This window comes from Kribbella sp. NPDC005582 (assembly GCF_040605415.1).
Lineage (GTDB): Bacteria > Actinomycetota > Actinomycetes > Propionibacteriales > Kribbellaceae > Kribbella.
On the sequence record NZ_JBEXCU010000002.1, the window covers coordinates 53,649 to 507,183 of the forward strand.

At 68.1% G+C, this 453,535-nt stretch carries 418 protein-coding genes, 1 tRNA gene, 1 pseudogene and 1 riboswitch (1 of these 421 running past the window's edge); of the genes and pseudogenes, 223 read left to right on the forward strand and 197 right to left on the reverse strand.

Going from position 1 to position 453,535, the window contains the following annotated elements:
- From ABZS29_RS11765 to ABZS29_RS11780, 4 genes are all read right to left on the reverse strand, one after another.
- Positions 1-537: the 5' portion of a hypothetical protein gene (locus ABZS29_RS11765; RefSeq protein ID WP_355460983.1), read on the reverse strand. The gene continues 222 nt to the left of window position 1, outside the view; 537 of the gene's 759 nt are visible here — the first part of the coding sequence; it begins with the start codon at positions 535-537; its stop codon lies beyond the left edge, outside the window.
- Entirely contained in the window at positions 534-1,061 is a 528-nt protein-coding gene (locus ABZS29_RS11770; protein WP_355460985.1) for a SigE family RNA polymerase sigma factor, read from the reverse strand. Before ABZS29_RS11770 ends, ABZS29_RS11765 begins: the two co-directional genes overlap by 4 nt.
- Before the next feature lie 59 nt (positions 1,062-1,120).
- The gene (locus ABZS29_RS11775) at positions 1,121-2,098 is read right to left on the reverse strand and encodes an expansin EXLX1 family cellulose-binding protein (protein WP_355460987.1); all 978 of its coding nucleotides are present in this window, start codon (positions 2,096-2,098) and stop codon (positions 1,121-1,123) included.
- An 83-nt stretch (positions 2,099-2,181) separates the two neighbouring features.
- A complete protein-coding gene (locus ABZS29_RS11780) occupies positions 2,182-3,351 on the reverse strand; it encodes an InlB B-repeat-containing protein (RefSeq protein WP_355460989.1) in 1,170 nt (389 codons plus the stop codon).
- A 150-nt stretch (positions 3,352-3,501) separates the two neighbouring features.
- Between ABZS29_RS11780 and ABZS29_RS11785 the strand changes: the two genes are divergently transcribed.
- Complete coding sequence (locus ABZS29_RS11785; protein ID WP_355460991.1) at positions 3,502-4,530, forward strand: hypothetical protein; 1,029 nt, start codon at positions 3,502-3,504, stop codon at positions 4,528-4,530.
- On the opposite strand, the gene ABZS29_RS11790 is transcribed toward ABZS29_RS11785, so the two are convergent.
- Genes ABZS29_RS11790 through ABZS29_RS11800 form a run of 3 tightly spaced genes read right to left on the reverse strand, consistent with a single transcriptional unit; the run spans position 4,527 to position 7,354 of the window.
- Complete coding sequence (locus tag ABZS29_RS11790; protein WP_355460992.1) at positions 4,527-5,519, reverse strand: glutathione synthase; 993 nt, start codon at positions 5,517-5,519, stop codon at positions 4,527-4,529. The genes ABZS29_RS11785 and ABZS29_RS11790 overlap by 4 nt on opposite strands.
- Positions 5,516-6,694 carry a tyrosine/phenylalanine carboxypeptidase domain-containing protein gene (locus ABZS29_RS11795; protein WP_355460994.1) on the reverse strand — a complete coding sequence of 393 codons (1,179 nt, stop codon included), beginning with the start codon at positions 6,692-6,694 and terminating at the stop codon, positions 5,516-5,518. Before ABZS29_RS11795 ends, ABZS29_RS11790 begins: the two co-directional genes overlap by 4 nt.
- A gap of 21 nt (positions 6,695-6,715) precedes the next feature.
- A complete protein-coding gene (locus tag ABZS29_RS11800; protein ID WP_355460996.1) occupies positions 6,716-7,354 on the reverse strand; it encodes a DUF402 domain-containing protein in 639 nt (212 codons plus the stop codon).
- 121 nt (positions 7,355-7,475) lie between these two features.
- Between ABZS29_RS11800 and ABZS29_RS11805 the strand changes: the two genes are divergently transcribed.
- Positions 7,476-9,137 (forward strand): hypothetical protein, encoded by a 1,662-nt coding sequence (locus ABZS29_RS11805; protein ID WP_355460997.1) that lies wholly within the window; start codon positions 7,476-7,478, stop codon positions 9,135-9,137.
- Entirely contained in the window at positions 9,134-10,072 is a 939-nt protein-coding gene (locus ABZS29_RS11810; RefSeq protein ID WP_355460998.1) for a hypothetical protein, read from the forward strand. Before ABZS29_RS11805 ends, ABZS29_RS11810 begins: the two co-directional genes overlap by 4 nt.
- Before the next feature lie 54 nt (positions 10,073-10,126).
- On the opposite strand, the gene ABZS29_RS11815 is transcribed toward ABZS29_RS11810, so the two are convergent.
- Positions 10,127-10,546 (reverse strand): nitroreductase family deazaflavin-dependent oxidoreductase, encoded by a 420-nt coding sequence (locus ABZS29_RS11815; protein ID WP_355461000.1) that lies wholly within the window; start codon positions 10,544-10,546, stop codon positions 10,127-10,129.
- Between the two features lie 276 nt (positions 10,547-10,822).
- On the opposite strand from ABZS29_RS11815, the gene ABZS29_RS11820 reads away from it, so the two are divergent.
- Together ABZS29_RS11820 and ABZS29_RS11825 are read left to right on the forward strand one after the other, a co-directional pair.
- Positions 10,823-11,941 (forward strand): phosphotransferase, encoded by a 1,119-nt coding sequence (locus ABZS29_RS11820; protein ID WP_355461002.1) that lies wholly within the window; start codon positions 10,823-10,825, stop codon positions 11,939-11,941.
- A gap of 37 nt (positions 11,942-11,978) precedes the next feature.
- Positions 11,979-12,704, forward strand: coding sequence for a helix-turn-helix domain-containing protein (locus ABZS29_RS11825; RefSeq protein ID WP_355461003.1), 726 nt, complete (start codon positions 11,979-11,981; stop codon positions 12,702-12,704).
- Positions 12,705-12,713: 9 nt separating this feature from the next.
- Here ABZS29_RS11825 and ABZS29_RS11830 read toward each other — a convergent pair whose 3' ends face one another.
- Positions 12,714-13,139: a hypothetical protein gene (locus ABZS29_RS11830; RefSeq protein ID WP_355461005.1), complete on the reverse strand. Its 426-nt coding sequence runs from the start codon at positions 13,137-13,139 to the stop codon at positions 12,714-12,716.
- Between the two features lie 703 nt (positions 13,140-13,842).
- Between ABZS29_RS11830 and ABZS29_RS11835 the strand changes: the two genes are divergently transcribed.
- Both ABZS29_RS11835 and ABZS29_RS11840 read left to right on the forward strand, forming a co-directional pair.
- Positions 13,843-14,262, forward strand: a complete 420-nt coding sequence (locus ABZS29_RS11835) for a DUF6069 family protein (protein ID WP_355461006.1) — start codon at positions 13,843-13,845, stop codon at positions 14,260-14,262.
- Between the two features lie 91 nt (positions 14,263-14,353).
- Entirely contained in the window at positions 14,354-14,950 is a 597-nt protein-coding gene (locus ABZS29_RS11840; protein WP_355461007.1) for a dihydrofolate reductase family protein, read from the forward strand.
- Positions 14,951-14,952: 2 nt separating this feature from the next.
- Here the strand turns inward: ABZS29_RS11840 and ABZS29_RS11845 are convergent, their stop codons facing one another.
- On the reverse strand, positions 14,953-15,390 hold the full coding sequence (locus tag ABZS29_RS11845; RefSeq protein ID WP_355461009.1) for a nuclear transport factor 2 family protein: 438 nt from the start codon (positions 15,388-15,390) through the stop codon (positions 14,953-14,955).
- Positions 15,387-15,926, reverse strand: coding sequence for a TIGR03086 family metal-binding protein (locus tag ABZS29_RS11850; RefSeq protein ID WP_355461011.1), 540 nt, complete (start codon positions 15,924-15,926; stop codon positions 15,387-15,389). The genes ABZS29_RS11845 and ABZS29_RS11850 overlap by 4 nt, the downstream gene beginning before the upstream one ends.
- Positions 15,927-16,030: 104 nt before the next feature.
- On the opposite strand from ABZS29_RS11850, the gene ABZS29_RS11855 reads away from it, so the two are divergent.
- From ABZS29_RS11855 to ABZS29_RS11865, 3 genes are all read left to right on the forward strand, one after another.
- Positions 16,031-17,035, forward strand: coding sequence for an alpha/beta hydrolase family protein (locus tag ABZS29_RS11855; RefSeq protein ID WP_355461013.1), 1,005 nt, complete (start codon positions 16,031-16,033; stop codon positions 17,033-17,035).
- 139 nt (positions 17,036-17,174) lie between these two features.
- Positions 17,175-18,803 carry a cellulase family glycosylhydrolase gene (locus ABZS29_RS11860; protein WP_355461015.1) on the forward strand — a complete coding sequence of 543 codons (1,629 nt, stop codon included), beginning with the start codon at positions 17,175-17,177 and terminating at the stop codon, positions 18,801-18,803.
- Between the two features lie 33 nt (positions 18,804-18,836).
- Positions 18,837-19,466 carry a DUF2461 family protein gene (locus ABZS29_RS11865; protein WP_355461017.1) on the forward strand — a complete coding sequence of 210 codons (630 nt, stop codon included), beginning with the start codon at positions 18,837-18,839 and terminating at the stop codon, positions 19,464-19,466.
- 20 nt (positions 19,467-19,486) lie between these two features.
- Here ABZS29_RS11865 and ABZS29_RS11870 read toward each other — a convergent pair whose 3' ends face one another.
- Both ABZS29_RS11870 and ABZS29_RS11875 read right to left on the reverse strand, forming a co-directional pair.
- Entirely contained in the window at positions 19,487-20,068 is a 582-nt protein-coding gene (locus ABZS29_RS11870; RefSeq protein ID WP_355461018.1) for a dihydrofolate reductase family protein, read from the reverse strand.
- A gap of 73 nt (positions 20,069-20,141) precedes the next feature.
- Positions 20,142-20,555, reverse strand: a complete 414-nt coding sequence (locus ABZS29_RS11875) for an ester cyclase (RefSeq protein WP_355461020.1) — start codon at positions 20,553-20,555, stop codon at positions 20,142-20,144.
- A 61-nt stretch (positions 20,556-20,616) separates the two neighbouring features.
- Between ABZS29_RS11875 and ABZS29_RS11880 the strand changes: the two genes are divergently transcribed.
- Together ABZS29_RS11880 and ABZS29_RS11885 are read left to right on the forward strand one after the other, a co-directional pair.
- Entirely contained in the window at positions 20,617-21,177 is a 561-nt protein-coding gene (locus ABZS29_RS11880) for a hypothetical protein (protein WP_355461021.1), read from the forward strand.
- Between the two features lie 236 nt (positions 21,178-21,413).
- The gene (locus tag ABZS29_RS11885) at positions 21,414-21,608 is read left to right on the forward strand and encodes a hypothetical protein (RefSeq protein WP_355461023.1); all 195 of its coding nucleotides are present in this window, start codon (positions 21,414-21,416) and stop codon (positions 21,606-21,608) included.
- Positions 21,609-21,619: 11 nt separating this feature from the next.
- Here the strand turns inward: ABZS29_RS11885 and ABZS29_RS11890 are convergent, their stop codons facing one another.
- Positions 21,620-22,117, reverse strand: a complete 498-nt coding sequence (locus ABZS29_RS11890; protein WP_355461025.1) for a cupin domain-containing protein — start codon at positions 22,115-22,117, stop codon at positions 21,620-21,622.
- A 64-nt stretch (positions 22,118-22,181) separates the two neighbouring features.
- Here ABZS29_RS11890 and ABZS29_RS11895 point away from each other — a divergent pair, with 64 nt between their 5' ends.
- The 6 genes from ABZS29_RS11895 to ABZS29_RS11920 all read left to right on the forward strand — a co-directional run bounded on the left by ABZS29_RS11895 (position 22,182) and on the right by ABZS29_RS11920 (position 27,482).
- Positions 22,182-22,814, forward strand: coding sequence for a TetR family transcriptional regulator (locus tag ABZS29_RS11895; protein WP_355461027.1), 633 nt, complete (start codon positions 22,182-22,184; stop codon positions 22,812-22,814).
- Positions 22,815-22,862: 48 nt separating this feature from the next.
- Positions 22,863-24,239 carry a hypothetical protein gene (locus tag ABZS29_RS11900; RefSeq protein ID WP_355461029.1) on the forward strand — a complete coding sequence of 459 codons (1,377 nt, stop codon included), beginning with the start codon at positions 22,863-22,865 and terminating at the stop codon, positions 24,237-24,239.
- Between the two features lie 105 nt (positions 24,240-24,344).
- Positions 24,345-24,701, forward strand: coding sequence for a cupin domain-containing protein (locus ABZS29_RS11905; protein ID WP_355463158.1), 357 nt, complete (start codon positions 24,345-24,347; stop codon positions 24,699-24,701).
- A 1-nt stretch (position 24,702) separates the two neighbouring features.
- Complete coding sequence (locus tag ABZS29_RS11910; RefSeq protein WP_355461031.1) at positions 24,703-25,407, forward strand: SDR family NAD(P)-dependent oxidoreductase; 705 nt, start codon at positions 24,703-24,705, stop codon at positions 25,405-25,407.
- A gap of 127 nt (positions 25,408-25,534) precedes the next feature.
- Positions 25,535-25,957: a nuclear transport factor 2 family protein gene (locus ABZS29_RS11915; RefSeq protein WP_355461033.1), complete on the forward strand. Its 423-nt coding sequence runs from the start codon at positions 25,535-25,537 to the stop codon at positions 25,955-25,957.
- Between the two features lie 49 nt (positions 25,958-26,006).
- Positions 26,007-27,482, forward strand: coding sequence for an amidase (locus ABZS29_RS11920; RefSeq protein ID WP_355461035.1), 1,476 nt, complete (start codon positions 26,007-26,009; stop codon positions 27,480-27,482).
- A 17-nt stretch (positions 27,483-27,499) separates the two neighbouring features.
- Here ABZS29_RS11920 and ABZS29_RS11925 read toward each other — a convergent pair whose 3' ends face one another.
- Complete coding sequence (locus ABZS29_RS11925; RefSeq protein ID WP_355461037.1) at positions 27,500-28,351, reverse strand: helix-turn-helix transcriptional regulator; 852 nt, start codon at positions 28,349-28,351, stop codon at positions 27,500-27,502.
- An 85-nt stretch (positions 28,352-28,436) separates the two neighbouring features.
- Here ABZS29_RS11925 and ABZS29_RS11930 point away from each other — a divergent pair, with 85 nt between their 5' ends.
- A complete protein-coding gene (locus tag ABZS29_RS11930; protein WP_355461038.1) occupies positions 28,437-29,216 on the forward strand; it encodes an SDR family oxidoreductase in 780 nt (259 codons plus the stop codon).
- A 22-nt stretch (positions 29,217-29,238) separates the two neighbouring features.
- Here ABZS29_RS11930 and ABZS29_RS11935 read toward each other — a convergent pair whose 3' ends face one another.
- Positions 29,239-29,916, reverse strand: a complete 678-nt coding sequence (locus ABZS29_RS11935) for a VOC family protein (RefSeq protein ID WP_355461040.1) — start codon at positions 29,914-29,916, stop codon at positions 29,239-29,241.
- Positions 29,917-29,998: 82 nt separating this feature from the next.
- The gene (locus ABZS29_RS11940; protein WP_355461042.1) at positions 29,999-31,366 is read right to left on the reverse strand and encodes an NAD(P)/FAD-dependent oxidoreductase; all 1,368 of its coding nucleotides are present in this window, start codon (positions 31,364-31,366) and stop codon (positions 29,999-30,001) included.
- 142 nt (positions 31,367-31,508) lie between these two features.
- On the opposite strand from ABZS29_RS11940, the gene ABZS29_RS11945 reads away from it, so the two are divergent.
- Together ABZS29_RS11945 and ABZS29_RS11950 are read left to right on the forward strand one after the other, a co-directional pair.
- On the forward strand, positions 31,509-33,014 hold the full coding sequence (locus ABZS29_RS11945) for an MFS transporter (protein WP_355461044.1): 1,506 nt from the start codon (positions 31,509-31,511) through the stop codon (positions 33,012-33,014).
- Entirely contained in the window at positions 33,011-33,772 is a 762-nt protein-coding gene (locus ABZS29_RS11950) for an SDR family oxidoreductase (protein WP_355461045.1), read from the forward strand. The genes ABZS29_RS11945 and ABZS29_RS11950 overlap by 4 nt, the downstream gene beginning before the upstream one ends.
- Here the strand turns inward: ABZS29_RS11950 and ABZS29_RS11955 are convergent.
- Entirely contained in the window at positions 33,769-36,636 is a 2,868-nt protein-coding gene (locus tag ABZS29_RS11955; RefSeq protein WP_355461047.1) for an AAA family ATPase, read from the reverse strand. The two genes, ABZS29_RS11950 and ABZS29_RS11955, sit on opposite strands and share 4 nt — an antisense overlap.
- A gap of 70 nt (positions 36,637-36,706) precedes the next feature.
- Positions 36,707-37,390: an alpha/beta hydrolase gene (locus ABZS29_RS11960; protein ID WP_355461049.1), complete on the reverse strand. Its 684-nt coding sequence runs from the start codon at positions 37,388-37,390 to the stop codon at positions 36,707-36,709.
- 214 nt (positions 37,391-37,604) lie between these two features.
- Between ABZS29_RS11960 and ABZS29_RS11965 the strand changes: the two genes are divergently transcribed.
- Positions 37,605-38,444 (forward strand): hypothetical protein, encoded by an 840-nt coding sequence (locus tag ABZS29_RS11965; RefSeq protein ID WP_355461051.1) that lies wholly within the window; start codon positions 37,605-37,607, stop codon positions 38,442-38,444.
- A 94-nt stretch (positions 38,445-38,538) separates the two neighbouring features.
- On the opposite strand, the gene ABZS29_RS11970 is transcribed toward ABZS29_RS11965, so the two are convergent.
- Both ABZS29_RS11970 and ABZS29_RS11975 read right to left on the reverse strand, forming a co-directional pair.
- Entirely contained in the window at positions 38,539-39,261 is a 723-nt protein-coding gene (locus ABZS29_RS11970) for a GAF and ANTAR domain-containing protein (RefSeq protein WP_355461053.1), read from the reverse strand.
- 191 nt (positions 39,262-39,452) lie between these two features.
- Positions 39,453-40,229: a GAF and ANTAR domain-containing protein gene (locus ABZS29_RS11975; RefSeq protein WP_355461054.1), complete on the reverse strand. Its 777-nt coding sequence runs from the start codon at positions 40,227-40,229 to the stop codon at positions 39,453-39,455.
- 49 nt (positions 40,230-40,278) lie between these two features.
- On the opposite strand from ABZS29_RS11975, the gene ABZS29_RS11980 reads away from it, so the two are divergent.
- A complete protein-coding gene (locus ABZS29_RS11980; protein ID WP_355461055.1) occupies positions 40,279-40,725 on the forward strand; it encodes a hypothetical protein in 447 nt (148 codons plus the stop codon).
- Positions 40,722-41,423 (forward strand): GAF and ANTAR domain-containing protein, encoded by a 702-nt coding sequence (locus ABZS29_RS11985; protein ID WP_355461057.1) that lies wholly within the window; start codon positions 40,722-40,724, stop codon positions 41,421-41,423. The genes ABZS29_RS11980 and ABZS29_RS11985 overlap by 4 nt, the downstream gene beginning before the upstream one ends.
- A 487-nt stretch (positions 41,424-41,910) precedes the next feature.
- On the opposite strand, the gene ABZS29_RS11990 is transcribed toward ABZS29_RS11985, so the two are convergent.
- The 5 genes from ABZS29_RS11990 to ABZS29_RS12010 all read right to left on the reverse strand — a co-directional run bounded on the left by ABZS29_RS11990 (position 41,911) and on the right by ABZS29_RS12010 (position 45,825).
- Positions 41,911-42,054 carry a hypothetical protein gene (locus ABZS29_RS11990; protein ID WP_355461059.1) on the reverse strand — a complete coding sequence of 48 codons (144 nt, stop codon included), beginning with the start codon at positions 42,052-42,054 and terminating at the stop codon, positions 41,911-41,913.
- A gap of 47 nt (positions 42,055-42,101) precedes the next feature.
- Positions 42,102-44,195, reverse strand: a complete 2,094-nt coding sequence (locus ABZS29_RS11995) for a heavy metal translocating P-type ATPase (protein ID WP_355461060.1) — start codon at positions 44,193-44,195, stop codon at positions 42,102-42,104.
- Between the two features lie 126 nt (positions 44,196-44,321).
- Complete coding sequence (locus ABZS29_RS12000) at positions 44,322-44,951, reverse strand: DUF305 domain-containing protein (protein ID WP_355461062.1); 630 nt, start codon at positions 44,949-44,951, stop codon at positions 44,322-44,324.
- A gap of 144 nt (positions 44,952-45,095) precedes the next feature.
- Positions 45,096-45,578: a DUF6153 family protein gene (locus ABZS29_RS12005; RefSeq protein WP_355461064.1), complete on the reverse strand. Its 483-nt coding sequence runs from the start codon at positions 45,576-45,578 to the stop codon at positions 45,096-45,098.
- A gap of 34 nt (positions 45,579-45,612) precedes the next feature.
- Positions 45,613-45,825, reverse strand: coding sequence for a hypothetical protein (locus tag ABZS29_RS12010; RefSeq protein WP_355461066.1), 213 nt, complete (start codon positions 45,823-45,825; stop codon positions 45,613-45,615).
- Positions 45,826-45,917: 92 nt separating this feature from the next.
- Here ABZS29_RS12010 and ABZS29_RS12015 point away from each other — a divergent pair, with 92 nt between their 5' ends.
- From ABZS29_RS12015 to ABZS29_RS12045, 7 genes are all read left to right on the forward strand, one after another.
- Positions 45,918-46,052: a hypothetical protein gene (locus ABZS29_RS12015; RefSeq protein ID WP_355461068.1), complete on the forward strand. Its 135-nt coding sequence runs from the start codon at positions 45,918-45,920 to the stop codon at positions 46,050-46,052.
- Between the two features lie 289 nt (positions 46,053-46,341).
- Entirely contained in the window at positions 46,342-51,765 is a 5,424-nt protein-coding gene (locus ABZS29_RS12020; protein WP_355461070.1) for an SdrD B-like domain-containing protein, read from the forward strand.
- Between the two features lie 87 nt (positions 51,766-51,852).
- Entirely contained in the window at positions 51,853-53,106 is a 1,254-nt protein-coding gene (locus ABZS29_RS12025) for a multicopper oxidase domain-containing protein (RefSeq protein ID WP_355461072.1), read from the forward strand.
- A gap of 16 nt (positions 53,107-53,122) precedes the next feature.
- Positions 53,123-54,415: a multicopper oxidase domain-containing protein gene (locus tag ABZS29_RS12030; protein ID WP_355461073.1), complete on the forward strand. Its 1,293-nt coding sequence runs from the start codon at positions 53,123-53,125 to the stop codon at positions 54,413-54,415.
- Positions 54,416-54,426: 11 nt separating this feature from the next.
- Positions 54,427-57,477 carry a multicopper oxidase domain-containing protein gene (locus tag ABZS29_RS12035; RefSeq protein ID WP_355461074.1) on the forward strand — a complete coding sequence of 1,017 codons (3,051 nt, stop codon included), beginning with the start codon at positions 54,427-54,429 and terminating at the stop codon, positions 57,475-57,477.
- 63 nt (positions 57,478-57,540) lie between these two features.
- Positions 57,541-58,008, forward strand: a complete 468-nt coding sequence (locus ABZS29_RS12040; protein WP_355461076.1) for a hypothetical protein — start codon at positions 57,541-57,543, stop codon at positions 58,006-58,008.
- The gene (locus ABZS29_RS12045; RefSeq protein WP_355461078.1) at positions 58,008-59,831 is read left to right on the forward strand and encodes a copper resistance protein CopC; all 1,824 of its coding nucleotides are present in this window, start codon (positions 58,008-58,010) and stop codon (positions 59,829-59,831) included. The genes ABZS29_RS12040 and ABZS29_RS12045 overlap by 1 nt, the downstream gene beginning before the upstream one ends.
- Here the strand turns inward: ABZS29_RS12045 and ABZS29_RS12050 are convergent.
- Positions 59,821-60,948: a HAMP domain-containing sensor histidine kinase gene (locus ABZS29_RS12050; RefSeq protein ID WP_355461079.1), complete on the reverse strand. Its 1,128-nt coding sequence runs from the start codon at positions 60,946-60,948 to the stop codon at positions 59,821-59,823. The genes ABZS29_RS12045 and ABZS29_RS12050 overlap by 11 nt on opposite strands.
- Positions 60,920-61,585 carry a response regulator transcription factor gene (locus ABZS29_RS12055; protein ID WP_355461081.1) on the reverse strand — a complete coding sequence of 222 codons (666 nt, stop codon included), beginning with the start codon at positions 61,583-61,585 and terminating at the stop codon, positions 60,920-60,922. The genes ABZS29_RS12050 and ABZS29_RS12055 overlap by 29 nt, the downstream gene beginning before the upstream one ends.
- Positions 61,586-61,956: 371 nt before the next feature.
- On the opposite strand from ABZS29_RS12055, the gene ABZS29_RS12060 reads away from it, so the two are divergent.
- Positions 61,957-62,493, forward strand: coding sequence for a DedA family protein (locus ABZS29_RS12060; RefSeq protein ID WP_355463160.1), 537 nt, complete (start codon positions 61,957-61,959; stop codon positions 62,491-62,493).
- A gap of 62 nt (positions 62,494-62,555) precedes the next feature.
- Here ABZS29_RS12060 and ABZS29_RS12065 read toward each other — a convergent pair whose 3' ends face one another.
- The 3 genes from ABZS29_RS12065 to ABZS29_RS12075 are packed head-to-tail and all read right to left on the reverse strand — an operon-like array spanning position 62,556 to position 64,896.
- On the reverse strand, positions 62,556-63,233 hold the full coding sequence (locus ABZS29_RS12065; RefSeq protein ID WP_355461083.1) for a response regulator transcription factor: 678 nt from the start codon (positions 63,231-63,233) through the stop codon (positions 62,556-62,558).
- A 30-nt stretch (positions 63,234-63,263) separates the two neighbouring features.
- The gene (locus tag ABZS29_RS12070; protein ID WP_355461085.1) at positions 63,264-64,673 is read right to left on the reverse strand and encodes a HAMP domain-containing sensor histidine kinase; all 1,410 of its coding nucleotides are present in this window, start codon (positions 64,671-64,673) and stop codon (positions 63,264-63,266) included.
- A 25-nt stretch (positions 64,674-64,698) separates the two neighbouring features.
- Positions 64,699-64,896, reverse strand: coding sequence for a hypothetical protein (locus ABZS29_RS12075; RefSeq protein ID WP_355461086.1), 198 nt, complete (start codon positions 64,894-64,896; stop codon positions 64,699-64,701).
- Between the two features lie 98 nt (positions 64,897-64,994).
- Here ABZS29_RS12075 and ABZS29_RS12080 point away from each other — a divergent pair, with 98 nt between their 5' ends.
- Together ABZS29_RS12080 and ABZS29_RS12085 are read left to right on the forward strand one after the other, a co-directional pair.
- Positions 64,995-65,303 carry a hypothetical protein gene (locus tag ABZS29_RS12080; RefSeq protein ID WP_355461088.1) on the forward strand — a complete coding sequence of 103 codons (309 nt, stop codon included), beginning with the start codon at positions 64,995-64,997 and terminating at the stop codon, positions 65,301-65,303.
- Positions 65,304-65,460: 157 nt separating this feature from the next.
- Positions 65,461-66,288: an undecaprenyl-diphosphate phosphatase gene (locus ABZS29_RS12085; protein WP_355461090.1), complete on the forward strand. Its 828-nt coding sequence runs from the start codon at positions 65,461-65,463 to the stop codon at positions 66,286-66,288.
- Here ABZS29_RS12085 and ABZS29_RS12090 read toward each other — a convergent pair whose 3' ends face one another.
- The 5 genes from ABZS29_RS12090 to ABZS29_RS12110 form a co-directional block, all read right to left on the reverse strand.
- Positions 66,289-67,536: a hypothetical protein gene (locus ABZS29_RS12090; RefSeq protein WP_355461092.1), complete on the reverse strand. Its 1,248-nt coding sequence runs from the start codon at positions 67,534-67,536 to the stop codon at positions 66,289-66,291.
- Positions 67,537-67,575: 39 nt separating this feature from the next.
- On the reverse strand, positions 67,576-68,832 hold the full coding sequence (locus ABZS29_RS12095; RefSeq protein ID WP_355461094.1) for a HAMP domain-containing sensor histidine kinase: 1,257 nt from the start codon (positions 68,830-68,832) through the stop codon (positions 67,576-67,578).
- Positions 68,823-69,476 carry a response regulator transcription factor gene (locus ABZS29_RS12100; protein WP_355461096.1) on the reverse strand — a complete coding sequence of 218 codons (654 nt, stop codon included), beginning with the start codon at positions 69,474-69,476 and terminating at the stop codon, positions 68,823-68,825. The genes ABZS29_RS12095 and ABZS29_RS12100 overlap by 10 nt, the downstream gene beginning before the upstream one ends.
- A gap of 462 nt (positions 69,477-69,938) precedes the next feature.
- Positions 69,939-70,011 (reverse strand) — tRNA-Thr (locus tag ABZS29_RS12105).
- A 17-nt stretch (positions 70,012-70,028) separates the two neighbouring features.
- Complete coding sequence (locus tag ABZS29_RS12110) at positions 70,029-71,189, reverse strand: MFS transporter (RefSeq protein ID WP_355461097.1); 1,161 nt, start codon at positions 71,187-71,189, stop codon at positions 70,029-70,031.
- Between the two features lie 63 nt (positions 71,190-71,252).
- Between ABZS29_RS12110 and ABZS29_RS12115 the strand changes: the two genes are divergently transcribed.
- The 10 genes from ABZS29_RS12115 (at position 71,253) to ABZS29_RS12160 (ending at position 80,588) form a co-directional block, all read left to right on the forward strand.
- Positions 71,253-72,614, forward strand: a complete 1,362-nt coding sequence (locus tag ABZS29_RS12115; RefSeq protein ID WP_355461099.1) for an aminotransferase class V-fold PLP-dependent enzyme — start codon at positions 71,253-71,255, stop codon at positions 72,612-72,614.
- A 30-nt stretch (positions 72,615-72,644) separates the two neighbouring features.
- Entirely contained in the window at positions 72,645-72,938 is a 294-nt protein-coding gene (locus ABZS29_RS12120) for a DUF4287 domain-containing protein (protein ID WP_355461100.1), read from the forward strand.
- 9 nt (positions 72,939-72,947) lie between these two features.
- The gene (locus ABZS29_RS12125; protein WP_355461102.1) at positions 72,948-73,688 is read left to right on the forward strand and encodes an RNA methyltransferase; all 741 of its coding nucleotides are present in this window, start codon (positions 72,948-72,950) and stop codon (positions 73,686-73,688) included.
- A 159-nt stretch (positions 73,689-73,847) separates the two neighbouring features.
- Positions 73,848-74,663, forward strand: coding sequence for a DUF11 domain-containing protein (locus ABZS29_RS12130; protein ID WP_355461103.1), 816 nt, complete (start codon positions 73,848-73,850; stop codon positions 74,661-74,663).
- 152 nt (positions 74,664-74,815) lie between these two features.
- The gene (locus tag ABZS29_RS12135; RefSeq protein WP_355461105.1) at positions 74,816-76,441 is read left to right on the forward strand and encodes a sugar ABC transporter substrate-binding protein; all 1,626 of its coding nucleotides are present in this window, start codon (positions 74,816-74,818) and stop codon (positions 76,439-76,441) included.
- On the forward strand, positions 76,438-77,355 hold the full coding sequence (locus ABZS29_RS12140) for an ABC transporter permease subunit (protein ID WP_355461107.1): 918 nt from the start codon (positions 76,438-76,440) through the stop codon (positions 77,353-77,355). Before ABZS29_RS12135 ends, ABZS29_RS12140 begins: the two co-directional genes overlap by 4 nt.
- The gene (locus ABZS29_RS12145) at positions 77,352-78,227 is read left to right on the forward strand and encodes a carbohydrate ABC transporter permease (protein ID WP_355461108.1); all 876 of its coding nucleotides are present in this window, start codon (positions 77,352-77,354) and stop codon (positions 78,225-78,227) included. The genes ABZS29_RS12140 and ABZS29_RS12145 overlap by 4 nt, the downstream gene beginning before the upstream one ends.
- Positions 78,228-78,352: 125 nt before the next feature.
- The gene (locus tag ABZS29_RS12150; protein WP_355461110.1) at positions 78,353-79,339 is read left to right on the forward strand and encodes a LacI family DNA-binding transcriptional regulator; all 987 of its coding nucleotides are present in this window, start codon (positions 78,353-78,355) and stop codon (positions 79,337-79,339) included.
- A complete protein-coding gene (locus ABZS29_RS12155; RefSeq protein ID WP_355461111.1) occupies positions 79,303-80,082 on the forward strand; it encodes an aminoglycoside 3'-phosphotransferase in 780 nt (259 codons plus the stop codon). Before ABZS29_RS12150 ends, ABZS29_RS12155 begins: the two co-directional genes overlap by 37 nt.
- Entirely contained in the window at positions 80,079-80,588 is a 510-nt protein-coding gene (locus ABZS29_RS12160) for a molybdenum cofactor biosysynthesis protein (protein ID WP_355461112.1), read from the forward strand. The genes ABZS29_RS12155 and ABZS29_RS12160 overlap by 4 nt, the downstream gene beginning before the upstream one ends.
- On the opposite strand, the gene ABZS29_RS12165 is transcribed toward ABZS29_RS12160, so the two are convergent.
- Positions 80,589-81,011 carry a hypothetical protein gene (locus ABZS29_RS12165; RefSeq protein ID WP_355461113.1) on the reverse strand — a complete coding sequence of 141 codons (423 nt, stop codon included), beginning with the start codon at positions 81,009-81,011 and terminating at the stop codon, positions 80,589-80,591.
- Between the two features lie 176 nt (positions 81,012-81,187).
- Between ABZS29_RS12165 and ABZS29_RS12170 the strand changes: the two genes are divergently transcribed.
- From ABZS29_RS12170 to ABZS29_RS12180, 3 genes are read left to right on the forward strand one after another with little or no spacing between them, the layout of a single operon-like run.
- On the forward strand, positions 81,188-82,366 hold the full coding sequence (locus tag ABZS29_RS12170; protein ID WP_355461115.1) for a neutral zinc metallopeptidase: 1,179 nt from the start codon (positions 81,188-81,190) through the stop codon (positions 82,364-82,366).
- 28 nt (positions 82,367-82,394) lie between these two features.
- Entirely contained in the window at positions 82,395-83,681 is a 1,287-nt protein-coding gene (locus ABZS29_RS12175; RefSeq protein ID WP_355461117.1) for a neutral zinc metallopeptidase, read from the forward strand.
- Entirely contained in the window at positions 83,681-84,565 is an 885-nt protein-coding gene (locus tag ABZS29_RS12180; RefSeq protein ID WP_355461118.1) for a neutral zinc metallopeptidase, read from the forward strand. The genes ABZS29_RS12175 and ABZS29_RS12180 overlap by 1 nt, the downstream gene beginning before the upstream one ends.
- Positions 84,566-84,761: 196 nt before the next feature.
- Here ABZS29_RS12180 and ABZS29_RS12185 read toward each other — a convergent pair whose 3' ends face one another.
- Positions 84,762-85,220 (reverse strand): GNAT family N-acetyltransferase, encoded by a 459-nt coding sequence (locus ABZS29_RS12185; RefSeq protein WP_355461119.1) that lies wholly within the window; start codon positions 85,218-85,220, stop codon positions 84,762-84,764.
- A 181-nt stretch (positions 85,221-85,401) separates the two neighbouring features.
- Here ABZS29_RS12185 and ABZS29_RS12190 point away from each other — a divergent pair, with 181 nt between their 5' ends.
- Positions 85,402-86,235: a hypothetical protein gene (locus tag ABZS29_RS12190; RefSeq protein ID WP_355461121.1), complete on the forward strand. Its 834-nt coding sequence runs from the start codon at positions 85,402-85,404 to the stop codon at positions 86,233-86,235.
- A gap of 48 nt (positions 86,236-86,283) precedes the next feature.
- On the opposite strand, the gene ABZS29_RS12195 is transcribed toward ABZS29_RS12190, so the two are convergent.
- Complete coding sequence (locus tag ABZS29_RS12195; RefSeq protein ID WP_355461123.1) at positions 86,284-86,823, reverse strand: hypothetical protein; 540 nt, start codon at positions 86,821-86,823, stop codon at positions 86,284-86,286.
- A gap of 111 nt (positions 86,824-86,934) precedes the next feature.
- Between ABZS29_RS12195 and ABZS29_RS12200 the strand changes: the two genes are divergently transcribed.
- Positions 86,935-87,771 (forward strand): hypothetical protein, encoded by an 837-nt coding sequence (locus ABZS29_RS12200; RefSeq protein ID WP_355461125.1) that lies wholly within the window; start codon positions 86,935-86,937, stop codon positions 87,769-87,771.
- A 109-nt stretch (positions 87,772-87,880) separates the two neighbouring features.
- Here the strand turns inward: ABZS29_RS12200 and ABZS29_RS12205 are convergent, their stop codons facing one another.
- From ABZS29_RS12205 to ABZS29_RS12230, 6 genes are read right to left on the reverse strand one after another with little or no spacing between them, the layout of a single operon-like run.
- Entirely contained in the window at positions 87,881-88,897 is a 1,017-nt protein-coding gene (locus tag ABZS29_RS12205; RefSeq protein WP_355461127.1) for a BadF/BadG/BcrA/BcrD ATPase family protein, read from the reverse strand.
- Entirely contained in the window at positions 88,885-90,141 is a 1,257-nt protein-coding gene (locus tag ABZS29_RS12210; protein WP_355461129.1) for a 6-phospho-beta-glucosidase, read from the reverse strand. The genes ABZS29_RS12205 and ABZS29_RS12210 overlap by 13 nt, the downstream gene beginning before the upstream one ends.
- On the reverse strand, positions 90,138-91,040 hold the full coding sequence (locus tag ABZS29_RS12215; RefSeq protein ID WP_355461130.1) for a carbohydrate ABC transporter permease: 903 nt from the start codon (positions 91,038-91,040) through the stop codon (positions 90,138-90,140). The genes ABZS29_RS12210 and ABZS29_RS12215 overlap by 4 nt, the downstream gene beginning before the upstream one ends.
- Before the next feature lie 11 nt (positions 91,041-91,051).
- Entirely contained in the window at positions 91,052-91,999 is a 948-nt protein-coding gene (locus ABZS29_RS12220; RefSeq protein ID WP_355461132.1) for a sugar ABC transporter permease, read from the reverse strand.
- Positions 91,999-93,327 (reverse strand): ABC transporter substrate-binding protein, encoded by a 1,329-nt coding sequence (locus ABZS29_RS12225; protein ID WP_355461134.1) that lies wholly within the window; start codon positions 93,325-93,327, stop codon positions 91,999-92,001. Before ABZS29_RS12225 ends, ABZS29_RS12220 begins: the two co-directional genes overlap by 1 nt.
- Before the next feature lie 11 nt (positions 93,328-93,338).
- Positions 93,339-94,529: an ROK family transcriptional regulator gene (locus tag ABZS29_RS12230; protein WP_355461136.1), complete on the reverse strand. Its 1,191-nt coding sequence runs from the start codon at positions 94,527-94,529 to the stop codon at positions 93,339-93,341.
- Positions 94,530-94,684: 155 nt separating this feature from the next.
- On the opposite strand from ABZS29_RS12230, the gene ABZS29_RS12235 reads away from it, so the two are divergent.
- A complete protein-coding gene (locus ABZS29_RS12235; RefSeq protein ID WP_355461138.1) occupies positions 94,685-96,340 on the forward strand; it encodes an ABC transporter ATP-binding protein in 1,656 nt (551 codons plus the stop codon).
- Positions 96,337-98,121: an ABC transporter ATP-binding protein gene (locus ABZS29_RS12240; RefSeq protein WP_355461140.1), complete on the forward strand. Its 1,785-nt coding sequence runs from the start codon at positions 96,337-96,339 to the stop codon at positions 98,119-98,121. Before ABZS29_RS12235 ends, ABZS29_RS12240 begins: the two co-directional genes overlap by 4 nt.
- On the opposite strand, the gene ABZS29_RS12245 is transcribed toward ABZS29_RS12240, so the two are convergent.
- From ABZS29_RS12245 to ABZS29_RS12260, 4 genes are all read right to left on the reverse strand, one after another.
- Positions 98,069-99,016 (reverse strand): DUF2891 family protein, encoded by a 948-nt coding sequence (locus ABZS29_RS12245; protein ID WP_355461142.1) that lies wholly within the window; start codon positions 99,014-99,016, stop codon positions 98,069-98,071. The genes ABZS29_RS12240 and ABZS29_RS12245 overlap by 53 nt on opposite strands.
- 12 nt (positions 99,017-99,028) lie before the next feature.
- Positions 99,029-100,000: a DUF979 domain-containing protein gene (locus tag ABZS29_RS12250; protein WP_355461144.1), complete on the reverse strand. Its 972-nt coding sequence runs from the start codon at positions 99,998-100,000 to the stop codon at positions 99,029-99,031.
- Positions 99,997-100,698, reverse strand: a complete 702-nt coding sequence (locus ABZS29_RS12255) for a DUF969 domain-containing protein (RefSeq protein WP_355461145.1) — start codon at positions 100,696-100,698, stop codon at positions 99,997-99,999. The genes ABZS29_RS12250 and ABZS29_RS12255 overlap by 4 nt, the downstream gene beginning before the upstream one ends.
- A 459-nt stretch (positions 100,699-101,157) precedes the next feature.
- The gene (locus ABZS29_RS12260) at positions 101,158-101,847 is read right to left on the reverse strand and encodes a uracil-DNA glycosylase (protein WP_355461147.1); all 690 of its coding nucleotides are present in this window, start codon (positions 101,845-101,847) and stop codon (positions 101,158-101,160) included.
- A gap of 449 nt (positions 101,848-102,296) precedes the next feature.
- On the opposite strand from ABZS29_RS12260, the gene panD reads away from it, so the two are divergent.
- Positions 102,297-102,719 carry an aspartate 1-decarboxylase gene (gene panD / locus ABZS29_RS12265; RefSeq protein ID WP_355461148.1) on the forward strand — a complete coding sequence of 141 codons (423 nt, stop codon included), beginning with the start codon at positions 102,297-102,299 and terminating at the stop codon, positions 102,717-102,719.
- Positions 102,720-102,757: 38 nt separating this feature from the next.
- The gene (locus tag ABZS29_RS12270; RefSeq protein ID WP_355461149.1) at positions 102,758-104,194 is read left to right on the forward strand and encodes an aminopeptidase P family protein; all 1,437 of its coding nucleotides are present in this window, start codon (positions 102,758-102,760) and stop codon (positions 104,192-104,194) included.
- 10 nt (positions 104,195-104,204) lie between these two features.
- On the opposite strand, the gene ABZS29_RS12275 is transcribed toward ABZS29_RS12270, so the two are convergent.
- Genes ABZS29_RS12275 through ABZS29_RS12285 form a run of 3 tightly spaced genes read right to left on the reverse strand, consistent with a single transcriptional unit; the run spans position 104,205 to position 107,708 of the window.
- Positions 104,205-104,900 (reverse strand): SDR family oxidoreductase, encoded by a 696-nt coding sequence (locus tag ABZS29_RS12275; protein WP_355461151.1) that lies wholly within the window; start codon positions 104,898-104,900, stop codon positions 104,205-104,207.
- Between the two features lie 10 nt (positions 104,901-104,910).
- Positions 104,911-105,765, reverse strand: a complete 855-nt coding sequence (locus ABZS29_RS12280) for a helix-turn-helix transcriptional regulator (RefSeq protein WP_355461153.1) — start codon at positions 105,763-105,765, stop codon at positions 104,911-104,913.
- Complete coding sequence (locus ABZS29_RS12285) at positions 105,762-107,708, reverse strand: M13-type metalloendopeptidase (RefSeq protein WP_355461155.1); 1,947 nt, start codon at positions 107,706-107,708, stop codon at positions 105,762-105,764. Before ABZS29_RS12285 ends, ABZS29_RS12280 begins: the two co-directional genes overlap by 4 nt.
- A 127-nt stretch (positions 107,709-107,835) precedes the next feature.
- Here ABZS29_RS12285 and ABZS29_RS12290 point away from each other — a divergent pair, with 127 nt between their 5' ends.
- Complete coding sequence (locus ABZS29_RS12290; protein ID WP_355461156.1) at positions 107,836-108,771, forward strand: SMP-30/gluconolactonase/LRE family protein; 936 nt, start codon at positions 107,836-107,838, stop codon at positions 108,769-108,771.
- 3 nt (positions 108,772-108,774) lie between these two features.
- On the opposite strand, the gene ABZS29_RS12295 is transcribed toward ABZS29_RS12290, so the two are convergent.
- Positions 108,775-109,068, reverse strand: coding sequence for an HU family DNA-binding protein (locus ABZS29_RS12295; RefSeq protein WP_132408068.1), 294 nt, complete (start codon positions 109,066-109,068; stop codon positions 108,775-108,777).
- A 94-nt stretch (positions 109,069-109,162) separates the two neighbouring features.
- Positions 109,163-109,942 carry a phytanoyl-CoA dioxygenase family protein gene (locus tag ABZS29_RS12300; RefSeq protein WP_355461158.1) on the reverse strand — a complete coding sequence of 260 codons (780 nt, stop codon included), beginning with the start codon at positions 109,940-109,942 and terminating at the stop codon, positions 109,163-109,165.
- 71 nt (positions 109,943-110,013) lie between these two features.
- On the opposite strand from ABZS29_RS12300, the gene ABZS29_RS12305 reads away from it, so the two are divergent.
- From ABZS29_RS12305 to ABZS29_RS12315, 3 genes are all read left to right on the forward strand, one after another.
- Entirely contained in the window at positions 110,014-110,817 is an 804-nt protein-coding gene (locus ABZS29_RS12305) for an AraC family transcriptional regulator (protein ID WP_355461160.1), read from the forward strand.
- Positions 110,818-110,900: 83 nt separating this feature from the next.
- On the forward strand, positions 110,901-111,920 hold the full coding sequence (locus ABZS29_RS12310; protein ID WP_355461162.1) for an LCP family protein: 1,020 nt from the start codon (positions 110,901-110,903) through the stop codon (positions 111,918-111,920).
- Positions 111,920-112,432 carry a DUF1990 domain-containing protein gene (locus tag ABZS29_RS12315; protein ID WP_355461164.1) on the forward strand — a complete coding sequence of 171 codons (513 nt, stop codon included), beginning with the start codon at positions 111,920-111,922 and terminating at the stop codon, positions 112,430-112,432. The genes ABZS29_RS12310 and ABZS29_RS12315 overlap by 1 nt, the downstream gene beginning before the upstream one ends.
- Here the strand turns inward: ABZS29_RS12315 and ABZS29_RS12320 are convergent.
- Positions 112,386-113,960 carry an alpha/beta hydrolase gene (locus tag ABZS29_RS12320; RefSeq protein WP_355461166.1) on the reverse strand — a complete coding sequence of 525 codons (1,575 nt, stop codon included), beginning with the start codon at positions 113,958-113,960 and terminating at the stop codon, positions 112,386-112,388. The genes ABZS29_RS12315 and ABZS29_RS12320 overlap by 47 nt on opposite strands.
- Positions 113,961-114,144: 184 nt before the next feature.
- On the opposite strand from ABZS29_RS12320, the gene ABZS29_RS12325 reads away from it, so the two are divergent.
- On the forward strand, positions 114,145-114,759 hold the full coding sequence (locus tag ABZS29_RS12325; RefSeq protein WP_355461168.1) for a hypothetical protein: 615 nt from the start codon (positions 114,145-114,147) through the stop codon (positions 114,757-114,759).
- Here ABZS29_RS12325 and ABZS29_RS12330 read toward each other — a convergent pair whose 3' ends face one another.
- From ABZS29_RS12330 to ABZS29_RS12350, 5 genes are read right to left on the reverse strand one after another with little or no spacing between them, the layout of a single operon-like run.
- Positions 114,760-115,092: a hypothetical protein gene (locus tag ABZS29_RS12330; protein ID WP_355461170.1), complete on the reverse strand. Its 333-nt coding sequence runs from the start codon at positions 115,090-115,092 to the stop codon at positions 114,760-114,762.
- Positions 115,089-116,510 carry an FGGY family carbohydrate kinase gene (locus ABZS29_RS12335; protein WP_355461172.1) on the reverse strand — a complete coding sequence of 474 codons (1,422 nt, stop codon included), beginning with the start codon at positions 116,508-116,510 and terminating at the stop codon, positions 115,089-115,091. The genes ABZS29_RS12330 and ABZS29_RS12335 overlap by 4 nt, the downstream gene beginning before the upstream one ends.
- Entirely contained in the window at positions 116,497-117,894 is a 1,398-nt protein-coding gene (locus ABZS29_RS12340) for a trehalose-6-phosphate synthase (RefSeq protein WP_355461173.1), read from the reverse strand. Before ABZS29_RS12340 ends, ABZS29_RS12335 begins: the two co-directional genes overlap by 14 nt.
- An 8-nt stretch (positions 117,895-117,902) precedes the next feature.
- Positions 117,903-118,901: a Gfo/Idh/MocA family oxidoreductase gene (locus ABZS29_RS12345; RefSeq protein WP_355461174.1), complete on the reverse strand. Its 999-nt coding sequence runs from the start codon at positions 118,899-118,901 to the stop codon at positions 117,903-117,905.
- On the reverse strand, positions 118,892-120,295 hold the full coding sequence (locus ABZS29_RS12350) for an amidase (protein ID WP_355461176.1): 1,404 nt from the start codon (positions 120,293-120,295) through the stop codon (positions 118,892-118,894). The genes ABZS29_RS12345 and ABZS29_RS12350 overlap by 10 nt, the downstream gene beginning before the upstream one ends.
- A gap of 147 nt (positions 120,296-120,442) precedes the next feature.
- Here ABZS29_RS12350 and ABZS29_RS12355 point away from each other — a divergent pair, with 147 nt between their 5' ends.
- The 3 genes from ABZS29_RS12355 to otsB are packed head-to-tail and all read left to right on the forward strand — an operon-like array spanning position 120,443 to position 122,195.
- A complete protein-coding gene (locus ABZS29_RS12355) occupies positions 120,443-120,751 on the forward strand; it encodes a DUF3263 domain-containing protein (protein ID WP_355461177.1) in 309 nt (102 codons plus the stop codon).
- Between the two features lie 2 nt (positions 120,752-120,753).
- Positions 120,754-121,365 carry a LytR C-terminal domain-containing protein gene (locus tag ABZS29_RS12360; protein WP_355461179.1) on the forward strand — a complete coding sequence of 204 codons (612 nt, stop codon included), beginning with the start codon at positions 120,754-120,756 and terminating at the stop codon, positions 121,363-121,365.
- Positions 121,362-122,195, forward strand: a complete 834-nt coding sequence (gene otsB / locus ABZS29_RS12365; RefSeq protein ID WP_355461180.1) for a trehalose-phosphatase — start codon at positions 121,362-121,364, stop codon at positions 122,193-122,195. The genes ABZS29_RS12360 and otsB overlap by 4 nt, the downstream gene beginning before the upstream one ends.
- On the opposite strand, the gene ABZS29_RS12370 is transcribed toward otsB, so the two are convergent.
- Positions 122,161-122,628 (reverse strand): hypothetical protein, encoded by a 468-nt coding sequence (locus tag ABZS29_RS12370; RefSeq protein WP_355461182.1) that lies wholly within the window; start codon positions 122,626-122,628, stop codon positions 122,161-122,163. The two genes, otsB and ABZS29_RS12370, sit on opposite strands and share 35 nt — an antisense overlap.
- A gap of 55 nt (positions 122,629-122,683) precedes the next feature.
- Between ABZS29_RS12370 and ABZS29_RS12375 the strand changes: the two genes are divergently transcribed.
- The 6 genes from ABZS29_RS12375 (at position 122,684) to ABZS29_RS12400 (ending at position 128,068) form a co-directional block, all read left to right on the forward strand.
- Positions 122,684-123,622 carry a DNA-3-methyladenine glycosylase 2 family protein gene (locus tag ABZS29_RS12375; protein ID WP_355463162.1) on the forward strand — a complete coding sequence of 313 codons (939 nt, stop codon included), beginning with the start codon at positions 122,684-122,686 and terminating at the stop codon, positions 123,620-123,622.
- A 19-nt stretch (positions 123,623-123,641) separates the two neighbouring features.
- Positions 123,642-124,865 (forward strand): cation:proton antiporter, encoded by a 1,224-nt coding sequence (locus ABZS29_RS12380; RefSeq protein ID WP_355461184.1) that lies wholly within the window; start codon positions 123,642-123,644, stop codon positions 124,863-124,865.
- A 65-nt stretch (positions 124,866-124,930) separates the two neighbouring features.
- A riboswitch (SAM riboswitch) is annotated at positions 124,931-125,075 on the forward strand.
- Between the two features lie 13 nt (positions 125,076-125,088).
- On the forward strand, positions 125,089-126,354 hold the full coding sequence (thrC, locus tag ABZS29_RS12385; RefSeq protein ID WP_355461186.1) for a threonine synthase: 1,266 nt from the start codon (positions 125,089-125,091) through the stop codon (positions 126,352-126,354).
- Entirely contained in the window at positions 126,351-126,629 is a 279-nt protein-coding gene (locus tag ABZS29_RS12390) for a ubiquitin-like small modifier protein 1 (RefSeq protein ID WP_355461188.1), read from the forward strand. The genes thrC and ABZS29_RS12390 overlap by 4 nt, the downstream gene beginning before the upstream one ends.
- Positions 126,630-126,684: 55 nt before the next feature.
- The gene (locus tag ABZS29_RS12395; RefSeq protein ID WP_355461189.1) at positions 126,685-127,065 is read left to right on the forward strand and encodes a VOC family protein; all 381 of its coding nucleotides are present in this window, start codon (positions 126,685-126,687) and stop codon (positions 127,063-127,065) included.
- 4 nt (positions 127,066-127,069) lie between these two features.
- A complete protein-coding gene (locus ABZS29_RS12400) occupies positions 127,070-128,068 on the forward strand; it encodes an alcohol dehydrogenase catalytic domain-containing protein (RefSeq protein WP_355461191.1) in 999 nt (332 codons plus the stop codon).
- A gap of 32 nt (positions 128,069-128,100) precedes the next feature.
- Here the strand turns inward: ABZS29_RS12400 and ABZS29_RS12405 are convergent, their stop codons facing one another.
- From ABZS29_RS12405 to ABZS29_RS12415, 3 genes are all read right to left on the reverse strand, one after another.
- On the reverse strand, positions 128,101-129,324 hold the full coding sequence (locus ABZS29_RS12405) for a hypothetical protein (RefSeq protein ID WP_355461193.1): 1,224 nt from the start codon (positions 129,322-129,324) through the stop codon (positions 128,101-128,103).
- A 144-nt stretch (positions 129,325-129,468) separates the two neighbouring features.
- Entirely contained in the window at positions 129,469-130,428 is a 960-nt protein-coding gene (locus ABZS29_RS12410) for a dihydrodipicolinate synthase family protein (RefSeq protein ID WP_355461195.1), read from the reverse strand.
- 8 nt (positions 130,429-130,436) lie between these two features.
- Positions 130,437-131,555 (reverse strand): enolase C-terminal domain-like protein, encoded by a 1,119-nt coding sequence (locus tag ABZS29_RS12415; protein WP_355461196.1) that lies wholly within the window; start codon positions 131,553-131,555, stop codon positions 130,437-130,439.
- A 117-nt stretch (positions 131,556-131,672) separates the two neighbouring features.
- On the opposite strand from ABZS29_RS12415, the gene ABZS29_RS12420 reads away from it, so the two are divergent.
- Both ABZS29_RS12420 and ABZS29_RS12425 read left to right on the forward strand, forming a co-directional pair.
- Positions 131,673-132,641, forward strand: a complete 969-nt coding sequence (locus ABZS29_RS12420) for an LLM class flavin-dependent oxidoreductase (protein WP_355461198.1) — start codon at positions 131,673-131,675, stop codon at positions 132,639-132,641.
- Positions 132,642-132,688: 47 nt separating this feature from the next.
- Positions 132,689-133,129, forward strand: a complete 441-nt coding sequence (locus ABZS29_RS12425; protein ID WP_355461200.1) for a hypothetical protein — start codon at positions 132,689-132,691, stop codon at positions 133,127-133,129.
- Here the strand turns inward: ABZS29_RS12425 and ABZS29_RS12430 are convergent.
- Positions 133,114-133,575, reverse strand: a complete 462-nt coding sequence (locus ABZS29_RS12430; RefSeq protein WP_355461202.1) for an Lrp/AsnC family transcriptional regulator — start codon at positions 133,573-133,575, stop codon at positions 133,114-133,116. The two genes, ABZS29_RS12425 and ABZS29_RS12430, sit on opposite strands and share 16 nt — an antisense overlap.
- A 93-nt stretch (positions 133,576-133,668) precedes the next feature.
- On the opposite strand from ABZS29_RS12430, the gene ABZS29_RS12435 reads away from it, so the two are divergent.
- Entirely contained in the window at positions 133,669-134,505 is an 837-nt protein-coding gene (locus ABZS29_RS12435; RefSeq protein ID WP_355461204.1) for a TIGR03619 family F420-dependent LLM class oxidoreductase, read from the forward strand.
- Positions 134,502-134,924, forward strand: a complete 423-nt coding sequence (locus ABZS29_RS12440; protein ID WP_355461206.1) for a nucleoside deaminase — start codon at positions 134,502-134,504, stop codon at positions 134,922-134,924. Before ABZS29_RS12435 ends, ABZS29_RS12440 begins: the two co-directional genes overlap by 4 nt.
- A 353-nt stretch (positions 134,925-135,277) precedes the next feature.
- Here the strand turns inward: ABZS29_RS12440 and ABZS29_RS12445 are convergent, their stop codons facing one another.
- The 5 genes from ABZS29_RS12445 to ABZS29_RS12465 form a co-directional block, all read right to left on the reverse strand.
- Entirely contained in the window at positions 135,278-135,499 is a 222-nt protein-coding gene (locus ABZS29_RS12445; RefSeq protein WP_355461207.1) for a hypothetical protein, read from the reverse strand.
- Between the two features lie 136 nt (positions 135,500-135,635).
- Positions 135,636-136,772, reverse strand: coding sequence for a methyltransferase domain-containing protein (locus tag ABZS29_RS12450; protein WP_355461209.1), 1,137 nt, complete (start codon positions 136,770-136,772; stop codon positions 135,636-135,638).
- Between the two features lie 2 nt (positions 136,773-136,774).
- The gene (gene tgmB / locus ABZS29_RS12455) at positions 136,775-137,722 is read right to left on the reverse strand and encodes an ATP-grasp ribosomal peptide maturase (RefSeq protein ID WP_355461211.1); all 948 of its coding nucleotides are present in this window, start codon (positions 137,720-137,722) and stop codon (positions 136,775-136,777) included.
- Between the two features lies 1 nt (position 137,723).
- On the reverse strand, positions 137,724-137,954 hold the full coding sequence (gene tgmA / locus ABZS29_RS12460; protein ID WP_355461213.1) for a putative ATP-grasp-modified RiPP: 231 nt from the start codon (positions 137,952-137,954) through the stop codon (positions 137,724-137,726).
- Between the two features lie 78 nt (positions 137,955-138,032).
- Positions 138,033-138,557, reverse strand: coding sequence for a hypothetical protein (locus ABZS29_RS12465; protein ID WP_355461215.1), 525 nt, complete (start codon positions 138,555-138,557; stop codon positions 138,033-138,035).
- A gap of 81 nt (positions 138,558-138,638) precedes the next feature.
- Here ABZS29_RS12465 and ABZS29_RS12470 point away from each other — a divergent pair, with 81 nt between their 5' ends.
- Entirely contained in the window at positions 138,639-140,372 is a 1,734-nt protein-coding gene (locus ABZS29_RS12470) for a prolyl oligopeptidase family serine peptidase (protein ID WP_355461217.1), read from the forward strand.
- Here ABZS29_RS12470 and ABZS29_RS12475 read toward each other — a convergent pair.
- The 11 genes from ABZS29_RS12475 to ABZS29_RS12525 all read right to left on the reverse strand — a co-directional run bounded on the left by ABZS29_RS12475 (position 140,345) and on the right by ABZS29_RS12525 (position 151,647).
- Positions 140,345-141,619, reverse strand: coding sequence for a helix-turn-helix transcriptional regulator (locus ABZS29_RS12475; protein ID WP_355461219.1), 1,275 nt, complete (start codon positions 141,617-141,619; stop codon positions 140,345-140,347). The two genes, ABZS29_RS12470 and ABZS29_RS12475, sit on opposite strands and share 28 nt — an antisense overlap.
- Before the next feature lie 199 nt (positions 141,620-141,818).
- Positions 141,819-142,049 (reverse strand): hypothetical protein, encoded by a 231-nt coding sequence (locus ABZS29_RS12480; protein WP_355461220.1) that lies wholly within the window; start codon positions 142,047-142,049, stop codon positions 141,819-141,821.
- 782 nt (positions 142,050-142,831) lie between these two features.
- Complete coding sequence (locus ABZS29_RS12485; RefSeq protein ID WP_355461222.1) at positions 142,832-143,704, reverse strand: carbohydrate ABC transporter permease; 873 nt, start codon at positions 143,702-143,704, stop codon at positions 142,832-142,834.
- Positions 143,704-144,636, reverse strand: coding sequence for a sugar ABC transporter permease (locus ABZS29_RS12490; protein ID WP_355461224.1), 933 nt, complete (start codon positions 144,634-144,636; stop codon positions 143,704-143,706). Before ABZS29_RS12490 ends, ABZS29_RS12485 begins: the two co-directional genes overlap by 1 nt.
- Positions 144,633-145,889, reverse strand: a complete 1,257-nt coding sequence (locus tag ABZS29_RS12495) for an extracellular solute-binding protein (protein WP_355461226.1) — start codon at positions 145,887-145,889, stop codon at positions 144,633-144,635. The genes ABZS29_RS12490 and ABZS29_RS12495 overlap by 4 nt, the downstream gene beginning before the upstream one ends.
- Before the next feature lie 65 nt (positions 145,890-145,954).
- Positions 145,955-147,967, reverse strand: a complete 2,013-nt coding sequence (locus ABZS29_RS12500) for a hypothetical protein (RefSeq protein WP_355461228.1) — start codon at positions 147,965-147,967, stop codon at positions 145,955-145,957.
- Between the two features lie 127 nt (positions 147,968-148,094).
- Positions 148,095-148,676: a hypothetical protein gene (locus ABZS29_RS12505; protein WP_355461230.1), complete on the reverse strand. Its 582-nt coding sequence runs from the start codon at positions 148,674-148,676 to the stop codon at positions 148,095-148,097.
- Positions 148,673-149,824 (reverse strand): L-histidine N(alpha)-methyltransferase, encoded by a 1,152-nt coding sequence (locus tag ABZS29_RS12510; protein WP_355461231.1) that lies wholly within the window; start codon positions 149,822-149,824, stop codon positions 148,673-148,675. The genes ABZS29_RS12505 and ABZS29_RS12510 overlap by 4 nt, the downstream gene beginning before the upstream one ends.
- A 76-nt stretch (positions 149,825-149,900) precedes the next feature.
- Positions 149,901-150,101 (reverse strand): cold shock domain-containing protein, encoded by a 201-nt coding sequence (locus tag ABZS29_RS12515; RefSeq protein WP_132410129.1) that lies wholly within the window; start codon positions 150,099-150,101, stop codon positions 149,901-149,903.
- Between the two features lie 74 nt (positions 150,102-150,175).
- Positions 150,176-150,361: a hypothetical protein gene (locus ABZS29_RS12520; protein ID WP_355461233.1), complete on the reverse strand. Its 186-nt coding sequence runs from the start codon at positions 150,359-150,361 to the stop codon at positions 150,176-150,178.
- On the reverse strand, positions 150,358-151,647 hold the full coding sequence (locus ABZS29_RS12525) for a PspC domain-containing protein (RefSeq protein WP_355461235.1): 1,290 nt from the start codon (positions 151,645-151,647) through the stop codon (positions 150,358-150,360). The genes ABZS29_RS12520 and ABZS29_RS12525 overlap by 4 nt, the downstream gene beginning before the upstream one ends.
- A 184-nt stretch (positions 151,648-151,831) precedes the next feature.
- Between ABZS29_RS12525 and ABZS29_RS12530 the strand changes: the two genes are divergently transcribed.
- The 3 genes from ABZS29_RS12530 to ABZS29_RS12540 are packed head-to-tail and all read left to right on the forward strand — an operon-like array spanning position 151,832 to position 154,366.
- Positions 151,832-153,361 (forward strand): PspC domain-containing protein, encoded by a 1,530-nt coding sequence (locus ABZS29_RS12530; protein WP_355461237.1) that lies wholly within the window; start codon positions 151,832-151,834, stop codon positions 153,359-153,361.
- A complete protein-coding gene (locus tag ABZS29_RS12535) occupies positions 153,358-153,999 on the forward strand; it encodes a response regulator transcription factor (protein ID WP_355461239.1) in 642 nt (213 codons plus the stop codon). Before ABZS29_RS12530 ends, ABZS29_RS12535 begins: the two co-directional genes overlap by 4 nt.
- 16 nt (positions 154,000-154,015) lie before the next feature.
- Positions 154,016-154,366, forward strand: coding sequence for a hypothetical protein (locus ABZS29_RS12540; protein ID WP_355461241.1), 351 nt, complete (start codon positions 154,016-154,018; stop codon positions 154,364-154,366).
- Between the two features lies 1 nt (position 154,367).
- Here ABZS29_RS12540 and rpsR read toward each other — a convergent pair whose 3' ends face one another.
- Entirely contained in the window at positions 154,368-154,610 is a 243-nt protein-coding gene (gene rpsR / locus ABZS29_RS12545) for a 30S ribosomal protein S18 (protein WP_355461243.1), read from the reverse strand.
- 50 nt (positions 154,611-154,660) lie between these two features.
- Here rpsR and rpmF point away from each other — a divergent pair, with 50 nt between their 5' ends.
- Entirely contained in the window at positions 154,661-154,822 is a 162-nt protein-coding gene (rpmF, locus tag ABZS29_RS12550; protein ID WP_355461245.1) for a 50S ribosomal protein L32, read from the forward strand.
- A 101-nt stretch (positions 154,823-154,923) separates the two neighbouring features.
- A complete protein-coding gene (locus ABZS29_RS12555; RefSeq protein ID WP_355461247.1) occupies positions 154,924-156,246 on the forward strand; it encodes a C1 family peptidase in 1,323 nt (440 codons plus the stop codon).
- Here ABZS29_RS12555 and ABZS29_RS12560 read toward each other — a convergent pair.
- Both ABZS29_RS12560 and ABZS29_RS12565 read right to left on the reverse strand, forming a co-directional pair.
- The gene (locus ABZS29_RS12560; protein WP_355461249.1) at positions 156,243-156,968 is read right to left on the reverse strand and encodes an alpha/beta hydrolase; all 726 of its coding nucleotides are present in this window, start codon (positions 156,966-156,968) and stop codon (positions 156,243-156,245) included. The genes ABZS29_RS12555 and ABZS29_RS12560 overlap by 4 nt on opposite strands.
- Positions 156,965-157,696: a PIG-L deacetylase family protein gene (locus tag ABZS29_RS12565; protein WP_355461251.1), complete on the reverse strand. Its 732-nt coding sequence runs from the start codon at positions 157,694-157,696 to the stop codon at positions 156,965-156,967. The genes ABZS29_RS12560 and ABZS29_RS12565 overlap by 4 nt, the downstream gene beginning before the upstream one ends.
- Positions 157,697-157,736: 40 nt before the next feature.
- Here ABZS29_RS12565 and ABZS29_RS12570 point away from each other — a divergent pair, with 40 nt between their 5' ends.
- Positions 157,737-158,654: a serine hydrolase domain-containing protein gene (locus ABZS29_RS12570; protein WP_355461253.1), complete on the forward strand. Its 918-nt coding sequence runs from the start codon at positions 157,737-157,739 to the stop codon at positions 158,652-158,654.
- On the opposite strand, the gene ABZS29_RS12575 is transcribed toward ABZS29_RS12570, so the two are convergent.
- Both ABZS29_RS12575 and ABZS29_RS12580 read right to left on the reverse strand, forming a co-directional pair.
- Positions 158,651-159,259, reverse strand: coding sequence for an ATP-dependent Clp protease proteolytic subunit (locus ABZS29_RS12575; protein WP_355461255.1), 609 nt, complete (start codon positions 159,257-159,259; stop codon positions 158,651-158,653). The genes ABZS29_RS12570 and ABZS29_RS12575 overlap by 4 nt on opposite strands.
- Complete coding sequence (locus ABZS29_RS12580) at positions 159,256-159,852, reverse strand: ATP-dependent Clp protease proteolytic subunit (RefSeq protein WP_355461257.1); 597 nt, start codon at positions 159,850-159,852, stop codon at positions 159,256-159,258. The genes ABZS29_RS12575 and ABZS29_RS12580 overlap by 4 nt, the downstream gene beginning before the upstream one ends.
- A gap of 98 nt (positions 159,853-159,950) precedes the next feature.
- Here ABZS29_RS12580 and ABZS29_RS12585 point away from each other — a divergent pair, with 98 nt between their 5' ends.
- Complete coding sequence (locus ABZS29_RS12585; protein WP_355461259.1) at positions 159,951-160,328, forward strand: hypothetical protein; 378 nt, start codon at positions 159,951-159,953, stop codon at positions 160,326-160,328.
- Here the strand turns inward: ABZS29_RS12585 and ABZS29_RS12590 are convergent.
- Together ABZS29_RS12590 and ABZS29_RS12595 are read right to left on the reverse strand one after the other, a co-directional pair.
- A complete protein-coding gene (locus ABZS29_RS12590) occupies positions 160,309-160,932 on the reverse strand; it encodes a class I SAM-dependent methyltransferase (protein ID WP_355461261.1) in 624 nt (207 codons plus the stop codon). The genes ABZS29_RS12585 and ABZS29_RS12590 overlap by 20 nt on opposite strands.
- A 2-nt stretch (positions 160,933-160,934) precedes the next feature.
- Entirely contained in the window at positions 160,935-161,894 is a 960-nt protein-coding gene (locus ABZS29_RS12595; protein WP_355461263.1) for a phospholipase, read from the reverse strand.
- An 82-nt stretch (positions 161,895-161,976) separates the two neighbouring features.
- On the opposite strand from ABZS29_RS12595, the gene pcrA reads away from it, so the two are divergent.
- Entirely contained in the window at positions 161,977-164,301 is a 2,325-nt protein-coding gene (gene pcrA, locus ABZS29_RS12600; RefSeq protein ID WP_355461265.1) for a DNA helicase PcrA, read from the forward strand.
- Between the two features lie 71 nt (positions 164,302-164,372).
- The gene (locus ABZS29_RS12605) at positions 164,373-164,936 is read left to right on the forward strand and encodes a hypothetical protein (RefSeq protein ID WP_355461267.1); all 564 of its coding nucleotides are present in this window, start codon (positions 164,373-164,375) and stop codon (positions 164,934-164,936) included.
- Here ABZS29_RS12605 and ABZS29_RS12610 read toward each other — a convergent pair.
- From ABZS29_RS12610 to ABZS29_RS12625, 4 genes are all read right to left on the reverse strand, one after another.
- Positions 164,898-166,208, reverse strand: coding sequence for a lanthionine synthetase LanC family protein (locus tag ABZS29_RS12610; RefSeq protein WP_355461269.1), 1,311 nt, complete (start codon positions 166,206-166,208; stop codon positions 164,898-164,900). The genes ABZS29_RS12605 and ABZS29_RS12610 overlap by 39 nt on opposite strands.
- Positions 166,205-166,723 carry a DUF6886 family protein gene (locus ABZS29_RS12615; RefSeq protein WP_355461270.1) on the reverse strand — a complete coding sequence of 173 codons (519 nt, stop codon included), beginning with the start codon at positions 166,721-166,723 and terminating at the stop codon, positions 166,205-166,207. The genes ABZS29_RS12610 and ABZS29_RS12615 overlap by 4 nt, the downstream gene beginning before the upstream one ends.
- Before the next feature lie 26 nt (positions 166,724-166,749).
- Positions 166,750-167,499 carry a M23 family metallopeptidase gene (locus ABZS29_RS12620; RefSeq protein ID WP_355461272.1) on the reverse strand — a complete coding sequence of 250 codons (750 nt, stop codon included), beginning with the start codon at positions 167,497-167,499 and terminating at the stop codon, positions 166,750-166,752.
- A 350-nt stretch (positions 167,500-167,849) separates the two neighbouring features.
- Complete coding sequence (locus tag ABZS29_RS12625; RefSeq protein WP_355461274.1) at positions 167,850-168,701, reverse strand: alpha/beta fold hydrolase; 852 nt, start codon at positions 168,699-168,701, stop codon at positions 167,850-167,852.
- A gap of 135 nt (positions 168,702-168,836) precedes the next feature.
- Here ABZS29_RS12625 and ABZS29_RS12630 point away from each other — a divergent pair, with 135 nt between their 5' ends.
- The 4 genes from ABZS29_RS12630 to ABZS29_RS12645 all read left to right on the forward strand — a co-directional run bounded on the left by ABZS29_RS12630 (position 168,837) and on the right by ABZS29_RS12645 (position 172,850).
- Positions 168,837-169,256, forward strand: a complete 420-nt coding sequence (locus tag ABZS29_RS12630) for a cobalamin B12-binding domain-containing protein (protein ID WP_355461276.1) — start codon at positions 168,837-168,839, stop codon at positions 169,254-169,256.
- Positions 169,257-169,499: 243 nt separating this feature from the next.
- Positions 169,500-170,825 carry an ABC transporter substrate-binding protein gene (locus ABZS29_RS12635; protein ID WP_355461278.1) on the forward strand — a complete coding sequence of 442 codons (1,326 nt, stop codon included), beginning with the start codon at positions 169,500-169,502 and terminating at the stop codon, positions 170,823-170,825.
- Positions 170,826-170,919: 94 nt separating this feature from the next.
- Positions 170,920-171,975 (forward strand): sugar ABC transporter permease, encoded by a 1,056-nt coding sequence (locus ABZS29_RS12640; protein WP_355461280.1) that lies wholly within the window; start codon positions 170,920-170,922, stop codon positions 171,973-171,975.
- Positions 171,975-172,850: a carbohydrate ABC transporter permease gene (locus ABZS29_RS12645; protein ID WP_355461282.1), complete on the forward strand. Its 876-nt coding sequence runs from the start codon at positions 171,975-171,977 to the stop codon at positions 172,848-172,850. The genes ABZS29_RS12640 and ABZS29_RS12645 overlap by 1 nt, the downstream gene beginning before the upstream one ends.
- Before the next feature lie 45 nt (positions 172,851-172,895).
- On the opposite strand, the gene ABZS29_RS12650 is transcribed toward ABZS29_RS12645, so the two are convergent.
- Entirely contained in the window at positions 172,896-174,536 is a 1,641-nt protein-coding gene (locus tag ABZS29_RS12650) for a glycoside hydrolase family 13 protein (RefSeq protein WP_355461284.1), read from the reverse strand.
- A gap of 187 nt (positions 174,537-174,723) precedes the next feature.
- Here ABZS29_RS12650 and sucC point away from each other — a divergent pair, with 187 nt between their 5' ends.
- Together sucC and sucD are read left to right on the forward strand one after the other, a co-directional pair.
- A complete protein-coding gene (gene sucC / locus ABZS29_RS12655) occupies positions 174,724-175,899 on the forward strand; it encodes an ADP-forming succinate--CoA ligase subunit beta (RefSeq protein ID WP_355461286.1) in 1,176 nt (391 codons plus the stop codon).
- Positions 175,900-175,911: 12 nt separating this feature from the next.
- On the forward strand, positions 175,912-176,802 hold the full coding sequence (sucD, locus tag ABZS29_RS12660; RefSeq protein ID WP_355461288.1) for a succinate--CoA ligase subunit alpha: 891 nt from the start codon (positions 175,912-175,914) through the stop codon (positions 176,800-176,802).
- Between the two features lie 54 nt (positions 176,803-176,856).
- On the opposite strand, the gene ABZS29_RS12665 is transcribed toward sucD, so the two are convergent.
- Entirely contained in the window at positions 176,857-178,194 is a 1,338-nt protein-coding gene (locus tag ABZS29_RS12665; RefSeq protein ID WP_355461290.1) for a hypothetical protein, read from the reverse strand.
- Positions 178,195-178,369: 175 nt separating this feature from the next.
- Between ABZS29_RS12665 and ABZS29_RS12670 the strand changes: the two genes are divergently transcribed.
- The 4 genes from ABZS29_RS12670 (at position 178,370) to ABZS29_RS12685 (ending at position 182,882) form a co-directional block, all read left to right on the forward strand.
- Positions 178,370-179,620, forward strand: a complete 1,251-nt coding sequence (locus ABZS29_RS12670; protein WP_355461292.1) for a DUF6350 family protein — start codon at positions 178,370-178,372, stop codon at positions 179,618-179,620.
- A 10-nt stretch (positions 179,621-179,630) separates the two neighbouring features.
- Positions 179,631-180,263: a phosphoribosylglycinamide formyltransferase gene (gene purN, locus ABZS29_RS12675; protein ID WP_355461294.1), complete on the forward strand. Its 633-nt coding sequence runs from the start codon at positions 179,631-179,633 to the stop codon at positions 180,261-180,263.
- Entirely contained in the window at positions 180,260-181,819 is a 1,560-nt protein-coding gene (gene purH / locus ABZS29_RS12680) for a bifunctional phosphoribosylaminoimidazolecarboxamide formyltransferase/IMP cyclohydrolase (protein WP_355461296.1), read from the forward strand. Before purN ends, purH begins: the two co-directional genes overlap by 4 nt.
- Before the next feature lie 673 nt (positions 181,820-182,492).
- Entirely contained in the window at positions 182,493-182,882 is a 390-nt protein-coding gene (locus ABZS29_RS12685) for a hypothetical protein (protein WP_355461298.1), read from the forward strand.
- An 18-nt stretch (positions 182,883-182,900) separates the two neighbouring features.
- Here ABZS29_RS12685 and ABZS29_RS12690 read toward each other — a convergent pair whose 3' ends face one another.
- Positions 182,901-183,095 carry a hypothetical protein gene (locus ABZS29_RS12690; protein WP_355461300.1) on the reverse strand — a complete coding sequence of 65 codons (195 nt, stop codon included), beginning with the start codon at positions 183,093-183,095 and terminating at the stop codon, positions 182,901-182,903.
- A 418-nt stretch (positions 183,096-183,513) separates the two neighbouring features.
- On the opposite strand from ABZS29_RS12690, the gene ABZS29_RS12695 reads away from it, so the two are divergent.
- Both ABZS29_RS12695 and ABZS29_RS12700 read left to right on the forward strand, forming a co-directional pair.
- Positions 183,514-183,816: an RNHCP domain-containing protein gene (locus tag ABZS29_RS12695; RefSeq protein WP_355463164.1), complete on the forward strand. Its 303-nt coding sequence runs from the start codon at positions 183,514-183,516 to the stop codon at positions 183,814-183,816.
- 107 nt (positions 183,817-183,923) lie between these two features.
- Positions 183,924-184,283 carry a hypothetical protein gene (locus ABZS29_RS12700; protein ID WP_355461302.1) on the forward strand — a complete coding sequence of 120 codons (360 nt, stop codon included), beginning with the start codon at positions 183,924-183,926 and terminating at the stop codon, positions 184,281-184,283.
- On the opposite strand, the gene ABZS29_RS12705 is transcribed toward ABZS29_RS12700, so the two are convergent.
- Positions 184,261-184,614, reverse strand: a complete 354-nt coding sequence (locus tag ABZS29_RS12705; RefSeq protein ID WP_355461304.1) for a hypothetical protein — start codon at positions 184,612-184,614, stop codon at positions 184,261-184,263. The two genes, ABZS29_RS12700 and ABZS29_RS12705, sit on opposite strands and share 23 nt — an antisense overlap.
- A 153-nt stretch (positions 184,615-184,767) precedes the next feature.
- Between ABZS29_RS12705 and ABZS29_RS12710 the strand changes: the two genes are divergently transcribed.
- Positions 184,768-185,064, forward strand: a complete 297-nt coding sequence (locus ABZS29_RS12710; RefSeq protein ID WP_355461306.1) for a chorismate mutase — start codon at positions 184,768-184,770, stop codon at positions 185,062-185,064.
- Here the strand turns inward: ABZS29_RS12710 and ABZS29_RS12715 are convergent, their stop codons facing one another.
- The 4 genes from ABZS29_RS12715 to ABZS29_RS12730 form a co-directional block, all read right to left on the reverse strand.
- Positions 185,065-185,382 (reverse strand): helix-turn-helix domain-containing protein, encoded by a 318-nt coding sequence (locus ABZS29_RS12715; protein ID WP_355461308.1) that lies wholly within the window; start codon positions 185,380-185,382, stop codon positions 185,065-185,067. It lies immediately after the preceding gene.
- Positions 185,379-185,741: a type II toxin-antitoxin system RelE/ParE family toxin gene (locus tag ABZS29_RS12720; protein WP_355461310.1), complete on the reverse strand. Its 363-nt coding sequence runs from the start codon at positions 185,739-185,741 to the stop codon at positions 185,379-185,381. The genes ABZS29_RS12715 and ABZS29_RS12720 overlap by 4 nt, the downstream gene beginning before the upstream one ends.
- Positions 185,742-185,816: 75 nt before the next feature.
- Positions 185,817-186,089 (reverse strand): DUF3017 domain-containing protein, encoded by a 273-nt coding sequence (locus ABZS29_RS12725; protein WP_355461312.1) that lies wholly within the window; start codon positions 186,087-186,089, stop codon positions 185,817-185,819.
- A gap of 7 nt (positions 186,090-186,096) precedes the next feature.
- Positions 186,097-186,960: a bifunctional methylenetetrahydrofolate dehydrogenase/methenyltetrahydrofolate cyclohydrolase gene (locus tag ABZS29_RS12730; protein WP_355461314.1), complete on the reverse strand. Its 864-nt coding sequence runs from the start codon at positions 186,958-186,960 to the stop codon at positions 186,097-186,099.
- Positions 186,961-187,063: 103 nt separating this feature from the next.
- Here ABZS29_RS12730 and ABZS29_RS12735 point away from each other — a divergent pair, with 103 nt between their 5' ends.
- On the forward strand, positions 187,064-188,050 hold the full coding sequence (locus ABZS29_RS12735; RefSeq protein ID WP_355461316.1) for a pirin family protein: 987 nt from the start codon (positions 187,064-187,066) through the stop codon (positions 188,048-188,050).
- A gap of 92 nt (positions 188,051-188,142) precedes the next feature.
- Here ABZS29_RS12735 and ABZS29_RS12740 read toward each other — a convergent pair whose 3' ends face one another.
- The gene (locus ABZS29_RS12740) at positions 188,143-188,574 is read right to left on the reverse strand and encodes a VOC family protein (protein WP_355461318.1); all 432 of its coding nucleotides are present in this window, start codon (positions 188,572-188,574) and stop codon (positions 188,143-188,145) included.
- 73 nt (positions 188,575-188,647) lie between these two features.
- On the opposite strand from ABZS29_RS12740, the gene ABZS29_RS12745 reads away from it, so the two are divergent.
- The gene (locus ABZS29_RS12745; protein ID WP_355461320.1) at positions 188,648-189,292 is read left to right on the forward strand and encodes a helix-turn-helix domain-containing protein; all 645 of its coding nucleotides are present in this window, start codon (positions 188,648-188,650) and stop codon (positions 189,290-189,292) included.
- Here ABZS29_RS12745 and ABZS29_RS12750 read toward each other — a convergent pair.
- Positions 189,277-189,579 (reverse strand): cupin domain-containing protein, encoded by a 303-nt coding sequence (locus ABZS29_RS12750; protein ID WP_355461322.1) that lies wholly within the window; start codon positions 189,577-189,579, stop codon positions 189,277-189,279. The genes ABZS29_RS12745 and ABZS29_RS12750 overlap by 16 nt on opposite strands.
- A 71-nt stretch (positions 189,580-189,650) precedes the next feature.
- On the opposite strand from ABZS29_RS12750, the gene ABZS29_RS12755 reads away from it, so the two are divergent.
- Entirely contained in the window at positions 189,651-190,607 is a 957-nt protein-coding gene (locus ABZS29_RS12755; RefSeq protein WP_355461324.1) for a helix-turn-helix domain-containing protein, read from the forward strand.
- Here the strand turns inward: ABZS29_RS12755 and ABZS29_RS12760 are convergent.
- A complete protein-coding gene (locus ABZS29_RS12760; RefSeq protein ID WP_355461326.1) occupies positions 190,553-191,224 on the reverse strand; it encodes a phosphotransferase in 672 nt (223 codons plus the stop codon). The two genes, ABZS29_RS12755 and ABZS29_RS12760, sit on opposite strands and share 55 nt — an antisense overlap.
- Positions 191,225-192,496 (reverse strand): glycoside hydrolase family 18 protein, encoded by a 1,272-nt coding sequence (locus ABZS29_RS12765; RefSeq protein ID WP_355461328.1) that lies wholly within the window; start codon positions 192,494-192,496, stop codon positions 191,225-191,227.
- A 129-nt stretch (positions 192,497-192,625) separates the two neighbouring features.
- Here ABZS29_RS12765 and ABZS29_RS12770 point away from each other — a divergent pair, with 129 nt between their 5' ends.
- The 3 genes from ABZS29_RS12770 to ABZS29_RS12780 all read left to right on the forward strand — a co-directional run bounded on the left by ABZS29_RS12770 (position 192,626) and on the right by ABZS29_RS12780 (position 200,127).
- Positions 192,626-193,270, forward strand: a complete 645-nt coding sequence (locus tag ABZS29_RS12770; RefSeq protein ID WP_355461330.1) for a transporter substrate-binding domain-containing protein — start codon at positions 192,626-192,628, stop codon at positions 193,268-193,270.
- 128 nt (positions 193,271-193,398) lie between these two features.
- Entirely contained in the window at positions 193,399-196,761 is a 3,363-nt protein-coding gene (locus tag ABZS29_RS12775) for a S8 family serine peptidase (protein ID WP_355461332.1), read from the forward strand.
- A 93-nt stretch (positions 196,762-196,854) separates the two neighbouring features.
- Complete coding sequence (locus ABZS29_RS12780) at positions 196,855-200,127, forward strand: S8 family serine peptidase (protein WP_355461334.1); 3,273 nt, start codon at positions 196,855-196,857, stop codon at positions 200,125-200,127.
- 339 nt (positions 200,128-200,466) lie between these two features.
- Here the strand turns inward: ABZS29_RS12780 and ABZS29_RS12785 are convergent, their stop codons facing one another.
- Positions 200,467-201,459, reverse strand: a complete 993-nt coding sequence (locus ABZS29_RS12785; protein WP_355461336.1) for a malate dehydrogenase — start codon at positions 201,457-201,459, stop codon at positions 200,467-200,469.
- A gap of 126 nt (positions 201,460-201,585) precedes the next feature.
- Between ABZS29_RS12785 and ABZS29_RS12790 the strand changes: the two genes are divergently transcribed.
- On the forward strand, positions 201,586-202,392 hold the full coding sequence (locus ABZS29_RS12790) for a fused MFS/spermidine synthase (protein ID WP_355461338.1): 807 nt from the start codon (positions 201,586-201,588) through the stop codon (positions 202,390-202,392).
- On the opposite strand, the gene ABZS29_RS12795 is transcribed toward ABZS29_RS12790, so the two are convergent.
- On the reverse strand, positions 202,393-202,881 hold the full coding sequence (locus ABZS29_RS12795) for a helix-turn-helix transcriptional regulator (protein WP_355461339.1): 489 nt from the start codon (positions 202,879-202,881) through the stop codon (positions 202,393-202,395).
- Between the two features lie 75 nt (positions 202,882-202,956).
- On the opposite strand from ABZS29_RS12795, the gene ABZS29_RS12800 reads away from it, so the two are divergent.
- Together ABZS29_RS12800 and ABZS29_RS12805 are read left to right on the forward strand one after the other, a co-directional pair.
- Positions 202,957-203,814 carry an MOSC N-terminal beta barrel domain-containing protein gene (locus ABZS29_RS12800; protein WP_355461341.1) on the forward strand — a complete coding sequence of 286 codons (858 nt, stop codon included), beginning with the start codon at positions 202,957-202,959 and terminating at the stop codon, positions 203,812-203,814.
- 11 nt (positions 203,815-203,825) lie between these two features.
- A complete protein-coding gene (locus tag ABZS29_RS12805; RefSeq protein ID WP_355461343.1) occupies positions 203,826-205,067 on the forward strand; it encodes a M1 family metallopeptidase in 1,242 nt (413 codons plus the stop codon).
- Here the strand turns inward: ABZS29_RS12805 and ABZS29_RS12810 are convergent.
- Together ABZS29_RS12810 and ABZS29_RS12815 are read right to left on the reverse strand one after the other, a co-directional pair.
- The gene (locus ABZS29_RS12810; RefSeq protein ID WP_355461345.1) at positions 205,064-205,534 is read right to left on the reverse strand and encodes a lamin tail domain-containing protein; all 471 of its coding nucleotides are present in this window, start codon (positions 205,532-205,534) and stop codon (positions 205,064-205,066) included. The genes ABZS29_RS12805 and ABZS29_RS12810 overlap by 4 nt on opposite strands.
- A 113-nt stretch (positions 205,535-205,647) precedes the next feature.
- Positions 205,648-206,412 (reverse strand): MBL fold metallo-hydrolase, encoded by a 765-nt coding sequence (locus ABZS29_RS12815; protein ID WP_355461346.1) that lies wholly within the window; start codon positions 206,410-206,412, stop codon positions 205,648-205,650.
- A gap of 85 nt (positions 206,413-206,497) precedes the next feature.
- Between ABZS29_RS12815 and ABZS29_RS12820 the strand changes: the two genes are divergently transcribed.
- A complete protein-coding gene (locus tag ABZS29_RS12820) occupies positions 206,498-207,439 on the forward strand; it encodes a helix-turn-helix domain-containing protein (RefSeq protein WP_355461348.1) in 942 nt (313 codons plus the stop codon).
- On the opposite strand, the gene ABZS29_RS12825 is transcribed toward ABZS29_RS12820, so the two are convergent.
- Positions 207,436-207,696 (reverse strand): hypothetical protein, encoded by a 261-nt coding sequence (locus ABZS29_RS12825; RefSeq protein ID WP_355461350.1) that lies wholly within the window; start codon positions 207,694-207,696, stop codon positions 207,436-207,438. The two genes, ABZS29_RS12820 and ABZS29_RS12825, sit on opposite strands and share 4 nt — an antisense overlap.
- A gap of 176 nt (positions 207,697-207,872) precedes the next feature.
- Positions 207,873-208,652, reverse strand: a complete 780-nt coding sequence (locus ABZS29_RS12830; protein ID WP_355461351.1) for a hypothetical protein — start codon at positions 208,650-208,652, stop codon at positions 207,873-207,875.
- Between the two features lie 133 nt (positions 208,653-208,785).
- On the opposite strand from ABZS29_RS12830, the gene ABZS29_RS12835 reads away from it, so the two are divergent.
- A complete protein-coding gene (locus ABZS29_RS12835) occupies positions 208,786-209,766 on the forward strand; it encodes a hypothetical protein (RefSeq protein WP_355461353.1) in 981 nt (326 codons plus the stop codon).
- Between the two features lie 318 nt (positions 209,767-210,084).
- Here the strand turns inward: ABZS29_RS12835 and ABZS29_RS12840 are convergent, their stop codons facing one another.
- The 4 genes from ABZS29_RS12840 to ABZS29_RS12855 all read right to left on the reverse strand — a co-directional run bounded on the left by ABZS29_RS12840 (position 210,085) and on the right by ABZS29_RS12855 (position 213,966).
- Positions 210,085-211,050 carry a CAP domain-containing protein gene (locus tag ABZS29_RS12840; RefSeq protein WP_355461354.1) on the reverse strand — a complete coding sequence of 322 codons (966 nt, stop codon included), beginning with the start codon at positions 211,048-211,050 and terminating at the stop codon, positions 210,085-210,087.
- Between the two features lie 170 nt (positions 211,051-211,220).
- Positions 211,221-212,027, reverse strand: a complete 807-nt coding sequence (locus ABZS29_RS12845; protein WP_355461355.1) for a CAP domain-containing protein — start codon at positions 212,025-212,027, stop codon at positions 211,221-211,223.
- A gap of 70 nt (positions 212,028-212,097) precedes the next feature.
- Positions 212,098-212,757: a GNAT family N-acetyltransferase gene (locus ABZS29_RS12850; RefSeq protein WP_355461357.1), complete on the reverse strand. Its 660-nt coding sequence runs from the start codon at positions 212,755-212,757 to the stop codon at positions 212,098-212,100.
- 78 nt (positions 212,758-212,835) lie between these two features.
- Entirely contained in the window at positions 212,836-213,966 is a 1,131-nt protein-coding gene (locus ABZS29_RS12855; RefSeq protein WP_355461358.1) for a GNAT family N-acetyltransferase, read from the reverse strand.
- A 79-nt stretch (positions 213,967-214,045) separates the two neighbouring features.
- Between ABZS29_RS12855 and ABZS29_RS12860 the strand changes: the two genes are divergently transcribed.
- Positions 214,046-214,858: a DeoR/GlpR family DNA-binding transcription regulator gene (locus ABZS29_RS12860; RefSeq protein ID WP_355461360.1), complete on the forward strand. Its 813-nt coding sequence runs from the start codon at positions 214,046-214,048 to the stop codon at positions 214,856-214,858.
- 5 nt (positions 214,859-214,863) lie between these two features.
- Here ABZS29_RS12860 and ABZS29_RS12865 read toward each other — a convergent pair whose 3' ends face one another.
- The 3 genes from ABZS29_RS12865 to galT form a co-directional block, all read right to left on the reverse strand.
- Complete coding sequence (locus ABZS29_RS12865) at positions 214,864-215,676, reverse strand: M23 family metallopeptidase (protein ID WP_355461362.1); 813 nt, start codon at positions 215,674-215,676, stop codon at positions 214,864-214,866.
- Between the two features lie 112 nt (positions 215,677-215,788).
- Entirely contained in the window at positions 215,789-216,934 is a 1,146-nt protein-coding gene (galK, locus tag ABZS29_RS12870; protein ID WP_355461364.1) for a galactokinase, read from the reverse strand.
- Positions 216,931-217,980: a galactose-1-phosphate uridylyltransferase gene (gene galT / locus ABZS29_RS12875; RefSeq protein ID WP_355461366.1), complete on the reverse strand. Its 1,050-nt coding sequence runs from the start codon at positions 217,978-217,980 to the stop codon at positions 216,931-216,933. The genes galK and galT overlap by 4 nt, the downstream gene beginning before the upstream one ends.
- Before the next feature lie 169 nt (positions 217,981-218,149).
- Between galT and ABZS29_RS12880 the strand changes: the two genes are divergently transcribed.
- Positions 218,150-219,478: a hemolysin family protein gene (locus tag ABZS29_RS12880; RefSeq protein ID WP_355461368.1), complete on the forward strand. Its 1,329-nt coding sequence runs from the start codon at positions 218,150-218,152 to the stop codon at positions 219,476-219,478.
- Here the strand turns inward: ABZS29_RS12880 and ABZS29_RS12885 are convergent.
- The 4 genes from ABZS29_RS12885 to ABZS29_RS12900 form a co-directional block, all read right to left on the reverse strand.
- On the reverse strand, positions 219,420-220,682 hold the full coding sequence (locus ABZS29_RS12885) for an MFS transporter (RefSeq protein ID WP_355461370.1): 1,263 nt from the start codon (positions 220,680-220,682) through the stop codon (positions 219,420-219,422). The genes ABZS29_RS12880 and ABZS29_RS12885 overlap by 59 nt on opposite strands.
- Complete coding sequence (locus ABZS29_RS12890; protein WP_355461372.1) at positions 220,682-221,266, reverse strand: helix-turn-helix domain-containing protein; 585 nt, start codon at positions 221,264-221,266, stop codon at positions 220,682-220,684. The genes ABZS29_RS12885 and ABZS29_RS12890 overlap by 1 nt, the downstream gene beginning before the upstream one ends.
- Before the next feature lie 393 nt (positions 221,267-221,659).
- A complete protein-coding gene (locus ABZS29_RS12895) occupies positions 221,660-222,190 on the reverse strand; it encodes a hypothetical protein (protein WP_355461374.1) in 531 nt (176 codons plus the stop codon).
- A gap of 45 nt (positions 222,191-222,235) precedes the next feature.
- Positions 222,236-223,225, reverse strand: coding sequence for a BadF/BadG/BcrA/BcrD ATPase family protein (locus ABZS29_RS12900; RefSeq protein WP_355461376.1), 990 nt, complete (start codon positions 223,223-223,225; stop codon positions 222,236-222,238).
- A 255-nt stretch (positions 223,226-223,480) separates the two neighbouring features.
- Between ABZS29_RS12900 and ABZS29_RS12905 the strand changes: the two genes are divergently transcribed.
- The 9 genes from ABZS29_RS12905 to ABZS29_RS12945 all read left to right on the forward strand — a co-directional run bounded on the left by ABZS29_RS12905 (position 223,481) and on the right by ABZS29_RS12945 (position 232,786).
- Positions 223,481-224,269: an SIS domain-containing protein gene (locus tag ABZS29_RS12905; protein ID WP_355461377.1), complete on the forward strand. Its 789-nt coding sequence runs from the start codon at positions 223,481-223,483 to the stop codon at positions 224,267-224,269.
- 23 nt (positions 224,270-224,292) lie between these two features.
- Complete coding sequence (gene ngcE, locus ABZS29_RS12910) at positions 224,293-225,711, forward strand: N-acetylglucosamine/diacetylchitobiose ABC transporter substrate-binding protein (protein ID WP_355461379.1); 1,419 nt, start codon at positions 224,293-224,295, stop codon at positions 225,709-225,711.
- A gap of 89 nt (positions 225,712-225,800) precedes the next feature.
- Positions 225,801-226,712: a sugar ABC transporter permease gene (locus ABZS29_RS12915; protein WP_355461381.1), complete on the forward strand. Its 912-nt coding sequence runs from the start codon at positions 225,801-225,803 to the stop codon at positions 226,710-226,712.
- 10 nt (positions 226,713-226,722) lie between these two features.
- The gene (locus ABZS29_RS12920; RefSeq protein WP_355461383.1) at positions 226,723-227,619 is read left to right on the forward strand and encodes a carbohydrate ABC transporter permease; all 897 of its coding nucleotides are present in this window, start codon (positions 226,723-226,725) and stop codon (positions 227,617-227,619) included.
- Between the two features lie 13 nt (positions 227,620-227,632).
- On the forward strand, positions 227,633-228,964 hold the full coding sequence (gene ngcE / locus ABZS29_RS12925; RefSeq protein WP_355461385.1) for an N-acetylglucosamine/diacetylchitobiose ABC transporter substrate-binding protein: 1,332 nt from the start codon (positions 227,633-227,635) through the stop codon (positions 228,962-228,964).
- A 47-nt stretch (positions 228,965-229,011) separates the two neighbouring features.
- Positions 229,012-230,046, forward strand: coding sequence for an iron-siderophore ABC transporter substrate-binding protein (locus ABZS29_RS12930; RefSeq protein ID WP_355461387.1), 1,035 nt, complete (start codon positions 229,012-229,014; stop codon positions 230,044-230,046).
- Between the two features lie 79 nt (positions 230,047-230,125).
- Positions 230,126-231,175: a tryptophan--tRNA ligase gene (trpS, locus tag ABZS29_RS12935; RefSeq protein ID WP_355461389.1), complete on the forward strand. Its 1,050-nt coding sequence runs from the start codon at positions 230,126-230,128 to the stop codon at positions 231,173-231,175.
- A complete protein-coding gene (locus tag ABZS29_RS12940) occupies positions 231,175-231,687 on the forward strand; it encodes a 2'-5' RNA ligase family protein (protein ID WP_355461391.1) in 513 nt (170 codons plus the stop codon). The genes trpS and ABZS29_RS12940 overlap by 1 nt, the downstream gene beginning before the upstream one ends.
- A 28-nt stretch (positions 231,688-231,715) precedes the next feature.
- Complete coding sequence (locus ABZS29_RS12945) at positions 231,716-232,786, forward strand: YihY/virulence factor BrkB family protein (protein WP_355461393.1); 1,071 nt, start codon at positions 231,716-231,718, stop codon at positions 232,784-232,786.
- Between the two features lie 230 nt (positions 232,787-233,016).
- Here ABZS29_RS12945 and ABZS29_RS12950 read toward each other — a convergent pair whose 3' ends face one another.
- The 4 genes from ABZS29_RS12950 to ABZS29_RS12965 all read right to left on the reverse strand — a co-directional run bounded on the left by ABZS29_RS12950 (position 233,017) and on the right by ABZS29_RS12965 (position 237,283).
- A complete protein-coding gene (locus ABZS29_RS12950) occupies positions 233,017-234,120 on the reverse strand; it encodes a D-alanyl-D-alanine carboxypeptidase (protein WP_355461395.1) in 1,104 nt (367 codons plus the stop codon).
- 55 nt (positions 234,121-234,175) lie between these two features.
- Positions 234,176-235,117 carry a zinc metalloprotease gene (locus ABZS29_RS12955; protein ID WP_355461397.1) on the reverse strand — a complete coding sequence of 314 codons (942 nt, stop codon included), beginning with the start codon at positions 235,115-235,117 and terminating at the stop codon, positions 234,176-234,178.
- A gap of 117 nt (positions 235,118-235,234) precedes the next feature.
- A complete protein-coding gene (locus ABZS29_RS12960) occupies positions 235,235-236,170 on the reverse strand; it encodes a LysR family transcriptional regulator (protein WP_355461399.1) in 936 nt (311 codons plus the stop codon).
- Between the two features lie 15 nt (positions 236,171-236,185).
- Entirely contained in the window at positions 236,186-237,283 is a 1,098-nt protein-coding gene (locus tag ABZS29_RS12965; protein ID WP_355461401.1) for a metalloprotease, read from the reverse strand.
- A gap of 151 nt (positions 237,284-237,434) precedes the next feature.
- Between ABZS29_RS12965 and ABZS29_RS12970 the strand changes: the two genes are divergently transcribed.
- From ABZS29_RS12970 to ABZS29_RS13010, 9 genes are all read left to right on the forward strand, one after another.
- Positions 237,435-238,790: a glutamine synthetase family protein gene (locus tag ABZS29_RS12970; protein WP_355461403.1), complete on the forward strand. Its 1,356-nt coding sequence runs from the start codon at positions 237,435-237,437 to the stop codon at positions 238,788-238,790.
- Positions 238,771-239,487 (forward strand): gamma-glutamyl-gamma-aminobutyrate hydrolase family protein, encoded by a 717-nt coding sequence (locus tag ABZS29_RS12975; protein WP_355461405.1) that lies wholly within the window; start codon positions 238,771-238,773, stop codon positions 239,485-239,487. Before ABZS29_RS12970 ends, ABZS29_RS12975 begins: the two co-directional genes overlap by 20 nt.
- Positions 239,484-240,818 carry an aldehyde dehydrogenase family protein gene (locus ABZS29_RS12980; RefSeq protein ID WP_355461407.1) on the forward strand — a complete coding sequence of 445 codons (1,335 nt, stop codon included), beginning with the start codon at positions 239,484-239,486 and terminating at the stop codon, positions 240,816-240,818. Before ABZS29_RS12975 ends, ABZS29_RS12980 begins: the two co-directional genes overlap by 4 nt.
- Positions 240,819-241,598 carry a 3-oxoacyl-ACP reductase gene (locus tag ABZS29_RS12985; RefSeq protein ID WP_355461409.1) on the forward strand — a complete coding sequence of 260 codons (780 nt, stop codon included), beginning with the start codon at positions 240,819-240,821 and terminating at the stop codon, positions 241,596-241,598.
- A 9-nt stretch (positions 241,599-241,607) separates the two neighbouring features.
- On the forward strand, positions 241,608-242,327 hold the full coding sequence (locus ABZS29_RS12990) for an FCD domain-containing protein (protein WP_355461411.1): 720 nt from the start codon (positions 241,608-241,610) through the stop codon (positions 242,325-242,327).
- A 72-nt stretch (positions 242,328-242,399) separates the two neighbouring features.
- A complete protein-coding gene (locus ABZS29_RS12995; RefSeq protein WP_355461413.1) occupies positions 242,400-243,932 on the forward strand; it encodes an amino acid permease in 1,533 nt (510 codons plus the stop codon).
- A gap of 192 nt (positions 243,933-244,124) precedes the next feature.
- Positions 244,125-246,881, forward strand: a complete 2,757-nt coding sequence (locus ABZS29_RS13000) for an AAA family ATPase (RefSeq protein WP_355461414.1) — start codon at positions 244,125-244,127, stop codon at positions 246,879-246,881.
- Between the two features lie 22 nt (positions 246,882-246,903).
- On the forward strand, positions 246,904-247,128 hold the full coding sequence (locus tag ABZS29_RS13005; RefSeq protein WP_355461416.1) for a hypothetical protein: 225 nt from the start codon (positions 246,904-246,906) through the stop codon (positions 247,126-247,128).
- Entirely contained in the window at positions 247,125-247,949 is an 825-nt protein-coding gene (locus tag ABZS29_RS13010; RefSeq protein ID WP_355461418.1) for a M55 family metallopeptidase, read from the forward strand. Before ABZS29_RS13005 ends, ABZS29_RS13010 begins: the two co-directional genes overlap by 4 nt.
- On the opposite strand, the gene ABZS29_RS13015 is transcribed toward ABZS29_RS13010, so the two are convergent.
- Together ABZS29_RS13015 and ABZS29_RS13020 are read right to left on the reverse strand one after the other, a co-directional pair.
- Positions 247,946-248,248 (reverse strand): hypothetical protein, encoded by a 303-nt coding sequence (locus ABZS29_RS13015; RefSeq protein ID WP_355461419.1) that lies wholly within the window; start codon positions 248,246-248,248, stop codon positions 247,946-247,948. The genes ABZS29_RS13010 and ABZS29_RS13015 overlap by 4 nt on opposite strands.
- Before the next feature lie 13 nt (positions 248,249-248,261).
- A complete protein-coding gene (locus tag ABZS29_RS13020) occupies positions 248,262-248,984 on the reverse strand; it encodes an alpha/beta hydrolase (protein WP_355461421.1) in 723 nt (240 codons plus the stop codon).
- A gap of 54 nt (positions 248,985-249,038) precedes the next feature.
- Between ABZS29_RS13020 and ABZS29_RS13025 the strand changes: the two genes are divergently transcribed.
- Positions 249,039-249,446: a MarR family winged helix-turn-helix transcriptional regulator gene (locus tag ABZS29_RS13025; protein ID WP_355461423.1), complete on the forward strand. Its 408-nt coding sequence runs from the start codon at positions 249,039-249,041 to the stop codon at positions 249,444-249,446.
- Between the two features lie 431 nt (positions 249,447-249,877).
- Here ABZS29_RS13025 and ABZS29_RS13030 read toward each other — a convergent pair whose 3' ends face one another.
- The 4 genes from ABZS29_RS13030 to sdhC are packed head-to-tail and all read right to left on the reverse strand — an operon-like array spanning position 249,878 to position 253,172.
- On the reverse strand, positions 249,878-250,582 hold the full coding sequence (locus tag ABZS29_RS13030; RefSeq protein ID WP_355461424.1) for a succinate dehydrogenase iron-sulfur subunit: 705 nt from the start codon (positions 250,580-250,582) through the stop codon (positions 249,878-249,880).
- The gene (gene sdhA, locus ABZS29_RS13035; protein ID WP_355461426.1) at positions 250,582-252,324 is read right to left on the reverse strand and encodes a succinate dehydrogenase flavoprotein subunit; all 1,743 of its coding nucleotides are present in this window, start codon (positions 252,322-252,324) and stop codon (positions 250,582-250,584) included. The genes ABZS29_RS13030 and sdhA overlap by 1 nt, the downstream gene beginning before the upstream one ends.
- Before the next feature lie 13 nt (positions 252,325-252,337).
- Positions 252,338-252,793, reverse strand: a complete 456-nt coding sequence (locus tag ABZS29_RS13040; RefSeq protein WP_355461428.1) for a succinate dehydrogenase hydrophobic membrane anchor subunit — start codon at positions 252,791-252,793, stop codon at positions 252,338-252,340.
- A gap of 1 nt (position 252,794) precedes the next feature.
- The gene (sdhC, locus tag ABZS29_RS13045; protein ID WP_355461429.1) at positions 252,795-253,172 is read right to left on the reverse strand and encodes a succinate dehydrogenase, cytochrome b556 subunit; all 378 of its coding nucleotides are present in this window, start codon (positions 253,170-253,172) and stop codon (positions 252,795-252,797) included.
- Positions 253,173-253,452: 280 nt separating this feature from the next.
- Between sdhC and ABZS29_RS13050 the strand changes: the two genes are divergently transcribed.
- Positions 253,453-254,268 (forward strand): MBL fold metallo-hydrolase, encoded by an 816-nt coding sequence (locus tag ABZS29_RS13050; RefSeq protein ID WP_355461431.1) that lies wholly within the window; start codon positions 253,453-253,455, stop codon positions 254,266-254,268.
- Here ABZS29_RS13050 and ABZS29_RS13055 read toward each other — a convergent pair.
- Both ABZS29_RS13055 and ABZS29_RS13060 read right to left on the reverse strand, forming a co-directional pair.
- Complete coding sequence (locus tag ABZS29_RS13055) at positions 254,265-255,413, reverse strand: glycosyltransferase (protein WP_355461433.1); 1,149 nt, start codon at positions 255,411-255,413, stop codon at positions 254,265-254,267. The two genes, ABZS29_RS13050 and ABZS29_RS13055, sit on opposite strands and share 4 nt — an antisense overlap.
- The gene (locus ABZS29_RS13060; RefSeq protein WP_355461435.1) at positions 255,410-256,534 is read right to left on the reverse strand and encodes a glycosyltransferase family 1 protein; all 1,125 of its coding nucleotides are present in this window, start codon (positions 256,532-256,534) and stop codon (positions 255,410-255,412) included. Before ABZS29_RS13060 ends, ABZS29_RS13055 begins: the two co-directional genes overlap by 4 nt.
- Positions 256,535-256,792: 258 nt before the next feature.
- Here ABZS29_RS13060 and ABZS29_RS13065 point away from each other — a divergent pair, with 258 nt between their 5' ends.
- The 3 genes from ABZS29_RS13065 to ABZS29_RS13075 all read left to right on the forward strand — a co-directional run bounded on the left by ABZS29_RS13065 (position 256,793) and on the right by ABZS29_RS13075 (position 262,024).
- Positions 256,793-259,714, forward strand: a complete 2,922-nt coding sequence (locus ABZS29_RS13065) for a hypothetical protein (protein WP_355461437.1) — start codon at positions 256,793-256,795, stop codon at positions 259,712-259,714.
- 326 nt (positions 259,715-260,040) lie between these two features.
- Positions 260,041-260,370 carry a hypothetical protein gene (locus ABZS29_RS13070; protein WP_355461439.1) on the forward strand — a complete coding sequence of 110 codons (330 nt, stop codon included), beginning with the start codon at positions 260,041-260,043 and terminating at the stop codon, positions 260,368-260,370.
- Between the two features lie 73 nt (positions 260,371-260,443).
- A complete protein-coding gene (locus ABZS29_RS13075) occupies positions 260,444-262,024 on the forward strand; it encodes a methylmalonyl-CoA mutase family protein (protein ID WP_355461441.1) in 1,581 nt (526 codons plus the stop codon).
- A 268-nt stretch (positions 262,025-262,292) separates the two neighbouring features.
- Here the strand turns inward: ABZS29_RS13075 and ABZS29_RS13080 are convergent, their stop codons facing one another.
- Positions 262,293-263,474: an amidohydrolase gene (locus ABZS29_RS13080; RefSeq protein WP_355461443.1), complete on the reverse strand. Its 1,182-nt coding sequence runs from the start codon at positions 263,472-263,474 to the stop codon at positions 262,293-262,295.
- A gap of 272 nt (positions 263,475-263,746) precedes the next feature.
- On the opposite strand from ABZS29_RS13080, the gene ABZS29_RS13085 reads away from it, so the two are divergent.
- From ABZS29_RS13085 to ABZS29_RS13110, 6 genes are all read left to right on the forward strand, one after another.
- Entirely contained in the window at positions 263,747-264,826 is a 1,080-nt protein-coding gene (locus ABZS29_RS13085) for a BMP family ABC transporter substrate-binding protein (RefSeq protein ID WP_355461445.1), read from the forward strand.
- Between the two features lie 89 nt (positions 264,827-264,915).
- The gene (locus tag ABZS29_RS13090; protein ID WP_355461447.1) at positions 264,916-266,466 is read left to right on the forward strand and encodes an ABC transporter ATP-binding protein; all 1,551 of its coding nucleotides are present in this window, start codon (positions 264,916-264,918) and stop codon (positions 266,464-266,466) included.
- On the forward strand, positions 266,467-267,663 hold the full coding sequence (locus tag ABZS29_RS13095; protein WP_355461449.1) for an ABC transporter permease: 1,197 nt from the start codon (positions 266,467-266,469) through the stop codon (positions 267,661-267,663).
- Positions 267,660-268,946 carry an ABC transporter permease gene (locus ABZS29_RS13100; RefSeq protein ID WP_355461451.1) on the forward strand — a complete coding sequence of 429 codons (1,287 nt, stop codon included), beginning with the start codon at positions 267,660-267,662 and terminating at the stop codon, positions 268,944-268,946. Before ABZS29_RS13095 ends, ABZS29_RS13100 begins: the two co-directional genes overlap by 4 nt.
- A 172-nt stretch (positions 268,947-269,118) precedes the next feature.
- Positions 269,119-269,511 (forward strand): cytidine deaminase, encoded by a 393-nt coding sequence (locus ABZS29_RS13105; protein WP_355461453.1) that lies wholly within the window; start codon positions 269,119-269,121, stop codon positions 269,509-269,511.
- Entirely contained in the window at positions 269,508-270,782 is a 1,275-nt protein-coding gene (locus ABZS29_RS13110; RefSeq protein WP_355461454.1) for a thymidine phosphorylase, read from the forward strand. The genes ABZS29_RS13105 and ABZS29_RS13110 overlap by 4 nt, the downstream gene beginning before the upstream one ends.
- A gap of 4 nt (positions 270,783-270,786) precedes the next feature.
- Here ABZS29_RS13110 and ABZS29_RS13115 read toward each other — a convergent pair whose 3' ends face one another.
- Positions 270,787-271,425 (reverse strand): hypothetical protein, encoded by a 639-nt coding sequence (locus ABZS29_RS13115; RefSeq protein ID WP_355461456.1) that lies wholly within the window; start codon positions 271,423-271,425, stop codon positions 270,787-270,789.
- 101 nt (positions 271,426-271,526) lie between these two features.
- Positions 271,527-272,132 (reverse strand): ATP-binding protein, encoded by a 606-nt coding sequence (locus ABZS29_RS13120; RefSeq protein WP_355461457.1) that lies wholly within the window; start codon positions 272,130-272,132, stop codon positions 271,527-271,529.
- Positions 272,133-272,190: 58 nt separating this feature from the next.
- Here ABZS29_RS13120 and ABZS29_RS13125 point away from each other — a divergent pair, with 58 nt between their 5' ends.
- Complete coding sequence (locus ABZS29_RS13125; RefSeq protein ID WP_355461459.1) at positions 272,191-272,604, forward strand: hypothetical protein; 414 nt, start codon at positions 272,191-272,193, stop codon at positions 272,602-272,604.
- On the opposite strand, the gene ABZS29_RS13130 is transcribed toward ABZS29_RS13125, so the two are convergent.
- The gene (locus ABZS29_RS13130) at positions 272,561-273,349 is read right to left on the reverse strand and encodes a phosphotransferase (protein WP_355461461.1); all 789 of its coding nucleotides are present in this window, start codon (positions 273,347-273,349) and stop codon (positions 272,561-272,563) included. The genes ABZS29_RS13125 and ABZS29_RS13130 overlap by 44 nt on opposite strands.
- 170 nt (positions 273,350-273,519) lie before the next feature.
- The gene (locus ABZS29_RS13135) at positions 273,520-274,473 is read right to left on the reverse strand and encodes a sugar-binding domain-containing protein (RefSeq protein WP_355461463.1); all 954 of its coding nucleotides are present in this window, start codon (positions 274,471-274,473) and stop codon (positions 273,520-273,522) included.
- A gap of 140 nt (positions 274,474-274,613) precedes the next feature.
- Here ABZS29_RS13135 and ABZS29_RS13140 point away from each other — a divergent pair, with 140 nt between their 5' ends.
- From ABZS29_RS13140 to ABZS29_RS13170, 7 genes are all read left to right on the forward strand, one after another.
- On the forward strand, positions 274,614-275,981 hold the full coding sequence (locus ABZS29_RS13140; protein ID WP_355461465.1) for a sugar ABC transporter substrate-binding protein: 1,368 nt from the start codon (positions 274,614-274,616) through the stop codon (positions 275,979-275,981).
- 15 nt (positions 275,982-275,996) lie between these two features.
- Positions 275,997-276,947 carry a sugar ABC transporter permease gene (locus tag ABZS29_RS13145; RefSeq protein ID WP_355461467.1) on the forward strand — a complete coding sequence of 317 codons (951 nt, stop codon included), beginning with the start codon at positions 275,997-275,999 and terminating at the stop codon, positions 276,945-276,947.
- Positions 276,944-277,789 carry a carbohydrate ABC transporter permease gene (locus ABZS29_RS13150; RefSeq protein ID WP_355461469.1) on the forward strand — a complete coding sequence of 282 codons (846 nt, stop codon included), beginning with the start codon at positions 276,944-276,946 and terminating at the stop codon, positions 277,787-277,789. Before ABZS29_RS13145 ends, ABZS29_RS13150 begins: the two co-directional genes overlap by 4 nt.
- Positions 277,786-279,252 carry a mannitol dehydrogenase family protein gene (locus ABZS29_RS13155; protein WP_355461471.1) on the forward strand — a complete coding sequence of 489 codons (1,467 nt, stop codon included), beginning with the start codon at positions 277,786-277,788 and terminating at the stop codon, positions 279,250-279,252. Before ABZS29_RS13150 ends, ABZS29_RS13155 begins: the two co-directional genes overlap by 4 nt.
- Before the next feature lie 137 nt (positions 279,253-279,389).
- Positions 279,390-280,829, forward strand: a complete 1,440-nt coding sequence (locus tag ABZS29_RS13160; protein ID WP_355461472.1) for an FGGY family carbohydrate kinase — start codon at positions 279,390-279,392, stop codon at positions 280,827-280,829.
- Positions 280,830-280,856: 27 nt separating this feature from the next.
- A complete protein-coding gene (locus tag ABZS29_RS13165) occupies positions 280,857-281,255 on the forward strand; it encodes a DUF3592 domain-containing protein (RefSeq protein ID WP_355461474.1) in 399 nt (132 codons plus the stop codon).
- Positions 281,252-281,686, forward strand: coding sequence for a hypothetical protein (locus tag ABZS29_RS13170; RefSeq protein WP_355461475.1), 435 nt, complete (start codon positions 281,252-281,254; stop codon positions 281,684-281,686). The genes ABZS29_RS13165 and ABZS29_RS13170 overlap by 4 nt, the downstream gene beginning before the upstream one ends.
- A 148-nt stretch (positions 281,687-281,834) precedes the next feature.
- Here the strand turns inward: ABZS29_RS13170 and ABZS29_RS13175 are convergent, their stop codons facing one another.
- On the reverse strand, positions 281,835-283,088 hold the full coding sequence (locus tag ABZS29_RS13175) for a HAMP domain-containing sensor histidine kinase (RefSeq protein ID WP_355461477.1): 1,254 nt from the start codon (positions 283,086-283,088) through the stop codon (positions 281,835-281,837).
- Positions 283,085-283,780, reverse strand: coding sequence for a response regulator transcription factor (locus ABZS29_RS13180; RefSeq protein ID WP_355461479.1), 696 nt, complete (start codon positions 283,778-283,780; stop codon positions 283,085-283,087). Before ABZS29_RS13180 ends, ABZS29_RS13175 begins: the two co-directional genes overlap by 4 nt.
- A gap of 124 nt (positions 283,781-283,904) precedes the next feature.
- On the opposite strand from ABZS29_RS13180, the gene ABZS29_RS13185 reads away from it, so the two are divergent.
- The 6 genes from ABZS29_RS13185 (at position 283,905) to ABZS29_RS13210 (ending at position 289,468) form a co-directional block, all read left to right on the forward strand.
- The gene (locus ABZS29_RS13185; protein ID WP_355461480.1) at positions 283,905-284,138 is read left to right on the forward strand and encodes a hypothetical protein; all 234 of its coding nucleotides are present in this window, start codon (positions 283,905-283,907) and stop codon (positions 284,136-284,138) included.
- The gene (locus ABZS29_RS13190; RefSeq protein WP_355461481.1) at positions 284,135-285,124 is read left to right on the forward strand and encodes a MoxR family ATPase; all 990 of its coding nucleotides are present in this window, start codon (positions 284,135-284,137) and stop codon (positions 285,122-285,124) included. The genes ABZS29_RS13185 and ABZS29_RS13190 overlap by 4 nt, the downstream gene beginning before the upstream one ends.
- Entirely contained in the window at positions 285,121-286,080 is a 960-nt protein-coding gene (locus tag ABZS29_RS13195) for a DUF58 domain-containing protein (RefSeq protein WP_355461482.1), read from the forward strand. Before ABZS29_RS13190 ends, ABZS29_RS13195 begins: the two co-directional genes overlap by 4 nt.
- Positions 286,077-287,015 carry a VWA domain-containing protein gene (locus ABZS29_RS13200; RefSeq protein WP_355461484.1) on the forward strand — a complete coding sequence of 313 codons (939 nt, stop codon included), beginning with the start codon at positions 286,077-286,079 and terminating at the stop codon, positions 287,013-287,015. Before ABZS29_RS13195 ends, ABZS29_RS13200 begins: the two co-directional genes overlap by 4 nt.
- A gap of 207 nt (positions 287,016-287,222) precedes the next feature.
- Positions 287,223-287,978, forward strand: coding sequence for a trypsin-like peptidase domain-containing protein (locus ABZS29_RS13205; protein ID WP_355461485.1), 756 nt, complete (start codon positions 287,223-287,225; stop codon positions 287,976-287,978).
- A gap of 1,016 nt (positions 287,979-288,994) precedes the next feature.
- A complete protein-coding gene (locus tag ABZS29_RS13210) occupies positions 288,995-289,468 on the forward strand; it encodes a YkvA family protein (protein WP_355461487.1) in 474 nt (157 codons plus the stop codon).
- Here the strand turns inward: ABZS29_RS13210 and ABZS29_RS13215 are convergent.
- Positions 289,459-290,502 (reverse strand): DUF5937 family protein, encoded by a 1,044-nt coding sequence (locus tag ABZS29_RS13215; protein WP_355461489.1) that lies wholly within the window; start codon positions 290,500-290,502, stop codon positions 289,459-289,461. The genes ABZS29_RS13210 and ABZS29_RS13215 overlap by 10 nt on opposite strands.
- 77 nt (positions 290,503-290,579) lie before the next feature.
- Between ABZS29_RS13215 and ABZS29_RS13220 the strand changes: the two genes are divergently transcribed.
- Positions 290,580-291,413: an aldo/keto reductase gene (locus ABZS29_RS13220; RefSeq protein ID WP_355461491.1), complete on the forward strand. Its 834-nt coding sequence runs from the start codon at positions 290,580-290,582 to the stop codon at positions 291,411-291,413.
- Positions 291,414-291,656: 243 nt separating this feature from the next.
- Here ABZS29_RS13220 and ABZS29_RS13225 read toward each other — a convergent pair whose 3' ends face one another.
- Positions 291,657-292,394, reverse strand: coding sequence for a sulfite exporter TauE/SafE family protein (locus ABZS29_RS13225; RefSeq protein ID WP_355463166.1), 738 nt, complete (start codon positions 292,392-292,394; stop codon positions 291,657-291,659).
- Between the two features lie 88 nt (positions 292,395-292,482).
- On the opposite strand from ABZS29_RS13225, the gene ABZS29_RS13230 reads away from it, so the two are divergent.
- From ABZS29_RS13230 to ABZS29_RS13245, 4 genes are read left to right on the forward strand one after another with little or no spacing between them, the layout of a single operon-like run.
- Positions 292,483-293,364 (forward strand): LysR family transcriptional regulator, encoded by an 882-nt coding sequence (locus ABZS29_RS13230; RefSeq protein WP_355461493.1) that lies wholly within the window; start codon positions 292,483-292,485, stop codon positions 293,362-293,364.
- Complete coding sequence (locus ABZS29_RS13235; protein WP_355461494.1) at positions 293,361-293,717, forward strand: hypothetical protein; 357 nt, start codon at positions 293,361-293,363, stop codon at positions 293,715-293,717. Before ABZS29_RS13230 ends, ABZS29_RS13235 begins: the two co-directional genes overlap by 4 nt.
- Before the next feature lie 10 nt (positions 293,718-293,727).
- Positions 293,728-296,046: an aminopeptidase N gene (gene pepN, locus ABZS29_RS13240; RefSeq protein WP_355461496.1), complete on the forward strand. Its 2,319-nt coding sequence runs from the start codon at positions 293,728-293,730 to the stop codon at positions 296,044-296,046.
- Entirely contained in the window at positions 296,037-296,225 is a 189-nt protein-coding gene (locus ABZS29_RS13245; protein ID WP_355461498.1) for a hypothetical protein, read from the forward strand. Before pepN ends, ABZS29_RS13245 begins: the two co-directional genes overlap by 10 nt.
- Here ABZS29_RS13245 and ABZS29_RS13250 read toward each other — a convergent pair.
- On the reverse strand, positions 296,212-296,748 hold the full coding sequence (locus tag ABZS29_RS13250; RefSeq protein WP_355461500.1) for an RNA polymerase sigma factor: 537 nt from the start codon (positions 296,746-296,748) through the stop codon (positions 296,212-296,214). The genes ABZS29_RS13245 and ABZS29_RS13250 overlap by 14 nt on opposite strands.
- A gap of 58 nt (positions 296,749-296,806) precedes the next feature.
- On the opposite strand from ABZS29_RS13250, the gene ABZS29_RS13255 reads away from it, so the two are divergent.
- Both ABZS29_RS13255 and ABZS29_RS13260 read left to right on the forward strand, forming a co-directional pair.
- Positions 296,807-297,826 carry a serine/threonine-protein kinase gene (locus ABZS29_RS13255; protein ID WP_355461502.1) on the forward strand — a complete coding sequence of 340 codons (1,020 nt, stop codon included), beginning with the start codon at positions 296,807-296,809 and terminating at the stop codon, positions 297,824-297,826.
- Between the two features lie 44 nt (positions 297,827-297,870).
- The gene (locus ABZS29_RS13260; RefSeq protein ID WP_355461504.1) at positions 297,871-298,488 is read left to right on the forward strand and encodes a hypothetical protein; all 618 of its coding nucleotides are present in this window, start codon (positions 297,871-297,873) and stop codon (positions 298,486-298,488) included.
- A gap of 19 nt (positions 298,489-298,507) precedes the next feature.
- Here the strand turns inward: ABZS29_RS13260 and ABZS29_RS13265 are convergent, their stop codons facing one another.
- The 3 genes from ABZS29_RS13265 to deoC are packed head-to-tail and all read right to left on the reverse strand — an operon-like array spanning position 298,508 to position 301,769.
- A complete protein-coding gene (locus tag ABZS29_RS13265) occupies positions 298,508-299,383 on the reverse strand; it encodes an aldehyde dehydrogenase family protein (RefSeq protein WP_355461505.1) in 876 nt (291 codons plus the stop codon).
- Positions 299,373-300,809 carry an aldehyde dehydrogenase family protein gene (locus ABZS29_RS13270; RefSeq protein ID WP_355461507.1) on the reverse strand — a complete coding sequence of 479 codons (1,437 nt, stop codon included), beginning with the start codon at positions 300,807-300,809 and terminating at the stop codon, positions 299,373-299,375. The genes ABZS29_RS13265 and ABZS29_RS13270 overlap by 11 nt, the downstream gene beginning before the upstream one ends.
- 3 nt (positions 300,810-300,812) lie before the next feature.
- Positions 300,813-301,769, reverse strand: a complete 957-nt coding sequence (gene deoC, locus ABZS29_RS13275) for a deoxyribose-phosphate aldolase (protein WP_355461509.1) — start codon at positions 301,767-301,769, stop codon at positions 300,813-300,815.
- A 46-nt stretch (positions 301,770-301,815) separates the two neighbouring features.
- On the opposite strand from deoC, the gene ABZS29_RS13280 reads away from it, so the two are divergent.
- The 4 genes from ABZS29_RS13280 (at position 301,816) to ABZS29_RS13295 (ending at position 304,947) form a co-directional block, all read left to right on the forward strand.
- A complete protein-coding gene (locus tag ABZS29_RS13280) occupies positions 301,816-302,376 on the forward strand; it encodes a PH domain-containing protein (RefSeq protein ID WP_355461511.1) in 561 nt (186 codons plus the stop codon).
- A 2-nt stretch (positions 302,377-302,378) separates the two neighbouring features.
- Entirely contained in the window at positions 302,379-303,278 is a 900-nt protein-coding gene (locus ABZS29_RS13285; RefSeq protein ID WP_355461513.1) for an alpha/beta hydrolase-fold protein, read from the forward strand.
- A 122-nt stretch (positions 303,279-303,400) separates the two neighbouring features.
- On the forward strand, positions 303,401-304,333 hold the full coding sequence (locus tag ABZS29_RS13290) for a neutral zinc metallopeptidase (RefSeq protein ID WP_355461514.1): 933 nt from the start codon (positions 303,401-303,403) through the stop codon (positions 304,331-304,333).
- 167 nt (positions 304,334-304,500) lie between these two features.
- The gene (locus tag ABZS29_RS13295; RefSeq protein WP_355461516.1) at positions 304,501-304,947 is read left to right on the forward strand and encodes a hypothetical protein; all 447 of its coding nucleotides are present in this window, start codon (positions 304,501-304,503) and stop codon (positions 304,945-304,947) included.
- A gap of 3 nt (positions 304,948-304,950) precedes the next feature.
- Here ABZS29_RS13295 and ABZS29_RS13300 read toward each other — a convergent pair whose 3' ends face one another.
- Entirely contained in the window at positions 304,951-306,579 is a 1,629-nt protein-coding gene (locus ABZS29_RS13300) for a phospho-sugar mutase (RefSeq protein ID WP_355461518.1), read from the reverse strand.
- Between the two features lie 120 nt (positions 306,580-306,699).
- Complete coding sequence (locus ABZS29_RS13305) at positions 306,700-307,161, reverse strand: gamma-glutamylcyclotransferase (protein ID WP_355461520.1); 462 nt, start codon at positions 307,159-307,161, stop codon at positions 306,700-306,702.
- 31 nt (positions 307,162-307,192) lie between these two features.
- Between ABZS29_RS13305 and ABZS29_RS13310 the strand changes: the two genes are divergently transcribed.
- Both ABZS29_RS13310 and ABZS29_RS13315 read left to right on the forward strand, forming a co-directional pair.
- A complete protein-coding gene (locus ABZS29_RS13310) occupies positions 307,193-308,572 on the forward strand; it encodes an NAD(P)H-quinone dehydrogenase (RefSeq protein WP_355461522.1) in 1,380 nt (459 codons plus the stop codon).
- Positions 308,573-308,791: 219 nt separating this feature from the next.
- A complete protein-coding gene (locus ABZS29_RS13315; protein ID WP_355461524.1) occupies positions 308,792-312,883 on the forward strand; it encodes a S8 family serine peptidase in 4,092 nt (1,363 codons plus the stop codon).
- 38 nt (positions 312,884-312,921) lie between these two features.
- Here the strand turns inward: ABZS29_RS13315 and ABZS29_RS13320 are convergent, their stop codons facing one another.
- The gene (locus tag ABZS29_RS13320) at positions 312,922-313,605 is read right to left on the reverse strand and encodes a hypothetical protein (protein WP_355461525.1); all 684 of its coding nucleotides are present in this window, start codon (positions 313,603-313,605) and stop codon (positions 312,922-312,924) included.
- Positions 313,606-314,276: 671 nt separating this feature from the next.
- Positions 314,277-315,110, reverse strand: coding sequence for a hypothetical protein (locus tag ABZS29_RS13325; protein WP_355461527.1), 834 nt, complete (start codon positions 315,108-315,110; stop codon positions 314,277-314,279).
- Positions 315,111-315,275: 165 nt separating this feature from the next.
- Here ABZS29_RS13325 and ABZS29_RS13330 point away from each other — a divergent pair, with 165 nt between their 5' ends.
- The 3 genes from ABZS29_RS13330 (at position 315,276) to ABZS29_RS13340 (ending at position 319,270) form a co-directional block, all read left to right on the forward strand.
- Positions 315,276-316,826: an N-acetylmuramoyl-L-alanine amidase gene (locus ABZS29_RS13330; protein ID WP_355461529.1), complete on the forward strand. Its 1,551-nt coding sequence runs from the start codon at positions 315,276-315,278 to the stop codon at positions 316,824-316,826.
- The gene (locus tag ABZS29_RS13335) at positions 316,823-318,040 is read left to right on the forward strand and encodes a SpoIID/LytB domain-containing protein (RefSeq protein WP_355461531.1); all 1,218 of its coding nucleotides are present in this window, start codon (positions 316,823-316,825) and stop codon (positions 318,038-318,040) included. The genes ABZS29_RS13330 and ABZS29_RS13335 overlap by 4 nt, the downstream gene beginning before the upstream one ends.
- Positions 318,041-318,118: 78 nt before the next feature.
- A complete protein-coding gene (locus tag ABZS29_RS13340; protein WP_355461532.1) occupies positions 318,119-319,270 on the forward strand; it encodes a glycoside hydrolase family 76 protein in 1,152 nt (383 codons plus the stop codon).
- Positions 319,271-319,594: 324 nt separating this feature from the next.
- Here the strand turns inward: ABZS29_RS13340 and ABZS29_RS13345 are convergent, their stop codons facing one another.
- Together ABZS29_RS13345 and ABZS29_RS13350 are read right to left on the reverse strand one after the other, a co-directional pair.
- Positions 319,595-320,464, reverse strand: a complete 870-nt coding sequence (locus ABZS29_RS13345) for a peptidylprolyl isomerase (protein WP_355461533.1) — start codon at positions 320,462-320,464, stop codon at positions 319,595-319,597.
- 13 nt (positions 320,465-320,477) lie between these two features.
- Positions 320,478-322,397, reverse strand: a complete 1,920-nt coding sequence (locus ABZS29_RS13350) for a hypothetical protein (protein WP_355461534.1) — start codon at positions 322,395-322,397, stop codon at positions 320,478-320,480.
- A 211-nt stretch (positions 322,398-322,608) separates the two neighbouring features.
- Here ABZS29_RS13350 and ABZS29_RS13355 point away from each other — a divergent pair, with 211 nt between their 5' ends.
- A complete protein-coding gene (locus tag ABZS29_RS13355) occupies positions 322,609-323,286 on the forward strand; it encodes a hypothetical protein (protein WP_355461536.1) in 678 nt (225 codons plus the stop codon).
- On the opposite strand, the gene ABZS29_RS13360 is transcribed toward ABZS29_RS13355, so the two are convergent.
- Positions 323,276-324,625, reverse strand: a complete 1,350-nt coding sequence (locus tag ABZS29_RS13360) for a serine hydrolase domain-containing protein (RefSeq protein ID WP_355461538.1) — start codon at positions 324,623-324,625, stop codon at positions 323,276-323,278. The two genes, ABZS29_RS13355 and ABZS29_RS13360, sit on opposite strands and share 11 nt — an antisense overlap.
- A 147-nt stretch (positions 324,626-324,772) precedes the next feature.
- Between ABZS29_RS13360 and ABZS29_RS13365 the strand changes: the two genes are divergently transcribed.
- The gene (locus ABZS29_RS13365) at positions 324,773-325,144 is read left to right on the forward strand and encodes a hypothetical protein (protein ID WP_355461539.1); all 372 of its coding nucleotides are present in this window, start codon (positions 324,773-324,775) and stop codon (positions 325,142-325,144) included.
- A gap of 100 nt (positions 325,145-325,244) precedes the next feature.
- Here the strand turns inward: ABZS29_RS13365 and ABZS29_RS13370 are convergent, their stop codons facing one another.
- Positions 325,245-327,023, reverse strand: a complete 1,779-nt coding sequence (locus ABZS29_RS13370) for a biotin carboxylase N-terminal domain-containing protein (RefSeq protein WP_355461541.1) — start codon at positions 327,021-327,023, stop codon at positions 325,245-325,247.
- 143 nt (positions 327,024-327,166) lie between these two features.
- On the opposite strand from ABZS29_RS13370, the gene ABZS29_RS13375 reads away from it, so the two are divergent.
- The 4 genes from ABZS29_RS13375 to ABZS29_RS13390 are packed head-to-tail and all read left to right on the forward strand — an operon-like array spanning position 327,167 to position 335,110.
- Positions 327,167-328,087 carry an SMP-30/gluconolactonase/LRE family protein gene (locus tag ABZS29_RS13375; protein ID WP_355461543.1) on the forward strand — a complete coding sequence of 307 codons (921 nt, stop codon included), beginning with the start codon at positions 327,167-327,169 and terminating at the stop codon, positions 328,085-328,087.
- Positions 328,077-330,425 carry a helix-turn-helix domain-containing protein gene (locus ABZS29_RS13380; protein WP_355461544.1) on the forward strand — a complete coding sequence of 783 codons (2,349 nt, stop codon included), beginning with the start codon at positions 328,077-328,079 and terminating at the stop codon, positions 330,423-330,425. The genes ABZS29_RS13375 and ABZS29_RS13380 overlap by 11 nt, the downstream gene beginning before the upstream one ends.
- A complete protein-coding gene (locus ABZS29_RS13385) occupies positions 330,418-332,712 on the forward strand; it encodes an NB-ARC domain-containing protein (RefSeq protein WP_355461546.1) in 2,295 nt (764 codons plus the stop codon). The genes ABZS29_RS13380 and ABZS29_RS13385 overlap by 8 nt, the downstream gene beginning before the upstream one ends.
- Positions 332,705-335,110, forward strand: coding sequence for an NB-ARC domain-containing protein (locus tag ABZS29_RS13390; RefSeq protein ID WP_355461548.1), 2,406 nt, complete (start codon positions 332,705-332,707; stop codon positions 335,108-335,110). The genes ABZS29_RS13385 and ABZS29_RS13390 overlap by 8 nt, the downstream gene beginning before the upstream one ends.
- Here ABZS29_RS13390 and ABZS29_RS13395 read toward each other — a convergent pair.
- Positions 334,997-336,433: an Nramp family divalent metal transporter gene (locus ABZS29_RS13395; RefSeq protein WP_355461550.1), complete on the reverse strand. Its 1,437-nt coding sequence runs from the start codon at positions 336,431-336,433 to the stop codon at positions 334,997-334,999. The two genes, ABZS29_RS13390 and ABZS29_RS13395, sit on opposite strands and share 114 nt — an antisense overlap.
- 143 nt (positions 336,434-336,576) lie before the next feature.
- Here ABZS29_RS13395 and ABZS29_RS13400 point away from each other — a divergent pair, with 143 nt between their 5' ends.
- On the forward strand, positions 336,577-339,390 hold the full coding sequence (locus ABZS29_RS13400; protein ID WP_355461552.1) for a glycosyltransferase: 2,814 nt from the start codon (positions 336,577-336,579) through the stop codon (positions 339,388-339,390).
- Positions 339,391-339,472: 82 nt separating this feature from the next.
- Here the strand turns inward: ABZS29_RS13400 and ABZS29_RS13405 are convergent, their stop codons facing one another.
- Positions 339,473-341,620 (reverse strand): MMPL family transporter, encoded by a 2,148-nt coding sequence (locus tag ABZS29_RS13405; protein ID WP_355461553.1) that lies wholly within the window; start codon positions 341,618-341,620, stop codon positions 339,473-339,475.
- A gap of 170 nt (positions 341,621-341,790) precedes the next feature.
- Here ABZS29_RS13405 and ABZS29_RS13410 point away from each other — a divergent pair, with 170 nt between their 5' ends.
- The 6 genes from ABZS29_RS13410 to ABZS29_RS13435 are packed head-to-tail and all read left to right on the forward strand — an operon-like array spanning position 341,791 to position 351,279.
- Complete coding sequence (locus ABZS29_RS13410; RefSeq protein WP_355461555.1) at positions 341,791-343,155, forward strand: NarK family nitrate/nitrite MFS transporter; 1,365 nt, start codon at positions 341,791-341,793, stop codon at positions 343,153-343,155.
- A complete protein-coding gene (locus ABZS29_RS13415) occupies positions 343,152-345,242 on the forward strand; it encodes a molybdopterin oxidoreductase family protein (RefSeq protein ID WP_355461557.1) in 2,091 nt (696 codons plus the stop codon). Before ABZS29_RS13410 ends, ABZS29_RS13415 begins: the two co-directional genes overlap by 4 nt.
- Positions 345,239-349,135 carry a nitrite reductase large subunit NirB gene (gene nirB, locus ABZS29_RS13420; protein WP_355461559.1) on the forward strand — a complete coding sequence of 1,299 codons (3,897 nt, stop codon included), beginning with the start codon at positions 345,239-345,241 and terminating at the stop codon, positions 349,133-349,135. Before ABZS29_RS13415 ends, nirB begins: the two co-directional genes overlap by 4 nt.
- Positions 349,132-349,479 (forward strand): nitrite reductase small subunit NirD, encoded by a 348-nt coding sequence (gene nirD / locus ABZS29_RS13425; protein WP_355461561.1) that lies wholly within the window; start codon positions 349,132-349,134, stop codon positions 349,477-349,479. The genes nirB and nirD overlap by 4 nt, the downstream gene beginning before the upstream one ends.
- Positions 349,469-350,602, forward strand: coding sequence for a uroporphyrinogen-III synthase (locus ABZS29_RS13430; protein ID WP_355461563.1), 1,134 nt, complete (start codon positions 349,469-349,471; stop codon positions 350,600-350,602). Before nirD ends, ABZS29_RS13430 begins: the two co-directional genes overlap by 11 nt.
- On the forward strand, positions 350,599-351,279 hold the full coding sequence (locus ABZS29_RS13435) for a CbiX/SirB N-terminal domain-containing protein (RefSeq protein ID WP_355461565.1): 681 nt from the start codon (positions 350,599-350,601) through the stop codon (positions 351,277-351,279). The genes ABZS29_RS13430 and ABZS29_RS13435 overlap by 4 nt, the downstream gene beginning before the upstream one ends.
- Here the strand turns inward: ABZS29_RS13435 and ABZS29_RS13440 are convergent.
- On the reverse strand, positions 351,276-352,013 hold the full coding sequence (locus ABZS29_RS13440; RefSeq protein ID WP_355461567.1) for a hypothetical protein: 738 nt from the start codon (positions 352,011-352,013) through the stop codon (positions 351,276-351,278). The genes ABZS29_RS13435 and ABZS29_RS13440 overlap by 4 nt on opposite strands.
- Before the next feature lies 1 nt (position 352,014).
- Positions 352,015-352,401, reverse strand: a complete 387-nt coding sequence (locus ABZS29_RS13445; protein ID WP_355461569.1) for a MerR family DNA-binding transcriptional regulator — start codon at positions 352,399-352,401, stop codon at positions 352,015-352,017.
- Positions 352,402-352,468: 67 nt separating this feature from the next.
- Here ABZS29_RS13445 and ABZS29_RS13450 point away from each other — a divergent pair, with 67 nt between their 5' ends.
- From ABZS29_RS13450 to ABZS29_RS13465, 4 genes are read left to right on the forward strand one after another with little or no spacing between them, the layout of a single operon-like run.
- Positions 352,469-353,632: an acyl-CoA dehydrogenase family protein gene (locus ABZS29_RS13450; protein WP_355461571.1), complete on the forward strand. Its 1,164-nt coding sequence runs from the start codon at positions 352,469-352,471 to the stop codon at positions 353,630-353,632.
- Between the two features lie 7 nt (positions 353,633-353,639).
- Entirely contained in the window at positions 353,640-355,169 is a 1,530-nt protein-coding gene (locus tag ABZS29_RS13455) for an acyl-CoA carboxylase subunit beta (protein WP_355461573.1), read from the forward strand.
- A 9-nt stretch (positions 355,170-355,178) separates the two neighbouring features.
- On the forward strand, positions 355,179-355,928 hold the full coding sequence (locus ABZS29_RS13460; protein WP_355461575.1) for an aldolase/citrate lyase family protein: 750 nt from the start codon (positions 355,179-355,181) through the stop codon (positions 355,926-355,928).
- 9 nt (positions 355,929-355,937) lie between these two features.
- Positions 355,938-356,621, forward strand: a complete 684-nt coding sequence (locus ABZS29_RS13465; RefSeq protein ID WP_355461577.1) for a maleylpyruvate isomerase N-terminal domain-containing protein — start codon at positions 355,938-355,940, stop codon at positions 356,619-356,621.
- Here ABZS29_RS13465 and ABZS29_RS13470 read toward each other — a convergent pair.
- A complete protein-coding gene (locus ABZS29_RS13470; protein WP_355461579.1) occupies positions 356,610-357,689 on the reverse strand; it encodes a GTP-binding protein in 1,080 nt (359 codons plus the stop codon). The genes ABZS29_RS13465 and ABZS29_RS13470 overlap by 12 nt on opposite strands.
- A 169-nt stretch (positions 357,690-357,858) precedes the next feature.
- Between ABZS29_RS13470 and ABZS29_RS13475 the strand changes: the two genes are divergently transcribed.
- The 7 genes from ABZS29_RS13475 to ABZS29_RS13505 all read left to right on the forward strand — a co-directional run bounded on the left by ABZS29_RS13475 (position 357,859) and on the right by ABZS29_RS13505 (position 364,700).
- Positions 357,859-358,746 carry a helix-turn-helix transcriptional regulator gene (locus tag ABZS29_RS13475; RefSeq protein WP_355461581.1) on the forward strand — a complete coding sequence of 296 codons (888 nt, stop codon included), beginning with the start codon at positions 357,859-357,861 and terminating at the stop codon, positions 358,744-358,746.
- 104 nt (positions 358,747-358,850) lie between these two features.
- On the forward strand, positions 358,851-360,263 hold the full coding sequence (locus tag ABZS29_RS13480) for a proprotein convertase P-domain-containing protein (protein ID WP_355461583.1): 1,413 nt from the start codon (positions 358,851-358,853) through the stop codon (positions 360,261-360,263).
- A 166-nt stretch (positions 360,264-360,429) separates the two neighbouring features.
- Positions 360,430-361,179: a DUF4129 domain-containing protein gene (locus ABZS29_RS13485; protein ID WP_355461585.1), complete on the forward strand. Its 750-nt coding sequence runs from the start codon at positions 360,430-360,432 to the stop codon at positions 361,177-361,179.
- Entirely contained in the window at positions 361,176-361,766 is a 591-nt protein-coding gene (locus ABZS29_RS13490) for a hypothetical protein (RefSeq protein ID WP_355461587.1), read from the forward strand. The genes ABZS29_RS13485 and ABZS29_RS13490 overlap by 4 nt, the downstream gene beginning before the upstream one ends.
- Before the next feature lie 6 nt (positions 361,767-361,772).
- Complete coding sequence (locus ABZS29_RS13495; protein ID WP_355461589.1) at positions 361,773-362,801, forward strand: MoxR family ATPase; 1,029 nt, start codon at positions 361,773-361,775, stop codon at positions 362,799-362,801.
- Positions 362,802-362,829: 28 nt separating this feature from the next.
- A complete protein-coding gene (locus ABZS29_RS13500) occupies positions 362,830-364,146 on the forward strand; it encodes a DUF58 domain-containing protein (RefSeq protein ID WP_355461591.1) in 1,317 nt (438 codons plus the stop codon).
- A complete protein-coding gene (locus tag ABZS29_RS13505; RefSeq protein ID WP_355461593.1) occupies positions 364,143-364,700 on the forward strand; it encodes a hypothetical protein in 558 nt (185 codons plus the stop codon). The genes ABZS29_RS13500 and ABZS29_RS13505 overlap by 4 nt, the downstream gene beginning before the upstream one ends.
- A gap of 418 nt (positions 364,701-365,118) precedes the next feature.
- On the opposite strand, the gene ABZS29_RS13510 is transcribed toward ABZS29_RS13505, so the two are convergent.
- Both ABZS29_RS13510 and ABZS29_RS13515 read right to left on the reverse strand, forming a co-directional pair.
- On the reverse strand, positions 365,119-365,667 hold the full coding sequence (locus ABZS29_RS13510; RefSeq protein ID WP_355461595.1) for a TetR/AcrR family transcriptional regulator: 549 nt from the start codon (positions 365,665-365,667) through the stop codon (positions 365,119-365,121).
- A gap of 58 nt (positions 365,668-365,725) precedes the next feature.
- Entirely contained in the window at positions 365,726-367,315 is a 1,590-nt protein-coding gene (locus ABZS29_RS13515; RefSeq protein WP_355461597.1) for a hypothetical protein, read from the reverse strand.
- Positions 367,316-367,527: 212 nt separating this feature from the next.
- On the opposite strand from ABZS29_RS13515, the gene ABZS29_RS13520 reads away from it, so the two are divergent.
- Entirely contained in the window at positions 367,528-368,958 is a 1,431-nt protein-coding gene (locus tag ABZS29_RS13520) for a DHA2 family efflux MFS transporter permease subunit (RefSeq protein WP_355461598.1), read from the forward strand.
- Here ABZS29_RS13520 and ABZS29_RS13525 read toward each other — a convergent pair.
- Complete coding sequence (locus ABZS29_RS13525) at positions 368,944-372,150, reverse strand: glycoside hydrolase domain-containing protein (protein WP_355461600.1); 3,207 nt, start codon at positions 372,148-372,150, stop codon at positions 368,944-368,946. The genes ABZS29_RS13520 and ABZS29_RS13525 overlap by 15 nt on opposite strands.
- 132 nt (positions 372,151-372,282) lie before the next feature.
- Here ABZS29_RS13525 and ABZS29_RS13530 point away from each other — a divergent pair, with 132 nt between their 5' ends.
- From ABZS29_RS13530 to ABZS29_RS13545, 4 genes are read left to right on the forward strand one after another with little or no spacing between them, the layout of a single operon-like run.
- Entirely contained in the window at positions 372,283-372,648 is a 366-nt protein-coding gene (locus ABZS29_RS13530) for an MmcQ/YjbR family DNA-binding protein (RefSeq protein WP_355461602.1), read from the forward strand.
- Between the two features lie 10 nt (positions 372,649-372,658).
- The gene (locus tag ABZS29_RS13535; protein ID WP_355461604.1) at positions 372,659-374,344 is read left to right on the forward strand and encodes a DUF885 domain-containing protein; all 1,686 of its coding nucleotides are present in this window, start codon (positions 372,659-372,661) and stop codon (positions 374,342-374,344) included.
- Between the two features lie 5 nt (positions 374,345-374,349).
- Positions 374,350-375,531 (forward strand): Maf family nucleotide pyrophosphatase, encoded by a 1,182-nt coding sequence (locus ABZS29_RS13540; protein ID WP_355461606.1) that lies wholly within the window; start codon positions 374,350-374,352, stop codon positions 375,529-375,531.
- Entirely contained in the window at positions 375,524-377,002 is a 1,479-nt protein-coding gene (locus ABZS29_RS13545) for a hypothetical protein (protein WP_355461608.1), read from the forward strand. Before ABZS29_RS13540 ends, ABZS29_RS13545 begins: the two co-directional genes overlap by 8 nt.
- A 1-nt stretch (position 377,003) precedes the next feature.
- Here the strand turns inward: ABZS29_RS13545 and ABZS29_RS13550 are convergent, their stop codons facing one another.
- A complete protein-coding gene (locus ABZS29_RS13550) occupies positions 377,004-377,360 on the reverse strand; it encodes a hypothetical protein (RefSeq protein ID WP_355461610.1) in 357 nt (118 codons plus the stop codon).
- A 26-nt stretch (positions 377,361-377,386) separates the two neighbouring features.
- Between ABZS29_RS13550 and ABZS29_RS13555 the strand changes: the two genes are divergently transcribed.
- Positions 377,387-377,956, forward strand: coding sequence for an alpha/beta hydrolase (locus ABZS29_RS13555; RefSeq protein WP_355461612.1), 570 nt, complete (start codon positions 377,387-377,389; stop codon positions 377,954-377,956).
- On the opposite strand, the gene ABZS29_RS13560 is transcribed toward ABZS29_RS13555, so the two are convergent.
- The 3 genes from ABZS29_RS13560 to ABZS29_RS13570 form a co-directional block, all read right to left on the reverse strand.
- The gene (locus ABZS29_RS13560; protein ID WP_355463168.1) at positions 377,942-378,151 is read right to left on the reverse strand and encodes an acyl-CoA carboxylase subunit epsilon; all 210 of its coding nucleotides are present in this window, start codon (positions 378,149-378,151) and stop codon (positions 377,942-377,944) included. The two genes, ABZS29_RS13555 and ABZS29_RS13560, sit on opposite strands and share 15 nt — an antisense overlap.
- Positions 378,151-379,740, reverse strand: a complete 1,590-nt coding sequence (locus ABZS29_RS13565) for an acyl-CoA carboxylase subunit beta (protein WP_355461614.1) — start codon at positions 379,738-379,740, stop codon at positions 378,151-378,153. The genes ABZS29_RS13560 and ABZS29_RS13565 overlap by 1 nt, the downstream gene beginning before the upstream one ends.
- A 71-nt stretch (positions 379,741-379,811) precedes the next feature.
- Positions 379,812-380,282, reverse strand: a complete 471-nt coding sequence (locus tag ABZS29_RS13570; RefSeq protein ID WP_355461615.1) for an SCP2 sterol-binding domain-containing protein — start codon at positions 380,280-380,282, stop codon at positions 379,812-379,814.
- A gap of 64 nt (positions 380,283-380,346) precedes the next feature.
- Here ABZS29_RS13570 and ABZS29_RS13575 point away from each other — a divergent pair, with 64 nt between their 5' ends.
- The 3 genes from ABZS29_RS13575 to ABZS29_RS13585 all read left to right on the forward strand — a co-directional run bounded on the left by ABZS29_RS13575 (position 380,347) and on the right by ABZS29_RS13585 (position 384,501).
- Complete coding sequence (locus ABZS29_RS13575) at positions 380,347-380,973, forward strand: TetR/AcrR family transcriptional regulator (protein WP_355461617.1); 627 nt, start codon at positions 380,347-380,349, stop codon at positions 380,971-380,973.
- A gap of 100 nt (positions 380,974-381,073) precedes the next feature.
- On the forward strand, positions 381,074-383,701 hold the full coding sequence (locus ABZS29_RS13580; RefSeq protein ID WP_355461619.1) for a phosphoenolpyruvate carboxylase: 2,628 nt from the start codon (positions 381,074-381,076) through the stop codon (positions 383,699-383,701).
- A complete protein-coding gene (locus tag ABZS29_RS13585) occupies positions 383,701-384,501 on the forward strand; it encodes a biotin--[acetyl-CoA-carboxylase] ligase (protein WP_355461621.1) in 801 nt (266 codons plus the stop codon). The genes ABZS29_RS13580 and ABZS29_RS13585 overlap by 1 nt, the downstream gene beginning before the upstream one ends.
- Positions 384,502-384,511: 10 nt before the next feature.
- Here ABZS29_RS13585 and ABZS29_RS13590 read toward each other — a convergent pair whose 3' ends face one another.
- The 3 genes from ABZS29_RS13590 to ABZS29_RS13600 all read right to left on the reverse strand — a co-directional run bounded on the left by ABZS29_RS13590 (position 384,512) and on the right by ABZS29_RS13600 (position 389,787).
- Positions 384,512-385,897, reverse strand: a complete 1,386-nt coding sequence (locus ABZS29_RS13590) for a hypothetical protein (RefSeq protein WP_355461623.1) — start codon at positions 385,895-385,897, stop codon at positions 384,512-384,514.
- A complete protein-coding gene (locus tag ABZS29_RS13595; protein WP_355461625.1) occupies positions 385,897-388,161 on the reverse strand; it encodes an alpha-N-acetylglucosaminidase in 2,265 nt (754 codons plus the stop codon). The genes ABZS29_RS13590 and ABZS29_RS13595 overlap by 1 nt, the downstream gene beginning before the upstream one ends.
- A gap of 231 nt (positions 388,162-388,392) precedes the next feature.
- Positions 388,393-389,787: an OFA family MFS transporter gene (locus tag ABZS29_RS13600; protein ID WP_355461626.1), complete on the reverse strand. Its 1,395-nt coding sequence runs from the start codon at positions 389,785-389,787 to the stop codon at positions 388,393-388,395.
- Between the two features lie 112 nt (positions 389,788-389,899).
- Here ABZS29_RS13600 and ABZS29_RS13605 point away from each other — a divergent pair, with 112 nt between their 5' ends.
- Positions 389,900-390,502, forward strand: a complete 603-nt coding sequence (locus ABZS29_RS13605) for a PH domain-containing protein (protein WP_355461628.1) — start codon at positions 389,900-389,902, stop codon at positions 390,500-390,502.
- Between the two features lie 40 nt (positions 390,503-390,542).
- Here the strand turns inward: ABZS29_RS13605 and ABZS29_RS13610 are convergent, their stop codons facing one another.
- Positions 390,543-390,752: a hypothetical protein gene (locus ABZS29_RS13610; protein ID WP_355461630.1), complete on the reverse strand. Its 210-nt coding sequence runs from the start codon at positions 390,750-390,752 to the stop codon at positions 390,543-390,545.
- A gap of 103 nt (positions 390,753-390,855) precedes the next feature.
- The gene (locus ABZS29_RS13615) at positions 390,856-391,413 is read right to left on the reverse strand and encodes a GtrA family protein (RefSeq protein WP_355461631.1); all 558 of its coding nucleotides are present in this window, start codon (positions 391,411-391,413) and stop codon (positions 390,856-390,858) included.
- Positions 391,414-391,555: 142 nt separating this feature from the next.
- On the opposite strand from ABZS29_RS13615, the gene ABZS29_RS13620 reads away from it, so the two are divergent.
- The 3 genes from ABZS29_RS13620 to ABZS29_RS13630 all read left to right on the forward strand — a co-directional run bounded on the left by ABZS29_RS13620 (position 391,556) and on the right by ABZS29_RS13630 (position 394,531).
- Positions 391,556-392,728, forward strand: a complete 1,173-nt coding sequence (locus ABZS29_RS13620) for a 5-(carboxyamino)imidazole ribonucleotide synthase (protein ID WP_355461633.1) — start codon at positions 391,556-391,558, stop codon at positions 392,726-392,728.
- A gap of 24 nt (positions 392,729-392,752) precedes the next feature.
- A complete protein-coding gene (gene purE, locus ABZS29_RS13625) occupies positions 392,753-393,238 on the forward strand; it encodes a 5-(carboxyamino)imidazole ribonucleotide mutase (RefSeq protein WP_355463170.1) in 486 nt (161 codons plus the stop codon).
- 75 nt (positions 393,239-393,313) lie between these two features.
- On the forward strand, positions 393,314-394,531 hold the full coding sequence (locus tag ABZS29_RS13630) for an MFS transporter (RefSeq protein ID WP_355461635.1): 1,218 nt from the start codon (positions 393,314-393,316) through the stop codon (positions 394,529-394,531).
- Between the two features lie 343 nt (positions 394,532-394,874).
- Here the strand turns inward: ABZS29_RS13630 and ABZS29_RS13635 are convergent, their stop codons facing one another.
- Positions 394,875-396,212: a UDP-glucose/GDP-mannose dehydrogenase family protein gene (locus ABZS29_RS13635; RefSeq protein WP_355461637.1), complete on the reverse strand. Its 1,338-nt coding sequence runs from the start codon at positions 396,210-396,212 to the stop codon at positions 394,875-394,877.
- A gap of 133 nt (positions 396,213-396,345) precedes the next feature.
- On the opposite strand from ABZS29_RS13635, the gene ABZS29_RS13640 reads away from it, so the two are divergent.
- On the forward strand, positions 396,346-397,509 hold the full coding sequence (locus tag ABZS29_RS13640; RefSeq protein WP_355461639.1) for an acyl-CoA dehydrogenase family protein: 1,164 nt from the start codon (positions 396,346-396,348) through the stop codon (positions 397,507-397,509).
- A gap of 306 nt (positions 397,510-397,815) precedes the next feature.
- On the opposite strand, the gene ABZS29_RS13645 is transcribed toward ABZS29_RS13640, so the two are convergent.
- Complete coding sequence (locus ABZS29_RS13645) at positions 397,816-398,505, reverse strand: hypothetical protein (RefSeq protein WP_355461640.1); 690 nt, start codon at positions 398,503-398,505, stop codon at positions 397,816-397,818.
- A gap of 123 nt (positions 398,506-398,628) precedes the next feature.
- On the opposite strand from ABZS29_RS13645, the gene ABZS29_RS13650 reads away from it, so the two are divergent.
- A complete protein-coding gene (locus ABZS29_RS13650) occupies positions 398,629-401,328 on the forward strand; it encodes an AAA family ATPase (protein ID WP_355461642.1) in 2,700 nt (899 codons plus the stop codon).
- A gap of 47 nt (positions 401,329-401,375) precedes the next feature.
- On the forward strand, positions 401,376-401,654 hold the full coding sequence (locus ABZS29_RS13655) for a hypothetical protein (RefSeq protein ID WP_355461644.1): 279 nt from the start codon (positions 401,376-401,378) through the stop codon (positions 401,652-401,654).
- Here ABZS29_RS13655 and ABZS29_RS13660 read toward each other — a convergent pair.
- From ABZS29_RS13660 to ABZS29_RS13675, 4 genes and pseudogenes are all read right to left on the reverse strand, one after another.
- Positions 401,642-402,280, reverse strand: a complete 639-nt coding sequence (locus ABZS29_RS13660) for an NAD(P)H-dependent oxidoreductase (RefSeq protein WP_355461646.1) — start codon at positions 402,278-402,280, stop codon at positions 401,642-401,644. The two genes, ABZS29_RS13655 and ABZS29_RS13660, sit on opposite strands and share 13 nt — an antisense overlap.
- Positions 402,270-402,830: a dihydrofolate reductase family protein gene (locus ABZS29_RS13665; RefSeq protein ID WP_355461648.1), complete on the reverse strand. Its 561-nt coding sequence runs from the start codon at positions 402,828-402,830 to the stop codon at positions 402,270-402,272. Before ABZS29_RS13665 ends, ABZS29_RS13660 begins: the two co-directional genes overlap by 11 nt.
- Positions 402,831-402,834: 4 nt before the next feature.
- Positions 402,835-403,386, reverse strand: coding sequence for an LLM class flavin-dependent oxidoreductase (locus tag ABZS29_RS13670; RefSeq protein WP_355463172.1), 552 nt, complete (start codon positions 403,384-403,386; stop codon positions 402,835-402,837).
- A 19-nt stretch (positions 403,387-403,405) separates the two neighbouring features.
- Positions 403,406-403,681 (reverse strand): annotated as a pseudogene (locus tag ABZS29_RS13675) (LLM class flavin-dependent oxidoreductase); the annotation flags it as partial.
- A 178-nt stretch (positions 403,682-403,859) separates the two neighbouring features.
- Between ABZS29_RS13675 and ABZS29_RS13680 the strand changes: the two are divergent.
- Positions 403,860-406,778, forward strand: a complete 2,919-nt coding sequence (locus tag ABZS29_RS13680) for a glycoside hydrolase family 3 C-terminal domain-containing protein (protein ID WP_355461650.1) — start codon at positions 403,860-403,862, stop codon at positions 406,776-406,778.
- Here ABZS29_RS13680 and ABZS29_RS13685 read toward each other — a convergent pair.
- The 3 genes from ABZS29_RS13685 to ABZS29_RS13695 are packed head-to-tail and all read right to left on the reverse strand — an operon-like array spanning position 406,771 to position 407,456.
- Positions 406,771-407,070 carry a hypothetical protein gene (locus ABZS29_RS13685; protein WP_355461652.1) on the reverse strand — a complete coding sequence of 100 codons (300 nt, stop codon included), beginning with the start codon at positions 407,068-407,070 and terminating at the stop codon, positions 406,771-406,773. The genes ABZS29_RS13680 and ABZS29_RS13685 overlap by 8 nt on opposite strands.
- A gap of 16 nt (positions 407,071-407,086) precedes the next feature.
- Positions 407,087-407,314 carry a KTSC domain-containing protein gene (locus ABZS29_RS13690; RefSeq protein WP_355461654.1) on the reverse strand — a complete coding sequence of 76 codons (228 nt, stop codon included), beginning with the start codon at positions 407,312-407,314 and terminating at the stop codon, positions 407,087-407,089.
- Positions 407,298-407,456, reverse strand: a complete 159-nt coding sequence (locus ABZS29_RS13695) for a hypothetical protein (RefSeq protein ID WP_355461656.1) — start codon at positions 407,454-407,456, stop codon at positions 407,298-407,300. The genes ABZS29_RS13690 and ABZS29_RS13695 overlap by 17 nt, the downstream gene beginning before the upstream one ends.
- 318 nt (positions 407,457-407,774) lie before the next feature.
- Between ABZS29_RS13695 and ABZS29_RS13700 the strand changes: the two genes are divergently transcribed.
- Entirely contained in the window at positions 407,775-407,918 is a 144-nt protein-coding gene (locus ABZS29_RS13700; protein WP_355461657.1) for a GPGG-motif small membrane protein, read from the forward strand.
- Between the two features lie 23 nt (positions 407,919-407,941).
- On the opposite strand, the gene ABZS29_RS13705 is transcribed toward ABZS29_RS13700, so the two are convergent.
- Complete coding sequence (locus tag ABZS29_RS13705; protein ID WP_355461659.1) at positions 407,942-408,898, reverse strand: TIGR03557 family F420-dependent LLM class oxidoreductase; 957 nt, start codon at positions 408,896-408,898, stop codon at positions 407,942-407,944.
- Between the two features lie 74 nt (positions 408,899-408,972).
- Between ABZS29_RS13705 and ABZS29_RS13710 the strand changes: the two genes are divergently transcribed.
- The 6 genes from ABZS29_RS13710 (at position 408,973) to ABZS29_RS13735 (ending at position 415,903) form a co-directional block, all read left to right on the forward strand.
- Entirely contained in the window at positions 408,973-410,265 is a 1,293-nt protein-coding gene (locus ABZS29_RS13710; protein WP_355461661.1) for a cytochrome P450, read from the forward strand.
- Entirely contained in the window at positions 410,262-410,927 is a 666-nt protein-coding gene (locus ABZS29_RS13715; protein ID WP_355461663.1) for a DUF6766 family protein, read from the forward strand. Before ABZS29_RS13710 ends, ABZS29_RS13715 begins: the two co-directional genes overlap by 4 nt.
- An 89-nt stretch (positions 410,928-411,016) precedes the next feature.
- Positions 411,017-411,346, forward strand: coding sequence for a hypothetical protein (locus ABZS29_RS13720; protein WP_355461664.1), 330 nt, complete (start codon positions 411,017-411,019; stop codon positions 411,344-411,346).
- A 22-nt stretch (positions 411,347-411,368) separates the two neighbouring features.
- Positions 411,369-413,165 (forward strand): thiamine pyrophosphate-requiring protein, encoded by a 1,797-nt coding sequence (locus ABZS29_RS13725; RefSeq protein WP_355461666.1) that lies wholly within the window; start codon positions 411,369-411,371, stop codon positions 413,163-413,165.
- A gap of 2 nt (positions 413,166-413,167) precedes the next feature.
- On the forward strand, positions 413,168-415,540 hold the full coding sequence (locus ABZS29_RS13730; protein ID WP_355463174.1) for a phosphoketolase family protein: 2,373 nt from the start codon (positions 413,168-413,170) through the stop codon (positions 415,538-415,540).
- 3 nt (positions 415,541-415,543) lie between these two features.
- Positions 415,544-415,903: a DUF2809 domain-containing protein gene (locus ABZS29_RS13735; protein ID WP_355463176.1), complete on the forward strand. Its 360-nt coding sequence runs from the start codon at positions 415,544-415,546 to the stop codon at positions 415,901-415,903.
- Between the two features lie 27 nt (positions 415,904-415,930).
- Here ABZS29_RS13735 and ABZS29_RS13740 read toward each other — a convergent pair whose 3' ends face one another.
- Positions 415,931-417,940, reverse strand: coding sequence for a glycoside hydrolase family 6 protein (locus ABZS29_RS13740; RefSeq protein WP_355461667.1), 2,010 nt, complete (start codon positions 417,938-417,940; stop codon positions 415,931-415,933).
- A gap of 103 nt (positions 417,941-418,043) precedes the next feature.
- Positions 418,044-419,090 (reverse strand): LacI family DNA-binding transcriptional regulator, encoded by a 1,047-nt coding sequence (locus tag ABZS29_RS13745; RefSeq protein WP_355461668.1) that lies wholly within the window; start codon positions 419,088-419,090, stop codon positions 418,044-418,046.
- A 70-nt stretch (positions 419,091-419,160) separates the two neighbouring features.
- Here ABZS29_RS13745 and ABZS29_RS13750 point away from each other — a divergent pair, with 70 nt between their 5' ends.
- Positions 419,161-421,788, forward strand: a complete 2,628-nt coding sequence (locus tag ABZS29_RS13750; RefSeq protein ID WP_355461670.1) for a substrate-binding domain-containing protein — start codon at positions 419,161-419,163, stop codon at positions 421,786-421,788.
- A 22-nt stretch (positions 421,789-421,810) separates the two neighbouring features.
- Here the strand turns inward: ABZS29_RS13750 and ABZS29_RS13755 are convergent, their stop codons facing one another.
- Positions 421,811-423,130 carry a glycoside hydrolase family 6 protein gene (locus ABZS29_RS13755; RefSeq protein ID WP_355461672.1) on the reverse strand — a complete coding sequence of 440 codons (1,320 nt, stop codon included), beginning with the start codon at positions 423,128-423,130 and terminating at the stop codon, positions 421,811-421,813.
- A 284-nt stretch (positions 423,131-423,414) separates the two neighbouring features.
- Here ABZS29_RS13755 and ABZS29_RS13760 point away from each other — a divergent pair, with 284 nt between their 5' ends.
- The gene (locus ABZS29_RS13760) at positions 423,415-426,261 is read left to right on the forward strand and encodes a glycoside hydrolase family 48 protein (RefSeq protein ID WP_355461674.1); all 2,847 of its coding nucleotides are present in this window, start codon (positions 423,415-423,417) and stop codon (positions 426,259-426,261) included.
- A gap of 60 nt (positions 426,262-426,321) precedes the next feature.
- Here ABZS29_RS13760 and ABZS29_RS13765 read toward each other — a convergent pair whose 3' ends face one another.
- From ABZS29_RS13765 to ABZS29_RS13805, 9 genes are all read right to left on the reverse strand, one after another.
- A complete protein-coding gene (locus ABZS29_RS13765; RefSeq protein ID WP_355461675.1) occupies positions 426,322-427,314 on the reverse strand; it encodes a LacI family DNA-binding transcriptional regulator in 993 nt (330 codons plus the stop codon).
- The gene (locus ABZS29_RS13770) at positions 427,311-428,720 is read right to left on the reverse strand and encodes a GH1 family beta-glucosidase (protein ID WP_355461677.1); all 1,410 of its coding nucleotides are present in this window, start codon (positions 428,718-428,720) and stop codon (positions 427,311-427,313) included. The genes ABZS29_RS13765 and ABZS29_RS13770 overlap by 4 nt, the downstream gene beginning before the upstream one ends.
- The gene (locus tag ABZS29_RS13775) at positions 428,720-429,568 is read right to left on the reverse strand and encodes a carbohydrate ABC transporter permease (protein WP_355461678.1); all 849 of its coding nucleotides are present in this window, start codon (positions 429,566-429,568) and stop codon (positions 428,720-428,722) included. The genes ABZS29_RS13770 and ABZS29_RS13775 overlap by 1 nt, the downstream gene beginning before the upstream one ends.
- Positions 429,565-430,518, reverse strand: a complete 954-nt coding sequence (locus ABZS29_RS13780; RefSeq protein ID WP_355461680.1) for a sugar ABC transporter permease — start codon at positions 430,516-430,518, stop codon at positions 429,565-429,567. The genes ABZS29_RS13775 and ABZS29_RS13780 overlap by 4 nt, the downstream gene beginning before the upstream one ends.
- Complete coding sequence (locus tag ABZS29_RS13785) at positions 430,515-431,813, reverse strand: extracellular solute-binding protein (RefSeq protein WP_355461681.1); 1,299 nt, start codon at positions 431,811-431,813, stop codon at positions 430,515-430,517. Before ABZS29_RS13785 ends, ABZS29_RS13780 begins: the two co-directional genes overlap by 4 nt.
- Before the next feature lie 125 nt (positions 431,814-431,938).
- Positions 431,939-432,910, reverse strand: coding sequence for a galactofuranose ABC transporter, permease protein YjfF (gene yjfF / locus ABZS29_RS13790; protein ID WP_355461683.1), 972 nt, complete (start codon positions 432,908-432,910; stop codon positions 431,939-431,941).
- Positions 432,907-433,923 (reverse strand): ABC transporter permease, encoded by a 1,017-nt coding sequence (locus ABZS29_RS13795; RefSeq protein ID WP_355461685.1) that lies wholly within the window; start codon positions 433,921-433,923, stop codon positions 432,907-432,909. Before ABZS29_RS13795 ends, yjfF begins: the two co-directional genes overlap by 4 nt.
- Positions 433,920-435,431: a sugar ABC transporter ATP-binding protein gene (locus tag ABZS29_RS13800; RefSeq protein ID WP_355461687.1), complete on the reverse strand. Its 1,512-nt coding sequence runs from the start codon at positions 435,429-435,431 to the stop codon at positions 433,920-433,922. Before ABZS29_RS13800 ends, ABZS29_RS13795 begins: the two co-directional genes overlap by 4 nt.
- A gap of 34 nt (positions 435,432-435,465) precedes the next feature.
- Positions 435,466-436,446 (reverse strand): ABC transporter substrate-binding protein, encoded by a 981-nt coding sequence (locus ABZS29_RS13805; protein ID WP_355461688.1) that lies wholly within the window; start codon positions 436,444-436,446, stop codon positions 435,466-435,468.
- 150 nt (positions 436,447-436,596) lie between these two features.
- Between ABZS29_RS13805 and ABZS29_RS13810 the strand changes: the two genes are divergently transcribed.
- Positions 436,597-437,610 (forward strand): LacI family DNA-binding transcriptional regulator, encoded by a 1,014-nt coding sequence (locus tag ABZS29_RS13810; RefSeq protein WP_355461690.1) that lies wholly within the window; start codon positions 436,597-436,599, stop codon positions 437,608-437,610.
- Positions 437,611-438,447: 837 nt separating this feature from the next.
- On the forward strand, positions 438,448-438,765 hold the full coding sequence (locus ABZS29_RS13815) for a MerR family transcriptional regulator (protein ID WP_355461692.1): 318 nt from the start codon (positions 438,448-438,450) through the stop codon (positions 438,763-438,765).
- A gap of 6 nt (positions 438,766-438,771) precedes the next feature.
- Here ABZS29_RS13815 and ABZS29_RS13820 read toward each other — a convergent pair whose 3' ends face one another.
- Together ABZS29_RS13820 and ABZS29_RS13825 are read right to left on the reverse strand one after the other, a co-directional pair.
- Positions 438,772-439,338: a hypothetical protein gene (locus ABZS29_RS13820; protein WP_355461693.1), complete on the reverse strand. Its 567-nt coding sequence runs from the start codon at positions 439,336-439,338 to the stop codon at positions 438,772-438,774.
- Between the two features lie 18 nt (positions 439,339-439,356).
- Positions 439,357-443,352: an RICIN domain-containing protein gene (locus tag ABZS29_RS13825; protein ID WP_355461695.1), complete on the reverse strand. Its 3,996-nt coding sequence runs from the start codon at positions 443,350-443,352 to the stop codon at positions 439,357-439,359.
- A gap of 249 nt (positions 443,353-443,601) precedes the next feature.
- On the opposite strand from ABZS29_RS13825, the gene ABZS29_RS13830 reads away from it, so the two are divergent.
- Both ABZS29_RS13830 and ABZS29_RS13835 read left to right on the forward strand, forming a co-directional pair.
- On the forward strand, positions 443,602-449,886 hold the full coding sequence (locus tag ABZS29_RS13830) for an RHS repeat-associated core domain-containing protein (protein ID WP_355461696.1): 6,285 nt from the start codon (positions 443,602-443,604) through the stop codon (positions 449,884-449,886).
- A gap of 9 nt (positions 449,887-449,895) precedes the next feature.
- Entirely contained in the window at positions 449,896-450,189 is a 294-nt protein-coding gene (locus ABZS29_RS13835) for a hypothetical protein (protein WP_355461698.1), read from the forward strand.
- On the opposite strand, the gene ABZS29_RS13840 is transcribed toward ABZS29_RS13835, so the two are convergent.
- Positions 450,116-451,126 carry a LysR family transcriptional regulator gene (locus tag ABZS29_RS13840; RefSeq protein WP_355461700.1) on the reverse strand — a complete coding sequence of 337 codons (1,011 nt, stop codon included), beginning with the start codon at positions 451,124-451,126 and terminating at the stop codon, positions 450,116-450,118. The genes ABZS29_RS13835 and ABZS29_RS13840 overlap by 74 nt on opposite strands.
- Positions 451,127-451,176: 50 nt before the next feature.
- Here ABZS29_RS13840 and ABZS29_RS13845 point away from each other — a divergent pair, with 50 nt between their 5' ends.
- The 3 genes from ABZS29_RS13845 (at position 451,177) to ABZS29_RS13855 (ending at position 453,077) form a co-directional block, all read left to right on the forward strand.
- On the forward strand, positions 451,177-452,118 hold the full coding sequence (locus ABZS29_RS13845) for a Gfo/Idh/MocA family oxidoreductase (RefSeq protein WP_355461701.1): 942 nt from the start codon (positions 451,177-451,179) through the stop codon (positions 452,116-452,118).
- A gap of 68 nt (positions 452,119-452,186) precedes the next feature.
- Positions 452,187-452,372, forward strand: a complete 186-nt coding sequence (locus tag ABZS29_RS13850; protein ID WP_355461703.1) for an alcohol dehydrogenase catalytic domain-containing protein — start codon at positions 452,187-452,189, stop codon at positions 452,370-452,372.
- Between the two features lie 30 nt (positions 452,373-452,402).
- Positions 452,403-453,077, forward strand: a complete 675-nt coding sequence (locus ABZS29_RS13855; protein ID WP_355461705.1) for a zinc-binding dehydrogenase — start codon at positions 452,403-452,405, stop codon at positions 453,075-453,077.
- Positions 453,078-453,085: 8 nt separating this feature from the next.
- Here ABZS29_RS13855 and ABZS29_RS13860 read toward each other — a convergent pair whose 3' ends face one another.
- On the reverse strand, positions 453,086-453,412 hold the full coding sequence (locus ABZS29_RS13860) for a hypothetical protein (protein ID WP_355461706.1): 327 nt from the start codon (positions 453,410-453,412) through the stop codon (positions 453,086-453,088).
- Positions 453,413-453,535 lie beyond the last annotated feature (123 nt).

A 453,535-nucleotide genomic window follows, 5' to 3' on the forward strand; every position in this document is an offset into this window, starting at 1 on the left:
GGTCTGCCAGTTGCCGGTCTTCTGTACGCGGCCGGTCTGGGCGATGCGCAGTTCGACAGTGAGCGACGTGAGTGGCTGAGCGGTTTTGAGGATCAGGTCGCTCTGAGCCCAGTAGAGGTTGCTGTGGGCGTCGATCGAGCCTTGGGACCACAACGGGCCGTCCTGGATCCGGCTGTCGGCCGGGGCAGGCGGGCGCGTGCTGGGCGGATTGGTGGTAGGGCGCGGACTGGTGCTGGTGGGACGGGCCGATGGTTTCGACGGCGCGGGAGTGACTATCGGTGTCGGTACGGCGGGAGCCGGGGCCGGTGGCGACGGAATTCCGCCGATGGCGGCGACGGCGAGACCACCGGTCGCCAGCGTGGCGGCGGCGATGACACCGACGATCGCTGCGCGGGGCCCTGACCTCGCGAGCGACCGGGTGCGGGGGCGAACGGTGGGGTCGGCCAGGCCGCGCTCGACGCGCGCCGCGATGCGTGCGCGGTTGGGCTCGTGGGCCTCGGCGGCTTCCCGCAGCCGTCGGTTGAGCTCCTCGTTCACCGGTTCCTCCTCCCTGCCGCCAGTTCGCCGGCTGCTTCCGTGCCGAGCAGTCGTTCCAGCTCCGCCATTCCCTTGGAGGTCTGGCTCTTCACCGTGCCGACCGATACGCCCAACGCCGTGGCGGTGTCCTTCTCCGACAAGTCGAACGCATGGCGCAGGATCACGCACGCCCGCTTGCGGAACGGCAGCCGGGTGAGTGCAGCCCGGACATCCAGCATGCCCGCGACGTCGGGCCCGTCCACCTGCTCGGTAGTGCGTGACCAGAACAGCGCTACTCGCCGTCGCTCGCGAACCGCGCTCCGGATCCGTTCCCGCGCCAGGTTCGCGACAACGCCTCGGGCGTACGCGACCGGGCTTTGCGCGGCCTGCAAGCGATCCCACCGCTGCCACAGGGCGACCAGCGCATCGGCGGCGAGATCGTCGGCCGTGTCCTTCTCACCGGTCAGGAGATAGGCGAGTCGAGACAGTTCGGCGTAGTGGCGTTCGAAGAAGTCGTGAAACTCCGCGGACGTGTCGTGGAGCATCTCCTTCGGGCGCCCTCTCCCTGCGGTGTTCGCGTTAACAACCGGCCCGAGCGTACCGGTCAATGCCGAGCGAACTGAACCCTGGTCGACTGCACGACGTCCGGCTTGACCGCGAGCCCGTCGATGGTCAGCCGCTGGCCGTAGATGTCGGTGATCCGGATCGCCTTGCCGCAGCCGCTGCCGTCGGGGGAGAGGAAGTAGTTGTAGTCGGTCCGATGCAGCTTGCGCCAGCCCTTGGCGGTTCTGACCTCGAGCGTCGCCAAGGGATTGCGGTGCCCGATCGCCTGGATGCCACACCACCACTGACTGGACCCGACCTTGTAGCGGATGGAGATCGTGCCCGACGAGCCGGGACTCTGCAGCGTCCAGGTGATCGGGAGCCGGCCGACGGAGAGCTTGGCGAGCTTGGCGAAGGCTTGCTGGCTGAGGTCGATTTGCCCAGGTGCGCAGGGCAGCGGGCACTCGTTGGTGATCAGAACCGTGATGGAGGCGCCGTTGGCCGCGCGGACCAGGACATGCGCACCGCAGGCCTTGGCCGACTCGTAGTCGGTGTGGTTCATCGCCGCGATCATCAGGTCGTCGGCCGGGCCGAAGAGGCAGGCGCCGTTGCCGTCGGCTGCCTCGTACGCGGTCGCGACACCGCGGTACCGGATGCCAGGCTTGATGCGTCCGGCCAGGGAACCGGCGGACGTCGTACGCTGGGTGCTCGGGGTTGCACGCGGGGTGAGTTTAGTGGTGGAGGCCGTGCGAGTAGGCGTGGGCTTGCTGGTGGCTTTCGGAGTACGGCGGGCTGGTGGCGGGCTCTTCAGCGGTGGCTGCGTCGCTTTCGTGGTGGCGTCGGCCGTCACGTCCGGAGCGGCCGGCTGGACGCTCGACTCGGCAGCCGTGACGGCGCTACGAGGGGCTGCGCCGCCCTGGTTGAGAAGGGCGGCGGCCAGGCAGATCACCACACCGACGGCCAGCAGAGCCAACGGAATTCCGACGGCATCCCGGTACTTTCCCGGCGATTGCGTTCCACCGTGCTTCGTTGTCCTCATGCCCATCCGTTCGGTTGATCTGGTCGACGTACATCCCAGTTGCCACCGAGGGCCAAAAGGTTGCCGTCGACCAGATCATCCGTTTACGCCTTACGCCAGACCGCGGTGAGCGCTACGGCTCCGCGCGGGGTGGTGTGCAGGACGGTCGCACCGTTCTTGTAGAGGTACGGCTTCCAGCCGCTCGGCTGCTTGCCGGCGGTGTACCAGCCGGTCTTGCTGGTGTCCTTCGGGTTCTGGTAGCGGGTCTTGTTGTCGTAGGACCGCTTCGCCGACCAGCCCGTGAAGGTGTAGCCGGAGCGGACGAAGGCGTTCTTCCGGAGGGCCGTCGTTCGGCCGTAGAGCACCACGGTGGGCGACATCGAGCCGGTGCCACCCGCGGCGGCGTACGTCACCGTGAACTGGAAGTTGTCCAGGCGGTAGAGCTTGCCGGCGCCGATGTTGAAGCCCAGGTAGTAGGTGCCGCGCTGGTGCGTGAGGTGCTCGCTTTCGGAGCCGGAAGCGTGCTCGTAGGTGCGCACCAGTTTGAACGACCAGTCGTAGACGAAGATGCGGTTGGTCTTCTGCGCGCCCTTGGGGCTGGTGATGACGTAGATGTAGCTCTGGTCGCAGTCGATGCCCTGGCCGAGGCCGGTCATCGCGAACTTCGGCGACTTCTTGGTCTCCTTGAACGCGCTGGTGTACGAGTAGTACTGGTTCAGCGTGCCGCCGGCGTACCGGTTGTTGACCGCGTCGTAGCACAGCCCGGTTGTTGTGTGCGGCAACAAGATGGTCTTCTCGATCGCGAGCGTGCCGGGGTTGATCACCCGGACCGCCCGGCCCTGGGTGGCGCCCTGGACCGAGTCGTCGTTGGTCCACGCCGGGATCATCAACCGCTTGGTGTCGGCGTTGTAGGCCATGTCGTTGCCGTGGCCGAGCAGGTTCGTGTGGTTGCCGGAGCGGATCCGGAAGGTCGCGATCTTGGTCGGGCTGGTCGCGTACAGCTTGGTCTTGATCAGCTGCGTCGAGTCGTACGTCTTCGTACCGGACTTGGCGTGTTCCGAGACGACGGCGTACCAGTAAGTGCCGTCGGTGACCCCGCCGTTGAGCGCCGTGTACTTCGCAGACGTCGGCTTGGCGGTCCCGGCCAAGGTCGGGCCGGTGATCTTCGGCAACGCGGCCCCCGCGGTCACCGCGCTGCCGATCGTGAGCGCGGTGGCGGCGCCGAGCGCAACCACCGTCCGCGTCAACCGGCCGATTCCGTGCTGAGTAAGCATGAAGCCCCCTTTGCTGGGCCGGCTTCCCTGCGAAGCCGCACCTGAACGCACGATAAGCGGAGTGCCAGGTCAACAACCGGGACTCTTCTGTTGACACCCGGTCGGCGCTAATCTGCCGCCAGCCGTGACAACCGCCCCGAGGAGAACGTCATGCCTGTTCCGCTCCGCTTGCCCCGCTCCCGTCGAAGCGTGGCCGCCACCGCGCTGGCGGCCGCCGTACTGTCTGGTGGTGTGCTGCTGTCCGCAGCAGGACCGTCGACCGCCGCCGAAGTGCCACGGCGCGACTACGTCAACGTGTACACGAACAACGTCGAGAACCTGAAGACGATCGACGCCGACAGCTGTCCGGGGGACTGGCAGGACCTCATCTTCGCGATGAAGCGCTCCGATCCCGCCCCGGACATCTTTCTGGTGCAGCAGATCAGCAATCGCGCCGAGCTGACCCTGCTGGTCAGCACGATGGAGGCCAAGCTGAACCGCAAGTTCACCGGCCGGATCGCCGACCCCGAGCCGCCGATCCAGCCGGCCCGCTGCGACGGCGAGAAGAGGCAGCAGACCACCGCGATCATTTTCGACACCGACCGGTTCAACGTCCTGCAGGCGGACACCTGGATGGCTGACCGGGACGGCGACAACGGTTGTGTGAACACCGGTCAGAGCCGGGCGGAAGCGATCCGGCTCAAGCTCCATGACACCCTGGCCGACAAGGACCTCACCGTCGCGTCGACGCATTGGCCAACCAGCAACAGCGGCGGCCACCCGTGCGTCGCGGAGAACGCCCGCGAGGCCTCCGAGAAGGTCTCCGGCTGGGGTGGTGACCTGATGATCTGGGGCGGTGACGCGAACACCACCGCCGGCAACCCCGGCGACTGGAAGGCTTGGTACCGCCAGACGAACGGCGACCTCGGCGCCGCGGGCGGCTTCCGTGACGTCATGTACGACCACTGCGGCAAGGTGACCGCTCCCCGCGGCGAGTGCCTCGGCAACAACTGGACGATCGGCGGCAGCAACCGCATCGACTACATCTGGGCCAAAAAGCCCAACGGCCTCCCCGCCACCTCCGCCGTCCACACCGTCACCTTCGAAGAAGCCGGCCAAGCCGACGCCTACTACACCGGCTCCGACAACCCCGCCAACTACTCCGACCACCGCTCCGTACGAGCGCAGATTTACTACTAGTCCTTGGTACGGCGTTCCAGGGCTTCGATGATGGTTGGGCAGACATCGATGTCGTAGAGCCGCTCGATGCTCTGGAGGCCGCCGGGGCTTTCGGCGTTGATCTCCACGACCTTGGTGCCGATCACGTCGATGCCGACGAAGAACATGCCATCGGCAACGAGTTTCTCGCCCATCGCTTCGATGATGGTGCGTTCGCTGTCGCCGATCTCGAGTGGGACCGAACGGCCTCCGGTGCTGATGTTGGCCCGGGGGTCGTTCCCGGTCGGGACCCGGCGGAAGGCGGCGGGTTTGCCGTCGCGTTCCAGCAGCCGGCCCTCGAGCAGGAAGATCCGGGCGTCGCCGTTCTCCCCGCCGTCGACGAACTCCTGGACGATCGCGTAACCGTCCTGGAGCACCGCCTCGGTCATCTGGGCGAGGTTGGTCGCGTCCTGGTTCTCGATCATGAAGACGTTGCGTCCCTTGGAACCGTACAGCGGCTTGACGACGCAGTGCCCCACCTCAGCGGCGAATCGCTCGATCGCCGCCGGATCGCGGGTGACGAGCGACCGCGGCCGGATCTTGGCCGGGAACTCTTCCAAGTAGAGCTTGCTCGTTGCGCGGCCGAGGCAGGACGGATTGTTGACGACCGTCACGCCGCGCTCCGCGAGCATCTGCCCGAAGACAACGCCCAGCGGACTCGCCCACGGCCGATCCCGCAGGTCGTCGATCGATTCGTTGCGCAGGAAGAGGGCGTCGAGGTCGTCCAGCACGATTCGCTCGGCAGCGCGCTCCTTGACGCGCTCCATGAAGGTCGCGAGCGTGTCGTCGGGCCGGAACTCGGCGGGACGGGCTCGCGCCGTCAGCTCCCCATCGCCCGGACCGGCGTCGACGTCGCCGACTCCGACGTACCAGACCTCATGCCCACCCTGTACGGCGGCTCTGGCCAGGCGTGTGGTCGCGTACTCGTCGATCTCGGTCGGCACGTCGTTGACGAAAAAGGCCAGCTTCACGATGCAATTCCCTCGTAGAGGTCGGTGACTGATGCCCCAGCGCGCAGTCCTTCCAGGCGTTCTTGAGCACCGGGCACCTCCAGCCACCGCGGGTGGACCCACGGTGCTTCGAGGACGCCGCGGTCGAGCAGGTCCTGGATCAGCGAGACGTGATCCAGGGCCAGCTTTCCGACGAAGAGCACGTCGAGGCTGTTGCCTTCAGCAAGAGTTTCGAGGATGCGGGTGATCCCGCGCAGGTAGATCGCGTCCTTCACCGACCCGCCACCGACGACGACGCGAATCGCGATCGACCAGGCCGTCTTGACCGGGATCCGGTACTCCTCCCGGAGTGAGGTGAAGATGTCCAGGAACTCCGCGCCTTCAAGCATCTTGCCCACGGCAACAACCCTGGCCGCGAGCACCCGCAGTCGTCGCGGATCCAGTCCACCGACGAGATATTCGGCGAGGACGGCCAGTCCCTCTTGGGTTTCGTCGTACCCGGGCAACCCGATCGTCAGCAACGTCAACGGTTGCCGGGCGCCGTTCTGATAGGTGACCACGTGGGTCCCGACCTCGTGGTGCAGCAGCGGCTCGACGCGATCGGCGCGGATTGTGGCCGTCTCAGGGATGAGCAGCCGGCCGAACGAGACCATCAGTTCGGAGACGTCCGCACGCACCTCGACAGCCATCGGGAAATCCGGATACTTGGCCTGGTACCGCTCGAACTCCTCCTGCGCTGATTGCGCGAACGCACCCGCCGTGACGCTGCGGCTACTCGGAGCCTGTGGCGGAATCAGCTCGAGCAACTCCTCCGCCGCCGCTGCGAGCGGCGGCGACACCTCGCCGTACAGCTGGAGTGAGCCGTACACGAACCGTGACGTGTCGCGATCCTCCAGGAGCGTGAGCTCGCGCGCGATCTCGTCCCGCTTCGACCGGAAGAGCGTGTGCAACGCGGGATCGTCCACCTTCTCGATCTCGAGGTCGTACAGCTCCCGGCGCAGGAGATCAGGCTCGAACTCCAGCGGTCGCAACCGCAACGTGGGCGTGGCTCCGAAGTCCCCGCGTTCGAAGTCCGCCCATGCTTCGGCCGCATTGACCGGCGTGAGGTTGAGCAGCAGATCGAGCCTGCGCTCGATGGTTGTCAGCCGCTCGTCGATCTCGACAGCGGTCCCTAGCCTCCGTTCCGAAGAAGTCATCTCGATCACGTACCCGTTCGATCAGGAACTACGCGCCGATCCGTCCCAACCCGTCGGTAGCTCCGGCAGCGACCAGGTCGGATCGGGCACGAAGTCGCAATAGGTTCCGTCGAAGGGGAATTCGCCTTCCTCGGCCAGCGCGATGACACGCTGCCCCTCAGCGCGGGCGGCGATTGCCTGGTCAGCAGTCCAGTACGACGGGGCGTCGGTGAAGGCCGCGAAGTCGTCTTCGTCCTTCCAGCGCCAAGTCCGGTCGGGGTCGACGACAACGTCGAGACCCAGGTCGGCGACATCGATGTCGTCACTCCAGCGCGGTCCGCGAATCTCCAGGTTGACGTACCAGCCGGTGAACCCGTTCGCATCGAAGAACCACCACAGCGAGTGCGTGGCACCGGCCGGATTCCAGATCAGCACGCTGCTGTTCCTCCACTGGCCCGCGACCAGCCGACGCGTCGCGACGACGTCGATCGGCTCCTCGCGGGTCGGCCGGCCCTGATCATCAACACGGCGCCCGAATCCCGAACCCTCCGGCAGCCACAACAGCAGCCCGTCCTCGTCATCGCGTACGACGCGTGTGGCCTGCACCCACGTCACAACGACCCCTCGGCGCGACCGCCGCAGTACGACGTCGCCCGGCTGGTAGCGATCGGATCCTGCCATGCAGATGCAACTCCTCAATTCCGATGTCAAAAGGTGCAATCCCGCGAAAGTATCTGCCGCGAGCTCTCGGCATCCGGCAGGATTGGCCGGTATTTGACCAGCAGTGGGGGGATCCGGACAGATGAGCGGCGAGAAGCTGCGGACAACAGAGGTCGACGGCGTACCGGTCTACTGGTTGCCCGGTCCCGGCGCGCTCCAGGCCAGCCTGTGGTTTCGGGCGGGGATGGTGGACGAGCCGCTGCCGGCACACGGCTGGCTGCACCTGCTGGAGCACCTGGCCCTGCACGGGCGGGATTCGATCCGGACACCGGTCAACGGCCACGTCAGCCTGCTGCACACGGCGTTCGATGTCGAGGGCGAGCCTGAGGACGTGGTGGCGCACCTGCGCGGCCTCTGCCGTTGGTTGAGTGAGCCGGTCTTCTCCGATCTCGACCACGAGCGGCGCGTGCTGCGGGCCGAGAGCTCCCGGCGCGGCAGCAGTCCGGTCGGCAGCCATCTGCTCTGGCGGTACGGCGCCCAGGGGCCCGGGCTCGCGGAGTACGACGAGTTCGGTCTTTATACCGCCGAGCCGGACGGACTGCGTGAACTCGCAGCCCGTGCGTTTGCCCAGGGCAACGCGGTGCTCGCCCTGTCCGGGCCACCACCCGCCGGACTCGAACTGCCGCTGCGCCCGGGCCCTCGAATGATCCCCGCTCGAGCAGTCCAGTGCGACCAGCCGTTGCCCGGCGGCTTCGCGGGCCGGCCCGGTGGGATCGCCCTGTCCGGGACGGCCGCCCGGTCGACCGCGGCCGGCGCACTGTTGCGAGCCTTCGAACGCGGCCTGCAGGGCGGCCTTCGGCACGGCTCCGGAGTCGGCTACAGCGCCTGGTCGTCGTACGAGGTGGTTGATGCCGACCGAGCGATGCTGACCGTCGGGATGGATGTGATCCCAGAGGCTCTGCGCTCCGCGGTCAGCGAATCCATCGCCGTACTGCGAAGGCTGCGCGACCGCGGACCCGATCCGGTAGAGCTACGCGACGACCTCGATGCGCAGATCCGGCAGTTCGGCACGCGCCCCGCCCATCAGTGGCTCCCCATCCTGGCGGCTCGGGACGCGATGCTCGGGACCCCGGTGACGAACAGTGTCGAGGAGCTGGCAGCCGAGACGGACGCGGTCACCGTGGCACAGGTTCGCGAAGCTGCACTGTGGGTGTGGCGCGACTTGCTGGTGTCGGTCGACCCGGAGGGTGGCGGTGATCCACAGCTGACCTGGCTGGGCGGTCCACCGACTGCGGTCATGCCGTCGGACGGACGCCGGTTCCGGCCGGTCGACCCGACGTCCAAGGGAGCGCTGACTGTCGGCGCCAGCCACGTCCATCGGGAGACGGCCGACGGGCGCACGTCCGCGGCGTACGACGAGATCGCGGGCATGGTCAGGTATCCCGACGGCGGCCGGCAGCTGATCCGGCACGACGGCTACCAGCTGCAGGTCGAGCCGACGTTGTGGCGCAACGGTTCGCAGGCGGTCGCATTGCTCGACGCGGCGGTCCCTCCAGCGGTCCACATCCCGCTGCCGGAGCGGCCGAAGGAGCAGATCCCGTCCGTCAAGGTCCGCCGGATCGACACCGCACGGTACTGGCTCGACCGCCCGGTCGTGTGGGTCCCGTTCCTGGTGCTTGTCATTCTCGCCGCTGCGCTGACCGTCGCACCGAGCGAGATCGGCTCCCTCCTCGCACGCGCCCTCCCGGTCGGTATCGCGATCGCGGTGGTCTCCTTCTTCAGAGAGTTCAGGAGCAAGAGATGAAGCTGCTACGACGCCGGGCAGGGTCGTTGCCCGCGATCGATCCGTGCATGGGTGATCCGCTGGCCCGCTCGTTCTGCGACGCGTTGGCGCACCGCGACTGGCCAACCGCTCGCCAGATCCTGCTCGGCGCCGACCACCCGGACGACCGCTGCTTCCTGCTCGACGCCTGCGGGTCGGTTTCCGACGTCCAGGACTGGATCGGCACGGTGGCAGCCACTGACCCGCTGGCGCAGTTGGTGCGCGGCTGCCACGCCACCGCCTGGGCCTGGGAGGCACGCGGCGCTTACTTCGCGAGCTACACCAAGGCCGAGCAGTTCCAGCTCTTCTTCGACCGGCTCCGCATCGCCGAGAGCAGCCTGTACGACGTGGTCACGGCGAACCCGGACGAGGTCGCAGCCTGGGCCTTCCTGGTGCGGACCGCTCGCGGGCTGCAACTCGGCCTCGAAGACGGTGAGTTCCGTTTCCAGCAGGCGATCTCGAGGCACGCCACCAACCTCAAGGCGCACGCCGAGTGGCTGCAGACCTGCTGCCAGAAGTGGGAAGGCAGCCACGATCGGATGTTCCACCTGGCGCGGTCCGCGGCCGGAGCAGCGCCGGACGGCAACATGCTGCACGCGCTGGTCCCGCTGGCCCACCTGGAGGTGATGACCGACCTCGCCGGCACCGCCTCCCGGCGCTACCTGACCCAGCCCGACGTACAAGCCGAGCTTCGGGCGGCCGCCGACCGTTCCGTTCTGCACCCGGCCGCCGAGCTTCGTCCCGGCTGGCCCCTGTACTTCAACACCTTCGCGATGGCGTTCGCCAACGCCGGCGACCGACCCGCCGCCGCGGCGGTGTTCTCGCGGCTCGGCGACCAGAGCACCGACTTCCCGTGGAAGTACGCCGGGGGCGACCCGGCCAAGGCTTTCAGCAAGGCCCGCGCGGCCGTTAGCTGACCGCGCGACGAAGGGCCACGAAACAGCCTGTGTCTCGTGGCCCCTCGGTCGGTTCTACTTGCGGTGCAGGACGACGACCGGGATGATCCGGTCGGTCTTCTTCTGGTACTCGGCGAAGTTCGGCATCTTCTCCGCGATGTGCTTGTACAGGCGGTCGCGCTCCTCGCCTTCGGTCAGCGCCTCGGCGGTGACGGCGATGGTGTCCGGGCCGAACTCGATCGTGGTGTCCGGGTTCGCCAGCAGGTTGTAGTACCAGGCGGGGTTCTCCGGCGAGCCGCCCTTGGACGCGATGATGAACAGCTTGCCGTCGACCTCGTCGTACGCGAGCGGGGTCACCCGCTCCGTGCCGGACTTCGCGCCCACGTGATGCAGCAGCAGCAGCGGCGCGCCGGCGAATCCCTCGATCGTCACGGTGCCGTTGTTGGCCCGGAAGTCATCAATCATCTTCCGGTTGAAGTCGTCGAACTCAGTCACGAAGCAGTCCTCTCAGGAGCGGTGGTCGCCGGAAACTGACGACCTACCAGTCGTAACGCCGCCAGACCGCCCATTCATGCCCGCACCGTTGACACTGCGGCTGGGCTCCGGGCAGGATCGGCGTACGGCGTTGCCGACGCCCAGCCTCGTGAGGACCTGCCCCAGCCGGGCCTCGAGAAGGCGAAGGGGATTCTGCCCTCAAGGCTGTTGCTGCCGTCCAGGCCTGTTCCGAGTGCCACTTCGCTGGGGGAATCGGGCACGTCGAGGAGGCTTGTCATGACCAAAGAAGGCAGTTTCAAGCGCGCTGTGCGTCAGCGGGCACAAGCGACCGGGTTGCGCTACACCGAAGCCCGCGCCGCGCTGGAAAAGGGCCGTACGTCGCCGTTCGCGCGTACTCGGCCCGTCGAGTTCGCGGAACTGAGGGAGCACCTCGAGACGCGGTACGGCCTTCGCATCACCTCGATCGCGCCCATCGACGACGACCCTGAGACGCGGCCCAGTGGATCCTGGATCGGCCACTACCCCTGGACGTTGGTCGTCAAGCGCGCGGACGGCCCGCCCTGGATCGCTCGAGTCTTCTCGTCGGCAGCGGACACGGTCGGCCGCGTCGAGGGCGATGCGGAGATCCTGCGGTTCCTGGCCGCGCACGACTTCCCCGCCGAACGGCCCGCGCACGACAGTCCGGTGTCGGTGTTCGAGGGAAGCGGCGTGATCGTCACCCAGTACGTCGAGGGCGGACGCCCAGCCCAGTCGCCGGCGGTGCTGCACGAGCTGGCGGGCCTGCTCGGCCGCCTGCACCAATTGCCTGCTGCCGGTGGTGCGGTCGCGCGCGATGGAGGGGCGGAGGAGCACGACGGCGCGTTCTTCGCGGGACGACCGAAGCAGGATCTGGTGGCAGCGATGAGCTTTCTGGTGAGCGTCGAGGACGCCGTCGCTCCCGAAGGTCGCGAGACGTTCGAGTGGCTTCGCGACAAGGTCGAGAAGGCCGACAACGCGGAAGGCCTCCCCGAGGCTTTCACCCACGGGAACTACCACGCATGGGCAGCCGTCGGCATCCCCGGCAACCTCTCGATTGTCGGCTGGGCAGGATCCGGACGCGGACCCCGCCTGCCCGCCCTCGCCTGGCTACTGACGACCGCCGGCGAGGGCGACAGCGAGGGCATCGACGCGGTCGCACGCGGCTACCGCGAACACGTGCAGCTCACCGACGAAGAGCTCGACCGGCTGCCCGGCGTACTGGCGATGCGACCGCTGTGGCTCGCCTGCCTCGACTACCGAGAGGCCGTGCGCAGTGGATCCACCCCGAAAATGGACGAGGGGTGGGTCGGTTGGGTCGCACGTCCCGAGCACGCCGAACAAATAGCCGCCCAGGCGATCAGTTCGTTGCAACGCTGAGTCCCGAACTGTCGGAGGCGGACGGCAGAGTGGGGGTGTGGACTTTTCGGAGGCTCTGAGGACCGCTCGCCGTGGTCGGCGGCTCAGCCAGCTTGAGCTTGCGGTGCGCGCTGGGACGACACAGCGGCATGTCAGCTTCATCGAGTCCGGCCGGTCGAGTCCTGGCCGTGCTCTTGTTGTCCGGCTGGCTGAGGCGATGGAGATGTCGTTGCGTGACCGCAATGACCTGCTGCAGCTGGCCGGCTTCGCTGCGGTCTATCCGCAGACGGCCATCGGCGATGCGGGGCTGCTGCATGTCCGCTCGGCGCTTGAGCACATCCTCAGGGGCCATCTGCCGTACCCGGCCATCGTGGTCGACGCCAACCACGACCTGGTGCTCGCGAACGACGCGTTCAGCCTGTTCACCGACGGGGTCGCCGGGAAGCTGCTCGAGCCGCCGATCAACGTTCTGCGCTTGTCGCTGCATCCCGATGGGGTCGCGCCGCGCATTGTCAATCTGTCGTCCTGGGCGCAGCACATCCTCGACCGGCTGCCGCCCGGCGACTTCCGGGACGAATTGGCCGCCTACGTCCCGTACGTCGAACCAGGTCCCGAGCATGTCGGCTTCGCAGCCCCCATGCAGCTCCGCACACCCAGGGGCGACCTGCACCTGACTACCACCATCACCACGTTCGCGACCGCTCTCGACGTCACCGTTGCCGAGCTGAAACTGGAGGCCTTCCTGCCAGCCGACGAAGCCACGGCCGCCCTGCTCACCAGCTGACGGCGCCGATCAGTTCGGGAACTGGTAGTCCGCAACGATCCGTCCGTCGGCGTCGACCTGCAGCACCTCCAGGCCCTCGCCGACGACCTCACCACTGGCGGTCGCGACCATTTCCCAGGTGAACTTGACGACATCCTTCAGCCGTACGGCGTTGTCCCGCGCCCGGAACTCGTACTCCCCACCGGCCACGAACTCCTCGTAGCTGCGCGCGACCCGAGCTTCCAACTCGTCGTACCCGGTCGCCTCCAGGGTGCTCGCCCCGAACCCGAAGCCGAGCCCGCTGGCCGCCGTCCGGAACTCCGCGGGCGGATCGAGGTAGTGCTTGCCGCCCTCGATCCACAGTTCCTCGATCGTCTTGCGCCGCTGCTCGGCGTCGCCTTCGCCCCAGATTCCGACGTACCGCGCGACCAGCTCGGCGGTCTTGCTGTCCGACATGGTTTCTCCTTGCTGCAGAGGGTTTTCCCGGCTGCGCAAGATCCTCCGCCACCCGCCATCCGGTCTCAATTCCCGCCCGGGAATAGCAGGCTGCATGTCGAAGGGCCCCGGTGCCGAAGCACCGGGGCCCTTCTCGGTCGATCACACTTCCAACTGCTACTTCAACAACCAACTGCAACTACAAACTGCTACTTCAACTGCGAACTACAACTACAACTACGAACTGCTACTGCAACTACAAACTGCTACTTCAACTGCGAACTACAACTACAACTACGAACTGCTACTGCAACTACAAACTGCAACTACAACTACGAACTGCAACTTCACAATCAACTACGAACTGCAAACTACGGACTGCAACTTCAACTGCGAACTACATCTTTCTTCGTCAAGTCCGGAACCTCTTTCGACCACTGGCTCCACAGACTCTGACCTTGGCGCGAAACCCGAGCCCCTTCACTGATCGGCCCGGCGGAGTCCGCCGTCGTACCAAACTGCAGAATCACACTCTGGGACAGAACGTTAGCTGTCCACCTCAGCTTCGCTGTTCTTCTCTGTCAACACGAGGAACACTACACAGCCCAGATCCGAATGTCTAATCCGGTCGCCATAGATATCTGCGATGTCAAGACGCGCCGATCGGTTCCGACCGAGGGGTGACAGACCGGCAACGGGCCGGTCGCTCACCTCGGAGGTCACCATGTCCGTCGACTACACCGCCACTGCCGCCACGACCACCGCCCCCGCGGCTGGAGCGCTGGTACGGCGCGGAGCCCTCGCCGCTGTGCTCGCCGGCATCGCGACCGCGGCGGTCGCTGCCGTGGGCCAGGCCGCCGGGATCAGTCTGGAGGTTGCCGGTGCCCCGATCCCGGTCACCGGCTTCGCGGTGCTCACTGTTGTCTTCGCGGGAGTCGGCCTGCTCATTGCGCTGCTCCTGCGTCGCTTCGTCGCGAGCCCGCGGACCGCCTGGTTCCGCATCACTGTGGCGCTCACCGTGGTCTCGTGGGTGCCCGACGTACTGGCCGACGCTGCCACTTCGACGAAGGCCCTCCTGATGCTGACCCACTTGGTGGCCGCCGCCATCGTCATCCCCGCGGTGGCCCGTCGCCTCCGTCGCTGACACCTCTCGCCAGTCATGTCGACGGCTGTCGATCAGCTTCGACGTAGCGGTCAAAGATCGGCAGCAGGCCGGTCCGTCATCGGAGGTCAGCATGAGCAAGCTCATCGTGCAGATGCAGACGTCGGCCGACGGCTACGTCGAAGCGGACGACTCGACTCTGCAGTGGTCGGTCTGGGACTGGGGGCCGACCTGGTCCTGGGACGACGAGCTCAAGCGAGACTTCAACAAGACGTTCCGTTCGATCGACCGGATCCTCCTGGGCGTGAAAATGGCCCGGGAGGGCTATATCGATCACTGGGCGCGGACCGCGGCGAGTCATCCCGACGAACCCGACTACGCCTTCGCTCACCGGATCGGCGAGGCCGAGAAGATCGTGTTCTCCACCGGTGAACCCGGTGATCTTCCCTGGCCGCGCACCCGACCAGCGCCCGACGGCCTCGCCGCCACCATCACCAAGCTCAAGGCAGGCCCGGGCGCCGACATGATCGCCTTCGGCGGGACCGGATTCGTCGCCGCGCTCGCCGCCGCCGGCCTGGTCGACGAGTACCAGCTCTACGTCAACCCGACGGCGGTCGGCCGCGGCCAGTCGCTGTTCCGGTCGGTCGCCGGTGGCTGCAGCCTCACGCTCGCCCGCTCCACGCCGTACGCGTGCGGGATCGTTGTGAACACCTACACACCGGCAGCCTGAGGTCAGTTCTTCGTCAGGCGCCGTACGGACACGGCGGAGGTCTCGTTGATGGGGTCGGCGTGCCGGTGCACGACCTTCCACTCGGGACCCTCGCGCCGGAAGATCGTCGTACTGCGGAGCGTGTACGACGCTGCCTCGGCTCCGTCGATCGATGCGGTCGTCCGTTCGATCGCGAGCAGGTAGGCGAAGTCCTGGCCGACATCGGCCGCCACGACCTCCCATTCGCATGAGCGGCAGTCGGAGAATCGCGTCGCGAGCTCGTCGAACATCGGCGCGACCTCGGCCCAACCGATCGGGCTGAACGCGGCGCCGTAGACGGTGACCGGGTCGGTGTGCGACCACATCGCGAACCGTGGCTTGGCGTCGCCGTTGTGCAGTGCGGTCTCGGCCTCGTGAATACGCGGCATCATCTCGGCGAGGAACTGCTGAGTGTCGTTCATCGAATCTCCTCCGTCTTCGAGTGCCGGCCCAGCCTGTGCAGCAACCGGTCTTGTGGTGACGCCGTGCGGAGCGCGTCGTCGTACGGCGTCGCGAAAGCCAGCAGGTAGGCGACGACCTCGTCGGGGAGCGTTTCGTCCGCGCCGATCGCACGAGCCAGGTCCCAGGCGTGGATCGCGGCATCGAGGATCCGCATCGGCACCAGCGCCGATCCGGTCCGGTCGCCGGATACGTGATGGACAACGCGGTCGAGCGCGCCGTCCTCGCGAAAGCACGCGACCATCTGATCCGCGCTCGCCAGGAACGACGCCAAGGCGTCATCGCCGAGGTGATCGACCGAGCGCGTGGCCTCCACCTGCTCGACCGAGGCACCCCGAAGCAGCAACCGGTAACGCACGTTGGCGCCAACCACATGGTTGACCAGCGCACGGACATTCCATTCGGAACACGGCGTACGGCGTCCCCAGTCGTTCGGCCCGACGAGTCGAAGCCTGCGGGCAAACTCGTCAAGCGCGACGTGAAGCAATGCGAGGCTCATGTTTCTCAGCGTGCGCCCGCGCCGATCCCGTCCGAAAGGTCCGTTGTCCCGCCGTCCCCGGGAAAAGCTCCCGAACCCGCGTGGCGTGTGCCTACGATGCGGAGATGAATGACGGGGTGGACCGGGTACTGGCCGACTTGGCGGCTCGCGCGGCCGTGGCGCGGGGCAGCGTTTCGGCTGCGGAGCGGATCGCTTACTTGCGGTCGCTGGTGGCTCCGTTCGAGCGGGCCTCGGACCCGGTGATGACGGTGGTCGACCGGGTGGAGTGCGAGGGTTACCGGCGTGATCGGGTGGAGCTCGAGGTGCTGCCCGGAGTTCGGTTCAGCGCCTATGTGCTCGTTCCGAACGGGTTGCGTGGGCCTACGGCCGCGGTGCTTGCGGTCCATGGGCACGGCTACGGGAGCCGGCAGATCATCGGGTTGCCACCCGATGGCCGATCTGATGCCGACAGCAACGACCTGTACGGACAGTTCGCCGTACGCCTTGTCCGCAAAGGATTGGTCGTGGTCGCTCCTGACGTGGTGGGCTTCGGGGAACGGATGACCGACGTCGATCGGAGCTATGACCCGGAGGCATCCAGTTCCTGCTATCGGCTCTCGATGGAGCTGATGATGAGCGGGTACACGCTGACGGGCCTGCGAGTCGCGGAGTTGTCGGGTGTCGTCGAGGCCGCGCTGACGCATCCCGACGTCGATCCGGACCGGGTCGGAGTCTTCGGTCATTCCGGCGGCTCACTGTGGTCGATGATCACCATGGCCCTGGACGAACGAATCAAGGCCGGTGTGCTCTGCGGCTTCGCCAACACCTTCACCGACAGCTTCCTGGCCGTCCACCACTGCGCGTGCAACTTCGTCCCCGGCTTGCTCGCCATCGCCGAACAGCCGGACCTGCTGGCCTTGCTGGCGCCTCGGCCGTTGTTCCTCGAGCTCGGCGCAGACGATCCGATCTTCCCGGCCACAGGCTTCCGGTCGGCCGTCGAGTCGGTCTCGAAGGTCTACACCGACCTCGCCGCGGCCGACCGTCTCCAGACCGACCTCGTACCCGGACTCGGCCACGCAGTCTCCGGCCGATCCTCGATCGATTGGCTGGCCGAAACGCTGACCAGCTGAAGATCTGCTTAAGCGTTTACGTAGCAACAAGTAGTCGCTCTGTGGCGTCATTGAGCCTTGATCGAGCTCTTGTCACTTAATCGCGTAAGTGCCACTCTGGGCGCTCGGTTGTACCCGCCCGCAACCCGAGGGATCGATCATGAAATTCCGCTTGCCTGCATTGGGAGCGCTCCCCGCGCTCATCCTCTCGCTCCTTGTCCCTTCCTCGCCGGCGCTCGCCGCACCCGAGGCGCCGGCACCGACGGCCGCCACGGGCTTCACGATCAGCGGCCGGAATCTGCTGGATGCCAACGGCACGCCGTTCGTGATGCGCGGCACCAGCCACCCGCACGTCTGGTATCCGGGCGAAACCAATTCGTACGCCGAGATCGCCGGCCTGGGCGCGAACACCGTCCGGGTGGTGCTCGGAGGCGGCCTGCGGTGGGGTCCCAGCCCGGCTGCTGACGTCGCCGATGTCGTCAGTCGGTGCAAGGCGAATCGGCTGATCTGCGTGCTGGAGGTGCACGACACGACCGGGTACGGCGAGGACGCTGCCGCCGCCACGCTCGATCAGGCCGTCACGTACTGGAACAGCATTCGCGACGTACTGATCGGCCAGGAGGCTTATGTGCTGATCAACATCGGCAACGAGCCGATCGGCAACACCAATCCGGGGCAGTGGACGACCGCCACTGCGAACGCCGTACAGCGCATGCGCACCCTTGGATTCCAGCACACACTGGTAGTTGACGCGCCGAACTGGGGCCAGGACTGGACCAACACCATGCGCGACAACGCACAGACCGTCTGGGCCGCCGACAGTCAGCGCAACACCCTCTTCTCCGTCCACATGTACCAGGTGTACGGAACCGCGGCCACGATCACGAGCTACTTCGACGCGTTCGAGCGGATGGGCCTGCCGCTGATCGTCGGCGAGTTCGGGCATGAGCACCAGGGACAGAATGTCGACGAGGACACGATCATGGCCGAGGCCCGGACGCGCGGGATCGGCTGGCTGGCCTGGTCGTACAGCGGCAACAGTGAGCCCTATCTCGACCAGACGGTGGGATTCGACCCTGCTCAGCTGACGGCGTGGGGGCAGCGGGTCTTCACTGGGCCTAACGGCGTGTCCGAGACCTCGCGGTGCGCCACGGTGTTCTCCGGCTGCGGTGCCGGCGGTACGGTTCCGGCCGCGCCCAGCGCGCTCGCCGTCACCAGTACGACGTCGAGCTCGGTCTCGCTGTCGTGGACGGGCTCGTCCGGTGCGACGCAGTACCAGGTCCAGCGGGCCGCTGGCGCCTGTGCCGCAGGCAGCACCTTCAGCCAGGTCGGCACCACGGCCACCTCGAGCTTCACCAACACCGGGCTCGCGGCGAGCACGCCGTACTGTTATCGGGTCACGGCCTCGAACGCGGCCGGCACTTCCGCACCCTCTGGATCGGTGACCGGTACGACGACCGGCAGCGGCGGTCCGGGAGACGGCTGCTCGGCCGTCTCGACCGTGCAGAACCGGTGGGACAGCGGGTACGTCGTCCAGCCGGTAACGGTGACCAACGCGCGGACGTCGGCGATCGCCGGATGGCAGGTGACGTTCACGCTGCCGGCCGGGCAGGCGATCGCCGGTTCCTGGAATGCCTCACTGTCAGGGACCACTGGCACGATCACCGCCACCAGCCTGGCCTACAACGGCAAACTGGCCGCCGGTGCGAGTGCTGCCTTCGGCTTCCAGGTAACCAAGCCCGCCGGGGACGCTCAGAGCCCGAGCGGATTCACCTGCATCGCATCATGACGTGTTCGTAGTGCGCTCGCTAGGCTCGACCAGGTGACGGGCGATTTCGCGGGATGGCCGAGGGCAGCCTTCGACGTGTTGCTGCAACTTGAGGGCGATCCGTCGGCCGACACCAGGCGTCGATGCCGGCAGGATCGTGAAGACCTGGTCCGGCGACCGATGATCGAGCTGCTGAACGACCTGGCTGACGCAGATCCGGCGTACGAGGACTTCGCCGTCTGGGGGTACGGCGAAGTCCTGATGCACGCATGGCAGCGCCAGCACGCGATTGTCAGGCTGGCCCCCAATGTCGAGCTGAGTCTTCATTTCGACCTCGACGGCCTGCAAGTCGGCCTGGCGTGGTGGTATGCGCCCTCGCCGCAGATCGAGCGCTATCGAGCCGCCGTTGCAGACACTGGCTCCGGCCGGCGACTCGTCGCCATCCTTCGGGCTCTGGAGCACGAGGGATACGTCATTTCGGGCGACATGCTGAAGCGACCGCTGCGAGGTCACCCAGCCGATCATCCGCGGATGACGTTGCTGCGGCACAGATCCGTCATTGCAACCCGCCCCCTCGGCTGCGACGACTGGATCCACACCCCCGCCGCAGCCGACCATGTCGCCGCAGCCTTCCTGCAGTTGCGCCCACTCGCGCGCTGGATGGTCAAGAACGTCGCCTGCTGATGCGGAGGGCCTAGCGAGGCTCAGTTCGCTGCGGGCGGGTGGGGGCGGTAGCTGAGGACGGCGATGCCGGTGGCGAGGTGGGTTTGCCCGGTGAGTTCCAGCTCTACCACCGGACCACCTTCGCCGAACAGTCGCTGCCCGGTGCCGAGGATGATCGGGCAGACCATGAGATCCAGTTGGTCGACCAGGCCGTTGCGCAGCAGCGAGTGCATCAGCGAGACGCTGCCGTACATCAGGATGTCCTGGCCGTCCTCTTCCTTGATCTTCCTCAGTGCGCCGATCGCGTCGCCTGTGAGCAGGCTCGCGTTCCAGGTCAGCGGCTCGGCGAGGGTCGTCGAGGCGACCAGTTTCGGAATCGCGTTCAGCCGGTCGGCGTACGGTCCGGAGCTGTTCGGCCACGCCGTGGAGAACATCTCGTACGTGCGCCGGCCGCACAGGAAGTAGTCACAGGACAGCAGGCGTTCCATCGATCGCTTCCCGACCTCTTCGTTGAAATAGCGGTTCGCCCACCCGCCGTGCTCGAAACCGGCCATTCCGCCCGGATCCTCGGCGACGCCGTCGGCCGTCACCAGTGTCGACACGATGATCCTTCGCACGCTCACCCCTCCAACATGTCGTCGATGGATCAAGCCTGCCGCTGAACGGCGTACGGCGTCGTCCCCAGAATTGATGAGATCAAAGTGCGCCACTTGATTCGGTACCGCCGAACTGGGCCGCGACCGCATCGCGGTCGATGAGGGACCAGACCTGCGCGATTCGGCCGCCCTCGAACCGGTAGAAGACGTGCTCGGCGAAGGAGACCGCGGTCCCCGTCGGTTCGAGGCCGAGGAATGTGCTTGTCGGGGTGCAGTTGAACCAGAGGCGGCAGGCGACCAGGTCGTTGCCGGTGGACAGCAGGTGAGCCTCGAAGCGTAGGTCCGGGGTCGCGCGAGTGTCGGCCGCGATCATGTCGGCGTACTGCTGGCGGGTCAGCGGCTTGTCGTTGTAGACGAGCTCGTCGCACACGTAGCGGTCAAGCTCGTCGAACCGTCGGCCGTTCAACGCGTCGAGGTACGCCAGGTACGTGGACTCCAGGTTCTCGTGGGCCACGGGTTCTCCTCCATGTCATCCGAGTTGTGGTTTCATGGTGTCAGCAGGTACCTTGCAGTACATGGTAGCGGGAACGGGGATGAACGTGCAGCAGGACAGTGATCGGATGATCGACGCCTACTTGAGCCACCTCGCCAGGCTGGCTGAGCCGTTGCCGGCGGAGCGGCGTACCGAGCTCGTCGCTGAGGTGACGTCGCATATCGCGGAGGCGCGCGCGGCCGGAGCATCCTCGGAGAGCGAGATCCAAGAGGTGCTGCGGCGGCTTGGTGATCCGGAGGACATCGTTACCGCCGCCACCGATGGGCTGGTTCTGGTCGAGCAGCCACCGCAGTTGCGGGTGCGGGACTTCGCCGCGCTCGCGCTGTTGCTGCTCGGGCCGGTGCTGTTGCTGATCGGGTGGGTGCTCGGTGTCTGGTTGCTGTGGACTTCCGATCGGTGGACCCGCGCCGAGAAGGCGCTCGGTGCTTTGACCTGGCCGCTGACCTACCTGGCCGCGATGGCCGCCGAGTTCCTTGTCCAGCCACCACTGTGGGTCGACCTGGTGGGCGCTGCCGTGATCGCGGTCGCCGTCACCGTCGTACTGGCGAAGAACGCCCGACCGGGGCGCGCAGCACGATCTTGACCGGGCGGTGGGTGGACCCGGTCGGCTGATAGAGATGTGGGGAAGCGTCCGATCCGCCTCGGGGAGTGCTCATGAGTTATGTTCCGCCGTCGGAACCGCAGGGACGCCCAATGCCGGTTGGGCAACCCTGGACCGATCCGCACGGGCGTGGATGGCCGGGCGGGCCGGCGCCGGTGGAGCCTCCCAAGGGGGCGGGAGTTGCCGCGGCAGCATTGGTCTTGGGCATCATCGGCTGCGTGGTGTGGCTGCTGCCGGTCAACCTGGACACCATCCGCGCCTATTCGCCGCTCCCGTTCGCGTTGCTCGGGATGGTCCTCGCGATCGTCGGTCTGACCGGACGCCGTCGCGGCAAACCGATGGCTGTGATCGGTGTGATTCTGTCGTGTCTGGCTATCGTTCTCAGCTTGATCATGGTCACGCTCAGGTCCTGAGCCTGCCAGGCTCAGTGCCGCGCGGCGGCCAGGTGGGCGAACGGTGGCGGGCCGAGGATCTCGATGCCGCCGTTGTCGCGGCCCGACTGCGCGATCTTGGCGAAGTCGACCTCGTGGGCGGCACCTTCGACGTACGGCTCACTGGCGCCGAGGTAGAAGTCCTGCCCGATCCCTGGGGTGAGCAGGCACAGGATCCTCGCCTTCTGCGAGGTGACCAGGAACGCGTGCGGCATGCCGCGCGGCACCATCACCAGCCCGCCCGCGTCGACCCGGCGCTCGGCGCCGTCCAGGTGCATCAGGAGTTCGCCGTCCAGTAGGAACATCGATTCCTCGGCGTCGGGGTGCAGGTGTAACGGCGTCACCTTGCCGCCCTCCATCGCGTCCTCGAACAGCAGATAGCTCCCGCCGGTCTGCTCGGCCGTGGCCAGCCAGCGATGCACTCCGCCGCCGAAGAACCAGTGCAGCTCGCCTTCACCGGGGTTCCGGACGATTGCTTCGAGTCCGCTCATGGTCTCCACCTTTCAGGTTCATGAGACTCAGGTCTCACCATGAGAGTGCGGTATCATTTTCGTCATGTCAATGCCCTACGAGCTCGGCGGTCGCAGCCGCCAGAAGCAGCGCACGAGGGATGCCCTGGTGGCAGCCGCTCGTGAGCTCGTCGCGTCCGGGCTGACGCCGACCGTCGAGCAAGCGGCCGCGGCGGCTGAGGTCTCTCGCCCGACTGCCTACCGGTACTTCCCAAATCAGCGCACCTTGCTGGCTGCGGCGCATCCCGAGACAGCGGCCGCCAGCTTGCTGCCGGAGGACGCGCCCACCGAGGTGAGCGAACGCCTGGCAGCCGCGACCGACTCGTTCACTGCCCTGATCCTCGAAACCGAGGAGCAGCAACGCACGATGCTTCGGCTGTCCCTTGAGGCCGATCCCACCGAGCGTGCGGCGCTGCCGCTACGGCAGGGCAGAGCGATCGCCTGGTTCGAGGAGGCGCTTGCTCCTCTTCGCGAGGACCTGCCGCCGGAATCCGTTCACCAGTTGGCGATCGCGATTCGCAGCGCCACCGGGATCGAGGCCCTCAGCTGGCTGCTCGACGTGGCGAAACTGCCGCACGACGAAGCGATCGCACTGATGAAGTGGTCAGCCCAGTCACTGCTCTCCGCGGCAGTGGGCGGGTCGCCACCGCCGGTCGGTCCGCGTTTCGAGTCCAGATAACTTCCGGTCCTCCGCGTGCATCTATCAGGTGTCCTTAAGGGGGGCGCCGTGAAACTCACTCACACCGTCAACAGGCCCATTCGCACCGCACTCGCAGTGCTCGCAGTTGCCGCCGTACCGGCGGGAGCGGTCGCCGTACCGGCGGGAGCGGTCGCCGTACCGGCGGGAGCGGTCGCCGTACCGGCGGTCGCGGGCGGTGACCGTCATCCCGGCACGATCAGCATGGTCTCGGTCGCAAGGACCGGGGGCGGCGGCAATGCGTACTCGGGATTCAGCGGACGGTCGCGAACGTCGGCCCATGGGCGCTATGTCCTGTTCTCCTCGGCCGCGAGCGACCTCGTCGCGGGCGATAGCAACGACCAGGTCGACATCTTCGTCCGCGACACCGTCACCCGCCGTACGACGCGCGTCTCGGTCGGCACCGGGGGTGTCCAGAGCAACGGCGAGAGCCGGCCCGGATCGATTTCTGCCGACGGCCGGTACGTCGCTTTCGACTCGTTCGCCTCGAACCTCTTCCGCGGCGACACCAACAACAGCCCCGATGTCTTCGTACACGACCTGCGCACCGGGCGCACCACCGTAGTCTCGGTCGGCCTCGGCGGGCCGGCGAACCTGGGCGGTCTCGACTCGGACATCTCGGCCGATGGTCGCCACGTGGCGTTCTGGTCCAGCTCGACGAACCTCGTGCCGGGGGATACCAACAACGCCCAGGATGTCTTCGTCCGGGACCTCGACACCCGCCGTACCGAACGAGTCTCGGTGACCTCCGACGGGCGTCAGCTCGACCTGCCCTCCGGTGAGCCGTCCATCTCCGGAAACGGACGCGTGGTGGCCTTCGTCAATATCGGCGGCGACGGGCTGGTGCACGTCCGCGACCGTGACCGGTCCACCACGCGCTCGATCTCCGACGGCGTACCGGCCGACCCACGGTCGTTCATCGTCGAGCACGGCTCGGCCGACGTCTCCGCCAACGGCCGGTTCGTGGTCTTCAACGTCACCGGGTCGCTCGGGGTCGGCGTGGACCCGATCCCGAACGTCTGGCTTCGCGATCTCCGCACCAACAAACTGGAGCTGATCTCGGCCGACTACCAGGGCAACATGTCGACGGTCATCGGAAGCGCCGTCGGTGCTGTCTCCGCCGACGGCCGGTACGTCGCCTACTCCACACAGGCCCGCACCTCACGCGCCGACCACGGCACTCTCGGAGACGTGTACCGCCTCGACCGCAAGACCGGCGCCCGGGTCTGGATCACCTACCAGCAGGACCCGACAGATCCCTGGGGCAGCCGTCCCGGAAGCTCCTCCCCGGGCATCTCCGGCGACGGACAACACGTCGCCTTCGAGTCCGACGACAGCCGACTGGCGGGTCCGCCCGGACCAGGCGGCCACGAGATCTACCTCTGGAGCGCCACCAAGCCCCGCTGACGATCTGACCCCTCGTGGCGAGGACCAAGGCTGGGGCGGCGTGAGGTGTTCGGCCACGAAGGTTGCTGTTTGTGGGAAATCGGGGTCAGATGAGTTGTGGAGGACATGTCGGCGGCGGGGATTGCCGCGGTGCTCGAGGGAGTCGGAGACCGGCTCAAGGGCCGGACGGTGATCCCGCTGACGCGACAGCCCGATGGCATGCAGGCGTGGCAAATCGTCGTTCCGACCAGCAAGGTCACGCCGGAGATCAGGGCGCACGACGGCCACGAATGGATCTGTGTGCTGTCCGGCCAGCTGCGCCTCGTGCTCGGCGATGAGGACTGGGTGCTCGGACGTGGAGACGTCGTGGAGTTCAGCACCGGGACGCCACATTGGTTTGGCAGCACAGGCACTGAGCCCGCGGAGATCCTCAGCATCTTCAGCCGCCCAGGCGAACAGCTGACTGTCCGGGGACCGGTCTGAGATGGCAGTGATCATGGTGACCGGAGCAGCCAGCGGGCTCGGGTACAACGCGGCGCGCGCGTTGTCCGACGCCGGGCATGACGTGGTCGTTCATGTCCGCAACGAGTCGCGGCTCAGCGAGCCTGGCCGGTGGAAGGGCGTGGTCATCGGCGATCTCGCCCGGGTCGACGAAATCCACGACGTCGCTCGGCAAGCCTCCGCCTTCGGCCGCTTCGACGCCGTCATCCACAACGCCGGCGTCATGACCTCGCCCGACGTGATCACGGTCAACGTTCTGGCGCCGTACCTGCTGACGGCGTCGATGGACAAGCCAGGCAGGTTGATCTACCTCAGTAGCGGGATGCATCGGGGCGGCTCCATGGACCTGCGCCGGCTGTCTCGAGGTACCGGCTCGTACTCCGACAGCAAGCTGTGGATCACGACCCTCGCGCTGGCGCTCGCCTCGCGTTGGCCGGGAACCTCCAGTCATGCTGTCGATCCTGGTTGGGTGCCGACCCGGATGGGCGGTGCGGGCGCACCTGACGACCTGACCGCCGGCCACGAGACTCAGGTCTGGCTCGCCACCCACGACGACGTGAGCCCGAGCACCGGCGGCTACTGGTACCACCTGCAGGCTCAGACACCACACCCTGCCTGCCAGGATGAAGCGTTCCAGGCCCAGCTCATCGAAACCCTGGAAAGCCACACGGGTGTCCCACTCGACTGACCATGTGTTCGAACGTCGACTCACATCTCGGTCCGCTGTCGCGTTCAACCCGTGCGGCACGCATCAGCGTGCCGACGGGCGAACAGAGGACCAGCGCACGATGACACCACCGAATCCAGCTGACGTGATGGCCTTGATGAATCGGTTCTACGCCGCCGAGGCGGAGTACGTGGCCGCAGGTGGCTCCAGTTCCGGCGCCGAGTTCGCCGCGGTCGCTGCTTGCCTCGACCCCGACGTCGTGCTGTACCAGGCACCCGGCCTGCCGTTCACGGGAACCGGGGCGTGGCATGGCCACCAAGGCATCCAGGCCTTCCTCGATCTCTTCGCTGAGACCTGGCAGTCGATGGACCTGATCGAGGCGCGACCTCTCATCGACAAAGACACAGTGGTCATGCTGATCCAGGCACGTTTTCGCGCGCGGGCCACCGGCCGGACGATCGAAACCCGCATCGTCCAAGCCAACGTCGTCACCGACGGCCGGATCACCGAGTTCCGGCCGTACTACTGGGATCCTGCTGCCATCGCCGACGTCTGCTCCAGACCGCGATAGGTTGTCCAGCCGGTCTCTTCGTTGTCTCAGGCAAGAATCAGGAGGTTCGATGGAGGGGTACGGCGAGTACGACGCGGTGGGGTTGGCCGAGCTGGTGCGTCGGGGCGAGGTGAGTCCTACCGACCTGCTCGACGCGGCGCGGGCGCGGATGGCGGTGGTGAACCCTTCGCTTAATGCCGTCGTGGTGGAACTCGACCGTCCCGTCTCGGCGGAGGTCGGCGACGCGCCGTTCCGTGGTGTCCCGTTCTTGCTGAAGGACCTTGGCCAGGAGTTGGCGGGTCATCCGACCAGCGACGGTTCGCGGGCGCTGGCCCGGTTCGTGCGTCCGGAGACGGCGACGGTCGTACGGCGGTGGCTCGATGCCGGGCTGGTCGTGTTCGGCCGCACCAACACGCCCGAGTTCGGCGCGAAGGGCGTCACCGAGCCGCATTTGTACGGACCGACCCGGAACCCGTGGAACACCGACCACAGCCCGGGTGGCTCGTCGGGCGGTGCCGCGGCGGCTGTGGCGGCCGGCATCGTGCCGTGTGCTGCGGCCAGCGACGGCGGCGGCTCGATCCGCATTCCGGCCTCGGCGTGCGGCCTGTTCGGGTTGAAGCCTTCGCGTGGGCTCGTGCCGTCCGGTCCTGCCGTCAGCGAAGGGCTCGCCGGGTCCGCGACCCACGGCGTCATCTCGCGCTCGGTACGCGATACCGCCGCGATGCTCGACGTACTGGCCGGTGGCGCGTCCGACGGCCCATACCTGCCGCGGCGGCACGAAACGCCGTACCTGGAGGAAGTCGGTCGCGACCCGGGCCGGTTGCGCATCGCCGCTTGCACCGCGAGCACCATCAACCCAAGTCCCGACCCGGAGGCCGTCCGCGCGGTCGAGAATGCAGCGCAGTTGCTGGTCTCGCTCGGGCACGAGGTGGTGTGGCTGGACGAGCAGCCGTTCGACGACGAGGCGGTTGCCCGCAATTTCCTCACGACATGGTTCGCCTGGGGCGCCTCTGCGGTCGACAATGCCAAGCAGGTCACCGGCGCGGGGGACTCCTCGTTCGAACCGGACACTCTGGTGATGGCCGCGCTGGGCCGGGCCACCAAACCCGTCGAACTGGTGCGTGCGATCGAGGCGCGGCAGGGCCACATCCGGCGGCTGGCCGCGTTCCACGCGGGGCACGACCTGCTGCTGACACCCACTACGGCCACCCCGCCGCCCCGGATCGGCGCGCTCAACCCGCCGCGAGCGGCGCAGCTGGCCCAGGTAGCCCTGCTGCGGGCACGGGCCGCCGGCGTACTGCGCTTCAGTCCGATCGTGGGACAACTCATCACCGCCCACCTGGGCTGGGTGCCGTACACGCAGATTGCCAATCTGACCGGGCGCCCAGCAATGACCGTGCCGCTGCACTGGACCGCGACCGGCCTGCCGCTTGGGGTGCAGTTCATCGGCGCCCTCGGCGCAGAACCAGTCCTGTTGCGCCTGGCCGCCCAACTCGAGCAAGCCCAGCCCTGGGCCACCCGCCGTCCACCAGAACACGTGGCTTGAGGCCCGGCTCTGGCTGGCTATCGCCGGTATTCGTTGGTTTCGGTGCCGAGGACGTTCAGGAGGGCCAGTGCCTCGGCGTCGCGGGAGCCGACCGGGGCGCTGTAGAGGACCAGGTGCTGGTCGTGGTCGGTCAGCGCGAGCGAGTCGCAGTCGACGGTGACCTTGCCGACGACCGGGTGATGGAAGGACTTCGTCAACATCTGCGTCGCCTGTACGTCGTGCCGCTCCCAGAGTCTGGCGAACTCGGCACTGCCCGCCCTCAACTCGTCGATCAAGCCGGTCACCGCTGGGTCGGACGGATAGCGGGCCAGCGTCGACCGGAGCTCCATCACGACGTTCTGCTTGAACTCGGTAGCGTCGGACACGCCGTAGAGCGGCAGGCCGTCGCGCGGCGGCGCGAGGAAGGCGCGGCGGGCGAGATTGCGATCCTTCGGAGCGAGTTCGCCGAAGTCCTCCATCAGCGCGGCCGCGAGATCGTTCCAGGCGAGCACCTCGAACACGGCTGACGTCACGAACCCGGCCGTCTGCGGCAACCGTTCGAGGAGGGTGAGGATGCTCGGGCGGACGTCGCGCCGATGCAGTCCGGTCCGACTCGGCGCCGTACCGGCAAGCAGGTGAAGGTGGTCAGACTCCGCGTCCGTCAGTCGCAACGCGCCGGCGATCCCAGCCAGCACCTCACCGGATGGGCGTGGCGCCCGACCTTGCTCGAGCCGAACGTAGTACTCGGTGGAGATGTGCGCGAGAACCGCGACCTCCTCGCGACGCAGGCCGGGCGTCCGACGCCGTGCGCCTGACGGCAGACCCACATCCTCCGGCCGCAACCGCTCGCGCCGGCTCCGGAGAAACGCTCCGAGCTCCTGCTTGTCCATAACCCCAGTGTGCCCGCAGGCCGACGGCGGATCCTGGTACAGCCTGTGCCTGTCTCCGTCCTGGAGATCACCCGACGCTGGTGTCATGACCCAGAACAACACTCCCATCGGCCTGCTGGCCGGCAAGGTCGTACTCATCACCGGCGCGAGCCGCGGCATCGGAGCGGCCGCAGCCCGGCTGTTCGCTGCCGAGGGCGCTGCCGTCGTACTCGCCTCCCGCGGTACGGACGCTCTTCAACAGCTCGTCACCGAGATCCGCGCAGACGGCGGCGTCGCGGATGCCGTGACGATGGATCTCGCCGACCGGACGAGCATTCGCGCAGCTGTCGACCGTGTCGACGAGTTGCACGGGCGGCTCGATGCTGCGTTCAACAACGGTGCCGCGATCCAGCGGCAGCCCGGTCCGCTCGACACGACCAGCGACGACGACATCGAGGAGCAGTTCGAGGTGAACTTCCGGGCTCACTGGACCGCGATGACGGCCGAGTACGAGCTGATGCGGCGCGGCGGTGGCGGGGCGATCGTCAACACGTCGAGCATCGGCAGCCGTCGCGCCAACCCAGCCCTGCCCGCGTACGGCGCGATGAAGCGTGCCCTCAACAGCATCACCGAAACAGCCGCCGTCACCTGGGCACCGCACGGCATCCGCGTCAACGGCATCACCCCCGGCGGCACCGCAACGGAGATGATCGACACCTGGGAGGCAGCGACCCCAGGCGTCGTCGCTCGCATCAACGCAAGCACCCCACTAGGCCGGATGGCCGAGCCCCGCGAAGTCGCCGAACTGGCCGCCTGGCTACTCAGCAACCGGGCCTCAGTAGTGACCGGCGCCATCATCCCCATCGACGGCGGCGCGGGCGCCTAGAGCCCTCCGGGGTGGTTGGCGCTTACTGAGGGAGTTCGGTGCCGGTGCGTTCGGCGACCATGTAGGCGGCGTACCAGGCCGGCCAGTTCTCGTCTGCCTCGCCGGTGCGGGCCTCGTGTTCGCCGTGGGCGGCCGCGGCGCGCTTCAGCGCGCTCTCGAGGTCTTCGACCGAGCTGTACGTCGTTTCCGCGGGGTCGACCCGGCCGGGGAGTCGCGTGGTGACCTCCTGCAGCAGCCAGGTGTTGCCGTCGGGGTCGCTGAAGGTCGCGAACGAGCCGTAGCTGGAACGCTCGTCGGCGGGCCCGGGAACGCGCGCGCTGACGTCGCCGACCTCGAACTGCGCGCCCGGCGCTCCGGGATGGAACACCTCGCTGACGGTCGCGCCGTGCTTGATCAGGTCCTCCCGGGCGGCCTCGACATCGGAGACGACCAGGTAGAGACCCTGCGCCGTACCGGGGTCGGCCGATGTGATGTGGGTACCGAACTGGACCGACGCGGGCGAGCCGGGCGGAGTCAACTGGACGACGCGGAAGCCGTTGTCGAACGCGAAGTCGGCGTCGAGCCGCCAGGCGAGGCCGGTGTAGAACTCCTTCGACCGGTCGACGTCGGTGACCGGGATGACGACGGCCTCGAACTTCAGGTCGGCCGAGGCCGGATTCACAGCGGCCGACTGGTCAGTGCTTACTTCGGTAGTGCTCATGACTTCCTCCAGAGAAGAACCTTGGTCGTTGACACCTAATCTGCCGTCGTGCGCACGCCGTGGCGCCAGTGAGAATGCCTGGTCAGCCCGCCGGGCCGGCCCCCGTGTTCACCTGCGCGTCCAGGTCCCGCAGTACGTGCAGGAACGCCTCGGAGAATGTCGGGAACGGCTGGATCACATCGAGCAGGACCTCCAGCGGCACCTTCGCGCGGATCGCCAGGGTCGCCTGCTGCAGCCATTCACCGGCCTCCGGACCGACTGCGTAGCCACCGGTGATCACCGTTCCGTCCGACACGATCGTGAGGAACCCGGGCCGGGTGTCGTACGAGCGCAGGTACGTCGCTGTCCGCGCTACCCCTGACAGCTGGACGGTACTCACGAACGGCCCCTCCGCCGCGCCGACCGAGGCGGCCTGCGGGTCGCAGTACACGACGCGCGGCACCGCCTCATAGTCCGCGGTCCGAGGCCGCCCGAGGATGTTGCTCGCCACGACCCGGCCCTGGTACTCGCCGACGTGCGTGAGCTGCCAGAGCCCGGTCACGTCGCCGATCGCCCAGAGGTCCGGCCCGGCCGCGAGTCTGGCGTCGACCTCGATACCCCGTGGATTCGCGGCGATTCCGACGGTCTCCAGGCCGATCCCGTCGACGCGCGGCCGTCGACCGGTCGCGACCAGCAAGCGGTCGCCCCGGACGTCTGTCCCGTCGCTGAGGTCGACCACGTACGACGAATCTGCGAGCCGCACGTGTTCGGCGCCGGTGCCGACCCGCACGTCCACGTTGTCCGCAGCGAGTGCCGCCGCTACCGCGTCGCCCACTGCTCGGGGCTCGCGGGGCAACAGGTGCTCACCGCGCTCGATGAGGGTCACCGCCGCGCCCATCCGAGCCAGCGCCTGACTCATCTCGACCCCGGTCGCGCCGCCGCCGAGCACCAGAAGCCGATCAGGTACCTCGACGAGCCCGGTGACGTCGCGGTTGGTCCAGATCCCCGGTAGCGATCGCAAGCCGGGGACCGGTGGGATCACCGGGTCCGCACCGGTCGCAATGACGATGTGCTGCGCGGTGTAGGTCCGGTCGTCCACCGCGACCGTGTGCGAACCAGCCAGCCGGCCGTGGCCACGCAGTACCTCGAGACCGGCGCTCTTCGCCCACGACACCTGGCCCGAGTCGTCGTACCCGGACACCATGAAGTCACGCCAGCTCATGACCCCTTGCGGATCGAGGGTGCCGGTCACAGCCTCGCGCGCACCGGGAGCGTCGAGGGCGGCGGCCAGAGCCTCGCCGGGGCGGAGCAACGTCTTCGACGGGATGCACCCCCAGTACGAGCACTCGCCGCCGAGCAGCTCGCGTTCGACGACGGCGACCCGGGCGCCGCCCTTGGCCAGCGCGGCGGCACAGTGTTCTCCCGGCGCACCTGCTCCGAGCACGATAACGTCGTACTCCGTCCTGTCCATGGCGGGCGCTCCCCTCGAAGTGAATCAACACCGCGAGTCTGTGCCGGCCGGCGCACCGCCGGAGCCAGGGACAGTCCCTGGTTCGCGTGACCAGGGATTGTCCCGGGCTCGGAACCGGGATCGTTCGCCCGATCCTGGCAGCATGACTGCGAAACAGGTGCGGGCCACGTCGTACGACCTGGCCGGACCGGTCGAGCTGCGGAGCAGAGCCGGTGGCGCTCTGATCGCGGCGACGGTGCTCGCGTCGATGGTCGGCTTCATCGACGCCTACATGGTCAACGTCGCCGTACCGTCGATCAGTCGCGACCTGCACGCCGGTGTGAGCGAGCTGCAGTGGGTGCTGACCGGCTATCTGATCACCGTCGCGGCTCTGCTGCTGCTCGCTGGAGCGCTGGCCGACCATTTCGGCTGGCGGCGCATTCTGGTCGCCGGGCTCCTGGTCATGCTGGTCGCGTCCTTGTGCTGTGCTGCCGCCCCGAACGTCGGCGCGCTGATCGCGGCGCGGGTGGTCCAAGGCGCCGGCGGGGCGCTGGTGGTGCCGAGCAGTCTGGCACTGCTCAACGGAACCCTGCGACCGGTCGACCGGGCCCGCGGGATCGGCGTCTGGGCAGGCGTGTCGACCCTTGGTACGACGCTCGGCCCGTACGCCGGCGGGTGGCTCGTCGACCACGGCTCGTGGCGGTACGTGTTCCTGCTGAACTTCCCGCTGATCGCGGCCGCCTTGTGGATCCTGCGCCGGGTGCCCGAGGTCGATCGCGTGCGACGACCGTTGTCTCTCGACCTCGCCGGCTCTCTGCTGGCCGTGCTCGGGCTGGGTGGCGTGATCTACGCGCTGACCGAGGGGCCATCCGCTGGGTGGGGCAGCGCGGAGGTCCTGATCTCCGCGGCGGTCGGTGCGCTCTGTCTGGCAACTCTGATCCCCGTTGAGCAGCGTCGGTCCGCGCCGATGCTGCAGACTGCCCTGTTCCGGATCCGGCAGTTCGTCGCGATCAACGCGGCGACGCTGCTCTTCTACGGCGCGCTGTCAGCGGCCGGCTACCTCGTGGTGCTGCAGTGTCAGCTGCAGCTCGGCTACAGCGCCACCGCGGCCGGCGCGGCCCTGATTCCGGAGTCGGCTGTCTTTCTGACTGTTTCGCCGCTGATCGGCGGCCTGGTGGCACGAGTCGGCACGCGCTGGCCGATGACTATCGGCATCCTGATCGTGGCCGGTGGCTTCGCGTGGTTGTCGGCGGCCGAGCCAGGTGACAGCTACGTGCAAGCGATCCTTCCCGGCGCGGTGCTCTGGGGTCTCGGCATCGGCCTGACGGTCGCCCCGCTCACGGCAGGCGTTCTCGCAGCCGTCGACGACGCCGACCTCGGTGAGGCGTCGGCGATCAACGATGCCGCGTCGCGGATCGGCGGAGTGGTGCTGATCGCGCTCGTTCCCGCCCTGCTCGGAGTGGGCAGCTCGGACGATCTCGCTCAGCCACTCGCGAACAGGTACCGGACGGCGATGCTGGTGATGGCAGCGGTGAGCGTCGTGTCGGCCGCGATCACGATGCTGTTCGTCGCCTCCGGCCGCCCGCCGGCCACGCGGGTGCCGGCGACCCCACGCGTGCACGGCTGCGCCGTACCGGTCTCAGCCGCAACGAACAGGAGCGCAGCATGACCGAATCAACCACAGTGACCACGGCACCGTCGGACGACAGCCTCACCGGGCAGGTCGTCGTCGTGCTCGGCGGAAGTTCGGGGATCGGGCTGGAGACCGCCCGGCGGGCCGGAGCGGCCGGCGCCCGGCTCGTCATCACCGGGCGCAACCGCGAGCGGCTCGACGCAGCCGCCGGCGACGTCGGCGCGGAGATCGTGGCGTCGGTGGACCTGGGCGACTCCGCCGGCGTCGAAGCGTTCTTCGCCGGCTTGCCCGCGCAGGTCGATCACGTCCTGGTGAGTGGCGGCGGGCCGTTCTACGCGCCGATCGCCGAGCTGGACTTCGACCAGGCGCGAGAGTTCATGGACGGGCATCTGGTCGGCGCGCTCCGCATCGCCCGGCTCTGCATCGGGCGGGTCCGCCCGGGTGGCTCGTTGACCTACATCAGCGGCACGGGCGCCCGGCGAGCCGGAGTCGGCCTGAGTATTGCCGCGATCGCTACCGCGGCCATCTCCGCGATCGCCGCTAATGCGGCGCTCGAGCTCGCCCCGATCCGGGTCAACGCCGTCGCGGCCGGTTTCGTCGACACGCCGCTTTCCGCGCGTCTGCTGGGGGATCAGCTCGAGGACCGCCGCGCCGGCCTGCGGGCCACGCTGCCGATCCGGCGGGTGGTCGGCCCGGAGGACGTGGCGGCACTCATCGTCCACCTGATGACCAACGGTGCGCTGACAGGTTCGACGTACGACGTGGACGGCGGTCAGCAACTGCTGCCGCGCTAGGGTTTCGTGGCGCTGGTGCCGGGCAGCGCGTCCCGCAGTTGCCGGCGCGAGCTGATGGACAGCTTGTCGAAGATCTTCCGCAGATGCCATTCGACCGTGCGGGGACTGAGGAACAGTCGCGCGCCCACCTCCGGATTGGAGAGACCGTCGCGGACCAGGACGGCGATCTGGCGTTCCTGAGGCGTCAGTTCTCCGCCCGCCGACGATGTGGCGGTGCGCCGGCGGACGGTCTCCCCGGTCGCGTGTAACTCCCGCCGAGCGCGTTCGGCGAACGCTTCCATGCCGATCGAGGTGAACAGATCGTACGCGGTACGGAGCTGAGTCCGGGCATCCCGTCGGCGGCTCTCCCGGCGAAGCCATTCGCCGTAGAGCAGGTGGGCACGCGCGAGGTCCGGACGCAACCGGGTGCCGGTGAGCAACTCGACCGCTTCGCCGTGGGCGCGTTCGGCGTCGGCATCGCGCCGTACGAGAGCCCGGGCCCGTGCCTCCAGACCGAGGCCCCAGTGCTCGTCGGTGGCTGCAGTCGATTCCCGAAGCCGCGCCCAGGCGGCGGCGGCCTCGCGGTGCCGTCCGCTCCGGGTGGCCGCCTCGACCTGTTCGCTCAAGGCCCACGAGGACACGAACAACTCCGGCGTGTCCTCGGCGGCCGAAGTTGCCCAGAGCAACGCTTCGTCGTAACGGCCGAGGGCGTTCAGGATCACCGACTTCGTCCACCGCGCGTACTGCGCCGCCGTGCCCTGTCCCTCGGTCGTTGCTCGCGCGATCGTGTCGTCGATCAACCCGAAGGATTCGTCGACCCGTCCGCGCAGCGCGGACAGCACCAACGCGCCGTACGGGAGAACGTGCGTGCCGGTGGCCTCCCGGACCGCCTCGGCCTCGGCTCGTAGCGACGACGCCTCGGCGAAGTCCCCCGCCAGCGCGACCACCTGGCCGAGGACGTTCACCCCGACAGCGAGTACGGCGAGCGCCCCGGCAGCACGTGCTGTCTCCACCTGCCGGGTGGCGGCGGCCACACAGGATTCGAAGTCCCAGGCCGTCGCTGCGGCGGCGGTGGCGAGCCAACCCCAGCGAAGCACCTCCTCGGCGGTGACTTCCGATCCGCCGAACGCCGTCGCGGCTTGTTTGAGCAACGGAACCGCGGCCGCGCGTCCTTCGGCGAAGACCAGCGCCAGAGCATCGAGGAGTACGTCGGAACTTCGGGGCGCAGGGTCCGGACGCGGTGCTGTAGTGGCTGCCTGGGAGACCTCGCGGAGCCCGGCCGCGCCCGCGAGCCGGCCCGCGAAGAGAGCGGCGCTCCAGGCATCAAGGTAGGTCTCCCGGGCGACTCGCGCGTCGAGTGATTCCACCGTCCTGGCCGCTCGCAACAACAGGCCAGGTGCTTCGCGGCCGCGCTGCTGGGCGAACGCGGCCTCCGCACGGAGCAGATCGACGCGGGCGCGCCCGAGGTCGTCCAACGGCCCGGCCTCGGCCGTCGCGAGCAGTGACCAGGCGTTCCCGAAGGCCCCTGCTCGCAGACTGGCGTGCGCTCCGGCCAAGGCACGTTCGCTACGCCGTGCCGGGTCGCCGGTCAGGGCGACCGCACGCTGCCAGAAGGCAGCGGCCGCAGCGAAGCCGCCCCTGGCCTGAGCGCGGTCCGCGGACTGCTCCAGCTCGGCGGCCACCTGCTCGTCGGGTCCGTCGGCGGCCGCCGCGAGATGCCATGCGCGCCGGTCCGGGTCGGAGGCTGGATCCGTTGCTTCCGCCAGCGCCAGGTGTACTGCGCGGCGTTCCGTCGCGGACGCCGATCCGTACACGGCCGACCGGACCAGCGGATGCCGGAAGGTGACGCGCTGCCCCAGACTCAGCAGGCCGTGGATGTCCGCGAGCGCCGCCGCGATCCCGAGGTGGTCGGCAGCACGCCGTACCAGCACCGGATCGCCGACCGGTTCGGCCGCCGCGACCAGCAGCAGTTGCCGCGTCGGTGCCGGCAACGCGTCGGCTTGGCGCAGGAAGCTTTGTTCGATGCGTCCGGACAGGCCCTGGCCGCCGAGCAGGCCGAATCCACCGGCGAGCTGGGTGGCGGTGAGGCCGCGGGGAAGTTCCAGCAGCGCAAGCGGATTCCCGCGGGTCTCGGCGACCAGGCGCTCGCGGATCGGTTCGTCGAGCAGGAACTCGACGGCCGATCCGAGTAGCGCTCGCGCGTCGTCGTCGGGCAACCCGTCGACCTCGAGCTCGGGCAGGCCCTTGAGTTCGAGGCCGACCTCGCGGGCACCGAAGAGCAGGCCCACCGCATCGGCCCGGAGCCTGCGCGCGACGAAGCCCAGCGTCTGAGCAGTCGCGGTGTCCAGCCATTGCGCGTCGTCGACCACCACCAGCGCCGGCTCCTTCTCCGCGAAGCCCGACAGGAGGCTGAGCACAGCGAGGCCCACCATGAAGCGGTCGGGAGCAGGACCGGGGGCGAGCCCGAAGACCGTCGCGAGTGCTCGGCGCTGAGGCTCGGGAATCTGGTCGATCCGATCGAGCAGCGGTGCGCACAACTGGTGCAGAGCCGCGAAGGCCAACTCCATCTCGGACTCGATCCCGACCGCGCGCAGCGTGCGTAGATCCGCCGCGGACTCGGTGGCGTAGTGGAGCAGCGCGCTCTTCCCGACCCCCGCCTCGCCTCGGACCACCAGCACCTGACTCGCACCGTTGCGAACATCAGCCACGAGGGCGTCGAGGACGGCGCGTTCCGCTTGTCGCCCGAGCAGCCGGCGCTGTCCTGCCGTCCGCTCGCGGAACCCGCCGTTGTCCGCAACAGTCCGCCTCTCCGAGCGGCCGAATGCCGCGCGCAGTCCCGTCAGTCGGTCTGCCTCAGCGTAGAGCCGGCCCAGCTGTTTGACCACCGACGTGACGAGCCGAGTTGCGAATGCCGGCGGCACCGGGCGGAGAAGTTCTCCGAGCAGACCTTCGCGATCAGACGGACGTGGCGTCGCGGACTGCTGACGGGTCCTGCACGTGCGCGCTGTGCCCGAGGCCGGGCAGCGTGACGACCTGATCGTGCAGCGCGGCCAGCTCGGCATCGGTGTTCATCGGGTCGAGCTCGCCGCGCGCCAGTACGACGTCTGCCTGGCTCGCCGCGAGCAGTCCGGCCATCTTCGGCGCACCAACCCCGAAGGTGGCCGGATCCATGGCCAGCCGCCAGCGCCCGCCGCCCTCCAGTAACCCCTGATCGACCGACTCGTCCGCCGGATCGACCAGCCCCTGCAGCCCGGACACCTTCAAATACCGCGCAGCTGCCTCGTCCCGACTGTCGAACCACGCGACCGGCTTCTGCGCCAACGCAGCCGCCTTCGCCAGCTCGCCATCGGTCCAAGACACCTTCACCCCGAGGGCGATCACGCGGTCAACCTGTACGCCGTACCGCCCGCCGGCCAGCTCGAGCCCAACCACTCCACCCAGCGAGTGCCCCACGATCACCAACCCCCGCCGTACCGGCAACCCCTCAGCCACCCCTGCCGCCATCGACGCAAACGTGTACCGCGTCAACACCCCCGCTAGCCCATGCCCCGGCAGGTCCGGCGCCACCCGCGCCCCCGCCCACCCGTCCCAAACCCGCCCCGTGGCCCCCAGCCCATGCAACAACACCAACGAACCCATGCCAGCAGGCTGACACACCACACCCCACTACGCGCCCCACCGCGCGTCCTGGCGACTCAGGAGAAGGCGACGACGGTTCGCCACGAGGCGGGATTTGTGGCGGGTCACAAATCCCGGCGCGAATTTCTGCTCTCGAACCCAAAGCCTTTCGATCGTCGGAGACGAGACAATCAGGCCGTCCCGCCCTCCCGAAAGGTGCTTTCGAGTGCGAAAAATGTTTGTTGTTCTCACAACGGCTGTCGCTGCTGTTCTCCTCGGCCTGGTGGCCGTTCAGCCGGCCTGGACGGCCACGACGCCGGCCTCGACCGCCGTGCGCTACTACGAGCAGGCCGGCCCGCATCAGGTCACCAAGGTTGCCGGAGGCCCCGACCACACGCTCTACTACCCGTCCGACCTCGCCACGAGCTCGACGACGTACCCAGTCGTGCTGTGGGGCAACGGCACCAGCGCGACCGTCGACCAGTACGACGAGTTCTTGCGGCATTTCGCAACGTGGGGCATCGTCGTGGCCGCCGCGAACACCGGTCAGTCCGGCTCCGGCCAGGAGATGCTTGCCGGTGGCAAGTTCCTGCTCGCTGAGAACGATCGGTCGGGCAGTGTGTTCTACCACCGGATCGACGCGAAGAACATCGGTGCGGCGGGTCATTCGCAGGGCGGCGGCGGCACGATCGCGGCCGGGGCCGACCCGATGGTCAAGGCTACGTTGCCGATTCAGCCCGGTCCTCAGGGATCGGTTCCGGCGTTGCGCGGGCCGAGCCTGTTCATTGCGGGGCAGGTCGACACGATCGTGCCCTCGTTCTACGTGCGGAGCCGCTACAGCTGGGCAACGAAGTACCCGGCCGTCTTCGCCGAGCTGAAGGGTTCCGACCACTTCTTCCCCGGCGAGACCCGCATTCATGCGATCGGCGTCGGTACGGCGTGGTTCCGGTACCAGCTCGCTGGTGATGCGCAGGCCAAGGCGGTGTTCTTCGGACCGAAGCAGTCCGCCGAACTGTTCAACGACCCGGCGTGGTCGGCGGCCGAACGCAACGCGAAGGCGGACGCGGTCGGCTGATCGCCGTGCTGGACGCTGCGCAGCAGCCGGGCGACCTCCTGATTAGGTGCTCTCATGACAGCCTCCTGTCAGAACTGGAACAGCGTCGCCGGGATCATGAAGACCCTGAACTGCTGACTGCCGGATGTGTCAAGGCGGCGCTTTCGGTGTCGCGGACGATGTCGTCGGCGATGCTGTGGAGTTTGCGGTTGCCGTCCTGGCTGTAGCGGGCCAGGACGGTGAAGGCTCGGGCGCGGTCGAGTTGGTGGCGTTCCATCAGGATGCCCATGGCTTGACCGATCCGGCCGCGGGAGTCCAGGCCGTCTTCGAGATGTTGCCGTTTGCGGGAGCCGGCGTACGCGATGGCCGCATGGGTCGCGACGAGCAGCCCGACGTGTTCGGAGTCGTCGTTGAAGGCGCCAGGGGTGCGGCTGTAGACGTTGAGGGCTCCGAGGTTGCCGTGTTCGACGTAGAGCTGGAACGACAGCACGCTGCGGGCGCCGAGGTTGACGGCTTGCCGGGTGAATTCGGGCCAGCGTCGCTCGGTGGCCAGGTCGTCGACACGCAGGGTCCGTTGGGTCCAGATCGCGTCCAGGCACGGTCCTTGGCCGGTCTCTGCCATCAGGAGGTCCGTGCTGCGGACCCAGTCGCTGGTGGAAGCCTTGTGTTCGATGTGGCGGCGGTTGGTGATGTCGGCGATCGAGCCTTCTTCAGCGCCCGGGATGAGGTGCACCGCCGAGGCCACGATCTCTTGCAGCAGTTCGCCGGCGCTGCAGATTTGCTGCAGCGCCCGGGCCAGGTGGCCGAGCTCTGCGGCCAGTTGATCGTGACTGCGCACGCTGTCACCAGCCTGGTCCGATCCCCGGCCGCGGCCGTGCTGCGGTCTGTTGTCTGACAGCACCCCAACGCCTCCTCGAGTTGGCGACCCAGATGGGACCATCCTCCTCGCTTGTACCCAGCTCAGCGGATCCTCGAACTTGTGCAAAACTTTTGCAGGGCAGTCCGCGGTCAGAGGGGCCGGGGTCGGCGTTACGGCCGCTTGAGGGAGCCGGGGAGCTTGCGGGTGTCGATGAGCTCTTGGGCCACGTCGCGGAGTTTGCGGTTGTTGTCCTGGGAGTAGCGGCGAAGCACCTGGAAGGCTCGGTCGCCGTCGAGGTCGAAGCGTTCCATCAGGATTCCCATGGCCTGCCCGACCAGCTTGCGGGCGTCGACCGCGGCCGCGAGGTTCTGTTCGTGCCGGGCGTTCGCGACGGCGACCGAGGCGTGCCTGGCCAGGATGTGCGCGACGGCCTCCTCGTCGGGTCCGAACGCGGAAGGGTTCGCGGAGTACAGGCCCAGGATGCCGACTGTTGCATTGCCAGTGGTCAACGGGACGTCGAGGACACTTCTGACGCCGAGCTCGAGTACGCGAGCAGCCCACTGCGGCCAGCGATCGTCGGTAGCGGTGTCGTCGACCCGTACGACGGCGTGGTCGCGGATCGACTGCGTGAGCGGACCCTGCCACCCCTCGACCTGCCGCTGGTAGATCTCGGCCACAACGGGATGAGTGACTGCAGGAATTTCCAGCCCGCGGCCCCGATTCGAGGACAGTGCCACACCGGCGTGGGTGCAGTTCAGCGCGTGCAATGCGAACTCGACCACCGCCTGGACGGTCTCTTCGATGCTGGCGGAGTCATGCAGGTCGACGGCGAGCTGAGCGAACCGGCCGGCGGAGGTGAATTCCGTGGATCGAATCTCAGTCCGGTAGACGCTTTCGTGGCCGGGGTGTCCGGCCCGGCGTACTCGGGGGAAAGCGTCTGCACTCATAACGTCAAGGTAGCTTGACGCTGCCAGTTCGTCAAGCTATCTTGACGCTATGAGTGGTGACGCAGCACAGCCTCCTGCGCCTACGGACAACAGGGGCCTTGAGGAGCTACTCCGTGTACTACACGTCAGCGACGAGCGAGAGATCTACGAGCGGCGCATCGAGGAGGCCGAGCAAGCAGGCGACCCTGTTGTGGTCCTCGTGAAGGCTCTGGGTGAGCTTCCGGGTGTGACCGGTCTGGAGGCGCTCCATGCCAGCCGGCGGGTGGTCGACCTCCTCACTGGCGCGCGATGGCACATGATCCGGCAAGCCCGCGAAGAGGGAGCCAGCTGGAGCCAGGTCGGCAGCGCCCTGGGAACGAGCAAGCAGGCGGCGTACGACTTCTACCAGCGCAAACTCGACCAGCAAGACGCCTCGACCGACCCTGAGGACAACAGCTCGGTCAGATCACGAGCCGCGCAGGGCACGAAGCCCAAAGCCGATCGCGCCCGGAAATGACGCCCTTTGACTCTGCGGGGCACTCGTCGGCCGACACGTTCGCGCAGCTGGCCGTCGAGATGCATGCTGCGGCCGGCGTCGAGGAGACCGTCGACGCGGTGGTGCGGTTCGCGCTCCAGGCCTTGAGCTGTACCTATGCCGGTGTGGCGCTGTCTACGCGCGGAGGTCCGGAGTTCCCGGCGGTGACCGATCCGGTGGTCGCCGAGATTTACCGGCTGCAGCTCGATCACGGCGAGGGGCCGTTGGCGGTGGTGATGCGCGAACGTACCCCACTGCTGATTCGCGACACCGGAACCGACGACCGCTGGCCCGAGTGGGCGGCGAAGGTCGCCTCGCTGGGGGTGCGCAGCGTGCTGGACGTCCCGCTGATGCTTGGCGGCGGCTCGACGGTCGGCGTACTGGGTTTGTACAGTCCGGTGCCGGACGGGTTCAGTCCTGACGACGAGGCGATCGCGCACATCCTGGCGCGGCATGCCTCGGTTGCCGTGGCCACGGCCCGGCACGAGGAGTCGCTCGCGGCTGCGGTGGACGCCCGCAAGCTGGTCGGGCAGGCGATGGGCATCTTGATGGAGCGCTTCGACCTCGACGGCGACCGCGCCTTCGAGGTCTTGCGGCGCTACTCCCAAGACACCAACCGCAAGCTCCGCGATGTGGCCCAGGAACTGATCGACACCCGCAAACTGCCCCGGAAGCAATGAATCGGCCGGCCGCTTCCGGGTACCGGTTCGGCAGAGGTTGATCGGCTTCTCGGGGGCCAGATCGCCTCGAGGTCCGAGCCGTTCAGACCAGCAGCGGCTGCGGACCGCGCACACGGTGAAACGGCGGCCGCGCGCGCTGCAGGTGTGAACGCGCGCGGCCTGGCACGAACCCCGTCCCGGGCGGAACTCACGCCTGGTGACCCTGTGCCCCCGTTCGGTGAAGTCATGCCCGCCGCTCGCTTGCAGGCGAGGGTGCGGCCATCAGCGGGATCGGCCAGGCCGACCGACCGAGCTCGCGCTTACTCGCGATGCTCCCGGGCTCAGTTCGTCCCGCTCGTCGTCTCCTCCACCGCGTCGGCGGATGCTGTGAAGGACCGACCGCGCAACGGTGAGGATCAGCAGCAACAACGCCAGAGTCAGCTTGGGAGGCGTTCCTGCGCAACACCCCGTTTATCTGACGCCTCGTGCCCCTCTTGCTGACAAGCGTTCAGCGGTTCGGCTCGCGCAGTGCGAACCGAACCCCCGAAGGAGGCGCCGTCAGGACGGTGGCCAGCTGATAGTCCGCGCCCTCGACTGCGGAGCGGATGTGGTCGTCGTCGAGCGGGGCGCCGCAGCTGCAGCCGGTGCACATGGTGGTTCCCTTCCTGAGTCAATCGATGTCGGAAGTGGGTTTAGGGGTCAGCGGTCCGGGGTGAGGTGGACTCGGCGCAGGAGTTGGGCGTTGGCGGCGACGACGATGGTCGAGGCTGACATCAGTACGGCGCCGATCGCGGGGCTGAGCGTGATGCCTGCCCAGGCGAGTGCGCCGGCGGCGAGCGGGATCGCGACGACGTTGTAGCCGGCGGCCCAGGCGAGGTTCTGGATCATCTTGCGGTACGACGCCTTCGACAGCCGGATGACGCCGGTGACACCGCGCGGGTCGGAGGAGGCAAGGACGACTCCGGCCGACTCGATGGCCACGTCGGTGCCGGCGCCGATGGCGATGCCGACGTCGGCGCGGGCCAGGGCGGGTGCATCGTTGACGCCGTCGCCGACCATTGCCACCTTCAGTCCGCGGGCTTGCAGTTCGCTGACGGCCTTATCCTTGTCGGCCGGCAGTACCTCGGCGAACACCTCGTCGATGCCGTCGCGGAAGCCGAGGTCGGCGGCCACCGCGCGGGCGACGGGTTCGGCGTCGCCGGTGATCATGACGATCTTGGCTACGCCTGCGGCGCGCAGTTGCTCAACAGCTTCCCGGGCTTCGGGTCGCACCTCGTCCTCGAGTGCGATCGCGCCGGTGGCGACAGATGCCGAACCGTCGGTGCGCAGCAGGTACAGCACGGCGGCTCCGCGGCCGGACCATTCTTCGGCGCGATCTCGCAGGGCGCCGGGCACGGTCGCGTCCAGTTCCCGCAGCAGCGCAGGCCCGCCGACGGCGTAGGTCGTGCCGTCGACAACCGCCTGGACGCCGCGGCCGGTCAGCGACTTGAAGTCACCGGCCTTGGCGCGTCCGCCGCGCTGGTCGGCGGCGGTCACAATGGCCCGGGCCAGTGGGTGCTCGCTGTCGGCCTCGACGGCTCCAGCGATCCGCAGTACTTCGGGCTCGTCGATCCCGTCGCCGGCGATGCCAGTGACTGCGTGTTCGCCCTTGGTCAGGGTGCCGGTCTTGTCGAAGAGCACCGCGTTCACGGTGCGCATCCGCTCCAGTGCGAGCCGGTCCTTGACCAGGATGCCTGCCTTCGCGGCGACGGCGGTGGACAGCGCGATGACCAGTGGGATGGCCAGGCCGAGGGCGTGCGGGCAGGCGATCACCAGGACGGTGACGGTTCGTACGACGGACTCGTCGAGGGTGCCGAACGCCCACCAGGCAAGGAAGGTGACCAGAGCGGCGGCGGTGGCGATGTAGAACAGCATCGCGGCGAACCGGTCGGCCAGCACCTGCGCCCGTCCGCTGGACTGCTGTGCTTCGGAAACGAGCCGCTGGATGCCGGCCAGTGCGGTGTCGTCGCCGATGGCGTCGACACGGACCCGGATCGCGGAGTCGGTCGCCACGGTTCCGGCGACGACGCGGTCGCCGACGGCCCGGGCGACCGGCCTGGACTCACCGGTGATCATCGCCTCGTCCAGCTCGGCCGCGCCCTCGACGATCTCCCCGTCAGCCGGCACCCGCGCGCCGGACCTGACCAGTACGACGTCGCCGACGCTCAAGTCGGAGACCGCGACGGTCTCGACCTCGTCACCGGTGACCCGCTCGGCGTCGTCGGGCAGCAGGGCGGCCAGGGCTGCGAGGGCGCCTTGCGCCTGGCCGATGGCCTTCATTTCCTGCCAGTGGCCCAGCAGCATGATCGTGACCAGCGCGGCGAGCTCCCACCAGAAGTCCAGGTCGAACGCACCGAGGCTGGTCGCCAGCGAGGCGACGTAGGCCACGGTGATCGCCATCGAGATCAACAGCATCATGCCGGGGGCCCGGTCGCGAGCTTCCTGCACGCCGCCGACCAGGAACGGCCAGCCGCCGTACAAGAATACGAAGCTGCCGAGAACCGGGCCGACCCAGCTCATGCCGGGGAAGTCCAGCGTGTAGCCGAACCAGTCCATCACCATGTGGCTGGTGGCAACGATCGGCAGCGTCAGCAGCAGGCTGAGCCAGAACTTGCGCCTGAACATCTCCGGGTCGTGGCCGGCGTGCTTGTCGTGGCCGGCATGGGCGCCGGCTGCGCCGTGCCCGGTGTGCGCCTCGTGGTGGTGGTCACCAGGGTGCTGGTGGTCCTGGCCGTGCGGGGAGGCCTTCACCATGATCTGTCCTCTCAACATCGATGTCAGTGCGGCCGCGGCGGCGAGCCGCGGCCGCACGACCCATAACAACATACCCCAGGGGGGTATTCCGGATTGTCGGAAAATCTGTTGCCGGCAGCCGAGGGATCAGCTCACGGGGAGGCGGCCGAGCAGGCGCCGCATGGTGGCGATCTCGGCGTTCTGGCCGGTCTCGATCTTTTTGGCCAGCGCGATCGCGTCGGCGTTCTTGCCCGTGGTCTGTTCGGTCTTGGCCATCGTGACTGCGCCGAGGTGGTGCTTGATCATCATCTCGACCCACATCCGGTCGAACATCGACCCTTGGGTGTTGCCGAGGTCGGACATTTCCTCTTCGGTCATCATCCCGGGCATGTCCGACATGTCGTGGCCACTGTGCGAGGGAGTCGGAACCGGCTTGCCCCAGCTGGCCAGCCAGCCCGACAGCGTCTTGATCTCCGGATCTTGAGCGGCCTTGATCGCGGCGGCGAGCTTCTTCACCTCGGGCGTGGTCGCGCTGTATCCCGCCATGCTTGCCATCTGCACGGCCTGCTGGTGGTGCGGGATCATCTGGGTCGCGAAGGCGACATCGGCGTCGTTGAAGTCGCCGGTCTGCGAGGTTGAAGAGCCGGCCGACGGAGTGGCGTGGTTCATGCCGGGCATGGAGCCGCCGTCGGCGTCTTTGCCGCAAGCGGACAGGGTGAAGCCGGCCAGCAGAATGAGGGCCGTCGGGACAGCGGTTTTCCACAGGTGGTGTCGCATGTTCATTCCTTGTCGTTCGAAGCCTGGCAGCGCGCAAGACGATGCGTCGCGCGACCGCGTGATCAGCCGCAGTGGCGGCGTACCGCGAATCCAGGGCGGCGCCTGAAGGTGGCGGCCGCGACCCGGTTTTGGGCAGGGGTCGGCCTAGGTGCGCAGAATGCAGAGCTTCGACAAGGTTGGCCGGTGCCACGGAGGCGACGGGCCGTCGTCGGCCACGATGACCGTGGCGCGCGCCAGGACGACGGGGTGCGAGACCGTCAGGCTGCGCTGCGCGAGGGCGGCGATAAGGGCGAGCAGAAGGGCGACCAGCATTCCCAGGCACGCGTCACCCATTGAGTGCAGGTGCCCGTCGCCGTTCGACTCGACGACTACAGGCTCTGGTGACGTCGTCTGGTCGACGATGGGAGTGGCGGCGGGAGTCTGCGTCACGTGCGTCGAGTGTGATTCGACCGCGGCTTTCGGTGCGGCCTCATGCCCCATTGCCGTTGACGGCAGGTGGCTTGTCATCGCCATGGTGGCGTCGTGGTTGCCCGTGAGGCCGTGCATGGCGAGAACGCCTGCGAGCAGCAGCACAGCGACCAGGGCCCGGGTGGACCCTCGTCGCGTGCTGATGTGCTGGCTGGTCATCGACACCAGCCTAGCCAGTCCCTCCGCCCGCACTTCACCGGCCGGCCGGGGTGTCGGTGGGAGCCGTCGATGTCGCGACACTGTTTTCCGTGGCTGTCGACGGAGTGCTGCGCAGCGTGATCGCGGCGAGGATCGCTCCGGCTGCCGCGATGAAGGCCGCCCCGATGAAGGCTGCGGAGTATCCGTCGGTGAGCGAGGCGAGGTCGCCGAGTTGGTCGGCGCCGTTGGCCGCAGCGACGGCTGTCATCGCGGCCAGTCCGAGCGCGGAGCCGACCTGGTAGCTCGTGTTGACGATGCCGGACGCCAGCCCGCCTTCTTCAGGGCGGGCCGAGCAAGGCGATGCCCAGGCTCGGGATGAACGCCAGCGACATCCCAGCGGCCGCGATCAGTGACCGCAAGCTCAAGGAAGCGTCCGAGGCGATCGCGCGACTGGTTCGGTCCTGGGTCTCGCCGACAGCACTCAGCAGGAGATGAACGACAGCAGCAGCCGGTCGACCACGTGTGGCGCATCGTCATGCACGGCATGACCCGCGCCCGGCACCACGCGGGCTGGTGTGTTCGGACCGTCTTGCCCTGGCCAGGCGGTCATCTAGCTCGCCGTGTGTGCCTCGGTCGATTGCGTCTGCTTCAGGCGTGCGGTGATGACAGAAAGATGACAGTGCCTTTAGGAAGCGTCTTCGAACCACTGGGCGGTCGCAGTGTTGCGGTCGACAACCGTCGCGTGGGGTGACGCACGCGAGTCGGGGTAAGAGGGGGAGGGGTCGTGACTCATCAGTTGACATCCAGGGGGCGCGCGCTGCGGGCGCTGATGTCCGTGGGCCTGTTGTCCGCGGTGCTGTCCGCGGCGCAGTTGGCCGGTACGGCGAGACCCGCTGCGGCGGCCGGTCCGGGCAGCCTGACGCTGCACGTGGCCAGCGCTCGGTCGGTGAACTCGGGCCCCGGGTTCGTCCACGAGAACGACCCGGTCACGCAGTACAAGTGGCTGATCAACGTGGATGACACGGGTGACCCCGGCACTGCCGCGAACCAGCTCACCGATCGCTGTCTGCCGAGCACGGCGCCCGGCGGATCCAGCGATCCGGACTATGCCGACACCTGCCCGTGGCCCTCGACCAGGGCCACGTCCGGCTTCGCGCCGATCGTTGCCCAGGGCACCGAGGCTGACCTGAACGACGGCAAGTCGCTGGACAATCTGCCGGCTGGGAAATATCTGATCTCGGTCACCGCCGACGGCTTCAAGATCGACGGCCGGCACTTCACCGTCACGTCTGGGGCGACCACGCACGCGGACGTCCGGATGAACCCCACACCGCTGCCTCTGACGACGCTGCGCCTCCAAGTCTTCAACGACAACCTGCCGGTCGACGGGACCTACGAGATGGACGCCGAGCAGGGGCTGGCCGGGTTCACCGCGAACCTCACCGATGTGCTGGGGCTGGTCAGCACCGACTACTACGGCAACGCTCTCTGCACGGTCTACCGGCACCGCAACGCCAACGGCAGCGGGCCGATGCTGTTCGACGCGAACAACAAGCCGATCGTCGACACCGCCCGGTCCACCGGCAAGTGCACCAGTAACGCGACCGGCCAGATCGTCATTCCGAACATGGGCCCGAACCGGTACGCCGCCACTGTCACGCCACCCGCTCCGGCGGCGGGTCAGACCTATCAGTGGGTGCAGACCACCACGCTCGAAGGTGGCCACGACCACGACATCTGGCAGCAGGAAGGCGAGACCGGCTACGACACCGAGCAGGTCCGCGGTGCCGAACTGGTGCCGGCAGTCCAATTCGGCTTCGTCCGGACCCGGGCTCTCGCTCCGCCACGGACCGGGCCGCTGCCGACCGGTGAGATCAAGGGTGTGGTGATCGCAGGTCTGCCCTACATCGGCGGTCAGAACGGCCAGGTCGTTCCGGAGACCGGCTTCGCCGGCGCGAAGTCCGACGGTCCGATCGCCAGCCCTTGGGTCGCCCTGTCCGACCTGGATGCCGGTGATGCTGCCGTGTACGTCGGACGCGGCGCGGCGGACGGCAGTTTCGACATCAAGAACGTCCCCGACGGTACCTATCAGCTGACGCTCTGGGACGACGACCAGGACTACATCCTGTGGAGTTTCAACGTCGAGGTCCACAACGGCGACCTGACCGACGTCGGCAACGAGATGCTGGTCGGATGGTTCAGTCACATCCACGGCAAGGTCTTCGTCGACGCCAATGCCAACGGCAAGCAGGACACCGGCGAGCGGGCTGTCCCCGGTTTCGCGCTGACGGTGCGGGAGCGCGACAACTCCTTGATGGACCAGTACACGAACACGGCCACGACAGATGTCAACGGCAACTACGACATCAAGGAGACCTACCCGCTGGGCAAGTGGCTGGTCCTGGAAGCCTTCAATACCCGGTACCGGACCACCGGCCTGACGTACAAGGGCGCGAACGAGACGAAGGCGACCACCCAGCTCGGTAGCCTCGTCGACCTGAATTTCCTGCCGATCATCGGCTTGAGCGGTCAGATCGACTGGGGTGTCCAGCCGTACGATCCCGGCACCAACGGAGGCATCGTCGGCACGGTCACCTACGACGTCACCCGCAATGAGCTCGACCCGGCGATGGCCGCCACCGAGCCGTACCAGCCGGGTATTCCCGACGTACCGGTGAAGCTGTACGTGCCGCTGGCGTGTGTCGACACCACCCCGGCGGAGCTCTGCCGGCAGGGTTATCAGACGGAGCCGAAGCAGATCTCCGACGGCAACGGCGGCATGACGGACAACCCGCGGTACGGCGCCTTCGTCAAGGGTCCGGAGGTACAGGACTCGTACACCTCGGAGAAGTGGCAACCGCCGCGAGGCTGCACGGCACGCCAGTACAACAACACGCCGCTCACCGACCAGCAGGCGCTGCCTGCCTTCGGGCCGGCCGCGAACGCGATGTGCGTCGAGGCGCCGATGATGGGTCTCGCCGTCGGCGCGAGTGACAGCGCGGGCGGCAGCCAGACTGTCAACGGCAACTACGGTTTCGCCACCTCGAAGATCAACCTCTACCCACCGACGGACACGGCACACAATCCCGACGGTCTCGCGCTGTACGCACCGCTGCCGGCCGGGACCGAGCAGGACCTGCCGGCCCGGGACTACATCGTCTCGGTGGACATCCCGAACGACCCGGTCGACGGCAAGCCGATGTACCAGGTGACGAAGGAAGAGGACATCAACGTCTTCGACGGCGACACCTATCTCCCGCAGGAGAACTACCCGCCGGCCACCCCGGCGGTCGCGAACGATCCGGCCGGGCCGCCGGACGCCACCCCCACGCCGCCGGCCGAACCGCCGTCGCAGCAGGCCGGCATCGTCTCGCCCTGCGTCGGTCCGCTGCACACCGTCGACGTCACCAACTCCAACTTCAACGCAGGTGGTGGCAGTCCGTTCCAGGGCTACGAGCGGCCGTCGTGCGACGACAAGCTGGTCGGCCTGCGCGCCAACCAGGCGACCGCGCCGAACTTCAGCCTGTTCACCGACGTACCGATCCCGACGCACTTCTGGGGTCTGACACTCAACGACCTCGGCCTGACCCTCGACAAGCGCAGCGTCAACTACGGCGAGGCACAGGGGCTGCCCTTCGTTCCGGTCGGCCTGTACGACTGGTCCGGCCGCCTGATGGACACGCTGCACACCGACTTCAACGGCTTGTACGAAGGTCTGGAGCCGTCGACCGGGACCTACAACTGCCCTGTGCCGGCCGGTCCGTGTCCCAACATGTACCGCTTCGTGGGCAACGATCCCGGTCAGCCGGGGGCGCTGAACCCGGACTACAACCCACGGTTCCGGACGATCGCGACCAACTTCCAGGGCTGGCCCGGTCTGTACACCGTGACCGACGAGGCGCCCACCCAGGTCGCGTCGACCGTGCTCGCCCCGGACACCACGACGGTCAACCCGGCCTTCTGCGATCTGGGTGCCGGTACGCCGCAGCTGCTGGCGGTCAGCAGGCCCTACATCCGGCGCGGTGATCCCAACCGGACCATCACAGTCAGCGGGCTGGGGTTCGGTGATCCCGGCGCTCCGGACCGGATCACCCTGAACGGCACCACGATGGCGGTGACCAGCTGGACCAACAAGAGCGTCACCTTCACCGTGCCCAACCTGTTCCCGCTCGGGTCGGCGGAGCTGGCCATCACCGGCCACAACGGTCAGCACAGCGTCAACGGCATCACCATCCAGGTGCTGTCGGCAACGAATGCGTCGACGCCCGGCACCGATCCGAACAACCCACAGCTTGCGGAGGTCGGCCCGACCAAGACGTACAAGACGGTGCAGGCAGGTCTCGAGGCCGCCCGGCCGACCAGGATCGTGCGGAACAGCAGAGGTCAGGTGATCGCGCCCGCCAAGCCGTACTGGCTGGTCGTGGTGTGGCCGAACACGCAGACCAGCAGCAACCCGCGCGGCGACTACAACGAGAACGTCATCGTCCATCACCAGGTGAAGATCCAGGGCGTCGGACCCGGTGGCTTCGATGCGAGCAACACCTGGGTTCCCGGGTCGATCCTGGACGGCTCCGGTTTCAACCTGGACAACCAGAACGGGATCGACTGGGTCACCCGGATCAGTGGCCTGAGCTACTCCGGTGATCCGGCGGTCCCCGATTCCGCGGTCGTCACGGTACTCGACGACCCGGCGCTGGCCGGCGTCACGCCGGCGAGCTGGCCGATCACGCTGGACGGTTTCACCATCACCGGTGGCGCCCAGGCCGACATCGCCGCCAACGTCAATGTGCTCACCGGCGGTATCAAGACGCCGTACGGCGCGGCCGGTGCACTGGTGACGCAGGGCGGCGGCGTCTACGCCCACGCGAACATCCGCAACCTGCGCGTGACGGACAACGTGATTGTGGGCAATGGTGGCTCGTACGGCGGCGGCATCCGGATCGGCACGCCGTACGTCGGGGACAACCGCAACTACGACCCGGTCATCGCCCGCAACCAGGTCCGTGACAACGGCGGCACCAACCTGGCCGGCGGGATCGGGCTGTTCACCGGCAGCGACGGCTACCAGCTCGAAGGCAACGCGATCTGCGGGAACTTCTCCGCGGAGTACGGCGGTGGGATCACCGCCTTCGGCTACATGGCGAACGCCGGTGGCAGCAACGGTGGCAGGATCACCGCCAACCGGGTCTGGTTCAACTCCTCGTACGACGAGGGCGGCGGCATCATGGTCGCCGGTGAGCTACCGGCGACGCCGACAGCGCTGTCTCCCGGTAGCGGCCCGGTCACGATCGACCGGAACACGATCCAGACCAACCTGGCCAACGACGACGGCGGCGGCATCCGGCTGCTGCAGGTGAGCGGCTCGCACGTGACCCGGAACGACCCGCAGGCGATCGACATCAACGACAACACCATCGCCGACAACGTCTCCGCGCACGAGGGCGGCGGGCTGGCGCTGGACGACGCGGCGTTCGTCAACATCGTCAACAACACGGTGACGAAGAACCTCACCACTGCGACCGCCATGACCAGCAACGGCGATCCTGCTCCGGCCGGCCTGTCCACGGCCGCCAACAGCGATCCACTCCAGGCCAGGCTGCGCAACACGGCGTTCTTCCCGGGCTCGCAGACGCTGGCCAACACGACGTTCAGCAAGCCTGCCTTGCTCAACGACGTGTTCTGGGACAACCGGGCCGGCTACTTCAGCGGCGGCTGGGTCTTCGGCATCGGCGGTCAACTTCCGGACGGCACTGCCAACTCCGTGAACAGCTGGGACATGGGTGTGTCCGACGTACCGGGCGCGATGCTGACCCCGACCCATTCGGTGCTGCAGGACGAGACCGGATCCGCTCCGGACGCGTCGAACTCCACCACCGACCCAAGGTTCGTCTCGCCCTACGAGGTGACGGTGAACGTGCTGGCGGTCAGGTCGTACCCGGCCTTCCGGCAGGCGGTGATCGTGGCGCAACTGCTGCCACCGTCACTTCTGGGTGACTTCCATCTGGCGACCGGTACGCCGACCACTCCGGCACGGGGACTCGGCGCTGCCGGCACGGTGGTTCGGTGGGGCACGCCGACCGCGGGCTTCAGCTACACGGTCTCGGCGCGCACGCCCGATATCGACGGTCAACCCCGGCCGACCGTCACCGGTGTCTTCCCGCTCCAGCAACGCCGGTACGACGCCGGCTCGGACCAGATGACGCCGTGAGCCGTGTGGTCTGCCTGCCCCTCCTCCGGGCAGGCCACACCTTTCGCCCGGCCGTCGACCACGTTCCACCGACTTCAGGAGCTCGAAGTGACAGATCATCCCGTACGGCGCGGACTGTCGCGGCGTTCGTTTCTAGGCGGCGCGGGTGTCGTCGGCGGAGCGCTGCTCAGCGGCCGGTTGCTGACCGCCAGTGCCGCACCCGGCCTGCCCACCTCGGCCCTGGCCGTACACCCGGTCAAGCAGGTCCACCTCGCCGGTACCGACGGTTGGGTCGCGATGCCCGGAGACGCGCCGCCGGATCCGCCGTTCTTCCCGGACCCGTTGGCGCCGAGTCCCTTCAACAGTTACGTCTTCGGCTTCCGGGACGTGACCGGGATGGCGTCGAACCAGGTGGCTGCTCAGCGCGGCAAGGCGCAGATCAGTGCGCCGATGATGGCCTTCGACGAAGAGGACGACATCTATCTCACGTTGACGAATCTCGGGCTGGCGCAACGGCCGGACCTGTTCGACGGCCACACGCTGCACTGGCACGGCTTCGTCAACGCGATCCCGCTGTTCGACGGCGTACCGGAGCTCTCGCTGGCTGTCCCGATCGGGCGTGACCTGACCTACTTCTACCGGCCCCACGACGCCGGCACGTACATGTACCACTGCCACTTCGAAGACGTGGAGCACGTTCAGATGGGCATGACCGGGATGGTCTTCGTCCGGCCGAAGCAGAATCGGACGCCGCTGCATCCGGGAGAGCGGTACGCCTACAACGACGGCGACGGCTCGACGGCCTACGACCGCGAGTTCGCGTTCATGCTCACCGAGCTGTGGTCGGCCGCGCACTACCGGGACGCGCACATCCAGGTGAACGACTGGACCGACTACGACCCGAGCTTCTGGTTGCTGAACGGCCGGGCCTACCCCGACACCACGGCCGCCAACGGCGATCCGCTCAGTACGGCGGCAGGACGTCTTCAGTACCAGCCGATCTCGTCGCTGATCAGGTGCAACACCGGTGACCGCGTGCTGCTGCGGATGTCGAACCTGGGCTACCAGAACCACGCGATGACCGTGGACAACCTGGATCTCACCGTGGTTGCCAAGGACGCCAGCCTGTTGAAGGGGCGGGACGGGACCACGAACTACCTGACGACCAACATGGTCGAGATCGGCCCGGGCGAGAGCCGCGACGCGATCTTCGTCGCGCCGGCGCCGGGGGAGTACCTGCTGTACGACCGCAAGTACTCCTACCTGGACAACGGGGGTGGTCCCGGCTACGGCGGCATGATGACGCGCATCGTCGTCGGGGCCGCAGGCACCTATCCGGCACAGACCGCGGCGAACGCGTGACGGGGGCGATGATCCGATGAAACGATTCTCGGTCCGGCGGCAGTTGGCGCTCGGGACAGCGGCGGTGGTGGTCGGCGCTAGCGCGCTGATCTGGTCGCAGGCCTCGGCCGCGGCGGCGATGTCGGAAGGGCTCCTGTGCGACACCGACCCGAACCAGACGTTCTCGCTGACAGCTGAGGACGGCTATGTGTCCACTCCTGACGGCAACTCGATCTACATGTGGAGCTACGGCAACAGCAAGCGCGGCTTCCAGCTGCCCGGTGCGATCCTCTGTGTGGAGTCCGGCCGGCAGGTCACCGTCGTCCTGCACAACACCTTGCCCGAGGCAACATCCATCGTCTTCCCCGGCCAGAAGGCGGTCAAGGCCAACGGCAACCCGGCGCAGCCACAGTTCGACACCGGCGGATCACTGACGTCACTCGTCCAGCCGGCGGCCGCAGGCAACGGCTCGGTGACCTACAGCTTCACCGCGGGCAGTCCGGGCACCTACCTGTACGAGACCGGCACCGACATCGACAAGCAACTCCAGATGGGCCTGTACGGCGCTCTGGTGGTCCGCCCGGCGGGCCACTCGAACCAGGTCAACGACCGCGCGGACTCGGTTTTCACCGCCGGCAAGGAGTACGTCTACCTGCTGTCGGAGATCGACCCCGACGTCCACCTGGCGGTCGAGCGCAACCAACCGGTCAACTGGGCCACGTCGAAGTCGCGATACTTTCTGATCAACGGCCGCAGCATGCCGGACACGCTGGCGCCGAACAACGCGCCCTGGCTGCCTTCCCAGCCGTACGGCGCTCTGGTCCACATCAAGCCGTACGACGCGGTCACGAACCCGCTACCGGCGACGATCCGATACCTCAACGCCGGAAGCGTGAACTACCCGTTCCACCCGCATGGCAGCGACGAGCGCGTCATCAACCGCGACGGACATCCGCTCCAAGGCCCGGAGGGACAGGACCTGTCGTACCAGAAGTACGACCTGGACGTCGGACCCGGTCAGACGCTCGACGTGTTGATGGACTGGCGTGACACCGAACACTGGAACGCATCCACCAACCCGATCCCGACGCAGATCCCGGCGATCACCGACCAGTTGCTGGTCGGGCCGGACACCTGGTTCTCCGAGAGCGGCTACCTGGGCACGAAGAACAGCGTGCCGGCCAACCTGACGCAGAACAACGAATGTGGCGAGTACTACCACATCGCGCACAGCCACGCGCTGGAACAAGCGACCAACTACGGAGCAGCCTTCGGCGGCATGATGACGGTCTTCCGCATCGATCCGCCCGCCGGTTGCCCGAACCAGTGAGAGGCCGACCGATGACGATGCGGAACAGGCTCCGTACCACCGCCACGGCCGTCGTGGCCGGCGTGCTCACACTGACGATGACAGGCCCCGCCGCCGGCGCCACCCAGGCGTCCCCGGCGGTCCGGCCACAGCTCCGGCCGGCGGCGGCTTCTGTTGCCGTAGGCAAGCTCGTGCCGGCCGGTTGTACGTTCGGCAGCGGCACGGCCGCCTGCGATCTGTACGCGATGGCCGGTACGGCGACCCTGCTGGGTGCCTCGGTGCCGATCTGGGGATTCTCCGCGACAGGTGCCGCCGGAACAGCCAAGGCACCGGGGCCGGTGCTGGTGGTTCATCAGGGCGACCAGGTCAGCGTGACCCTGCACAACCAGTTGGCCGGCCAGAGTGTTTCGCTGGCCTTCCCCGGCCAGCCGATTCCGGCCGGCGGCGAGGATACCGTCGGTATCGACGCCGGTACCCGGACCTATACGTTCACGGCCGGACGGGCAGGCACGTTCCTGTACGAGGCGGGACACACCGCCAACGGAGCCCGCCAGGTCGCGATGGGCCTGGCCGGTGCCTTGATCGTGCTGGCCTCCGACGGCACCGCCTACGGAACTCAACCCGCCGGGTTCCCCGCGACGGCGTACGACGACGACGCCGTGCTCGTGCTGAGCGAGATCGACCCCGCGTTCAACGCGAACCCGGGAGCCTTCGATCTCCGCAACTTCAGCCCGAAGTACCGGCTGATCAACGGCAAACCGTTCCCGGCGACCGATCCGGTGGCCACGGACCAGGGGCACAAGGTGCTGGTGCGCTACATCAATGTGGGTGCGCAGACGCATCCGATGACTGTGCTCGGCGGCGAACAGATCGAGGTCGCCCAGGGCGGTCACCCGGCGCGCTACGCCACCACGGTGGCCGCGGAGAGCATTGAACCGGGTCAGACGCTGGACGCACTCGTCAGCATGCCGGCCGGGCCCGAGGCGAAGCTCGCGGTCTACGACTCGTCGCGGCACCTGGACAACAACGGGCAGCACACGGCGGATCCGCTGCAGGCGGCTTTCGGCGGCATGCTGACGTTCCTGGACACGAACGCGCCGCCGCCCAGCACGGACGGTGTCGGTCCGGTGCCGACGCATCTCAAGCTGGCGCCGAACCCGTCCAACGGATTGGCCGATGTGGCCCTGACCGCCGATCTCAGCGACGCGACCACTGGCGGGTCCGCCGTCGTCCAAGCCGAGTTCGTGATCGACGACGCGGTCGCCACCGGCGTCGGTTTCGGTACTCCGATGAGCTTGCCGGGCAGCGGTGTCAGCATCACCGGAGCCACCGGCACCATCACCACAGCCGTCCTCGACGCTCTCGACGCAGGCCGGCACACGGTCTTCGTCCGGGCCCTCGACGCGGCCGGCAACTGGGGTGTGATCGGTTCGGTGATCCTCAACCTGCCGAAGACCGGGCCGCAGACGACGAACGGCTCGATCGCCGACGTCCCGTCGAACGCCGCCACGACAGTGAGTGTGTCGGCGACCGGCGACGACACCGAGGCTGGTGGCCGCATCACCAACGCGGAGTACTTCCTCGACGCGACGGCAGCCGACGGAACCGGTACGCCGATGACGCTCAACCGCAGCGCCACGGTGGTCTCCGAGGATGCCGACCTGGCGCCGGCCGTGCTGGCGGCGCTGCCCGAGGGGATGCACCACGTCTTCGTGCACAGCAAGGATTCGCTCGGGCTGTGGGGGCCGCCGCTCGACATCGAGTTGCCGATCGATCTGACCGGTCCCGCGGTCGACGCTGCCAGCGTCGGGCCCAACCCGACGAACGCGATCCTCGCCGACAAGAGTCACCCGGGCAGCCTGCTGATCTCCGCCCAGATCACCGACAAGGACGCGGGTGGTGCGGTGCAGAGTCTGTTGACCGACGCCGAGGCGTTCCTCGATCCGGCCGCGAATCCTGCCGAGGGTACCGGGCTGCAGTTGCTGCCGGTCGACGGCAAGCTGGACTCCAGTGGCGAGGCCTTCTACGGGCTGATTCCGCTGACCCAGGTGAAAGCACTTGCCGACGGCACCCATCACGTCTACGTCCGTGGTCAGGACGCGGCCGGGAACTGGGGTCCGCTGTTCGCAGTGAACCTCGTGGTCGACAAGACGGCGCCGGTCCTCGGCGTACTGACCGCGACGCCGAACCCGACCAACGGCGCCCCGAACCTGACCCTGACCGCCGCCGTCACGGACGCCTCGCTGATCGCGAAGGCGGAGTACTGGCTCGGAGCCACGGATCCGGGTGTCGGCAAGGGAGTCTCGGTGCCGGTGAGCGTGGTCAGCGGCCAGGTTCAGGTGACGATCCCGCTGGCGACAGTGCCACCGGGCAACCAGGTCTTCAACCTGCGGGTGCAGGATCTGGCCGGCAACTGGAGCAAGCCGGTGAACAAGTCGGTCTCGGTGCAACGGCCGAACGGGATCTTCGGCGACACCTTCGAATCCGGCGGTTTCGGATTCTGGAGTTCGCGTACGGGCGGCGTGGCGAACACCACCACGGCCGCGCTTCCGACGGCGATCGAGCCGGGCAGTATCCGCGGCCTGCAGGTGACGCTGCCAGGCAACGGTTACCTGACCGACAACACGCCGACCGCGGAGACGACGTACCACGCCCGCTTCGTGTTCAACCGGAACACCCTGACGTCCGGCACGAACGCGAACACCGCACTGGCGCTGTTGCAGGGCCGGACCGCTACCAACGGTCAGGTCTACGCACTGGAGTACCGATTCACTGCCGGTACGGCGCAGGTCAGGACAGTGTTCGATCGGAGTGGGACTACAGCGCTCACCGGTGCCTGGGTCACGTTGACAGCAGGGACCCACACCTTGCAGGTCGACTGGGTCTCCGGCCCGGCCACCGGAACCAACACAGGGTCGCTGCGGCTGCTGGTGGATGGCGTGAGCCGGTCACTGCAGACCGGTAACAGCAGCACGCTGCGGATCGAGACCGCCTGGCTGGGGGTGTCCGCCGGCCTCAGCGGCAGCTCGACCGGCCGGGCGTACTTCGACAGCTTCTCCTCGACCCGATTCACGATGCCGTAGTCGATGTACTGCCGGGGCCTTGCATGTTCAGGGCCCCGGCACTGTCCCTGGGAGGGGGAGGACATGATCGCTGCAGTACTCGGCAAGGTTCGAACAGCGCCGTGGATCCGGCGGATCGTGGTTGTCGTGGTGGTGCTGGCAGCCGTGCTGGCGGCAGGCGGCTATGCGGTCGCGAAGGCATCGCGCAGTACGGAGTTCCCGCAGAGCGCGGCCATCGAAGCGCAGTACGGCGTGCGGTTCAGCCGGATCGCCGTGGTGGGGGACGGTGGCTTGATCACTCTGACCTATGTGGTGCTGGACAGTGAGAAGGCAACCCGGTTCCAGTCCGACGTCCAGCATCCGCCGGAGCTGCGGAGCGAGAAGCGTGCCGGCAGCACCCAGCGAGTGTCGGTGATGAAGCAGGGCCACACCCTGCGTGCGGGACAGACCTACTACCTGGTTTACCAGAACACCAAGGGTGCTTTGCGGCACTCCGAGAAGGCGACCATCGTGGTCGGGTCACTCAACCTTCAGCACGCGCCGGTGCTGTGATGCGGGCGCGGCGGTTCGGACTGCTCCTGAGCCTCGTCGCGTTGTTGTGCTTCTGGGCGCCGCAGACCGCCGACGCGCACGCGTTCCTGTCGTCCAGCAGCCCGGCCGACGGCGCGACCGTCGCGACCGCTCCGCACCAGCTGAGGCTGGACTTCAGCGAGACGGTCGTGCTGGCGGCGACAGAGCTCGAGCTTGTCGGCGAGAACGGCCGACGGTACGCCGTGTCGGAGCTGCGGATCGAGGGGGAGGGCGGCGAAGAGCCCTCGCGGGTGCTCGCCGTACTGCCGAGCCTGCCCGAGGGAGCCTATCGACTGTCATGGCAGACCTTGTCGGCAGACGACCTGCACCGGACGGCCGGCGTGCTGGTCTTCGGGGTAGGCCGTCCGGTCGAGGCGGCCGGACTCAACGAGCCGAAGCCGGCGCCTGGGGAAGCAGGCTTGCGCTGGCTGGTTTTCCTGTCCCTCGCGCTGGCACTCGGCGGTGCCCTGATGGGTGCGCTGCTCAGACGCCTTAGCAACCCCCCGCCAGGCTGGCTGCGGATGGCCCACCGCAGTTGGCCGGCGGGTGCGGCAGCCGGACTGCTGGGAAGCCTTGCCCTGCTGGGGTTCCAGCTCCGGGGGGCAACCACGGGTCTGCTCGCCGGCGGCTACGGCGTGCGGTGGGGGCTTCGCGAGCTGGGCTTTGTCCTCCTGCTCACAGGCGCGATTGTGAGACGGTCTCGAATCCGGACGGCAGGTCTCGTGCTGGGCGCGGCTTCGGTGGGGCTGGGGACCGCGCTGATGGGTCACGCCGCGGCGACGGCCCAGCTGTCGGTGACTCGAGTCGTCGCGGACGCACTTCACCTCGTCGCCGCCGCAACCTGGGCTGGTGCGCTGTCCATCGGCATGCTGATCGCCGTCTCGGCTGTTCGTGGCAGCCGGGCACAGTTGCCCGCGGCAATCGCCGTACTGCGATCGTTCGGCCGGCCGGCGGCGATCTGCATCAGCGTGGTGATCAGCACCGGGCTCTACCTCACCAGCGGCGTGATCGGGTCGGTGGACGCGGCCCTGGCCACCTTCTACGGCCGGACGTTGCTGCTGAAGATCGGCCTGGTGGCCGTCATTGGTGCGCTGGGAGTCATCAACCATCGCCGGGTCCGTGGCCCAGGAACCGCGTTCCGGCGCGGCACGATCCCGGTGGAGGCGGTGCTGGCGATCGGTGTCCTCGGGCTGTCGGCCACCATCACCAGCGGCCAGCCGGCGCTGGAGCCTCAGCTCATCCGGGATCCCAAGGCAGTAGCGGTTCCGCTCCAGGATGCGCGGGTCGCGGACCTCCAGCAGACGCTGGCGGTGCGGCCCAACGCACCCGGCCGGAACCTGGTCATGGTCGAGGTCTTCGACAGTCGGCGGCCCGCCCCGGCACCGGTCGGTACCGTGACGGTCGGGCTCGTCGACACCGACGGCAGCACCCTTCCGCCCGTGACCGCGCAACGCCTCGCGGACGGTCGATGGTCGGCGCCCGTCGTACTGAGTGGCAGTGGCTCGGCCCGATTCGTGGTGACGGTACGGCGGGCAGGCCTGCCGGAACAAGCCCATACCTATGACTGGGTCGTGGCCGGGGCGCCCGCGGTGACGTGGACCGAGATCGTCTCCACCAAGCCTGTCCGGAACGAACTGCTTGTCCTCTGGCTGGCTGTCACTGTCCTGATCGTGGCCGGCTGGTGGGTCGTCGCCCGGCCCAGGACGGGTTCGGCGGCAGTTGTGGTCCCCCGGCTCGTGACTGAGCCCGGGGCGGGGCAAAACATCGCGCACGAAGCACGTCGACCGGAATCACTCAGTCGGTGATCGTGTGGTCCTCGGGGCCGGTGGCGGGCGCGGTGATCTCGAAGAGCGCGCCGCCGAGTGGGCCGGTTCGCGCGGTGATCTGGCCGCCGTGAGCCTGGGCGACGGCTTGGGCCATCGGCAGTCCGAGGCCGCTGCCCATCGAACCGGACGGTGGCCGTCGGTGCCAGAACCGCTCGAAGACGTGCGGCAGGTCCTCGGTGTCGATGCCGGGGCCCGAATCGCCGATGCTGATCACGAACCGGTCCGGCTCGACCCGGCAGCTCAGCTGGATCCGGTCGCCAGGTCCGGTGAAGTGCACCGCGTTCTCGATCACCGCGTCGATCGCGAGTTCGAGCCATTCGGGGTCGAAAGGTGCCGGTCGGGTGGTCAAGGGATCGACCTGCCAGTCGCGGTCAGCGCTCGTCGTCCAGTTGCGGACGATCTCTGCCAGGAAGGACCCCACGTCCAGCCACTGCCTGCGTACCGCGTGGCCGGCATCGAGCCGGGCCAGGGCCAGCAAGCGGTTGGACAACGCCGACATCCGGTCCAGCTGGCGTAGCGCGATCGCCAGGTCATCGCGTGCGGTGGAATCAGTGACGGCCGACTCGAGCAGTTCGAGATGGCCGCGCGCGATCGTCACCGGCGTCCGGATGGCATGGGAGGCATCCCGGAAGAACTCACGTTCGCGAGCCAGGACATCGCGGCGCTGTTCGGCCATCCGCTCGACCTCACGCTGGGCGGCCACCCGGCGGCGCGCGTGCCAGACCATGGCGAGGAAGAGCAGCGGCATCAGCGGGATCTCGGCCCACTCGGCGCGGTTGCTGCCGTCGGTGAGCTGATGCGCGACCAGGATCCAGCCGGTGACGAGTGTGATCAGCGCAGTGACGATCAGCGTCGGAGCGAGCGGCCAGACCCGGAACCCGTACACGAGGGTCAACCCGAGGAACAGCAGGTGGTACGGCACGACCTCGCGCTCGACCATGACGTTCATCGCGAGGAGCATCGCCACCGCGAAGATCGCCAGCAGGACGTCGGTCCGCCGGTTGTCCCGGAGTCCGCGCCGGAACCGGTCCAGTCGTTGCCGGCCGGTCCGGACCGCGACGCCGTGGTCAGGCGCTCTGAAGCTGATAGCCGACATTGCGCACCGTCTGGATCAGATCGTGGCGGAGTTTGGCCCGCAGCCGGCCGACGTACACGTCGACGACGTTCGTCGCCGGATCGAAGTCGTAACCCCAGACGGCGGACAGTAGTTCGCTGCGGGAGCAGACCGCGTCGGGATTGCGCATGAAGTGCTGCATCAGCAGGAACTCCCGCTCCGACAGTGTGATGTCGCGGCCGTCGACGCTCAGCCGCCGGGCGCGGATGTCGAGCGAGATCTGACCGACCCGCAGTACGAACCCGCCCGAACTGTCACCGGGACTGCGGAGCCTGGACCGTACTCGCGCCAGCAGTTCCCGGATCGCGAACGGTTTGGCGAGAAAGTCGACCGCGCCCTTTTCCAGGCAGCCGATCCGAGCCTCGACGTCCGCTGCGGCGGACAGCACCAGCACGCGGGCGCCCGGATGGCTCGCCAGGACGCCGGCCAGTACCGCGTGACCGTCGACGCCGGGCATGCGCAGGTCCAGCACGGTCAGATCCGGCACCTCGGTCAGCGCGAGCAACAGTCCCTGTGACCCGTCGGTCGCTGCCAGTACCTGGTAGCCGTCGGCCTCCAGTGCCCGGCGAACGAACCGGACCAGATCCGGTTCGTCGTCGACAACAAGAATCTTCGTCATCAAGCCCCCTCAGACCCGGCCGTAGCCGAGCCTGCCCACCCCCGAACCCGAATACCTGCCCCTCGGTCATTGTGGCTCTCCGTGACGCCCCGGGGAAGAGCCCGAAGGACCCAATGTTCACCGTGCACGACCAGTTGCCGGGAATCGCGGGTCACGGAGAGCCCGTGTGCGCCTTTGCCGGTGGCGATGAACCGAGCACCCCGACACCCCCTCGGCGACGCAGGCCCCCGCAACACACTCAGCGCGCTCTCAGCGGGATTCTTCTAGCGTCGGATCGTCTGACCGACTTGACGATTCGGAGCTGTCTCGATGAACCCGCTGGACCGAACAGTCTGCTGACCCATCTTGGTCCCTGGGCGGTGTTGCTGGTGATGTTCGCGGAGACCGGGCTGCTGGTCGGCATCGTGCTACCGGGTGATTCATTGCTGTTCACGGCGGGGCTGCTCACGACCACTGCCGTCCACCTGTCGCTGCCGTGGATCCTGGTCCTGGCTCCGGTGGGCGCGCTGGCCGGAGCGCAGGTGGGCTACTTGATCGGGCGGAAGGCGGGTCCGGCGGTGATGGACCGCCCGCGTCTGGCTCGTACGGCGGAGCGTGCCCGCCTGCAGCTGACGTCGTACGGCGCCGGCCGAGCCGTCGTACTGGCGCGGTTCGTGCCCGGTGTACGGACGGTGATGAATCCGTTGGCCGGCGCGCTTCGGATCGATGCCAAGCTCTTCACACGGTGGCAGATCGTCGGCGGAGTGATCTGGACGATCGGCCTGGTCCTGGCAGGCAATGCCCTGGGCAGCGGGATCCCGAACATCGACCACTACCTGCTGCCGATCATCGCCGCGATCGTGCTCGTCTCGCTGACTCCGTTGGCGATCGAGTTCGTCAAGCACCGGAGGTCCCGCGCCGCGGACTGACTACGGCGAGCGCGGTGGCGAGGAGGGACCAGCCAGGTGCGCGCCGAGGCGCCTCGAACAGGTCAGCCGCCGTCCTCGTCGAGGCGGTAGCCCATGCCGCGGACGGTCTCCAGGGCTTGCCGATCGAAGGGTGTGTCGAGTTTGCGCCGGAGGTAGCGGATGTAGACCTCGACCACGTTGTCGTCGCCCTCGAAGGCGGGATCCCAGACGTTGTCCAGGATGTCGGCCTTGCTGACCACGTCGCCGCGGTGCCGCATCAGATATTCGAGCAGTCCGTATTCGCGCGGCGTCAGCAGGATCTCCTGCCCGGCCCGCTGCACGCGTTTGCGGGCGGGGTCGAGGACGAGGTCGCCGGCGGTCAGTACGACGGGGCGCTCCGGACCGCCGCGCCGGATCAGCGCGCGGAGCCGGGCGACCAGGATCAGGAAGCTGAAGGGTTTGGTCAGGTAGTCGTCGGCGCCGAGGTCGAACGCATCGGTCTGGTCGTACTCGCCGTCCTTCGCGGTGAGCATGAGGACCGGGGTCCAGACGCCGCGGGCGCGGAGTTGTTCCAGGACTTTGTAACCGCTGACCTTGGGCAGCATGATGTCGAGGACGATGACGTCGTAGGCGTGTTCGGTGGCCGCCCAGAGCGCGTCTTCGCCGTTGTGCACCATCTCGACCACGAATCCGGCGTCGGTCAGGCCACGGCGTACTGTCTCGGCCAGCCGTACTTCGTCCTCCACCATCAGCACCCGCATACGGTCAGTGTCGTCGCTGGGCGCTGAGAATCAGCTGAGTGACGCGATCGACCAGTCCATCGGCAGTGTGACGGTCGCCTTCGTGCCGCCGCCGGCACGGGGCGTGAGGGTGATCGAGCCGCGGTGTGCCTTGGTGATCTCCTGCACGATCGACAGCCCCAGCCCGGACCCGCCGCTGCTGCGCGCGCGGCTGGAGTCGAGCCGCACGAAGCGTTCGAAGACCCGCTGCCGATCAGCCTCGGGAATGCCGTCGCCGTCGTCCTCGACGGTCAGGACAGCGCTCCCGCCGGCCGCGCTCGCGGTCAGCCGAACCGTCGAGTGTGCGGCCCGGGCCGCGTTGTCGACGAGATTCCGGATCAGCTGGCTAAGGCGTGCCGGATCGCCGCTGACCCGGACCGGATGGACGTCACCGACCACGGTGAGCCCGGGCGTGGAGCCGCGGAGACGCTGGATCTCGGCCTCGACCAGGTCATCAAGATCGACATCGGTGCGGTGCATCCGCAGCCCCGCGTCGTCGGCTTTGGCCAACAACAGGAGGTCCTCGACCAGACGGCCCATCCGCGAGGTCTCCGCGGCCATCAGTTGACTGAGCTCCCGCCAGGCCGCACCGCTTTGGTCCGCCTCGGCAACCTCCAAGGCCGCGGTCAGCGTAGCCAGCGGGGATCGCAGTTCATGACTCGCATCGGCGACGAAGCGACGCTGCGTCGCCTGACCCGCCTGCAGCCGGTCGAGCATCTCGTTCATGGTCGTGGCCAGCTTCGCGATCTCGTCCTGCGTCGGCGGCACCGGCACCCGCTCGCTCAAGTCGCCGGCACCGATGCCCTGGACCCGTCGGCGAATCCGCTCCACCGGGCCGAGCGCCTGCCCGGCCAGGAACCAGCCGGCCACGCCGACGACGACAAGCAGGACCGGGAAACCGACGAGCAGGTACTTCGTCACCGTCGTGACGGTCTCGTGCTGCGTCTGTACCGACGACGCGACGACAACGACGTATCGCTGAGCGCCGTACCCGGCGCCTTGGGCAACGATCAGGTAGCCGTCCTCGTCGAGCAACGGCATCCGCCCGACCTCCGAGCGCTCGATCACGCCCGGCGCGGGCCGCAGCGCGGTCAGCGGCTGGGTGTCCACCCGGCTGGACGACGACGCGACCACGCGACCGGAGACGTCGAGCACCTGCACGAGCTGGCTTTGGCGAGTAGTTTCGGCGAGCTCAGCACTGAGCCCCTTGAGACCTTCGGCTCCGACCTGGCCGACCACCTCGGTGCTACGCGCATCGGCCGTGTCGGAGACACCGGTGATGAGTGCACGCTGCAGGAGCAGCAGCAGTACGGCGGCGCCGAGGGCCATCGCGACGGCTACGACGACCACCGCGGCCGCGGTCGACCGGCTGCGTACGCTGGATCGACGCAGCCGCCCCATAACCGTTCGCCGTACCGGCACCGAAACACCGTCCTTCCGCAGAGAGCTACGAATCTCGCAGGGTGCTGAAGAGGTCGTCGAGCGGCGCGCCGGGGGTACGCCCGTGTTCGACGAACCACTCGTGGCCCAGCATCCGGCGGAACAGCCAGCGCGGGAGTTTGAGCAGGAGGCCGAGGGCTCCGCCCATCAGCAGGGCCTCGTCGTCCGGATGGGCGTGGAAGGCAACGAGGGTGTACGGCGCCATGGTCCGAGAATGCCACGACGGCCGGGAATCTCCGTCTCGCTCTCAGCGGCGTCTCAGCCGCCTGCTCGCACTCTGTGAGGACAGACGCGGGAGGTGACGTGACGAGACGACCGCGGGTGATCATCTCGGTCCTGACCGGGGCGACGGTCCGGGCAGCGAGGCAGTTGCAGGTGGTCGAGACGGGTTGGGCGATCCAGAACCGGCGACGCACACGATCCCTCGAGGGGACTCTCGATGCCCTCCAGGCGCTGAGCGGCTGGCAGGAGATCGATCCGGATCGTCAGGTGATCGCCTGGCTCGAGGGCAGCGCGGCCAGAGGCGCACTCGGGCGCGGCATCATCGACGAGTTCCGGGCGGCGTTGTCTACCTGGCCTGAGGTGGGGCAGCCTCACCCGGCTACGGCATGAGCACGCCGGAAGTCGTGGCCGCCTTCACCCCGGTCGCGCCAATCACTTACGTCGCGTAGGTGCGGAGATCACTTTCTCAGCTGATGCTCAGCCGGCAGTGGTTACGGTCGCCCGGGACATCCGTACCGAAGCTTGGAGAGAGCAGTTGACACATCTCGTGACGATCTGGGATTCGATCGTTCTCGGAATCGTCGAAGGGCTGACCGAGTTCCTGCCGGTCAGCAGTACCGGTCATCTGACCATCGCGTCGAAGCTGCTGGGCTTGCGGATCGACGATCCGTCGGTCACCGGCTACACGGCGGTGATCCAGGTCGGTGCGATCGCGGCGGTCGTTCTCTACTTCTGGGGTGACATCCGGCGGATCGTAGTGGCCTGGGTGCGCGGCCTGACGGACTCCGGCCAGCGGGACGAGTTCGACTACCGGATGGGCTGGTACGTGATCGTCGGCTCGGTACCGATCGGCGTTGTCGGGTTCCTTGCCAAGGGCATCATTTCGGGTCCGCTGCGGAGTCTGTGGTGGGTGGCGGCTGCGTTGATCGGGTGGTCGGTGGTGATGGTCGTGGCCGAGCGGCTGAGCCGGAAGACTCGTCCGCTGACCGCGACCAGGATGCCGGACGCGGTGGTGATGGGGCTCGTGCAATGCGTTGCGCTGATCCCCGGAGTGTCGCGGTCCGGTGCGACGATCTCGGCGGGCCTGTTGCGTGGTCTGGACCGGGTGGCGGCGACGCGGATCGCGTTCCTGCTCGGTATCCCCGCTCTGGCCGGTGCGGGTGTGTACGAATTGAAGGATGCCGTGCATGGTGGGGTCGGTGCGGTGGCGCTGATCGTCGGAACCGTCGTGAGCTTCGTCGTCGCGTATGCCTCGGTCGCCTGGCTGCTCCGGTTCGTCACGAAGCATTCGATCGAGGTTTTCGCGCTGTACCGGGTGCTGCTCGGCATGGCGCTGCTCATCTTGCTGACGGCCGGCACGATCAGCGCCACCTGATCACCCCAGCGTCTTCAGCAGGGCCTGTACAGCGGTCTTCTCGGCGGCCGGGTCCTTGTCGTTGCGGACCGCGGTGAACAGGGCGTCGTTCTGGCCGTCGATGAAGTCCCAGGCTTTGCCGTCCAGCGGCTGCAGCTTGTCCTGGTCGTCGTCCCACGCCTTCTCGTAGGCGTCGACCGCGGTGTTCAGCGCCGCCTGGTCGTTCTTGGCCAGGTCGTCGCTCATCCCACTGACCAGCGTGCGGAACTGGGCGATATCGGCCTTCGGGAAATGGGCAACTGCCTCGGCCGGGCTCAGGTGAACGGTGCTGGCCGGGCCCTCCTTCTCCGCGGCCGCGTTGGCGTGCGGTTGAGCCGAAGCCCAGTTCAGCAGTAGGGCGGCGGCGATCGTGGCGACCGCCATGACGCCGATCAGCGGCCACTCGCGGTGACGACGGTGGTACTTCGCCGACTGATCGCCGTACCGGTGCTCGTCGATGACGTCGGACTTGGTGAAGGTCAGGTAGACGACGGTCGCCAGGATCGCGCTCAGAAAGATCACACTGGTGACCAGGGTGCCGAGGCCGAGGCCCTGGTCGGGCACCTTGGGCGCGGCGAGCCAGTCGCCGAGATTGGCGCCGAGCGGGCGGGTCAGGATGTAGACGAGCCAAAAGGTGAGGACCGGGTTCGCGCCGAGTCGCCAGCAGGCGGTAATGATCGCGATCAGGGCGAGAGGGAGCAGGACGGAGACGCCGGGGCTCCAGCCGGTGAGTTCGAGGGTCCAGTCGCCGGACGCCGTACCGAGAGCGAACGTGACGAGCACGGCCACCCAGTAGAAGGCTTCGCGGGGCCGGGTGACGATGCTGTGGATCGACAGGGTGCGCTCGCGAGCCCACCAAATGCCGAAGACGGCCGCGAGCGCGACGGCGAAGACCGTCGTACTGATCCACAGCGGTACGCCGAGCTGGTCGGTGAGGATGTCGGTGTAGAGCGTGCCGGTGACGCTGACGACCACGACGGTGAGCCAGTACGCGGCCGGGCGGTAGCGGCGGGTGCTCACCTGCCAGGCCAGGACCGCGGCGAAGGCGACGGTGAAGATGACGGCGGTGGCGACGAGGCCGACCCCGAGCTGCATATTGATCCAGTCGGCGAAGCTTTCGCCGACGGTGGTGCAGAGAATCTTGATCAGCCAGAACCAGATGGTGACTTCAGGCACCTTGTTCAGCAACACCCGTGGTGAGGCTGTTCGGGACGCGGTATTGGTAGTCATAGGAGTCAGACTCGCCTGACCAACCTGCACACATCCTGACTACGGTGGGCAGGCAATGGGTAGCCGGACCTCGACGTGGCCGCGTCCGTCCGCGATCGCCCGTACATCGAGGCCCGTGGCCGTAGCGATCCGGCGGACGACCGCGAGGCCGAGACCGTGGCCGTTCGTCCCACTGTGACCAGGTGCGAAGACCACGTCCAGGTCGTCCGGCCTGAATCCGGGGCCGTCGTCGAGGACGTGGATGACGACATAGTTGCCGTCGACCACTACTCGCACGGCGACGGTGGTCCGCGCGTGGCGAGTCGCGTTGTCGATGAGGGGCGCGAGTACGGCGGTCACGACCTCGGCCGCGACGCCGACCTCAACATCGGGTGGCGCGTCAATCCGATGATCGGACAGTCGGTGGAGGACGGGGACGAGGACGCAGCTGGTCTCTCGGTCGGTGCGGGATCGGGCGGCGTCCAGGATCGTGCTGACCGCCGTACTGAGTCGATCGGTCTCGGTGAGCACGAGCTGCGGGTCGACCTGGAGGGCCGAGAGTTCGGCGAGCTGTGCCTCGCCGCGCAGTACCGTGAGCGGTGTCCGCAGCTCGTGGGCGATCTCGTCGGTGAGGCGTCGCTCGTCGGCGATGGTGGCGGCGACCCGATCGAGGAGCCGGTCGAAGGTCTGCGCGAGCTCGCCGAGTTCGTCCCGCGGTGGGCCGAGGGCGAACCTCCGGGTGGCGTCGTGGCTACCCCATTCGTCGGCGAGCGCGGACATCCGCCGTACGACGCGGAGGGCCCGGCTGACGCCGATGTAGGCGATCACGGCGGTCAGCACGATGACGAACGCGCCGAGCGCCAGTGACATGATCAGGCCGCGTTGCTCCGAACTCTCGTAGGGCGTCAGGTCCACGACGACCACTACGACGATCCGGAGGCCGGGGGTCGGCAGGGGTTCGGCGTACAGGAGGTAGTGGCCTGTCGCCAGGAACCGCGCTTGTGTGGAGCTGCCGAGCTGGTCGACGGTCTCGGCCACGGCCGAGTGCAGCTCGCCGTCGATCCTATGATTGTTCAGGTAGACCCAGGCGATCGTGTCGAAGGCATCGCCGGCGCCTTCGGCCGGCCGAACCTTTCCGTCGCGGACTTCGACAGTCGCGGCCACGGCGTCGGCTCTGGTCTGCGCGAGGGTGCGCGTGTCCGCCTCGGTCGCCCGGGTGAGCAGCACGTGGCTGATCACCACGAGGACGGCCACGACCAGGGTCGCGGTCAGTACGGCGAGCGACACGATCCGCGCGCGCAGTCCGGTCAATCCCATCGGCAACCGACTCCGCGCACGGTCGCGACTCGGGTCGCGACGCCGAGCCGGTCGAGCTTGACCCGGAGCCGACGCAGATAGGAATCGAGTGTGTTCTCGCTGACACACGCCCCGTGCGGCCAGCCGGCGGCGACCAGTGCGTGCCGACGCACAACCTCACCGGGTGCGGAGATCAGCCGGCCGAGCAGGCGGAACTCGGTCGGCGTCAACGACTCGCTGCCCGGACCCCGCCGTACTTCGTGACTGGTGGGATCCAGCACCACCTCGTTGATCGTGACCGCGACCGTGGTCCGGCGCAGGAGGGCGCGGATCCGGGCCAGAAGCTCCGGAAGGTCGAAAGGCTTGGTGAGGTAGTCGTCGGCCCCCGACTCGAAACCGCTGACCTTGTGATGCGTCGCGCCGAGTGCTGTCAGCATCAGCACGGGTGCATCCACACCGTGAGCACGCAACGCCAGGCAGACGTCCCTGCCGTCGGCGTCGGGTAGCCCGATGTCGAGGATCACGACGTGCGGCACAGGCGCGAGCTGGGCGAGCAGTTCGGATCCGTTGGCCGCGGCAACGACCACATGGCCATCGCTTTCCAGGGCTCGCCGAAGCATCCCGCGCAGCGCCGGATCGTCTTCACACAGGGCAACTCTGGCCACTCGGAAACCTTCCTGCTCCGTATCCCGCGCCATCGAGTGACGTCATCTGGTTCATCACGACCAAGCTCCGCGCTCGACCCCAGCCCGGCCAACCGCGGCGCCAGGGCACAGTGAGGAATGCTTCCGCCCCGAGTGCGCCCACCATGCGCGACGCGATCGTTGCAAGGTATGCACAGCTGAACTCTGGCGTCCCCCCGCTGAGCGCAAGCTGAGAACCGGTACCGCGGTACGACGCGGTGTCGCTGAATCATCCCCTGGTGCCACGTCCGGGGGCCGTCGCGCTCTAGTGCCTCCACCACCTCGGCCTGGGCACCGAACACGCCCGAACCCCAGTCCTCAAGCTCGTCGGCGAGCTCACACTCGACCCCACCCGTCGGTAGACGCCCAGGACCACCCAAAGGAAAAACCGGACCCCCCAATCAGGGGTCCGGTCTGTCCGGGATCTCTTGAGAGATCACAGAGAGCCGACGAGGGGACTCGAACCCCTAACCACCGCTTTACAAGAGCGGTGCGCTGCCAATTGCGCCACGTCGGCGAGGTGCGGGGGACAGTTTAGCGGGTGGCGGGGGTTAGGTGGTGGCGGAGGGTTTGGGCGCCGGGGATGGCTGCCAGGGGGAGGGCAGCCAGGAGTAGGAAGGCGTAGCGGGGGTGGTTGACGAGGAGGCCTACGGCGGTGGCGGCTAGGAGGCCGCCTAGGTTGCCGGAGAGCCAGATGAGGCCGGCGGCGGTGCCTTCGGCGTCCGGCGTACGGCGTTCTACGAGCTCCAGGACGATGGGGAGGGCGGGGAGGAGGACGAGGCCGATGAGGGTGATGGTGATGAGGGCCGTGGCGGTGCTGGGGAGGAAGGCGAGGAGGAGGCAGGAGACGACGGTGAGGGCGAGGGCGGTGACCAGGTACGGCGACTCGGCGTGGTGGCGGGCGGCGTAGATGGGGAGGAGGGCGCTGCCGAGGACGCCGGCGACGACGTTCAGCAGGAGGATGATGCTGGCGGTGGTGGAGGTGACGCCGGCGGGTTCGAGCAGGGGTTGGGCGAAGGTGCTGAGGGCAACGAAGACGCCGAAGGGGAAGACGGCGAGGACGCAGAGGCGGCGGACGAGGGGGTCCGACCAGGCGGTGCGGAGGGCGGCGAAGACAGCGCGGGGTACGGCGGGGACAACAGCAGCGTGCGGGCCCGGAGTGCGGAGGGCGGCTGCCAACACCACAAGAGCCAGCACGCAGAAGGCTGCGGTGACTACGAGCATGGTCTGCAAGGAATCGGGGAAGACCGCTGACAGCAGGAAGGCCAGCAGCATGCCGGCGAAGATGCTGGCAGTGCCGACGGCGATACCTGTAGCGCGGTCCTTCACAGCCAAATAGCGGCCGGTGATACCGGTGACGGCATTGAGGACCAAGGGTTGGGCCACAGCGCAGATGAGTTGCCCGGCCAGGAGCCAGCCGAAGTGGTCACCGCCGAGCCGGATCACAGCACCGATAGCGGTGAGCGCGGCGCCCGCCAGAAGCGCCGGCCGGAACCAGCGGTCCAGCGCGAGACCGCAGGGGATGGAGAGGACGACGTACAGGAGGGGGAAGACCTGGGCGAGCCAGCCGATGGCGGTCTCGGAGACGGCGTAGTGGGCGGCGGCGACGGTGGTGACGCCGGCGAAGTTGAGCCAGACGAGTTGGGTCGCGGCGCCGACCAGTGAATAGCCGACGATGGCCGACCAACGACTCATATCCGAGCTCCTCCCCGAAAACCGTTGCGGCACTGTACGCCGGAATCGGCGTAGAAAGGAGCAATGGAACCGGATTGGGAGGGCCCGCTCGGTGAGGCGTACGCCCGGGCGACGACGTATCTCCAAAGCCTGCCCGTACGGCGGGTTGGCGCGGAAACCACCGCGGACGAGTTGCGGGCGCGTCTGGGTGGTGAGCTGCCGAAGGCGCCAACCAGCGCAGTAAAAGTGGTCGAGGCGCTAGCCACCAACGTCGAAGGCGGCCTGGTCGCGACCGGAAGCGGGCGATTCTTCGGGTTCGTGATCGGCGGCGCCACCCCGGCGTCCTTGGCGGCGGACTGGCTGGCGACGGCCTGGGACCAGAACGCAGGCCTGTACGCCGCTGCGCCCGCGGCGGCGGTGATCGAGGAGATCGCGGCCGAGTGGCTGGTCGAGTTGTTCGGACTGCCGGAGCAGACCTCGGTGGGGTTCGTGACCGGCGGTCAGATGGCGAACTTCACCGCGCTCGCGGCGGCGCGGCACGCCGTACTGGCGAAGGCCGGGTGGGATGTCGAAAACGACGGCCTCATCGGCGCCCCGGCGATCACTGTGCTGGCGGGCGCTGAGCGGCACGACACGGTGGATCGGGCGTTGCGGTTCCTCGGGCTTGGGACGCGGTGCATCGTGCCGATCGCGGTGGACGAGCAGGGACGGATGCGGCCGGACGCGCTCGCCGCGGAGCTGCACAAGCGCCCGACGATCGTGTGTGCGCAGGCGGGAAACGTCAACACCGGTGCGATCGATCCGCTGGACGAGATCTGCGCGGTGGCGAAGGAAACGCAGGCGTGGGTGCACGTCGATGGCGCGTTCGGGCTGTGGAAAACGGTCAGTACGCCGATTAAAGGGCTCGAGCAGGCGGACTCCTGGTCGACCGACGCGCACAAGTGGCTCAATGTGCCGTACGACTCGGGGCTGGTGTTCACGGCTCACCCGGACGCGCACCGCGCGGCGATGTCGGTGCGAGCGTCGTACCTGATCCATGACGAGGGCCGGCGCGACCCGCTCGACTACAACCCCGAGTTCTCCCGGCGCGCTCGCGGGTTCGCCGTGTACGCCGCCATCCGCGCGCTCGGGCGTCAGGGAATCGTCGAGCTGGTAGAGCGCTGCTGTGCGATGGCCCAGCGGTTCGCAAACCAACTCGCGCCCTACGTGCTCAACGAAGTCACGCTCAATCAGGTGCTGGTGAGCTTCGGCGAGATCACGCCGCAAGTGGTGAAGAGCGTGCAGCAGGAAGGCACCGCCTGGATGTCCGGTACGACGTGGCAGGGCCGCCCGGCGATGCGGATCTCGGTCTCGAACTGGACCACCAGCGAGACCGATGTCGACCGATCGGTGGAAATTATCCGCAGGTGTGTCGAGACCGAGCAGGCCCGCTCGACGCAGGGGTGAGAACACACCTCCGAGAGAGAGCAGACCGACATGTCGTTCCAGGCGTACTTGGACAAGATCGAAGAGAAGACCGGCAAGACCCCGCGGGTGCTGGTCGAGCAGGCGAAGGCGAAGGGGTACGACGCCAAAGACGTGAAGGCGGGCGTCATCTGCGACTGGCTGAAGGCGGACTACGACCTCGGCCGTGGGCACGCGATGGCGCTCGTCTACGTGATCAAGAACGGTACGACGATCTCCGACAAGCATGTCGGGAGCACCGGAACGCACCGCGATCCGTCGAACATCCTCTGGCTGGATGGCAAGGCGACGAACCCGCTCCAGTAAGTTAGGCGGGTGGAGTCGAAGAAGTCGCCGCGCGACAAGTGGATCACGATCTTCGGGCGGAAGCCGGTGCTCGAGGCGCTCGACGATCCGACCTTGTCGGTGGCGAAGGTGGTCGTGGCGGACAACGCGACGGGCGGATCGCTGCACGAGATCCTGCGCGCCGCGGACCGAACCGGTACGCCGGTGGAGCGGGCGACTGCGAGCCGGGTGAAGTGGCTCGCGGGCAACGGCAAGCACGACCAGGGCGTGGTCGCCGACGTGAACGCGCCCCGGATGACCCCGCTGGAGGAGTTCGTCCGCGAGCGCGGCAAGCGGCCGACGAACGTCTTCCTGCTCGACGGTGTGACGAACCCGGGCAACGTCGGGATGATCCTGCGGACGGCGACCGGCGCCGGGTTCGACGGTGTGATCCTGCCCCGAGCCGGTACGCCGCACGTCGGGCCGCTCGTGATCAAAGCCTCGGCCGGGATCGCGTTCCAGGCCCCGATCGTGAACACGTCGACCGCTAAGACGGCGGTCGACGTACTGCGGACGGCGGGGTACCACGTGTACGGGCTGTCGGCGCGGTCGCGGGACTCGTTGTTCCGGACCGAGCTCGCGCCGCGCGCGGTGTACGTGCTCGGCGGGGAGACGAACGGGATCACCGTACAGACCGATTCCGACCTGCAGATCCCCCTGCACGCAGGCGTGGAATCGCTGAATGTGGCGGTCGCGGCGGCGGTCGTCGCCTTCGAAGTAACCAACCGCTGACAGATAGTTATCCGTAACAAACGCCTGATTCGAGCCGTTGTGCGTTGTGTTCGGGGGAACCATACTCAGCTGCATCGCCGATCTGGCGGTGGGGGAAGTTATTCAGTCGAATAGTGGGGGGCTGCTATGCATGCCTGGAAGTTAGTTCGTGCTGCCCTGGTGACAGTCGTCGCCGGCGCAACGCTGATCGCCCCGGGGACGGCCATGGCGGCCGATCCGCCGAGTAGCGACATTGTGGTGAGCAAGACCTCGTTGAGTGTCGGCGAGGAGTTCACGATCACCCAGACGGTGCACAACAGTGCGTCGTTCACGATCGTCGGCGCCAAGGCCGCGTTGTTCGGGAAGACCGGCGTTTCGCTGCCGTCGATGATCGAGCTGGTCGGCTGTACCGGGGCGACGATCTGTTACGCGCTGGACATCGAGTACCGGGCGGCGCTCGGCGACCTGCCCAGCGGTGCGACCCGGACCATCGTCTACACCTTCAAGGTGCTGGACACGGCGCCGGACTCGGTCACGCTGCAGCATCAGCTGCTGGGTGACGAGTACTCCTTCGAGTTGTTCGAGGGACCGACGCTGACCTTCGCCTCGACACCGGCCGAGGCCGACATCTCGGTCGGGCTGACCGGGTCCGCGTCCGGCGGCCGGATCAACTACACCGTCACGGTGAAGAACAACGGGCCGGCACCGGCGACCGGGATCAACGTCGCTGCGGCGTATCCGTCCGGCCTGTCGTACGTCGGGACCAACGGCTGCACCCGAGTCGGTACGACGCGGAACCTCAACTGTGGTGTCGCATCGCTGGCCGGCGGGGCATCAGTCACGAAGACGTTCAGCGCGTCGGTGGGGCTGCTGACCACCGGGACGTTCGTCGCGACCGCGCAGCGGACGGCCAGCTCGCCGACCGACCCGGTCGCGGCCAACGACAAGGCCAGCAAGAGCTGCAGCGTCCTGCTCGGGCTGCTGGTGCGCTGCTGAGCTGAAGCAACAGCCGAAGCCGGCGGTCGTAGGGATCACCCTGCGGTCGCCGGTTTTCTTTGTCTCTTGCCAGGAGGCGCCGCTGTCGTTTACGGTCCGGGTTAACGTTTAAGTGCTCGTTACTGAGCACTCTACTGTGGCTTGGAGCAGCAATGATCAGTCGGCGACGGTTTCTGCAGGTCTCCGGTGCAGCGGTGGTGGCAGGCTCCACCCTCGCCGGGTGTGGTGACGGCGGTACGGCGGGTGGCGGGGCGAAGGCGTCCGGCGATCTCAAACTCCCGACGTACAAGCCCTTCGACGGGCTGCGGCCCGATCTGCCCGGAGCCGAGTCCGGGCTGGAGCCCGGGTTCCTGAAGTTCCCGGCGGACGCGACCGCGAGTGTGAAGGCGCCGCCGCTGAAGAACGCGGTGACCGCGCTGACCGAGACGTTCGCGACGCCGCCGCCCCCGATGGGCAGCAACCCGATGTGGCAGTCGCTGAACCAGGCGCTCGGCGCCGAGTTCAAGCTCACCATCGGCACCGACCCGGGCTACCCGGAGAAGTTCGCGACGCTGCTGGCCAGCGACTCGCTGCCGGACCTGATGTGGCTGCCGCCGAACCAGGGCATCCCGAACATCGGTCCGATGCTCGAGGCAAAGTTCCAGGACCTCACGAAGTACCTGTCCGGCGATGCCGTGCTGGAGTACCCGAACCTGGCCGCGCTGAAGCCGGCGTCCTGGCGGACCGCGGTGGTGAACGGGAAGATCTGGGGCGCGCCGATCCCGTCGACACCGTTCGGTCAGGTCATGATGGGCAACCCGAAGACCTGGGCGAAGGTCGGCGGTTTGCAGAGCACCAGCGCGGACGAGTTCTTTGCCAAGTGCAAGGAACTCAGCAACGGGACGAACTACGCGCTCGAGCCGGCGATCATCAACATGCTGCACATGTTCGGCGAGTGGTTCGGCGCCCCGAACGGCTGGCGGGTCAACGCCGATCGTTCGCTGACGCACCTGTACGAGACCGACAACTACCGCGCGGCGGTCGAGTACGCCGCGAAGTTGTGGGCCGCGAAGGTGTTCTACCCCGACCTCAACCTGGCCGACGCGACGCCGAAGACCGTGAACGGCCAGATCGCCGCGCAGGTGGTGGTCGGACCGCGCGCGACCGCGGACTTCCGGGCGCTCGACCCGTCGCTGTTCGTCGACACGCTGATCCCGTTCGGCCATGACGGCAAGGCGAAACCGGTCTACGACATGGGCTACGGCACGGTCGGGTTCACGCCGTTCAAGAAGACCGACGAGGGCCGGATCCGCGAACTGCTCGCGCTGATGGACTACCTGTCGGCGCCCTTCGGCACCAAGGAATACCTGCAGAAGAACTTCGGCGTCGAAGGCCAGCAGTACCAGCTGGACGCGCAGAAGAACCCGGTGCTGACCAAGGCCGGTACGCAGCAGGCGCCCGGCCTGGTCAGTGCGCTGACGATCATGAGCTCCCCGGAGAGTGTGATCTTCAACCCGGCGTACCCGGACGACACCAAGAAGATCTACGAGACCGAGCAGAAGCTGCTGCAGTTCGCGATGCGGAACCCGACCGCGGGCACGTACTCCGACACCAGCAGCAAGGTCGGTCCGAAGCTGACCGCGGCGTTCCGGGACACGATCGTGGACATCGTCACAGGCCGCCAGAAGATCGGCGCGTACGACGAGGCGCTGAAGCGCTGGAAGTCCGGCGGCGGTGACAAGATGCGCGGCGAGTTCGCCGCCGTACTGCCGGCCAGCGTGCCGGTCACCGGGTCGTGAGGTTCGCCGAGCGGTGGCGCCGGGACTGGCAGATGGTGCTGCTGATGGTCCCCGGCGTCGTCTTCCTGCTGGTGTTCTTCTACCTCCCGGTGCTCGGAAACGTCGTTGCGTTCCAGGACTTCCAGCCGTACCTCGGCATCATGCACAGCGAGTGGAACGGGTTCACGAACTTCGTCAACCTGTACGCGAACCCTGACTTCTGGGACGCGTTGCGGAACACGTTGATCCTGGCCGGTGTGCAACTGCTGCTGTTCTTCCCGGTACCGATCGGCCTTGCGCTGATCGTCGACTCACTGGTCAGCAACCGGGTACGGCGCTGGTTCCAGACGATCGCGTATCTGCCGCACTTCCTCTCGTGGGTGCTGGTGGTGACGCTGTTCCAGCAATCCCTGGGCGGTGCAGGTTTCGTGAACAACCTGCTCCGGCAGGCCGGGCTGGACCCGATTCCGTTCATGACGAACCCCGACACCTTCCCGCTGCTCGTGGTCGCGCAGCTGGTCTGGAAGGACGCGGGCTGGGCGATGATCATCTTCCTCGCCGCGCTGACCACGGTCGACGTCTCGCTCTACGAGGCGGCGGCCGCGGATGGCGCCGGCCGGTGGCGGCGGCTGTGGCACATCACGCTGCCGTCGCTGCGGACCGTCATCGTTTTGCTGCTGATCCTGCGGATCGGCGACATCCTCAGCGTCGGATTCGAGCAGTTCATCCTGCAGCGCGACTCGGTCGGCCCGGGCGCCGCCGAAGTACTGGACACCTTTACGTACTACGCGGGCGTGGTCGGCGGCGATTGGAGCAGCGGAGCCGCGGCCGGGCTGGCGAAGGGCGTGGTCGGCGCATTGCTGCTGTGGGGCGCGAACTCGCTCGCCCATCGACTCGGTGAACCGGGGATTTTCCAACGAAGGGGTGGCTCGTGAGGCCCATTTGGAAAGAGAATCCGTCGCCTGCCTACCAGGCGATCAAGGCGGTCGTCCTCGGCGGCTTCGCGCTGGCGATCGTCGTACCGATCCTGGTCGTGGTGTCGACGTCGCTGGCCAGTGACCAGGACATCATCGAGGCCGGCGGGTACGTGTTGTGGCCTTCGCATCCGACGGTGAAGGCGTACCAGACGTTGTTCAGTGGCGGGCTGATGGGCCGGGCGATCGGCGTCAGCGTCTTCGTCACTCTCATCGGTACGGCGATCGCGTTGGCGGTCACGATCGCGCTTGCCTACGCGACGTCGCGGCCGGTGTTGTTCGGGCGGCCCGTGCTGCTGATGGTGCTGTTCACGTTGCTGTTCGCGCCGGGCATCATCCCGATGTTCCTGGTGGTGAAGCAGCTCGGGCTGCTGGACAGTCTGTGGTCGCTGATCTTGCCCGGGGCCTTGGGCGCGTTCAACTTCGTTGTCCTGCGCACCTTTTTCATGAATGTGCCGGGCGAGCTGCTGGAGAGCGCGCGGATCGACGGCGCGAGTGACTTCATGATCCTGCGCAAGATCATCATGCCGCTGTCGAAGGCGGTGATCGCGGTGGTCGGGCTGTTCTACGCGGTCGGCTTCTGGAACGCGTTCTTCAACGCGCTGCTCTACCTGAACGACACCTCGAAGTGGCCGGTCCAGGTGATCCTGCGGACCTACGTCCTGCAGGGCAAGTCGCTGTCAGCGGACCAACTCGGGGTGGAACCGCTGCCACAGCCGCAGTCCCTGCAGATGGCGGTCGTGGTGGTCGCGCTCGTCCCGATCGCGATGGTCTACCCGTTCCTGCAGCGACATTTCACCAAGGGCGTCATCACCGGAGCGGTCAAGGGCTAGGCGTACGGACGGACTGTTAGTACGTGCCAGATCGGTGCGGATCCGGCGTAGCGATGCTCCCGAGCGCCGACTGGCGGGGACCAGTAACAGTCGGTCGGTACGCAAAGTCTGCGAGAATCACTGACATGTCGGACCGGCCAACACTGCGGATGGTTGCGAAGGAGGCAGGGGTCTCGGTCGCGACCGTGTCCTACGTGCTGTCCGGGCGGCATCGCAGTCATACGATCAAGGACTCCACCGCCGACCGGGTGCGCGAGGTCGCCAGCCGGCTCGGCTACCGGCGCAACGACGCGGCCCGGGCGATCCGGACCGGGAAGTCCGACCTGGTGCTGCTCTCGCTGAACGTGCTCGCCGACCCCTGGTCGCAGGCCGTGGCCGACGCCGTCAGCGCGGCGGTCCGCCCGTTGAACAAGACGGCGCTGATCGTTGCCGACGGCGACTGGCGGGCGGTGCTGTCGAACCGGACGCCGGACGTGATCTTCATCGACAGCGTCAGTTCGGATCCGGAGGAGGTCGCCGAGCTGGAGGCATTTGCGGCCCAGGGCGTCCAGATCGTTGCGTTCGGCGAGACACTGGAGCCGCGCGGCTTCGACGTGATCCGGTCCGGTGCTGAGCCGCGGTGTCACCTGGCCGTCGAGCACCTGCTGACCCAGCACGACCGGGTCGGCGCGTTGACCTCGCGAACCTCGGGGTTTGCGCGGTTCGACGCCTACCTGAACACGTTGAAGGCGGCCGGCAAGCCGATCATCGACGACGACATCGAGGTCTTCGAGCAGCACCCCGAAGGCGCGTATCGTGCCGCGATGACCTTGCTGAGCAAGCCGGATCGGCCGTCGGCCATTTACTGTACGACGGACTTCGCCGCGATCGCCGTCGTCCGCGCGGCGCATCGGCTGCGGATCGACGTACCGCGGGATCTGGCCGTGGTCGGTGTCGGGAACACGCCCGAGGGCGAGCACCTGGATCCGTCGTTGTCGACGGTCGGGCCGGTCGGATTCAACGAGGCGCTGGCGCGGATCATCGTCGGGCGGCTGACCGATCGGGAGGGGGCGCCGGGGGAGGTGTTCGACTTCCCGTGGCAGCTGATCGTGCGAGAGTCGTCGGCCGGATGACGCCGGCGGGGGATGGTTGGGAAGCGGTCGAGGTCGGGGAGTCCGACACGTCGGTGTATCGGCGCGGTGACGTGTTCGCGAAGTGCTGCGGTCCTGCGGGAGTGCAGGAGTTGGAGGCGGAGCGTGATCGGATCGCGTGGCTGTCGTCGACCGGGATGCCGGGCGCGACGGTGGTCGACTGGCAGGCGGCGGACGAAGGCGCGTGTTTGGTGACGAGCGCGGTGCCGGGGATCACGGGGGTTGATCTGCCGGCGTGGGCGTGGCTCGGCGCGATGGAAACGCTCGGCCGGACCTTGCGTGAGCTGCATTCGCTGCCGGACTGCCCGTTCGAGCGGCCGCTGGGTTCGGTGATCGCGTCCGCGGAGGACGTCGTACGGCGAGGTGCGGTGAACCCGGACTTCCTGACCGACGAGTGGCGGGCGGCGAGTGTCGAGTCGCTGCTCGAGCGAGTGGTTGCCGAGCGCCCCTATGTGGAGTCGGTGTCCGAACTTGTTGTGTGTCATGGCGATCCGTGCCTGCCGAACGTGTTCTTCGACCCGATGACGTTGCGGGTGACCGGCTTCATTGACGTGGGTCGGCTGGGCGTCGCCGATCGGTACTCCGATCTGGCGTTGACCACGATTCAGTTGTACGACGAGTGGTCGGTGGACCCGGGGCCGTTCCTGGCGGCGTACGGCGTGACGGAGCCGGATCGGCGGCGGCTGGAGTTCTTCCGGCTGCTGGATCCGTTGACCTGGGGATGAGTACGCCGATCGAGATCGTCGCGCTGGTGGTGTCGCGCGTGCACGCCTTCGAGGGGCGGCCGCAGGACGGACCGCGGCCTGACCCTGAGCCGATCAGCCGTGCCGAGGTGGAGATCCGGGCCGGGCTGGGGATCGTCGGCGACCGCTACTTCGGGCAGAAGGTCCACCGCAACGCGGCGATCACCCTGCTCGACGCCGACTCGCTCAACGTCTTCGATCCCGTACCTGACCCGGTCCTGCTGCGCCGCAACATCGTGCTCCGAGGCTTCCCGCTCGACACCCTCGCCGCGGCCCGCGGCTCGGTGGGACAGCGATTCTCGCTCGACTCCGGGAGTGGACTGGTGGAGTTCCAGGCGCATCGGCCGGCGAACCCGTGTGCGTGGATGAACGTGGTGGTCGGGGACGGCGCGATGAAGGCGCTGCGCGGGCACGGCGGGATCCGAAGCACGCCGTTGACGTCCGGGGTGCTGCGCGTGGGTCCCGCGGTATTCGAGCTGCTCGACTGATTACGCCCGGCCGAACTTCCACCACTTCGGCTTGTTGGCCTTGATCTCGTCGTCGGTCAGCGGCGGCGGGACCGGCGGGCGGGACTCCTCGGTGAGGAAGTCGCCGGACTCCGTGTCGTACGGCGTGAGGCCGAGCCGGCGGCTGATCTCCATCACGATCGGGATCGAGCGCGGACCGTCGTTGAGGTAGAACGTGATGTCGCGGACCTGGACACCCTTGCCGATCGTCATCTCGACGTCGTAGTCGTCGCTGCGCAGCGTCAGCCAGGACGGCTTGGTCACATCCAGGTCCGGCACCACCTCGCGGACCACGTCGATCACGTCGGTCGCCAGCCCCACCGACGGTGGTTCGTAGCCGTCCGGCATGTCCTCGAGGCGCCGTACGCCTCCTGGTCCTCGCACCGCATACACAGCCCAACTCATGCCCCTAACAGTACGGGCGGCCGGAAGTGCACGGATCGGTGACACCGATGTCACGATCTGTCGCCGCCGATGTCAAAAGGTGCAATTCTGTGGGTTCGGGGCCTGATCAAGGTTTAGGATCATGCGCCTGGTTTGGGGTGGACCGGGGATCGCGGTACTGGGGAGAGAAGAGAGACATGGCGGATCAGCCGGGGCCCACCTCTGGGCCCAAACCGGGACATTTTCTGCCGGGCGGAGCGGGGGAGAGCGGGACCGAGGGCAAGGCGGCCGAGCGTGGCGCCGCGCCGCTGGCGGCTCCGACGCCGCGGTTGAGCAAGGCGGATGATCCCGCCGCGCCGCAGTTGCGCGGCTCGCGGCTCGACGGCCCGAGTCTGCGGGCGCCCCGGCAGGACGCGGAGGCCGCGGCGGCGGCGTACCGGACGGTGTTCCACCCGGAGCCGATCCCGTTCGACCCGAACAAGAAGCGGTCCAAGGTGCTGGTGGCCGGGATCGTGGCCGGCGTACTGCTGGTCGTCGGCGGCATCGTGTACGGCGGCGCGACGCTGCTCGCGAAGAGCGACAGCCTGCTCGCGAACCCACTGACCACGCCGTCGGTGCGGGACGGCCAGGTCAAGCCGACCCGCAAGCCGACCGCGGACGCCGACGTACTGGCGAAGAACCCGCTGTACGCCGCCGGCAAGCTGCCCGCGGTGAAGTGCAAGGAGCCGGCGTTCCGGCCGACCACGACGGACAACGTCTGGTCGTACTACGAGGCGATGATCGGCTGCCTCGACGCCGCCTGGAAGCCGGTCGTCACCAAGGCCGGGTTCGAGTTCCGCTCGCCGAAGCTGGTCATCTTCGACGAGGGCCAGGAGACGGCCTGCGGGGTCCAGGAGAAGGTCGCCTCGTACTGCGCCGACGAGGACGGCGGCAGCCTCACGATGCCCTGGCAGGGCCTGACGACGGACTACCCGAAGAACAAGGCCGCCACCCGGATCGACATGGCCCAGTCGATCGCGTTCGTGTACGGCGTGCATGTGCAGAGCCTGACCGGGATCCTGGACTCCTCGGACAATCTGCACGACCAGGCCAAGGACAAGGCCGCGGAGCTGGAGCAGGACCGGCGGCAGGCGCTGCAGGCGAACTGCTTCGCCGCGGTCTTCGTCGGCGCGGCGAAGGCGAGCTTCCCGATCACGGGTGAGCTCCAGCGCCAGTGGACCTACCTGATGAACCACACCGGCGACGAGAACGACAAGAAGGAGCCCCGCGACCACGGCTCGATCAAGAGCCACGCGTTCTGGATGAACCAGGGCTTTGCGACGACCGATCCCGGGACCTGCAACACTTTTGGAGCGCCAGCCGCCAAGGTCGGTTGAGTCATGTCACGAACGATGGGGACGAGCGATGCCTGACGAACAGCCCGACGGCGGTGCGAACACGCCTCCGGGTACCGGTCATTTCCTGACCGAGGGCGAGAGCAGCCCGCTCCCCACGGTCAACCGGTCCCAGCCGATCGGCCTCGGCAAGGCCCGCGCGCTGTCCGAGCCGGCCGAATCGTCCCTGCGCCGGAAGGCGCGGCCGCTCCCGGCCGACCCCGAAGCCGTCTCCGTGTACAGCGGCCCGCCGCCTGCGCCGCTCCCTGGTGGGGCGACCGTCCCGCTTGTCGGCACCCGCCGTACCGGTGGTGCTCGTCCGGTCGGCTGGAATCGTCCGTCGTCCCGCACCGGCTCGCAGTACACGCAGGTAGGCCCGCCGCCCCCGCCGCCGCGCCAGTACTCGAAGGCCGTCATCGCGTCCCTCGCCGCACTCACGCTGGTCGTGACCGCGTCTGTGGGCGTCGCGTGTTTCAAGGCGATCAGCAGCTACGACAGCTCGGTGGACTCCCCGCTGTCGCGGCCGTCCGTACACAAGACCCCGCTGCCCGTGCCGACCCTCCCGGACCCGACGGTGACGGTCACGGAGAAGCCGGTCCCGAACCTGGTTCGCCTGCAGAAGAACGAGATTTATAAAGCGGGCAAGGTGGCCGTGGCCGGCTGTAAGGAACCGTCGATCACGCCGAGCACGCAATCGGCGCTCCTCGAGTACTACCAAGCGATGTTGCCTTGCCTGAACGAGGCATGGGCGCCGCTGATCAAGAAGGCGAAGTACGAGTTCCGCTCCCCGAAGATCGTGCTGAAGAGCAAGAAGGCGCCGGCCTCGTCGTGCACCGGTGACTCCGACACCGCGTACTACTGCCCGACGGACGAGACCATCGCCATCGACTGGGAAGGCGATCTCGCTCGCTACAAGCAGCACCCGCTCGAAGCGCGGATGTGGATGATGAGCACGATGGCGCACGAGTACGGTCACCATGTCCAGCAGATGACCGAGATGCTCACCGCCGCGTGGTCGGAGGAGGGCTGGGAGAAGAACGAGGCCAAGAAGCTCGAGTGGAGCCGTCGGACCGAGCTGCAGGCCAGCTGCTTCGGCGCTGCCTTCCTCGGCGCGAACAAGGCGACCTTCGGATACACCGGCAACCGGCTGAAGATCTGGGAGTTCCAGTCCAAGCACAGCGGTGACGAGTACGGCACGAAGAAGATCCGCGACCATGGTTCCCGCGTGAACCAGTGGTTCTGGGAAGGTCCCGCCTTCAAGTCCGGCAATCCCGCGTCCTGCAACACGTTCACTGCTTCGGCCAAGCGAGTCAGTTGATGCTGAAGGCGGCGGGGTTCGCCGTACTGGCTGTTGTGGTTGCTGCGGTGGCGGGGATCGAGGCGCAGACTGAGTCTTCGGTGGCGGTGGAGCCTGTCCGTCCGACTGTGGTGATGCCGAAGCCCGTCGTGAAGAAGCCGACGTCGTCGAGCAGGATCGATCTGTCGTTGGAGGGGCTCGCGGCGGCGAGCAAGTTGTATGCGGCGGGGAAGGTGCCGGCGGTTCGCTGCGTGCTGCCGGGGAGGCCGCCGCAGACGAAGGGCGAGCTGCTGGCGTACGCGCGGGTGATGGTCGGGTGCATGGATCGTGCGTGGGCGCCGGTGGTGGGGCGGGCGGACGCGACGCTGTTTCCGGTGAAGACCGTGCAGGCCTACGACCTGAAGAAGCCTGCGGCTTCGCCGGAGTGCGACAAGCCGCTGCGGAATATGGACGCGTTCTACAACAGCGGCACGATCTGCTTCGAGTGGCCCGAGTTCAGCAACCCCGACGAGCCGGTCTGGAACCTCGTCGACTTCCAGCAGTTGATCGCCCATGAGTACGGGCACCACGTCCAGCAGTCGGCCGGGATCCTGACGACGTACGACGCGGGCTGGTCGAAGCAGCCGAAGGCGACCCAGCTCGAGAACGAGCGCCGCCTCGAACTCCAGGCCAGTTGCCTGGGCGCGGCCTTCCTCGGCGCGAACCGCTCCGGCTTCAGGCTCGCCGGCGAACGCCTTCGGATGTGGAAATACATCGTCCGCCATGTCGGGGACGAGAACAACACGCTCAAGATCCGCGACCACGGCTCCTACAAGAACCACGCCTACTGGACGACGCGAGCGTTCGCCTCCACCAGCCCCGCCACCTGCAACACCTTCAAAGCCACCCCACAACGAGTCAGCTGATCGCGGCCTGTGGTGCAAGAGGCACCTGAGCCGACACCAGCGCCGACGTTCGTTGTCGAGCCGACCCGGCCGAAGGTGATCGTGGCGAACAAGCTGTGTTCACAAGGCAAGCTGCCGATCGTTCCGTGTGCGCTGCCACCCTCCGCGCCCTCCACGAAGGACGAACAAGTCACCTTTACTGCCGGACCGCTTTGGGTCAGCTGAGCTTGAGTTTGAAGCCTTCGTGGGACTGTTCGAAGCCCAGGTTCAGGTAGAAGCGGTGGGCGTCGGTGCGGGACTTGTCCGAGGTGAGCTGGACGAGGGTGGCGCCGCGGTTGCGGGACTCTTCGATCGCCCAGTGGATGAGCGTCGTACCGAGGCCGGTGCCGCGGGCGGAGGCGGCGACCCGGACGGCTTCGATCAGGCCGCGGCAGGAGCCGCGGCGGGACAGGCCGGGGATGATCGTGAGCTGCAGAGTGCCGACGATCTCGTCGTTGCGTTCAGCAACCACCAGCACCTGGTTCGGGTCGGCGTCGATGTCGGCGAACGCCTTCAGGTACGGCGTCAGGTCGTCGAGGGACTCGCGGCTGGTGCCGAGCTGGTCGTCGGCGAGCAGGGTGATGATGGTCGGGACATCGGCGGCGGTGGCGCGGCGGATCAGCAGGTCGGCGGTCATGGCGTCAGTTTACGCAAGGACTTTTCGTTGCAATCAAAGGATTACACCGCTGTGATGACCGTTTGCCCTGAGCAACGAGGGGAACGGGTGATACTAGACACCACTGCATCCGCCCGTTGCCGGGGTTGTGTGTGCGGTGCTGCGCGCGACGGCCGGTGCGGGCCAATCGGAAGGAAATCCGATGAGTCCGTTAGCAATCGACTTCACTGGGCCGTTCGAGGACGCGTTCAGCAAGCTGCTCGGGTTCATCCCGAACCTGCTCGGCGGCCTGGTCATTCTGGTGATCGGGTATTTCGTGGCCAAGGTGCTCGGCAAACTGGTCGGGAAACTGCTCGGCCGGGTCGGGTTCGACCAATGGATGGAGCGGGCCGGCGTCTCCGGCGTGCTGCAGCGGTCCGGCACGGGGCTGACCGCTTCGGCGATGCTCGGCAAGGTCGTGTTCTGGTTCGTGTTCCTGATCAGCTTCACGATGTTCGCCTCCGCGCTCGGCGTACCGGAGATCTCGAACTTCATGAGCGACATGCTGGGCTACATCCCGCGGATCTTCGCGGCGATCGTGATCGTCTGCCTGGCCGCGCTGTTCGCGAACTTCCTGGCCGCGATCATCCGTGGTGCCACCGGCAACGAAACCCTGGCCAAGGTCGGTAAGTACGCGATCCTCGTGTACGCCGCCTTCGCCGCGCTCACGCAGTTGGGGATCGCGGTCCAGCTGACCGGCAACACGCTGCTGATCGTGCTCGCCGGTGCTGCCCTCGCACTCGGTCTCGCTTTCGGTCTCGGTGGCCGGGAGATGGCCGGTCGCGCGCTGGACAACCTGTTCTCCCGCGACAACCTCCAGAAGCCGACCATGTCGGACAACGGGTCGGACAACGGAATGAGCAACGGGATGGGCGCTGGTCAGTACCAGGGCGAGTCGCAGTACCCGGCGGATCCGCAGTACCCGGCCGCTCATGGCGCGCCGCACAACGGTGGCTACTCCAACGGAACGCCGCCGCAGAACGGCAACTGGCAGTAAGTAACTGGCGGGCGGCGACCTCGATGAGGTCGCCGCCCGTTGCCGTCTCTACTTCTTCGCGTCGGTCGCCTTGTCGGGGCCGGCGCTGCGCACGTCCTCGACCTTGGTGAGGGCCTCGCGGAGGTCACCCAGCCAGGTGTCGGCGTGCTGCGACACGAGCTTCACGCACCAGCCGAGCGCGTCACTCCGCGAGCGCGCCACTCCGGCATCCACCAGCGTGTCGAGCACCTGGCGCTCGGGCTGCCGCAGCCGCGTCATCACCGGCGCGGACAGCGAGGTGAAGACCTTCCGCGTCCCGCCGCAGTCGACACCCCAGGCCACCTTGCGCCGGGTCGCGTGCTCGAGCTCGCGAGCGATCTCGATCCGCCGCTCCCGGGTGTCCTCGCGGAACTGCTTGATCCGGCCCTCTTCAGCGGCGGAACGCTCGGCGGCGCTCACGTCGTCGCCCTGCTCAGGAGCCGCCAGCCGTCCGACGATCAGGATCTCGTCCCGATCGATCGTCAGCTCCGGCTCACCCTCGAACCACTCCTTGGGCAGTCGGCCGGTGACCCAGCCGCGCACCCGTTCCGTATCAGTCTGTGTACTCATGTAATCATGATTACACCCTTACCCAAACACAGTTCAAGCAGGACCGAGCCCCGAATTCCAGCACGCTGCAAAAGCTGGTGCGGTCCGGCGGTCGCCTCGACCCTTGGGCGCATGACTCTCCCGCGCGCGCTCGCAGCCGCCGTCCTGATCGGTACCGCCTTCGTCTCCGCTCAGCCCGCCCAGGCCGCCGTACCGGACCTGCAGTTGGTCAGCAAGACGGTCGGCCCGGCGTCGACAGCCTCCCAGTCCGGGACCGCCGAATGCCCGCTCGGCAACTCGATCCTTGGCGCCGGTGGCGAGGTCACCGGGGGGCGCGGTCAGGCCGGCCTCTCGACGTACACGCAGATCGAGCGCGAGTGGGGCTCGGCCCGGGCTGACGAGGACGCCGACGGAACGGCGAACTCGTGGAGCCTGACCGCCTACGCGATCTGCTCCTCCGACCCGATCCGGCAGTCGCTCTCGCAGTTCTCGGCGAACGACTCGGCCGCTGAGAAGGCGGTCACCGTCCGCTGCCCGGCCGGTACCGTCACCACCAGCGCGGGGGCGAGCGTCTCCGACGGCGGCAATCTCGTCCTCGACGACGCCTTCCCGAGCGCCGACCTCACCAGCGTCACCGTCGACGTCTTCGAAACCCAAGCCGGCCGCACCGACAGCTGGTCCGCCATCGCCTCCGCCCGCTGCGGAGCCGCGCTCCCTGGTCTCCAGCGCGTGGCGGCGACCTCAGCCACCGACTCCGCCACCAACAAGTCCGTGACCGCCACCTGTCCCAGCGGCAAGAAGGTCGTCGGCACCGGCCACGAGATCGCCAACGGCAAAGGCCAGGTCCTCCTCGACGACGTAGTCCCCAGCGCCGACCTCACCTCGGTCCGGGCCGAAGCCTTCGAAGACCAAGACGGCACCACCAACAACTGGTCGATCACCGCGTACGCCGTCTGCGCCAACGCCTGATTGCGTACCGACGAACTGTTAATAGTCGAGCGCCAAGCTTTGCCGCCCGCCTGGGCCGGGCGGCAAAGTCGCCCGGCCCTGCACTACTAACAGTCCGTCCGTACGCCGCCTACGCGGCAGGGGAAGGCGCGTAGGCGGATCTGAGGGCCAGGTGGGCGTCGGAGGGGGCGTTGGTGTGGTCGAGGCCCAAGAGGGCCGCGCCTACCACTGGTGGTACGTCGATCACTCGGGCTACCGCCTTGGGGGCGGCGGCGTTGAGGAGGCGAATGACCGTCTCCATCAACAAGGGGTGGCCGGCGGTCAGTACGCCGCCGCCGAGGATCACGTCGGTCGGCTCGTCGAGGATGTCGAGTCGGCGCATGGCGACGACGGCCATCGTGACGATCTCTTCGGCCTGGTGCTGCACCACCTCGCGGGCGATGGGATCGCCGGCGGCTGCTACCTGGAAGAGGACGGGGCCAGCTTCCAAACGGCGGTGGTAGGGAATGTCGCCGAGGTGCAGGGCCTCGATGAGAGCCGGGACGGACGGTACGCCGTAGTGCGCCGGGAGGGCAGTGGCCAGAGCGGTGTCCGGGCCACGACCGTCGTCGGCGCGAGCTGCGGCGGCGAAGGCCTCTTCGGCGAGTTGCTGGCCGCCGCCCCAGTCGCCGGAGATCCGGCCGACCGCGGGGAAGCGGGCGGTGCGGCCGTCGGGCAAGAGGCCGGCGCAGTTGATGCCGGCTCCGCAGACGACCGCGACGCCGCGCGGCTCGTCCACCCCTGAACGCAGCAACGCGAAGGTGTCGTTGGTGACGTAGACCGACTCGGCCCAGCCGAAGCGCTCGAAGGCCGCGCTCAGTCGCTCCTCCTCGATCGGGAGGTCGGCGTTGGCGAGGCAGGCCGAGATCTGCTGGACCAGCGGCCGGTCGCCGAGGGTGAGTCCGGCCGCGGCGGCTGCAGCCCGCACCAGCGGCTCCAGGCCGGCCACGGCGGCGTCGGCGCCGATGACATGCGGCTCGAAGCCGCCGCCGCGTGCCGTCCCGAGCACGCGGCCGTCCGCCGACACCAGGGCGACGTCGGTCTTGCTGTTGCCCGCGTCGAAGGCCAGGACACCGCCCGGCACCGCGGCTCCGCTTATCGTGCCCACGGCAGATGCTCCTTGTTGTGGGCGAGCAGCTTGTCCGTCAGCTGCTCGGCAAGGGTGATCTGACCGACCAGCGGGTGGGCCAGCAGTGCCTCGAAGACGCGATCACGACCGCCCTTGATCGCCGCCTGCAACGCCAGATCCTCGTACGCCGTGACGTGCGCGACCAGACCGGCGTACAGGGGCTCGAGCGGGGCGAGGGCGACCGGCATGGTGCCGTCGGCACCGACGGTGGCCGGCACCTCGATCACTGCGTCGTCGGCGAGGAACGGGAACGTGCCGTCGTTCAGCGTGTTCACCACCTGGATGTCACCGGTGTCGTTGAGCAGTGACGACGCCAGGTCGACGGCGGCCTCGGAGTAGTACGCACCGCCACGCTGTTCGAGCAGGGCGGGCTTCTCGTCGAGCTGCGGGTCGGCGTACATCTCCAGCAACTGGGTCTCCAACGCAGCCACCTCCGCGGCGCGCGACGGCTTGGTCAGCAGCTCCTGCACCACCTCGTCGTGCTGGTAGAAGTAGCGCAGGTAGTACGACGGTACGACACCCAGCTGCAGCAGCAACTCGGGCGGAAGCTTCAGGTCCGCGGCCAGCTCGCCCACGTGCCCCTCGAGCAGCTTCGGCAGCATGTCCTCGCCGTCGACGCGCACCGCGCGCTCCCAGGTGAGGTGGTTCAGCCCGACGTGGTCGAGCTGCACCTGCTCCGGGGTGACGCCCAGCAGCTTCGCGAACCGGCGCTGGAACCCGATGGCGACGTTGCACAGCCCGACCGCCTTGTGGCCGTGCGACAGCAGCGCACGGGTCACGATGCCGACCGGGTTGGTGAAGTCGATGATCCACGCGTCCGGGTTGGTACGGCGGACGCGCTCGGCGATGTCGAGCACCACCGGTACCGTCCGGAGCGCCTTCGCGAGTCCGCCGGCGCCGGTCGTCTCCTGACCGACGCAACCGCACTCCAGCGGCCAGGTTTCGTCCTGGTTGCGCGCCGCCTGCCCGCCGACCCGCAGCTGCAGCAGTACGGCGTCCGCGCCGTCGATCCCGGCGTCGACGTCGGTGGTGGTGACGACGCGACCGGGGTGACCTTGTTTGGCGAAGATGCGCTCGGCCAGCCCGCCGACCAGTTTCAGCCGGTCCTCGGCCGGGTCGACCAGGACCAGCTCGGTCACCGGCAGCGTGTCACGCAGCCGGGCGAAACCGTCGACGAGTTCGGGAGTGTAGGTGGATCCGCCGCCTACGACTGTGAGTTTCAACCTTTGACCCCTGTGAGTGTGACGCCCTCGATGAAGGCCTTTTGAGCGAAGAAGAACAAGATGATCACCGGGGCCATCACCAGGACGGTGGCGGCCATGGTGAGGTTCCAGTTGGTGTGGTGGGCGCCCTTGAAGGACTCCAGGCCGTAGCTCAGCGTCCAGGCGGCCGGGTTCTCGCTGGCGTAGATCTGCGGGCCGAAGTAGTCGTTCCAGCAGTAGAAGAACTGGAACAGCGCGACCGCGGCGATGGCCGGCTTGGCCATCGGCAGGATGACCCGGACCAGCGCCCGGAAGTCACCGCAGCCGTCGACCTTGGCCGCGTCGACGTACTCCTTGGGAATCGTCAGCAGGAACTGGCGCAGCAGGAAGATCGAGAACGCGTCGGTGAAGGCCAGCGGGATGATCAGCGGCCACAGCGTCCCGGACAGGTGCAGTTGCTTGGCCCAGAACAGATACATCGGCACGATGATCACCTGGGGCGGCAGCATCATCGTCGAGATCACCAGCATCATCGCGAAGTTGCGGCCGCGGAACTTGAACCTGGCCAGGGCGTAGGCCACCGGGATGCTCGACACCAGCGTCAGTACGGTGCCGAGAACGGCGTACATCAAGGTGTTCTTCCACCAGGTCAGGAACCCTGGTGTCTCCCAGACGGTCTTCAGGTTCTCCCAGTGCCAGCTGTCCGGCCACAGGTTGCGGGTCAGCGCCTGCTGGTCGCTCATCAACGCGGTCAGCGCGACGAACACGAACGGCAGAACGAAGAACAGCGCGGCGGCGATCGCCAGGGCGTGCACGGCGACCCAGTTCAAGAACCTGGTACGCCGCGCTTCGCGGCCCGCGTTGGTCAGGCCGGGCGCGGAAGCGGGGGCCTCCACGCGGGGTTCGGTCAGGGTGCTCATTCAGCAGTCTCCTAGTCGTCCGTGGCCAGGAAGCCACTGCCGCGGCGCATCAGGAACGCCGTGAAGATCATCGCCAGTACGAACAGGACCAGGGCGATCACGCTCGCCCCGCCGGTGTCGAACCGCTGGAAGCCGAGGTTGTAGACCAGTTGCGGCAGGGTCAGGGTCGACTTGTCCGGATAGCCCGGCTCGAACTGTTGCCCTGAGCCACCAATCACGCCACTGGCGACTTTTCCGGCGATCAACGGCTGGGTGTAGTACTGCATCGTCTGGATGACACCGGTGATGATGGCGAACAGCACGATCGGCTGGATGTTCGGCAGCGTCACGTGGACGAACCGCTTCCACGCGCCGGCGCCGTCCAGCGACGCCGCCTCGTACTGCTCCAGCGGTACGTCGAGCAGCGAGGCCATGAAGATCACCATCAGGTCGCCGATACCCCAGATCGCGAGCAGGGTCAGCGCCGGCTTCGACCACGCGGGGTCGTTGAACCAGCCCGGCTGCGGCAGCCCGAGCTTGCCGAGGATGCTGTTCACCGGCCCGGTACCGGGGTTGAGCAGGAACGCGAACGCCATCGTCGCGGCCACCGGCGGCGCCAGGTACGGCAGGTAGAACATCGTCCGGAAGATCCCGGCGCCGGTCTTGACCTTGGTGATCAGCAGGCCGATGCCGAGCCCGAACACGACCCGCAGGGTAACCATCACGATCACCAGCCAGAGCGTGTTGCGCAGGGCCGGCCAGAAGAACGGGTAGTCGGTGAAGACGTAGGTCCAGTTCTTCAGGCCGGTCCACACCGGCGGTGTGAACCCGTCGTACTTCATGAAGCTGAAGTAGACGGTCGAGACGAGCGGATAGAGGAAGAAGACACTGACCCCGATCAGCCACGGGGAGAGGAACGCCAGGTTGCGCAGCCGTTCCTTCCGCCGCTTCTGCCGAAGCCCTACGGAGATGGTCGTCATCACTTGGCCTGCGCGAGGTCCTTGTCGACCTGGGCGTCGGTCTTGGCGAGACCCCCGGCCAGATCGGTCTGCTTGCCGGCCTCGAACTGGTAGCCGAAGTCCTGGAGCGTGAGCTGGTAGGCGCCGCCGTTCGGGCTGGCCGGGGTGGTGCTGCTCTTCGGGTGCTGGGCGATCTCGAGGAAGGTCTTGAATCCCTCGTCGACCTTCAGGTTCGGCGACTTCAGCGCGTCCAGGGTGGACGGCACGTTGTGGATGGCGTTGGCGAAGTTCACCACGGCGTCGGTGTCGGTGGTCATGTACTTGACCAGCTCCCAGGCCGCGTTCTGCTTCTGGCTGGTGCTCGCGATCCCGATGATGGTGCCGGACAGGTAGCCCTTGCCGTAGCTGTCGGCCTGGTCGTCCGGGACCGGGAACGGCGCGACGCCGATGTCGAACTTGACCCCGGCCTCCTTGGCCATCCCGAGCCGCCACTCACCGTCGATCGCCATCGCGACCTGGCCGGTGTGGAACGGGTGCTTCGCGCCCCACTCGTCACCGAAGGTGGCGCGGTACTTCTCCAGCTTGGCGAAGCCACCGAGCTCCTTGACCAGGTTGGCCTGCCAGGTGAACATCTTGGCGAACGCCGGGTCGGCGGCCAGGTTCGACTTGCCCTCGGGCGTGAAGTACGTCGGGTTCCACTGTGCGGCGAAGTGCGTGGAGGTGGACTCGTAGCCGTGGAAGTTCGGCATGAAGCCGAGCTGGCTGTAGCCGTCGCCCTTGGGCTTGGTCAGCTTCTTCGCGGCGGCGTCGAACTCCGACAGCGTCTTCGGCGGCTCGGTGATGCCGGCGGCCTTGAACGCGTCCTTGTTGTAGTACAGGCCGTACGCGTCGTTCAGCAGCGGCAGCGTGCAGCGCTGACCCTGGTACTGCGTGTAGTCCTGCAGCGCCTTCGGGAAGGTCTTGTCGAGGTCGATCTGGGACTTGTCCAGGAACGGCTTCAGGTCGGCGAAGACCTTCGACGAGCAGAACGTCCCGACGTTGTCGGTGGTGAACGACGAGACCACGTCGGGCGAGTTCGGGCCGCCCGCGCGCAGCGCCTGCTTGACCTTGTCGTCGGCGACGTTCCCGACGGCCTTGACATGGATGTTCGGATGCTTCGCCTCGAACGCCTTGATGTTGGCGTCGATCGCGGCCACTTCGCTGGGGGCGCTCCAACCGTGCCAGAACGTGATGTTCACGTCCTTGGTGGCGTCGTCGTTGGCCTTCGGGGCTTCCGACGTACCGGTGCAGGCGGTGGCCAGCAGGGCCACCGCGGCGGTGCCGATCGCGGCACGGGACAGGCGTTGCATCCGTTTGACTCCTAGGAATGGGGTGGAGAACTGGCGGTGTCGAAGATTTCGTCGCGGGTGGTGGTGAGAGCGGACTGGAGAGCACCCGACAGCACGGGATCGAGGGTGATCGCGGTCATCAGCAACCGCGGTCGTGGGACGGCGAGGTCGGCCAGTTCGTCCTGGACCAGGCCCCGCAGGCGTTCGCCGCCGGCGGTGATGACGCCACCGGCGAGCACGATCAGTTCCGGGTCGACGACGGCGACGATGGCGGCCAGACCGACGGCGAGCCGATGCGCGAACTCGGCCAGGACGGTGTCACCGGCGCCCGGCGTCTGCAGGGCGGCGGCGATCGCGGCCTCCGGTGTCCGCGCCTTGATGCCGTTGGCGCGGGCCAGGGCCAGCACCGGTTCGCCACCGGCCAGCTCCTGGAAGCCGCCGGCGTTGTTCCGGCCGACGTTGCGGACGAGCGGCGTACCGGGCAGGGGCAGGAAGGCGACCTCGCCGGCGCCGCCGGTGGCGCCGCGGTGCAGGCGGCCGTTGACGACGATCGCCGCACCGATGCCTTCCTCGCCCCAGAGCAGGACGAAGTTCTCGCTGTCCCGGGCGTGCCCGACCTGACGCTCGGCCACCGCGGCCAGGTTCACGTCGTTCTCGACCTCGAGCGGTACGGCGATCGCCGCGGCCAGCTCCTCGAGCAGGTGCGGGGCGTGCCAGCCGGGCAGGTGCGTCGCGTAGCGCAGACGCCCGGTGGTCGGGTCGAACCCACCCGGGGTGCCGATCGAGACCCGGTGCAGGTTCTCCCGGTTCAGGCCCGCCTCGCCGGCGGCGCCCTCGATCGCCTTGACCACCCGCTCGACCGTGCCCTTGGCACTGCGGCCGGGTGTGGGCAGCTCGTAGCGGCCGACCACCTTGCCGGTCAGGTCGGCGATCGCCGAGCGGATCCGGGTCGGGGTGACGTCGAGACCGGCGACGTACGCCGCGTTCCCGTTGATCTCGTACAGCTGGGCGTTCGGTCCGGGGCGGCCGGCGGTGGTGCCGCTGGCCCGGACCAGGTTGGCCGCCTCCAGGCGGGCGAGCAGCTGGGAGGCGGTCGGCTTGGACAGGCCGGTCAGGTGCCCGAGCGTCGTCCGGGACAGTGGCCCTTGGGACAGCAGCAGGTCCAGAGCGGCCCGGTCGTTCATCGCGCGGAGCAGGCGGGGTGTTCCAGGTGTTGTTGCCATGGGACAACCCTGCCTCCCTTCGCGGGTCTCGTGCAGTCGGCTCGCTGCGTGGGACGCAACCAAGTCAACTGTTAGGAAAGTTTCCTATTATCGCGAGACCGTACGGTGATCGGCTCCGGCTGTCAATCGTCCGGCGTCAGTTAGGGTTGCCTAATATGTCGACCGGCGAGTTGTTGAGACGAGCGGTACGACGGCATCGGGGGCGCATGATCGTCGGCGTACTGCTGTCGTCGCTACACCAAGCGACCGAAGCAGCCGTTCCGGTGACGATCGGGGTGTTCGTCGATCGAGCCGTCTCCACTGGTGAGGTCGAGCCACTGATCTGGTGCGTGCTGATGCTGCTCGCGTTGTTCGCGGTGCTGTCGAACGCTTGGAAGCTCGGGGCGCGGCAAGTGATGCGCGCAATCGAGTACGAGACCCACGCACTGCGGCTCGAGGTGGCCCAGCGGGTGCTGGATCCGCGCGGGCAGCGGACCGGGCTGAGGGCCGGGGAGCTGCTGTCGATCGCGACCTCCGATGCCGAGAAGACTGCGCTGATCCTGCGGTCCGTCTCCGTCGCCTGTGCGTGCATCACTGGGCTGGTCGTGTCCTCGGTCGCGTTGCTGCTGGTCGACGTGTCGCTCGGGGTCGGCGTACTGATCGGCGTACCGGTGGTGGTGTTGGGGATTCAGGCGCTGTCGCCACTGCTGACCCGCCGTACGTCGACTCAGCAGGAGGCGGTCGCGCAAACGACCGCACTGGCCGCTGACCTCGTTGGCGGGCTGCGGACGCTGCGGGGGATCGGCGCTCAGCACAATGCGGCCGCCCGGTACCGCCACTCGAGTCAGACGACGCTGCGAGCCACCCTGCGTGCGGTGTCGACCGCTGGGCTGCAGGACGGAGTCAGTACGGCGCTGAGCGGGCTGCTGCTTGCTGCGGTGGCCGGGTTTGCCGGCTGGTTCGCACTGAACGGGCGGATCAGTATCGGTGAGCTGATTGCGGTTGTCGGGTTGGCGCAGTTCGTGGCCGAGCCGGTTGGCACGCTGGGCTATGCGAGTCAGGTGCTGGCGACTGCCCGTGCGTCTGCTGGTCGCCTCGCGTCTGTGCTGTCGTCACAGCCGCTCGTCGAGACCGGTACGTCGACCGCCATCGACCCTGGTCAGCCGCTGCTGACACTTCGCGGGGTGTCGTACAAGACGTTGTCGGACGTCGATCTGACTGTTCTTAGAGGCGAGTCAGTCGGGGTGCTCTGCTACGACCCGCGCGATGCGGACGCGTTGCTGACACTGGTCGGCGGGCGCACCTCTGAACACACCGGCTCTGTGCAGGTCGGCGGTGTGGCGATCGATGAGTTGGATATCGACGCACTCCGCAACACAGTGCTGCTGGAGCAGCACGACACCGATCTGTTCGAAGGCACGCTGCGCAGCAACCTGCTGGTCGAGTCGCCCGCACTTGAGCGCGTGATGACGGCAGCGGGTGCTGCTGACCTGATTGATGAGCTGGACCGGCCACTGGCTGATCGTGGCCAGGCACTCTCCGGTGGCCAACGCCAGCGATTGGGCCTGGCCCGCGCATTGCTCGCTTCGCCACCTCTGCTCGTTCTGCATGACCCCAGTACGGCCGTTGACGCGGTCACTGAGGAGCTGCTCGCGGAAGGGCTGGCGGAGGTCCGCTTCGGCCTGACCACGCTGGTGCTGACCAGTAGCCCGGCCCTGCTCGGGAAGATGGATCGCGTGGTCGTGCTGGCCGATGGGGTCGTCGTGACCGAGGGGCTGCATGCCGAGCTCGCTGAGTCGGACGCGACGTACCAGGAAGCGGTGCTCCGATGAACCTGCTGCCCGTAGCCGGCCCGCGTGCGACGTGGGCGCTGTTGTGGAGTGAGATTCGCAAGCTGCCCGGGCTGTCGATCGTCGCGGCCGTGGTGATCACCGGTGGCAGTGCGGCCGGTCTGGTCGCGCCCTGGGCGCTCGGTGCGCTGGTCGACGACATCTCCGCGGGGGCGGACCGCTCTGCGATCGTGAAGGTGGTGCTGCTGATCGGTGGCGCCGCTGTGCTGGCCGGTCTCCTCACAGCGCTGGGTGTCATGCTCGTCGCGCGCGTCGGGGAGACGGTGCTGGCGCGGATCCGGGAGAGAGTGCTGGATCGGGCGCTGCAGCTCCCCGCACCCGTGCTGGACAAGGTGCGCACGGGCGACCTGCTGTCCCGGGTCGGCGACGATGTGGCGACGGTCGCGAAGGCTTTGACCGATATCGGGCCGATGCTGCTCGGAGCCGCGCTGACGATCCTCCTGACCGCAGGTGGCATGTTCGCGCTCGACTGGCGGCTCGGCCTGGCCGGACTGCTCGCGCTGCCGATGTACCTGCTGGCACTGCGGTGGTACCTGCCGCGGTCGGCGCCTTTCTACGCGCAGGAACGCATTGCGATGGGCGATCGGTCCGAGGCGATCATCGCGTCACTGCGGGGTAGTGCGACCGTGCGGGCCTACCAGCTCGAAGACGTCCAGCTGGCGAAGATCGATGCGACCTCCGCGACCGCGCGAGACCTGTCGATCAAGGTGTTCAAGATCTTCAGCTTCTTCTCGTCGCGGATCAACCATGCCGAGTTCGTGGGGCTGAGCGCGATCCTGGTGGCCGGGTTCTTCCTGGTGCGCGGCGATCTCGTGACCATCGGTGCGGTGACGGCGGCCGCGCTGTACTTCCATCGGCTGTTCAACCCGATCGGCGCGGTGATGATGCTGTTCGACGAGGTGCAGACAGCGGCCGCGGGCATGGCGCGGCTGGCCGGCGTACTGGAGATGGAGCAAATCTCCGCGCCGCCGCCTGGTCCCGGTCCGGCGGATGCGTCGCTGGAGCTGGTCGACATCGCGCATTCGTACGACGGGCCGCTTGTGGTCGACCAGGTGTCGCTGCGGCTCGAGCCGGGTGAGCGGGTCGCACTCGTCGGCGCTAGTGGTGCCGGGAAAACCACACTGGCTGCGCTGGCGGCCGGAGTCCTCACGCCGACGGCCGGTGTGGTGAAGCTGGGCGGTGTGGACGTGCAGGCGCTTGGTGAGGACCGCACCCGGTCGCAGGTTGCTCTGCTCAGCCAGGAGGTTCACGTGTTCTCTGGGACGCTGGCTGACGACGTACGGCTTGCTCGGCTGGACGCTACGGATGCTGAGGTCGAAGCCTCGCTGGAACGCGTTGGTGCGCTGGCGTGGGTGCGTGCGCTTCCGGACGGGCTGGAGACCGTGGTGGGGGAAGAGGGGCATCAGCTGACCGGTGCGCAGTCGCAGCAGTTGGCGTTTGCTCGGCTGGTACTCGCTGACCCGCCGGTCGCCGTACTGGATGAGGCGACAGCTGAAGCGGGTAGTGCTGGTGCTCGTTCGTTGGAACGCGCATCGGTGGCCGCCACCGAGGGCCGTACGACGCTGATCGTGGCGCACCGGCTCACACAGGCGCAGCAGGCGGATCGGATCGTTGTGCTCGACCAGGGGCGGGTGGTCGAGTCGGGCACGCACGACGGACTACTCGCCGCCGGCGGCCGCTATGCCTTGTTGTGGCGTAGTTGGACGGGCTTCAGGCCTGGTGAGCCAGGAGAGCGAACGACACCAGCCAGTGCGTCGACATGAAGTCGCCATCGGTGACAGTCGGGAGTACGGCGTCGATCTGACGGTCAGCGCCTGCCTGCAGTGCTTCGGCGACGTCCGGCAGGCTAGGTGCGATCGTGCGGAGCTGCCAGGCTCGTGACAAGGCCAGCCCGGACAGGTGGGCCAGCTGCCCGTCGCCGGAGTCGTCGGTGACCGGAACCTCCAGCAGGTGCTGGTGATTGTCCTTCCCGAGCCCCGGCAGGAAAGCCTGCAACCACTCCGTGAACTTTGCGGCAGGCAGCACCCGGCGCATCAGTTCGGCCTCGGACAGCGCGGGGGACAGGAAGTCCGTCCCGGACGGCTCGAAGCGGGTGTCGTACGCCGTGTCGCCGCCGAACCAGTCGACCGCACGACGCCGGATTGCGTCGACGACCTCGCCCCGGCCGAGGTCGTCGTACGCTTCCAGCAACAGCGACAGGGCGAACGCTGTGTTCAGGTGGGCGCCGTGGCGGACCGGGTAGGCCTGCCGCGGCAGCCAGTCGAGGACCAGGTCCGCGATGGTGTCGCCGAGCGGCAGCAGCGGCCACCGCTCGTGTCCGGCGGCGACCAGCATCGCCGCCCAAGCCCAGCCGTACGGACGTTCGTACGACGGGCGCTCCCGCAGGTACGCCGCCTCGGTCGCGATCGCCTCAGCGGTAAGCCGTTGGTTCAGGAGCTCAGTCGACCTGGCATCTGGTGCGAGTTTGAGCAGCTGGACGAGCGACCACTGCATGTGCGCGCTGGAGTGCCAGTCGTAGGAGCCATGGAACGCCGGGTGCAGCTTCTCCGGCGTTACGTCGACATCCTCGGGACCACGCGAGGCGTGCGCGGCGCCGTACGGGTAGGGCGTCTCGAGCACCTCACAGGCGATCGCGGACCAGGCAGCGGCGTACTTCATGGGTGGGATCTCCTAGAAGGCGAAGAAGTACATGATGGCGATGTTGCAACCCAGCAAGGGGATTGCAGTCGGGATCTGGGCCTTGATCGGTCCGTACTGATCCTTCATCTCCAGCAGGGCCGCTGGAACCAGATTGAAGTTGGCGGCCATCGGCGTACAGAGAGTGCCGCAGAAGCCGGCCAGCATGCCGATCGCGAAGACCACCGCCGGCGCACCGCCGAATTGCTGCACCAGCAGCGGCCAGCCGACCGCGGCCGTCATCACCGGGAACGCTGCGAACGCGTTGCCCATGATGATCGTGAAGACCGCCATACCGATGCAGTACAAGGCGACTGCGGCGATCAGCGAGCCCTTGGGCACCAGGTGGTCAGTCACTCGGCCGACTGCCTTGCCGACACCGGAGGCGTTGAACAGCAGCCCCAGTGTGGCCAGCATCTGCGGCAGGATCGCCGCCCAGCCGATGTGCTCGAGCAGTCGACGCCCCTCGTGCAGCGGTACGGCGGGGGAGCGCGGCCGGAGCAGCGCCATGCCGACCGCCAGTGCCAGCAGGGATGCGACGCCGAGCCCGATGATCGTGGCCGAACCGGACTGCAGCAGCGGCTTGCCGTCGCCGAGCTTGACCTTGGCCAGCCACGCACCGAAGAGCGCAGCCACCACGGGGATGACGAGTGCGGGCAGGAACAGCTTGTTGCCGAACTTGTCGGCGAACGTCGCTCGCTCGGCCTGCGTCGTCGTACGCTCCTCGCCCTTGCCGGGGAAGCCAGAGCCGGCCAGCACCGCCAGGCCGATCACCGCGATGCCGAGGAGCCAGGCGGGTGCGGTCTTGTTGACCACAAAGGTGCCGTAGCCGAACGAGAGCCCGAGGATGCCCCAGAAGGCCGCACTGCCGAGCCGCTTGGGGTTGGTGCGGTCGTTGAGGACCTGCAGCGCGATCAGCACGAAGAAGATCCCGCAGAGCCAGTAGAACCACTCGACCTTGATCACTTCGCTGCCTCCTTGGCCTCGGCCCGGGCCGCGCGGGCCAGGTGGTCCAGCTGGCGATCGAGATAGAGCAGCCGGGCGCCATGGATGAGAAGTGCGCAGATACCGGTCGGGATCGCCCAGAGCGCGATGTCGATCGCCTCCAGGTGCAGCCCGTACGTCGTGTCGACGAACCCGGTGATCAGCAGGATCGAGCCGATCGCGACGAAGATGTCCTCGCCGAAGAACAGTCCGACCGTGTCCGCGCTGGCGGCGAAGCCCTTGATCTTCTCCTGGAGCTTGTCCGGCAGTTTGCCGTAGCGGCGTTCGGCGGCACCGGCCGCCATCGGGTGGATCAGCGGCCGGACCGCCTGCGCGGGACCGCCGATACTGGTCAGGCCGAGCGCCGCCGTACCCTGCCGGATCAGCAGGTAGATGGCGAGCAGCCGGCCGGTGGTGGCGAAGGTGAGCTTGCCGATCAGCTTGCGGGCCTGATGCTGCAGGCCGTAGCGCTCGATCAGCCCGATCACGGGCAAGGTGACGATGAAGACGGTGACGGAACGGCTACCGGCGAACCCGTCGCCGAAGGCGTTCAGGATCTTGACCGGCGACAGGCCGCCGATCAGACCGGCCACGATGCCGGCCGCGGTGACGACCAGCATCGAGTTCAGCCGGAGCGCGAAACCGACGACGACCACCGCGATGGCGAGCAGAACCCACATGGTTCCTCCCAGGGACGGACGGTGTGACTGCGCGAGTGCGATTCCCGTCACCATAGGAGATTGTTGAACGATCCTGCAATAGATCATTCAAACAAGTCGGCTTGTCAGGAGGTTTTGAGGCTCTCGAAGGGCGCGACCGGTACGACGCCGCAATCGAAGCCGCCATGCGAGTGCGGTAAGTCTGCAGGCGAGTGTCGAGAGCAGGTTGCTGGTAAGGGCTTTCCGGCGACCTGCTTCCCGCAGTCGACGTGATATCGGGGATGCCTGCCACCGAAGCCACCGTGTTCCGCGACCGAAGCCACCGTGTTCCGCGACCGAAGCCACCGTGCTCCGCCGTGACCGCGGGCATCGACTGTGAGGAGATTGGCGCCTGCAATCGATTTCCGGCAGCACGGTCCTCACAGTCGGCGGCGTACCTCCCGTGCGGCGACCGAAGCCGGTGTGTGGAATGGCAGGGGGCTAGGGCAGTCGCCAGTCGATCGGCGTCGCGCCTTGCTCGACGAGCAGTGCGTTGACCCGGCTGAACGGACGCGAGCCGAAGAACCCCCGGTCCGCCGACATCGGGCTCGGGTGCGCGCTCTCGACGTACGGGACGCCTTTGAGCATCGGCTTGAGCGTCTGCGCGTCGCGACCCCAGAGGATGGCGACGAGCGGTCCGCCGCGGTCCACGAGCGCGTGGATCGCCTGCTCGGTCACCGACTCCCAGCCCTTGCCGCGGTGCGACCCGGACTTGCCCGGCTGCACGGTGAGCACTCTGTTGAGCATCAGTACGCCCTGCTCGGCCCACGGCGTCAGGTCGCCGTTCGACGGAGCCGGTACGCCGACGTCCGCCATCAGCTCGCGGTAGATGTTCTGCAGGCTGCGGGGGATCGGCCTGACATCCGGAGCGACCGAAAAGCTCAACCCCACCGGATGCCCCGGTGTCGGATACGGGTCCTGCCCGACCACGAGCACCTTCACCTGCTGCAGCGGGCTCTTGAACGCACGCAACACGTTCTCCCCCGCCGGCAGATACGGCCGCCCGGCCGCGATCTCACCCCGCAAGAACTCACCCAGCCGACTGACCGTCTCCTCGACCGGCGCCAGCGCTTCCGCCCAGTCGGGCGCCACCAAATCCGTCAAAGACTTCGGGCTCACCCGCCACAGCATGTCAGCCGCCGAACCCTCTCCGCCACTCGCCCTGTGACGTCGCTCTCTGTTCGCGTGTCGGCCCACCGCCGTACCGCTCCCGCAGGTACAAAGGTCTCGGCCTCGCAAGGTATGAGCTTGCGAGGCCTTTGCACGCCCCCACCTTGTGCACCCACCAACCACCTCACCGCCCCCAAACTGGTCGAGGCGTGCCCAAGGTGATGATCCGTGCCCAAAGGTGGGCGGGCGTGTCTTTGTGCACGGGGCCGATCGTCGCGCCCACCTTGTGCACCGCTCAACCGTCTGCGGGCCGTCGAAGTGGTTGGTGGGTGCTCAAGGTCGGGGGGTGAGGCGACTTTGGGCACGGTTCGCTCGGGTGCGGGCGGTGGGAGTGGTTGGTGGGTGCTCAAGGTGGGGTTGGTGACTGGGGACACTGACAGGGGGGGCGTTGGGGCCGGATGATGGCGCGCATGTGGCGTGAGTTGATGAAGTCGAAGGTTCATCGGGCGACGGTGACGCAGGCGGACCTGCATTACGTGGGGTCGTGCACGTTGGATGTGGCGTTGATGGAGGCGGCTGATCTGGTGGCCGGCGAGAAGGTGGACATCGTCGACGTCACCAACGGGGCGCGGCTGTCGACGTACCTGATCGAGGGGCCGCGGGGGTCCGGGGTGGTCGGGATCAACGGGGCGGCGGCGCATCTGATCCATCCGGGGGACGTCGTCATCCTGATCGCGTACGGGATGTTCGAGTCCGCGGAGGCGAAGACGTTCGTGCCGAGCGTAGTCTTCGTGGACGAGCAGAATGCGATCACGCGCGTCGGCTCGGATCCCGCGGAAGCGCTGCCGGACAGCGGCCTGACCCGCGGTGACGAACTGCACACCCGGGGCTGACAATCGGGCCCCTGCGCCGAAACGAGGACTGGTCGACGATGACCGAGAACACCACAGACGCAGCGCCGAAGACCGCGTCGCACGACTCCGAGCCGAGCGCGAAACTGGCCGCGTTCATGAACTCGGGGTGGGCCGACTCCGAGCGAACCGACGTGACGCTGAGCGATGTCGGCGTCTGGGCGGCGAAGCGGCGGGACGCGCTGTCGCAGGCGTTCCCGGGCGAGCGGCTGGTGATTCCGGCCGGGACCTACAAGGTCCGCTCCAACGACACCGACTACGTCTTCCGGCCGCACACCGACTACGTGTGGCTGGCTGGTGACCAGACCTCGGACGCCGTCCTCGTGCTGGAGCCGAACGGGACGACCGGCCACGACACCGTCCTGTACTTCCGCCCGCGCGCCGACCGCAGCCAGGGCTCGGAGTTCTGGCGCGACCGCATGTACGGCGAGCTGTGGGCCGGGCGCCGTCCGTCCCTGGCCGAGACCGCCAAGGAGTTCGGCGTCGAGACGCGGCACATCGACCAACTCGCCGACGCGCTGAAGAACGACGTACCGACTCGGGTACGGCGGGCCGAGGACCAGTCGATCGCGGCGCTGCTGAGCGGTGCGCGGACCGACGACGCCCGGGACAAGGAGCTGGCCACGACCCTGTCCGAGCTCCGGCTGGTCAAGGACCCGTGGGAGATCGAGCAGCTGCGCGAGGCGGTAGGAATCACCCACCGCGGGTTCTCCGACGTACTGGCCGAGATGGACCGCGTCCGCGAGTACGGCGAGCGCTGGATCGAAGGCACCTTCTGGCGCCGGGCCCGGGCCGAGGGCAACGACGTCGGCTACACCTCGATCGCCGCCGCCGGCCCGCACGCGACCACGCTGCACTGGATCGAGAACGACGGCCCGGTCGTCGACGGCACGCTGATGCTGCTCGACATGGGCGTCGAGAACCGCCAGCTGTACACCGCCGACATCACCCGGACCCTGCCGGTGAACGGCGAGTTCACGCCGCGCCAGCGCGAGCTCTACCAGCTCGTCCTCGACGCGCAGAACGCCGGCATCGCGGCGCTCAAGCCCGGTGTTCCGTTCCAGTCCGGGCACCGCGCCGCGATGGAGGTCATCGTGCACGGTCTGGACGCGATGGAGCTGCTGCCGGTCTCGGCCGAGGAGGCCCTGGACCCGGCGAGCAACCTGCACCAGCGCTACACGCTGCACGGCACCAGCCACATGCTCGGCCTGGACGTGCACGACTGCGCCTCGGCTCGCGAGGAGACCTACCGCAAGGGCGACCTGCAGACCGGCTACGTCCTCACCGTCGAGCCCGGCCTGTACTTCCAGGCCGACGACCTCACCGTCCCCGAGGACCTGCGCGGGATCGGCATCCGCATCGAGGACGACATCCTGATCACCGACACCGGCGCCGAGAACCTCTCCGACGCCATGCCGCGCACCATCGAAGGCCTCCAGAACTGGATGTCCTCGTAGGTCGAATGGGTCACCAGGGGAGGGGGCCGTGGCGGTCTTGGAAGGTGGCGGTGGGGCCGTCGGGGGTGATGGTGGCCATCCGGACGATGATCTCGGCGCCTTCTTCGACGGTTTGCGGGCCGCCGTGGTCGTTGAGGTCGGTGGCGGTGTAGCCGGGGTCGACGACGTTGATCCGCAGTCCCGGCAGGGCCTTGGCGTACTGGAGGTTGAGCATCACGGCGGCCGCCTTGGACGACGCGTAGGCGATCGGTGTCAGGCTCGACTCCAGCCGGTCGGGATCGGTCACCACGCCCTTGGAGCCGAGCCCGCTGGCCACGTTCACCACGACCGGCGCCTTCGATGCCTCGAGCAACGGCAGGAACGCCTGGGTGACCCGGACGATCCCGAAGACGTTGACGTCGTAGATCCGAAGCATCTCGTCGGCGCCGAGCTCGGCAGGCGAGGTCGGCGAGCCGCCGATGCCGGCGTTGTTCACCAGTACGTCGAGGTGCCCCTCGGTCTCGCGGATCGTCTTGGCGGCGGCGTCGACCGAGGCCTGGTCGGTCACATCGAGCTGGATGAACCGGGCGCCGAGCCGATCGGCCGCGGCCTGACCGCGCTCGGTGTCGCGGGCGCCGACGTACACGGTGTGGCCGAGGGCAACGAGTTGGCGGGCGGTTTCGTAGCCGAGGCCCTTGTTGGCCCCGGTGATGAGAGTGATCGTCATGTCTCCAGGATCAGCCCGGGACGGCACTCCATCCAGACACCGTCAGTACCAGGCTGAGCCGGGACGCGTCCTCCGATCCGGGCTCGGCGGTCAGCACCGTCACATACAGCTCGCTGTCGGGAGCGGTGAGGATGTCGCTGTCGACGGTGATACTGCCGAGCTCGGGGTGCTCGATGGTCTTGCGCATCGTCCGGTGCCGGGGCACATCCCCGCTGTCCCAGGACCGGGCGAACCCGGGGAACCGCTCCCGCAGCTCCGCGCACATCGCGGCCAGGTCATGCTCGCCTGGATACCGATCGACGGTACGACGGAGGTCGCATGCCAGGTCGTGCTCGAACACGGCCTGCTCCTCGGGCGCCAGCGAGATCCCGGTCAGCTGACCGGTGAAATGCCGCCAGGCGAAGTTTCGCTCCCGGCCGCTCGGGACCGCCGCCGGATCGCCGAGAAGCGCCACCCACAAGGGATTCCAGTACACCGTCTCCCACGACGACGTGCAGATCGCGATCGGCACGGAGTCGCCGAGCCGGTCCACCAGTCGCCGCACACCGGGCGTGATGTGCCGCGGCATCAGCCCACTCTCCGGCGCCGACAGCCCGGCCAGCCGATACAAATGATCGAGCTCGTACGGCGACAACCCGAGCGCCCGTGCCATCGCCGACACGACCTGTGGTGACGGGTGCCGAGTCCGCCCCTGCTCCAGCCGTACGACGTACTCCGGGGAGACGCCGGCGAGCGTGGCCAGCTCCTCCCGGCGCAGACCGGGAGTCCGCCGCCGGGCCGTGTCGGGCAGCCCGACCTCCTCGGGCCGAACCCGCTCGCGCCAGGCGCGCAGGTTCCGCCCGAGAGGTCCGGGGTCGGCTGTCACCAGATGCGCACCCGGTCCTCGGGTGCCAGCCACATCGCGTCGCCCTCGGTGGTGCCGTAGGTCTCGTGGAAGGCGTCGATGTTCTTCACGACCGCGTTGCAGCGGAACTCGGGCGGCGAGTGCGGGTCGATCGTGAGGCGGCGGGCGGCCTCCTCGGGGCGGGTCTTGGTCGCCCAGGCGTGAGCCCAGGCACCGAAGAATCGCTCGGCCCCGGACTTGCCGTCGATCACCGGCGGTTCCGCGTCGCCGAGCGAGAGCCGGTAGGCGTGGTAAGCGATCGAGAGTCCGCCGAGGTCGCCGATGTTCTCGCCGAGGGTGAGCTTGCCGTTGACGAACTGACCCGGCGTCTCGGCCGGCGAGAGGGCGTCGTACTGCGCGACGAGCTTGTCGGTGAGCGCTTCGAAGGCGGCCCGGTCGTCGTCGGTCCACCAGTCGTTCAGGTTGCCGGCCGCGTCGTAGCGCGAGCCCTGGTCGTCGAAGCCGTGGCCGATCTCGTGCCCGATCACGGCGCCGATCGCGCCGTAGTTGACGGCGTCGTCGGCGTCCAGGTCGAAGAACGGCGGCTGCAGGATCCCGGCCGGGAAGACGATCTCGTTCTGCCGGGGGTTGTAGTAGGCGTTCACCGTCTGCGGGGTCATCCGCCACTCGTCGCGGTCCACCGGTGTCCCGAGCTTGGCCAGCTCGCGGGCGGTCTCGACCGCGACCGATCGGCGCAGGTTGCCGAACAGATCCGTCGGGTCGATCTCGAGCGCGCTGTAGTCCTTCCATTTGTCCGGGTAGCCGATCTTCGGCACGAAGGTGCCCAGCTTGTCGAGCGCGCGGCGGCGGGTCTCCGGACCCATCCAGTCCAGCGCCTCGATCCGCTGCCGGTAGGACTCGACCAGGTTGGCGACCAGCTCGACCATCCGGGACTTGGCGATCGGCGGGAAGTGCTCGGTGACGTAGAGCTGGCCGAGCGCCTCGCCCAGCGCCGACTCGACCATGCCGAGACCACGCTTCCAGCGGTCGCGCAGCTCCGGGGCGCCGGTCAGCGCCTTGCCGTAGAAGGCGAAGTTCTCCTCGACGAAGGCCTTGCTGAGCACCGGCGCGGCCGAGTGCACGATCTGCCAGCCCAGCCACTCCTTCCACTGGTCCAGGTCGATCTCCTGCAGGGCGGTCGCGGCCGCGGTCAGGAACTCGGGCTCGCGCACGACGACCTGCTCGAACGCGCTCTCCGGGATGCCGGCGCCGGCCAGCCAGCCGGACCAGTCGAGATCGGGGGTGAGCTTCTCCAGCCCGGCCCGGTCGAGCTTGTTGTAGGTGAGCGTGACGTCGCGGTCCTTCACCCGGTCCCAGTGGTGCGCGGCCAGCCGCGTCTCCAGCTCCAGGATCCGCTCGGCGGCACCGGCCGGATCGGGCCGGCCGGCCAGCTCGAGCATCCGGGCGACGTGGGCGACGAACGCGGTCCGCTTCTCGGCGAAGCTCTCGTCGCGGTAGTACGACTCGTCGGGCAGGCTCAGACCGCCCTGCATCAAGTAGATGATGTGCTCGTCAGAGCTCTTCGCGTCCGCGTCGACCCAGACCCGGAAGACGCCCGGGACACCGTCCAGCTCGAGCTTGCCCAGCACCGCGACCAACTCGGCCACGTCGGTGACGCCGTCGGCCAGCGCGAGCTGCCCGGCGATCGGCTCCGCGCCGAGCCGCTCGATCGTCTCCTCGTCCAGGAAGCTGGTGTAGAGGTCGGCGATCTTCCGCGGCTCGCTGCCCTGCGGATGATCGGCGGCGACGGTCTTCTCCACGATCGCGCGGACGTCCTGCTCAGCGGTGTCCCAGAGCGCGTGGAAGGCGCCGTAGATGGCCTTGTCGGCCGGGATCTCGTTCGCGGCCAGCCACGGACCGTTGACCGACCGGTAGAGGTCGTCCTGCGGCCGCGCCGGACTCGAGCTCTCGATGTCTGCTGTCATCCCTGCCCCAAAGTTTCGTGATGAGTTGCTGACAGTGAACATACCCGGTTGGCCATGGCCGATTCTGAACTTTCCACAGGCCAATCACGTTCCCCTGAACAAGACCCCGGATCAGGAGGACCCGCCCATGTCACACCTCGTCCGTCGGCTGGCAATGCTCGTCGGCGTACCCGCTCTGCTGCTCGGCCTGGTCAACGCGCCGGCCGCGACGGCGACTCCCCAGACCACCAGCTTCCCGGCCCGGATCGAGCTTCCGGACGGCTTCCAGCCCGAAGGCATCGCGATCGCCCGCGGTACGGCGTACCTCGGCTCGCGCGCGAACGGCGACATCTACGCCGCCGACCTGCGCACGGGCACCGGCAAGGTGATCAGCCCCGGACCCGGCACCGGCTCACTCGGGATGAAGGTCGACCGCCAAGGCCGGCTGTTCGTGGCCGGTGCGGCCGGCGGCGACGGCCGCGTGATCGACACCCGCACCGGGCGAGTGCTCGCGAGCTACACGTTCACCACGACGACACCGACGTTCGTGAACGACGTCATCGTCGGCAAGGACGCGGCCTGGTTCACCGAGTCGCAGCAGCCGGTGCTCTACAAGGTTCCGCTGGGGCGCCACGGCAGGCTGCCGGCGAAGGCGCAGACTGTCCCGTTGAGCGGCGAGTACCAGCACACCGCCGGTCTGAACGCCAACGGCATCGCCTTCACGCCGGACGGTCGCGGACTGCTCATCATCCAGTCGTCCACCGGCTTCCTGTTCAGCGTCGATCCACGGACCGGCGTGACCCGCAAGGTCGACCTCGGCGGCGCAGTGCTGACGAACGGCGACGGCCTGCTCCTGAGCGGCCGCACCCTGTACGTCGTCCAGAACCGGCTGAACAAGATCGCCGTGGTCGGCCTCGACAAGACCGGTACGACGGGCCGCGTGCTGCGGGAGATCAGTAGCCCGGACTTCGACGTACCGACGACTGCTGCCGCGTTCGGGGGCCGGCTATACCTGCCCAATGCCCGCTTCACGACCCCGCCGACCGCGACCACGCCGTACTGGGTGACCGCGGTGCAGCGGTAGCGATCAGGAGATCGTCCGGAGGTTGCCGCGGGCGGCAGCCTTCAGACGGCTCCCGCAGGACAGCCGCACGGAGTAGCCGGCCGGGATCGACAGCGGCTCACCGGTCTGCGGGTTGCGGCCGGTGCGGGGCGCGCGCAGCACCCGCTCGATGCTCAGCAGGCCGGTGAGGGAGACCTTGTCGCCCTTGTGCACGGCCTCGGTGACCACGTCGCCGAGCGCGTCGAGGACCCGCTCGGCCTGGTTGCGCGGGATGCCCGCCTTCTCCGCCACTCCGGCGACCAACTCGTTGCGGTTCACGGTTCTCCTCACAGGATCTCGACTGTTTCGAGGTACGACCGGAACCTTAACCGAAATGATTGTCGTTAGCGAGAAGCAATCCGGATTTGTCCCGTCAGAGCCCGTCTTTGTCGTGCCAGTGCGCCTGCCAGCGGGCGTCCACGGCCTCGTCGGCACGCTGGTAGCGGATGTCTGTTGAGAGCCGCATCACATCGGAGACGTTGTCCAGGGCGGCGTGGATCGTGTGGGCGGTGTGGATGACCACGTCGCCGGCGGCGTAGTCGGTCACCAGCCAGTTGGCGTCGTACTGCTCGGCCAGGGCGGGCAGGTCGGCTGTGATCGAAGCAGCGGGGCGTTTGAGGGTCCCAGCGGCCTCTTCGGCGAGCACTCGGTGGTGACTGCGCTCCAGGTAGGTCAGACCGCCGCGGCTGACCGGACAGTCGCCAAGCGGGATCCACGCCGAGAGCACCTGGTCGCTACCGCCGCGCAGGTAGACCAGGTCGTAGTGCGCCTGGGTAGCGGTGCCGATGCCGTTCTCGCCGGGAGCGGTCTGCCGGATGATCTTTCGCCGGTGCAGGAACGGCTCGCCGCCCAGGAACCATCCGAACCACCGTTTCAGTCGCGCACAGAAAGCGGCGTACTCAGGTCCTGGCACGATCTGGTCGAACAGCACCTTCCGGTATGACGCTCGGTCCGTGGCAGCGCCCGTGAGTTCGAAGTAGTACTTCCGGAAGTCCAGTACGTCCTGCGGATCCAGCTGTCCTCTTAGCAGCAGATAGCCCTCCCGCTGCAACCGCTCTCGCAGCACCGGCAGGTCGGTCCGCTCCCGATCCGGTACGGCGACCAGTTCACCCAGTCGTCGTTCGTCCAGCACGTACCCGTTGGATGTCGTCACGTCGACAATTCGACCCTGTGCGGCCGCTGACCGGAATGGACACGGCGGATGACTTCTTGGACTCTTGTGCCATGGCCAACTGGTCGACATACCTGACGCCTGGACCTGCTGAGCTACAACTTGGACTCTTCTGCCTGGGAGTCGGCGAGCAGACGAATGCGCAGGGAGCGACGCCCGAGCGAGCGCTGGGCTGTCACGCGTTGGTGTGGGTGAGGGAGGGGCGAGGTCACCTTCTGCACGGTCCGAACCGGCAGCTGGCCGAGGTGCAGGGACCGACCATGCTGTGGCTCTACCCAGGCGTTCTGCACGGCTACCAGCCCACAACGAGGTGGCGGCAGCAGTGGGTCCTCTTCGGCGGTACGGCGATCAGCGGGCTCACCGCACTCGGCCACCTGAACCCCAACAAGCCAGTCAGCCGGTACGCCGACCCCAGGCCGGTCGACCGTGCATTCAGCCGGCTACTACGAGTCGCCCAAGCGCACAACGCCGTACAGACCGCAGGAGCGCTCTACGACGTACTCGCGGCCGCCGCGCCGGAGCCCAGCGACGGAGTGACCGAGCGGCTGGCTGCACTCGCCTGTGTGGTCGCCTCAGTGCAGGACTACGCAGCCGAGCTCGGACTCACCGTGAAGCAACTCCGCGAGGCAGTACGGCGTGAGGCCGGCCTCACGCCGCAGGAGCTCGTACTGCGGACTCGGCTGAGCACAGCGAAGGCCCTGCTCGCCGAAGAGGAGCTGTCCGTGGCTGCCGTCGCCAGGCAGGTGGGCTACGAGGACCCGGCGTACTTCAGCAGGCTGTTCACAGCGCGTACCGGGGTGTCACCGCGCACGTTTCGGCGGACTGGTTCGATTCCGGGCCCGATTTCCTCCTTCTGAAGGAGGCGGTACCGACTTTCAGACCGCTAGATTCGTTCACTGGAGTGACGTCTTCGGCGTCCCGCACCGATACGGTCGTGGGTATGAGTCAACCGCAGCCCATGGACGAGCGTTTCGTGGTCCGGCCGAACGGCCGCCGCCCGAAGAAGCGGAAGAACTGGTTCCTGAGGAGCCTCGGCCTGCTGATCCTGGCCTTCGTGCTGATGCTGGTCACGGTCCCGCTCTACGCCTGGAGCCGGATCGACAAGGTCGAGGCGATGCCGACGGGGACCAGGCCGGCCGCCGCCGCCGGGACGACGTACCTGCTGGTCGGCTCGGACGGCCGCGAGAACCTGAGCCGGGCCGAGCGCGCCCGGCTGCACACCGGCAAGGCCTCCGGCTCGCGCACCGACTCGATCATGATCATGCACGTGCCCGAGTCCGGTCCGACGGTTCTGGTCAGCATCCCGCGCGACAGTGTGCTGACCGTGCCGGGCTACGGCAAGCAGAAGGTGAACGCGGCCTTCGCGCTCGGCAAGGGCAATCCGGCGTTGCTGATCAAGACTCTGGAGACCAAGACCGGGCTGCGGATCGACCACTACGTCGAGATCGGCTTCAGCGGTTTCGCCTCGGTCATCGACAGCGTCGGCGGAATCAACATGTGCTTGCCGAAGCCGCTCAACGACGGCAAGGCGCACATCAACCTGAAGGCCGGTTGCCAGGACCTGAACGGTGTCACCGCGCTCGGCTACGTGCGCTCGCGGCACGCCGATGGCAAGAACGACTTCGGCCGGGTCGAGCGGCAGCGGCAGATGGTCGGTGCGGTCGGCAAGAAGGCGTCGTCGCCGTCGACGTTCCTCAACCCGGTCCGGTACTTCAACGTGGCGACCAAGGGCGTCGACGCGCTCACGGTCGACAAGGAGATGAGCCTGTTCGACTTCATCAAGTTCGCCCGCGGCATGCGTGCGGTCTCCGGGAGCGGTGGCGTCACGCTGACGGTGCCGATCGGTGACGACAGCGTGCGCGTCGGCAGCGGCATCGGAGTCGGCTGGGACGAGGCCAAGGCGAAGGCGTTGTTCAGCGCGATCAAGTCGGGCAAGACCAGTGGACTGAAGAGCAGCTGATGCGGCTCGAGGACCTGCCCCAGCTGCACTTCTCGTACGACGTGGTCGGTTCCACCCGGTTCGACGAGACTCCGGCCGGCTATCACCGGCTGGAGCACCGGGCCCGGCTCGGCGAGGGGGACGAGGTGTTCCGGCGAGCCGGAGAGGCCTTACTGGGTTGGCGGATGCAGCGGCTCGCCGGAGTGCCGTTCACAACCGACGGGCCGGCGGCCGTCGGTGTGAACGCCTTGGGACGACTAGGTCCGCTGCCGATTCCGTGCCGGGTGGTGTGGACCGTGGACGAGCCGGACCGGATCGGCTTCGCGTACGGGACGCTGCAGGGGCACCCGGAGTCCGGTGAGGAGTCTTTCGTGGTGACCCGGGAGTCCGACGGCATCTACTTCACAGTGACCGCCTACAGCCGCCCCGCGGCCTGGTACGCCCGGCTGGGCGGACCGGCCACGCGGACGGTGCAGGGGCTCGCTGCTAGGAGATATTCCAGCGCACTCCGACGGTTGGCGACTTCTCGGTAGGAGCCTTCAGCTTGGCCGGTGTGGGCACCGGCAGCGGGTGGCCCGGGACTGAGACATCGCCTGGCGGGAGCTCACCGGTGAGCAGGTACTTCGTGCCGATGTCGTTCACCGCGGTGTTCACCATGGACTGTGGATTCGCGAAGACGCAGTGCGCACCGGAGTTCCGTTCGGTCACCAGAACCGAGCTCCGCAACACCTGGTGCAGCTTCAGAGCTCCGGCGTACGGCGTCGCCGGGTCGCCGACCGTGTTGAACATCAGAATGCCGGGGAGCCCACGGCCGGTGATCTTGATCGGCGTCCGGTCCGGCACGGGCCAGTTGCGGCAGACGCTGCCGGTGACCCACATGTTGTCCCAGGCGACCTGGGAGAACTTCGCGAGCCGGGCCGTATCCCGCTCGTAGGTGGCCTTGCTGTGTGACCACTTCGAGTCGCCGCAGATCACCGCGCTGAAGCTGGCAGTGAACCGCTCGGCCCCAGCGCTGGTGTTCGGGGTGGCGAACTCGACCAGTGCGGTGTCGTCACCGCCGACCACATAGGTGCTGAGTGCCTGCGCGAACGCCGTCCAGCCCTCTTCCGAGGTCAGGACTCCGAAGGCGGTGCTGAGGAGTTCGTGGCCACCGACGGCGCCGTGCGGCTTGGTGCGGAAGTCGGCCAGCGTCTTGTTCCAGTTGGCGCGGACCGCACGCACCGTGGTGCCCAGGTGGAAGACCGCGTCGTACTTGGCCATCCAGCCGAGGTAGCTGTTGAACCGGGGCTCGAACGCGACACTCTGGGACATCGCCATCTTGTAGAACAGGTCACGTGGGGTTGGGTCGACGTTGCCGTCGAGGATCATCCGGCCGACCCGCTGCGGGAACAGCTCGGTGTACACGGCGCCGAGATAGGTGCCGTACGAGAAGCCGAGGTAGTTGAGCTTCTGCTCGCCCAGTGCGGCGCGGACGCGGTCCATGTCCCGAGCGACGTTGTCGGTGCCAAGGTGCGGTAGCAGCGCGCCGGCCTTGTCGCCACAGCCGTCCGCGTAGCCGTCCCACAGCTTCCAGAGCGCGTCGCGGCTGGCAGGAGCGTCCGGATCCGGCTGCGGGACCGGGAAGTAGTCCGGGGCGGCGCAGCTGATGGCTCCGCTGTGCCGGACTCCCCGCGGGTCGAAGCCGATCACGTCGTACGCATCCAGTACGGCGGGCTGTAGCGTCGTGAAGCCCGTCTCGTCGGGGGTGGAGACGTATGCGGCGGCGATGACGCCGCTGCCGCCCGGACCGCCCGGGTTGACGACGAGTGAGCCCAGGCGCTTGGACGGGTTGTTGGCTGCGTGCTTGGTGACCAGCAACGGGATGGCCGCGCCGGACGGCTGCCGGTAGTCGACGGGGACCTGCAAGGTGGCACACGTCATGGCGGGGTAGGACTCGGCGATGTCGGCCGGGCAATCCCCGAAAACCAGCGGACTCGGTGGCGGCGGGGTGGCTACGGCCGGGACTGCCGGAGTGATCAGGGCCAAGGTGGCCAGAGCGATGACGGGAAGGCGAGTAGGCATGTGAAGGACCCCCTGGAGTGATGCGTACCGACACACTGCCTGACGTATCGGGACGCTCGCCGAGGCTGTCCGGTTCATGCCAGCGGCAACCTTTTTATCTTCGGCGAAGAACGAACTCTTTCGCGGCCGGGGGTGTCTCAGTCGGTGCGCGGCCAGGGTGGAGGCGCAGAGGGGAACTACGGAAATGAAGAAGCACGGGGTTGTGGCGGGGGCCGTCGCTGGGGTTGCGGCGCTGGCGGGCGCGGGCGTCCTGTTCCTGGGTGGGGCCGGGGCCAGTGACGCGGCGGTGCAGCCGACCGCGGCGTCACAGCAGGCGGAGTCGATCACCTTCGTGATGCGGAACTTCGAGAAGATGAGCAACGGTAAGTACATCTCGCACTCGAAGCTGCCGAAGACCTGGAAAGAGGTCAAGGTCGCTCCGCACGAGACGCGGTTCGACGACACGGCCAACAACCGGATGATCCGGTTCAACACCTGGCTGGGCCCGGCCACCACCAGGACCCAGTTGCAGAAGAAGATCGCGTCCCTGAAGGGCACGCCGGGCCTGAAGATCGTCGCCCAGGCGACGGTCAAGGGCACCTCGACCGTCGGGCAGAGCCCGGTCCGGGTCAGCACCGTCGTCTACACCTACAAGAGCGGCAAGACCACCCGCTGGGTCGCCACCCGGTACGTCTCCCTCAAGGGCCACACCGGCGCCGACGCGGAGATCACCGTGGGCGGTTCGCCCAGCCAGAGCAAGGTTCTGAGCAAGGTGCTCGAGACCGCCACGCAGACGCTCAGCCTGACGCCGACCGCCTGATCAGAGCAGTTCGCGGAGCGCGGCGTCGGGGTCGGGGGCGTCGCGCAGCCGCACACCACGGGGGAGCAGGAGAAGGGGGCCGCTGGCCCTCCTGCTGGCGAGCCGGGCCTCTTCGTAGATCAGCACGATCTCCTGGATGACCGCCTCGTAGGCGCGGTTGCTGCGCGGAGTCCAGCGCCACTTGCCGAACTCCTGCACCAGCCAGTTCATCACCTTCTGGCGCGCGACCTCACGGCCGAGCTCGACGTCGGCGAAGATCGCCACGAACGAGCGGGCGGCGAGGTCGATGGGGTCGGCGGCGAGCAGCTGCTCGATCGGGGCTTCAGGCTTCACGTGGTACTGGCCTCGATGGCTAGGGTGCGGAGGGACTCGTAGCGGGGGCGCAGTGCGGCGACGCGGGCTACGGCGGTGGGGTCGGGGTCGAGGTGTTCGCCGCCGGGCTGGGGGGAGAGGCCGAGGGCTACTGCGGCAGCGCCGCGGCAGCCGACCTCGGGCTCGGCGCACACATCGGTGGGGCGGGCGAAGGTGGCGGTCAGACAGCGCCGCCACCACGCCGATGCGTCGATTCCGCCGCCACCGAGGACGACGGCCAGCTCGTGGCCGAACAGTGCGTCCAGCTTGCGCAGTCCGCGGTCGATCTCGAGCGAAATCCCTTGCAGGGAAGCAGCGAGCAGCGTTTCGGCAGTGTCGTCGAAGGACAGCCCGAAATACACGCCGGAGCCGCCGGGCACGGTTGCGGGTGGCCGAGTGCCCGCTTGGAACGGTACGGCGATCACCCGCGACGCACCGATCTCCACGCCGGTCGGTTCGTCGTGCTCGAGCCGCAGTACGCCGCTGAGCCACGCATGCATGTTGCCGGCGGCAGAGAACGCCATACCGGTCACTGCGCGCTTGTCGTCGACCCGGTAGCGCCAAAGGTCCCACGGGAGCTCAGGTGCGTTGTCGATCGGGTGCACGACTCGCACGGCGGCCGAGGTGCCGACCGTGACTGCTGCGGTTCGCTCGTCGTACGCGCCGGTGCCGACATTCGACGCGGCGCCGTCGCCGGTCGGCGGATGCACCGGTACGCCGACCAGTCCGGGCCAACGTCGTGCGTAGGAGGCCAGCAGGTGGCCGGTCCAGCCAGTGGGCACGATCGGCGGTAGGACATCGGCCTTCACGCCTGCGATAGCCAGGGCCTCTTCGTCGTACTGACCGGTGGCCAGGTTGAGCGTTCCGGTGCCGGAGGCAACTGAGACGGAGGTGACGCGCGCACCGGTCAGTCGCTCGAGCACCAGGTCTGGGAGGCCGGCGAAGCTGGCAGCGGCCAGTTCGCTCAGCAGCCAAGGGATGCGGCGCGGCCAGTAGAGCCGGTGTAGCCAGCTGCCGGTACGCGCGTGGAACGCGTGCTCGTCGAACGACTCGCCCAGATCGAGCTCTACCGACCGAGTGTCCGCCCAGCTGATCACTGGCGTCAGGGCTGCGCCATGGCTGTCCAGGGCAACGATCGAGTGCCACTGTGTGGACAGGACGATCGCCTGGATGTCCACGAGGTGCCCGCCTTGCTGCAGCTCGTCCAGACAGCTCAGCAGGCCCTCGATGTACTCGTGCAGGTCCAGCACCGCGGACCCGTCCGCGCCGTACGTCGGACTGATCTTGTGGCGAGCCAGTGCGCCCGGCACCGGCGACGCATCGGCCGCGGACAGGACCAGTGCGCGGGCGGACGACGTACCGAGGTCCAGTGCGAGGAAGCGGCCGTCACTCCTCGTCATGCAGGGCCTTGAGGAACGTCGCGGCCCACAGGTTCACGTCGTGGGCGGCGAGGTGTTTGCGCATCGCCTTCATCCGGCGGCCGAGCTGGCGGTCGTCGGTGTTCATGGCGTCGACGATCGTGTCCTTCATGCCGTTGATGTCGTGCGGGTTGACCAGAAAGGCCTGCCGGAACTCGTCGGCCGCACCGGCGAACTCACTCAGCACCAGCGCGCCGGTGTCGTCGTACCGGGTCGCGACGTACTCCTTGGCGACCAGGTTCATGCCGTCGCGCAGCGGGGTCACCACGGCCACGTCGGCGGCCCGGAACAGCGCGGCCATCTCGGTCCGCGAGTACGACGTGTGCAGGTAGTTGATCGCCGGGGTGCCGATCCGGCCGTGCTCACCGTTGATCCGGCCGACCAGGAGCTCGATCTCGTCGCGCAGCACGCGGTACTGCTCCACGCGCTCGCGGGACGGCGTCGCGACCTGCACGAAGACCGCCTCGTCGACGGAGATCCGCTGCTCGTCCAGGAGCTCACCGAACGCACGCATGCGCTGGCGGATGCCCTTGGTGTAGTCGAGCCGGTCGACACCGAGCAGGATGTGCGCCGGGTTGCCGACCTCGTCGCGGATCTCCTGCGCCCGCTGCTCGGTCTCCGGCTTGCGGGCCAGCTCCTCCAGCTCACCGACGTCGATCGAGATCGGGAAGGCCTTGGCGCGGACGACGCGGTCGTCCGGCAGGTGGATGCGGTCGCCCCGCGTCCGCAGGCCCATCCGGTTGCGGGCGAGCCGGGCGAAGTTGGAGGCGGCGCCAGGACGCTGGAAGCCGACCAGGTCCGCGCCCATCAGCCCGTCGAGGATCTGCCGGCGCCAGGGCATCTGGGCGAACAGCTCGGTGGGCGGGAACGGGATGTGCAGGAAGAACCCGATCCGCACGTCCGGACGCAGCCGGCGCAGCATCGCCGGCACCAGCTGGAGCTGGTAGTCGTGCACCCAGACGTCAGCGCCGTCGTCAGCCGCCTCCGCGGCCGCCTCGGCGAACCGGCGGTTCACTGCGACGTAGGACTCCCACCACTCACGATGGAACTCCGGTGCGACGATCACGTCGTGGTAGAGCGGCCAGAGCGTCGCGTTCGAGAAGCCCTCGTAGTACAGCTCCACGTCCTCGGCGGTCAGCATCACCGGGACCAGGTGCATCCCGTCGTTGTCGAACGGGTCCACCTTCTCGTCGGCGCTACCGGTCCAGCCGATCCAGGCGCCCTCGTGGGCCTGCATCACCGGGTGCAGTGCGGTGACCAGTCCGCCCGGGCTGCGCCGCCACGCCGTACTGCCGTCGGGCATCTCGATTCGGTCGACAGGCAGCCGGTTGGCCACCACTACGAAGGAACTTCGTCCGTCGGGCATGGTGTTGTTCATCCAGTCAGGTCGTCGTCGTCACCGGGGTAACGGACCCCGATCTGGCTCCGCGTCTCGTCGAGCAGTTCGAGGATCTCGAGTGTCCCGGCGTGCGGCAGCGACGGAACCTCGATCAGTCCCGCCCGCAGCGCGCGCATCACGTCGGCGGCCTCGTAGTGGTACCCAAGCCCATGCGCCGGTACGTCGATCCGCTCGGCGCCGGTGGCCGTGTGACGGACGTAGTACTCCGGGTGATGGAACCGGTGCGGCAGCTGCAGGCTGCCCTCGGGGCCACTCACCGACGCGACCCACGGGTTCTGCGACTTCAGGCCGCAGGTAAGGGCCGCGACCGCACCGGAGTCGTAGCGCCAGGCCATGGCGACGTTAAGGTCGATGTTGTCCTCGTTGAGGGACGCCACCGCCTTCACCTCGGCCGGGCGGCCCAGTGCCATGTAGGCGAATGTCATGGGATAGATGCCGCCGTCCATCAGCGATCCGCCGCCCAGGGCCGGGTCCAGCAGTCGTGCGGGCAGCGAGGGCTTGTGAAAGGCGAAGTCGGCAACGACCTGCTGCGGCTCGCCGATCACTCCGGTCGCCAGATCCGCGAACAGGGCCTGGATGACCGGATTGGTCCGCATCCACATCGCTTCGGCGAACAGTGTCTTGTTCTCAGTGGCGACAGCGATCAGATCGCGAGCCTGTGCTGCGGTGAGCGTCACCGGCTTCTCGCACAGCACTGCGATTCCGGCCTGCAACGCCGTACGGGCGATCGCATAGTGCTGTGGGTGCGGAGTGCCGATGTAGATCACGTCGACCGTGCCGGAGTCGATCAGTCGGCGGTAGTCGTCGTACGCGTGCTCGATGCCGTGCTCGGCGGCGAACCGGTCCGCGCTCTCCTGCGACCGGGAGGCGACGGCGGTCGCGACCGCGTCGTCCAGCAGCTTCAGATCACGGGTGAACGACGTGGAGATGTTGCCAGTAGCAACGATGCCCCAGTTGACGCGATCTACACCCACTGTGTGAACTCCGGTGTCGGGAACGGTCCATCTGCAGTGATTCTCGCCGTTTCGAAGGCGTGAGCCAAGCGAATGAGCGTGGCGTCACTCCCGCCGGTCCCGCTGAACGTGATGCCGACCGGTAGTCCGGCGACCAGTCCGGCGGGCACCGAGAGCAACGGATAGCCGGCCAGTGCGGCGTGGGAGGACGAGCCGCCGAGCACGTTGTCGCCGTTCACCAGGTCGATGCTCCACGCCGGTGAGTACGACGGACTGACCAGTGTGTCGAGCTGGTTGTCCCGGAGCAGATCGTCGATGCCGTCGCGGCCCGCGCGCAGTGCGGTGAGCCGGGAAGAGACGTAGGCGGGTGAATCGAGCCCCTCGGTCGCAGCGGCCCGCTCGAACAGCTCCTGGCCGAACCACTTCAGCTCCACGTCCGCATGCTCGCGGTTGAAGGCTATGAGGTCGTCCAGAGTCTTCGGACCGCCCGGAGCACGAGTGGCGAGATACGCCGCCATGTCGATCTTCATCTCGTGTGCGAGCACCTGGAGCTGGTCCTCCTCGCCACCGGGCGTCGGCAACGACAGGTGGTCGACCAGCGTGGCACCGCAGCGGCTGAGCGTCTCCAGAGCCTGCTCGACCACCCGGTCCAGCCCGTGCGAGTAGCCCCAGAGCGGACCACGCGGTACGCCGATGCGAACGCCGCTGAGGTCTGCGCCGCGACAGTGCTCGGTGTAATCGGTCCCACCGCCGGTGAGCACGGTGAGAAGAGCTGCGGACTGCAGGACCGTCCTGGTCATCGGACCGGCGGTGTCCTGCGAGTGTGAGATCGGAACGATGCCCTGCTGCGGGATGAGACCCACTGTGGGCTTCAGACCGACCACGCCGTTCAGTGCGGCCGGGCAGACGATCGAACCGTTCGTTTCGGTGCCGATGGCGAAGTCCGCGAGTCCGGCGGCCACTGCGACCCCGGATCCGCTCGACGAGCCGCCGGCCGAGCGGTTCAACGCATACGGGTTCCGCGTGAGGCCGCCGTACGCGGACCAGCCGGAGGAGGACGAGGAGCCGCGGAAGTTGGCCCACTCGCTCAGGTTGGTCTTGCCGAGGATCACGCAGCCGGCCGCGCGCAGCCGCTGGACCAGCGGTGCGTCCTGCGGCGGCGGTGGTTGCTCGGCCAGCGCCAGTGATCCGGCGGTGGTCAGCAGGTTCGCCGTGTCGATGTTGTCCTTCACCAGAACCGGTACGCCGTGCAGCGGTCCACGGACGCGACCTTGGTCACGCTCCGTATCGAGTCGAACGGCATCGGTGAGAGCGGCGGGATTGGGCGTGCAGATGGCGTTGACCAGCGGGTCCACCTCACGGCTCCTGGCCTGCAGCTCTTCCACCAGCGCCTGGCTGGAAAGAGTTGAGCTCACCCCTTGATCCTGCCAGAGTTGCCCCTGCCCGGCCGCCCGCGTACGACACGCTCCGTGTCGTCTCCCAGGTGAATGACATTGCTGTTGTTCGGCACGTACAGTGGAACGCGGACGGACGATCACCGACCGCACAGGAGTCAGCAGCAGATGGACAGCGCCAACGCCAGCTCTTCCGAGCCCGCCGAAGCCGCATCGCCAGTGATCGCGGGACTCTCCGAGCGGGACGGCCAGATCCTGGCCTTCGAGCGCCACTGGTGGAAGTACGCCGGTGCCAAGGAGCAGGCGATCCGGGACCAGTTCCAGATGTCCGCCACCCGGTACTACCAGGTGCTGAACGCGCTGATCGACCGGCCCGAGGCCCTTGCGCACGATCCGCTGCTGGTGAAGCGCCTGCGCCGGCTGCGCGCCGCCCGCCAGCGCGCCCGCTCCGCACGTCGACTGGGTATCGAGGTCTGACGATGTCCCGCCCCAAGGGCGACCAGGGCCAAGTGCTCTCGTCCCTGGTCGCTGTGGTTGCCGTCGTTGCCGTGGTCGGTGGACTGCTGGTGCTGTTCGGGACGCGTGGGCACGACAGCAGCGCGGACGAGCCGAAGACCACCAGTACGCCGAAGCCGTCGGCCAAGCCGTCGTCGGGTGGACCGTCGACCGTCGGCGCGAGCGTGCCGCCGCGGAAGACCACCGCCGCACCGACCTCCGAGCCGACGGCTGTGCCAACCCCGACCGACCCGCCCGCTGAGCCGCCGACGACAGCTCCGACGCAGCCGCCGGCCACCCGGCCGACGACGATTCCGGCCACTGAGCGACCGGCCGCCGAGGTGTACAACAACACCCCGCGCAAGGGCCTGGCCGACCAGGTCGCCGGGCGCGCGCGGCAGGCCGGCTGGACGGTCTCCGGCGTCGACAACTGGCACGGCAAGATCGTCGAGAGCACGGTCTACTACCCGCCGGGCATGGTTCAGGCCGCCAACCAGCTCGCCCGCGACCTCGGTGTCGCCAGGACGAAGCCGGCACTGGACAACATGAAGAAGGATCGCCTGACAGTGATCCTGACCGCGGACTACACCGGATGAGTACGCCGGTCATCCAAACCGACCGCGGTCACGCCGGCTGGCAGGCGATCGTCGCCGGTCCGGCCAGTGCGGTGATCGCCTCCGATTTCGACGGCACCCTGTCACCTCTTGTCGAGGACCCGGCCCGTGCGCGGCCCGCTGACGGCGCACTCGACGCACTGGCCCGGCTGGCGCGCTCGGTGCGCCAGGTGGCCATCGTGACCGGCCGACCGGCCCTGGTCGCCACGGAGCTCACTGGCGTCACCGGACACCCCGGTCTCGGCAGCCTCGTCGTACTGGGTCACTACGGGCTGGAGCAGTGGGAGGCGTCCACCGGCAAGATCACCAGCGACCCGGTCCCGCCCGGCGTCTCTGTGGCGCGTGAGCGGCTCCCTGAGCTGCTGAGCGCCGCTGGTGTGCCAGATGCCTTCGTGGAGGACAAAGAGAGCTCTCTGGCCGTTCACACGCGTCGCCTGAGCGATCCGGCGGATGCGCTGGACCGCCTCCGCGCACCGCTCACCGAGCTCGCCGACGCAACCCAGCTCCGCCTGGAGCCCGGCAACTTGGTTCTGGAGCTCCGCCCGCCCGGAATCGACAAGGGCGTCGCTCTCCGCCGACTGCTCACCTCAACCGGCGCACAGTCGATCCTCTACGCCGGTGACGACCTCGGCGACCTCGCGGCCTTCCGTGCCGTCGACGAACAGCGCAGTACCGGACTGAACGCCGTACTGCTGGCTACTCGCTCCTCCGGCGCCACCGAGCTGATCGAAGCCGCCGACATCGTCGTCGACGACCCCACCGGCGTCGTCACCGTTCTCACGGCCCTTTCGGACGCGATCGCAGCGCGCTGAGCGCCTGCATCACCGTGCGGTTCAGCGGCTGCATCGGCCGCTCGACATAGCCGCCGTCCTTCAGACTGGCCATCCGCTCGAACGGGTTCCGCGACGCCGGGCATCCGGTCAGCAACCACGACACGACGACCCCCACGACGTACAAGGGCAGCATCGGCAACCCCAGCAAGCAGAAGTACTGCCACGAGTGCCGCTCTTCGTGCTTCACCAGCAACTCGTCCGCGAAGTACGTCACCTCGTGCTTGCTCAGCACCACGTTCCCGATCGTGAACGCCCCCGCCACCGGAAACCCCAGCCGATACCCGTTCGCGAACAACAACCCCCGCGGCCCCCGCCGAACCCGAGCCCGCCCGACCTTCGCCACCGCCAGCCCCGCCAGCGTCGACAGGTTGACGAGGTTCCCCACCACCTTCACCCACTGCCACCCGGTCATACGGCTCAGTATGAGTTTTGTCGGCGGGGTGAGCGAGACTTGGCGGGTGGGTTCGATGGTGCGGGTTTGGCGGGCGGGGCGGGTGGTCGATCCGCACTCGGTCATCGGTGGGCTGCGGAAGGGGCCGGGGGATCCGGCTTATGTGTACGACGGGGGCCGGCGGACCGTGTGGCGGGCGACGCGGACGCCTGAGGGGCCGGTGTTGTTGCGGCTGACGCCTCGGGGCGAAGAGGTTGAGGCGGAGGCTTGGGGCGCCGGGGCCGAGTGGGCGCTGGACGGGGTGCCGGAGTTGCTGGGGGAGGCGGACAGCTGGGAGGGGTTCGTGCCGCTGGCCGAGCATCCGGCGCTGGTCGACGCGGCCAGGCGGTTTCCGCATCTGCGGGTGCCGCGGACGCGGGCGGTGTTCGAGGCGATGGCTGCGGCGGGGATCGAGCAGGTGGTGACCGGCAAGGAAGCGTTCCGCGGGTGGCGGCAGCTCCTGACCGTGTACGGCGAGCCTGCGCCAGGCCCTGGTGGGCCGGAGGGGCGGCGGATGATGGTGCCGCCGTCGCCGGAGGAGTGGCGGCTGATTCCGTCGTGGCAGTGGTTGCGGGCCGGTGTCGAGGGGCGGCGGTCACGCGTGGTGGTGACGGCGGCGACGCGGGCGAAGGCGCTCGAGCGGACGCTGGAGCTGACCGACTCGGCGGAGATCGAGCGGCGGCTGCGGTCGCTGCCCGGGGTCGGCGTGTGGACGGCCGCTGAGGTGCGGCAGCGCGCGCACGGTGATGCGGACGCGTTCTCGTTCGCGGACTATCACGTCTCCCGCAATGTCTCGTACGCGTTGATCGGCGAGGAGCTGGACGACGACGGCTGTGCGGAGCTGATCGAGCCGTACCGCGGTCACCGGTTCCGGGTGCAGCGCCTGCTCGAGATGGCCGGCATCGGTCACCCGCGCTACGGCCCCCGCAAGGCTCTGCCCACTCACACTCCCGGTGCGACGCATCGCTTGCGCTAGCACTGGGCACTAGAGCGGCGTGATCAACGGGGACGGGCTGTACCTGGTCGCGGGACTCGCCCTCCTGCTCGGTGCCGTGCTGCCCCGCCTCCTCTCCCGGTACGCCGTTTCTGCGCCAATCGCGTTCCTGGGCGGCGGAATGCTGCTCGGACTGGTCGTGGACCGCACGCACCTCAGTCCGATCGCGGAGCCGGAGCTCACCAAGCATCTGGCCGAGCTGACCGTGATCATCGCGCTGATGGGTGTGGGGCTCGCGATCGATCGGCCGATCAGCCTTCTGCACTGGAGCGTCACCTGGCGGCTGCTGTTCATCGCGATGCCGGCCGGTGTGGCAGCGCTGGCCGGAGTGGGCTGGCTGCTCGGCCTCGCGTTGCCAACCGCGCTGCTGATCGCGGCGATCCTGGCGCCCACCGACCCGGTACTGGCGTCGGATGTGCAGGTCGGCGGTCCGACGACCGGCGAGGACGCCGAGGTCGACGAGGAAGACGAGGTGCGCTTCGGTCTGACCTCGGAGGCCGGTCTGAACGACGGACTGGCCGCACCACTCGTCTACCTCGCGGTTTTCCTTGCTACCAAGAGCTTTTCGCCGGTGGAGTGGTTCGCCTGGGATGTGGTCGGCAAGACGGTCATCGGGGTGGCTATCGGCTTCGGTGTGGGCTGGTTGCTCGGGCGGATGACGTTCTCGGCCCGGACGGTGAGTCTGCGGCTGGCGGACGCGCGGGAGCCGGTCCTCGCGCTGGCGATGACGCTGGGTATCTACGGCCTGACCGAAGTGGCCCACGGATACGGCTTCATCGCGGTCTTCGTGGGCGCACTCACCCTGCGGTCCGCCGAACGCAGCCACGATTTCCACAGCGAGCTGCACGACTTCATCAGTGAGCTCGAACACATCCTGACCTGGGGCATCCTGCTGCTTCTCGGGGTCGCGGTCACGGCGGGACTGCTCAAGCCGCTCACCTGGACCGGGGTGGCGATCGGCGTGCTGCTGGTGGTCGTCGTACGGCCGATCGTGGGGCGGTTGTCGCTCATCAGATCGGGCCTCAGCCGCACCGAGGCCTGGGCGACAGCAGCCTTCGGCGTGCGGGGCGTGTCGTCGATCTACTACCTCGCCGCGGTCGGCATGCACTTCAGCGCGGACCTGCCCTGGCTGTGGGCGACACTCGGTTTCACGGTGGTCCTGAGCGTCGTACTGCACGGTGTCGCGGCCACGCCGGTGATGCGGTTCCTGGAGCACCGTTCATGAGACGGCGTCTCACATGCTGAAAGTCGGAGGGTGCGATCCGGCTCCGATTGGGTAATCTCGGGGGCAGCTCATCCAGAGGGACTGAGGGAAACGGCCCGTTGAAGTCCCGGCAACCCTCCCCGTCGAGACCCCACCCCGGGGCCACTCACGGTGGAACGGTGCCAAATCCGTCCCGCCATCGAGATCCGGTGTTCGCGGGGAAGATGAGAGGGGAACCTCAGCCATGAGCCTGGCCACCGCCGCTACCCACACCATCCGTGAAGGTGCCTTCGGCAACGGTACGCACCTGAGCTGTCGCGCCTGTGGGGCGAAGTCGCCGCTCGGCCCGTTCTACGCCTGTATGGAGTGCTTCGGTCCGCTCGAGGTCGGGTACGAGTTCCCGGCCATCACCCGCGAACAGATCGAGGCCGGCCCCAAGAACATCTGGCGCTACCAGCCACTGCTGCCCGTCCCCGTCGACGTGGCCAGCTTCCCGAACACCGAGCCCGGCTACACCCGGCTCATCGACGCGCAGAACCTGGCCCGCGAGCTCGGCCTGCGCAAGCTCTGGGTGAAGGACGACTCCGGCAACCCGACCCACTCCTTCAAGGACCGGGTCGTGGCCAGTGCCCTGAGCGCCACCCGCGAGCTGGGCCTGAAGGTCTTCGCCTGCCCCTCCACCGGCAACCTGGCCAACGCGGTCGCCGCGGCCGCCGCCCGGGCCGGGATCCGCTCGGTCGTCTTCATTCCGAAGGACCTCGAGCGACCCAAGATCATCACCACCGCCGTGTACGGCGGGACCCTGGTGGCCGTCGACGGCAACTACGATGACGTGAACAAGCTGGCCTCCGAGATCGCCGGTGAGGAGGAGGGCTGGGCGTTCGTGAACGTCAACGTTCGCCCTTACTACTCCGAGGGTTCCAAGACGCTGGCCTACGAGATCGCCGAGCAGCTCGGCTGGCGGATCCCGCAGCAGGTCGTGATCCCGGTCGCCTCCGGCTCGCAGCTGACGAAGATCGACAAGGGCTTCACCGAGCTCGGCAAGCTCGGTCTGGTGGACGCCACCGACTACAAGATCTACGGCGCCCAGGCCACCGGCTGCTCGCCGGTCGCCCAGGCGTTCCGCGACGGGTACGACGTGGTCAAGCCGGTCAAGCCCGACACGATCGCGAAGTCGCTGGCCATCGGCAACCCGGCCGACGGCCCGTATGTGCTCGACGTCGCCCGCCGTACCGGTGGAGTGATCGAGGACGTGTCCGACGAGGAAGTCGTCGACGGCATTCAGCTGCTCGCCCGCACCGAGGGCATCTTCACCGAGACCGCCGGCGGCGTGACGGTGGCGACGCTGAAGAAGCTGATCGCGACCGGTCAGCTCGACCCCGACGCCGAGACCGTGATCATCAACTCCGGCGACGGGCTCAAGACGCTCGACGCCGTGGCCGACCGGGTCGGCCCGAAGGTGACCATCCCCGCGTCGTACGACGCCTTCGTGAAGGCAGGCCTGCAGTGAGTGTGAGTGTTCGCGTTCCGACCATCCTCCGGCCCTACACCCAAGGCGTCTCCGAGGTGTCCGCCGAGGGCGCGACGCTGACTGAGGTCCTGGATTCACTCGACGCGTCGTACCCCGGGATCAAGTCCCGCGTGCTCGACGAGTCCGGCGAGCTACGCCGCTTCGTGAACGTCTACGTGAACGACGACGACGTCCGCTTCGCCGACGGCCTGCAGACCGCCATCAAGGACGGCGGCCAGGTCTCGATCATTCCCGCCGTCGCCGGCGGCTGCTGATTTTCCCGGTGGTTCCGGGCGGCAACCGTCCGGAACCACCGCTACCGTCGCTGGTATGGCGACCAAATGGACCATCGGCGCGGACGCCGCCGACCCGCAGCGACTGGCCCGGTTCTGGGCCGCTGCCCTCGACTATGTGATCGAGCCCGGCTTCGACAGCCCGGACGGCGCCGGGATCATCGACCCGGACGACGTCGGCCCGGCGATCGGCTGGCTCCGCGTGCCTGAACCCAAGACCGCCAAGAACCGCCTGCACCTCGACATCCGCGTCGCGGGTCCTGGCGAGCGGTCAGCCGCCTCCGCCGGCCGCATGCGTGCGAAGGCCGCCGAACTGGTGGCCCTCGGCGCTGTGCAGGTCCGCGAAGATTTCTACGGTCCCGAGCTCGGTCACATCGTGATGCTCGACCCGGAAGGCAACGAGTTCTGCGTAGGGTGACGGCATGCGCGCTGTGGTGATCGAGAAGTACGGCGTTGTGCCGGAAGTGCGGGAAGTTCCGCAGCCGTCTGTGGCGGCGGGGTCCGTCGTCTTGAAGGTCGAGGCGACCGGGCTGTGCCGCAGTGACTGGCACGGGTGGATGGGGCACGACTCGGACATCGTGTTGCCGCATGTGCCCGGCCATGAATTGGCGGGGACTGTCGCGGCGATCGGTGCCGGCGTCGAGGGCTGGCAGGTCGGGGATCGGGTCACCACGCCGTTTATCTGCGCCTGTGGGTCGTGTGCCGAGTGCGCTTCGGGCAATCAGCAGGTCTGTCCGAATCAGCTGCAGCCGGGGTTCAACTACTGGGGATCGTTCGCCGAGTACGTCGCGATCCCGTACGCGCAGGTGAATCTCGTGCGGCTGCCCGACGAACTCGACTTCGGTACGGCGGCTGGGCTGGGGTGCCGCTTCGCGACGTCGTACCGGGCTGTGCGGCAGGTGGGGAAGGTATCGCCGGGCGAGACTGTGGCCGTCTACGGCTGCGGTGGAGTCGGGCTGTCCGCAGTGATGATCGCAGCCGCGGCGGGTGCGCGGGTGATCGCGGTCGACACGAACCCGGCCGCGCTGGCGCTGGCTGCTTCGTATGGCGCTGCCGAGACGCTGAGCACAACTGTCGGGGTTGACCTCGCTGCGGACGTCACGTTCGACGCGCTCGGATCGAATGACCTGGTCCAGCAGGCACTGCGCGCGCTCAGGCCCCGCGGTCGGCACGTGCAGATCGGGCTGCTGCCCTCCGGCGTACAACTCGATGTCAGCCGGCTGATCGGCCAAGAGCTCCAATGGCTCGGCAGCCACGGCATGCCCGCCCACGCCTACCCCGAAATGCTCGCCTTAGTTGCCAATGGCAACCTAAACCCCGCCGCCCTGATCACCCGCACCATCACCCTAGACGAAACCCCCGCCGCCCTCGCCGCCCTTTCCAACGGCACCCCCGCCGGCATCACCGTCATCACCCCCTGACCGATCACACGGACGGATATCCGTTGGTGTGTTCAGAGGCGGATGGCGTAGATGGTGGGTGGGCGGCCGGTTCGGCCGTGTTGCTGGGTGGCGATGGGGTCGGCGAGGCCGGCTCGTTCGAGGCGCTTGAGCACTCGGCGGGCGGTGCGGAGCTGGACGGCCAGGTGGTCGGCGACGTCTTGGGTGGTGAGGCCGTCGGGGTTCTTCTCGGTGAGTTCGCGCATCCTCGACAGGGTTTGGGGGTTGAGGCCTACGCGGCGGGCGAGCAGGGGGAGGCTTTCGGCGCCGCGGGGGAGGGCAGGCTGGTCGCCGGAGGGCTGGATGACGATCTCGACGTCGTCGGACATCGAGACGACGCCGGCCACGGAGCCGATCGAGCCGGCGCGGCCGACGGCGCGGCGGGCCAGGGCTTCGGCTTCCGCGGCGGTGCGTCCGATACCGAAGCCGACGTACGCCGTGCTGTGCCGCGCGGCGAGGTGGTCGAGCAGCGGCATCCGGGTGAACTGTTCGGTCGCCTGCTCGAGCAGGCCGCGGGTGGTGACGACCAGGTGCCGGCCGTCGGGGAGCAGGGCGAGGCTGCCGCCGAGGGTGATCAGGTCACCGGCCAGGGCGTCGTCGGGTTCGGGCAGGTCGACGATGCCGAGGGCGACCTGGGCGTCGCCGACGTGCTGGCCGCTGGTGGTGAGGACGAGCGCCTGCAGGGTGGAGCGGATCGAGTAGCGCGACGGGACCAGGCGGACCGAGGGCATCTCGTTCTCGAGCAGATGGAAGGCCGAACCGAGGCAGCTGATCGCGATCTTGGTGCTGTGCTTGTCGCGCGCTCCGCGGTGGAAGGCGACGATGTCGTCCGACGTCAGACCGGGCCGATACGGCAGCACCTGGATCTGGTCGGTCGGCAGCTTGGCCTCGATCAGCGTCTCCAGGACCTCACTGCGCCGGAGTGTGTCGATCGAGAACTGGGTGACATTGTGGCCGAGTCGCAGCAGCTCGACGAGTGCCCTCAGGAGCGTGGCACCGTCGTACGAGACGTACATCGCGGGGCGATTCACCACGCCGGCGTCCGTAGCGATCGTGTACGGGACCACGCCGGTGAAGAGCAGTGCGTCGACCTTCTCCTGGGACTGCTCGACCAGCTCGACGGTCTCGGTCTCGTGCCGGTAGGAGAGCGGTTGCAGGGTGGCGCCGCTCGGCGGACCGGTCGCGATCACGCGCTGCACCACGTCCTCCGGACCGACAACGCCGACCACGACCGCCATCAGGACACTCCCATGCCACGCACTGTAATGCAGCAAAGGTGAACACTTGACGATCGCTGCGACGTCTTTTAGTTTCGGTCAGGACCATAATGCTTGGTCGGCTGCGGACGAGGTGTGGTGGAGCGACGGAGGGAGCGCGCCACCTCACTTGTCGTCGGAGTGCAGCTCCTCGAGCGTGCGAACCACCAGGTCACGCTCCGCATCGGCCAGCGTCGGGCCGTAGGGATCGTGCGCGGCCTCCTCCGGGATCAGGCCCTCCCACACGGCCGCCCAGATCATCCGTTGCACGTAGCCCTCGATCGGCGCGTAGAAGGTGGCCGCTGCGAACCGGTCCAGCCGATCCGAAGCAGTCAGGAACGCACTGTGATCGCCGGTAGTCCAAGCTCTGATGACAGCAACGGACAGCTCTACCTGCGCTGATGCGATACCGACCAGAGCCGTATCGGCGCCCCACATGAACGACGGGCCGTACATCCGGTCCTCGCCCGTGATCAGCAGCTTGCCCGTGTCCCGGCCGGCCCAGATGGCGTCCTGCGTGCCGATGGCTCGATCCAGCGTCGCCGTCTTCACCCCGAGCATCGCATCGAGGCTCAGCAGGTCCCGGATGAGCTCTGGCGGGTAGGGGTATCCACCGGCCTCCCCGTGCAGGTAGAAACCGACCAGTGGCAGTCCACTCTCGGTCGCCACCCGCTCGTGCAGCTTCACTGCCTGGTCGTGTCCGTCGGACAGCTCTGCCAGGCCCGCCAGCGGATAGACCATCACTGCGTCCGCTCCGGCATCAGCAGCCTGCAGAGCCATCGCCACGGTCAGGTCTGCAGACTCCTGCAGGCTCTGCGGTGACTCTGACCGCGGTACGCCGACTCCGGCCACAATTGGCGCTGTTGTTGCCTGCCGCCACGTCTCCAGGACCTTGGTGCGGTCGGTAGCGTTCAGGTACAGCCCACGGCCGGTGTGGGCCCACACTGCGATCCCACCGATCTCTTGCGTCGCGATAGCAGCGGCGTACGGGGTGAGGGCGTCGTACGCGACGGCTCCGGTGCTGTCCATCGGTGTGAAGACTGCGGGGAGGACGGTGCCGCGGAGTTGTTCGACGAGCGGATGCATGAGACCTCTCAGACGTCGTGGCCGAGGCCAGGTCGGGTGGGTACGTCGATCCAGCCCTTGCAGTCGGCGAACACGCTCGGAGCCAGCGGGTCCTCCTCGACCAGCAGCGGCCCCACCAGGTCGGCCGCAACGGTCGCACCCGGTACGGCGGCGGCCAGGTGCACCGCGGCCAGGGTGGCGATGCCCAGCTCCGGCATCGAGCCTATCTTCACCGCTAGGCCCGCAGCCTCGGCCAGATTGGCGATCTGCAGTGCACGGTGCAGTCCGCCGACCTTGAGGATTTTGATGTTCAGTACGTCGGCCGCCCCGCGCCGTACGATCTCCAGGGCGTCGTGGAGCGAGTGCATGCTCTCGTCGGCCATCACGCGGACGTCGAGCCGCTGCCGCAGCCGCACCATGCCGGCGAGGTCCCAGCGTGGCAGTGGCTGCTCCAGCAGGCTCAGACCGGCATCTGTCATCTTGGCGAGGTACGGCAGGGAGGTGGTCGCGTCGTACCCCTCGTTGGCGTCCAAGCAGAGCTCCGTCTCCGCAGGGACCGCCGCCCGGACCGCACGCACCAGCTCGAGGTCCTTGGCCGGGTCATGGCCGCCCTTGAGCTTCAGATGCTGGAAACCGCGCGCGGAGTACTCAGCGGCTTCGGCTGCCATCTCGTCGAGCGTGCCGAGGCCGACCACCCAGGCCGTCTGGACCCGACTCCGGATGCTGCCGCCGAGCAGCGCATGCACCGGCCAACCGCTCAGACGGCCGGCCAAGTCGTACAGGGCAATGTCGAGTCCGGACTTCGCGACATGCTGGCCGCGTAGGACGCCGTCCATCACGACATGGGCGCCGGCCCGGTCGAGCGGGTCGCGACCGATCATCGCGGGCGCGAGGTGCTCCTCGATCGCCGCGGTGACGCCGGCCAGCGTCTCGCCCGTGTACGCCGTCATCGGGGACGTCTCGCCGATCCCGACCGCGCCGTCGGCGGTGTGCACTTCGACCACCAGACTGATCAACTCGGTGCTGGTACCACTGCTGATCTGGAACGGCCGGCGATACGGAGCACTGACTACTCGGGTCCGGATCGCGCTGATCGGCGCCGATCCAGTGCCGGCTGGAACGCCGACCGGATGCGATAGAACAGTCATGGCCGGCTCCTTAGGGACACCATCAGGCGGTTAGGGGTCGCAATCCGACGCAAAAGGACTTACGGTCAAGACCGTAAATACCCCGAGTGCTCTCTGTCAACGGAAGGTGGCACCCTGATGCGGCTGGGTCTGTATCTCAATCTGTACGGCACCGACGGCGAACGGCCGCAGCTGGCCGACGCGGTCGAGCAGGCACGGCTGGCCGAGCAGGCCGGGTTCGAGTGGGTGGTGCTCGGCGAGCGGCATCTGCACCGGCCCGGGTACCACGAGATCCTCACCTCGATGACCTGGCTGGCCGCCCACACCTCGCGGATCGGGATCGCCACGGCGGGCATCGTCGCACCGCTCTATCAACCGGTGCTGCTGGCTGAAACCCTCGCCCACCTGGACATCCTGTCCGGTGGCCGGGTCACGGCCGGTTTCGTTCTCGGCTACCGCCCCGAGGAGTTCGCTCTGTACGGCGTCACCCAGCGCGAACGCGTCGCGCGGTTCGAGGAGTGCCTCGAGATCGTGACCCGGTTGTGGACTTCGGAGTCGGTCACTTACGAGGGTCGTTTCACGTCGCTGCAGGATGCCTACCTGTCGCCGCGACCGGTGCAAAACCCGCGGCCCCGGATCTGGAACGGTGGCCAGGTGTCCGCCGTACTGGAACGCACTGCGCGCATGTGCGACGGCTGGACCACCTCGTTCAACCAGCCCGACGAGGTGCTGCCGGACAAGATCGCGGAGTACTTGGGGTATCCGCGCGGGGAGGTGTCTCTCGGTGCCGAAGTCATTCTTTGCCGCGAGGGCTACGCCGCCCCGACCTCGCAGGACGCGCGGAAGGCGCTGGAAGAACCACTGCGCGACCTGTACGACGCCTACACCGGCTGGAAGCGCACCTCCGCCGACGCCAGCCGTTACACCCAAGGCTGGGACGACATCGCCGCCCGCAGTGTCATCGGATCGTCGGCCGAGTGCGCCGAGCGGATCGCCCACTACGAAGAGATGGGCGCTGACGGCATCATCCTCCGCGTCCAGCCGCCGGGCATGTCCCAGACCGACGCACTGCGTGCTATCGAGGCGTTCGGTGAGCTGAACGCCTGACGGCGGACTGTGGCAGGCGTGACCCTGACATGCGGTGCACTAGCCGTATGTCGGAGATCATCAATCTGTCAGAGCGGTTCCGGACGACCTCCGCGCCGGGTGAGTCGCCGAGACTGCTGTTCGACGCCGGTACGGCGACGCTGGTCCAACAGTCGACGGATACGGTCGGCCGGATCGTGGCGTCGTTGGCAGAGCGTCTCAGCGCGGTGACGCCGGGGGCCGCGCTCGAGTGGGCGGATGACGTCTCGGTGTTCCAGCCGCCGCCACCGGTCGCCTACAGCGACCGCGAGACGGCGCTGGCGGCTGTGATCGCGAAGGTGACCGACTCGCTGGCGGACCCCACCTACACCTACCACCTGGGCGGGGTCGGCGACGGGGCCGCGCTCATGCTGGAGAAGGCCATCGACGAGGAACTCCTGAGCGACCAGTACGTCTTCGTCATCGACAGCTCGAACAACCTGCACGAGCTCTACTACTGGTCCCGCTGATCCGGCCTGCTCGGACCGCGGTAGGGCTGGGTCTGGGAGTAGACGAGGTTGGTGGTGGTGCTGCCGAAGTCGGTGAGTTCGTTGACGAGTTGTTCGAGATGCGGCATCGACGTGGCGGCGATCTTGAGGGTGTAGCAGTCGTCGCCGGTGGTGCGCAGGCACTCGAGGAACTCGCCGCGCTCGGCGAGCAAGCGCTTGAGCGGCTCGTGCTTGTTGCCGGGGTACTTCAGCCGGACAACCGCGAGTACGGGGTAGCCGACCTTCGCCAGGTCGACCTCGGCTCGGTAGCCGGTGATGACGCCGAGCGACTCCAGGCGGCGTACGCGCTCGGTGGTAGCCGACGCACTCAGGTTGACGCGCCGGCCGAGCTCGCTGAGTGACAGCCTGGCGTCGTTTTGCAGCTCGGTGAGCACCGCCCAGTCGATCGCGTCGAGAGTCTCGGTCATGTGGGCAATCTACCGGTGATTCCCCGGCGAATGGGCGGTTCTGCCGGGAAAAGTCTCTTCAGGTGTGGACTGCTGCCTGGATAGCCTGAGGGCGTGGAAATCGGCGTGAACGTCCCGAATTTCGGGCCCGGTACGAACCCCGACAGGCTGCGGGCGTGGGCGCAGGTGGTGGAGGGGCTTGGATACGACCTGTTGATGGTGTCGGACCATGTGGTGATCACGCCGGACGTCGCCGAGCAGTATCCGGCGCCGTTCTACGAGCCGTTCACCACGTTGAGCTGGCTGGCCGGGATCACGTCGCGGGTGCGACTCGGTACGACGGTTCTGATCGCGGGGTACCGGCATCCGTTGCTGGTGGCGCGGATGGCGGCCAATCTGAATCAGCTGAGTGGTGGGCGGCTGGTGCTCGGGGTCGGTGCAGGGTGGGCTCAGCAGGAGTTCGAGGCGCTCGGCTCGTCGCATGCGCGGCGCGGACGTTCGACGGATGAACTGCTGACCTCGTTGCGGACGGCCTGGGCGGATACCGCGGACTACGGTTCTGGGCGGATCCCGCTCTGGGTCGGTGGTCGCAGCGAGGCTGCGATGCGCCGCGCCGTACTGCATGCCGATGCCTGGCACCCGCTCCGGAACCGGATCGATTGGTTGCGCACGGCAACTGATCGGCTCGCGGAGATCGCGGCTGCCGAGGGCCGGCCGGTGCCGGAGTTCGCGCCGCGGATCCTGCTGCGGCTCACCCCTTCGCCGATGCCCGAGGAGACCCGCGTGGCCGGTGAGGGCACGATCGACCAGGTACTCGCCGATTTCGACGTACTGCGTGAACTCGGCGCGACCAGCGTCGTCCTCGACCCCTTCCACGGCGATCCCGCCGAAACCGAACACCCCGAGGCAGCCTGGCAAGACCTGGCCACCCTCCGACAGGAGCTCACATGACCTCGTCCGAAACCTTCCTCCGCCGCGCGATCGCCCTGGCCGCCGCCGCCCGCGAAGCCGGCAACCCACCCTTCGGCTCCCTGCTGGTCGGCCCCGACGGCGAAGTCCTCGTCGAAGCCCAGAACACCACCATCACCGAGTCCAACATCAGCTACCACCCCGAACTGAAGCTGGCCGTCTGGGCCGCCCGCGAACTCACCCCCGAGGTAGCCGCCGGCACCACCATGTACACCAGCTGCCAGCCCTGCGAGATGTGCACCGGCGCCCTAGCCCGCTCCGGCCTCGGCAACGTCGTCTACGCCCTGTCCAACGAACAGTTCAGCACCCTCAAAACCACTCCCGGCTTCCCCGCCGTACCCCAACACGGCCCAGCCCTCTTCGAAGAAGCCCGAGTCCCCGTAGACGGCTACTACAACTAACACCGCCAAGGACACCGCCTTCGGCGGCGGCCCTTCTTTTGGCGCCTTCGGCGCGGTCTCGTGTGGACCCGCCTGTGGTGGTTTCGTGAAGGAGCGGCTGTGGTGATGCAGATCCGTTGGGACAGGGGTTGTCACCCGACCTGGTGTCGGCGCCCGCTGCAGTGAGTGTGACGATTGAATGAGAGGGACTCCACTCCGCCCGCCGTCGATCGCCTCGGAGTCCACGCAAGCACGCAATGCGCAGTGCTGCCCTCGAGGGCTACCCGCGCTCACCTGTGCCCGCCCAAGCTCAGGGCTGCAACGACGAACGAGCCGCCCACCTGTAAGGATGGGCGGCTCGGAGCACATGAGCGCTACTGACGAATTTGGAGTAGTTGCTCCACTGCGACTCCCAGACCCGCCGCCGACACCACTTCGATGGATGAACCAGCGAACTGCATCAGGTTAGCCTTCACGGGCTTCTCCTTTCCGCCTTGCGGCGCCTCGTGTCCAGACTTGCCTTCTCGGAGTTTGTGACTGAAGAAGGGCAGAATGATCAGGGCGCCGACGGTCAGGATCTGGGCGTATGACGGCATCGGAGCCGTCTCTACTCCATGCTTTTGTATGTACAGGATACTCGGCCATCCACCCGCGTGCAGGCCAAACAACGAAGATGTTGCAACAGTGCCGATGCACCTCCCGCCATACGTGCGGGAGCAGCACCACTGACGGTCATAGGGGGATGATCCAACTGCCGTCCGGACTCGTGACGGTAGTCGTCTCCGGCGTGAACTCCACCGCCAGCTGATGCAGGGGGAACCGACCGGCCTGTTCCCATCGAGCACGCACGCGCTCGAGGTCGTCCCAGAGCCGCCGCTTGCCGCCCTGGTGCACCTTCCCCGCGCCTTCGTCTGCCCTGGCCCAGGAGCCGTCATCTGAAAGCAGCCAGACGACCTGCTTTCCATCTTCGTAGGTGGCAGATCGGTTCTCGATACTTGGCGAGTCCAGTTCGAAAAGTGCTCTCAACTCCCAATCCATCCAAAGGTTCGGGATCGGCTCGCGAAGATCACGGGTTTCGTCGCCGTCCCCCTCGCGGGCCACGGCGTACACCGCGTCGAGGCGAGCGGGATAGTCGGCGCCGCTCCGGGTTCTCATGAAGCTCGCCGGATCCGGCTGCACCGTGCCTCGCGCGACGAGGCCACGCTCAAGCGTCGCCGAAACGAGAAGAGAGGTATTCGCGATAGTCGTCACGATCCGACCGCCTGGTCGCAGCGCCGAGAGCCAGGACCGCGGCACAGGTCGTACCGAGACGGTGGCCAGCATCCGGTCGTACTCACCGTCGGGGAGCTCGCCGGTAGCGTCCGCGACCTCAATACGAGGAGCACGTCCGAAGCCGGCGAGGCGTTCGCGGGCAGCCTGCACGAGGTATGAGTCCACGTCGATGCTGGTCACCATCTTGTCGCCCTGCCGGTGGCCAAGAAGGGCGGCGGAGTAGCCGGAGCCCGTTCCGATGTCGAGCACCTGGTGGTTTGAGTCCGGGTCAAGCAGATCCAGCATTCTTACGATCAAGCCTGGCAATGTAGACGAGGAGGTCGGCGCTCCCGACGCTGTCTCGTCAGGTTTAGCCAGGTCGGCGTGCAGTGCACCCACTCTTGTTACAAGCGTCTCGTCCGAGTACGTGCGGGCCCATGGGTCGCCGACATCTGGCACGACCTGTGCCCACTCGAAGGTCCGGCTGCCTTTCACAGGCTCCCACCACTTGGGTACCAGCTCGTGCCGTGGCGTGGCACAGACCGCGTCGTACCACTCGGGCGCGCTGATGGTGACTTGCGAGGCGAGTTTGCGGGCGGCATCAGTCCAGTCGGTCACGCCTACTGGTCCTTTCGTTGTAAGGCGTCGGCCATAGCCTCCACCATCGGGATACCAGCTTTCACCGCGAGCCAGTGCCACTGACCATTTGGGTTCACCTCGAAGAACACCCAACGCCCGTCCGGCGTCACGGCGAAGTCCAGCGCGCCGTAAAACAGACCCAGCTCGTCCATCAAGAGCCGGACACCCTTCTCCACGTCAACGGGCACTTCCAGCCGCTCATACGTCAGAGACGCGTAGTCGGTGCGCCAGTCAAGCTTGCCGGCCTCACTACCCGCGTGAATGGCCACCGGGAACATCCGGTCACCGATCACTGTCAACCGAACCTCGAACGCCTTCGGGACACGCTCCTGAATCAGATGAGCTGTTCCTGCCACCGCCTCGTCCAGGTCAGCAGCCCGGAGCAACGTAGTGGGGATGTAGCGGTGACGGAGGTCCGGAGTGAGGACGCCCCCACTGAGGCCCTTGTAGATCATCTCCTCGTCACCGATGAAGGCCAAGACCTTTTTCAGGTCGGACGTGATCGTGGTTCGAGGCACCTCCAAGCCGGCCCGAGCCGCTACGGCGAGCTGTACCGGCTTGTAGTTGGCCGCAGAGTCGCGGGCGGGGTGGTTGATCCATCGAGCAGGCAAGGAGCCGAGAACACCGAGAACACCCACTCGACCCTCCGAGGCCGCAAATGCGCGCGCCTCATCGGGCCACCCGGTGGGAATCGAGAACTCGCCTGGGCGGCGCCACCACACTGAACTGATGGTTTCCAGCTCAATGGGGTGGTCGCCGCTCAGCGTTCCTTGCCAGCCCTGGGAGTCGAGGGTGACTGCGATCTTCGAGGAGATGGGAAAGTCCGCAGTGTCGTACCGAACTACTTTCGCTCGCCTCCTCGTCAGCTCGTCAACCACCGCGTCGGCCGTGATGTCGCTGCGGCCGGTCAGCACCAGGACTGTGTTCATATCAGTAGTTGTCGGTCGCGTTGTCCGACCCGGGCCGCTGGCCGTCGCCAGTGTCGGTCTCGGTGTTGGTCTCGGGCAGCGCGTTCGTCAGCGCGTGGTACGGGTTGCCATCGGCATCGATGTTCAGTTGCTGCTTTGCGCTGTACGACATCGGAACCTCCAACCTCGGTGCCCGCTCGGGCGTAGTGAGGTGACGCGCCCCAAAGGGCGGGGCGAGCAGATTTGCACTCATCTGGAACTCCTTCTCGGTGGCGAACTTTCTTGTAAGGCGGAGCGGGCAGGCACAGGGACCTTGCACCCGCCCCGCCGTTCAGGGGGCCGCGACCTGGTCGCGGGGATCGTGGACGCCTTCAGCGTCGACCGGGTGTACGACCACGCACAGGTCGTCCTCCAGCTCAGCAACGCACCTGACCATCTCGTGGCCGAAGGTGTCCAAGGACGGGACGACCACACCCGCCGCGCGCGACTCCCTAAGGCCGGCGAGCAGGCCGTTGAAGGCTGGCGTGGGTTCGTCGTGAACGAACAAGGGAGGCGAGCCCCAGCGATCGAAGTAGACCGTGCCGAGTTGCAGCCCTGCCCTGTTCGCATAGCTGGACAGCAGCGCATGCACAACCGAGTGCTGGCCGTGACCCGCGAACGGCGCGAGCCGGGCATAGCCCAACACCAGAGGCCGCAACTTGATGACTTCCCCCATGACCGTGCTCGCCTCCTGCTTGCCCTGCTGGCATGTAAACGGTGGTCCGCCATCCCGCGCGGTGGGATGGCCGGGGATGGCGGATTCGCTGCTACGTCTTCGAGTTTGGAGACCAGGCAGGTGGGAGTCGAGATGCGCCATGCGGACAACCGAACTGTCCGCATGCTGCCCGCGCCACGGCCTGATAGCTGCTGCGCAAGGCGATTTCGATAGCATCTGAACGTGGCGATTCCTGCGGCGTTCGATGGCCTGACAGCCCACGCCGGCTCCCTGTTCTGGGTGCAGTCAGGCGAGGACGGCGACCAACTCGTCAGGTGGACTGTCAGCGATGGCGCGACTCGTGGGGCGCCCGCCGGCTTTGCCATTGGCAATGAAGTCCATGCCTACGGTGGCGGATCGGTTGCCGTCTCAGATGCCGGAGTTTGGGGCGTTTCGTCGCAAGACCACCGGATCCACCGGCTCAGCGCCGCGGTGGCTTCCCCTCTGACTGAATCCACCTCATGCGAGTTCGGTGACCTGGTGGTCGCCGGTAAGGCGATCCTGGCTGTTTGTGAGGTCGCTGGCGGAGATCGTCTGGTTGAAGTCGACATCGACACTGGGCATGTGCGTTCTCTTCAAGAGACCGCTGGCTTTCTGGCCTCGCCCCGGTCCGGCTATGGTCGCCTGGCCTGGCTGAGTTGGGAGGCCGACCAGATGCCGTGGGACAGCGCCCAGCTGTGGGTGGCGACGTACGGCGAAGGTGCGGGCGACCTGGGCACTCCGGTCCTGGTCGCGGGCGGGATCTCAGAGGCGGTCACTGAGCCGACCTGGGGTCCTGACGGGCATCTCTACTTCATGTCCGACCGGACGGGTTGGCTCAATCTCTACAGGTGGGACGGCGAGAGCGTCGAAGCAGTGACAGCGACAGAAGCCGACTGTGCAGCTGCCCCGTGGGAGCTCGGCTATGCGAGTTACGCATTCCTTGCTGACGGAGCGGTGGCGATCCGAGTCCGCCGGGACCTCGAAGATCACCTGATGCTGATCGACGCGGACGGCGTTTCGCGAACCATCGATTTGCCTTACACCGCGATCAAGCCCTACCTCTGTGCGGTAGGCACCGCAGTCGCGATGATCGCAGCCACACCCACCACAGCGCCGTCCGTCGTACTTGTCGAGCGAGACGGCTCATACTCGGTTCTCGCTGGTCAAGAGCCGTCCAGCACAGTGGGCCGTAACCCCGAGCGGATGTCGGTCGCCGGCATTGACTTCTTGCTGCACCCTCCAGCCGAATCCGACGGCAAGTGGACGGCGCCGACGATCGTTCGCGCACATCCAGGCCCTACGGACGAGGTCTCAGTTCGGCGCGACGCGCAGGCTGACTACTTCACCCGCCAAGGCTTCGCCGTCGCAGATGTCGACTACCGAGGCAGCACCGGTCACGGGAGGGATTTCCGGCGCAGTCTCTACGGTCATTGGGGGTCCTACGATGTTGCGGACTGCGCGACTGTCGCCCAATACCTGATCGACGCCGGATTCACATCGGCTGGTGAAGTCTTCGTCTGCGGGTCCAGCGCCGGTGGCTACACAGCCCTTCGCGCCGCAGGTATGGCCGGGCCGTTCCGTGGCGCGGTAGCCCGGTCTCCAATCGTCGATCCTCAGAGGTGGGAGCAGAGCGTGCCGAGATTCCAGCGCGCTCACGCCGCCGCGCTGGCGGAGGGGGCGATCGCCGTCAGGTCTGCTGATATCGAGTGCCCGGTTCTCCTCGTGCACGGCCTGCACGACCCCATCACTCCGGCACAGGACACGCTTGCGCTGGCTGCGGAACTTGAAGCGCGTGGTGCCGACTGCGAGTCAGTCATCCTGGACACTGCGAGCCACACGCTGGCCGCACCGGATCTGGCCGCGAAGGTGCTCGACGCGGAGTTGGCGTTCTTCCGCAGGTTGCTTGGTCACTCCGAGAGCGCAAAGCGTACGTAGTCCCCGAATTCGACGACCGGCCTCAGGTCGGAGAACGGCAACAGCTCCTGGCGTAGTTCGTAGATACGGTTGCGGCTGCGCGCGGATGAAGTTTGGGCAGCAAGGTCAACCGCTTCGCGGCCCACAGCGCAGGCCTGATCTGGATCGCCGGCTCTTGCGAGCGACGAGGCCATCAGGGCAGTGTCGATCGCGAGTCGACGTACGTGGCCCGATGCGATCTTGCTGAGTGCCTCTCCCGCCTGCTCCTGTGCCAGCACCTGGTGGCCGAGATCATGGAACGAGTGCGCCATTTCGTCGGCAAGGTAGGCCGGCGTGAAGTACCCGATCCACGCGGGAGAATCTTCTGGATGAGCGGACTCCAAATGAGCCTCGGCGTTGAGCAGCGCCTTCGTGGCTGCCTTCTCATCACCTCGGCGAGCCTCAGCCCTCGCCACCACAGCCTCGAACGCGGAGCGCACAGTCGGGTCAGCGATCTGCGAGGTCCCGTGGATACCCGTCCGGGCCATCCGCAACGCCTGGTCGACGTCACCCCCGTGGAGCGCGAGATGAGCGCTGCTCACCGACAGGAGATATCCGCCGTACAGCCGATCACCGGCGGCCGAGGTCAGCTCCAGCGCACGCAAATAACACTCACGAGCGTAGTCGTCGCGCCCGAGATCGATCGACTGGTACCCGACAAGCTCCCAGAAGCCGGCCGCGGTCGAGTACAGCTTGGCTGCGGTTGTCTCGTTGACGGGAACACGCGCCAGCAGTTGCTCCAGCTCGACGGATGCGTAGTTCGACACCAGCTGATGCGTCCGACCGGCACCATGCTCGTGATCGAGTTCTCTGAACCTGGTCAACTGCTGGCCGACGGCCGCGATCTCTTCCTCGTCGACCAAACCTTCCGTCCCCAGGATGCGAACCTCGTCGGTGGATGTTGTCAGCCAGTCGAGGGCAGCCCGCTCGAGGGTCGTCTCGACTCGCCGCACTGAGGGCTGAGCGATGTGGCGTTGTGAGCGCAGACTCGGCTCGAACGCCTGAAGAAGGCCAGCAGCGCCGAGTTCACGGTCAAGATTTGCGACGAGCTCTGAGGACGGCCATCGCAGAGCCTTCTCGATCTTGCCGATCTGGTCCTTGCTAACGAAAACCAAGGATCCTAGATCAGCCTGCGATAGCCCTCTCCGCTCGCGCAGTTCTCGCACAGCCGAACCGAAGGCGTCCCGGATGGATCGTTGCGGAGTCAGAGGACGAGGAGCCTGTGCCACTCACGCCTCCCCAGTACGATTCTCGCCCCCGGCGTGGCTCCGGCAACGCCCACTGATCGGGCCAGCCCGTCGTGCATCAGGTGGCCGCATTCCCCAAGAGTCTTACATTAGGACACGATACCGACACTCTGAGCAACCCAGTCAGCGTGCCGCAACGAGGGCCATCGGTCGCTCCCTACCCGCCGAGCTCTCCCGGGCCTCATTCACTCGCGCCGACGTCAACTGGTGGCTCCGAGTCATCTTTCTCGTCGTCATCCGCCTCCTCGTGCTGTCGGTGCTTGGTGAAGCGTGCGCTGAGGAAGGGAGACTGAAGGCTCTCCAGTTGAACCAGCAGCCTTCCGAGCGGCTTTCGAAACAGGAGCAGGCTCCCGAAACCCAGAACGATCAGAAGACTCTCATTGACGTGCTGCCACGTCTCTATCGCGAGCATGCGCAGAGTCTGTACAAATCATTGCCTTCTGTGAAGTCGCCACGCTGATCTTTGATCTGGCGTGTCGGGTGTTCTGAGCTGCCTCTATTGCCTCTTATTGCCTCTTATTTATTTTGAGATCCGAAGCTTGCCCCGCTGTCGTCGGCGTGACGGTGACACGTCGTCGATGGGAGGATGGCCCTTTGTCTACATGACAGCTACCCTCCAGTGATCCTCCGTGGCACTAGCGCTAGCGCTCCATCATCCAGACCGGACCCACCCATTCGATGAATTTCAGCACCGGTGCTGGTGTAGCTCGCTAGATCATTCGAATGACCCTCCGAATGATTCCTGCGCATCTATCCGAATGACTCTAATAGAGCTATTGGCTCTATTTAGATCGCTATTTGCATAGCATTCAATGCTTGCAAGGCACGTCCCGCGCTCGCGCCACAAGCGATCCGGCAAGCGCCGCGGGCACATGCTTCAGACCGTCTACACCGCCCTGGAACGGCCTCTCGTGACCGAAGCCGACCGCCGACGCCTTCGCATCGAGCTCCACGAGCGCATCCGTTGGTCGCAGGTTCAAGCGTTAGGCGGGTGGCGCTACCAACCACTTTCGCCTGCGATCCCTCGGTACCCCGGGTGGTCGATCGCGCGATGAGCGCGCGACGGGGTGGGTGGGCGCCGAAGGCGCGGGGGCGGCGGGCGATAAGCCCGAAGGGGGTGCGCGGTAGCGCACAGGGCCCGGGCGGTAGCCCGGAGGGAAGCAAAGGGTGGGCGGGCAGCACGCGTGGGGGAAACTACCCCTTCAACCCCGACATGGTGATGCTGTCAGTGAGGTAGCGCTGGAGCAGGCCGAAGACCAACAAGCTTGGGATGACCGTGATCGTGGCGCCGGCCATGATCTGGTTGATGGGGACGGACTGGGTTTGGAGGGTGGCCAGGCCTACGGTCAGGGTTTGCATGTGGGCGGACTGGCCGATGACCAAGGGCCAGAGGAAGTCGTTCCAGTGCCAGAGGAAGACGAAGATTCCCAGGGTGGCCAGGGCGGGGCGGATCAGGGGCATCACGATCAGGGTGAAGATCTGGCGTTCGGAGGCGCCGTCGATCTGGGCGGCTTCGAAGAGTTCGTCGGGGAGTTGGCCGATGAACTGGCGGAGCAGGAAGACGGCTTGGGAGTTGGCGAGGGTGGGGACGATGAGGCCCCAGTAGCTGTCGACCCAGTCGAGGCGCGAGACCAGGATGTACGACGGGATCAGCGTGGCCTGGAAGGGGACCATCAGGGTGGCGAGGAAGGCCCAGAACATCAGTTCGCGACCGGGGAAGCGCTTCTTGGCGAAGGCGTAGCCGGCCATGGCGGCGAAGAGCAGGACGAAGACGACCGAGACCAAGGAATACAGCAGCGAGTTGACTGTCCAGCGGGGGATGTCGGAGCTGGAGAGGACTCGGGTGAAGTTGTCGAAGGTCCAGCGGGAGGGGTAGAAGGCGTCGGGGAAGGTCTGGCCGCTGGGGGGTGCGAAGGCGACCAGGACCATGGCGACGAACGGCAGCACGGTGACGATCGCGGTCAACGCCAGCAGGGTGGGCAGCGTCAGGCGGGCCGCCGGTCGCGTCGTACGGCGGACTGGCGGGGAGGAAAGCTGGGTGGACGGGCGGTCGAGGAGGTTCACCATCAGTCGTCCTTCCCGACGAGCCGGCGTTGGACGAGCGAGATGATCAGCACGATCAGGAAGAGCACGATGCCGATCGCGCTCGCGTAACCGAAGTCGAAGAACTTGAAACCGCTGTCGTACAAGAGATAGACGAGCGAGTAGCTGGCCCGGACCGGGCCGCCACCGGTCATCACGTACATCGCGTCGAAGACCTGGAAGGCGCTGATCGTCTCGATCACCAGGACGAAGAACAGCACCGGCCGGATCTGCGGCACGGTGATGTAGCGGAACCGCTGCGAGGCCGAGGCGCCGTCGATCATCGCGGCCTCCAGGTACGACTTCGGGACAGCCTGCAGACCGGCGAGCAGGATCAGCATCGAGTAGCCGAAGCCCTTCCAGGCCGACGCCACCGCGATCGACGCCAGCACCGTGTTGTCCGAGCCGAGGAAGTCGATCGGGCCGACCGAGATCAGTCCCAGTACGGCGTTCAGCAGGCCGTCCTGGGCGTCGTAGATCCACTTCCAGATCACCGCGGCGAGCACGATGCTGGTGACGTAGGGCAGGAAGAAGACGCCCCGGAAGAAGCCGCGTTGCCAGACGACCTGCTGCAGCAGCAGCGCCGTACCGAGGGAGAGCAGGACGGTCAGCGGGACGAAGATCAGCGTGTAGGTCAGCGTGACGACCAGGCTCTGATGGAACAACGAGTCCTGCAGCAGCCGGGTGTAGTTGTCGAAGGCAATGAACTTCCAGCGGCCGCTGAGCCGGTAGTCGGTGAACGAGAGCCAAACGGCGCCGACCGCGGGCAGGAAGCGGAAGGCCAGGAACAGCGCCAGCATCGGCGCCACGAACACCAGGCCGACCCACGCCCGCCGCCGCGGACCGTGCCGCCCCCTGAGCGGCACGGGACGCGGGCGGCGGGCGGAGGAGCTCCGGCCGACGCCGACCTGGGTCATCGCGTCAGGAGACCGTTGGCCTGCTTGGCAGCATCGTCGAGCGCCTGCTGCGGTGCCTTCTTGCCAGTCAGTACGGCCTGGATCTCGACGCTCAGCAGCGACATGATCTGCCGGGCGGCCGGGTTCGGCTCACCGGGGAAGGCGTATTGCAGGGCCGGGCCGAACTTCAGCGTCAGCGGGTCGGTGACCTCGACCTTCGCGTCGGTGCGCGGCGTGAAGTAGCCGGTGGCCTTGCTCAGCGCCTGCAGCTGCGGCGGCTGGATCATGAACGAGAGGAACTTCTTCGCCTCGTCCAGGTTCTCCGAGCCCGCGTTCACCGAGAGACCGCCGGGAATGCCGTACCCGACCTGCTTGGCACCGGTCAGCGGCGCGCCGACCTCGGTGTTCGCCTCGCCCCAGCTCTTGGCTGCGAGGCCGGCGTTGGCCGGCGTCGCGGTGAACGCCATCGCGACCTGGCCCTTGCCGATCGGCTGGTTGTCGATCGCGTTGCCGTTGGTCAGTGCGCTCTTCGGGATCGCGCCCTGGTCCCACAGCGTCTTCAGGAACGTCAGCGCTTCCACGCCCGGAGCCTGGTTGAAGGTGACGGACTTGCCGTCGTCGGCGAACACCTTGCCGCCGGCCTGCCAGAGCAGCGGGTAGAAGTTCAGGTTCAGCGTGGCCTCCGGCGAGGCCGAGTAGTCGAGGGTGGAGAAGCCGGCCGCCTTCAGCTTCGGCGCGGCCGCCTTGATCTCGTCCCAGGTGGCCGGCGGCTTGGTGATGCCGGCCTTGGTCAGCACCGTCTTGTTGTAGATGGTGCTGGTGACGGTGTGGTAGATCGGTGCGCCGTAGACCTTGCCGTCGACGGTCAGGCCGGGGATCGCGTTCGGCAGGAACTTGTCCTTGTCCGCCTCGACCACGTCGCCGACCGGCTCGAGCGAGCCGTTCTTGACGTACTGCGGGATCTGGTCGGGGATCAGCAGGACGACGTCCGGACCCTTCTTGCCGGCGAAGGCCGTGGCGAGCTTCTCGTCGCGCTTGTCCCACGGCTGCATCTCGAGCTTCAGGTCGATGCCCGAGTTGGCCGCCTCGAAGTCGGTCTCGACCTTCTTCCAGTAGGTGTCACTGGCGGCCTGGTCGGCGATGACCGGGTACATCCACAGGGTGACGCTCTTCTTGTCCGAGGAACCGGAGTCGTCGCCCCCGCAGGAGCTGAGCGCGGCGGCAAGGACCAAAGCGGTGAGCGGCGCCGCGACGCGGCGGACGGTGGATTTCATCACAACCCCCTGGCTAGGACCGAATAACGGTCAGGACCGAAAGTAATGGGAAGGAATTTCCGGTGTCAACGGTTGATATCGACTCGGAACAGTTCGGGCCCGTTGCTGAAGAAGAGCCGCTGACCACCCTGGACGGCGAGCCGCCGGTGCGGGTGCTCGAGGTACAGCTTCGGCGTCTGCCAGCGGCCGGGGGCGATCCGGTAGATCTTGTTCAGGTCGATGCTGACGTACACCCCGTCCCTGGTCGCGACGATGTCTCCGGTCTGGGAGGTCGTCCCGAGGACGAAGGATTTCAGAACTGTCCCATACCGTGGGTCCATCGCGAACACGGTCTTGCCGGCCACGCCCCAGAGCATTCCGTCCGGCCCGAACGTCACCCCCGAGACTGTCGGCGCCTTCGGCACCGGCACCGTCTCCCAGAGTTTGCGCGACCCCGTCACGTCCCAGGCGAACACGGTTCCGGACTCGCGGGTCGGCTGGGTGGTGCCCAGTCCGCCGGTGATCGACGTACCGCCGTAGACGATTCCTTGACGAGCGGTCAGACCGAACACGCTCTCGTCCTGGACCACGTTCCGGTACGTCGTGGTGGCGCCGGACTGTGGGTCGTAGAAGGCGAGCGCGCCGCCCAGCCGGTCACCGTCGGGGACCGTGCCGACCGCGATCTTGCCGTTCACCTCGACCAGCGCGCGGGCGCGCATCTGGATCTCGGGCTTCAGGTTGACCGCCAGCTTCGGATTCTCCGGCGCGCCGACCGGACCGGGGGAGTACTCGAGGCTGTTCCAGGTCTGCTCGGGTTCGTAGGAGTAGAGCCGAGCCTCGGGGTAGGTGCCGATCCAGACCCGTCCGTCCGAGGCCTCGAGGGTCGCCTCGGTCTGCGAGAAGCGGTGGAAGGTGGTTGCGCCGGTCTTCGGGTCGGTCGCCGAGATGCCGCCGTTGAGATAGCCGCCGGTGTAGACGGTCTTCGCGCCGCCGGAGACCGACAGGATCTCGATCGGCTCGCGCCGGACCGCGGTCTGGAAGATCTCCGACTTGCCGGTCTGCGGGTTGTAGCGGAACTCCTCGCCGCGCCACAGCGTGCCGACCACGCTGGTGCCCGGATAGTCCGGCAGGCCGAGGTCGGCGTACCCGATGGCGCGGGCGTTCTGGATCCGGCCGATGAAGGTGAGGCCGGTGCCGGTCATGGTCTTGGTGACCGGGTCGTACCGCTTCAGCTCGCTGGCCTGGATGAAGTAGAGCTTCCCCTCGGGATCGAGTGGCGAGATGTCCAGCCCGTGTGCGGTCGGGATCTCGTCGACCCAGGTGCGGGAGACGATGTCCCAGACGTACATCGGGCCGGGGAACGCCGTACCGACGCGGACGTAGACGCGGCCGCCGCGAACGTTCAGGTCGTAGACGGACTTGCCCTTCGGGTCGCCGAGGTTGGGTGGCGGGGGCAGCTCGGTGATGGCGCCGGTAGTGGTGTCTAGCTCGGTGAAGCGGGCGTCGGGCAGCGAACCGGTGTACACCTTGCCGTTCGCGTAGCCGATGCTCTTCACGTACGTCTGGGTCGCGAGGATCCGGCCGTAGTCGCGGACGGCGCCGGTCTGGTCGTCGTACCGGAAGACCTTGCCGTTCGGGTAGGTGCCGCCGTACACGTTGCCCTGCTCGTCGGTGGTGATCCGCCAGACGAAGGTCTCGGTGGCGATCGGCCGGCCGAGATCCTCGACCGTGGTCGCGCCGGGGCGCAGCCGGTAGAGGTGCCCGTTGTTGTAGGTGCCGACGTAGATCGTGCCGGTCGGGGTCGCGGCGACCGCGTAGCTGCCTTCGGCGCCGGGAAGTGGCGTCGAGAGCAGGCTGTGGCCGTCGACCGGATCGATGGCGTTCAGGTACGCCGGTCCGCCGGTGGACACGTTCCAGATCGCGGTCTTGCCGCCGGGGCCGGGCGCGACGGTGCCACCGATCAGCAGTACGTCGGACAGCGGGACACCGAGCGACACGGCTTCGGCGTACGGCGGGCCGGCCGCGGCGGCGGGCACTGCCGGCGCGACGGCGAGGACAGTGGCGAGGGTCAGGGCGAGAAGCGGGCGGATCGATCGCAACGTTGCCTCCGGGGGTGCCGTATTTACGGTCCTGTCCGAAAGTAAGCGCCGGAGGCATGACGAAGTCAACGGCTCAGCAGGAATTGGCAGTTGTGGCAGTGCGGAGCGGTCTTTACGGTCCTGCCCGTTAGCGGGGCGGGAGCTTGGCGAGCAGCTCGGCCAGCTGATCCCGCGTCACGGTGAAGTAGTTGTTCTGCCGGTGCAGGGCGCGGTGGAACGCCGCGAGCTCCTCGGATGACGTCGTGGGGGAGAACGTGCTGATCTCGGTCAGATCGAGCCGGCGGTTGAACAGGTGCACCGTGTCGCGCCAGCGGTGCAGCAGGCCGACCAGCTCCGCGTCCCGGTGCAGACCGAGCGCTCCCGAGACCAAGGCCAGGTCCACCGCCGAGACGACCAGCCGCGGGTACACCTGCCGGATCGCCGGTGCCTGCGGCGAGAATCGCTCGTCGTTCAGCAGGCGGGTGTTCTCACGCAGCTCGTCGCCGACCGCTCGCAACACCTCGGTACGGCGTTCCGACTCGGCCGTCAGCCGCTCGACGAAGATGCCGGTGAGCCCCGCGACCAGCGTCAGCGAGTTGACCGCCGGCTCCCAGCGGGAGTTGTCCGGCCAGAGAAACCAAATCACGCCCAGCACGAACGCCAACGCGAGCAAGCCGTAGCTGATGGTCGTCACGACCGTACGGCGATGCCGCTTCCAAAGTCGTGTCATCGCGCCCAGATGTCGTCGGCCAGGGTGCGGTCGTGCTCGCCGGAGGACTCGGGGGCGAGTAGCAACAGTTCGAGGCCGAACGGGTTCGGCCGCCGCTGGTAGCGGAACTGGGACTGGATCGCCTCCACGGGCGTCAGTTGGCAGGCGGTGGTGAGCCGCTTCAGGCGGGTGGTGGAGTACTTCCGGGTCGTGTACAGGCGGATGGTGTCGCCGATCGGCAGCACCACCTCGGTGTGGTCCGGCAGCCCCATTCGGATCACCTCGTCGGTGTCGTTCTGCCAGAGGACCTTCACCAGCAGCGCGTCCTCGTCCTCGATCTCGCCGACGAACTTGATCCGCTCGTTGTCGACCTTCAGATCGGTGTTGTAGCGCAGCGCGCTGGTGACGAACTCCGTGAACGCCCTGGTCTGGTGGTACTCGTCGGCAGCGGCCTTCGCCGCCTCCGCGTCCAGCCGGGTCGTGCTGGCGACCTCGAGCAGCAGCCGGTCCTGCGGCCGCAGGACGTCGGTGATCAGCTGCAGCAGGTCCTCGTCGTCGTCGAAGTTGGCCAGGGTGTTCCCGGTCAGGCTGTAGAGCAGCGGCTCGTCACCGATCAGCCGGCCGAGCATCTGGGCCAGCTCGGACATGTTGTCGCGGATCGAGAAGTCGATCTGGACCGGTAGCACCTGAGCGATCGGGAAATGACCGCCGCGGACCGACTCCTGGGCGCCGAGCCGGAGCATCTCCGAGCTCATGTCGACCGGGATGTAGAACATGTCCGGGTTCCGCCGGCGCAGGTCCTCCAGGATCGTCCGGTCCTTCACCCCGGTCCCGATCCCGAGGCTGACGAAGTGGAAGCCGCCCTTGTCCACATGCGGTTTGACCTTGCGCCAGTGCCGCTGGAAGGACTCCGTACCGGCCTTCATCACCAGGTAGAACGGGTCGTTGGTCGCGTTCGCCCAGGCGATCGTCGGGCCGATCCCCCAGTACGCGAAACCTGAGGTGATCTCCTTGCCGTCGCCGGTCTTCGAGACCGGACCGCGCAGGTCGCCGGTCAGCGTGGCGAGCTTGTCGGTCTGATCCTCACCCACCAGCACGAACGTCCACGAGAAGTCGTCGTCGGCCAGCGCCTGCTCCAGCCTCCGGACCACGTGTACCGGCTCTGTCACGTCTCGGACCCCTCCCACGGTGAGGTGGTCAGGTTACCGGTTGCCGTCCAGCCGCGCAGTCTCGAAAACGCCGCCCTCAGACGGGCGTGACAGCTTCCGCCTCGCGGCCCTTGGGGCCGTCGATGATCTGGAAGTCGACGGGCTGGCCGTCCTCGAGGGTCTTGTACCCGTCGGAGACGATCTTGCTCCAGTGGACGAAGACGTCGTCCTGCCCGTCCACGGCGAGGAAGCCGTAGCCCTTGTCGGCGTTGAACCATTTCACGGTGCCGCGCACCATCGAGAACTCCTGTGACCACGGGACCCGTTGCACCCGGACCCCTCTGATAGCGGATCTCAGCCTAACGCACCGGGTCAGCCGCGGTGTGAGGCCGCCAGTCCGATGATGCCCGCCGCGAGCAGCAGCAGGGCGCCGGTCAGGCCCAGGTCCTTGGTCTGCAGGACACCGTTGTCGTTCAGCATCCAGATCGCGGCGCCACCGGTCAGAACGGTTCCGCCGATGATGCCGGCCACATCCGGTTTCGGCTTCGGCTTGCTCATCCCCGCTCCACCCTGATCGCGCCCAGCTTGATGTCCAGGTCCAGGACCACCTGCTCCGGTCCGGCCTTCTGGTCGAGACCCAGGTCGTTCACCGTCAACTGTGCATCATGTCCGCTCTTCTTGCCGCCCAGCGCGACCAGATCGCCGAGCTCGGCGTTCAGCTGACCCTGTACGTCGACGTCCGGCGGCAGCTTGACCACCACATCACCCGCGCGGCCGTGCACCTCGATCTTGGCGTCCGGGCCGAAGGTGGCCTTGGTCAGGTCCAGCTTCACCGAACCGGCATCGAACGTGTACGACGTCCCGGTGCCGGTCGCACCGATGACCTGACCGGCCGGCGCGATGTAGTTCACGTCGGCGAAGTTCCGCGGCACATTCGGGAACAGCGTGCTCGCCACCGCTCCGGCCGCGAGCAGCAGGCCCAGCGGGAGCAGTCCGGCCGTCCGGCCGACGAAACCGCCGACCAACATGCCGGTGCCGAGCATTGCCACTCCGATGAACAGCATGGTCGGCGTGGCCGCTCCGGCCAGCGCTGCGATCCCGATGGCTGCGCCGGTCAGCAGTACGACGATCGACTTCACGCCGCGAGCGCCCTTGACCGGTGGCTGCGCCGTACGGGTTGTGGCGGGGGAGGCGGTCGGCTGCTCGTCGACGTACAGGCCTAGTGGGTCGTCCTCGGTCCACACCGGCTGGACCGGCTCGCTGACGCGGTCCTGCGGTCGCGGGGCTGCGGCAGGCGCGGCCGGGGGCGCAGCGGGCGTGCTCTGCGACTGGGTCTGCGTCCAGCCGGGCTGGCCGTGTGTCCAGGCGCCGTTGGGACCCGACCACTGGCTGCGGGCGTTCCCGCGGCCGCGGCGGCCGCCCTTGCGGTTGTAGGCGACCACTCCGATGATCGCGAGCACCACGAGCGGGCCCGGCACGAAGCGCCCGAAGTCGAACGACGACATCATCGCGATGGCGGCGAACACGGCGATGCCGACGATGACCGGGCCCAGCCACGGGTGGTCCGGGCGGATCCGGCCGCCGAGCAGACCCTCCGCGGGGGAGCGGTCGCTGCGCTCGTCCGGCATCAGCAGCCAACCGGCGATGTAGAAGATGATGCCGGGACCACTGATGATCAGCACGGCCATCACCACCCGGATCAGCACCGGGTCGATGTTCAGCGCCCGGCCGACCCCGCCGCAGACCCCGGCCACCATCCGGTCCGACCGGCTGCGTTGCCAGCTCTGCACGTTCTGCAGGCGGCTGCGGTCGAACCCTCCGGGGCCGCTCGAGTTCTGGTCCATGGCATCGATACTGCGCCCCGGGCGGCTCCGGCGGCATCGGGGATCTCCCCTGACCTGCCCCGGATGCGCCCTCCGGCCGGGGTTTCCCCCGAGCCGACCCTGACCGGGCGCGGGCGCGTGTTGAGGAGCCGGCCGGGGACAAGCCTGCTGGTATCGGCCCGGTCGGCATGTGACGATCGTGGTGATGAGTCAGCCAGCCTCCGCCGCGCCGCCGGATGGGAGCTCCGAGAACGGAGCCCCAGCCGCAGCTGAGCCTGCCCAGGGGCAGACCGACCAGTGGCGTTATAAAGGCTGGGGTCCGGAGGGTCCAAGGCAGTATCGAGGCCCGTACGCCGCCTATGCCGCGCGGCAGGCCGCGGCGGCCGGTGGTGGTGTTGGCGGTGTCGGCCCGACCGGTCCGCCACCGCCTGGACCAGCCGCGCTCGGCACCGGCCGTCCGTCCGACCTCCCGCCCGTACGACGCGCCTACCGGCGTACCGAAGGCCGGATCGTGGCCGGCGTGGCCGGCGGCGTCGCCGACCATCTCGGTATCTCGGACACGCTGGTGCGCCTGGTGCTGATCGCCGCCACGGTGTTCGGCGGGTTCGGCGTACTGATCTATGCGGCGCTGTGGTTCCTCATGCCCCTCGGTACGCCGGTTGCGCCGGCCGCGCCCGGACTGGCCGCCCACACTCGCAGCGGCCTGCGGTCGGATGAGCCACCGCCTCCGGTGGCCGCGGCGAAGGCGCAGAAGCGGGAGAAGAACCGCGGGCAGGTGACCGCGCTGGTGGTCGTCGGCGCCGCCGTACTGCTGTTGCTGCAGGTCGCCGGGATCGGGATCGCCGGGAAGATGTTCTGGCCGCTGGTCTTCGCCGGGACCGGTCTGGCGCTGATCTGGCGGCAGGCCGACGACGGGCAGAAGGCCGAGTGGCGTGAGGGCGTCCGCGTGCCGGTGCTCGGCGTACTGCTCGGCAAGGGCGGTGCCAAGTCGCTGATCCGGCTGGCGGTCGGTCTGATCCTGGTCGGTACGGCGGTTGCCGTGTTCCTGGTGCAGAACGGCAAGCTGTCGCAGGTCGGCGACGTACTGATCGCGCTGCTGCTGGCGGTCGTCGGGCTGGGAGTCATCGCCGGTCCGTGGGTGCAGCGACTGAACAGAGACCTGAACGCCGAGCGCGCTGAGCGCATCCGGTCCCAGGAGCGCGCCGACATGGCCGCGCACCTGCACGACTCGGTGCTGCAGACGCTGGCGCTGATCCAGAAGCAGGCCAACGACCCGAAAGCGGTTGCGAAGCTGGCCCGCTCGCAGGAGCGGGAGCTGCGGTCGTGGCTGTACGACGAGGACGACCAGACCGACCAGACGCTGTCCGGAGCCGCCAAGCGGGCCGCGGCGGAGGTCGAGGACTCGCACGGCGTCCCGATCGAGGTGGTGACGGTCGGGGACTGCGACCTGACCGAGCCGATGTCGGCGATGGTGCGGGCGGCCCGCGAATCGATGGTGAACGCGGCCAAGCACTCCGGTGCGGCCAAGATCGACGTCTTCGTCGAGGTGGACGGCGACCGGGCCGAAATGTTCGTCCGGGACCGCGGCAAGGGCTTCGACGTGGACGGCGTACCGGACGACCGGCTCGGGTTGCGGCACAGTGTGATGGGCAGAATGGAACGGCACGGCGGACGCGCGACAGTGCGCTCCGATCCGGAGACTGGGACCGAAGTGCGACTGGAGATGGACAGATGAGCAGCAGGCGCGTTGTCGTCATCGACGACCACGACATGTTCCGGGCCGGGGTGCGCAGCGAGATCGGCGCGTCGGTCGACATCGTCGGGGAGGGCAACGACGTCGACTCCGCGGTGAAGGCGATCGTCGCGGCGGAGCCGGACGTGGTCCTGCTCGACGTCCACCTGCCCGGCGGCGGTGGTACCGAGGTGATGAAGCAGGTGCACCAGCGGCACCCCGAGGTGAAGTTCCTGGCGCTGTCGGTCTCCGACGCCGCTGAGGACGTGATCGGCGTGATCCGGGCCGGCGCCCGCGGCTACGTCACCAAGAACATCAGCGGTACCGAGCTGGTCGACGCGATCAACCGGGTCGCCGAGGGCGACGCGGTCTTCTCGCCGCGGCTGGCCGGCTTCGTGCTGGACGCCTTCTCCGGCGCGATCGACATCGCCTCGGTCGACGAGGACCTGGATCGGCTCTCGCAGCGCGAGCGCGAGGTCCTGCGGCTGATCGCCCGCGGCTACGCCTACAAGGAGGTGGCCCGCGAGCTGTTCATCTCGGTGAAGACCGTGGAGACCCACGTCTCGTCGGTACTGCGCAAGCTCCAGCTCTCGAACCGCCACGAACTCACCCGCTGGGCAACCGACCGCCGCCTGGTCTGATCACTAGGGTGAGCACATGGACTTTGTGCATCACCTGTTGACGTTCCTGCACCTGATCGGTTTCGCGGCGTTGTTCGGCGGGTTCTTCACGCAGCTGAAGACGAAGACGCCGGTGGTGAACGCCGCGATGCTGCACGGCGCGCTGACCCAGTTGGTGACCGGCATCCTGCTGGTCGGGATCGCCTCCGGCATCAAGGACGACGACTTCACCGTGAACAACGCGAAGGTCGGCGTGAAGCTGGTCATCCTGCTGGTGATCACCGGGCTGGTCTTCGCCTACCGCAAGAAGCCGGCGCTGACCCGCGGCACGTTCTTCGCGATCGGCGGACTGACCGCGGTGAACGCCGCGATCGCCGTCTTCTGGTGAGTCAGCGCGCGGTCGAGGTGTAGGGGAGCAGAGCCATCTCCCGGGCGTTCTTGATCGCCCGGGCGACCTGCTTCTGCTGCTGGACGCTCAGCCCGGTCACCCGGCGCGAGCGAATCTTGCCGCGGTCGGAGATGAACTTCCGCAGCAGCGCGGTGTCCTTGTAGTCGACGAACGTGATGCCGTCGCGGTCCAGCGGGTTCTCCTTGGGTTTGCGCTTGCCGGTGACCGGTGGTCGTCGCGCCATCGTTCGATGCCTCCTTGGTGTTGAAAGTCATTTTCATTTAGCATAGCCCCATGGCCGTTCCGAAACGCAAGATGTCCCGCTCCAACACCCGCCACCGCCGGGCCCAGTGGAAGGCCGTTCCGGCCGACCTGGTGCCGATCGTCGTGAACGGCAAACAGCTCCGGGTGCCGCGCCGGCTGGTCCGTGCGTACCAGCTCGGTCTCATCGACTGAGACCGGCGGCCGGAACCGGGTGTCTAGTTGTGGACAGGGCACACATTCGCCACCCCGGCAGGTGCGGTGGAGGCTTGGTGGCTGAGATACCGTCGATGCTTATGGAGCGGAATCTCACAACCGAACAACTCGCGCTCTTCGAGAAGGAGTTCGCAGCCAACCCGCAGTACCGGGTGATGCAGAACGCCGTCACGCAGACGCCGGTGAACGCCATCGCCCTCGACCGTCAGGTCGTCACCTCCATCGACCACTCGGTGTCGAACCTGCTGGACGACTGGAAGGTCACCAACCAGAAGAAGAGCGGGCGGTGCTGGCTGTTCGCCGGGCTGAACCTGCTGCGGGTCGGCGCCGCCGAGAAGCTCGGTGTGAAGGACTTCGAGTTCTCGCAGAACTACCTGCTCTTCTGGGACAAGTTCGAGCGCTCGAACTTCTTCCTCGAGGCGATCATCGAGACCGCCGGCCGCGACGTCGACGACCGGACGGTGGCGCACCTGCTGTCGGACCCGATCGGTGACGGCGGCCAGTGGAACATGTTCGTCGCGCTGGTCCGCAAGCACGGCCTGGTGCCGAAGACCGCGATGCCGGAGACCGAGAGCTCGTCGTCGACCGGCCAGCTGAACGACGCGCTCCGCAAGCTGCTCCGGCAGGGCGCCCGCGACCTGCGCGCGCTCGACGGCGTCGAGGCCCAGCGCGAGCGCAAGCGCGAGATCCTCACCACCATCCACCGGGTGCTCTGCATCCACCTCGGCACGCCGCCGCAGAAGTTCCTGTGGCAGTGGAAGGACAGCGACAAGGCCTTCCACCGCGACGGCTGGACCACGCCGGCCGAGTTCGCCGCGGCGTACGTGCAGGTCCCGGTCGACGACTACGTCTGTCTGGTGCACGACCCGCGCGAGTCCAGCCCGGTCGGCAAGACCTTCACCGTCGACTACCTCGGCAACGTCATCGACGCCCCGCCGGTGGTCTACCTGAACGTCGAGATCGACCTGATGAAGAAGCTCACCCAGGACGCCATCGTCGGCGGCGAGCCGGTTTGGTTCGGCTGCGACGTCGGCAAGCAGATGAACGGCGACCTCGGCATCTGGGACGCCAACCTCTACGACTACGGCTCGGTCTACGACACGACCTTCACCCTCGACAAGGCCGAGCGTCTCCTGCACCACGAGACCCTGATGACGCACGCGATGCTCTTCACCGGCGTCGACGTCGTCGACGGCGAACCCCGCCGCTGGCGCGTCGAGAACAGCTGGGGCGACGAGAAGGCCGACAACGGCTTCTGGACCATGAACGACTCCTGGTTCGGCGAGCACGTCTTCGAGATCGCCGTCCGCCGCTCCGCCCTCCCCGCCGACCTCCAGGCCCGCCTCACCGAGGACCCGATCGTCCTCCCCGCCTGGGACCCGATGGGCGCACTGGCCGACTAGAGAATCAGCTGCAGTGCTTCGGAAGGCCTCTCCAGGGTCGGCAGATGTCCGGCCCAGGGGAGGTCTTTTCGTTCGCCGTTGGGGAGGCGGTCCAGCAGGTACGTCGCGGAGTCGGCGAAGAACTGGAAGTCGTGGGCGCCGGTGATGACGCGGACGGGCATGGTGAGGTTTTCGGGAGTTACCGGGTACTCCTCGTTGTCGACGTCGCCCGCGGGGATCTGGAGTTCGTAGGCTCGGCGTTGCATGCGGCGGAGGAGGTCACGGGCCGAGTCGTCGGCCTCGGAGCCGATCCAGCGGGTGACGGTGAGCTCGGTGGCGGCTTCGACGTCGCCTGCCTCGACCAGGGCGTTCTCCTCGGCCCAGAGGGCGCGGAGGGCGTCGTCCGGTACGACGTTGTCCGTCGGGGCGCAGATGAGGACGAGCCGGGCGAAGAGGTCCGGTCGCTCGCTCGCGGCTTGCTGTACGACGTAGCCGCCGTACGAGGCGCCGACGGCGGTGACCTGGTCGACACCTTCGTCTTCCAGGACCGCGAGTAGGTCGCCTGCGTCGGAGTACTTCGGTGCCACGGGGGTGTCGCCGTAGCCGCGCAGGTCGACGGCGATGACCTTGTGGGTGCTCTTGAGTTCGGCGACCTGGTGCTGCCACATGCGGCGGTCGGCCACACCTGCGTGGACCAGGAGGATGGCCGGTCCGTCGCCGGTTACGTCGTACGAGATAGTCATGCGCCCAATCGGATCACGGTGAAGGGTTCGGCGTAACTGGTTTTCGGGAGGCCGGCCAGGGCGGCGCGGGACTGTGAGAGCTTGCGCATGGTGCCGGCGAGCGACTCTGGGTCGCGGTGCTGGCTGGTGTGGGAGAGCAGAGCCGCGATCTTCTGGTCGATGGTGTCGGTGATGTCGACGTAGTGATTGACCTCGGGGTGCTCGACCAGCCAGAGCTCGTTGAGGTCCCACGCTTCATCGGTGAGGTCGGGGAAGGCGTAGGGGTTGCCGGCTGCGGGGTAGAAGGCGCGGAGTGCAGCCTCGCCCGTGGCCAGGTGGTCCGGGTGGGAGACCTGGAGACGTTGCCAGTTGCGCTCCGGCGAGGAGGTGATGAGGCGTTGCGGCTGCACCTGGCGGATCACGCGGACGATGTCGCGGACCAGTTCGGTGGTCGGCTCCACCGCACCGTCGCGGTAGCCGAGGAAGTGCAGGTCGTGGACGCCGACGTGATCGGCTGCGGCGGTCTGCTCGGCCCGGCGGACGGCTGGGATCTCATCGCGGTCCCGGTCCGGCTCGAAGCCGCCCTCCTGACCGTCGGTGACGATGCAGTAGTGCACCTCGATCCCCGCTTTGGTCCAGGCGGCGACGGTTCCGGCGGCGGCGAAGTCGATGTCGTCGGGGTGGGCGACGACGGCGAGCACTCGCTCGATTTCGTTGTCAGGGCGCGGTTTGGCTGCAGGAACGCTCACGTCATCGACCTTACTTGCCCGATCTGGGCACAGTGGACCTGTGGAGTTCGGCGGCGAGTGCGAACCGCGTGAGGTCGGTCTGGATGCTGCTCGGTTGCGCACAGCGATCGAGCAGGTACAGACACGTCGCGGTGCGGCGCAGCTGTGTGTGATCCGGGACGGCCGGGTCGTCGTGGACCGGTGGATCGGGTGCGATCCGGATGCGCTGTTCTGGCTGTTCGAGGCGAGCAAGCCGTACGTCGTGATCCTCGTGCACCAGCTGGTGGAGTCCGGCGTGCTGCACCTTGACGACGAGGTGGCGGCGTACTGGCCGCAGTTCGTGGGAGAGGGGAAGGACGGCGTCACGATCCGCGATGTGCTGCGGTTCCAGGTCGGGGCCGGCGCGCCGCGGGCCGAGGTACGGGTGATGACCGACTGGGCCAGGTCACTGCGCCGGATCGAGCAGGAGCCGCTGCGCTACCCGATCAACTCGCTCGCCTTCGGCTTCATTCTGGGCGAGGTGGTCCAGCGGGTGACCCGGCATCCGATCCAGGTCGTGCTGCAGGAGGGGCTGCTTCGGCCGCTCGGGGCGATCGACACACACCTGGGCCTGTCGCCTGACCTGTGGGGCAAGCACGTGCCGGTCAAGGGCAGTCGGCTGCTGAACCGCCGCAGTACCCGAGAGGCCGTCGTACCGGGGCTGGGTGTTTCTGCGACAGCTCGCGACCTGGCTGCGCTCTACCTGATGCTGCTGAACAACGGCATCGGTACGGCGGTTGCGCCAGCCGGCGGCCCGGCGTTCGGGCAGCTCCGCAGTCCGCGGGTGTTCGGCTACAACGGCAGCAACTGCTGTGTCGGCTGGGCGGATCCGGAGCGCCAGCTCGCATATGCCTACCTCACCGACCGGCTCGGCCGTGGGCCTGCAGAGCAGGCCCACCACGCCGCTGTCGCGGACCGCGTCCTCGCTGCGGCCGGTTAAGTCAGCACCGATACGGCGACCCGTTCCTGGACGACGCGGTCGACGATGCCGTACTCGCGAGCCGCTTCAGCGGTCAGCACGAGGTCGCGGTCGGTGTCGTGCCGCAGTCGCTCAACGGTCTGACCGGTGTGCTCGGCAAGGATCGACTCCAGCTGGGCGCGGACCCGCACCACCTCGTCGGCCTGCAGGATGAGATCGGGAATCGTCCCCCGGCTCTGTGCGGCCGGCTGATGCAGTACGACGCGTGCATGCGGCAGGACCGAACGCCGTCCGGGCGCACCGGCTGCCAGCAGGACAGCACCGGCCGCGATCGCCTGTCCGACGCAGAAGGTCGCCACCGGTGCCGAGATGAGTCGCATGGTGTCGTAGATCGCCAGTGCGGCTGTGGTGTCGCCACCCTCGCAGTTGATGTAGAGGCTGATCTCTCGATCGTTGTTGTCGTACTCCAGGTGCAGCAGCTGCGCGATCATCGCGTTCGCCACGCCGGCGTCGATCGCCGTACCGAGGTAGATGATCCGCTCGGACAGCAGGTGCGAATAGACGTCCATGACGCGCTCACCGCGCGGACTCTGGGCAATGACATTGGGAATCATGTAACTGCTCATGCTGCTTCCTTCTGCAGAGGCATCACCTGGTCGAACGACGAGACGATGTGGTCGATGAAGCCGTAGTCGCGGGCCTGCTCGGCGCTGTACCAGTGGTCGTGCAACGAGTCCTCGTGCACGGTCTCGAAGGTCTGCCCGGTGTCCTCCGCGGTGATCGACAGCACGGTGTCGCGGATCTCGCGCAGGTCGTTGGCCTGGATCTCGATCTCCACCGCGGAGCCGCCGATCCCGGCCGAGCCCTGGTGCATCAGGATGCGCGCGTTTCGCAGTGCGTACCGCTTGCCCGGCGTACCGGCCGTCAGCAGGAACTGGCCGGCACTACAGGCCAGTCCGATCGCCAGCGTGGACACGTCGCACGGCACCAGCCGCATCACGTCCCGGATCGCCAGCATCGAGGGCACCGACCCGCCCGGCGAGTGGATCCACAGGGCGATGTCGCGATCGGGGTCGTCGGCCGCCAGCGTCAGGATCTGGGTGGCGAGCAGCGTGCCGTTGTCGTCGTCGAGGACCCCGTCCAGTACGACGACGCGGCGGTCGAGCAGCCGCTGCCGGGCGGACGGATTGAACAGCGGTGGTCTGGTGTCTTCTGCCATGTCTCCACTGTGGGCGCGCGACACCGGCGTACCCCAGTTTTTCTGCTGACGGCAAGTCTGCTGAGAGCCGACAAGATGCTGTGGCAGGCTCCAGCACTGTGAATCTGAGCGATACCGCAATCCTGATCGCGGACGACCTGTCCGACTCCGAACGCAGCCTGCTGGAGGTGACGGCCACTCCGGCCGCGACCCTGCTCGGTGCGGTCTCGATGATCCTCCGTACGACGCTCTTCGCCGACGACCCGGCCGTCTGGGTCGACATGTGGCAGGCCCGCCCGGACTTCGCCCGGATCGAGTGGCTGGACGGCCCGGAGCTCTCCGACGTCGTCGCCCTGCTGGCCGCGAAGGACTACGAGGGACAGATCGAGGGCGTGCCCGGTCTGCGCATCGGCTCCTGCAACGACCACACCGCGAAGATGCACTGGCTGGGCTCCGCCGTACCGGTGGAGCTGCAGCTCACGCGCCAGCTGTCCTGACCGCACGCCCCAGGATGTGCGGGGCAGCCGGGTTGAAGCCGCTGGCGGGGAAGTCGAAGCGGTCGAGCTCAGTGATGGTGAAGCCGGCCGCTGTGATTGCTGCCGTGGTGTCGCGGTGCAAGTGGCAGCCGCCGGACAGGGCTGGGTAGATGGTGGCGTCGAGCAGCCGCTGCGTTCGGCCTGGTGTGCCTGCAACGTGCTCGTAGAAGCGGAGTACGCCGTCTGGGCGGAGGACTCGGTGGGCTTCGGCGAGAGCGGTGGCCTGGTCGGGTACTGAGCAGAGCACTAGCGATGCCACGACCGCGTCGACTGAGCTGTCGGCCAGTGGGAGTCGGTCGGCGATGCCGTCGACTACTTGAACCGGTACCGGTGCGCTGGTGGCGGAGTGCTCGGCCTGGCTGCGCAGGTAGGGCTCTGGCTCGACGGCGAGTACCTGTGTCACGGCTGGTGGGTAGTGCGCGAAGTTGCCGCCGTCGCCTGCGCCTATCTCGACCACCTCCCCGGCTAGTCCGGCGAGTAGGCGCTGGCGGTGCTCGCGGACGCCGTACTCGTCCAGGCGCGGGCGCATCCGGGTGTAGATCCTGGCGAACAGCGGATGTCCCATGGCTACAGGATCGCAGCCAGTCGCTTGGCGAAGTCGGTCGGGAACGCGTGGCCGAGACCCGGCAGCCGCTCGATCGTGCAGCCGGTGAGCTGGGGTTCGGCGGCGTCGACCACCTCGAGCAGGTCGTCGTCGGTGCCGATCCAGATGGTTGCCGGCGACAACGATCCGGCGGTGCTGCCGGGAAGTTGGCGCAGAGCCGGAGCCATCGCCAGTACGCCGGTCGCCGGCACCGGTCGCGCGGTGAGTGCCCAGTCGAGGGCGACCCGGCCGCCGGCGGAGAAGCCGGCGGCGATCAGCGGGAGACCGGCCAGCTCGGGCGGGAGCTCGGCGAGGGCGCGGGCGATGTCGGCTCTCGCCTGATCGGGGTCCGGCCAGGTGCGGTACATCGGGGACATCCGGCGGGAGGACTCGACGCAGACAAGCGCGTAGCCGAGGTCGAGCACGCTCGCCCAGTCCCGTCGCGCATGCTCGGCCCGCTGGCCGGCGCCGTGAAGAGCAACTACTACGCCCAGAGGTCGGGTCGGATCGGGAAGGCTGTTATTGGGGAGGGGATCGTCGGAGGGGGCGCGCCCGGGGAGGGAGGGTCCGGGGGAGGTGTCGGCCGCGCGCGGGCTGCCGGGGAGGGTGATGAGGGCGGGGGTCGGCTCGTCGGTTGCTCGCCTCGCGGAGTCGGCGATGAGCTCCTGGAACTCCGGGCGGTCGGCGAGGGCGGCGAGATCGTCGTCGTCGGTGAGGATCTCGGGGCGCCACCAGCCGCCGGCGGCGCTCGCTCGCTGTAACGCGTCCAGCGCGCCGTCCGGATCGCCGGAGGCGCCGAGGACGCAGGCGCGGAGGTGGGCGAGCTCGGCGGACCACGGGGTGAGGTCGGTCGCGGAGTCCAGTACGGCGAGCGCGTCGGCGTACCGGGCTTCGCCGTAGAGGGCTTCGATCTGGTCGACGACGTCGTCGTAGCGGCTGTCCATGAGCCGGATCCTCGCAGACCGCGGGGCCGCGATCGAACCTGTTTTCGGTAACTGTCGGCGGGTGCGCCTATGGTGTTCGGTGATGACTACGCTCTTCTCGCCTGACGAACTCCCGGTGCCGCTCGAGGAGCCGAAGAAGCACCGGACCGACCCCGAGGCGCTGCTGGACGGGCTCAACCCGCAGCAGCGGGCTGCCGTCGTGCACGCGGGCAAACCGCTGCTCGTGGTGGCGGGCGCCGGTTCGGGCAAGACCCGGGTGCTGACCCGGCGGATCGCCTACCTGCTGGCCGCGCGGGACGCGCATCCCGGGTCGATCCTGGCGATCACGTTCACCAACAAGGCGGCCGCCGAGATGCGGGAGCGGGTCGTCGACCTGGTCGGGCCGCGGGCGAAGCTGATGTGGGTCTCGACGTTCCACTCGTCGTGTGTGCGGATCCTGCGCCGCGACATCAAGAAGTTCGGGATCAACCCGACGTTCTCGATCTACGACGCCACCGACTCGCGCCGGCTGATGACCCTGGTCTGCCGTGAGCTGGACCTGGACGTCAAGCGGTACAACCCGCGCGCGGTGCTGAACTGGATCTCCACCCAGAAGAACGAGCTGATCGATCACGAGACCGCCGCGGCGAAGACCTCCAACCCGTTGGAGGAGACCTACGCCGAGTGCTACCGGATCTACCAGGAGCGGCTGGCCCAGGCGAACGCGCTGGACTTCGACGACCTGCTGATGACCACGGTCAACCTGCTGCAGGCCTTCCCCGAGGTCCGGGAGTACTACCGGCGCCGCTTCCGCCACGTGATGGTCGACGAGTACCAGGACACCAACCACGCGCAGTACACGCTGATCCGCGAGCTGTGCGGCGAGGACGCGCCGGGCGCGAGCCAGCCGACCGCACCGCCGGCCGAGCTGATGGTGGTGGGCGACTCCGACCAGTCGATCTACGCGTTCCGCGGCGCGACGATCCGCAACATCCTCGCCTTCGAGGAGGACTTCGCCGGCGCCGAGACGATCCTGCTGGAGCAGAACTACCGCTCCACCCAGACCATCCTGACCGCGGCCAACGCGGTGATCAGCCGCAACGAGGGCCGGATGGCGAAGAACCTCTGGTCCGACCAGGGTCAGGGCGAGCAGATCGCGGTGTACGTCGCGGACAACGAGCACGACGAGGCGCAGTTCGTCGCGGACGAGATCGACCGGCTGGCCGACACCGACCAGGTGAAGCCGTCCGACGTCGCGGTCTTCTACCGGACCAACGCGCAGTCCCGGGTCTTCGAAGAGGTCTTCATCCGGACCGGCCACCCGTACAAGGTGGTCGGCGGCGTCCGGTTCTACGAGCGCAAGGAGGTCCGCGACGCGCTCGCGTACCTGCGGGTGCTGGTGAACCCCGAGGACACCGTCTCGCTGCGCCGGATCATGAACGAGCCGAAGCGCGGGATCGGCGAGCGGGCCGAGGCGGCGATCGAGGCGCTGGCGCAGCGGGACCGGATCTCGTTCGCGGCCGCGATGCGCCGGGCCCAGGACGCGCCCGCGATGGCGTCGCGCTCGGCGAACGCCGTACAGGGGTTCGTGGACATCCTCGACGACCTGACCGCGATGGTCGACTCGGGCGCCCCGCCGGACGACATCCTGGACAGCGCCCTGCACCGCTCGTCGTACTACGAGACCTTGCAGAAGTCGCCGGATCCGCAGGACGAGACCCGGCTGGAGAACCTCGACGAGTTCATCTCGGTGGCCCGGGAGTTCGTCGAGGAGCGGACCGCGGCCGGTGAGCCCGCCGATCTGCAGGCGTTCCTGGAGCGGGTCGCGCTGGTCGCCGACGCCGACCAGATCCCGGACGCGGCCGACGACGGCGGCGTGGTCACGCTGATGACGCTGCACACCGCGAAGGGCCTGGAGTTCCCGGTCGTCTTCCTGACCGGGATGGAGGACGGCGTCTTCCCGCACTCCCGGTCGCTGACCGATCTGAAGGAGCTCGAGGAGGAGCGCCGGCTCGCCTATGTCGGCATCACCCGGGCCCGGCAGCGGCTGGCGATCTCGCGGGCCGCGGTGCGCTCGGCGTTCGGCGCCCCGCAGCACAACCCGCCGTCCCGCTTCCTCGAGGAGATCCCGGGCGAGCTGCTCGACTGGCGCCGCGACGAGTCCGCGATCACCCGCTGGTCGGGGACCGGGACGTCGTCGGGTGGCGGCGGCGGTATCCCGAGCCGCTACGAAACGTCGCGACGCAGCTCCTCGGACAAGCCCGTGATCCATCTCGAACCGGGTGACCGGGTCGTCCACGACAGCTTCGGGATGGGCTCGGTCGTGGTCGTCCGCGGCGAGGGCCAGCAGGCCCAGGCCGACATCGACTTCGGCTCCGAAGGCGTGAAACGCCTGCTGCTGCGGTACGCGCCCGTCGAAAAGATCTGAATCGGCTTGTATCTGGGCCGGAGATTGAGACAATCGAGAATCTTCGGCCCACCTCCGGAAGTGTTCAGCCCATGCCCAAGCCCGTAGCAGCCAGTCACCGCCGGATCATTCTGGCCGGGGCGAACCCTGGGCTGCGGCTGTTCGACGAGGCCGGCAAGGTGACGGCGTACGCGTCGATCTGGATGGTGGACTGGTCGATCCGGGGTGCCGGGACGGCCGTGGTGCTGTGGTTCGACGGGATCGTCCGGGTGGTGTCGGAGGACGTCGACCTGGCCGCCTGGCTGGAGCGGTACTTCGTCCGCTCGTTCCTCGAGGTGCAGGGCCTGCCCTGGCACGAGCCGGCGGTCGAGCGGGACCTGGTCCAGGTCTCGATGAACCTGGCCGACGGCCTGAGCGCGAAGGCGGCCGACATCCAGATCGAGATGGGCGGCGTGCTCGACCGGCGCCTGTTCGCCACCGACAACTTCCAGCTCGCCGACGGCAATCACAGCCTCAGCCTGGTGATCGCCCCGGTCCGCTCCGCCACCGTCTCGATCGGCGGCGCCTCGGTCCCCGGTTTCGTCCAGGTCGACGGCTCACCCGAGAAGCCCGGCTCCTCAGCCTTCCTGACCACCGCCGAGGTTTGGCGCCGCTAAGGACCACCACGTGTCCATCCGAGGCGTGGTCGTGGCGTCCTCGACGTGCGTGAAGCGGAAGAGGACAGTCGCGATGCCGGCCGCGCCTTGCATCCAGCCGACGCCGGGCGGCAGCAGCGCGTCGTCGTTCTTGTGCTCGACGAACCGCCAGTACGGCGACGCTCCCGCGTTGGTCACCAGGGTGTCGGCCAGAAGCTTGGCGAACTGCAGGTCGGCCGGGTCACGGGTGCGCTGGTAGGCGGTGAGGAAGGCGTCGGCCACGCCGGCCGTGCCGCAGCAGCGACCGTCGTTGTCCCAGAAGCCTGGGTGGAGCCGGTGGGGGATGCCCGAGTGCACGATGGCGTCCAGCAGCCGCCGGTGCCAGGTCGCCGACGAGACACCGGCGATGGCGTCGATACCGGCGTACTCGAGGGCGTCGAAGAGCAGGCTGGTGCCGACCGGGCCGTGGCACCAGTTGTAGGTGTACTCGTCGCCGTGGCGCTCGGCCCACGGGATGACGCGCGGGACGCGGAAGCCCCGGTCGTCGTTGATGCCGAGGGTGATCAGGTGTTCGGCGCCCAAGCGGCCGGCGTCGATCAGCTCGGGCCGATCGAGCTCGACACCGGCCAGCGTCAGTACGGCGGCGATGCCGGCCAGGCCGTGACTGAAATTAGGCATCTCGATCGGCGGCGGGTTGCGCAGATAGCGCCGCGGGATGAACAGCCAGTTCAGCCCAGCCGGAGTCTTCTCCTGCTCGGCCAGCAGCAGTTCGATCGCGCGATCGGCCAGCGCCCCAGCCGGTACGCCGTTCCGCATGGCCCACAGCGCGCCGAGCAATGCCCCGGCAGTGCCGAGCGTGAGGTCGTTGCAGACAGCACCTGGCTCGTAAGCATCGGAATCCTTGAGGAAGCTCTCCTGCCATCCGCTCGGGGTGACGATCTCCAGCGCGCGGTCGAGCGCGGCGTCGACGCCCGGCTCGCCCAGGGCGATCAGGACGCCGATCGAGCTGACCAGACCGTCGAAGAACGAAATCGAGGACTCGGCCGGGACCGAGGCGCGGACCCGAGCGGCGATGCCGGCAGCGAGCTCACGCTCGGCAGCCGTCCAAGGCCGGGTCAGCTTGATCTCGGCCAGGGCATACGCCAGCCCGCCGACGCCGCTGTGCGTGCCGGTGAGGAACTCGGTCGGCTTCCCGCCACCGGCCGACTCCGGGATCCACGGTCCGTCCTCGTCCCACTGCACTTGGCCGAGCACCCAGCTCCACGCTGCCTCGGCAAGCTCGCCGTACTTCATGGCCGGGCGTTCCGGAGCCGGATCCCGCTCCACTCGAGGGTGCTGGTCGTGACCTCGGCCCAGAAGTCGTGCAGGCGGTTCAGGACCCGGAGCTGGATACCGGCTTCGTCGTGGAGCTCGAACAGGTCGCCGACCCGCTCCGGCGGCCCGAGTGGGCGGACCTCGGTGGTGGCGACGACCGCGGCGTCGCTCGGCTCGAACGCCTCGGCAGGCAGCCGGTAGGCGTAGAGCTCGACGGTACGCATCGCGTCCAGCCAGCCGTATTCGACGGCGTGGACGCGGGAACCGGAGCCGGCGCCGATGATGCGTGCCTGGTCGGCAGGAGTGGTGGAGGGGCCCACCCACGCCATCGCGCGGGGGCACTGCCTCGGGAACCAGTAGTCCGGGGCACGGTCGGCACCGACCGCCCAGACGTACGCCGTGGACTGTCGTGCCGTTGCGGCCACGTGCGGCCGGAAGATCTCGATCGCCGGATCTTCGGAGAAATGCAGAACCTCTCCGGCAGCTGGACGCATGCCGGGGATCTTAGTCCTCGACTGGCTTACGGGTTCAGGCCGCAGTGGCTGCGGAGCCACGGCATCGGGTCGATCGGGTCGCCGCCGCCCGGACGCACCTCGAAGTGCAGGTGCGGGCCGGTGACGTTGCCGGTCGAACCGACCGCGCCGACCTGGTCGCCGGCCAGGACGGTTTCGCCGACCGAGACGCTGAACTTGCTCATGTGGTTGTACCAGGTGACGGTGCCGTCGGCGTGCCGGACCTGGACCTGGCGGCCGTAGGGGCCGGCCCAGTCGGCGAAGATCACGACGCCGCGCATGACGCTGCGGATCGGGGTGCCGGTCGGGGCGGCGAAGTCGGTACCGGTGTGGTTGCGGGCCCAGCGCTGGCCGCCCTGCCCGAAGGTGGCGGTGATGTGGTAGCCGGAGATCATCATCTCGCAGCGGTTCATCGACTCGCGCAGCTTCTTCGCCTCGGCCACCTTGGCCTTGGCCAGCGCACTCGCGCGCTTGGCGGTCAGGTTGTTGGCGGCGCTCAGCTTCGCGGCACGGGCCTTGGCCAGCGCGGCGGCGGCAGCCTGCCGCTTGTTGGTGTCGACCCCGGCCAGGGCGACCCGGGAGGAGTCACGGGTGGCCAGCTGGCGCGCCTGGATGCGGGCAGTCGTGATGCCGGACAGGTTGCCGTTGTCGAGGCTGGCGGCGGCAAGGTTCACCGCGGTGTTCGCCTGCGTGGGGGACGACAGCGCGCTGTGGCTGAAGCCTACGGCTCCTGCCGCCGCAGCGAGGGCTGCGGTCAAACCGACGATCTGGGTACTGCTGGGGGTGTTACGCCTGGCAACACGGTGTTTGGCGCTGTGACGACTTGCGCTGGTCTTACGCGCAGCGTTGCCGGGCGTGACGCGGTTGCCCGCGGCACGATGCTGGGACACAACGTGGCCTTCCGGTCACAGGGGAGGGGTTGGGGTGGTGCTTGGCTCTGCAACCTTGCCCTCGCCGGGGGTTTATTCCCGGTGAAGACTTGAGCACGATAACGGAAGAGTCACGAGCCGACAAACCCTGCCACCCACTTTTTGGCCCCACCTTCACGAAACTTTTGCATGCGCCGCTGCACGTGCATCAGCCGTGTGAACGTGAAATAGCTGTCTGATCAGGCAGTTTGCGGCTGGTCGTCCAGGTGGGCGAGCACTCCGGTGATCTCGTGAACAGTTTCGCCGTGGAAAGGCAACGAGAGATGGCCCACGCCGCGAACCCGGACGTTCCGCGCGGTCAGGTCGGGGTGCGCCAGCCGCGCCCGCCGCTGCGGCACGATCAGCTGGTCGACGTCGCTGTAGAACGCCACGAACCGCGTCGGTACGTCGGGCGCCGGCTCGGCGAGCTCCGCCATCAGGTCGCTCTCCGGCCGCAGCTGCTTCACCAGGGGCCACGGCAGTAGCCGGGCCGCCATCGTCCCCTGATGTGGCGTTCCCAGCGTCACGCAGGTGTGCACGCGCTCGTGACCGCCGAGCTTCTGGATGTAGTACCGAGCGATCAGACCGCCGAGGCTGTGACCGACGACGTGGATCTGGTCCGATCCCGACGACTCGCAGATCGCCTCGATCTCCTCACCGAGCCGCTTCGCCGTACTGCGGACGTCCAGCGTCAGCGGTGAGTAGGAGAAGGTGTGGATGCTGCTGAAGCCGCGCCGCGTCAGCTGCCGGCGCATCAGCGCGAAGATCGTGTGGTTGTCGATGATCCCGTGCGCGAGCAGGATCGGCGTACCGGCGGCCCGGACGTCGTTGACCAGCAGACTGCGCTGGGCCGGCGTCAGGCCGGTCAGGGACAACCGCTCGGCGCGGGAGCCGGAGCCGCCGAGCAGCCCGAGCGGATACATCGCCAGGTGGGTGGTCATCCAGCCGAGCTCGACCGCCGCGCCCTGGAGCACCCGCGGCGTGATCGCGGAGCGGGCGCCGTACCGGAGTCCGTCCAGTGCGCCTCGTACTTCTTCCTGCCAGGAAGTCATCTGCGGCTCCTCACAGCAAACCAGACCCCCCGGTGGTCCGATCTCTTTCCACGGTAACCGGTTCCCACTGAGCGTGTCGGGGAACACACAGTTCCGTGTCTTATCCGTGAGATTGGCACCGGCTAACCTGCGAACATGCCTTCAACCAGCACTTTGCGCGTCGTCGTCGCCAAGCCCGGCCTGGACGGCCACGACCGGGGCGCGAAGGTCGTCGCCCGCGCGCTGCGCGACGCCGGCATGGAGGTCATCTACACCGGGCTGCACCAGACGCCGGAGCAGATCGTGGAGACCGCGATCGCCGAGGACGCCGACGCGATCGGCCTGTCGGTCCTGTCGGGTGCGCACATGACCCTGTTCAAGCGCGTCCGGGAGCTGCTCACCGAGCGCGAGGCCGACGACATCGTGGTCTTCGGCGGCGGCATCATCCCCGACGCCGACCTGCAGCCGCTGGCCGAGCTCGGCGTGCACAAGATCTTCACTCCCGGCGCGACCACCACCGAGATCGTCGAGTGGGTTCGCGGTCACGTCGGCGACGCTTCCGCCGCCCAGAGCTGACGTTACTGATCGGTAATACCGAATCGTTAAGAAACACCTGGTTGTGCGGACTCCCGAATCGCGGTCGCATACAGGCATGCGGTACGTCCGGTAACAGGACCTCCGAAGAGCGGGTGTGTGGCTTAGGACACGTCACCCCTGACTTTCGGTACTGTCCGGACAGGCGGTGTGACAGTGCGGTGGGGGCCTGTCTGCCGCCCGCGCAGGGACGATGCGATTCCCATCGGGAGAGGGCAGGTAACGATGAGGTTTGAACGATCACACACCCGCAAGGCGGTCGCACTGGCCGTGGTGAGCAGCCTGGTGTTGTTCACAGCGGCGTGTGGTGGCGGAGATGACGGCAAGTCGGGGAGCAACGGTTCGGCCGGGGGTGCGCTCGAGGGCCGCGGACCGATCAAGTTCGCCACCGGTAAGGACACGTCGGGCAACCTGACGAACCAGGTCGCGGCCTGGAACTCGCAGCACCCGGACGAGCAGGTCACCGTGACCGAGCTGCCCGAGTCGGCCGACCAGCAGCGCCAGCAGATGATCTCGAACGCCCAGATCAAGTCCGACGAGTTCAGCGTGCTGAACCTGGACGTCGTCTGGACCGCCGAGTTCGCGGCGAACCGCTGGATCACCCCGCTGCCCGAGGACCAGTTCCCGGACCTGGGCAAGCTGCTGCCGTCCACGGTCGAGACCGGCAAGTACCGCGACAAGCTGTACGCCGTACCGGTGACGTCCGACGGCGGGTTGCTGTACTACCGCAAGGACCTGCTGGACAAGGCCGGCGTCAAGCCGCCGACCACGTGGGCCGAGATGAAGGACGCCTGCGCCAAGGTGAAGGCGTTGCCGGAGGCAAAGAACGCCAGCTGCTACGCCGGTCAGTTCGAGAAGTACGAAGGCCTCACGGTGAACTTCTCCGAGGCGATCAACGGCGCCGGCGGCGTGGTGGTCGGCGACGACGGCAAGCCGAACGTCGACACCCCGGAGGCCCTCGAGGGCCTGAAGTTCCTGGTGGACGGCTTCAAGTCGGGTGAGATCCCGAAGGCCGCGATCACCTACACCGAGGAGCCGGGCCGGCGGGCCTTCCAGGAAGGCAACCTGATCTTCCACCGCAACTGGCCGTACGTGTACGCGCTGGCCAGCAAGACCGACGGTTCGTCGAAGGTGGCCGGCAAGTTCGGGGTCGCTCCGCTGCCGGGTCTGAAGGGCCCTGGCGTCTCGACGCTCGGCGGTCACAACTACGGGATCTCCGAGTTCGCCAAGAACAAGGCGACCGCGGCGGACTTCATCAAGTTCATGTCCAGCGAGGAGCGGCAGAAGGCGAACGTCGAGAAGACCTCGCAGGCGCCGACCTGGGCGTCGCTGTACGACGACCCGGAGCTGAACAAGAAGTTCCCGTACCTGGCGCCGCTGAAGGCCTCGATCTCGACCGCGAAGTCGCGGCCGAAGGTGGTCAAGTACGGCGACGTGACGACCGCGATCCAGGAAGCGGCGTACGGCGCGCTGAAGCAGCCGGGTGGCACGGATCCGAAGCAGGCACTGACGGATCTGCAGACCAAGCTGAGCTCACTCATCACGCAGTGACCCGAACGCGGGGCCGGTGCGCGGTTAATGCTGCGTGCCGGCCCCGCGTCGTCACCGTCCACCCGAGGTGGGCGGAGAGAGAAGGAGGCATGAGGTGAGTGATTCCGCCTCGGTCGTTGCGCCGCCGCCGAACAAGAGGGTCCGGCGTACGTCGTTCAACGAGGGCACCGGCCGCCTGGCCGCACTGCTGCTGTCACCGACCCTGATCGTTCTGCTCCTGGTCATCGGCTACCCGATCATCTCGGCGCTGCGCGAGTCGCTGTACACCAGTGGCCAGCGCATCGACGCCGACGGTTTCGTCATCGAGGGATCGCAGTTCGTCGGGCTGGACAACTTCGCCGCGATCTTCTCCGGTGCGACCGGCGACCGGTTCTGGAACGCGTTCTACAACACCACGTTCTTCACCGTCACCTGCGTGGTCATCGAGACCCTCCTGGGTGTTCTGATGGCCCTGGTGATGCACAAGGCGTTCAAGGGCCGCGCGATCGTCCGGGCCAGCATCCTGATCCCGTGGGCGATCCCGACCGTCGTGTCCGCGCTGCTGTGGAAGTGGATCTTCCAGGCCGACGGCATCGCGAACGACGTCCTCGGCACGCAGATCCTGTGGTCCACCGAAGGCTGGCAGTCGGTCATGTCGGTGATCATCGCGGACACCTGGAAGACGGCGCCGTTCATCGGGCTGCTGGTGCTGGCCGGCCTGCAGACCATTCCCGACGAGGTGTACGAGGCCGCGAAGGTCGACGGGGCCAGCCCCTGGAAGACCTTCACCCGGATCACGTTGCCGCTGGTGAAACCGGCGCTGCTGGTGGCAGTGCTGTTCCGCATCCTCGACACGCTCCGCATCTTCGACCTGCCGTACGTGCTGGTCGGTCCGAACAAGTCGTCGGTCGAGACGCTGTCGATCCTGGCGTTCCTCGAGGCGAACCAGACCCGGTACGGCCCGGCGGCGGCGTACGCGACCATGCTGTTCCTCTACATCGTGGTCGTCGCCTACGTGTTCGTGAGACTGCTCGGCGCCGACGTGATCGGTGAGGCCCGCGTGAACAAGCCGAAGAAGAACGGCAAGAACGGCCGGCGCAACGAGGTCGGGCCGGGTACGGCTGCCGGTACGGCGACCGGGAGCGCGATTGCTGGCGGAGGTGCTGGGTGATGGCGGTTGCTGAGAAGGCTCCGAAGAAGATCGACGTCAGAGCGGCCGAGGCGCCCTGGTACCGGCGGTGGTTGCCGCTGCTCGGCATCGGCGCCATCGTGCTCTTCTGCCTGCTGCCGTTCTACTGGATGGTCGTGTCGGCGCTGCGCCGGCCGAGCGACCAGTTCGACAACTCGATCCTCCCCAAGCGGTGGTCGATCGAGAACTTCACCGATGTGTTCCAGCCCGGCACCGGTTTCGGCCGGGCTCTGCTGAACAGCCTGATCGTCGCCGGTACCGTGACGATCCTGACGCTGGTCATCGGCATGATCGCGGCGTACACGTTGGCCCGGCTGGACTTCAAGTTCAAGAACATCGTGCTGGCGATCATCATCACCACCTCGATGTTCCCCGGGATCTCGCTGGTGATCCCGCTGAAGAAGCTGTTCAGCGACATCGAGTGGATCAACACCTACCAGGCGATGATCGTGCCCAGCCTGTCGTTCGCCCTGCCGCTGGCCGTGTGGAACCTGACCGCGTTCTTCCGGCAGATGCCGCGCGAACTGGAGCAGGCGGCGATGGTCGACGGCTGTACGCCGGCCCAGGCGTTCCGCAAGGTGATCATCCCGCTCGCCGCACCCGGCGTGTTCACGACCGCGATCATCACCTTCATCGCGGCCTGGAACGAGTTCCTGATCGCCGTGAGCATGGTGAACCGCAAGGACATCTCGACCGCCAACGTCCTGATCGCGAGCTTCACCGGTACGTCGGGTCGCGACCAGCCGTTCGGCAGTCAGATGGCCGCCGGTGTCGTGGTCACGATTCCGCTGGTGATCGCCGTACTGATCTTCCAGCGGCGGATCGTCGCCGGCCTGACGGCAGGTGGCGTCAAGTAGTTCACTGCAGAAGGCCGGAACCCTGGTTGGGTTCCGGCCTTCTTGTTATTCGGCGGTGTTGAGCCAGACCGTCGTGTCCGTCGGCAGTTGGTCGTCGACGAGTGGGCTGCTGGTCAGCAGGACCTCGGTGCCGACCGGCAGCGCGACCGGCGACGAGCCGAGGTTCGTGAGGCAGCGGAAGTTGCCCCGGGTGAAGGCGAGGACCTCGGCCGGGGACTCGTCGTCCCAGGACAGGCGGCCTTCGCCCAGGTCCGGGTGCTCGCGGCGGATCTTCAGCGCGGCCTTGTAGAGGTTCAGGTGGCTGTCAGAGTCGCCCGACTGCGCGGCCGCCGTCAGCGGCGCCCAGTCGGCCGGTTGCGGCAGCCAGGGCTGACCTTCACCCGGCCCGAACCCGTACGGCGGCTCTGCGCCCTCCCACGGGATCGGCACCCGGCAGCCGTCGCGACCGCGGCTCGTGTGACCGGACCGCTCCCAGGTCGGGTCGTCGAGCACCTCCTCCGGCAGGTCCTCGACCTCCGGCAGTCCGAGCTCGTCGCCTTGGTAGATGTACGCCCCACCGGGCAACGCGAGCTCCAGCAGCGCCGCAGCGCGGGCCCGGCGCAGACCAAGCGCCAGATCAGTCGGTACGACGCCCGCGCCCGCGAGCGCGTCTTCCAGGGCCCGGCCGTACCGGGTGCGGTGCCGGATCGTGTCGTGGTTGCTCAGCACCCAGGTCGCGGGAGCGCCGACTGCCCACAGGCTGCCCGTCGACCGATCGATCACCGCGCGCAGGTCCTTCGCGTCCCACGACGCCCGGAGCGCGTCGAAGTTGAACGCCGAGTGCAGCTCGTTCGGCCGCACGTACTGCGCCAGTCGCTCCGGCGGCGACAACCACGCCTCGGCCACGAAGACCCGCGGGCCTTGCGGCGAATCGGCGTACTCGTCGGCGATCGCGCGCCAGCGCTGGTGGATCGTGTGCACGCCGGGCTGGTCGTAGAACGGATTGCCGACGTACTTCTCGCGGGTCGGCTGGCCGTCCCGCAGCGGTACGTCGGGCAGCGTCGCGTCCTTGGCCATCGAATCGGCCACGTCGATCCGGAAGCCGTCGATGCCGCGGTCGAACCAGAACCGCAGGATCGAGTCGAACTCCTCGATCACCTTCGGGTGGTCCCAGTTCCAGTCCGGCTGGGAGATGTCGAACATGTGCAGATACCACTGGCCATCATCGATCTGCTGCCAGGCGCCACCGCCGAACGCGGCCGGCCAGTTGGTCGGCGGCTGTCCGTCGACGCCGTCGCGGAACCAGAACAGGTCCCGCTCGGGCGAGCCCTTGCCGGCTTCGAGGGCGGCCTTGAACCACGGGTGCTCCCAGGAGCAGTGGTTCGGGACCAGGTCGATCAGGATCCGCAATCCCAGGGCGTGCGCCTCGGTGATCAGTGCGTCGGCGTCGGCCAGGGTCCCGAACTCCGGGTTGATGTCGCGGTAGTCGGAGACGTCGTACCCGCCGTCGAGCAGGGGGGACGGGTACCAGGGACTGATCCAGATCGCGTCCACGCCGAGCTCGGCCAGGTACGGCAGGCGGGCGCGGATCCCGTTCAGATCGCCGGTGCCGTCACCGTCCGCATCGGCGAACGACCGAGGGTAAACCTGGTAGACGACGGCGCTACGCCACCAGTCGTCAGCTGGTCTGGTCACTGTCTCTGTCATGGGGCCCAGCCTCGCACGGAGGCCCGACAGTGCTGTGACAGTCGTCTCAGCGTGTACCCCGGCTGTCGCTTTGTGCGCCGGGGTGGCTAGTCTCGGGCCGACGGAACGCGCCGGCGACCGTACCCTCCTCGGGAACTGCCCGCCTGCCGCGCGGCCTACTCGAACAGGCGAGAGAGGGACCACAGTCGTGGACTTGATGGAGTACCAGGCGAAGACTGTCTTCGCCAAGCACGGTGTAGGGACGACGGTGGGTGAAGTCGTCCACACGCCCGAGGAAGCTCGTGCGGCGGCCGAGAAGCTCGGCGGCGGCACGGTGGTCGTGAAGGCCCAGGTGCTGACCGGCGGCCGCGGCAAGGCCGGCGGCGTCAAGCTCGCCGCCAACCCGGACGAGGCCGAGGAGCGCGCCCGCGAAATTCTCGGGCTCGACATCAAGGGTCACATCGTCAAGACGCTGAACATCGTGCCGGCCGCGGCGATCGCGGAGGAGTACTACTTCTCCTTCCTGATCGACCGGGCCAACCGCAACTACCTCTGCATCGCCTCCGCTGCCGGCGGTATGGAGATCGAAGAGGTCGCGCACACGAACCCGGACGCGGTCGCGAAGATCTCGATCGACCCGGCCACCGGTGTCGACGAGGCCAAGGCCCGGGAGATCGCGACCGAGGCCGGCTACCCGGCCGACATCATCGACGCGGTCGCGCCGGAGATCGTCAAGCTGTACGAGGTCTTCCTGAGCGAGGACGCGACGCTGGTCGAGGTCAACCCGCTGGTCAAGCTCAAGGACGGCCGCGTCGAGGCACTCGACGGCAAGGTCTCGCTGGACGAGAACGCCGACTTCCGGCACCCGGAGTTCGCGGACTTCCACGACTCGTCGGCCGCCGACCCGCTGGAGGCCGCAGCCAAGGCCAAGGGCCTCAACTACGTGAAGCTCGACGGTTCCGTCGGCATCATCGGCAACGGTGCGGGCCTGGTCATGTCGACCCTCGACGTCGTCGCGTACGCCGGTGAGGAGTTCGGCGGCGTCAAGCCGGCCAACTTCCTCGACATCGGTGGCGGCGCCTCGGCCGAGGTGATGGCGAACGGTCTCGAGATCATCATCTCGGACCCGCAGGTGGAGAGCGTCTTCGTCAACGTCTTCGGCGGCATCACCGCCTGTGACGCGGTCGCGAACGGCATCGTGCAGGCCTTCGAGCTGCTGGCTTCGCGCGGCGAGGCCGTGAGCAAGCCGCTGGTCGTCCGGCTGGACGGCAACAACGCCGAGGAGGGCCGCCGCATCCTCGACGAGGCGGGCCTCGCCGGTCTGGAGCGGGTCGACACGATGGACGGCGCCGCCAAGCGGGCCGCCGAGCTGGCTGCGAAGTAAGGGATCGCTGAAATGTCTATCTTCCTGACCAAGGACAGCAAGGTCATCGTCCAGGGCATGACCGGCTCGGAAGGCACCAAGCACACCACGCGGATGCTGGCGTCCGGGACGAACATCGTCGGTGGCGTCAACCCGCGCAAGGCGGGCCAGAGCCAGGACTTCGACGGTACGTCGGTGCCCGTCTTCGGCACCGTCGCGGACGCCGTGGCCCAGACCGGTGCGAACGTCTCGGTCATCTTCGTGCCGCCGAAGTTCACCAAGGACGCCGTACTGGAGGCCGTCGCGGCCGAGGTACCGCTGGTCGTGGTGATCACCGAGGGCGTGCCGGTGCACGACACCGCCGCGTTCTTCGCCGCCGCGCAGGCGTCCGGCAAGACCCGCATCATCGGCCCGAACTGCCCGGGCATCATCACCCCCGGTGAGTCGAACGCCGGCATCATCCCGGCCGACATCGCCGGCCAGGGCCGGATCGGTCTGGTGTCGAAGTCCGGCACGCTGACCTACCAGATGATGTACGAGCTGCGCGACTTCGGGTTCTCCACCGCCATCGGCATCGGCGGTGACCCGATCATCGGCACCACCCACATCGACGCGCTCCAGGCGTTCCAGGACGACCCGGACACCGACGCGATCGTGATGATCGGTGAGATCGGTGGCGACGCCGAAGAGCGCGCCGCCGCCTTCATCAAGGAGAACGTCACCAAGCCGGTCGTCGGCTACGTGGCCGGCTTCACCGCCCCGGAGGGCAAGACGATGGGCCACGCCGGCGCCATCGTCTCCGGCTCCTCCGGCACCGCGGCCGCCAAGCAGGAGGCCCTCGAGGCCGTCGGCGTCAAGGTCGGCAAGACGCCGACCGAGACCGCCAACCTGATGCGGGAGATCATGCAGAACCTGGCGAAGTAAGGCCAGCTGAAAGCCCCGGAAACCGTTGCGGTTTCCGGGGCTTTTGCGTTGCCGCTACTTGTAGGCGGCGGAGCGTTCGGCGGCTCGGGTGAGGGTCTCGAGGAACGCGGTGTCGGTGATGTCCAGGTTGGGCAGGACCGGGAAGAGCAGGTAGACGACGCGGTTGTCGACCGCGGCGATGCCCATCCGGTACTTGGCCTTCTTGCCGTTGCCGGTGTCGAAGGAGGCCTTCCAGGCCTCGCCCTTGATCCCGCCGGTGGAGATCGTGCCGGTCGAGCTGACCTTGGCGGTGGAGACCTTCTTCTGGCAGCCGTCGACGTTCTTGCGGACCAGACTCAGGTACGCCGCGGCGGCGTTCGGGGAGGCGAACCGGGCGACCGTGTCGTCGAGGCCGAACTCCGTGGGGGCGTTGAACTCGGGCGCCAGGTAGGTCTGGGTGGTGTACTTGGCGGCCTTGGCCTTCTTCGGGTCGGTCTGCTCGCACTGCGTCGTGTTGCCGACCTTGCCCGGCGTACTGACCCAGGGCTTGTCGATCGCGGCGATGATCGGCATCTCGGCCGGCGCCATGAAGCCGGGCGGCTCGGAGGTCGGCAGCAGGCTCGCCTTGGCGGCGGGGGTGCCGGAACCGCAGCCGCCGGTCTGCGGGCAGATCTTCTGCAGAGCGGTCGCCGTCGCGTTCAGTACGGCGTCCGGCTTCGGCGGGGTGGTGCCGTTGGTGTCGTGCTCGACCACCAGCGTGGCCTGCCCGGCCAGCGTGACCGAGATCGACCGGTACCGCGTCTTGGGGCCGGTCGCCTGCCCGTAGACCGCGATCCAGCCCTTGTCGCCCATCCCGCTGAGCGCGTAGCTGGTGTTCAGCCGGGTCCGCTTCTCGGAGGCGCACTGACTCAGCCAGTTGATGATCGTGGTGTACGACTTCGCCGCGGTGGCCGCGTCGTTCGACACCTCGACGAACTGGACCGCCGAGTCCTTGGTGGTCGCGTTGGTGAACCGGCGCACCCAGGTCCGCAGCCCGGCCGGGTCGGCGAACCGCTGCGCCTGGCAGACGAACTCCTTGTCCTCCGCGCTGCCGGCGTCCGCGGTCTTGCCGACCGACCAGGTGCCGTTCGCGCCGAGCGTCTTCACGGCGGCCGCGTCGAGCAGGCCGGTGTCGTCGGCGAGCACCGTGGAGTCGCTCGACTTGTCGTCGCCCGGGCCTTTGCCGCCCTTGGCGTCGTTGGACGAGCCGTCGCCACCGAAGGCGTTGAGCGCGGCGATACCGCCGCCGCCGACCAGTACCACCACCGCCACACCGGCAGCGATCGTCTGGTTCCGCTTACGCGCCTTCTCCCGGCGTGCTTCCCGGGCAGCGGCGCGACCGCCGCCACGTTGTGCGCGGTGGGAACCGGCCAAAGCTCGACCTCCTGACTGATTCCACCCGACAGTACTGGGTGGGGCCTGTTCGCCCACACTCAGCTACCCCCTGATGTCCAGGCGGGAACCGTCAGTGAGCAAGCGCGCTGAAGTCTCCCATATCCGGCGTGTCTGGTGCAGCGGTGTCCAGGAGCAGGGCGACGATGGGAGTCAGATGACCGACATGCTCAGCCGCCCGGGCGCTCCCGGTGGCGATTCCGCCCCTCCGCCGGGCCCTGTGGACGCCGTACCGACCAAGCCGGTGATCGTCTCCGCGGTGCTGGCAGCGGGAGCCTGCCTGCTCACCGGTCTGCTCACCTGTACGGCGGTCGCCGTGATCGGCTGGCTGGCCGCGACCTTCGGCGGCGCCTCCGGAGCCATCCGGGCCGGCGCCTCCGCCTGGCTGGTGGCGCACAAGGCCGGCGTCACGCTGGGCACCGGCAACATCACGATCGCACCGCTCGGTCTGACCCTGTTCTTCGCGTGGTGCCTGTACCGCGGCGGCAAGTCGGCCGCCCGCAGCAGTGCGGCGGACCGGACCAAGGATCTGATCGTCCTGTCCGGCGCATACGCCGTTGCGTACGGTCTCGGCGGCCTGATCGTCGCACTGCTCACCGCTGACGGTCCTCTGCACGTTTCACCGCTCTCCGCGTTCCTCGGTACGGCGTCACTCGCGCTGATCGCCGGGACGATCGGCGTACTGGTCGAGTCCGGTGCGGCCGAGGACATCGCCGACGCGACTCCACCTGGGCTGCGCGACGCCGTACCGGCTGCTGCGGCCGCTGTACTGACCGTCATCGCGGTCGCCTCGGTTCTGTACGGCGTACTGCTCGCGGTGCACTTCTCCCGGGTCACCGCGATGCTGGAGCTGCTGGACGCGGGGGTGATCGGGTCGGTCGTGCTGTTCGCGCTCTGCCTGATGCTCGTGCCGAACATGATCCTGTACGTCGTCTCCTTCCTCGCCGGACCGGGGTTCCAGCTCGGGACCGGGACCACGATCGCGCCGACCGGCGTCGACGTCGGCAACCTGCCTGCGCTGCCGCTGCTGGCCGCCGTCCCGGCTGATGGGTCCACTCCGACCTACCTGCTCGTGCTGACCGCGCTGGTGCCGCTGGGCGCCGGTGCGGTCGCCGGACTGATCGTCGTACGGCGTGGGCGGGCGGAGCAGCACGCGGATGCGCTCGGCTGGGACGCGTTCGCGCTACGCGGCGCAATCGCGGCCCTGCTCGCCGGGATCGCCTGCTACGTGCTGATGGCGCTGTCCGGTGGTTCGGCCGGGCCGGGCCGGATGTCCTCGGTCGGAGTCCCCTCCGCGCTGGCGGCGGCCGGCGTACTGACCGCCGGGATGGCGATCGGCGCGGCGATCACCGCGGCCGTGGCGGCTGCCCGCCGACCGGCTGAACCGGAGCCCGACGCCGAGCGATAGGCTTCGCGGCGTGACAGACCCCGTTGCGCCTACTCCTGAGCCTGCCCGGCTCGTCGTGCTCGTCTCGGGCTCTGGGTCGAACCTGCAGGCCCTGCTCGACGCCGGCGCCGACCCGGCGTACGGCGCTCGCGTGGTTGCCGTCGGCGCCGACCGCGACGGCACCGTCGGGCTGGAGCGCGCCGAGGCCGCCGGGGTGCCGACGTTCGTGCACAAGGTCAAGGACCACGCCGAGCGCTCCGACTGGGACAAGGCGCTGACCGCGTCGGTGGCGCAGTACAAGCCCGATCTGGTCGTGTCCGCCGGGTTCCTGAAGCTGGTCGGGGACGACTTCCTGGCCGCGTTCGGCGACCGCTACATCAACACCCACAACGCGCTGCTGCCGGCCTTCCCCGGGATCCACGGGCCGCGGGACGCGCTCGCGTACGGCGTCAAGGTCGCCGGCGCCACCCTGTTCTTCGTCGACGGCGGGGTCGACACCGGCCCGATCATCGCGCAGGTCGTCGTACCCGTCGAAGACGACGACACCGAGGAAACCCTCACCGAGCGGATCAAGGAGGTCGAACGCCGCCAGCTGGTCGAGTGGGTCGGCCGACTGGTCCGTCAGGGCTGGACCATCACCGGACGAAAGGTTCGACTGAAGTGAGCACCGACCGCAGGCCGATCCGCCGGGCGCTGATCAGCGTCTACGACAAGACCGGTCTGGAGGAGCTCGCTACCGCGCTGCACACGGCCGGCGTCCAGCTGGTGTCAACCGGTTCCACCGCCGCCCGGATCGCCGCGGCCGGCGTACCGGTGACGAAGGTCGAGGAACTGACCGGCTTCCCGGAGTGCCTCGACGGCCGCGTCAAGACGCTGCACCCGATGGTGCACGCCGGCATCCTCGCCGACCTCCGCAAGCCCGAACACGTCGAGCAGCTGAAGGAGATGCGGGTCGAGCCGTTCGACCTCGTCGTCAGCAACCTCTACCCGTTCACCGAGACGGTCGCCTCCGGTGCGTCGCCCGACGAGTGCGTCGAGCAGATCGACATCGGCGGCCCGTCGATGGTGCGCGCCGCGGCGAAGAACCACCCGAGCGTGGCGATCGTGACCTCGCCCGCGCAGTACGACCAGATCTACTCGGTCCTCGAGGACGGTGGCTTCTCGCTGGCGGAGCGGCAGCAGCTGGCCGCCGCGGCCTTCGTGCACACCGCGGAGTACGACATCGCGGTCGCGTCCTGGATGGGCAACGTGCTCACCGACACCTCCGCGGGCTCGGGTTTCCCGGGCTGGGTCGGCGCTGCCTGGGACAAGAAGGCTGTGCTCCGCTACGGCGAGAACCCGCACCAGCCGGCCGCGCTCTACGTGAACGGTCGCGGCGGGCTCGCGGCCGCCGAGCAGTTGCACGGCAAGGAGATGTCGTACAACAACTACGTCGACTCCGACGCGGCCCGCCGTACGGCGTATGACTTCGCCGAGCCCGCGGTCGCCATCATCAAGCACGCCAACCCGTGCGGCATCGCCATCGGCACCGACATCGCCGAAGCGCACCGCCGCGCCCACGAGTGCGACCCGGTCTCGGCGTACGGCGGCGTCATCGCCACCAACCGCCCGGTCACCGTCGACCTCGCCAAGCAGGTCGCCGAAATCTTCACCGAGGTCCTCGTCGCCCCCGCCTTCGAAGACGGCGCCGTCGAGATCCTCCAGGCCAAGAAGAACATCCGCCTCCTGGTCGCCCCGCCGGTCTCGGGTGCCGAAACCGTCGAGATGCGCCCGATCAGCGGCGGCCTGCTCCTGCAGCACACCGACCGCTTCCAGGCCGCCGGCGACGACCCGTCCGCCTGGACCCTCGCCGCCGGCGACGCTGCTTCGCCGGAGCTACTGGCCGACCTCGCCTTCGCCTGGAAGGCCTGCCGCGCAGTCAAGTCCAACGCCATCCTCCTGGCCGCCGACGGCGCCTCCGTCGGCGTAGGCATGGGCCAAGTCAACCGAGTCGACTCCTGCCGCCTGGCCGTCTCCCGAGCCGGCGACCGCGCAGTCGGCTCCGTCGCCGCCTCCGACGCCTTCTTCCCCTTCCCCGACGGCCTCGAGGTCCTCATCGAGGGCGGCGTCAAGGCCGTCGTACAGCCCGGCGGCTCCATCCGCGACGACGCCGCCATCGAAGCCGCCACCAAGGCCGGACTCACCATGTACTTCACCGGCACGAGGCACTTCTTCCACTAGTACGCCGCCGCTGCGCGGGGGTGGTGGGCTCATCGCCCACGCCCCCCGCGCGCACCTGCGTGTGGGCTGCCGCCCACGTCCCCGCGCACGGGCCAGCTCGCTTCGCTCGCGGCCGGCGCTCCCCGCCCACCCGTCGTACCGGGCTATCGCCCGGACCTGTGCGCTACCGCGCACCTTCCGGGCTACCGCCCGAACGACTAAACAGGGCCGGCCTGGTCGCGGAGAACCCACGACCAGCATCACCGGGGTCGGGGCTATGGCGCCCATCCGTCCTGCCCAGTGGGTTCAACCGACAGGTCGCTAGCTAGCACCAGCTCCACGTCGACTGGTAGGAGATTGCCGTCGGTAATCGATGTACACCAGCAACCCGACGCCAGTCGACGTGCGGGCGATCTGCCGAAGGACAGGACGTGTCGCCGGATCTGGTGTCGAAGTTCGACCTGCTGAGCGTGACGAACCTAGGTACTAGGCCTATACGTCCTGTCGTTCGGACGATTCTGCCCGGACCACGGTGTACATGTGGTGCCAGCTCTGGCGTCGGGAAGGACACGTAGAAGTCGTCCTGGACTGGCGTCGCGCGCCCGCTTCACGCTCAGCAAGTGGTCGAACGTGGGACTACCACGTGTCGCTAGCGCTACCGCCCCCGTGTCAGCCAGCGAGCTACCGTTCTCGAATGGTCGACGAAGTAGCACCCCTCAAGGCAGAAGCCGAGACTGTCGTCCCGCACGCCTGGCGGCGGACCCTTGCCGCGATCGTCGATTCCCTCATCCAAGGCGACACCCGGATCGGCGAGGGCGTGAAGTTCGTCGAACCGCTCTCCGAAGCCGATTCGCGCGTCTGCCGCGAGATCGTTGTGAACTACGGATCAGTCACCCTGATCCCACTACCGGATGCAACGTGGGACACCTCGGTCGCGAAGTGGTGGAACGACAACCGCTGGGACTGTCTCGTCGACCTCTGGACCGCGGAGGAGGGCCGCAGTGACCTGGTGCTGACTGCCACCGTCTTCGAAGACCCCGACAGGGGCTTCCGTATCCATCCTGGTCTCGTCTACGTGCCGTAGCAGTCAGGCAATCGACGTTCAGTACTCCATCATCTTTTTGCTGCCGCGCTGCCAGAAGTACCCGTCGCCGAACAAGCGTGGGACGAGGTGCCAGCTTCGTCGACAGGTCGGGCACAAATAGAGACTGTTGTCCTGCTCGTACGGCTTGGTGTTCGGCCATGGGTACGGGAGGTCTATCCGGCAGCAGGATCGGCGCAGCTGAAACCTGATCATGCTTCTGATTGTCCGCAGTCCGTCGCCGGGGAAACTCCGTTGACCGCTACCTGACAGCCTCCTACGTTGAAACTCCGTCCGAGGGCTGCCCAGGAGGTGACGTGAACCCATACCGCCGTACGACCGCTGTCTGACAGGGGACGACGCCGACGTCAGTGCGACTGGATGACACCTACCGGTGGCACGTGGGGGAACCTGCGTGACAGTGGCCGGGACAAAGAACACAACCCCGGCAGTGGTCCGGATTCAGGGATGGAACAAGCCCTGATGAAGTAGGAACCGGAAGTAATCGCCCGCCCCAAAGGCAAGCGGTGAATCGCGTCAATCCCCAGTCCAGCCTGAGATTCCGCAAGGAAGAGAACAAACGGAACCCTGCACCTCCGAGTCAACGATCTTTCGACTCGCGAGGAGCAGCACCATCAGCAGATCGACCGAGAACACCGGGTTCACCTGTGCCCACTGCGCGGCCGGAGTGAGCCCTCTGACCAACGGCAGCTACCGCAACCACTGCCCCGACTGCCTGTACTCCCTGCACGTCGACATCACCCCGGGAGACCGCGAAAACCCTTGTGGTGCTCTGATGCGTCCCGTGCAGCTCGAGCACCACTCGGCCAAGGGGTACATGCTTGTCCACGAATGCCTCACCTGCGGCACCCGCCGCCGCAACCGGATAGCCCCGGACGACCTCGACCAGATCCTCATCCTCATGGAGCACACGTGAATGTCGAAGGCTGCCTAGGTTGTGACGTCGTCTCTGGACGCCTGCAAGTACCAGGCGGACTGCTTCACCAAACAGACCACTGGATCGTCAACCACGTAGTCGGTTCCATGAACCTCGGCACCCTGGTGCTGAGTCCCCGAGACCACGTAACAGCCATCGCGCACCTGACCGCCGAAGCAGCAGCCGAGCTTGGCCCGCTGCTTCGACGTACCGCCCAAGTTGTCGAGTCCATCCTCGAACCCGAGCAGACCTACGTCAGCTCCTGGGCCCACGGCGACCACGGCCGCAAGCACCTGCACATCGTCGTACAGCCGGTCACGAGCGCAACGGTTGCCGAGTACGACGGTGCCCGGTCCGAGCAGTTGCAGGCCAAGATGCTCTTGTCAGGCAAGGAATCCGATCACGCCGCGATCGCGCAGTTCTGCGTCAGCGCCGCCGAACGCTTCAGCACCACACGACGACCTTGATGACGAGGTTCCGGTAGTCCAACGGGCGGGAGGTGTAGCCGGCCACATAGTCCGAGCGGCCGTCGCGGTAGAACACCGTGAACGGATTCGCGGCGGACTGTGCGTAGTAGAAGCTCTGGGCGGGGAGGTAGGTCTCGCCGCAGTTGGGGGCGTTCCATACGCCCGCAGCGTAGGTGGGAAAGATGCAGGCCCGTCCGTATTCGCAGCGGTCGGACCAGAAGTCGGGCTGGTACTTGGCGGCCGAGGCCGGGCTCGCACCGACGGTGAGCGCGCCTGTCAGCAAGGCAATCGCCGTCGCGGCGCCGGCGGCCAGCTTCTTGATCGGATGCATTGAGGTTCCTCTCGGTAGGGTTCACACCGATCGACCGTCGCACCACCGATCGGTCGCCGACCACCAGTTCGAGGTCGCTGGAACCATCACTACGGGCGTGGCCGAAGCAGGCTGCCGCCGACCGCGCCCAAGCGATGCGCCAAAGTAGTGCCCGTGACCGAACTGGACCCCACGACCGAACTCGCCCGCCTGCGCGGCACGATCGACAACATCGACGCCGCACTCGTGCACATGCTCGCCGAGCGGTTCAAGTGCACGCAGCAGGTGGGCGAGCTCAAGGCCCGCAGCAGCCTCCCACCCGCCGACAAGGCCCGCGAGGAACGCCAGATCACCCGCCTCCGCTCCCTGGCCGCCGACGCCGGCCTCGACCCGGTCTTCGCGGAGAAGTTCCTCAACTTCGTCATCGCCGAGGTCATCCACCACCACGAACGCATCGCCGAAGGCAAGTGATCAGCCGAGCACGAGTCGCTCGTCCCCGAAGTCGGCGACGATCTCGAGCCGCCCGCCGAGCGCCTCGACGTACTTCCGGATGGTGCTGAGCTCAGACCGAGCCAACTCACCCCGCTCGATCTTGGACACCGCCGTCTGCGTGATGTGCAGCCGCTCGGCCAGATCGGTCTGCGTCAGGCCGTGCTCCTGCCGCACCTCGGCAAGCCGGTAAGCCCGAACCTCAGCCAGCGCCTCTTCCTTGTACGCCGCGTGTCTGGCCTTGTCTTCCGGAGTCCTGACGTACTTCGCCATCTCTTCTTCGTGCGTGTGGTACTTCATCCTTGTTTCCTCCGCCCTGGCTGCTTCTTCATTTCAACCAGCCACTCGTCGTACAACTCGTCGGCGATCGGGATGTTCGTGCGGTACCAGGCCTCCCAGCGTCCTGCTTTGTCGCCGCCGATCAGCAGCACGGCCCGCCGCACCGGGTCGAAGACGAACAGCACCCTGATCGTGCCACTCCGCAGCTCCTTCATGTTCGGATGACGTGACGACTTGATCGTCTCCACCACGGGTCTGCCGAGCCCGGGGCCCAGCTCGGCGATCAGGCTGACGCGGGCCCGGAGCCTGTCGCGATCCGGCGTCGACAACTCGTCCAGCCACTTCGCATAGCCCTCGGTATAGGCGACTGTGTACGTCATTAAAGCAGATTAGTACTCCTGGGTTCTAGAACCCAAAAGTACTATCCGCGTCAACTGCCGTTCTCAGATAGCAGGTCAGTTGGGGACGATCAGTGCGAGGGTGGCGATCGCGATGGCGGTCAAAAACAGGAACGCCGTGTCGAACATGCGGCCTCGGACGTGTAGGAGGCCGGCGGTGCGGTCGGAGAGGGTGGCTCGGAGGAGGGCGGCTACGCCGGGGGCGGCGGCGAAGAGGAGGATGCCGTTGCGCCAGTTGTAGAAGGTGAGGACGACGAGGCCGGCGGCGCCTACCAGGAGGGCGAGGGCCAGGGGCCATTCGGTGGTACGGCGCTGTGCCTCGCCGGCCATCAGCACGTCACGCTCGATTCGGGGTGGCGGCCTCGGCGGCCTCGACGACGTTGGTGAGGAGCATGGCGCGGGTCATCGGGCCGATGCCGCCGGGCATGGGGGCGATCCAGGCGGCCTGGTCGCGAGCTTCGGGAGCGATGTCGCCGACGATCTTGCCTTCGGCCGAGCGGCTGGTGCCGACGTCGAGGAGGACGGCGCCGGGCTTGATCATGTCGGCGGTGATCAGGGCGGCGGAGCCGGCGGCGGCGATGACGATGTCGGCGGTGCGGACGACGGCGGCCAGGTCGGTGGTGCCGGTGTGGCACTGGGTGACGGTGGCGTTCTCGGAGCGGCGGGTGAAGAGCAGGCCCATCGGGCGGCCGGCGGTGACGCCGCGGCCGACGACGACCACGTGCGCGCCGGCGATCGGTACGTCGTACCGGCGGAGCAGTTCGACGCAGCCCTTGGGGGTGCAGGGGAGCGGGCCGTCCTGGCCGAGGACGAGTTTGCCGAGGCTGACCGGGTGCAGCCCGTCAGCATCCTTCACGGGGTCGATCAGGCCGAGGATGGTGTTGGTGTCGACGTGCTTGGGCAGCGGGAGCTGGACGATGAAGCCGGTGCAGGCGGCGTCGTCGTTGAGCTCCTGGACCTTGGCCGCGATCTCTTCCTGGGTGGCGGTCTCGGGCAGCTCGACCTGGATCGACGCGATGCCGACCGCCGCGCAGTCGCGGTGCTTGCCGGCGACGTAGGCCCGGCTGCCGGGGTCGTCGCCGACCAGGATCGTCCCGAGCCCGGGAACCACACCCTGCTCCGCCAGCTTCGCGACCCGGACCTTCAGTTCGTCCTTGATCGCTGCCGCCGTTGCCTTGCCATCCAGAATCTGCGCGGTCACGAGGCAAGAGTCTGCCATGCGGACCACCGGGAATACCGCCCGCCCTTGCCGCGGTTCGGTCAGATAGTTTATTCTTGAACTATCTGAACCAGAGGAGACCCCGATGCCCGCCGTGACCGTCAGCGACATCACCGTGCTGCCCCGCATCCACCAGCCGGACCCGGCCGTCGCGCGGGAGCGGGCGGTGAAGTCCGTGACCACGGCCCCGAGTGGGTACGAAGGCGAAGGCTTTCCGGTACGGCGCGCCTTCGCGGGCGTGGATCTGAAGGACCTGGACCCGTTCATCCACATGGACCAGATGGGCGAGGTCGAGTACGCGCCGGGTGAGCCCAAGGGCACGCCGTGGCACCCGCACCGCGGCTTCGAGACCGTCACCTACATGCTCGACGGGATCATGGAGCACCAGGACTCCCAGGGCGGCGGCGGTGTCATCTCGAACGGCGACACCCAGTGGATGACGGCCGGCAGCGGTTTGCTGCACATCGAGACGCCGCCGGAGCACCTCGTCACGAGCGGTGGGCTGTTCCACGGCGTACAGCTCTGGGTGAACCTGCCGAAGGCGCAGAAGTGGGCGGCGCCGCGGTACCAGGACATCCGCGGTGGCGACTCGGCGTTGCTGTCCACGCACGACGGTGGCGCGCTGATCCGCGTGATCGCCGGCTCGGTCGACGGCCACGACGGCCCGGGGTCGACGTACTCGCCGATCAGTCTGGTGCACGCGACCGTCAGCCCGGGCGCGGAGCTCGTGTTGCCGTGGCAGCCGGACTACAACGCGCTTGTGTACGTGCTGGCCGGTCAGGGCACCGTCGGCGCCGAGCGTCGCCCGTTCCGCAAGGGACAACTCGCCGTCTTCGGTCCCGGCGACACCATCCGTACGGCGGCGGCCCGCACGCAGCCACAGGCCGAGCCGAACCTCGACGTACTGGTGATCGGCGGCCGGCCGATCCGCGAGCCGATCGCGATGGCCGGGCCGTTCGTGATGAACACCCGCGCCGAGGTCATCCAGGCGTTCGAGGACTTCCAGGCCGGCAAGCTCGGTTCGATCCCGGCCGTGCACGGGCTCGGCACGGAGCTCCACCAGTCCAACTGACCTGCGGACCTGGAAGAGATCCCCTGCCGATCTTCACCGGCCCGCCGCGCTAGCTGGGGTCCGCCGCTCCCCTCGATCCGGCGGACCCCACATCAGACGGCTCGACCACTCCCCGGCGTACCGGACATGTCTGCGCCGTGCCCCTCCCAGCTGTACAGATGGATCTCCAGGCCGTCCGGGTCATGGAAGATGACGAGCCACCCGATCGTCGCTCGCACCACCCGGTGCTCGATGCCGAGCGAGGTCAGGTGCGCGGCCCAGGCGTCGGCGGCGGCCTTGTCCTTGATCCCGAACAGCACCGGGTCGAACCCGGACAGCCCGGCGATGTCCGGCCGCTCGCGCAGCGCGAACTTCGCGTTGCCCAGCCCCGCCGCCTCGTACACGACGCCCCGGACGATCCCGCCCTCGTCCGGGAACTCGTAGCGCGGTGTCAGGTCGAAGACCCGCTCGTACCAGCTCCGTCCGGCGGCAAGGTCGCGCACCGGAAGTTTGACGCCGAAAATTCCGTCCAGTTCCGCCTGCATCCCGTCCCCCCTAGAATTGAACCCCATGCAATTGATTTGAATCCAGGTCCATCGAATTGTCAAGGAGCTGTTCGTGACGGAGAAACGCCGCTACACCAGCACGCTCCGCACCGAGCAGACCGCGCTGGCCCGGGGCCGGGTGCTCGCCGCCGCCGAGACGCTCTTTCTCGACCGCGGCTACCTCGGGACGACGCTGGCGGCGATCGCGGCCGAGGCCGGCGTCAGCGTCCAGACCGTCTACAACGTGATCGGCGGCAAGCCGGCCGTCCTCAAGGCCGTGTACGACGTCGCGCTGGCCGGTGACGACGAGCCGATCCCGCTGATCGACCGTCCGGGCTACCGCGCGATGATCGCCGCGACCGATCCGCGCGAGTGCCTGAGCCTGTACGCCGGAATTGCCCGGCGGATCGCCGAGCGAACCAACGCGCTGGTCCGGATGGCCCGCGCCCAGGCTGCCGGTGGGGACAAGGATCTGGCCGAGTACCTGCGCACCCTGGACACCGAACTCGAGTTCGGCAGTCGCGCGATCGCGGGCCACCTGGCGGACAAGTTCGGGTTGCGGGTCGACCTCGAGACGGCGGCCGACGTGTTCTGGTCGATCAACGGCTCGGACCTCGCCGACCGCCTCGTCAACCAACGCGGCTGGACCTGGGACCGCTACGAAACCTGGCTGGCCGATTCCTTGTTCGACCTGCTCCTGGCTCAGCCCTCCGGGTAGAACAGGAACAACGTGCAGCCCACGGTCGACTGCGGAACGTGCGACGATCCGGCCGGGGCATGGATGAACGACCCGGCCGGGTAGTCGCGCTCGCCGTCGTTGAACACGCCGTCGACCACGAACACCTCCTCCGGGCCCGGATCGTGGACATCGATGCCCTCCCACGACGACCCTGGTTCCATCTCGAGTACGTGCGCCGAGGCGGCCCCGCCCTTCCAGAGCGTTCGGAGCCGAATGCCGGGGAAGAGTTCACGAGCTGGTACGTCTGCTGCCGAAATCCATTCCATACCGTCGATCCTGACGAATCCGAGCGATCGACCCCAGTGTCTGAATAGTCCTGAGCAGGTACTTTTCTGCCATGAGCACACATCGTGTCGTCGCGCTGGTCTCGGCACCGCAGGGCAGCTTCGAGCTGGGCTGCGTGGCCGGTGTGTTCAACTCCGACCGCTATCGGTTCACGATCTGCGCCGAACGCCCCGGTCCGATCCGGACCGTGCAGGGCTTCGATGTGATCGCCCCGAGCGGCCTCCGCGCCCTCGATCACGCGGACACCATCGTCGTCCCGGGCTGGCTCCCCAAGGATCGCGAGCCGTCGCCTGCGATCTTGCGCGCCCTGAAACGAGCCCACGACCGCGGCGCGAGACTTGTCAGCATCTGCTCCGGCGCTTTCGCTCTCGCGGCGACGGGTCTGCTCGACGGCCGCCGGGCCACCACTCACTGGCGGTACTGCGACGACCTGCAGCAGCGGTTCCCCGCCGTACAGGTGGATCCGGATGTGCTCTACATCGACCACGGCGATATCGCGACCAGTGCTGGATCCGGCACCGGCTACGACCTCTGCCTCCAGTTGGTTCGCAATGACCACGGCGCCGCGTACGCCGCTCGGATCGCCCGCCGGATGGTGATGCCGCCGCATCGCGAAGGCGGGCAGGTGCAGTACCGCGCCGACGAGCAGCCGCCAGCCGGCGAATCGCTGGCCGCCTTGCTGGATTGGGCAAACGAGCATCTCGCCGAGCCGATCGGCATCGAGGAACTGGCCAAACAACTCAGCATCTCGCCGCGAACCCTGGCTCGCCGCTTCACCGATCAACTCGGTACGGCGCCCGGCCAGTGGCTGCTCGCCCAGCGGATCGCCAGAACCTGTGTCCTGCTGGAGGAAACCGACCTCCCGATCGACACCATCGCCCATCGCACCGGGTTGTCCTCGGCAACCAACCTCCGCCGCCGCTTCGTCAAAGCAGTCGGTACGACGCCCAGCGCCTACCGCAGGTCGTTCCGCGGATCGAACGCGCCGGAGTTGTCCAGGTCGATGTAGGACTGGATCCGCGGATCGCCGAAGTCGCCTCCGTACGCCGCGACGAACGCCTGCGCGGCCGAGGGGCCGCCGTACTGGGGGTTGAGGCCGTTGGACAGGCTCTTCACCATCAGCGCGAGGTCGAGATAGCGATCACCGGCGCCGAGCCGGCCGACGTCGAGAACGCCGCAGAACTTGAGCGTCTCGGGGTCGACGAAGACGTTCGGCGCGCAGTAGTCGCCATGGGTGACGGCACTCGCCGAACCGGGGAACGGGGAGTCGAACGGGCAGTCTGGCAACGAGTCCAGCAGCCGCAGGCCCTCCGCGAGGGCGGCGATCACAGCAGGCCGATCGGCGGCCGGCCAGTCCTGCGACGCGTCGCGCCCGGGCAGTTCGGCGGTCAGCACCCAGTTGTTGCCTCGGTCAACGACCTGCGGGCACGGGAAGCCGGTCGAGCCGAGCCACTCCATCCGATCCGCTTCGGCGCTGATCGCGGCGGCCATCGGGCCCTCACCGCTCTTGTAGTACAGCCTCTTCCGGCCTCGGACGAGCCGGACGACAGTCGCTCCTGACATCCCGACGAGAACCGGTTCGGCCTCCGAAGCGCCGAACCGGTCCATCACGTTCTGAAGATCCACTCAGCGAAGATTACGGTGCAACGCCGAAATGAGCTCCCCATTTGCTGTGTCACCGTCGAGCGACCAGATCATCGCGCCGCCGAGATTGCGGTGCGCGATGTACTGCGCCTTGCGCTTCATCTCGACCGGGTCGTCCCAGGTCCAGAACGTCGTACCGTCGAACAGCCAGGCGAAGCCCGCCTTGGTGTCGCGGTGAACCGTGAACGACGACAGTTGCGTCTTCAGGATCCGGTAGTCCTCGTAGCCCTCCTCGTACGTCGCCGGCGCGGGGCCGGTGGCGTTCTGGAACAGGCCGTTGTTCGCGTTCGTCACGCCGGTCCAGCCGCGCGCGTAGAACGGAACGCCCAGCACCACCTTGCTCCGCGGCGCACCGCGGCTCAGATAGGCGTCGATCGTGACCTGCGAGCTGAACTCGGTCGGCGTCGGGTCGCCCGCCGGCCCGTCGATCGCGGACTGCTGGTTGGTCTGCGGATCCCAGGCGCCGTGGTAGTCGTAGCCCTGCGTGGTTCCGAAGGTCAGGTCCTTGAAGAGCTTGCGCACCTCGAACCCCCGGTCGACCTGAGCCGGGTCCGCCGGGAGGAATGCCGTGAGGTTGTAGCGGCCCTTGAACGGCCACGAGAGCTTGTCGAGCTGCTTGCGGTACTCGTGCACCAGACCGGTGAAGTTCTGCTTGTCCTCGGGCCGGATCACGTTGCCGGGGTTGCCTTCGCTGGCCGGCCACTCCCAGTCCAGGTCGATGCCGTCGAAGATGCCCTTCGCGGCGCCGGCCGGCAGACCGGGCAGGTTGCCCTTGATCCACAGGTCCGTGCAGGACTTCACGTGCGCTGCGCGCGTCGCCGGCAGGGCGGCGTTCGAGAAGTACTTCGAACCCGTCCAGCCGCCGAGCGAGATGCTGATCCGCAGCTTCGGGAACTTCTGCTTCAACTGCTTCAGCTGGTTGAGGTTGCCGTTCAGCACCTGACCGGGCTGGTCGGCGACCCCGCTCACGCTCTGCTCGGCGCTGAACGGCCGCTGGAAATCGGCCCACGGGTCGCTGCTGTAGCAGTTCCCCTGCTCGTCGACGAACCCGAACGCGTAGTTGATGTGAGTCAGCCGCTCGGCCGACCCGTTCTTCACCAGATCACTGACCAGGAAGTTCCGGTCGTACCCGCTCCACTGCGTGTAATAGCCCACCACACGCTGACTCCTGCCGTGCGCTTCGGCCGGTACGGCGGTACTTCCCGCCAGCACGGTCGCCGCAGCCACCAACAGTCCAATACTTCGACGCTTCATTCGACTCCCCAACGGGCGGTCAAGGGACAGGATCCCTGACAGTAGGGCTCCTCCAACGATTTACACAATGTCCCTACCAAACCCGTGCGGCAAGTTGCTGCCATCGAGCGCCGGACTAGGGTCGCAGCCATGACGAATGTGCGTGACGATCTGGCACCGACCGGCGTACTGCGGGCGTCGATCAACCTGGGGAACCCCGTTCTGGCCCAGGGAACGCCCGACGAGCCGCGGGGTGTGACCGTCGACATCGCCCGCGAGATCGGCCGCCGGCTCGACGTACCGGTGGAGTTCGTGTGCTTCGACGCGGCCCGCAAGTCGTTCGAGGCGATCACGACCGACCGGGCCGACATCTGCTTCCTGGCGATCGATCCGGCGCGTGCGGATCAGGTCGCGTTCACCGCGCCGTACCTGGCGATCGAGGGCGTCTTCGTCGTACCGGACGACTCGGCGTTGAGTACGGTCGCGGACGTCGATGCCGCGGGGATCCGGATCGGCGTGAAGGAAGGCTCGGCGTACGACCTGTACCTCACGCGGACGCTGCAGGCAGCGACGGTGGTGCGCGGCGAGGAAGGCGTCGACGTGTTCCGCGCCGAGGGGCTCGAGGTCGGAGCCGGCATCCGGCAACCCGTCACGCAGTGGGTCGTCGAGCACCCGGCGTACCGGCTGATCGACGAACCGTTTATGCAGATTCAGCAAGCCGTCGGCACGACCAGAAGCCGGAAGCCCGAGACCATCGCCTTCCTGGATGCCCTCGTCAGCGAGTTCGCAGCGTAGTCAATCGGTCACGAATGTTGCAGGTTCCTGCCAAGGCAGCCGGTTCGTGCAACCGATAGGTGTTCTCTGGACATCTAACGGTGAGTGGCTCACCGAATCCGCACTGTGAGGGTGATCGGTGAGCCCGCGTGAGGACAACCGAATGGGAGGGACTCATCGTGGTATCTACGCCACGATCGAGGCGTGCCGGCATTGCCGCTGTCGCCTCGATCGCAGCCCTGGGGATCGGCCTGTCAGGCCTGGCCCAAGCAGCTGCAGCTCAACCTCAACCGACACCACTGGCCGCCAAGGCCCAGGCCAAGAAGACCGAGCAGTCGACCATCAAGGTCACCCTCGTCACCGGTGACCGGGTCACCGTGCACGGCAACGGCAAGGCAACCGTCGAGCCTGGGCCCGGCCGGCGCGGGATCGCGTTCGGCAGCTACCAGGTGAAGGGCCACCTCTACGTCGTACCGTCCGACGTCCGGCAGCAGTTGGCGAGCGGCCGGCTGGACCGGCGCCTGTTCGACGTGACCGGTCTGATCAAGGCGAAGTACGACGACAAGTCGGCCAAGGCGATCCCGGTGATCGTCACGTATGCGGCCAACGCGAAGCAGCGCTCCGCCGTACCGGGGGCGACGGTGACCCGCCAGCTGCCGGTCGTCAACGGCGCGGCGCTCAGCATCGACAAGAGCAAGGCCGGCGCCTTCCTGGCCGGCGCGACGGGCGCGCGCTCGGCGAGCGCCGTCGAGAAGATCTGGCTGGACGGCAAGCGCGAGCTGCTGCTGGACAAGTCGGTACCGCAGATCGGTGCGCCGGAGGCCTGGAAGGCCGGCTTCACCGGGAAGGGCATCAAGGTCGCGGTGCTGGACTCCGGCATCGACGCGACGCATCCGGACCTGGCGACCCAGGTCGCCGGCGCGAAGAACTTCACCTCCGAGCCGGATGGTGACTTCGTCGGTCACGGCACCCACGTCGCCTCGACGATCGCCGGCACCGGCGCGGCCTCGGGCGGCAAGTACAAGGGTGTCGCCCCGGACGCCAAGCTGTACGACGGCAAGGTCTGCGGGCTCCAGGAGTGCACCGATTCCGGCATCATCGCCGGGATGGAGTGGGCCGCGACCGAGGTCAAGGCGACCGTCGCCAACATCAGCCTCGGCGGTACCGACACCCCGGAGATCGACCCGCTGGAAGAGGCGGTCGACCGGCTGACGGCCCAGACCGGCACGCTGTTTGTGATTGCCGCAGGCAACAGTGGCCCCAGCGCCGGGACGGTTTCGTCCCCGGGTAGCGCGGATGCGGCGCTCACGGTCGGCGCGGTCGACAAGCAGGACAAGCTCGCCGACTTCTCCAGCGTCGGCCCGCGGCTCGGCGACGGCGCGGTCAAGCCGGACGTCACCGCACCTGGCGTCGACATCGTCGCCGCCCGCTCGAAGGACGGCGTGATCGGTGACCCGGTCGGCGACAAGTACCTGAACCTCAGCGGTACGTCGATGGCGACGCCGCACACCGTCGGCGCAGTGGCGATCCTGGCGCAGGAGCACCCGAACTGGAAGGCGAGCGAGCTGAAGTCCGCGCTGATGGGTTCCGCGAAGCCGGCCGCCGACCAGACGACGTACCAGCAGGGCGCGGGCCGGATTGATGTTGCCAAGGGCATCAAGCAGACCGTGGTGACCGATCCGGGCAACCTGTCGTTCGGAACCGCGGTCTGGCCGCACAACGACGACGAGCCGGTCACCAAGACGCTGACCTACCGCAACCTGGGCGACCAGCCCGTCACGCTGAACCTGGCGGCGACCCTGGCCGACCCGACCGGTACGGCGGCCCCGGCGGGTGCGCTGCAGTTGAGTGCGAACACCGTCACGGTCCCGGCCGGCGGTACGGCGTCGGTGCAGGCAACCTCGAACACCAAGCACAGTGGACCGGACGGCGCGTACTCCGGGCGGGTCACCGCGACCGCGGCCGGCACTTCGGTGGTCACCGGCATCGGTGTGAACAAGGAGGTCGAGAGCTACACGCTGAAGGTCCGGGCGACCGGTCCGGACGGCAAGCCGACCCCGCCGTCGGTGCTCGTCTTCGGTCTCGACGACAACTCGTTCAACTTCTACGACACCGACCAGGACGAGCTCAGCGTGCGGCTGCCCAAGGCCGGCTACATCGTGGAGGGCAGTCAGTTCGTCCCGGACCCGGCCGACCCGGACAAGGGCTCGTTCTACTCGATCGTGCAGCCGAACCTGCAGCTGACCGGGGACACCAGCACCGATCTGGACGCCCGGCTCGCCAAGCCGCTCACGGTGACCGTGCCGAACGCCGAGGCGAAGCTCGCCGTCGGTTCCGTCGGCTACCAGCGACGTACCGCTGACGGCCAGGGCGGACTGGACTCGTCGGCGCTGCTGTTCGACTTCGCCGGCGTCTATACCGCGCAGGTCGGACCGGATCTGCCGCCGGAGCAGCTGACCGGGTACGTCGCCTCGCAGTGGGCCAAGCCGGGCAGCGACGGCCGGTTCACCAACTCGCCGTACCTGTACGCGCAGTACAACCTCACGCCGGGGCACTTCCCGACCGGATTCGTCCGGAACGTGAAGGCCAAGGAGCTCGCCGAGGTCACGCAGCAGATCAACGCAGCCAGCGACCGGATGGTGGAGCGGGTCGTCTTCGCCTCGGCTGGCGGCTGGTCGATCGTGCTGGACTACAAGCAGCCCACCTCGACGAAGGTCTTCGCCGACGCCAAATCGGTCGCCTGGGGCACGGAGGTGAGTGAGATCCAGCCCAGCACGGATCCGGAGAACCCCTTCCCGGACACCATCACCAAACTCGAGGGACCGTTCCGCGAGTACCAGGCCGGCAAGAAGTACCGCGAGCGCTTCAACGCAGCGGTCTTCACGCCGGCACCGGCCTACGCCGGCCGCGCCGAGAACGAGCTGCTGGTGCTGGCCTACGGCTTGACCGATGCCGACGGCAACAAGGGCGCCACCCGGGCGGACACGCAGTCGAGCAAGCTGCTGCGCAACGGCACGGTCGTCGCCGAGTCCGACACCTTCGGCGAGGCCTACGCCCAGAACCTGCCGGCCGAGAAGGCGAAGTACACCTTCCAGTCGTCGATGACCCGGCAGACCTACTCGGCCTTCAGCACCCGGACCGACCTGACCTGGACCTTCACCTCGGCGGCCACCACTGCCGAGACGCTGATCCCGCTCGTCGGCGTCAGCTACCAGCCGAAGGTCGATCAGTACAACCTCGCCGACCGCAAGCCGGTCACCGTCCTGCCGTTCTCCCTGGTCGCCCAGCCCGACGGCGCCCTGCCGGCCGTCAAGAAGGTCGACCTCCAGGTCTCCGGCGACAACGGCAAGACCTGGCACAAAGCCGCGGTCGCGCCCGCCGGCCACGGCTCCTACAAGGCGATCTTCGCCACCCCGAAGGGCGCCAAGACGATCTCCCTGAAGACCCATCTGGTCGACACCCACGGAAACACCGCCGACCAGACCACGATCAGCGCCTACCGGATTCGATGAGGATCGAATAGTCCGGTAGGTGCAACCCAGGGGATGGTCGGTTCCGTTTCAAGGGCCAGCAGAGATCCATCCGAAACCTGGGGAGGACCCATCGTGGCTCGGAGTTCGAGAACGAGGCCCGCGATCGCCGTACTGGCGGTCGCGGGTCTCGCGTTGACCGGTGTGAGCGCGCGGGCAGTGGCAGCGCCGGCGCCCGCCGTACAGGGCAAGGCCGGTGGTAAAGATGTGCAGGTCACGCTGATCACCGGTGACCGGGTTGTGTTGCACGGCGGCGATCCGGCGAAGCAGTCGGTGCAGCCCGGGCCTGGGCGAGAGGGCATCGGGTTCCGGGCCGAGCGGGTCAAGAACCACTCGTACGTGATTCCGGCCGACCAGATCAAGGCGGTCGGCGAGGGACGCCTGGACCGGCGGCTGTTCGACGTGACCGCGCTGATCGAGGCCGGGTACGACGACGCGTCGTCCAAGGTCATTCCGGTGCTGGCGACGTACGACGGGAAGTCGGCCAAGCGGAGCGCGCCGGCCGGGGCGAAGGTGACGCGGGACCTGCCGTCGATCAAGGGTGCGGCGCTGGACGTGGAGAAGTCGAAGGCGGCCGCGTTCCTCGGCAAGCCGAGGGCGCGATCCGCCACTGCCGGGTTCAGCAAGCTGTGGCTGGACGGCAAGCGCAAGATCACGCTGGACCAGTCGGTGCCGCAGATCGGTGCGCCGGACGCGTGGAAGGCCGGCTACACCGGTAAGGGCGTGTCGGTCGCCGTACTGGACACCGGCATCGACGCGACGCACCCGGACCTCGCGACCCAGGTCGCGGGCGCGAAGAACTTCACCACCGAGTCGGCCGAAGACATCATCGGCCACGGGACGCACGTCGCCTCGACGATCGCCGGAACTGGCGCTGCGTCGGGCGGGAAGTACAAGGGGGTGGCGCCGGACGCGAAGCTCTACGACGGCAAGATCTGCGTCGCGGAGGGCTGCTACGAGTCCGACATGCTGGCCGGGATGGAGTGGGCGGCCAAGGAGGTCAAGGCCAACGTCGTCAACTTCAGCATCGGCGGTGAGGACACCCCGGAGATCGACCCGATCGAGGAGGCCGTGAACCGGCTGACCGCGGAGACCGGCACCCTGTTTGTCGTTGCCGCTGGCAACAGTGGGGACGGGGCCGGAACCGTCGAGTCGCCGGGCAGCGCCGAGGCCGCGCTGACGGTCGGCGCGGTCGACAAGCAGGACGAGCTGGCCTGGTTCTCCAGCAGAGGTCCGCGGCTCGGCGACAGCGCGATCAAGCCCGACGTGACGGCGCCCGGCGTCGGAATCGTTGCGGCCAAGGCGAAGAACTCGAGTATCGGTGAGCCGGTCGGCGACCAGTACCTGCGCCTCAACGGTACGTCGATGGCGACGCCGCACACCGCTGGTGCCGCAGCACTGCTGGCGCAGGAACACCCGTCGTGGAAGGCCGGTGAACTGAAGAGCACGCTGATGGGTTCGGCCAAGGTGATCGACGGTCAGACCGCGTTCCAGCAGGGCGCCGGGCGGATCAATCTCACCTCGGCCATCAAGCAGACGGTAGTCGCTGCGGAGGGCAATGTGTCCTTCGGTCTGGCGACCTTCCCGCACAACGACGACGAGCCGGTCACCAAGACGCTGACCTACCGCAACCTCGGCGACCAGGCGATCACGCTGAACCTGGCGACGACGTACGCCGATGGTACGGGCGCCGCGGCTCCCGCGGATGCGCTGGTTCTGAGCGCCAACACGGTGACGGTGCCGGCCGGCGGAACCGCTTCTGTGCAAGCGACTTCGAAGACGAATCACAGCGGGCCGGACGGCCTGTACTCCGGTCGCATCACGGCGACGGGCGGTGGCCAGACGGTCGTCGTACCGGTGGGTGTGGAGAAGCAGATCGAGGCGCACACGCTGACCGTGCAGGCGATCGCGAACGACGGCAAGCCGTCGGACTACTCGATCAGGGTGTACGACGTGAACTCGGGCGTAGCGACGTCGTACGAGCTCGGGGCGGATGGCATGGCCAAGATTCAGCTGCCGCCGGGTGAGTACCTGGTCAGCCAGTTCTCGGAGTTCGAGCGGGGCGAAGAGGACTGGATCTTCTTCGAGCTGGTCGCTCCGCAGGTGCTGCTCGACGGTGATGCCACCGTGGTGCTCGACGCCCGCAAGGCCAAGCAGGTCGTGACGAAAGCACCGCAGGCCGGTGCCGAGCAGGCCGACTTCGCCGCCGGGTTCGACCGGACCAAGCCGGGAGTCAATGCCGGCTACAGCACGGAGCTGGGCAACTTCGCCAACGGAACGGTGTACACCTACAGTGCCGGCCCCAAGCTGTCGGAAGACGAGATGGTCGGACACGTGGCGTCGCAGTGGGGCGTGCGGGGCGCTGATGGGTTCTTCACGAACACCCCGTACCTGTATGCCTTGTCGGCGCGTCAGCCGGGCGAGTTCCCCACCGGATACAACCGGACCGTGCGGCCGCGGGACCTGGCCGTGGTCGACACCCAGGTGAACGCGACCACTGACAGGCAGGCGATCGCGTTCATCTTCCCGACCATGCCGGGCGTTGGCTGGACCGCGGCGCGAGCCGTTCACCTCGATACCCCGCGGTCGCTCCGGTACTACGTCGACGCGGCGGCCGATTGGACCACGAGGCTCGAGGAGACGACGTCGGGCCCGTTCGAGGACCCCCGCTGGTCGCTCACCGGTCCGCTGAAGCACTACCAGGCGGGGCGGACCTATCGCGAGCGGTTCAACGCGGCCGCCTTCGGTCCGCGGGGCACGGTGAACCGCTATAAGGACCAGGTGGGCGTCTCGATCGGCAACGCCGGCGACGCTGACGGTGCCATTGGGCGTGCGCTCGTCGACTCGGCGAGCAGCGTGCTCACTCGCAACGGCGAGACGATCGGTACCTCGGACCGCTTCGGTTCTGTCGGGGCCGAAGGACAGCCGGCGGAGAAGGCGACGTACAAGCTGGTCACGACGGGCACCCAGTCGGTCCTGCCGTTCGCGACCAGGGTCGACCTGACTGCGACCTTCACCTCGGCCGCGACCACCGAGTTCAGCCAGTTGCCGATCACCACCGTCGGCTTCCGGCCGAAGGTCGACGATCACAACGTCAGCCCTCGCACCAAGGTAACCACCCTGCCGGTGGTCGTCGACGGCGCCAAGCACCTCAAGTCGCTCCAGGTCGAGGTCTCCGGCGACAACGGCACCACCTGGACGACCGCCAAGGTGACCCGAAGCGCAGGCGGCTACAAAGCCACCTTCACCACGCCCGCCGGTCCCACGGTCTCGCTGCGCTCCCACCTGGTGGACCGCTCCGGCAACACCACCGACCAAACCACCATCTCTGCGTACCAGCTGAAGTAACCACCGCCAGCCGCCGTCGAAGGACAACCCCCCGCCTCGGTGGTTATCCCTGGAGTTGGGGGGTTGCCCACCGAAATTCTCAAGGGGCAACCCCCCGACTGAGTGGATATCCCCTCAGTTGGGGGGTGCGGGGCAAGGTGTGTACCACCGGCGGCGTGGGTGTTGGGGCGGACCGCCCACACTCACCAACCGGGTTGAGGCGGCGTTTGTGGGTGTGCGTCAGGCATGGACGCGGCGGGACGCCGGAGTTGGTGAGTGGCTGGAGTACACGTGCAGAAGCCTCCGCCGGGTGGCGGAGGCTTCTGCTCACGTCGTGACGGTGTCGCCGGAGGCGGTGTCCTAGCCGAGGAGGCCGAGGGCCTGGACGGCGTCTCGCTCTTCGGCCAGTTCGGCGGTGGAGGCGTCGATGCGGGCGCGGGAGAAGTCGTTGATCTCGAGGCCCTGGACGATCTCCCAGTTGCCGTCCTTGGTGGTGACGGGGAAGGAGGAGATGAGGCCTTCGGGGACGCCGTAGGAACCGTCGGAGACGACGGCCATCGAGAGCCAGTCGCCGTCGGCGGAGCCGCGCAGCCAGTCGCGGGTGTGGTCGATGGTGGCGGCGGCGGCCGAGGCGGCCGAGGAGGCGCCGCGGGCCTCGATGATCGCCGCGCCGCGCTTCTGGACGGTCGGGATGAAGTCGTTCTCGAGCCAGTCGGTGTCACCGGTGAAGTCGGCGGTGTTCTTGCCGGCGACCTCGGCGTGGAAGATGTCCGGGTACTGGGTGGCCGAGTGGTTGCCCCAGATGGTCAGCTTCTTGAGGTCGGTGACGTGTACGCCGGCCTTGCGCGCCAGCTGCGCCAGCGCCCGGTTGTGGTCCAGGCGGGTCAGCGCGGAGAAACGCTCGGCGGGGATGTCCGGCGCGTTGCTCTTGGCGATCAGCGCGTTGGTGTTGGCCGGGTTGCCGGTGACGGTGATCCGGATGTCGTCGGCGGCGTGGTCGTTCAGCGCCTTGCCCTGGCCGGTGAAGATCGCGCCGTTGGCCTCGAGCAGGTCACCGCGCTCCATACCCTTGGTCCGCGGCCGCGCGCCCACCAGCAGCGCGACGTTGGCGCCGTCGAAGATGACGTTCGGGTCGTCGCCGATCTCGACCCCGGCCAGCGTCGGGAAGGCGGAGTCCTCGAGCTCCATGACCACGCCCTCGACCGCCTTCAGCGCCGGGGTGATCTCGAGCAGCCGCAGCTCCACCGGGGTGTCCGGGCCGAGCAGGGCACCGCTCGCGATCCGGAACAGCAGGCTGTAGCCGATGTTCCCGGCGGCTCCGGTGACGGCCACCTTTACCGGTGTAATGCTCACGACAGCTCCAATCTGTGCATTCTCTGTCCCTCGGACGCTAGCAACAACGCCTCCCGCCCCCAACCCTGGGTAGCCACCGACTTGCTCACACCCCGCCACAACTCGTCGAGCTGAGAGGATGGCCGGGTGGAGCGGAAGGTTGGATCAGGGACGGCGACGGTCGATGCGGCGCCGGACGGCACGTTCGTACTGCGCGTCGACGGGTCCCTGCAGTCCCAGGTCGACCTGGCCGATCCCACCAATCTGCCGTTCGAGTACATGCGCCGGATCGCCGACGTACTGGATGCCGTGACGCCGCGCCGCCAGCCGATCGCGGTGACCCACATCGGCGGCGCCGCGCTCAGCCTGCCCCGGTACGTCGCGACCACCCGGCCGCGGTCGCGGCAGATCGTGCTCGAACCGGACGAGGACCTGACCGAGTTCGTCCGCGAGGCCTTGCCGTTGCCGAAGCGATCCGGGATCAAGGTGCGCGGCGCCACCGGCCGCGCCGGGATCACCGACCTGTACGACGACTCGATGGACGTCGTGATCCTGGACGCCTTCGAGCGGGAAGCGGTGCCGGCGAACCTCGTCACTACCGAGTTCTTCGCCGAATGCGCTCGGGTACTCCGCCCGACCGGCCTCCTGATCGCCAACCTGATCGACGGCCAGGCGGGTCTGCCGTTCATCCGCCGTACGGCGGCCACTGTGCTGGGCGCGCTAGGCGATGGCGTGGTGCTGGCCGAGCGCAAGGTGCTCCGCGGGAAGGGGTTCGGCAACGTCATCCTGCTGGCGTCCCGGCAGCCCGTGCCCGACCTGACCGCGATCGGTCGCCGCGCTCAGCCGCCGTACGACGTGATGCCGCTGACCGAGTTGGCCGGCAAGGCGGCCGCGCTGACCGATAGCGACGGGTTCGCGCCGCCCGCCGCTCCACCGGGGACCTTCCGTCCCTGATCAGCTGGCGAGGCGATCGACGCAGTCGCTGAAGGCGAGGCGCTCGGTGCGGCTCGCGCCGAGCGCCAGGATGAACTGATCGAGCCGATCCGGTCGCGGCACTCGGCCGCCCCGCAGCCAGCTCTGCAAGGTCGCCCGCGGGATGCCGGTGAGCCGCTCCAGCGACCGGAGCGAGCGCGGCCTGGTGAGCGCGGTGAGGGCAGCGCCGAGGTCCTGTGGAGTCGCGGCCGCGCGCAGCAGCTCGCTGACGTCCTGCGGGTCGCGGGCGGCCGACTCCCAGTGCCGCCGCCAGATCGGCAACAGCTCCGCCGGTACGCCGCACCCGGTCAGGAACGCGACTGTCACCGGCCAACTCGGCAGCTGCTTCCCACTGGTCGCGCGGACCAGGTGAGCATGCGAGTAGTGCGCCTGATCGGCGAGTTCGCGATAGGTGAGACCGGCATCCTGACGGACGCGCTGCAGAGCGCCGGCGAACGCTTCCAGCTGCATGGCAACCTCCTCGCGATCAAACATAAGTCAACATGATCAAACAATTCAAGTGACCGCGGCCGGTAGGATGGCGCCATGTCTGTTGCGCGCGTGGCTGCCCTGGTCCAGTACCCCGTCAAGGGGTTGTCCGGGGTGCCGGTCGAGCGGGCCGAGATCGGTCCGACCGGGATCGTCGGAGACCGCAATTTCATGCTGGTCGACGTCGATGGCGCCTTCCTGAGCCAGCGGTCGGTGCCCGCGATGGCGGCGTTGCGGGCCGAGCTTGACGGCGACACCTTGCGGCTGTCCGCGGCGGATGCGCCGGAGCTCGCCGTACCGATCCAGTACGACGGGAAGCGGCGCGACGTGAGCCTGTTCGCCAAGTGGTTCGGGCAGGGTGTGGTCCAGGCCGCGGCGGCCGACGAGTGGTTCTCGGAGCGGCTCGGCCGGCCTGTCGGCCTGGTTCGGGTGACGCCGGAGCACGATCGGCCGGGCTGGGGTGTGCATCAGGGGCAGACCGGCTTCGGTGACGCGCATGCGCTGCTGATCACGTCGCTGTCGTCGCTCGACGAGCTGAACGAACGGATCACCAGCCGCGGCGGCGAGGCGATCCCGATGAACCGCTTCCGGCCCAACCTTGTGGTCTCCGGCTGGTCCGAACCGCACACCGAGGATCGCGTGCTCCGGATGTCGGCCGGAGCGGTCGAGATCGGCTACTCGGCGCGCTCGATCCGGTGCGCGGTGCCGACCGTCGACCAGGCAACCGGGCGCAAGGCCGGGCCCGAACCCACCCGCACCCTGGCCTCCTATCGCCGCGAGCCGGCGTACGGCGGTGGGGTCAGTTTCGGGATGAAGGCGGCGGTGCTGACCGGCGGGACGGTCGCTGTCGGTGATGAGATCTTGGTACACGACTGGATCCCGGCCGGAACCGATCCGGCGCCCACCACCCGGTAGCCTCCGGAGCTGTGCACCGGCTCCTCTTGTTGCTGCTGGCCCCGATCTGGTTGCTCGTAGCAACGCCCTCGACGCCCGGCGTGCCGTCGTACGAGGTGGAGTTGACCGGTACGCCGGACGGCCGGACCTGGTCCGGCCGGGAGACTGTCAGCTTCACGAACACAGCGACGGAGTCGCTCCGCGAGGTCTACGTGCGGCTGTGGGGCAACTCGCGCGGTTGTGGTGCGGTCGCGGTGACGGGTGGGGTGGCGACGGACGACTGCACGGTGGTTCGCTTTTCGTTGCCAGAAGCGTTGCAGCCCGGGAAGCGGGCCTCGATCAGCTTCGACGTGAAGCTCACCGCGCCCGAGCGTGAGGATCGGTTCGGACGGTCGGGCGAGTTCAGCTTCTTCGGGAACGCCCTTCCGGTGCTGGCCGTCCGTGATGCGGCCGGTTGGCATCTCGAGCGCGACATGGGAATCGGGGAGAGCTTCTACACGGTTGCCGCCGACTTCGCCGTGCGGCTCACGCATACCGGCAATCTCGCCGTACCGTCGACCGGAGTGACGACCGATGGAGTCGCGATCGCCAAGCAGGCAAGGGATTTCGCCTGGGCGGCCGGTCCGTTCCGTACGACGTCGACGACGTCACCAGGTGGTGTGACGGTGCGGACGTGGGCGACGCCGACCGTAACGGCGGACGCGGTCTCGTCGGCTCAAGCTGATGCCACCGCGGCGCTCGACGAGTTCGGCCGCCGGTTCGGCGCGTACCCGGATCATGAGCTCGATCTGGTGCTGAACGATCGATGGACGGCCTTCAGCGGGATGGAGTACCCGGGATTCGTGCTGCTGATCTCACCCAGCAGTCCGGTCGTCCACGAAGTCGCCCATCAATGGTGGTACGGCCTCGTGGGCAACAACGAGTACGCCGATCCCTGGCTGGACGAGGCGTTCGCGACGTACGCGACCGATGTCTTCGAGGGCGACCATCGCGCCGGGTGCTGGCCAGGAACGTTGCCGGTAGCAATCACTCGCGACATGGGTTACTGGGGCGCGCACGACACGTCGTACGGAACCTTTGTCTACACCTACGGTTCCTGCATGCTGCACGAGCTGGAGCGACTGATCGGTACGCCGGCGATGGACCGGCTGCTGGCGTCCTACGCGAAGGCCCATTGGCACGGGGTGGTCACCCCGGCCGACTTCAAGGCCGCTGCGCAGGCCGCCAGCACGGTCGAGCTCGGGCCGTTCTGGCGCGAGCACGGGATCGGCTAACAGGCGACCCCGGCACGGCCGGCGACCGGCTTGTAGGTGCAGAAGTCGATCACCTTGTTCAGTGAGTTCTGCAGCCGGGCGGTGTCGCCGTCGTTGTTCCAGATGTACCAACTGGAACCCCAATACAGGTGGTACGCGCTGTTGCGGCCCTTGCCCGTGTGAACCAGGACCGTGGTGCGAGCCGGCAGCACGAACGTCGGCGGGAAGAAGTAGACGTGGCTGGCGGCGTCCCGGATCCGGTAGCCCTTCAAGCTGAGCGGCCTGGTGGTGTTGTTGCGGATGCTGATGTACTCGCGGTTGATCTGGGCGTTGTCCCGGGTGTCCGGGCCGACCGGGTCGTATTGGATCCCGGCGACCAGGAACGGCGGTGCCGCGGCCGTGGCCGGCAGCGGCGCGACCAGAGCAGCGGCGGCGACAACCGCCGCCGCGATCCCGGCGATGGGCGTGCTGAAACGTCCTGCGAACACAGATTTCCCCTTCGGCAGTGGGCCAGATTCCCCCCGGCCCTGCGATGAACTGCTGCTGCCGGTTTCCCCCGGCGCTGTGACCTTAGAAGTTACGCTCCGTGTTCGTCAAGGGCTCAATGAACTTCGGTGGCGACCCCGTGCTCGAGGAGTCGCAGCCGGTCGGTGAGACCGGCCGCGGCGAACGCCTGCGCGAACTGATCGGGGCCTTCGGTGAAGTGCGCCCAACCCTCGGTGTGGACCGGGACGATGGTCGCCGGCGCCAGCAGGTGGGCGGCCTCGACGGCCTCGGCCGACGTCAGGGTGAGGTTCGCGCCGTCGAGCAGGATGGTCCGCGCGGCACCTGCGAAGAGGACCGCGACATCGAACGGACCGAAGCGGTCGGCGATCTGCTTGACCAGATCGACCGACGCATTGTCGCCGGAGACGTAGACCGTCGGCTGGTCCGCGCTCTGCAGCACGAAGCCGGTCACGACGCCGAGCACGGCCTCCGCTCCTTCCGGTCCGTGCAGAGCCGGTACGGCGGTCACCGTCACGACACCGCCGTCCGGACGCGTGAGCTCCGTGGACTGCCAGTTCTCCAGACCCCGGACACCGGGAATCCGGTCGCTCGCGCCCGGTGTCGACAGGACGGTCGGGACCGACGGCAGCAGCGCGCGGCCGGACTCGTCGAGGTTGTCGAGGTGCTGGTCATGCGAGAGCAGTACGACGTCCACCGGGCCGAGGTCGGCCACCGGGATCGCCGGGCCGGTCAGCTTCTCCATCTTCCGGCCGGTCGGCATCGTGTACTCGCGCGGCGAGTCGAAGGCCGGATCGGTCAGGAAGGTCAGGCCGCCGTACGTGAACAGGGCGGTCGGGCCGCCGATGTGCGTGATCTTCATGGCTCGATCTTCCGTCGCGCGGGGCCGGTTGACCATTGGCCCGCGAGCCATAGTCTGTGAAGATCGGGCCAGCTAGAGTGCGGGCATGCGTACTGTCGCCGTGCTCGCCTTCGACGGGATGAGCCCGTTCCATCTGACCGTGCCGTGCCTGGTGCTCGGCGACCCCGGTGGTCGGCCGGATCGGTACGACGTACAGGTCTGTGCCGAGCGGCCTGGAGCGCTGCGGACGAATGCCGGGTTCGGCATCACGGTGGAGCAGGACCTGTCGATCATGGACACTGCGGACGTGGTGATCCTGCCGAGCTGGAATCCGTCGCTGGAGCCGTCGGAGCACCTGTTGTCGGTCATCCGACGGGCGCATGCGCGTGGGGCGACCGTAGTCGGGTTGTGCATGGGCGCGTTCTTGGTCGCCGTCAGCGGTATCGCCGACGGCCGTGAGGTGGTGACGCACTGGCGCTTTGCCGCGGAACTGCAGTCGCGGCGCCCGGAGGTCGCCGTACGGGCTGATGTGCTGTGGTCCGACCTGGGCGACGTCCTGACCTCGGCCGGTACGGCGGCGTCGCTCGACTGCTGCTTGCATCTCGTCCGCACGCAGTACGGCGTGGAGGCGGCCGAGGAGGTTGCCCGCAGCATCGTGATCGCGCCGCACCGCAGTGGTTCGCAGGCGCAGTACATCCCGGTGCCGATCCCGCCGGACCCGAGCGACGACGTGATCGAGAAGGCGATGGTGTGGGCGCGGGCGCGGCTCGACCAGCCGGTCTCGTTGGACGAATGGGCGGCTGCGGTGGCGCTGTCCCGGCGTACGTTCACTCGGCAGTTCCGCGCCCGCACCGGCAGCTCAGGACAGGCCTGGCTGCTGCAGCAACGCTTGGATCGCGCTCGCCTGCTGCTGGAAACCACCGACCACCCGGTCGAACGCGTCGCCACCGCCAGCGGCTTCGGCAGCAGCGCAGCCCTCCGGCACCACTTCCACGCCGTCCTCGGTACGACGCCGCAACGCCACCGCCAGGAGTTCGCCCTCGCCTAGAGCAGCCAGAACAATGTGTAGACCGCCGGCGCCGCGAACGTCACCAGCAAGATCCAGGCCATCAACCGGTGCCCGGTCTTCCCCCGGTCCAGCCCCGAAGCGAACGACAGCACCGCGCCCTCCTCGGTGTGCCGGCTCAACCCCATCCGCCGGGCCTCCTCCGGCCGGCGATCAGGCCGCTCGTCCGCCAACGCGTCCGGCGGAATCCCGAAATGCGCCGGCCGCTCCGGATCCAGGCCCTCACGTTCCCCGAACATGCACCCTCCCGCCGTCGCCTCCCCCTATCGTCGCACCCGCCACCGGTAAACACCCGCGACATCTCGACGGCCGTAACGACAGGACGTATACCTGTGTGGCCGCCCATGCGCCGGCTCCGATACGCCGGACCGGGGCTGTCGTGGGCGTATACGTCCTGTCCCTCGGAAGGTCGTGCCTAGCGGAAGATGGCTACCCAGGCCACTCGGGTGTGGTGGGTGCAGCCGATGCCGAGCCCGCAGAGCGCGCCGGTGTCGTAGCCCTTCGTGCCGCGTCCGACGGACATGGTGGTGAAGCTGCAGTTCAGCAGGGTGCTCCGGTTCTCCGACATCATCCGGTCGAAGGCCTGATCCGCCGACCAGCTTTCACCGCCCACGTTGGCTTTCGAGTCGGTGTCGCCGCTGTTGACGGTGTTGTTGGCGGCACGATCTGCGGCATCGGCCTCCGCGCTTCGGGTCATGCTGGTGTCGCTCTTCAGGTCGACACAGCCGTTCTTGCGGCGGGCGCTGTTGATGCTGTTGAACAGCTGCTGCTCATTGCCGTCCATGTCACCGTCATCGGTCGGTGGCGGCGGCTGCGGGGGTGGCGGCGTGTTGGTGGGCTTGTCCGTCGGGGTGGTGCTGGGGCGGGGAGTGTTCGGCGGCTCGGTGGGGACCTTGGTGGCGGTGCTCGTCGGGTGGTCCGTGGGTTCCGTGGTGGGCGTGTTCGTGGGGTGGTTCGTGGGCGGTGCTGTGGGGGTGACCGAGGTGGTCGGGGTGCCCGTGGGAGGTGCTGTCGGCGTGGCCGAGGGGGTCTTCGGCGGAGTGCTGGTGGGGGCGTCGACCGGGACGGTGCTGGGGGTCGCGTAGGAGTCGTCGGTGCGCGTACCGATCGGGAGGGAAGCATCGGCCGCGTCGTTCTGCGGCTGGTGCAGGAGGATCCACGAGATCGGCGTGATCACCAGCAGCACGGCCGCCACCGCGACGAGCGGACGCCGCTTCCCGCCACCGCGCGCAGTCCGAGCCAGCGGTCGTCCTTCGGAGTCAACCGCCGTACTGTCTGCCGCTGGGCGCGGCCGGTTACCCGCCGCCTGCCGCTCGCGAATCGCACTCGTGCGCGGCCCCGACAGCTCCGCGCTCCCACGCCCGGTCCGCGGGTCAGCCACCGACGCCGCAGCCGGCTGCGTGTACGCCGAACTCGGCGACACCGCCGTGGACTCGAGCGAGGCGGACTCACCCCCAGTGGACCCGCCAGGCGAGGACGCAGCCCGGTCGGACCCGATGGGCGTGGAGCCGAAGCCGCTGGACGCGAGCGAGGTGGATTCGTCGCGCGTGGATCCGGTCGGGGTGGATGCGGCGCGGTCGGATCCGATGGGGGTGGAGCCGAAGCCGCTGGATGCGAGCGAGGTGGACTCGTCGCGCGTGGATCCGATCGAGGTGGACGCAGCTCGGCTGGTCGGCGTGGGGTCGGTCGGCGTGGAGAGAGTTCGGCCGGGGTCGGTTGTGGGCGTGGTTGGCTTGGGGGGTCGCCAGCCGACGGTTGACGCGGGTTCTGGGGTGGGGCGCTCCGGGGGAGTGGTGGCCCAGGCGCCGAGGCCGGCGAGGTCCTCGGCGGGGGTTGTCCGCCGGGTTCGGCGGGTCGAGGCAGGCTCCGCGGGTGGAGCGGGCACCGAGGTCGAGGGGGGTGCCGGGGCAGACGCCGAGGTCGGGAGCCACCCTGACGCCGAGCCCGAGTCCGATGTGGACGTCGAGCTCGATGCGGACGACGGCGCCGATGGCCAGGTGGACGTCGGGTTCGGGGTCGGCGCGGCGGAGTCCGCCGGGGTCGACGGCGGGGTCGACGGCTGGGTCGGGGACTGCGATTGGGTTACCCAGCCGCGGGAGCTTCCGTCGGTGGACGTCGTGCGCAGGGGTTCGGTTGCCGGGCGGGCGGCGTACTGGGGGGTGCTGTCGGCGGCCGGGCGCGGGGCGTACTGGGGGGTGGAGTCGGCGCGGCGGGCTTCCAGCAGGGCTTGGGTGTCAGCCCAGGCTTGGCTGTCGGTGCGCGGTTGGGCGTTGGCCCAGAAGGGGGACTCGCCGCCGCGGGGGGCGTAGCGGGGTGGCTCGGGCGGGGGCGTGGGCTCGGGCTCAGGGGCGGGCGGCCGGGAGCCCCGGGCGCGGGTCGCCTTCCTGCGTGGTTTGTGCCGGCCGTTGCCGGAATCGGACGACATTATGTCGTTCTTCCCTTCACTGTCGCGCCCCCAGGACGTGCCTCATCAACCGTCTCACCCGGTCCCGGAGTGCAGGCCCGGCAGTTCGACAAGGACGGATCTACCCGCGGTGACCGGCCGGAAATCGGCCGGACGTTGTGGCGTTCGGACAACGTCCGCGCCACTGTCGGTGCGTTCGGCACAATGACAGCCGGTACGGCGCCTAGCTGCGGCCGAAGTCCTGGACCCAGCTGCCAGGCCCCCAGTCGGACTTCACCCGGCCTGGGTCGTAGCCGACGCCCAGCAGGTTGAACTTGCAGTTCAGGATGTTGGCTCGGTGCCCGTCGCTCTTCATCCAGGCGGCGACCACCTTCTGGGCGGTCGAGTAGCCGGCGGCGATGTTTTCGCCCCAGCTGCCTCCGTTGTACCCGGCGGCCCGCATCCGGTCGCCCGGGTCCTGGCCTTCGGGATTGGTGTGGTCCATGTAGTGCCGGCGAACCATGTCGGAGGCATGCCGGCCGGCGGCCTCGACGAGTGCGCTGTTCAGCCGGAGCGGACCGCAGCCGTTCTGCTCGCGGACCTGGTTGGTCAGCTCGAGCACCTCGCGCTCCTGCGCGTTGGTACCGCCACCGTCGTCGTTCGCGGGCGGCGGCTCCGGGGTGTTGCTCGGCGGCTGGCTCGTCGTCGTGGTCTTGGTCGGCGTGGTCCGCGTCGGGGGCTTCGGGTTGCCCGGCTTGCCCTCGATCGTCCGCGGCTTGCCGGGAGTGACGGTCACTGTGGTCACGCCGGTAGTCGGTGCGGTCGGCGTCGTCAGCACGCTCGACGGCGAACCACTCGGCGTGAGCGACGGCGTACCGGGTGTCGAGGTCGTCGACGTACCGTTCGCGCCGGAGCCGATCACGGCGGTGGTGACCTTGCCGTTGGGCAGCGTCTTGGTGACGGTCGTCAGCGGGCCGGTGTGCGCGCCGTCGACGAGCGAACCGCCGGAGTTGTCCCGAGTGTCCTCGGAGACGTTCAGGACCTTGGTCGCGTCGCTGGTGGTCGAGTTGTCGCGCGACATCAGATAGATGACCGGGCCGATGGCAACCAGCACCGACAGCGCGCTGGCGATCGGGCCGACGAGGCCCCGCTTGCTCTTCTGGGCGCGTCGGGTACCGCGGTGCCGCCGGGGGGTTGGCGCATCCGTCATGGGTGGGCGAATCCTCTTCGTGTGCGTCGTTCCGAGTACTGCGTTGTTCCCCGCGGTCCTGCCAGGTCCCCCCTGGTCACCGAACAGCGACCTTAACCGATACGGCGGGTCACCGTTACAGTTCCGCGACCGGACTTAACGCTTCCTGAAGGTTCCTCCGAAAAGAGCCGTCAGCCGCCGAAATCCTGGACCCAGGAACCGTTGCCCCACTCGGATTTGACCTGTCCGGAGTCGTAGCCGACACCGAGCATCGTGTAGCTGCAGTTGAGGATGTTGGCCCGGTGCCCGGGGCTGTTCATCCAGCCCTTCACCACCGCCGCCGGGCTGGTGTAACCGACAGCGATGTTCTCGGCCATCGCGCCGCCCTTGAAGCCGGCCGCTTTCATCCGGTCGAACGGCGAACGCCCGTCCTGACTGTCGTGCGCGAAGTAGTGGTGGACGACCATGTCCGACGCGTGCGCCTCGGCGGCCTTGGCCAACGCGCTGTTCGTCCGCAGCGCGCCGCAACCGGCCTTCGCCCGCTCGGCGTTGGTCAGCGCGAGCACCTGAGCCTCAGGACTCCCGGAGGCGGTCGGCGCGGTCGTCGTCCTCGTCGCCCGCGGCGTCGCGGTGTGGCTCGGCGAGGCGGTGGGCTTCCGGGTGCCCTCGCGACTCGGCGCCTTGGTCGACCGGGTCGGCGTCGGTGTCTTCGTGACGGCCTTGGTCGGAGTCGGCGTCGGGGTCGGCTTGGGCGTGACAGTCGCCGTACGGCGGGGTGTCACCGACGGACTCGTCGGCCGGATCGGCGTCGGCTCGGCCGAGGCGTCGTCGGTCGGCGTGGGGATCGCGGTCAGCGGCTCCTCCTGACCGGTCACCCGCTGGTCACCCAGATCCCGCAGTACGAACCAGCCGATCCCCGAGAGCACGATCAGACCGGAGAGGGCAGCGAGCAGCGGACCGGCCACACGGGAGCGCGGTGACCGTCGGGGGTTCGTCATGGTGAGCAGCCTTGCCCAACCGTTTGTTGCCTGACTCCTCCGAAGCCCGGCCTTAACGGACGTCTGACAATCAGCAGCGCGCTGTCACCACGTCGGCCACGACCTTCCAGCCGAGGCTGCGGTAGAGCCGGAGACCGTCGATCGAGGCGATCAGGATGCCGCGTTTGGCGCCCTGGGCCGCGGCTGTCTCGACCAGCGAGGCCATCACCGCGCTGCCGAGTCCGCGCCGGCGGTGGGCCGGGTCGGTCTCGATCCGGTCCGCGACCGCGTCCGGTCCGACGACCGCCATCCGGCCGCTCGACACGACACCGCCGTGCAGTGTGGCCCGGGTGATGATCAGGTCGTCCTCGAGTTCGGTGTGCAACGCGTACCGCTCGTGCAGCTTCAGGGCCGGCTGCTCCGACAACTGGATCGTCATCAGCCAGTCCTGGTCGCGCTGCACCTCCAGCCCGAGGTCCTCGAGCTGTTCGATCCGCGCCTCTTTGTCGTCGGTCGCCAGGGTGATCCACCCCGCTCCGCGACCACCGGGCGCGGCCAACGCCAGCTCGGCGGCACGCTCGACCCGTTCGGGTTTGTCGTCCGCGTCCAGGACGACGTACTCCATCGCGCGGTTTTCCTCACCCGCGCGGACGGTCAATATCCCGTCGTGGTCGTCCTCAACCGTCGTCCAGCCCCTCGAGACTGACCACCCGGCCTGCCAGCGGCGGACGAGTTCCTCACGATCTCTCACCAGTCGATTCAACCAGCCGAATGCCGAGACGGCGAGGGGAACGGTGTCGCCTGACACAAACTCGCCGTCCCGGCCCGGTCACGGACGGGGGTCAGTGGCAAGCAAATCGAAGATGTAGTCGTCGTCCCAGCGCCCCTCGCGACCGGGCGCCGCGGCCCGCCCGACGCCGACCCGGTTGAAGCCGTTGGCCTCGGCAACATGCGCCGACGCGGTGTTGCCCACCGCGGCCTGGAGCACAAGTCGACGCCGTCCGAGACCACCCTTCTCGATCGGTGTGAACGCGTGCTCGACGACCAGACCCACCGCCTTGGTCATCACGTTCTTGCCGCGGCCGGCCGGGTGCATCCAGTACCCGATCTCGCCGTACCCGGTGTCCTGACCGTTGGCCATGGCAAAGATGGTGATGTTGCCGAGCAACTCGTCGGTGACCGGATCGGCGATCGCCCACGCGACGACCTGGCCCGCGGCCATGACGTCCTTCCGGCCCTCGATGAAGCCTTCCGCGTCCTGCAGCCCGTACGGCGACGGCAGGCCGGCCAGCCAGTACTGGGTCCGCTCGTCGTTGCAGGCCTCCATCACTCGCTGCGCGTCATCAGCCCGCAACGGACGGAGACGAATGCCATCACCTTCCAGCTCCGCCGCCGTCCACCAGTTGCCCTGCGGCTCCAGCTTGTCGTCGCGACCGACGGTCGCCACCCATTCGTCGTACCGGACGCCACGCGCCAGCCCGCCACCCGGTACGACGACCAGTCCGCGGAACCCGGCCTTCCACGCCACCCGGCGCGACGCCCAGTTGCCGACGAACGCGCGCCAGATCACCCGCGACCAGCCGAGCTCGTCGAACGCGTGCCGGATCGCGAGCTTCGCCGCCCGCGTCATCACCCCGCGACCGCGCACCCACGGACCCACCGAGAACCCGATCTCGCCGACACCGCCCTCGCCGCCGTGCAGGCTGACCGAGCCGCTGAACCGGCCGTCGACCTCGATAGCCCAGGCTCGGTCGGAGTGCTCCTTGGTCCATCCGGCCGGCACCAGCTCGGTGAGGAAGAACGTGGCGTCGTCGCGGGAGTACGGGACCGGGATCACCGTCCAGCGCTGCATCGCGGGGTCCTGGCAGAGCTCGTACACGTCGTCCGCGTCAGCCGGGGTGTGGGCGCGCAGAGTGATCACATCGTCGGTCAGAACCGGGACGTCGTCGGGAAATCGCATGCTCCAGGGTGACAAGGCGTCACCACCTCGGCAACGCCATTTCCCTGACAGCGCGCCGAACTCCGTTTAGTCTGGGCACGTGAATGCAGCCGGAGCGGAGCCGCCACGCGGCCGGGGTGGACAGCTGGCCGCGCAACGACAGGCCACTATCGTTGCCGAGGTCAACAGTCGTGGCGCGATCACGGTCGCCGAACTCGTCGACCGCTTCGGCGTGTCGGACATGACGATCCGCCGTGACCTGGACGCGCTGGACTCCAGCGGACTGCTCCACAAGGTGCACGGCGGCGCGACCTCGGTCGGCCTCCGCAGCGCCCACGAGCCCGGCTTCGACGCCAAACTCACTCAGGAGTCGGCCGCCAAACAAGCCATCGCCGCCGAGGCGGCGCGGCGCGTCCAGCCCGACAGTGCGATCGGGATCGGCGCCGGTACGACGACGTACGCGCTGGCTCGGCAGTTGCTTCGGGTCGAAAACTTGACGGTCGTCACGAACTCGGCACGGATCGCGGATGTGTTCCACGGCAACTCGCGCTCGGACCGGACCGTGGTGCTCATCGGCGGCATCCGCACGCCCTCCGACGCGCTGGTCGGCCCGATCGCGACCGCCGCTCTCGGCTCCCTGCACCTGGACCTGCTCTTCCTCGGCGCTCACGGCGTCGACGCGGAACACGGTCTGAGTACGCCGAACCTGATGGAAGCCGAGACCAACCGCTCCTTCATCGCCGCCAGCCGCGAGGTCGTGGTGGTCGCCGACCACACCAAGTGGGGCACGGTCGGCCTCAGTACCTTCGCCACCTGGGCCGACCTGGATGTCATCGTCACCGACAGCGGCTTGTCCGCCGGCGCCCGGAAGGCCATGCGCGACACCGGGTGTGAACTGGTCATCACCTCCTAGCCGCGCTACGAGTGGGCTTTCAGGGTGTAGGACTTGCCGAAGAGTTTGGCGGCCTGTTTGGGGCCGATGTTGCCGTCGGCGGACAGGGTCCCTGGTTTGCACTTGTCGATCTGGAGCTGCCACTTGGTGGCTTCGTTCTTGGTGTCGATGTCGTAGTTGCCGGACACCTTCAGGTTCCTGCCCTGGACCAGCTTGACGTTGTTCAGCACGAACTGCAGGCGCCGGACGCTGTCGGAGTCCTTGCTGCCGAAGTGCAGTTTGTCGAGGAACACGTCGCCGGCAGCGAACGGCGATGTTGACGTCACCCTCCCGGAAGCCTTCTTCGCGGTGTAGACCAGCGACGGCGGGAAGATGCAGATCTCGTTCTGTGCGGTCCCGTTCGGCTCTTTCTCCTTCGGGCCGATGTTGATCAGGTAGTCGTACCTGGTGCTGGTCGTCCGGTGTCCCCACATCGCCGCGACGTGCAGGTGCGGTCCGGTGGCATTGCCGGAGGAGCCCGATTTCGCGATCTGCTGGCCGGCCTTGACCTGCTGCCCCTTGCTCACCAGCAATCCCGGTGACAGGTGCTGGTAAAGCACCGACACCTTCTGGCCGCCGTGCATGATTCCCAGCAGGATCCAGTTCGACTTCGCGCCGACCACGCCCGGCTGCGACTTGTTGGTCACGCCGTCGTTGCAGGCCAGGACGACACCGTCCTGGACCGCGAAGACCGACGTACCGATCTCCACCGGATAGTCGAAGGCGGCATGCTTACCGCCCTTGGAATAACGCCAACCGGTTCCGACCGACAGTTTTCCGGCAGGCAAAGGCTGTGCCATCGCCCACACCTCACTTCCCCCAATTAGTACTTCCCCTTAGTCGGAAAATACGCCGGGAGACGAGGCGTGCACAGTGCTCGGAAAGCACTGTGCACCAACGGGCAAAGGTCAATCAGTTGATTCGTGACGCACCGTTCGACGGCGTCGCTGCGAGTGCACTGGGCGGCGTGAAACCCTTCTCCGCAAAGGCTTTCTCGATCGCAGCCAGTACGGCGTCCGCCGAGTCGGCGGGAACCAGCGCGATGATGCAACCACCGAAACCGCCACCGGTCATCCGCGCACCCAGCGCACCCGCGGCCAGTGCCGTGTCGACTGCGACGTCGAGCTCAGGAACGGTGATCTCGAAGTCGTCGCGCAGCGAGGCGTGGGACGCGGTGAAGAGCGGTCCGACGTCGCGCAGCCGGCCGGCGCGCATCAGCGCGATCGCGTCCTCGGTCCGCTTGATCTCGGTGACCACGTGCCGCACCCGGCGCCGATCCACCTCGTCGTCGAGCCGGGCCAGCGCTTCGTCCAACCCGTCAAAAGCAATAGAACGCAAAGCCGGTACGCCGAGTTGTGCGGCAGCGTTCTCGCAGCTCTGCCGGCGAGCGGCGTACTCACCGTCGGCATGCCGGTGCGGTGCCTTCACATCGACGACCAGCAAGGTGAGACCGTCGGCCGACGGGTCGAACGGGATCTGGTCGAGAGAGCCGGACCGGATGTCGAAGGCCAGGGCGTGACCGGCCGTGCAGCACATCGACGCGGTCTGGTCCATCAGGCCGACCGGGGCACCGACGTACTGGTTCTCGGCGCGCTGGGCGAGCCGCGCGACCTCGGCCGGTTCGACCTCGACGTCGGACAAACCCAGCAGGGCAACGAACGTGGCGCACAGCAGCGCCGCCGACGAGGACAGGCCCGCGCCGGTCGGGACGTCGGAGTCGAAGAGCAGGTTCGCGCCACCGATCGAGTAGCCGGACTCGCGCAGGATCCAGGCCGCGCCCGCCGGGTACGCCGCCCAGCCGTCGACCGAGTGCGGCGCCAGCTCGTCGATGGCGAACTCGACGACCGAGTTGTGTCCTACGGATGACACCGCGATCCGGCCGTCGTCGCGGGCCGCAGCATGCACCTTGACCTCGACCGGCAGGGCGATCGGGAGGACGACACCGTCGTTGTAGTCGGTGTGCTCGCCGATCAGGTTGACCCGTCCGGGTGCACGCCAGGACGCGTCAGGCGCCGTACCAAAGGAGTGTTCAAACTTCTTGGTGCTCTCGAAGCTCACGACTGAGCCACCTTTCGCAGTGTCTCGGCCACGTCCTCGGGCCGGGTGTCGCTGATGAACGCGCCCATTCCGGACTCGGAGCCGGCCAGGTACTTGATCTTGTCGGCCGCCCGGCGGATCGACAGCACCTCGAGGTGAAGGTAGCCGAGCTCACGGTCGATCCGGACCGGAGCCTGGTGCCAGGCGGCGATGTAGGGCAGCGGATCGCCGTACAGGCTGTCGAAACGGTTCAGTACGTCGAGGTAGAGCTGGGCGAAGTCGTCGCGCTCACCGATGGAGAGGTCGTCGATCCCGGCGACCTGCCGGTGCGGGTAGAGGTGCACCTCGACGGGCCAGCGGGCGGCCTCGGGGACGAAGGCCGTCCAGTTGCCGTTCTCGGCGACGACGCGGGCGCCGTCCTTGCGCTCGGCGGCCAGGATGTCGGCGAAGAGGTTGCTCCCGGCCACTTCCTGGTGCTCGCGGGCGCGGGCCATCAGGGTCCGCATCCGCGGCGGGAGGAACGGGTAGCCGTAGATCTGGCCGTGCGGGTGGCTGAGCGTGACGCCGATCTCGCGGCCGCGGTTCTCGAACGGGAAGACGTACTCGATGTCGTCGCGGGCGCTCAGGTCGGCGTTCCGGTCGGCCCAGGCGTCGACGACCAGCCGGGCCTGGCCCTGCGACAGCTGGGTGAACGAGCTGTTGTGGTCACTGGTGAAGCAGAGCACCTCGGTCCGGCCGGGACCGGCGAAGGACGGGAACCGGTTCTCGAAGACGGCGACGTTGTAGTCGTGGTCCGGAATCTCGGTCGGGTTGCCCGGCTTGCTCGCGCACAGCGGGCACTGGTCGGCCGGCGGCAGGTAGGTCCGGGTGTTGCGGTGCGTCGCGTAGGTGATCACGTCACCGGTCAGCGGATCGGTCCGCAGGTCGACCTGAGGCTGCGGTGCAGGCAGCCCGCGAGTGTCCTCGAGCGGAACCCGGGCCGGCGTGTCGGCCGGGTCGTAGTAGATCAGCTCGCGCCCATCGGACAGGTGAGTGACCGTACGGCGAGCACCACGCGGTGTCTTCATCGTGTGACCTTCCCGGCCGCAGCACACGGACGGCCAGGAATCATCGTAAACCAACAAACTCGAACATGCATCGTGAGACCTGCCACCGCTAGTCTGGGTTTATGGACGACTACGCCCAACGCCCGCCCTCTCGACGACGTCCGACGAGAGGGCTTTAGGACCCGCACTCATGAACGACACTGTTCTCAATATCGTCCTGATCCTGGTTTTCGTGGTGATCGGGGGCGTGTTCGCCGCCGCCGAGATGGCGCTGGTCTCGCTCCGCGAGTCACAGGTGAAGGCGCTCTCCCACCGCGGTAAGCGCGGCGAGACGGTGGCCCGGGTGGCCGCCAACCCGAACCGGTTCCTGTCCGCCGTGCAGATCGGCGTGACGCTGATGGGCTTCCTGTCCGCCGCCTTCGGTGGCGCGACGCTGGCCGACGCCTTGTCCCCGCACCTGCAGGACCTCGGTCTGCCCGAAGGGGTGGCCGCGACGGTCGCACTGGTGCTGATCACGGTCCTGATCTCGTACGTCTCGATCGTGATCGGTGAGCTCGCGGCGAAGCGGCTCGCGCTGCAGCGGGCCGAGACGTTCGCGCTCGGGCTGGCTCCGCTGGTGGACCGGATCGCCTCCGGCGCCCGCCCGGTGATCTGGCTGCTCTCGAAGTCGACCGACCTGGTGGTCCGCGCCCTCGGCGGTGATCCGAACGCCAACCGCGAGGTGATGACCGACGAGGAGCTGCGCGATGTCATCTCCGCGCACGAGTCGCTCGGCGAGGAGGAGCGGCGGATCGTCGACGACGTCTTCGAGGCGGGCAGCCGGCAGCTGCGCGAGCTGATGCTGCCCCGGACCGAGGTCGACTTCGTCGACGCGGAGATGCCGGCGTACAAGGCGGTCAAGTTCGCCGCCGAGCGGCCGCACTCGCGGTACCCGGTGATGAACGGCTCGGCCGACGACATCGTCGGGTTTGTGCACGTCCGGGACCTGTTCGACCCGGCCGTCGCGTCGCGGTCGGTCCGGGTCGGCGACCTGGCGCGCGACGTACTGATGCTGCCGGACACCGCCAAGCTGCTGCCCACGCTGACCGAGATGCGCCGTCGCAGCACCCACCTCGCGATCGTCCTCGACGAGTACGGCGGCACCGCCGGCATCGTCACGCTCGAGGACCTGGTCGAGGAGCTGATCGGCGACATCAAGGACGAGTACGACGAGGAGTCGACCGAGACCACGCGGTTCCGCAGCGGCGACATGGAGGTCGACGGGCTGCTGAACCTGGACGACTTCGCCGACGAGACCGGTCTCGAGCTGCCCGACGGCCCCTACGAGACGGTCGGCGGATTCCTCGCCGCCCAGCTCGGCAAGGTGCCCGCGGTCGGCGAGGAGGCGCGGGTCGATCACCACACGCTGACCGTCACCGAGATGGACGGCCGCCGGGTCGCCCGGGTGCGGGTGCACCGCGTCACGCAGGCAGAGGAGCAGCCTGCTCCGGACGAGGCGCAAGCACCCGTCGTCGACTGAGTACGACGATCCCGCCGACGACGTACCCGAGGCCCTGGAAGACCAGCAGCGGGATGATGCCGACGACCTCGCCGAGCAGGCCGGCGGCCGCGATCCCGAGCAGGACCGTGACGCCTTCGGCGGCCATGATGGCGCCGAAGATGCGGCCGCGGGTGCCGTCGGTGGTGAGTTGCTGCAGGGCCGTCATCAGGCCGGCCATCGAGAACGCACCGGGCAGGCCGACCAGGATCATGCAGACGAAGGCCGGAACCAGGCTGTCCGAGACGAGCGGTGAGCAGAACATCGCCAGGTCGATCAGGCCGAAGAAGAACGCCCCCACGCCCCACATGGTTGCTGCGGGCAACCGTGAGCCGATCGCCGCGGCGACCAGGCCGCCGACGATTCCTCCGACCGCCTGGGACGACACGATCAGGCCGTAGGCGTTCGCGTCGCCGCCGAGCTCGGTGGAGACGAACGGCGCGAACAGCGTGCTCATGATGCCTTCGCCGAGTCCGGTCACCAGGCAGAACACGAACAGCAGCCGCATCCCGGAACCGTTGACGCACAGCTTCAAGCCCTCGGTCCACTCCGCCTTCAGTCGTCGGATCGCACCACCGGTGGCCTCGACGACCGCGCGGATCCGCTCCGTCCGATGCCGTACGGCGCTCAGCAGTGCGACCGCGAGCAAGAATGTGACCGCATCGGCGATCGCGAGCAGTGTCAGACCGCCTGCCGCAGTGAGCACGCCACCGATCGCTGCGCCGATCAGCCGGGACAGGTCTCGGATCTGGCTGTTCAATGCGTTCGCCGTGACAAGTTGCTTGGAGTCGACCAGGACCGGGATCAGGGACTGCTCGGCCGGTTGGAAGAACTGCTGCAAACACGCTTGGGCGAGGACGACGCCGTACACGATCCAGATGGTGCCGGCGCCGCGAACCGCGAGCAGGGGAAGGAGAACTGCCGCGTTCAGCAGGTTGGTCACGATCATCGTCTTGCGTTGGTCCCAGCGGTCGACGAAGACGCCGGCCAGCGAACCGAGCAGGACAGTCGGTGCGAACGAGGCCAGCAGCAGACCACCGGACGCCAGCGTGGATCCGGTCAGAACGTAGATCTGGAAGGCGAGGCCGGTGCGGAGCAGCCAGTCGCCGGTGAGAGAGATCAGGCCGGCGCTGAGCACCAGCCGGTAGTCGCGCTGCCGTGCGAGGACGCCCCACAGGTCCTTCATCAGCTCTCCTCGGGATCCACGGTGACGATCTGCGTGATGGAGACGTAGCGGCTGCCGGGCGGGCGGGTCGACGGGTCGTCGATCGGCCGCTCGTCGACGTACCGCACGATCAGGCTCTCGACCTGCTGGACGAGTTCGGCCAGTTCGTCGCCGGTCAGGTAGATGCCGCTGCGGCCGATCCCGGCATGATCGCGCCAGATCGGCTCTTCGGCATGGCGTTGCTGCTGCCACTGAGCCAGCGACTCCAGCGCCCGCTCGGCGATCAACTGCTCCAGTACGTCGGCCGCCGCCGCACCCTCGGGCGTCCGGGCGGCATCCCGCCACGACTGTGAGGTCGACACCAACCGCCACGGGCGCTCGCGGTTGTCCTTGCCCCGCGCCGGCTCGACGAAGTCGTACTTCGCCAGCTGCCGCAGATGATGCGACGCCAGTGCCTGACTGATCCCCAACCGCCGCGCCGCGTCCGCCGCCGTCATCGGCCCTTCCCGCCCCAGCAGGTTCTGCAGATCCAGCCGCACCGGATGCGCCATCGCCCGGATCGCCAACGGATCGTCCAGCAGCCGCGTCCGCTTCTCCAAAGACATGCTTGGAATATCCGCCGAACGCGATCCGATGTCAAGCCATTGCTTGGAATACCCCACCTTGAGCACCCCTCAACCGCCGTACGGCGCGCTGTGTGGTCAGTTCGTGCTCAAGGTCGCGCGCTGCGGTCGGTGGCCGCCCAAAGGTGGGTGAGCTTCTCCTTGTGCACGAATCAGCACCTTGTGCACCGCTCAGTCGTCGTACGGCGTGGTGTGTGGTTGGTGGGTGCTCAAGGTGGCGCGGTGTGGTTGGTGGGTGCACAAGGGTGGGTTGGCAGCTCTTTGGGTGCGAATTCAGCACCTTGTGCACCGGTCGGTCGTCGTACGGCGCGGGAGGTGGTTGGTGGGTGCTCAAGGTGTGTGAGGCGTCGTACGACGCGGAAGTGGTTCGTGGGGTCAGCCGGTGTGGTCGCGGATCCACTCGAGGGCGGGCTCGGCGCGGGTGAGGATCGACAGGTGGTCGAGCGCGGGGTGGAGGTCGAGCGTGCCCAAGGCGAGGCGCGCCGCCAGCCAGCGGCTGTTGCTGGGCGGGGAGATGCGGTCGGCCAGGCCGTGGCAGAGGAGGACCGGGGTCTGGATCGCGACCAGGACGAAGTCCGCGGGAAGGGTGCTGCCGAACGTGACCACCGCTTCGACGCGGTCGCCGAGGAGGGCGGCGGTGCGCAAAGCGAGGGCGCCGCCCTCGGCATGGCCCATCAGTGTGAAGGCGCCGAGCCCGGTCGCGTCGGCGACCGCGGTCAGGTCGGCGGCGGTCGCCGACGGGAGGTCGCAGGAGATCCAGCGGAGGCCCAGCCATTCGCCGGCCTCGAACAGCTCGTACGTCGGGACGCCCAGCGTGACCACCGCAAGCCGGCCGTTGTCGCAGGGCGCGCTGTCATAGACATGCAGCGCGCGCCCGTCCGTCAGGCGTAGGTCGGTCTCGAACATCCCGGTCACACTGAGAAGAGCAGTGCATCCCCGGTACAGATACGTCTAACCGACCAATCGAGTGTGGTTCGACTGGGTCGCGAGCGTCGGGTCGAGGGCGCCGAGGGCGAGCCAGGTGGCGCCGCTGACTCCGTCGCGGGCGGTCAGGACCTCACCGTTGAACCGGTCGTGAAATGCCTCCCGCAGAAGCTGTCCGACGGGAGATTGCTCACCGGCGACACTGCCCGTGAGCACCAAGGGCGTCGTGTCCTTCGTTGTCCTGATCCGTCCGACCGTCTCAATGAGCAGGTCGGCTGCGCGTTTCACCAAGGCGTGGGCGGTCTTGTCGTCTTGTTCGTACGCCGCGACGACAGTTCGGGCCAATTCGGCCATCAGGACCGGTGGCCGCGTGTTCACCGCGCGAATCACCTCGTTACGCGCGATCGCGTAGCCGTCACGCTGAGCGAAGAGCGCCGGATCGTGGGTCGGCAGCAGGCTCTGCAGGACCGACGTACCGAGCAGGCCGAGCGGCTCCTCCAGATCGAACGAGAGCAACACACTGCGCACAGCCTCCCGGCCGAGCCAGAAGCCGGAGCCTTCGTCGCCGAGCAGCCAGCCGTGCCCGCCCGCGGTTCGGACCAGGCGGTGATCGCGCACCACACCGGCGTTGCTGCCGGTTCCCGAGATCAGCACGTGGCCGTCGGGTTGCGGCGTACCGGAGGCGAAAGCGACCTCGAGATCGCCGATGAACCGCGGTTCGACCGTGAGTCCGGCGCCGGTCCAGGCGGCGTCGAACTGGGCCCTGATCTCCGGGATGTCGAGCGCCGAACCGCCGGCCGCGCCGATCACCGCGGCCTGCACCCGGGCCGGGTCCAGCCCCGTCACGGCGGCGTGAAGCGCCTGACCGAAGTTGGCCGCCGCAGTTGTCGGGTGGCTGGTCGGGTTTCCGCCGGCCGCGGCCCCGCGGCCGACTACGTTGCCCTCAGAGTCCGCGATCACGATCCGGGTCGACGTGCCACCGAGGTCGCCACCCAGGACCAGTGTCGAGGCTGGCATCAAGACCACTGGGTCCGCAGGTTCCGGCAGTGGGCGTTCTACCGACATACGCAATGCTCCAAACTGCTCGAAAGACGGACTAATGGACATCTGTGGACAAGGTCACACAACGGTCCCGATCTGGGGGTCGTAGGGAGATGAGCCTTGACTTTAGCTGCCACTTGAGAAAAGTTCTGTCCAGCAAACCGCAAACTTGCGCAGTTGTCGGCATCAAGAGTGTCGCGATGAACAGATTGTTGAGGGGTGGGCCCGAAGATGGCCAGCAGTGACCAGGGTGAACCGGGGGAGAACAGCGCGGTGAGCGCGCAGAGTTTTGTTCACGCGCTCACGCCGATCCTCGCGGCGGTGACCGAGCAGATCGACGGTCCGATCCAGCAGGCGGCCGACCTCGTTGCCACCTCACTGCGCGCGAACGGCGTCATCCAGGCCTTCGGGTCCGGGCACTCCGAGGCTCTCGCGATGGAGATCGCGGGTCGCGCCGGCGGACTGATCGCGACCAACCGGATCGCGCTGCGGGACCTCGTCCTGCTCGGCGGCGAACCGGCCGAGCTACTGCGCAGCGCCGAGCTCGAGCGCAACCCGTCGTACTCGCGCAAGCTCTACGAACTGTCGGCAGCACGCGAAGGCGACCTCTTCATTATCGCCTCCAACTCTGGAGTGAACGGTTCGATCGTCGAGCTCGCGAGCGTGGTCAAGGAACAGGGCCACCCGCTGATCGCGATCACCTCGCTGCAGCACACCGCCGGGGTGGACTCGCGCCACCCGTCCGGCAAGAAACTCATCGACTTCGCGGACGTCGTCCTCGACAACCACGCGCCGTACGGCGACTCCGTGCTGGACCTGCCCGGGGGTGGCAAGGTCTGTGCCGTGTCGTCCATCACGGCCGCGCTGATCGCGCAAATGCTGGTCGCAGAGGTTCTGCGCCGGCTCACCGAGGCAGGCGAGACCGCTCCGGTCTATCTGTCTGCCAACATCCCGGGCGGCGACGAGCACAATCACGCCCTCGAAGCACAGTACGCCGGCCGGATCCGGCGTACTGCCTGAAACACTCTCGGAAGGCGGGACCCATGACCACTCCCAACCCCCTGTCGCGGCGGCTGTTCCTGCAGCGCGCGGCGGTCGGTACGCTGCTGGCCACTGGCGGCAGCACGCTGCTGGCAGCGTGTGCCAGCGGCGGTGGTGACGAAAACACCGGCGGTGGCGGCGCCGACAAGACGGCCGAGAACCCGTTCGGCGTCAAGGCCGAGGACCCGCTGGACGTCGTCATCTTCAAGGGCGGCTACGGCGACGACTACGCGAAGTTCCACGAGTCGCTGTACAAGGAGAAGTTCTCCGCCTCGGCGATCAAGCACACCGGCACCACCGAGATCACCCCGCAGCTGCAGCCGCGCTTCAACGGCGGCAACCCGCCGGACGTGATCGACAACTCCGGCGCGAAGCTGCTGCCGGTCTCGACGCTGGCCAGCACCAACCAGCTCGCCGACCTGACCCAGCTGTTCGACGCGGCGTCGATCGACGACCCGAAGGTCAAGGTCCGCGACTCGGTCGAGTCGATCACGCTGGAGGCGGCCGAGCTCAACGGCAAGCCGCTGATCCTGAACTACGTGCTGACCGTCTACGGCCTCTGGTACAACAAGGCTTTGTTCGAGAAGAACGGCTGGCAGCCGGCCAAGACCTGGGCCGAGTTCCTCACGCTGTGCGAGACGATCAAGAAGACCGGGATCGCGCCGCTGGCCCACCAGGGCAAGTACCCCTACTACATCGGCCAGATCCTGCTCGACCTCGCGGTCAAGCACGGTGGCGTCGAGGTCATCAAGGCCATCGACAGCCTGCAGCCGAACGCCTGGATGCACCCGTCGATCAAGCTGGCGGCCGAGGCGCTGCTCGAGCTGAAGAAGAAGGGCTACATCCTCAAGGGCACCGAGGGTCTGGACCACATCCAGTCCCAGACGGCCTGGAACCAGGGCAAGGCCGCCTTCATCCCGTCCGGTTCGTGGCTCGAGAACGAGCAGAAGCCGGTCGCGCCGAAGGACTTCCTCACCACCGCGACGTACACGCCGCTGCTCGACGGCGCCAAGCTCCCGGTCGACTGCACCGAGATCGCGGCCGGCGAGGGCTTCATCGTCCCGGAGAAGGCGAAGAACCGGGCCGGTGGCCTGGAGTACCTGCGCCTGATGCTGTCGAAGAAGGGCGCCGGCAAGTTCACCGAGCTGACCGGTTCGCCGACCGTCGTCAAGGGCGCGGCCGAGGGCCTCAAGCTGAGCCCGGGCGCCGAGTCGTCCAGCGCGCTGATCAAGTCCGGTGGCGACAACAACTGGTCGACGTACTTCGCGACCTGGTACGCGCCGATGAACGACCCGCTGTACGCCATCGTGGGCGAGTTGGTCGCGGACCGGATCACGGCCGACGAGTTCCAGAAGCGGGCCCAGAAGCTCGCCGACGACACCGCCAAGGACCCGAAGACCGTCAAGCGCACCCGGAGCTGACGCTCCACCCTCGCCATCGACTGGCGTGAGTCACTGGGGCATCCTCAAGGTTGAGGATGCCCCATCGGCTCGTAATCCCTAGGAGAAAGATGCGGCACGGCAGCTACCGCTTCGTCGCGAGTTTCCTCGCGATCCCGCTCGCGTTGTACCTGATCTTCGTGATCTCGCCCTTCGGGCAGGCCTTCTACTACTCGTTGACGAACTGGACGGGCATCTCCCCGAAGTTCGACTTCGTCGGCCTGGACAACTTCAAGACCCTCGCGCACGACGCGACGTTCCGCACCGCGCTCGGTCACAACATCATTCTGCTGATCCTGATCCCGGTGATCGTGATCTTCCTGGCCCTGCTGTTCGCCTACCTGCTGAACGTCGGCGGCCGGTCGGGCAGCGCCGGCGTCCAGGGTGTCCGCGGCAACGGCTTCTACAAGCTGGCCTTCTTCCTGCCGCAGGTGCTGTCGGTCCCGGTGATCGCGGTGATCTGGTCGGTGGTCTTCACCTCCACCGACAACGGCCTGGCCAACACCGTCACCAAGAAGCTCGGTCTCGGTACGTCGCAGTACCTGGCCAGCCCGAACATCGCCCTGTACTGCGTGATGTGGGTGCTGATCTGGGGCAGCGTCGGGTTCTACCTGGTGATGTTCAACGCGGCGATGTCCGGGATCCCGAAGGACATCTTCGAGGCCGCGATCATCGACGGCGCCACCCGGCTCACGACGTTCTTCCGGATCACGCTGCCGCTGCTGTGGGACACCATCCAGACCGCGTGGGTCTACCTGGCCATCCTGGCCTTGGACGCGTACGCGCTGGTCGCCGTGATGACCGCCGGACCCGGCGGCCCGGACAACTCCACCCAGGTGATGGCACTGCAGATCGCCGACAACGGCTTCAAGTTCGGCCGGTCCGGCTACGCCTCGGCGATGGGCGTCGTGCTGTTCTTCCTGACCCTGATCATCTCCGCCGTCATGCTCCGGGCCACGCGCCGCGAGCGGATCGAATACTGAGGGGCGCGCCATGACTGTTCACATCGACGTCAAAGGCGAGACCGCCGACGCACCCGCTCCGATCCAGCCGGCCGGACCCAAGGACCGCGGCTTCAGCCCCGTGAACGTGTTCTCGCACACGGTGCTGATCGGCTGGAGCGTCCTGGTCGTCGTGCCGTTCGTGTGGTCGCTGATCGCCTCGTTCAAGAGCACCGGCGAGATCTTCGGCGACAGCCCGTGGGCACTGCCCAAGAAGCTGCTCTGGAGCAACTTCTCCAAGGCCTGGGAGAAGGGGGTCGGCGACTATCTGGGCAACAGCCTCGTGGTCGTCGTCTTCGGTGTCCTCGGCACCATGCTGTTCGGCTCGATGGTGGCCTACGTGCTGGCCCGCTACGAGTTCCCCGGCAACCGCTTCATCTACTACCTGTTCGCGGCCGGGATGATGTTCCCGACGTTCCTCGCGATCGTGCCGCTGTTCTTCGTCGTGCAGAACTTCGGGATGATCTCGACGTACCAGGGCCTGATTCTGGTCTACATCGCGTACTCGCTGCCGTTCACCGTGTTCTTCATGCACGCTTTCTTCCGGACGCTGCCGACCTCAATCGCCGAGGCCGCGCTGGTCGACGGCGCCGGGCACGCGACCACGTTCTTCCGGGTGATGCTGCCGATGGCCAAGCCCGGCCTGATCAGCGTCGGCATCTTCAACGTGCTCGGCCAGTGGAACCAGTTCGTGCTGCCGTCGTTCCTGTCGCCGGAGAAGCCGGTGCTGTCGCAGGGCATCGCGACCCTGCTCGGCAGCCAGCGCTACGAGAACGACTGGGGCACGCTGTTCGCGGCGCTGACCATCGCGATGGTCCCGGTCGTGGTCGTCTACCTGATCTTCTACCGTCAGGTGCAGGCCGGTCTCACCGGAGCCACCCTCAAGTAAGTACTCTGCCGGGATGTTGAAGCGGCGGACAGTTCTGCAGGGAGCGCTCGCCGGCGCCGTTGTGAGCGGTTGCTCGACGGGTACGCCGGAGAGCGCTCCGACTACTGCCGACCCGGCTGCGGTCCCGGTCGAGGTGGTGGCCGGGGCGGAGTACGGCGGGTTCGCGGGCGCGGCGTACCGGAAGAAGTACGCCGGGGCGACGGTGACGTCGTCGGTGGCACCGCAGCTGCGCGACAAGGTGCTGACCCGGTTTCAGGCCGGGTCGCCGCCGGACGTCGTACTGAATGCGGGTGAGCAGCCGCTCGACATCGGCCGGCTGGTCGCGCAGGGACAGGTCGCGGATCTGCGCGCTGTCCTGGACGCACCGGCGTGGGACAACCCGCAGGCGAAGGTCGCGGACGGGATCCTGCCCGGCATGCTCGAGTCCGGCCAGTACGACGGCACGCAGCGGACGATCAACTATGTCGCGACGGTCTACGGGCTCTGGTACTCGGCCGCCGTCTTCCAGCGGCGCGGCTGGGACGTGCCGCGCACCTGGCCGGAGTTCCTTGCCCTCGGCACCGAAATGAAGGGCGCGGGGCTCGGCGCTTTCGTGTATCCCGGCAACCATCCGTACTACGTGCTGGAGCTGATCCTCACGCTGGCGGCCAAGACCGGCGGGCACGACGTGGTGAAGCGGATCGACAACCTGGAGACCGACGCCTGGCGGGATTCCAGCATCATGCGGGCGATCTCCGCGGTGGGCGAGCTGGTGAAACGCGGGCTGATCGCGCCGGGCAGCGCGAAGTACGACCACCTCGCTGCCCAGAAACGCTTCCTGGCCGGCAAAGCGGGGATGCTGCCGTGCGGCAACTGGCTCGAGAACGAGATGAAGGCTTCGATCCCGGCGAACTTCGCGCTGACCATGTTCGGCGTTCCGCCGCTGGACGGCTCGCCGGCTTTGCCGCGCGGATTGCATGTCGCGGCGACTTCGCCGTACCTGGTGGCGGAGAAGGGCAAGAACAAGGCGGGCGGGCTGGAGTATCTGCGGGCCGCGCTGTCGCGATCCGTTGCCGCGCAGGTGACCACCGAGGCCAACCAGCTCACGATCGTGCGCGGCGCGGCCGACGGTCTCGAAGTCGGTACGGCGTTGCGATCGGCCCGCGACCTGCTCGGCGCCGCCGGGGATCAGACGATCACGTGGTACTTCGACAGCTGGTACCCGGCCTTCGCGACCGCCGCCGCGGCGACGACCGGCGAGTTCCTGGCGGGCGGCGTACCGGTCAGTGAGTGGAGCGGCAAGATCCAGTCCGCGGCCGACGCGCTGACGAAGGACAAGGCGGTCACCAAGTATCACCGTGCGTGAATAGGTTAGGTTAGGGCAACCTAATCTCTTCACCCTGTGAGGTTCCGATGCGCAACCTGCTGCGCCCGCTCGTGCTGCTCGTCGTACCCCTGCTCGCCCTGACCGCCTGCGGCGCCGAGACCAAGGAGCCCTCGGCGGCCGGCGGTCAGTCGCAGGGCGCGACCGAGCCCGGGGCGTACCCGGTCACGATCAAGAACAAGTTCGGCGACACCGTGATCAAGGAGGCGCCGAAGCGCGTCGTCGCGGTCGGTCTCGTCGAGCAGGACGCGCTGCTGGCGCTCGGCGTCGTACCGGTCGGGACCACGGAGTGGTTCGGTGACAAGCCGGGCGCGCTGTTCCCGTGGGCGAAGGCGAAGCTCGGCGGTGGGGCGCTTCCCACCGTGCTGAGCGACAAGGACGGCATCCAGTTCGAGAAGGTCGCCGCGCTGGCCCCGGACCTGATCATCGGCCTGTACTCCGGGATCACCGCCGCCGACTACAAGAAGCTCGAGGCGATCGCGCCGACCGTGGCGCAGCCGGCCGACGGTAGCGCGGACTGGAGCGTCACCTGGCAGACCGTCACCAAGACCGTCGGGCAGGCGGTCGGCAAGCCGAAGGCCGCCGAGGAGCTCGTCAAGGGCATCGAGAAGAAGTTCGAAGAGGCGCGGGCCGCGCACCCCGAGTTCACCGGTAAGACGGCCATCATGGCGTCGCCGTACGAGGGCTACTTCGTCTACGGACCGCAGGATCCGCGCTCGAAGATGCTCACCGACCTCGGGTTCGTGCTGCCGCCGCAGATGGGCAAGCTGGTCGGCGACAAGTTCGGCGCCAACCTCAGTGCCGAGAACATCTCGCTGACCGACCAGCAGGTCGTGGTCTGGTTCCCGCCGAAGGACGGCACCGCCAAGCTGAAGGCCGACCCGCTGCTGAAGAACCTCAAGGCCCGCACCGAGGCGCGCGAGGTCTTCATCGAGGAGAACTACGACGACGAGCTGTACGGCGCCACCAGCTTCGTCTCGGTCCTCAGCCTCCCGATCGTCCTCGACAAGCTCGTCCCCAAGCTGGCCGCCGCCGTCGACGGCAACCCGTCGACCAACGCCTGATCGGTCATCATCCGAACGTTATGACCGCTCAAGGTGACCCGGTGTGAAGGAGGACCGGGGCGCTGGCAGAATCGGGGGTATGTCCCTCGCCGCATCTGAACCCTCCGCGGCTGGAACCGAGCGGCGCCCCCGGGTGCTGTCGGGGATCCAGCCGACGGCGGACTCCTTCCACTTCGGTAACTACCTCGGGGCGGTGCGGCAGTGGGTGGCGCTGCAGGACGACCACGAGGCGTTCTACTGCGTGGTCGATCTGCACGCGATCACGGTGGAGTACGAGCCGAAGGCGCTGCGGGAGCGGACGCGACGGTCGGTGGCGCAGTTGCTGGCGGCCGGGATCGACCCGGAGCGGTCGACGCTGTTCGTCCAGTCGCACGTGCCGGAGCACGCACAGCTGGGCTGGGTGCTGGGGTGCATCACCGGGTTCGGTGAGGCGAGCCGGATGACGCAGTTCAAGGACAAGTCCGCCAAGGGCGGGGCCGACCGGGCGACGGTCGGCCTGTTCACGTACCCGATCCTGCAGGCCGCGGACATCCTGATCTACCAGGCCGACCGGGTACCGGTCGGCGAGGACCAGCGCCAGCACCTGGAGCTGACCCGCGACCTGGCCGGGCGCTTCAACCACCGGTTCGGCAAGACCTTCCGGCTGCCGGAGCCGTACATCGTCAAGGAGACCGCGAAGATCTCCGACCTGCAGGACCCGACCGCGAAGATGAGCAAGTCCAGCTCGTCACCGGCCGGCATCATCGACCTGCTCGACGACCCGAAGGTGAGCGCGAAGAAGATCCGGTCCGCGGTCACCGACTCCGGCCGCGACGTGATCTTCGACCCGGAGAACAAGGCCGGCGTCGCGAACCTGCTGACGATCTACTCGGCGCTGACCGGCAAGAAGATCAGCGAGCTCGAGGACGAGTACGCCGGCCGCGGTTACGGCGACTTCAAGAAGGACCTGGCCGAGGTCGTGGTCGAGTTCGTCACGCCGTTCCGGGAGAAGACGCTGGCCTACCTGGACGACAAGGCCCAGCTGGACGCGATCCTGGCCAGTGGCGCCGAGCGGGCGCGCGCGGTCACCGAGCGGACGCTGACCCGGGTCTACGACAAGCTCGGCTTCGTGCCGGCCGGGATCAAGTAGTGGCGACGATCGGTGTCGCGATCCCGATCGCGGAACCCTTCGGCTCGGAGCTGCAGAAACACCGGGCCGAGTTCGGCGATCCGATGGCGGCCTCCATCCCGACGCACGTGACGCTGCTGCCGCCGACCGAGATCGACGACGCGGACCTGGCGGCGATCGACGAGCACCTGCTCGCGGTGGCCGCGCGGTTCCCGCGGTTCCGGATCCGGCTCCGCGGTACGGCGACCTTCCGGCCGATCTCGCCGGTGGTGTTCGTGCCGCTGGCCGAGGGCATCTCGTCCTGCGAGGTGCTGCAGTCCCAGGTCCGCTCCGGGCCGCTCGCGGTCGATCTGCGGTTCCCGTACCACCCGCACGTGACGGTCGCGCACGACCTCGACAAGGAGGCGCTCGACCGCGCGTACGACACGCTGTCGGAGTACGACTGCGCTTTCGACGTCGACGCCTTCGATCGCTACGAACACGGCGCCGACGGCGTGTGGCGGCCGCAGCGCTCGTTCCCCCTGGCAGGCTGAGTCTCCTTCCTCTGGGTACAGGAGTCTCATGAAGATCAAGGCTGTCTGGGCGCGGTTCGCGCGCACCCAGGTCTGGCGGGCCTGGAAACGGTACGGCGACCGCCGGGGCAACCGGTTGGCCGGGGCAACGAGTTTCTTCGGCTTCCTGTCGTTGTTCCCGCTGATCGTGCTGGCCGCGGCCGTGACCGGCCCGCTGCTCGGCCACCCGGCGGTTCAGGCGCTCAAGAACGCGCTGAAGAAGAACCTGCCGGGGATCGGCGACAAGATCGACATCGACGCGCTGATCGCGAACGCGGGCACGATCGGGGTCGTCTCGGGTGTCTCGCTGCTGCTGACCGGCCTCGGCTGGATCGACTCGCTGCGGGCCTCGATCCGGTCCATGCACGAGCTCGACGACCAGCCCGGCAACGCGATCCAGCTCAAGCTCGCCGACCTCGGTGCGCTGGTCGGGCTCGGTGTGATCGGCGCCGTGAGTACCGGCGCCTCGTCGATCCTGACCGGGCTGTCGAAGAAGATCGTGACCGCGACCGGCCTGGAAGGGACGTGGCTGGCGGACTGGGGTCTCGACCTGATCAGCATCGTCGTCGGCATCGCGGCCGGCGCGCTGCTCTTCGTCTACATGCAGACCGCGTTGCCGCGGATCGTGCTGCCGCGCAAGGTGATGCTGATCGCGGCCCTTGCCGGCGGCATCTTGTTCTACCTGGCCCAGAAGCTCGGCAACGTGTACGTGAAGCACGTGCTCGGTTCCAACGCGGCGTACGGCGCTCTGGCCTTGCCGCTGGCGCTGCTGGTCTGGATCTACCTGATGACGCGGGTGATCATGCTGATCGCGGCCTGGACCAAGGAAGCCACTCTCGACGCGATCGCTCGCGAGGCGGATGACACGGGCCGTCTCCGGATCGCCGAGGAGCCGCTGCCGGCCGGGATGTCCGTCGAGGAACCGCTGCTCCTCGGTCCGCCCGGGAAGCGCTACAAGGTCGTCCCGATCCCGCAGAAGAAGGCGGATACGGTCGCGGTGACGGCCGGTGCGGTTCTCGGTGTCGCGGCCACCACAATCGCCGTACAACTAGCCAAAGCAGTCCGCTCAACGCGCCGCTAGCCCCTCCGCCACCGTGCTCCCGCGACCGAAGCCACCGTGCTCCCGCGACCGAAGCCGCCGTGCGCCGCGACTGACGCCACCGTGCGACTGTGGGGTCTGTGTGGGTGAGTGTGAGGACCGTGCCGACGGAAAACGATATCCCGCGACATGATTCCCACATTCGACGATGAGGCAGACTGGGGACACTCGCGGCGGCAGTCGCCGAGTATGGCGGCGCCGAGCGCGGGGGGTTAGTGGCGGCGTCGGCGGGGGCGGCGCAGGAAGAGGCCGAGGAGGAGGACCGGGGGAGCGGCCCAGAACCACACCGGCGTGCTCACCAGGAACGAGTTGACCGTGCGGACGGATCGGTCCACCGTACGGCGGTCTGGCGGGATCGCACCGGCCGCCTGCGGCTGGTTGTCTCCGCCGCCGCTGGTGACCTTCGGGGGAGCGACCGGCTTGACCAGGGAACCGACCGGGCTGAGCTTGTCGTAGTTCTCGAAGGTCCAGGTGAGCAGGTTGCTCGCGTCCTCGGTGATCCCGTGCGGCGCGTTCATCATCGTCACGACCAGCGTGTGCCCGTCCCGCCGGGCTGCTCCGATGAACGTGTTGCGGGCGAGCGTGGTGTAACCGGTCTTGACGCCGAGTGCGCCGTCGTACTTGAAGAGCAGCTTGTTCTGGTTCGCGACCTGGTAGGTGCCCTTGGTCGTGTTCGGGAAGTTCGTGAACTTCGTCGACGCGTACTTCGCGAAGTCCTGCCGGCCGAGCCCCGCCTGCGCGAACAGCGCGAGGTCGTAGGCGCTGGAGAACTGCCCGTCCGCGTCCAGGCCGGTCGGGTCCGTCACGTGCGTGTCGAGCGCGCCGAGCTCCTTGGCCTTGGCGTTCATCCGCTGGATGGTCCCCGCGACGCCACCGTCGTCGTGCGTGCACAGCGCGTGGACGGCGTCGTTCCCGGAGGCCAGGAACATGCCCTCGAAGAGCAGGTCGACGGTGTAGCGCAGCCCGGGGGAGACCCCGACCTTGCTGCCGACGATGCCGGCGTCGGCGTCCGTGCCGATCACCTGATCGGTCTTCTTCAGCCGCGGCAGCAACACCAGCGCGGTCAGCGTCTTCAACGTGCTCGCGGGCCGCAACTTGGCGTGCGGAGCCTTCGCCGCCAGCACCTGGCCGGTGTCGAGGTCGGCGACGACGTACGAGGACGCCTGGACGGCCGGCGGCGTCGCCCCCGTGGCGACCACCGTCGGCTTCGCTGTCATCAGCGCGCCACCGACCGGTCCTTGCTCGGCGGCGGTCGCTGTCAGCGGCTGCGCGACCACCAGTGCGGTGGTCGCGCAGGCCGTCAGAAGCAAACGCATCGGCGGCAGCCTAGACGCCCGACGGGGCAGACGTCATCTGACCTACCGATTCCGGTCACGCCCGGTACGCGGTCCACATGTTGCTGATCCGGGTGCTCTGACCCGGCGTGTACTGGTTGTAGCAAGAGTCGTACGAGTAGTCCATGTAGTTGTGGATCGGGTCGACACCCGGCAACGAGCAGGAGTCCCGGCCGGTCGGGCAACCGCTCGACGAGCTGCTCTGCGCCGGCGTGTCACTGACCGAGTCGTTCGTGCTCGTGCACCCACCCTGGAACGTGTGGTAGAGCCCGAACCAGTGCCCGGCCTCGTGCGTCGCCGTCTTGCCCAGGTTGAAGTTCGTCGCCGAACCACCCGGCAGCGAGCTGTACTGCACCCGGATCCCGTCGATGCTCGGGTTCGACGCGTAGTCCCACGGGAACGTCGCGATCCCGAGGTAGCTGAAGTCGACCAGCCAGATGTTCAGCGCGTTCTTGCCACCCTTGCGGGTCTGCGACCGGTACGTCGTGCTCTGACCGTCCGTGTGCCACGTGTTGTTGTTGTACCGGTAGGTCCCGGCCAACGTGAACGTGAACCCGGTGTTCGCGGCCTGGCTGGACTCGCCACCGGCGAAGTCCTGGTTCAGCTCGGCGATCTGCTGGTTGATCTGGGTCGCGGTGACATCACCGGCACCCGTGCTCGACCGCATCACGTGGATGTACACGGGCACCGTGGCCGCCGCCAGCTTGCCGGCCTTCGGCGCCAACCCGCGCGCCTGCTTGGCCTTCAGCAACGCAGCGGTCTTGGTCTCGATCGACTGCTGCTCCGCAGCAGACAGATCCCGGTGGTCCTTCCCGAACCCACCACGAGCCGCCGGCCCCTCAGCCGGCGTCAAACAAGGGCTGGCGGTCCGGTCGACCGGCAGCTGCGCCGTCGCCGTACCACCAAGCGGACTGAAAGCAAGCGCCCCACCGGCCAGCAACACAGCCAGAGCGCGGGGACGAGTAACGAAAGAGCGCATAAAGCGTCCTCCAGAGGCGGGCCGCTGGGCGGTGCGGCCGAATCCCCCGATTTTCCGCATCGCCCCGCGCAACGCAAAGCGATTTCCTGACCGCCCAGTGTCACGGCACCAGTACGCCTAAGCCTGGCGCTGCCACCAGGCGATCGCGGCCGGGGCGGTCGAAGCGTGCGCCGCGTAGGCGCTGCTGGTCGCCTGAAAGAGCTGCTCCGAGAGCGTCCGGGTGATGTGGTCGCGGCGCCAGACCAGCAGGAGTCTCAGGTGCATCGGCGCACCTCTCAGCGGCCGAACCACGATCCCGTGCCCCGGGCAGGTCGTGGGTCCGACCAACTGGACCGCGCGTCCGGAGGCGATCAGCTCGAGCCCGCCACCGCCGTGGCACTCGAATCTGATCCGCGGGGTGAACCCGGCCCGCCGGGCCGCGGCGCGCAGTGACGCCAGCGAACCGTCCTCCGGGCCGGGCGGGCTGATCCAGGACTCGTTCGCGAGGTCCTCGAGCCGGACGTCCTCCTGGCCGGCGAGCGGATGACCGGCGCTCAGACCGATCGCCACCGGGATCCCGGCGACCACAGTGCGCTGCGCGAGCTGTGGCGGTACGGCGATCTCGTGGCCCTCTGACATGCCGACGGCGGCGGCATCCAGCTGGTTCTGGGTCAGCGCCTGGATCAGCGCGACACTCGACGCCTCGATCCGCAACGAGATGTCCCAGCCGGCCAGCGCAGACTCGAGCCGGTCGGCCAGGGTGTCGACGTACGCGACGTTGTTGGCGCCCATCCGAAGTGCCTGTGGCCCGGTCGTGGTCAGCACGTCCGCGCTCAGCTCGTCGAACTCGAGCAGCACGATCCGGGCCCGCCGTACGAGCTCGTGGCCGAGCGCCGTCGGTACGACGCCCGCCGTACCGCGGGTGAAGAGCTCGCCGCCGACCCGGTGCTCGAGGCGCTGCAACAAGCGGGTCAGCGACGGCTGCGACATCCCGAGGTTGGTCGCCGCCTGCGAGACACTGCCCGCATCGGCGATGGCGCAGAGTGCCCGCAGGTGCCGCAGCTCGAGGTCCATGCCTCGAATGATCGCTCAGTAGTCGATGGTGTGCGACCGGATGATCGTCAGCGCCGCTCCGCTGCTGCTCAGACCGGCAGCGGGCCGATCGGTGCGGAAGTACTCGCGGAAGTTCTGGCTGAACTGGCTGCTCATCAGGTCGATGGTCTTGTTCCAGTTCCCGCCGTCCGGACCGTTCGCGGCCCACAGGTCGAGCAGCGAGCTGCCGACCCGGCCCTGGACGGTGTCGCCGGTGTCCCAGCCCTCAGTGCCGGGCCCATTGCGCAGGCTGAAGCTTGCGCCATCGTCGTAGACGTAGCGGTAGTCGCCCAGCGCGTACGCCGCCACGGCGTCCGCGAACCCCTCGGTCCACGCGCACGAAGTTGAGCTCGACTGCTCGATGTAGTGCGGGTTGCAGCCGGTCACCCGCGGAAAGCTGCGCCCGTACAACTGCCACTGCAGCCAGTGCCCGGCCTCGTGCAAGATCGTGTGCTTGGAGTCCGGCTGGTTCTCACCGAGAATCACATAGTTCGTGTCCGGGTAGTCCCAGTAGCCGGAGTCCGCCCGGTTCTGATCCCAGACGAACGTGAGCGTGTCGCACGAGCCAGTCGCCTGCCGCCGCGTCCAGCACGCCGACGTGGGATTGTTCCGCTTCCAGTACAAGACGTTGAGCGTGTCCACGATCTTCCAAGCCCGCTGCATGCTCGCCGGCACACGCACGGTCCCCAAGGACGCACTCCCCGTCGTACGCGCGGAGTCGAAGCTGTACTGCGCCTGACTGGTCTCGCTCTTGATCACGCGCCACATCGCCGTACTGGCCGACAGGAACTTCACGTACAGCTCGCTCGCGTTCGTGCCCTGGTAGCACGCGTTGAATGCGCCGTCGCTCACCGCGGTGATCCCGCTGCTCAACCGCGTCGCCTGTCCTCCCGTCGTACCCCAGAGCTCCCAGTTGGCGTTCCGGGCCGGCTGCGTCACCAACGGCTTCCGCGTGCCGGCCTCGGCGTCGTAGTGCGAATACTCCAGTTTCCCGGTCAGGCACGTCGGCGTGGCATCGGCCGCCGCCGGATTCCAGCTCACGAGTGTTCCGGCTAGACCAACGGCCAACAGCGAGATGATCTTCGTTCCGCGCATTCCAGCTCCTAGTGGGCGGTGGAGAGATTTCCCGCATCCTGGGCCCCGCACCTGCGCCCTGCCCATGCCATCTGTCCATACCCCGTTGACAGCAGGTCCTAGGATTGAGTCAATGGACTGCCGACAGACCAATAGACTCGAGGGAGCCGCCGTGACCGGTCAGCTGGGTGTGCAGGAGCTTCGGGATCTGGTGGGTACCGGCGAGGTGGACACCGTGCTGGTGGCCATCACGGATATGCAGGGGCGGTTGCAGGGGAAGCGGTGTGGGGCTCGGTATTTCGTGGAGGAAGTGCTGAGCCACGGGACCGAGGGGTGCAACTACCTGCTGGCGGTGGATGTCGACATGAACACGGTCGACGGGTATGCGATGTCCTCGTGGGCGAGTGGGTACGGCGATCTGGTGATGGCGCCGGATCTGGACACGCTCAGGTTGGTGCCGTGGCTGGAGGGGACGGCCATGGTCCTGTGCGACGTGCAGTGGCTGGACGGTACGCCGGTGGTCGCGTCGCCGCGGCAGGTGCTCAGGAAGCAGTTGGAGCGGTTGGCGGCGCGGGGGATGGAGGCGTACGTCGGGACCGAGCTCGAGTTCATCGTGTTCGACGACACGTTCGAGGCGGCGTGGGACAAGCGCTACCAGAACCTCACGCCGGGGAACCAGTACAACGTCGACTACTCGCTGCTCGGCACCAGCCGGGTCGAGCCGCTGCTGCGCGCGATCCGCAATGGGATGACCGGCGCCGGCCTGTACGTCGAATCCGCCAAGGGCGAGTGCAATCTGGGCCAGCACGAGATCGCGTTCCGGTACGACGAGGCGCTCAAGACGTGTGACAACCACTCGATCTACAAGACCGGCGCGAAGGAGATTGCCGCCCAGCAGGGCAAGAGCCTCACGTTCATGGCCAAGTACGACGAGCGCGAGGGCAACTCGTGTCACATTCACCTGAGTTTCCGGTCGACCGACGGCGACGCCGTACTGGCTGGGGATCGGGAGCACGGGTTCTCCGAGGTGATGGAGCGCTTCATCGCCGGACAGCTCGCGTGCCTGTCCGAGTTCACGTATCTGCTGGCGCCGAACATCAACTCCTACAAGCGATTCGTGGCGGGCAGCTTCGCACCGACCGCGGTCGCCTGGGGTCTCGACAACCGCACGTGTTCGCTGCGCGTGGTCGGGCACGGTGAATCGCTGCGGGTGGAGAACCGCCTGCCCGGCGGTGACGTCAACCCGTACCTCGCCGTGGCCGCGATCATCGCCGCCGGCCTGCACGGCATCGAGAACGAGCTCGAGCTCGAACCGCTCTTCGAAGGCAACGCCTACGAGTCCGACAAGGAGCACGTGCCGTCTACGCTTCGTGAGGCCGCAGCGCTGTTCGCCGGGTCGCGGATCGCCCGGGACGCGTTCGGCGACGAGATGGTCGACCACTACACCAACGCGGCCCGCGTCGAGCTGGACGCGTACGACGCCGCGGTCACCGACTGGGAGCGGATCCGTGGTTTCGAGCGCCTCTAGGCCGAGGATCGGGATCACCACCTACCTGGAACCAACCGTGTGGGGTGTGTGGCAGCGCGACGCGGCACTCCTCCCGCGGGTCTACCTCGATGCGGTGGTGAACGCCGGCGGTGTGCCGCTGCTGCTTCCTCCGGTGGGCACCGACCCCACAGTCCTCGACGTGCTCGACGGGCTGATCATCGCAGGCGGCTGCGATGTCGATCCGGCAAGCTATGACGCCACGCCGCATCCGCAGACAGTCGACACCAGGCCGGGCCGGGATGAGCACGAGATGATCCTGATCCGGGCCGCTCTCGCCGCGGATCTGCCGCTGCTCGCGATCTGCCGAGGCCTGCAGGTGCTCAACGTCGCTCTCGGCGGCACTCTGAGCCAGCACCTGCCCGAGGTGGTCGCTCACGACTTGCACCGCCCGTCACCGGCGGTCTTCGGCCGCACGGACGTGAAGGTGGAGTCAGGCAGCCTGACCGAGCGGCTGCTGGGCGACCGCAGCAGCGTGCACTGCTACCACCACCAGGCGCTCGATCTCGTCGCGCCCACTCTGAAGGTCACCGCTCGGGCGACCGACGGCACGGTCGAGGCCGCCGAGGTGGACGGGCACGACTTCGCGCTCGGCGTGCAGTGGCACCCGGAGGAGAACCCCGAGGATCTGCGCTTGTTCACCGCGCTGATCGACGCATCCAGGAGACACCACTCATGACGTACGACGTGATCAACCCGGCCACCGAGAAGGTCGTCCGCACGATCGAGCTCGCCTCGGTCGAGGAGGCCGACGCGGCGATCGCCCGCGGCGCGCGAGCCTTTGAGACCTGGCGAAACGTCACGCCCGCGGACCGGGGCCGACTGCTCCGAAGGTTCGCCGACGTGGTCGACGCCAACCTGGAAGCCCTTGCGCAGCTGGAGGTCGAGAACGCCGGTCACACCATCGGCAACGCGCGCTGGGAAGCCGGCAACGTCCGCGACGTCCTCACCTACTACTCAGCCGCCCCCGAACGCCTGTTCGGCCGGCAGATACCTGTTGCCGGTGGCATCGATATCACCTTCCAGGAACCGCTGGGCGTCGTCGGCGTGATCGTCCCGTGGAACTTCCCGATGCCGATCGCCGGCTGGGGTTTCGCCCCGGCCCTTGCCGCAGGCAACACCGTCGTCCTCAAGCCCGCCGAGCTCACCCCGCTGACCGCGATCCGCCTCGGCGAGCTCGCGCTGGAAGCCGGCCTCCCCGAAAACGTGCTGCAGGTCATCCCCGGCGCCGGAAACGTCGTAGGGCAACGGTTCGTGACGCATCCCGCCGTACGGAAGGTCGTCTTCACCGGCTCGACCAAGGTCGGCAAGCAGATCATGGCCGGCTGCGCGGACCAGGTGAAGCGGGTGACGCTCGAGCTCGGCGGCAAGTCCGCCAACGTCGTCTTCGCCGACGCGGATCTCGAGAAGGCCGCGGCCCAGGCGCCGTACGGCGTCTTCGACAACGCCGGCCAGGACTGCTGCGCCCGCTCGCGCATCCTGGTGCAGCGCGCAGCGTACGACCGGTTCATGGAGCTGCTCGAGCCCGCGGTGAAGGCGTTCAAGGTCGGCGATCCGAGTGATCCCGAGACCGAGATGGGACCGCTCATCTCGCAGCAGCAACGAGAACGCGTCGCGTCGTACGTCGAGAATCCGCTGTTTCAGGGGACCGAACCGAGCGGGCCCGGGTTCTGGTTCCCGCCCACAGTCCTCGATCACAACGTCCCTGACGAGATCTTCGGGCCTGTGGTGAGTGTGATCCCCTTCGAGGACGAGGCTGACGCGCTCCGGCTCGCAAACGACTCGGCGTACGGGTTGTCCGGCTCGATCTGGACCCGTGACGTCGGCCGCGCGATCCGGGTCGGCCGGGGGATCGAGGCCGGCAACCTGTCGGTCAACTCGAACTCGTCGGTGCGGTACTCGACGCCGTTCGGCGGCTACAAGCAGTCCGGGCTCGGTCGTGAGCTCGGTCCGGACGCGCTGGCCGCGTTCACCGAAACCAAGAACCTTTTCATCAGCACGGAGGACTGAATGACTGACGTCAAGGCGAGCCGCCTCGAGGGGCGCGTCGCGGTGGTGACCGGCGGTGCGAGCGGGATCGGTCTGGCGACGGTACGCCGGTTCGCCGCGGAAGGGGCGAAGGTCGTGATCGGCGATGTCGACCCGGCCGCCGGGAAGACCGCCGCGGACGAGGTCGGCGGGCTGTTCGTGGCCACCGACGTGACCGACCCGGTCGCGGTCGAGAACCTGTTCCAGCAGGCCTTCGACACCTACGGCAGCGTCGACATCGCGTTCAACAACGCGGGCATCTCGCCGCCGGACGACAACTCGATCCTGGACACCGGGCTGGAGGCGTGGCGCAGGGTGCAGGAGGTCAACCTGACCTCGGTCTACCTGTGCTGCAAGGCGGCGATCCCGTACATGAAGCGCCAAGGCAAGGGCTCCATCATCAACACCGCGTCGTTCGTCGCGGTGATGGGCGCGGCGACCTCGCAGATCTCGTACTCGGCCTCGAAGGGCGGCGTCCTGGCGATGAGCCGCGAGCTCGGCGTCGAGTTCGCCCGCGAGGGGATCCGGGTGAACGCGCTCTGCCCGGGACCGGTGAACACGCCGCTGCTGACCGAGCTGTTCGCCAAGGACCCGGAGCGGGCACAGCGCCGGCTGGTGCACGTCCCGATGGGCCGCTTCGGTGAGCCGGGCGAGATCGCGGCCGCGGTCGCGTTCCTGGCCAGCGACGACTCGTCGTTCATCACCGCCAACACGTTCCTCGTCGACGGCGGCATCTCCGGCGCCTACGTGACTCCGCTCTAAACTTCCCTCATGGTTGCGCCTGCAGACGATGCCGTGTTCCGGCCGGTCCGGACCGGGAACCCGTTCGAGGAGACGGTCGAGCGGTTGCTGCAGGCAATCAAACTGGGCGTGGTCCGGCCGGGCGACCGACTGCCCGCCGAGCGTGACCTCGCCACCCGGCTGAACGTCAGCCGGGTCACGCTGCGCGAGGCGATCCACGCCCTCACCGAGGCCGGGTACGTCGAGTCCCGCCGCGGCCGGTACGGCGGTACGTTCGTCAACGAGCAGTTGCCGAAAGCCCGCCGTACGCCGGCGAAACGAATCGCCCGCGAACTCGGCGACGGACTCGACGACGCGCTGATCCTGCGCGACGCCTTGGAGTCCGGCGCTGCCGAAGCCGCCGCGACGCGGACGCTCACCGCGACCGAGGAAGAGCATTTGCGCCGCTGTCTCGCCGACACCGCGGCCGCGAAACTCAGCGACTACCGCCGCTTCGACTCGCGGTTGCACTTGGCCATCGCGGAGGTCACCGGCTCGGCATCACTCACCGCCGCGACCGCCGACGTACGGATGCGGCTGAACGAATTGCTCGACGCAATCCCTTTGCTGGAACGAAATATCGAGCACTCCAACGAGCAGCACGAGGCCGTCGTCGAGGCGATTCTGGCCGGCGATCCGGAGCGCGCCCGGCAGGCGATGCAGGAGCACCTGTCCGGTACGGCGACCCTGCTCCGCGCCTTTCTCGTCTAACTCCTTGACTCTGTCTGACCGGCATGTCTCAATGTGTCAAAGGTCTGCCGGAAGACCATTGAGGAGGCCCTCGTGAGCCAGGACAATGCCGAATCCGCCCCGATGACCGATGACGAGCAACGGCTGCATCAGCTCGGTTATGCGCAGGAACTGTCGCGGACGATGTCCGGGTTCTCGAACTTCGCGGTGTCGTTCACGATCATCTCGATCCTGTCCGGCTGCCTGACCCTGTACGGGTTCGGGATGAACACCGGCGGCCCGGCGATGATCGTCTGGGGCTGGCCGTTCGTCGGACTGATGACGTTGTTCGTCGGGCTGGCGATGGCGGAGGTCTGCTCGAGCTACCCGACCGCGGGCGGCCTCTACTACTGGGCGGCCAAACTCGCGCCGTCCAACGGCGCGGCCTGGGCCTGGTTCACCGGCTGGTTCAACTTCCTCGGCCAGGTCGCGGTGACCGCCGGCATCGACTTCGGCGCCGCGTTCTTCCTGAACGCCTTCCTCGATCTGCAGTTCGGCTTCAGCGCGACACCCGTCCACACGATCCTGCTGTTCGGGCTCATCCTGCTGGTGCACGCGCTGCTGAACTCACTCGGCGTGAAGCTGGTCGCCCGGCTCAACGACATCAGCGTCTGGTGGCACATCGTCGGTGTGCTGTTCATCGTCGGCGCGCTCGTGCTGCTGCCCGACCACCACCAGTCGGCCGGTTTCGTCTTCGGCCACTTCGTCAACAACACCGGCTGGCACTCCACCTTCTACGTCGGGATGCTGGGGCTGCTGCTCGCGCAGTACACCTTCACCGGGTACGACGCCTCCGCCCACATGACCGAGGAGACGCACGACGCGGCCCGCTCGGGTCCGCGCGGCATCGTGATGTCGATCCTGGTCTCGCTCGGTGCGGGCTGGGTGCTGCTGATCGGCCTCACGTTCGCGATCCAGAGCTACCAGGGCTCCCTCGAGAGCAAGACCGGCGTACCGCCCGCACAGATTTTCATCGACGCGGTCGGCCTCACGATGGGCAAGATCCTGCTCCTGGTCGTCATCGGCGCGCAGCTGTTCTGCGGGATGTCGTCGGTGACCGCCAACTCGCGGATGATCTACGCCTTCTCGCGCGACAACGCGCTGCCCGGCTCGTCGCTGTGGCACAAGATCAACTCGAAGACGCGGACGCCAACCAATGCCATCTGGCTGGCCGCAGGCGGCGCCTTCGTGCTCGGTCTGCCCTACCTCTGGAACCAGACCGCGTATGCCGCGGTCACGTCGATCGCGGTCATCGGTCTCTACATCGCCTATGTCCTGCCGACCCTGCTGCGCCTCATCCAAGGCAACAATTTCGTGCCCGGCCCCTGGTCGCTGGGCCGGTGGAGCCGCCCGATCGGCATCATCGCCATCGTCTGGGTGGCGTTCATCACGGTCCTGTTCATGCTTCCGCAGGCGAGCCCGATCACCAGTAAGAACTTCAACTACACCCCGATCGCCGTCCTGGTCGTCCTCGGCTTCGCCGCGGCGTACTGGTTCCTGTCCGCCCGCCGTTGGTTCACCGGCCCCAAGGTCCAGGGCTCCGAAGCCGAACTAGCCGCCATCGAACGCGACCTGGATGTGATTTAAGAAAGGACTGAACGTTTCACTTTGTGCCGGGGCGCCATCTGGTGCCCCGGCACGATCGTGCCGTGCTGACCGCTCTGACACGGCAGGATCCGGTGACAGGATGGTGTCGAGACGGTTTCCTCATGTGACACGCGCCGTGTCGGGCGGTCGTTGCCTGTTTTAATCGACGCAGGTAAACCTTCGAGGAGTTCAGTGACGGACGACGAGCTGGTCGGGCGGAGCGGACTGGTCGAGCGTGCGAAGAAGCAGCTCGAGACCAGCGGCAGTGTGCTGCTCTATGGCCCGACCGGTATCGGCAAGTCGGCGATGGGCCGGGCGCTGGTCGCGGACCGGACCAAAGCCGGTTGCCGGGTCCTGAGCGCGGCGCCCTCACAGAGCGAAGCCGGTCTGCCCTACGTCACGCTCCTGGACCTCCTCTCGAACCAGCTCGAGCTCGCCTGGCAGGTGCTGCCGGACCACCTCCGGCAGCCGCTCGAGGTCGCCTTGCTCAAGGCAAGCGCTCCGGACACCGTCCGCGACGAGCTCGCGGTGCGCCTCGCCGTACTCCATGTACTGCGTCGCCTGGCGGCGAATGGACCCGTTCTGCTCGTGGTCGACGACATCCAGTGGGTGGACCCGTCGAGCCTCGAGGTGCTCACGTTCTGTGCCCGGCGGCTGTCCGAAGGCGTGCACATGCTGGCCACGGAGCAGGTGGCCGACGGCGACCTGCCGGTGATGGCCGACGCTTGCCCGGAGCCCGTGCTGCAGCTGGAAGTGCCGCCGCTGGCCGAGCCCGACGTACTGGGTTTGCTGCGGCAGCGGCTCTCCAGCCCGCTCCCGGTTCGCACTGCGCGCCGCATCTTCACCGCGAGCGCCGGTAACCCGTTCATGGCGTTGGAGCTCGGGCGCGCCGTACTGCGGCACCCGCAGGGCGTGTCGCCCAATGACCCGCTGCCGGTGTCGAGCCGGCTGAAGACGCTCCTCGGTGATCGCCTGTCCGACCTGAGCCCAGGCGCCCACGAGCTGCTGTTGCATGCGGCATCGTCCCCGCGCCCCACGACGACGCAGCTCGCGCAGTCGCTGGGGCGGTCGATCGAGACCGAGCTCGCCGAAGCCGAGGCGCTGGGGCTGATCGACATCGCCTCTGAGCGACTCCGGTTCGCGCACCCGCTCCTGCGGGAGTACGTGTACGCCGAAGCGACATCGGCCGCACGCCGTCAGGCGCACGCCCAGCTGGCCGCGGTCGTCGATGAACCGGTCGAGAACGCGACCCATCGTGCGCTGGCCACTCAAGAGGCCGACGCCGACCTCGCGATCGCCATCGAGGAGGCCGCAGCCGTGGCTGCCGGACGCGGTGCGCCTGGTGCGGCCGCGACCCTCTGGCGACTCGCGGCTGAGCGGACGCCGGCCAGCCTGCCGGACGAGCGGGCTCGCCGGCTGACCCGGGCTTCCGATGACGCCGCGGCCGCCGGGCATCTGGCGGAATCCGCTGAGATGGCGCGCCTCGCCGTACAGGTTGCGACGCGTCCGGACACCAAGGTTCCGGCGCTGCTGCTGCAGGTCGACGCATGCTGGCCGGACCGCGACTGCCGGGTCGGTCTGCTGGCCGACGCCTTTGCTGTTGCCCGGGGCGACGAGCGGCTCGAGGCGCGGGTTCGGATCGGGCTCAGCAACAGCGCGTACTTCGATCGCCGCTTGGACGAGGCTCATGAGCACGCCCGGGTGGCCGAGCAACTGGCGCGATCTTCCGGCGACACCGAGGCGTTGGTCGATGCGTTGAGCGCGACCAGTTCGGTGCTGATGTCTCGCCGGGCCGACCAGAGCGCCGACTTCCTGCTGTCCCAGGCTGCCGAGTTGGCTCGCGATCTGCCGCTCACCAAGGCGGTCGTGAACGCTCGCCAGATGGCGGCGATGAGTGAGCTGTTCCGCGGCCGGACGGACGCGGCGATCGCCGCGATCAGTTCGCTGGTCGAAGAGGTCCGGGACGGCGGCGCGATGCGCTGGCTGGCCTCGGTGCTGATCTCGGCCACCGCGATCTACGAACGCAGCGGCCGCGGTGCCGAAGCACTGAGCGCGGGTCACGAGTGCTACCAGCTGATGCAGGACATCGGCGAGGAGGCCGAGGTCGGCCTCATCATCGCGAGCCGCGCGGAGTGGGCCGGCGGTACGGCGGCGATGTCGCGCCAGCTCGCGGACGCGGCGATCGAGGGCGTCCGCCTGGTCGGCAACGACGAGTGGACCGGCCCGGCCCTCGCCGTACAGGGGTTGATCGGGGTACTGGCCGGTGACCCGCAGCGGGCCGTCGAGGCCTTCGACGCGATCGCGGATTCCGGTGAGGCCGCGATGCCGTTCGACCCCGCGATCATCCCGTGGCACGCCGACTACGCCGAGGCGCTGGTCGCGGCCGGCCGGCTCGACGACGCGGCCGCGCTGATCGCCGACATCCGGTCCCGCGCGGCCACCTTGGACCGTCCGATCGTGCTGATCGGTCTGGCCAGGTCGGAGGCGCTGCTGATCGCCAAGCAGGGTGACCCGGCCGCCGCGCTCGACCTGCTGGAGCGAACCATCGCCGGCGCCGGCGACCGCGTGTACCCGCTGGATCTGGCCCGCTGTGAGCTGACCCGCGGTCGTGTCGCTCGGCAGGCCCGGCGTCGTTCGGTGGCGCGGACGGCGTTCCTGGACGCGATCGAGCAGTTCGAAACCTGCGCCGCGCCCGCGTGGCGCGAGGTGGCCGAGACCGAGCTGGCCCGCCTGGACGTGCCGAGCCGCAGCCGCCAGCCGTCGGAGCTGACCGACAACGAGCAGCAGATCGTGGCGATGGTCCGCGACGGTTCCACGAACCGCGAGATCGCCGCCGCGCTCTACCTGTCGGTCAAGGCGGTCGAATCCCAGCTGACCCGCCTCTACCGCCGCTTCGGAGTGGCGAACCGCACCCAGCTCCTCCGCATGGTGGACCGGCCCGGCACCTGATCCACCCAGGCACAATGGCGGGGTGAAACTCGAACGCAAGCACGCGCTGGTCCTGCTCGGCATCGCGATCTGGACCGTGGTCACCTATCTGCGATTCATCAAGGCGCTGGTCGACACCGAGGACCGTCCGACCGGGTACTACGTGGCCCACACGATCCTGATCGTGGTCAACCTGGTGATCGCGGCCGTCCTCGGCACCTGGGGGGTGCGCGCCTACAAGGCCGCCAAGGTCACCTCGTCGTCGTGAAGGTCTACATCAGCGCCGACATGGAGGGCGTCACCGGCCTGGTCGACGCCGAGGACGTGCAACCGCCCGGCCGGGACTACGAGCGCGGCCGCGGGATGATGACCGAGGACGTCAACGCCGCCACCCGCGGCGCCTTCGCCGCCGGGGCGGCCGCCGTACTGGTCAATGACGCTCACGGCCCGATGCGCAACCTGCTGCCGGACCTGCTCGATCCGCGGGCGCTGCTGATCAAGGGCCGGCCGAAGCCGATGGGCATGATCGAAGGGCTCGACAGCTCGTACGACGCCGTCCTGTGCGTCGGTTTCCACGCGCGTGCGGGCGTTCTCGGCGTGCTCAGTCACAGCTTCATGGGGCACGAGATCGAGGACATCTGGCTCGACGACCAGGTCACCGGCGAGATAGGGCTCTTCGAGGCGACAGCATCGGCGTACGGGGTGCCGGTTGTGCTGCTCACCGGCGACGACACCGCCTGCGCTGAGGCTGTCGCTTGGAACTCCTCGATCCGGACGGTCCCGGTGAAGTACGCGAAGGATCGGTTCGCTGCTCAGCTGGTGCCTGTCGCCGAAGCTCGCAGCGCCATCGAAGCCGGGGCTCGGGAAGCCCTTCGTTCGCTGCCTTCTGCCGTCGGGGCTGGAGCGCGCACTCTCAGCGTCCGCTGGCAGTCCGCCTCGGTCGTCTCGCACCTGACCGCCATCCCTGGCGTGGCTCGCCGCGACGATCGCACGGTCACGGTCACGGCCGATATGCCTCAGCTCTACCGGCTCTTCAACCTCTTCCTGCGCGTGGCGACCGCGGTCACCTCGAACCCGCCGTACTGCTAGCGGCCGAGCAGCAGCCGCACCGCGGTCGGCAGCTCAAGGCCGAGGTTCAGCCGTTGCCAGGCCTGGGAGAACGAGCTGGGTGCCCGACTCGTCGGAAAGTTCTTCCGCAACCGGAAGGCCACGCTGATCATCAACGCCTGACCGATCGCGAAGAACACGATCCCGACCACCATCTGCTCCGCGGAACTCGCACTGAACTGCCCGTACAGAATCCACACCACGCCGATCAGCCACGCCAACAACGCCACTGTGTACGCGGCCGCGATCAACCGCGCATGAGGTTCCCGGGTCCAGTCCATGCCGGTCAGTGTTTCACCAGAACCTCTGCACTGCATCGATGAGCAGCTCAGGGCTCTCGAGTTGGGGCAGGTGGCCGGTCTGCGGGAGCAGCTCGAAACGAGCACCCGGTACGGCGGCGGCGTACGCACGGCCGTAGTCGGGGTCGGCGATCCGGTCGGCGTCACCCCAGACCACCAGCGTCGGTACGGCGATGTCGCCCAGCCGCTCGCGCAAACTCGGGTCGACCATCTTCTCGGCGTACACGGCGAGCGCGGCGCGGTTGCCGGCCAGCACGGCCTGAGCCTCCGGCGGAAGGGCGGTCGGATCGATCCGGAACCGCTCCGGATCGTGGTAGCTGAGCTGAGCGACCTCGGGGAACGTCAGGCTGAAGAAGTCCGCGACCGGATGGCCCGGCACCTCGATGCCGACCCCGTCGACGACCACCAGCCTGCTCACTCGCGGCGACTGCAGCAAGGCGAGCTCGGCCGCGATCCAGCCGCCGATCGAGTTCCCGATCACCGTCACGTCGGTGAGATCGAGCTCGTCGAGCAGATCGACGTACCGGCGGGCCAGCCCGGCGATCGTCGTCAGGTCGTCCGGCCGGGTCGTCCCACCGAAACCGGGATGCGTCGGTACGACGACGCGCACGCCGAGCTCGTCGGCCAGTTGCGCGCCGAACGGCGCCACGGTCTGCGGTCCACCGCCGCCGTGCAGAAGCAGGATGGGACGACCGGCGCCGTACTCTTCGAGGTTCATATAAAGAACCTTAGATCAGCATCCTTATATAAACAACCTGGTAAAGTCCGTCGGGTGGAGACGAGCGTTCAGGACGTCGGCATCGCGGTGAAGCGCCTGCAGTGGCTGCACCACTCCCAGATGAGCAAGCGCCTGGCCGACCTCGGCATCTCGCTCCCGCAATGGGACGTCCTGCGCCGCCTCCACGAAAACCCCGACGCCTCCCTCCATGACCTGGCGCAACTGACCTTCCAGACCGACCAGTCCATGGGTTCGCTCGCGACCCGCATGATCGCCCGCGGCCTCATCGAGCGCGTCGAAGGTTCCGGCCGAGCCATCCGCCACCGCCTCACCCCCGAAGGCGACCGCCTCCGCCTCGACGGCGCCGCCTTCGTCGACGAGGTCCTCGCCACCTCCGTCGGCACCCTCACCCCCGCCGAACGCGCCACCCTGCTCAAGCTTCTGGTCAAAGCCGGCGCCTAACGCGGGACGAAGCTGGACCACGTCTTGCCGTACTCCGGAACCGCCGTGCGATGCCGTCGCCTCGCCTACGGCGAACCGCCAACACTCACTAAGTGCTCTCGGAGGTGCCGGCTCACGCCTGAGCAGCCTTGGTTGGCCCTCGTTAGTGAGTGCTGGACGTCCGCATGGCCTCTACGTCGCCTGAGGTGCGGACCGCCGGCACTCCACAATTGCTGTCGGCGGCACTCGCCACGCCTGAGCGCACTCTGCGGCCGGCATTTGTGGAGCTGTGCAGGTCCGCAGTCGCCGGCTCTACAGCACTCGCCCGCTCCGCGAGCACCACGGCGGTAGTCCGGCCACACGCTCCCACGGGTAGTCGGTCGCGCGGTGGCGCACAAAGAAACAGCCTCTGCCCGCACAAAGCAGGCAGAGGCTGAACAGCAGCAGGAAGCTCAGACGCGGCGGAAGATCAGGGCTCGCTTGACCTCTTGGATCGCCTTGGTGACTTCGATGCCTCGGGGGCAGGCGTCGGTGCAGTTGAAGGTGGTGCGGCAGCGCCAGACGCCTTCTTTGTCGTTCAGGATCTCGAGGCGCTGTTCGGTGCCTTCGTCGCGGCTGTCGAAGATGAAGCGGTGGGCGCCGACGATGGCCTGCGGGCCGAAGTACTGACCGTCGGACCAGAAGACCGGGCAGGACGTCGTACACGCGGCGCAGAGGATGCACTTGGTGGTGTCGTCGAAGCGGTCGCGGTCGGCCTGGGACTGGATCCGCTCGCGGGTCGGCTCGTGGCCGCTGGTGACCAGGAAGGGCATCACCGAGCGGTAGGCGTCGAAGAAGGGTTCCATGTCGACGACGAGGTCCTTGAGCACCGGGAGGCCCTTGATGGGCTCGACGGTGATCTCCTTCTCGGGCGACAGGTCCTTGATCAGGGTCTTGCAGGCCAGCCGGTTACGGCCGTTGATCCGCATCGCGTCGGAACCGCAGACGCCGTGGGCGCAGGAGCGGCGGAAGGTGAGCGTGCCGTCCTGCTCCCACTTGATCTTGTGCAGTGCGTCGAGGACCCGGTCGGTCGGCTGCAGGGTGACCGCGTAGGTCTTCCACTCGGCCTCGTCGACGATCTCGGGGTTGTACCGGAGGATCTTGACCTTGACGTCCATCAGTACTTCCGCTCCATCGGCTTGTAGCGGGTCTGGACGACCGGCTTGTAGTCCAGCCGGACGTTGATGTTGCCTTCGGCATCGACCTCGCGGTACGCCATCGTGTGCCGCATGAAGTTGACGTCGTCGCGCTTGTCGTAGTCCTCGCGGAAGTGCCCGCCGCGGGACTCCTTGCGGGCAAGGGCGGAGACCACCAGTACTTCGGCCAGGTCGATCAGGAAGCCGAGTTCGACGGCCTCGAGCAGGTCGGTGTTGAACCGCTTGCCCTTGTCCTGCACGGAAACCCGGGCGAACCGCTCCTTGAGCGCCTCGATGTCGGTCAGCGCCTGCTTCAGCGAACCCTCGGTCCGGTACACCTGCGCGTTCAGGTCCATCGTGGCCTGCAGGTCGGCCCGGATCGCGGCCACCCGCTCCTGGCCTTCGGCGTTCCGCATGCCCTCGATCAGCTCGACGACGAAGGCTTCCGGCTCGGCCGGCAGCTCCTCGAAGGACGCGGTCTCGGCGTACTCGGCGGCGGCGATGCCGGCCCGCCGGCCGAACACGTTGATGTCCAGCAGCGAGTTGGTGCCGAGCCGGTTGGCGCCGTGCACGGACACACACGCGACCTCGCCGGCGGCGTACAGGCCCGGGATGACGTCGTCGTTGTTGGCCAGCGCCTCGCCCTTGATGTTGGTCGGGATGCCGCCCATCGCGTAGTGCGCGGTCGGGAAGACCGGGATCTGCTCGGTGTACGGCTCGACGCCCAGGTAGGTGCGCGCGAACTCGGTGATGTCCGGCAGTTTGGCGTCGATGTGCGCGGGCTCTAGGTGCGTGAGGTCGAGCATCACGTACGCCTTGTCCGGGCCGCAGCCACGGCCTTCGCGGACCTCGTTGGCCATCGCGCGCGCCACCATGTCGCGTGGCGCGAGGTCCTTCACGGTCGGCGCGTAGCGCTCCATGAAGCGCTCGTTGTCCGAGTTCCGCAGGATGCCGCCCTCGCCGCGCGCGGCCTCCGACAGCAGTACGCCGAGACCCGCGAGACCGGTCGGGTGGAACTGGAAGAACTCCATGTCCTCCAGCGGCAGGCCCTTGCGCCACACGATGCCCATACCGTCGCCGGTGAGCGTGTGCGCGTTGGACGTCGTACGGAACACCTTGCCGAACCCGCCGGAGGCGAACACGATCGACTTGGCGCTGAAGATGTGCAGTTCACCGGTGGCCAGCTCGTAGGCGACGACACCGGTCGCCCGGCCGCCCACCATCAGCAGGTCGAGAACGTAGAACTCGTTGAAGAACTCGACGTTCTGCTTGATGCACTGCTGGTACAGCGTCTGCAGGATCATGTGACCGGTCCGGTCCGCGGCGAAACAGGACCGCCGTACGACGGCCTCACCGTGGTTGCGGGTGTGGCCGCCGAAGAACCGCTGGTCGATCTTGCCCTCGGCGGTCCGGTTGAACGGCAGCCCCATCTTCTCCAGGTCGAGGACCGCGTCGACGGCCTCGCGGCACATCACCTCGGCGGCGTCCTGGTCGACCAGGAAGTCACCGCCCTTGACCGTGTCGAAGGTGTGCCACTCCCAGTTGTCCTCCTCGACGTTGGCCAGGGCGGCGCACATGCCGCCCTGGGCCGCGCCGGTGTGCGACCGGGTCGGGTAGAGCTTGGTGAGCACCGCGGTCCGGGTCCGCTTGCTGGACTCCAGGGCCGCTCGCATACCGGCTCCACCGGCGCCGACGATGACCACGTCGTACTGATGCCGCTGCATCTGAGAACTGTCCTTACTTGCAGACCGACAGCGTGCTGCTGGGGTCGAGGCAGGGATCGAAGGTGAAGATGACCAGGGTGCCGAGGACGACGATCACGATCGCCGCCGTGATCAGCAGGGCCTTCAGCCAGAACCGCGTCTGGTCCTTCTCGGCGTAGTCGTTGATGATCGTGCGCATCCCGTTGCTGCCGTGCAGCATCGCCAGCCACAGCATCAGCAGGTCCCAGACCTGCCACAGCGGGTTGGCCCACTTGCCGGCCACGAAGGCGAAGTCGAGGGCGGTGATGCCGCCGCCGAGCATCAGGTTCACGAACAGGTGCCCGAGGACCAGGACAACCAGCGCGAGACCGGACAGCCGCATGAACAGCCAGCTGTAGAGCTCGAAGTTGGTCTGGCCGGACCGGTTCCGGCCGCCGCCCTTGAGGGAGCGGGCCCGGCTGCTGGAGCGGGGAGCTGCGATATCGGACATCTCAGCCTCCGAAGACGTGGGAGAGGTGCCGGATCACGAACGGCACGAACAGGACGACCCAGATCACGCCGACGCCGATCATCAGCTTGCGCTGGTTACGGGGGCCCTTGGCCCAGAAGTCGACCAGGATCAGCCGGATGCCGTTGAACGCGTGGAACAGGATGGCCCCGACCAGTCCGACCTCCATCAGGCCGACGATCGGGTTCTTGTAGGTGCCGATGACCTCGTTGTAGGCCTCCGGTGACACCCGGACCAGAGCTGTGTCGAGCACGTGCACGAGCAGGAAGAAGAAGATCCCCACGCCGGTGATCCGGTGCGCGACCCATGACCACATGCCCTCCCGGCCACGGTAGAGCGTGCCGGCTGGTTTGCTGGGCAAACCGATCCTCCGATCGGATCTCGGAAAAGAGAGCCGGTGCGGCTGCCGCGATCGGCTCGACCCGGCGAAAACCCGGCCGGTCTCGATGGTAGTCCCGCTGGGTTGGCGCTTTTGTCCTGACAGGTGTGACATCGCTCTCCCGCGGGTCGTAGGCGGGCCTCAATTGGCCCGGGCAGCCAGGCCGCGAGTGGCCCTCGACCGATGACCCCGCGGTGTTCTTGACTTCAACCAGGCTTGAACGCCGAGAGTCGGGTCACAAGTCGATGGAGGGGAGATCACGGTGAGTTTCTGGATCTGTGCAACCTGTGCGGTGGAGCACTCCGAGCAGGTCGAGGTCTGCGCGATCTGTGCCGACGAGCGGCAGTGGGTGCCGGCCGACGGGCAGCACTGGACGACGCTGGAGGAGCTGGCCGCGGCCGGCACCGAGGTGGCCGTCGAGGAGGTCGAACCCGGCCTGTACGGCGTGACGTCCAAGCCGCCGGTGGGAATCGGCCAGCAGTCGATGCTGGTGACAACGGCCGAGGGCAACCTGTTGTGGGACCCGATCGGCTACCTGGACGACGACGCGGTCGGCCGGATCCGGGAGCTCGGCGAGGTGGTCGCGATCGTTGCCAGCCACCCCCACATGTACGGCGTCCAGGTCGAATGGAGCCACCGCCTGGGCAACGTGCCGGTGTACGTGTCGGAACCGGACGCCCAGTGGGTCGCCCGGCAGGATCCCGTCATTCAGACGTGGACCGGCGTACTCAACCCGTTGCCGGGGGTGACCCTTCTCCAGCCTGGCGGTCATTTCCCGGGCAGCGCGGTCGTGCACTGGGCAGATGGTGCCGAGGGCAAGGGTGTTGTGCTGTCCGGCGACACCATCTTCGCCAACCCGGACCGCACCTCGGTGAGCTTCATGCGCAGCTACCCGAACCGCATCCCGCTGTCCGGCGCGGTCGTCGACCGCGTCGCCAAGTCGCTCGACCCGTACGAGTTCGACCGGCTCTACAACAACTTCGGCTCGGTCATCCCGGTCGACGCGAAGGCCGTCGTACGGCGCTCTGCCGATCGCCACATGGCGTGGACCAGCGGGGAGTACGACCACCTCACCTAGGCGGCGATGCGGGACTGCGCCAGCCTGGTGTGCAGGGCGAGCATGTGCCGGATGCAGGTGTCCCAGTCGTAGCGCTCGGCCCGGCGACGGGCCGCGGCGCGGCGGTCAGGCACCTGAGCCAGCTGCAGTACGGCGTCCGCCAGCGCGACCGGATTGGCGCGTCCCCAACGACCGCAGGTCTCGTCGACCAGTTCGCGAGCACCGCCGGTGTTGGCCGTGACGACCGGCGTACCGGCGGCCAGCGCCTCCAGTACGGCGAGGCCGAACGTCTCGCCGGGGCAGACCGACAAGGCGATGTCTGCCTCGGCGAGGTGCTTGGCGAGGGTACGGCGGCCGTCGACGTACCCGTGGAAGGTGATCGGTGCCGAGCCGGCGATCTCGATGAGCTCGTCGAGATGCGGCCCGGTGCCGTAGACGTCGAGCTGCAGTTTGACGCCACGGCGATGTAGCTCGACGGCCGTGGCGACCGCGAGATGCGGGCTCTTCTCGCGGGAGAGCCGGCCGGCGTGCACAAGCTTCAGTACGCCGTCGTCCGCCGGCTGACCGAGGTCGGGATGGAACGTATCGAGGTCGACCCCGAGCGGGATCCGGACCAGCGGTGTGGTCACGTCGTCGAACTCGGCCGCTGCGTAACGGGACGTCACCACGACCGCGTCGTACGTGCGACTGAGGATCTTGTAGAGCGCGGTCACCGCGCCCACCACGTGCAGCATCCGGCCAGGACGCAGTACGTCGTGACCGCCGAGCTGGCCGGGGCGCGCGGCACCGAGGGCCAGCATCGCGTCCAGGCGCTCGTGGCTGAACAGGACGGTGCCGACGCCGTTCTTGCGTGCCCATCGGGCCACCGGGAGCAGTGTCGACTTGTCCGAGATCTCGACGGTCGTCGGCTGGAACTTCTTCAGTACGTCGATCACGGTCCACGGTGTGGTGATGAGGCGGTAGCCGCCGCTCACCTTCGGCGCTTTCACGCGAACGACGGTGCCGTGTTCGGTCTCGATCACCGCGTCCCGTTCGCCCGGTGTGATCACGATTCGGTCCGCGCCGGCTTCGACGTACCCCTGGCCGATGTGGTCGATCGCGGTCCGCATGCCGCCGGAGGTCGGTCCGACGAAGTTCGCCAGTTGGGCGATTCTGAGGCTGCTCATGCCACCCGCCGGACGGCGGCGGTTTCGCGGAGGACCTGGGCGTAGTGGCGGTCGACCAGGTCGTCGACGACCGCAGGCCAGGTGCGGGACTGGACTCGCTCGAGACCGCTGGCCGCCATCCGGCCGCGGGCCTCGGGGTGGTCCAGCAAGGTCCTGACGGCCGCGCGGAGGGACCCGGCCTGGCCGGGTTCGAACAGCAGACCGTTGACGCCCGGGTGGATCAGATCCAGCGGACCGCCCGCGGCCGGGCCGACGGTCGCGACGCCAGACGCCTGTGCCTCTTGGATTGTCTGGCAGAAGGTCTCGTGCTCGCCGGTGTGCACGAAGACGTCCAGCCCGGCGAAGATCGTGGCCAGATCGGCACCTCGGCGCATCCCGAGAAAGGTTGCCTGCGGCAACGCTTGTTCGAGGGCTGCGCGGTCCGGGCCGTCGCCGACGATCACGATCTGGCAGCCGAGATCGGTGAGCTCGGCAAGTCGCCGGACCTTCTTCTCGGCAGCCAGGCGACCGACGTACCCGACGATCGGCCGGCCGTCCGGCGAGATCTCGCGACGCCAGCTCTCGTCGCGGTGCCGCGGATCGAACAGGTCGAGATTCACGCCGCGACCCCAGTGGTGCACTCGCGGTACGCCGCCCTGGATCAGCGCCTCCACGGACGCGGTGGACGGTGCGAGCGTCCGGTCGGCGCGGCTGTGCGTCCGTCGTACCCAGCGCCAGATGCCGCGGTCCGCGGCGGCGAACCACGGGTACTGACGCGCGAACCCGGCGATATCGGTCTGGAAGATCGCAACCGTCGGCAGCCCGAGCCGGCGCGCCGCGCGCAGCCCGTACGCCCCGATGATGAACGGCGAGGCCACATGCACGAGGTCCGGCCGGAACTCGGCCATCGCCCGCTCGATCGACGGATCCGGCAGCCCGACCGGAAACTCCTTGTACCCCGGCGTCCGGAAGCTGCGCGCCCGGATCACCTGAACATCGCCGTACCGGTCGGGGCCCGGGCCGGGCGCGATGATGAGCAGCTCGTGCCCGCGGGCCCGAAGCCGGTCGGCGACATGGCGAGCCGTGTTCGCCACGCCATTGATCTGCGGCAGGAAGGTCTCGGCAACCATCACGATTCGCACACTTCGGAGGTTCCGGGTCGCGCATGAACCCTCGGCGACACTGCCGTGACCGGTTGTGGATTCCCTGACGACGGGTCCGGGGCCGCTGGGTGGCCGGTGGGTGACTTTGAGGCATCCGATGCATCTTCGGGCAGACCTGTACGGCGTCGCCCGCCCGAGCCTGGACACCGCGCGGCCGATCCGGTCCACTGGCAAGCGATCGATGTGCTGGGGGCGGCACCGGCCGCCGGGGATGACACCGAATCGGGGGAGTTCGTCATGGGGAATCGAACACGTCTGTCTGCCTGCGGCCGGGCGTTGCTGCTCGGGGTGCTCGGCCTGATCGGCTGGGGGCTGCTGCAGTCCGGTGCGGCGCACGCACTACCGCCGTACCCGGCGCCGCCGCCGGACTTCTCGCATCCGGGGAGTTTCCACGACACGTCGTGGGGAGCCAACGACCAGGTCTACAGCCCGATCGGCGGGCAACGGGACCGGCCGCTGCTGGTCGTGCTGCCGCGGTTCAGCGATGTTCCGGACCAGGCGGGCGCGACCGAGGCCTGGGCCGCCAACCGCTTCTTCGGCGGCTTTCCCAGTGTCGGTGACTGGTTCCGGACGATGTCGGGCGGCGATCTGCTGCTGACCCCGGCCGCGGAGACGGACGGAACCGCCAACAACGGCGTCGTGGTGGTGAACGCCGGAACCTTCGCCTCGTTCGAGGGCCTCGGCGATTCGGCGCGGTCGCGCCGGGTGCTCGAACTGGCCAACGCGGCGGTGAACTTCGCGCCGTTCGACACGAACAACGACGGCCGGGTCGACGACCTCGAACTGACCGTGGTGAGCGTCCGGACCGGCAACCCGATCGCCGACAACCCGGCCACACCGGTTGACGAGACCAACGCCGACAACTGCGGTGCCACCCGCGTGTCCGAGGGGGCGACGTACGACGGGAAGACGCTGACCACGCACAGCGTCGGGCTCAACACCACCCTGACGAACCTGATGACGCTGATCCACGAGGTCGGCCACGAGACCACCCACATGCGTGACCTCTACGGGTTCGGCGTCGGTTCCTGGGCGCTGTCCGGGCCGACCTGCGGCCCGCCGGACTCGTTGCTGTTCGGCCCGAACGGCTGGGAGAAGCTGCACTTCGGCTGGGGGACGCCGAACGTGATCGTCCAGGACGGCTACTACGACATCTCGAACGCCGCGACCGGCTCACAGCCGTTCGCGATCCTGTACGACCCGTCGAAGGGGACCGACAACTACTTCGTGGTCGAGAACCGCCAGCGGATCGCGAACAGCTACGAGCAGTCGGTGCACGACAGCGGGCTGGCGATCTGGCGTGCCGACGACACGATCTGGGAGAGCAGCGACGACACGAAGCGCCCGATCGACATCATGCGGCCGAACGGGACCACGACCGACGGCTGTGGCGCGGGTGGTTGTTACGGCGGCTCCGACACCGATGCCTGGGATCCCTGTGACACAAGGACTCCGCAGCGAACCATGAGCCGGACCTGGCGCGACGGTACCGCCTCGAACGTCGCGGTCCGGGCCGTCGGCTGCAGCGGTTCCAGCATCCGCGCGTACTTCGATGTCCGGGGACCCGGCGTACTCGTCGATTCGACCGACGCGAAGGCGGCGCCGCGCGTGGCCGACGTCGTACCGACCGAGGCGAGTCCGGTCTCGTTCACAGTGATGAACACCGGCGAGGCGACCGACACCTTCGACTTCACCGTCCAGGGGCTGCCGGCCGGCTGGACGGCCTCGACCGACCGCAAGACGCTCGCGGCCGCGACCGGCGGTACGGCGAACATCACGGTCACAGCTCCCGCCGACGCGCCGGAGACGACGATCGACGTGACCGTGGTCGGACGCAGTACGACGGCGGCCGGGATCAGCTCGACGAGTCCGATGCGGCTGCAGGTGAAGCTGCACCAGACGCAGGTTGACTACACCGGCGATCTGTCGCAGCCGTGGGGTGAGGGCGCCGGATTCGCAGCCACTGTTCGCGATGCCGACAACGGGCTGGCGCCGATCGCCGGCGCCACGGTGACCTTCCGGCTGTCCTCGGCCGACGGCACGCAAGAGGTGACGGCAGTCTCCGACGCGACCGGTACGGCGACCGCCAATCCGGCGATCACCGTCGACCCGGGCAGCTACCGGCTGACCACCTCGGTCCCGCGGCTCGGCAAGCACGCCGCTGCCTCTGCCCGGGACACCTACACGGTGGAACGACGCGCGACCGCCCTCGTGTACACCGGTTCGACCACGGCCGACTACTCGGACCCGGCCGCGGTGTCCGCCGTACTGACCGACGGCATCAGCGGGACGCCGCTCACTGGCAAGGCGATCGCGTTCGGCCTCGGCACGCAGACCGCGTCCGGCACCACGGATCCGACCGGTACGGCGGCCTCGTCGATCGTCATCGACCAACCTGCCAGTACGACGACCGCCGGCGCGGCGTTCGCGGGTGATCCGGGGTACCTGCCGAGCTCGAGCAGCAAGCCGTTCGTCATCACCAAGGAGAAGCTCACGCTGGTCTACACCGGTGACACCTTGGTGGCCCGCGGAACCACACCGCGACTGGCGGCGCAGGCGACGCAGGAGGACGACGGTTCGCCGGGCAACTTCGGCCTCGCGCAGGTGCAGTTCGATCTGACGCCGACGCTCGGCAGCACGCCGTACCGGTTCCTGGCGATGGCAGACGCCGCGGGCAAGGCCGCGACGCCGGCCACCGGACTGCCGGTCGACCTCTGGAAGGTGAAGCCGTCGATTGCCGCTGGCAACGGTTATTGGCAGGGCAGCGGGCCGGAGGCCGAGCTGGTCGCGTACGACGAGCGCGCCGACATCAGCGGTCTCGGACTGCTCGGTGCGGACTCGGCGGGGCACCAGACGCAGCTGACGGTGACCGGTGGGTACTCGCGCGGGAAGCCCGTCGGCGTGACCGAACTGCTGACCAGCCAGGGCCTGTTCGTCGGGCTGCGGGACGACTGGATCGTCCGGGTCGGCAACCAGGCGATAGTTCAGGCGCAGGGCACGCTGGCACTGAACACCCCGGCGACCGTGCGGCTCCGGCTCGCGGACCTCGGTCCGATCCTGAGCCGGAAGGACTGGTTCGAAGCCACCATGTCGAGTTCGCGCGGGGTCTATCAGTCCGGGCGCGTTGTGCCCACGATCGGAGACCTGTGGGTGCACTAGCCCGTCGTACGGCGGTCCTGGCCGGGTTCCTGGTGATCTGCTGCTCCGGATGTTTCGGGGCAGCGGGTCCCCAGACCGGCCCGGAGCCGTCGGCCGCCGTCAGCACGGACGGCCCGGTCCCCGGCCAGCCGTCATCTGGGCCGCCCGGGTCCGGCCCGCTTGGGTCCGGCCCGACGTCCGCGCCGCCTGGGTCCGGGCCGACGTCCGCGCCGCCCGGGTCCGGACCGTCCGCGCCGCCTGGGTTGGGGCCGAGTTCGGCCCCGCCGGGCACGGCCGGGCCGGGGCAGCCGCCGCTTCCGCTGTCACCGGAGACGGTTCCGACCGGTGTGGCGCCGCCCGCACCCGGGCGGGTCGCGCCGAGGACCTCACCGGGCGGCCCCGGTCGCGGCGTCCCGGACACGACCGCCGGCCCGTTCCGGCTGACCGCGATCCGGGTCGCGACGACGCCGACCGGGATCGCGCTGCAGCTCAACGCGACGAACACCACAACCGGTTACCTCAACGCGGTCCCGTTGACGTGGAAGCTGCTCGACGCCAAGAACGCCGTACTGGGAAGCGGCTCGCTCCGCGTCAGCCTCGCGCCGGGGGAGACCACCACCCTGCACCAGGAGGGGCCGGGGGCCACGTGGGCCCGGATCACGTTCGCGGCCGGGTAGTGCACCCGAGGGTGCCCGATCTCACCTGGTTTGTGCATACCAGTGGAGGGGTGGTTCCGCCTACGGTGGGCAGATGAGTCATCGCAGTGAGTCCGGGTTCGAGTTCGAGCCGGTGTACGACGCGGGCGCGCTGGACGGGTTCGACCCGGCGGAGAAGCTCGGCGAGCCGGGGAAGTTCCCGTTCACCCGCGGCGTCTACCCGACCATGTACACGCAGCGGCCGTGGACGATGCGCCAGTACGCCGGCTTCGGCACGGCCGCGGAGTCGAACCAGCGCTACCACCAGCTGATCGACGCCGGGACGATGGGACTGTCGGTCGCCTTCGATCTGCCGACCCAGATGGGCTACGACTCCGACGCCACGATCGCCTCCGGCGAGGTCGGCAAGGTCGGGGTCGCGATCGACTCGATCGACGACATGCGGGTGCTGTTCGACCGGATCCCGCTGGACCAGGTCTCCACCTCGATGACGATCAACGCGCCGGGGTCGGTGCTCCTGCTGCTGTACCAACTCGTCGCGGAGGAGCAGGGGGTTTCCGGTGACAAGCTGACCGGGACGATCCAGAACGACGTACTGAAGGAATACATCGCGCGGGGGACTTACATCTATCCGCCGAAGGAGTCGCTGCGGCTGATCAGCGACATCTTCGCATACTGCAAGGCGGAACTGCCGCGCTGGAACACGATCTCGATCTCCGGCTACCACATGGCCGAGGCGGGGGCGACGCCCGCGCAGGAGATCGCGTTCACGCTGGCCGACGGGATCGAGTACGTCCGGGCCGCAGTCGCATCGGGGCTGGATGTCGACGAGTTCGCGCCGCGGTTGTCGTTCTTCTTCGTGGCCCGGACGACGCTGCTCGAGGAGGTCGCGAAGTTCCGCGCCGCTCGGCGGATCTGGGCGCGGGTGATGCGCGACGAGTTCGGCGCGAAGAACCCGAAGTCGCAGATGCTGCGGTTCCACACGCAGACGGCCGGCGTGCAGCTGACCGCCCAGCAGCCCGAGGTGAACCTTGTCCGCGTCGCGGTCCAGGGGCTGGCCGCGGTACTGGGTGGGACGCAGTCGCTGCACACCAACTCGTACGACGAAGCGATCGCCCTCCCGACCGAGAAGGCCGCCCGGCTCGCGCTGCGCACCCAGCAGGTGCTCGCCTACGAGACCGACATCACCGCGACCGTGGATCCCTTCGCCGGCTCGTACGTCGTCGAGGCGCTGACCGACAAGGTCGAAGCCGAAGCCGTCGAGCTGATGAACCAGGTCGAGGAGTACGGCGGTGCTGTCGCCGCGATCGAGAAGGGTTTCCAGAAGCAGGAGATCGAGCAGTCGGCGTACCGGATCTCGCTCGAGATCGACTCCGGTGAGCGGGTCGTGGTCGGCATGAACAAGTTCAAGGTCGCCGAGGAAGAACCCTACGAACCCCTCCGCGTCGACCCCGCCATCGAAGCCCAGCAGGTAGCCCGCCTCGCCACCCTCCGCGCCGAACGCGACCAGGCCGAAGTCGACGCAGCCCTGGCCGACCTGAAGAAGGCCGCCGCCGGCACCGACAACTGCCTCTACCCCATGAAGCGAGCCCTCAAAGCCCGAGCCACCGTAGGCGAGGTCTGCAACACCCTCCGCGAAGTCTGGGGCGTCTACGTCCCCGCCGACACGTTCTAAAGGACGCAGGGAAGACGGCCCCAAAGGTCACCGCTCCGCGGCGGCTCATCTTTTGCGCCTCCGGCGGGGGCGCGCAAACCGCTGCGCCCCCGAGGTCGCCGGCGCGGCGCAGGTATTCGGCCGTCACGTGCGGACGCCCACGCCATCACAATCGCACGCCGGACAGCTGTCCACGCGGGAGCCGGTAGCGCGCACGCACTTGTGATGGCCTGGCGGTCCGGTGGCGCCGCCAAAGGCGGCAAAAAGCAACCGCCGCGGAGCGGTGTCCTTAGTCCAGCAGGGCGGCGGAGGTCAGGAGGGTGGTGGCCAAGGAGATGGACTCTTCGGATGGGTCGAAGGTGGGGGTGTGGAGGTCGCCGGTGGTGTCGAGGGTGGGTGGGCGGACGCCTAGGCGGGCCATGGCGCCGGGGACGTGTTCGAGGTACCAGGCGAAGTCTTCGCCGCCTAGGGACTGGTCCGTGGGGGCGATGGCGCCGGCGCCCAGGGTTTGCTGGGCGGCGGAGCGGAGGACGTCGATGGCGGTGGCGTCGTTCATGACCGGGGGGACGCCGTGGGTGACCTCGGTGTCGACCTGGATGCCGTACGGCGCGACGAGCTGGTTGGCGAGTGTGGGGATCAGGTCGGCGGCCTGGCGCCAGGCGTCGACGTCGAGGCAGCGCAGCGTGCCTTCGGCTTCGCCTCGGGAGGGGATGGCGTTCGCGGCGGAGCCGGAGGTGATGCGGCCCCAGACGAGCGACATGCCGGCGCGCGGGTCGACGCGGCGGGACAACGCGGCGGGGAGTTCGGTGACGAGGGTGGCGAGCGCGTAGACGAGGTCGCCGGTGAGGTGCGGGCGGGAGGTGTGCCCGCCGGGGCCGCTCAGGCGGACGAGGATGCGGTCGGCGGCGGCCGTCAGTGCGCCGACCCGGAGGCCGACCTGCCCGACCTGTAGGCGCGGATCGCAATGCACGCCGTAGATGCGCCGTACGGTGTCCAGGCCACCGGCCGCGATCACGCCGAGGGCGCCGCCGGGCATCTTCTCCTCGGCCGGCTGGAAGATGAGCCGGACCCGACGGTCCAATGCGCCGTCGCGGGCCATCCCGGCCAGCACCAGCGCGGCGCCGACCAGGCCAGCGGTGTGGATGTCGTGACCGCAGGCGTGCGCGACGCCCTCGCTGGTCGAGCGCCACGGCGCCTCGACGCCGTCGGGGACCGGGAGCGCGTCGATGTCGGCTCGCAGCGCGACACACGAGTCACCCGAGCCGATGTCGCAGATCAGGCCGGTTCCGGTCGGGAGCACCCGCGGCGAGAGGCCGGCGTCCGTCAGTACGCGTTCCAGTACTTCGGTGGTCCGGACCTCGTGCCACCCGAGCTCGGGGTGGGCGTGCAGATCCCGCCGCAGCTCGACTGTGGTCTCGCGAACCTCCTCGACACGCGCAAGGACGTCAGCGACCAGCAACTGATGACTCATGCCCGCGATTGTGACATGGCCGCTGAATCGTTCACCCAGTGTCACGACGACGCACCGTAGGCGCGATCACGCAGAGTGCGGACAGTGAGCGGTGGCGGGCGCTCGGTGACCGCACCGCAGGAGTTGCGGAAATGTGACGAAAGTGCCGGTCACTTTCCGGTATCGAGGTCATCTTGTCGTTCTAACTAGCACTGGCCGCCCCTATAGTCTGCGGATGGCACGCAGGGGCAGGCGTGCGGGCCAACAGTCTGGTACGACGAAGGAGACGTCCGGTGAAGAAGTTCGTGCGGGGAACCGCGATCGTGGGCGTGCTGACGCTCGCCGTCGCAGCTTGTGGCAGCAAGCCGACGGAAAGCGGCAACGCCGGAGGTGCTGACAACAAGGCCTTCAAGGCGTGCATGGTCTCCGACTCCGGCGGTTTCGACGACAAGTCGTTCAACCAGACGTCGTACAAGGGGCTGCAGGACGCGGTGAAGGCCAAGGGCCTGACCGAGGTCAAGGCGGAGTCGAAGTCCGACAACGACTACCCGACCAACATGGCCGCGATGGTCACCGCCAAGTGCAACGTGATCGTCGCGGTGGGCTTCAAGCTCGAGGACGCCACCGACAAGGCGGCGACCGACAACGCCGGCATCAAGTTCGCGATCGTCGACTCCGCTCCGGCGAAGCCGATCGCCAACGTGAAGCCGCTCGGCTTCAACACCGCGCAGTCCAGCTTCCAGGCCGGTTACCTGGCCGCGGCGATGTCCAAGTCCGGCAAGGTCGGCACCTTCGGCGGCGTCAAGATCCCGCCGGTGACGATCTTCATGGACGGCTTCGCCGAGGGCGTCGAGTACTACAACAAGCAGAAGTCCAAGAACGTCACCCTGCTCGGCTGGGACGAGGCCAAGCAGGACGGCCTGTTCACCGGTGACTTCGAGGACAAGGCGAAGGGCCAGAACAACGCCCAGAACCTGATCACCCAGGGTGCGGACATCATCTTCCCGGTGGCCGGCCCGTCGGGTCTGGGTGGTCTGCAGGCCGCCAAGGCCAGCAACGGCAAGGTCAACGCGATCTGGGTCGACACCGACGGTTGCGAGTCCGCCGCGGAGTACTGCTCGGTCCTGATCAGCAGCGTCAAGAAGGGTATGGACGTCGCCGTCCAGGACGCGATCACGGCCGTCGTCGACAACAAGTTCGACAACAAGCAGTTCATCGGCACGCTGGAGAACGGCGGTACGTCGCTGGCTCCGTTCCACGAGTTCGACAGCAAGGTCCCGGCCGAGCTGAAGACCGAGCTGGACCAGATCAAGGCCGACATCGTCAGCGGCAAGATCACCATCAAGTCCCAGGCGCAGCCGAAGGCGTCCTGACCACCGCGTAGTACGGTGCGAGCCAGGAGGGCAGACCAGAACAGGTCAGCCTTCCTGGCTCTCGGTCTGATTCAGGGAAGGCATCACGCATGCATCTCGAGCTGTCCGGCCTGACGAAGAGCTTCGGTTCGCTGGTCGCCAACGATCACATCGACCTGGTCATCGAGCCGGGCGAGATCCACTGCCTGCTCGGTGAGAACGGCGCCGGCAAGAGCACGCTGATGAACATGCTGTACGGGCTGCTGCAGCCCGACTCCGGCGAGATCCTCGTCGACGGCGAGAAGGTGCGGATCACCTCGCCGAGCGACGCGATCCGGCACGGCATCGGCATGGTGCACCAGCACTTCATGCTGGTCCCGGTCTTCACCGTCGCGGAGAACATCATGCTGGGCCGGGAGAACACCCACCCCGGCGGCGTACTGGACCGCAAGAAGGCGAACGCGCTCGTCACCGAGCTCTCCGAGCGGTACGGCTTCGAGGTCGATCCCGAGGCGCTGGTCGAGGACATCCCGGTCGGGGTCCAGCAGCGCGTGGAGATCATCAAGGCCCTGACGAACGACGCCAGCGTGCTGATCCTGGACGAGCCGACCGCGGTGCTCACCCCGGCCGAGATCGACGAGCTGATCGCGGTGATGCGCCAGCTCAAGGAGAACGGCACCTCGATCGTCTTCATCACCCACAAGCTCAAAGAGGTCAAGGCGATCGCGGACAAGATCACCGTGATCCGCCGCGGCAAGGTGGTCGGTCAGGCCGAGCCGTCCGCGACCGAGGAGCAGCTCGCCGAGCTGATGGTCGGCCGCGCGGTCGACCTGGTGGTCGACAAGGAGCCGGCGCAACCCCAGGACGCCGTACTGCGGGTGCAGGGGCTGACCGTGATCGACGAGCGCGGCTTCACGGCCGTGGACAACGTCGACCTGGAGGTCCGGGCCGGCGAGATCCTCGCCGTGGCCGGTGTCCAGGGCAACGGTCAGACCGAGCTCGCCGAGGCGCTGCTCGGGCTGACGCCGATCGCCGCCGGCAGCATTTCGCTCTCCGGCGAGGAGCTGACGGGCAAGTCGACCCGGCACCGCCTCGACGCCGGCATCGGGTACGTCCCGGAGGACCGCGGGCATGACGGTTTCGTCGGCTCGTTCACGGTCGCCGAGAACCTGGTGCTCGACCTGTTCCGCAAGGAGCCGTTCGGCAACGGGCTGGCGCTGAAGACCGACGAGATCGACAAGAACGCGCGGGCCCGGGTGGAAGAGTTCGACATCCGCACCCAGGGCATCGACCTGGCCGTGTCGTCGCTGTCCGGTGGTAACCAGCAGAAGGTCGTGCTGGCTCGCGAGCTGTCCCGGCCACTGAAGCTGCTGGTCGCCTCGCAGCCGACCCGCGGTGTGGACGTCGGCTCGATCGAGTTCCTGCACAGCCGGATCGTGCGCGAACGCGACCAGGGGACCGCGGTCCTGATCGTCTCCACCGAGCTGGACGAGATCGCCGCCCTGGCCGACCGGGTCGCGGTGATGTACCGCGGCAAGGTGGTCGGCGTCGTACCGGCCGACACCCCGCGCGACGAGCTCGGCCTGATGATGGCCGGCGCCTCCAAGTCCGAGGCGCACGACGTCGCGATCGAGAACCCGACCACGTTGGGAACCATCTAGATGAGCACAGAAACCACCCCGGCCCCAGTGAAGCGGCCGGTTCAGGTGTCGCGCCGGTCCGGGCTGCCGTCGTGGGCGGTCCAGGGCCTGGTCTCGCTGAGCGCGATCGTGCTCGCGCTGCTGGTCGGCGCGATCCTGATCATCGTCGGCGACGACGACGTGAAGACCGCGGTCGGGTACTTCGGCGCCGCGCCGATGGACACGATCTCCGCGGCACTGTCGGCGGTCGGCGAGGCGTACAAGGCGCTCGCGGTCGGCGCGATCGGTGGGATCACCCCGATCACCGAGTCGCTGACCCAGGCGACCCCGCTGATCTGCGGCGGCCTCGCGGTCTCGCTGGCGTTCCGCACCGGGTTGTTCAACATCGGCGCCCAGGGCCAGCTGATCATGGGCGCGGTCCTCGCCGGGTACGTCGGCTTCGCGTGGCACCTGCCGCCGGTCCTGCACCTGATCGTCGCGATCGTGGCCGGTCTGATCGGCGGCGCGATCTGGGGCGGTGTGGTCGGGCTGCTCAAGGCCCGCACCGGCGCCCACGAGGTGATCGTCACGATCATGCTCAACTACGTCGCGATCTACCTGCTGCAGTGGCTGCTCACGACCTCGACGTTCCAGCGTCCTGGCCGCGCCGACCCGATCTCGCCGGTCGTCGACAAGAACGCGCAGTATCCGCAGTTCGGCGACACTCGCCTACACGTCGGCTTCCTGCTGGCGCTGGTCGCCGCGGTCTTCGTCTGGTGGCTGCTCAACAAGTCGACCGTCGGCTTCGAGCTCCGCGCGGTCGGTGCCAATGCCGACGCCTCCCGTACGGCGGGCATGTCGGTCGGCCGCGCCTACGTGATCGCAATGGTCGTCGCAGGCGCGCTGGCCGGCCTGGCCGGCACCCAGCAGGTGCTCGGGACCGACCTGCCACTGACCGACGGCGTCGCCGCCTCGGTCGGGTTCGACGCGATCACGGTCGCGCTGCTCGGCCGCGGTACGCCGCTCGGCACCGTACTGGCCGGCCTGCTCTTCGGCGCGCTGAACGCGGGCGGTCTGCAGATGCAGCTGATCACGCAGACCCCGCTGACGCTGACCACGGTGCTGCAGGCAACGATCGTGCTGTTCGTCGCGGCCCCGGCGTTGGTCCGCTCGGTCTTCCGGTTCCTGCCGAAGGATCGCGGATCCGGGGCCATCCTCGCGAAGGGTTGGAACGGATGAGCTCCTCGACGGTTCAGGACGTCGTCCCGACGGCCGCTCCGGTCGCGATCGAAGCCCCGGCCGATCGCGTCCGCCGGTTGCGTGTCGGCGGTCTGATGCTGGTCTTCGCGCTGATCGGCCTCGGACTGGCGATCTTCACCAAGAGCGGCAAGGCGACGTTCCAGCTGGTCTCCGGCGACCTGAGCGGCAACCTGCTCGGCCTCCCGGCCCAGCCGGTCGCGCTGCTGCTCGGCGCCCTCGGCGTCCTCGCCGCGGTCGCCTACATCCTGCGCCGGGTCCCGCAGCGATACTCCGGCTGGCTGGCGATCATCCTCGGCGTCAGCTTCATCGGCGCCTTCCTGTGCTGGGCCGCCGCAGGCAAGACCTTCCCGCTCGCCAACCAGTTCCAGGGCACGCTGAACTTCGCCACGCCGCTGATCCTCGGCGCGCTGGCCGGCGTACTGTGCGAGCGGGCCGGTGTCATCAACATTGCGATCGAGGGCCAGTTCCTGGTCGGCGCGTTCACCGCGGCCGTTGTCGCCAGTACGACGCACAGCCCGGTGGCGGCATTGATCGCTGCCGCGGTGTCCGGCGTACTGATGGCGGTGCTGCTCGCCGTGTTCTCGATCAAGTACCTGGTGAACCAGGTGGTCCTCGGCGTTGTGCTGGTGGTCTTCGCGACCGGTGTGACCGGCTTCCTGTTCGACCAGTTCCTGCAGGAGGACGCGGCCAAGCTGAACACGCCCGAGGTCCTCTCCGCGGTGAAGATCCCCGGGCTGGGTGACATCCCGTTCATCGGGCCGATCCTGTTCAACCAGACCGTGCTGGTCTACCTGACCTACATCGCGGTCGCGGTAGTCACCTTCGTGCTCTTCCAGACCCGCTGGGGCCTCCGGGTCCGCGCGGTCGGCGAACACCCGAAGGCCGCCGACACGGTCGGCATCAAGGTCAAGCGAGTCCGCTACTCCGCGGTCCTCTGGGCCGGCGTCCTCGCCGGGCTCGGCGGTGCGTTCTTCACCGTCGGCTACGCGGGTTCGTTCGCGAAGGAGATGACCGCGGGCAACGGCTTCATCGCCCTGGCCGCGCTCATCATGGGCCGCTGGCACCCGATCGGCGCCATGGTCGCAGCCCTCTTCTTCGGCTTCGCCACCCAGCTCCAGTCCCAGCTCCAGATCATCCAGACCCCGATCCCCGGCGAGCTCCTGCTGATGGCGCCGTACCTGGCCACGATCATCGCCGTCGCCGGCCTGGTCGGCCGAGTGCGAGCCCCCAAGGCAGACGGTGAACCGTACGTAACCGAATAACCCACAGCCAGCAGCCCACCCACCACGCAAGCCACATCCCACGGTCACCACAAGATGCAGGGCTTGGATCCACAACAGACGGCCGCAGCGGCGAGCAACCACGAGGTCACCCTCCCGGCCGCATGACCGCCGGGGGTGTGGGGTCGGTGGTGCCGGGTGGGATGCTGGGGTGGTGGATGTGGACTGGAAAGCGCTGCGGGCGACCGCGGTGGAGGCGATGGGCCGGGCGTACGCCCCGTACTCCGGGTACGCCGTAGGCGCAGCAGCACTGACGGCCGACGGGCGGATCGTTGCCGGGTGCAACGTGGAGAACGCGTCGTACGGGTTGACGTTGTGCGCTGAATGCGGGCTGGTGTCGGAGTTGCACCGGACCGGCGGTGGGCGGCTGGTCGCGTTCACCTGCGTGGATCACAACGGCGAGCTGTTGACGCCGTGCGGGCGGTGCCGGCAGTTGCTGCACGAGCACGGCGGGCCTGGCCTGCAGATCGAGACGGCGTCCGGGAGCCGGCCGTTGCGTGAGTTGTTGCCTGAGGCGTTCGGGCCCGAGTTTCTGGAGGAGAAGTGAGCTTCGACGCGGTCGACGTGATTCGCACCAAGCGGGATCGCGGTGAGTTGAGTGACGGGCAGATCGACTGGGTGATCGACGCCTACACGCGCGGTGACGTGGCCGACGAGCAGATGTCGTCGCTGGCGATGGCCATTCTCCTGAACGGGATGAACCGGCGCGAGATCGCCCGCTGGACGGCCGCGATGATCGCATCCGGTGAGCGGATGGACTTCGCGAAGCTGTCCCGGCCGACCGCCGACAAGCACTCCACCGGCGGGGTCGGCGACAAGATCACGCTGCCGCTGGCACCGCTGGTCGCGGCCTGCGGCGTCGCCGTACCGCAGTTGTCGGGGCGCGGCCTCGGTCACACCGGCGGCACGCTGGACAAGCTCGAGTCGATCCCGGGCTGGCGCGCGGCGCTGTCGAACGACGAGATGATGCGCCAGCTGGAGGATGTCGGCGCGGTGATCTGCGCGGCCGGTGACGGCCTCGCTCCGGCCGACAAGAAGCTGTACGCGCTGCGCGATGTGACCGGTACCGTCGAGGCGATCCCGCTGATCGCCAGCTCGATCATGAGCAAGAAGATTGCCGAGGGCACCGGTGCGCTCGTGCTGGACGTCAAGGTCGGCTCCGGCGCCTTCATGAAGGATCTGGCCGACGCGCGCGAGCTGGCCGAGACGATGGTTGCGCTGGGCACCGATGCCGGCGTGAAGACCGTTGCCTTGCTCACCGACATGTCGGTCCCGCTCGGCCTGACCGCCGGCAACGCCCTGGAGGTTCGTGAGTCGGTTGAGGTGCTGGCCGGTGGCGGTCCTGCCGACGTCGTCGAGCTCACGATCGCGCTCGCCGTGGAGATGCTCGCGGCGGCCGGTGTGACCGATGTCGACCCGGCCGAGAAGCTGCGAGACGGTACGGCGATGGACGCGTGGCGCGCGATGATCGCGGCCCAGGGCGGCGACCCGGATGCCGAACTCCCGGTCGCTCCGGAGCAGCACGTCGTACCGGCGCCGTCGTCGGGTGTGTTGTCGAAGCTGGACGCGTTGGCGGTCGGCGTAGCGGCGTGGCGATTAGGTGCCGGTCGTGCCCGCAAGGAGGATCCGGTCTCCGCGGTCGCCGGGATCGAGATGCACGCGAAGCCTGGTGACACCATCACCGCCGGTGAGCCGTTGCTGACCTTGCACGCGGACGACGCGAGCCGGTTCGAGCGGGCGCTGGAATCGTTGGCCGATGCGGTCGAGGTCTCGGCGTCGTACGAGGCTGGTCCGTTGGTGATCGACCGGATCGGGTAGCTCGTCAGCTGGAGGTGCTCGTGAGACCGGCGCGCTGGCGCGCGGCCAGTTCGGTGATCAGGGCTGTGTTCGGGTGGATCGACGTACCGAGCGGGGCTGCCTGGCGAACCGAGAGCTGAGCGACCAGCGTGCCGACCACGAAGGTGGCTTCGGCGACTGCTTCGGTCTTCTCGGTTGCAGCGTCGTACGTCGCTTGTGCGTTGCTGAGGGCGCCGGGGACGCGGAAGGGCTTGTTGCGCGGCTCTTGGCGCCAGAAGCCGTCCGCGAGCATCTTCGCGTTCGCCGGGGTGGCTGCCTTGAACAACTGAATGACGTAGCGCTGCTTCTTGTCCGGGCTGAGCCGGCTGGCGCGATAGCCCTCGACGAAGCCCGAGTTCAGCAGGAGGGCGCGGTCGATGGCTGGTTCGGCGGAGTAGTTCGCCAGGTAGCTCTCGATGCCGAAGGGACCGCTGGTGTGCTTCGGGTCCGGCACGAAGCCGCGCGGCAGGACGACCAGGCCGGCGTACGGGCTCTGCTTGATCGCCGCGGTGGTCGCAGGTGCCTCGGCCGGGCGCACCGCAGCGCCCGCGTCACTGCCGCAGCCGGTCAGGCCGAGCAGCAGAGCGGTCACGACAGCGGCTGCCGAGCGCTTCACAACGCCCATCCGAGCAGGCCTAGGTGAACAACGGCCCAACACCCGCGGACCGCCAGGCCATCACAAATGCACTGGCAGCACTGTGGTGAGCGTGGACGAGGGCCGCGCGGTCAGTTGTGATGGCGTGGGGATCCGGCAATCAGCGCTTGGATCCGGCGGAGAGCCGCCTTCGGGGTCATCGGTTCGCAGCCAGCCTCGACACAGCGGCGGACCACCTGCGGGTCGTCGCGGAGCAGCAGGAGCCCGCGGCGAAGCAGCGTGAACGGCGGTTTGCGGTGCTCGCGCAGGTCGCGCTGGAACCGCCGGACGAAGGTGACGAGGCGGTGGTGCCGCACGCAGATCGCGACCGCGAGCAGCCCGCGATCCCTGAGGTCGCCGGTGATCTGGTCGGCGAAGATGCCCTCGGCAATGATCAGCGGCGAACCGCCGGTGCTGAACTCCCGGTACCCGACCGTTCCGTCGGCGGAGATCTCGTAGATCGGCATGTCGGCCTCGCCGGTCTTGCACAGCAGTTCCAGCGCCGCGACGGCGCGGGACCCGTCCCACGAGGCGGGGTCGTCCCAGTCGACGATCCCGAGCGGTGACCGCGGCATCGCCTCGTCGTCACCGTCGCGGTAGAAGTCGTCCAGCCGCACGACCGGCAGCCCGGTCAGCTCCGCCAACCGCGACTTCCCGGCCCCCGACGGCCCGGCCAGCAACACCACACGCGCACTCACCCGCCCCATTCTCCGGCACCCGTCGGTAACGCTCGCCCCCGGCCACCGATAACCAGGTGTGCCGAAGCTGAAGCTGGGAGCCGCCGTCTACGCGGTGGTCGGGGTCGCGGGGGTGGTGCAGGTCGTGCGAGCGGTTCGGCACGACGGCCCGTGGCAGGAGTCGCACGGCTGGACGCACGGCGCCACGGTCGTGGTGCTGGCGCTCATGGCCGGCCTGCTTCTCGTTGGCGCGGTGACCCGTTGGGGGTTGATCTCCGACGAAGGTCCCTGGATCTGCCAGCACGGCTGGCTACTGCTGATCGGGCTCACAGCGCTGGATTTCGGGCTCAACCTGCTGCAGGACGGCGGGCAGGTGTGGCCGCTCGGACCGGCGGTGTTCGTGCCGCACTTCGTCCGGAAGCTGCAGGAGAGCTACTACGAGGGCCGCGCTAGCGCAGGAGAGCGTCCTGCAGTGCCCGAGAGTGCTGAGTGAACCATGCGTCGGTGCGGGCGGTCAGAGCAGCTTCGCCAGTGGTCCAGCGTTGGTGGAACCAGCGGTGTCCGGTCTCGGAGCCGCGGCGGACGTAGTCCATACACCAGACGTGGTTGTCGGCCGTTGCCGCGACGAGCCGTCGGCGATCTGCTTCGTCCAGACCGTAGGTGTCCGCGAAGCGACGCAACCGACTGAACGTACGACCCCGCCGTACGTCGTGAACGTCGTCGTCGGGCCGCAGCGGCGCCCACAGCCGGATCGCCGCGGCGACGTCCCACAGCGCTGACCCCGGGCCGGCCAGGTCGAAGTCGATCAGCGCGACCGCGACGCCGTCCCGGAAGACGATGTTGTCCAGGTTCGGGTCGTTGTGGCTGATCGTCCCGTCCACGTACGCCGCCGGCACCGGCTCGTTCCAGGTGAGGCCGGTGGCCGGAAATCCCGCGACGGCCTGGTGATAGTCCTGCAAGAGAACCGCCACGCTGTCGAGCGCCGTGTCCGTCATCGACCACGGAGGGTACGGCGGTGTGACCGTCTCACCCGGCACGTACGACAGCACCTCACGGCCCTGCGCATCGATGTCCAGGAACCGCGGTGCACCGGCGAAGCCGACTGCTTCGAGGTGCTGGAGGAGTGCGTGGGTTGCGGCGCTGCCGGCTCGGAGCGGGCGGCGGACGGTGTCGCGGACTCGTACGACGAGCCCGCGGTTCGCGGTGCCACCGAGCAGAGGGGTTTCCACCTCGCCCATGGTGGGCTAGTAGACCGTCGCTGCCAAGTCTCGGCACTGGCGGCGCCCATGCGGGCACCTCGCGGCGTTGGAGGAAAAGCCACGATGGAAAAACATCGCGGCTTCCCCTCCGCCTTGCGATGCACCCACCTGGACACCGCCAGCACTCGAGCCTTGACAGCGACGGTCCACTAGGGAACCTCGTCCAGCAAGGCGCGTGCGAGTGGACTGTGGGTAACGATCCCGTTCACCAGCCCGCTGCGGACCGCGGCACGCACCGCCTCGACCTTCCCGAGACCGTACGGAATCGCGATCACCTCGTCGATCGCGTTCATCTGCTCGGCGTTGATCGCGATCACCCGCTCGGTCACCTTGCTCTGCACCGGCGCCCCCTTCGCGTCGACGAACACCCCGGAGATGTCCGCCACCACGCCCCGCTTCCGCAGTTGCTCACACGCGTCCGTGTCCATCGCGTCGTACAGGGTCGACTGACCGGCATCCCAAGAACCCAGTCCCACAACGGCTTTGGTGACGGCGTCGAAGTGACCGATCGCCTCAGCGACCTCCGGCTGCTGCCGCAGCGCGCGCGCCGTGGTCGCGTCCGGCACGACCAACGGCGCATAGAACAGGTATGCCGGTCCGCCGGACAACCGAGCGGTGTGCCGGACGAGCTCCACCGAGTTCGCTTCGACGTCGGGCCGCGACAAAGCACCGGTGAGCTGGACGACCGGCACGCGAGCGAGTGACGTCAGCTGGTCGGTCATCGCCGTGACAGCGCGCGCCCACGCCAGACCCAGTACGTCGTCCGCGGTGACAATCTCGGTCAGCAGCTCCGCTGCCGCCTTGCCGAGCTGGAGCCGCAGCGCGGCCGGCTCGTCCTCGGGGGTGTCCACGACGATCGCCCGGCGCAGCCCGAACGCCTCCTGGAGCCGGGCGGACAGGTCGAGGTCGACGTTGCCCGGATGGCTGATCTCGATCCGCACCAGCCCGCTGCTGCGCGCCTGGTCGAGCAGCCGCGCGACCTTGAACCGGCTGAGCCGGAACTCGTCGGCGATCTCGACCTTGGACCGGCCGTCGACGTAGTACCGGCGCGCGATCGACGCCGTCAGCACCAGCTGGGCCGGTCCCCCCGCGATGGGTTCCATCACACCTCCCGAACCTGTCTGCTCATATGAGCGGAGCTGTGCACCAGTGTTGCACAGACTCTTGACAGGTCAACCCCGGTTCCGATTCACTCGTTGCAGTGAGCGGAAGCTTGCTCAAATGAGCGGTGAGGGAGTGGCTCGTGCCGAGACAGGGAAAACGTGTCGGAGCGGTCGGTGTCGCACTTCTGGTGAGTGCGGTCAGCGGTTGTGCCGGCTGGGGTGGTGGCGCCGGCGGTGGCGGCGGCGCCGACAGCATCAACGTGCTGATGGTGAACAACCCGCAGATGGTCGATCTGCAGCAGCTGACCGCCGAGAACTTCACCAAGAAGACCGGCATCAACGTCAACTTCACGGTCCTGCCGGAGAACGACGTCCGGGACAAGATCAGCCAGGAGTTCTCCAGCCAGGCCGGTCAGTACGACGTCGCGACCCTGAGCAATTTCGAGATCCCGATCTACGCCAAGAGCAAGTGGATCGCCCCGCTGACCGATCACATCGCGGCCGACCCGTCGTTCGATCAGAACGACATCCTGAAGCCGATGACCGAGTCGATGTCCGGCGAGGACGGCAAGATCTACGGCGAACCCTTCTACGGCGAGTCGTCGTTCCTGATGTACCGCAAGGACGTGCTCGAGGCCAAGGGCGTCACGATGCCGGCCAAGCCGACCTGGGACGAGGTCGCCGAGATTGCGGCCAAGGTCGACAACGCCCAGCCCGGGATGCGCGGGATCTGCCTGCGCGGACAACCCGGCTGGGGCCAGATCTTCGCCCCGCTGACCACCGTGGTGAACACCTTCGGCGGCACCTGGTTCACGCAGGACTGGCAGGCACAGGTCAACTCGCCGCAGTTCACCGCGGCGACCAAGTTCTACGTCGACCTGGTCCGCAGCCACGGCGAGGCGGGCGCACCGCAGGCCGGCTTCACCGAATGCCTCAACAACCTCATCCAGGGCAACGTCGCGATGTGGTACGACGCGACGTCGGCCGCAGGCTCGCTGGAGGCGCCGAACTCACCGGTCAAGGGCAAGATCGGCTACGCGCAGGCGCCGGTGAAGGAGACCGACAGCTCCGGCTGGCTGTACGCGTGGTCGTGGAGCATCCAGGAGGCGAGCAAGAAGCAGGACAACGCCTGGAAGTTCATCTCCTGGGCGTCCAGCAAAGAGTACGAGCAGCTCGTCGGTGAGAAGCTCGGCTGGTCCCGCGTCCCGGCCGGCAAGCGGGCGTCGACGTACGAGAACCCGGCGTACCTGAAGGAAGCGGAGTCGTTCGCGGCCCCGACCAAGGCGGCGATCGAGACCGCCGATCCGCGCAATCCGGGCACCCAGCCGCGGCCGGCGATCGGGATCCAGTTCATCGACATCCCGGAGTTCCCGGATCTCGGGACACAGGTCAGTCAGGACGTGAGCTCGGCGATCGCCGGGCGGATGAGCGTGGACGAAGCGCTGAAACGCGGGCAGGTGCTCGCCGACGACGTGGCCGAGCGCTATCGCTCGCGCGCGGCGAAGTGAGGGGAGGAGGAGCTCATGTCTGTTGATACCAAGCCTGTTCCGGCGACCAAGCCGAAGCACTCCGGCGGCGAGAAGTCGCTGATGCGTGCGACCGGGGACTGGGCGCGGCGAGCGCCGTTGCTCCCGGCCCTGATCTTCATGATCGTCGTGACCCAGCTGCCGTTCGTGGTAACGCTGATCACGTCCTTCATGGACTGGAACGCCTACTACCCCGACGAGCGCGGGTTCGCCGGGATCGACAACTTCCGCCGGGTGCTCACCGACGCGAACACCCGGCACGCGATCTGGGTGACGATCCTGCTGACGGCGGGCGTCGTACTGATCAGCTTGCTGCTGGGGCTGGGGATCGCGCTGCTGCTGGACCGCAAGTTCCGCGGCCGGGGTGCGGTCCGGACGATGATGATCACGCCGTTCCTCGTCGTACCGGTGGCGGCGGCGCTGCTGTGGAAGCACGCGCTGTACAACCCGACGTACGGGTTGTTCAACGGGGTGCTGAAGTGGATCTTCGGTGAGAACGCGCCGCAGCCGGACTGGATCAGCAACCAGCCGTTGTGGTCCATCATCTTCGCGCTGGTCTGGCAGTGGACGCCGTTCATGATGCTGATCCTGCTGGCCGGGCTGCAGAGCCGGCCGCTGGACGTGATCGAGGCGGCCGGGATCGACGGCGCCAACCAGTGGGAGATCTTCCGCTACATGACGCTGCCGCACCTGCGCCAGTACCTCGAACTGTCCGCACTGCTCGGCTCGATCTACGTCGTACAGAACTTCGACGCGGTCTTCACGATCACGTCCGGCGGCCTCGGTACGTCGAACCTGCCGTACACGATCTACCAGACCTTCTACACCGCCCATGACTACGGACGGGCCTCCGCGGCCGGCGTCATCGTGGTGATCGGCACGATCGCGATCGCGACCTTCGCGCTGCGCTCGGTGTCCACGCTGTTCCGAGAGGAGACGGGCCGATGAGTGGCCAGGTCACTATGGTCAAAGGGCATCAGCGCCGTGGTGGCGGTTGGGCGCTGAGCGGGCTCGCGTGGGTGGTCGGCCTGCTGTTCGTGATGCCGGTGCTGTGGATGCTGCTGACGTCGTTCCACTCCGAGGAGGACGCGGCCAAGAACCCGCCGGACATCGCGGCGCCGTTGACGATCGACGGGTACAAGGCGTTCTTCGACACCGGTCCCTGGCCTTCGCTGGCGAACTCGCTGACCGCCAGTGTGCTGTCGACGGCCTTCGTGATCCTGCTGGCGTTCCCGGCGGCGTACGCGCTGTCGATCCGGCCGGTGCGTAAGTGGACCGACGTCCTGTTCTTCTTCCTCTCCACGAAGATGCTGCCGGTGGTGGCCGGGCTGCTGCCGATCTACCTGTTCGCGCAGTCGGTCGGATTCCTCGACAACATCTGGCTGCTGATCATTCTCTACACCTCGATGAACCTGCCGATCGCGGTCTGGATGCTGCGCAGCTTCCTCTCCGAGGTGCCGGTGGAGATCCTCGAGGCGGCATCGGTCGATGGGGCGTCCTTGTCGAGAACGCTGCGGTCGGTGGTCGCGCCGGTGGTCACGCCGGGGATCGCCTCGGTCGCGCTGATCTGCTTCATCTTCAGCTGGAACGAGTTGCTCTTCGCTCGAGTGCTGACCGGGACAGTGGCGCAGACGGCGCCGGTGTTCTTGACTGGGTTCGTGACCAGCCAAGGACTGTTCCTCGCCAAGGTGTGCGCCGCGTCGATCGTGGTCTCGCTGCCCGTGCTGATCGCCGGCTTCGCGGCCCAGGACAAGCTCGTCCAGGGCCTGTCGCTGGGGGCGGTCAAGTGACGGCGCTGACGACCGCCGCTTTGGGTGCCCTCGGCAACGAGGTCGCCGTACCGGCCTACGACCGTACGGCGGTCACCCCCGGCATCGTGCACTTCGGGGTCGGTGGGTTCCACCGGGCGCACCAGGCGATGTACCTGGACGCGTTGATGAACGACGGGAAGGCGCTCGACTGGGGCATCGTCGGCGTCGGCGTCCTGCCGCAGGACCGCCGGATGTACGACGTACTGTCCGGGCAGGATCACCTGTACACGCTGGTGATCAAGCATCCGGACGGGACGCTGGAACCGCGGGTGATCGGGTCGATCGTGGACTACCTGTTCGCGCCCGACGATCCCGAAGCGGTGCTGGCGCGGATGACCGATCCTGCCACTCGGATCGTCTCGCTGACGATCACTGAGGGCGGGTACCACGTGAACCAGGTGACGGGGGAGTTGGACACGTCCGACGCCGGGCTGGCCGCCGATCTTGAACCGGGTGCGACGCCGGGGAGCGCGTTCGGGTTCGTGGTCGAGGCGCTGGCCCGGCGACGGGCGGCCGGAATCCCGCCGTTCACGGTGATGTCATGCGACAACATCCCGGGCAACGGGCACGTCGCACGCAAGATGCTGGCGGCCTTCGCGCGGCTGAAGGATCCTGCGCTGGCGTCGCATCTGGAGGATGAGGTCCGCTTCCCGAACTGCATGGTGGACCGGATCACGCCGGTCACCACGGACGCCGATCGCTCAGCGCTCTCGCAGCATTTCGGTGTCGAGGACGGCTGGCCGGTGGTGTGCGAGCCGTTCACCCAGTGGGTCCTCGAGGACGACTTCGGTGGCGTTCGACCGCCGTACGAGGAGGTCGGCGTCCAGATCGTTGAGGACGTCGAGCCGTACGAGCTGATGAAGCTGCGGCTGCTGAACGCGTCGCATCAGGCGTTGTGTTACCTGGGGTATCTGTCCGGCTACCGGTATGCGCATGAGGTCTGCCAGGACAAGCTGTTCATCGACTTCCTGCTCGGCTACATGACGGAGGAAGGTACGCCGACGCTGCCGCCGGTGCCCGGGGTCGACCTGGACCGGTACCGGCATCAGCTGATCGAGCGGTTCGCGAATCCCGAGGTCAAGGACACGCTCGCGCGGTTGTGCGCGGAGAGCTCGGACCGGATCCCGAAGTGGCTGGTCCCGGTCATCCGTGAGCAGCTCGCGGCTGGGCGCGAGATCAAGCGGTCGGCGCTGGTGGTCGCGTCGTGGGCCCGGTACGCCGAGGGCACGGACGAGCAGGGTGAGCCGATCGAGGTGGTCGACCGGTTGCGCGACAAGCTGGTCGAGCGTGCCCAGCACAACCCCTCCGATCCGCTCGTGTTCATCTCGGACCCGGATCTGTTCGGTGATCTCGCCTCCGACGCCCGGTTCGTCGAGCAGTACACCGCCGCGCTGCGGTCGCTCCACGAGATTGGGGCGCGGGAGACTGTGGAGTCGCTCTAGGGTGGTGCCCGGACCCCAGACACTCACCAAGTCGTCCCGGGCGTGCTGTCGCAGGCTGAGCTGAGCCTGCGGAGGCCGGGCCGGCGGAGGTTGGTGAGTGGGGGCGGTCCGCAGATCCAGCTGATGAGGGAGCCCGAATGCCTGAGCCGAGACTGGTGGCCGGGGTGGACTGTTCCACCCAGGCGACCAAGGTCGTCGTGTGCGATGCCGAGACCGGCGCGATCCTGCGCGAGGGGCGGGCGCCGCACCCGGACGGGACCCAGGTCGACCCGCAGGAGTGGTGGAAGGCGTGGGAAGCCGCGTCGGCCGGGCTGCTCGACGGCGTCGAGGCGATCGCGATCGGCGGCCAGCAGCACGGCATGGTCCTGCTCGACGAGGCCGGCTCAGTTGTCCATCCGGCAGTCCTGTGGAACGACACGAGCTCCGCGGACGCGACCGCCGAGCTGATCGCGGAGCTCGGCGGCCCCGAGGCCTGGGCCGAGGCGGTCGGCTCGATGCCGGTGCCGTCGTTCACCGTCACCAAGCTCCGCTGGCTCCGCGACAACGCCGAGACCGACCCGGTACGCCGGGATGCGTTCGAGCGGGCGGCGGCCGTCGTACTGCCGCATGACTGGATGACGCATCGGCTCGCCGCTGACCGGTCGGGGATCGACGGGATCACGACGGACCGTGGCGACGCTTCAGGCACCGGTTGGTGGTCGCCCGCGACCAACAGCTACCGCGAAGATCTCGTGGAGCGTGCGTTCGGGCGGGCCCTCAAGCTCCCGCGGGTGGCCGGCCCGGCCGAGATCGTCGGCCGAACCGCCTCCGGTGCGGCGCTCGCCGCCGGGACCGGCGACAACGCCGCGGCCGCGCTCGGCCTCGACCTGCAGGTCGGCGACGTCGCGATCTCGCTCGGAACCAGCGGTACGGCGTTCGCCCGCTCCGCGCACCCGACCGCGGACGCCTCCGGCTTCGTCGCCGGCTTCGCGGACGCCACCGGCGAATACCTCCCGCTGGTCTGCACGCTGAACGCGGCCCGCGTGATGTCGGCGACCGCGGAGCTGCTCGGGATGACGCTGCCCGAGTTCGACGAGGCCGTACTGTCCTCGCCCGGCAGCCAGGGCCTGGTCCTGCTGCCGTTCCTCGACGGCGAACGCACGCCCGACCTCCCGCACTCCACCGGCCTCGTCTACGGCCTCACCCGCGCCACCATGCAGCCCGCGATCATGGCCCGCGCGGCCGTCGAGGGCCTGCTCTGCGGCCTGGCCGACGCCGTCGACGCGCTCCGCGCCCAAGGCGTCCCCGTCAACCGTCTCCTCCTGCTCGGCGGCGGCGCCCGCGCCCGCTCGGTTCAGGCACTCGCCCCCGCCCTGCTGGGCGCCGAGGTCGTCCTCCCCGAACCCGCCGAGTACGTCGCGCTCGGCGCCGCCCGCCAAGCCGCCTGGGCCCTCACCGGCACCCTCCCGACCTGGCAGGTCCCCGTCGGCAAGCCCGAGCCCGCTCTGTCCGTCGACGCCGACCGGATCCGCGCCAACTACGCCCAGGTCCTCACCAACACCCGCCCGCTGCTGTCGGCGCCGTACAACGGGAGCTGATCCGGCTCGGCGCGCGTCGTACCGGCCGTGAGTAGGCCGCGGCGGTGGAAGGTCACCTGGGAGGGCATTGCGTGCCTGATCGCAGCGCTCGTGTTCGGGGCGATCGGAACTGTGCAGATCGAGGATCTGTACTGGTTGCGGCATCGCGGTGAGGTGGTGACCGGGACGGTGGTGGATCGGGTGGACGGTCGGAGACCGTCGATCGAGGTCAGGTACACGACGCTGGCCGGCGAGACCTTCACCGAGTACACGTCCAACGGCGAGGGCGCTGTCGGCGAATCGGTCGAGGTGATCTACGACCGAGAGGAGCCGACGCGGATGCAAACAGAAGACTGGGGGCTCGGCTACGGGTTGCCCGGGGTCTTCTGTGGAGTGAGCGTGGTGTTCATCGTCGCGGGGTTTGTTCAGTTGCGGCCACGCCGGTGAACACGAAGAGCTCGCCGCGCAGGTACGGCTGGGTGGCGGTGCTGCTCGGGGGAGCGATCCTGTTCGGTGGCTTTGGCTGGACGCAGGTTTCGGACGTGTATTGGTTGCGTCAGCGGGGCGAGGTCGTGACGGCGACGGTGCTGGCGGTCGACGACGCGGAAGTCCATCACCGACGGCGGTGGATCGACCTCCAGTACGTCACGCGAGCCGGCGAGCCGGTCGTCCAGCGCACCTCACGCTTCCGGCATGGCAGTGCGGTTCCCCATCAGCTCGAGGTCATCTACGACCGCGAGCAACCCCACCGGGTGCAAACCGCCGATAGTGGCCTCGACTACACCCGCCCGCTGGCCTTCTACGCCACTCTCACCACCGCACTCCTCGCGGCCGCCGTTGTACGCCTCCTGTGGAAGCACCCGCCAGCCGGCTATTGACCCCAGTTGTCGTGGCGGATCAACGAGCCTTCGGTCCACCAGTACTGGGCCGGGCGTCGCCGATCTGCGCGGTCAGCACTCGACGCATGACGCCTCCCAGCTTCGGTAGGAGGAGCGTGCACTATCACCTTCCGCCACAACCGAATGGTCAGCGCCGCGGGCCCAGCGGGTCGTTGTCGGGTGGGACGGGAGTACGGCGTACGTCGTCGGTCAGCGAGCGGTCGGGGAGCCAGATGATGAACGTGCTACCGACGCCCAGCTCGGAGTGCAGCGCGACTGTTCCGCCGTGGGATTCGGCGATCTGCCGGACGATGGCAAGGCCGAGGCCCGCGCGGCGCTGGCCGGTGGACGGGACGGTGGCGGGCGGTTGCCGGGTGCCTGCCCGGTAGAACCGATCGAAGACGCGGTCCGCATCATCGGCCGCGATCCCCGGTCCTTCATCGCGGACGGCGATCCAGGCCCACCCGTTCTGACTGCCGACGGCGAGGACGAGCTGACTCCCGCCACGGGCCAGCCGAACGGCGTTGGAGAGCAGGTTGTCGACGGCACGCCGGAGCGCCGACGCGTCGCCGGCGGTGATGGGCCCGGGCGACAGACGTCGTACGACGTGAAGTTCGCGGTCGGCGGCGAGCAGCTCGTACTCCTCCGCCGCCTCGGCCGCGATCGCAGCCAGGTCCACGTCGGCGTCCACGAAGGCCGGCGAGGACCGGCGGGCGGACGCGAGCAGGTCCTCGACGAGCCGGGTCATCCGCTGGATCGCACGGCTGACGATCGCGGTCGCCTGCGCACGGTCCTCGGGCGGGGTGTCGTCGTGAGCCAGTACGGCGTCGACGTTGGCCTGGATCACCGCGAGCGGATTGCGTAGTTCGTGGGAGGCGTCGTCGACCAGCTGCCGCTGTGCCACGAACGCCGATTCGAGCCGTTCGAGCATGTCATCGACGGTGTCGCCGAGATTGCGCAGCTCGTCCCGTGGGCCTTCGAGCGCGATCCGGCGGGAGAGGTCGGTGGCCGAGATCTCCTGTGCGGTCGCGGTGATTCGCCGTACCGGCCGGAGGGCGCGCCCGGACAACCACCAGCCGGTCCCGAGGCTGACCAGGAACAGCACGCCCATACCGGCGGCCGAGTAGTTCCGCAGGGTTTCCAGCGTCTGGAAGTTGACCGCGGACTGCACGCTGGCGATGTCGGCGGCCTCGAACTTGGAGCCTTCCTTGTACTGGTAGACGCCGTTGTGGTCCTTGTACATCTTCTTGACCGTGATCGGGTTCAGCGGCTGCGGATCCAGGTAGGCGCGGAGCGCGAAGTAGACCCCGCCGAGGACGAGCGCCGACAGCGCGATCAGCACCGCGGAGTAGGTCAGCGTCAGCCGGAAGCGGATCGTCTGCGCCCACGGAGGAACCTTCATGTCTCCTCACCTCGGAGCCGGTAGCCGCGGCCGATCACGGTCTCGAGCACGGGGTCCTCACCGTCCTGAGTGAGCTTGCGGCGCAGCGTTCCGACAGTAACCCGAACGCTTTGCGTGAACGGATCAGCGTTCTCGTCCCAGACATGTTCGAGCAGTTCCTCGGCCGACACGACGTGCCCGGGGCGCGACATCAGATACCGCAGTACGCCGAACTCCTTCAGAGTGAGCGCGAGTTCACGACCGTTCCGGGTGGCGAGGTGCCGGGCCGAATCGAGCACGAGATCGCCGACGTGCAGCTGCGTACTGCCATTCGTCACGTCTCGCCGCAGCAACGCGCGGATCCGGGCCAGCAGCTCGACCAGCGCGAACGGCTTGGTGAGGTAGTCGTCGGCGCCCTCGTCGAGCCCACGAACCCGATCGGCCAGCGAGGCCCGCGCCGTCAGCATCAGCACCCGCAACTCCCGCCCGGACGCGACCTCGATCTCGCCGCGGCGGACCGCGCGGCACAGGTCGAGCCCGCTCGTGTCGGGCAACGTGATGTCCAGGATCGCCAGGTCGTACGCCGTCGTCGCCAGCTTCTCCACTGCCTCGGCGCCGGTCAGCGCCGTGTCCACGGCATAGCCGGCCCGGCCGAGTCCCGAGCGCAACGCGCTGACCAGACCTTCCTCGTCCTCCACCACCAGTAGTCGCACCCCACCAAGGTAGCGGGACCGGCTTGATCCGCTGCCCTGCTCTTTCGCCGGACTTTCGTTCTGCTTTCCGGTCGTTTTCGGGGCCGCTTGATGAGCTGTGGTCAATCGATCCCAAGGAGACTTCATGAACATCCCAGGCAAGCGGATCCTCCTCGGTACGGCGGTCGCCGTGGCAGCGCTCGGTGCCGGCGGCGTCGCCTACGCGGCGGGCAACGACGACCCGGCGCCGGACCAGGGGTATGTGACCGTCGAGGAAGGTACGCCGGCTGCCGACAACCCGAGCACCGCCCCGCAGGACGGGCGCGACTGCCCGAACAAGCAGCAACCCTCGGAGCAGAACCCGGCCGGTAACGCATGACTGAGACCAAGGTGACGGCTGCTTCCCTCGAACACGCGTTGTTCGAGGTGAAGCGGGTCGTCGTCGGGCAGGACCACCTGGTCGAGCGGATGCTGGTCGGATTGCTTGCCCGCGGCCACTGTCTGCTCGAAGGCGTCCCGGGAGTCGCCAAGACACTGGCGGTCCGGACGCTGGCCGAGGTGATCGGCGGCCGGTTCGCCCGGCTGCAGTTCACCCCCGACCTGGTCCCCGGCGACATCATGGGAACCCGGATCTGGCGGCCGTCCACCGAGGGGTTCGACACTGAGCTCGGACCGATCTTCGCCAACCTGGTACTCGCCGATGAGATCAACCGGGCCCCGGCCAAAGTGCAGTCGGCGTTGCTCGAGGCAATGGCCGAGAACCAGGTCAGCATCGGCGGCACGAGCTACCAGCTGCCGGATCCGTTCCTGGTGCTCGCGACGCAGAACCCGATCGAGTCCGACGGCGTCTACGCCCTCCCCGAAGCACAGCGCGACCGCTTCCTGCTCAAGATCACCGTCGACTATCCGACTCCGCTCGAGGAGCTGACGATCCTGCAACGGATGAGCGCTCGCCGTCCGCACGCGAACGGCGTACTGACTCCGGAGCAGGTGCATCAGTTGCAGCAGGCAACGGAAGAGGTGTTCGTCCACAACGCCGTGGCCGAGTACGTCGTACGACTGGTGCATGCGACGCGGGAACCGCATCAGTACGGGCTGGCGGAGCTGGCCGGCGTACTGGAGTTCGGGGCCAGCCCGCGGGCAACGCTCGGTCTGGTCGCGGCCGGTCGGGCGCTGGCGCTGCTGCGTGGGCGGGACTATGTGCTGCCGGCCGATGTGTACGACGTCGCGCTTGATGTGATGTCGCATCGGTTGGTGCTGACCTTCGACGCGTTGGCGGATGGTGTGGACCCGCGGTCGGTGATCGCGCGGATTCTGCAGGCGATCGAGCAGCCGCACGTCGTACCGGCGGACAGTGCGGCATGACCGAGGACCTGCTGGCTGGTCGGGAGCGTGCACTGCGTGCGCTCGAGTTGACGGTGAAGCGGAAGCTGGAAGGTTTCCTGCACGGCGACATCACCGGGCTGCGGACCGGACCTGGCAGCGAGCCGAACGAGGCCAGGCCGTATCAACCCGGGCAGGACGACGTACGCCGGATGGATTGGAATGTGACCGCGCGTTCGTTGGATCCGCACGTGCGAGCGCCGCTAGCTGAACGGGAGTTGGAGACGTGGGCCTTGTTGGACGCGTCGGCCAGCATGGACTTCGGGACCGCGCTCAGCGAGAAGCGTGACCTGGCGATCGCGATCATCGGCGCGCTCGGCTTGCTGGCCAGTGGGCCGGGCAACCGGCTCGGCGTCCGGATCGCGATCGGCGACGAGGTGCGCCGACTTCCCGCGGCCGGCAGCGGAGTTCAGCTCCGCCGGTCCCTGCGCACGCTGCTGGCGTTGCCCAGGGCAACACCTGGTGAGTATCCGCGGACTGATCTGGCCCGCGCGATCGCCCGCCTCAACCGCGAGCACCCCCGCCCCGGCCTACGCGTGGTGGTATCCGACTTCCACGACGACCCCGATCGGCCCGGCCGCGCGCTCGGATGGGCCGACGCACTTCGCCGTCTTGCCGCGCGGCATGAAGTTCTCGCGATCGAGGTGCTCGATCCGCGGGAGCTTGAGTTGCCGGAGGTCGGTCTGCTCACGCTGGTCGACCCCGAGACCGGGCGGCGACGCGAAGTACAGACGAGCAGCAAGAAGCTGCGCCGCCGGTACGCCGAAGCGATGGCAGCGCATCGCGAACGAACCACCCAAGCGATCCGTGGTGCCGGCGCCGCGCACCTCGTCCTGCGGACCGACAACGACTGGGTGCGTGACGTCGCCGCGTTCGCCACCGCCCGCCGACGGGCCAGCGTCCGCCGGCACCCGACTTCGAGGACCGGTATCCGATGAGATTCGAGCAACCCCTGTGGCTCTGGCTGCTGGTGCTGGTCGCGGCCCTGGTCGCGGCGTACCTGATCGCTCAGCGCCGACGGACGAAGTACGCCGTCCGGTTCGCGACCCTGCCGATGCTGGAGAAGGTCGCCCCCACTCGGCCCGGCTGGCGCCGGCACGCGCCGGCCGCGGCCTTCCTTGCCGCACTCACCGTGCTGACGATCGCGATCGCCCGGCCGGTGGCGGACATCCGCGTTCCGCGCGAGCGAGCCACCGTGCTGGTCGCGATGGACGTGTCGAACTCGATGGCCGCGACCGACGTGGCGCCGAACCGCTTCGAGGTCGCGCAGCAGGCTGCGATCGAGTTCGTGCAGGAGCTGCCGGAGAAGTTCAATGTCGGGCTGGTGTCGTTCGCGCGGACCGCGACGGTGGTGGCGCCGCCGAGCACCAACCACCAGGCGACGGTCGACGCGATCAACAGTCTGGAGTTGACCGACAGCACCGCGATCGGCGAGGCCGTCCTCACCAGTCTGCAAGCGGTTCGCACGATCGACCCTGACGATCCACCACCGAGCCGAATCGTGCTGCTCTCCGACGGTGGCAACACGTCTGGCAGTCCGGTCGACCAGGCCGCGGAGGCCGCCGTACAGGCTGGGGTGCCGGTGTCGACGATCGCCTACGGTACGCCGGAAGGCACGGTCACCATCGACGGCCGCGAGATCCCGGTCCCGGCGGATACGCAGGCGCTGGAGAAGCTCGCCGAGACGACCAAGGGCTCGTTCTACGAAGCCGAGTCCGACGAACAACTCCGCGACGTGTACTCCGACTTGCAGTCCTCCATCGGCTGGACCACCGAGCCTCGCGAGATCACCAACCTGGTCGCCGGTATCGCCTTGGCCGCTGCTCTCTTGGCAGCTCTCGCCTCCCTTCTCTGGTTCTCCCGCCTCCCGTAGTAGGAGCCCGTCATGCCCCCACACCTAGGAACCCCCACCCGAGGCCCCAACTACCTCCCAACCCCGCCGCTGCCTGGCGCGCCGGAAACCCCCAGCCCAGAGCGAGCGCCCACTTCGACCTTCGCGTCCGGGTTCCCGTTCTCCGTCACCCCGGCCTCCGCTGCGCCATTGGCCCCCTCTCCGGTGGCGGCGGCACCTCAGGCCGGGGTGACGGGTCCACCTCGCGGTCGGCGGGCGGCCGTCGTACTGGGGACTGTGGCGCTGTCGCTGCTCGCCGGTGGACTGGCGGGTGCGGTCACCGGCGGCTGGGGAGACAGCTCGGTGGAGTTGCCGCAGGCGGCGGCTCCTTCGGCGATCGGCCAGCAAGGGTCGATCTCAGCGGCCGCGGCAAGTGTTCTGCCCGGTGTGGTGTCCGTTCGGGCCGGCCGAGCGACCGGCTCAGGGTTCGCGATCGACGCGCAAGGGCACGTGGTGACCAACGCCCATGTGGTGGAAGGAGCGAGCAATGTATCCGTGGTCCTGTCGAACGGCCGTCAGATCGACGCGGACGTCCTCGGCGTGGACTCGAGCAACGACCTCGCGGTCCTCCAGGTCGCGCCGGCCGACGCCGAGGGCCTGCGCGCGCTCCCGCTCGGCCGGTCCGCGCAGCTCCATGTCGGCGACCCGGTCCTGGCCGTCGGTTCACCACTAGGCCTGGAAGGTACCGTCACCGCCGGCATCGTCAGCGCCCTCGACCGCCAGGCCCGCTTCGGCGACAACCCCACCCGCCAGTCCGCCATCCAGACCGACGCCGCCATCAACCCCGGCAACTCCGGCGGCCCACTCGTCAACGCCGCCGGCCAGGTAGTAGGCGTCAACACCGCCATCGCCACGCTAGGCACGTCCCGCTCCGGCAACATCGGCATCGGCTTCGCCATCCCCGTAGACCGCATGACCACCATCCTCCGCCCACTCATCGACTAAAACACCGTCTCACGCCCAAGAACACCGTATTAGCCCGACCAACCTTGAGCACCCTTCAACCACCCCACCCGGCGAAATGCGGTCGATGGGCGCTCAAGGCCAGCACCCGGTACGACGTTGAGCACCCTTCAACCACTCCACGCGGCGAAATGTGGTTGGTGGGCGCTCAAGGCGAGCAGCTGTACGACGTTGAGCACGGTTCGACCACTCCGCGCGGTGAAGTGCGGTTGGTGGGTGCCCAAGGCGAGCAGCGAGTACGACGTTGAGCACCCCTCAACCACTCCACGCGGCGAAATGTGGTTGGTGAGTGCCCAACGCGAGCAGCTCGTACGACGTTGAGCACCGTTCGACCGGCGTACCGGGTGCGAGGTGATCGGTGGGCGCTCAAGGTGCCCCCGGGCAGTCGGCCTAGGCACGGCGGACCGCCACCACCGTCCAACCTCGTCGGCTGGCCTTCCACGCGCTCGTCCCACGCTCAGCCGGCCCGCGCGGCGGCGGCTAGTGAGTGGTGGCGGTCCGCCAGGCCATCACAAGTGGCCGCACCGGCGTGTGCTGAGCGTGCCAGTGGCTGCGTGCACGCGGTTGTGATGGCCTGCAGGTCCGCGGGGTGGGTGGATGGCGTGTTGCTGGTGGCGGTTTCGGCTCGGCCGACCGCCTCCACCGTGCAACCTCGTGGGCGTGCTCTCCACGCGCTCGTCACGCGCTCAACGGGCCCACGCCAAGGCGGTTGGTGGTGGTGGCGGTCCGCCAGGCCATCACAAGTGGCGGTTCCGGGGTGGGCTGAGCGTGGCGGTGGGTGGGTGTACGCGGTTGTGATGGCGTGCACGTCCGCCCGAGGTGTGAGGCGTGCAGCTCTGAACCCGGTGGGGGAGTGCGGATCTGGGGCACTCACCGACTGCTGGCTGGGGGTGTTGGGGCGCGTGTGGTGCGCTGGGCGGGGCGAGGGGGCGGGGGTTGGTCAGTGGGGGCGGTTCGTGTTGCCGGGGAAGTGTGTGAGGGCGGCTTAGAGTGGGGGGATGGTGTATTTCGGTGGGCTGTTGGCGTTGCTCGGGGTTGGCACGTTGGTGTTTCGGGATGCCGACGTGGTGGGGTTGCCGGCGGTTGCGGTGGGGGTTGGGCTGCTGGTGGTCGGGGCGGCGGTTTCGGCGTTCGGGTTCGTTCGGCGGCGGAAGGTTCGGGCTCGGAAGATCGCCAACGGGGAGCCGGTGCCGGTGGGCGATGTGATCGAGCGGGCGCGGGCTTTGCCGCGGTTGATTCGGGCGGCTCGGTCGGGTGCCTACAGCGAGTTGCCGAAGACCCGGATGGGCTTGTGGGTGCTCGCGCTGGTGTACCTGGTGTCGCCGTTCGACATCCTGCCGGACCTGCTGCCGATCATCGGTGTGACCGACGACGCCGGCGTCGCGGTGTGGTTGCTGACGAGCGTCTCGACCGCGGCCGGTCTCTACCTCAATCACGAGCGCAAGCAGGTCAATCAGCGCCCTCAGGACTGACCGACCAACGCCTCGGCGACCGTAGTCCGCGCGTACAGCACGACCCTCCCGGCGCGATGAGCGGTCACCAACCCACCGGACCGCAACGCGCTCAAATGTTGTGAGACCCCACCCGCCGTCAACCCAGTACGGCGTGCCAACTCCGTCGTAGACCGCGGTGCGTCCAGCTCGCCCAGCAACGCCGCTCGCGACCTCCCCAGTACGGCGGCCAGCCCCGCCGGCGTGGTCCGCGCCGAGTCGTCCCAGAGCGTGGCGATCCCGCGCGCCGGATAGGTCAGCGTCGGCTGCCACGGCGGAATCGTGCTCGAGTACACCGTCGGCCACACGAACGCGGACGGCGTCAGCAAGAACCCCTCACCCGCCAACTGTCGCGCACCGTGAAACCGCCGATGCCGGATGGACAACGTCTGATCTCGCCACCGCACCGTGTCCGCGAGATCGGCGAACAACCCGGCCGGCCCACCCTGCCCCAACTGCCGCCCGCGATACATCAGGTCGCTGTCGAGCAACGCCCGGATCCGCCCCCAATGCGGCGCGATCGCCAGCTCCCAGTAGGCCGCGATCTGATCAGCCAACCGCACCAGTCCAGACGAAGGATCGGCGTACAAATCCGCCACCGCCTCCGACGGCAGATCCCCGGGGCCCGGCCGCCGCATCCGCCGCGGCACCTGCGCTTCAGCGAGCGACCCAAAGGGATGCTTCCGCGCATAAGCCAGTACGCCGAGATCCGCCCGTACCTGCTCAGCCGGCACCCGGCGCAGTGCCCCGAGCTCACCCTCCAGTACCGGGAACGGGCTCTGTGGCGGCGGAGTGAGGAAGTCCGCGAGATACCAGACCTCCGGATCGATCAGGTCGAACAGCAGCCCCAGCTCAACGCCCGCAAGTCGTTCCCTGGCCTCAGTCACCCAGCGCCCATGGAACTGGTGCGGCCGCCGCGACTTCAGCAGCCGCACGCTCGCCACCACCTCCCACAACGGCGACATCGCCAGCCGCATCCGGGCCAGGTCGGGAACTGTGAAGGTGATCGTCAGCATTTAGCTCAGTCTAAATCAGTTCAACCGCCGGTACGCCGTCCCGCACGCTGATGCCCATCGACCACGAGAGGAATCCCATGCAGACCAGACTGAAGCTCGGCGAACTCGACATCCACCGGCTCGGCTTCGGCGCCATGCGCGCCTCCGGCTACTACCGCCCGGAGGCCGACCGGACCAACGCGATCCGGCTCCTCCGCCGGACCGTCGAGCTCGGCGTCGACTTCATCGACACCGCCGATTCGTACGGTCTTGGCGCCAACGAAGACCTCCTCGCCGAGGCCCTGCACCCGTACGGCGGCGTCCTCATCGCGACCAAGGTCGGCCGCACCCGGCCCTCGCCGACCGACTGGACTCCCTGCGGCCGACCGGAGTACCTCAAGCAGGCCGCCGAGCTGAGTCTGCGCAGGCTGAAGGTCGAGCGCATCGACCTGCTCCAGCTGCACCGGATCGACCCGACCGTCCCGTACGCCGACCAGCTCGGCGCACTGGCGGAACTGGTTGCCGAAGGCAAAGTGCGGCACCTCGGCCTGTCCGAGGTCACCGTCGACCAGCTCCGCGAGGCGCGCGAAACCCTCGACATCGTGAGCGTGCAGAACCGCTACAACCTGACCGATCGCGACCACGAGGACGTCCTCGACTACTGCACGGCCGAGGGGATCGCCTTCATCCCGTACGTCCCGATTGCCAAGGGTGAGCACGCCGGCTCGCAATTGCTGGCCTCGATCGCCAACGAGCTGGGTGCGACCGCCGCGCAGCTCTCGCTGGCCTGGCTCCTGCACCGCTCGCCGGTGATCGTCCCCATTCCCGGCACCCGGTCGATCCAGCACCTCGAGGAGAACGTCGCGGCCGCCGACGTCACCTTGTCTGTCGAGCACTACGCGAGGTTGGAGGCACTGAGCCCGACCCGCTGAGCCAGTCCGCAACATCCTCCGCCGCCTCGTCTGGATACGAGTAGGCGAAGAACTGCAAAGGATCCGTCGGTTCGTCGTCAGTCCGGCAAGCCAGCCTGGTCGCGGCAACGACAAGCTCCCGGGCGGCCGCCAACACAAGCTCGGCCTGAGCCAGAGCGGCCGCCGGGTCGGACAACTCAGCCACGGACCGAGCCAACTCGGAGACCTCGCAGGCCTGATAAGCCATCGCCAGCTGAGCCCGGTTCATCCGAAAGCCCGGACGAAGAACAAGGTAGTCATGGCGACCGCGGTGGTCAGAACGAGGACCCGAAGAACAGTCGCCGGAAGGCGGCGAACCAGATGAGCGCCGGCATAACCCCCGACCATGGCACCGAGGAGCATGGTCACCAGATACGTCGGCTGATCGAGGATGTTCGCGGCGAAGACGAAGATCAACCCAGAGGTCAGATAGACCGCAGCGACCTGGATCACTCGCAGCGGATTGCCCTTGGCCGGATCGAGCGACGTGGTCGCCGTCCAGAACGCGAGCATCATCAGCCCCACCGCGCCACCGAAGTACCCGCCGTAGATCGACAACACGAACTGGCCGGCCAGGATCGCGGCCGGGCCCGGCGTACCGATCCGGATCGCGCGGGTCAGCCGCTTCCCGAACGCGAGCACGAGCGTGGCGAACGCGAGCAACCACGGCACCGCCGCATCAAAGGATGCCGAGGGCAACAACAGCAACAATCCGGCGCCAAGGGCGCCGCCGAGCACACTGGCCACGGTGAGCCGGATCGTGGACGGCTGCGAGAAGGTGTGCACATCGCGCCGATAGACCCAGGCGCTGGTCGCGTTGCCCGGCAGCATCGCGACCGTGGTGGTCGCGTTGGCCATGACCGGTGGCATACCGCCTGCCACCAGCGCCGACAGCGCGACGAAGCTCCCGCCGCCGCCCACGGCGTTCAAGGCGCCGGCGACGACACCGGCCAGCAGGATCATCAGCACCCTTCGAGGATCGGTGCTGGCGCGGCAGGTCACAATGCGCGATTCCCGTAGCCAGCCTAAGGCTGAGGCGTAGGCTGAAAGCATGCGGTACGACCTGGACGACCTCCGCCTCTTCACGCATGTCGCCACCGAAGGCTCGATCACCGGCGGTGCCAAAGCAATGCACCTTAGCCTGCCTTCGGCCAGCGCGCGGGTCAGATCGCTGGAAGCGCAGGCCGGTGTCCCGCTGCTGATCCGCGAGCGTCGAGGCGTCCGCCTTACTCCCGCGGGCGCCACTCTGGCCAGGCACGCGCGCGAGGTGCTGGCCGAAACCACCCGCCTCGACAGCGCAGTCGCGTCGTACGCCGTCTCCGGGACGGAACCGGTCCGCCTGGTCGCCGGGGGATCGGCGATGCACCAGCTCGTCCCGGCCGCGCTGGCCACGTTCCTGCGCGACCACCCCGAGTACGACGTCAACGTGAAGGAACGCCGTACCGTGCGAAGTGTCCGCATCCTCGCCGCGGGTGAAGCCGATCTCGGCGTGATCCTCGACGACGAGCCGACTCCGCTACGCACCGAACCACTCGCCGACGACTCGCTGGTGGTGATCGGTCAGGCCGGCGGCGTCCTCTCCGGCCGCACCTCCATCGCGTACGCCGAAGTCGCCGAACATCCCCTGATCGCGCTGGACCGGGGATCCCCGCTGACGCTGTGGATGGAGGAGCGGCTCGGCCCGCAGGCCCCAGTGCCGCGCTACCGCACGCTCGTCCCGACGCTGCACACCGTGATCATCCTGGCGACCGGCGGCGCCGGCCTGGCGATCATCCCGCGGCGCGCGGTCGACGCGATCACCTCGATCGACATCTGCCCACTCGAAGACGCGTGGTCCACCCGAGCGCACCTGCTCTGCTACGCCGCCAACGCTCCCGAAGGCGCCCACCTCCTGGCCGAGCACCTCCGCGCAGCGGCTAGCGTGCGGGCATGACTGACATCCCCCTGCAGGCGTACAGCGCGCTGCTGTACAGCAGCAACATCGCGATGGTCTGCCGGGCGCTGAACATGTACCAGGTGGCCGCGTCGTACACGCAGTTGAGCGGCGGCAACCCACTCGAGGAGCTGGCGGGAGAAACCCGCGAGGTCGCGCTGCGGATCCTGGCCGGCCCGCCGGTCGAGGCGAGCGAAGACATCCGCGCCGGCTTCGACCACTTGAGCGCTCTCAATGTGCTGGCCACCCTCGCGCAGCCCGAGGACGCGCAGGTGCTGCAGCGGATCGCCGCCGAGACCACGGACGAGGAGGTTCGGGCGCTGGCCACGCTGGTAGCCCGCACTGTCGGATAGCGTGCAAACCATGCGCGCTCTGACAGTGGAAGAAGCCCGGCAGCGGGCCGCGGACCTGACCGTGGAGTCCTACCGGGTCGACTTCGACCTGACCGATCCCGGGGACAGCTTCGAGGTGACGAGCCGGATCAGGTTCACAGCAGTCGGCGAGGCCAGCTGGGTCGACGTGAAGCCGGAGCGGCTGCTCTCGGTCGAGCTGAACGGGCAGTCGCTGGACTCGGCACTGCTGGCCGAGGGCAGGTTCCCGCTGACCGGTCTGCAGGCTGACAACGAGCTGGTGATCCACGCCGTACAGAAGTACTCCGTTGATGGCGAGGGACTGGTTCGATCGGTCGATGCGGCTGATGGGCGCGTCTACACCTACGGGATGTCGTCGCTGGAGTCCGCGCCGCGGTACTACCCGTGTTTCGACCAGCCCGACCTCAAAGCGCCGTACACGGTGACGGTGAAGTGTCATGAGGACTGGGTGGTGCTGGGCAACGGCGCAGCCACTCGTACGGCGCCAGGGGAGTGGGCGCTGGCCGAGACCAAGCCGCTGTCGACGTACTTCGTCACGATCGTCGCTGGTCCGTACCACCTGATCCGCACCGAGTACGACGGGATCCCGCTCGGACTCGCCTGCCGGCAATCGCTCACGGAGCACCTGGAGCGCGACGCCGAGGACCTGTTCCGGACGACCCGGGACGCGTTCGACGCGTACCACCGGATGTTCGGGCAGCGCTACATGTTCGGCGAGTACTGGCAGGCTTTCGTGCCGGACTTCAACCTCGGCGCGATGGAGAACCCCGGCTGCGTCACGGTCTCCGACGACCTCTTGTTCCGGGCCCAGGCGACGTCGGCCGAGCGCAGTACCCGGTCGCGCATTCTGGTGCACGAAATGGCGCACATGTGGTTCGGCGACCTGGTCACCATGAAGTGGTGGAACGACATGTGGCTGAACGAGTCGTTCGCCGAGTACATGGCGCACCGCGTGGCCGAGGAGGCGACGGCGTACCAGGGCAACTGGACCGACTTCGCCTTCGTGCGCAAGTGGTGGGGCATGCAGACCGACCAGAGCAGCTCGACGCACCCGGTCGCGCCGGACAGCCTGAAGGACGCGCGCCAGTCGCTCGACGACTTCGACGGCATCTCGTACGCCAAGGGCGCCGCGGTTCTCAAGCAGCTCGCGAAGTATCTCGGTGACGACGTGTTCCTTCAGGGCGTCAACGCGCACCTGAAGGCGCACGAGTACGGCAACGCGGACCTGGCCGAGTTCATCGCGAAGCTGACCGAGGCCGGCGCTGCGGGGCTCGCGAACTGGTCCGATCAATGGCTGCGGACGTCCGGTCTGGACACCTTGTCCGCCGAGCGCACGGCGAGCGGCGTCCAGCTGCATCGGCAGCGCCCGGACGAGGCGCGCCGTCCGCACACCCTGACCGTCGGTGGGTACGACGAGAGCGGAGCGGCCACAATCGTCGACCTGGTCGTCGACGAAGACGTCACCGAGGTTGCCTTGAGCAACGAGCTCGCGGTGATCGTGCCGGACGCCCAGGACGACACCTGGGCGAAGGTCCGGCTCGATGCCGCCAGCTTGGCCAACTTGCCCACGGTCCTGCCGAAGATCGCCGACAGTACGACGAGAGCCGTGATCTGGAACGCGGTCCGCGACGCGACGATGGCGGGTGAGCTCGACCCGTGGCAGGCGCTGAACCTGTTCGCGGCAACCGTCGGGTCCGAGGACAGTGACGTCGCGGTCGAGTCGCTCGTCCGCTGGCTGCTGGATCGCGTCGTCGGCGGCTACCTCCCGTACGACGAATCCCGCGCTGTGGTCGCGGACGCGCTGGAAGCGAAGCTGGCGGCCGTGGAGCCGGGCAGCAGCCTGCAGCTAGCCACCGCTCGCGGTTTCGTGGCAGTCATGAAGAATGTGGAGTTGTTGCAGGACTGGTTGGCCGCGGGGGAGTCGACGCGAGGAGACGCGGAGCGGTTGGCTGATGCTGCCTCGGCACGAGTGCCGCGTGGCTTGGTCGTGGGCCAGGATCTGCGCTGGGCGATCGTTCTCCAATTGGTCCGGCTGGATGCCTTCGGTGCGGCCGAGATCGACGCGGAGCTCGCCCGGGACCAGTCGTCCGAGGGCGTCACCCACGCCGCCCGCTGCCGCGCAGCCCTTGCCAACGGCAAGGAAACCGCCTGGACCCGGATCATGACCGATCCGGAGATCGGCGTCCGGGAACTGCTCGCCACGCCGAGGGTTTCTGGCATCCCGCGCAGGAGGCGATCACCGCGCCGTACGTCGAGAGGTTCTTCACCGATATCGCCCGGACCGGGGAGTTCCGGTCCGGGATGGTGCTGATGCTGACCGCGATGCGGATCGTGCCGAAGTACGCGATCGACGCCGGGCTGATCGGCGCGGCCGAGGCGTTGAGCCGCGACGAGACCGTCACCTCGGGGATCCGGCGCGCGGTTGCGAACTACCTCGACGACCTGCGCCGGGCCGTCGACGTGCGGGAGCGGTGGCTCAGCGCGGGGTGAGCCGCTCGGCGACGGCCTTGCGGGCCTGGTGGATGCGCGCCTTCACCGTGCCCAGCGGTACGTCGAGCTCGTCGGCGATCTCGGCGTACGTGAGAGCGCCGAGGTCGCGCAGGACGAGCGGCTGAACGAGCTGCGGGTGGCTGGACTCGAGGTGCTCGAGCGCCTCCAGCAGGTCCAGCCGGGACCCGGCGATGACCGAGGTGGTCCGCGGGTCGACGGCCTCGGGCAGGTACTCCGATGTCTGCTCGACGGAGCGCCGCTTGAGCGAGCGGTAGGTCTGGCGCGCCTGGTTGGTGGCCACGATCGTCACCCAGCCGGCGAAGCTGCCGGTGCCCTTGAAGGTGTGCAGCTTGTTCACCACCTGGAGCAGGGTGTCCTGGACCGCCTCCTCGGCGTCCTCGCGGTGCGGAAGGAACTTCGCCACCCGCCGCTGGACCAGCGGCCGGATCGCGTGCAGCAGCTCGGGCATCACGGCCGGATCGGCCAGCGTGCGCGCCGCGAGGGCATCGAGCTCCTCGTTCATACTCCCCCAGAGAGTGGTGTTCCCGTTCGGACCTGGTCGTGACCGACAATAGCTCTCGATGGATGTCATCGGACGGTACCGGCTACAGGACCAGATCGGCGCGGGCGCGTTCGCGACGGTCTGGCGAGGCTACGACGACGACCTCGACGTGGACGTCGCGGTCAAGATCCTCGCCGACAACTGGGCGTCGCGCGCCGACGTCCGGGAGCGCTTCCTGTCCGAGGCGCGGCTGATGCGCCGGATCGCGAGCGATCGGGTGGTCCGGGTCTTCGACCTCGGCAAGCTGCCCGACGGGCGGCCGTACTTCGTCATGGACTACGTCGGCGGCGGTACGCTCGCCGACCTGCTGCGGCAGGGGACGATCGACCCGGTCGACGCGCTGTGGTGGGGTGCGGACCTGGCCCGCGCGGTGGCTGCGCTGCACAACGAGGGGGTCGTGCACCGCGACGTCACCCCGGCGAACCTGCTGCTCCGCGAGAACGCCGGCGTCGAGTCCGGCGGCGGCACACACCGGATCGTGCTCGCTGACCTTGGGCTGGCCAAGCGGGCGGCCGAGGCCTCCGGGCTGACCCAGGCGGTCGGCACACCGTCGTACATGGCGCCTGAGCAGGGGCGCGGCGACGGCGGGTTCGACGAGCGCGCGGACATCTACGCGATCGGTGCGGTGGCCTATGCGCTGCTCACCGGACATCCGCCGTACGCCGTCTCCTCGATCCCGGACGTGCTCAACCGGGACCCAGAGCTGCTGCCGGACAGCCTGTATCCGGTGCTGCATGAAGGGGTCGGCGACCTGGACGACGTCTTCGCGCGGGCGCTCGCCTACAACCCGGCCGACCGCTTCGACCGGGCCGAGACGCTCGCCGAGCGGCTCGAGGCCGAGGCCTATCGGCTGGAGCAGGAGGCGCCGCTGCGCGCCCTGGAACGCACCAGCATCACCGACGACGACGGCTCGACCACGATCGCCACGGACCCACCGGTACGCCGTCGCCGCCGGCGGCTCTGGGTGTGGTTCGCCGCCTCGCTGCCGGTGGTGTTCGCCGCTGCCGGGGTGGGCGGCTGGTACCTGTTCGGACAGTGAGACGAGGGTGCTCTTAGGGGGCGATGACTGCTTAGGGTAGCGACATGGCTACTCACCGCAGTCTTCTCGTTCTCGGTGCCGCCGTACTCCCGCTGATCTTCGGCCTGCCGGCGGCCGCACAGCCGGTCGCCAGCTACGCGTGTCGGGCGAACACCAAGTTCGGCAAGCACCTGCTTTCGCTGCGACAAGGCGTCGACGCGAAGGCACCCGCCACGGTCAAGCCGAACCATCGCTTCTCGATCACCGTCGACCTCAAGCCCGGCCAGCTCCCCGGCGAGGTCAAAGGCTTCAAACTCAAAGAGGTCCGGGACCTCTCGCTGCGCGTCCCGATCCCGCCCAACTCGTCGTACGTGAGCGCGACCCTGACCGGCGGCTCCGGTCTCAACTCGACCCCGTCCGTCCGCCTTGACGGCCGCACCGCGGTCATCACCGTCACCGGCCCGATCCCCGGCGGAGCGGCGTACCAGCTCCCGACCCTGACGCTGCGCCTCAAGGCCGGCCGCCGCGGAGCCGTCGTAGAAACCCGCCTGCAGGGCACGTCCTACGACAACCCCGGCCTGACCCTCACCGCGAAGATCAAGTGGAAGTTCGTCACCCTCAACTCGCCGGTCACCTGCTACCCCAACCCCAACCCAGCCCTCACCCGAACCACCATCCGCTGATCCGCATGGGGTGGGGAGGTCAGACGCCGATGGGGTGCCAGACGGTTTTGAGTTCGAGGTACTGGGTCAGGCGGGACAGGCCTGGGGACTCGGTCCAGTCCTCGGCGGCAGGGCGGCGTACGCGCTTCAGGTTCTCGGCGGCGGCTGCTTCCAGGTCGCGGGCCTCGTCGGCGGTGTCGATGCCGCAGAGGTCGATGGCGTTGACGTCCATGTGGGACGCGAGCCAGGGCGCGATCTCGGAGGCTGAGCCGGTGAGCAGGTTGACCACGCCGCCGGGCAGGTCGGAGGTGGCCATCACCTCGCCGAGGGTGATCGCGGGCAGCGGACGCTCGTACGACGACACTGCGACGACCGTGTTGCCGGAGACGATCGCGGGAGCGATCACCGAGGTCAGGCCGAGCAGGCTGGAGTCCTGCGGAGCGAGGACCGCGACCACGCCGGTTGCCTCGGGCAACGAGAAGTCGAAGTACGGGCCGGCCACCGGGTTGCTGGAGCCGACCACCTGGGCGAGCTTGTCGGCCCAGCCGGCGTACCAGACCCAGCGGTCGATCGAGGCGTCGACGACATCGCGGGCCTTGCCGATCGACAGGCCCTCGGAGGCGGCGACCTCGGCGCTGAACTGGTCGTGCCGGCCCTCCATCACCTCCGCGATCCGGTAGAGCACCTGACCACGGTTGTACGCCGTTTTGCCCGACCAGCCGCCGAACGCCTTGCGAGCCGCGACGACCGCGTCCCGGGCGTCCTTGCGGGATGCCTGCGAGGCGTTCGCCAGGAACTTGCCCTTGGCGTTCGTCACGACGTACGTCCGGCCGGACTCGCTGCGCGGGAACGCGCCGCCGATGTAGAGCTTGTAGGTCTTGCGGACCTCGAGACGAGAACTGTCCTTAGTGGGCAAGGTAAGCCTCCAGGCCGTGACGGCCGCCTTCGCGGCCGTAGCCCGACTCCTTGTAGCCGCCGAACGGCGAGGTCGGGTCGAAGCGGTTGAACGTGTTGGCCCAGACCACGCCGGCGCGCAGCTGGTTCGCCATCCAGAGGATCCGGGAACCCTTCTCGGTCCAGATCCCGGCCGACAGCCCGAACGGCGTGTTGTTCGCCTTCTCGACGGCTTCCTGCGGCGTGCGGAAGGTGAGCACCGACAGCACCGGCCCGAAGATCTCCTCGCGGGCGATCCGGTGTGCCTGGGAGACCCCGGTGAAGACAGTCGGCGGGAACCAGAAGCCCTGCGCCGGCAGCTCGCACTCCGGCGACCAGCGCTCGGAGCCCTCGTCCTCACCGATCTGCGACAGCTCACGGATCTTCGCCAGCTGGGCCGACGAGTTGATCGCGCCGATGTCGGTGTTCTTGTCCAGCGGATCGCCGACCCGCAGGCTGCTCATCCGGCGCTTCAGCCGCGCCAGGACCTCGTCGTACACACTCTCCTGGACCAGCAGCCGCGAACCCGCGCAGCAGACGTGCCCCTGGTTGAAGAAGATGCCGTTGACGATGCCCTCGATGGTCTGGTCGATCGGGGCGTCCTCGAAGACGATGTTCGCCGCCTTGCCGCCGAGCTCCAGCGTGACCGCCTTGTCGGTGCCCGCGACGGACTTCGCGATCGCGCGGCCGACCGCGGTCGAACCGGTGAAGGCCACCTTGTTCACATCGGGGTGCTCGACCAGCGCCTGACCGGTCCGGCCGGCGCCGGTGATGATGTTGACCACACCCGGCGGCAGATCGGCCTGCTGGCAGATCTCCGCGAAGGCGAGTGCCGTCAGTGGCGTCGTCTCGGCCGGCTTCAGTACGACGGTGTTGCCGGCGGCCAGCGCGGGTGCGATCTTCCAGGCCAGCATCAGCAGCGGGAAGTTCCACGGGATGACCTGACCGGCCACACCCCACGGCTGCGGGTCCGCGCCGACGCCGGCGTACTCGAGCTTGTCGGCCCAGCCTGCGTAGTAGAAGAAGTGCGCGGCCACCAACGGGATGTCGACGTCACGCGACTCACGGATCGGCTTGCCGTTGTCGAGCGACTCCAGCACCGCCAGCTCGCGCGAGCGCTCCTGGATCAGCCGCGCGATCCGGTACAGGTACTTCGCCCGGTCCCGGCCGCTCATCGGGCCCCAGACCTTGTCGAACGCCTTGCGGGCGGCGCGAACCGCCTTGTCGACGTCAGCAGGCCCGGCCTCGCTGACCTCGGCCAGCACCTCTTCCGACGCAGGACTGATCGTCTTGAAGGGCTTGCCGTCGGTCGCCTCGACGAACGCGCCGTTGACGAACAGCCCGTACGACGACTTGATGTCGACGATGGCCCGCGATTCCGGGGCCGGTGCGTACTCGAATCTGCTCATGCCTCAGTCCAGCGTGAAGTAGTCGGGGCCTGGGTAATGACCGGTGGCCAGCTTGGTGCGTTGCATCAGCAGGTCGTTCAGCAGGCTGGAGGCGCCGAAGCGGAACAGCTCCGGGTCCAGCCAGTCGGGTCCGGCGGTCTCGTTGACCGTGACCAGGTACTTGATCGCGTCCTTCGCGGTCCGGATGCCACCGGCCGGCTTGACGCCGATGTGCAGCCCGGTGGCTTCGTGGTAGTCGCGGACCGCCTCCAGCATCACCAGCGTCACCGGCAGCGTCGCGGCCGGTGACACCTTGCCGGTGGAGGTCTTGATGAAGTCGGCGCCGGCCAGCATCGCCAGCCAGGACGCACGCCGTACGTTGTCGTAGGTGACCAGCTCGCCGGTCTCCAGGATCACCTTGAGATGCGCGTCACCCGCGGCCTCGCGGATCGCGGCGATCTCGTCGAAGACCAGGCCGTAGCGCCCGGACAGGAAAGCCCCGCGGTCGATCACCATGTCGACCTCGTCGGCGCCGGCCGCGACCGCGTCCTTGGTGTCCTGGATCTTGATCGCCAGACTCGAACGCCCACTGGGGAAGGCGGTGGCCACACTCGCGACGTTGATCCCGGTCCCGCGCAGCTCGAACTTCGCCGTCGCCACCAGGTCCGGGTAGACACAGACCGCGGCCACCTGCGGCGCGGTCTGATCGGCCGGGTCCGGCCGCTTGGCCTTCGCGCACAGCGCGCGCACCTTGCCCGGGGTGTCCTGGCCCTCCAGCGTGGTCAGGTCGATCATCTGGATCGCCAGGTCCAGCGCGTACGCCTTGGCCGTGGTCTTGATCGACCGCGTGCCGAGGGTGGCCGCCCTGGCTTCGGCGCCGACCTGGTCGACGCCCGGCAGACCGAGCAGGAACCGGCGCAGCCGGTCCTCGGACGAGGTCACGTCGGCCAGACTGTCGACGCCTGTGTCGGTAGTGGTCACCCTTGCCAGCATAGTGCCGATCGAGACGACCAGTTACTTTGTGCGGGTGAAGTCGAACGAGGCCGAGACCGAGACCTACCTGTCCACCTCCAACCGGATCTCCGGGGTGATCGTGCTCGTCATCGGGGCGGTCGGTCTGCTGGACATCGTGCTGGAGTGGCGGACTGCTTCCGGCCTCATGGTCGGCAGCCTGATCGGGATCTGCATGGTGCTCGCGTACTGCGGTCTGATCCGGCCCTCCGTCACGCTCCGGCCGGACGTGATCGTGCTGCGTAACCACCTGCGGGATCGAGTGATTCCGTGGAACCAGGTCGCCGGGGCCGATGTCGCCGACATCCTCCGCGTGCACACCGACGCGGGCCGCTTCCGCGCGCCGGGTGTGCAGCTCGTCATGCGTGACCTGCGCAAGCAGCGCGTCGGCGGCCGCAAGGTCGCGCCGGACAGCTCGGTCTCCCGCGCGGATCTGGTCGTCGGCCGGATCGAGACGCACATGGAGCAGTACGGCGCTGTCGACGGTGGCGAGGTCAAGACGAGCTGGGCCCGGCCCGAGCTGGCGATCATGGGCGTCCTGGCGGTCGTCGCCGTTGTCGCCGCAGTGCTCCGCTGACGATGTCCTTGTCTCGCCGCGTCCTGCTCAGGACGGGCGTGGCGGCCGGCGTCGCCGGGGTCGCAGGCGTGGCCGGCCTGGAAACCGGTCTCATTCCCGGACGGGCCCGGATGCACGACGTTCTCGGGCTCACCGGTCCGGATGGCGTTGTGCCCGACGTACCGGCTGGGCCTGTGGTGTCGGGCAGGTTCGAGTCGTTCGGTCGCCGGACGACGGTGGGCTACTCGATCCTTTATCCCGATGGGTATCAGCCGTCCGACGCGATGCCGGTGGTGCTGGTGCTGCACGGACGTGGTGGTGATCACACGTCGGCCGTGCGTGATCTCGGCATCGATCGGTACCTGACGGCCGCCGTACAGGGTGGGTCGCCGCCGTTCGCGCTGGCGACGGTGGATGGCGGGCCCGATTCGTACTGGCATCGCCGGGCCACCGACGAGGACCCGGGCTACATGCTCGACCAGGAGTTCCTTCCCCTGCTGGGGAATCGCGGCCTCGACACCTCCCGGTACGGCGTACTCGGCTGGTCCATGGGTGGGTACGGCGCTCTCCTGTACGCCGCCCTGCACGCGTGGCAACGCCGAGTTCGGCCAGGCACTCGCGCGGTCGCGGTCGGTGCGCTCAGCCCGGCGGTGTGGCGGCGCTACGAAGATGTCGCCCCCGGCTCCTTCGACAGCCGCGAGGATTTCGACGGCGGTCAGCTCTTCGGGCGCCGGGTCGGTCTGCAGGATGTTGCCGTGCGCATCGATTGCGGGCGGGACGATCCGTTCGCGAAGGCCGCCGCGCAGTTGCGGACCGAGCTGCGGGCCGCCGGCGGTCAGCAGGCCGGCGCGCACACGCAGGGCTACTGGCGGCGAATGCTGCCCGCTCAACTGGCGTTTCTCGGCGCACGTCTGCGCAGCTGACGAAAATCGTGGGAACTGGAGGCGAATCTCTCACGTCGGAGTTCGTGTCCCGGCCGGTGGATGAACCCCCGGTCACCCCAGGATGGGCCCTGACAGTCCCTGAATTTTCGAGAGTGGAGCTCATGGTCAACCTCTCCCGCACCACCCGACGTGGTCTGGCCGGCATCGCCGCGCTGACCGGTCTCGCGGTCGTCCTCCCCGCCAACGCCTACGCGGCACCGGCGGCCGCGACGGACACCCGTCCCGTCCCCGTCGTCGGCAAGGCCGCCGAGTCGGGCACCGAGGTGCACGCCGCCGCGCCGACCGCGCTGGCCGGCTACACCGGCCCGTCGGCCCTCAAGATCGTGCGCTACAACAAGCTGTACAAGACCGGGGCGATCCCGGCGTCGCGGTGCAAGGAGGTCAACGTCTCCATGCGCACGGTGGCCGGCGTCAACCAGTACAGCACCCAGGTCTACAAGTGCCTGTACGCCGCCTGGAAGCCGATCCTGGCCGCCGCCGGTGCGAAGTCGACGGCCGCCCCGAAGCTGCACATCACCACCGCCCGGACCGCGAGCACCCGGTGCGGCGTGGTCACGCTGTCCCGCGCGTTCTACTGCGAGAACAACATCTACTTCCCGGCCAACGTGATCGTCAGCCTGTGGAAGCAGAACTCGACGTACGCCCGGGTCTACGCGACCAACACGATGGCGCACGAGTACGGCCACCACATCCAGGAGCAGACCGGCATCATGGACGCCTCCTGGTGGCGGCAGCGCGCGATGAAGACCAACAGCGCGAAGCTGGAGGAGAGCCGCCGTCGTGAGCTGCAGGCGTCCTGCCTGGGCTCGGCCTACATCGGCGCGAACCGTCGCTTCTACCCGATGACCGGCGCGCTCTACAACGAGTGGCGCTGGCTGGTGAACCACTCCGGTGACCAGAAGGGCTACCCGCGCGACCACGGCTCGTACACCAACCACGGCTGGTGGTCGGAGCACGGTTTCTACGCGACCAGCTCGACGACGACCTCGGCTCGCTGCAACACCTTCGAATCCGCGCCGTCGCGGGTCTCCTGATTGCTTCTGCTCCGCACGTAACAAAGCCGCCTGGTACGCGTTGCCGTACCAGGCGGCTGTTGCGTTTTGGCGACAACCACACGATCTGCGATCGTGTGGTTACTTGTTTCGGATCCGCACGCCCTACAGTTCTGAGTCGAACGGTCGAACGGCAGGAGTCAAGGACAGTGAACTACGACGAGTTCAACACCGAGTACGCGAAGGTGCTGGACAAGATCCAGGCCGGTAGGAGCAGCTGGTCGGAGCTGTCCGGGCACGTCACCCGGCTCCGCCAGGCGACCGCCGGGATCACCACGCCGGCGGAGCGGACGCAGGTCGCCAGCGATCTGGCCGCACTGAGCCAGATGGTCGACATGTCGCGGCGGACCAACGACAAGGAAGACGTCTGGACGGTCACGTCCGACGCGATCCGCCGGGCCAGCAGCCAGGAGGGTTCGGTCGCCGACCGGATCAGCCGGATCGACGCGGCGATCACCGACATCACGAACCTGGCCGGCCGGAACCCGGACGAGCGGGACGCGCTGATGCAGTCGACCAGCACCCTGCGCATCCTGCACTCGTCGCTGCAGGCCTCCCTGCGCGCGGAGCAGGCCGAGGCCGCCGCCGCGCACTGACCTTTACAGTCCCAGGGCTGTCGAGAGTGCCTGCTTGATCCCGGCGAGATCCGTGGCCGCTGCAACTCGTGCAGCGGCCACGTCGCCGTCCTGGACCTCGATGACGACCTCCAGGTAGCACTTCAGCTTCGGCTCCGTCCCCGACGGCCGCACGACCACCCGCGCGCCCTCCGAGAGCGTGTACCGCAGCCCGTCCGTCGGCGGCAGTTCAGCGGATCCCTGCGCCAGGTCATCGACCCGTACGACGCTGTGCGCCCCCAGCTGCGCCGGGGGAGTGGTGCGCAGGCTGGTCATCGCGGTCTGGATGAGGCTCAGATCCTCGACGCGGACCGACAGTTGATCGGTCGCGTGCAGGCCGTACTTGATCGCCAGCTCGTCGAGCAGGTCGACCAACGTCTTGCCGTCGGCCTTGGCCCGGGCCGCCAGCTCCAGCACGCGGACGAGCGTCGAGACGCCGTCCTTGTCCTTCACGGCGGTCGGGTCGACGCAGTAGCCGAGGGCTTCCTCGTAGCCGAAGACGAGCTCCGGGACCCGGCCGATCCACTTGAAACCGGTCAGCGTCTCGACGTACCGGACGTCGTAGGCCGCTGCGATCTTGCCGAGCAGCGACGACGAGACGATGGAGCAAGCAGCAACACCGTCCGGCCTGCTGCTCAGCAGGAACTCGCCCAACAGCGCGCCCAGCTCGTCCCCTCTCAACATCCGCCAGTCGCCTGCATCCGGCACTGCGACTGCACACCGGTCGGCATCTGGGTCGTTGGCGACTGCGATGTCGGCGCCGATCTCCCTCGCGAGCTCCAGGGCCGCGTCGATCGCGCCGGGCTCCTCTGGGTTCGGGAAGTTGACCGTGGGGAAGTCCGGGTCCGGATCGGCCTGCGACGCGACCACCGACGGTACGGCGAACCCGGCGCGGGCGACCGCATCCTCCGCCAGCAGGCGGCCGACGCCGTGCAAGGGCGTGTACGCGACGTTCAGCTCGCGCGGTGCATCGGCCGGGACCAGCTCGGCGATCCGGTCCAGGTAGGCGTTGAGCAGCTCGTCGCCGGTCGTCTGCCAGTCGTCCCCGCGCGGTACGGACTCCAAGGGCCCGACCGCGGCGATGGCGGCCGCGATCTCCGCGTCCGCGGGCGGCACGATCTGCGAGCCGTCACCCAGGTAGACCTTGTACCCGTTGTCCTGCGGCGGGTTGTGCGAGGCCGTCACCACGACACCCGCGACCGCCTTGAGGTGCCTGATGCCGAAGGCAATCACCGGCGTCGGCGTGTGCCGGTCCAGCAGTACGGCGTCCAGCCCCGCGCCCCGGACCACAGCCGCCGTGTCCTGGGCGAACACGTCCGACTTGTGGCGAGCGTCGTACCCGATCAGGACCGGGCCGTCGGTCAGCCCGTTCGCCTTCAGGTACGCCGCCAGTCCGGCCGCGGCCCGGATCACGACCACCCGGTTCATCCGGTTCGGTCCGGCGCCCACGGCGCCACGGAGGCCCGCCGTACCGAATTCGAGCGTGCCGGCGAACCGATCCGCCAGCTCAGCCGTGTCACCCGCGTCCAGGAGCTGCTGCAGCTCGGCGCGAGTGTCGGGGTCAGGGTCTTCGCTCAGCCAGGCTTCAGCGGCGGCACGCAGCTCATCGGTCACCAAGGCAGGTTATCCGGCGGACCGCTGACACTCACCAACTCGCGTCAGGAGGCCGTGTCGGCACTCGGCTGAGCGTGGCGAGGGTCAGCGAGGTGAGGTTGGTGAGTGGGGGCGGTCCGCCTAATGCCCGGACGACTGACACGGGCGGCTGCGGAGCTCGGCCACGTAGTCGTCGGGGGCGCCGGCTGCTTCGGCGGCTTCGGCGAGGATGCCGACGTACCGGGCCGAGGGCAGGCCGCCCTCGTAGGCGTTCAGCACGTACATCCAGGCCAGCTGCTCGCCGTCCAGGGTCTGCACCCGGACCTGGATCTTGCGGTAGACGCCCTGGTCGATCCACTCCCACTCGTCCAGGCGCTCGATGTCCTTGGGATGGATGTCGTAGAGGGCGACGAAGACCTGATTCGCCGGGTCGGACGGGTCCTCGACGACGGTCGCCATCGAGCCCTCCCAGCCGAGCTCCTCACCGCCGAAGGTGAGGCGCCAGCCGGTCAGCCAGCCGGTCCCGCGCAGCGGCGAGTACGGACAGCGCTCGGCCATCAGGTTCGGGTCAAGATTCGACGCAAACGCGGCGTACAGGGTCACGAGAAATCAGGATACGGAACAATGGCCTCTCGTGGCGCGAGTTGTGATCATCGGTGGCGGTCCAGGCGGGTACGAAGCGGCGAGTGCGGCCGCCCAATTAGGGGCGGAGGTGACAGTCGTCGATTCCGACGGCCTGGGCGGTTCTGCCGTCCTGACCGACTGCGTTCCGAGCAAGACGCTGATCGCCACCGCCGAGGTGATGACCGAGGTGGAGGAGGCCGGCGAGCTCGGCCTGCGGGTCGACGACGGCGACGACGACCCGGCGAACTCCGTCTCGGTCGATCTCGGCGTGGTCAACCGGCGTGTCAAGGCGCTGGCGACGGCTCAGTCGGAGGGCATCGAGCGCCGGCTCGCCTCGGACCAGATCCGGATCGTCAAGGGCCGCGGCCGGCTCGACGGGCCGGAGACCGTGGTCGTCGGCGACGAGCGGCTGGACGCTGACGTGGTGCTGATCGCCACTGGTGCAAGGCCTCGCGTGCTCAAGGGCTCCGAGCCGGACGGCGAGCGCATCCTGACCTGGGAGCAGGTCTACGAGCTCGACCACCTGCCCGAGCGGCTGATCGTGGTCGGCTCCGGTGTCACCGGCGCCGAGTTCGCCAGCGCGTACGACGCCCTCGGCAGCGACGTGGTCCTGGTCTCGTCCCGCGACCGGGTGCTGCCCGGCGAGGACGCCGACGCGGCCGCTGTCCTCGAGGACGTCTTCAAGCGGCGCGGTCTGACCGTCCTGAGCAAGTCCCGCGCCGAGTCCGTCAAGCGCCAGGGCGACGCTGTCGTGGTCACCCTGACCGACGGCCGGACGGTCGAGGGCTCGCACGCCCTGCTCGCGGTCGGTTCGCTCCCGAACACCGACGAAATGGGCTTGGTCGAGTCGGGCGTGTCGCTGACCGACGGCGGCTTCGTCCAGGTCGACCGCGTCTCCCGTACGACGGCCCGCGGGGTCTACGCGGCCGGCGACTGCACCGGCGTACTGATGCTGGCCTCGGTCGCCGCCATGCAGGGCCGGATCGCGATGGCCCACGCCCTCGGCGACGCCGTCGCCCCGCTCGACCAGTCCACCGTCTCGGCGAACGTCTTCACCGCCCCCGAGATCGCCACCGTCGGCCTCACCCAGGCCACGGTCGACGCCGGTGGCAGTACGGCGATGGTCGTCAAGGTCCCGCTCGCCGACAACGCCCGCGCCAAGATGCAGGGCGTCCGTGACGGCTTCGTCAAGCTGTTCTGCCTCCCGAACACCGGCATCATCGTCGGCGGCGTCGTGGTCGCCCCGCGCGCCTCGGAGCTGATCCACCCCATCGCTCTCGCGGTCGCCGCCCGCCTCACCGTCGACCAGGTAGCAGCCTCCTTCACCGTCTACCCGTCCGTCTCCGGCTCCATCGCCGAGGCCGCCCGCCGACTCCACTTGCGCAGCTGAAAAGTCAGGGGTAAACCTGCGTTCACTGCCGTGACGGTGGGTGACTGAGGCATTGCCCGGTATTGCGGCACTTTTCCGCTCAGGCGGGATAGGCGGCAGTTGTATCGGCTACTGATGGTTATCAGCTACGCGCAGTGAGGGAAATCGGTTCTTCAGAATCCCTGTTCCAGGGGCCGCTGACGGATTTACTCTCCGGTTGATCACTTCCGGAGGGGAAATATGAGACGACGTGTGTCGCGCAGTGCTGCGTTCGTTGCGGTGACCACACTCGTACTGGCGTCGGTGACGGCGCCGGTGCGAGCCGAGACCAGGGCGGGGTCGCCGCCCGGTCCGTTGCAGGTGAAGACCGCGGCCGACGGGCTGATGGCCAAGCTGGATCCGAAGCTCGAGGCGAAGGTCAAGAAGGGCGAGACCGCCTCAGTGGCGGTGTTCGCGACCGTGCAGGGCGATCCGGCGGCGGCGAAGGCCGTGCTGGACAACGCGCGAGTGGCCGCGACCGGCGACAGTGGGCTGGTGCTCGGCTCGATTCCGGTCCAGGCGCTGCCGAAGCTGGCCGCCGCGAAGGGCGTGGTATCGGTGCGGCCGGTGGAGCTCGGGAAGACCGGGCAGCCGTTGAACGACCCGGATCCGGAGCTGCACAAGGCGCCGACGCAGGCCGAGAAGCAGGCCGCGCGCGCCAAGCTCCAGACCAGCGAAGTTCCGTACGACGAGGCACCGGCCCCGCACGGCTCGAACTTCGAGAAGTTGCGCAAGCAGAACCTGCTCGACGCCAAGACCCACGACTTCACCGGGGCCTGGAACGCCGGGATCACCGGCAAGGGCATCACGGTCGGCGTCCTCGACGGCGGCACCGACTTCGGCCACCCGGACCTGCTGAACACGTGGCAGACGTGGTCCGGCCAGACCGGGACCAAGGCTGGGTGGAACGGCTGGCCGAAGGCCTTCGACCCGTACGGGACCCTGCAGTGGCTGTCGGCGCCGTCTCAGGTCGACGACGGGCTGTCCTGGTACACCAAGACCACGGCGGCTTCCTGCGCGGGCTCCGGTGCGACGTGCTCGGTTGATTTCGCCACCAAGACCGGACCGTCGCGCAACTTCAGCGCCCCCGCCGGGACTGCGAAGCACACCTACGACTTCCCCGCGTCCTGGAGCAAGTCCGGCACGGTCAAGCTCGGCAGCCACCCGGACGACTACCTGCTCCAGTTGTACGGCGAGCGCCCGGCGTACCTGGTCACCGACCCGCACACCGCCGGTGTCTACGACACGGTCTACGTCGACCTCGACGACGACCACTCGTTCGCCGACGAGAAGCCGGTCACCAAGGCTTCGCCGCCGTCGTACCGGGATATGAACGGCGACGGGTACACCGACCTCTCCGGCGGACTGCTGTACTTCATCTCGGACGGCAAGACCGAGGTCCCCGGCGGGCAAGACGTGTTCGGAGTGCACGACACGTCGTACGGCTCGGGCGATCTGCTCGCGTGGACGGGCGACTTCGATCCGCAGATCGAGGGGCACGGCACGCTGACCGCGTCGAACATCGTCGGCCAGGCCGTGGTCAACGGCAAGGCGCCGACCTTCAAGGACATCCCCGGCGGCAAGTACGCCGGTGCCGTCCTCGGTGGCGCGCCGCACGCCAAGCTGGCGCCGTTCGGCGACATCTACCTCGGCTTCGACTTCTCCACGCAGTTCGGCTATCTGCTCTCCACCCGCCAGGGCGTCGACGTCACGTCGAACTCCTACGGGCAGTCCACCGTCGACAACGACGGCTGGGACGCGGCCAGCCAGGAAGCCGACGTGATCCACGACGGCCACACGACCACGCCGCTGTTCTCGACCGGCAACGGCGCACCAGGCTTCGGTACGACGGGCTCCTCGCCGACCGCGGGCATCGCGGTCGGAGCGTCGACGCAGTTCGGCGGGACCGGCTGGGACTCGATCGTGCGGACGAAGCAGATCATGGACAACGACGTGGTCGAGTGGTCGAACCGCGGCTTCCAGTCGAACGCCGCGAACGGCGTCGATGTGGTTGCCGACGGCGCCTATGCGCCGGGTGACGCGACGCTGAACACGATTCTCGATGGCCGAGACGCCTGGACCACGTGGGGTGGCACCAGCCGCTCGACCCCGGTGGCAGCGGGTGCGACCGCGCTGGTCTACCAGGCCTACGAGAAGGCACACGGCACCAAGCTGCCAGCCGGCTTCTACAAGACCGCCAAGGACATCCTGAAGACGTCCGCCCAGGACCTCGGGTACGACGCCAACGTGCAGGGCTCGGGATCGGTCGACGCGGGCAAGGCGGTGGCGAGTGCGCTCGGCCGCCGGGCCGTGGTCAGCCCGTCGCAATGGCGGGTCGGCGACTACCGTGGCACGGAGTATCCGGCGTTCGCGAACGTGATCGCACCCGGTGGCACGGACTCGCAGAAGTTCGATGTGAAGGGACCGGGCGCCTGGCAGGTCAGCGACCGGCAGCTCGTCCGGACGGCGAACGACAGTTTCTCCTTCACCAGCAAGGATCTGAAGCAGGAGAGCACCGGGAACTTCAACGCTCCCGACTATCTGATCGACTTGACCCGTAAGGTCAAGCAGCATCGCGACGCGGATCTGATGCTCGTGCGACTCGAATATCCGCGCTCGGAGTTCGACGGTGACAACAACCTGACCGAGGACCAGGGCTGGCGCTTGCTGACCTACAACTGGACCGACGTCAACCACGACGGCAAGCTGTGGACCGACAAGGACCACAACGGTGTCGTCAACCACACCGACAAGACGACCAGCTCGAACATCGACGGTTTCAAGGATCTCGACTTCGCGAAGTCCGAGATGCAGCAGGGCGAGTACGGCCGGTTCATGTACCACCGGGCCGGTGCGAACGCGCTGCAGTCGCTGGTGCGCGACCCGGCGTCGCGGATGGCGAACGGCCTGTTCCTGGGGCTGCAGCACTCCGCGAAGAACGCTGCGATTCCGGTGACGCACTTCAAGATCTCGATCGACTGGTACAAGAACAGCGACTGGAAGTGGATCACCACGCCGCGGTTCACGACTGGTTCGTTCACGGCGTCGATCAAGGTTCCGGCGAAGACACCGTACGGGATGTACTCGGGTGCTGTCGTGCTGAAGCGCGGCTCGGACTCGATGGTGGTGCCGGTGTCGGTCGCCGTCGCGGCTCGCGCATCCCAGGATGCTGCCGGGAAGTTGACCGGGGCAACCACCTTCGGTGGTGACGACGTGGCCCGGGCTCAGCGGAACTACACCTACAACAACGGTTCGGTCTTCGGTGCGAACGACTGGACCTGGCGAGCCGAATCCGGTGACTGGCGCTTCTTCTACCTCGACGTGCCCAAGGCTCCGGCCGAAGGAACGAAGTTCCTGGTCAACACGTCATGGAAGGACGCCGGACCGGCGACCGACCTCGACACGTTGATCATGGGCCGCTCGCAGAACCACTTCCAAGTGGTGCCCGACTCGGTGTGGGGCGCACCGTACACGCTCGACACGGTCGGCAAGAGCCCGAACACCAACGTCCGCGCGGGTGTCTGGCGCTTCGACACGGCGACCGGGGGACCGGCCGACGTAGTCACCGCGCCGGCGCAGGAAGGCCTGCAGGCGTTCGCCGTGCACCAGGTCGGCTGGCAGGGCGACAAGTTCGACACCCCGTTCAAGGTCGACGTCGGCAGCGCCTCGGTCGCCCCGGCTTCCGTCGTACAGACTGCCACTGGAGACAGCGGCGCCTTCGATGTGAAGTTCGAGTCGAGCGTTGCTTTGGACGGTCTGAAGGCCTCCGCCTACGGCCTCAGCCAGCCGAGCACCACCACCGAAACCGCTCACCAGGACAACGCCGACGACCCCGCGTCATCGAGCTTCAAGCGGAACATCACGTTGTCGCACGCCTCCCGCTTGAGCGTCAGCACCGCGATGGCCGGTAATGACCTCGACCTCTACGTGGTCCGCGACGCCAACAACGACGGCGTCTTCGCGCCCTCCGAGATCGTCGCCTCGTCGGCAGGCGGTACCGCCAACGAGTCCGTCGACCTCACCAGCCCACCCGACGGCAACTACCAGATCTGGGTCCACGGCTTCGCCGTAGCCGGTACGCCGTCCTTCACCTTCAACGTCAACGCAGTCCAAGGCAACGACCTGACCGTCACGGGCCTGCCCGCCGGCCCGGTCCCGGCCGGCACCCCGGTCACCCTCCACGTCACCTACAACAAACCGATGACCGCCGGCCAGACCTACACCGGCGAACTCCTGCTAGGCCCGACAACGGCCCCGTCCGCGCTGTCGGTACCGATCAAGATCACCAGATAATCGCGGTGGGTGGTGGCTGGCATCCAGCCACCACCCACTCAAACCCGCTTGGTGGGCGAGTACGCGTACCACACGGTGCTGCTCGAGGGGACGTAGACGCGGTAATCGCGGCTGCGGTTGGTGGTGATCGTGTACGACGCGGCGCCGGTCTTGGTGTTCGGGTACGCCCAGCCGAGGTCGGTCCAGGTGTTCGAACCGACGTCCCGCTTCTGGAACAGCACCCGGCCGTGGTGCCGCGTGAACGACTTGGTCTTGGTGTTGTAGTACGTCGCCCGCGCGTAGACGGTGGTCTTCGTACCGCTGCGTACGCCGGTCAGCCCGATGGCGGCTGCGCATTTCGTCATCGAGGTGGCGGGCAGCAGTCGGGCGACGTTGTGGCCCGCGCTGTCGCGACCGTATCCCTCCGGCGTCCACCGGGTGGTGACTCCGATCGGCGTCTTGTTGATCCAAATGCTGACGCTGTCCCAAGGTCCGCCGATGCCGAAGTTGTACGTGCCGTCCGGGCGCACCGCCCACCAGTTCGTGTCCTGGACCGTCTTGGGGCAGCCGCCGCCCAGCTTCATGCTGTAGATGTAGCTCTGCGGCGAGTTGATGACCAGCTTGGCCGGCACCGGCAGCGAGCACGTCGGCAACGCCTGCGGTGCCGCCTGCGCAGCGGTCGGGCCGATCAGCAGCCCAGAGGCCAGAATGCCGGTAGCCATCAGCAGAGTGCGGTAACGCATGGAATCTCCTTGAGAAAGGCAACCGTCACCCCACGGTCGCGCAGGCGCAGATTACCGGTCGGGTGTTACTGCTGTCTGTGGGATTGGCTTGCAGGTTGATGCAGGTGATCGGCCGGGCTGGAGGTCGGCGTGCTCACAACCTCCGCCATGAGTGCGCCCGCACCGCACCGTATCAGCCACACCCGCGGCCCCACCGCTTCAGCCGCACCTGCGTCCGCCGCCTAAGCCGCACCGCGTCCGCCGCTTCAGCCGCACCCGCCCCCACCGCCCCGCCCATGGCCGCACCACATCTCCTCAGCCAGGAGCAGATGGGCTTCGGCTCACACCAGGCAGCCTCAGCCATGGGTAGCAGGCTTCGACTCACAACCTCCGGCCGCAGCGGCGGGAGGCTGAAGCAACTGGGTCGGCCGCATTTGTGCGGGGTCAACCACACCACTCACCACCGGTCGAGCAAGCCGCGTGCACGCGACGAAGGAGCGGGCTTAGCGGCGGCGATCCCGGATAGACGGTCCCCCGGCGCGGCTTTCGCGGGAAGCGGCGGCAGCCGCGCGAAAGGGTGGGCGGGGCGCACGGGCAGAAGCACGCGACGAAGGAGCGCGCGTGCCCGGAGCGAGGGGAACAAACAGGCCCCGGCAACCATGAAGGTTGCCGGGGCCTAAGAAACTAGAGACTTAGAAATCCCCGCCGAAGTCCCCGCCGCCGAAGTCGCCGAAGTCCCAGCCGCCGGCGTCGCCGCCGGAGTCTCCGCCGAGGCCTTCCATCTCGCCGCCGCCCATGTCGCCGCCGCCGTAGTCGCCGCCCATGTCACCGCCGGCGAAGTCGCCGTAGCCGCCGCCGGCGAACATGCCGCCGAGCATGGTGCCGAGGAACATGCCGGTCATCACGCCGCCCATGGCGCCGAACATGCCTTGGGCGTACGGCGAGTAGGCCGGGCCGGCTTCCCAGTACGGGACGCGCTGCGGGCCGACCATGACCTTGCGGACATCCGGTTCGGCGCCGGCGCGGACGCGCTCGGCGTCGGCGGCGCAGGCCGGGACCTCGCGGGGGGCGCCGCCGGGCGGGGCCCACTGGACGTCGACGACCGAGGGGCCGTGCTGGGGGTTGAAGAAGCAGGACGGGCGGCGCTGCGGGAGCGGCTCGCCGTTGACCCGGGCGCGGACGCAGGTGGCGGCGTACCGGCCGTCTTCGAGGATTTCGATGACGTGCTTGATCTGGTCGGCCTCGGTGACCTGGCCGACGGCCTGCTTGGCCGACTCGTAGGCGTCGAGCGCGCGCTGGTAGTCCTGGCGGGCGCCGTCGCCGAGGTCCTTGCCGACCATGTCGAGGTCGAGGTCCTGCAGCTCCTCGCCGAAGCGGGTGATGTCCTCGTCGGCGGTCCGCTTGACCGACTCGAGCTCGGCGGCGGTGATCTCGTGCTGCTTGCGGGACTGCAGCTGGGTCCGACGGTACGAGCGGTACGCCAGCACCGCGATCACCACGACAGCGATGATCAGGATGAATTCCATGTCGGGCCTCTTCAGAAAATTGGGGCTTTACGGTGAGCCTACCGAACCTCGCAAGCCCGGCACGCCACGCAGGGTGACCACAATCCCCGGAATGCCGTCACGCAGCGCGCATAATCGATTACCGCCGCCCAGCGACCGCATTTGCCTCCGCCGGAAGGCCGTCCGATGCGCAAGACCCTCCGACTTCTCACGCTCACCGCGACCGCACTGTCACTGGTCGCACCACAGGTCGCGTCCCGGGAACGGACAGCACCCGATCCGGCCATGGCGACGTACCAGGAGATCCCGATCACCGGTCTCTCGGTGGCTGCCGAGACCACGCCGTTCGCGATGGTCGGTGTCACCTGGCCGGCCGGAAGCACAACGGTCCGGGCCAAGGTCCGGATCAAGCGCGGCGACCAGTGGACCGACTGGCAGAACCTGCACATCGAGGACGGCCACGGCCCGGACACCCCGGAAGGCAACCCCGGTACCGAACCGCTCTGGGTCGGCGACGCGACCGGCATCCAGGCCAGTGCGACCGACGCCGCCGGTACAGCGATCAAAGGCGCCAAAGTCACGCTGATCCAGCCCGGCGTGCTCGCCACCGACAACGCCGAATCGCCAGCCACACAAGACATCGGGCCGGCCGCGAGCAGAGCGCCGTACCCGATGCCGAACGTCTGGAGCCGCAAGCGCTGGGGTGCCGATGAGCGCTTGCGCAATGTCAACAAGGGCTGCTCCCGCCCGAAGTACACGAAGACCGTGATGGCTGCGTTCGTGCATCACACCGCCGATCGCAACGACTACACGCGGGCGCAGGTGCCGGCGATGCTGCGCGCGACGTACGCGTATCACGTGAAGAGCCGTGGCTGGTGCGACCTCGGCTACAACTTCCTCGTCGACCGCTTCGGCCGCGCCTTCGAGGGCCGGTACGGCGGCGCGCAGCTGCCGGTGCTCGGCGCGCATACCGAGTCGTTCAACGCGAACTCGTTCGGCGTCTCGCTGATCGGCAACTTCGACAAGGTCGCGCCACCGGCGTCGATGCTGGAGGCAACAGCCCGGGTGATCGCCTGGAAGCTCGATGCCAACTATCGCTCGCCGACCGCCAGCATCATCCTCGCGCGGCACAAGGTGAACACCATCTCGGGGCATCGCGACACCAAGGCAACCGCATGCCCTGGGCAACAGCTCTACGCGAAACTTCCTTGGCTGAAGCAACGAGTGCAGACCCTGATGGGCGGCACGGTCTCCACACCGATCTACCGGTTCGCGAAGACGATCGGATTCCGGAGCCTTGGGCAACCGTTCTGGGGTGAACACCGCACGCGCACCGGCTGGGCGACGTACTTCGGCTCCCGCGACATCTTCTACTCGGTCTCCACCGGTGCGCACTCGACCGCGGGCGTCTTCCGTCAGCGGTACCGCCGGATGGGCCCGGACACCGGTCTTGGCCTGCCGACCACCGAGGTCCACAACGGCCGGGTCCGTGGGACACGCGTGCAGTCGTTCCGCGACGGCGGCTTCTACTGGACCAAGCCGTACGGCGTCCGCCCGGTGACCGGCCTGATCTATCGCAAGTACGTCGCGATCGGCGCGGAGCGGTCGCGGCTCGGCCTGCCGATGACCGATATCTACAAGGTGAAGGGCGGGTTGCGGCAGAAGTACCAGCACGGCTGGCTCACCTACCACGCACACCGCCGTACGGTTCTCGTTCACTACCGGAGTGGCTCATGAAGCGCGCGATTGTTGCTGTTGTCATCGCTTGCACCGCTGTCAGCGCGACCGCCGAGGCGCGGGAGTTCGAGCCGACGTCCGGGGCGGACACCACGATCAGCGGTCGCGGTTTCGGCCACGGTCGCGGAATGTCCCAGTACGGCGCTCAGGGCGCCGCGATCGCGGGGAAGTCGGCCAAGCAGATCCTCGACTTCTACTACCCGGGAACGACCGTGGGGAAGGCGACCGGCCGGATCCGGGTGCGAATCAGCGCCGACACGACCGACGGCGTACGGGTTGCCGCGGTCAACAATCTGCGGATCCGCAGTCTGGCCACCGATCGGCTCTATACCTTGCCCAAGGCATCGACCCGCGACCAGTGGTCGATCGACCCGCACGGTGAGCACGGCACCAAGGTCAGCTCGTACGACACCACGACGCGCAAGTGGACGCTGTGGAAGACGTTCACCTCGATGAGTCAGTTCGAAGGGCCGTCGCTGACCAGTCTGATCCTGCCGAATGGTGAGGTCCGGCGTTATCGCGGCGGCCTACGCGCGATCGATGCTCCAGGCAAGCATCTGGACACTGTCAACGTCGTCTCGCTGGAACATTACCTGCGCGGCGTCGTACCGCGGGAGGCCTTGTCCACCTGGCGTCCGGCCGCACTGCAGGCGCAGGCTGTTGCTGCTCGCACCTATTCCGTCTTCCACCGAAACCGGAGCGGGAAGCGGGCCTACGACCTCTGCGACACGATTGCCTGCCAGGTCTACGGCGGGTACGACGACGAGAAGAACGCGACGAACGCCGCGATCACCGCGACCGCGGGGCAGGTGCGGTTGTACCAGGGCAAGCCGATCATCGCCGAGTTCTCGTCGTCCAACGGCGGCGCGACGGCGGCCGGGGAGGTCCCGTACCAGGTGCTGAAGCTGGACAGCTGGGACGCCTATCCCGGGAACGGGAATCCGAACGTGACCTGGACGGTGACGCGGAAGACGTCCGAGGTGCAGGCCGTGTTCGATGTCGGCACCACCCGGACACTGCGCGTCATCAAGCGCACAGGTGTCGGTCCGAGCGGTGGTCGCGCGGCCAGCGTCGAGGCCGTCGGGTCGAAGGGGCGTCGCGTGCTGACCGCCGACCAGCTCCGCGGCCGGCTGCATCTGAAGTCCGCGTGGATCGCGTTTCCGGTGACTCCACTGGATATATCAACTGCGTTGGCCGGATCGCGCGATCGCTGACCCATTGACGGATTCTCCCTGCGACGGTTAGAACATGACATCGATGTCATCCGTCACCGCCCACAGAGGAGCCGGTCGATGCGCAGGAAATTGGGTATATCAACTCGGATCGTGGCCGGCCTGGTGGCGGTCGCGATCGTCGGGTCGTCGCAGCTGTCCACGGCCGGTGCCGTGACCACCAACGCGGCCCGTGCCAAGGCGTCGTACGACGCGATCAACAAGTACTTCGACGCCGGGCAGGGACTGCTGCTCGAGGAGTACCCCAACCACCAGACCAACCCGTACTCGTACGTCTGGCCGTACTCGCAGGCCGCGGTCGCGGCCGAGGACATCGCCGGGATTCCCGGTGCCGGGCCCAAGGCGTCCGCCGAGGCGAAACGCCGGATCGACGCCTACGCGCCGTACTGGAACGCGACGACGACGCCGAAGGGCTACGACTCGTACGTGCGTCCGCCGCTGGGTGGCGGCGGCGACAAGTTCTACGACGACAACGAGTGGATCGGGCTGCACCTGATCCAGAACTACAAGCGCACCGGCGACCGTACGTCGCTCGCCCGCGCCAAGGAGATCTTCACCCTGGTCACGCACGGGTGGGACACCGACGCGACGCACCCGTGCGCCGGTGGCGTCTACTGGACCCAGGCGCCGTGGAGTCAGGACCGGAACACGGTTTCGAACGGTCCGGGGGCAGAGCTCGGTGCGCACCTGTACCTGCTGACGCACGACCGGTCGTACCTGACCTGGGCGAAGCGGATGTACCAGTGGGCGCAGGACTGCCTGCTCGCGCCGAACGGTCTGTACTGGGACCACATCGACCTCGCCGGCAACATCGAGAAGACGCAGTGGAGCTACAACCAGGGCGTGATGCTCGGGGCCGGCGTCCTGTTGTTCAAGGCAACCGGTGACCACCGCTACCTGCGCGACGCCAAGTCGGTCGCGAACGCCTCGCTCGCCTTCTACAACACCCGCGAGATCCTCGCCAAGAACGGCGCCGCCTTCAACTCGATCTGGTTCAAGAACCTGCTCATCCTGGACTCGGTGGCCCCCGACCCCCGCTACCGCAAAGCCATGCAGGCCTACGCCGACGACACCTGGAACACCACCCGAGACCCCGCCACCAACCTCTACACCTTCCGCGAAGGCTCGGTAGAACTCCTCCAGCAGTCCGGCATCACCCAGATCCACGCCCTCCTCGCCTGGCCCCGCTCCAGGTACCACCTCCTAGCCTGAAAGCACACCGCCCCCGGCGGTGACAGTTCCTTCGGCGCGACCGCCCCACGCGGTCGCGCCGAAGTGCATTCCGGCAAGCGGAACCCGCCCCCGCGCTCCCATGCACCCGCTCCCGTGCACCCGTGCCCCGCGCCAACTTCTCCCGCGCGTCCGCGTCCCGCACCAACTTCTCCCGCGCGTCCGCCCTTCCCCTCCTGCTCACCACGTCCTGTAACTGCTCATCACCTGATGCGGCGACCACACGAGAGCGCGCCGAAGGCGCCAAAAAGCAGCCGCCGCCGAAGGTGGTGTCCTTTGGACATCCTTCGGCGGCGGCTGATTACGTCAGGCTGCGGCGGTTGCGGTGTTGATCTTCACCGGGGTGACCGGCGCTCCGTCGGTGGGACCGTTCTGGGGTTTGACGCCGGCTTGGGCGACCTTGTCGATGAGTTTGAGGCTGGGCTCGTCGAGGGTGCCGAAGGCGGTGTACTGCGGGCCGAGGCCGGAGGCGTCGCCGTAGACGACGAAGAACTGGCTGCCATTGGTGTTCGGGCCGGAGTTGGCCATGGCGAGGATGCCGCGACCGTACTTCAGGGTCGGGTAGACCTCGTCGGCGAAGCTGTAGCCGGGGCCACCGCTGCCGCTGCCGCTGGGGTCGCCGCACTGGAGGACCTGGAGGCCCTCGCCGACGGTGAGCCGGTGGCAAGAGGTGTTGTCGAAGTACTTCTGGCCGACCAGGTTCAGGAAGCTCTTCACCGTGCAGGGCGCCAGGGCGCTGTCCAGGGTGACCTGGAGGTCGCCGATAGACGTGTTCAGGCTGACCTTCGACGTACCGGACGCCTTGACCTTGCCGTCGGCCGGCGGGTTGACCTTCTTGCTGGCCTGCTCGGCGCCCTTCTTGTAGCTGCAGTCCACCTCGGCGGGCAGCGGCGTCGGGCGCTTCAGCGGCGCGGCGAGAGCGGTCGGGATGCTCTTCGGCTTGTTGTCCTGCCCGGCGTCGGACGTCGGCGCCGACGGCGTGTCCGAGGCCGCGGGGGTATCGTTCCCTTTCGGACGGAAGATCACGAAGACTCCGACCAGGACTGCGACGACGGCGACCACGGCGGTGACCGTGATGGCCAGATTCCGCCGCTGCCGGGCGCGCTCAGCCTGCCGCTCGGCCTGCCGTTTGGCCTTCCGCGCCGCGAGCTGCTGCTCGTGGGTCCGCTTGGACATGCAAAACCCTCCCTCACCGAGATGTCTGGAGGGAACTTACAGCGTCAACCTGAGAACTGTCTGTTAATCCCGAACCTGTTCCCGCACCGTGATCAGCCAGCACGATCACCCGGTCGGCCGGTCCGAGCGTCAGCGGGGCGTCACGCGCCGGGTTCAGCACCACCCCGTACGCCGGGGCCTGGTGGAACTCGGCCTGCACGCGGTACCCGATCGCGGTCTCGCCGCGCCGCCGGGCCGCCTCGGAGACGGTGGCGAAGTTCGCCGCCTGTCCGGGAAGCAGGTAGTCGGTTGCCGGATTCAGGTAGATCTCGGCGCCGTCCGGGCTGAGCAGCTCCGCGAACACCGCGGCCACGTGCCGGTTCTCGGTCAGCTGGGTGAGCAGCAGACTGATCAGTTTCTCGCTGACCACGAAGTCGTCGGCGCGGGTCACCTGGGCGATCTCCCGGTTCGCCTCGTCGTTGATCTCGCTCACGATCGAGTACGGCTCGCCGAGCCGCTGCCCGAGATCCCGCAGGTGCAGCAGCGTCAGCAGCGTGCGGGCATCGGCCTCCTGCTCACCGCGCGCGTCGGCCGACAACACGATCACATGCTGGTAGCTCCCGACGTCGAGCCCTTCCAGCTGAGCCCGGTTCGTCGGATCGCAGTACGTCGTACCGGTCGTCAGATGCTCGTATTCACCCAACAGAACCTCGTCCGGCCCGGCGACCTGCAGATGCGAGCCCGGTGCCGCGAACTCGTCGAGCAGCGCGACGATCTTCGGCGCTCGCTTGTTCCAGCCGATCATCAAGGTCCGCGCGGGCTGCGCCGCCCGCGGCACTTCCGGAGCGATCGCTTCGACAACGACCGGTACGGCGGTGGCGGCGCGGTGGATCAGGCTGTCGTCGTCCGCGAGCACGATCAGCTCGTCGGTGGCGTCGATGGTCCGGCTCTCGGCCGGGTTCAGCTCGACCTGCCCGGTCGCGGTCCGGAGGCCGACCAGTACGCCGCGGTCGAAGCTGCGCGCGATCTCGCCGAACGGGTGGTCGGCGGTCGAAGGATCGGACCGCAGGTAGAACTCGGTCCCGGCGAACGCGAGCAGATCGGTGCAGACCGCGGACAGTCCGGACTGACGATGCGCCTGAACGATCAGCCGGACGGCGAGGTCGTCGGCGCCGACCAGCTGCGTTCGCGGACCACCGGCCAGCTGCGCGGCGGCGAGGTTGTCGGAATCGTTGACCGCGGCCACGACCTGCGGACCGCCGGCAGGACGGTTGCCGAGAGCAAGCAGAATCTTGATCACCTGGATGTCGGCGTCCTCGACCGGCGGCGGCAGCACCATCACCGACCGCGCCTCGGCCAGGTTGACCAGGTCCAGATCGGTCGGCCGCAACGGGTTCCCGGTCCGGCAGACGACAACAGTCCGCCCGAGGTCACCGACCCGCGCCCGGAGCGCGTCCTCCATCTCGACCTTGTCCTTGTCGGCCAGGATCGCGATACACGAACGGCGCTTGCTGTGGTTGGCCTGCACCAGCTCGGTCACCACCGTGAACACCTGCTCGGACCACCCCAGTACGACGGTGTGCCCGCGCTCGACGACCTTCGACCGGCCCTTCCGCAGGTCGGCGATCTTGTCCTCCAGGCCGGCGGTCAGTACGCCGATGAACGCGCTCACCACGAAGATCCCGCCGACCGTGATCGCCAGCATCAGGAACATGAACACCGGGCTCCCGGAGTCCCCGCTGACCGTCCCCGCGTCGATCGCCCGCATCAACGTCATCCAGAAGACCTCGGGCCAGCCGCCGTGCTGCTGCACGTCGTCCGGGACCAGCCAGATCACCAGTACCGAAACCACCAGCACCAGCAGCGTCGACGCCAGTCCCAGCCACCCGACCAACGCCGGCGTCCCCCGCGACATCGTGCTGTCGAACCAGTACCGAGCCCGCGCCCGCCACATACGCCACTCCTCATCCTCACGTGAACCCGGTGACTATAAGCGAGCCGAAGGAGCGGACCGCCACGCCATCACAACTGCGGGTCCGCGGCGGAGCCACGCGTGACCGGTGGGGGTGCGAGCGATTGTGATGGCCTGGGCGTCCGCGTTCCGTGGTTGTGGTTGAGGTGTAGACCGGTATGCTGCGGCGATTCGTTCGGACCGGGGAGGCGTCGTGCGGGGTCGTGGGTTGGTGTTGGCGGTCGGGGTGGTGGCCGCAGGGTTGGTCGGTACGCCGGGGGTGGCGTCGGCGGCGACGCCGGTGTGCCGGTTCGAGATTCCGGCGAAGTTGACGATCACCAAGCCGGATCAGCTGGTGTCGTTCGGGTGGGGGAGCAGTTGCCCGAAGACGGCGTTCCTGGCCAACTGGCGGGGGCGGGCGGCAGGTGTCGACGGCTCGTCGTACGACGTGAGTTGTTCGTGGGGCCACCTGAACTGCAGCGTCCGGGTCAATGACGCGTACCCCGGGCACAGCATGAGTTGGATCCCGGTGGGGTACGCGACAGACGCCAAGGGGCGGAAGGTTGCCGACCTGCGCTCCGCGACCTCGATCGCCAAGTACGGCGCCGCCGTGAAGCTGACGGCAGCGCGCAGCGGGACCAGGACCACGCTCACCGCCCGGCCGACGTACTACAGCGCCAAGGCCAAGGGCTTCGTCCGGCACCACGGGCGCGTGCTCTTCCAGTCCAAGGACCCGGGCTCCTCGGTCTGGAAGGACCTCGGCTACGTGACGCCGGGCTCCGCCGGCACCGCGACGTACACGCTCACCACCAACCGCAGCCGGGCGTACCGCGCGTACGTCGCGTCGTCGGCCACGGTCTGGTACGCCTACTCGGCGCCCGTCACGCGGTAGCGCGGCTGAACAGGCGGCCGGCCAGGTCGATGCCGGTGATGGTGCCGTCGGTGGAGCGCGTCAAGTAGCCGAGCTGGCCGGCCAGGCCGCCGCCGGTGACGATGTACTCGTCGTCGGGCAGCAGGCCGAGCGACGCGGCCGGAAGGTCCGGCGGAATCTCGGCTTCGGTGCTCGCGCGCAGCTCGGGTTTGATCTCCACGGCGATGGTGATCTCGTTGCCGGATGCAACGATGTCGAGGTTCATGGCGTCGTTGGTATAGCGGCCGGCCATCTCCTCGGCGCGGACGGCGTCGTACGGCAGGGGCTCGGGCTCAGGCTCGACGAGTCCGAGGTAGTGCTCGAGTGCCCAGCGGACGACGGCCTGGTTGAGCTGATAGCCGTCAGGGCCGGAGTTGCTCAGCGCGACCACCGCGAAGTTCCGCGACGGTACGACGAGGAGTTCGGCGTACTGGCCGTTGCCGGAACCGCCGTGGCCGATGGTGAGCACGCCGTCGATCGTCTTGCGGAACCAGGCGATCCCGAAGCCGTCGCCGAGGGTGCTGGCGCGCAGTGCGACCGTCTCCTCGCGCATGCCGTGCAGGATCTCGGTCGGCAGCAGCCCCTCGCCGTCCCCGAGCTGAAACTTTGCCCAGCGCAACAAGTTGTCCACCGTGGACACCACGCCGCCGCCGGGATTGTTGCCGCGGTCCCCGGCCTTCCAGGCCTTCCACGGCACGGCCGGCTGGAGGACGCCGTCCGGGTCGGGGTTGTAGCCGACCGCGAACTTGCGGGTCATCACGTCGTCCAGGTCGAAGACCGTGTCGGTCAGTCCGAGCGGTTCGAGCACGAGCTCGGCCATCGCCTTCTCGTACGGCAGGCCGGTCACGTTCTCGATGATCCGGCCGACCAGGTTGAACCCCGCCTGGCTGTACGACGCTCGCTCGCCGGGCGGGGCGATCTGCGGCAGCTCGGCCATCTTCTCGACAAACTGAGCCAGGGTCGGGTCGAAGTCTCCGACCAGGTTCCAGTCCAGGCCGGCGGTGTGGTTCAGCAGGTTGAGCACGGTGATGCGCTCGGCCGCGTCGGCGTCGGCCAACCGCAGTTCGGGGACATAGCGCCGTACCGGGGCGTCGAGCTCGACCTTGCCGTCGGCGACCAGACGCATCAGCGCGGTCGCGGTGAAGGTCTTCGAGACCGACGCGACGGGGAAGAGTGTGTCCCGGTCGACCTCCTCGGTGCCGCCGATGCGGGTCACGCCGTGGCCGACGAAGACCTCCTGGCCGTCGACCAGTACGCCGAAAGCAGCCCCCGGCACGCCCAACTCGGCGGCCGTCTTCTGCACGAAGTCCGCAAGCTCCATCGTCCTCACCTTTCCTCGACTTGAACACTGTTCAAGGAACTGTAGCCGCAACCTGAACAGTGTTCAAGTCGAATTGGGTGATGGGGTGATGACCCTCTGATGCGCATACTGGGTATCTATATACTCGGTATCTAGAAGGAGATGCGAATGAAGATCCGGATGATCGGGGCAGCACTGGCCGTGGCGGCGCTGACGGCGGTACCGCTGACCGCGCAGGCGGCGACGCAGACGACGCAGCCCTACCAGCACCTGGTGGTGGGCAAGAACTGGGGCAGCGGTGGCACCTACGTCGCCACCGGCGGGGACATCAAGCTGAACCTGACCACCCTGGAGAAGAACACCAAGGTCTTCGTCGAGCGCTGTGAAGGCGCCGACCTGGGTGACGTCCAGACCTTCACCAAGAAGAAGCCGAGCCACACGCTGGCCACCGGTGTCGAGAAGGGCGAGTGCTTCGTCGTCCTGCTCGCACAGGTGACCGGCAACGGCGGCTACGTGGTGAAGGGCAGCCTGAGCTACTGAGGGCGGGTCTGGCGCTTTCCCGCCTACTGCGCTGCGCTCGGCACGGCACCTCGCCGCACCGAGCACATGCTCGCTACGGCGCGAAAGCGCCAGACCCGCCCTAGTCCTTGATCTCGCAGAGGACGGCGCCGGCCGAGACGGTGGCGCCGACCTCGGCGGACAGGCCGGTCACGGTGCCGGCCTTGTGCGCGTTCAGCGGCTGCTCCATCTTCATCGCCTCGAGGACGACGATCAGGTCGCCCGCGGCGACCGTGGCGCCTTCCTCGACGGCCAGTTTGACGATGGTGCCCTGCATCGGGGAGGTCAGCGAGTCGCCGGAGGCGGCCGCGCCCTTGCCCGAACCGCCCGCCCGGCGAGCCGGCTTCTTCTTCGCGCCGGCACCAGCAGGAGCAGCGGTCGAAACACCGAACCCGGCGGGCAGTGCGACCTCGAGCCGCTTGCCGCCGACCTCGACGACGACCTTCTCGCGCTCCGCGTCCTCGGGCGCTTCGGCGGTCGGGCCGTCGTACGGCGTGAGCTGGTTGTCGAACTCGGTCTCGATCCAGCGGGTGTGCACCTTGAAGCCGTCATCGCCCACGTACGCCGGGTCCGACACGACGGTGGCGTGGAACGGGATCACGGTCGGCATGCCCTCGACGACGAACTCACGCAGCGCCCGGCGGGACCGCTCGAGCGCCTGGGTGCGGTCGCGACCGGTGACGATCAGCTTGGCGACCAGCGAGTCGAACGCGCCGGGCACGGTCTCGCCCTCGTCGTACCCGCCGTCGATCCGGACGCCCGGACCGCTCGGGGGCTTCCACTTGGTCAGCGTGCCGGGCGCGGGCAGGAAGCCGCGGCCGCCGTCCTCGGCGTTGATCCGGAACTCGATCGAGTGCCCGCTGATCGCGGGGTCGTCGTACCCGAGCTCTTCGCCGTTCGCGATCCGGAACATCTCCCGGACCAGATCCAGCCCGGTGACCTCCTCGGAGACCGGGTGCTCGACCTGCAGTCGCGTGTTGACCTCGAGGAACGAGATCAGGCCGTCCTGGCCGACCAGGAACTCGCAGGTCCCGGCGCCGACGTACCCGGCCTCGCGCAGGATCGCCTTCGAGGACTTGTAGAGGGTTTCCAGCTGCTCCGGGCTCAGGAACGGCGCGGGCGCCTCCTCGACCAGCTTCTGGTACCGGCGCTGGAGCGAGCAGTCCCGGGTGGAGACGACCACGACGTTGCCGTGGGCATCGGCCAGGCACTGCGTCTCGACGTGCCGCGGCTTGTCCAGGTACCGCTCGACGAAGCACTCACCACGACCGAAGGCGCTGACTGCCTCGCGGGTCGCGGACTCGAACAGCTCCGGTACCTCGTCCAGGGTGCGGGCGACCTTCATGCCGCGGCCGCCACCGCCGTACGCCGCCTTGATCGCGATCGGCAGGCCGAACTCCTCGGCGAACGCGACCACCTCGGCCGCGTCGGCGACCGGGTTCGGCGTACCGGGGACCTGCGGGGCCCCGACCTTCTCGGCGATGTGCCGGGCCTTCACCTTGTCGCCGAGGGAGTCGATCGCCGCCGGCGGCGGGCCGATCCAGATCAGGCCGGCGTCGATCACGGCCTGGGCGAACTCGGCGTTCTCGGCCAGGAAGCCGTAGCCCGGGTGCACCGCGTCCGCGCCGGAGCGGGCCGCGAGGTCCAGGATCTTGGCGATGTTCAGGTAGGTGTCGGCCGGGGTCGACCCCTCCAGCGCGTACGCCTCGTCGGCGAGCCGGACGAACAACGCGTCCCGGTCCTGGTCGGCGTACACGGCGACGCTGCCCAGCCCCGCGTCGGCCGCCGCCCGGACGACCCGGACCGCGATCTCGCCCCGGTTGGCGACCAGCACCTTGGTGATCTGCTTGTTCTCCGACACGGATGACTCCCTTCAAGCCTGGGCCCACTCTAGAGTCCAAACCCTGGACCTTGGGGAGGTTGTTCGTCACAGTCGGCGGACCTGTTCGCGGTCCGGCCTGAGAATAGGCTTCCGGCGGAGCCTCGATCTGGGAGTGTGTGCGGATGACCATCCTCGAACCGTTGGCAGGAACCGTTCCGGCGGAATGGGAGAAGTTCGACGACCGCTTCGACGGGATCCGGGGCGATCACCACCTGGAGCGGCTGTGGACCGGCGGCCGCTGGGTCGAGGGGCCGGTCTACTGCCCGGCGGGGCGGTACCTGCTCTGGAGCGACATCCCGAACGACCGGATCCTGCGCTGGGACGAGACGTCGTACCAGGTCTCGGCGTTCCGGACGCCGGCCGGGAACACGAACGGTCACACGCTCGACGAGCAGGGCCGTCTGGTCAGCTGTGAGCACGGCAACCGGCGGGTGACGCGGACCGAGCACAACGGGCGGATCAGCGTGCTCGCCGACAACTTCGAGGGACACCGGTTCAACAGCCCGAACGACGTCGTGGTCAAGCGCGACGGCTCGGTCTGGTTCACGGATCCGTCGTACGGGATCTCGAGCGACTACGAGGGGTACAAGGGCGAGATCGAGACTGACGGCTGCCATGTCTACCGCGTGTCGGCGGACGGTGGGCTGACCCGGATCGCGGACGACTTCGCCGGTCCGAACGGGATCGCCTTCTCGCCGGACGAGTCGCTGGTCTACATCACCGACACCGAGCGCGCGCACCTGAGGGTCTTCACCGTCGAGGGGGACCGGATCAGCGGTGGCGAGGTCTTCGCCGAGTGCGGGAACGGCGCCTTCGACGGCATCCGGATCGACACCGCCGGCCGGATCTGGGCCTCGGCCGCGGACGGCGTCCACGTCTACCACCCGGACGGCACTCTGCTCGGCAAGCTGCTCGTCCCGGAAACCGTCTCGAACCTGACCTTCGGCGGCGCGAAGCGGAATCGCCTCTTCATCACCGCCACCACGTCCGTCTACTCCCTCTACACCACGGTCAACGGCGCCACGCAGCCTTATGACCGCTGAGTTCGGCCCAGTACTGCGGAAGTTCCGCAAAGCCGCCGGTCTCTCGCAAGAGCGTCTGGCGGCGGAGTCCGGCGTGAGCGTCGAGGCGATCAAGACCCTGGAAACCGGACGCCGTCGGCATCCGCGGTCGGGCACGCTCAAGCTCCTGGCGGACGGTCTGCAGTTGACCGGATCGCCGCGCTTGGAGCTGTTCGCGGCGGGCGCCCGGACGAAGGCTCGAGTCACCGTCCCGCGCGAGCTGCCGGACGACGTCTACGCCTTCGTGGGCCGTGAGGACCAGGTCGCCGCGCTCGAGAAGACCTTCACCGCTCAGGAGTCGCGCCCCGGCGTGGTGGTGACGTCGGCCGTCGGCGGGATGGGTGGCGTCGGCAAGACCGCCTTGGCCATCCACATGGCGCACCTGGTCGCCGATCGGTACCCGGACGGCCAGCTGTACCTGAACCTGGGCGGCTTCGGGCCCGGTCGGCCGATGACCGTGCCGGAAGCGCTCGGCCGGTTGCTGGACAGCCTCGGCGTCCAGGGGCCGGACGATCCGAGCGACGTCCACGAGGCCGCCGCCCGCTATCGATCGGCGCTGTCCGGCCGCCGGGTGCTGGTGGTGCTCGACAACGCGGCCGACGCGGCGCAGGTGACTCCGTTGTTGCCGGGGGCATCGACTTGTGCGGTGCTGATCACCAGCCGCCGGGCGATGACCGCGCTGCCCGGCGTTGTCCACGTCATGCTCGACGTACTGCCGGATCGGGACGGAATCGAGATGCTGAGCCAGATCGTCGGCGACGACCGGATCCGGCGCGACCCGGCGAACGCCTTGGCGATCGTCCGGTTGTGCGGTGGCCTCCCGCTCGCTCTGCACTTGGCCGGCGCCCGGCTCGCGGACGAGCGGGGCTGGACGGTCGCCGAGCTGGTACGACGGTTGGAGACCAGCCGGAATCGCCTCGACGAGCTCGCGACCGCGGACCGCGCCGTACGGGCGAGCATCGAGTTCTCGCTGGCCGCGGCGACCGATCGCGACATGGATGCCGTTGCCGCGTTCAAGCTTCTCGGCCTGCACGAGGGCGACGAGCTGAACGTACGCGTCGCCGCGGCGCTGCTCGATCTGCCCGTCGACGACGTCGCGCGCCGGCTGGAACGCTTGGTCGACCTGTACCTGATCGAGTCCGTCGGTCCGCATCGGTACCGCATGCACGACCTGGTCCGCAGCTACGTCAAGGAGACGACTGCCGCCCTGACCGATGCACCGGCCCGCGAGGCCGCGCAACGGCGGGTTCTCCAGCTCTGCCTCGCGATGGGCTGGCGGACCCGGATGGCGCGATTCTCCGACGACCTGTCCGAAGCCTGGTACGACGACAGCTGGACGGCTGGCGCGGACCAGTTCACCGTCGACGAGATCTTCGCCTGGTTCGACGAGGAGATCGACGAGATCATCGGTGCCGTACGGCGTGCTGCCGCCACCGGACCGCGCGAATTGGTCGCCCGCGTGGTCCTGGGACTGCTGCCGTACTGCTACGTCCGCCGCCGCCACTCCGACGGAGTGCTCCTGGGCACGCTGGCACTCGGCATCCCGGAATCGGCCGCCGACCCGTTCGCCGCGGCCCTGCTGCCCTTCGAGGTCGCCCAGCAGTGCGCATCGGCCGGCCTGTACCAACGAGCGGTCGACTACATGACCACCGCGCTGGCAGCACCCAAGACCCGCGAGTACGACCGCGCTTACATCGAGGCCGAGGTCTTCCTCGGCCACTACCTCGTCGACCTCGGTCGGCTCGACGAAGCCATCGCCGCCGCCGAACGCGGCGTCGCCGTCGCCCTGCGCACCGGCGACGAGGTGGCCGAAGCCGAAGGCCGCCTCATCCTCGGCCTGGCCGCAGGCAAACAAGGCCGCGCCTCCTCCCAGGACCGCGAGTTCACCCGCGCCGTCGACGTGATGCGCCGACTCGGCACACCCCACGAGCGCTACTGGCTCCTCTGCCACGCCGGCCTCTCCTACCGCGACTCCGGCCGGCTCGACGAAGCATCGGCGTACCTGGAAGAAGCCCGCGCAGCGGCCATCGAGGACAGCGACGAGTTCGCCGTCGCCGAAGCCCTGGAAGGCCTCGGCCGCGTCGAACTCGACCGCGGCCACCTCCCCCTCGCCGAACACCACCTCCGAGCCGCCCTCCGCGTCGTCCAAGGCACCTGGCAACCCGAAGCCCGCGTCCGCGAATGCCTCGGCCACGTCCTGCTCGCCTCCAACCGCCGTACCGAAGCCGATGAGGAATGGCAGACGACACTGGAACTCCTGGAGCGCTACGGCTCCCCGCATGCGGATGACCTTCGCAGATTGGTGAAGTCCGATGTCTGACTTCGGTCCGGTACTTCGGAAGTTCCGCAAGGCGGCCGGGCTTTCGCAGGAGCGGCTCGCGGACGTGTCCGGGGTCAGTGTCGAGGCGATCAAGACGTTGGAGGCCGGGCGTCGGCGGTCTCCGCGGGCGAAGACTCTCGAGCTGCTGAGTGACGGGCTGGGCCTCGACGGGGACGGGCGAGCCGAATTGCAGGCTGCGGCTGCGCCGTCGTCGACGGAGCGGCTGCCGAACGACGTACCGGACTTCGTGGGTCGTGCTGAGCAGATTGCTGCGGTGTCCGAGCTGCTGACGGGTGGGGGACAGGCGCCTGGGGTGGTCGTGATTTCGGCGATCGCGGGAATGGGCGGTGTGGGGAAGACCGCGCTGGCCGTGCGGGTCGCGCGTGAGCTGGCGGGCCGGTTCGCTGACGGTGTGCTTTATGTGAATCTTCGCGGATTCGGGGTCGGTGAACCGATGACACCGCTGGAGGCGCTGAACACGCTTCTTCAGCAACTGAGCTTCGCCCAACGACCACTCGAATCGACCGAGGAGGCCGCGGGCCTGTTCCGGACGGTGTGTGCCGGTCGCAAGCTGCTCGTCGTACTGGACAACGCGGTTGGCGTCGACCAGGTTCAGCCGCTGCTTCCTGGTACGTCGACCTGCGCCGTCATCGTCACCAGCCGACGCGCCCTGGTCGGGCTGCCGGGTGCGCGGTCGCTCGAGCTTGCTGTCCTGCCGGACGACGAGGCGCTGGCGCTGCTGAAGGCAGTCGCCGGGTCGGAGCGGATCGAAACCGACCTGCAGTCAGCACGCGATGTCGTGGCCCGCTGCGGGTCGTTGCCGCTGGCAATCAGAATCGCCGGCAGTCGGCTGGCCGCCGAGCCGTCCTGGACGGTCGCCGACCTGGCCCGGCGCCTGGCCCACGAGAGTGCGCGACTCGACCTGCTCGGGGACGGCGTACGGGCGTCGATCGCGCTGTCATTGGCCGGTACGTCGGCCACCGATGTGGCCGCCGCGGAGATCTTCGGCCTGCTGGGTCTGCACGAGGGCGAAGAACTCGACCTGAAGGTCGCTGCGCGCCTGGTCGATCGCCCGGAGGCGGAGGTCGAACCGCTGCTGGAACACCTCGTCGACCTGCATCTCCTGGAGTCGGCCAGCCCACGCCGCTACCAGTTCCACGACCTGGTCCGCACGTATGCACGGGAGCTCGCACCCGACGACCGTACGGCGGCCCGCGAGCGGGTGCTGGCGCTCTACGTGGCGATGGCCTGGCAGGCGCGCGCCAAGCTCGGTGTCTCGCGTGCCTTCTGGTTCGAGGAGGAGTGGATCCGTGGTGTCGAGCACCTCGAGTACGACGAAGTCATGGCCTGGCTCGACGCCGAGGCCGCCGAGATCCTGGCCGCGGCCCGCCGGCCGACCATAGACCGTGGAACCCTCGTGAATCTCGCGGGTGGCATGCTGCGGTTCTGGGTCATCCGCCGTCGGCATGCCGAAGGAACGGAACTCGGCCAACTCGCCTTGGCCGCGCTTCGCGAGGACCCGGCCTGTGCCTCGGTCTTCGCCCTGAGCCGGATCAGTTATCACGTGGGAGCGCACTACTCGGCCAGGTCGGACTCCGAGACCGCGGTGGCTTACTTGCGGGTCGCCCTCGCAGCGGCGCCGATGGAGACCGATCCGTTCAACCACGTCGTCTGCACGATCACTCTCGCCCAGGATCTGGAGCGACTCGGCCGGCTCGACGAGGCAACGGAGCTGGCCCGATCCGGGTTGGAGGGTGCGCTCCACCTCGAGAACGAGATCATCGAGAGCGACGCCCGCTACAGCATCGGCTCCCTGGCCGGTCGCCTCGGTCGCTTCGCCGAGCAGGACGAGGCCTTCGACCTGGCAGTCGCAATCCTCCGCCGAAGCCGTCCAGAAATTCTTCACCTGATGCTCCCCGACATCGGTGCCAGCTACCTCCGCTCAGACCGCCCCGAAGCCGCCCGAACCTGGCTCCGCGACCACCTGGAGGAAACCAAGAGCTCCGGCGACAACGCCGCCATCGCCGAACACCTCTACTGGCTAGGCGTCGCCGAAACAGCACTGGCGGACCACGACGCGGCCCGCGTAGCCCTCACCGAAGCCCTCGACGTGATCCAGAACAGCAACGACGAACTCGAAGCCAAGATCCGCCACGCCCTCGGTACGGCGCTGAGCGGACTCGGCGAATCCGAGCCCGCTCAGGAGCAGTGGCGCATGGCGCTGGACCTGTACCAACGCAGCGGCTCACCGCAGGCCGGTGAGGTTCGGACGTTGCTGAATGACTGATTTCGGCCCGGTACTGCGGCGTTTCCGGAAGGCGGCCGGGTTGTCGCAGGAGCGGCTGGTGGTCGAGTCGGGGGTGAGCGTCGAGGCGATCAAGGCGTTGGAAGCCGGTCGTCGTCGGTATCCGTGGGTGCAGACGGTTGACCTGCTCAGTGCGGGACTGGGGCTCGGCGAGGATGAGCGCGCCGAGCTGAAGGCAGCGGCCGCGCGGCCGAAGGTGGGCGCGCTGCCGAGCGATGTGGCGGACTTCGTCGGTCGGCGCGAGGAGATCGCGGCGGTGTCTGAGCTCGTGAGCGGTAGCGGGCAGGCGCCGGGTGTTGTTGTTATCTCGGCGCTCGCTGGGATGGGTGGCGTTGGGAAGACCGCGCTGGCTGTGCGCGTTGCGCGCGAACTGGCAGGCCGGCTCGCCGACGGCGTGCTCTACGTGAACCTCCGCGGCTTCGGCACTGGTCAAGCGATGACGCCACTGGAGGGGCTCAACGCGCTGCTCCAGCAACTCGGCTTCGCGCTGCAGCGCCCGCCGCAGTCCGCTGAAGAAGCTGCGGGGTTGTTCCGGACTGCCTGCGCAAGCCGGAGCCTGCTGGTGGTCCTGGACAATGCGGCGACGGTCGAGCAGGTGCTTCCGCTGCTGCCCGGTACGTCGAGCTGCGCGGTCATAGTCACCAGCCGGCGGGCGCTGGTGGGTCTGCCGGGCGCGCAGCCGCTTGCGCTCGGGGTGCTGCAGGAAAATGAGGCGCTGAAGCTGCTCACGGCTGTCGCGGGTCGGCCGCGCGTCGACCCGGATCCGCAGTCTGCACTCGAGGTGGTCGCTCTCTGCGGTTCGTTGCCTCTGGCATTGAGGATTGCTGGCACCCGGCTCGCCGCCGAACCGTCGTGGACGGTCGCGGACCTTGCGCGGGAGTTGGCCGACGAGACGGCGCGGCTGGATGTGCTCGCTGATGCGGAACACGGCGTACGGGCTTCTATCGCGCTGTCCCTCAAAGGCGCGTCGCCGGAGGCAGCGGAGGTTTTCCGGCTGATCGGTCTCTTCGAGGGCGACGAACTGGACCTGAAGGTGGCCGCTCGACTGGTCGACCGCCCGGAGGCGGAGGTCGAGCCGCTGCTGGAGCACCTGGTCGACCTGCACTTGCTGGAGTCCCCCAGCCCCCGTCGCTACCAGTTCCACGACCTCGTCCGCACCTATGCGCGGGAGATCCCAACAACGGCGGATGAGCAGGCGGCTGCCCGTGACCGCGTGTTCTCACTGTACGTCGCAATGGCGTGGCAGTCTCGGGTGAGATTCGGCTTCTCCGGCGTTTCGAGGGAGTTCTTCGACGAGCGGTGGGTCGCCGGGGTCGAAGAGCTCGAGTACGACGAGGTCATGCTCTGGTTGGATGCCGAGTCGGCCGATGTTCTCGGGGCGGCGCGCCGGATGATGGCGAGTCCGCACCCTGACCGAGCGGCCGTGGTCAGACTCGCCATGGGCATGTTCATGTTCTGGGTCGTCCGGCATCGCCAGGCGGAAGGAGCCCAGTTGGACGAGTTGGCGTTGGCGGCGCTCCGGGACGAACCGACTTGTGCTCCTCCGGTGGCATCGGCCGTGATCAGCTACAGCGCGGGAGCCCACTACACCGCCATCTCGGACCTGGAGACCGCGGCGTCCCACTTGAAGGTCGCGATCGAGGTTGACACCGCGCTGGAGGAGGAGAGCCACCTCAGCTTCAGCATGGTTGCTCTGGCCCACTGCCTCGAGCGTCTGGGCCGGCTGGACGAGGCCATGGAACTTGCCAGGGCGGGGCTGGAGCGCGGGCAGCGCCTCGCCGACCAGATGATGGAGGGCGAGGCGCGGTTGATGCTAGGCGTCCTGGCCGGCCGGCTGGGCCGATTCGCGGAGCAGGACAAGTCGTTCGAACTAGCTGTGTCGCTGATGCGTAGCCGTCCGGGATTCGTGGATCTGTTGTCCTCCGCGATCGGAGAAAGCTACCTGCGGAGTGGTAGGACCGAGACTGCCCGGACGTGGTTGCGGGCGCACATGGACGGGGTCCGGGCCGCTGGCAACAAGTCCGCCGTGGCCGAGCATCTTCGGCACTTGGCGACGGCAGAGGTCGAGCTGGACGCGTACGACGCGGCGCGGGCGCATCTCGAGGAAGCTCTCGAGTTGACTGGCGGTGGTGAGCTGGAAGCGCGGATTCGTCACTCGCTCGGTACGGCGTTGAGTGGGCTCGGGGAGACCGAGCCCGCTCGTGAGCAGTGGCGGATCGCGTTGGAGCTCTACCGCCGGTACGGCTTGCCGCAGGTTGACGAGGTCTTACAGCTTCTTGAGTTGGTCGATGATCGTGAAGACGGCCAGGAAGCCGAAGGCCAGGAAGGAGAAGGCCAGTACGGCGGTGCGGATCGGGGTGATGCGGATGGCCTTGGGTAGGGCTCGGGAGTTCATCCACCAGAGCAGGCCGGAGTAGACGAACATCATGGTGCCGGCGGTGCAGGCGCTGATGACGAGCAGGACCAGGGGCTGGGTGAGGCCGGCCAGGAGGACGATGATGCCGAAGGCAACTAGTCCCCAGACGAGGCCGAAGTAGAGCTTGGACTCGGTGACGGTGGAGGTGCGCAGGTAGCGGGCCTTGATCATGTCGGCGGTGAGGCGGGAGGTGTAGTCGACGATGCCGGCCGCGGCGGCGAAGAGGGAGAAGGCGCCGATCGCCCAGAACAGGTAGCCGAACCAGCCGCCGACCAGGGTCTGCAGGGTGGTGCCCTCGATCTTGAGGAAGCTGATGTTGTTCTTGACGTTGCTGTCGCCGAACAGGGTGGCGTGCGCGAGCATCGAGGTGAAGGCGATGGTCAGCACGGTGATCGCGACGAAGGTCGCGGCCTGCTCGATGTTGGCGAACTTCCACCAGCGTTTCCAGCGGGCGATGTTGGCGTCGTCGGGAGTGAAGACGTAGCCGTTCGCGGTCGGGTCGGCCTCGGCTTCGCCGGTGACCGGTGAGGTCAGGCGCGGGACGTGCAGACCTTGGCCGAAGCCCTTGTCGCGGATCCAGTTGCTCTGGACGAGGTTCTGGCCGCCGCCGGCACCGGCGTACGCGATCGCGCCCATCATCAGCGCGAAGCCGAGCTGGTCGACGGGGAACTCGGGGTGCGTGACGGCGTGCCCGAGGGCGCCGTACGTCTTGGCGCGGATCGCGAAGATCAGGGCCAGTACGACGAGCAGCCCGACGGCGAGGATCTTGACGAAGATCAGCCGCTCGAGCATCACGTAGACGACCGGGGCGAAGGTCAGGATCAGGCCGATCGCGAGCAGGATGCCGATCGCGATCCAGCGCGGATCGCCGCCGCCGAACAGGTAGGTGAGCATCGAGGCCGAGCTGGTCGCCCAGCCGGGCCACATGTTCGCGAAGTAGGTCATGATCGCGAAGAACAGGCCCCAGTGTTTGCCGAACCGGTTGAAGCCGGTCAACGCTGTCTCACCAGTGGCCAGCGTGTACCGCTCGATCTCCATGTTCAGGAACCACTGGATCACGACGCCGACCAGGGCGCCCCAGAGGAAGACCAGCCCGACCTGGCTGGAGATGTAGGGCCACAGGATGAACTCTCCCGAGGCCAGTCCGACGCCGGCGCCGACCATGCCCGGGCCGACGACCTTCCAGGTCTGGCGGGGTGGGTCGGGCAGGTCGCGGACCTGCGGGGCGGGCAGGTTCTTGGTCGGCAGCGCGAACGCGCCGTGGTCCGTCGTGGTGCTGTCAGCCATTCCGGGCTCCTCACATCCTCGACTCTTTCGGCGAGGTTATCGGTTGTGGAGTACCGATAACCACTTCTGGGGCGAAAGCAACCGATGCGACATGCCGAGGTGTTAGACGACCGAGACCGATGTGAGGGGCGGAAGACGACACCGTGGTTCGGAAGACAGACAACGGCCTGGACGATCAGCCGGACAGTACGCCGACGCCTGGGCCGGGGATGCCGGCGCGGCTCGACGCGGCCGCCCGGCTGCTGATCGGTCCGGTCAACTTCGCGGGACAGGGCACCCGATGGGCGCGGGCACTGGAGGGGCAGTCGCCGACCACGAAGGTGACCGCGTTCGCCTTCGCCAACGGCGTGCTCGACTATCCGGTCGACTACCGCGTGTCGGCGAGCACCTATCGGCGGCATCGACGGTGGCAGCTGGAGTTCTACAACCACGTCGTGGCCAACTACACGCACGTCCTGATCGAGGCGGCGCGGCCGATCTTCGGCGTACTGCACGGTCCGGACGCGGCCGGTGATCTGCAGCACCTGCTCAGCAAGGGCGTGCAGGTCGGTCTGCTTGCCCATGGCACCGATGTGCGAATTCCCAGTCAGCACGTGGAATCCGAGCCGTGGTCTCCGTTCCCCGACATGGAGGACACGACCGTCGAGGTGATGGAGCGGAAGGCCACGCGCGCGGTCGAGCTGTTCGCGTCGTACCCGGGGCCGGTCTTCGTCTCCACGCCGGACCTGCTCGACTATGTGCCGAAGGCTGTCTGGTGTCCGGTAGTGGTCGAGCCTGATGTCTGGCGCAGCGACTCACCGGTGCTCGAGCGCAAGCGCCCGGTGGTCGCTCATGCGCCGAGCAAGGCGGTGATCAAGGGGTCGGACCTGATCGACCCGATCATGGAGGACCTTGATCGTCGCGGCATCATCACCTATCGCCGCGTGCAGGGCGTGGATCCGGCGAACATGCCGGCCGTGTACCGCGACGCCGATATCGTCATCGACCAGTTCCGGATCGGCAACTACGGTGTGGCCGCGTGCGAAGCGATGGCAGCAGGCCGGATCGTGGTGTCGTACGTGTCGAAGGACGTCCGTGATCGCGTGACCGCCGCGACCGGGCTCGAGTTGCCGATCGTGCAGGCGACGCCGGACACGCTCGAGCAGGTGCTGCTCGACCTCGTCGCGGATCCCCAGCGTGGGCAGGACATCGCGGCGCTCGGACCGCCGTTCGTGGCCGAGGTGCACGACGGTCGCCGGTCCGGTCAGGCGCTCACCGCGCTCGTCGAGCGGCCCAGCGCCGTACCGGCCGATTGGAAGCCGCCGTGGGTACGGCGCAAGGTCGTGATGATGGCGGGCAACGAGATCGTCATCGACTCGCGCGTGCTCAAGTACGCGCAGACCGTGGCCAAGTGGGATCTCGATGTCACGTGTGTCGGGATCGCCGGCCGGCACGCCCGCGGCTCGCGCGCGCTCGGCAAGGTGCAGGTGATCGTCCCGCGCGTGCCGGCCAAGGCCACGCTGACCGGGTGGCGCAAACGGGTCGCCAGTCTGAAGCCGTGGTTCAGTACCGAGGCCGAATACACACTGGCCAAGGGCCGCTGGCTGTATGCGACTCGCGAGCTGCGGGGCGACCGCGGGCGTGATGTCCGCGATCAGGATCGGGGTGGTCCGGTCGCCGGGTCCACGGGCGATCGGGTTCGGCGGGCGGTGCGCTGGCGGACGTTGCGGCTGCACAGCGCCGTTCTCGACGCTCGCGCCTTCCTGGTACGGCGCGCCGCGCGCAACTTCGACCCGGGGCTCGGCAAGCGGCGTGCGCGGATGATCGCCCTCTACCGCAGGCTCCCGTCGGCGCGCTGGCGGACCGTGCTGCCCGAGGTGCTCGACCAGGAGCTCACGCTCGGCCCGCAACTCGACCGGATGCACCCCGAGGTGATTCACGTCCACGACGTGTACATGCTCGGGATCGCGGCGCGAGCCGCGCACCGGGCGGCGTTGGACGGTCGCAAGATCAAGATCATCTACGACGCCCACGAGTACACCCCCGGCGTGCCGAACGTGCCTCCGCGGCGGGTCGCGGCGTACAGCGATCTCGAGCGTGAGTTCCTCAAGGATGTCGACCGTGTCATCACTGTCTCCGAGCCGCTGGCCCGTTGGCTGCAGCGCGATCACAAGCTGCCGACGCTGCCTGACGTCGTACTGAATGCGCCGATCGAGCCGCCGGAGCACGCGGAGGTTGAGGACTTGCGGTCGCAGTTGGGGCTGGCTGAGGGCGTTCCGCTGCTTGTTTATCTGGGTGGCGTCCATCGGGCTCGTGGCGTCGGTACGGCGGTCGAGGCGTTGCCGCAACTGCCCGGCGTCCACCTCGCGATCGTTGCCCGGATCAACACCTTCACCACCGAACTGCGCGCTCGAGCCGCAGAGCTGGGTGTCGGCGATCGCGTGCACGTGCTGCCGTTCGTCAAGGCCGAGCTGGTGCCGCTCTACGTCCGGTCGGCCACGATCGGCCTCAGCCCGCTGCTGCACGCGCCCAATCACGACATCGCGGTCACCAACAAGTTCTGCGAGTACATCGCTGCCGGGCTGCCCATCATCACCAGTGATACCTCGGCGCAAGCTGATCTGGTCAACGAGCTTGACCTGGGTGCGGTCTATCCGGCGGGCGACGTGGACGGTCTGGTGCAGGCGGTTCGCACTGTTCTCGCGGACCGCGATCGGATCGCGCAGCGCATCGCCGGAGACACCGAACTCCGGCACCACTTCTCCTGGGCCGCGCAGGCCGAAGTACTGCGTGATGTCTACGCCGAGGTCCTCGGTGACCTTCCCGAGGCGGCCTACGCTCCCGACGCCACGATCATCCGCGAGTTGCTCCCAGGCCCGCCCGAGCCCCCGCCCACGAAGTGGCGTACCTACCGGGAGAAGCAAGCAATCAGCGAAGCTGATCCAACGTCTTGGCGACGCGTACAGATGAACGGGTAGTAGTGCTCGATCCGGGCTCCGGCGGACCATGCCCCCGCCGGAGTCGGGCGACCTCTACCCGTTCATCTGTACACCGAAGGCCTCAGTCCTGAGCGCGGGCGAGCTTGCTCGGCCACCAGATCTTCGGGCCGATGTCGTGGGCGAGGGCCGGCACGAGCAGCGAGCGGACGATGGTGGTGTCGAGGAGGACGCCGAAGGCGACCAGGAAGGCGGTCTGGACGAGGAACAGGATCGGCAGCACCGCCAGGGCGGAGAAGGTGGCGGCCAGGACGACGCCGGCCGACGTGATCACGCCGCCGGTGACGGCGAGGCCGGTGAGGATGCCGGGGCGGGTGCCTTGGTCGACTGATTCCTCGCGGACCCGGGTCATCAGGAAGATCGAGTAGTCGATGCCGAGGGCAACGAGGAAGACGAAGCCGTAGAGCGGGATGGCGGGGTCGGCGCCGGGGAAGCCGAAGATGTGGTTGAAGGCGATCGCGCTGACACCGAGGGTGGCGGCGAACGAGATCACGTTGGCGACCACCAGCAGGATCGCGGCCAGCACCGAGCGCAGCAGCAGCATCAGGACCAGGAAGATCACCGCGAGGATGGTCGGGATGATCACCCGCAGGTCGCGTTTGCTGGCGTCGAGGACGTCCAGGTTGATCGCGGTGGTGCCGCCGACCAGGACTCCTGGATCGACCTTGTCGAGCTCGGTGCGCAGGTGCTCGACCACCTTGGTCGCCGCCGGCGAGTCCGCCTTCACCTTCAGCGTCGCCTGGACCAGAACCTTGCCGTCGACAACCTTCGGCGGTACGCCGGGAGCCACCGACGCCGAGGCGGACCCGACCCCGTCGACCTTGGTGGCGATCTGCACCACCTGCTCGGCCTCCGCGGCCGGCGTGAGGATCTGGACCGGCGTACCGGCTCCGGCGTCGAAGTGCTTGGCCAGCTCCTCCTGCCCGGTGACGGATTCGACCTTGTTCAGGAACAGGTCCTCCTGCGAGATCCCGCTCGCCTTGATCGTCGGCAGGAACGCGCCGCAGGCAAGCAGTGCCAGCGCGCTGATCACCCAGACCCGGCGCGGGTGCCGTCCGACCAGCCCGGAGACCCGGCCCCAGAGCTTGCGCCCGCCGACCTGGTCGCGCGCGTGGACGTGGTCGACCCGGGGGATCGACGGCCAGAAGATTCGCCGTCCGAAGGCCAGCAGGATCGCCGGCAGGAACGTCATCGAGGCGATCAACGCCCCGGCGATACCGATCGCACCGACCGGCCCGAGGCCCTTCGTACTGCCCAGCTTGGACAGCAGCAGGCATAGCAGACCGAGGATGACGGTGGCCGCGCTGGCCGCGATCGGCTCGATCGAAGCCCGCCAGGCGATCCGCATCGCGTCGTACTTGCTGGTGTAGTCGTGCAGTTCTTCCTTGTACCGCGAGACGAGCAGCAGCGAGTAGTCCGTCGCGGCGCCGACCACGAGGATGAACAGGATGCCCTGGCTCTGCCCGTTCAGCTCCAGTACGCCGTGCTTCGCCAGCGGATAGACCACCGACGCGGCCAGCGCGAGCCCGAAGACGGCGGTCAGCAGGACGGCGATCGGCAGGATCGGGCTGCGGTAGACGATCAGCAGGATGACGAACACGACCGCCAGCGCGACGCCGAGCAGGATCCCGTCGATCCCGCTGAACGCGACGACGAAGTCGGCGAACACCCCGCCGGGTCCGGTCACATAAACCTTGAGACCACTCGGAGTGAGATCCCGCTTGATTTCGTTACGCATCGTGTCCGCCGCGGCGAACAAAACGGTGTCGCCCTCGGCCACCACCTCGTCGGCGCGGGTTCCGTCCAGCTCGACCGTGAGCAGCAGCGCCTTCTTGTCCGCGGATGGTACGACGGTCTGCGCGGGCGCGGCGAGGTAGTCGCCGAGCTTCTTCCCGCCGCCGAGCTCGAGCGTCGGCACCTTCGCGAGGAAGGCCTTGGCAGCGGTCAGGTCGGCCGGGGTGAGACCGGCGTCACGTTCGACCAGGACGAAGTACGGGAGCGCGTCGGAGTCGACGAACTTGGCCGATTCGTTCGAAACGAGCGTCGATTCGGCCTGCTTCGGGAGGAAGTTGGCGTTGTCGTTCTCCTGGACCTCGCTCAGCTTTCCGACCGTCGGGCCGCCGATCGCGCCCATCAGTAGCCAGCCGATCAGCACCGCGGCGATCACGCCTCGCCACGCCCATCGCCCCCGCGGTCGCACCCTGTCAGTCACGGTCAGTCCCCTCCGCCTCGGTAGCGGCACAGTACCCACCTTTCTCTCACCACCCGGCGACGGGTGTGCGGTAGCCGTTTCGGCGGCGTAACAACGAGATGACCACGTGGAAACACCCCGGTCATAGCGTCCTGGCCTAATCAGTGAGGTCGGATGACAGGAGACGCACGATGACGCTCGAGGCAGGACCGGGGGTCGCCACAGGCGACGGGACCGGTGCGGTCGGTACGGTCGAAGCGCCGCGGCGTGGGCGCTGGATCGACGAGTGGGACCCCGAGGACACGACGTTCTGGGAGTCCAAGGGGCGTGCGGTCGCGCGGCGCAACCTGTGGCCGTCGATCTTCGCGGAGTTCCTCGGGTTCTCGGTGTGGCAGCTGTGGAGCATCGTCGTGGTGTCGATGCCGAAGGCCGGCTTCACGTACACGACCGACCAGTTGTTCTGGCTGGTCGCGCTGCCGAGCCTGGTCGGCGCGACGCTCCGGTTGCCCTACACGTTCGCCGTACCGAAGTTCGGCGGGCGGAACTGGACGATCGTCTCCGCGCTGCTGCTGCTGATCCCGACCAGCGGGCTGGCCTTCTTCATGAGCCGGCCGGAGACGCCGTTCTGGGTGATGGCGCTGGTCGCGGCGACCGCGGGTGTCGGCGGCGGCAACTTCGCGAGCAGTATGACCAACATCTCGTTCTTCTACCCGGAGAAGGAGAAGGGCTTCGCGCTCGGCATCAACGCGGCCGGTGGCAACCTCGGTGTCGCGGTGGTTCAACTCCTGGTCCCGGTGGTGATCACCCTCGGCGCCGGTCTGACGCTCAACCGGGCCGGTCTGCTGTGGCTCCCGCTGATCCTGATCGCCGCGGTCGTCGCCTGGCGCGTGATGTCGAACCTGTCCGTCGCGACCTCGTCGTTCCGGGCGTCGATCACGGCGGCGAAGCGGCCGCACACCTGGATCATCTCGTTCCTCTACATCGGGACCTTCGGCTCGTTCATCGGCTTCTCGGCGGCGTTCCCGCTGCTGATCAAGACGACGTTCCCCGACATCACCGTGGCGCACATCGCCTTCCTCGGCGCCCTGGTCGGCTCGGTCTCGCGGCCGTTCGGCGGCAAGCTGGCCGACAAGCTCGGCGGCGCCCGGGTGACGGTCTGCTCGTTCGTGGTGATGGGGCTGGGCATTCTGGCCGCGATCGCCGCTCTGAACGCCGGCAGCTTCGCGGGCTTCATGATCAGCTTCCTGTTCCTCTTCGTCGCCAGCGGCGCCGCGAACGGGTCGACGTACCGGATGATTCCGGCGGTGTTCCGGCTGACCACGCCGGGTGACCCGGGGCGGGCGCGCCGCGAGGCGGCCGCCTGTATCGGGATCGCTTCGGCAGTCGGCGCGTACGGCGGCTTCCTGGTACCGCGTGGGTTCGCGATGTCGACCAGTCACTTCGGCTCGCTGATCCCGGCGCTCTACACGTTCTGCGGGTTCTATGTGATCTGCCTGGCTGTCACGTACTTCTGCTACCTGCGCAAGGGTGGCCCGCTCAGCCAGGAGCGCGTGTGACCTCAGTCCCGACTCACTGCCCGTACTGCGCGCTGCAGTGCGCAACCACCCTGCTCCCGGCCGACCGGCCGGGCGGGGTGGAGGTGCAGCCGCGCGGGGAGGGTGGACTCTGCCGGAAGGGCTGGACGGCCGCGGAGGTCCTCACCGTGCCGGACCGGCTCACCACACCGCTGGTGCGGAACGCTGCGGGTGAGTTGGTCGCGGCGAGCTGGGACTTCGCTCTCGACTTCGTTGCCGACCGCATCCGGTCGCTGCAGGCCTCTCACGGTCAGGACGCAGTAGCGGTGTTCGGCGGTGGCGGTCTGACGAACGAGAAGGCCTATGCGCTCGGCAAGTTCGCCCGGGTCGCTCTGCGGACGTCGAACGTCGATTACAACGGCCGGTTCTGTATGTCGTCCGCCGCGGCGGCCACGAATCGGGCCTTCGGCATCGACCGGGGACTGCCGTTCCCGCTCGCGGACCTGGACGGTGCGGACGCCGTACTGCTGGTCGGAAGCAACATTGCCGAGACCATGCCGCCGGCCGTGTCGCACCTGCCTGCCGACGGTGGCTTGCTGGTTGTGGACCCGCGGCGGTCGGCGACTGCCGCGCTGCCGGGTGCGCTGCACCTGCAGGCCACTCCTGGTACCGATCTGGCTTTGGTGCTGGCTCTCACGCACGTCGTTCTGCAGGAGGGCCTTGCGGACACCTCTTACCTGGCAGCGCGCGTTGACGATGCAGACGCGCTCTACCGCTCCACCGCGGGCTGGTGGCCGGAGCGCGCTGAGCGGGTGACCGGCGTACCGGCGGCAACGATCAGGCAGGCTGCTCGGGTGCTGGCTGCCGCTGCTCCGGTGCACGGCGGTGCGGGTGCGTTCATCCTGACCGGGCGTGGCGCGGAGCAGCACAGCAAGGGCACTGACACGGTGACTGCCTGCATCAACCTCGCACTGGCGCTCGGACTGCCCGGGCGGCTCGGAAGCGGCTATGGCTGCATCACTGGGCAGGGAAACGGGCAGGGCGGCCGAGAGCACGGTCAGAAGGCCGACCAGCTCCCGGGCTACCGCAGCATCGCCGACCCGGCCGCCCGCGCGCATGTGGCAGCGGTGTGGGGTGTTGACCCGGCTGACCTGCCAGGACCGGGCAAGAGCGCAGTCGAGCTGATCAACTCGTTGGGTACGCCGGGTGGTCCGCGGGCGATGTTCGTCCACGGCAGCAACCTGCTGGTGTCGGCTCCGAACCTCGCCTCGGTCCGGGAACGCCTTGCTGCGTTGGACCTGCTGGTGGTGGCGGACGTCGTACCGTCTGAGACCGCTTTGCTGGCCGACGTGGTCTTCCCGGTCACGCAGTGGGCCGAGGAAGACGGGACGATGACGTCCCTGGAGGGCCGGGTCCTGCGCCGGAAGGCAGCTGTTGCACCACCTGGTGAGGTGCGCAGCGATCTGCATGTGTTCGCCGGAATCGCCTCAAGGCTCGGCTGTATGGCGGCCTTCTCGACCGACCCCGAGGAGGTGTTCGAGGAGCTGCGGCTGGCCAGCGCAGGCGGCAAGGCCGACTACTCCGGAATCACCTGGGAGCGGTTGGACAACGAGGAGCTGTTCTGGCCGGTGCCTGCCGTCGACCACCCCGGTACGCCGCGGCTGTTCGCGGACCGCTTCGGTACGCCGGACGGCCGGGCACATGTGGTTGCGGTCGACCACCGTCCCGTGGCTGACGATCTGAACGCTGCAGCGCCGATGTATCTCGTGACCGGTCGACTGCTGCAGCACTACCAGAGTGGTGCGCAGACGCGGCGGGTGCGTGAGCTGGCCGAGGCAGAGCCCGAGGTGTACGCGGAGATCCACCCCCGGGTCGCTGCGCAGCTGGGGATCGCGGACGGTCGACCGGTGCAGTTGCGGACGGCTCGTGGATCCATGGTGCTGCCGGCGCGCGTGACGACCGACGTACGGCCGGACACGGTCTTCGTTCCGTTCCACTACGGCGGTGCGGGTGCGGTGAACGAGCTGACCAACGACGTGCTCGACCCGGTGTCGCGGATGCCGGAGTTCAAGGCCTGTGCGGTCGCCCTGAGCGCGGCTGCCCTTCCGGCGACGGGGGTGCCCGCGTGAAGGTCGTGATTGTTGGCGGTGGGATGGCCGGGCGGCGGCTGGCGGAGCTGTTGCCGTCCGACGACGTGACGGTGCTGGGCGACGAGGGTTCGTACAACCGCAGCCGGCTCACCGAGTACGTCGCGGGCCGGGCCGCTGCTCCGGTCGTAGGAGACGAGCCGGTCGCGACTGCGGTCGCGGTCGACCGGGCGCGTCGGGTGGTGACGGACTCCGCGCACCGCGAGTGGCCGTACGACCGGCTGGTGTTTGCGACCGGAGCAGAGCCGGTGGTGCCGGTTGAGCTCGCCCCTGGTGTGCAGGTGCTGCGGACTGCGGACGATGCGCGGTCGCTGGTGGATGCTGCAGCTCAGGTACGGCGAGTGGTCGTGCTCGGCGGCGGAGTGCTCGGCGTTGAGACCGCCTGTGCGCTGCGCGAGCGTGGTGTCGCTGTCACGCTGGTACACGACGGCGAAGCCTTGCTGGACAAGACGATTCACCACCGTGCAGCGGCACGGCGAGTTACGCGAGCGGTACGGCAGCTGGGTGTCGAGGTCCTGCTCAACACGGAGCTGGATCGTCTGCACCTGAAGGACGAGCGCTTCCGCGCACTGCTGCTGCGGAACGGTCAGCCGGTGTACGGCGAGATGCTGGTCGTCGCCTGCGGTGTGAAGCCGCGGACTGCACTGGCTGCTGGCCTCACCGTGCGCACCGGCATCGTGGTCGACGAGACGCTCACTAGCCCGGACGACTCGCGAGTGCACGCCATCGGCGACTGTGCGGAGATCGACGGTCGTCTGACCGGGACCGTGGGGTCGGCGTGGGCACAGGCCGAGGCCCTGGCCGCACAGCTGACCGGTGCGACGCCGGTACCGCAGGGAGCCGATGTAGTCCGGCTGACCGCCGGTGGGCTCGACCTGCTGGTGCTGGGCGACCAGACCGAGACGGGTGCTGAGGTCCGGCTCGAGGACGAGAACCGGTTGGTCCGCGCCGTACTGCGCGATGGCGTGGTGCGGTCGGCGGTCGCAGTAGGTGCGCCGGAGGTTGCGGCGGAGCTGGTGCTGCTGGCGGACCGCGGTACGCCGGTAGTGGCGGACGGGCTGTTGTCGGAGCCCGCCGTACCGGCCAAGAAGACAGTCACCGTTTGTCGGTGCAACGGAGTGACGAGGGTCGCCATCGAGGCGGCCTGGCGTGGAGGTGCCGACAGTGTCGCCGGCATCGCCGCCACCACACGGGCGACCACCGGGTGCGGCAGTTGCACCGGTGCCGTCGGTGACCTGCTCGACCGGTTCCGCCGTGGCGAGACCGAACCAGTACCGGCCAGGAGGGCGACGATGACAGAGCTGAGCAACGCGCGGCACGTAGTGGTGGTAGGCGGCGGAATGGTCGCACACCGGCTCGTGGAGGCGCTGCGGGCGCGTGACACCGAGGTCCAGTGGCGCATCACCGTGCTGGCCGAGGAGCCGCGCCTCCCGTACGACCGGGTCGCGCTGACCAGCTACTTCTCCGGACGCGACCCGCACGACCTCGCACTGGGCGATCCGGAGCTGTGGGACGACCCAGCCGTCGTACTGCGCAAGGGCGTTCAGGTGACCGCCATCGACACCACAGGCAAGTCGGTGACCACTGCGCGCGGTGAGTCGATCGCGTACGACGAACTGGTGCTGGCGACCGGCTCCTCGGCGTTCGTGCCGCCGGTGAAGAACAGCGACGCCCAGGGTTGCTTCGTGTACCGCACCATCGACGATGTGGCCGCACTGCGCGTCTACGTCGAGCGACTCAAGTCGGAGCGGGACCAGGTCAACGGTGTCGTGGTCGGTGGCGGTCTGCTCGGGCTGGAGGCAGCCGGCGCGCTGCGGGCGCTGGGCGCAGCCACCACTGTGGTCGAGTTCGCGCCGCGGCTGATGCCACTGCAGGTCGACGAGGGCGGTGGCTCGGCGCTCGCGCGGCTGATCCGCGGTCTGGATGTCGACATCCGTTTGTCTACCGCAACCACCCGGGTGAAGCTCACGTCGCAGGGTGCGGCTAAGGCAATGGCGGTCGCCGAGGGCCCGGATCTGCCGGCGGACGTGGTCGTGTTCGCGACCGGCGTCCGGCCGCGCGACGAGCTGGCCCGGGCGGCCGGGCTGGAGATCGGTGAGCGCGGCGGTGTCATCGTCGACGAGGCCTGCCGGACTTCGACGCCCGGCGTCTGGGCGATCGGCGAGGTCGCGTGTATTGAGGGCCGGGTCTGGGGTTTGGTTGCCCCTGGCAACACCATGGCCGAGATCGTCGCGGACCGGCTGCTCGGCGGTGCGGCGACGTTCCCCGGCGCCGACACCTCCACCAAGCTCAAGCTGCTCGGTGTCGACGTGGCCAGCTTCGGTGACGCGTTCGGCACGACCGAGGGCGCGCTCGACATCGTGTACGCCGACCCGGTGGCCGGCGTCTACAAGAAGCTGGTGCTGTCCGACGACGCCCGCACGCTGCTCGGCGGCATCCTGGTCGGCGACGCGTCGGCGTACTCGGGACTGCGGCCGATGGTAGGCCGCGAGCTGGGTGCGGACCCGGCTGGGTTCCTGCTGCCCGAGGGCGCGGCACCGGCTCAGCTGGAGCTGCCGGACGACGCACCGGTCTGCTCATGCAACAACGTGTCGGCCGGGACGATCCGGTGTGCGGTCCGCGACGAGGGCTGCGGCGATGTGAAGTCGGTCTGCGGTCGGACCAAGGCCGGTACGAGCTGTGGCTCGTGTCTGCCGATCGTGAAGAACCTGGTGAACAGCGAGCTGGCCAAGGCCGGTGTCGAGGTCAGCAAGGCCCTGTGTGAGCACTTCGCGTTGTCGCGGGCAGAGCTGTTCGATGTGGTCCGGGTGACCGGTCTGCGCACGTTCAGCGAGATCGTCGAGCGTCACGGCACCGGTCGCGGCTGTGACATCTGCAAGCCGGTGGTCGCGTCCATCCTGGCCAGCGTGTACCCGGCCGGCCACGTGCTCGACAGTGAGCAGGCGCCGCTGCAGGACACCAACGACCACGTCATGGCCAACATGCAGAAGGACGGCACGTACTCCGTCGTCCCACGCATCCCCGGTGGCGAGATCACGCCGGAGGGGCTGATCACGATCGGCGAGGTGGCCCGCGACTTCGGTCTGTACACCAAGATCACCGGTGGGCAGCGGGTCGACCTGTTCGGTGCACGGATCGAGCAACTGCCGGCTATCTGGAAGCGCCTGGTCGATGCGGGCTTCGAATCGGGCCATGCGTACGGCAAGGCGCTGCGCACGGTGAAGTCATGTGTCGGCTCCACCTGGTGCCGGTACGGCGTACAGGACTCGGTCGGCATGGCTATCGCGCTGGAACTGCGCTACCGCGGCCTGCGGTCGCCGCACAAGCTCAAGCTCGGTGTTTCGGGCTGTGCACGGGAGTGCGCCGAGGCACGCGGCAAGGACGTCGGTGTGATCGCGACGGAGAAGGGCTGGAACCTGTACGTCGGCGGCAACGGCGGCATGACGCCCCGGCACGCCGAACTGCTCGCGTCGGACCTGTCCGAGGAGGAGCTGATCCAGGCGATCGACCGCTTCCTCATGTACTACGTCCGGACCGGCGACCGGCTGCAGCGGACCTCGGTGTGGATCCGTGAGATCGAAGGCGGCCTCGACCACGTGCGGGACGTCGTACTGAACGACAGCCTCGGGATCGGCGCCGATCTGGACGCAGCGATGGCCGAACACGTCGACGCGTACGTCGACGAGTGGCAGGCGACGCTGGCCGACCCCGCCAAGCTGGCCCGGTTCGTGTCGTTCGTGAACGCGCCGGATCAGCCCGACGCCGACCTGCGTTACGTGGTCGAGCGCAACCAGCCGCGACCGGCCACACCGGCCGAGCGCGGACAGCTGGAGCCGGTGCTGCTCGCCGGTCCCCGATTGGAGGTACGTCGATGAGTGTCGCTGCTGTTGAGTCCACGGTCCTCTGCCGGTACGACGCCCTGCTGCCCGACCGTGGTGTCGCGGCACTGGTCGGGGAGGTGCAGATCGCGCTGTTCCGGCTGCACGACGGCACAGTGTTTGCCATCGGCAACCAGGACCCGTACAGCGGAGCCAACGTGATGTCGCGCGGCATCGTCGGCAGCCGCGGCGACGTACCGACGGTGGCGTCGCCGATGTTCAAGCAGGTCTTCGATCTGCGCACCGGCGTGTGTCTGGACGACCCGGCGGTGTCGCTGCCGGTCTACCCGGTCGAGATCGTCGACGGGATGGTTCGGGTGGGGGAGAACGGTGACGGGTAACACGAGGCCTGGTCCGCTGAGCGGTTGCACGATCGCAGTGACCGCGCACCGGCGGGCCGACGACCTGATCGCGTCGTTCGAACGCCGGGGCGCGAAGGTGGTGCACGCACCGACGCTCCAGATCGTTCCGGTCGCCGACGATCACGCACTGATCGAGGCGACCCGGCGGGTGATCGCCAACCCGCCGAACGACGTGGTGGTCACGACTGCGGTCGGATTCCGTGGGTGGATCGAGGCTGCGGACACTGCTGGGCTCGCTGCGGATCTGCTCGTCACGTTGGAGCAGGCGCGGATTCTGGCGCGCGGTCCGAAGGCGCGTGGCGCCATTCGGGCCGCAGGGCTCGTGGAGCACTGGTCGGCGCGGTCCGAGACGACGATCGAGGTCGTCGAGTGGCTGCGGGCGCAGGGCGTCAGCGGACGGAAGATCGTCGTACAGCTGCATGGTCTGTCAGACCCGGCGCTGATGGACGCGCTGCGCGGCGCCGGCGCGTCGGTGCGCGGGCTCGAGGTCTACCGGTGGGGTCCGGCGCCCGATCCGGTGCTCGTGGAGCGAATGATTGGACAGGTCTGCACAGGTGCTGTCGACGCCGTCGTACACACGTCTGCGCCAGGTGCGCAGGCGATGCTCGACGCGGCCGCGCTCAACGGCCAGTACGACGCTCTGGTCGCGGCACTGCGAACCGGCCGTGTACTGAACGCCTGCGTCGGCCCGGTCACGGCCGGACCCTTCGTCAACCTCGGTCTGGAGCCACTGGTCCCAGACCGCTACCGCTTGGGCGCTCTGATCCGAATCGTCACCGACCGCCTCACCGACGACAACGCCCGCTCCATCGACACGGAGTTCGGTCAGCTGGTGATCCGTGGCGGCGCTGCGGTGCTCGATGGCGTCGTACTGCCGCTGGGGCCGGGACCGCGCGCCGTACTGGCTGCGCTGGTCGCGGCTGGTGGTGATGTGGTCTCACGGCCGGACCTGCTCGCCGTACTGCCAGGAGCCGAAGACGTGCACGCAGTGGAGGTCACCGTGAACAGACTGCGCACCGCAGTAGGCCGACCAGAACTGGTCCGCACCGTAGTCCGCCGCGGCTACCGCCTCGCCGTCGAAGCAGCGGCGGTGCCGTCATGACCGACCTGATCGCAGTAGCCCACGGCACCGCGGATCCTCGGGGCATCCGCGTCGTCCACGACCTCGTGCGCCAAATGGCCCGCCTGCGTCCCGAGCTCCCCATGTCACTCGGCTTCGTGGATGTCGACGTACCAGCCCTTCCTGGCCTCGTAGACCGCGTCATGACCGACACCACCTCCGCGGTACTGGTTCCCCTGCTCCTCTCCAGCGGCTACCACGTTCACGTAGACATCGCAGCCCAAGTAGCCCGCCACCCCGCCCTCACCGCAGCCCCCGCCCTAGGCCCGCACCCCCTGATCGCCGACATCCTCGTGGACCGCCTGGGTGACCTCTCCCGCACCGACCACGTAGTCCTGGCCGCCGCCGGCTCCTCCGACCCCCGAGCCCAAGCCGCCTGCGAACGCACCGCCGCCCTCCTCCAAGCCCGCATCCACCGCCCCGTAACCATTGGCTACCTAGCCGGCCGCGGCCCCCGCCTCCCCGCCGTACTGGCCACCACCCCCGGCCGCCTAGCCGTAGCCAACTACCTCCTAGCCCCCGGCTACTTCGCCGACCGCCTCTACCAACACGCCGGCCCCCACCGAGTAACCGCCCCCCTAGGCGCCGACCCCCGCCTAGCCCGAGTAGCCCTAACCCGCTACGAAGCAGCCCTCACCAAAGCCTCCGTCGCCGCCTAGTGCTTGGTTTTGTGCCAGGCGAGGGCTCGGAGGAGGTCGGTGCGGAGGCGGTGGATGGTTGCGGCGACGCTCGGTGGGAGGTCGGGGACTTCCGCAGCGGCTACTGCGGCGCCTAGGTCGTCCCAAGTGAGCCAGGCGACGGTGTCGGGGATGGTGGCGATCAGCTCGTCGGATGTACTGGTGAGGCCGGTGGTGCGGGCCAGGACGCTTTCGAGGTGGAGAGAGATTGCGGCCTCGATGGTGAGGCGGCCTTGGCCTTTGACGGGGAGTGGTGGGGGCTCGGGTGTGATCAGGAGCAGTAGCGGGCGGGATTGGCCGGCGTCGCGGTGGACGCAGACGAATTCGCGGGAGAGCTGTTCGGGCTGGAAGGCGGACTTGCCCATGCCTTTGGCCTCGATCAGCACGTGACAGCTCGGAGTCACCAGTACGCCGTCCGGCTGGACGACGACGCCGTTGGGGGACAGGCGGGACTCGTCGGGGAGCAAGGTGATGGCTGCTTCCTCGGCCTCCGCGGCGACGAGCTCGCGGGTTTCGTCGGCGCCTTGGGCTTTGCGGAGGACGGCGGCCAGGAAGGTTGCGCGGGGGAGGTACGAGAGCGGGCCCAGGACCTCGGCTGTCAGGACGTTCTCGCGGCCGCGACCGCCGTGGCGGTAGCCGCGGACGAGCCTGCCTTCCCAGGAGATCTCTTCGAGGAGACGGCCGAGGATCGAACTGTTGGACAGCTCTTCGGCCATGTCAGGTCCGCTGCCGGAGGGCGGTCAGGTCGGCTTGGCAGCGGGCTTCCAGTTCGGTGAGCTCTTTGAGGGTTTGTTCTAGGTCTTGGCGACGCTGCTCTAGGTCGGCTCGGCGGGTGGTGATCTGGGCGAGGAGGTACTCGAGCTGGCCTTCTTCGCCGGGCTCGGCGTCGTACATGTCGACGATGGTGGCGATCTCGTCCAACGAGAAGCCGAGGCGTTTGCCGCGGAGGATGAGGCCCAGGCGGACGCGGTCGCGGGGGTGGTAGACGCGGACGGTGCCGCGGCGCTCGGGGGTGAGCAGGCCGCGGTCCTCGTAGAAGCGGATCGTGCGCAGGGTGACGTCGTACTCGGCGGCCAGTTCGGCGATCGTCCACGTGTCGGGCACCCGGATATTGTGCACCCGCCCCACTGTGCTTTACGTTTACGTAAGCGTCAAGCACAGAGGAGTTGGCATGTTCGAGTTGTCCGAGGAGCACCGCGAGTTCCGGCGCAGTGTGCGCGACTTCGCGGAGGCGGAGATCGCGCCGCACGCGGCGGAGTGGGATCGCAAGCACCACTTCCCGGTGGACGTCGTACAGAAGATGGGCAAGCTCGGGCTGTTCGGGCTGACCGCTCCGGAGGAGTACGGCGGTTCCGGCGGCGACTTCACCAGCCTGTGCGTGGCGATCGAGGAGATCAGCCGGGTCGACCAGTCGATGGGGATCACGCTCGAGGCCGCGGTCGGGCTCGGGATCAACCCGATCCTGACCTACGGGACGGATGAGCAGAAGCAGCGCTGGCTGCCGGACCTGGTGGCCGGGGAGAAGCTGGCCGGGTTCGGGCTGACCGAGGCGGACGCGGGGTCGGACGCGGGTGCGACCAAGACGCGGGCGACGCTCGAGAACGGCGAGTGGGTGATCGACGGGTCGAAGCAGTTCATCACGAACTCCGGCTCCTCGATCACGTCGTGCGTGACGGTGACCGCGCGGACGGGCACGCGGGAGAACGGCAAGCCGGAGATCTCCACGATCATCGTCCCCACCGGTACGGCGGGATTCGTCGCGGAGCCGGCGTACGACAAGCTCGGGTGGCATGCGAGCGACACGCATCCGCTGGCGCTGAGCGGCGTACGGGTGCCGGAGGCGAACCTGCTGGGTGAGCGCGGCAAGGGTTTCGCGCAGTTCCTGGCGACGCTGGACGACGGCCGGGTCGCGATCGCCGCGGTGGCGCTCGGGTGCATCCGGGCCTGTCTGGAGATGTCCGTCCAGTACGCCGGTGAGCGGCAGACGTTTGGTGGTCCGATCGGGCGCAAGCAGGGGGTCGCGTTCCAGATCGCCGATCTGAAGGTGATGGCGGACGCGGCCGAGATGCTGGTCTACAAGGCCGCCGCGCTCAAGGACGCCGGCGCTTCGGTCGCCGAGTTCAAGCAGGCTGCCTCGGTGGCGAAGCTGTACGCGAGCGAGTCCGCGGTGACCGCGACCCGGATCGCGACGCAGGTCTTCGGCGGCTACGGCTTCATGGAGGAGTACCCGGTCACCCGGTTCTACCGCGACGCCAAGATCCTCGAGATCGGCGAGGGTACGTCGGAGGTCCAGCGGATGCTGATCGCCCGAGGCCTCGGCCTCCCAGTGGAATGATGGCCAGATGACCCGCGATCACTGGACCGAGGTCAAGGTTGCCCGCGAGGCGACCCTGGCGCCGCCGGAGAAGGCCAAAGCCAAGCTCGACAGCCAGAACAAGCTGTACGTCCGCGACCGGATCGCCCTGCTCGTCGACGAGGGCAGTTTCGTCGAGGAGGCACAGCTCGCGAACGCGCTGAACGCCGGTTTGCCGGCTGACGGTGTGGTCACCGGGCGTGCGCTGGTCGATGGTCGGCCGGCGCTGATCGTGGCGAACGATCCGACCGTCAAGGCGGGCTCGTGGGGTGCCAGGACGGTCGAGAAGATCGTCCGGATCACCGAGGTCGCGCTGCGCGACGAGCTGCCGATCTTCTGGCTGATCGACTCCGCGGGCGCCCGGATCACCGACCAGGTGCAGTTGTTCCCGGGCCGTCGCGGCGCCGGGCGGATCTTCCACAACCAGGTCGCGCTGTCCGGCAAGGTGCCGCAGATCTGCTGCCTGTTCGGCCCGTCCGCGGCCGGCGGCGCGTACATCCCGGCGTTCTGCGACCTGGTGATCATGGTCGACGGCAACGCCTCGATGTACCTCGGTTCACCGCGGATGGCGGAGATGGTCGTCGGCGAGAAGGTGACGCTGGAGGAGATGGGCGGCGCCCGGATGCACACCAGCGTCTCCGGCTGCGGTGACCTGCTCGCCGCCGACGACACTGAAGCGATCGAGCTCGCCAAGCAGTACTTCTCGTACCTCCCGGGGTCGTGGCGGGCTCGGCCGCCGTCGTACGACGCCTCGGAGCCGGGCCGCGATTTCACGCGGGACCTGGTTCCGGTGGAGGAGAGTGTCGGGTTCGACATCCACGACGTGATCGACGCGATCACCGACGCGGACACGTTCTTCGAGATCAAGCCGGCGTACGCGCCGGAGCTGGTGGTCGGGTTCGGTCTGCTGGCGGGGCAGGTCGTCGGGTTCGTGGCGAACCAGCCCGCGGTCAAGGGCGGCGTACTGTTCGTCGACTCGGCGGACAAGGCTGCGCGATTCATCTGGCTGTGCGACGCGTTCAATGTGCCGCTGATCTACCTGTGCGACGTACCGGGCTTCATGATCGGTAGCGAGGTCGAGCGGGCCGGCATCATCCGGCACGGCGCGAAGATGATCACCGCGGTGTCGGAGGCGACCGTCCCGACGGTCTCGGTGATCGTGCGCAAGGCGTACGGCGCGGGGCTGTACGCGATGTGTGGTCCCGGCTTCTCGCCGGACGCGTGTATCGCGCTGCCGACCGCGAAGATCGCGGTGATGGGTCCGGAGGCGGCGATCAACGCCGTGTACTACAACAAGATCCAGGAGATCGCCGACGAGACCGAGCGGGTCGAGTACGTCTCGAAGCTTCGCGAGGAGTACGAGACCGATATCGACATCCTGCGGCTGGCCGCGGATCTGGTGATCGACGCGATCGTCGAGCCGGAGGATCTGCGCAACGACCTGATCGCCCGGCTCGGGGCGGCGCAGTCCAAGGACCGGCACTTCTCCACTCGCAGGCACGGGGTGCCGCCGGTCTAGGGTGGAGGGGTGACCTTCGCAGAGCGGCTACGGAATCGGCAGCAGCAGGTCGGGTACTGGGTGACGCTGGACGCGCCACCCGCTACCGAGCGGATCGCGCGGGCCGGCTATGACTACGTGGTGCTCGACGGCCAGCACGGTCTGATCGGCTACCAGGGTCTGCTGAACGGGCTGCTGGCGATCGACGCCGGTGGCTCGACAGGACTGGTCCGGGTAGAGGCGAACGACCCGACACCGATCGGGCGCGCTCTCGACGCAGGTGCGTTCGGTGTGATCATCCCGCTGATCGACACAGCGCAGGACGTGGCACGCGCGGTCCAGTCGGCGAAGTACCCGCCGCTGGGCCGGCGCTCGTTCGGACCGATGCGGTCCGCACTACGGATCAGTGCGGTGCCGGCCGAGGCCAACGAGACCACCGTCGTCCTGGCGATGATCGAGACCGCGCAGGCGCTGGAGAACGTCGCCGAGATCTGTGCGACGCCCGGACTGGACGGCCTGTACGTCGGTCCGGCCGATCTGGCCCTGTCACTCGGCGCCCGCTACCCGGGGGACCCCGATGTCGCCGGTCCGTTCGAGGAGGCGCTCGCACTGATCGCCAAGACCGCCACCGCCGCTGGAATAGCGGTCGGTATCCACACGTTCGACGGAGAGAACGCCAGACGGCGTCTGGCGCAGGGATACACATTCGCAACGGTCTCCTCCGACCTCAGTCACCTGGAGGCCGTCGCGACTGAGCACCTGAGGATTGCGCGCAGTTAGGAGGCCGGCATGAGAGCACCCGAACGCGGTGCGTTGCCACGAGGTGTGGCAGGCACGCTGGGTCGGGCCTACGGGCGGCTCACCGAGACCGTGCAAGGTCTGAGCACCGCTGACTTCGCCCGCGAGACGAGATGCGCCGGTATGCCGGTCGGCCCGCTGCTGGTGCACCTCCTGTACGACGCCCAGCGCGCCCTGATCGCCTTTGCCAGCCCAGCCACGGCTGAGCCGGACCGGGACTTCGTGAGCTACTGGCGTGACTTCCCGCCGGGATCCGATGACGACACCAGTTTCGTGCGCGGCGTTGCGGCGGCGTACCGGAAGCCCGGTGTGCTGGTGCAGCACTGGCGTGAGGTGTCCGAGGCCGCCGTACGGGCTGCTGCGCGTGCTGAGGGCCGTGTCGAGACGCAGGGGCATGTGCTGGAGGTGAGGGACTTCGTGGCGACGCTGGTGCTGGAGGCGACCGTTCATCACCTCGATCTGACGGTGAACCTTCCTGGCGCACCAGAGCCCGATCCTGAGGCGCTACGGCTGGCTGCGCGCACGCTGGATGGACTGTTCGGCCCTGAGGCGTGGGACGTGATCGATTGGGACACCACGACGTACGTGTTGAAAGGCACCGGCCGGCTCGCGCTGGACGAGTCGGACCTCGAGATGCTCGGTCCGCACGCAGAACGCCTGCCGTTACTGGGGTAGCACCCCCGCGAACGGGTCCTCCAGCTCCTCCCAGTCCATGCTGGCCAGCTCGGCCTCCGTCAGCAGGCAGGCATCCAGGATCGACTGCAGCCGGGCGGGGTCGAGTCCCATGCCGGTAGCGACCACTGTGCACTCGGCGAGATGCTCAGTGTCCGCCCACTCGCCGAGGGTGCCCAGCGAAGCGCTATAGCCCGCCGACTCCCACCGCACGCGCTGCGTCGGCCGGTTCGCCAGCCAGACCACGCCTCTGCTCCGTACGACGTTGTCCACGATGTCCTCGAGCGCTTCGTTCAGCCTGGCCGGGTGCAGCGGACGAGTCGATCGCCAGAGCACTGTGGTCACGCCCTCGCCGCTCGGTTGCACCTGGTCGGACGCAGCGAGGTCGCCTGCCCACGCCTCCGCCGCTGCGAAGTTGAACAGCCCAGTCCGCGCTACTGCTCCATCCGGTACGCCGGCTGGGTCGGCCGTGACCACTGTGGTTCGCGGGTTCAGGTGCAGCAGGAGGTTGTGCAGTCGGTCGGGTGCCTTGCTGCGATGAGCGTTCGCCAGCACGCACACATCGGCGTACTCGATCTGGCGTGCGGTCAGCTCGGCTACATTGCGTCGATCCGGCAGTCCGAGCGCCAGGCCGCGTTCTTCGAGTAGTTCGTCGCCAGACAGCTGCTCGACCAGCAGTACGGCGTCGACCACGCACGTGATCGTGTCGACGATGATCTCCGGCAGCAGCGCGACCAGCGTGGACGCCAGCGGACGCGCCTCCATCGCCGGCGGAGCGGACAGCACCACGTGATTCCAGTGCTTGCGCGCGACCAGGGTCTCCAGCAGCGGCATCAGCGACTCGATCAGCTGGCACGCGCCGCAGTCGTCGTCCACCGTGAACTCACCGGCGTCGATCGGACCGCTCGCGTCCAGCACACGCCAGGTGAGCACACCGCGCTCGGGGAGCTCGTCCTGATCGACCACCACGGCCACCGTGGTCGCATCCAGCATTGCGTCGAGAACGGGCTGCCGGAGCGTCGTGGACAGCCCGACCAGCAGGGACAGAGGGGTCTTCGCGTGGGCGGTCATGCCGTGAGTATATGAAAACGGTTTTCATCAGTCCAGAGCTGGGGTGGGGTGACTTTCCCGTCAGGGCGGGGAATTTCCCGCGCTGCCGCGGAATCGCTCCGGCCTTGCTGTTAACAGTTAAGTGCTTGTGCTCTGGTCAGCGCGGCCGCTCGTGCTTAAGGTCGCGAGCATGGGCGAGCGCGAGTTTGCCGAGGTGCTGCGCGCGGCGATCCAGGCGCGCGGACTCGGCCTGGAGCGAATCCGCGAGCGGCTACTGGTGCAAGGCGTGTCGGTCAGCATGGCCACGCTGAGCTACTGGCAGTCCGGCCGGTCGCGTCCGGAGCGCCGGGGCTCCCTGGCGGCGGTGGCGCTGCTCGAAGAGGTGCTGGAGGTCCCCGCCGGCACGCTGTCCGCGTCACTGGGCCCACCGCGCCCGCGCGGTCGCTGGCTGAGCACTGTGCCCGATAGGCCCGACGTAGCGGCGTACTGGCCTCGTCCTGACGCGGTGGAAGCGGCGGTGCGCGAGGTCGACATCCGCTGGGATGAGCGGCTGACCCGGATCAGTCAGCACGACCGGGTGTTCGTCGGCGCGGACCGCGGTGAGCGTTCGTACCACTCACGGCAGGTGCTGCGCGCTGAGGCGGACGGCCCGGATCGCTGGGTGGTGATCATGCATCTGGACGAGCACGACCGGCCGTTGCCTGACATCTGGCCGCTCCGGCACTGCTCGCTCGGCCGCACAGTACGGCGTCCCGAGGATGGATTGCTGGTCGCGGAACTGCTCTTCGACCGCCCACTGCGCAAGGGCGAGACGGTGATCACCGAGCACGAACTGGTGAACGTGGCGCCGTATCCGCCGGCGACGAACTACGAGCGCAAGTTCCGGTTGCCGGTGCGGGAGTTCGTGCTGGAGGTCTGTTTCGACCCGAGCATGCTCCCCGCCAGCTGTACGGCGTACTCGCAGCTCGACGACGCCGAGGAGCAGACGCGGGTGGTCGACGTCGCGCCTGAGGTGCACGACGTCGTACTGAACTTCGGGCCTGGCCGGCACGGCTTCCGCTGGAGCTGGGACAAGTGAACTGTTAAGCCCGGAAACTTAACTGTGAAAGGGGTTCCGGCGATTTTCACTTGCCGGTCACACTCCTAGGTTCGGTGCACCGTCCCAACTCCGAGGAGTGCACCATGCGAACCAGATTCACCGCGGTCCTGCTGCTCAGTGGCAGCCTGATCGCCGTACCGGTCCAGTCGAACGCCGCACCGCCCGAACCGCACCAGGTCTCGGCCAACCTGCCCGCCACTGCGGGGCAAGCGGGTCGCTGGATCGAGAACGGCCGTCTGGTGGTCGCGGTGACCAGCGAGGCCGCCGCTGCGCAGGCCCGGGCCGCCGGAGCGACGCCCAAGGTCGTCGCTCGCACACAGCAGCAGCTCGACGACCTGCTGGCTGCGGTTGACCGGATTGCTCGTACGCAGGACAACTTGCGGAGCTGGGGAATCGATCCGGTCACCAACCAGGTCGTGGTCAAAGCACGTGGTGGCAGCGCTGCCTTCCGCGGGCTGGACGGCGTACGGGTGGAGTCGGTGGCGACCACGTTCCACCAGCAGTCCGGAGAGGTGAACTCGGGCGACCCGTGGTGGCCCGGAAGCGAGAGCAACTGCTCCGTCGGCTTCCCGGCGACCGATGCCCAGGGCAACAAGCACTTCCTGACGGCCGGCCACTGCACCAACGACGCGAACCAGGCGGCGTACGGCGCGAGCGGACAGAGCAACAAGCTCGGTACGTCGAACGTCGGTGGCAGCCGCAGCGTGAACGCGCGCGAAGGCGACATGGGTGTCGTCGCGGTCACCGAGGCGGGCTGGACGATCTCGCCGAACGTCAACACCTACGGCTCGCCCGCGGTCACGGTCGCCGGTGCGGCCGAGGCGATCGTCGGCGACACGGTCTGCCACTCCGGCAACACGGCGCCGAACTGGGAGTGCGGGAAGGTCAGTGCGGTCAACCAGACCATCGACTACGGCAGCACTGTCGTCGAGGGGCTGACGACGACCTCGGCCTGCTCCGAGGGCGGTGACTCCGGTGGCGCGTGGTTGCGCGGCGACAAGGCCGTCGGCCTGCACTCGGGCGGCAACTCGACCTGCTCGACCACTGACCAGGACAACTCGATCTTCCAGCCGGTCTCCGAGGCGCTGACCAAGTGGAACCTGACCCTGCTCACCGGTACGCCCGGCGATCCGGACCCCGACCCGGAGCCGGGCGAGCGGACCTTCGCGAACGCGACCGACTACCCGATCCGCGACTTCCAGACCACGATCAGCACGGTCAAGTCGACGGCGACCGGACGGACCCAGAGCCCGGTCAAGGTGAAGGTCGAGGGGAACCACACCTGCCTCGAGGACCTCAACATCAGCCTGGTCTCGCCGAGCGGCCGCTGGTACTACCTGCAGCGCAGCGGCGGCTTCAGCTGCCACCCGCTGCCGGCGAGCAAGACGTACGACGTCGCCGCCGACGAGACCGCGGCCGGTACCTGGACGCTGCGGATCGGCGACAACGGTCCCGGTGACACCGGCACTCTGACCGGCTGGTCGATCACCGTCTAGCCCGGCAGCATGCGCCGGCCGTCCGGACTTTGGGCCCGGGCGGCCGGTTCATGCCACGGGGGTGCAGGAACTCAGTGCGCACTCCGTCGGCATTCTCTGCGCACTCAGGTAGCAGATAGCGGAATTCGGGCTTGGTAAGCGCTTTTCATCGGCTAGCCTGCCCAGCATGTTGACGCACCGTCGTGGGAGCTTGGCGCTGGTCGTCGTGCTGATCCTCGGGATCGCCGGCGCCGGATTCGTCGTGCTGGCCTCGGCGGGCGGTTCGGTGCGGCCGGTCAGCGACAGCACGTTGTCGCCGAAGCCGATGCCGGAGGTGACCCGGACTCCACCACAGCAGACCCGACCGACCCTCTCCGCGCCCACCACCGCGCCGAGGAAGCCCCGGGAGACGCCGGGCTGGATCGCGGCGCTCTTCCAAGCCCTCTTCTGGCTGGCCGGGGCGGCATTGCTCGTGTTCATCGGGTTGCTGATCTATCGGGTGCTCCGGCGGGTGCAGCTGCCGACCACGGTCGAGCCCGACCCCGACTGGGAGCGGGTCGCCGCGCAGAAGCTCGCGGAGGCGGTCGACACCGGGCTGGCCGGGATCGATTCCGGTCGCGCGACCGACGCGGTGATCGCCTGCTGGGTCGCGCTGGAGGAGGCGGCCGCGTCGGCCGGCGTCGCGCGGGAGCCGGCGGAGACGCCTGCCGAGTTCACCGTGCGGGTGCTGGGTGTGGGTGGGATCTCCGAGCCACACTTGATTCGGCTGGGCGAGTTGTATCGGGAGGCTCGCTTCTCGACGCACGGCTCCAGTGAGGAGTCCCGGGCCGAAGCTCGGGCGGCGCTGCTGCGGTTGCGGGACGACCTGTCCGCGGTCCATGCCAGCGCCACGTCGGCCACGCCTGCTTCGCCGGATGGCGGGGAGGTGCGCGGATGACGTCGTACCGGTGGACTCCGTTGGACGAGGACAGGCCGCCGCCTGCACCGAAGACGCCGGTGCGGTCGCTGCGGTTCAACAAGATGCTGCTGCAGCATGTCGGCTTCACCGTGGTGGCCAGTCTGCTGCTGGTCGGTGCGTTCGGCGCAGCCGGGATGGCGCCGCGACCACTCTGGTTCGTCGCGACGGCCTTGGCGGTCGGGTTCGGGTCGGTGGCGTTGCGGCAGTTGGGCCCGCAGTTGCTCGAGACCAACTGGCCCGCTCGGCACGATCAGGAGCTTGCGTCTGCCCGGGCCCACAGCAACGACAACCGGACCCAGTTCATCGCGACCTGGCTGCAGGAGTCGGGTCGCGAGCGGCGCAACGGCGAAGGGTCGTACACCTTCGCGCGACGGATCCAGCCGCTGTTGCTGGAGCTGACCATCGACCGGCTCGTGCACCGGCACGGGATCGATCCCGACCTCGACCCGGAGCGCGCCCGGGCCTTCGTCGGCGACCAGCTGTGGGACCTGATCACCTCCGACGACCGACGCATCGCCGGCCTCGCCGAGATCGAGGCCGCGATCCAGACCATCGAGAACCTGTGAGGAACCGTGACCGATTCCGAGACCCGACCCGCCGACGTGATCAGCCCGGGCGGGAGCGTGGGCCGGGAGCTGGCGCTGCCGGAGGTCTCCGACCTCAGCCGTCGGGTGCTGGAGCGGGTGGGCCAGGCCGTCGTCGGTAAGGGCGAGGCGCTCGAGCTGGTGCTCGCGGGAATCCTGGCCGGCGGACACGTGCTGCTGGAGGACTACCCGGGGCTGGCCAAGACCCTGGCGGCGCGGTCGTTCGCCCAGGCACTCGGGCTGGAGTTCCGGCGGGTGCAGTTCACGCCGGACTTGCTGCCGTCTGACGTCACAGGTGCGTTCGTGTACGACCAGAAGGACTCCGAGTTCGTCTTCCGGCCGGGCCCGATCTTCACCGGTCTACTGCTGGCCGACGAGATCAACCGGACACCGCCGAAGACCCAGGCCGCGCTGCTGGAGTCGATGCAGGAGCACCAAGTGACGGTCGAAGGCCAGACCTTCCCGCTGCCGGTGCCGTTCCACGTACTTGCCACGGCGAACCCGGTGGAGTACGAGGGGACCTACCCGCTGCCCGAAGCCCAGCTCGACCGCTTCATGCTGCGGATCGGCTTCGGCTATCCGACCGCCGCCGAGGAGTGGGAGGTGCTGCGCCGCCGGATGAGTCGCCGAAGCGAGGACCAGAAGGTCGACGCGGTCACCGACGCGGCGGGTCTGCTTGCAGCACAGCAGGCCGTCGAGACGGTCACGGTCGACGACACCGTCGGGCAGTACTGCGTCGATCTGGCGGCAGCGACCCGACGTGACGCGCAGGTGCTGGTCGGTGCGTCGCCACGTGGCTCGCTCGCGCTGCTGCTCACCGCGCGGGCTTACGCGGTGATCAAGGGGCGCGACTACGTCGTACCGGAGGATGTGAAGGCGGTTGCGGTTCCGGCGCTCGCGCACCGGATCACCGTGCGTCCTGAGTTGTGGCTGCACGACGTGACCGGAGCGACTGTGGTCAGGGCTGTGCTTGGCGCTGTCCCGACGCCGCCCACCGTTGCCGGCGCTGGTCGTTGAGACGCGCCATGGCTGGGGGAGTCGGGTCATGAAGTGGCAGCCGACGCACGCCCACGTCCGCGTGGTCGTGGTGGCCGCGGTGCTGCTTGTCATCGCCGTGGTGGCGCGTCGGCCGGATGCTGCTGTGCTTGGGTTGCCGCTGGCGTTCCTTGCAGTGTGGGGCCGGTTCCTCCGGCCGCGGGCCGAGCCTGAGGTGCAGACCGAGCTCGATGCGGATGTGCTGTTCGAGGGGCAGGCGACGACGTACCGGTTGCGGGCTTCGGGGACGGTGGATCCGGATATCGACCTGATCGTCGCCGCGCTGCCGCGGTCGAAGTGGTTCGACTACTCACCTCGGCAAGCCGCGATTGCTGAGCCTGTCCGACCGTCTGAAGGTGAGGACGGTGGGGTGTCGTTGGAGGTGGGAGTCCGGGCCAAGCGGTGGGGATTGCGGGCTTTGGAGAAGCCGACCGTGGTGGCTACGTCGGTGTTGGGTGCTTATCGGGTCCCGGTGCGCTCGGCAGGTGCGTCGACTGTGACGACGTTGCCGTTGCGCGAAGGCTTCGAGGCCGTGGATGCGATGCCGCGGCCGGCTGGGCTGGTCGGGCTGCATCGCTCGCGGCGGCCAGGCGAGGGGACGGAGCTGGCCGGAGTTCGGCCGTTCCGCACCGGTGACCGGTTGCGGCGGATCAACTGGTCGGTCTCCGCTCGGACCCGTGAGTTGCACGTCACTTCGACCTGGTCGGATCGCGATACCGAAGTGGTGATCCTGCTCGACACCGGCGGCGAGGTCGGCGTCAGCGAAGGCATCGACGGCCGTTCGAGCAGCCTCGACACCGGCGTCCGGGCAGCCGCCTCGATCGCCGAGCACTACCTGCGGCACGGCGACCGCGTCCGCCTCGTCGACACCGGAAACCTGGTCCGTGGCGTCCGCTCCGGCAGCGGCCGCGGTCACCTTCGCCGGATCCTCGACGTCCTCGTCCACGCCGACCGCCGAGGCCGCCAACCCGACCAGGACCAACTCGCCCAACGCAACCGCATCAGGTCCGACAGCCTCGTCCTGGTGCTGAGCCCTCTGCTCCGCCAGGTCGTTCTCGGCTACGTCGTCACGCTCGTCCACTCCGGCTGCACAGTCATCGCCGTCGACACCCTGCCGCCCGACGTGGCCTCGGTCATGGACCTCAGCGAACACGACCAACGCTCCTGGCCTCTGGCCTGGCGCCTCCGCCTGCTCGAACGCCGCCGCGAGCTCGACCGGCTAGGCGACCTCGGCGTTCCTACCGTCCCCTGGCGAGGTTCCGGCACCCTCGACGAAGTCCTCCGCGACGCCGCCCGCCTGGCCTCCGCCCCAAGGATGCGTTCATGACCGTCGCCGAAAAACTCACCCTCTGGCTGGCCCAACTCCGCGACACCGGCCGCGGAGTCCTGATCGCCCGCTCCGTCATCGCCGCCGCCGGCGCCCTGGCAATCCTGCTGCCGGCCACAGCCCCCTGGGACGAACTGGACGTCGTCCCGATGCTGGCGATCCCGTTGCTAGTGGCAACTGTCGTCTTGCCCGACTCCCTGGCCGGCGTCGTGTTCCTCCTCACGGTGACCATCGGCTGGCTGGTTCGCGCTCCCGCCGAGATCACCTGGCAACTAGTCCTCACCGCAATCGCCCTCGTCGCCACTCACCTGGCCACCGCATTCGCCGCCCAACTCCCGTCGTACGTGCAAGTGAAGCGCCAAGCCCTCCGCCGCTGGCTACTCCCCAGCGCCCTCGCAGCCGTCACGGCACCCGTCATCGCCATCGCCGCAGCCCTCGTCCAAGGCGCCCACGTCCCCGGCTCCCTGCTCGTCACCGTAGGCGCACTCCTCCTGGCAACCACCGCCATCTGGTTCACCGCCAGCCAACCCCCCACCCCGCCGGCCGAGCCATAAGCCGCGCGTGCACAAGAAGCGGCGCCCACCACAGGTCATTCCTTGTTCACGCCCACCGCACGATCTCCACACCGCCACGAACTGGTGCCAACGCCGTGCCGTAACGCGCGACTCACGTTGGTCGGTGACTTTTGGGCGCTATACGACTAAAAGTCACCGCTTAGCGCAGCCGAAGCACCCGGGCGAGCAACCACAGCCCGTCAGCCCGTGGTGGCGTGCACTTGGTCGCCGACCGCACCAGCACCTCAGCCACCGCGGCGGTCTACCACCTGCGGTTGATCGGCCGAAGGCAAGCTCAGCCACCGCGGGCGTTGGCGCCGCGTGCCCGTTGCTAGGGGTCGTCGGGCTTTGGCGGGGGTTAAGTGCGTTGGACGGAAACTTTTGGGCGCTATATGACCCTTTATTACCGAATAGCGCGTCAGTCGGTGGAGATGGTGAAGGTGGACTGGATCTCTTCGGCCCACTTCGCGGGGTGGGCGTCGGGGCCCAGGACTTGCATGGCCGACATGACCGTCAGGAGCATGCCGATGCTGAGGAATTCCCGGGCCTCGACCGGGGAGGCACCGGTGAGGTCGCGGATGAGGCGGTAGATGCTGCCGAAGCCTTCGCGGACGCAGTCGCCGATGGCGGGGTCGGCGCTGGCGGAGAAGCCTTGGAGGAGGACTTGGAGGAGCTCACGTTCCTCGGACATTTTTTCGTAGCCGCGGGCGAGGCTGGCGAGGTCGGGGGACTCTTCGGCGGCTTCGCGGAAGACTTGTTCGATGCGGTCGCAGACCCAGCGGACGGAGGCCAGGAAGAGTTGCTGCTTGGTGCCGAACAACCGGATGACGTACGGCTGGGAGACGCCGGCGAGGCGGGCGATCTCGTCGGTCTTGGTGCCTTGGTAGCCCGAGGCGCCGAAGGCGTGGACGGCGGCCTGCAGAACTTCCTCGCCGCGCTCGGCCGCGGTCAGCCGTACTTTCGTCATCCGGTCCTCCGTCAGTGGCTCGATACGACTGATGTTATCAGTCGATGCATACAACCGCTCAGCGGCGCCGGTCGAGGTACTGCGCCTGGTAGAGCGACGGCGGGACGAGCCCGGGGCGATTCGCGCCCTCGATGTACCCGGCGGGCTGGGCAAACGGCCCGTCGCCGGTGACGACGCCGCGGCAGCCGATCGCGTAGTTCTGTGCGGTCGGCGGCTTCTGTACGACGAGCTTCGCGGTTCCCGTGTCGCAGTTCCAGCCGACCGAGTGGGAGGTCGCCCAGCCGTGGCCGGTGCCGTAGTCGCCGCGGTTGTAGATGCCGAGGGTGAGGTCGACCTTCGGGGCGATGTCGCGGTGGTTGTCCCAGAGCAGTCCCTGGCTCCATCGCCGGTGGCCTTCGCTCGACGCGAGCGCGCCTTCCGACGTACCGCGGAGGAAGACGATGCCGGAGGCGCTGCTCGCGCCGTTGGAGATGAAGGCGTGCCGGGCCTTGCTGGCATAGCAGTCCGCGAACAGCACCTGCTGCGAGTACGACTCGCAGTTGAAGTTGTAGCGCAGTCCGCCGGTCACCACCGACGCCGGATCCAGCGCGCGGCAGTTCCGGATGGTGACGCGGGTCGCCTCCGTGGTCTCGACGCCGGCCTTCGCGAAGTGCAGGAACGTGCTGTCGCGAACCCAGGCATCCTCCACCTGGCGCACCTTCACCCCGACCCACGCATGGGCCTCGTCCACATCCGGGTCGCCCGCGAACTGGATGTCGATCCGCAGGCTCTCGAGCCCGACGCCGGTCACCAGGCCGGCGCGGTCCCAGACGTACAGGTAGGACTGCGACCGAGAGCGCCGCAGGTGCTCGAAGATCGGTACGTCGACAGTCACCGTAGTGCCGCGGATCGAGCGGATGAACCGGTTATAGGTGATCGGCTGGCTGTCGACCGTCCAGCCGGCGTCGGTCGCCGTACCGCCGTGGTCGACCGACGCGAGCCAGGCCTCGGTGCACGGGTGGATGATCACGATGTTGTCGCCGCGCTTCAACCCACTCGCGTCGGCGACCTCGAACGATCGTGAGCCGACCTGTACCCAGTCGCTGGTGATGTCGGTCCGGGTGCCCGCGACCTCGCCGCGCCAGCCGGTGCTGACCGACCCACCCAGTACGACGACATCGCGCGACACCGGCGTATTGCCGGTCGCCAGGATCACCGTGTTCTTGGCCGGATCCGGGCCGTCGCCGGAGCCACGCAGTACGACGCCGGAGCGGTTCACGCGCAGCGTCCCGGCGACCGGATAGTTGCCCGGAGCAAGGAGTAGTGCGCCGCGGAAGCCGTTGCGGTCCGGGGTGCGCAGGCCGACCTCGTCGATCGCGGCCTGCAGATGGGCGGTGTTGTCACCCTCGATCGGACCGACGGTCTTGACTGTCCGGACGTGCGGGATCGGGCTGTCGCCGTTGCGGTAGCCCGCGTAGCTGAAGTCGGGGATCCGGTTCCCTTCGGCGTCGGCGGTGTAGACCAGCCGGTACTTCGAGTCGTAGCGCACCCGCTCCGACTGCCAGAGCCGGCCGGTGGTCGTGGCGGCGACCGGGCCCGCGCCCAGCGATCCCAGAGCTGCGGCTCCTCCGGCGGCGAGCACGCTGCGTCGGCTGAAGAGGTTCGTCATCGAGCACCTATCTGTTGGGCGGAACAGAACTGCCTGATGGCGGCCATCATCCGGTCCGCCCGAGACTGTGGCAAGCGTTTACCAAGCTGACTGAACCAAATTCCCGCCAGGCGGAACTCGACCCCTCCCGAGACCAGGGTTGACAAGTTATCAGTCAATGCATACTTTGAGGATCAAGCTTGTTATCAGTGAATTACAACTAGGAGCTCAACATGACGTCGACCGCTCTCGACGAGCAGCCGCCCGCCGCGGCGATGCCGGGCCGGAACCGCAGCCGCAGCCTCGCTGCCGTGGTGGCCGCGGTGGGGATCCCGACCTTCATGGTCACGCTGGACAACCTGGTCGTGACGAACGCGCTGCCGGTGATCAAGACTGAGCTCGGTGCCGCCCTCTCCGACCTGCAGTGGTTCATCAACGCGTACACGCTGTCCTTCGCAGCGCTGCTGCTGACCGCGGCCGCGCTCGGCGACCGGCTCGGCCGGCGTCGGTTGTTCCTGGCCGGGATCGCGCTGTTCACGCTGGCTTCGGCGGCGTGTGCGTTCGCGACCGAGCCGTGGATGCTGATCACCGCTCGCGCGATTCAGGGAGCGGGCGGAGCCGCGGTCATGCCGCTGGCGCTCACCTTGCTCGCCAGTGCGGTGCCGGTGGGCCAGCGCAGTGCCGCCATCGGCATCTGGGGTGGCATCTCCGGGCTCGGGGTGGCGGTCGGCCCGGTCGTCGGCGGGGCTGTCGTCGAAGGACTCAGCTGGCAGTGGATCTTCTGGCTGAACGTGCCGATCGGGGTCGTCGCGATCGTGCTGGCCGCGCGGGTCTTCCCGGAGTCGCGGGGGATCAAGCAGCGGCTCGATCTGGTCGGGCTCGGACTGTCGAGCGTCGGCGTGCTGGCGATCGTCTGGGCTGTGGTGAACGGCGCGGACGACGGGTGGACATCCGGCGGCGTACTGGGTTCGCTGATCGCCGGGGTGGTGTTGCTGGCGGCCTTCGTGGGTTGGGAGAGCCGGACGACCGCGCCGATGCTCCCGCTGCGGTTGTACCGGAACCGTGCCTTCAGCGTGGTGAACGTCGTGTGGTTCACCTTCTCGCTCGGGGTCTTCGGATCGGTCTTCCTGCTGTCGCAGTTCTTCCAGGTCGTGCAGCACTACAGCCCGCTGGAGTCCGGTCTGCGCACGATGCCGTGGACGATGGCGCCGATGGTGGTCGCGCCGATCGCCGGTCTGATCGTCGACCGGGTCGGCGCGCGGGTCCTGGTCGCGAGCGGTCAGTGGTTGCTGGTGATCGCGCTGAGCTGGATGGCGCTCGTCGTCACGGCCGGGGTCACCTTCGGTGAGCTGCTCGTCCCGTTCATCCTCGGTGGCGTCGGGATGGGGCTCACGTTCGCTCCGCTGGCGAGCGTGATGATGGCTCACATCACCGACGCCGACCGAGGGGTCGCCTCGGGCGCCAACAGCACGGTTCGCGAGATCGGCGTCGCGATGGGCATCGCCGTACTGGTCTCGGTCTTCGCTTCGGCCGGTGCCTATGACACCCCCGATCGGTACGTCGACGGCCTGGTGCCCGCAGTGTGGGTCGGCGCCGCAGTCGTGGCAGTCGGTGCGGCGGTCGCCCTGCTTCTCCCAGGCCGCCGGCGGTCAGCGAACCTCTAGCTCTGCCAGTTGCATGCGGTACTCGTTGGCCGGGCCGGGATCGAGTTTGGTCCCGGCCACCCGGACGTAGCGGGCCGTCGTGGTGGCGAAGGTCAGCTGTTCGGGCTGCTGCGGTTGGGGTTGTGCGGTCCGGCTGGCGACCGTGGTCCAGTTGGCGCCGTCCAGCGAGACCTGGATCGCGTAGTCGATCGGGAAGCCCGCCTTCAGATCGGTTCGCGGCGCCAGTGTCACCTGGCTGATCCGCGTCGCGGCGCCGAGGTCGACGGTCGCGGACGCCGTACCGTTGGCCGGTCCGACCTCGCTGCTCCAGCCCATCGAGTAGCTGAGGTTGGAGGTGGTGATGCCGTCGGTGAGCGCACTGCGTCGCCAGCCGTCGTCGAGGTACTCCGACGAGGTCGATGCCGTCACCGGGCGACCCGCAGCGTAGTTGCCGCCAGCAACTTCCAGTTCGGCCAGCTGCATCCGGTAGGCGCCGAAGGGATCCTTGCGGAGGTTGGTTCCGGTAACGCGGACGTAGCGCACTTGCTGCGCGGCGAAGTCGACGGACTGCGGCGCCTGGGCGGCGTCGGTGCGGTCAGCGACCTTGGTCCAGGCCGAGCCGTCGGCCGAGACCTCCACGCTGTAATCGATCGGGAAGCCGGTGGCGGCGTCGGTGCGCGGGTAGAGGTCCACGCGACCGGCCGGGACCGCCTTTCCGAGGTCGGCGGTGACGGTCTCGGAGTGATTCACCGAGGTGTTCGAGTCGCTGCTCCAGCCGTTGCTCTGCGCGGAGGATCCGCGGTTGCCGTCCGTGAGCGCCGGCTTGCTCCAGCCGTCGGCTTCGTAGGAGCTGGTCGCGGTCACCGTCGAACCGGCCGCGGGATTGGTTCCCGGATTGACCCGCACGTTGTCGAACCGGGCCGCGGCTCCGCCGGTGACCACGCCGACCGAGCCCTCGGCGTACGAGTCGTCGGTGACCGTGATCAGCGGGTACGGCGTACTTCCGGCGTACGCGCGGATTTTGGTGCCCTCGGCAATCAACCGTAGGTGCGTCCACTGGCCGGCCTGATACCCCGGGATCGCCGCCTTGGCCAGCTCCTTGTCGCCCCGATAGAGGAACAGTTCGCCGTTGTTGCGGATCGCGGCGAGATAGCCGGTCTGGTAGTCGGTGCCGTTGATGCTGCGCAGCGTGAGACCGGCCCAGTTGGCGTTGTTGCCGTTGGTCCCGGTGATTCGAAGATCCGCATCGACGACCGCGTCGCGGTACCGGCGACCTTCCACGGCGGCCGCGGAGGTGATCCACGGGCCGGTGAAAGACTGGACGAGTTCGCCGTTCTGAACGCTCCAGTGACCGGTGGCCGGGTTGCTGGGCTCGCGGGCCACGCCGAAGCGGAAGTTGTCCGACCCGCCCGAGAAGTCGTCGCTGAACGGAGTCGCCCCGCTGTCGTCCGGTGCGGTGGAGGCGATCGCCTTCAGGAGTTGCTGATGACGGTTCGTCACAGTCGCGCCGGATCGGTCGTACACCGAGAAGTCGGTGATGACGGACTCCACGATCGCCTGGGCGGTCCGCGGCTTGGTCTTGGCCAGCTGACTGAGCAGCTCGAAGTCCTCCTGACCGTCGCGCTGCGCCTCACCGCGGATGCTGTCGTAGACGTCGTACGCCGCCTTGTTCGGCCGGACGATGAAGGTGTCGCCGGTCTGGTAGTCGTCGAAGGTGTTGTAGGCCGGGTTGTTGTTGTCGCCGGTCCCACGGTGCCAGTAGTTCCAGCCCCAGTGCAGGAAGCCCTTGCCGCCGATCTTCCAGACCAGCCAGGGCAGCAGCCGGGTCTTGGCCAGCGGGTCGCCGATCAGCCGGTTCATGTGCCGGTTCTGCGGCACGATGCAGGTGTAGAGCCACAGCTCCTTGCCGTCGCGGCGGGCTTTCTGCCAGAAGCCGGCGTTGTCCTCGTAGTTCTCCGTGTACGGCGTCATCGTGGTGATGTTCGCGGCCGCGGCCGGGTCGAACGTGCTGCCGTGCGCCTCGTTGGTGAGCGGCTTCGGGAAGTAGTCGTTGTACACGTCGTACAGCCAGGCCGCGGCGACCGCCTGGTTCGGATGCGTCGGCTCGTCGAGCGCGCTCATGTAGAACTGGTCGGTCCAGCCCTTTGCGTCGAGGTGCGCCTTCAGGGCCGGGAACACCTTGCGCAGGTACGCCGTACTCTCGCTGGTGTTCGGCTCCACCACGACCCTGGTCGTGACTCCGTTGACGTTCTTCAGCATCTCCAGCTTGGGATGCGCGGCGTCCGGAATCGACTCGAGCAGGGTCGGTGTGTAGATGTACTGCATCGCGCCGGCGTCCACGAACAGCTGGACGAACCGGTCGAAGTTCGTCCAGTCGAACGTGTAGTTGCCCGCTGCATCGATCGTGGTGCCGGGGATCAGCAGAGCCTGGAAGTCGGCGTACGTGACGTTGTTGCGTTGCCTGGCCTGCAGCTTGGCGAAGTTGCCGATCACTCGCCACCAGTTCGGCGAGTACGCCGCTGCGTCGTCGTACTGGAACGGGATGGCGCGCTGGGTGCCGTCGTAGTCCCAGCCGACGGAGGTGAACCAGTTGTTCATCTTGAAGGCCGACTGGTTCGCCGGCGGCACGGTCACGTTGTGCACGGTCAGCCGGACCGGCACGGTGATGTCACCGGCGCTGTTCCGTACGGCGATCGTGCCGGTGTAAACGCCCGGTGCCTGCCCAACCGGGACGGTGACGCCGTAGTGGAAGGCCTGCGTGTAGTTCGCGCCGACCTCGACCGGGGTGTTGTCGACCAGTGCGTCGTAGTAGTTGCGGCTGCCGTCCGGGGGCAGCTGCGGGTCCTGCAGATTCGCGTCCTGCTCTTGGACGACTATTCGAGGGTGGTTGTACTGACGCCGGACGGTGATCGCGCCGGCGGGCAGTTGGGCGCCACCGGGACCGGTAAGCGGCTGCGGCGTACCGAGCTGGACGTCGGTGAGCTTGCTGTCGGGCCGGATCAGGACCTGCGCTCCCTCGACCTCGCCGCGGGCGGCGTCGAGCTCGATCGCAGCGGCGGCGCCCGAGGGGCGCGGGGACGAGGAGAAGACATGGTCGGCGTTGTTCACCACCCAGACGACCGGCGCCGCCGCACCCGCGGGCAGGACCTGCTGGGCGGTCAGCAGGGACAGGGTGACAAGGCCGACGGCCGTTACGAGGCCGGGAGATTTCATGACCAGCTCCTCACTGTTCGGTAGTGCTTACAGTGGGGTCGCGCCGAGCACCTATCAACGGTTTCCATCGGCGTCGAAGCCGCTGGCCGGATCCGGTCGTACGCCGGTCCCGACGTTTGAGAAGGTGTTACCGTGCTCGACGCCGACGAGGTCCGCCGTATCGCCCTGTCCTTCCCCCAGACCCGGGAGAAGCAGCGGTGGGGACACCCGACGTTCGATGTCGCCGGCCGGATGTTCGTGACGGTGCCGGACGACCAGACGTCGTTCGCGGTGCGCTGTCCCCGGCTGGAGCGGGACGAGCTGATCCTGGCCGAGCCGGACAAGTTCTGGGTACCGCGCCACGAGGCCGGGTCGAACTGGGTCCGGGCTCGGCTCGCCGCGCTCGAGGGCGCCGATGAACTGCGGGACATCCTGCTGGATTCCTGGCGGCAGGTCGCGCCGCCGGAACTCCACCCGGTGGAGGGAAATCGGCAGGATCGGAGTCCTCGCCCGAGGTAGGGTCGGGCAGGTGACAGACGCGACCGACAGCCCGATCGACAGGCTCTCCGAGAGCTACCTCGAGGAGTACATCGCCCTCAATCCGACCGAGGCCACGTTCCTCGGCGTCGAGGGCCATGACCACGAACTTCCGGACTACAGTCCGGCCGGATTCGAGGCCGTGCTCGAGCTGACCCGGCGGACGCTGACGGCGGCCGCCGCGATCGAGCCGGCGACTCCGCGCGAGGAGGTCGCCAAGGACGCCTTCGTCGAGCGGCTCGGCCTCGAGCAGGAGACCTATCAGGCCGGTGTCCCGCAGCACCAGCTGAACGCGATCTCCTCGGTCCCCGCGAACCTGCGGGTGGTCTTCGACCTGATGCCGACCGCGAGCGACGACGACTGGGAGCGGATCGCGATCCGGCTCAACCAGGTCGGTACGGCGCTCGACGGCTACCGCGAGACGTTGCTCGACCAGGCCGGTCAGGGTCGCGTGTCGGCGCGCCGGCAGGTGCAGGACCTCGCCGACCGGATCGCCGCCTGGACGAATCCGGCCGGGGACGACGTCTTCGGCGGACTGGCCGCTCAGGCCCCCGACAGCGCGGTCAAACCGAGCGTGACGGCCGCCGCAGACGCGGCGCGGCGGGCGTTCGCCGAGTTCGGCTCCTGGCTGACCGCCGAGGTGGCGCCCAAGGCGACCGAGCGGGACGCCTGCGGTCGTGAGGTCTATCAGCTTGCCTCCCGCAACTTCCTCGGCGCGACCATCGATCTCGACGAGACCTACGCCTGGGGCTGGCAGGAGCTGGCCCGGATCGAGGGCGAGATGTCCGCGATCGCCGCCGACCTGAACGGCGGCGACCGCAACATCCAGGCGACGGCCGCACTGCTGGACGCCGACCCGGCTCGCAAGATCCACGGCAAGGAAGCGTTCCGGGACTGGATGCAGGAGCTGTCGGACAAGGCGGTCGGTGAGCTGGCCGGCAAGCACTTCGACATCCCGGAGTCGATCCGCACCCTGGAGTGCCGGATCGCGCCGACCTCGGACGGGGCGATCTACTACACCCAGCCGAGCGAGGACCTGACCACCCGGCCGGGCCGGATGTGGTGGGCCGTCCCGGACGGTGTCGAAGACTTCGCCACCTGGCGCGAGGTCACCACCGTCTACCACGAAGGTGTGCCGGGCCATCACCTCCAGGTCGCGCAGACGATCCTGCGCACCGACCTGCTGAACCGCTGGCAGCGGATCGCCTGCTGGGTCTCGGGTCACGGCGAGGGCTGGGCCCTGTACGCCGAGCGCCTAATGGCGGAGCTCGGCTACCTGGACGATCCGGCCGCACGCTTCGGCATGCTCGACGCGCAGGGCTTCCGGGCCGCGCGGGTGATCGTGGACATCGGCATGCACCTCGAGCTCGAGGTCCCGCGCCACAACCCGTTCGGCTGGCGGCCGGGCGAGCGCTGGAACGCCGAGCTCGGCTTCGAGTTTCTGCGGGCGCACAGCGGGCTGGAGACCGAGTTCCTCAAGTCGGAGCTCAACCGGTACCTCGGGTGGCCGGGCCAGGCGCCGTCGTACAAGGTGGGGGAGCGGTTCTGGCTGCAGGCGCGTGAAGAGGCCAAGCAGCGCAAGGGATCCGCGTTCGACCTGCGGCAGTTCCACTCCGACGCGCTGAACCTCGGGTCGATCGGTCTCGACCCGCTGCGTCGAGCGCTGGCCAAGCTGTGAGGTTCGTGCTCGCGTCGCAGTCGCCGGCGCGCCTCCAGACCTTGCGGAACGCGGGGGTCGAGCCGGAGGTGATCGTCTCCGGCGTCGACGAGGACAATGTCACCGCGGAGAGCCCCGGCGAGCTGGCCCGGCTGCTTGCCGCGTTGAAGGCTCGGGCCGTGGTCTCCGAGCTCGACGACCACGCGACCGTGCTCGGCTGCGACTCGGTGCTCGAGATCGACGGCGTCGCCTACGGCAAACCCGGTACGCCGGAGGTCGCCCGCGAGCGGTGGCGCGCCATGCGCGGGAAGTCCGGCGTACTGCACACCGGGCACTGCCTGTTCGACACCAACTCGAAGACCGAGCTGCGCGAGCTGGCCTCCACCAAGGTGTACTTCGCCGACCTGACCGACGACGAGATCGACGCGTACGTCGCCACCGGCGAACCGCTCGTCGTCGCCGGCTCGTTCACCGTCGACGGCATCGGCGGCCCCTTCGTCACCGGGATCGAAGGCGACTACCACAACGTCGTCGGCCTCTCGCTGCCGTTGCTGCGCACGATGCTCGCCCAGGTCGGTATCGCCTGGCCGTCGCTCTGGGCCCCGCCGAAGAAACGCGTTGACTACAACGAGTCCGAGGCCGCGCGGTACGACGACACCCGCGGCGGTGTCGAGCGTGCCCAAGCTGCCGCCCGCGCCGTCCAGTCGTTGCTCCCCGAGGGTTCCCACCGCGTGCTGGAGCTGGCCGTCGGCACCGGCATCGTCGGCGCCGAGCTGGTTGCTCAAGGCAATCTTGTGCACGGCTTCGACCTCTCGACGGCGATGCTGCAGCACGCCAAGATCCGGCTGCCCGGCCACGTCGCCGCCGCCGACGCGACCCGGCTCCCCGTCACAGACCGGCGTACCGATGCTGTGGTCGCGATCTGGCTCCTGCACCTCGTCGACGACAGCGCCCCGATCCTCGCCGAGGTCGCCCGCATCCTCCGGCCCGGTGGCGTCTTCCTCACCACGACGGACAAAAACGAAGCCACTCGCTACGCCGAGGGCCGCGAGCCCAACACGACGCGAGCCCAGGACGCACTCTCCCGCCTGGTGACCGAGGCCGCCGTACATGGGCTGGTCCTCGACGGCGCTACCAGCTTCCCGGGACCGAGCTATCCGTCCGGCGGGGTTCCGGTGTATCCGCTGGTCAGATTCCGTCGTGCCTGAGTACGTCGATGGCGTCCGGGTGCTGCATCGGCCCGGCAACCAGAAGCACACCGAGATCACGCTGACGTTCGCGGTCGGCGCCCGGGACGAGACGCTGCGGACGATCGGGGTCGCGCACGCCCTGGAACATCTCGTGATGGGAACCGTCCGCCGGATCCCGATCGAGATCAACGCCGAGGTCGACGCGATGACGACGTCGTTCACGGCCTCCGGTTCGCCGGCTCGCGTCGGGGAGTTCCTCGAGCAACTCTGCCGCAGTCTGACGGCTCCGCCGGTCGACCGCCTCGCGCTCGAGGCCGGCATCCTCGCGGCCGAGGACGGCCAAGCCGCGCATCCGGTGGTCGCGTACCTGATGTACGCGCTGCACGGCGCCCAGGGACCTGGTCTGCTCTGGCTCGAAGGACCCGGGTACGACGGCCTCACCGGCGATCACGTGGTTGCCTTCGCGCGCCGGTGGTTCGTCGCGTCGAACGCCGTACTGGAGGTGACCGGGCCGCTTCCGGAGAACCTCCGATTGCCGCTGGATCCCGGTCCGGCTCCGGCGCGGCCTGACTTTCCGCGGCGCGTTTTCGACGGACCTGCGGTGATCGAGGGCGGCATCCCGGCGGCCGGTCTCGCCGTGACGCTGCCGATGGATGATTCGGCCCGGCGATCAGCCCTGACGATGTATGTCCTGGGGGAGCGGATCGAGGAGCAGTGCCGCCATGTGGGCGGCCACAGCTACGTGGTCGGCGGCGACCTGATGATTCGCCCGGACGGCTCGGGGGACTACGTCGTGTACGCCGAGGCCCGGGACGGCAGCGAGGAAGCGGTCGCTCGCATTGTCGTCGAGGCACTGCGCGACCTGGCCGCGCACGGCCCGACCGAGTCCGAGCTCAGCTTCCAGATCGATCGGTGGCTGGAGCGGATGGAGGCCGAGCCGGAGCAGCTGCAGGCCGAGCGCAATAACGCGATCGGTGCGTTGTTCGGCCTGCCCACCCTTGATCCTGTCGACGTGGATGCCCTTCGGAAGGTCAGCCCGCAGGACATCGCGGCCGTGCTCACGGCGGCGCTGCCGACGGCGATCGGCTACACCTTTGACGACACGAGCGGCGTCTGGCAGGAGTCCGGCTTCGGGCTCACACCGCCGTGCCCGGTCCTCACGGAACTGCCGGCCGGCAAGGTGTTCAAGCCGCCGCTGTTCGCTCGCGCGTTCTTCAAGGAAGCTCGGGGGATGCAATGGGTGCAGACCGCCGACGGCCTGGTGCTGCGCGACGAAGACGGCATCCACGAGGTCCGTTGGGACTCGATCGCCGGTGTCCAGCGCGGCACCGACGAAAGCCCGACGATCGTGTACGGCGTCAACGGCTGCGCGATGCCGGTGGACACAGACCTGTTCCGCGGCGCGGACGACGTACTGGCCGAACTGCAGCGACGGGTGCCGGCAAGTTTGTGGTTCGACGAGTCCAAGCTCGGCCCCGCCGACGACTAGTTCACTTGATGCCGGCTTTGGCGTCCAGGCGCTGAAGAAGGTCGTGCGCGGCCAGCTCCACCTGTTTGTGGCGCCACTCGGAGGCGCGGTAGACGCAGGCGATCAGACCGGAGCGGTGGATGCGGCGGAAATCGCCGTACACGAAGGCGTAGCGGGCCTTGGTCTCGTCGTTCGCGCCGTCGGTGAGACCGAGGTGCCAGGCGGCGTACTCGGCCCACGAATGCTTGTCCAGGAAGGCGTTCTGCGCGTCCGCATGCGGCTGCACGGCGCCCCAGTCACTGTCCAGCACGTACTGCCGGGAGTCGATCAGCTTCCGCGCGAACTCGACCGCCGGGGTGTTGACCTCGTACTTGGCCATACAGGCGATTGTGCCAGTGTGGGCGAATGAGTTCACGTGAGGCGATCATCCTGCCCGGCGGTCAGTTCGGGCCGTTCGCGCCCCTGCCGATGTTCTGTGCCGACGCTGCCGAGCGGCGCGACGCCACCCTGACGCCCGTGCAGTGGGACGATCCCGATCGTCTGCTCACCCTCACGCCCGAGGAGCGCGGGCCGTGGGTGCTGGACCAGCTCGACCGTGCGGTGCCCTCACTTCGCTCGGCCGAGCCGCTGAACACCCTGCTCATCGGCAAGTCGCTCGGAACCCACGCAGCCGCCCTCGCTGCCGAGCTCGAGCTGCCCGCGATCTGGCTGACGCCGGTGCTGACCAGCGACTGGGTCGTCAGCGCCCTGCGCCGCTCGACCGCGCCGTTCCTGCTGGTGGGCGGCACGGCCGACTCCCTGTGGAAGCCGGACCTGGCGCGAGAGCTCACTCCGCACGTCCTGGAGATCGACGGCGCTGACCACGGCATGTACGTACCGGGTCCGCTGGCCGCCTCGACCGCGGTGCTCGGTCAGGTGGCAACCGCGGCGGAGGACTTTCTGGATAACGTCGTCTGGCGGTCAGGGGTGAGCTGAGGCCCGCCATTGGCCGGGGCCGGGGTGGAAGGGCTGGCGGGCGTTGCGCCAGTACGTCGCCCAGTTGCTCGCGCGCTCGGTCTCGCGGGGGGCCGGGGAGCTGGGGCGGGCGGCGAGGACTGCTACCAGGGCGGCGAGTTCCTCGGGGGTCGGGTCGCCCTTCAGGATCTGCAGGTTCATCGAGGGGTCTCCGATCACAGCGGGATGTTGCCGTGCTTCTTGGGCGGGAGGGTGTCGCGCTTGGTGCGCAGCAGGCGGAGGCCGCGGACGATCTCGGCGCGGGTCTCGCTCGGCTTGACGACCGCGTCGATGTAGCCGCGCTCGGCGGCGACGTACGGGTTGGCGAGCTTGTCCTCGTAGTCGGTGATCAGCTCCTGGCGGCGGGCCTCTGTATCTTCACCGGCCTCGGCGGCTGCAGCCATTTCACGGCGGTAGAGGATGTTGACCGCGCCCTGGGCGCCCATCACGGCGATCTGCGCGGTCGGCCAGGCCAGGTTGATGTCGGCGCCGAGGTGCTTGGACCCCATCACGTCGTACGCGCCGCCGTAGGCCTTGCGGGTGATCACGGTGATCATCGGTACGGTCGCCTCGGCGTACGCGTAGATCAGCTTGGCGCCGCGGCGGATGATGCCGTTCCACTCCTGGTCGGTGCCGGGCAGGAAGCCCGGTACGTCGACGAAGGTGAGGATCGGCAGGTTGAACGCGTCGCAGGTGCGGACGAAGCGCGCGGCCTTCTCGGAGGCGTCGATGTCGAGGGTGCCGGCGAACTGCATCGGCTGGTTCGCGACGACGCCGACCGGGCGGCCCTCGACCCGGCCGAAGCCGACGATGATGTTCGGCGCGAACAGCGTCTGTACCTCGAGGAAGTCGCCGTCGTCGACGACCGACTCGATCACCGTGTGCATGTCGTACGGCTGGTTCGGGGAGTCCGGGATCAGCGTGTCGAGCGCGAGATCGGTCTCGTCCGGTTCGAGGTCGGCCGGGGCGTCGTACGCGGGCGGGTCCTCGAGGTTGTTCTGCGGGAGGTGGGCGACGAGCGACTTCACCCACTCGATCGCGTCCTCCTCGTCGCTGCCGAGGTAGTGCGCGTTACCGGACTTGGTGTTGTGCGTCCGGGCGCCGCCGAGCTCCTCCTGGGAGACGTCCTCGCCGGTGACGGTCTTGATCACGTCCGGGCCGGTGATGAACATGTACGACGACTCGTCGACCATGACGGTGAAGTCGGTGACCGCGGGGGAGTAGACCGCGCCGCCCGCGCACGGGCCCATGATCAGCGAGATCTGCGGGATCACGCCGGAGGCCCGGACGTTGCGGCGGAAGATCTCGCCGTACAGGCCGAGGCTGACCACGCCCTCCTGGATCCGGGCGCCGCCGGAGTCGTTGATGCCGATCAGCGGGCAGCCGATCTTCATCGCCAGGTCCATCACCTTGACGATCTTCTCGCCGAAGACCTCACCGAGGCTGCCGCCGAAGACGGTGAAGTCCTGGGCGAAGACGCAGACCTGACGGCCGTCGATGGTGCCGTAACCGGTCACCACGCCGTCGCCGTACGGGCGGTTGGCCTCGAGGCCGAAGCTGGTCGAGCGGTGCCGCGCGAACTCGTCGAGCTCGGCGAACGACCCCTCGTCGAGCAGCAGCGCGATCCGCTCCCGGGCGGTCTTCTTGCCGCGGGCGTGCTGCTTCTCCACCGCGCGCTCGGACCCGGCGTGCACCGCGTCGTCCAGGCGCTGCTCGAGGTCCGCGATCTTGCCCGCGGTGGTGTGGATGTTCACCGTCTCTCCCATGACAGGGCAGCCTACGCGTCAGTAGGCGGCGCTGCCTGTGATGTCTGCCGCAGCGCGGCGCGGGTTCTGGATCACACCGGGCCGACGGCGAAGATTTTGGTGAGGCGGGCGGCGAGAGCGAGGTCGCCGCGGACCGACAGCCGCTGTTTCAGTACGGCGTTGACGGGGTCCTCGTTGCCGGTGACGACGCGGAGCAGCGTGGCCGGGTCGGTGCGGATGGAGATGTCGGGCTCGGCTTCGCCGTCGATGAGTTCACAGCGGCCGTCGCTGACCCGGATCCAGAAGGCGTCGGAGTCTTCGGGACCGCCCGCTCCCGTGATGTGCCAGGCGACGACGGCGTCGAACCCGGCCGCACGGGCAGGCCGGAGGTACTCCGGCATCCGCCGAAAGATCTCGCGCAACGCGATCTCTCGTACTCCCCCGATGAGTCGATGCCGAAGCTCCCGCTCCGATGTCCGGTCGACCAGCCGGGCCAGCTCGCTCGCGTCCAGCCCTGCGAGCCCGTCGGCGTCCAACCAGCCGGCACCACCTCGATCGGTCACGACCACTCCCGCGGCAGTTCCTACCGGACCGTAGGAATGTCGCCCGATCTGGTAGCTTTGTCAAGTGGTCGAGCCCTCCGAGAAACGCCGGCGGGCGGCGCACCTCGGGCCGGAGCGACGGCGGCCGATGTTGCTGGACGCGGCGCTCGAGGTCTTCTCCGCCAACGGCTTCGCCGGCACCACGATGCAGTCGGTCGCGGACGCGGCCGGCGTGACCAAGCCGGTCGTCTACGACTCCTTCGCCAATCGCGACGAGCTGCTGCTCGCGCTGCTGGCCCGGGAGGAGCAGCACCTGGTCCTCTCGATCATGGCTGCGCTGCCGGCCGACCCGACCGTCGGCACCCCCGAGGAGCACGTGCTCGACGGCCTGACCGCCTTCCTCACTACCGCCGCCGCGAACCCGCAGTCCTGGCGCATCGTCTTCGGAGCCCAGTACGGCGCTGCTCCCGTGGTGGCCGACCGCGTCCGGGCCGCCCGAGCGTTTTTGGTCGAAGGACTGCGGCTGACCCTGTTGAAGTCGCTGCCCGGCGTCACCGCCCCGGACGCCAACCTGCCGGTGCTCGCCGAACTTCTCGCCTCGATGACCGAGGCCTGCGCCCGGATGCTCGTTGTCGACGGCACCGAGCGGACCCCGGCCGAGCTGGCCAAGGTGGTTTCCCAGGTCGTCGGCGGCGGTTTCGGCAACGTCTGAGTGACGTACTGTCAAGTAGCGTCAATTACGGTCACGATCGGCATCCAGTAGGCGGACTTCGCGAGGCATTGACTGGGCGCGCCCAGTAGGGTGGGCGAACGTGACCGACACCGGTAGTGAGACCCGTACCCGCGCGCGGTTCGAGGTGCCCGAAGAGCTTCGGGCCGACGTTCGTCTGCTGGGTGAGATCCTCGGCAAAGTCCTCGTCGAGTACGCCGGTCAGCCGCTGCTCAACGACGTCGAGAAGCTGCGTGAGCTCACCATCGCCGGCGACGGCGAGGCGGCCGAGCAACTGGTGGCCTCCTGGCCGCACGAGCGCGCCGAGGACGTCGCCCGCGCGTTCAGCTGCTACTTCCACCTGACGAACCTGAGCGAGGAGCTGCACCGCGCCCGCGTACTGCGCGAGCGCGACCGGACCGACAACGCGCTGGTCACGTCGGAGCTGGCCCAGGCGGTCGAGCAGATCTCCCGTGACAGCGGCGAGCAGCAGGCGCGGGCGTTGCTGACCGGGCTGGAGTTCCGCCCGGTGCTGACCGCGCACCCGACCGAGGCACGGCGGCGCGCCGTACTGGCGACGATCCGGCGGATCTCCGGGCTGCTCGAGGAGCGGCACGACCCGCGGGCCGGCGACAGCGAGCTGGCCGAGAACCGGCGCCGCCTGGTCGAGCAGGTCGACATCCTCTGGCGAACCGCTCAGCTGCGCGAGAGCCGTCCGTCGCCGCTCGACGAGGTGCGCTCGGCGATGGCCGTCTTCGAGGAGACCCTCTTCGATGTCGTCGGCAACGTCTACCGCCGGCTCGACGACGCGCTGGCCGGCGAGGGCGCCGGTCTGCGGCAGCCCGTGGTGGCGCCGTTCGTCCGCCTCGGCTCGTGGATCGGCGGCGACCGCGACGGCAACCCGAACGTCACCGCGGCGATCACTCGCGAAGCGATGCAGATCCAGGCTGACCACGTGCTGCGGGCGCTTGAGCGGGCGACCGACCAGCTCGGCCGGGCCCTGACGCTCGACGCGGCCACCACGCCGCCGTCCGCGCCGGTACGGCGAATCCTCGAGGACGCCCGCGCGGTCAACCCCGAGCTCATCGCGGACATCGAGAGTAGGTCGCCCTCCGAGCCGCACCGGCAGCTCCTGCTGCTCGCAGCGCGCCGGCTGGCCGCTACGCGCTCCCGCGACGCCGACTTCGGCTACCCGCGCGCTGCTGACTTCCTCCACGAGCTCAAGGTCCTGCAGGACTCCCTGGTGAGCGCAGGCGCGCCCCGCCAGGCGTACGGCGATCTCCAGCAGCTGATCTGGCAGGTGAACTCGTTCGGCTTCCACCTGGCCGAGCTCGAGGTCCGCCAGCACTCCTCGGTGCACGCCAAGGCGCTGGAGGAAGTGCTCGGCGGCGGTGAGCTGTCCGACCAGACCGAAGAGGTCCTGGCCACGCTGCGCGTGATCGGGCAGATCCAGCAGCGCTTCGGCCCCGAGGCCTGCCGCCGGTACGTCGTTTCGTTCACGCGGAACGCTGGTGATCTCGCAGCGGTCTACGAGCTCGCCGACGCGGCGCTCGACGGCCGCCCGATCGAGCTCGACGTCGTACCGCTGTTCGAGACCGGTGAGGACCTGCAGAACTCGGTCGAGGTGCTCGACAACGCCATCCAACTCACCCGGGTCCGGCACCGCCTCACGGCGAACGACCGCCGGTTCGAGGTCATGCTCGGCTACTCCGACTCCGCCAAGGACGTCGGCCCGGTCTCGGCCACCCTCGCCCTGTACGACGCTCAGGCGCGCATCACGGCGTGGGCGCAGCGCAACGCGATCCGGCTGACCCTGTTCCACGGTCGTGGCGGTGCGCTCGGCCGTGGCGGCGGCCCGGCGAACCGTGCGGTGCTGGCACAGGCCCCCGGTTCGGTGGCCGGTCGCTTCAAGCTCACTGAGCAGGGCGAGGCGATCCCGGCTCGCTACGGCAATGCACCGATCGCCCAGCGGCACATCGAGCAGGTGACCGCGGCAACGCTGCTGGCCTCCACTCCGGCGATCGAGGAGCGAGCGGTCGCCGCGGCCGAGCGGTTCGCGGTCATGGAGAAGACCCTGGACGAGGCGGCGCGGACGGCGTACCACCGGCTGGTGAAGGCGGATGGCTTCGCGGAGTGGTTCGGCCGGGTGACTCCGCTGGAGGAGCTCGGGCAGCTACCGCTGGGATCGCGCCCGGCTCGCCGTGGCGTCTCCGTCTCGTCCCTCGAGGACCTGCGCGCGATCCCGTGGGTGTTCTCGTGGTCGCAGGCGCGGGCCAACGCACCGGGCTGGTACGGGCTCGGCTCGGCGCTGGCAGCGGTCGGCGACGTCGCACTGCTGCAGGATGCGAACCAGAACTGGCCGCTCTTCCAGGTGATGCTGGAGAACGCCGAGATGTCGCTGGCGAAGACGGATCGCCGCATCCTCGGCCGCTACCTGGAGCTGGGCGACCGGTCCGACCTGACCCAGCTGATGCTGGACGAGCACGCCCTGACCACCGAGTGGGTGCTCAAGGTGCTCAACCAGGAGCGTCTGCTCGCCGGACGCCGTGTGCTGGGCCGCGCGGTCGAGCTGCGCAACCCGTACGTCGACGCGCTCAGCTACCTGCAGTTGCGTGCCTTGCGCACGCTGCGCACCGACGACTCCTTGACCGAGGAGCAGATCGTCCGGACTCGACGGCTGTTGTTGCTGACCGTCTCGGGTGTCGCGGCCGGCCTGCAGAACACCGGCTGATGTTCGACGATTTGGAACGGCCGCCATTGGACGCTCGCTATCTGAGTGGGCGGCTGGTGCGTCCCGGCTCGCTGTGGACGAAGATCGACGTCCTGGCTGACACGCCGTCGACCAACGCAGACGTGGCCAAGGCTGCGGCTGATGGCGCCGCCGAGGGCTTGGTGGTGTTCACCGAGTTCCAGTCGGCGGGCCGGGGACGGTTGGGACGCACCTGGACCACCCCGCCGCGGTCGGCGTTGCTGATGTCCGCGCTGCTGCGTCCATCGGCCGTCGACCCAGCGCAGTGGCCGTGGCTCGGTCTGCTGGTGCCGCTCGCGGTAGCTGCAGCAGTCCGACGGGTAGCCGAAGTCCCGGCTCAGGTGAAGTGGCCGAACGACGTCCTGGTCGACGACCGCAAGCTGGCCGGCATCCTGCTGGAGCGGATCGAAGGCCCGGCCGTGGTGATCGGCATCGGCCTGAACGTGACCCTGCGCGAGTCCGAGAAGCCGCATCCCGCAGCGACCTCGCTGGCGCTCGAGAACGCTGCCACGACCGATCGGGTCACCGTCGCCGCCGCTGTCCTGCGTGAGCTCGAGACTCGCTACCGAGCTTGGCTGGACGACCCTCGCGCGCTGCTCCCGGAGTACCGGGAGATGTCGGCAACGCTCGGCCGCGCTGTCCGGGTGGAGTTGCCGGACGGGACTTTCCTGGAAGGCACTGCGCGTGATCTGGCCGACGACGGTCGGTTGATCGTTGACACCCCACTGGGCGAGCAGGCTCTGGCCGCAGGTGACGTCACGCACCTGCGAACCAGAGACTGAACAACTGGGGTCAGCGAAGGAGGGCTTCGCAGGCGGCCAGCACGATGGCCTGAGTGCTGCCGGGGTCGGCCGGCACTTTGCCCTCGGGTGAGGATTTGAGCGGCGACGGCCAGCTGTAGGCCAGCATGCTCGACCCGTAGCCCGCGGTGAGCCGATCTCCCTCCTGCCAGCTCGACTCGTAGCCGGGCTGCCAGGCTGTCACGTCGGTCGGGACGTAGCACTGTGTTTCGTTGGCGTACGCCATGACCCACAGCTTCCCCGTCCCCAGCCGAGCGGCGACGTCCTTGATCAGCTGCTGGTATCCGGAGAGCACCTCGTGCGACAGCGCGAGGATGGTCAGCCCACCGAGCTTCCAGCACTGAATCGGCATCGGAATGGACCGGGGCAGCGTGCCGGTCCGGATCTGCTCCAGCATCAGTCGCGCGTGCCGGACCTCGGCCTGGCCGAGATGGCCGTCCAGCCGACTCTCGAAGGTGCGCTTGAGCTGCGCCAGTACGGCGCTGTCGCCGGTATCGGCCGCGAACGGCAGCTGGATCTCGGTCAGCGTGGTCCGGATCGGACCGGTCACCGTCGTGAACTCGTTCCGGGCCAGTACGGCGACGACGGCGTCCGCGAGTTTCTCGCCGACCACCAGCGGCCCGCCGGGATTCGGATTGATGTCCCCGGCCGGTCCTTGGAAGAAGAGCGCCGGCAGGCCGAGCCGGCGCTCGATCGACTCGATCACCACCCCGACATAGTCGGAGTCGAAGATCGTGTCGTTCCCGCGGCACACCGGATGGCACGCATAGCCGAACAGCACCGCGACCGGCTCGGTCGTGGTCGCGTTCCGCACCAGCAGCACCGGTACGTCCGGGACCACGGCGTCCGACTCCTCGGTCCGGTTGTGCCCGATCCGCACCGAGCCCTCGGCGTAGTGCAGGGTGGCCGGGACCTTCGGCGCCTGGACGGTGCGTTTGGCCAGGTCGACCATCAGGTCGACGAACAGTGACGTCGACCCGTCGACCGCACTGATGTCGGCGGGCTGCAGGTTCATCAGCACGTTCGGGTGCGGGTGCGTGGACCCGATCATCGGACCGCCGTGGGTGTGGCTGCACGCGATCAGGAAGTCCGAGTCGGCGACCAGTTTCTCGACCACCACGATCCGGCGGCGCAGCTCGAGGTGGACGTCGCGGGGAATGCTGACCACGTCGATCCGCAGCAGCACGTTCGGCGATCCACCGTCGTCCAGCACCAGGCAGTGGGCGCGGAGCTTGCGGGCGTAGGTGCCGTCGCCGCCGCGCGGGTTCCAGCCGTACCCACCCATCCACAGGCTCGGCCACGGCGGATGCTTCGGCGTCAGGTTCAGCGTGTTCACCGCGACCGACAAGGTCGCCGCGGTCTTTCGGAAGAGGCTCATCAGAGCGGGTCCGCGGCCAGCTCGGAGGCGATCTGGGCAGCGACGGTGTACGGGTCGGCGGCCGGCGTGGTGCGATGCACCTCGGTCTGCTGACTCCAGGCGTCGCCCCGCGCGAGCCAGTCGCCGTACTCGGGCTGCCGGCCGCTCGCCATGGTCGCGGGCAGATCGGTGAGGAACCGCTGCCAGCGCGGCTTGTAGTACCCGCTGAGCAGACCGTGCCACTCGCGGTTCGCGTACTCGCGCAAGGTGGGGAAGGCCTCCTCGGTCCAGATCGTGATCATCGAGCGGGCGTTCCACTCCAGCAGCTGCTTCTCCTCCGCCGTGGTTCCCCACGCCTTGGCCTGCTCCAGCCAGGGCCCGAGCATCCACTGCGGATGGGTGCCCAGGATTCGCTCGGTCTGGTCGATCGTGGTGAGGAAGCGCCTGCTGTGCCTGGCCAGCTCCGTCCCGTTCTTCGCCTCGTACGCCGCACGGATCTTGTCCAGCAGCAGCCTGCCCCGGTTGGCCAGCACCTGCCGCGTGACATCGACGATGTCGTACTTGTACGTCGCTGTGCTCCGCAGCGCCGGTGCCACCGCGAGCAGTGCGGGCAGTACGGGTTCGAACTCTTCCGGCAGATAGCGGAACTCGTCCGGCCCGAACATCGACACGCTGCCCAGGTCCAGGTCGGGCATCGCCTGGAACGCGGACTCGAACGGCCCTTCGCCGGTGGTGTGGTTGGTCGAGACGTACGAGTACGCCGTACGACGCAGGATGTCCCACGCCTCGATCGCCTTGGCATCGGCGACGCCGTACCGGCGGACGGCGAAGTCTCGGACCCAGGTCGACAGGTCGACCGCCGTCCGGCGCCACATCATCTCGCCGAGCAGATCAGGCACGATCGGGTTCTGGTGCAGGCCCTCCTGAACCCAGGCGCAGCCGACCAGCCGGCGACGGTCGGCCCGGGTGCGGACCCGCGGGAACGTCTGGCCGGGCTCGCCGAGGTTGCCGAACATGCCCAGCCGGCCACCGAAGTTCTGGATGCTGCCCCAGCACCAGGGCACTCCCCAGTACGCCTCGGTGTCCTCCCACTTGCGGTCGTCGTCGGAGTCCAGGTCCAGGACGATGACGCGGTTCTCGTCGACCGCGTTCAGGATGTCCAGCCGGGGATTGGACTGCCAGCCCTGGATCAGCCAGATCGCACCGGGCGAGGCCGCCTCCAGAGCGTCCTGGACCGCCACGGCCGCGGCGCCCAGGTCGGCGCCGTCCAGGTAGTCCGGCAGGTCGTCGCCGACCTCGTGGAAGAGGTCGTTCGAGTAGTGCGTGGTGGTGCCGAAATGCGTCGCCTGGGCCTGGTAGAACCGGCGCGCCACCTCCGGGTAGAGCGCCTCGGTGGTGTCCAGCCAGTAGGGCCGCGGATGCCCCGCATAGTCCTTCTGCGCCGGGATGTGGGTGTCCGGATGGCGTGCCGCGAACACCTCGTCCGGCACGTGGCCGACGAACGCCGGGAACACCGGAGTGATGCCCAGCTCCCGCATCCGTGCCACGATCCGCTGCCCGAGATCCCGGCGTTCGTGCAGGAACTCGATCGAGACCGGTCCGCTGTACCCCGACGCGTCCAGGTCGTAGCCGGTGGTCTCGCCGTACCACTGCCAGGGCTGGTGCGCCGGCATCGAGATCCACTGCCGGACCTCGAGCTCGCTCAGGCCGAAGTCGCGGAACGTGTCGTACCAGACGATCTCCTGACCGATCAGCGCCAGCGCGCGATTGGTGCCGTTCAGCGCGAGGAAGTCCAGTTCCCGTTCCCATTCGGGCCACTGCCAGTACGGGCTGGTGTAGCCGAAGAAGGTGAAGTTGTAGGCGTACCGCTCGGCCAGCTCGGTGCTCATCCGGATCGGCGCGGCCGGGGCAGGCAGGGTCGAGACATGCTGCAGCTGGTCGCCGTTCGCCGAGATGTGGTCGCGTGCGACGTACTTGAGCCACCAGTTGAACCCGGACATCATCGCGACCGTGCTGCTCCCTGCGATGCCGACCTGGTCGCCGCTGCGGCTGATCTGGAACGCATCGACCTCACCGGCTGCCGGAGCGAGGGTGCTCAGGACGAACCTGCTCGGGTCCAGTCCGGTACGGCGCTGGATCGCCGCACGGACCGCTGCGAGGTTGGGCGGCGGCGCTGCCGCTGCCGCGACAGCACCCGGCGCCGCGACCGCGCGGCCGACCGGACCGGCGGCCATCGCGGCAGCCATGGCGCCGCCGACGAAGGTACGGCGGGTGACAGAGGTCATGAGTCCCTCCGAGGAGATGGGGCGGGGTAGCACGTGGTCAGTGCAGTGTCCGCGCCCATCTTGACTTCTCGGCGACGCCGTCTTGACGTCATTCGACGACGGTCGAATACCTCGGCGGAACGTACCTCTAGCTGGTGAAGAGTTTCGCCGCCGTGATCAGGGTCTGGATGATGCCGTAGCCGAGCAGGACGGCGACGAGCAGCCAGGAGATCACCAGGCGCGGGGTCTGGTTCATCGGGAGGCCTCCACAGTGGGTTCGGACGGCTCGTGGAATTTCGCGGCGACGGGCCGGATCAGCAGGTTCGCGACGAAGCCGAGCGCGAGAATCCCCACCATCGTGAACAGCGCCGGGCGATAGGCCGTCGCGGTCAGCGTTCCCGGCTTGCCCTCGCGGTCGAGGAAGCCGTTGATGATCAGCGGACCGACCACGCCGGCAACCGACCACGCGGTCAGCAGCCGGCCGTGGATCGCGCCGACCTGGTACGTGCCGAAGAGATCCCGCAGGTACGCCGGGACGGTCGCGAACCCGCCGCCGTAGAACGAGATGATGACGGCGGCGAGCAGCACGAAGACCGCCGTACTGGTGTGGCCGATGGTTGCCAGTAGCAAGTAAGCGATGATGCCGACGCCGAGGTACAGCGCGTAGATCGGTTTGCGGCCGATCACGTCCGACGTACTGGACCAGCCGAAGCGACCGGCCATGTTGAAGATCGAGAGCAGGCCGACGAAGCCGGAGGCTGCGGCCACTGCGACGGTAGAGGTGCCGCCGGCGCCGCGGAAGAAGTCCTGGATCATCGGGCTGGCCTGCTCGAGGATGCCGATGCCGGCGGTGACGTTACAGGCCAAAACCAGCCAGAGCAGCCAGAACTGCGGAGTGCGGATCGCGTTCGCCGCGGAGACGTTCGAGGTCGTGACAAGCGCCTTGCGCTCGACCGTCGACGGGTCGAAGCCGGCCGGCTTCCAGCCCTCGGCGGGAACGCGGATGTTGAAGACGCCGAACATCATGATCACGAAGTAGCCGAGGCCGAGCGTGAGGAACAGTGCGACCAGCGCGTGCCCGTCAGCCACCGACTTGCTGTTGTTCGGGTCGTAGCCGGAGTCGTACAGGCCGAGCAGTTGGCGCGACAGCGGGCTGGCGACCAGCGCACCGCCGCCGAAGCCCATGATGGCCAGCCCGGTGGCCAGACCCGGCCGGTCCGGGAACCACTTGATCAGCGTCGAGACAGGGGAGATGTAGCCGATGCCCAGTCCGATACCGCCGATCACGCCGTACCCGAGGTAGAGCAGCCAGAGCTGGCCGGTACCGATGCCCAGGGCACCGACCAGGAAGCCCGTGGCCCAGAAACAGGCCGACACGAACATCGCCTTGCGTGGACCGCTGCGCTCGACCCAGGTCCCGCCGATCGCGGCGGACAGGCCCAGCATCACGATCGCGATGCTGAAGACCACGCCGACCGAGGTCAGACTGGCGTCGAAGTGCTTGACCAGCGAGGTCTTGTAGACGCTGGTGGCGTACGCCTGGCCGATACACAGATGGACGGCGAGGGCGGCCGGGGGGATCAGCCAGCGGCTGTATCCCGCGGGCGCGACCGTGTGCTCCCGGTCGAGGACCGACAAGATGCTCATGAGCGCATCCTGCTGGAGTTGTATGCATTTTGTGAAGAGTTGTATTACCTTCTCTGCGCGATCGTGTCGGTCGGAGAGGACAACCGGCCCCGCGAACTGTGAGACTGGGCCCATGGCGATCTCGGCGAAACTGTTGGGCGAGGACGAGTACGTCGTCGTCAGCACCCGGACGCACTGGAAGGCACTGATCTTCCCGGTGTTCCTGCTTCTGCTCGTGGCCGGCGGCGGTGGCTTCCTCGCCGCGATCGTGCCGACCGGGAACCTGCAGACCCCGGCCCGGATCGCGATCCTGGCGGTCGGTGTGGTGCTGCTGGTGGCGTTCGCGGCCAAGCCGTTCCTGAACTGGTTCTTCTCCACCTACACGCTGACGAACCGGCGCCTGATCACCCGGCACGGCATCCTCACCCGGACCGGCCGGGACATCCCGCTGATGCGGATCAACGACGTCTCCTACGAGCACGGTCTGATGGACCGCATCCTCGGCTGCGGCACGCTCCACATCGAGTCCGCCGGCGAGCGCGGTCAGGTCGTACTGCCCGACGTACCGCATGTCGAGCACGTGCACCTGCAGATGTCCGACCTGCTCTTCGGCGGCCCCGAAGGGCGTCCCGGCGACGGCATCCTGGACGACGAGCAGCCGCCCGAGCATCAGCGTCGCCAGCCGAAGCCGATCGACCCCGACGACGGCGGCACGATCTTCAGCTCCGACCGTTGAGAAGGCGCCGCCCCCCGACTGTGGGGAGCGGCGCCTTGTCTCACTGGATGAAGAGCAGCCAGTCACCCGCCGGGCGGGTCCGGCAGCTGTAGTCCCAGCCTTCACGCTGGTAGGTCTGGCCGGCATCGATGCACTTGTACTGCGTGGGGTAGGTGCCGACGTGGGTCCAGGCAAAGGCCGGGAGCGCGATGCCCGTGAGGGCTGCGCCTGCGGCGACGATGGTCAGGGCTCGCACAGCGTGCTTACGCATCTGCGGGTTCCTTCCGCTGGGGCGAACTTCGGATGCTCCAGAGCATTCGCGGTCGCCCGGCCCCGGACAAGCGAAAGGTGTGGCCAGTAGTGGTAGTTGACTACTACCGGACAACCGGCACGTCGCCGGTGTCGGGGTCGAGGTCAACGGTGGTGACCGGGGTGTGCGGGTGCTCGATCTCGTCGAGCAGGATCTCTTCCTTGAAGACGAACTTGCGGTAGGACCAGAACCGGAAGAGGGTGCCGAGGCCGAGGCCGACGAAGTTGGCCGCGATGTTGTCGGACAGCCAGGTGTGCAGGTCGAGCACGTAGCGGGAGAAGGCCAGGCAGCCGGCGGCGATCAGCAGGCCGATGCCGTTGAGCACGAAGAACAGCACGTACTCACGCTGCAGGCCGCTGCGCTCGCGGTGCCGCCAGGTCCAGTGCCGGTTCCCGAAGTACGTCGCGACGGTGGCGACCGTGGTCGAGATCAGCTTTGCGGTCAGCGGCTTGTGGTGCAGCATGCCCTCGCCGGAGTCGGCGAGCACCAGCGGGTTGTCGAAGACCAGCCAGTTGTAGATCGGCAGGTCGACGATCAGACCGAGCAGACCGACCAGACCGAACTTGGCCACTTCGTGCACCAGGTGCTCGACCTGGCGGTACAACTTGGTGACGAGCTTCAACGGTCTGAGGCACTTTCTGTGATCGAGCCGCAACGCGGGGGGCTCTACCACGGTACCCGGCGACATGTCCCCGACCGAAATCGCCAGCGTGCCCCGGTGGCCGCCGTACGGAGGGCGATCCGTGGACATTAGGCTCCGGTTCGTGAAGTTTTCGCGAGATGAGCTGCCGGTCGGCACCCCCGTGGTCGGCATGGTCGGCGGCGGGCAGCTGGCCCGGATGACGCAGGAGACCGCGATCGCGCTCGGCGTCCAGCTCCGCGTGCTGGCAGAGGGACCCACGGTTTCCGCTGCGCAGGCGGTGGCGGACGCGCCGGTCGGCGACTACAAGGACCTCGAGACGGTACGGCGGTTCGCCGCGGAGTGCGACGTGGTCACGTTCGACCACGAGCACGTGCCGACCGAGCTGCTGCGGACCCTCGAGGCTGAGAACGTAAAAGTTTTCCCCGGGCCGGACGCGCTTGTGCACGCGCAGGACAAGGCGGTCATGCGGAGCCGGCTGGACAGCTTCGACGCGCCGTCGCCGGCTCACCAGGTGGTGGAGTCGGCGGCCGAGGTCGCGGACTTCGCCAAGCGGGTCGGCGGGTTCCCGATCATCCTGAAGACCACCCGCGGCGGGTACGACGGCAAGGGCGTCTGGTTCGTCGACGGGCCCGATGACGAGGCGATCGCGACCGCCTTCGGCAGCGGCGTACCGATTCTGGCCGAGGAGAAGGTCGACTTCGTCCGCGAACTGTCCGCGATCGTGGCGCGCTCACCGCACGGGCAGGCGGTCGCATATCCGATCGTCGAGTCCGTCCAGCGCGATGGGATCTGCGTCGAGGTCACTGCGCCTGCGCCCGGGCTCTCGGCCGATCGCGCGGCCCAGGCTCAGCAGACCGCGCTGCGGATCGCCGGTGAGCTCGGCGTGGTCGGCATCCTCGCGGTCGAGATGTTCGAGGCTCGGGACGGGCGGCTGCTGGTCAACGAGCTCGCGATGCGACCGCACAACACCGGCCACTGGTCGATCGACGGCGCGGTCACCTCGCAGTTCGAGAACCACCTCCGCGCGGTTCTGGATCTGCCGCTGGGATCGCCCGCTGCGCGTGCGCCGTACACGGTGATGGTGAACGTGCTCGGCGGCGATGTCGAGGACATGCACCGCGGGTTGCTGCACTGCATGGCGCGCGATCCGGGGCTGAAGGTGCACTTCTACGGGAAGTCCGTGAAGCCGGGGCGCAAGGTCGGCCATGTGACGGCGTACGGGGACTCGCTGGAGGAGACTCGGGAGCGCGCGCGGCACGCGGCGGCGTATCTGACCGGCACGATCGACGAATAGGAACTTGCTGTGATCGGGATTGTGATGGGGTCGGACTCGGACTGGCCGACGATGCAGGCGGCGGCCGAGGTGTGTGTCGAGTTCGACGTGCCCTTTGAGGCAGATGTGATCTCCGCGCACCGGATGCCGACCGAGATGATCGACTACGGACGGTCAGCACACGAGCGGGGGCTCAAGGTGCTGATCGCGGGCGCCGGCGGGGCCGCGCACCTGCCGGGCATGCTGGCGTCGGTGACGCCGCTGCCGGTGATCGGCGTACCGGTACCTTTGAAGTACCTCGACGGGATGGATTCGCTGCTGTCGATCGTGCAGATGCCGGCCGGGATTCCGGTGGCGACGGTCTCGATCGGCAACGCCAAGAACGCCGGGCTGCTCGCGGTGCGGATCCTCGCGGCCGCGGACGAGAAGCTGCGGGACAAGGTGATCGCGTTCCAGGAGTCGCTGGCCGAGATGGCTCGCGGGAAGGGCGCTACCGTGCGTGACGGCGCGGCAGGCCTGCGTAAATCATGACCGGCAGCCGGTTTTTCACCGGCTGCGCGGGGTAGTCGTCAAGATCCCACCCGTTGTCGTCTAAGGTCGTCGATCGTGACTCCGCCCACTGATTCGGACACACAGCGCATCCCGGTCCGGTACTGGATCTGGCTGTTCGGTGCTGCCGTCTCACTCCTCGGCGACCTGACGATCACTTTCGCGATCGGCTGGTCGGCCAGTAAGCACGGCGGCAGTGTGGCCGGTCTGATCCTGCTGCTCGCTGCCGCGCCGCGTGCTGCGCTGCTGCTGGTCGGCGGCGCCGTCGGCGACCGCTTCGGCGCGCCACGTGTGCTCCTGATCAGCTGTACGGCGATGTTCGTGCTGACGGCGGCACTGGTCCCGGCGACGCTTGCGATCGGCGAACCGATCGGACTGCTCATCTGCATTGCCCTGGTGGTCGGTGTGATCGACGCGTTCTTCCTGCCGTCGTCGCGCGCCATGCCGCGCCTGCTCGTCCCGCCGCAGCAGGTCCCGCGTGCACTCGCCAGCTTCCAGGTCACCGGTGTCGTCTTCGCAGTCACCGGTACGGCGGTCGGCGGCATCCTGGTCACGTGGTCCGGCCTGACCGCGGCCGCCGCCTTCGACGCGATCACCTTCGCGATCATGATCGTCGTACTGCTGGTGCTGCGAACCACCACCGCCCCGGCGCCACCGAACCAGGCCGGCATCTTCAAGTCGATCGCCGAAGGACTCCGGATCGCCTTCGGCAAGCCGCTCACCCGAGCCCTGCTGATCACCATGACGCTCGCCGCCGGCCTCTTGATGCCGATGGACTCCCTCGTCCTCCCACTGCTCGCCCGCCACCACGAGTGGGACGCCAAAACCGCCGGTCTCGTCATCGCCACCCGCAGCCTCGGCGTCGGCGTCATCTCGGTCCGCATCCTCATCCGCGGCGCCTTCCAGCGCCCCGGCGTCGTAGCCATGCTCGGCCTCTTCGGCGCCTCCCTCGGCTACATCGGCCTCTCGCAGGTCGACTCGATCCCCCTGACCATCGCCGCCGCCATAGTCAGCGGCATCGGCGTAGGCGCCTTCACCGGCCACGTCCTGCCGCTCCTGATGAACTCGGTAGACCGCGGCTACCAGTCCCGGCTGCAGTCCGTCATAGTCCTCTGCCAGAGCCTCGCGCTCGTCGTCATGAACCCATTGCTCGGCTGGATCTCCGACCAGTCCGTAGGCATCACCGGCGTCTGCTTCGGCATCGGCGTCGCCGTAGCCCTCATCGGCGCCACGGCGTTGACCCGCCGAGTAATCCGCACCGCCACCGTCTCCTGACCCCCGCCGTACGCTGCCGTGCTGCACTCGTCGTACGCGCAGCTTTGTGCACCCACCAACCATTCCGCCGGGGTGTGGATGGTTGGTGGGTGCCCAAGGTCCGGCTTCGTGCCCAAAAGTGGGTACGCGTGTCTTTGGGCGCGGGGTGGGGTAGGTCTGGCTGAGGTGCGGTGGCTGGCTGACCATCAGCTGTGGTGGGCGCAGGTGCGGCTGAGGTGGGCGGGTAGCAGCCGGCCCGTGCTGACTATTTGGTGGGCTGACCCATTGGGTTGTGGGTGGGCCAACTGCGTGCGGCTAGCCCACCCACAACCTTGTGGGTGGGCCTAGCAAATGGGGCGAGAACCTACGGCTTGCCGGGGGCTCGGTAGGTCCAGCCGGCGGCTCGCCAGGCGGCGGCGTCGAGCAGGAGGCGGGCGTCGATGATGACCGGCGACTCCACAGCACCACGCAGCGCGGCGGGGTCGAGCTCGCGGAACTCGGGCCACTCCGTCAGGTGCAGTACGGCGTGCGCGCCGACGCAGGCTTCGGCGGCGGACTCGGCGTACCGGAGTGTCGGGCGGACTCGGCGGGCGTTGTCCATGGCTTCGGGGTCGTAGACGGTCACCGTGGCGCCGTGGAGGGAGATGCGGCCGGCTACGTCGAGGGCGGGGGAGTCGCGGACGTCGTCAGTGCCGGCTTTGAAGGCGGCGCCGAGGACGGTGACGTTCTTGCCCATCCAGACGCCGCCGAGCATCTCGTGGGTGATGTCGACCAGGCCGGCGCGGCGGCGCTGGTTGATGTCGTCGACCTCGCGGAGCAGGGTGATGACCTCTTCGACGCCGAGCTCGCCGGCGCGGTGCATGAAGGCGCGCAGGTCCTTCGGGAGGCAGCCGCCGCCGTACCCGGGGCCGGCGTAGAGCATGCCGCGGCCGATCCGCTTGTCGTAGCCGAGCGCGTCGGCCAGTTGCGTGACGTCGGCGCCGGTCGCGTCGGCCATCTCAGCGAGGGCGTTGATGAACGAGATCTTGGTGGCCAGGAAGGCGTTCGCGCCGCCCTTGACCAGTTCGGCGGTCGGCAGGTTGCAGACGACGACCGGCGTACCTTCGCTGATCGGGGTCGCGAAGACCTCGCGAAGCCGCGCCTCGGCGGCCTCGGACTGCACCCCGAAGACCAGGCGGTCCGGGTGCAGCGTGTCGTCGACGCCGTGCGCCTCGCGGAGGAACTCGGGCTGCCACGCGATCTCCACCGCCGTACCGGCCGGGGACTCGGTGTGGAACCGCCGCTCGACCATCTTCGACGTACCGACCGGAACCGTGGAGCGGCCGACCACCAGCGTCGGCCGGGTGAGCAGCGGCGCGAGCATCGAGATGACCGAGTTGACCTGGGTGAGGTCAGCGGCGTCGCTGCCGTCGATCTGCGGGGTGCCGACGCAGATGAAGTGCACGTCGGCCCAGTCGGCGATCTCGGTGTAGTCCTTGGTGAACCGCAGCCGGCCGGAGTCGACGTGCTTCTTCAGCAGCGGGTCGAGGCCGGGCTCGTACAGCGGCGCCTTGCCGTCGTTGAGCAGCTTCAGCCGGTGCTCGTCGATCTCGACCCCGATCACGTCGAAACCGAACTCGGCCATCCCGGCCGCGGTGTTCGCGCCGAGGTAGTTGGTGCCGATCACGGCGATCCGCAGCGGGCGGGAGGTCGCTTCACTCATGTCCGGGACTCTACCCATCCCGGTTAGCAACCGGTGACCGGCTCATGTCCGGCGGCTCTCGGACCGTGCGGGGTTGATCACTTTCGGCGTCCGGCAACTCCCGGTACGGCGCTGTCCGTCGTACTGTGAACTCGTGAGTAACTCATTCGACCTGTACGCGCTGTCCGAGGAGCACGAGGCGATCCGGGAGGCGGTCCGCGACGTCTGCGACGCCAAGGTCGCGCCGAACGCCGGTGACGTGGACGAGCTGGCCGAGTTCCCGAAGGCGTCGTACGACGCGCTCAAGGCCTCGGACTTCCACGCCCCGCACATCCCCGAGCAGTACGGCGGCGCCGGGGCGGATGCACTCGCGACCGTGATCGTGATCGAGGAGGTCGCCCGGGCCTGCGCCTCGAGCTCACTGATCCCGGCCGTCAACAAGCTCGGCTCGCTGCCGCTGCTGCTGTCCGGCTCGGAGGAGGTCAAGCAGGCCTACCTGCCGCCGGTGGCCGCCGGTGACGCGATGTTCTCGTACTGCCTGTCCGAGCCCGAGGCCGGTTCGGACGCCGCGTCGATGAAGACCCGCGCGGTGCTCGACGGCGACCACTACGTACTGAACGGCGTGAAGCGCTGGATCACCAACGCCGGCGAGAGCGAGTACTACACCGTCTTCGCGGTCACCGACCCGGACGCGCGGTCGCGCGGGATCTCAGCCTTCGTCGTCGAGAAGTCCGACGAGGGTGTGTCGTTCGGCGCCCCCGAGAAGAAGCTCGGCATCAAGGGCTCACCGACGCGCGAGGTCTACCTCGACAACGTCCGGATCCCCGTCTCGCGCCTGATCGGCGACCCCGGCACCGGCTTCGGTACGGCGATGGCCACGCTGGACCACACCCGCGTGACGATCGCAGCGCAGGCCCTCGGCATCGCCCAGGGCGCGCTCGACTACGCGCTCGGCTACGTCCAGGAGCGCAAGCAGTTCGGCAAGGCGATCGCCGAGTTCCAGGGCCTGCAATTCATGCTCGCCGACATGGGCATGAAGATCGAAGCCGCCCGCCAGCTCACGTACGCCGCCGCCGCCAAGTCCGAGCGCGGTGACGCCAACCTCACCTACTTCGGCGCCGCCGCCAAGTGCTTCGCCTCCGACGTAGCCATGGCCGTCACCACCGACGCCGTACAACTCCTCGGCGGCTACGGCTACACCCACGACTACCCAGTCGAGCGCATGATGCGCGACGCCAAGATCACGCAGATCTACGAAGGCACCAACCAGGTCCAGCGCATCGTCATGGCCCGCCAGCTCCTCAAGGGCCTGGTCTAAAGGACACCGCCTCCGGCGCCGACAGTTCCTTTGGCGCCTCCGGCGCGGCACGCAACGTAGTCACACCCACCGCCCAGCCGCGGCAACAGGTGGTGGGTGGCCCGGCTGGCGCCGGATCCGAGCAGGCGACCGGCGTTTCAGCGGGCGTCGTACCGAACGGAGCCACTGCTGTCGTACTGCTCGCTAGCCTGGTCACGGTTGCGCTGGGTGCGGCCGCCAGGTTGGCCGGGCGCATGACAGTGGCAGATTCACGTCACGGCTAGTGTCTGCCTCAGTCCTACGCTCGCTCGGCGCGTCGAGTGTTGGTCAGCCGTTCCAAGGGAGGCGGCGCATCAGTTCGTCGTGTGCAGGTGTCATCCCTCGGGTTGCCATGACGCGGACCTTCCTCAGATTCGAAAGTGACAGCAGCGGTGTGTAGTCCAGGTCGTCGACCGTCAAGGTATGGAGCAGAAGCTGCTCGAGTTGGGGCATCTGGGCAAGGAACGCGACCGACCGAAGGCGGACGTTCCGTGGAGCCATCCAGTCGCCACCGATTTCCAAGTCTTTGACTGCTCGCATCTCTCCAACAGGACTGCCATCGATGAGACCCTGAAGGCCTTCGACCTCAAGCGTTTCCACGCGTTGGAGACCTGCAAGATGTGCCAGGCTCCGGACCTTGCTGGCTCCTCCGAGGATCAGGGTGTTCAGCTGGGACATGCTGCTCAGAGCGGAGAGGTCGTCGTAGTCACCCCACTTGACTTGAAGAGAAGTCAACTGATGCTGATCGGACAGGGCGTCGAAGAGCCGCTTGGGTGTCCGACTCGTTAAGCGGAGCGATCGGATCGGAGTCGGACCCGATCTGAAGAACGCGATCCATTCGTCGACGATCTGGCGCTTGCGCCGCTCTGAGTAGTCAGAACCGAGCTGGGTTGCGGCAATCATGACCGCGGGTTCGCCGGAGTACTCGGCGACCTCAACGAGATGCTTCCGTTCGTTAGGCTCGCGATCTCGTGACACGGCGACATTCTCGCACCGGGCAGCCCATCCAAGGACGTCCTGCAGGTCAGGGCACATTGGCGCCCTGACTTGTGTCGGTTCGGTGGGGTTCCCGTACGGCGGGGGAACGGCGATGCTGGGCGGATGGGGATTGTTGGGCGGGGGCGGGAACTCGAGGCCTTGCGGGACTGGCTGGAGGAGGCGCGGGCCGGGCGTGGGCGGGTGGTGGTCTGCGGTGGGGAGGCCGGGATCGGGAAGACGCGGCTGGCGCAGGAGTTTGCTGGGGGTGCGCTGGCGGCGGGCGCGACGGTGGTGTGGGGCCGTTGTGTTGAGGGCGAGGGGGCGCCTGTCTACTGGCCGTGGCGGCAGGTGCTGAAGGCATTGAAGGCCGACACCAGCGTTCTGACGGGTGAGGCGGGGGACCGCTTCGGGTTGTTCGAGGCGGTTACCGAGGCGATCGAGGAGGCCGCCGGTTCGCAGGGGCTGGTGGTGCTGCTGGACGACATTCACCGCGCCGACGAGCCGTCCCTGCTTGTGCTGCGCTACCTGGCCGATCAGGTCGGCAACCTTCCGGTGCTCATCGTCGCGACCTGCCGTCATGACGAGCGGCCGCCGCAACTGGCGCAGCTTCCCGCGGCGCGGCTGGATCTCCATGGCCTGGACCTTGCGGCCGTTCGCGAGCAGTTGCCGACGGCAACGCCACAGCAGGTTGATCATGTCTTCGCGATTACCGGCGGCAATCCGCTGTTCGTCACCGAGGTGGCGCGCGCTATCGCCGACGGCTCGTGGCGACCGGACCGGCCACCTCGCACCGTGCTGGACATGGTCAGCAGCAGACTCGATCGCGTCACCGGCGGCTGTCGCCGGATGGTGCAGGCGGCCGCGATCGTCGGCCGCGAGTTCCAGCTCGACACCGTTGCCGCGGTGCTGGGCGACTCGGTGGCGCAGTGCCTGCCTCTGGTTGACGAGGCCATCACGTTCGGCTTCCTCGATCAGAACCTCCGCTTCGTCCATGCGCTGACCCGCGACGCCGTCGAGGCGTCTCTGAGCACCGCCGATCGAGCCGCACTGCATCGAAGCGTCGCCGAAGTTCTGGAGCAGCAGTACGCCGGCAACCTGACCGAGCACCTCGCCGACATCGCCCGCCACCGTGCCGAACTGGCACCGTACGGTGAAGGGGCGACGGCGCAACAGTGGCTGGTGCTCGCCGCGGACGACGCGGTCCGGCGGCTCGCCTACGAAGAAGGTGTCCGCCTTTACCAGGCTGCGCTGGAGATCGCCCCGACACAGGCTGATGAACGTTGCTCCCGGCAAGTAGCCCTGGGCCGTGCTGCCTACCTCGCGGGAGACTTGCCGACCGCGGTGAAGGCGGCGGTCGACGCAGCGGCAGCCGCACAGGATGCGGAGCAGAAGGCCGAAGCCGCGCTGGTCCTCGAAGCGGTCCCCGACCCCGCCATCAACGCCACCCTCAAGCGCCTGTGCGAGGAAGCTCTTGGTGCGGAGGTCGGCGACGCGACCAGAGCAAGGTTGCTGGCTCAGCGCAGCCATTTGGCCTTCTATGACGGCGAGCAGGACCGGCTCGACAGCCTGAGCCGGCAGGCGCTCAAGCTGGCCCGCGGCGCGAACGACGACCGGGCGCTGGCTGATGCGTTGCACGCCAGGCAAGAGGCTTGTCCCGGACCGCGTGGCCGTGCCGAAAGATTGCTCCTGGCAACAGAAATGCTCGAACTCGCCCAGCGCACCGGCAATCCGCGAGCCGCGATGTGGGGTGAGCTCTGGCGGCTCGATGCCCTGATCGAGAGCGGCAAGCTCGCCGCCGCGGCCGAGGAACTCCCTGCTCTCAAGGTTGCCGTCGATCGCGTCGGCGGTCCGGTCAGCGCCTGGCACCACGACCGCGTCGCCGCCTGCATCGCTCAGGCCCGCGGCCGGTACGCCGAGGCTGCCGCGATCGGCCGGCGTGGATTCGAGCGGATGCGCGTGGTGGAGCCCGCCCCTGCGACTGGTGCCTACTTCGCCCTTCTCATTGCCATGGCGGGCCATGTCGGCGTCCTGGCCGAGGTGGTCGGCCAATCGTTCGACCCGCCGCCACGTTTTGCGACCATGGCCCACCTCTCCCGCGCCTACCTGTACTCGTGCACCGGCCGCAACCACGAGGCGGCAGCGTCGTACCGGCAAGCTGGTCCGCTCGCTAGCTGGTCGCTCCCTGCCTTCTTCGTCCTGCCCGGCTACGTGTACGCCGCGCTCGCCTGTGTGGGCATCGGCCGGTACGACGATCTCGAGGAACTCCTCGACCGCCTGGAGCCGTTCCGTGGCGAGCATGCCGTCGGCAACGGAGTCGCCTACCTGGGGCCCGTCGAGCTGACCCTGGGCCGGGGCGCCGCCGTACTGGGGCGATTGGATGACGCGATCGACGATCTGGCTGCCGCGGTCCACCAGGCCGGGTGCGTTGGCGCACCGGGGTTCCTGGCGGAGGCGCAGTACTACCTCGCCAGGGCGCTCCGGGACCGCAACCAGCCGGGTGATCGCGCCCGTGCCGACGCCGCTGCGCAGGACGCCGCGCGGCTGGCCGATTCCCTCGGCATGACCAGCTTCCAAGACCAGCCCCGTACGGCGCTGAGCGCGCGCGAGACCGAAGTCGCCCGGCTGGTCGCCACCGGTCTCACCAACCGGCAGATCGCGGCCGAACTCGTCATCTCCGAACGGACCGCGCAGAACCACGTCCAGCACATCCTCACCAAACTCGGCTTCGCCACCCGCAGCCAGATCGCCAGCTGGGCGACCCGCGGCGAAGTGAGTACCCCGATGAGTGATTCGGCGGATTCGCGGTCGGCGGCCGGTTCGTAGCGTTACTCGTGCGGCCGGAACCGGTCGCCCGAGCAGAGGAGCCAGTCATGCAGTGGATCGCAATCGCCACCCCGCCGTTCGCCTCCATCGACCAGTTCGACAAGGTGATGGAGAACGTCGGCGCCGAACCCGACGGCCTGCACGCCCGGTACGTCGGCACCTCCGACGACGGCCTGCGCGTCGTCACCTTGTGGGAATCGAAGGCCCACGCCGACCGCTTCATGGCCGAACGCCTCGGCCCGGCGCTCGCCGCCGCCCTCGGCCCGGAGCCGGCCGGCGCCCCGACCGTCCTGGGCATCGACGTGGCCCGCATCTACACCCGCTGACCCGAACCACCGAGGAGGCGGTTGGCGAGGTCTTCGGCTTGGTCGAGCCAGGTGGCGCGTTGAGCCGCGTCGGCGTCGGCGACCACGCGCAGGACGATTCGTTCGACTCCAGGGCTGCCGAGGTACGGCGGGAGGCAGCGGCGCCAGATGGAGTCCAGCGGGTCGCCGAAGAGGTCGTTCTCGCGGTCCTGGGTGGTGTCGGAGGTGTTGATGACGAGGACTTCGCGGAGTGACAGCAGAGATGTGGGGGCGCCGCCGGCGTCGTCGAGGCGGTAGGCGACGCCGGGGACGAGGACTCGGTCCATCCAGCCGGCCAGGATCGCTGGGGGTTTGCCCCACCAGTTGGGGTGGACGACTACGAGGGCTGCTGCGGCGGTTAGATCTTGCCGGTGTGCGGCCAGGAGGGGGTCGTTGCTGGCGGCAAGCACTTGTTCGGCGGTCTGGCCGCTGGTGTAGGCCTCTTCGGCGCGCAGTACGGGATCGAAGTTTTCGGCGTACAGGTCGTGGAGGTTGACGCGCAGGCCCCGTCGGTTCAAGGTGGCCACGATGCGGTCCGTCAGGGCGTGGTTGAAGCTGCCCGGTCGTGGATGGGCCACGAGGACCAGTGCCGATTGTTCAGCTGTCATGGTTGGACACCGTGTAGGTCAGGTTGACCAGTTGTCCGCGCTGCTCGACGGCTGTCAGGCGCAGACGGTCTGCTTCGAGGCGGCGAGGCAGGAGTTGGGTGCCGTTGGCAAGAGCCACCGGTGCGACGCCGATAGTGATTTCGTCGAGGGCGCCGGCGTCGAGGAACTGGCCGGCGAGCTCGCCGCCGCTGGAGATCGCCACGTCCTCGGCGCCCGCCGCAGCCAGGATTGTCTCCAGGTGGTCTTCGACGCGCCCCTGGACGAAGCGCACGTCCGCGCCGGCGGGAGCAGGTAGCTGCCGGGCTGTGAAGACGAAGACCGGCCGCGACGCGTAGTACGTCTGCCAGGTGGCCGGCTCGGCCAGCATGTTGGCCGACTCGAGCAACCACTCGTACGTCGTCGATCCGGTCACGACCACGCCGACGCCATCGAGGACGTTCGGCGGCGGACCGTCGCCGCGATCGACGCCGTACAGCCAGCTCACTGAGCCTTGCTCGTCGGCGATGTAGCCGTTGAAGGAGGCCGCCGTACGGTAGCTGATCTTGGTCATCGCACTACCTTCCGATGAGATTGCTGGCGGTGTGGGCGATCAGCTCGTCCATGGCGGTGCCGTCCATTGCCGGGGGTTGGAGCATCAGTCGGTGCACGCCCAGGTCGGCGTACCGGCGGGCTGTGTCCGGGTCGGGAACGCGGTTCGGGGTGATGGTGATCTCCAGGTCGCCAAGAGCGGAGGGGCGCTCCCAGCGCTTCGATGATTCGCGAAGGTCGGCTAGCGCGGTCGCTGTCTGGTCGACGTCGAGATCCCAGCCGTACCAGCCGTTTCCGTGCTCGACGGCACGCCGGTACGCCGCCGGTGATTGGCCGCCGACCACGATGGGCGGATGGGGTCGTTGGGTCGGGAGTGGTCGTTCGAAGACGTCGCTGAAGGCCACGAATTGTCCGACGAAGCGGGGCGCGGGCTCGTCCCACAGGACGCGCATTGCGGCAAGGTACTCGTCGGTGCGGGCTCCTCGCTCCGACAGCGGTACGCCGAGAGCAGCCAGTTCGGGCTCGACGTAACCGACACCGATTCCGACGGTCAGCCGGCCGTTCGAGAGGTGGTCGATCGAGGCCCAACTGCTTCGCCAGCAGCACCGGCTGCCGCTGGGGCAGCACGATCACTCCGACGCCCAACCTGATCCGTTGGGTCAGCGCGGCCAGGTGGGCGAGCGCGATCAGCGCCTCGATCCGTGGCTGGTCCCGGGACATGTCGTCGTTGTCCGGCAACGCGATGTGGTCACCGACCCACAGGGATTCGAACCTGGCCTCCTCGGCCAGCTTGGCGCGCCGGGCCATCGTCGCCGGATCGGCGCTGCTGCCCCGATGCAAGCCGAACAACCCGATCTTCAGCTCGTCCGTCATTCCGCTCCTCACGCCCGCGTAGCGGAACCGGTCGGCCGCTACCGCACCGACACTAATACTGGACCAGGCCAGTTGAGGGCGCCGGTACGGACAGTGATCAAGTGCGCTCCGCTCTTGACGGTCGCGGTCCCTCCGTCGATAGTCGAAGCGCTTCGACACCTGCGTGGAGGGGACTGCTATGAACTATCGCCGTCGAGTGGGGAGCGCCTTGGTGGCGCTGTTGCTGGTTACTTCGGGGCAGACTGCGCAGGCCGAGGAGGTTCTGCCGTTCCGGAATCCGGATCTTCCGCTCGAAACGAGGGTGGGGGATCTGACCGGGCGGCTGACGCTGGACGAGAAGATTTCGCTGCTGCACCAGTACCAGCCGGCGATTCCGCGGCTGGGGATCGCGTCGTTCAAGACGGGGACCGAGGCGCTGCACGGGGTGGCCTGGTTGGGGAAGGCGACTGTTTTTCCGCAGGCTGTGGGGTTCGGGAGTACGTGGGATCCGGGGCTGATCAAGCGGGTCGGGGCGGCGGTCGGGGACGAGGCGCGGGGGTTCAACAAGCTCGATCCGGCGAAGAACGGGCTCAACCTGTGGGCCCCGGTGGTGAACCAGTTGCGCGATCCCCGGTGGGGCCGCAACGAGGAGGGGTACGCCGAGGATCCGTTGCTGACGAGTGAGATCGCGACGGCGTACGGGCGGGGTCTGCAGGGCGATGACCCGCGGTACCTCAAGACGGCGCCGACACTGAAGCACTTCGCGGCGTACAACGTCGAGACCGACCGGAGCCGGGTGTCGGCGAGTGTGCGGCCCAGGGTTCTGCATGAGTATGAATACAAGGCGTTCCAGCCGGCGCTGACCGCGCGAGCGGCCACCGGCGTGATGGCGTCGTACAACCTGATCAACGGGCGGCCGACCCACGTGTCACCCGAGCTGAACGAGTCCGTGCGGTCGTGGTCGGACGATGACTTGATGATCGTCGGCGATGCGTCGGGTGCGGGGAACATCAGTGGCTCGCAGCAGTACTACGCGACGCCGGCCGAGGCCACGGCCGCGGCGATCAAGGCCGGTCTCGACAGCTTCACCGAGAACGACGCCAACGGTGGTCCGACTGTCGCGGCGGTGAAGCAGGCGCTGGCGCAGGGGCTGCTCACCGAGGCCGACATCGACAAGCCGGTGCGGCACCTGCTCTCGGTGCGCTTCCGGTTGGGCGAGTTCGATCCGGCGGGGCGGAACCCGTACGAGAAGATCGGGCCGGACAGCATCGATACTCCGGCTCACCGCGAGCTGGCTCGCGAAGCCGCGCGCAAGCAGATGGTGCTGCTTGAGAACAAAGGCCAGACGCTGCCGCTCAAGCCCACCAAGAACGTCGCCGTGATCGGCCAACTGGCCGACACCGTCTACGAAGACTGGTACTCCGGCACGATGCCGTACCGGATCACGCCGAAGGCCGGCATAGCCGACCGGCTGGGCGCCGGCAGCACTGTCACCGCGACCGAAGGCGTCGACCGGATCGCGCTGCGCTCCGTTGCTACTGGCAAATATGTGACGGCCGGTGCCGCTGGTGGTGCCCTGGCCGCAGATGCGACCACCGCCGGACCGGACCAGGCGCTGGACGTCTTCGACTGGGGTGGTGACACCCTCGCACTGCGGGCAGCCGCGAACGGTAAGTACGTCTCGCGGAGCGGGAACAACTTGGTGAACGACCAGGACAAGCCGAACGGCTGGTTCGTCCAGCAGCAGTTCAGCCTGGTGAAGGTAGCAGGAGGCAACTATGTCCTGCACTACCGCGGCAACGAGATCAAGGAGCCGTGGAACGGCCCCAACCAGTACATCGTCGTCCAGCCCGACGGGAAGCTCGCCATCGGCGCGGCCACGCCGGACACCGCGGCCCAGTTCACGCGCGAGGTCCTGGTCAGCGGTACGGCGGCCGCCGTGGCAGCGGCGAAGAAGGCACACACCGCGGTCGTCGTGGTCGGCAGCAACCCGTTCATCAACGGGCGCGAGGACGACGACCGTCAGGGCACCGCGCTGGCCGCCGGTCAGCAGGCGATCGTGAAGGCAGTCACCGCCGCGAACCCCAGAACCGTTGTGGTGCTGGAGAGTAGCTACCCGTTGACCGGAGATTGGACGCGGGCCAAAGCGGTCCTGTGGACGTCGCACGCGGGTCAGGAGACCGGCCGGGCGCTGGCCGACGTCCTGTACGGCGACTATTCGCCCTCAGGCCGACTTCCGCAGACGTGGTACCGCACGGACGCGGAACTGCCGGATCCGCTCGACTTCGACGTGATCAAGGCAGGCTGGACCTATCAGTACCATCGGCCGAAAGCGCTCTACCCGTTCGGCCACGGCCTGACCTACGGCACGTTCCGCTACTCAGGCCTGAAAGCCTCACCAGTCGTCAAGGCAAACGGTCGGCTCAAGGTCAGCGTCGACGTCACCAACACCAGCCGGACGGCGAGCGAAGAGGTCGTCCAGCTCTACACCAGCCAGCGCACCTCACGAGTCGCCCAGCCGATCAAGACACTGCGCGGGTTCCAGCGACTCGCGTTCGCGCCCGGCCAACGGCGTACCGTCTCCTTCGACGTGAAGGCGAGCGACCTGGCCTTCTGGGACGTGACGCGCAACAAGTGGACGGTCGAGTCAGCCCTCCAGGACGTGCAGGTCGGCAGTTCGTCGGCCGACATCAGAGCCCGTACGACGGTTGCCGTCCGGGGCGAGGTCATCCCGCCCAGGGACCTGAGCCGCCGTACCGCGGCGACCGACTTCGACGACTACTCGGGTGTCGAGCTCATCGACGCCGCCAAGGTGCGCGGTGACGCGGTCGGCACGACGACGGCAGGCGGCTGGATCGCCTTCCAAGGCGTCCAGCTACAAGGCGCCACGCGGATTGAGGCCACCGTTTCCGCGGCAGGAGCTACCAAGGCGGAGGTTCGTCTCGGCAGCCCGACCGGTCCACTGGCCGGCACCCTGTCTGTGCCCGCTACCGCCGACCACTACAGCTGGACCACGGCAACAGCCCAGCTGGACGGACGCCTGACCCGCGGTGTCCGTGACGTCTACCTCGTCTTCACCGGCGACGGCACGAACATCCGCGACCTGACCATCACTTGACAAAGGTGCGCTCGATAGCGATATGGGCGAGCCAGCCCAGGCCCGCGGTGAAGATCGGCACCCAGTCACCCAGTACGCCGAAGCTGTACACGACCAGGATCGCCAGTGGGATCCAGGCACGGTGAGCGACGTTGTAGCACCGGGCGCCGACGAGCCTCGGCAGGATCAGGAACACCAGGGCGGCGATCAGTGCGGGGATGCCATGGTTGATGACCTCGAGCACGATGAAGGCCAACAAGAACAGGGCGAGGGCGGCCCAGGCGATTCGCTGGACGAGCTGGGCGGCAGTCATGGCGGCAGAATAGTCGTCAGGCGGCGACTTCGCGGTAGGCGTGGGCGCGAATCTGCTGACCTACCCGGCGCCAAGGGTGCGGCAGCAGCATGACCTCATAAAGGTGCGCCGGTACGTCGTAGTAGTCGTAGGTCTTGCCGGACGTGAAAACGACGCGCAGCGTGCGGGTTTCGTAGTCGTAGCCGACGGCATCGACGGCCTCCGAGACGACCGGTGTCAGGTGCACGTCAGACAGACCAGACATCCAGGGGGAGTGGGCACTCTGGTTCGGTCGCGGCGTCCGCGAGGTCGTAGGCGACCATCGGGCAGCGTGTGCAGTAGAGCAGGCCGTCGTCGGGATCCGTCACGAAGTCATGGCCGGTGGTGGTGCCGGGCTGGCTTGGCACGTTGGTCTCGTTGAACAAGTCAGCTCCGACGCCTTCCGGACACGACCGCCGTTGCGGGCTCTCGCCTGCTCCATCGGCGGAGTTCAATCGTTCGTTACAGGGCCTCCGGTTCTCTCCGTCACCGCGAGAAACCGAAGACCTGCCGCGCCTGTACCCAGGCCCAATCCCGCGAACCCCGCTCACCTCGCGCGTCTGCTGCGGGACAGTGCGTATCGGTCCCGCTGATTGCGCCGAAAAGTGCATGAAGGCGGGTACTGGTTCTCTGTTCACGGGGCGCCCGGCAGAAGGCCTGCCGAGCTTGACCAAAGGGGTTTTCTGATGGAATTCGTATTGTGGATCATCGCTGCGATCCTCGTGATCTCCGGGATCGTCTCGATCGTGCGGGGTGGACTGACCTGGGGAATCGTGTTGATCGTCGTTGGTCTGCTCGTCGGCCCCGGCGGCGTCAGCATCTTCACCTGATCGGTCCGTAGCGACCCCTAGCGTCACAGCGCGCGCAACGCCGGGCCGAGTTCGGCGGTGAAGAACTCGAAGAAGCCGTCCATGTCCGGCCCGGCGTTGATCAGCGCGAGGTGGTCGTAGCCCGCATCGGTGTACTGCCGCGCGACCTCGACGTACCGATCGAGATCGGGGCCGCAGGCAAATTGTTCACTCATGTGGTCCGCGGTCACCAGGGTGGTCGCAGCGTCGAAGTTCACCGGGTTGGGAAGTTCGGACTGGACTTTCCACCCGGTGACACCGAAGCGGAACAACCGCCGGGCGGACTCGGCCGCGTCGTCGGCCGACGGAGCCCAGGCCAGCGGGACCTCGGCGTACTTCGGCCCCTCGCCACCGGCTTTCTCGTACGCCGCGATCAGCTCACCCTTGGGCTCGGTCACGAAGAGCGCGTCGCCCAGTTCGCCGGCGATCCGCGCGGCCGCCGGACCGCCCGCGGCAACAGCAATCCGCGGCAGTACGTCGGGAAGGTCGAAGACCCGAGCGTCCTCGAGCCGCAGGTGCGTGCCGACGTACGACTGGTAGCCGCCGCTCCACAGCAGCCGAATGATCTCCAGCGCCTCGCGGAGCATTTCGTGCCGTGTGGTCACAGCAGGCCAGCCCGCACCGACTACGTGCTCGTTGAGTCGTTCACCAGCGCCCACGCCCAGCGTGAACCGCCCGCCGGACAGGATCGCCGTCGTGGCTGCCATCTGGGCGACCACCGCGGGGTGGTATCTGATGAACGGACAGGTGACTCCGGTAGCGAGTTCGATCGTTGACGTCCGGGCCGCAGCCGCGGCCAGCATCGAGAAGGCGAAGCCGGAGTGCTCGTGCTCACTCACCCACGGATGGAAGTGGTCGCTGACCTCGACGAAGTCGAAGCCGGCCGCCTCCGCGCGCACCGCCTGCTCGACGATCTCGAGGGGCCCGTAGGCCTCGGCAATCAGTTTGAATCCTAGTTTCATGACCGGCCGGTTACCGACCGTCGCTCGCAGCAAACAAGTCGTTTCACCGAACGACCACCGGGCACCGGCCGGGCATGCCGCATCAGATGCCAGCCGCCTCAGTGCTCGATGCCAGCCGCGCGATCGGCGACGTACTGCTGCCTGTCGTCGCGCGCGGTGCGATCCTGCGACGGCCGCGGCTGATGCATCTCGCCGAGCGGCTGCAGGTGGACGACCGCGCGCTCCGGGAAGTACGACGGCTCCGCCGCCGGTACGACGGCGGTCCGGTCCCGATCCGCATCGCGGGCCGAACCGTTGCCCTGGTCACCGAACCTGAGGACGTCCATCGCGTGCTGGCGATGACGCCGACGCCGTTCGCCGCGGCCACCACCGAGAAGGTCGGCGCCTTGCGGCACTTCCAGCCGCACGCGGTCCTGATCTCCGATCCGCCGGAGCGACAGCCGCGGCGTGAGCTCAACGAGCAGGTGCTCGAGACTCACAAGCCGGTCCATCGCCACGCCGAGCGGATGCAAGCCGTCATCCATGAAGAGCTCGATCAACTGCACGCAACCATCGGCTGGACCGAGTTCCGGGAGGTCTGGTCCCGGCTCGTCCGGCGGATCGTCCTCGGTGACGCCGCCCAGGACGACACCGCGTTGTCCGACGACCTCGACAAGCTGCGAGCCGCTGCCAACTGGGCCGAGTTCGCGCCGCGACAGCACGCCGTACGGCGGCGCTTCACCGACGCCATCACCCGGTACGTCGACGCTGCGGAGCCCGGAAGCCTGGTCGCGATGCTGCCGCGCGAGGACGATGCCGCCGGCCAAGTCCCGCACTGGCTGTTCGCCTTCGACGCGGCCGGCATCGCAAGCTGGCGAGCCCTTGCCGTGCTGGCGACTCGGCCGGACCTGGCTGACCGCATCGCGACCGAGGCTCGCCATCCCGAGTCCTCGCCGCTGCTGGCGGTCGCGGGCGGCGCCGTCCAGGAATCCGTCCGGCTCTGGCCGACCACGCTCGTCGTACTGCGGGAGTCGCGGACCGAGACCGAGTGGCGCGGCCAGACTCTGCCGGCCGGGACCGAGTTCGCGATCGTCAGTTCGGTCTTCCATCGTGATGACGAGGCTCTGGAGTTCGCCGACCGGTTCGAGCCGGACATCTGGCTCGACGGGCGGGCCGAGAGCGACTGGCCGATCATTCCGTTCAGCGAGGGGCCGGCGCGGTGTCCCGGGGAGAACGTCGTACTGCTGACGACGAGTACGGCGATCAGCCACCTGCTCGACCGGAACACCCTGGACCTGGACCCGCAGACTCGTCGGCTGCTGGCCGGCCCGATGCCCAAGACCTTCGACCACACTCGTCCACGCCTCGCCTTCTGGAGGAAGTCATGACGGGCTGGGTGCGGGTTCGCGCGTTGCTGTTGGTGAACCTGGCGCTGTTCGCCCTGTTCATGATCGGCGTGCTGCTGACCGGGCACGCGCACGAGAACGGGGAACTGTCCGACCACGACCAGCCGCAGCAGTCACTGGCCCAGTACGCCGGTTCGTCGTCGTTCGGCGAGACCGTCTTCGAGAACTGGGAGTCGGAGTTCCTGCAGATGGGGATGTACGTGCTGCTGACGACCTTCCTGGTGCAGAAGGGGTCGGCGGAGTCGCGGCCGATCGGCAAGGCCGCTCCCCAGGACGAGGACCCGCGGAACCATCGCAACGACCGTGACGCACCGTGGCCGGTACAGCACGGCTCCGAGCTGCTGCTGAAGCTGTACGAGAACTCGCTGGCGATCGCGTTCGGGATCGTGTTCTTCCTGTCGTTCTGGTTGCACGCGGTGACCGGCGCGGGCGCGTACAGCGAGGATCAGCAGCTCCACGGCGGGGAAGCGGTGACTGCCTGGCAGTACCTGGGCACCTCGCAGTTCTGGTTCGAGTCGTTCCAGAACTGGCAGAGCGAGTTCCTCGCGGTCGCCGCGATCATCGGCGGATCGGTCTACCTGCGGCAGCGGAAGTCGTCGCAGTCGAAGCCGGTGCACGCCCCGCACGCCGAGACCGGCGACTGATCCTGATTGCGCTCGGGCGCCTTGGGGTACCGGCTGACGACTCGTCAGGCAGCGGCGGGTCCGGCAGGCGATGGCGGAGGTCGGGTTCGATGACCGTTCTTGAGCAAGAAACCTATGACGATGTGAACTATCCGGCGATCCGGCTCGAGCGCGACGGCGCTCTGGTGCGGATCGTCGTCGAAGAGCAGCTGACCGAGGCGGTGGCGGCGGCCGTGCGGGAGTTGCTGGTGGATGTCTGCGGGCGGCGCACGCGCAGTGTCGTGCTGGTCTTCGAAGCGGAGCTCGGCCCGGCGGGCCGCGAGCTGTTGCCACGACTTCTGGACGTGGCACAACGACGGTGCTGGTCGGGGAGCTGCCGGCTGGACGTGACGTCGTCGCGGGCCGACGTACTGGAGTTGCTGGCCACTACCGGATTCTGACCGACGGAAGGGACGACGCGCGATGGCGAGCACGGTCGCGGACGTGATGCTCGAGCGATTGCGGGACTGGGGCGTCGACCACGTCTTCGGGTACGCCGGGGACGGCATCAACGGGTTGTTGTCGGCCTGGGAACGGGCCGGCGACCAGCCGCGGTTCGTGCAAGCGCGGCACGAGGAGATGGCGGCGTTCGAGGCCGTCGGTTTCGCCAAGTTCACCGGCCGCGTCGGCGTCTGTACGGCGACCAGCGGGCCCGGCGCCATCCACCTCCTGAACGGCCTGTACGACGCCAAGCTCGACCACGTACCCGTGGTGGCGATCGTCGGGCAGACCGCGCGTACTGCGCTCGGCGGGCACTACCAGCAGGAAGTCGATCTGATGTCCTTGTTCAAGGATGTCGCGAACGAGTACTGCCAGCAGGTGATGGTTCCCGAGCAACTGCCGAACCTGCTGGATCGCGCGATCCGGATCGCGACCTCCCGCCGTACGGTCACGGCTTTGGTGGTGCCGGCCGACGTCCAGGAGCTCGAGTACGTCGCTCCTTCGCACGCGTTCAAGATGGTGCCGTCGAGCCTCGACCTGACGTGGTCGGCCGCCGTACCGGCTGACGAGGACCTGCGCCGGGCGGCGGACGTGCTGAATGCGGGCGAGAAGGTCGCGATCCTGATCGGCCAAGGCGCCCGGGAGGCCGCGGCCGAGGTGACCACGGTCGCCGACCTGCTCGGTGCCGGGGTGGCGAAAGCCCTGCTGGGCAAGGACGTTCTCTCCGACGAACATGCCTGGGTGACCGGGTCGATCGGGCTGCTCGGCACCCGGCCGTCGTACGAGCTGATGCGGGACTGCGACGCCTTGCTGGTGGTCGGATCCAACTTCCCGTACAGCCAGTTCCTGCCGGAGTTCGGCAAGGCGCGAGCGGTGCAGATCGACCGGGATCCGACGATGATCGGGATGCGCTACCCGTTCGAGGTCAACCTGGTCGGCGACTCGGCCGAGACGCTGCGACGGCTGATCCCGCTGCTCGACCGCAAGACCGATCGGTCCTGGCGGGACCAGATCGAGAGCAACGTCGGCCGCTGGTGGGAAGTGATGGAGCGGCGCGCCAAGACCTCGGCGGACCCGGTGAACCCCGAGCTCGTCTTCCACGAACTCTCGCCGCGGCTGCCCGCCGATGCGATCGTGACGGCCGACTCCGGTTCGGCGGCGAACTGGTACGCGCGGCACCTCCGCTTCCGCGACGGCATGCGCGGTTCGCTGTCCGGCACGCTCGCCACGATGGGACCGGGTGTTCCGTACGTGATCGGTGCGAAGTTCGGCCGGCTCGGCCGGCCGTGTATGGCGCTGGTCGGCGACGGCGCGATGCAGATGAACGGCATCAACGAGCTGATCACGATCGCGAAGTACTGGCAGGACTGGGACGACCCGCGCCTCGTCGTCGCGGTGCTGCACAACAACGACCTCAACCAGGTGACCTGGGAGCTGCGGGCGATGGGCGGATCGCCGCAGTTCCTGCCCTCCCAGCAACTGCCGGACTTCCCGTACGCCGGCTATGCGCGCAGCCTCGGACTTGGCGGGATCCTGGCGGCGAAGCCGGCGGAGGTGGCGCCGGCCTGGGAGGAGGCGCTGGCCGCGGACCGGCCGTGCGTCGTCGAGTTCGTGACCGATCCCGCCGTACCGCCGATCCCTCCGCACGCGTCGTGGGACCAGCTGGAGAAGTCCCTGGAGTCGATCATCCGGGGGGACTCCGATCGCATCGACGTGATCAAGGAGGGCGTCAAGTCCAAGATCCAGGAGTTTCTGCCCGGACGAGGAGGAGATTCGTGACGATGCCGCAGGTCGAGGCCCGGCCGCTGAGCGACGACGAACTGCAAGGGATCGACGCCTACTGGCGGGCGGCGAACTACCTGTCGGTGGGGCAGATCTACCTGCTGGCGAACCCGCTGCTGAAGGAACCTTTGCGGCCGGAGCACATCAAGCCGCGGCTGCTCGGCCACTGGGGTACGACACCCGGCCTGAACCTGGTCTACGCGCACCTCAACCGGGTGATCAGGCAGCGCGACCGGGAGATGCTGGCGGTGATCGGGCCTGGGCACGGCGGTCCGGCGATCGTGGCGAACACCTGGCTCGAGGGCAGCTGGACCGAGGCCTACCCGAGTACCACCCGGGACGAGCCGGGGATGGCCCGACTGTTCAAGCAGTTCTCCTTCCCTGGCGGCATCCCGAGTCACGTCGCGGCCGATGTCCCCGGATCGATCAACGAGGGCGGCGAGCTCGGGTACTCCCTGAGCCACGCGTACGGCGCGGCCGCGGACAACCCGGATCTCGTCGTGGCCTGTGTGATCGGCGACGGCGAAGCGGAGACCGGTGCGCTGGCGGCGTCCTGGCACTCGAACAAGTTCCTGAACCCCGTCCGGGACGGCGCGGTGCTGCCGATCCTGCATCTCAACGGTTACAAGATCGCCAACCCGACCGTGCTGGCGCGGATCGGTGACGAGGAGCTGACTGCGCTGCTGCGCGGGTACGGTCACGAGCCGTACCTGGTCGAGGGATCGGATCCGGCGACCGTTCATCAAGCCCTGGCTGCTGCCCTGGACACGTGCCTGGACCGGATCGATGAGATCCAGCGCGAGGCGCGGTCGGCAGAGCAGCCGCCGACGCGGGCTGCCTGGCCGATGATCGTGCTCCGGACACCGAAGGGCTGGACCGGACCGCAGACTGTCGACGGCGAGCCGATCGAGGACACCTGGCGGGCTCATCAGGTGCCGCTGTCGGGTGTTCGGACGAACGAGGATCACCTGCGCCAGTTGGAGTCGTGGCTGCGCAGCTACCGGCCGGAGGAGTTGTTCGACGACCACGGCCGTCCGGTGCAGAGTCTGCTGGAGCTGGCGCCGAGTCCGCAGTTGCGGATGGGCTCGTCACCGCATGCGAACGGCGGTCGGGTGGCGCGCGATCTGGTGCTGCCTCCGGTCGCGGAGTACGCCGTACCGGTGAAGGAGCCTGGGGCCGAGACCGGCGAACCGACGAAGGTGTTCGGCGCCTACCTGCGGGATGCCTTCGTGGAGAATCCCAGCAATCTCAGGCTCTTCGGGCCAGACGAAACCGAGTCGAACCGGCTGAACGCGGTCTACGAGGTGACGGAGAAGGCCTGGCTGGCCAATCGCCGGGACACCGATGAGAACCTTTCCCCGGATGGGCGGGTGCTCGAGATCCTGAGCGAGCACACGTGTCAGGGCTGGCTCGAGGGCTACCTGCTGACTGGCCGGCACGGCCTGTTCTCGTCGTACGAGGCCTTCGTGCACATCGTGGACTCGATGGTGAACCAGCACGCCAAGTGGCTGAAGACGATCAACCGGCTGACCTGGCGGCGGCCGATCCCGTCGCTGAACTACCTGCTCACTTCCCACGTCTGGCGCCAGGACCACAACGGCTTCTCGCATCAGGACCCGGGTTTCATCGACCACGTGGTGAACAAGAAGGCCGAGGTCGTCCGCGTCTATCTGCCGCCGGACGCGAACACGCTGCTCTCGACGATGGACCACTGCCTGCGGACCCGGAACTACATCAACGTCGTTGTCGCCGGCAAGCAACCGCAGCCGAACTGGCTCGACTGGGAGTCGGCGGCACTGCACTGTGCGCGTGGGATCGGGGTCTGGGACTTCGCCAGTAACGACGACGGCGACCCGGATGTCGTGATGGCGTGCGCGGGCGACGTACCGACGATGGAGACGCTGGCCGCGGTCAGCCTGCTGCGTGAACACCTGCCCGAGCTGAAGATCCGCGTGGTCAACGTCGTGGATCTGATGCGGCTGCAGGATGCGAGCGAGCATCCGCACGGGCTGCCGGATCGCGAGTTCGACGCGTTGTTCACGACCGACAAGCCGGTGATCTTCGCGTACCACGGCTATCCGTGGCTGATCCATCGACTGACGTATCGCCGCAACGGCCACGACAACCTGCACGTCCGCGGCTACGTCGAGGAGGGTACGACGACCACGCCGTTCGACATGGTCGTCCTGAACAACCTCGACCGCTATCACCTGGCGATGGACGTGATCGACCGCGTGCCGTCGCTCGGCAGCCGGGCCGTGTCGACGCGCCAGTACTTCGCCGATCAGCGGACCCGGCACCGCGCCTACGTCACCGAGTACGGCGAGGACCTCCCGGAGGTGAGGGACTGGCGATGGGACATCATCAGCTAGGTGATGAAACCCTGGCTCGCGGTGCCTGTCGTGCTCGCACTCGGCCTCGGCGTACGGGCTTTCACCGGCGGTGACTTCGCCAAGTACGCCGGTGTCGCGCTCTACACAACTCTCATCTACGCCCTGCTGGCCTTCTGGCTGCGTCCGCTCTGGGCGGCGATCGCAGCCACCGGGTTCAGTTGGGCCGTGGAGTTCTTCCAGCTCACCGGCATCCCCGCGGACCTCTCCGCCCGCAGCACCCTGGCCCACCTGGTCCTGGGCTCGACCTTCAACGCCCCCGACCTCTTCTGGTACGTCGTCGGCGCCGCCCTCGGCATCGTGATCGTGCGAAGCAAAGCCTCGCCCGGCCCAGGGGCTGCCTAGGGCCGGGCGAGGAGTTTCGCTGGTCGATCAGGCGATGGTGCAGGACTGCCCGTTGACCGTGAAGGCGGTCGGTGCATTGTTGGTGCCCGAGTGTGTTCCGTTGAAACCGATGTCGACGGTGGCACCGGGCGCGATGGTGGCGTTCCACGAACCTGGGACCGGCGTCCCGGTCACCTTCGTGCCGGTCTGCGACCAGTTGGCGTTCCAGCCGCTCTGGACCGTCTGGCCGTTGGCGAAGTCGAACGAGAGCGCCCAGTTGGCCAGCGGTGCCGTTGAGGTGTTGGTCAGTTTGATCGACGCCGTGAAGCCGGTGTTCCAGCTGTTCGCCGAGTAGTTGACCTTACAGCCGCCGGTCGGGTTGCCCGAGCCGGTCGTCGTGACCGACACGGCCGCCGACGGTGCCGAGACGTTGCCTGCGGCATCTTTCGCGCGGACGGTGAACGAGTACGCCGTGTTGGCGGTGAGACCTGTCGCGGTGAAGCTCGTGGTCGTGGAGCTACCGGCGAGGGTGCTGCCGCGGTAGATGTCGTAGCCCGTCACGCCGACGTTGTCGGTCGAGGCGGTCCAGGACAGCGCGACCGAGGTGTTCGTCACGGTGCCGGCTGTCAGTCCGGCCGGGGTCGAGGGCGCGGTGGTGTCGGACGGGTTGCCGCCGCCGCCGATGACCGGGTAGGCGTTCTGCACGAGCTGGACGAACTGTGCTTCGAACCAGCGACCGGCCAGCGGCGAATCCGGCAGGGCTCCGGTCAGCTGGTTGTCCAGCTTCGGCGAGACGAACGTCGGGTCACACATCCGGTCGAACCGCTTGCCCTCGTCGTTGGGGATGTCGGTGGACGCACCGTCGGACTCACCCGGGGGCTTGATCCAGACGAAGGCGTCGAGGTGCGAGCCGGAGTAGCCGGCAGGCGTGGCCTGCGGCCGTTCGCCGATTCCGGCGCCGGCCGGGTTGCACCAGGCACCACGGTGGATGCGGCGGTCGACCCGGGACTGGTTGACGTAGGTGTTCAGGTCCGTGCTGGTCGAGACGGCGCTCGGACGGGCGGCACCACCCCAGCCGTTGCGCGAGGTGTCGACGAGCATGCCGATGGTGGTCGGGAAGCCCTCGGCAACCAGCAGGTTGTAGAGATGCGCCGTCCAGTCGGCCTCGTCGAAGTCGAAGTTCCACTCGTAGAACTTCGCTGAGCGAACCGGGTTGCCGCCGACGGTCAGCGACGAGTTCGGCAGGTACGGCTCGACCAGCGGTGTCGTGTTCGCCGTGTTGGTGACGAAGCCGTCGATGGAGGCGTAGCCGGCTGTGGTCGTCCGGGCTACCTCGGCGAAGAGCTTCGCGGCAGGACCGGAGTTGCTGTCCCAGCCGAGCCAGCCCGAGTGGGCGGCGTCGATGTAGTTGTAGACGTTCGGGATCGCATGCAGCTTGTCCAGCGCGTACTTGACGCCGGCCCGGTAGTACGGCGCGGCCTGTGCGCAGGGCTGAGTCGAGATGTTGGTGATCAGGTTCGGCAGCGAATCCGGTTCGATGGTGGCCGCGATCCGCAGCCCCTGGTACTTCGTGTCGGCCAGGATCGCCGCGATCGGGTCGATGTACTCGGCCTTGTACCGCGCCAGCCCGGCATCGGTCGCCGGGAGTTCGCCGTTCGACGCGAGGGCATAGCAGTCCCGGCCGGGGAGGTCGTAAATCACCAGGTTCACGACCAACGGCGTACCGGATTGCTTCTGCAGCAGGGCCTGGTCCAGATGGAAGCGCAGGCCGTTCCCGTCGGCGTTGCCGGTGATGGCGCTGATCCGGTCCATCCAGACCGCGGTCGGCTGCGTCTTGACGGCGCGCATCTTGGCGGCGAGCGCGGCATCGGACGCTCGGGTGGCAGCCCCCTCCACGGAGGCGGCCCAGGTGGGGTTCACATATTGGGTCGCCCCGGCGTAGGGGTTGTCGACGTGCGGTTCGGCGGCATTGGCGCTCAGGGCGGTGAGCGGCAAGGCGATCAGGCCGGTTGCCAGGGCAGTAGTTGCGGCGAACAGCCGCTTCGGGATTCGGGACACGCGGTCCTCCTCGAGGATCAGTCCGGCAGGCGGAAAGCCGGTACCTGAACCTCGCACAGGCGACTCCGCCGCCGGGATGGACCGAAACGTTTAAGTTCGCGGATCAGCGGGCCAACGGGCCGGTGCTCCCGCGAATCGCGAGTCCACCGATCGGCACGACCTGACCGGTCGGTGTTTGCCCGTTGAGCACTGCCAGGACTGCCGTTCCGACGGCTGTCCCCAGTTCTCGCAACGGCGACGGCAGCGCGGTGATGGACGGCGTACTGAGTCGGCAGAGCGCCGAGTCGCTCGCGGCGAGGATCGACAGATCCCACGGCACCTCGAGCCCGAGGCGTCGTGCCACGTCGAGCGCGGCCAGCGCCATCTGGTCTGAGTCGTAGACGATCACGGACGGCGGTGCCGGGCCGGTCAGCAGCTGCCGAGTCGCAGCGGCTGCCTCCTCTGGACCGGCGTCGGTCGTCATCCAGTTCAGCGAACCACCGGCGGCCTCGAGCGTCCGCGTCAGCGCAGCCACGCGAACCTGGGTGCTCTGCAAGCCTGGCGGCGCAGTCACGGCTGCGACCTGGCGATGTCCCAACCCGATCAGGTACGTCGCCACTCGCGTGAACGCCTCGTCCTCGTCCAGGCAGACCGAGGTCAGCCCTTGTGCGGCCGTCGGCGGACCCACCACCACGGCCGGCGCCCGCAACCGTCGCAACGCCTCGACGCGCGGATCCTCGCTGAGTACGTCCGTCACGATCATCACGTCGAAGCGATGCTCGGCCCACCAGGTCCGGTACGTCGTCACCGCCGCATCGACGGAGTCGACAACCTTGAGCAGCAAGGCGTATCCATGGTCGGTGAACACGTCCTGGATCGCCGTGACGAGATCGAGGAACGAGGTCGCCGACGACACCCCGCCGGTGGCGGTGCTGACCACGAGCCCGACCGCGCGGGGCCCGGTGTGCATCGACCGGGCCGCGGCACTCGGCTGCCACCGGTACTCCTCGGCGATCCGCAGCACACGTTCACGGGTCGCCGCGGAGACGCCGGGGCGACCGTTGACGGCGTACGAGACAACGGCGATCGACACACCGGCCGCGCGGGCGATGTCCGCGATCGTGGCGCGGCGCGCGGGCGAGCCGGGGCGGTCGGGGGGCGGTGAGACCACAATGACCAGTGTGTGGCCTGGCGGCCCGAAACGCATCAGTTCGGTACCGCGCTGAAGGAGAGGATTGGGGATGGGGACAGTACGACGTACTGCGACCAACGGGATTCCGCGCCGGACGATCGGCGTACTCTCGCCCGTCGTCGGCGGGTTCTACTTCGGTGCGCTGATCGCCGGGATCGCCCGCGCGGCGCGTAATGCCGGTCATCGGGTGGTCGCCGTTCAGACCTACCCGGCCGGTCTCGATCGTGAGCGCTACCCCGACGAACCGTTGCTCGAGGTGCCGGTGGCGCTGGGTGCGGTGGACGGTCTGATCATCCTTGCCAGCGCTGTCCGGCAGGACCGGCTCGCCGCGGTCCACGAGTGGGGACGGCCGGTCGTCGTACTGAGTGCGGACGCGGCCGGCTCGGATGCGCCGGTGGTGGTTCCGGACAACGCCGGCGGGGTGCGGGCCGCCGTACGGCATCTGATCGATCACGGGCACACCCGCATCGGGTTCATCGGCAACCCGGCGCAGCGGGACATCCGCGAACGGTATGAGGCCTATCGCGCGGCGCTGGTCGAGCATGGGATTGATCAGGAGTGGTTCCAGGAAACTGCCGACAACCACGAGCAGGCTGGTGCTGACGCTGCTGCGCGCTTGCTGGCAACGGGGTTACCGACCACGGCGACTGTCGCCGCGACGGATCGCAATGCGATCGGATTCCTGCGGACCTTGCGTACGGCGGGAGTCGTGCTGCCGCGCGATCACGCCGTGATCGGGTTCGACCACACCGACAGTGGCGCCCGCTTGCTGCCCAGACTCTCGACGATCGATCCACACAACGATCGGGTCGCCGGGTTGGCCGTGGATCTGTTGCTGGCGCGGTTGCGCGGTGAGGCCGTACCGGGTGGTGTGCACCGGGCTCCGTCGACGCTGGTGATTCGCGAGTCCTGCGGATGTGGTGAGTCGCCGGTGGGTGCTCACGGCGAGCCGCAGACGACGTCTGCCAATGCCCGGCTGCAGCACCTGGCCGACACCGGGTTCGCCGCCCCGCCGTCGGTCGCGGACAGTCGGCGGATCGACGACGAGTCCCGCGATCGATGGCTTCGAGCGGTTGTCGATCCGATCACCGCTGCCGCCGAGCAAGGCCAACTACCCAACGGCACCGCGCTCAGCGGGCTGGCCAAGCTGACCTCGGCCCGGCGGCCGCATCCGGAGACTCTCGAGCAGCTGATCTCTGTCGTTCGCGACCTCGAGTGGGAGCTCGCGAGCACGCTGCCTGCCGGGTCGGAGCGGCTGCCTGCGTTGTACCGCACCGGTACGGAGATCACGCTGGCCCTGACGAGAGGTTGCACGCAGCCGTTGCTGGCGCGGAGCGGCTATCTGGAACGAGCAATCGCGGACCAGTACGAAGTCGACATGGATCTTCTGCGTGGCAACGGTGTTGGGCCGCGGACACTGACCTGGTTGCCGCGAGCCGGCCGTGGCGCCGCCTGCCTAGGCCTATGGACCGGTCCCGCGGCGGGCGATCGGGAGCTGGAGATCGTCGGCGTCGACGACAACTCCGGCGCGCTGTCCCGGCTTGTCGGATCGCGGTCGGGAGCCAGCCAGTTCCCACCTGCGGCGATGACGCGCGCGGGGGCGGCCGGCAGCAGCCGGCTCACCTTGATCCTGCCGGTCACCTCGCGCGGCAGCGACTGGGGTCTGCTCGCGATCGAAGGCACGGTCGACACCCGGATGACCAGCGGCCGGGACAAGTACAACCACTGGGCTGCGCTGCTGGCCGTCGCGCTGGATCACGAACGCCTGTTGGCCTCGCTGCACGACCAGCGGCAGGCTTTGGCCGAGGCGGCCAATCGCGAGCGAGCGTTGGCGGACACACTGCGTGCCAGTGAGGAGCGCTACGCCTTGGCGTCGATGGCGGCTCAGGACGGGACGTGGGACTGGGATGTCTCGGCCGGTACGGTCTACTACTCGCCACGCTGGAAACAGACACTCGGGTACGGCGAGGACGAGATCGGCTGTACGCCGTCGGAGTGGCTCGACCGGGTGCATCCCGACGACAAGCTCGACCTGTCGGCCGCGATCGCAGCGCAGTTGGGTGGTGCTCGCGCTCCGCTCGAGATCGAGCATCGGGTGCGGACGTCCTCGGGCGACTACCGCTGGATGATGTGCCGCGCGGTAGCGGTCCTCGACGATGCCGGTTGCCCGGCCCGTCTGGTCGGGGCGTTCGTCGACATGACCGAGCGCAAGGAGGCAGAGCTCGCCCTTCGCAGCAACACCTTGCGCGATCCGGAGACCGGCCTGGCCGGGCGGGTGCTGTTCCTCGATCGGCTGGGCGAGGCGCTGGATCGGGTCCGCAACCGCCCGGGGGAGGAGGACTATGCCGTACTGCTTGCTCGGGTTGTCGACCCCTCACCTTCGGCCCGGGCCGACGTACGGCGTGAGGTGGTCCGGCGGTTGCAATCGGTCTTGCGGGGTGGGGATTCGGCGGCTCGGCTTCGGCAGGACGAGTTCGGCGTACTGCTCGAGGATGTCCGGCCGGATCAGGCGCGGCTGCAGGAAGTGCTCACGCAGTTGACGGCCGCGCCCGAGCTCGAGATCGCCATCGGGGTGCTGCCGGGCATTCAGCAGTTCAAGAATGCCGATGACGCATTGCGGGCGGCGGATATCGCGCTGCTCCGGGCGCAGACCCGCGCATCGGCGCCTCCCCGCTGAGCGGTGAGGCGCCGATCCGGCGTCAGGAGCAGGCCGCGCCGTTCAAGGTCGCCGCGGAGAACGGCGGAGTACCGCCGGTGTAATCCGCGTTGTAGCCGATAGTCGCGGTAGCACCAGTACCGAGACTGCCGTTCCAGGACACGTTGACGACCCGCACGGTGTCGCCGGTGTCTGTCCAGGTGCCGTTCCAGCCCTGGGTCACCGTCACACCAGGTGCCGAGAAGGTGAGTGTCCAGCCGTTGATCGGCGCTCCGCGGTTCTCGATGACGACCTCACCGGTGTAGCCGGAGCTCCAGGTGCTGGTCACCCGGTGTGTCACTTTGCATCCACCCGGCTGCGGCGTGGGCGTGGTGGGCGTCGGGTCCGGCGGGTTCGTGGTGCCGCCGGCGGCCGCCAGCTCGTAGGCGCGCTGGGGCACGAACTGACCCGCCTGGGCGATACATCCGTCGGCTTCACCCGGCGGCTTGACCCACAGGTACGCCGCGATCTGACCATCACCGGTTTGGTCAGTGCTCGCCGTACCGATGGCGCGGCCGGCCGGGTCGCACCACTCGCTGCCCGCCGGCCCGTTGCCGTTGCGGCTGGTGTCGATCACCGCACGGAGCCGGGAGTCGCCGACCGAGTTCAGGACGGCCTTGGCGAAGTTCGTCTCGTCGGCGGTGGTCCGGTAGTTCGACACGTTGGTGGAGATTCCGTCGGCGCTGTTCGAGATGTCCGCGCCGCGCAGCCGGGCCGCCGCGTCGGCCGGCGACAACCACGCCGAGTGGCCGATGTCGAAGTACACCTTGGTCTGGCTCGAACCGGACTTGAGCTTCTTGCCCGCGTAGGCCATCGAGGCCTTCGTCTGGTTCTGCTGGTCGGCCGACTGACAGTTCGTCATGATCGGCAGGACGTCGGGCTCGAGGATGACGGCCGCCGGCCGGCCCCCGATCCCGGCCGCGACCTGGTCGATCCACGCCCGGTAGGCCTCGTGCGACGGCGCGCCGCCGCTGCTGGCTCCGCCGCAGTCGCGGTTCGGGATGTCGTAGACGACCAGGATCGGCACCTTGCCGGCCGCCGCGGCGGCGCCGACGTAGGCCTCGACCTCACCCCGGACGGTGCCGGTGTTGGTGGTGGTGAACCACTTGCCTTGCGGTGTGGACGCGATCCGGTCCCGGATCATCGGCGCCCGCGAATCGCCCTGGTTGGCCGCGACCCATTTGGCCGCGCCGGTGTTCGGATCCACGTAGAACGCCGAGGAGGCAGCCTGGGCACTACCTCCGGTGAGCACCGCGGCCAGCAGGCCGGAACTGAGCGTCAGGGCGGCCATCAGGCCGCCGAGCGCCGGGTGTCGTGAACGCATGAACGCACCTTCCAATGTCGGGGGACGGACATCGGAAGCACTCCCATCGCTGTGGAATGTAGCCAGCCGGGAGCATTCCCGCAGCTGAAACGTTTAGGTCCACTGCCCGGCCTTCTCGCTGCCTCCTTCAGCTCTTACGCTGCCGCAACTGGGAGCGCTCCCATCCAGCGTCCCCGCCCACCTGGTCCCGATGGAGGGAAACTATGAGGCTTCGAACGAGAGCGGACCGGCTCCGCGCCAGACCGCTCGTCCTGGGGGTCGCGATGGCGGCCGCGGCAGGACTTATGCAGCTGGTCGCGCCGACCGCACAGGCCGCGGTGGCCTGCTCGGTCACCTACACCGTGCAGAACGACTGGGGCAGCGGTTTCGTCGCCGATGTGACGATCAAGAACGACGGCGACCCGATCAACGGCTGGACACTGGCCTGGACCTTTCCGGACGGCCAGCAGGTGACGAACCTGTGGAACGGCAGCTACACGCAGTCCGGCGCCAAGGTGACCGTCCTGCCGGCCGACCACAACCGCAACATCGGCACCGGCGGTAGCGCCAACGTCGGCTTCCAGGGCACCCGTGGAGCATCCAACGGCAAGCCCACCGACTTCACGGTCAACGGCGTCTCGTGCACCGGGGCCAACAAGGCCCCGACAGTCGCGGTGACCTCGCCGACAGCGGCGCAGGCGTTCCAGACCGGACAGGCGATTCCGCTCGCGGCCACTGCGTCCGACAGTGACGGCACGGTGGCGAAGGTCGAGTTCCTGGCCGACGGTGTCGTGGTCGGCACCGACACGACGGCTCCCTACCAAGGCTCGTGGTCGGGTGCATCCGTCGGTGATCACGTTGTCTCGGCGCGCGCGACCGACGACCGCGGCCTGGCCGCCTCCGCTACACCGGTGCCGATCAAGGTCCTTGCTGGTCCGACGATCGTGGCCTCGCCCGCGACAGTCAGCGTCAAACAAGGCGGTACGGCGACCTTCGGCGTAACGCTCGCGAGTCAGCCGTCGGCCTCGGTGACTGTCGGGGTGGCCCGCTCATCGGGCAGTACCGACCTCACGGCGACTCCGGCCTCGCTGACATTCACCACAGCAAACTGGAACACCCCGCAGAACGTGACGGTGAGCTCCGCGGCGAACGGCGGCGACCTGGTGACTGCCGTCTTCTCCGCGACCGCCACCGGCTACGCGGCCGCCACCGTGACGGCAAAGGAGCTCTCGGCAACTACTCCGCCGTTCCAGGAGGCGTTTCTCAAGCAGTACAACAAGATCAAGGACCCGGCCAGCGGCTACTTCCGCAAGTTCGGTGACCTGCTGGTGCCGTACCACGCGGTCGAGACGCTGATGGTCGAAGCGCCGGACCACGGGCACCAGACCACGTCGGAGGCGTTCAGCTACTACCTCTGGCTGGAAGCGAGCTACGGCAAGATCAGTGGTGACTGGGCTCCGTTCAAGGCGGCCTGGGCGTCGATGGAGAAGTTCATCATCCCGGCCAAGGCCGATCAGCCGACCAACGACAAGTACAACCCGGCGAAGCCGGCGACGTACGCGCCCGAGCACAACGCGATGACCGGCTACCCGTCCCAGCTCGACACGTCGATCGCGGTCGGCTCCGACCCGATCGCCGCCGAGCTCAAGTCGGCGTACGGGACTGATGACATCTACGGCATGCACTGGCTGCTCGACGTCGACAACACGCTCGGCTTCGGCCGCTGCGGCGACGGTACGACGGCGCCGTCGTACATCAACACGTATCAGCGCGGGTCGTCGGAGTCGGTGTGGGAAACCATTCCGCAGCCGTCGTGCGACACCTTCAAGCATGGCGGGCCGAACGGCTATCTCGACCTGTTCACCAAGGACAGTTCGTACGCCAAGCAGTGGAAGTACACCAACGCGCCGGATGCGGACGCGCGCGCCGTACAGGTGGCGCTGCTGGCCAACCAGTGGGCGACCGCGCAGGGCAAGCAGGCGGACATCTCGTCCGAGGTGGCGAAGGCCGCGAAGATGGGCGACTACCTGCGATACGCCATGTTCGACAAGTACTTCAAGAAGATCGGCAACTGCGTCGGACCGGCCGCGTGCCCGGCAGGTACCGGGAAGGACAGCGACCACTACTTGATGTCCTGGTACTACGCCTGGGGCGGTGCGACGGACACGTCCGCGGGCTGGGCTTGGCGGATCGGTGACGGTGCTTCGCACCAGGGCTACCAGAACCCGCTGGCGGCGTACGCATTGGGGAAGGTGCCTGCGCTGAAGCCGAAGTCGGCAACCGGCCAGCAGGACTGGGCGAAGAGCATGGACCGGCAACTCGAGCTGCTGCAGTGGCTGCAGTCGGCCGACGGCGGGATCGCCGGCGGTGTGACGAACAGCTGGGAAGGCAACTACGGCACGCCGCCCGCCGGTACGCCGACCTTCTACGGCATGTTCTACGACCCGCACCCGGTCTGGCGCGACCCGCCGTCGAACCGGTGGTTCGGCTTCCAGGTCTGGCAGATGGAGCGCACGGCGTCGCTGTACCAGCTGACCGGGGACGCGAGGGCGAAGAAGATCCTCGACAAATGGGTGCCCTGGGCAATCGCCAACACCACGGTCGGCGCGAACGGGGCGTTCCAGGTCCCGTCCGACCTCTCGTGGACCGGTGCACCGGACACCTGGAACGCCGGCTCGCCGGGCGCGAACGCCAACCTGCGGGTGAGCGTGCTCAACCACGGCCAGGACGTCGGCGTCGCCGCGTCACTCGCCAAGACCCTGCTGAACTACGCGGCCAAGTCGGGCACCACGCCGGCGCGGACCACGGGCGAGGGTCTGCTGACCGCGCTGATGGCACACGAGGATGCCAAGGGCATCGCGATTCCGGAGACGCGGACCGACTACAACCGGTTCGACGACAAGTACGACGCCGCGACCGGCGAGGGCCCGTACGTCCCGCCGGGCTGGACCGGCACGATGCCGAACGGTGACGCCATCAACCAGAGCTCGACGTTCCTGTCGATGCGGTCGTTCTTCAAGAACGACCCGGAGTGGCCGAAGGTGCAGTCGTACCTGAACGGCGGTGCGGCACCGACGTTCACCTATCACCGGTTCTGGGCGCAGGCAGAGATCGCTACGGCGTTCGCACTGCAGGCCGAGTTGTTCGGCTAACCCCAGACCCTGCTAGACGCGCGCCCCCGGTACCACCTGGCCGGGGGCGCGTCCTTATGTTCAGGCGCTGCCGCGGAGCTCCAGGCGGGTGCCGACGATGACCTGGGTCTCGATCGACTCGTCGCCGGCCAGTTGGGCGAGCAGCAGCCGGGTCATCTCCCGGCCCATCTCCTCGGCCGGCTGGAAGACCGAGGTCAGCGGCGGGTCGGAGTGCCGGCCGCCGGGGGAGCCGTCGAAGCCGATCACGGCCACGTCCTCGGGGATCCGGCGCCCGGCCGCCTTGAGGACTCGCATCGCGCCGAAGGCCATCGGGTCGGAGGCGGCGAAGACGGCGTCCAGCGTGGGCTCGCGCTCCAGCAGCGCCGTCATCGCGCGCGCACCGCTCTCCTCGCTGAAGTCGCCGTACTCGACGAGGTCGTCGCCGGCCACCTCGCGGAAACCCTGCAACCGGGCCACGCCGGCGGACATGTCCTGCGGACCTGCGATGGACGCGATCCGGCGGCGGCCCAGATCGAGCAGGTGCTGCGCAGCCAGCCGCCCGCCGCTCGCGTTGTCCGCGTCGACGAACGGGATCTCCGGCCCGACCAGCGGGCGGCCGCACAGAACCAGCGGTAACCCGCCGGCCAGGACCTTGCCCGGCAGCGGGTCGTCAGCGTGCTGGGAGAGCATCATCACGCCGTCGACGTGCTCCCTGGTCAGGAACCGATCCGCGCGAACGCGCTCGGACGGGCTCTGCACCATCGACAACCACAGCTGCAGCGGCGTCTCGGCCAGCGCCGCGCTGATGCCCCGGACGATGCCGGCGAAGTACGGCTCGGTGAACAACCGCTCGCCCGGTTCCGAGATCACCAGCGCCACACAGTCGGTACGGCGGGTGACGAGATTGCGCGCCGCGCGGTTCGGGACATACCCGAGCTCGTCGATCGCCTTCAGTACGGCGGCCCGCGCCGCAGGGCTCACTTGAGACGAGCCGTTCACCACGCGGGACGCGGTTCCCCGCCCCACCCCCGCCCGGGCCGCGACGGTTTCGATGGTGGGACGGGGTTCGGTCATGTCACTAGCCTGCCTCGGATCAGATCGCCGTACCAATACGCGCTGCTCTTGGGCGTGCGTGTCTGCGTCTCGTAGTCGACATAGACGAGTCCGAACCGGCGTGAGTAACCCCAGGACCACTCGAAGTTGTCGAACAGCGACCAGCAGAAGTAGCCGTGCAGCGGGACCCCGAGATCGATGGCCGCCTGGCACGCCCGGAGGTGACCGTCCAGGTAGCTGACCCGGTCGGGATCCCGGACCAGGCCGTCCGCCCCCGGTACGTCGGGGAACGCGGCGCCGTTCTCGGTCACGTAGAGCGGGACCGACGGGTACTGCGTCGCCACCCGCTCGAGGACGTGGGTGAGCCCCTCCGCGTGGATCTCCCAGCCCATCGCGGTGACCGGCAACTCGCCCTTGGTGAAGCCGACGTGCTCGCTGCCCGGCCACGGCGAGGCGCCACCGCTACCGCCGTGGCCGTCGTCACCGCCATCGGCCGTCCCGGTGACGACGTGCCGGCTGTAGTAGTTCACGCCGAGCACGTCGAGCGGGGTGGAGATGGCCGCCAGGTCGCCGTCCTGGACGTGCGCGAAGTCGGTGACTCCGGAGAGATCCTCGACCACGTCGGCCGGGTAGGAGCCGAGCAGAACGGGATCGAGGAAGAAGCGGTTCTGCAGCCCGTCGATCCGCCGTGCGGCGTCCAGGTCGATCTCGCTGTCGCTCACCGGTACGACGTCGTACAGGTTGATGGTGACGCCGACCTTGTGGCCCGCGGCCTTGAGCCGACCGGCCGCGAGGCCGTGTCCGAGCATCAGGTGATGCCCAGCCCGTACGGCGGCCGCCGGGTCGGTGCGACCGGGTGCGTGCACGCCCGAGCCGTAGCCCAGGAACGCCGAGCACCACGGCTCGTTCAACGTCGTCCACTGCCGGACCCGATCACCCAGTACGCCGGTGATCGCGCTGGCGTAGTCCGCGAAGCGTTCGGCGGTGTCGCGCTCGGGCCAGCCGCCGGCGTCCTCGATCGGCTGCGGCAGATCCCAGTGGTACAGGGTCGGCCACGGCTCGATGCCGGCCGCCAGCAGTTCGTCGATCAGCCGCGAGTAGAAGTCGACACCGGCCTGGTTGAGTGCACCGCTGCCGCTCGGCTGGACCCGCGGCCAGGCGATCGAGAACCGGTAGGCCTGCAACCCGAGGCCGGCCATCAGCGCGACGTCCTCGCGGAACCGCTGGTAGTGCTCGATCGCGACATCGCCACTGTCCCCGCCCAGGACGCGGCCCGGGGTATGGGCGAAGGTGTCCCAGATCGAGGGCCCGCGCCCGTCGGCGGTCGCCGCGCCCTCCACCTGGTAGGCGGCGGTCGCGGCGCCGAAGAGGAAGCCGGTCGGGAACTGCAGTCCGGTACCGGGCTCGGTCTGGCTGTCGGTTGTCACTACTTGATCGCACCTTCCATGAGGCCGCTGATGATCTGGCGACCGAACAAGACGAAGACCGCGAACAGGGGCAGCGTGGCCAGGGCCGTCGCCGCGAAGACCTGCGCGTAGTCGGTGTAGTACGCCGTCGCCAGCAGGCTGAGCGACAGCTGGACAGTGGGGGTGTTGGCGTCGAGGACGGCGTACGGCCAGATGAACTCGTTCCAGGTCTGCATGAAGGTGAGCAGACCGAGGACGGCCGCGGCCGGACGCAGCACCGGCAGGACGACGTTCCAGTAGATCCGGAAGGTCGAGCAGCCGTCCACCCGGGCGGCCTCCACGAGTTCGTCCGAGATCGCCTCGGCGGCGTACTGGCGCATCATGAAGACGCCGAAACCGCTGACCAGGAACGGCACGATCACCGCCTGCAGATGGCCGTTCCAGCCGATCTTCACCATCAGCATGTAGAGCGGGATCAGTCCGAGCTGGACCGGCACCATCATCGTCGCGATGATCACCAGCAGCATCCCGTTGCGGCCGCGGAACCGCAGCTTCGCGAACGCGAACCCGGCAAGCGTGGAGAAGAAGACCACCGACAGCGTCACCACGCTGGAGACCACCAGCGAGTTCACCAGGCCGTAGGCGAAGGCGGCGTGCTCGTTGGCGAAGACCCGGCCGACGTTCGCGCCGAAATCGCCGCCGGGCAGCAGCGGCGGCGGCATGTCGTTGATCACGTCGTTGGACCGGGTGGCCACGACGAACATCCAGTAGATCGGGAACAGCGACAGCAGGCAGCCGACGACCAGCGCCAGGTACGTCAGCGGGCTGGTCCGCCACAACCGCACGGAGGCGGCTCTCATCGCGGTCATTTGGCTGCCCTCCGGACGATCAGCAGATTGATCATCGAGAACACGACGATCAGGCCGAACAGCGACCAGGCGATCGCGGCGCCGTAGCCGTACTGGAACCGCTGGAACGCCGTCTCGTACATGTACATCGCGACCGTCTGGAACTGGCCGAGCGAGCCGCCGAGCATCCGCCCGTTGCCGAAGATCACCGGCTCGGTGAACAGCTGCAGACCGCCGATGGTGGAGATGATCACGGTGAAGACCAGGGTCGGGCGCAGCAGCGGGACGGTGACCCGCCAGAACTGCTGCCAGAGCGACGCGCCGTCCAGCTCCGCCGCCTCGTACAGGTCCTTCGGGATCGCCTGCATCGCGCCGAGCAGGATCAGCGTGTTGTAGCCGGTCCAGCGCCAGTCGACCATCGTGGCGATCGCGATCCAGCTGGACCAGGTGTTGGCCTGCCAGTCCACCGCGTCCAGCCCGAACCGGGTGATCACGTAGTTGACCAGGCCGACGTCGCGGGCGAACAGCTGGCCGAAGACGATGCCGACGGCCGCCACCGAGGTGACGTTGGGGATCAGCACGCCCATCCGGAAGAACGTCCGGGCGCGGATCTTGCGGTTCAGCAGGTTCGCGACCGACAGCGCCATCACCAGCTGTGGAACGGTCGCGAGCACGAAGATGCCGACGGTGTTCTTCAGCGCGTTCCAGAAGTCGGGATCCGCGAACAGCGCGGTGTAGTTGGCCAGCCCGACGAACGTGTGGTCACCGATCAGGTGCCAGTCGTGCAGCGACACCCAGCCGGTGTAGACCAGCGGGAACGCCCCGAAGATCGCGAACAGGACGAAGAACGGCGCGATGAACAGGTACGGCGCGAACTTCATGTCCGCGCGCATCAGCCAGGAGCGCCACGAGGGCCGGTCGCCGGCAGCATGCGCTGCTGCCGGCGACCGGACGGCGCTGGAAGAGGTCACTTCGCCTCTTTGGCAGCGCTCTTGAGAGCTTGCTCCCAGGCCTTGTCGGGGGTGAGCTTGCCCTGCTCGACGGCCTGCATCGCGGGCTCGAAGGCCCGCTCCTTGACCGCCTGGTGCTTCGGGCCGAGGTAGAGCGGCTTCAGCGACTTGGCCCCGGCACCGAAGATCTTGCCGACCGGAGCGTTCGAGAAGTAGTCGTTGGTGAGCGCCAGGAAGGCCGGGTCGTCCAGCGCCTTCGTTGCCGTCGGCAACGGTCCGGCCTCCTTGAACGCGGCCACCTGTCCCTCCGGCGAGGTCAGGTACTTGGCCAGCTCGTAGGCCTCCTTCGGGTGCTTGCTCTGCGTCGGTACGGCGAGCCAGGAGCCGCCCCAGTTGCCACCGCCGCCAGGTACGGAAGCAACGTCCCACTTCCCGGCGTTGGCGTCGCCGGAGTTGGACTTGATGATGCCGAGCATCCACGACGGGCACATGGTGACCGCGAAGCTGCCGGTCTTGAAGCCCGCCTCCCAGTCCTTGGACCAGGTCGCGATCTTGGCGCTGACGCCCTGGTCGACCATCTTCATCGAGGTCTCCCAGGCCTGCCGGACGGCCGGGTTGGAGTCCGCGATCAGCTTGTTGTCACGGTCGTAGAAGCTGGTGTCACCGGCCTGCGACAGCATCGCCGAGAAGCTGGTCGTGACCGAGTCGACGAAGCCCTTCGCGCCGGTGTTGGCCGCGGTGAACTTCTTGCCGGTGGTGATGAACGAGTCCCAGTCCGGCCACAGCTTCGAGACCGCGTCCCGGTCGGTCGGCAGCTTCGCCTTCGCGAACAGGTCCTTGCGGTAGCAGGCGGCCAGACCGCCGACGTCGGTGGGCAGGCCGATCAGCGGCCCGTCGGCGCTGACCCGGCCGAGGTCCCACTTCCACGGCAGGAAGTTCGGCTGCAGCTCGGCCGCCCCCTGGTCGAGCAGGTTGACGAAGTTCTGCGGCTGGGTCTTGAACTCGTTGAGGACGCCCTCCTCGAGCGCGACCACGTCCCCGGCGCCGGTGCCGGCGGCCAGGTACTGGGTCAGCTTCGGCTTGTAGTCGTCGAGCTTCTGCACGTTGCGCAGCTCGACCTTCACGTCCGGGTGCTCCTGCTGGTACTTCTCGGCCAGCGCCTTGTAGCCGAAGTCCCCGAACGTGTCGACCACCAGCGTGATCTTGCCGTCGGCCGCGGGCTTGGTGCCCTCGGTGTTCTTGCTGCATGCCCCGACCATGCCCAGGGCTGTCACGGCAGCCACCGTGACCGCCAGGAACCGCTTCGTCTGGCTCATCGCCTGACCCCTCCTAGATACTCTGAGCGCTCCATCTGGGAGCGCTCCCAAGAGCATCGGGGGCAGTTCCGGAACCGTCAATACCTCGATGGGAGCGTTCCCAAATCGAGACCGAAACTTTCTGTCTACTTCTTCCGGACCGTGATCACGCGCTGGAGCAGGATGAACACACCGAGGAGCAGACCGACGAAAATCTTCGTCCACCAGGAGCTGAGCGTGCCCTGGAAGCTGATCACCGTCTGGATCAGACCAAGGATGAGTACGCCGAGGACGGTGCCGATCAGGAAGCCCGATCCACCCGTGAGCAGCGTGCCGCCGATGACCACGGCAGCGATCGCGTCGAGCTCCAGGCCCACCGCGTGCAAGCCGTACCCGGACAGCATGTAGAAGGCGAGCAGCAGACCACCGAGTGCCGAGCAGAAGCCGCTGATCGTGTAGACGCCGAGCTTCGTCCGGGCGACCGGCAACCCCATCAGGCGCGCGGACTGCTCGTTGCCGCCGGTCGCGTAGACCGTCCGGCCGAACCTGGTCTGGTGCAGCACGTACGCCGCGACGCCGACGACGGCCACTGCGATCAGCACGCTGGGGGAGATCCAGAGCCCGCCGCCGAGACCGATCTGGGTCTGCGCGGCGGCCGTGAACGTCGGGTCGGTGATCGGGATCGAGTCGGTGCCGATCGTGTAGCAGAGGCCGCGGGCCAGGAACATGCCGGCCAGCGTCGCGATGAACGGCTGGATCTCGAAGAAGTGGATCATGCACCCCATCCCCAGGCCCAGGCCCGCGCCGATCAGCAGCACCACGACGATCACGGCCACCGGCGGCCAGCCGGCGTTCAGCAACACCGCCGCAACCATCGTGGCCAGTGCCACCATCGATCCGACCGACAGGTCGATCCCGCCGGTGAGGATCACGAATGTCATCCCGACCGCGACGACCAGCAGGAACGCGTTGTCGATGAAGACGTTCAGCACGACCTGCGTCGAGAAGAACCCTTCGTACCGGGCGCCGCCGGCGACGAACATGGCGGCGAAGAGTCCGGCCGTCACCAGGACAGGCAGATACTTGCGCGGGACCACCGCGCCGGTCAGGGCAGTCACCGCGCAACCTCCGTTGTGTCTTTCGTTGCCGCCGGCCGGGCGACCGGTCGTTCCCGCTGCGGGAAGACCTTGGCCCGGAAGGCCGTCGACTGCAGCAGGCAGACCGCCGCGACCACGAGCGCCTTGAACAGCAGCGTGGTTTCGGGCGGTACGCCGATCGAGTAGATCGTCGTGGTCAGGGTCTGGATCACGAGTGCGCCGAGAACCGTGCCACCCAGCGAGAACCGGCCACCGGTCAGCAGGGTGCCGCCGATGACGACGGCCAGGATGGCGTCCAGCTCGATCCAGAGACCGGCATTGTTGCCGTCGGCACTGGAAACGTTCGAGGCCACCATCACGCCGGCGATCCCCGCGCAGAGCGCGGCGAAGGCGTAGACGGTGATCAGGATGCCGCGCGAGCGCAGACCGGCCAGCCGGCTGGCCTCCGCGTTCCCGCCGACCGATTCGATCAGCAGGCCGAGCGCGAGCCGCCGGGTCAGGAACACGGTGGCCGCGAGCACGACCAGTGCGAGCAGAATGCCGAACGGCAGCATCAACAGATAGCCGCCGCCGATCACCTTGAAGTTCGCGTTGGTCACCGTGATGATCTGGCCGTCGGTGATCAGCTGGGCCAGCCCGCGCCCGGCGACCATCAAGATCAGCGTCGCCACGATGGGCTGGATCCCGACCACGGCGACCAGGAAGCCGTTGAACGCACCCAGCACCAGCGCTACGGCAACAGCCACCGCGACTGCCGCGAGTACGCCGGTGCCTTCGCTGATCGCCAAGCAGGCAAGGGCTCCCGAGATCGCCACCACGGAGCCCACCGACAGGTCGATGCCGCCGGTGGCGATCACCAGGGTCATCCCCAGCGAGACCAGCACCAGCGGGGCTCCGAAGCGCAGGATGTCGATCAGGCTGCCGTAGAAGTGGCCGTCCTTGACCTCGATCGACAAGAAGCCGGGTGTGAAGAAGAGATTGAGCAACAGGAGCAGGGCCAGCACGACCGCCGGCCAAAGCAGCCGCCGGTTCATGACCGGCCGCCGCTGGCGATGGTCTGCATCAGTACCTCGGTGGTCAGGGTGTCGTCGTTGGGCAGTTCGGCGATCAGCCGGCGGTCGCGCAGGACGCCGACCTTGTGACTGAGCCGGAGGACTTCCTCGAGCTCGGCGGAGATGAACAGCACGGCCATCCCGCCGTCGGACAGTTCCGCGACCAGCCGCTGGATCTCGGCCTTCGCGCCGACGTCGATCCCGCGGGTCGGCTCGTCCAGGATCAGCAGCCGGGGTTCGAGAATCAGCCACCGGGCCAGCAGTACCTTCTGCTGGTTGCCGCCGGACAGGTTGCGGACGAGCTGTTCGGGATCGGCCGGGCTGATCTTCAGAGCCTTGATGTAGCGATCCACGAGCTGGGCCTGTTGCTCACGGGGGAGCGGCCGGGTCCAGCCGCGCCGGGCTTGCAACGCCAGTACGACGTTCTCCCGCACGGTGAGGTCCGGAATCAGCCCGTCCGCCTTGCGATCCTCGGGGCAGAAGGCGATCTTGTGCGTCATCGCGATCTGCGGAGTCCGCAACGACACCGGCTCGCCGTCGATCGTGACGGACCCGCTGGTGGCGTGGTCGGCGCCGAACAAGAGCCGCGCGACCTCGGTCCGGCCGGAACCGAGCAGACCGGCCAGACCGACGACCTCACCCTCGCGGATGGTGAGGCTGAACGGTTCGATCCCGCCGGCGCGACCGAGCTGGTCGGCCTCCAGCAGGGTCCCGGTCGTCCGCGCCGGCGGCCGTTCTTCCAGCCGCTCGAGCTCGGCCAGGTCGCGGCCGATCATCTTCGCGATCAGCTCCATCTGCCCGAGCTCACCGATCGCGTAGTCGCCTTCGCGGCGGCCGTTGCGCAGGATCGTCATCCGGTCGGCGATCTCGTACACCTGGTCGAGGAAGTGCGAGACGAACAGGATCGCGACGCCCTGTTCCTTCAGGTTCCGCATCACCCGGAACAGCTGCTCGACCTCATCGGTGTCCAGGCTCGAGGTGGGTTCGTCCAGCACCAGCACGCGGGCCTGGACCTCGAGCGCCCGCGCGATGGCGACCATCTGCTGGATCGCCAGCGAGTACTGCGCAAGCGGCGCCGTCACATCCAGATCGAGTTCCAGCGCGGCGAGCCGCTCGGCCGCACGCCGGCGCATCGCCTTCCACTGGATCCGGCCGAACCGGCGCGGTTCCCGGCCGAGCAGGATGTTCTCCGCGACCGAGAGGTTCGGGCACAGGTTCACTTCCTGGTAGACGGTGCTGATGCCCGCGTGCTGGGCCTCGAGCGGGTGCGCGAAGGTGACCTCCCGGCCGTCCAGCAGGATGGTCCCGCTGTCGGCCGGGTGGACACCGGTCAGCACCTTGATCAGCGTGGACTTGCCCGCGCCGTTCTCGCCCATCAACGCGTGCACCTCACCGGGCAGCACCCGGAGGTCGACGTCGTCCAGCGCCGTGACGCCGGGGAACTGTTTGCCGATCCCGGTCAGCTGCAGGATCGGTGCGGCCGAAGTCATTCGCCTGCCTTCCGTGGGTGCCGTCGGGGATTACTCAGTACTGGCGCGAGGCCAGGACCTTCTTGGCCTGCTCTTGGGTGAAGGTCGTCTCCTCGGTCACCACGCGGGCCGGGACCTCCTCCTTGGCGAGCACCTTCTTGGCCAGGTCCATCAGTTGCGGGCCGAGCAGCGGCGAGCACTCGACGATGTAGTTGATCTTGCCGTCGGACAGCGCCTGCATACCGTCCTTGACCGCGTCGACGGAGATGATCTTGATGTCCTTGCCGGGAACCTTGCCGGCGCCTTCGATGGCCTCGATCGCGCCGAGAGCCATGTCGTCGTTGTGGGCGTAGAGGACGTCGATCTTCGGCGTCGACTTGAGGAAGGCCTCCATCACCTCTTTGCCCTTGGCCCGGGTGAAGTCACCGCTCTGCGAGGCGACGATCTTGAACTTCGGGTCCGCACCGATCACCTCCGCGAAACCGGACTTGCGGTCGTTGGCCGGGGCGGAGCCGGTGGTGCCCTGGAGCTCCACGATGTTCACTGGTCCGGTCGCGGACTTGGACTCGTCGACCAGCCACTTGCCGGCCTTGCGGCCCTCCTCGACGAAGTCCGAGCCGAGGAATGTCTTGTACAGCGTCTTGTCCGCCGAGTCGACGGACCGGTCGGTCAGGATCACCGGGATGTTGGCGTTCTTGGCTTCCTTGAGCACGGTGTCCCAGCCGGACTCGACCACCGGCGAGAAGGCGATCACGTCGACCTTCTGCTGGATGTAGGAGCGGATCGCCTTGATCTGGTTCTCCTGCTTCTGCTGGGCGTCGGAGAACTTCAGGTCGATCCCGGCGGCCTTGGCGGCCTCCTGGACGGACTTCGTGTTCGCGGTGCGCCAGCCGCTCTCGGCGCCGACCTGCGAGAAGCCCATCGTGGTCTTACCGCCGCCGCCACCAGCGGCGCCGGACCCGTCCTCCTTGCCGCACGATGTCAGTGCCGCGGCCATGACGCCGGCCAGCACGAGTGCGGAGATCTTCTTGAGCATGGCGATGCCAGTCCTTCCCTCGGAGCGCTACCAGATTGCGCTGACTAACTGTGAGCGTTAACATTTCAGCCGTCAATACCTCCTGATAACGGTCGGGCAACAGGTAACAAAGTGCTGTTATCGTTAACATTCGATCAGGAGGCTGCCACGATGACGAGTACCGGCCCGCCCGAGCGGCAGGCGAGCCTGACCGATGTGGCCGGCCTGGCCGGCGTGTCCCACATGACGGTTTCGCGTGTCGTGAACCGCACCGGACCGGTCCGGCCGGAGACGCGCGCCAAGGTGCTCGCCGCGGTGGAGAAGCTCAACTACCGCCCCAATTCGGCCGCCCGCGCACTCGTCACCGGCAAGACCGGCATCCTCGGCGTCGTCGCTCTCGACTCGACGCTGTACGGCCCGGCCAGCATGCTCTACGGCATCGAGAACGCTGCCAGAGAAGCGGGTTACTCGATCACGATCACCAGCGTCGGTACGCCGAACCGGTCGGCCATCGCGGATGCGATCGAAACCCTCCGGCGTCAGGCCGTCGAAGGAATCGTCGCGATCGCACCGCACGCGGCAGCCGCCAAGGCGCTCGAGAGTGCACCGGGCGACATGCCGCTGGTCGCAATTGGCGGCCGCCCGGACACGCCCGTCCCGGTGATCGCCGTCGACCAGTACGACGGTGCGCGGCGCGCCACCGAGCACCTGCTGGCCCTGGGCCACCGAACCGTCTGGCACGCCGCCGGTCCGATCGACTGGCTCGAGGCCCAAGACCGCGAACGCGGCTGGCGAGAAACCTTGGAACGACACAACGCCGAAGCGCCCCGACTCCTTCGCGGCGACTGGACTCCACACTCCGGCTACCTCGTCGGCCGCGAGTTGGTGCGCGAGCGGGACCTGACAGCGGTCTTCGTTGCCAACGACCAGATGGCACTCGGTCTGCTCCGCGCCTTCGCCGAGGCCGGGATCCGGGTGCCGAAGGACGTGCATGTCGTCGGCTTCGACGACGTGCCGGAGGCGGCGTACTTCAGTCCGCCGCTGACCACCGTCCACCAGGACTTCATCGAGGTCGGCCGCCGTACCTTCCGCCAACTCGCCGAGCGCATCGCCGGCCGCCCGCCGCTGCCCCACGACCTCGTCCCCGCCGAACTCATCGTCCGCGAGAGCACCGGCCCGCGCTAGCCCCCGCCCAGCTCATCTTTGGGACCCCACCAACCATCCAGACCTCACGAAGGTGACTGGTGGGTGCACAAGGTCGGCTTTCGTGCACAAAGAGAAGGCAGCCCACCTTTGGGTACGACGGGGTGTGGGCGCCGGGGATGAGGGGCAGGCGGATGCCGGCGTGCGTGCCGCGAGTGGTGCCGGCGTGCTGACCTTCGCCGAGTGTGCGAAGCGTGTCGCCGGATATCGATTTCTGGCGACGCACTCCGCACACTCGGTACGCCGGGGGGAGGTTGGGGGAGGGGGGTCGGCGCTCTTGGGGTCGGGGGTGGAGAAAATCTGTGCTGGCCGGAGTAGACATTGGTGGGTGAGCTGTGTAATGTTCCTCGTGTTGAGAGTGAAGAACATCAGGACTGAGTGATGACGACGGCGGATTCCGCCGGGCCGATCAGTGGAAGGGCTCGGGATTCACGCCGAGGTCAGAGTCCGTGGAGCCAGTGGTCGAAAGAGGTTCCGGACTTGACGCAGCAAGATGTAGTACGCAGTTGAAGTTGCAGTAGGCAGTTGCAGTACGTGGTTTTGCAGTTGTAGTTAGTTGTTGAAGTAGCAGTTGCACGTGTGTTTCGAGAGAGAAGGGAAGGGATTACGCCGTCGGATCTCCCGCCAGTGCCAGTACTTCGCCGGGCGGGTGCCGTAGTTCCATCGGAAGAAGGTGGTCTTCGGTTACGCATTCGGAGTTGGCCGGCTTCACCGCCGGTAGATGGTGACAATCCAACAACCCCTTTGGGCCCCGGTGCTTCGGCATCGGGGCCCTTCGGCACGAGGTTCGATGATCCAGACACGCATTCGGAGAGTTTGTTGAGTTCAAGTCAGACGGCCGGACCGGCCCATTTCGACGACGATGACTATCCCGCCTTCACCATGGGGCGGGCCGCGGAGATGCTCGGCACCACGCCCGGCTTCCTGCGCAGCCTCGACGAGGCGAAGCTGATCACCCCGCAGCGTTCCGAAGGCGGCCACCGCCGCTACTCCCGCTACCAGCTCCGCATCGCGGCCCGCGCGCGCGAACTGGTCGACCAGGGCACGCCGCTCGACGCGGCCTGCCGCATCATCATTCTCGAGGACCAGCTTGCTGAGGCGCTGAAGATCAACGAGGCGCGCAACCAGCAGGTCTAGCGAGAACTACATTCCTTGGCCGGTCGCCAGCTCGTGCCGCAGGCGATCGGCGGTGCTGACGGCCAGGGTGTCGTCGATGTACTGCGTGCTCGATCGGAGCAGGTAGCGCAGATCCGGGTTCTGGACTGCGCGATAGTCCCCTCCGCCGTCGGTGCGGTCAGGTGCGTTACCGGCGCGGAGCCAGCCGGCGACGACGGTGCTCTGCCGGCGGATGCGGTTCCACCGCTCGCGGGTGGCCGGCCCGATGCTCGTCTCGAGGGCCTCGATCACGGCCGGCGGCGTCTCCGGCCACGACGTCCAGTTGCTCATCACCTCGATCAGGCCGATGAGGGCGTCGTCGAGCCTGTCGTCCGGTGTCTCGACGAAGGCCGCTTCGATGATCGCCAGAGTCGCGGCCAGGGGAGCCGGGTCGCCCTGGTCGATCGCCGGGCACAGCCGATGCTGAGCGAAGTGGTTGAGTTGGTCACTCGGCGTGGGGGCGTCGGCGAGTGACGGCCGGAACCAGCGCAGGCGTTTCGACAGCTTGCGCAGGACCGCTTCGGTCGGGTCGGTCGGACGGCGGAAGAGACTCACCGCCCGACCTTACTCCCGCTACTGGGGTTTGAAGGCCCAGCGTTGGCCCTTGCCGCCGTGGTAGAACCAGGTGATCACCTCGGCGCCGGCGGCCGAACTCGCGTTGGCGATGTCCAGCGAGAGACCGGAGCTGACCGCGATCACGCTGTAGGTGCCGCCCGGGGTCGGCTCGATCCGCCACTTCTGGCACTCGGACGTATTGTCCGGGAAGATGATCATCGTTGCTCTTGGCAACTTCGAGCAGCCCTTGATGTCCAGCGGGACCTTCGAGTTGCCGTCGATGATCTTGTACATGTCGTCGCCGAGACTCTTCAGCGTCCACTTCTGGCAGGCACTGGTGCTCGACCAGGTGCCCATCTTGACCTGAGTGCTCGGAGCCGTCACACACTTCGGTACTTCGAGGACCGTCGTGGTGCTGACCGGGGTATCGATCCGGTAGCGAGTCGCGCCGGTGCTGCCGCCGAGCTGCGTTGCGTTGAAGGCCGGCCGGAGGATCCACTGCTCGCTGGTGGACTGGCCACACTCCTGCTGCTGGATCACTGCGCTGTCGTCCAACGACGCTGCCGCGACGTCAAGGCACTTGTTGCTGTGCGCGAATCGCAGCTGTACGACGGTCTCGTAGGCACTGCCGTCGACGTAGTCGAAGGTCACCTGCTCCCACGCGCGTGGCTCGCCGAGACCGCCACCGCAAGTCGACTGTACGGCGGCCGCCTCGTCCTGCGAACTGCCTCCGGTAGCGCTCAGGCACTTGACCGGCCCGGCGTCGACCGCGGTGTGCACAGGCCGAATGCTGTACTGGTCGGTGCCCGCGATCGGCATCAGCCGGAACCGCTCGTTCAGCGCGGTACCGACACAGCGGAACTGGATGTACTGGGTGTTGTCGGCAACGCTGCTGCCCGGGACGTTCAGGCACTTGCCGCTGTTCTTGTTGACCAGCTCGTACTGCCGGTGCTCGATGTCGAACTTCGGACCGGTCACCGCGCCGACCTCACCCGACCACGTCTTCAGTTTGTCGTCGAACGCCGTACCGGTGGAGTGCAGCGTGTAGACCTCGCGATCGCCGTCGGCGGCGGCGTACAGGAGTCCGATGTCCTCGAGCTTGTCGCCGTCGTAGTCACCACTGACCATGGTAATCTTGGCCAGCTCCAGCCCGGTCACCCGGCGCCAGTCCGACTTGACGAGCTGGGTGCCACCGGACTTGAAGACGACGACGGTGCCGTCGGTCGGCGTGTTCTCGGTCAGTGCGATCACGTCGTCCTGGCCGTTGCCGTCCGGGTCGGCGACGCCGAACCGGCTCTTGTCCCAGCAGAAGCCGTCCACGCCGGAGTCGTAGATCGTGGTCGCCGCGGCGAACGCCGTACCGGTCGAGCGGTAGAGGTCGATCGCCGTGCGGCAGTCGGTCAGGTTGCGGACGCTGAGCAGGTCGGCCTTGCCGTCCTTGTCGATGTCGGCGATCAGCGGCGCACTGCGCGACCACGTGTTGCCGGCCGTCGCCGCCACCCAGTTCACCGGTACGGCGAAGTCGTCGGCGGCCCGGAACACCTGCGCCTGCCAGTTGTCACCGGTGCCGGCGTTCTGTACGACGATGTCGTCCTTGTTGTCGCCGTCCACATCACCGGCCACGACGCGCGCCGTGTTCAGCTGCCAACCGGCGGTCTCGGTGGTCCACACCGCCGGCGGGTTCTGGTACTCGTTCCCGTCCGACGGCAGCTTGTACAGCCACATCCGGCCGCCCGCGCCGGCCCGGAAGACCGCCATGTCGGTCCGGCCGTCGCCGTCGAAGTCGCCCTGGACCGGCTTCACCTTCGCCAGCGAGAAGCCCGTGCCCTCACCGGTGTCCCACGCCATCGTGCCGGCGTAGAAGCTCGATCCCGCCGAGACGACGTTCCAGATTCCGGTGCGGCCGAAGCCGTGATCGAGCACCGCGGTGACATCGGCCCGGCCGTCACCGTTGCTGTCACCACGCACTGACGGTGCCGGCCCGGTCGGGGACTTGGCCGCCAGCTCCCACGCTTGACGGATAGCGCTGCTGTTCCCGGCTCGGTCCGTCGCCCGCACGTACAACCGCGAGCTCGGTACGCCGGTCACCGGATCCGGATGCACCGTGATCGGAATCGTGGCCGAGCCGTCCGGGCCGGCCTTGACCCGGCTGACCAGCGCATCCGCCTGGAACCCGTACACGTACTCGTCGATGTCGGTCTCGCCGCCACCAGGCTTGAACGTCACCTTCCCGGCCTTGCGGGCCTCGATCACCGGGTCACCGGCGTCGGGGAAGTCCGTCGATTCGATCCGCGGTACGGCGGGCGCCGACGTGTCGATCACGAAGTAGCAGGCCGGCGTACTCGGGCTGGTCGCGTTCGCGGCGTCCTTCGTGAAAGCGGTGTAGCTGTAGACGACACCGCTGCTCAACTTGCCCACCGGCGTCTCCGGCCAGGCGAATGCGGCACCGCTGACGGTCGGGCCGACGGCGCTCTCGTGCACGACCGCACCGGCCGGATCCTTGATCTGCAAGGTGGTTGTGACGTTGTCACCGAGGTCCGGGTCGTCGGCGACCGACGCCCATTGCGGTTGCGCGGTCAGCACCGGCGTCGGGGCGGCCGCCGTACCGCAAGGGCGCGGCCGGGTCAGGCTGAGTCCCTTCGGCATCTTCGGCGCGGTGTTGTAGGTGACCGCGAGGGCCGCCGAGCTGGGGATGAACTTCTTCCAGTGGTACTGCGCCTCGGTGCTGGTGCCCTCGTTGGGTGACCGCAGTCCGAGGGACAGGGTCGGCTTCCGCGCGTTGGCGACGTTCTGCACCAGGGTCCGCAGCGGCGTGGACACATCGGGAAGGCCGAACTCCATCGGGAGGGTCTTCTCTTCCGGCCACGCCGCACCCGACTGGGTGTCCAGCTGAGTCTTCCAGTACGTCGTCGTCGTACTCCAGTGCAGGTTCTTGTTTGCGGTGTCGAGATCGGTGAGGCTCCACAGCTGGACCGGCTTGGCCGTGCCCGACGAACTCCAGTCCAGGGTGATCCGGAACTGCGCGCTCAGGATCGTGCTGCCGGCGATCGCCTGGGCGCCGCTGACCGTCCGCATCAGGAACATCGACCGGTAGACGTTGTCCGGTTCGCCGTAGCGCGGACCGACCTTGGCGCCGCCGTTGGTGCGGTCGTAGGTCCAGCCATCGGCCTGGGTGGACTCGTCGTTCACGTGCAGCCAGTTGACCGACGTACCGGAGATCGACGGGTCGATCGAGAGCGGGTACTTCGCGGCCGGGTCGGTGAGGAGTTTGCGATCCGGCGTGATCACGAAGCGCCCGCGCTCGTGGCGGATGGCGAGCTTGGCCACCCGAGGCTTCTCGACACTCGACGCGTCCCACATCGTCGGCCGGTCGGCGGTGTAGACGAGCTTGCCGGTCTTGTCGGTTCCCGAGGTGGAGCCGTCGGGGTTGACGCGCAGGTTCAGACCGTCGGCGCTGATCGGAAAGCTCAACGTGGCAAGGGCGGGATTCGCAGCGGCCTCGCGGTTGTGCACCACGAGCAGCTGCGAGAAGCGGTCGACCTCGGCGGTGATCTGCAGGTCGACGCCAGGGAACACCGACGGGTACGTCGCGATGTTGCCGCTCAGCACGGGCTTCGGAAGGGGTGCCGGCCAGCCGAGCCGGATCTGCGAACCGGGCTTGCCGATCGACACCAGGTTCTGATCGCCGCCGCCGGACAGGACGAGCGGCGAGATCGTCGCGACCGGGCGGATCAGCCCGTCGGCCTCCAGCCGCAACGACGGGTCGGGCGCTACCCAGTCGCGGCCCTTGCGGACCCGGACCGGCAGGCTGTGCTGCTCCATCGTCTTGGTGCCGTCGGGATTCGCGAACACCTGCCCGGTCTCGGTGCGCTGGTCGGTCAGCTCGACCGGTTGCCCGGTGCGCAAGGCCGTGGCCATTGCGCGCGCGTCGGGGGAAGCCAGCTCTGGATCCATCATCATCGGAGCCGCGGCTGCCGCGGCTTCGACCGGTTGAGCCGGACCTGGAACCAGCACCGCAGCTACTGCAATAGCCGCTACACCCAAGACTGCTTTTCTTACAGGCAGGCGTCGCCGACGCATACCCCCACCACCCTCACGTCAGAGTTCTCCGCCGGACGAGCACGACCCTGTCATGTTCATCGTTACCGCGCGACGGATCCGGCGCGTTAAGTACTGTCCAGTTCCGGAAGTTGTCCACTTCTTACCTGGTGACCGAGCGTGTCCAGACGGCAAGGTGTTCGGGTCTACCCAGGAGGCCCGCCCATGCCCTCTCGACGGTTCCGCTCGAGACTCGTAGCCAACACGGCGACTGCCGCCGGACTGGCTGTCACGCTGATCCTGTCCACCCAGCAGCAAGGCTTGACCGCGGCGGCCGCGACCCGGCCCGATCCCGCGTTCCATTCCACCGAGTACAAGTCGATCGACGGTCGCACCGCGAAAGCCGATCCCCGGCCCGCGGCGAAGACCGCCGATCGTGAGTTCCACGGCACGACCGCCACCCGCTGGCCGGCCGCCGGTTCCGCCGAGGTCGCCGTACCGGCGCCGGCTGCGAACGGCACCTGGCAGCTCGCTCTCAACGGCGGGCGGGTCAATCAGCGCGCCCAGGCCGGTCAGCTGCCGGTCTGGGTCGCGCCGACCGCCGCGACCGCGCGCGAAGTCCTGGCCAAGGGTGCGACCACCGCACCGGCCAAGGTCAAGGTCGACCTGGTCGGCCGGCGCGGTGACGCGCTCGAGCTGAAGGTCACCCGCGCCGACGGTACGGCGAAGTCCGGCCAGGTCACGGTCGGCGTCGACTACCGCGAGTTCCGCGATACGTACGGCGGCGACTGGGCCACCCGGTTGCGGTTCACGACGCAGCAGGACGGGAAGACCGTCGTACTGCCGACCCGGAACAACGGCAACGGTGACGTGATCGCCGACGTACCGGTGGGTGCGGAGGCGCAGACCCTGATGGTCGCGGCCGGTGACTCGAGCGGTGCCGGCGACTACAAGAAGTCCGGCATCGGCGACGGCGCCTCCACCTGGAGCGTCGGCGGTTCGTCCGGTGACTTCGAGTGGCAACTGCCGTTCGACGCCCCGCCGGCGTCCGGTGGTCCCGAGCCCGGCACCGGTCTGAGCTACTCCTCCGGCGCGCTCGACGGACTGTCGTCGTCGACCAACAACCAGACCTCGATCGTCGGTCAGGGCTTCAACCTGATGGGCGGTGGCTCGATCGAGCGCCGCTACAAGACCTGCTCCAAGGACCTCGGCGGCAACAACGGCACCCGCAAGACCGGTGACCTCTGCTTCAAGGGCGACAGCCTGAACATCTCGATCAACGGCAAGTCCGGTGACCTGGTCCTGGCCAAGAAGGATGCCTCCGGCGAGGTCTGGCGGATGCGCGGCGACGACGGCTCGATCGTCGAGCGGCTCAGCGGCGCGGTCAACGGCGACGACGGCGTCGCCGCGGCCGACAAGGGCGAGTACTGGCGGATGACGTCGAAGGACGGGACGAAGTACTACTTCGGCCTGAACCGGCTCCCCGGCTGGGCGACCGGCAAGGAGGAGACCAAGTCCGCGTTCACCGTCCCGGTGTTCGGCAACAACAGCGGTGAGCAGTGCAACAAGACCGCGTTCGCCGACTCGTGGTGCCAGCAGGCCTACCAGTGGAACCTGGACTACGTCGTCGACCGCAACGGCAACACGATGAGCACGTTCTACAACACCGAGGTCGACCGCTACGCCCGCAACCTCACCAAGGCCTCGGTCAGTACCTACGTCCGTGCGGGCAACATCAAGCGGATCGAGTACGGCCAGACCGACGGCCAGGTGTTCACCCAGAAGCCGATCGGCCAGGTCCAGTACTCGATGGCCGAGCGCTGTACGCCGTTGCCGTGCGGACCGACGCAGAAGACGACGTACCCGGACACTCCGTGGGACCTGACCTGCGCGAGCACCACGAACTGCGAGAACCACTACACCCCGACGTTCTGGACCCAGCTGCGGCTGGACAAGGTGACGACCCAGGTGTGGCGGGCCGCGACGAACAAGCACGAGGACGTGTATTCGTGGTCGCTGCGGCAGGAATACCTGCGCGGTGACAACAGCAGTCCGTCCCTGTGGCTGAAGGAGATCAACCCGACCGCTCTGGCCGGTACGCCGATCCAGATGCCGACGACGAGCTTCGACGGCGTCCCGCTGGCCAACCGGGTCGACACCGGCAGCGACACCGTTCCGCCGCTGGAGTGGTTCCGGATCAACGCCGTCCACGGCGGCACCGGTGGTGACATCGCGGTCAACTACTACCCGATCGACTGTCTGCCAACGGGTCTGCCGGCACCGGACAACAACGACCGGCGCTGCCGGCCGCAGAAGTGGTCACTGCTCGACACCTCACCCGACCGTACCGACTGGTTCCACAAGTACGTCGTGCAGTCGGTCCAGCAGACAGATCGGACCGTCTCGGCGAGCGACCCGTGGCAGGCGCCGGTACCGGTCGTCACGACCGTCCAGTACCTCGACAAGCCGGCCTGGCGTTTCGAGGAGCAGGACGCCGGGACGGACCTGAAGGAGTCGACCTGGTCGCAGTGGCGTGGCTTCGGCCGCGTGAAGGTGATCAAGGGCCGTGCCGACGAGCCGCAGTCCGTCAACGAGACGCTGTACTTCCGCGGCCTCGACGGTGACCGGACCGCCGCGGGCGGCACCAAGGACGTCAAGATCACCGACTCCACCGGTACCGCGGTGGCGGACGTCAACGAGTTCGCCGGCCAGACCCGTGAGCAGATCGTGTACAAGGGCGCGGAGGTGGTCAACAAGAGCATCGCGGACTACTACCTATCCGATCCGACCGCCACCATGACGCGACCGTGGGGCACGCTGACCGCGCGCTACTCGGGTCAGAAGCAGGTCACGCAGTACCAGCCGACCGGCACCGGCGCGGTGAAGGTCGCCACCCAGAACAACTACGACGCCGGTGGCCGCCTGCTGGCCAAGGACGAGGCCGGCGACCTCAGCACCACGACGGACGACACCTGCACGCGGTACACCTACGTCGAGAACGCGGCGAAGAACCTGCGTGAGCTCCCGGCCCGGCAGCAACAGGTCGGGAAGCGCTGCGACCAGCCGTTCACCAACGCCGACGTGCTGATGGACGAGCGGTTGTTCTACGACGGCGCCACCTCGCCGACCGCCACTCCGACCGTCGGGCTGATCACCCGGGCCGAGCGGCTGTCGGGGTTCGACGCGGCCGGTGCGCCGACGTACGAGCTGACCTTCGCTGCGAAGTACGACTCGCAGGGCCGGCAGATCGAGACCACCGACGCGCTGAACAGGACCACGCGGCGGGCGTACAGCCCGGTGTACGGGCCGCTCACGAAGGTCACCGACACGGCTGACAACGGCCAGCAGGTGGTCGGGGAGATCGAGCCGGCGTTCGGCGTCCAGACCGCCGTCCAGACGGCCGACGGGCGCCGCGGCGTCCGGCAGCTCGACGCCGTCGGGCGCGTCGCCAAGACCTGGGACGCCGGGCACGCGACGACCGGACCGGCCGACCTGGAGATGACGTACTCCGTCCGCGACGACGGACCGTCGTCGGTCGTCACCAAGCGCCGGGTCAAGAGCGGCACGTACGACGTCAGCTACGAGCTGTTCGACGGCCTCGGCCGCGTCCGGCAGACGCACGAGCAGTCGCCCCGGGGTGGCTGGCTGGTGACCGACACCCGGTACGACTCGCGTGGTCTCGAGGTCAAGGTCAACGGTCCGTACTACACCGCGACCCTGGCCGAGGGCGAGCTCAAGGTCGTCGACGAGGCCACCCTGCCCAAGCAGGAGGTGACGGTCTACGACGAGGCCGAGCGGCCCCAGCGGCAGCTGTTCAAGTCGATGGGCGTGGAGAAGTGGTCGATCGAGCACGACATCTCCACCGGCAAGCAGAGCATCGATCCGCCGGACGGCGAGACGCCGACCACCCGGATCACCGATGCCGAAGGCAAGCTGATCGAGCTGCGCCAGTACCGCGGCGCCGGTACGACGGGGGCGTACGACAGCACCAAGTACGCCTACTGGCCGACCGGCGATCTGAAGTCGGTCACCGATCCGGCCGGCAGCGTCTGGAGCTACAAGTACGACATCCAGGGCCGCAAGATCGAGGAGAGTGACCCGGACAAGGGCGTCAGCAAGTTCGAGTACGACGCCGCCGACCAGTTGGTGTCGACGACGGACGCCCGTGGTGTGAAGTTGTGGAACGGCTACGACTCCGTCGGCCGCAAGACCGAGACCCGGCTGAACGGTCCGGACGGACCGCTGCAGACCAAGTGGGAGTTCGACACGCTCGCGGCGGGGCGGACGACGTCCTCGACGCGCTACGTCGTCAAGGACGGCAAGACCGAGGCGTACACGACCGCGATCACCGGGTACGACGCGTCCGGGCAGGCCACCGGCACGACGCTGACGCTGCCTGCGTCCGAGGGCAAGCTGGCCGGCACCTACACGATCGGCCAGACCTACACCGACGACGGCAAGGTGGCCACCCGGTCGCTGCCGGCAGGCGGTGGGCTCGGGGCCGAGACGATCAACTACGGCTACAACACCCAGGGCATGCCGACCTCGATGGGCGGCCAGGACACCTACGTCCGGGCGCTGACCTACACGCCGTTCGAGGACGCCGACGTACTGACCCTGGGCACAGCGTCCGGTCCGTTCGTGCAGCAGAAGTTCGAGTACGACCAGATCACCCGCCGGGTGAGCCGGGTCGTGGTGGACAAGGAGTTGTCGCCCAAGCGGGTCTCCGACACCCAGTACGAGTACGACCCGGGCGGCAACATCAAGAAGATCACCGACATCGCTCCGGCGGCGTCGAACGAGGCCACTGACACCCAGTGCTTCGACTACGACTACCTGAGCCGGCTGACCCAGGCCTGGACGCCGAAGCCTGGTGCGGACAACGGCGCCGGCGACTGCGCGGCCGCACCGAGCGCGGCGAGCCTCGGCGGGCCGGCGGCGTACTGGCAGCAGTGGGAGTTCGACACGGCGGGCAACCGCAAGTCGGAGAAGACGACCACACCGGCCGGGACCACGACGAGCACCTACGAGTACGGCAGCGCGAAGCCGCACGCGCTGACCGGCGTCACCACGACCGGCCCGGCCGGGACCAAGACCAAGACCTTCGGGTACGACGAGGTCGGCAACACGACCCGGCGGACGGCCGACGGCAAGGACGAGGTGCTCGCCTGGGACGCCGAGAACCGGTTGACCGGGACGACCAAGGGCACGGCCTCGACGGCTGCGGTGTACGACGCGGAAGGGAAGCGGCTGATCCGTCGCGACTCGACCGGGACGACCCTGTACGTCGGAGAGACCGAGCTGCACCTCGACAAGTCCGGTCAGACCGTGACCGGGACGCGGTACTACGGGTTCGGGGACCGGGTGGTCGCCGTACGGTCCGGAGCGGACCTCAGCTGGCTCATCAGCGACCTGCAGGGAACGCCGCAGACCGCGATCGACTCGGTGACGCAGGTCGTCCAGAAACGCCGGACGACACCGTACGGCGACCTCCGCGGCGCCGCGCCGACCTCCTGGCCGGGGCAGCGCGACTTCCACGGCGGCACCAATGACGCCGACACCGGGCTGGTCCAGCTGGGGTCGCGGCAGTACGACAAGAGCACCGGCCGATTCCTGTCGGTCGACTCGGTGCTCGACACCAGCGATCCACGGCAGATGAACGGGTACGGCTACGCCAACAACAACCCGGTCAGCTACAACGACTCCAGCGGCGACTTCGCCGTGGTGGTCGTGATCCCGGTGCTGATCATCGTGCTGATCATCGTGTACATGCTGGAGATGTACCTGCAGTCGTACCAGCAGGAAGTACAGACGATCGAATGGCGCGAGAAGGTCGAGAACATCTGGGACGTCCTGAAATGGGCGTGGCACTCGGTGGTCAAACTCGTCAAGGTCGTCGTGACCACGATCGTGACGCTGTGGAGGCTGATCACGGTGCTCGTCATGAAGGTGGTCGCGAAGGCGAAGATCATCTACCGGACGATCGTCAAGCACTACGCCGACAAGCGGGCACCCAGGAACACCACCCACCGCGACGGCGCCGGCGGCAAACCCCAGGTCAGACCCAAGCCCCGCCCTCCGGTCGTCAAGCCCCGGCCACCGGTGGACCATGACAAGGACAGGCAGCAGAAGCGGAAGAAGGGTCCCCAGCAGACCCAGCGCCGGCTCGGCCCCGGACCGGACGAGGACACACCGCTCTACCGTGGGGTCAGGTCGCCCGACAAGCAGCCGTGGCGGCTGAAAGAAGGCGAGGCGAAGCTGCAGGACGGCACCAACTTCGTGCGGACCAACGCCGGCCCCTCGACCGACACCAATGCCGCGAACCTCGTCAGTAAGGGCTTCGAGCCGTGGAAGGTCGACAGGTCCACGATCGACCCCAGGCTGCGGATCATGCAGACCGGCGGGAACCCGACGCACTACGAGATCATGCTGAGACCAGGCGTGCAGCTGACCAAGGATGAATTCCAGAACCTTCTGGATCGCATCGTGCTGACCCCGCCCCAACCGTAAGGAGACCAGATGACCCAGGCAGGCTGGCGGTTCGTGGCCCCGGACGACTTCGACGATGTCGACTGGGCCGACGTGACCGACCGTGGCGTGCTGACGGGCCGACTTGTCCACGGCGACCGGGAGTTCCCGGTTGTCGTGTACGACCCGGTGCGGATCGGCCAGGACGCCGAGCGCGGAACCGAAGGTGATGTGGTCCTCTACGAGCCCAACGTCATCATGGTCGAGCACCTCACCCGGGAATCCGCCGAGAACGCCGTGGCCCACCTCGCGAAGGCCGGGTCGTTCGACTGGATGCTCGGCTAGGAGACGAAGCCTGCTCAGCCGTCGTACGGCGGCTGAGCAGCTTCAGCAGCGCCGAGGTCACCGGTGACTGCTGGCTGCCTTCGCGCACCGCGGCGAAGAGATGGCGCTGTGGTCGCGGCCCACGGATCGGACGGATCGCCAGGTCCGGGCTCATCGATTCCTGGGCGAGTCGGGGGATCAGACCGACAGCGTGGCCCTGGCGGATCAGTTGTGCGACTGCGTGCCAGTCGTCGACGCGGTGGGCGATTCGTGGCGTGAAGCCGGCGGCTGCGCAGGCGGTCGAGGTGATCGTCGCGCAGCAGCCGCCCGGCGTACCGGAGATCCACGGGTCGTCCTGAAGGTCCTGCAGGTCGATCTGCTCCTTGGCTGCCAGCGGATGGTCGGGTGGCAGGGCGACATCCAGTACGTCGGGACCCAGCTCGACGCGGTGGTAGCGCGGATCGCCGTTGCTGGGCGATCCGTCGAAGCTCACGGCGATCGCGAGGTCGACCTTGCCCGCGTCGAGCAGGTCGAACAACGTGGGAGGTTCGAGCTGCTGCAACGAGACACGCAGCTCCGGAAGCTCGGTCCGCATCGAGGACAGTGCCCGGGGCAGCAGGCTGATCAACGCGGATGAGAACGCGCCGATGGTGACCTCGCCCTGAATCGTCCGGTCCCACGACTGAAGCTCCAGCCGGGCCTGCTCGAGGCGGGCGAAGACCGCATCCCCGTGCGCCAACAGGGCCGAGCCGCGCGGAGTGAGCTTCACGCGGCGACCCTCGCGCTCGATCACCGCGAACCCGAGGTCTCGGGCGAGTCCCGCGAGCTGCTGCGAGACCGCCGACGGCGTCAGGTGCAGGGCTGCCGCGGTCGCGGTGACCGTCCCGCGCTCCCGGAACTCGCGGAGGACCCGGAGCCGACGCAGATCGTCGATGAAGTCTGGACTTAACTGATCCATGTCGAAAGATTAGATGGACCTCACGGCTGCCGCGACCGCAGACTCAAGCGGTGAACACACCGGTACGGCTCGGCATCATCGGTCTCGGCGCGATGGGGACAGAGGTTCTGCGCGTGGCGACGGCTCATCCAGGGTTCGAGGTTGTGGCAGCTGCGGACCCGCGGAGACATCCGGCCGGCTATCCGCAGACCTGGATCGGTACGGACTCCGGCGAAGTGTTGCGCAGGTCGGACGCCGTCTATGTGGCGACTCCGCCGGCCTTTCACGCGGAGTTCGTCGTACCGGCGCTTGAGGGTGGTCTGTCGGTGCTGTGCGAGAAGCCGCTGGCGATCGACCTGGCCGAAGGGCAGCGGATGGTCGCGGCGGCGGAGGCTGCGGCTGGGGTTGCCGCGGTCAACTTCGCGCTGTCGGACCGGCATGCCACCCGCCACCTCGAGGATGCGTTGCTCAGAGGGTTGATCGGCGATGTGCTCTCGGTGGAGATTCGCCTGGCGTTCGTACAGTGGCCGCGGGAGTTCCAGGCGCATGCCGGCTGGCTCGACGGCCGCGTGCAGGGTGGGTTCGTCCGGGAGGTGTTGTCGCACTTCATCTATCTCACCGATCGTCTGCTCGGTCCGGTTCAGCCGGTCGACCTCGTGCTTGACCATCGGCCCGGGGACGACGTTCGTAGTGAGGTCGCGGCGTGGGGGTTGCTCCGGGCGGGCGGCGTACCGGTTCAGGTGGGGGCGGTCGCCGGAGCGGCGGGGAGTGACAGCTACGAGTGGATCATCCGTGGCAGCAAGCGGTCGTATCTGCTCCGGGACTGGGATCAGCTCTTTGTTGCTGGAGGCAACGGGTGGGAGCCGGTTCCGCTGTCGGGCGCTCGTGGTTCGGAAGAGACTCGGCTGACTTTGTTCGCCGAGGCGATCCAGGGGCGGCCGTCGGCCGATCTGGCCTCCTTCTCTGCTGGGCTGCGGGTCCAGCAGGTCGTCGAAGCCTTCCACCGCGGATGAGGGTCGTCGAAGTCGGTCGTCACGGTGGTCCTTCGGAGCTGCGGGTTGTTGAGCGACCGTCTCCCTCGGTGGGGCCTGCGCAGGTTCGGGTTCGGGTGGCGGCGATCGGGGTCAACTACCTGGATGTTCAGGAGCGCACCGGCGCGTATCCGCGCGCCGTACCGTATGTGCCCGGTGACGAAGGCAGTGGCACGATCGTCGAGCTCGGTCCCGGCGTACGGCGTTGGCGCGTCGGTGAACGCGTTTGCTGGTAAGGGATCAGCGGCTCGTACGCCGACGAGCTCGTGATCGCGGCCGACCGGCTGATCGCCGTACCGGCCGGGGTGAGTGACGAGACGGCTGCTGCACTCCCGACCCAGGGACTGACCGCGCACTACCTGGTCACGGATTCCTACCGCGTGCAGTCCGGTGACGTGGTCGTCGTACTGGCCGGTGCCGGTGGTGTCGGACTTCTCTTGACCCAGCTGGCCAAACTCCGTGGCGCTCGGGTGATCACCGCAGTTTCAACACCCGCCAAAGCCGAGCTGTCACGGGCTGCTGGTGCCGACCGCGTTGTCGGCTACTTCAACCTCGTTGAAGCGGTCCGCGCGGAGACAGCCGGTGCGGGTGCGGCGGTCGTCTACGACAGCGTCGGCGCCGCAACCTTCGAGGACTCGTTGACGTCCCTGCGCCGCCGCGGCACGCTCGTCCTCTACGGCCAGTCCAGCGGCCCGGTGCCGCCTTTCGACCTTCGTCGCCTCGGCTCAGCCGGCTCCCTGACCATCACCAGGCCGACCCTCCGCGACTTCGTCGTGGACCCAGCTGTGCTGCGGGCCCGCGCCGCTGAGCTGTTCACCGCGGTCGAGGCCGGACAGCTCGCCGTACAGGTCGGGGGAACCTACCCTGTGGCCGAAGTGGGCCGCGCCCACTCCGACCTCGAGGCCAGGCGAACCAGCGGCAAACTACTGCTGATCCCTTGAGGCGTGGCTCAGTAGCCGATGCTCCAGAAGAGGTTGACGCCGGCGCTCTGGTTCGAACCGATCCACACGCTGCGGCCCGTGCAGTTGGTACCGGAGTACGCCGTCTGCTGGATCCCCGAGTTGTTCCGGACGAAGTCGAACTCGTGCGAGACGTAGTGGCACTGGCCCGGATACTGGGGAACGTTCTTGGACACAAGTGCCCCGTGGTAGTACGTGCAGACCTCGCCGCTGTAGCACGGCGGGTCGGCCGCGGCCGGTCCGGCCGTTGCCCCGAGCAACGCTGTTGCGCCGACAATGACGGCGGTGACGGTCCGGGCGATCATCTTCTGTGTCATGTGTTCCCCTTCGAGCTGGTGACCCTTGCCCGAAAAAACCTAGGCGCTGTTGGGGAAGTGGTCTAAGCATTCGACCTGTGCCGTAAGGGTCTGGTCTTTGCCCGGACCATGTGCTACTCGCCG

What these genes read in the sequence shown, in the direction of transcription:
- ABZS29_RS11770 (WP_355460985.1), bottom strand. Translation starts at nt 1,061, where the DNA reads ATGCTCCACGACACGTCCGCGGAGTTTCACGACTTCTTCGAACGCCAC.
- ABZS29_RS11775 (WP_355460987.1), bottom strand. Translation starts at nt 2,098, where the DNA reads ATGAGGACAACGAAGCACGGTGGAACGCAATCGCCGGGAAAGTACCGG.
- ABZS29_RS11780 (WP_355460989.1), bottom strand. Translation starts at nt 3,351, where the DNA reads ATGCTTACTCAGCACGGAATCGGCCGGTTGACGCGGACGGTGGTTGCG.
- ABZS29_RS11785 (WP_355460991.1), top strand. Translation starts at nt 3,502, where the DNA reads ATGCCTGTTCCGCTCCGCTTGCCCCGCTCCCGTCGAAGCGTGGCCGCC.
- ABZS29_RS11795 (WP_355460994.1), bottom strand. Translation starts at nt 6,694, where the DNA reads ATGACTTCTTCGGAACGGAGGCTAGGGACCGCTGTCGAGATCGACGAG.
- ABZS29_RS11800 (WP_355460996.1), bottom strand. Translation starts at nt 7,354, where the DNA reads ATGGCAGGATCCGATCGCTACCAGCCGGGCGACGTCGTACTGCGGCGG.
- ABZS29_RS11805 (WP_355460997.1), top strand. Translation starts at nt 7,476, where the DNA reads ATGAGCGGCGAGAAGCTGCGGACAACAGAGGTCGACGGCGTACCGGTC.
- ABZS29_RS11810 (WP_355460998.1), top strand. Translation starts at nt 9,134, where the DNA reads ATGAAGCTGCTACGACGCCGGGCAGGGTCGTTGCCCGCGATCGATCCG.
- ABZS29_RS11820 (WP_355461002.1), top strand. Translation starts at nt 10,823, where the DNA reads ATGACCAAAGAAGGCAGTTTCAAGCGCGCTGTGCGTCAGCGGGCACAA.
- ABZS29_RS11830 (WP_355461005.1), bottom strand. Translation starts at nt 13,139, where the DNA reads ATGTCGGACAGCAAGACCGCCGAGCTGGTCGCGCGGTACGTCGGAATC.
- ABZS29_RS11835 (WP_355461006.1), top strand. Translation starts at nt 13,843, where the DNA reads ATGTCCGTCGACTACACCGCCACTGCCGCCACGACCACCGCCCCCGCG.
- ABZS29_RS11840 (WP_355461007.1), top strand. Translation starts at nt 14,354, where the DNA reads ATGAGCAAGCTCATCGTGCAGATGCAGACGTCGGCCGACGGCTACGTC.
- ABZS29_RS11845 (WP_355461009.1), bottom strand. Translation starts at nt 15,390, where the DNA reads ATGAACGACACTCAGCAGTTCCTCGCCGAGATGATGCCGCGTATTCAC.
- ABZS29_RS11850 (WP_355461011.1), bottom strand. Translation starts at nt 15,926, where the DNA reads ATGAGCCTCGCATTGCTTCACGTCGCGCTTGACGAGTTTGCCCGCAGG.
- ABZS29_RS11855 (WP_355461013.1), top strand. Translation starts at nt 16,031, where the DNA reads ATGAATGACGGGGTGGACCGGGTACTGGCCGACTTGGCGGCTCGCGCG.
- ABZS29_RS11860 (WP_355461015.1), top strand. Translation starts at nt 17,175, where the DNA reads ATGAAATTCCGCTTGCCTGCATTGGGAGCGCTCCCCGCGCTCATCCTC.
- ABZS29_RS11880 (WP_355461021.1), top strand. Translation starts at nt 20,617, where the DNA reads ATGGTAGCGGGAACGGGGATGAACGTGCAGCAGGACAGTGATCGGATG.
- ABZS29_RS11890 (WP_355461025.1), bottom strand. Translation starts at nt 22,117, where the DNA reads ATGAGCGGACTCGAAGCAATCGTCCGGAACCCCGGTGAAGGCGAGCTG.
- ABZS29_RS11895 (WP_355461027.1), top strand. Translation starts at nt 22,182, where the DNA reads ATGTCAATGCCCTACGAGCTCGGCGGTCGCAGCCGCCAGAAGCAGCGC.
- ABZS29_RS11905 (WP_355463158.1), top strand. Translation starts at nt 24,345, where the DNA reads ATGTCGGCGGCGGGGATTGCCGCGGTGCTCGAGGGAGTCGGAGACCGG.
- ABZS29_RS11910 (WP_355461031.1), top strand. Translation starts at nt 24,703, where the DNA reads ATGGCAGTGATCATGGTGACCGGAGCAGCCAGCGGGCTCGGGTACAAC.
- ABZS29_RS11915 (WP_355461033.1), top strand. Translation starts at nt 25,535, where the DNA reads ATGGCCTTGATGAATCGGTTCTACGCCGCCGAGGCGGAGTACGTGGCC.
- ABZS29_RS11920 (WP_355461035.1), top strand. Translation starts at nt 26,007, where the DNA reads ATGGAGGGGTACGGCGAGTACGACGCGGTGGGGTTGGCCGAGCTGGTG.
- ABZS29_RS11925 (WP_355461037.1), bottom strand. Translation starts at nt 28,351, where the DNA reads ATGGACAAGCAGGAGCTCGGAGCGTTTCTCCGGAGCCGGCGCGAGCGG.
- ABZS29_RS11930 (WP_355461038.1), top strand. Translation starts at nt 28,437, where the DNA reads ATGACCCAGAACAACACTCCCATCGGCCTGCTGGCCGGCAAGGTCGTA.
- ABZS29_RS11935 (WP_355461040.1), bottom strand. Translation starts at nt 29,916, where the DNA reads ATGAGCACTACCGAAGTAAGCACTGACCAGTCGGCCGCTGTGAATCCG.
- ABZS29_RS11940 (WP_355461042.1), bottom strand. Translation starts at nt 31,366, where the DNA reads ATGGACAGGACGGAGTACGACGTTATCGTGCTCGGAGCAGGTGCGCCG.
- ABZS29_RS11945 (WP_355461044.1), top strand. Translation starts at nt 31,509, where the DNA reads ATGACTGCGAAACAGGTGCGGGCCACGTCGTACGACCTGGCCGGACCG.
- ABZS29_RS11950 (WP_355461045.1), top strand. Translation starts at nt 33,011, where the DNA reads ATGACCGAATCAACCACAGTGACCACGGCACCGTCGGACGACAGCCTC.
- ABZS29_RS11960 (WP_355461049.1), bottom strand. Translation starts at nt 37,390, where the DNA reads ATGGGTTCGTTGGTGTTGTTGCATGGGCTGGGGGCCACGGGGCGGGTT.
- ABZS29_RS11965 (WP_355461051.1), top strand. Translation starts at nt 37,605, where the DNA reads ATGTTTGTTGTTCTCACAACGGCTGTCGCTGCTGTTCTCCTCGGCCTG.
- ABZS29_RS11975 (WP_355461054.1), bottom strand. Translation starts at nt 40,229, where the DNA reads ATGAGTGCAGACGCTTTCCCCCGAGTACGCCGGGCCGGACACCCCGGC.
- ABZS29_RS11980 (WP_355461055.1), top strand. Translation starts at nt 40,279, where the DNA reads ATGAGTGGTGACGCAGCACAGCCTCCTGCGCCTACGGACAACAGGGGC.
- ABZS29_RS11985 (WP_355461057.1), top strand. Translation starts at nt 40,722, where the DNA reads ATGACGCCCTTTGACTCTGCGGGGCACTCGTCGGCCGACACGTTCGCG.
- ABZS29_RS11990 (WP_355461059.1), bottom strand. Translation starts at nt 42,054, where the DNA reads ATGTGCACCGGCTGCAGCTGCGGCGCCCCGCTCGACGACGACCACATC.
- ABZS29_RS11995 (WP_355461060.1), bottom strand. Translation starts at nt 44,195, where the DNA reads ATGGTGAAGGCCTCCCCGCACGGCCAGGACCACCAGCACCCTGGTGAC.
- ABZS29_RS12000 (WP_355461062.1), bottom strand. Translation starts at nt 44,951, where the DNA reads ATGCGACACCACCTGTGGAAAACCGCTGTCCCGACGGCCCTCATTCTG.
- ABZS29_RS12005 (WP_355461064.1), bottom strand. Translation starts at nt 45,578, where the DNA reads ATGACCAGCCAGCACATCAGCACGCGACGAGGGTCCACCCGGGCCCTG.
- ABZS29_RS12010 (WP_355461066.1), bottom strand. Translation starts at nt 45,825, where the DNA reads ATGACAGCCGTCGCTGCGGCCAACGGCGCCGACCAACTCGGCGACCTC.
- ABZS29_RS12015 (WP_355461068.1), top strand. Translation starts at nt 45,918, where the DNA reads ATGCCCAGGCTCGGGATGAACGCCAGCGACATCCCAGCGGCCGCGATC.
- ABZS29_RS12030 (WP_355461073.1), top strand. Translation starts at nt 53,123, where the DNA reads ATGAAACGATTCTCGGTCCGGCGGCAGTTGGCGCTCGGGACAGCGGCG.
- ABZS29_RS12035 (WP_355461074.1), top strand. Translation starts at nt 54,427, where the DNA reads ATGACGATGCGGAACAGGCTCCGTACCACCGCCACGGCCGTCGTGGCC.
- ABZS29_RS12040 (WP_355461076.1), top strand. Translation starts at nt 57,541, where the DNA reads ATGATCGCTGCAGTACTCGGCAAGGTTCGAACAGCGCCGTGGATCCGG.
- ABZS29_RS12045 (WP_355461078.1), top strand. Translation starts at nt 58,008, where the DNA reads ATGCGGGCGCGGCGGTTCGGACTGCTCCTGAGCCTCGTCGCGTTGTTG.
- ABZS29_RS12050 (WP_355461079.1), bottom strand. Translation starts at nt 60,948, where the DNA reads ATGTCGGCTATCAGCTTCAGAGCGCCTGACCACGGCGTCGCGGTCCGG.
- ABZS29_RS12055 (WP_355461081.1), bottom strand. Translation starts at nt 61,585, where the DNA reads ATGACGAAGATTCTTGTTGTCGACGACGAACCGGATCTGGTCCGGTTC.
- ABZS29_RS12060 (WP_355463160.1), top strand. Translation starts at nt 61,957, where the DNA reads ATGTTCGCGGAGACCGGGCTGCTGGTCGGCATCGTGCTACCGGGTGAT.
- ABZS29_RS12065 (WP_355461083.1), bottom strand. Translation starts at nt 63,233, where the DNA reads ATGCGGGTGCTGATGGTGGAGGACGAAGTACGGCTGGCCGAGACAGTA.
- ABZS29_RS12075 (WP_355461086.1), bottom strand. Translation starts at nt 64,896, where the DNA reads ATGGCGCCGTACACCCTCGTTGCCTTCCACGCCCATCCGGACGACGAG.
- ABZS29_RS12090 (WP_355461092.1), bottom strand. Translation starts at nt 67,536, where the DNA reads ATGACTACCAATACCGCGTCCCGAACAGCCTCACCACGGGTGTTGCTG.
- ABZS29_RS12095 (WP_355461094.1), bottom strand. Translation starts at nt 68,832, where the DNA reads ATGGGATTGACCGGACTGCGCGCGCGGATCGTGTCGCTCGCCGTACTG.
- ABZS29_RS12110 (WP_355461097.1), bottom strand. Translation starts at nt 71,189, where the DNA reads ATGAGTCGTTGGTCGGCCATCGTCGGCTATTCACTGGTCGGCGCCGCG.
- ABZS29_RS12115 (WP_355461099.1), top strand. Translation starts at nt 71,253, where the DNA reads ATGGAACCGGATTGGGAGGGCCCGCTCGGTGAGGCGTACGCCCGGGCG.
- ABZS29_RS12120 (WP_355461100.1), top strand. Translation starts at nt 72,645, where the DNA reads ATGTCGTTCCAGGCGTACTTGGACAAGATCGAAGAGAAGACCGGCAAG.
- ABZS29_RS12135 (WP_355461105.1), top strand. Translation starts at nt 74,816, where the DNA reads ATGATCAGTCGGCGACGGTTTCTGCAGGTCTCCGGTGCAGCGGTGGTG.
- ABZS29_RS12150 (WP_355461110.1), top strand. Translation starts at nt 78,353, where the DNA reads ATGTCGGACCGGCCAACACTGCGGATGGTTGCGAAGGAGGCAGGGGTC.
- ABZS29_RS12160 (WP_355461112.1), top strand. Translation starts at nt 80,079, where the DNA reads ATGAGTACGCCGATCGAGATCGTCGCGCTGGTGGTGTCGCGCGTGCAC.
- ABZS29_RS12165 (WP_355461113.1), bottom strand. Translation starts at nt 81,011, where the DNA reads ATGAGTTGGGCTGTGTATGCGGTGCGAGGACCAGGAGGCGTACGGCGC.
- ABZS29_RS12170 (WP_355461115.1), top strand. Translation starts at nt 81,188, where the DNA reads ATGGCGGATCAGCCGGGGCCCACCTCTGGGCCCAAACCGGGACATTTT.
- ABZS29_RS12175 (WP_355461117.1), top strand. Translation starts at nt 82,395, where the DNA reads ATGCCTGACGAACAGCCCGACGGCGGTGCGAACACGCCTCCGGGTACC.
- ABZS29_RS12180 (WP_355461118.1), top strand. Translation starts at nt 83,681, where the DNA reads ATGCTGAAGGCGGCGGGGTTCGCCGTACTGGCTGTTGTGGTTGCTGCG.
- ABZS29_RS12185 (WP_355461119.1), bottom strand. Translation starts at nt 85,220, where the DNA reads ATGACCGCCGACCTGCTGATCCGCCGCGCCACCGCCGCCGATGTCCCG.
- ABZS29_RS12190 (WP_355461121.1), top strand. Translation starts at nt 85,402, where the DNA reads ATGAGTCCGTTAGCAATCGACTTCACTGGGCCGTTCGAGGACGCGTTC.
- ABZS29_RS12195 (WP_355461123.1), bottom strand. Translation starts at nt 86,823, where the DNA reads ATGAGTACACAGACTGATACGGAACGGGTGCGCGGCTGGGTCACCGGC.
- ABZS29_RS12200 (WP_355461125.1), top strand. Translation starts at nt 86,935, where the DNA reads ATGACTCTCCCGCGCGCGCTCGCAGCCGCCGTCCTGATCGGTACCGCC.
- ABZS29_RS12215 (WP_355461130.1), bottom strand. Translation starts at nt 91,040, where the DNA reads ATGAGCACCCTGACCGAACCCCGCGTGGAGGCCCCCGCTTCCGCGCCC.
- ABZS29_RS12220 (WP_355461132.1), bottom strand. Translation starts at nt 91,999, where the DNA reads ATGACGACCATCTCCGTAGGGCTTCGGCAGAAGCGGCGGAAGGAACGG.
- ABZS29_RS12225 (WP_355461134.1), bottom strand. Translation starts at nt 93,327, where the DNA reads ATGCAACGCCTGTCCCGTGCCGCGATCGGCACCGCCGCGGTGGCCCTG.
- ABZS29_RS12230 (WP_355461136.1), bottom strand. Translation starts at nt 94,529, where the DNA reads ATGGCAACAACACCTGGAACACCCCGCCTGCTCCGCGCGATGAACGAC.
- ABZS29_RS12235 (WP_355461138.1), top strand. Translation starts at nt 94,685, where the DNA reads ATGTCGACCGGCGAGTTGTTGAGACGAGCGGTACGACGGCATCGGGGG.
- ABZS29_RS12240 (WP_355461140.1), top strand. Translation starts at nt 96,337, where the DNA reads ATGAACCTGCTGCCCGTAGCCGGCCCGCGTGCGACGTGGGCGCTGTTG.
- ABZS29_RS12245 (WP_355461142.1), bottom strand. Translation starts at nt 99,016, where the DNA reads ATGAAGTACGCCGCTGCCTGGTCCGCGATCGCCTGTGAGGTGCTCGAG.
- ABZS29_RS12255 (WP_355461145.1), bottom strand. Translation starts at nt 100,698, where the DNA reads ATGTGGGTTCTGCTCGCCATCGCGGTGGTCGTCGTCGGTTTCGCGCTC.
- ABZS29_RS12260 (WP_355461147.1), bottom strand. Translation starts at nt 101,847, where the DNA reads ATGCTGTGGCGGGTGAGCCCGAAGTCTTTGACGGATTTGGTGGCGCCC.
- panD (WP_355461148.1), top strand. Translation starts at nt 102,297, where the DNA reads ATGTGGCGTGAGTTGATGAAGTCGAAGGTTCATCGGGCGACGGTGACG.
- ABZS29_RS12270 (WP_355461149.1), top strand. Translation starts at nt 102,758, where the DNA reads ATGACCGAGAACACCACAGACGCAGCGCCGAAGACCGCGTCGCACGAC.
- ABZS29_RS12275 (WP_355461151.1), bottom strand. Translation starts at nt 104,900, where the DNA reads ATGACGATCACTCTCATCACCGGGGCCAACAAGGGCCTCGGCTACGAA.
- ABZS29_RS12285 (WP_355461155.1), bottom strand. Translation starts at nt 107,708, where the DNA reads ATGACAGCAGACATCGAGAGCTCGAGTCCGGCGCGGCCGCAGGACGAC.
- ABZS29_RS12290 (WP_355461156.1), top strand. Translation starts at nt 107,836, where the DNA reads ATGTCACACCTCGTCCGTCGGCTGGCAATGCTCGTCGGCGTACCCGCT.
- ABZS29_RS12305 (WP_355461160.1), top strand. Translation starts at nt 110,014, where the DNA reads ATGGCCAACTGGTCGACATACCTGACGCCTGGACCTGCTGAGCTACAA.
- ABZS29_RS12310 (WP_355461162.1), top strand. Translation starts at nt 110,901, where the DNA reads ATGAGTCAACCGCAGCCCATGGACGAGCGTTTCGTGGTCCGGCCGAAC.
- ABZS29_RS12315 (WP_355461164.1), top strand. Translation starts at nt 111,920, where the DNA reads ATGCGGCTCGAGGACCTGCCCCAGCTGCACTTCTCGTACGACGTGGTC.
- ABZS29_RS12320 (WP_355461166.1), bottom strand. Translation starts at nt 113,960, where the DNA reads ATGCCTACTCGCCTTCCCGTCATCGCTCTGGCCACCTTGGCCCTGATC.
- ABZS29_RS12325 (WP_355461168.1), top strand. Translation starts at nt 114,145, where the DNA reads ATGAAGAAGCACGGGGTTGTGGCGGGGGCCGTCGCTGGGGTTGCGGCG.
- ABZS29_RS12335 (WP_355461172.1), bottom strand. Translation starts at nt 116,510, where the DNA reads ATGACGAGGAGTGACGGCCGCTTCCTCGCACTGGACCTCGGTACGTCG.
- ABZS29_RS12340 (WP_355461173.1), bottom strand. Translation starts at nt 117,894, where the DNA reads ATGCCCGACGGACGAAGTTCCTTCGTAGTGGTGGCCAACCGGCTGCCT.
- ABZS29_RS12355 (WP_355461177.1), top strand. Translation starts at nt 120,443, where the DNA reads ATGGACAGCGCCAACGCCAGCTCTTCCGAGCCCGCCGAAGCCGCATCG.
- ABZS29_RS12360 (WP_355461179.1), top strand. Translation starts at nt 120,754, where the DNA reads ATGTCCCGCCCCAAGGGCGACCAGGGCCAAGTGCTCTCGTCCCTGGTC.
- otsB (WP_355461180.1), top strand. Translation starts at nt 121,362, where the DNA reads ATGAGTACGCCGGTCATCCAAACCGACCGCGGTCACGCCGGCTGGCAG.
- ABZS29_RS12370 (WP_355461182.1), bottom strand. Translation starts at nt 122,628, where the DNA reads ATGACCGGGTGGCAGTGGGTGAAGGTGGTGGGGAACCTCGTCAACCTG.
- ABZS29_RS12375 (WP_355463162.1), top strand. Translation starts at nt 122,684, where the DNA reads ATGGTGCGGGTTTGGCGGGCGGGGCGGGTGGTCGATCCGCACTCGGTC.
- thrC (WP_355461186.1), top strand. Translation starts at nt 125,089, where the DNA reads ATGAGCCTGGCCACCGCCGCTACCCACACCATCCGTGAAGGTGCCTTC.
- ABZS29_RS12395 (WP_355461189.1), top strand. Translation starts at nt 126,685, where the DNA reads ATGGCGACCAAATGGACCATCGGCGCGGACGCCGCCGACCCGCAGCGA.
- ABZS29_RS12400 (WP_355461191.1), top strand. Translation starts at nt 127,070, where the DNA reads ATGCGCGCTGTGGTGATCGAGAAGTACGGCGTTGTGCCGGAAGTGCGG.
- ABZS29_RS12405 (WP_355461193.1), bottom strand. Translation starts at nt 129,324, where the DNA reads ATGGCGGTCGTGGTCGGCGTTGTCGGTCCGGAGGACGTGGTGCAGCGC.
- ABZS29_RS12410 (WP_355461195.1), bottom strand. Translation starts at nt 130,428, where the DNA reads ATGCATCCGCTCGTCGAACAACTCCGCGGCACCGTCCTCCCCGCAGTC.
- ABZS29_RS12415 (WP_355461196.1), bottom strand. Translation starts at nt 131,555, where the DNA reads ATGACTGTTCTATCGCATCCGGTCGGCGTTCCAGCCGGCACTGGATCG.
- ABZS29_RS12420 (WP_355461198.1), top strand. Translation starts at nt 131,673, where the DNA reads ATGCGGCTGGGTCTGTATCTCAATCTGTACGGCACCGACGGCGAACGG.
- ABZS29_RS12425 (WP_355461200.1), top strand. Translation starts at nt 132,689, where the DNA reads ATGTCGGAGATCATCAATCTGTCAGAGCGGTTCCGGACGACCTCCGCG.
- ABZS29_RS12430 (WP_355461202.1), bottom strand. Translation starts at nt 133,575, where the DNA reads ATGACCGAGACTCTCGACGCGATCGACTGGGCGGTGCTCACCGAGCTG.
- ABZS29_RS12440 (WP_355461206.1), top strand. Translation starts at nt 134,502, where the DNA reads ATGACCTCGTCCGAAACCTTCCTCCGCCGCGCGATCGCCCTGGCCGCC.
- ABZS29_RS12445 (WP_355461207.1), bottom strand. Translation starts at nt 135,499, where the DNA reads ATGCCGTCATACGCCCAGATCCTGACCGTCGGCGCCCTGATCATTCTG.
- tgmB (WP_355461211.1), bottom strand. Translation starts at nt 137,722, where the DNA reads ATGAACACAGTCCTGGTGCTGACCGGCCGCAGCGACATCACGGCCGAC.
- tgmA (WP_355461213.1), bottom strand. Translation starts at nt 137,954, where the DNA reads ATGAGTGCAAATCTGCTCGCCCCGCCCTTTGGGGCGCGTCACCTCACT.
- ABZS29_RS12465 (WP_355461215.1), bottom strand. Translation starts at nt 138,557, where the DNA reads ATGGCGCATCTCGACTCCCACCTGCCTGGTCTCCAAACTCGAAGACGT.
- ABZS29_RS12480 (WP_355461220.1), bottom strand. Translation starts at nt 142,049, where the DNA reads ATGCTCGCGATAGAGACGTGGCAGCACGTCAATGAGAGTCTTCTGATC.
- ABZS29_RS12485 (WP_355461222.1), bottom strand. Translation starts at nt 143,704, where the DNA reads ATGGTGAACCTCCTCGACCGCCCGTCCACCCAGCTTTCCTCCCCGCCA.
- ABZS29_RS12490 (WP_355461224.1), bottom strand. Translation starts at nt 144,636, where the DNA reads ATGACCCAGGTCGGCGTCGGCCGGAGCTCCTCCGCCCGCCGCCCGCGT.
- ABZS29_RS12495 (WP_355461226.1), bottom strand. Translation starts at nt 145,889, where the DNA reads ATGAAATCCACCGTCCGCCGCGTCGCGGCGCCGCTCACCGCTTTGGTC.
- ABZS29_RS12505 (WP_355461230.1), bottom strand. Translation starts at nt 148,676, where the DNA reads ATGACACGACTTTGGAAGCGGCATCGCCGTACGGTCGTGACGACCATC.
- ABZS29_RS12515 (WP_132410129.1), bottom strand. Translation starts at nt 150,101, where the DNA reads ATGGTGCGCGGCACCGTGAAATGGTTCAACGCCGACAAGGGCTACGGC.
- ABZS29_RS12520 (WP_355461233.1), bottom strand. Translation starts at nt 150,361, where the DNA reads ATGAGCAAGCCGAAGCCGAAACCGGATGTGGCCGGCATCATCGGCGGA.
- ABZS29_RS12525 (WP_355461235.1), bottom strand. Translation starts at nt 151,647, where the DNA reads ATGGACCAGAACTCGAGCGGCCCCGGAGGGTTCGACCGCAGCCGCCTG.
- ABZS29_RS12530 (WP_355461237.1), top strand. Translation starts at nt 151,832, where the DNA reads ATGAGTCAGCCAGCCTCCGCCGCGCCGCCGGATGGGAGCTCCGAGAAC.
- ABZS29_RS12535 (WP_355461239.1), top strand. Translation starts at nt 153,358, where the DNA reads ATGAGCAGCAGGCGCGTTGTCGTCATCGACGACCACGACATGTTCCGG.
- ABZS29_RS12540 (WP_355461241.1), top strand. Translation starts at nt 154,016, where the DNA reads ATGGACTTTGTGCATCACCTGTTGACGTTCCTGCACCTGATCGGTTTC.
- rpsR (WP_355461243.1), bottom strand. Translation starts at nt 154,610, where the DNA reads ATGGCGCGACGACCACCGGTCACCGGCAAGCGCAAACCCAAGGAGAAC.
- rpmF (WP_355461245.1), top strand. Translation starts at nt 154,661, where the DNA reads ATGGCCGTTCCGAAACGCAAGATGTCCCGCTCCAACACCCGCCACCGC.
- ABZS29_RS12555 (WP_355461247.1), top strand. Translation starts at nt 154,924, where the DNA reads ATGGAGCGGAATCTCACAACCGAACAACTCGCGCTCTTCGAGAAGGAG.
- ABZS29_RS12560 (WP_355461249.1), bottom strand. Translation starts at nt 156,968, where the DNA reads ATGACTATCTCGTACGACGTAACCGGCGACGGACCGGCCATCCTCCTG.
- ABZS29_RS12575 (WP_355461255.1), bottom strand. Translation starts at nt 159,259, where the DNA reads ATGAGCAGTTACATGATTCCCAATGTCATTGCCCAGAGTCCGCGCGGT.
- ABZS29_RS12580 (WP_355461257.1), bottom strand. Translation starts at nt 159,852, where the DNA reads ATGGCAGAAGACACCAGACCACCGCTGTTCAATCCGTCCGCCCGGCAG.
- ABZS29_RS12590 (WP_355461261.1), bottom strand. Translation starts at nt 160,932, where the DNA reads ATGGGACATCCGCTGTTCGCCAGGATCTACACCCGGATGCGCCCGCGC.
- ABZS29_RS12595 (WP_355461263.1), bottom strand. Translation starts at nt 161,894, where the DNA reads ATGGACAGCCGCTACGACGACGTCGTCGACCAGATCGAAGCCCTCTAC.
- pcrA (WP_355461265.1), top strand. Translation starts at nt 161,977, where the DNA reads ATGACTACGCTCTTCTCGCCTGACGAACTCCCGGTGCCGCTCGAGGAG.
- ABZS29_RS12605 (WP_355461267.1), top strand. Translation starts at nt 164,373, where the DNA reads ATGCCCAAGCCCGTAGCAGCCAGTCACCGCCGGATCATTCTGGCCGGG.
- ABZS29_RS12610 (WP_355461269.1), bottom strand. Translation starts at nt 166,208, where the DNA reads ATGAAGTACGGCGAGCTTGCCGAGGCAGCGTGGAGCTGGGTGCTCGGC.
- ABZS29_RS12615 (WP_355461270.1), bottom strand. Translation starts at nt 166,723, where the DNA reads ATGCGTCCAGCTGCCGGAGAGGTTCTGCATTTCTCCGAAGATCCGGCG.
- ABZS29_RS12625 (WP_355461274.1), bottom strand. Translation starts at nt 168,701, where the DNA reads ATGACTTCCTGGCAGGAAGAAGTACGAGGCGCACTGGACGGACTCCGG.
- ABZS29_RS12630 (WP_355461276.1), top strand. Translation starts at nt 168,837, where the DNA reads ATGCCTTCAACCAGCACTTTGCGCGTCGTCGTCGCCAAGCCCGGCCTG.
- ABZS29_RS12635 (WP_355461278.1), top strand. Translation starts at nt 169,500, where the DNA reads ATGAGGTTTGAACGATCACACACCCGCAAGGCGGTCGCACTGGCCGTG.
- ABZS29_RS12645 (WP_355461282.1), top strand. Translation starts at nt 171,975, where the DNA reads ATGGCGGTTGCTGAGAAGGCTCCGAAGAAGATCGACGTCAGAGCGGCC.
- ABZS29_RS12650 (WP_355461284.1), bottom strand. Translation starts at nt 174,536, where the DNA reads ATGACAGAGACAGTGACCAGACCAGCTGACGACTGGTGGCGTAGCGCC.
- sucD (WP_355461288.1), top strand. Translation starts at nt 175,912, where the DNA reads ATGTCTATCTTCCTGACCAAGGACAGCAAGGTCATCGTCCAGGGCATG.
- ABZS29_RS12670 (WP_355461292.1), top strand. Translation starts at nt 178,370, where the DNA reads ATGACCGACATGCTCAGCCGCCCGGGCGCTCCCGGTGGCGATTCCGCC.
- ABZS29_RS12685 (WP_355461298.1), top strand. Translation starts at nt 182,493, where the DNA reads ATGGTCGACGAAGTAGCACCCCTCAAGGCAGAAGCCGAGACTGTCGTC.
- ABZS29_RS12690 (WP_355461300.1), bottom strand. Translation starts at nt 183,095, where the DNA reads ATGATCAGGTTTCAGCTGCGCCGATCCTGCTGCCGGATAGACCTCCCG.
- ABZS29_RS12700 (WP_355461302.1), top strand. Translation starts at nt 183,924, where the DNA reads ATGAACCTCGGCACCCTGGTGCTGAGTCCCCGAGACCACGTAACAGCC.
- ABZS29_RS12705 (WP_355461304.1), bottom strand. Translation starts at nt 184,614, where the DNA reads ATGCATCCGATCAAGAAGCTGGCCGCCGGCGCCGCGACGGCGATTGCC.
- ABZS29_RS12715 (WP_355461308.1), bottom strand. Translation starts at nt 185,382, where the DNA reads ATGAAGTACCACACGCACGAAGAAGAGATGGCGAAGTACGTCAGGACT.
- ABZS29_RS12720 (WP_355461310.1), bottom strand. Translation starts at nt 185,741, where the DNA reads ATGACGTACACAGTCGCCTATACCGAGGGCTATGCGAAGTGGCTGGAC.
- ABZS29_RS12725 (WP_355461312.1), bottom strand. Translation starts at nt 186,089, where the DNA reads ATGGCCGGCGAGGCACAGCGCCGTACCACCGAATGGCCCCTGGCCCTC.
- ABZS29_RS12735 (WP_355461316.1), top strand. Translation starts at nt 187,064, where the DNA reads ATGCCCGCCGTGACCGTCAGCGACATCACCGTGCTGCCCCGCATCCAC.
- ABZS29_RS12740 (WP_355461318.1), bottom strand. Translation starts at nt 188,574, where the DNA reads ATGCAGGCGGAACTGGACGGAATTTTCGGCGTCAAACTTCCGGTGCGC.
- ABZS29_RS12750 (WP_355461322.1), bottom strand. Translation starts at nt 189,579, where the DNA reads ATGGAATGGATTTCGGCAGCAGACGTACCAGCTCGTGAACTCTTCCCC.
- ABZS29_RS12755 (WP_355461324.1), top strand. Translation starts at nt 189,651, where the DNA reads ATGAGCACACATCGTGTCGTCGCGCTGGTCTCGGCACCGCAGGGCAGC.
- ABZS29_RS12765 (WP_355461328.1), bottom strand. Translation starts at nt 192,496, where the DNA reads ATGAAGCGTCGAAGTATTGGACTGTTGGTGGCTGCGGCGACCGTGCTG.
- ABZS29_RS12770 (WP_355461330.1), top strand. Translation starts at nt 192,626, where the DNA reads ATGACGAATGTGCGTGACGATCTGGCACCGACCGGCGTACTGCGGGCG.
- ABZS29_RS12795 (WP_355461339.1), bottom strand. Translation starts at nt 202,881, where the DNA reads ATGCAGCTGGAAGCGTTCGCCGGCGCTCTGCAGCGCGTCCGTCAGGAT.
- ABZS29_RS12800 (WP_355461341.1), top strand. Translation starts at nt 202,957, where the DNA reads ATGTCTGTTGCGCGCGTGGCTGCCCTGGTCCAGTACCCCGTCAAGGGG.
- ABZS29_RS12815 (WP_355461346.1), bottom strand. Translation starts at nt 206,412, where the DNA reads ATGAAGATCACGCACATCGGCGGCCCGACCGCCCTGTTCACGTACGGC.
- ABZS29_RS12820 (WP_355461348.1), top strand. Translation starts at nt 206,498, where the DNA reads ATGCGTACTGTCGCCGTGCTCGCCTTCGACGGGATGAGCCCGTTCCAT.
- ABZS29_RS12825 (WP_355461350.1), bottom strand. Translation starts at nt 207,696, where the DNA reads ATGTTCGGGGAACGTGAGGGCCTGGATCCGGAGCGGCCGGCGCATTTC.
- ABZS29_RS12840 (WP_355461354.1), bottom strand. Translation starts at nt 211,050, where the DNA reads ATGACGGATGCGCCAACCCCCCGGCGGCACCGCGGTACCCGACGCGCC.
- ABZS29_RS12845 (WP_355461355.1), bottom strand. Translation starts at nt 212,027, where the DNA reads ATGACGAACCCCCGACGGTCACCGCGCTCCCGTGTGGCCGGTCCGCTG.
- ABZS29_RS12855 (WP_355461358.1), bottom strand. Translation starts at nt 213,966, where the DNA reads ATGCGATTTCCCGACGACGTCCCGGTTCTGACCGACGATGTGATCACT.
- ABZS29_RS12865 (WP_355461362.1), bottom strand. Translation starts at nt 215,676, where the DNA reads ATGGCACAGCCTTTGCCTGCCGGAAAACTGTCGGTCGGAACCGGTTGG.
- galT (WP_355461366.1), bottom strand. Translation starts at nt 217,980, where the DNA reads ATGAAGACACCGCGTGGTGCTCGCCGTACGGTCACTCACCTGTCCGAT.
- ABZS29_RS12880 (WP_355461368.1), top strand. Translation starts at nt 218,150, where the DNA reads ATGAACGACACTGTTCTCAATATCGTCCTGATCCTGGTTTTCGTGGTG.
- ABZS29_RS12885 (WP_355461370.1), bottom strand. Translation starts at nt 220,682, where the DNA reads ATGAAGGACCTGTGGGGCGTCCTCGCACGGCAGCGCGACTACCGGCTG.
- ABZS29_RS12890 (WP_355461372.1), bottom strand. Translation starts at nt 221,266, where the DNA reads ATGTCTTTGGAGAAGCGGACGCGGCTGCTGGACGATCCGTTGGCGATC.
- ABZS29_RS12895 (WP_355461374.1), bottom strand. Translation starts at nt 222,190, where the DNA reads ATGTTCGAGACCGACCTACGCCTGACGGACGGGCGCGCGCTGCATGTC.
- ABZS29_RS12900 (WP_355461376.1), bottom strand. Translation starts at nt 223,225, where the DNA reads ATGCCAGCCTCGACACTGGTCCTGGGTGGCGACCTCGGTGGCACGTCG.
- ABZS29_RS12905 (WP_355461377.1), top strand. Translation starts at nt 223,481, where the DNA reads ATGGCCAGCAGTGACCAGGGTGAACCGGGGGAGAACAGCGCGGTGAGC.
- ngcE (WP_355461379.1), top strand. Translation starts at nt 224,293, where the DNA reads ATGACCACTCCCAACCCCCTGTCGCGGCGGCTGTTCCTGCAGCGCGCG.
- ABZS29_RS12915 (WP_355461381.1), top strand. Translation starts at nt 225,801, where the DNA reads ATGCGGCACGGCAGCTACCGCTTCGTCGCGAGTTTCCTCGCGATCCCG.
- ABZS29_RS12920 (WP_355461383.1), top strand. Translation starts at nt 226,723, where the DNA reads ATGACTGTTCACATCGACGTCAAAGGCGAGACCGCCGACGCACCCGCT.
- ngcE (WP_355461385.1), top strand. Translation starts at nt 227,633, where the DNA reads ATGTTGAAGCGGCGGACAGTTCTGCAGGGAGCGCTCGCCGGCGCCGTT.
- ABZS29_RS12930 (WP_355461387.1), top strand. Translation starts at nt 229,012, where the DNA reads ATGCGCAACCTGCTGCGCCCGCTCGTGCTGCTCGTCGTACCCCTGCTC.
- trpS (WP_355461389.1), top strand. Translation starts at nt 230,126, where the DNA reads ATGTCCCTCGCCGCATCTGAACCCTCCGCGGCTGGAACCGAGCGGCGC.
- ABZS29_RS12945 (WP_355461393.1), top strand. Translation starts at nt 231,716, where the DNA reads ATGAAGATCAAGGCTGTCTGGGCGCGGTTCGCGCGCACCCAGGTCTGG.
- ABZS29_RS12950 (WP_355461395.1), bottom strand. Translation starts at nt 234,120, where the DNA reads ATGCGTTTGCTTCTGACGGCCTGCGCGACCACCGCACTGGTGGTCGCG.
- ABZS29_RS12955 (WP_355461397.1), bottom strand. Translation starts at nt 235,117, where the DNA reads ATGCGCTCTTTCGTTACTCGTCCCCGCGCTCTGGCTGTGTTGCTGGCC.
- ABZS29_RS12960 (WP_355461399.1), bottom strand. Translation starts at nt 236,170, where the DNA reads ATGGACCTCGAGCTGCGGCACCTGCGGGCACTCTGCGCCATCGCCGAT.
- ABZS29_RS12965 (WP_355461401.1), bottom strand. Translation starts at nt 237,283, where the DNA reads ATGCGCGGAACGAAGATCATCTCGCTGTTGGCCGTTGGTCTAGCCGGA.
- ABZS29_RS12980 (WP_355461407.1), top strand. Translation starts at nt 239,484, where the DNA reads ATGACGTACGACGTGATCAACCCGGCCACCGAGAAGGTCGTCCGCACG.
- ABZS29_RS12985 (WP_355461409.1), top strand. Translation starts at nt 240,819, where the DNA reads ATGACTGACGTCAAGGCGAGCCGCCTCGAGGGGCGCGTCGCGGTGGTG.
- ABZS29_RS12990 (WP_355461411.1), top strand. Translation starts at nt 241,608, where the DNA reads ATGGTTGCGCCTGCAGACGATGCCGTGTTCCGGCCGGTCCGGACCGGG.
- ABZS29_RS13015 (WP_355461419.1), bottom strand. Translation starts at nt 248,248, where the DNA reads ATGGACTGGACCCGGGAACCTCATGCGCGGTTGATCGCGGCCGCGTAC.
- ABZS29_RS13020 (WP_355461421.1), bottom strand. Translation starts at nt 248,984, where the DNA reads ATGAACCTCGAAGAGTACGGCGCCGGTCGTCCCATCCTGCTTCTGCAC.
- ABZS29_RS13030 (WP_355461424.1), bottom strand. Translation starts at nt 250,582, where the DNA reads ATGGACGTCAAGGTCAAGATCCTCCGGTACAACCCCGAGATCGTCGAC.
- sdhA (WP_355461426.1), bottom strand. Translation starts at nt 252,324, where the DNA reads ATGCAGCGGCATCAGTACGACGTGGTCATCGTCGGCGCCGGTGGAGCC.
- ABZS29_RS13040 (WP_355461428.1), bottom strand. Translation starts at nt 252,793, where the DNA reads ATGTCCGATATCGCAGCTCCCCGCTCCAGCAGCCGGGCCCGCTCCCTC.
- ABZS29_RS13055 (WP_355461433.1), bottom strand. Translation starts at nt 255,413, where the DNA reads ATGAGCAGCCTCAGAATCGCCCAACTGGCGAACTTCGTCGGACCGACC.
- ABZS29_RS13065 (WP_355461437.1), top strand. Translation starts at nt 256,793, where the DNA reads ATGGGGAATCGAACACGTCTGTCTGCCTGCGGCCGGGCGTTGCTGCTC.
- ABZS29_RS13075 (WP_355461441.1), top strand. Translation starts at nt 260,444, where the DNA reads ATGAGTCATCGCAGTGAGTCCGGGTTCGAGTTCGAGCCGGTGTACGAC.
- ABZS29_RS13080 (WP_355461443.1), bottom strand. Translation starts at nt 263,474, where the DNA reads ATGAGTCATCAGTTGCTGGTCGCTGACGTCCTTGCGCGTGTCGAGGAG.
- ABZS29_RS13090 (WP_355461447.1), top strand. Translation starts at nt 264,916, where the DNA reads ATGCATCTCGAGCTGTCCGGCCTGACGAAGAGCTTCGGTTCGCTGGTC.
- ABZS29_RS13095 (WP_355461449.1), top strand. Translation starts at nt 266,467, where the DNA reads ATGAGCACAGAAACCACCCCGGCCCCAGTGAAGCGGCCGGTTCAGGTG.
- ABZS29_RS13100 (WP_355461451.1), top strand. Translation starts at nt 267,660, where the DNA reads ATGAGCTCCTCGACGGTTCAGGACGTCGTCCCGACGGCCGCTCCGGTC.
- ABZS29_RS13115 (WP_355461456.1), bottom strand. Translation starts at nt 271,425, where the DNA reads ATGGGCGTTGTGAAGCGCTCGGCAGCCGCTGTCGTGACCGCTCTGCTG.
- ABZS29_RS13130 (WP_355461461.1), bottom strand. Translation starts at nt 273,349, where the DNA reads ATGGGCGAGGTGGAAACCCCTCTGCTCGGTGGCACCGCGAACCGCGGG.
- ABZS29_RS13135 (WP_355461463.1), bottom strand. Translation starts at nt 274,473, where the DNA reads ATGGAACCCATCGCGGGGGGACCGGCCCAGCTGGTGCTGACGGCGTCG.
- ABZS29_RS13145 (WP_355461467.1), top strand. Translation starts at nt 275,997, where the DNA reads ATGTCTGTTGATACCAAGCCTGTTCCGGCGACCAAGCCGAAGCACTCC.
- ABZS29_RS13150 (WP_355461469.1), top strand. Translation starts at nt 276,944, where the DNA reads ATGAGTGGCCAGGTCACTATGGTCAAAGGGCATCAGCGCCGTGGTGGC.
- ABZS29_RS13160 (WP_355461472.1), top strand. Translation starts at nt 279,390, where the DNA reads ATGCCTGAGCCGAGACTGGTGGCCGGGGTGGACTGTTCCACCCAGGCG.
- ABZS29_RS13175 (WP_355461477.1), bottom strand. Translation starts at nt 283,088, where the DNA reads ATGAAGGTTCCTCCGTGGGCGCAGACGATCCGCTTCCGGCTGACGCTG.
- ABZS29_RS13185 (WP_355461480.1), top strand. Translation starts at nt 283,905, where the DNA reads ATGAACATCCCAGGCAAGCGGATCCTCCTCGGTACGGCGGTCGCCGTG.
- ABZS29_RS13190 (WP_355461481.1), top strand. Translation starts at nt 284,135, where the DNA reads ATGACTGAGACCAAGGTGACGGCTGCTTCCCTCGAACACGCGTTGTTC.
- ABZS29_RS13195 (WP_355461482.1), top strand. Translation starts at nt 285,121, where the DNA reads ATGACCGAGGACCTGCTGGCTGGTCGGGAGCGTGCACTGCGTGCGCTC.
- ABZS29_RS13200 (WP_355461484.1), top strand. Translation starts at nt 286,077, where the DNA reads ATGAGATTCGAGCAACCCCTGTGGCTCTGGCTGCTGGTGCTGGTCGCG.
- ABZS29_RS13210 (WP_355461487.1), top strand. Translation starts at nt 288,995, where the DNA reads ATGGTGTATTTCGGTGGGCTGTTGGCGTTGCTCGGGGTTGGCACGTTG.
- ABZS29_RS13215 (WP_355461489.1), bottom strand. Translation starts at nt 290,502, where the DNA reads ATGCTGACGATCACCTTCACAGTTCCCGACCTGGCCCGGATGCGGCTG.
- ABZS29_RS13220 (WP_355461491.1), top strand. Translation starts at nt 290,580, where the DNA reads ATGCAGACCAGACTGAAGCTCGGCGAACTCGACATCCACCGGCTCGGC.
- ABZS29_RS13225 (WP_355463166.1), bottom strand. Translation starts at nt 292,394, where the DNA reads ATGATCCTGCTGGCCGGTGTCGTCGCCGGCGCCTTGAACGCCGTGGGC.
- ABZS29_RS13230 (WP_355461493.1), top strand. Translation starts at nt 292,483, where the DNA reads ATGCGGTACGACCTGGACGACCTCCGCCTCTTCACGCATGTCGCCACC.
- ABZS29_RS13235 (WP_355461494.1), top strand. Translation starts at nt 293,361, where the DNA reads ATGACTGACATCCCCCTGCAGGCGTACAGCGCGCTGCTGTACAGCAGC.
- pepN (WP_355461496.1), top strand. Translation starts at nt 293,728, where the DNA reads ATGCGCGCTCTGACAGTGGAAGAAGCCCGGCAGCGGGCCGCGGACCTG.
- ABZS29_RS13245 (WP_355461498.1), top strand. Translation starts at nt 296,037, where the DNA reads ATGGTGCTGATGCTGACCGCGATGCGGATCGTGCCGAAGTACGCGATC.
- ABZS29_RS13250 (WP_355461500.1), bottom strand. Translation starts at nt 296,748, where the DNA reads ATGAACGAGGAGCTCGATGCCCTCGCGGCGCGCACGCTGGCCGATCCG.
- ABZS29_RS13255 (WP_355461502.1), top strand. Translation starts at nt 296,807, where the DNA reads ATGGATGTCATCGGACGGTACCGGCTACAGGACCAGATCGGCGCGGGC.
- ABZS29_RS13260 (WP_355461504.1), top strand. Translation starts at nt 297,871, where the DNA reads ATGGCTACTCACCGCAGTCTTCTCGTTCTCGGTGCCGCCGTACTCCCG.
- ABZS29_RS13270 (WP_355461507.1), bottom strand. Translation starts at nt 300,809, where the DNA reads ATGAGCAGATTCGAGTACGCACCGGCCCCGGAATCGCGGGCCATCGTC.
- ABZS29_RS13285 (WP_355461513.1), top strand. Translation starts at nt 302,379, where the DNA reads ATGTCCTTGTCTCGCCGCGTCCTGCTCAGGACGGGCGTGGCGGCCGGC.
- ABZS29_RS13290 (WP_355461514.1), top strand. Translation starts at nt 303,401, where the DNA reads ATGGTCAACCTCTCCCGCACCACCCGACGTGGTCTGGCCGGCATCGCC.
- ABZS29_RS13315 (WP_355461524.1), top strand. Translation starts at nt 308,792, where the DNA reads ATGAGACGACGTGTGTCGCGCAGTGCTGCGTTCGTTGCGGTGACCACA.
- ABZS29_RS13320 (WP_355461525.1), bottom strand. Translation starts at nt 313,605, where the DNA reads ATGCGTTACCGCACTCTGCTGATGGCTACCGGCATTCTGGCCTCTGGG.
- ABZS29_RS13325 (WP_355461527.1), bottom strand. Translation starts at nt 315,110, where the DNA reads ATGGAATTCATCCTGATCATCGCTGTCGTGGTGATCGCGGTGCTGGCG.
- ABZS29_RS13330 (WP_355461529.1), top strand. Translation starts at nt 315,276, where the DNA reads ATGCGCAAGACCCTCCGACTTCTCACGCTCACCGCGACCGCACTGTCA.
- ABZS29_RS13335 (WP_355461531.1), top strand. Translation starts at nt 316,823, where the DNA reads ATGAAGCGCGCGATTGTTGCTGTTGTCATCGCTTGCACCGCTGTCAGC.
- ABZS29_RS13340 (WP_355461532.1), top strand. Translation starts at nt 318,119, where the DNA reads ATGCGCAGGAAATTGGGTATATCAACTCGGATCGTGGCCGGCCTGGTG.
- ABZS29_RS13345 (WP_355461533.1), bottom strand. Translation starts at nt 320,464, where the DNA reads ATGTCCAAGCGGACCCACGAGCAGCAGCTCGCGGCGCGGAAGGCCAAA.
- ABZS29_RS13350 (WP_355461534.1), bottom strand. Translation starts at nt 322,397, where the DNA reads ATGTGGCGGGCGCGGGCTCGGTACTGGTTCGACAGCACGATGTCGCGG.
- ABZS29_RS13360 (WP_355461538.1), bottom strand. Translation starts at nt 324,625, where the DNA reads ATGGAGCTTGCGGACTTCGTGCAGAAGACGGCCGCCGAGTTGGGCGTG.
- ABZS29_RS13365 (WP_355461539.1), top strand. Translation starts at nt 324,773, where the DNA reads ATGAAGATCCGGATGATCGGGGCAGCACTGGCCGTGGCGGCGCTGACG.
- ABZS29_RS13375 (WP_355461543.1), top strand. Translation starts at nt 327,167, where the DNA reads ATGACCATCCTCGAACCGTTGGCAGGAACCGTTCCGGCGGAATGGGAG.
- ABZS29_RS13380 (WP_355461544.1), top strand. Translation starts at nt 328,077, where the DNA reads ATGACCGCTGAGTTCGGCCCAGTACTGCGGAAGTTCCGCAAAGCCGCC.
- ABZS29_RS13385 (WP_355461546.1), top strand. Translation starts at nt 330,418, where the DNA reads ATGTCTGACTTCGGTCCGGTACTTCGGAAGTTCCGCAAGGCGGCCGGG.
- ABZS29_RS13390 (WP_355461548.1), top strand. Translation starts at nt 332,705, where the DNA reads ATGACTGATTTCGGCCCGGTACTGCGGCGTTTCCGGAAGGCGGCCGGG.
- ABZS29_RS13395 (WP_355461550.1), bottom strand. Translation starts at nt 336,433, where the DNA reads ATGGCTGACAGCACCACGACGGACCACGGCGCGTTCGCGCTGCCGACC.
- ABZS29_RS13410 (WP_355461555.1), top strand. Translation starts at nt 341,791, where the DNA reads ATGACGCTCGAGGCAGGACCGGGGGTCGCCACAGGCGACGGGACCGGT.
- nirD (WP_355461561.1), top strand. Translation starts at nt 349,132, where the DNA reads ATGAGTGTCGCTGCTGTTGAGTCCACGGTCCTCTGCCGGTACGACGCC.
- ABZS29_RS13435 (WP_355461565.1), top strand. Translation starts at nt 350,599, where the DNA reads ATGACCGACCTGATCGCAGTAGCCCACGGCACCGCGGATCCTCGGGGC.
- ABZS29_RS13440 (WP_355461567.1), bottom strand. Translation starts at nt 352,013, where the DNA reads ATGGCCGAAGAGCTGTCCAACAGTTCGATCCTCGGCCGTCTCCTCGAA.
- ABZS29_RS13450 (WP_355461571.1), top strand. Translation starts at nt 352,469, where the DNA reads ATGTTCGAGTTGTCCGAGGAGCACCGCGAGTTCCGGCGCAGTGTGCGC.
- ABZS29_RS13455 (WP_355461573.1), top strand. Translation starts at nt 353,640, where the DNA reads ATGACCCGCGATCACTGGACCGAGGTCAAGGTTGCCCGCGAGGCGACC.
- ABZS29_RS13465 (WP_355461577.1), top strand. Translation starts at nt 355,938, where the DNA reads ATGAGAGCACCCGAACGCGGTGCGTTGCCACGAGGTGTGGCAGGCACG.
- ABZS29_RS13470 (WP_355461579.1), bottom strand. Translation starts at nt 357,689, where the DNA reads ATGACCGCCCACGCGAAGACCCCTCTGTCCCTGCTGGTCGGGCTGTCC.
- ABZS29_RS13475 (WP_355461581.1), top strand. Translation starts at nt 357,859, where the DNA reads ATGGGCGAGCGCGAGTTTGCCGAGGTGCTGCGCGCGGCGATCCAGGCG.
- ABZS29_RS13480 (WP_355461583.1), top strand. Translation starts at nt 358,851, where the DNA reads ATGCGAACCAGATTCACCGCGGTCCTGCTGCTCAGTGGCAGCCTGATC.
- ABZS29_RS13485 (WP_355461585.1), top strand. Translation starts at nt 360,430, where the DNA reads ATGTTGACGCACCGTCGTGGGAGCTTGGCGCTGGTCGTCGTGCTGATC.
- ABZS29_RS13490 (WP_355461587.1), top strand. Translation starts at nt 361,176, where the DNA reads ATGACGTCGTACCGGTGGACTCCGTTGGACGAGGACAGGCCGCCGCCT.
- ABZS29_RS13500 (WP_355461591.1), top strand. Translation starts at nt 362,830, where the DNA reads ATGAAGTGGCAGCCGACGCACGCCCACGTCCGCGTGGTCGTGGTGGCC.
- ABZS29_RS13505 (WP_355461593.1), top strand. Translation starts at nt 364,143, where the DNA reads ATGACCGTCGCCGAAAAACTCACCCTCTGGCTGGCCCAACTCCGCGAC.
- ABZS29_RS13510 (WP_355461595.1), bottom strand. Translation starts at nt 365,667, where the DNA reads ATGACGAAAGTACGGCTGACCGCGGCCGAGCGCGGCGAGGAAGTTCTG.
- ABZS29_RS13515 (WP_355461597.1), bottom strand. Translation starts at nt 367,315, where the DNA reads ATGACGAACCTCTTCAGCCGACGCAGCGTGCTCGCCGCCGGAGGAGCC.
- ABZS29_RS13520 (WP_355461598.1), top strand. Translation starts at nt 367,528, where the DNA reads ATGACGTCGACCGCTCTCGACGAGCAGCCGCCCGCCGCGGCGATGCCG.
- ABZS29_RS13525 (WP_355461600.1), bottom strand. Translation starts at nt 372,150, where the DNA reads ATGAAATCTCCCGGCCTCGTAACGGCCGTCGGCCTTGTCACCCTGTCC.
- ABZS29_RS13550 (WP_355461610.1), bottom strand. Translation starts at nt 377,360, where the DNA reads ATGGCCAAGTACGAGGTCAACACCCCGGCGGTCGAGTTCGCGCGGAAG.
- ABZS29_RS13555 (WP_355461612.1), top strand. Translation starts at nt 377,387, where the DNA reads ATGAGTTCACGTGAGGCGATCATCCTGCCCGGCGGTCAGTTCGGGCCG.
- ABZS29_RS13565 (WP_355461614.1), bottom strand. Translation starts at nt 379,740, where the DNA reads ATGGGAGAGACGGTGAACATCCACACCACCGCGGGCAAGATCGCGGAC.
- ABZS29_RS13585 (WP_355461621.1), top strand. Translation starts at nt 383,701, where the DNA reads ATGTTCGACGATTTGGAACGGCCGCCATTGGACGCTCGCTATCTGAGT.
- ABZS29_RS13590 (WP_355461623.1), bottom strand. Translation starts at nt 385,897, where the DNA reads ATGAGCCTCTTCCGAAAGACCGCGGCGACCTTGTCGGTCGCGGTGAAC.
- ABZS29_RS13595 (WP_355461625.1), bottom strand. Translation starts at nt 388,161, where the DNA reads ATGACCTCTGTCACCCGCCGTACCTTCGTCGGCGGCGCCATGGCTGCC.
- ABZS29_RS13600 (WP_355461626.1), bottom strand. Translation starts at nt 389,787, where the DNA reads ATGAGCATCTTGTCGGTCCTCGACCGGGAGCACACGGTCGCGCCCGCG.
- ABZS29_RS13605 (WP_355461628.1), top strand. Translation starts at nt 389,900, where the DNA reads ATGGCGATCTCGGCGAAACTGTTGGGCGAGGACGAGTACGTCGTCGTC.
- ABZS29_RS13610 (WP_355461630.1), bottom strand. Translation starts at nt 390,752, where the DNA reads ATGCGTAAGCACGCTGTGCGAGCCCTGACCATCGTCGCCGCAGGCGCA.
- purE (WP_355463170.1), top strand. Translation starts at nt 392,753, where the DNA reads ATGGGGTCGGACTCGGACTGGCCGACGATGCAGGCGGCGGCCGAGGTG.
- ABZS29_RS13635 (WP_355461637.1), bottom strand. Translation starts at nt 396,212, where the DNA reads ATGAGTGAAGCGACCTCCCGCCCGCTGCGGATCGCCGTGATCGGCACC.
- ABZS29_RS13650 (WP_355461642.1), top strand. Translation starts at nt 398,629, where the DNA reads ATGGGGATTGTTGGGCGGGGGCGGGAACTCGAGGCCTTGCGGGACTGG.
- ABZS29_RS13655 (WP_355461644.1), top strand. Translation starts at nt 401,376, where the DNA reads ATGCAGTGGATCGCAATCGCCACCCCGCCGTTCGCCTCCATCGACCAG.
- ABZS29_RS13660 (WP_355461646.1), bottom strand. Translation starts at nt 402,280, where the DNA reads ATGACAGCTGAACAATCGGCACTGGTCCTCGTGGCCCATCCACGACCG.
- ABZS29_RS13665 (WP_355461648.1), bottom strand. Translation starts at nt 402,830, where the DNA reads ATGACCAAGATCAGCTACCGTACGGCGGCCTCCTTCAACGGCTACATC.
- ABZS29_RS13680 (WP_355461650.1), top strand. Translation starts at nt 403,860, where the DNA reads ATGAACTATCGCCGTCGAGTGGGGAGCGCCTTGGTGGCGCTGTTGCTG.
- ABZS29_RS13685 (WP_355461652.1), bottom strand. Translation starts at nt 407,070, where the DNA reads ATGACTGCCGCCCAGCTCGTCCAGCGAATCGCCTGGGCCGCCCTCGCC.
- ABZS29_RS13690 (WP_355461654.1), bottom strand. Translation starts at nt 407,314, where the DNA reads ATGTCTGGTCTGTCTGACGTGCACCTGACACCGGTCGTCTCGGAGGCC.
- ABZS29_RS13700 (WP_355461657.1), top strand. Translation starts at nt 407,775, where the DNA reads ATGGAATTCGTATTGTGGATCATCGCTGCGATCCTCGTGATCTCCGGG.
- ABZS29_RS13705 (WP_355461659.1), bottom strand. Translation starts at nt 408,898, where the DNA reads ATGAAACTAGGATTCAAACTGATTGCCGAGGCCTACGGGCCCCTCGAG.
- ABZS29_RS13710 (WP_355461661.1), top strand. Translation starts at nt 408,973, where the DNA reads ATGCCGCATCAGATGCCAGCCGCCTCAGTGCTCGATGCCAGCCGCGCG.
- ABZS29_RS13715 (WP_355461663.1), top strand. Translation starts at nt 410,262, where the DNA reads ATGACGGGCTGGGTGCGGGTTCGCGCGTTGCTGTTGGTGAACCTGGCG.
- ABZS29_RS13720 (WP_355461664.1), top strand. Translation starts at nt 411,017, where the DNA reads ATGACCGTTCTTGAGCAAGAAACCTATGACGATGTGAACTATCCGGCG.
- ABZS29_RS13725 (WP_355461666.1), top strand. Translation starts at nt 411,369, where the DNA reads ATGGCGAGCACGGTCGCGGACGTGATGCTCGAGCGATTGCGGGACTGG.
- ABZS29_RS13730 (WP_355463174.1), top strand. Translation starts at nt 413,168, where the DNA reads ATGCCGCAGGTCGAGGCCCGGCCGCTGAGCGACGACGAACTGCAAGGG.
- ABZS29_RS13735 (WP_355463176.1), top strand. Translation starts at nt 415,544, where the DNA reads ATGAAACCCTGGCTCGCGGTGCCTGTCGTGCTCGCACTCGGCCTCGGC.
- ABZS29_RS13750 (WP_355461670.1), top strand. Translation starts at nt 419,161, where the DNA reads ATGGGGACAGTACGACGTACTGCGACCAACGGGATTCCGCGCCGGACG.
- ABZS29_RS13755 (WP_355461672.1), bottom strand. Translation starts at nt 423,130, where the DNA reads ATGCGTTCACGACACCCGGCGCTCGGCGGCCTGATGGCCGCCCTGACG.
- ABZS29_RS13760 (WP_355461674.1), top strand. Translation starts at nt 423,415, where the DNA reads ATGCAGCTGGTCGCGCCGACCGCACAGGCCGCGGTGGCCTGCTCGGTC.
- ABZS29_RS13765 (WP_355461675.1), bottom strand. Translation starts at nt 427,314, where the DNA reads ATGACCGAACCCCGTCCCACCATCGAAACCGTCGCGGCCCGGGCGGGG.
- ABZS29_RS13775 (WP_355461678.1), bottom strand. Translation starts at nt 429,568, where the DNA reads ATGACCGCGATGAGAGCCGCCTCCGTGCGGTTGTGGCGGACCAGCCCG.
- ABZS29_RS13785 (WP_355461681.1), bottom strand. Translation starts at nt 431,813, where the DNA reads ATGAGCCAGACGAAGCGGTTCCTGGCGGTCACGGTGGCTGCCGTGACA.
- ABZS29_RS13795 (WP_355461685.1), bottom strand. Translation starts at nt 433,923, where the DNA reads ATGAACCGGCGGCTGCTTTGGCCGGCGGTCGTGCTGGCCCTGCTCCTG.
- ABZS29_RS13800 (WP_355461687.1), bottom strand. Translation starts at nt 435,431, where the DNA reads ATGACTTCGGCCGCACCGATCCTGCAGCTGACCGGGATCGGCAAACAG.
- ABZS29_RS13805 (WP_355461688.1), bottom strand. Translation starts at nt 436,446, where the DNA reads ATGCTCAAGAAGATCTCCGCACTCGTGCTGGCCGGCGTCATGGCCGCG.
- ABZS29_RS13810 (WP_355461690.1), top strand. Translation starts at nt 436,597, where the DNA reads ATGACGAGTACCGGCCCGCCCGAGCGGCAGGCGAGCCTGACCGATGTG.
- ABZS29_RS13830 (WP_355461696.1), top strand. Translation starts at nt 443,602, where the DNA reads ATGCCCTCTCGACGGTTCCGCTCGAGACTCGTAGCCAACACGGCGACT.
- ABZS29_RS13835 (WP_355461698.1), top strand. Translation starts at nt 449,896, where the DNA reads ATGACCCAGGCAGGCTGGCGGTTCGTGGCCCCGGACGACTTCGACGAT.
- ABZS29_RS13840 (WP_355461700.1), bottom strand. Translation starts at nt 451,126, where the DNA reads ATGGATCAGTTAAGTCCAGACTTCATCGACGATCTGCGTCGGCTCCGG.
- ABZS29_RS13860 (WP_355461706.1), bottom strand. Translation starts at nt 453,412, where the DNA reads ATGACACAGAAGATGATCGCCCGGACCGTCACCGCCGTCATTGTCGGC.